Source organism: Streptomyces sp. NPDC053750 (genome assembly GCF_044544295.1).
Classification (GTDB): domain Bacteria; phylum Actinomycetota; class Actinomycetes; order Streptomycetales; family Streptomycetaceae; genus Streptomyces.
The window spans coordinates 568,527-1,015,484 of record NZ_JBITXB010000001.1 but is presented as its reverse complement, the minus strand read 5'-3'; the positions used below and the strand labels follow the sequence as shown (position 1 = coordinate 1,015,484).

Sequence of the window (446,958 nt, the reverse complement as noted above, 5' to 3'; positions counted from 1 at the left end):
GGCCGTGCAGGTCTTCGTCGCCAACCCGCGCGGCTGGGCCACACCGGCCGGCAACCCGCAGCAGGACGAGGCGTTCCGGGAGGCCTGCGCGGCCGGGTCGATCCCCGCGTACGTGCACGCCCCGTACCTGATCAACTTCGGTTCGCACACCGAGGCGACGGTGGAGCGGTCGGTGGAGTCGCTGCGCCACTCGCTGCGGCGCGGGCGGGCGATCGGGGCGCTCGGCGTGGTGGTGCACACCGGCAGTGCGACCGGCGGACGCGAGCGGTCGGTGGCGCTGAAGCAGGTACGGGAGTACATGCTGCCGCTGCTGGACGAGCTCACCCACGACGACGACCCGTACCTGCTGCTGGAGTCGACCGCCGGCCAGGGCGCCTCCCTGTGCTCGCGGACCTGGGACTTCGGCCCGTACTTCGAGGCGCTGGACGCCCACCCGAAGCTGGGCGTCTGCCTGGACACCTGCCACATCTTCGCGGCGGGGCACGACCTGACCGGGCCGTCCGGCATGCACCAGACGCTCGACCTGCTGGTGGACACGGTCGGCGAGGGCCGGCTGAAGCTGATCCACGCCAACGACTCCAAGGACGTGGCCGGCGCGCACAAGGACCGGCACGAGAACATCGGCGCCGGTCACATCGGCGAGGACCCGTTCCGGGCGCTGATGACCCACCCCGCGACCGAGGGCGTGCCGCTGGTCATCGAGACGCCGGGCGGCAAGGAGGGGCACGCTGCGGACGTGGAGCGGCTGAAGAAGCTGCGCGACGGCTGATCCGCCCGGAACGGGCAGGTCAGAGCTCGGGGCCGTCCCCGGGCTCCTCCTGGTAGGAATAGCGCTGCTCCCGCCAGGGGTCGCCGATGTTGTGGTAGCCGCGCTCCTCCCAGAAGCCGCGGCGGTCGGCGGTCATGTACTCGATCCCGCGGACCCACTTCGGGCCCTTCCAGGCGTACAGGTGCGGGACGACCAGCCGGAGCGGGAAGCCGTGCTCGGCGGTGAGCAGCTCGCCGTCCTTGTGGGTGGCGAAGAGGGTGCGCTCGGCGGCGAAGTCGGACAGCCGGAGGTTGGAGCTGAATCCGTACTCCGCCCACACCATCACATGGGTGACGGCGGGCGCGGGCGGGGCGAGGTCCAGGATCGTGGCGGCCGGCACGCCGCCCCACTCGGCGCCGAGCATGCTGAACTTCGTGACGCAGTGCAGATCGGCGACGACCGTGGTGTACGGCAGGGCGGTGAACTCGTCGTGGGTCCAGCCGTGCTTCTCGCCGTCGGCCGTGGCGCCGAAGACACGGAACTCCCAGCGCTCCGGACGGAACTTGGGGACCGGTCCGTAGTGCGTGACCGGCCAGCCGCGCTGCAGTCGCTGCCCCGGCGGGAGCTCGAAGGAGGACGCTCCTGCCGAACCGCCTTCTCCCGATTCGTGTCCCACCGGCTGACCCATGCCTCCATCCTGACAGACCCGGACCGATGCCCTTCACTCACCCCACTCATATTCGGGCAAACGGAAGAAATGCGAACAACACCGACTAAGCCTGTACTTACTTACTAAGTCAACACTTACTGGACGATCTTCGGTGCCGGTGCAATCATGCGGCGCAACACGCCAGTTCCCGTTCGAAGGAGCTTCACGCGATGCAGGGCGACCCCGAGGTCATCGAATTCCTCAACGAGCAGCTCACCGCCGAGCTCACGGCGATCAACCAGTACTTCCTTCACGCGAAGCTGCAGGACCACAAGGGCTGGACCAAGCTCGCGAAGTACACGCGGGCGGAGTCCTTCGACGAGATGCGCCACGCCGAGGTGCTCACCGACCGCATCCTGCTCCTGGACGGTCTGCCCAACTACCAGCGGCTCTTCCACGTGCGGGTCGGCCAGAGCGTGACCGAGATGTTCCAGGCCGACCGGGAGATCGAGGTCGAGGCGATCGACCGGCTGCGCCGCGGCATCGAGGTGATGCGCAACAAGAACGACATCACGTCGGCCAACGTCTTCGAGGCGATCCTCGCCGACGAGGAGCACCACATCGACTACCTGGACACCCAGCTGGAGCTGATCGAGAAGCTGGGCGAGTCGCTCTACCTCTCGACGGTCATCGAGCAGTCCCAGCCGGACGCGTCCGGCCCCGGCTCGCTCTAGGACCCGTCCTAGGCGGCTTCGGGGAGCTCCGAGAGGACCGGTTCGCCCTGGTCGGCCAGCTGCCGGCGGGGGCACGCCCCGCGGCCGAGCAGGGCCTGGATGCGCCGTACGCAGCCGCCGCAGTCGGTGCCTGCCTTGCAGGCGGAAGCGATCTGCCGGGGCGTGCAGGCGCCGGCCTCCGCGTGGCTCTTCACCTGTTCCTCGGTGACACCGAAGCAACTGCAGACGAACACGCGGTTCACCTCCCGGGCGGGGTACAAGGTCGTGCCGTACCGAAGACCGGAGGGCCCGACTGATCGGTGAGGCAAACCTAACCTTACCCATCGCACAGGGTTGGCAAAAGTGAAGGGGGCGCGGATCTCGTGTGACCCGCGCCCCATTTCACCGGCCCCGAAGGGCCGACCGTCACTGATCCCGGTACATCTCCGCCACCAGGAACGCCAGGTCGAGCGACTGGCTGCGGTTGAGCCGCGGGTCGCAGGCCGTCTCGTAGCGCTGGTGCAGGTCGTCGACGAAGATCTCGTCGCCGCCGCCCACGCACTCGGTGACGTCGTCACCGGTCAGCTCCACGTGGATGCCGCCCGGGTGGGTGCCGAGCGACTTGTGGACCTCGAAGAAGCCCTTGACCTCGTCGAGCACGTCGTCGAAGCGGCGGGTCTTGTGCCCGGAGGCCGCCTCGTAGGTGTTGCCGTGCATCGGGTCGGTGATCCAGGCGACCGTGGCACCGGAGGCGGTGACCTTCTCGACCAGCTCCGGGAGCTTGTCGCGGATCTTGTCCGCGCCCATGCGGACGATGAAGGTCAGCCGGCCGGGCTCGCGCTCCGGGTCCAGGCGCTCGATGTACTGCAGCGCCTCCTCGGCCGTCGTCGTCGGGCCGAGCTTGATGCCGATCGGGTTGCGGATGCGCGAGGCGAACTCGATGTGCGCGTGGTCCAGCTGCCGGGTGCGCTCACCGATCCACACCATGTGGCCGGAGACGTCGTACAGCTGACCGGTGCGCGAGTCGACGCGGGTGAGCGCCGACTCGTAGTCGAGCAGCAGCGCCTCGTGCGAGGAGAAGAACTCGACGGTCTTGAACTCCTCCGGGTCGGTGCCGCAGGCCCGCATGAAGTTCAGCGCGTTGTCGATCTCCCGGGCGAGCTGCTCGTAGCGCTGGCCGGACGGGGACGACTTCACGAAGTCCTGGTTCCAGGCGTGCACCTGGCGCAGGTCGGCGTAACCGCCGGTGGTGAAGGCGCGCACCAGGTTCAGCGTGGAGGCCGAGGCGTGGTACATGCGCTTGAGCCGCTCGGGGTCCGGGATACGGGCCTCTTCGGTGAAGTCGAAGCCGTTGACGGAGTCGCCGCGGTAGGTCGGCAGGGTCACGCCGTCGCGGGTCTCGGTCGGCTTGGAGCGCGGCTTGGAGTACTGGCCGGCGATCCGGCCCACCTTCACCACGGGCACGGACGCCGCGTACGTGAGCACGGCGCCCATCTGGAGCAGCGTCTTGAGCTTGTTGCGGATGTGGTCCGCGGACACCGCGTCGAAGGCCTCGGCGCAGTCGCCGCCCTGGAGGAGGAACGCCTCTCCCTTGGCGACGGCCGCCATCCGGGCGCGCAGCTGGTCGCACTCGCCCGCGAAGACGAGCGGCGGATACGACTCGAGGTCCGCGATCACTGCGCGCAGAGCCTCGGTGTCGGGGTACTCGGGCTGCTGCGCCGCGGGCAGGTCTCGCCAGGTGTTGCCAGCGCTCGGGCTGGTCTTAGCGTTCACGGTCACGTCGTCAACACTACGGGGTCGGAACGCCGCTCCCGCCCCATGCCCAGGGTTTGAGACACACGGAACGCCCTGCGGACACCCGGCAGTGGGGTACGCTGCGGCGTATGTTCGCGCATTGGATCCAGAACTGGTGGTGGACCGCTCATCCGGCGGCCCACTGACTGCGCGTACGCAAGACTTCGCGAAGGCCGCCCGAGGGGCGGCCTTCGGTGTTTTCGCGACCGGGGACCGTTCCTCCCACCGAGAGTCTCAGCGAGAGACCGAGAGGACACGGACCCATGGCACTGCCCGATCTGCGCGACCTGACCGCCGACCCCCGCCCGTTCGCCCTGCTGCGCCGCCGCACCCCCGGCCACGATCACGACACCGTGGAGCTGCTGCTCGGCCCGGTGACGGAGCACGACCGGCTCGCCGACCTCCCCGACGAGGGGCTGGCGCTCGTCCCCTTCCGGCAGATCCGCGAGCGCGGGTTCGACGTGCGCGACGACGGCACGCCGCTGCTGGTGCTGACCCCCGAGGAGCGGTACGAGATCCCGCTCGCCGAGGCCCTCGACCGGCTCCCCTCGCACGACGTCCGCGTCGAGGGCGGCGGCTTCGACGTCGGTGACGAGGAGTACGCCGGCATCGTCGGGCGGGTGCTGGAGGAGGAGATCGGGCGGGGCGAGGGCGCCAACTTCGTGATCCGGCGGACGTACCGGGGCGAGATCCCCGGGTTCGGGCGGGCCGACGCGCTGGCGCTGTTCCGGCGGCTGCTGGAGGGCGAGCGGGGCGCGTACTGGACGTTCGTGGTGCACACCGGAAATGAGAAAGGGCCCGAAGGGCCTTCCTTGGAAGGGCGGGGGCGGGCGACGGGAGGGCGGACGCTGGTGGGCGCGAGCCCCGAGGTGCACGTGCGGATGTCCGGCGGCACGGTCGTGATGAACCCGATCAGCGGGACGTACCGCTATCCGGCCGAGGGCCCGACCCCCGAGCACCTGCTGCGCTTCCTCGCCGACGGCAAGGAGATCGAGGAGCTGTCGATGGTGGTCGACGAGGAGCTCAAGATGATGTGCACCGTCGGTGACATGGGCGGCGTGGTCGTGGGGCCCCGGCTGAAGGAGATGGCACACCTCGCGCACACCGAGTACGAGCTGCGCGGCCGTTCCTCGCTGGACGCGCGGGAGGTGCTGAAGGAGACCATGTTCGCGGCGACGGTCACCGGGTCGCCGGTGCAGAACGCCTGCCGGGTCATCGAACGGCACGAGGCCGGAGGACGCGGCTACTACGCGGGGGCGCTGGCGTTGCTCGGCCGGGACGCCGGCGGGGCGCAGACCCTCGACTCCCCCATCCTCATCCGCACCGCCGACATCGACGCGGACGGCGGGCTGCGGGTGCCGGTCGGCGCCACGCTGGTGCGGGGCTCGGACCCGGCGGGCGAGGTCGCCGAGACCCACGCCAAGGCGGCCGGGGTCCTGGCCGCCTTGGGCGTACGTCCGTCCCGGCCGCGCACGGAGGCCCAGCGGCCGAGGCTCGCCGACGACCTCCGGGTGCGGGCGGCGCTGGACGGGCGCCGGGCCTCGCTGGCGCCGTTCTGGCTGCGGATGCAGGAGCCGTCCAACGTGCTGGAGGGGCACGCCCTGGTCGTCGACGGGGAGGACACCTTCACCGCGATGCTCGCGCACGTGCTGCGCTCGTCGGGGCTCGCCGTGAGCGTACGGCGGTACGACGAGCCGGGGCTGCGGGAGGCGGTGCTCGGGCACGAGGGGCCGGTGGTGCTGGGCCCCGGCCCCGGTGACCCGTCCGACGTGGCCGACCCCAAGATGCGCTTCCTGCGCGCCCTGACCGCCGAGGTGATCCGGGACCACCGGCACGGCGTCCTCGGCGTCTGCCTCGGGCACGAGCTGATCGCGGCGGAGCTGGGGCTGGACGTCGTCCGCAAGGAGGTGCCGTACCAGGGGGCGCAGACGGAGATCGACCTGTTCGGGCGGCGCGAGACCGTCGGCTTCTACAACAGCTTCACCGCGCGCTGCGACGACGAGACGGCCGGTGAGCTGGCCGCGCACGGCATCGAGGTGAGCCGCGCCGCGAACGGCGAGGTGCACGCGCTGCGCGGGGACGGCTTCGCGGGGGTCCAGTTCCACCCGGAGTCGGTGCTGACGCTGAACGGCGCGGCGGTCGTGCGGGAGCTGGTGGGTCAGTTGCGCGGCACGAGCACGTTCTCCGAGCGGCGGCCCTCTAGGTAGTCGAGGACGTTGCGCACCGTGGTGTCGACGATCTGGCCGACGGCGTCCTCGGTGTAGTACGCCTGGTGCGAGGTGACCAGCACGTTCGGGAAGGTGACGAGGCGGGCCAGGGTGTCGTCCTCGACGGCCTCGAGAGACCTGTCGAGGAAGAACAGGCCCGCCTCCGCCTCGTACACGTCGAGGCCCACGCCCGTGAAGCGGCCCGCGCGCAGCTCCCCGACCAGGGCGGCGGTGTCGATCAGGCCGCCGCGGCTGGAGTTGACCAGGATCGCGTCGTCCCGCATCGACTTCAGCGCGGTCGCGTCGATCAGGTGCCGGGTCTCGGGCATCAGCGGGACGTGCAGGGTGATCAGGTCGGACTGGGCGAGCAGCTCGTCCTTGGGTACGTAGCGCATGCCGAGTTCCATGCAGGCGGGGTTCTCGGCGATGTCCCAGCCGAGCAGCCGCATGCCGAAGCCGTGGGCGATCCGGGCGAAGGCCTCGCCGATCTTGCCGGTGCCGAGGACACCGGCGGTGCGGCCGTGCATGTCCCGGCCCATCAGGCCCTGCAGGCGGAAGTCGAAGTCGCGGGTGCGGTTGGAGGCCCGCACGATCCGCCGGTTGACCGCCATGGCCAGGGCCCAGGCGAACTCGGCGACGGAGTACGGGGAGTAGTACGACACCCGGGCGACGGTCATGCCGAGTCGCGCCGCCGTGTCGAGGTCGATGTTGTTGAAGCCGGTGGAGCGCTGGGCCACCATCCGGGTGCCGCCGGCCGCGAGGAGCTCCAGGACGGGGGAGCCGAGGTCGGCGTTGACGGAGGTGGAGACGATCTCGTGGCCGGCCGCGATGGGGGCGGTGTCCTCGTTGAGGAAGACGTCGAGACAGCGGATCTCGTGGTGGCCGTGGAAGGCCTGCTCGATCAGGGGCTGCTCGTCGGCCTGGACGCCGAAGGCCAGGATCTCCATGAACGCTCCCGTCTGCTGGGCTCCGGGCCGAATATACGGCGCCTGGCCCGGGCCCGCCGGTCGGCCGGAGACTCGTCGTCGAGTCGGCTACTCGTCGTCGAGTCCGCGCTCTATCGCGTACCGCACGAGTTCCACGCGGTTGTGCAGCTGGAGCTTGCCGAGGGTGTTCTGGACGTGGTTCTGGACGGTGCGGTGGGAGATGACGAGGCGTTCGGCGATCTGCTTGTAGCTCAGGCCCTTGGCGACCAGGCGCAGCACCTCGGTCTCGCGGTCGGTGAGCCGGGGCGCCCCGGGCTCGCCGGTCTCGGCTGCGGGGGCCGGTTCGGAGGCCAGGCGGCGGTACTCGCCGAGGACCAGCCCGGCCAGACCGGGGGTGAAGACCGGGTCCCCGGCGGCCGTGCGGCGCACCGCGTCCTGCAACTCCTCGGTGGAGGCCGACTTCAGCAGGTATCCGGTCGCGCCGGACTTCACCGCCTCCAGGACATCGGCGTGCTCCCCGCTCGCGGAGAGCACGAGGACGCGCAGCTTCGGGTCGGCGCCGACGACCTCCTTGCAGACCTGGACGCCGGGCTTGCCGGGCAGGTTGAGGTCGAGCACGAGGACGTCGGGCGCGACGGCCCGGGCACGGCGCACCGCCTGGTCGCCGTCGCCGGCGGTGGCGACCACGTCGAAGCCCGACTCGGCCAGGTCCCGGGCGACGGCGTCGCGCCACATCGGGTGGTCGTCGACGACCATGACCTTGATCGGGTGCTGTCGTTCACTCATGGTCCGCTGCCTTCCCCCGTGCGGCGGCGCCGCCGGATTCCTTCGGTGCCCTCAGTTCGACCTCGGTTCCCTGTCCCGGCACCGAGATCAGCTCGGCGGTGCCGCCGAGGTCGCGCAGCCGGCCCCGGATCGACAGGGCCACGCCGAGGCGCCCCTCCCCCTCGGCCTCGGCGAGCCGCCCCTCCGGGATGCCGGGCCCCTCGTCGCGGACGGTGACGATCACCTCGTCCGGCTCGTCCTCGACCAGGATCCACGCGCGCGCGTCCTCGCCGACGTGCCGCCGTACGTTGTCCAGGGCGGCGCCCACGGCGGCCGCGAGCTCCCGGGCCGCGGGCGGGGCCAGCAGGACCGGCGCGCCCGGCTCGGCGAGGTTCACGAGGGAGCCGGCGTACGGGGCGAGCAGGGCGCGCAGGTCGACGGGGCCGTCCGGGTCGTCCCGTTCGGGTTCCTCCACCGCCCGTACGACCGCGCCCTCGGCGGCGTCCTCCGACACGCGGGAGACGGGCACCAGACCTCCGGAGACCAGGGTGCGCAGGGCCACCTCCTGTTCGCCGGCCATGCGGCCCAGTTCGGCCGCCTCGCCGCCGATGACGGCGCCGCGCCGCTGCACCATCGCGAGCACCTGGAGCACGCTGTCGTGGATGTCCCGGGCGAGGCGCTCCCGTTCCCTGGTCGCCGCCTCGATCTCCAGGGCGCGGGCGAGGGTGCGCTCGGAGGCGCGGGCGACCTCGACGACGTAGCCGATGGCGATGGACGCGACCCAGACGAGGATCACGTTGTGGACGGTGTCGCGGGCGGGGGTGCCGCGTTCGACCAGGTTGGCGACGGCGACGAGGGTGGAGGCGACGGCCGCCCAGCGCCAGCCGCCCTTGATGGCGAAGGCCAGGACGGAGCCGGCGGTCCATATCGACGGCAGGGTCGGGCCGCCGTCCATGACCCGCTCGTGCGCGTCGGCGAAGGGGGTGAGCAGGATGCCGGTGAGCGCGACGGTGAGGTCGGCGGCGAGGAACCGCTTGGTGCAGCTCGCCGCGTTCGCGACCCTGGGGAGGGTGGCGAGGGTCCAGACGAAGAGGACGGCGTAGTAGGCGACGGCGAGCCAGGGGCGGGCGAAGCCGGAGTAGGCGGTGACGAAGAAGCCGATCGCGTACAGCATGGTGAGGACGCGGTAGCCGGCGAGCGCGCGCCACAGCGGCTGCTCGACCGACATCCTCATGACTCTCTCGCGCCTGGCCATGTCCCCCCGTCCCCCCGGCCCGCCCGTACGTTCCCGCTCCCGCGCGGCGGCCGGCTACCGGTCGCCGGCGGACCGGCCCTGCTCGGCCGCCGCCTTCTCCTTGGCCGCCTGTTCCTTCTCCGCCTGCGCGAGCGCGGCCTTCGCCGCCTTGCCCGCTTCCTTCTCGGCCTTGGCCGCCTCCGCGATCTGCCGCTTCATGGCGGTCGCGTACATGTCGACGTACTCCTGGCCGGAGAGCTTCATGATCTCGTACATGACCTCGTCGGTCACCGCGCGGAGCACGAAACGGTCGTGCTCCATGCCCTGGTAGCGGGTGAAGTCCAGGGGCCTGCCGATGCGGATGCCGGGCCGCATCAGCTTCGGCACCACCTTGCCGGGCGGCTGGATCTTCTCGGTGTCGATCATGGCGACCGGGATGACGGGCGCGCCGGTGGCGAGCGCCACGCGCGCGAGGCCGCCCGGCTTGCCGCGGTAGAGGCGGCCGTCCGGGGAGCGGGTGCCCTCGGGGTAGATCCCGAACAGCTCGCCGCGCTCCAGGACCTCTATGCCGCTCTTGATGGCGGCCTCGCCGGCGCCGCGCGCGCCGGAGCGGTCCACGGGGAGCTGGCCGACGCCCTTGAAGAACGCGGCGGTCAGCCGGCCCTTGACCCCGGGGGTGTTGAAGTACTCGGCCTTGGCGATGAACGTGACCTTGCGGTCGAGGACCGCGGGCAGGAAGAACGAGTCGGAGAACGACAGGTGGTTGCTCGCCAGAATGGCGGGGCCGTCGGCCGGGATGTGCTCCAGGCCTTCCACCCAGGGCCGGAAGGCGAGCTTCAGCGAACCCCCGACGGTGACCTTCATCGCGCCGTACAACAACCGAGTGCCTCCTGTGTCTGTGGGTCAGACCCTATCCCGGGGCGGCGTCAATGGCCCCGACGGCCCTGGTCGGTGTCAGTGCGGTCGCGTACGGTGAAGTACCCGCAAGTACCCGCACCCCTGATGACAGGAGACCGAGACGTGCCGGTCCTGCCCGGAGCCGAGCCGTACCGCCACGAGGGCGGGGAGGCCGGTGTCCTCCTCTGCCACGGCTTCACCGGTTCCCCGCAGTCGCTGCGCCCGTGGGCCCAGCACCTCGCCGCGCGCGGCCTGACCGTCGCGCTGCCGCTGCTGCCCGGGCACGGCACACGCTGGCAGGACATGCAGGTCACCGGCTGGCAGGACTGGTACGCGGAGGTGGACCGCGAGCTGCGCGCCCTGCGGGAGCGCTGCGCGCGCGTCTTCGTGGCCGGGCTGTCGATGGGCGGCGCGCTGGCGCTGCGGCTCGCCGCCAGGCACGGGGACGCCGTCTCCGGCGTCGTGGTCGTCAACCCGGCGAACCGGATGCACGGCGTGGCCCAGCACGCCCTTCCGGTCCTGCGCCATCTGCTGCCCGCGACGAAGGGCATCGCCAGCGACATCGCCAAGCCGCTCAGCACGGAGCTGGGGTACGACAGGGTGCCGCTGCACGCGGCCCATTCGCTGCGCGCCTTCTTCCGTCTCGCGGACGGCGACCTGCCGCAGGTCACGCAGCCGCTGTTGCTCCTGCGCAGCCCCCAGGACCATGTGGTGCCGCCGGCCGACTCGGCCCGCATTCTCGGCCGGGTCTCGTCCACGGACGTGACGGAGGTCCTGCTGGAACAGAGCTACCACGTGGCGACGTTGGACCATGACGCGGACCGGATCTTCGCGGAGAGCGTCGCGTTCATCGGCCGGCTCGCGCCCGGTTCCGTCAGGGAGCCGGAGCCCGGTCTCGGCAAGGAAGGGACGGCCGCAGGTGGCTGAGCACCACTCCGACCGCGAGGACCGCGAGGAGCGGGACGTGGAGCGGGAGCACCGCGAGGGCCGGGAGCGCGCTCAGGAGCGCGTGCCCGGCGAGCAGGGCGTGCCCGTCGACGAGGACGCCGCCTGGGCCGCGATCGTCGCCGGGTACGGGGACGAGCCGCCGGACCCGCCGGGCGCGAAGCCGTTCAAGTCGGTGGAGGACCTGGCGCTCCTGGAGGCGGAGACGAACGACGACGAGCCGGATGCCGACGAGCAGCACGCCGACAAGCCCGCGGCGGACCGGCCCGCCTCGGCCCGGCCGCTGGGCAGCTCCGTGGCGTTCGCTCCCGGTGTCGGCCCGCGCGACCACAGCCTGGCCGAACCCTCGGACGACGATCTCGACCAGGACGACGAGGGCCACTTCGTACCGCCCGAGCCGCCCCCGCTCCCCGAGGGGGACACCACCGCGAAGTTCGCCTGGCTGGGCGTGCTGGGCGGCCCGGTGCTGCTCCTGCTGGCCGTGGTGCTCGGCTGGGACATGACCTGGTGGCTGACGACCCTGAGCATCGGCGGCTTCCTCGGCGGCTTCGCCACGCTGTTCATGCGGATGCACCCGGGCGACGAGGACGACGACGATCCGGGGCGGGGCGCGGTGGTCTAGGCCCTGTCGTCACATGCCCGTCGTCCGCCCGCCGGGCAGGCGGGAATGTGACGACAGGGCCTGGGAGGCCGCGGGTACACGGAGGGCGGTCAGGACCGGCAGGTGGTCCGTGGCCGCCCTCAGGTCGTCCTCGGCGACCCCGGCGAGTCCCAGCGGTACCCCGCAGCCCAGTACGTCGACGCCCTCCGTGACGAAGACCGCGTCGATGCGCCGGTCGGGGGCGGTGGCGGAGAAGGTGTACTCGCCGCCCCAGGGCGCGGCGGTCCAGCAGTCCCGCAGCCCGTCGCCGAGCCGCCGGAAGGTGCGGCCGCCGGGACGCTCGTTCAGGTCGCCGCCCACCACCGCGTGCTGCACGCCGAGGCCCGCGACCCGGTCGAGGAGCAGACCCGCCTGCGCGTACCGCTCGTCGCTCTCCAGCGAGAGGTGACAGCTCACGACGCCCAGGCGGGCGCCGCCGAAGCGGACCACGGCGGTGGCGAGGCCCCGGCGGTGCCGGCCGGGGGTGAGTGGGAGCAGCACGTCCTCGGTGCGCTCCACGGTGGCCCGCAGGGAGCACAGCAGCGCGGGCCCGGCGGCCGGGGCGCCGCCGGAGAGCAGCACCATCCCGGACGCCGCGGCGAGCCGGGTGAGCTTCTTGCGCCAGCGGAAGAAGCGGGGGGCCTCCTGGAGGAGGACGAGGTCGGGGGCGCAGCCGGCGATGACCCGGGCGAGGGCGTCGGTGTCGTCGCGCATCGAGCGGATGTTGTAGCCGAGGACCCGGACGACGGCGGAACCGTCGGGCTCGGTAAGGGAGTTGGGGAGAGGAGGGAGGGACGACGTTGCCATGCGGATCAAGATACGACGAGGCCCGCCGTCCCCGGACGGGGCTCGACGGGCACTGTCGTACGCGAGGGTCCTACGGCCGTCACATCACCGGGTCGGGCTCCCGGGCCAGGTCGGCCGCGCCCACCAGGCCGGCCTTGTTGCCGAGCTGGGCGGCGATCACGTCGGCGACCGGACGCCAGTTGCCGCCGACCAGCCACCGCTTGTAGGACTTGCGGATCGGGTCGAGGACCAGGTCGCCCTCGTCGGAGAGGCCCCCGCCGACGATGAAGGCGGACGGGTCGAAGAGCGAGGCCAGGTCGGCGAGGCCGGCGCCGGCCCAGCGGGCCAGCTCCCGGTAGGAGTCGACGGCGACCGGGCAGCCCTGGCGGGCGGCGACGGAGATGTGCTTGCCCTCGATGCCGTCGGGGGTGCCGTCACCGAGCGCGAGCAGCACCTCGGCGCGCTCGGGGGTGGCGTTGGCGCGCTGCTTGGCGTACCTCACCAGCGCCCGGCCCGACGCGTACTGCTCCCAGCAGCCCTGCGAGCCGCAGCCGCACAGCAGGCCGTCCGGCACCATGCGGATGTGGCCGAACTCGGCGGCCACGCCGAAGTGGCCGCGCCGCAGCTTGTTGCCGATGATGATGCCGCCGCCGAGGCCGGTGCCGAGGGTGATGCAGATGACGTTGCGGTGGCCCTTGCCGGCGCCGAACTTGTACTCGCCCCAGGCCGCGGCGTTGGCGTCGTTCTCCACGACGACCGGGAGGCCGACGCGGGCCTCGACCTTGTCCTTGAGCGGCTCCTGGCGCCAGTCGATGTTGGGCGCGAAGTAGACCGTCGAGCGCTGGCGGTTGACGTATCCGGCGGCGCCGATGCCCACGCCGACGATGTCGTGCCCCGCGCGCGCCCCCTCCACCGCGGAGGCGATGGCGTCCACGATCGCCTCGGGCGTGGTGGGGGTCGGCACCTTGTGGGTCGAGAGGATGTTGCCTTCCTCGTCGACCACGCCGGCCGCGATCTTCGTGCCGCCGATGTCGACGCCGATGGTGAGTCCCATGAATCCCTCAGTTCGGTCGAGCCCCGCTAAGGGCAACCGTACCCGAGGCAGGGCTCAGTCCAGGTCGATGCGCTGCCCCGGACCGGTGCCCTCGCCGCCTTCGTCACGGCCGGCGTCGCCGCGTTCGTCCAGGTCGCGGGGGTCGCGGGGATCCTTCGGGGCGGTGTCCCCGGTGGTCCAGCGGCGCTCCTGGTTCTGGACGGCCGAGCGGTAGGCGGCGAGGAGCTCGCCGCCGGCGGCCGCGAGGTGGTCGAAAACGTCAGGATTGCGCTCGATGACCGGTTCGACCGCGGCCTTGGCCTGCTGGACGACCTGCCGGACCACCTGCTGGGCGGCCGGTCCGGCGACCTGACCGAGCAGCGGGGACTGGAGGCCGGACAGCTTTTCGGCGACGGTGTCGACGAGCCTGCGCAGTTCCTCGGCGGCCGACCCGGGGGGCGCCCCGTGCTCGGCACGGCGGCGGGCCTTCTCGGCCTCCAGGTCCTCGGCGCAGGCCGTCGCCCAGGCGTCGGCGTCGGTGGCCCGCACCTCGTCGACCGGGCCGGGCGACTCCACCGCGTCGGCCTCGCCGTGGCGTGCGGCCTCGGACGGGGGGAGCTCTTCGCTCATGACGGACTCCTGACTACGGTTCGTCCTTACGACGTTACCCGAACGTCCCCGGCGCGTTCAGCGGCTCCGGGGCCACAGCGCCGGGTCCGGCGCGAAACGCACGGCGAGCGTGCCGTCCCGCAGTGCGGCTCCGTCGACGGTGCAGCGGCGCAGCGCGGACGGCAGCGGGACGATCCGGCGGAACGGTCCGACGGTGACGACCAGTTCGTCGCCGCGGCGAACGAGGTCGAGCTCGTCGCGTATGGCGCCGGGCAGCGGGATGTGCCAGACCAGCACGCCGTCGTCGGCCAGCCGGTCGGTGACGGGCCACTCGACGGGGGAGGCGTCCGGGACGATGCCCGGGGCGTCGAGCGCGGCGAGGTCGTACGGGCCGCGCGGGTCACGGCCGAGGTGGGCGACGGTACGGACGTCGTACGCGCCCCGCCACTCCGCCAGCGTCTTGCGCTGCTGGGCGAGGGGGCCGGCGAGCCAGCTGTCCGCGGGGGTGTCCTCGGGCAGGACGCGGTTGGCGACCAGCAGGTCGGTGCGCAGTCCGCGCAGGGCGAGGCCGAGGGTGGCGGCGTGGACGGCGTCGGCACCGGCCGGGCCGGGCTCGGCGACCAGCCGTACGACGGTGTTCCGGTCGGCGAGGACGGCCTCGGTGGCGGCGAGTTCGAGGTCCCAGCGGGCGGCGGCCTCGTACAGCGCCTCGGCGGGCATGGGGACGCCCGCGAGCCGGCCGAGGACCGGGCGCAGGGCGCGGGCGGCCTGCCGTTCGGGCGGGAGCAGGCGGCGCAGGTAGCGGCGGAGCTCCTCGGGCAGGGCGAGCAGGGCGAGGGCGCGCGGCGCGGGCGGGAGGTCGACGACGAGGAGATCGTGGCGGTCACCGCCCCCGGCGAGGGCGGCGTCGCGGAGGGCGCGCAGCAGGGCGAGTTCGTCCGCGCCGGGCAGCGGGGTGAGCTCCTCGGCGTCGAGGCGGGCGGCGCCGAGGAGGTCGAGTGCGGAGGCCGCGCGCTCCTGGAGGGCGGCGAGGCCGTCGCGGAAACCCTGGGCGGCGTCGGGTCGCCAGGCGGTGAGGTGCGGTTCGACGCGCACCGGCGCCGGGCCCGTGGGCACCCCGAGCGCGGCGCCGAGGGTGTCGTCGCGGTCGGCGCCCAGGAGGAGGGTGCGGGTGCCCTGCCGGGCGGCGGCGAGCGCGGTGGCGGCGGCGACGGTCGTACGGCCGGTGCCGCCGGGGCCTGTGATCAGGATGGTGCGCATGATGTTGAACGGTACCTGTGTGGTGCCGTCGGCTGGGGGGGTGACCGGCGTGGGTGCGGGGCGGGGGTGGGTTGCGCAGCCCGGCGCTACGGGGTGCCTCCCCCACTCTCGGCTTCGCTCGAGCGGGGGACCCCCACCGCCCACCCGTGCCGCCCCCGGGGGTACCTCCCAGGCCGTTCAGGCACTGGAGGAGGCACGACTGCCCGCAGCTAGGCCGACTCGACTCGCTTCTTCAAGCCTGCCAGGGCTCGGTCGATGATGACCTTTTCGGCTTTGCGCTTGATCATGCCGAGCATCGGGATCTTGACGTCGACGGTGAGCCGGTACGTGACCTCCGTGCCCGTGCCCGCCGGCCTGAGCAGGTAGGAGCCGTCCAGGGAGCGCAGCATCTGGGACTTCACCAGGGTCCAGGACACCTCGTGCTCCCCGGTCCAGGTGTAGCCCAGCGTCTGGTCGTCCTTGATCGCCCCGGCGTCCATGACGAGTCGGACCTGCTCGGCACGCCCCTGTGCGTCGGTCGCGAGGACCTCCGCCTCCTTCACCTCGCCGGTCCAGTCCGGGTAGCGGGCGAAGTCGGCGATCACCGCCATGACGTCGGCCGGTGCCGCCTCGATCGTGATGCTCGAGCTGGTGTGTTCCGCCATCGCCGTGGCTCCTCCGGATGCGGGCCGGTACTGAGGGTCGTCGCGCGTCGCCGTGCATCGTCATGCACGGTCGTGCGTGTGTGTGCCGCGTGAAGGCTATCGCGCACGGGCCGGGCCGATGTCACCACCTACCTGCGCAAGTCCGGCCACCGGGATGCCGGCCCGGCTCACCACTCCAGCGCCCAGGGCTTCCCCGTCGACGCGAAGTGGCCGACGTTCACGCACTCGGTGGCTCCGATGCGCATCCGCCGGACCAGCGGCTGGTGCACGTGCCCGAAGAGGGCGTAGCGCGGACGGGTGCGGCGGATCGCGTCCAGCAGCGCGCGGCTGCCCCGCTCGAAGCGCCGCGCCACCGTGTCGTAGACCAGCTCCGGCACCTCCGGCGGGATGTGTGTGCACAGCACGTCCACCTCGCCGACGGCCTCGACCTTCGCGGCGTACTCCTCGTCGTCGATCTCGTACGGCGTGCGCATCGGGGTCCGCAGGCCGCCGCCGACGAAGCCGAAGACCCGGCCGCCGATCTCGACCCGCTCCCCGTCGAGCACGGTGGTGCCGGGCCCGGCGTACTCCGGCCACAGGGGCGGCATGTCGACATTGCCGTAGGTGGCGTACGTCGGTGTGGGGAACGCGGCGAACATCTCGGCGTACTGCCCCCGCACCGCCCGTTCGATCAGCGCCGCCCGCTCCTCGCCGACGCCCGCCCACAACCGGGCCCCGAACTCCCGCGCCTCGCCGAAGCGGCGGGCGGTGCGCAGCTCGACGATGCGGTCGGCGTTCTCGACACCGAAGAGGTCGGGGAAGATGCCGCGCGAGTGGTCGGCGTAGTCGAGGAAGAGGACCAGGTCCCCCAGGCAGATCAGGGCGTCGGCGCCGTCGCCGGCGCGGGCCAGGTCGCGGGCGTTGCCATGGACGTCGCTGACCACATGGACGCGCGTCCTCGTGTTACCGGGCGGTGTGGGTGCCATGGCGATCAAGCGTAAGCAGCGCGTGCCTCTTGTGAACAGTGGCGGCCGGACCTGCGGTTACTGGCTGGTCGGTTGATCCGTCGACTACTGTGCGCAAAGGAAACCCCAACCGTGTGACGCAGCGAACATCTCGCGGGGACCCCCTGTCGGAGAAGCCATACCGGCGGGTAACGTCCGGGCAGTCCAGTCGTGCTCAGGATTTCAACATGTGAATCGGCGTGTGGTTCACCAGGTGAGCTCCGGAGCACTTGCCCGAGCCTTGGACCGCACCGTCGCATCACACAGTGTCGTGGCGCCGGCGCCCTATGAGGAGCAGCAGTCTTGCGCGAGTTCAGCCTTCCGGCTTTGTACGAGGTCCCCACGGACGGAAACCTGACGGACATCGTCCGCAGAAACGCCGCGCAGCACCCGGACGTCGCCGTCATCTCCCGCAAGGTGGGCGGTGTCTGGCAGGACGTGACCGCCCGCGACTTCCTGGCCGAGGTGCACGCCGCCGCCAAGGGCCTCATCGCCTCCGGTGTCCAGCCGGGCGACCGGGTCGGCCTGATGTCCCGTACGCGCTACGAGTGGACCCTGCTGGACTTCGCGATCTGGAGCGCGGGCGCCATCACCGTGCCGGTGTACGAGACCAGCTCGGCCGAGCAGGTGCAGTGGATCCTCGGCGACTCGGGCGCGACCGCCTGCGTCGTGGAGTCGGCCGGGCACGCCGCCGCCGTCGAGTCGGTGCGCGAGCAGCTGCCCGCCCTCAAGAACGTCTGGCAGATCGACGCCGGTGCCGTGGAGGAGCTGGGGCGCATCGGCCAGGACGTCACGGACCGGGCCGTCGAGGAGCGCAGCTCGATCGCGAAGGCCGACGACCCCGCGACCATCGTCTACACCTCCGGCACCACGGGCCGCCCCAAGGGCTGCGTCCTCACCCACCGCAGCTTCTTCGCCGAGTGCGGCAACGTCGTCGAGCGGCTGCGCCCGCTGTTCCGCACCGGCGAGTGCTCCGTCCTTCTCTTCCTGCCGCTCGCCCATGTCTTCGGGCGCCTGGTGCAGGTCGCCCCGATGATCGCGCCGATCAAGCTGGGCTGTGTCCCCGACATCAAGAACCTCACCGACGAACTGGCCGCGTTCCGGCCGACGCTGATCCTCGGTGTGCCGCGCGTCTTCGAGAAGGTCTACAACTCCGCGCGTGCCAAGGCGCAGGCCGACGGCAAGGGCAAGATCTTCGACAAGGCCGCCGACACGGCGATCGCGTACAGCAAGGCGCTGGACACCCCGTCGGGTCCCTCCGTCGGCCTGAGGATCAAGCACAAGGTCTTCGACAAGCTCGTCTACAGCAAGCTCCGCACGGTCCTCGGCGGGCGCGGCGAGTACGCCATCTCCGGCGGCGCCCCGCTCGGCGAGCGGCTCGGCCACTTCTTCCGCGGCATCGGCTTCACGGTCCTGGAGGGCTACGGCCTGACCGAGTCCTGCGCGGCCACCGCGTTCAACCCCTGGGACCGGCAGAAGATCGGCACGGTCGGCCAGCCGCTGCCCGGTTCCGTGGTGCGCATAGCGGACGACGGGGAGGTGCTGCTGCACGGCGAGCACCTGTTCAAGGAGTACTGGAACAATCCCGGCGCGACCGCCGAGGCACTGGCCGACGGCTGGTTCCACACCGGGGACATCGGCACCCTCGACGAGGACGGCTATCTCCGGATCACCGGCCGCAAGAAGGAGATCATCGTCACCGCCGGCGGCAAGAACGTCGCCCCGGCCGTCATGGAGGACCGCATCCGCGCGCACGCGCTGGTCGCGGAGTGCATGGTGGTCGGCGACGGACGGCCGTTCGTCGGCGCGCTGGTCACCCTCGACGAGGAGTTCCTCGGCCGCTGGTGTGCGGAGCACGGGAAGCCGGCCGGTTCCACGGCGGTGTCGTTGCGGGAGGACCCGGATCTGCTCGCGGCGATCCAGTCGGCGATCGACGACGGCAACTCCGCGGTGTCGAAGGCGGAGTCGGTGCGGAAGTTCCGGGTGCTGGAGGCTCAGTTCACGGAGGACTCCGGGCACCTCACGCCTTCGCTGAAGCTGAAGCGGAATGTCGTGGCGAAGGATTATGCGGACGAGATCGAGGCGATCTACGCGAAGTAGTCGAGCGGGGGGCGCCTTCTGGGGTGCCCCCTTGTCGCCGTTGGCGGGTGCGGGTGCGTTACAGCAGGGCCTTCAGGTGCTCCGCCAGTAGGTCCCAGCGCCACTTCTCCTCGACCCAGGCCCTGCCCCGCTCTCCCATGCGGCGGCGCAGTCCGGCGTCGCCGAGGAGCGTGACGATGCGGTCGGCGGACTCCTCCTCGGAGTTGCCCCGCACCACCCAGCCGGTCTCGCCGTCGAGGACCGCGTCGGGGGCGCCGCCGGAGTCGCCGGCGACGACGGGGAGGCCGGTCGCGGAGGCCTCCAGGTAGACGATGCCGAGGCCCTCGACGTCCAGGCCGCCGCGGCGGGTACGGCACGGCATCGCGAACACGTCCCCGGCGCCGTAGTGCGCGGGCAGCTCGGACCAGGGGACGGCGCCCGTGAAGTGGACGGAGGCGGCGACGCCGGTGTCGTGGGCGAGGCGGCGCAGTTCCTTCTCGTAGGGGCCGCCGCCGACGACCAGCAGGACGGCGTCCGGCTCGGCGGCGAGGATGCGGGGCATCGCCCGGATCAGCGTGTCCTGGCCCTTGCGCGGGACCAGCCGCGAGACGCACACCACCACCGGCCGCTCGGTCAGCCCGAGCCGGGCCCGCACCTCGTCGCCGCCGCTGCCGGGGTGGAAGGTCTTCTCGTCGACGCCGGGCGGCAACTGCCGCATCCTGGCGGCGGCCCGAGGAGTGAGCGCGCCCGCTATGCGGGAGCGCGTGTACTCCCCGAGGTAGGTGATCGTGTCCGTGGACTCCCCGATCCGGCGCAGCAGTTGCCGGGCGGCGGGCAGCTGGGCCCACCCGGCCTCGTGGCCGTGGGTGGTGGCGACGATCCGCTCGGCGCCCGCCTTCCTGAGCGCCGGCGCCATCAGTCCGAGGGGCGCCGCCGCCCCGAACCACACCGACGTGCACCCGTGTTCGCGCAGCAGTCCGACGGCCCGCCGGGTCACGCGCGGCGTCGGCAGCAGCATCGTCGTACGGTCCCGTACGACGGTGAAGGGCTGTTCGGCGTCGAAGGCGGCGGTGGCCTCGAGGCCCTCCCGGCCGTGCTTCCAGGTGGAGGCGTAGACGACCAGCCGCTCGGAGTCCAGACGCAGCGCCATGTTGTGCAGGAAGGCCTGGATGCCGCCGGGGCGGGGCGGGAAGTCGTTCGTCACGATCAAGGTCTTGCGCATCGTCGCCGACCCTACCGAACCGCCCGCCCGGGGCGGGGCCCGGCCGTGTCTGTGGCACGCGCACAGGAGCCCGGGTCATCATGGCGGCACCGGCACGGCAGGCGCGGACGGGCAGGGAGCACGTGGAGACGACGGACGCGAGGCGGTCAGCGGTGCGGCTGCTGACGGCCTGGGGCGCCACGCGGCTGGTGCTGCTGCTGTTCGTGCTGAAGGTGCTGGTCTTCCCGGGTCCGGACGTCACCGGTGACGTGTCCGTCATCTACCGGGGCTGGTACGAGATCCTGCGCACCGGAACGTTTCCGCAGGCCGACGTCACCTGGCAGTACCCGCCCGCGGCGGCCTTCGCGGTCCTCTCCCCCGCGCTGCTGCCCTTCCTGGAGTACGCGACCGCGTTCTTCGTCCTGGCCTGCGCGGCGGACCTGGCCGTCCTCGCCCTGCTGTGGCACGCGGGCCGGGGCTCCGGGCGCTCGCCGCGCGGGGCGTGGGTGTGGGTGGCCGGCGTACCGCTGCTCGGTCCGACGGTGTACGCCCGCTACGACGTGATGGTCACCGCCGTCGCGGTGGCCGCGCTGCTGGCCGCCGGCCGGCATCCGCGCGTGGCGGGGGCCCTGGCGGCCCTCGGGGCGCTGCTGAAGGTGTGGCCCGCGCTGGTGCTCGTGGGGATGCGAGGGCCGCGGGGGCGCGCGTCGTGGGCCGCCGCCGCGCTGAGCGGGGCCGGGCTGGCCGCGCTGTTCGCGGTGACCATGCCCGGGGCGTTCGCGTTCCTGACGGCCCAGCGCGACCGGGGCACGGAGGTGGAGTCGCTGGGCGCGCTGGTCTTCCACGTCGCCCGGCACTTCGGCTGGGACGGCGAGGTCCTGCTCCACTACGGCTCCGTCGAGTTCCTCGGCCCGTACGTGGACGCGGTGAGCACGGCGGCCCTCGCCCTCAGCGCCCTGGCGTTCGGCTGGCTGCTGCTGTGGCGGCGGGCGGCCTCGCGGTTCGCGGCGCACACGACGGCGGACGCGGCCTTCGTGGCGGTGCTGGTGTTCACGGTGACGAGCCGGGTGATCAGCCCGCAGTACCTGGTGTGGCTGATCGGCCTCGCGGCGGTCTGCCGGTGCTTCCGGGCGAGCCGCATGCGGGTGCCGGTCGCCCTGGTGCTGGCGGCGAGCCCGGTGACGGTCCTGGAGTTCCCGGTCTGGTTCGGCCACGTCGTCGCGAGCGACCCGCTCGGCATCGTGCTGCTGTTCCTGCGCAACGGTCTGCTGGCGGCCGCCGCCGTCCTCGCGGCCCGCGCCCTGTGGCGCGACACGGTGCCGCGCGGGGGAGCCGACGCGCGCGGGCGGCTCAGTCGAACTCCGCCCGCAGATACTCCCGCCACCGCGCCGTGAACGCCTCCGGCGTGGTGCCGAGCACCTCGTCCATCGCGTCCTCGACCGCGCCGGCGCGCTCGTCGTGGGCGCCCACGGCCCGGTAGAAGGCGTGCAGCCGGTCCTCGCCCCACTGGGCGGCGATCATCCGGCAGGCCAGCCAGCCGCTCTCGTAGGCCTGGGCCAGGTCGTCCGCGTCGCCGGTGAAGCCGAAGTCCTCGTCGGTCGGCAGCCGGCCGGGCACCCGGCCCTCGGACACCGCGCGGGCCAGCTCGGGGGCGGCCTGCGACGGAGCACGGTCGGTGGCGCGGTAGCCGACCCAGTCGGCGTACCCCTCGGACAGCCACAACGGGGTGGCGGTGGTGGTGTGGGCGCGGGTGGCGACGTGGGTGGTCTCGTGGGTGAGCACGACCTGCTTGCCGAGGGTGCCGAGCAGCCCGTACGCGTCGGGGTTGACGACGACCCGGTCCGCGGGGGCGCGCTCCCGGCCGCCTGTCTCACCGGTGGTGACCGCCGCGATGCCCCGGTACGAGGAGGCGGGCGAGCCGAGCAGGCCCGCCATCCCCTCCAGCGTCCGGGGGACGACCACGACGACCCGCCGGGACCAGTCGCCGTCCCAGGCGTCCGGGATGTCCGGCACCGCCCGGTCGGCCAGGTCGGCGAAACCGCGCAGGGCCTCGGCGCTCTGCCCGACGCCGAGGACGAGGCTGTGCGTTCCCCGGACGACCCGGACCGCGCCCTGGTCCCAGGGCTGCTGGCCGGCCTTCTCCGCGGGCCGGTCGGAGGCGACGGACCAGCGTCCGCCCGCGCCGTCCCGGCTCAGTCGCACGGTGCGGCCGGCGGTGACGGGACCCCGGTCGTAGCCCTCGACGCGGTAGCGCAGCTCGACGTCGGCGGTGGCCGTGTCGCCGGTGCGGTCCACGTCCGTCACCCGGTAGGACCACGCGGCCAGCGGTACCGCGCTCAGGTTGTCGAAGCCGGCCCCGGTGCCCGTACGCGCATAGGCGGCCCGGTCGTGGTCGAGGACGGCCGCCGCCCGCCGGTCCAGCACCCGCTGCACCTCGGTGCGGACGGGGTCGGCGGTGGTCCGGCCGCCGCAGGCCACCAGGGAGACGAGCAGCAGGCACAGCGCCACCACCGAGGAACCCGACACCCGCCTTCGACCAGCCACCTTCCCGATCGTACGGGCGCCGGAGCGCGGGGGCGGCGGACGGGACAACCGGAGGGGCCGGGACGGTCATACCCGGGTGACCGAGGAGACCGGCATCATGCCGACCGGGTCGTAGCGCACGGGGGCGCCGGGATAGGGCGCGTGGATCACCTGGCCGTTGCCGGCGTACATGCCGATGTGGCTGGCGTCGTCCCGGTAGGCGACCAGGTCGCCGGGGCGCGCCTCGGCCAGGGAGACCCGCCGCCCGGCGCCGGACTGCGCCTGCGAGGTGCGCGGCAGACCGACGCCCGCCTGGGCGTAGGCCCACTGGGTCAGGCCCGAGCAGTCGAAGCCGGAGGGGCCGTTGGCGCCCCAGACGTAGGGCTTGCCGAGGGCGGACCGGGCGGCGGCGACGGCGGCCGCGGCGCGGTCGGAGGCGGGGGTGGCGGTGCCGAGGGCCATCAGGTCGGTGCGGCCGGAGCGGGAGCCGCGCTCGTAGGCGGCTCGTTGACCGTCCGGGAGGGCGTCGAGCAGCTTCCGGGCCGTGGCGAGCTTGCGCTCCACCGTCCTCTTGTGGGCGGCGACGGCCTTGCGGCCCTTCTCCAGCTCGGTGAGTTTCCCGGCGGCCTCGGCACGGTCCTGGGCGAGGTCGCGCAGGGCCTTCTGGAGTTCCCTGAGCTCACCGGCGTGGTGGGTGGTGATCCGGTCGAGCACCAGGGCCTTGTCCAGGTAGTCGTCCGGGTCGGCGGACAGGAGCAGCGTCAGCGCGGGGTCGATGCCGCCGGAGCGGTACTGCGCGCCGGCCAGCGAGCCGAGGGCGTCGCGCATGGTGTTGATCCGCGCCTGCTTCCGGGCGATCTCGTCCTGCGCGGTGCTGACCTCCTCGCGCAGGGCGTCGGTGCGTGCGTCGGCCTTGTTGTAGGCCTCGGTCGCCTGCTCCGCCTCCGTGTACAGGCGGTCCACCTCCGCTCGCCGGTCGTCGTGCGGGGCGGCCGTGGCCGGTACGGCGCCCAGGACTGCGGCGGCGACGGAGAGCAGGCCGACGGCGGCGGTGGCGCCGTGGTCGAACCCGGATGGTGCAAGGCGGCGATGGGACCCCACGGGAAGCCGCACTCCTTCCGCTGGCGGACGGGGAAACGCGGCAGACAGTAACCCCGCGGCCGGGCGGCGGCCAAAGACGTGCGGAGGGCGCACAACGCGACGCCCCGCCGCTGACGCAGGTCACCGGCGGGGCGGGGGCTCCGGCGCCCTGCCGTGATTCGCCCGAACGGGCGGTACGGCGAGGGCGGCCGAAGGGTTGACGAGGGGCGTCGGGGTCAGACCCGGACGCCGAACATGAACGGGCCGCCGATGGTGCCCATCGACTCGTAGCGGACGACCGTGCCGGTGCGCGGCGCGTGCAGGACCTGGCCGTTGCCGGCGTAGAGGCCGACGTGGTGCAGGTCGTTGAAGAAGAAGACCAGGTCGCCGACCTGGAGCTGGCTCTGCGAGTAGATGCGCGTGCCCGCGCCGGTCTGCGCCTCGGAGGTGCGCGGGATGGCGACGTCGGCCTGGGCGTAGGCCCAGGAGGTCAGGCCCGAGCAGTCGAAGGAGGACGGGCCGGTGGCGCCGTAGACGTAGGGCGTGCCGAGCTTGCTCTGGGCGGCGGCGAAGGCGGCGGCGGCCCGGCCGGAGGCGGGGGTGCCGGTGCCGGAGAGGACCTCGCGCTCGCTGCTGCGGGTGGCGCGCTGCTCCTCGGCGGCGAGGGCGGCCTTCTCCTGCGCGGTGAGCGTGTTGAGCAGCTTCTGCGCGGAGGAGAGCTTGCCCTGGACTTCCTTCTTCTTGTTGCCCAGTTCGGTGCGGGTGGAGGCGAGGTCCTTGAGCTTCTTGGTGGCCTCGGAGCGCTGCTGGGAGAGGTCGCGCTGCTTCTCCTGGATCTTCTTCAGCGCCTCGACCTGCTGACCGCTCAGCTGGTCGAGCGTGGAGGCCTTGTCCAGGTAGTCGTCCGGGTCGGCGGAGAGGAAGAGCTGCAGGGACGGGTCGATGCCGCCGGAGCGGTACTGGGCGCTGGCCATCGAACCGAGGCCGTCGCGCAGCTCGTTGAGCTCCTCCTGGCCGCGGGCGACGTTGTCCTGGATGGTGGAGATCTCCTTCTGGAGCTTCTCCTGCTTCTCCTTGGCCCCGTTGTACTTCTCGGTGGCCTTCTCGGCCTCTTCGTAGAGCTTGTCGACCTTGGCCTTGACCTCGTCCTTGCTCGGCTTCTCGCTCGGCGCGGCGTTGGCGGCCTGCGAACTGAGAGCGACAGCGGCGGCGGCAGCGGTGGTGAGCACGGTCACGCGCGTGCGGCTCGGCTGCTTGGGACGACGGTGGGACGCCACGGAGACGAGCTCCTTCTTGAGAGGGATCACCCGTTCGAGGGTTCGATGGCAGACCCTAGTGACCCACTCGTGATCATTCAAATCCTCCGCCGAAAAATCACAGTTACGCAGAGCATTCTTTGCCAGAACTCACCTGGCGTGAGCTCCACTTGACGCTACGTTGCGTGACGGATCCGTCAATTCCGGCATACAAGGCCTACGTTGTGGTTGCCACGAAAGTGAAGCAAGGGGAAGCAGGGAGCTAGGAGAGCCGCTTGAGGAGCACCACGGACGCCACCGGTCGCGCGCCCGCCCGGGCCACGCCGTCGGCGACCTCGCGGTCGGTGGAGACCACGATGACCGGGCGGCCCGGCGGCTCGGCCCGCACCAGCTGGCGGATCAGCTCGTCGGCGGTGACACCCGGCTTGGAGAACAGCACCCGTACCCCGCGCGGCGGCGCGAGCAGCACCGGCGCCGCCAGTTCGGCGCCGTCGAAGACACAGGTCATCTCGGCGCCGGTCTGCGCGGCGAGCTGGGAGAGCTGGCCCAGCAGCCGCAGCCGCTGCTTCTCCAGCGGCATCTGCGGATAGCCGGTCTTGGTGACGTTGTAGCCGTCGACGACCAGGTGCGCCTGGGGCAGCGCGAGCAACTGGTCGAGGATGGCGGGGTCGTTCTCGGAGAGCGCGCGGGCGGCGATGTCCTTCGGCGACATCCGGCCCGGCTCGACCGCGTCCACCGTCTGCGCGGGCCGCACGGACACCGGGGGCAGGGCGAGCTCCCGGCGCAGGCCCTGGGTGGCGTCCAGCAGGGTGTCCAGCAGCAGCCGCACCCGCATGTCCTCGATGCTGCGTCCCTCGCGGGCGGCCTTGCGGGTGGCCTCCAGGACGGCCTCCGCCTCGCCGAGCCGGGTCTTGAGCCGCCGGGTCTCGCTCTCGGCGGCGGACACCTGGGCGTGCCCCTCGGCGCGGACCGCGTCGATCTCGGCCCGGATCTTGCGCAGTGCCGCCTCGCCGCGCTTGACGTCGCTGAGGGCGGAGCGCAGCTTGCGGTGCAGCGCGTCGGTCTCCTTCTTCGCCGCCTCCAGCTCGGCGCGCAGCCGCTCGGTCTCGGTCCGGGTGTGCTCGCGGGCCCGGGCCAGCTCCTCGCGCAGCCGCTCCAGCTCCGCCCGGCTCTCCTCGTCGGCCCGCTCGGCGTCGGCGCGCTGCGCCTCCTCGCCTGCGGCGGTCACCAGCTTCACCCAGCCGTGCGGCCGCAGTACGTAGGCCGCGGCCGCCACGTCGAGCGGGTCCGCGGCCGGGGGCGGGGTGCCGGCGTCCAGGGCGCCGGCCAGTTCCGGCTGGGCCTGCCTGAGCTTCTCGCCGATGCGCTGACGGAACAGCGTGTCGGTCTCGACCGCGGCGGCCATGGCGTTGCCGGCGAACTTGGCCCGGCGATTGGGGGCGAACCGGGCGTACTGTCTCAGCTGGGCGGGCAGTTCGCCGAGGGTGAGCCCGCCGAAGCCGTCGGAAACTATCTGGACGACCTTGCGGCGCACCCCGTCGGGCAGCGGGCGGTCGAGCACCTCAGCGGCGCCGTCGCCCGGCTCCCCGCCTTGTGTCTCCACCATCCGTCACCCCAATGTCTCCGCTGTCTCCGCCGTCTCCGCCGGTCCGCGCCACCCGCGCCGTCTCCGCGCGGTCGTCCCGACGCGGTCCCGGTCCGGGATCACCTCACGCGGGGGCCGCTCCCGTGCTCAGGATTCGGCACCCGGCCTGTCCACGAGTTCCACCTGGTCCACGGCGTTGCACCAGCGGCACCGCACCGATTCGATGGTCTCACTGAGCACCTCCCGCTCCTCGACCTTCGGCTCACCGGCCAGGTCGAGGTGGACGTACTCGACGACCTTCGAGGCCCGGGTCACGTCGAAGCGGGTGAGGTTGCCGCAGAGGGTGCAGCGCCACCGCGTCGTGTCGGTCGGCAGGGGAACCGTCATCGTGCTTGTCCACTCTCTTCCAGTGTCGGTGACGCGCCGGGCTCCCCCGGTGCGTGTGGCTCGTAACCCTACGGCCTGGCGGGTACCCGTCGCCCGCGTGTCCACGGCGGCGAGGCGATCTGGGAGGTTGCGTCCCGTTACGCCATGCTCTGTAGACATGATCAGCAACTGGAGCACGGCGGCCCTCAGGACGGTCAGGACGCTCGGCAGGGGCCGCACGGCCGGGGGCCGGGCGGCGCCGGTGACGTACGGGCTGATCACCCTGTGCTGTGTGCTGTTCCTGGTCAGCCCGGCGGCGGGCCTGAATCCGGCGTACGGCACCGGTGAGGAGCTGCTGGCCGCACAGCGCGCCTACTTCCGGCGCTGGGGCGTGATCCCCGCAGAACTGTTCGAGGACTCCCCCGGGTCCGCGCTCACCCCCGCCACGGCGCTGTTCGTCCACGGCAGCTGGGTGCACCTGCTGGGCAACATGCTCTTCCTGTACGTCTTCGGCGCGATGACCGAGGAACGCATGGGCCGGCTCCAGTTCGCCCTGTTCTACGTCGGCTGCGGCTACCTGGCGCTGCTCGGCTACGCCGGGGCCAACGCCCACTCCCAGCAGTCCCTGGTCGGCGCCTCGGGGGCGATCTCCGCGGTGCTCGGCGCGTTCCTCTTCCTGTTCCCGCGCGCCCGGGTGACCAGCCTCCTGCCCTTCCTCTTCTTCCTGCCGCTGCGCCTGGCCGCCTGGCTCGTGCTGCCGTTCTGGGCGGCCCTGCAGTGGCTGGCGGCGGGGCGGGCCGGCGACGGACCGGGGGTGGCGTACCTCGCGCACCTGGTCGGCTTCGGGCTGGGCCTCGTCTTCGCCTGGGTGCGCTTCGGGGGTGGGTCTACAGTTGGGGGCGTTCCAGCGACGGCCCCCGAGGGAGAGAAACAGCCGTGATCAGCGCGATCGTCCTCATCAAGACCAGCGTGGACCGGATCCCCGAGATCGCGGAGCAGATCGCCGCGCTGGAGAACGTCAGCGAGGTCTTCTCCGTCACCGGCACCTACGACCTGATCGCCATGGTGCGGGTGAAGCAGCACGAGGACCTGGCGGAGGTCATCCCCGGCCGGATCAGCAAGATCCCGGGCGTCGAGGGCACGGACACGCACGTGGCGTTCCGTACGTACTCGCAGCACGACCTGGAGGCGGCGTTCGCCATCGGGCTGGACAACTAGCCTCCGAGCGGGCCTGTCCGGCCGGACGCGGGTGACGGGACGCGGATGAAAAGTTCTTCATCCGCGCCTCATGCGGGCCGCCGGGTTGCGGGCGCAGGATCGGTCCATGGTCTTCTCTCGCCGGATGGCGGCCCTGGCGGCCGTCGTCCTGATCCCGCTCGGCATCGCCGCGACCAGTTTCGCCCTCACCGACAGTCCGCAGGAGCCCAAGGTCCCGGCCAAGGTGGAGCTGGAGAGCGGCTCCCCCACCCCGACGCCCACCTCCTCCTCGCCCGAGCCGACGCCCAGCGACCAGGTGGTGACCCGGCCGCCGGTGACCGACAGCCCCCCGGATGACGACGATGACGACGACCGAGGCCAGGACGCCGGGGACGACTCGAGTGCCGACGACGCAGCCGGCGACGACGGCTGACCGTGAGCGGCGCCGGATATCGGCACGGGTCCGCATCCTGCTCTGGCTGCTGCTCGTGATGGCGGTCGCGCTCGCCTCGGTGGCCGCGACGACCCGCTCGATCCTGCTGCGGGACACCGACCAGCGGATCAACGGCCTGCTCGCGCAGGAGGCCGGCGAGTTCGCCCACTTCGAGGGACAGGGCTTCGATCCGGAGACCGGCCGCCCCTTCACCGACCCGGGGCGGCTGCTGAAGGTCTTCCTGGAGCGGCAGTACGCCGATCTGGACGAGGAGCTGATCGGCCTGGTGGGCGAGGTGGGCAGCAGGCCCACGCAGATCATCCAGCAGCGCGAGATCCCGGTCACCCTGCCCCTGCACAAGGACGCCGACGCCCGGCGCCACATCTACGCCTCACCCGACTCCACCGGCACCCTGCACCGGCCGGAGGGCGACATCCGCTGGGCCAAGGTCACCGTGGCCCGGTACGGCGGTGAGCCGGCGGCCGCCTTCGTGGTCGCCTTCCACCCGGGGCGCGAACAGGCGCGCGCCGACGAGGTGTTCCGGGTGCTGCTCGCCATCTCCGGGGTCGCCCTGCTGATGACGACCGGCATCGCCTGGGTGGTCGCGGGCCGGATCCTCAAGCCGGTGCGGCTGGTGCGCACCACGGCCGCGCAGCTCACCGAGCAGGACCTGACCCGGCGCATCCCGGTGCACGGCCACGACGACGTGGCGGCCCTGGCGGAGACGTTCAACGCCATGCTGGACCGGCTGGAACGCGCCTTCGCCACCCAGCGCCGCTTCGTCGACGACGCCGGCCACGAACTGCGCACCCCCATCACCATCGTGCGCGGCCACCTGGAACTGATGGGCGACGATCCGGCCGAGCGGGAGGAGACCGTCCGCCTGGTCACCGACGAACTCGACCGGATGAGCCGCATCGTGGAGGACCTGCTGCTGCTCGCCAAGGCCGAACGCCCCGACTTCGTCACCCCCGAGCCGGTCCAGCTCGCCGAACTCACCGCCGACGTCTACGTCAAGGCCCGCACCCTCGGCGAGCGGGACTGGGTGCTGGCCGAGGTCGCCGACCGCGAGGCCGCACTGGACCCGCAGCGGATCACGCAGGCCATGGTGCAGCTCGCGCAGAACGCCGTGCAGCACACCACCCCCGGCCAGACCATCCGCATCGGCTCCCGCGCCGACGGCACCCGCATCGAGCTGTACGTCGCCGACTCCGGCCCCGGCGTCCAGCCGCAGGACGCCGGGGTGATCTTCGAGCGGTTCCGGCGCGGCACGGCCCGGCGCGGGGTGCGCGGGTCCGGCGCCGGGCTCGGGCTGTCGATCGTCAAGGCCATCGCCGAGGGCCACGGCGGCCGGGTCGCCCTGCGCGCCACCGAGGGCGGCGGCGCCACCTTCGTACTGACACTGGACTGATTCCGGAAGAGGCACGTCCATGAACCGCATCCTCATCGTCGAGGACGAGGAGCGCATCGCCTCCTTCGTCGAGAAGGGCCTGCGCGCCAACGGCTTCACCACCACCGCCGTCACCGACGGCGACGCCGCCTACGAGTACGCCCTCACCGGCGGCTTCGACCTGGTCGTCCTGGACATCGGACTGCCCGGCCGGGACGGCTTCACCGTCCTGCGCGAGCTGCGCGAGGCCCGGGTGACGACCCCCGTGATCGTGCTGACCGCCCGGGACTCCGTACGGGACACGGTGGCCGGCCTGGAGGGCGGCGCCGACGACTGGATGACCAAACCGTTCCGCTTCGAGGAACTGCTCGCCCGGGTACGGCTCAGGCTGCGTACGGCGGCCAGGGCACCCGAGGTGACGGTGCTGAAGTCGGGGGCGCTGAGCCTGGACCTGCGCACCCGCCGGGCCCGCGCCGGGGACCGCACCGTCGACCTGACGGCCCGTGAATTCGTGTTGCTGGAGCTGTTCCTGCGCCATCCGGGCCAGGTACTCTCCCGCGAGCAGATCCTGTCGCACGTATGGGGCTACGACTTCGACCCCGGCTCGAACATCGTGGACGTGTATGTGCGGGCGCTGCGCAAGAAGCTGGGCGCGCAGCAGGTCGAGACGGTACGCGGGATGGGATACCGGCTGCCGGCCTGGTGAAGTTTCCTTCATGTGACGCTCATCGATGGCTCACCGCCTCTGTGAATCCTCGATGACGTGACGTTGAACCTCCGCCTCGCGGCGGCCCTCTGCGTGGCCCTGTCCCTGTGCGCGCTGCTGGCGGTCCCCGCCAACTTCCCCGCCCTCGGCGGTGACGCGCGCCTCACCCTCGCCGTGTTCGCGCTGGCGACCTGCGCCTGGATCGGTACGCCGATCGACGACACGTACATCGCGCTGGGCGCCGGACTCGCGCTCACCGCGACCGGAGTGATCAGCAGCGACACCCTCTTCGGCACCCTCGGCGACGACACGGTGTGGCTGCTGATCTGCGCCTTCGTGCTCGCGGCGGCGGTGGCGCGGACCGGGCTCGCCGGGCGGGCGGCGGCGTTCCTGGTCGGCGGGGCGCGCAGCGTACGGCAGTTGGTGCACCTGACGACGGCCGCGCTGGTCGTGACCGCGTTCGCGGTGCCGGCCACGTCGGGCCGGGCGGCGCTCGCGCTGCCGGTCTTCCTGGCGCTCGCCAAGGCCCTCGCCGACCGGAAGCGACTGGTCGTGATGCTGGCGCTGCTGTTTCCGACCGTGATCCTGCTGTCGGCGGTCGCGACCCTGATCGGTGCGGGTGCGCATCTGATCACCGTGTCGGTGCTGTGGGAGACGACCGGGGAGCGGATCGGCTTCACCCAGTGGCTGCTGCTGGGCCTGCCGTTGGCGGTGACGTCCTCCCATCTGGCCGCCGAGACCGTCCTCCTGACGACCACGCGGCGCACGGACCGCGCGGGCCCGGTGCACATCACCGCCGAGGAGATACAACGGCACAGCGACAGCCCCGTCACCGGCCCCTGGACGCAGGCGGAGAAGCGCTGCGCGCTGCTGCTCGCCACGGTGGTGGCCCTGTGGTGCAGCGAGCCCCTGCATCACGTCCCGCCCGCGGTGGTGGCGCTGATCGGCGCGGTCGTCGCCTCCTCCCCCGCGCTCGGCACCGTACGGCTCAAGGACGCGCTCAAGACCGTGCCCTGGTCACTGCTGCTGTTCATGGCGGCGACCATGGCGATGGGCGTCGCGCTCGCCGACTCCGGTGCGGCGAAGTGGCTGGTGTCGGGGCTGCCCGCGCACGTCACACCGGCCGTCTTCCTCGGGGTCGTGGTGGCGGTCAGCACGGCGGCCCACCTGGTCCTCCAGTCCCGCTCGGCCCGCTCCTCCGTCCTGGTCCCGCTGGTGATCGCCGCGGCCGTGGGCGCCGGGGTCAACCCGGTCGCCGCGGCGCTCGCGTCCACCGCAGCGGCCGGCTTCTGCCACACGCTTCCGGCGTCCGCCAAGCCGGTCACGCTCTTCTCCGACATCCCCGGCACCCCCACCTACACCCCGCGCGACCTGCTGCGGCTCTCGGCCGTCCTGGCACCGCTGACCGCCGCGCTCGTGCTGTTCTTCGCCGCCGCGGTCTGGCCGCTGCTCGGCGTTCCCGTGACCCGCTGAAGGAGTCCCGATGTCCTCCGTGTCCTCCGTGTCCTCCCTGTCTTCCGTGACCTCCGTGTCCTCCGCGACCTCCGCGACCGCCCCGTCCTCCACGGCTTCCACGGCTTCCCTGCTGAACCGTGTCGTCGTGGCCCCCAGCGGCTTCAAGGAGTCCCTGTCCGCGCAGGCCGCCGCCGACGCCATCGCGGCGGGCGTCCGCCGGGTCCTGCCCGCCGCCGAGATCGACCTGATCCCGCTCGTGGACGGCGGTGAAGGCACGGCCGTCGCGCTGGCGTCCGCCACCGGCGGGCGGTTGGTCGCCCTGGCCGCCACCGGCCCGGTCGGCGAACCCCTCGGCACCCACTTCGCGCTGCTCGGCGCCGGGGACACGGCCGTGGTGGAGATGGCGGCGGTGGCGGGCCTGTCACTGGTCCCCCGCGCCCTGCGCGACCCCGGCGCCACGACCACCTACGGCGTCGGCGAGCTGATCCGCGCCGCGCTCGACACCGGAGTACGGCGCGTCCTGGTCGGCTGCGGCGACTCGGGTACGTCCGACGGGGGCGCGGGGGCGCTCCAGGCGCTCGGCGCCCGGCTGCTGGACGCGGACGGCTTCGAACTCCCGCCCGGCGGACGGGAGCTGACCCGCCTCGCCCGCATCGACCCGGCCGGTCTGGACGCCCGTCTGAAGGACACCGAGCTCCTCGTCGCCTGCAACCCCTTCAACGTCCTGTGCGGAGAGCGGGGTGTGGCCCGGGTGTTCGGCCCGCAGAAGGGGGCGACCCCCGCGCAGGTCGAGGAGTTGTCGGCCGGGCTGGAGAACTGGGCGCGTGTCCTCACCCGCGACCTCGGTGTGACCGGCACCGACCTGCGGGCGGGCCCCGGCACCGGCGCCTCCGGCGGGCTGGGCGCGGGGCTCGCCGCCGTCGGGGCCCGGCTGCTGCCCCGCTTCGACGTCCTGCTGGACCACCTGGACCTGGACGCCCGCCTCGCGCGCGCCGACCTGGTGCTCACGGCCGAGGGCGCCCTGGACCACCAGACACCGCGCGGCAAGGTCCCCGCCGAGGTCGCCCGCCGCGCCAAGCTGTCCGGCCGCCCCGTCCTCGCCCTGGCCGGCACGCTCGGCGAGGGCGCGCACGAGGTGCCGGGGGTGGACGCCTTCCACGGCATCATGCCGGCCCCCATGGCCCTGGCGGACGCGCTGCTGCGCGCCTCCGAGCTCCTCACGGACGCCACGGAACGGGCGTTGCGGATGGTGCTGCTGGGGTCGCGGCTGCCGGGCCGGGCCGTTCAGGCGGCGGGAGTGCCGGACCCGGCGGAGCTGGTGTCGGGCACGCAACGCCCGTCCTCGGTGCGGTAGTTCCACCGGGCGCCGTCGCTCACCAGCTCCCGGACCGCGTTCACGAACCGCTCGACGTGCTCGTCCGGGGTGCCCGCGCCGAAGCTCACGCGGATGGCGTTGAGGGACTTCTCCCCCGGCGTCGCCTCGGGGGCGCCGCACTCGCCCTGCGTCTGCGGGTCGCTGCCGAGCAGGGTGCGCACCAGCGGGTGGGCGCAGAAAAGACCGTCGCGCACGCCGATGCCGTACTCCGCGGAGAGCGCGGCGGCGAAGTGGGAGCTGTTCCAGCCGTCCACGACGAAGGAGATCACGCCGACGCGGGGCGCGTCGTCACCGAAGAGGGACAGCACCCGCACCTGGGGCACCTCGGCGAGCCCCTCCCGCACCTTGGCGATCAGGTACTCCTCGCGCGCGACCAGCGTGTCGAACCCGGCCTCCGTGAGCGCCTTGCAGGCGGAGGCGATGGCGTAGGCGCCGATGACGTTGGGCGACCCGGCCTCGTGCCGGGCGGCGCTGTCGTGCCACTCCACGTCCACGCCCCCGTCGGTGCGCCGGCTGACCCGGCGGCTGGCGCCGCCACCCGCGAGGTACGGCTCCGCCTCACGCAGCCAGTCGGCCCGCCCGGCCAGCACGCCGGAGCCGAAGGGGGCGTACAGCTTGTGCCCGGAGAAGGCGACCCAGTCGACGTCCAGGTCGCGCACGCTCACCGGGTGGTGCGGGGCGAGCTGGGCGGCGTCCAGCACGATCCGGGCGCCGTGCGCGTGCGCCGCGGCGGCCAGTTCACGCACCGGCCACAGCTCGCCGGTGACGTTGGAGGCGCCCGTGACGCAGACCAGGGCGGGCCCGTACGGCTCACGGGCGGCGAGGGCGCGCTCCAGGGTCTCGACGGCCTGCGCCGGGCTGCTCGGGGCGTCGAGGTAGGTGACCTGGGCGTCCCGCCAGGGCAGCAGCGAGGCGTGGTGCTCGGTCTCGAAGACGAAGACCCGGCAGCCGGCGGGCAGCGCGGCGGCGAGCAGGTTGAGGGAGTCGGTGGTGGACCGGGTGAACACCACCTGGTCCCCGTCCCGGCAGTCGAGGAAGTCGGCGACGGTCTTCCGGGCGTTCTCGAACAGGTCGGTCGACAGCTGCGACAGGTACCCGGCGCCACGGTGCACGCTGCCGTAGTACGGGGCGTAGGCCGCCACGTCGTCCCAGACCCGCTGCAGCGCGGGCGCGCTGGCGGCGTAGTCGAGCGCGGCGTAGGTGACCTCCCCGCCGGTGACGAGCGGGACGGTGACATCACGGCCCAGAACGGCCAGAGGGGCACAAACCGACTGGTCGGCGGCGAGCGTGGAGACGGACATGGGTGCACTCCCGTGAAGGCAGAGGACATCACCACGCGAACCGCGACGGCTCAAGCGTGGGAAAGGTGAAGAGGAAAGCGAAGAAGGCGAAAGAAGGGGGATGCGGAGGCGGGGCTCTGCGGCCCTATCGCATTCGCTGATTCACGGGAGACTCCCTCGAACGACCCAGGACCCCTGGTTTCGCGAGGGGTCCGCGCTTGCCGTGAACCTTGCTGTCCACGACCTGGTCTTCACCCGGGGCACCCCGCCACGGACGGAGGGTTGCCGGACAGTCGGCCGGGGCCGAATGACTGTCGCTCATGACCTGGAAAGGAACGTACGGGAAATGATCGGCGCCCCGCAACCCGAGTCCGGATCGCGGGACGCACGTCACACGGGAAGGCCCCTACGCGTTGCTCACGGCCACCCAGCGGTCCAGCACCCGCTTGGCGGCACCCGAGTCGATCGCCTCGGCGGCCCGGTCCATGCCGGCCCTGATCTGCTCGGTCAGTGACGCCTCGCCGGGCTCCAGGGCCACCAGGGCGGCGGCGGAGTTCAGCAGCACCGCGTCCCGTACCGGGCCCGTCTCGCCGGCCAGGAGACGGCGGGCGACATCGGCGTTGTAGGAGGCGTCGGCGCCCCGCAGCGCCTCCACCGGCACCAGTTCGAGGCCCACGTCCCGCGGGTCGAAGGTCTCCTCGGTGACCTTGCCGTCGCGCACGACCCAGACCCGGGAGGTGGCGGTGGTGGTCAGCTCGTCAAGGCCGTCGTCGCCCCGGAAGACCAGGGACGAGTGGCCGCGCTCGGCGAAGACACCGGCGATGATCGGTGCCATCCGGGCGTGCGCGACCCCGATCGCCTGGGACTTCACCTTGGCGGGGTTGGTCAGCGGGCCCAGGAAGTTGAACACCGTGCGGATGCCCAGCTGGCCGCGTGCCGCCGCCACATGGCGCAGCGCCGGGTGGAACTTCACGGCGAAGCAGAAGGTGATGCCAGCCTCCTCGGCGACCGCGGCCACCCGCTTCGGCGTCAGCTCCAGATTGACCCCGAGCTTCTCCAGGACGTCCGAGGCGCCCGATGCCGAGGAGGCGGCCCGGTTGCCGTGCTTGACGACCTTGGCGCCCGTACCGGCCACGACGATCGCCGACATGGTGGAGATGTTGACCGTCTTCGCGCCGTCGCCACCGGTGCCGACGATGTCGACGGTCCTCCCCGGCACCTCGATCACGTTGGCGTGCTCGTACATGGTGCGGACGAGACCGGAGATCTCCTCGACGGTCTCCCCCTTGAACCTGAGGCCGACCGCGAACCCGGCGATCTGCGCGTCGGTCGCCTCGCCGCGCATGATCACGTCCAGCGCCCAGGCGGTCTCGTCGGCGGTCAGGTCCCGGCCGTCCGCCAGTCCGTTCAGCAGGGCGGGCCAGGAGCGGCCCGCCGCGGTGTCGCCTCCAGCGGGGGTCAAAGCGCTCATGAGCCGCTCCTGAATCGTGTGTATGACGGAAAGAGGGTGTGCTCCCACCCTATCCAGCCCCGGGCACGGCGAAGGGCCCCGTCCGCGGAACGGACGGGGCCCTTCGACCGTGGTGTGGCGACGCTGGAGGGTCAGTGGTGGCCGTGGCCGCTCGTGATCTCCTTGTACTCCTCGACAGTCGGCTTCGGAATCTGCGAGTCCTCGCCGTAGTACGACTTGCTGAGCTTGGCGCGCAGCTTCTCCGAGGCCTTCGGCTTGCGCTCGACACCGTTCTCGTCGACCGTCGGACCGATCTCGGCCGGCTTGTACTGCTCGTGCGCCGTGAGCGTGTGCAGCTGCTCCTGGCTGAGCGGCTCGTGCACCTCGATGAACTCACCGTGCGGCAGACGCTTGATGATGCCCGCCTCGCGGCCGTGCAGCACCTTGTCCTTGTCCCGGCGCTGGAGGCCGAGGCAGATCCGCTTGGTGACGATGAACGCGACGACCGGGCCGACGAAGAACGCGATGCGGACGAACCAGGTGATCGCGTTGATCGACAGGTGGAAGTGCGTGGCCCACAGGTCGTTGCCGCCACCGATCAGCAGCACGAAGTAGACGGTGAGCCAGGCGACACCGAAGGCGGTACGGGTCGGGGCGTTGCGCGGGCGGTCCAGGATGTGGTGCTCGCGCTTGTCGCCGGTGATCCAGGACTCGATGAACGGGTAGACGCCGATCGCCGCGAGGACCAACGGGAAGATCACCAGCGGGATGAACACGCCCAGGACGAGTGTGTGACCCCAGAAGTTGATCTCCCAGCCGGGCATCACACGGATCAGACCCTCGGAGAAGCCCATGTACCAGTCGGGCTGGGCTCCGGTGGAGACCATGTCCGGCCGGTAGGGACCGATGGTCCAGACCGGGTTGATCGTGGCGATGGCCGAGATCGCGGCGATCACACCGAAGACCAGGAAGAAGAAGCCTCCGGCCTTCGCCATGTACACCGGCAGCAGCGGCATGCCGACCACGTTCTTGTTGGTCTTGCCGGGGCCCGCGAACTGCGTGTGCTTGTGGTAGAAGACCAGGATCAGGTGGCCGACCACCAGGCCGAGCATGATGCCCGGCAGCAGCAGGATGTGGATCGAGTAGAACCGGGCCACGAAGTCGTGGCCGGGGAACTCCCCGCCGAAGAGGAAGAACGAGATGTACGTGCCGACGATCGGCACGGACAGGATCGCGCCCTCCATGAAGCGGATACCGGTGCCCGAGAGCAGGTCGTCCGGGAGCGAGTAACCGGTGAAGCCGGTGAACATGCCGAGGACGAGCAGCAGGAAGCCGAACAGCCAGTTGATCTCACGCGGCTTGCGGAACGCGCCGGTGAAGAAGACGCGCATCATGTGCACGAACATGCCGGCCAGGAAGATCAGCGCCGCCCAGTGGTGGATCTGCCGGATGAGCAGACCACCGCGGACGTCGAAGCTGATGTCCAGCGTGGAGGCGTACGCCTCACTCATCAGCTGGCCCTGCATCGGCACGTACGAGCCGTGGTACGTGACCTCGTTCATCGACGGGTGGAAGAACAGCGTCAGGTACACACCCGTGAGGATGATGATGATGAAGCTGTAGAGGCAGACCTCACCCAGCATGAACGACCAGTGGTCGGGGAAGATCTTGCGCATGTTGGCCTTGGCCAGGGAGTAGATCCCCAGCCGGCCGTCGGCCCAGTCGGCGACGCGCTCGCCGGCCGGTGCCTTCCCGCGAGAGCGGGGGGCTTCGTTGGCTGTAGTGCTCATCCGCGCTCCCAGAAAGCAGGACCGACGGGCTCATCGAAGTCGCCGAGCGCTTCGAGGTAACCCTCGTCGTTCACACCGATGCGCAGCTGCGGCAGGGCGTGACCGGCGGGACCGAAGATCACCCGGGCGCCGTCGGCAAGGTCGAAGGTGGACTGGTGGCAGGGGCAGAGCGCGTGGTGCGTCTGCTGCTCGTACAGGGAGATCGGGCAACCGACGTGGGTGCAGATCTTCGAGTACGCCACGATGCCCTCGTGCGACCACTCGAGCTCGCGCTTGTCCTTGATGGACTTCGGCTCCAGCCGGATGATCATCAGAGCGGCCTTGGCGATCTCGCTCTGGAAGTTCTCGTCGTGCTCGTCCAGGCCCTCGGGCATGGCGAAGGTGAGCGAACCCACCGCGACGTCCGAGGGACGCAGCGGCTCGTTGGTGTTCATGTTGACGAGCAGCTTGCCCTTGGACCACAGGGTGTGGCGGAGCTTGGTCCCCGGCAGCGGGCCGAGGTCGCGCAGCAGGACGACGCCGGAGAGCGGCACCAGGGTGAGCGCGCCGAGCATCGTGTTGCGGATCAGCTTGCGGCGCCCGATCACGGACTCCTTGGCACCCTGCTTGAAGTCCGCGTGGACCTTGGCACGGACCTCGGGGGACGCCTCGATCGGGTGGCGCTCGTCGGCGACCTCCTCGTCGGACATCAGGGTGCGGGCCCAGTGGACCGCGCCCGCGCCGATCGCGAACAGCGCGACGCCGAGCGTCATGCCGAGCGCGAAGTTCAGCGCGCTGATGTGACCGAGCGGGAAGATGAAGACCGACTTGTCGACCGGGATCGTCACGAACGAGGCGATGAAGCCGATGGTGGCCAGCATCGACACCGTGAACAGCAGGGCGACCGTGCGCTCGGACCGCTTGGCGGCCCGCTCGTCGATGTCCTGGATCCGGTGCTCGTGCGGAGGCAGGCCCGGGTCGGCGAACGGGTTCTTCTCGTCCGCCACCTTCACCCCGCCGTGCGGGGTGCCCTGCTCAGCGGGCAGGTTCTCTTCTGGAATGTCTTGGCTACTCATGACTTCTTGGCCTTTGCGGTCCGAGCGGCGACCCAGACGGCGACGGCGATCAGCGCGCCCAGTCCGAACACCCAGGCGAACAGACCCTCGGTGACCGGGCCCAGGGCGCCGAGGCTGAGGCCACCGGGGTTCTCGGTTTTGTCGCCGTTGACCGCGTCCAGGTAGGCGATGATGTCCTTCTTGTTCTGCTCCGTCAGCGTGCTGTCGGGGAAGGAGGGCATGTTCTGCGGGCCGGTCAGCATGGCCTCGTAGATGTGCTTCGGGTCGACGTCCTCGAGGGTCGGGGCGTACTTGCCGTGGGTCAGCGCGCCGCCCTTGCCGGAGAAGTTGTGGCACTGCGCGCAGTTGTTGCGGAACAGCTCACCGCCCTTGGCGATGTCCGCGCCCTCCGGGCCGTACTTCTCCTCCGACGGGATGGCCGGACCGGCACCCAGCGAGGCGATGTAGGCCGCCAGCTGGTCGATCTCCGCCTGGGAGTAGATCACCTTCTTGCGCGGGACCTGCGCGCCGGGCTGCTGGGCCGGCATACGGCCGGTGCCCACCTGGAAGTCGACGGCCGCGGCGCCCACGCCGACCAGGCTCGGACCGTCGGTGGTGCCCTGACCTCCGGTGCCGTGGCAGCTGGCACAGCCGACGGCGTAGAGCTTCTTGCCCTCTTCGATGGCGAGGGACTGGGCGGTTTCATCGGCCTGCGCCTTGCTCGCGGGTGCGAACGCGGCGTACAGCCCCCCTGTGCATGCCAGCGCGAGGAGTAGGACGACGAGCGCCGCCAGCGGATGGCGTCGTCGTGCGGAGAGCTTTTTCACGGATTACCCCGGTGTCAGGATCTTCTGCGTCGATGCTTCTGGTATTGCGCGGGTGCGTGCCGCGACTACTTGATCATGTAGATCGTGGCGAAGAGGCCGATCCAGACGACATCGACGAAGTGCCAGTAGTAGGACACGACGATGGCGGCGGTCGCCTGCTCGTGGGTGAACCTCCGGGCCGCGTAGGTGCGGCCGAGGACCAGCAGGAAGGCGATGAGGCCGCCCGTCACGTGCAGTCCGTGGAAGCCGGTGGTCAGGTAGAACACCGAGCCGTACGGGTCCGACGAGAGCGAGAGGCCCTCGTGCTTGACCAGCTCGGTGTACTCGAACACCTGACCGCCGATGAAGATCGCACCCATCACGAAGGTGACGATGAACCACATCCGGAGCTTCTTCACGTCACCGCGCTCGGCCGCGAACACGCCGAGCTGGCAGGTGAGGGAGGAGAGCACCAGGATCGTGGTGTTCGTCGCGGAGAACGGGAAGTTCAGCGCGTCGGCCTTCTCGGACCAGAAGTCCGGGCCGGTCACCGATCGCAGGGTGAAGTACATCGCGAAGAGGGCCGCGAAGAACATCAGCTCGGAACTCAACCAGATGATGGTTCCGACGCTGGTGAGGTTCGGCCGGTTGACCGACGGGTGCGCGTGCCCGGTTTCTACTGTCGTTGCTGTCGCCACGACCGACATTATGTCGGTCGCTTATCCCGCCCTCACCCCGGGGGGTGCCGTTCGGTGTGTTCGCCCCGTCTGTAGTGCCCGGATGGCCCATCGAACGGCCCGTCGAAGGCGTGTCCGAACCAGTGTTGACGGGCAGTTCGAGGGAGTAGCATCCGGCCCAACGGGCCACGACGGCCGCGTCGGGCTTCATGGGGCTTCATCGGGCTTCATCGGTCTTCACCGCGTATCGGAGGAAGCATGCAGACGACCGCCACGGTGCTGGTCTACAGCGACGACTCCAACACCCGCGAGCAGGTGCGGCTGGCGACCGGTCGCCGGCCGGCTCCGGACGTGCCCGTGGTCGAGTTCGTGGAGTGCGCCACTCCGGCCGCCGTCCTCACGGAGCTGGACAAGGGCGGGATCGACGTCTGCGTGCTGGACGGCGAGGCCGTGCCCATGGGCGGCATGGGGATGTGCCGCCAGATCAAGGACGAGGTCTTCCACTGCCCACCGGTGCTGCTGCTCATCGCACGGCCGCAGGACGCGTGGCTGGCCACGTGGAGCCGTGCGGAGGCGGCTGTGGCGTTGCCGGTGGAGCCGGTGGAGTTCGCCTCCGCGCTGGCCTCGCTGCTGCGGCAGAAGCGGCTGCAGAGCGCCTGAGAGCCGGGTCTACACCGCCGCCGGACGCAGCCGCGCCGCCTCCTGGGTGGTCGGGGCGTCCGCGGTGCCACCCGTCAGGGCGCTTCCGGTACGCCATTTGGCCCAGTCCAGGTTCCAGTCGCCGAAGCCGTTGCCGAAGTACTCCATCGTCTTGCCGCCGGAGTTGACCACCTCGACGAGGTCGCCCACCTGGACCTCGCCGAAGAACCACTTGGCGTTGGCGTCGCTCATGCCGACGCAGCCGTGGCTGACGTTGGCGGCGCCCTGGGAGCCGACGGACCAGGGGGCGGCGTGCACGTACTCGCCGCTCCAGGTGACCCGGGTCGCGAAGTACACCGGCAGGTCGTACGACTCCGAGGAGCCCTCGGCGATGCCGACGGTGCTGCTGCGCATGCGTACGAAGGGTTCCTTGCCCAGGACGACCTTGACACCGTTGCGGGTCTCGAAGCCGGGCTTGCCGGTGGTCACGGGGATGCGCCTGACCTCCTGGCCGTCCCGGTAGACCGTCAGTGTGTGCGCGGTGGCGTCGGTGACGGCCACGACGCGGTCGTCCGTGGTGATCTTCAGGGGCTCGGCGGTGCCGCCCCACATCCGGTCGCCGACCTTGATGCCGTCGAGGGCGCTGCTGACCTGGATGGTGGCGTGGGCGGGCCAGTACTCCCTGGGCCGGTAGTGGAGCTTCTTGTCGTCCACCCAGTACCAGGCGCCTTCGACCGCGGGCGTGGAGTTCACCTTCAGGGCGCGTTCCACCACGGCCCGCTGGGCCCTGTCCCGGACCGGCTGGCTCAGTTCCGCGGTGATGGGCTGGCCGACACCGTACGAGCCCGCCGCGGGACCGAAGGCGACGTTCAGGGTCTTCTTGGCGCTCGGCCTGCCGGTCTCGAAGGTGAGGACCTTGCGGCCGGGCGCGCCGTCGCCGTTCTCGGTGCTGACCCGCACCGTGTAGCGGGCGTTGGCGGCCAGCGGGGAGGTGCTGTACCAGCGGGCGCCGTCGGCGGCGAGTTCACCCGCCACGTAGCGGCCCGTCGCGTCCACGGCGGTGACGTCCGTGATGCGCCCGTCGACGCCCTCGGCGACGACCTCCAGGGGTTTGTCCGGGTCGGCCTTCTTCCCGGCTTCCGTGGGGCCGTTGAAGGAGATCTGGCCGGCCGCGTCGTACGGCGTGGCCGACAGCGGGTTGTCGGCGTCACCGCTGCAGGCGGTCACGCTCGCGCCGAGGGCGATCACCAGCAGGGTGCAGCCGACGACCGTACGCCCCCGCGCCTGGAAGTGAACCGTGTTGCTCATGACCTCACGCTAGGGAGCGCCGTCAATGGCGGCACGGTGGGTAAGCCGTACGAGTGAGAGCCGGGGGCGCACGCACGAAGGGGCCCGGACGCTCCTGACGGAGTGTCCGGGCCCCTTCGTGCTCAGCGCGTGCTACTGGGTGCGGTTCTCACCGCGGTAGTACTCGAAGACCCAGCCGAACAGGCCGATGAGGATGATCGGTGCCGAGAAGTACATGATCCACCAGCCGACCGCCACGCCCAGGAAGGCGAGCGCGCCGCCGATGCCGAGCGACAGGGGCTGCCAGCTGTGCGGGCTGAAGAACCCGACCTCTCCGGCGTCGTCCGCGACGTCCGCTTCCTTGTTGTCCTGGGCACCGGCGTCGACCCGCCTGGCAGTGAAGGCCAGGTAGAAGCCGATCATGATGGCCAGGCCGAAGGCCAGGAAGAGGGCCGTGGTGCCGGCCGGCTCCTTCGACCAGTAGCCGTAGACGATCGCGACGGCCAGGATGAAGACGCTCAGCCAGATGAAGAGCTTGCCCTGGATCTTCACTTACCGGCCTCCTTGCCACCCGCGACGGCCTTCGCACCGTGACCGACGTTCTCGAGCTGGTCCAGCTCGGAGATCTCCGGGTGGTGCAGGTCGAAGGCGGGGGATTCACTGCGGATACGCGGCAGCGTGAGGAAGTTGTGCCGCGGCGGCGGGCAGGAGGTCGCCCACTCCAGCGAGCGGCCGTAGCCCCACGGGTCGTCCACGCCGACCGGCTTGCCGTACTTGGCCGTCTTCCAGATGTTGTAGAAGAACGGCAGGATCGACATGCCGAGCAGGAACGAGGCGATCGTCGAGATCGTGTTCAGGGCGGTGAAGCCGTCGGCGTCCAGGTAGTCGGCGTACCGACGCGGCATGCCCTCGGCGCCCAGCCAGTGCTGGACCAGGAACGTGCCGTGGAAGCCGATGAACAGCGTCCAGAAGGTGATCTTGCCGAGGCGCTCGTCGAGCAGCTTGCCGGTGAACTTCGGCCACCAGAAGTGGAAGCCGGCGAACATCGCGAAGACCACGGTGCCGAACACCACGTAGTGGAAGTGCGCCACCACGAAGTACGAGTCCGAGACGTGGAAGTCCAGCGGCGGCGAGGCCAGGATGACACCGGTCAGACCACCGAAGAGGAAGGTGATCAGGAAGCCGGTGGACCAGAGCATCGGTGTCTCGAAGGACAACGACCCCTTCCACATGGTGCCGATCCAGTTGAAGAACTTCACACCGGTCGGGACCGCGATCAGGAAGGTCATGAAGGAGAAGAACGGCAACAGCACGCCGCCCGTGACGTACATGTGGTGCGCCCACACGGTCACCGACAGACCAGCGATCGCGATCGTCGCGGCGATCAGACCCATGTAGCCGAAGATCGGCTTACGGGAGAAGACCGGGATGATCTCACTGACGATGCCGAAGAACGGCAACGCGATGATGTACACCTCTGGATGCCCGAAGAACCAGAACAGGTGTTGCCAGAGCAACGCCCCGCCGTTGGCCGAGTCGAAGATGTGCGCACCGAACTTGCGGTCCGCCTCCAGCGCGAACAGGGCCGCGGCCAGCACCGGGAAGGCCAGCAGGACCAGCACACCGGTCAGCAGCACGTTCCAGGTGAAGATCGGCATGCGGAACATGGTCATGCCGGGCGCGCGCATGCAGATGATCGTGGTGATGAAGTTGACCGAGCCGAGGATGGTGCCGAAGCCGGAGAAGGCCAGACCCATGATCCACAGGTCACCGCCGATGCCCGGCGAGTGCACCGCGTCGGACAGCGGCGAGTAGGCGAACCAGCCGAAGTCGGCCGCGCCCTGCGGCGTCAGGAAACCGCCCACCGCGATGAGCGAGCCGAACAGGTACAGCCAGTAGGCGAACATGTTCAGCCGGGGGAAGGCCACGTCCGGCGCGCCGATCTGCAGCGGCATGATCCAGTTCGCGAAGCCGGAGAACAGCGGCGTCGCGAACATCAGCAGCATGATCGTGCCGTGCATCGTGAACGCCTGGTTGAACTGCTCGTTCGACATGATCTGCAGGCCCGGACGGGCCAGCTCGGCGCGCATGAAGAGCGCCATCACGCCGCCGATGCAGAAGAACGCGAACGACGTGACCAGATACAGCGTGCCGATCGTCTTGTGGTCGGTGGTGGTCAGCCACTTGATCACGACGTTGCCGGGCTGCTTGCGCCGTACCGGCAGCTCGTTCTCGTACGAGTCCTCTGCTGCCGCGGCACCCTGGGGTTCGTTGAGGATGCTCACAGGTTGTTCGTCTCCCGGTTCTTCTCGTGGCTCGTCTGCGCGATGCCTGCGGGAACGTAACCGGTCTGCCCCTTCTTCACGAGGTCCTGGAGGTGCTGCTCATAGCGCTCCGGGGAGACGACCTTCACGTTGAACAGCATCCGGGAGTGGTCCACGCCGCACAGCTCGGCGCACTTGCCCAGGAACGTGCCCTCCTTGTTGGGGGTCACCTCGAAGGCGTTGGTGTGGCCCGGAATGACGTCCTGCTTCATGAGGAACGGCACCACCCAGAAGGAGTGGATGACGTCGCGCGAGGTCAGGACGAAGCGGACCTTCTTGCCCTTGGGGAGCCAGAGGGTCGGGCCGGGGTTGCCGGTCTGCGGGTTCTCCGTACCGGGGATACCGCAGTCGTAGGTGCCGCCGGCGTTCGCCGGGAACTCCTCCTTGAACCGGTCCGGGATCGCGGCCAGTTCCTTGGAGGTCTTGGCGTCACCGGTGGAACCGGCGACGTCCTCGACATAGTTGAAGCACCAGCTCCACTGGAAGCCGACGACGTTGACCGTGACGTCGGGATTCTTCTTGAGGCTCATGAGCTCGGACTCGTCACGAGCGGTGAAGTAGAACAGCACCGAGACGATGACGAGTGGAACCATGGTGTACAGCGCCTCGATGGGCAGGTTGTACCTGGTCTGCGGAGGGACCTCGACCTTGGTGCGGCTGCGCCGGTGGAAGAAGCAACTCCACAGGATCAGGCCCCACACCAGCACGCCGGTGGCCAGCGCGGCAGCCCACGACCCCTGCCACAGGGAGAGGATCCGCGGAGCCTCTTCCGTGGTTGGGGTGGGCATGCCGAGGCGGGGGAAGTCCTCGTATGTGCAACCGGTGGCGGTCGCCAGGACCAGGCCCGCGGTCAGTGCCTGCAGCAGCTTCCGCCGCATCGGGCGCCGCGGCGAGCGGTCGGAGCCGTTGGGACTCACGTAGCGCCTTCCCGAGAGTCTCGCCCGCGCGGTTGGCTGCGGCCTGCCTTCTCGCTGGTCGGTCGCCGCCCTGCGTCGGGCAGGGGTTTGATGTTTATGCGGACCAAACCCTAGCCGACGCCCTCCGGGGGGTCGCGGGGAGGGTGGCATACGCGCCGGGGGTCACCCTTAAAGGGTGGGACGGGGTGCCTACGGGGGGTGGGACCTGGGGTTGTCCGGCGGCTGACGGTGCGTCGTGGCTTGTCGCGCCCACGCGGCGGAGCCGCACATCGGCACAGCCCCGCGCCCCTCATGGGGCGCTCACATCCCCGGCGTTCTAGCGTTGACGTGTGGCCTACTTCGACGCTGCTTCCGCTGCTCCCCTTCATCCCGTTGCTCGGCAGGCGCTCCTGGCGTCTCTGGATGAGGGGTGGGCCGATCCTGCTCGGCTCTACAGGGAGGGGCGGCGGGCGCGGTTGTTGCTCGATGCCGCTCGGGAGGCGGCTGCCGAGGCCGTGGGGTGTCGGGCGGACGAGTTGGTGTTCACCCCTTCGGGGACCCGGGCGGTGCATTCGGGGGTCGCGGGGGCGCTGGCCGGGCGGCGGCGCGTCGGGCATCACCTGATCGTGTCAGCCGTCGAACACTCCTCTGTACTGCATGCGGCCGAAGCGCACGAACGTGACGGGGGGACGCTCACCCAGGTGCCCGTGGACCGGACGGGGGCGGTGGACCCGGCGGCGTACGCGGCGGCGCTGCGCGACGACACCGCGCTCGCCTGTCTGCAGTCGGCCAACCACGAGGTGGGCACCGAGCAGCCGGTGGCCGCCGTGGCCGAGGCCTGCCGGGCGGCGGGCGTGCCGCTGCTGGTGGACGCGGCCCAGTCGCTGGGCTGGGGCAGGGTGGCGGGCGACTGGTCGCTGCTCACGGCGAGCGCCCACAAGTGGGGCGGACCGTCGGGGGTCGGACTGCTCGCGGTCCGCAAGGGCGTACGGTTCGCGCCGCAAGGGCCCGGGGACGAGCGGGAGTCGGGCCGGATGCCCGGCTTCGAGAACCTCCCCGCGATCGTGGCCGCGGCGGCGTCGCTGCGGGCGGTGCAGGCCGAGGCGGCCGAGGAGGAGGCCCGGCTGCGCGGGCTGACGGAGCGGATCCGGGCAGGGGTGCGCACGCTGGTGCCGGACGTGGAGGTGGTCGGCGACCCGGTGCGCCGGCTGCCCGGCGTCGTGACCTTCTCGTGTCTCTATGTCGACGGGGAGACCTTGCTGCACGAGCTGGACCGCGCCGGATTCTCGGTCTCCTCCGGTTCGTCCTGCACGAGCAGCACCCTGACGCCGAGCCACGTCCTGAGGGCGATGGGCGTGCTCAGCGAGGGCAACGTCCGGGTGTCTCTGCCGCCGGGGACGCCGGCCGAGGACGTCGAGCGGTTCCTGGAGGTGCTGCCGGGCACGGTGGCCGCGGTGCGGGAGAGGCTGGGGGCGCCGGTGGCCGCGGGGACCGCCCGGGAGGGCGGCGGTGAGCTCGTCGTGGACGCACTGGGCCGCCGCTGCCCCATCCCGGTGATCGAACTGGCCAAGGTCATCGGCGACGTACCCGTCGGCGGCACGGTCCGCGTCCTGTCCGACGACGAGGCCGCCCGCCTGGACATCCCGGCGTGGTGCGAGATGCGGGGCCAGGAGTACAGGGGGGAGGAGCCCGCAGACCAGGGCACGGCCTACTTGGTACGCCGGGTGAGCTGACGCCCCTGAGGGGCGCGGGGAACTGCGCGACCAGCCCCCACGCACCCGCACGACAAAGCACCTCGCAAGGCAGACGAACAGTCGCCGCGCCCGGATTCAGCCCAGGTGCGCCTGGACCTCCCCGGCAGCCTCGTCCCCGTACGCCTTCGTGAACCGCTCCATGAAGTGCGCCCGCCGCAGCTGGTACTCCTGCGTGCCCACCGTCTCGATGACCAGGGTCGCCAGCATGCAGCCGACCTGCGCGGCCCGCTCCAGCGAGACCCCCCAGGCCAGTCCCGACAGGAACCCCGCGCGGAAGGCGTCGCCGACGCCCGTGGGGTCGGCCTTGCGCTCCTCGTCGGGGACGCCGACCTCGACGGTCTCCTCGCCGGCCCGCTCGATGCGCACCCCGCGCGCGCCGAGGGTGGTGACGCGGTGGCCGACGCGGTCGAGGATCTCGGCGTCGCTCCAGCCGGTCTTGGTCTCGATGAGCCCCTTCTCGTACTCGTTGGAGAAGAGGTAGGTCGCCCCGTCCAGCAGTATCCGGATCTCGTCGCCGTTCATCCGGGCGATCTGCTGGGAGAAGTCGGCGGCGAAGGGGATGGACCGCGTGCGGCACTCCTCGGTGTGCCGGAGCATCGCCTCCGGGTCGTCCGCGCCGATGGAGACCAGGTCGAGGCCGCCCACGCGGTCGGCGACGGTCTTGAGCTCGATGAGGCGGGCCTCGCTCATCGCGCCCGTGTAGAAGGAGCCGATCTGGTTGTGGTCGGCGTCGGTGGTGCAGACGAAGCGGGCGGTGTGCAGGGTCTCGGAGATGCGCACCGAGCCGGTGTCGACGCCGTGCCGGTCCAGCCAGGCCCGGTACTCGTCGAAGTCGGAGCCGGCCGCGCCGACCAGGATCGGCCGGGTGCCGAGCTGGCCCATGCCGAAGGCGATGTTCGCGGCGACGCCGCCCCGGCGTACGTCGAGCTGGTCGACCAGGAAGGAGAGCGAGACCGTGTGCAACTGGTCCGCGACGAGCTGGTCGGAGAAGCGGCCGGGGAAGGTCATGAGGTGGTCGGTGGCGATGGAGCCGGTGACTGCGATGCGCACGGCGTGGACTCTCTCCTGAGGGGGAGGCGGGTTGACAGTTCACGCTACCCGGGAGTGCCCCCGGTCCGAAGCAGGCAAAACTACCCGGTAGTACAACTTTCTTCGCGCTCCGGGACGTGCCTACGGTTCTGTTATGACGAACCCGAGGACCGTCGACCCCGCCCCGGCCGATCTGGACGGCGACCTGGCGTCCCTGCGCGGTGACTGCGCCCGGATGGTCCCGCGCTGGGTGGCTCCGGCGCGTGTGCTGACCCGTCCCGTCCCGCTGACGCTCATCCATGGCGTACGGGTGCCGAAGACGTCGGCCCGGTTGCTGGACGCGATGTCGGACTACGGCGACTGAGGGCCGTCCGGGCGACCTGTGCGGTCGCCGGGAACCGGATCCTTTCCCACCGCGTCCCATCGCTGTCCCCAGTAACAGCCGAAGGAGCGATGCGGTGAACACCGAGCGACCGGACCACGACGACGCCCCCGCCGACGAGGCCGGCACCGGGCGTCCCGCACGGCGGCGTCCTCCCGCGGTCGTCGTCGCCTCCGTCGCCGCCGCCGTGCTGCTGGTCGGGACCGGCGGGGCGTATCTCGCCGCGTCCGCCTCCGACGGCGGCTCGGACGGTGGCACGGCGTCCGGGGCGTCGGGCGACGACACTCCCCCGCCGCTCCCCCTCGACGGCTACGGGGCGCCTTCTCAGGGCGGCACCAACGGCATCGCGCCCGGCGAACCCAACCCGTACGGCGTAACGTACCGGGCCGAAGGCTCGCTCCCCGAAGGCCCGGGATCGGCGCCGGTGTACCGGGCCGGGGGCGAGGTCACCGAGGACGAGGTGGCCCGGCTCGCGAAGGCCCTCGGTGTGGAGGGGGCGCCGGTGGCGCAGGGGGACAGCTGGAAGGCCGGCAACGCCAAGGACGGATCCGGCCCGCTGCTCACCGTGAACCGGCAGGCGCCGGGCACCTGGACGTTCCACCGCTCCACGCCCGGCACCGACAACTGCAAGAAGGGCGCGGTGTGCCGGGCGCCGTCCGCGGACGGGACCCCGGTGAGCGAGGCCGCCGCGAAGAAGGCGGCGGCGCCGGTGCTGAAGGCGGTGGGGCAGGACGACGCCAAGCTCGACGCGAGCCAGGTCATGGGCGCCCGGCGGGCCGTCAACGCCGAGCCCGAGGTCGGCGGGCTGCCCACGTACGGCTGGACGACCGGGGTGGTCGTCGGCGCGCAGGGCGAGGTGGTCGGCGGCAGCGGTCAGGTGAAGGCGCCGGTCAAGGGGGACACGTACCCCGTCCTGGACGCGAAGGAGACGCTGGCGCTGCTGAACGCGCCGGGCGGCGGCGCCGGCGCCGGGATCGGGGGCTGTGCGAGCCCGGTGCCGCACCGGAACGGCGCGGACACGCCCTGCGAGCTGCCGACGGGCACGCCCGAGAAGCAGACGGTCACGGTGGAGGACGCGGTGTTCGGGCTGGCCGCCCACCCCGTGCAGGGGCGGCAGACGCTGGTGCCGTCCTGGCTGTTCGAGGTGCGGGAGCCGGGCGCGGAGGACGCCGTCACGATCACGTATCCGGCGGTCGAGCCGAAGTACCTGACCCCCGCGCCCTCCGCCTCCCCGTCCCCGTCCGACGAGCCGACCTCGGCGCCGGACCAGCGGGACGTCCGGGTGAGCGGCTACACGGCCGAGGGCAACGAGCTGACCGTGCACTTCACGGGCGGGGTGTGCTCCGAGTACGACGCGACGGCGACGGAGAGCGGGGAGAAGGTGACCGTCGCGGTGACCGAGACCTCGGAGCCCGGCAAGGTCTGCATCCTGATCGCCAAGGAGTACGAGCGGACGGTGCGGCTGGACGCGCCGCTCGGCGACCGGGCGGTCGTGGGCTCGGACGGCAAGGAGATCCCGGTGCACAAGCCGGGTGCGCGGCTGCCGGTGCCGTCCGGGGGTCGGTGACGCCCGAGGCGCGGGAAAGGGCGGCGGCCCGGGAATGTCCCGGGCCGCCGCCCTTTTCGTACGCCGGTGCCGCGCGGCTCAGCTGAAGGAGTCGCCGCAGGCGCAGGAGCCCGTCGCGTTCGGGTTGTCGATCGTGAAGCCCTGCTTCTCGATCGTGTCCACGAAGTCGATGGTGGCGCCGCCCAGGTAGGGGGCGCTCATGCGGTCGGTGGTGACCTTGACGCCGTCGAAGTCCTTCACGACGTCGCCGTCGAGCGAGCGCTCGTCGAAGAAGAGCTGGTAGCGCAGGCCGGAGCAGCCGCCGGGCTGGACGGCGACGCGCAGCGACAGGTCGTCACGGCCTTCCTGGTCGAGCAGGGCCTTGACCTTGGCCGCGGCGGCGTCGGTCAGGATGATGCCGTCGGTGACGGTGGTGGTCTCGTCCGATACGGACATCTACATCTCTCCCGGGTTGTACGGAGACTGCTTGCCGACGGTTCCAACCGACGGGGCCGCGGATTCATTCCGGGACGGACCCGTGTCCTGTCCCTCGGCCTTCCCTTCATGCTCGCACACGCCCCGGGGAGCGAACAGCGACTGTGGACAGCGGCGGTGGGACGGCGGCTCCGGCATCGGGATTCACGTCACACCGACACTATGGGCATCGTCAAACTGACGTGAACCAGTTATGATATATAGCGTCAGTTCGACGAAAAGTAGAAAGGGTGCGTGTCGTGACCACCGCCCAAACCCAGGAGCTCGACGTACAGCCGACGCCCCTCGCCCTGCTGCTGCTCGGCCGTGAGGCCGACCCGCGGAGCGAGCGCGGCGTGGAGTGCCCCGGCGACCTCCCCTCGCCCTCCGACCCGGACCTGGTCGCACGCGCCCGCGCGGCCAAGGAGAAGCTCGGGGACAAGGTCTTCGTGCTCGGTCACCACTACCAGCGCGACGAGGTCATCCAGTTCGCCGACGTCACGGGCGACTCCTTCAAGCTGGCCCGGGACGCGGCCGCGCGCCCGGAGGCCGAGTACATCGTCTTCTGCGGTGTGCACTTCATGGCGGAGTCGGCCGACATCCTGACCTCCGACGAGCAGAAGGTGGTCCTGCCCGACCTGGCGGCCGGGTGCTCCATGGCGGACATGGCGACGGCCGAGCAGGTCGCCGAGTGCTGGGACGTGCTGACCGAGGCCGGCATCGCCGAGCAGGTCGTGCCCGTCTCGTACATGAACTCCTCCGCGGACATCAAGGCGTTCACCGGCAAGCACGGCGGCACCATCTGCACCTCGTCCAACGCCAAGCGCGCCCTGGACTGGGCCTTCGAGCAGGGCGAGAAGGTGCTGTTCCTGCCCGACCAGCACCTGGGCCGCAACACCGCGGTGCGGGACATGGGGATGACGCTGGAGGACTGCGTCCTCTACAACCCGCACAAGCCGAACGGCGGGCTGACCGCCGAGGAGCTGCGCGCCGCGAAGATGATCCTGTGGCGGGGTCACTGCTCGGTGCACGGCCGCTTCAGCCTCGACTCGGTCAACGACGTGCGTGAGCGCATACCGGGCGTGAACGTCCTGGTGCACCCCGAGTGCAAGCACGAGGTCGTCGCGGCGGCGGACTACGTCGGCTCGACCGAGTACATCATCAAGGCCCTGGAGGCGGCCCCGGCCGGTTCCAAGTGGGCCATCGGGACCGAGCTGAACCTGGTCCGGCGGCTGGCGAACCGTTTCGCTGCCGAGGACAAGGAGATCGTCTTCCTCGACAAGACGGTCTGCTTCTGCTCGACCATGAACCGGATCGACCTGCCGCACCTGGTCTGGACCCTGGAGTCCCTCGCCGAGGGCACCCTGGTCAACCGGATCGAGGTCGACAAGGAGACGGAGGCGTTCGCGAAGCTGGCGCTGGAGCGGATGCTCGCCCTGCCGTAACGGGTACTTCCCCACCCACCCGTGCGGGACGTTCAAAAGGCGCAGGTCCCGCCCGACCACCTTCGGTGTCGGGCGGGACCTGCGCCTTTCCCGCGGTCTCAGACCTTCGCCGGCTCCGGCTCGTCCGACGCCGCCGCCTGCGGCGGTACGTCGCCGCCCTTCTTCGCCGCCCGCTTCTTCGCGCGCCGCTCCTTGCGCAGCTCCAGCATCGCGTAGAGCGTCGGGACCAGCAGCAGGGTCAGCAGGGTCGAGGTGATCAGACCGCCGATCACCACCACCGCCAGCGGCTGGGCGATGAAGCCGCCCTCGCCGGTGACGCCCAGCGCCATCGGGAGCAGGGCGAAGATCGTCGCCAGGGCCGTCATCAGGATGGGGCGCAGTCGGTGGCGCCCGCCCTCGATCACGGCCTCCACGACGCCGTAGCCCTGCTTGCGGTACTGGTTGATCAGGTCGATCAGCACGATCGCGTTGGTGACCACGATGCCGATCAGCATCAGCATGCCGATCATCGCCGGGACACCCATCGGGGTGCCCGTGGCGATCAGCAGGCCGATCGCGCCGGTCGCCGCGAACGGGATGGACACCAGCAGGATCAGCGGCTGGGCCAGCGACCGGAAGGTGCCGACCAGCAGCATGAACACGATCGCGACCGCCGCGAGCATGGCCAGGCCCAGGTTGACGAACGCCTCGTCCTGGTCGGCGGTGACGCCGCCGATCTCGGCCGTGGCGCCGGCCGGCAGGTCCAGTCCGTTGATCTTCGACTGGAGGTCGGCGCCGACCGCTCCGGTGTTGTCGCCGGTCGGCTTGGCGGTGATGGTCGCCGCGCGCTGACCGTCGATGCGGGTCATCGAGACCGGGCCGTCCACCAGCTGCACCGTGGCGATGTCACCGAGCTTGGCCGGGCCCAGGTTCAGGGCCTTGAGCTCGGCCATCGTCCGCGCCGGCTGGGCCGACCTGATGACGACGTCGCGCTCGGTGTCGTCCAGGATCGCCTTGGCGGCCGGGGTGCCGCGCACCGCCTGGGCGACGGCCGCGCCGAGCGTCTGGTCGGTGAAGCCGGCCTCGGCGGCCTTCGCGTTGGCCTTGACCGAGATGCGCGGCACGCTCTGCGCCAGGTCGCTGGTGACGTCGGTGACGTCGTCGAGCCCGGCGACGGTCTTGCGGACCTGCTCGGAGGCGTCGCGGAGCACCTGCGCGTCGGCCGCCTTGACGACGACGCTCAGGTCCTGGCTGCCGAAGCCGTCACCGGCGGCGACCGTGGTGGTGCCGATGCCGTCGAGCTTCGCGAGCCCGTCCTCGATGTGGTCCTGGACGTCCTCGGCGTTCGCCGAGTCCTCCAGCATGATCTGGTACGAGGCCTGGTTGGTGTCCGTGCCGCCGCCGAAGGCGGCCATGAAGCCGGACGAGCCGATGGTGACCTGGTAGTCCTTGATGCCCTCGGTGTCGCCGAGCAGCTTCTCGACCTTCTTGGCCTGGGCGTCGGTCGCACCGAGGCTGGTGCCGGGCTTCAGCTCCTGCTTGACGCTGAGGACCTTCTGGTCGCCCTGGTCGAAGAAGTTGGTCTTCAGCAGCGGCGCCATGCCGAAGGTGCCGATCAGCACGACGACCGCGATGGCCACGCTGGTGAGGCGGCGGCGGGTGGCGAAGCGCAGGACGGGGACGTAGAAGCGCTGGAGGCGGCTCCTGGCCTCCTTCTCCTCGGCGAGGCGCCTGGCCTCGTCCGCGTCCTCGGGGGTGCCCTTCGGCGGGCGCAGGAACCAGTACGACAGCACCGGGACGACCGTCAGCGACACCAGCAGGGACGCCAGCAGCGCCGCGGTCACGGTCAGGCTGAAGGAGCCGAACAGCTCGCCGACCATACCGCCGACCAGGCCGATCGGCAGGAACACGGCGACCGTGGTGAGCGTGGAGGAGGTGACCGCTCCGGCGACCTCGCGGACGGCCTTGAGGATGGCCTCCTGGCGCTCCTCGCCGTAGCCGAGGTGCCGCTTGATGTTCTCCAGGACCACGATCGAGTCGTCGACGACGCGGCCGATGGCGATGGTCAGCGCGCCCAGCGTCAGCATGTTCAGCGACAGGTCGCGCGTCCACAGCACGATCAGCGCCAGCACCACCGACAGCGGGATGGAGACCGCGGTGACCAGGGTGGAGCGGATGGACGCCAGGAAGACCAGGATGATCACGACGGCGAAGAGCAGACCGAGCGCGCCCTCGGTGGTCAGGCCCTCGATGGCCTTGGAGACCGCGGGGCCCTGATCGCTGACGACGGTGAGCGTCGCGCCGGAGCCGAGCTGCTCGCGCAGGTCGGGGAGCTTGTCCTCGACGGCGTTCGAGATGGCGACCGCGCTGCCGTCGTGGTCCATCGTCACGGCGACGGCGAGGGACGGCTTGCCGTCGGTACGGGTGAGGGAGTCGGCCTTGGCCTCCTCCTCCTTGACGACGGCGACGTCGCCGAGGCGGACGGGCTTGTCGACGCCCTCGCCGGTGACCATGAGGTCCTGGATCTGCTGCAGCGAGGTGAAGCCGCCGCCGACCTGGACGGTGCGGTTGGCGCCCGCCTCGTCGAAGGAACCGGCCGGGACGGTCGCGCCGCCCGCCTGCAGGGACTGGGCGAGGACCTGCGGGCTCACACCGGCCGCGGCGAGCTTCGCCGGGTCGGGCGTGACGGTGACCTGGACGTCGCGGACGCCGTCGATCACGACCTGGGCGACGCCGTCGATGTCCTTCAGCTCGGAGACGACCGTCTTGTCGAGCTGGTCGGCCAGCGCCTGCTGGTCCTTGTCGGAGGTGACGGCGAGGACGACGGTGGGGATGTCGTCCGTCGACCCGGAGATGACCTGCGGGTCCACGTCGTCCGGGAGCTGGGCACGGGCCCGGTTGACGGCCTGCTGGACGTCGGCGACGAGTTGCTGGGTGCCGTTGCCGTAGTCGAAGGACGCCATGATGACGGCGTTGCCCTCGGAGGCCGTCGAGGTGATGCCCGAGATCCCGTCGACGGCCTCGAGGCTGTCCTCGATCGGTTCGACGACCTGCTTCTCGACCACGTCCGGCGAGGCGCCCTGGTACGGCGCCAGCACGGACACCATGGGCAGTTCGATGGTGGGCAGCAGCTGCTGCTTGAGCTGGGGGATGGCGATCGCGCCGAAGACGAGCGCGACGATCGACATCAGGCCTATCAGGGCCCGTTGCGCGAGGCTGAATCTCGACAGCCAGGACATGGATCAGGGTCTCTCTTCCGTGGCCGAGCAGGGGACGGGGCATGCACAGGGCATGGACGGGCATGCGCGGGGCATGCACGGGCACACGCGGACGCCACACGTGAGCGCCCACCCCAACACCCTGAGCCATGGGCGACCCCGGTTCCCTAGGCCCCAGGTCCATTTCCTTATGCGGCGCATACTCCCGCCGCAGTACGCCCGGGCCGGGGTCACTCCACCCTTGGACGTACCAGCCCGGATTCGTACGCGATGACGACCAGCTGGGCCCGGTCGCGGGCGCCCAGCTTGGCCATGGCCCGGTTGACGTGCGTCTTCACGGTGAGCGGGCTGACCTCCAGCCGCTCGGCGATCTCGTCGTTGGAGTGGCCCCCGGCGACCTGGACCAGGACCTCGCGCTCCCGCACGGTCAGCGACTCCAGCCGCTCGGCGCGGGCGGGATCGCGTTCGGCCTCGTCCGCCGTGCCCTGCTGGGCGAGGAAGCGGGCGATCAGCCCCTTGGTGGCGGCCGGGGACAGCAGCGCCTCACCGCCGGCCGCGACACGGATCGCGCTGAGCAGTTCCTCGGGTTCGGAGCCCTTGCCGAGGAAGCCGGAGGCACCCGCCCGCAGCGACTGCACCACGTAGTCGTCGACCTCGAAGGTGGTCAGTATGACCACGCGGACATGGGCGAGGGACGGGTCGGCGCTGATCATGCGGGTCGCGGCGAGGCCGTCCGTGCCCGGCATCCGGATGTCCATCAGCACCACGTCGGCCCGCTGTTCGGCGGCCAGCCGGGCCGCCTCCGCGCCGTCGGACGCCTCCCCCACCACCTCCATGTCGGGCTCGGAGTCGACCAGCACCCGGAAGGCGCTGCGCAGCAGAGCCTGATCGTCGGCGAGCAGGACACGGATCGTCATACGGGGTCCTCCGCGGCATTGGTGCGGTTCCTAGCCGGAAGGATCGCATGGACCCGGAAGCCGCCCCCGTAGCGGGGACCGGTGGTGAGGGCGCCGCCCACGGCGGTGACGCGCTCGCGCATGCCGAGCAGCCCGTGCCCGCCGCCGTCGGCCGGGGCCTCGGCGGGGACGTCGCCCTCGCCGCCGCCGTCGTCGAGCACGGTCACCTCGATGTCGGGCCCCACGCGCACCACGCTGACCTCCGCCTTCGCCCTCAGCCCCGCGTGCTTCTGCACATTGGTCAGGGCCTCCTGGATGATGCGGTACGCGGCCAGGTCGACGGCGGCGGGCAGTTCGGTGCCCTGGTCGGCGCGGGCCACCTCGACGTGGAGCCCGGCGTGGTGGAAGGTGCCGACGAGTTCGTCGAGGCGGTCCAGCCCGGGGGCCGGTTCGGTCGGCGCCTCGGGCTCGCCGGACTGGCGGAGCAGGCCGACCGTGGCACGTAGTTCGTTGAGTGCCGAGCGGCTGGCCGCCCGTACGTGGGAGAGGGCCTCCTTGGCCTGGTCGGGCCGTTTGTCCATGACGTGGGCGGCGACGCCGGCCTGGACGTTGACCAGGGCGATGTGGTGGGCGACGACGTCGTGCAGGTCGCGGGCGATGCGCAGCCGCTCCTCGGCGACCCGCCGGCGGGCCTCCTCCTCCCTGGTGCGCTCGGCCTTCTCGGCCCGGTCGCGGATGGCCTGGACGAAGGCGCGCCGGCTGCGGACCGCGTCCCCGGCGCTCGCGCCGATGCCGGTCCAGGCGAAGACGGCGAGGTTCTCCTGCGCGTACCAGGGCAGGGGTCCGGCCAGCATGGCGGCGCCGGTGAGCACGGTCATGGTGAGCAGGCCGACCCGCAAGGTGGTGGGACGGTCGGTGGAGGCGGCCACGGTGTAGAGGGCGACGACGGCGGACATGACCACGGGGGCGCGGGGGTCGCCGGTGACGCTCTCCACGACGGAGACGCCGCCGGTGACCGCGAGGACCGTCAGCGGGGCGCGGCGGCGGAACACGAGCGCGGCGGCGCCGACCGTCATCAGGAGCAGGCTGAGGGCGTCGGGCGTGCGCAGACCCCAGCTGACGCCCTCGGGGCCGTGCGGGTCCACGAACGAACCGGCGATCATGCACACCAGGACCGCCGCGGCGAGGGCCGCGTCCAGTGCGGAGGGGTGGGCGCCCAGTCTGCAGCGGGCGCGGGCGAGTGTGCTCACGGAGTTTTACGGTAGCTGGAGTGGGCGTCCGTCCGTATCGCACCCGGCGTGCAGTGGCCGTTGACCTGGGGGCTGCGCCCCCAGACCCCCGCTGTCGGCCTGAACGGCCTCGTCCTCCGCCGGACGGGCTGGAGTGCCTGACCGGCGTCCGTCAGGCACCCCCTGGAATCAGACCGTCGTCGCTCAGCAGTTCCTGGACGTCCTGCAAGGTGGCGTCCGGGGACGGGAGGATGAGGTCGGACGGCTCCAGGGAGTCGTCGGGGAGGGGCTCGCCCAGTTCGCGGACCTTGGCCAGGAGGGCCTGGAGGGTCGCGCGGAAGCCGGGGCCGTCGCCGTTCTCCATCTCGGCCTGGAGCTCGTCGTCCAGCTTGTTCAGCTCGGCCAGCCGGTCGTCGGCCAGCGTCAGCTGTCCCTCCCCCATGATCCGTACGATCATGTCGCCCTCCTAGGCGTGGGCTACTGCTTGTCGAAGCGCGGGGTGTCCTGCGGCTGCTGCTGGGACTGCGGCCGGCCCTCGCCGCCCTCGATGGCCTGGCGGTCGGAGGTGCTGCCGCCGGCCAGCTCGGCCTTCATGCGCTGCAGTTCCAGCTCTACATCCGTACCACCTGAGAGCCGGTCCAGCTCGGCCTGGATGTCGTCCTTGTGCATGCCGGACTGGTCGTCGAGGGCGCCGGAGGCGAGCAGTTCGTCGATGGCGCCCGCGCGGGCCTGGAGCTGGGCGGTCTTGTCCTCGGCCCGCTGGATCGCGAGGCCGACGTCGCCCATCTCCTCGGAGATGCCGGAGAACGCCTCACCGATGCGGGTCTGGGCCTGGGCCGCCGTGTAGGTGGCCTTGATGGTCTCCTTCTTCGTGCGGAAGGCGTCCACCTTGGCCTGGAGGCGCTGGGCCGCGAGGGTGAGCTTCTCCTCCTCGCCCTGGAGCGTGGCGTGCTGCGTCTCCAGGTCGGTGACCTGCTGCTGGAGGGCGGCGCGGCGGGAGAGCGCCTCGCGGGCCAGGTCCTCACGGCCCAGCGCGAGGGCCTTGCGCCCCTGGTCCTCCAGCTTGGACGACTGGGACTGGAGCTGGTTGAGCTGGAGCTCCAGGCGCTTGCGGCTGGTCGCCACGTCGGCGACGCCGCGGCGCACCTTCTGCAGCAGCTCCAGCTGTTTCTGGTACGAGTAATCGAGGGTCTCGCGCGGGTCCTCGGCCCGGTCAAGGGCCTTGTTGGCCTTTGCGCGGAAGATCATCCCCATACGCTTCATGACACCGCTCATGGGCTTCGCGCGCCCCCTTCTGACCGACTCCAGCTCCAGCACCTGCGACAGAACCCACAGTACGGGCCCTGCATCCATTACCGCACTGTTCGGGGACGGATGCGCTCATCCCCAAGGACGACTGCGTACGCTCCCGGTCCGGCGTAGGGAGTAGGTGCTCCCCGGGGTTGTCCGGAATGACCCGGTCCCCCAGGGTGTACGCAACGTCCCCTCTGTCCCCCTACAGACGACCGGCGTTGCCGGATCGTTCCCCACCGGGCTGGGGTCCACACCCCCGCACCCCGTACCCTTGGGTTTTGTGTTCCGTAGCCGTGCCAAGGAAGAGAAGGCCCAGAGCGCCGTCAGCGCGCCGGTGACCGACTCCAAGCAGCCCCGCGACCCGCAGGCCCCGAAGGGCAGGCCCACGCCCAAGCGCAGTGCGGCCCAGTCCCAGCGCCGCAGCGTCGCCAACACGCCGATGACGCGCAAGGAGGCCGCCAAGCGGCAGCGCGACGAGCGCCGGACCGCGATGCAGCGGCAGCGCGAGGCGCTGGCGAACGGCGACGAGCGGTACCTGCCGGCCCGTGACAAGGGCCCGGTCCGCAAGTTCGCGCGCGACTTCATCGACTCGCGGTTCAACATCGCGGAGTACTTCCTGCCGATGGCCGTGGTCATCCTCGTGCTGAGCATGATCCGGGTGGCCTCGCTGCAGAACGTCGCGCTGCTGCTGTGGCTGGTCGTGATCGTGCTGATCGTGCTCGACTCGATCGTCACCGGCTTCCGGCTGAAGAAGCGCCTCGCCGAGCGCTTCCCCGACGACCGCCGGCGCGGCGCGGTCGCCTACGCGCTGATGCGCTCCCTCCAGATGCGCCGGCTCCGGCTGCCCAAGCCGCAGGTCAAGCGCGGGGAGCGGCCCTGAGCACGACGCCGTTCACCGGCGGCGCGGCCGATGCCTGGCTGGGCGGGCTCGGCGGTCTGCGTGACGTCGTACGGCAGGAACTGGTGGCCCGGCAGCTCGACGAGCAGATAGCCGGGCGCTTCCCGGTCGGCAAGCGCCTGCGGGTGCTCGATGTCGGGATGGGCCAGGGCACCCAGGCGCTGCGGCTGGCACGGGCCGGGCACCAGGTGACCGGCCTGGAGCAGGACGCCACGATGATCGCGTGCGCGCGCAAGGCCCTGGCCGGCCAGCCGGAGGGCATCCGGGAGCGGATGCGGATCATCGAGGGGGACGGCCGGGACACCGGCGTGCACTTCCTGCCGGGCAGCTTCGACGTGGTGCTGTGCCACGGCGTGCTCATGTACATCGAGGAGCCCGACCCGCTGCTCGCGGGGCTGGCCCGGATGCTCGCCCCGGGCGGGCTGCTGTCGCTCCTGGTGCGCAATGGCGACGCGCTCGCCATGCGACCCGGCCTGTACGGCGAGTGGGCGGGCGCGCTGGCCGCCTTCGACTCGACCGTCTACCGCAATCGTCTGGGCCTCGACGTCCGCGCGGACCGGCTGGCGACGCTGACGGCGAAGCTGGCGGGCATCGGCGCCCCGCTGCACACCTGGTACGGCGTACGGGTCTTCACGGACACCGCGGCCGACGGCGCCGCGGTCCCGGACGACGTGGAGACCCTGCTGGCCGCCGAGGAGCGGGCGGGCCGGACGGATCCGTACCGGGGGGTCGCGGCGCTGCTGCATCTGTGCGGGGTGCGGGGCTGAGTCCGTCGCCCCCCTCGGGGCGCCCATTCGGATGAGTACCGGGCGCCGGGTTCGCCGGGCGCGGTGAGACTCGGGGCATGGACGTTTCCCGTATCCGTGCGTTCCGGCTCGGTGTTCCCGTCGCCGCGCTGCTGGTGGGCTCCCTGCTGTTCGTCGCCGGCTGCTTCGGATCGGATTCCGGGGCGGGATCCCGGGGCGAGGAGGAGGGCACGGCACAGGCCGCGGCGCCGAGCGCGGCCAACGACCTCCAGGACGACTACCTGCGGGTGATCAAGGACGTACTGCCGTCCGTCGTACAGATCCAGGCCGGGAACGACCTGGGCTCCGGGGTGGTCTACGACGACCGGGGGCACGTCGTCACCAACGCGCATGTCGTCGGGGACCGGGAGGACTTCCGGGTGACGACCGCCCACAGCGAGGAATCCCTGGCCGCGAAGCTCGTCTCGTCCTATCCCGAGCAGGACCTGGCCGTCATCAAGCTGGACCAGGTGCCGGAGGGGGTGCGGCCGGCCGGCTTCGGGGACTCCTCGAAGGTCGAGGTGGGGCAGATCGTGCTGGCGATGGGCTCGCCGCTCGGGCTGTCGTCCAGCGTGACGCAGGGCATCGTGTCGGCGACCGGGCGGACGGTCACCGAGGGCAGCAGCGGGGGCGGCACGGGCGCGACCATCGGCAACATGGTGCAGACGTCCGCGGCCATCAACCCCGGCAACAGCGGTGGCGCCCTGGTCAACCTCGACGGCCGGGTCGTCGGCATCCCGACGCTGGCCGCGATCGACCCGGGCCTGGGTGACAGCGCGGCTCCCGGCATCGGGTTCGCGATCCCGGCGTCGATGGTGAAGACGGTCGCCGACCAGATCATCGAGCACGGCCGGGTCACCGACTCGGGCCGGGCGGCGCTCGGCATCACGGGCCGTACGGTGGTCGACGACTCCTTCCGGCCCGCGGGCGTGGCGGTGGTCGAGGTCAGCAACGGCGGGGCCGCCGACCGGGCCGGGGTGCGGCCCGGGGACGTGATCGTCCGGCTGGGCGACACGGACGTCACCACGATCACCTCGCTCGCCGAGGCGCTGGCGTCGATGAAGCCGGGCGACCGGACGAAGCTGACGTACACCCGGGACGGCGACGAACACACCGCCGAGGTGACGCTGGGCGAGCAGTGACGGGAACACAGTGCCCGGGGCCGGGGGCGGGTCCGGGCAGGTCATGCCTGCCGGGTCCGCCCCCGCCCACCGGTCAGGCCTCCGCCTCCTCGGCGTGCAGGCTCATCGGGCCGTAGATCTCGGTGGAGTCCTCGAACAGCCGCACCTGGTCGGTGCCGCCCTCCTTGAGGTCCTTCCAGTGCTCCCCGATCCAGGACTCGGCGTCCCCTTGCGTGGTGAACTCCTCGGGCTGCACCGCGGGCTGGACCTCCGTCCCGCCGGCCGTCTCGAACCGCCACGTCCATGCCGCCATGTACGCCTCCAAGCTGTGAGCACGAGCAGAGCGGAGGCCGGATCCCGGTCCGGCTCCCGGTCGCAGCCTATGCGCTGAGCGGAGTACGCCGTAGAAGGCCGCGGGAGGCGGGCGGGACAAGTGCGGGGCGAGACCGTGCCGTCCCGTACGTCATGACCCGCCCCTCAGGGGGCCTCGGGCGCGCAGGTCGGCGGGGGACCGGGGAAAATCGGGGCGTGGACGTGACTCTGCTCGGCACCGGTGCCCCCGCGGGACTCCCCCGCCCCGACTGTCCCTGCGCGGCCTGTGCCGCGGCGCAGGGCGAGCACGCGCGCGCGGCGACCGCGCTGCTGGTGGACGGGGCGCTGCTGCTCGACCTGACGCCCGGTGCCGCGTTCGCCGCCGCCCGGGCCGGGCGCTCGCTGGCCGGCGTACGGCAGGTGCTGCTGTCCCACCCGCACGACGGTCCCGCCGTGGAGGTGCCGGCCGGGCTGCCGCAGCCGGGGCGGGTGCCGGACGGGCGGGAGCTGGCGCTGCTGACCGGGCACCGGGTGCGGGCGGTGGCGATGGACGCGCCGGGCACCGGGTACGCCGTGACGGGGCCGGACGGGCAGCGGCTGCTGTATCTGCCGCCGGGTGGGGCGCCGGCCGGGCTGGAGGAGCCCGCGGAGCCGTACGACCTGGTGCTCGCCGACGTCGTGGGGCGGCCGGACGCGCTGGCGAAGCTGCGGGCGGTGGGCGCGGCGGGCCCGACGACGGACGTCGTCGCCGTCCATCTGGGTCACGACGTGCCGCCGGGGCGGGAGTTGGGGCGCCGGCTCGCGGCGGCCGGGGCGCGGGCGGTGCCGGACGGGGCGACGCTGGTGGTGGGCTCGTACGAGGACGTGCCCGACGTGCCGCGGCGGACGCTGGTGCTGGGCGGGGCCCGGTCGGGCAAGTCGGTGGAGGCCGAGCGGCGGCTGGAGGCGTTCCCCGACGTGCTCTACGTGGCCACCGGCGGGTCCCGCAACGGGGACACCGAGTGGGCGGCCCGGGTCTGTGCGCACCGCGAGCGGCGGCCGGGTTCCTGGCGCACCGTGGAGACGTGCGACCTGGTGCCGCTGCTGAAGGACGACGGACCGCCGCTGCTCGTGGACTGCCTGTCGCTGTGGCTGACGGACGCGATGGACGCCGTCGGGGCGTGGGACGACGCGGAGTGGGCCGACGGCGGGGAACGGGCCCTCAGGGACCGGGTGCGCGAGCTGACGGAGGCGGTGCGCGCCACCCGGCGCACGGTCGTCGCCGTGTCGAACGAGGTGGGGTCGGGCATCGTCCCGGCCACGGCGTCGGGCCGCCGCTACCGGGACGAACTCGGTCGGCTGAACGCGGCGTTCGCCCAGGAGTGCGAGCAGGTGCTGCTGGTGGTGGCGGGGCAGGCGCTGGTGCTACGGGGCTGACGCGTCCTTGCGCGCGATGATCCGGTGGGCCCGCGTGCCGGTGAGGACCGTGCAGCCCTGGGCCGCGAGTTCGGCACGGAGCCCCACCGGGTGCGAGGCGCCGGGCGGGAGGACGCACAGGCGGCGCGGGTCGGCCACGTCGACGAGCAGATGGCCGCCGGGGCGCAGCACCTGGAGGGCGGCGCGCAGTTCGGCGCGGGGGTTGGGGACGCGTTCCAGTTGCTGGAAGAGGCTCACCACGTCGTAGCGGGCCCGCAGCCGGGCGGCGATGTGCGGGTCCGTCAGCCGTCCCACGAACGCCTCCTCGACCCGCTCGACCGCGCGGGCCCGCAGGACGCGGTGGGTGGGGTCCAGGCCGTCGAACGAGGTGTACGGGAAGTAGGCGCGGGCGGCGAGGGGGAAGTCGGCGTCGCCGGTGCCCACGTCCAGCCAGCTCTCGGGCTCGGGACAGCGGCCGAGCATCGCGCGGGCGGCCAGGCGGTGGCGCAGGCGGGCACCGGTGCGGGCCGGGGCGTCCTCCGTCGCCGGGGTGAGCGAGGGGTTGCGGAAGGTGTGCCGGCACTCCCGGCACCGGGCGAGGACGGACCGGCCGGGTACGGCTCGGCGCGGGGGGCGGGCCCGCAGCCGGCGGGAGCCGCACCAGGGGCAGTCCTCGCGGTGGGGTCCGTACCGCGGCATGGGCGGCACCGAAGGGGCGGAGGGCGCGGACATGGGCGGCTCCCGACGCGAGAGGGACGTACGAGGACGACGGGCGGGGCGGGTGACAATCCGCGCAAAACGTTACGTAGAGGAACGCGTTCCGTGGCGCAACGACGCCGCCGTGGCGCGGTGCGGACGGGCCCGCCGTGGTGTTCGACCGAGGCCGGTACTGTTCGGCGAATGAGCTCGCTGAATCTCGACGACTTCACCGATCTGATCGAGCGCCCCGACGGCGGGGTGCGCCGCGACGCCGAGGCACGCCGGGAGCGTCAGGTCGTCCCGCCCGGATCGCTGGGCCGCCTGGACGAACTGGGCGAGTGGCTGGCCGCGGCGCAGTCCGCCGTACCGGTGCGGCCGGTGGAACGGCCCCGGGTGGTGCTCTTCGCCGGCGACCACAAGGTGTCCGAGCTGGGCGTCTCGGCACGGCCCGCGGGCGGTGCCGGTGAGCTGGTGCGCGAGGTGCTGGAGGGCGGCCGGCCGGTGTCGGTGCTGGCCCGGCGCCTCGGCGTACCGGTACGGGTCGTCGACATGGCGCTGGACTGCGACCCCGAGTCGCTGCCGGCCGAGGTCGCGGGGCACCGGGTGCGGCGCGGCGGCGGGCGCATCGACGTCGAGGACGCGCTGACCCTCGAGGAGGCGGAGGCCGCCTTCCGGGCCGGGATGGCGGTGGCCGACGAGGAGGCCGACTCCGGTACGGATCTGGTGGTGCTCGGCGATGTGAGCGTGGGCGGGACGACGGCGGCGGGCGTGCTGGTCGCGGCGCTGTGCGGGACGGACGCGTCGGTCGTCACGGGGCGGGGCGGGCTGGCGATCGACGACCTGGCCTGGATGCGCAAGTGCGCGGCGATCCGTGACGCGCTGCGGCGGGCCCGGCCGGTGCTCGGGGACCAGTTGCAGCTGCTCGCGACGGTGGGCGGCGCCGACCTCGCCGCGATGACGGGCTTTCTGCTGCAGAGCGCGGTGCGGAAGATGCCGGTGATCCTGGACGGGGTCGTGACGGCGGCGTGTGCGCTGGTCGGGCAGCGGGTCGCGTTCCGGGCGCCGGACTGGTGGCTGGCGGCGCACGACAGCGGGGAGCCGGGGCAGGCGAAGGCGCTGGACCGGATGGCCCTGGAGCCGCTGCTGTCCCACGGTGTGACGGTGGGTGAGGGGGCGGGGGGTCTGCTGGCGTTGCCGCTGGTGCAGGCTGCGGCGGCGTTGGCGGCGGAGTTGCCGGAGGTCTCCGACGGGGGCGAGGGCGAGGGAGCCGAGGGTTGATCTGGCACCCGGCGTGAGTGCGGGCCGGGGGTGGGTGCGCTGCCCGGCGCTACGGGGTGCCGCCTGCGCCCACCCGTGCCGCCCCAGCGGCACGACTGCCCGCAGGCTGGGCGGTGCGACTGCCCGCAGGCTGGGCGGTGCGACTGCCCGCAGGCTGGGCGCGGCTAGGGGTTCGGGCGGCCGCCGATCCAGTCCTGGACTGTGCGGCGGGGGCCGGACCAGCGGCGGTCGTGGTGGTAGGCGCGCAGGCGGGACTTCGCGCGGGCGCGCGGGCGGCGGGTGTAGAAGCGGCGGGCCCAGGGAGAGCCGGGCCGGGCCAGGCGGATCGCGCCGACCAGGGCGAGGAGGGGCACGATCACCCCGAAGACCGCGAGGCGGGTCTTCCCCTTGGCCAGGGCGAGGAGGGCGAAGCAGAAGTTGCCCGCGACGGTCGCGATGACGTTGGCGCGGCCCTGCAACTCGTCCTCGGAGACGCCGTCGACGCCGAACGGCGTGAACCCGGCGAGGAGCAGGCCGACCAGGGCCGCCGTCACCACCACGACCTCCACGCTCTTGCGGCCCTCCGCGGTCCAGTAGACGTCGTCGAGGTGGAGGATCAGCGCGAACTCGTCCAGGACGAGGCCCGCCCCGATGCCGAAGACCACCGCGGCGAGGGCGGAGCCGAAACCGTGCCGGCCCCCCGCGACCGCGCCGAAGCCGCCGACGACGGTGAGGACGACCCCGGGCACGACGTGGTGGATGTGCACCCCGCCCGCCTCGACGTTGCCGAACGGGCCCCGGCCCGCGCGGATGAGCCGGGTGACGACCCGGGTGATCACGAACGTGAGCACGAAGGCCGCGAGGGCGAGAAGCAGCGGCAGCTTGCCCGGTTCCATGATGTTGCGCTGCCACCAATCGCCCATATCCGCACATTACGGCGGCCCGCCCGGTGCAGCATCCGTGCGCGACGCGGCGCCCCGGTGACCGCCGGGTAGTCTGCGCCGGTGCTCAGGACCCTCTCCCCCGACGGCCTCCGTTTCGCGTTCGGCACCCTCACCGTGCTCCCCGTCAGGGTGACCCGCTGGGACAGGGAGGCCGCGCGCGCCGGCATGCTGTGCGCGCCGCTGGTCGGCCCGGCGCTCGGTGTCGTCGCCGCCGCCGTCGGGCTTCTGCTGCTGTTCCTGGGCGCCGGGAGCCTGCTCGCCGCGGTCGCCACCGCCGCCGTACCCGCCGTACTCACCCGGGGGCTGCATCTGGACGGGCTGGCCGACACCGCGGACGGGCTCGGCAGCGGGAAGCCCGCCGAGGACGCGCTGCGGATCATGAAGCAGTCGGACATCGGACCGTTCGGCGTGCTCAGCCTCGTGTTCGTACTGCTGGCCCAAGTGGCCGCGCTGGCACAGGCCTACGACGGCTCCTGGGCGCGGGGCGCGCTCGCCGCCGTGGTCTCGGCGACCGCCGCCCGGCTGGCGCTGACGCTGGCCGCCCGGGCGGGGGTGCCGGCCGCGCGCCCGGAGGGGCTGGGCGCGGCGGTCGCCGGGGTGGTGCCGGCGGGCGGAGCGGCAGGAGCGGCCGCCGCCGTCACGGTGGCCGGCGCGGCGGCGGGCGCGTTCTTCGGACCGTACGAAGCGGTCCGTGCGGCGCTCGCCGTGCTGGGCGCGCTCGCCGTCGCCGAACTGCTGCTGCGGCGCTGCGTGCGTCGCTTCGGCGGGGTCACCGGTGACGTCTTCGGCGGGGTGGCGGAGACGGCGGCCACGACCGCGCTGGTCGTACTGGTCCTGGGCTGAGCCGGGCCGAGGACCGGCTCGGCCGCGGGGCGGCTCAGCAGGCCTCCCGCCAGACCCCCAGTTCGTACTTCTTCAGCATCGAACTCAGCCGCAGCTCACGGGACTCGGCGCAGAAGCGCTCGGTCGGCAGCTCGTACTCGACGTGGAAGACGGCCTTGTCGGCGTCGGTGAACGGCTTGTTGTCGGCGCACTCGCCGAACTGGGCGCACTGCTCGTTGACGGCGAAGTCGAAGTCGTCCACCAACTCCGGTATCTGGTCCAGGTCGTTCTTGAGGCCGACGGCCATGCCCCGGTCGTGGGCGAGCTCCGCTATCAGCCGGTTGTAGCGGAGCTGGTCGTCGGCGGTGAGCGGGAAGCCGGTCTCGTTCTTGTAGCCGTCCATGTTGTCGGGCTCGACGGCGTCGAAGCCCTTGTCGCGGCACATGTCGATGCGCGCGGCCATCAGCGGCTCCAGGACGTCCGTCGCGCGGATGTCCAGCCAGCGTTCGCCCTCCCAGCCGTTGCCCTTGCCCAGCACCGACTTCGGGAACTTCTCCGCGTCGGGGCGGAAGTCCTCCCAGGCGCCGGTGGACAGGTAGCAGATGACCTTGCGGCCGTCCTCGTGCAGGCCGGCCACCGTGGCCTCGGTGTGGTCGAAGCCGTCGATGTCGTAGACCGGCACGTCCACGGAGGTGTCCAGCTTGCCGCTGAGCTGCCACTGCCAGGCCGTGCCGGGCCGGGGCTGCCAGTGACCGGAGGACTCCGGCCGGTCCGCGGAAGGCGACGTGCAGCCCGCGAGCACCAGCAGGAGAAGGGCTGTCGACAGGACCGGGCGTCTCACGAGCGGGCTCCGATACGTGGGGGTGGCGTGGGGGCGTACCCAGGGATGATCTCCCATCCGGGATGCCGCGCGGGAAACCGCGGCCGGGCGGGAGAGAGCGAACGCGGGGGCGAGCGTAGGCTCGTGCCGGGTGCTCGCCTGCCCAGGTGGGCACCGCACCGCAGGAGGGATCTAGGGTCGGTTGTCGGGCCCGGTCGACCCACCCGCATTCGACCACACCAGACTTCATACGGAAGCGAGATTTCACCACCGTGACTGCTCTCACTCTCTCCACCGCCGCGGCGGCCGGCCTGCGGGCCGACGCGATCGTGATCGGTGTCGCCAAGGGCGACCGCGGCCCGGTCGTCGCACCGGGCGCCGAGGCCGTGGACAAGGCGTACGACGGCCGGCTCGCCGGCGTCCTGGAGACCCTCGGTGCCTCCGGCGCCGAGGGCGAGGTGACGAAGCTGCCCGCGCCGTCCGGCTTCAAGGCACCCGTCGTGGTGGCGGTGGGCCTGGGCTCCGAGCCCGAGAAGGACTCCGGTTTCGACGCCGAGGCGCTGCGCAGGGCCGCCGGTGTCGCCGCCCGCGCCCTGAGCGGCTCGAAGAAGGCCGCCTTCGCCCTGCCGCTCGAGGACGCCGCCGACGCCGGTGTCGTCGGCGAGGGCGTGCTGCTCGGCGCGTACTCCTTCGACGCCTACAAGGAGAACGGCAAGGACCGCAAGGCCAAGAACGGCAAGGCCCCGCTCGCCGAGGCCGCGCTGCTCGGCGGCAAGCCCCGCGACAAGGCGTACAAGGCGGCGATCGAGCGTGCCGCGGCCGTCGCCGAGGAGCTCAACCGCGCCCGCGACCTGGTCAACACCCCGCCGAACGACCTCAACCCCGAGGCGTTCGCGGCCGTGGCACAGGCCGCCGCCAAGGAGCACGGCATCAAGGTGCAGGTGCTCGACGAGAAGGCGCTCACCAAGGGCGGCTACGGCGGCATCCTGGGCGTCGGCGCCGGGTCCGCGTCGGGCCCGCGCCTGGTGAAGCTGTCGTACACCTCGCCCAAGGCGACGAAGTCGCTCGCCTTCGTCGGCAAGGGCATCACCTACGACTCGGGCGGCATCTCCCTGAAGCCGGCCGGGCACAACGAGACGATGAAGTGCGACATGGCCGGCGCCGCCGCCGTGTTCGCCGCGGTCGTCGCCGCCGCGCGGCTCGGCCTCGAGGTCAACGTGACCGGCTGGCTGGCGCTGGCCGAGAACATGCCGTCGGGTTCCGCCACCCGCCCGGGTGACGTGCTGCGCATGTACAGCGGCAAGACGGTGGAGGTCCTCAACACCGACGCCGAGGGCCGGCTGGTGCTCGCCGACGCGCTGTGGGCGGCCTCGCAGGAGAAGCCGGACGCGATCATCGACGTGGCGACCCTGACCGGCGCGATGATGCTGGCGCTGGGCAGCCGGACGTACGGCGTCATGGCGAACGACGACGCGTTCCGCTCCGCGGTGTACGAGGCGGCCGAGGAGGTCGGCGAGCCGGCGTGGCCGATGCCACTGCCGGAGCACCTGCGCAAGGGCATGGACTCGGCGACCGCGGACATCGCGAACATGGGTGAGCGGATGGGCGGCGGGCTGGTGGCCGGTCTGTTCCTGCGCGAGTTCGTCGGCGAGGGCATCGCCTGGGCCCACCTGGACATCGCGGGTCCGGCCTACAACGAGGGCGGGCCGTTCGGGTACACGCCGAAGGGTGGGACCGGGACGGCTGTGCGGACGCTGGTGCGGGTTGCCGAGCGGGTTGCCCTCGGCGATCTCGGGTGACGTTCGCCTGAGAACTCGGGGGTGCGGGTGATTTCGGCGGGTGCGGGTCCGTTGTGGCTTGTCGCGCCCACGCGGCGGAGCCGCAGATCGAAACAGCCCCGCACCCCTGGCGGCGTTGTCCCACCGTCCCTCGTCGAGTGAACGTGGGGCGTCTCACACACCGGCCCCACGTCTCGTCGACCCCCTATAAGTGCGAAGATGGGGCTCGGCAGGACAGGGCCCCCACCTAAGGGCCGAGAACAAAGAGCGGCCGGACACCAGCCGCCGACCGGTCACTGGAGACCGGCGTGGCGCACATGCATGGAGGACGTGACGTGGCGAACGACGCCAGCACCGTTTTCGACCTAGTGATCCTCGGCGGTGGCAGCGGTGGTTACGCCGCGGCGCTGCGCGGGGCGCAGCTGGGCCTGGACGTCGCCCTGATCGAGAAGGGCAAGGTCGGCGGTACCTGCCTGCACAACGGATGCATCCCCACCAAGGCCCTGCTGCACGCGGGTGAGATCGCCGACCAGGCCCGCGAGAGCGAGCAGTTCGGCGTGAAGGCCACCTTCGAGGGCATCGACATGGCGGCCGTCCACAAGTACAAGGACGACGTGATCGCGGGCCTGTACAAGGGCCTGCAGGGTCTGATCGCCTCGCGCAAGGTGACGTACATCGAGGGTGAGGGCCGGCTGTCCTCCCCGACCTCGGTGGACGTCAACGGCCAGCGGATCCAGGGCCGCCACGTCCTGCTGGCGACCGGCTCCGTGCCGAAGTCGCTGCCGGGCCTGACCATCGACGGCGACCGGATCATCTCCTCCGACCACGCCCTCAAGCTCGACCGCGTGCCGAAGTCCGCGATCGTCCTGGGCGGCGGCGTCATCGGCGTCGAGTTCGCCTCCGCGTGGAAGTCCTTCGGCACCGACGTCACGATCATCGAGGGCCTCAAGCACCTCGTGCCGGTCGAGGACGAGAACAGCTCCAAGCTGCTGGAGCGCGCCTTCCGCAAGCGGGGCATCAAGTTCAACCTGGGCACCTTCTTCCAGAAGGCCGAGTACACCCAGGACGGCGTCAAGGTCACCCTCGCCGACGGCAAGGAGTTCGAGGCCGAGGTCCTGCTCGTCGCCATCGGCCGCGGCCCGGTCTCGCAGGGCCTGGGCTACGAGGAGGCCGGGGTCGCCATGGACCGCGGCTACGTGCTCGTCGACGAGTACATGCGGACCAACGTCCCGACCGTCTCCGCCGTCGGTGACCTCGTCCCGACCCTCCAGCTCGCGCACGTCGGCTTCGCCGAGGGCATGCTCGTGGCGGAGCGGCTCGCCGGTCTGAAGACCGTCCCGGTCGACTACGACGGCGTGCCGCGGGTGACGTACTGCCACCCGGAGGTCGCCTCCGTCGGCATCACCGAGGCCAAGGCCAAGGAGATCTACGGCGCGGACAAGGTCGTCGCCCTGAAGTACAACCTGGCGGGCAACGGCAAGAGCAAGATCCTGAAGACCACCGGCGAGATCAAGCTCGTCCAGGTCAAGGACGGTGCCGTGGTCGGCGTCCACATGGTCGGCGACCGCATGGGCGAGCAGGTCGGCGAGGCCCAGCTGATCTACAACTGGGAAGCGCTGCCGGCCGAGGTGGCCCAGCTCGTCCACGCCCACCCGACGCAGAACGAGGCGATGGGCGAGGCGCACCTGGCGCTGGCCGGCAAGCCCCTGCACTCCCACGACTGACCACCCTCGGTCACTGGGCGCGACGACACAGACTTCCGCAATTTCGTAAGGAGCAACCGAAACCATGGCGGTTTCCGTAACCCTTCCGGCGCTCGGCGAGAGCGTCACCGAGGGCACCGTCACCCGTTGGCTCAAGGCCGAGGGTGAGCGCGTCGAGGCCGACGAGCCGTTGCTCGAGGTCTCGACCGACAAGGTCGACACCGAGATCCCGGCCCCCGCCTCCGGCGTGCTGTCCTCCATCAAGGTCGCCGAGGACGAGACCGTCGAGGTCGGCGCCGAGCTGGCGCTGATCGACGACGGCACCGGGGCCCCGGCGGCCGAGGCCGCTCCGGCCGCCCAGCAGGTCGCCGAGCCGGCTCCCGAGCCGGCGCCGGCCGCCCCGTCCACCGAGCAGGCCGCCCCGGCGCCCGCTCCCACCGCCGAGGCCGCGGCCGGCGGTGCCGAGGGCACGGACGTGGTCCTGCCCGCGCTCGGCGAGTCCGTCACCGAGGGCACCGTCACCCGCTGGCTGAAGTCGGTCGGCGACAGCGTCGAGGCCGACGAGCCGCTGCTCGAGGTCTCGACCGACAAGGTCGACACCGAGATCCCGGCGCCCGCCTCCGGCACCCTGCTGGAGATCGTGGTCGGCGAGGACGAGACGGCCGAGGTCGGCGCCAAGCTGGCCGTCATCGGCGCGGCCGGTGCCGCTCCGGCGGCCGCCCCGGCCGCTCCCGCCGCCCCGGCCCAGCCCGAGCCCACTCCGGCTCCGGCTCCGGCTCCGGCTCCCGCGCAGGCCGCCCCGGCTCCGGCTCCGGCCGCCCCCGCGGCTCCGGCCCCGCAGGCGCCCGCCGCTCCCGCCCCGGCGCCCGCTCCCGCGCCGGCCCCGGCCGCCGCTCCGGCTGCCCCGGCCGCCGCCCAGCCGGTGGACGACGGTGCCTACGTCACCCCGCTGGTGCGCAAGCTCGCCGCCGAGAACGGCGTCGACCTGTCCACCGTCAAGGGCACCGGCGTCGGCGGTCGCATCCGCAAGCAGGACGTCATCGCCGCCGCCGAGGCCGCGAAGGCCGCCGCTCCGGCTCCGGCCGCCGCTGCCGCCGCCCCCGCCGCGAAGAAGGCCCCCACCCTGGAGGCCTCCCCGCTGCGCGGCCAGACCGTCAAGATGCCGCGCATCCGCAAGGTCATCGGCGACAACATGGTCAAGGCGCTGCACGAGCAGGCGCAGCTGTCCTCGGTCGTCGAGGTCGACGTCACCCGTCTGATGAAGCTGCGCGCCCGCGCCAAGGACGCGTTCGCGGCGCGCGAGGGCGTCAAGCTCTCGCCGATGCCGTTCTTCGTCAAGGCCGCGGCCCAGGCGCTGAAGGCGCACGCGCCGATCAACGCCAAGATCAACGAGGCCGAGGGGACCATCACCTACTTCGACACCGAGAACATCGGTATCGCGGTGGACTCCGAGAAGGGCCTGATGACCCCGGTCATCAAGAACGCCGGTGACCTCAACCTGGCCGGCATCGCCAAGGCGACCGCCGACCTGGCGGGCAAGGTCCGGGCCAGCAAGATCACCCCGGACGAGCTGTCCGGCGCGACCTTCACCATCAGCAACACCGGTTCGCGCGGCGCGCTGTTCGACACGATCATCGTGCCGCCGGGCCAGGTCGCGATCCTCGGCATCGGTGCCACGGTCAAGCGTCCGGCCGTCATCGAGACGGAGGAGGGCACGGTCATCGGCGTCCGCGACATGACGTACCTGACCCTGTCCTACGACCACCGCCTGGTGGACGGCGCCGACGCCGCCCGTTACCTGACGGCGGTCAAGGCGATCCTGGAGGCGGGCGAGTTCGAGGTCGAGCTCGGCCTGTAATTCCCTGTCCGTGGGCCTGTACGGTGCCCCCGCCCGGAGCTTCCCGGGCGGGGGCACCGTCGCGTTCCGGGCCGGGTCGCCACCCCGTTCCGTCCGGGGCACGCTGTGTAAGTCTCGTCTCACCTGCGTAAAAGCGCCCCCGTGCGCCCTTCCCGCCCGCCGTGACGGCCGTATTGTCTAAGCGTCAAACGCCCCAGGGGTCCGAAGGGGACCCTCCCGAAGGAGCTCTCATGACCGCGCCCGTCGTCCACTCGCTGCGCGAACAGATCCGCGAGCACATCCTGGAAGGGATCATCAGCGGACGTTGGCAGCCGGGCGAGCGGATCGTGGAGCGGCGGATCGCGACCGAGCTGGAGGTCAGCCAGACGCCGGTGCGGGAGGCGCTGCGGGAGCTGGAGTCCCTGCGGCTGATCGAGTCGGCGCCGAACAAGGGCGTGCGGGTGCGCAATCTGACCGCCGCCGACCTGGAGGAGAGCTACCCGGTCCGGGCCGGTCTGGAGGCCATCGCGGCGGAGCTGGCGGCGGAGCGGCTCGCCGAGGACTGCTCGGCCCTGGAGCCCCATGTGGCCGCGCTGTACGAGGCCGACCGGGTGTCCGACGGGACGGCCCAGGTCCGGCACACGGTGGGCTTCCACCGGGAGCTGGTGCGGGCGGCCGGCAACTCGGTGCTGCTGCACACGTGGGAGGGGCTGGGCATCGAGGTGTTCACGGCGCTGTCGATACGGTGGCTGGGGACGGTGCAGCAGTCGTATGCGGAGGAGCACGAGGAGCTGGTCGCCGCCTTCCGGCGCCGCGACCCCCGCATTCCCGAGATGGTCAAGGCCCACGTCCTCGGCTGCGCGCCCCGGGCGTAGTTCTTCGCCCCCGCCGCCCCTACCCTTCCCGTCCCGGGGGGCTCCGCCCCCAGACCCCCGTTCGCGCAGTTCCCCGCGCCCCTGTGGGGCGCGGGGAACTGCGCGATCAGCCACGACGCACCCGCAGCCGCCGGACAGACCGTAACCACCCGAGCTCCACCGCGCTCACCTGCACAAACCGCCAACTTCAAGGTCACCCCGTGCCACCGCCGGAGGCACCCCGTGCCGACTTTCTCGGGATCGAGAGGTTTTGGCCCTCAACCCTTTGATCGATCATCGATCAGGGAGTTACAGTCACCGACGGGCTTCCACCGAAGCCTCAAGCCCTGTCCTGCCAAAGACCTAGGGCACCCCCGAACCCTTGACGATGAGGGAACCCCCTTCGACTGAGGAAGGCGGCGACATGACCGACCCCAAAGCCATCCAGCCGAGCGAGCTCGACCAGCTCCCGGACCGCGACCCGGAGGAGACCGCCGAATGGCAGGCCTCCCTGGACGCCGTCACCAAGGCGGCCGGGCCGCACCGTGCCGCGTACCTGATGCGCCGCACGCTGGAGCGCGCCGAGGGCGCCGGCCTCGCGCTGCCGAAGCTCCTCGAGACGGACTACGTCAACACCATCCCCACCTCCGCCGAGCCCACCGTGGACGGCGACGAGGCGATGGAGCAGCGGATCACCGCCTGGAACCGCTGGAACGCGGCGGCGATGGTGACCCGCGGCAGCAAGTACGGCGTCGGCGGCCACATCGCCACCTTCGCCTCCGCGGCCTGGCTCTACGAGACCGGCTTCAACCACTTCTTCAAGGGCAAGGAGGGTGACGGCTCCGGCGACCAGCTGTACGTCCAGGGCCACGCCTCCCCCGGCATCTACGCCCGCGCCTTCCTCGACGGCCGCCTGAACGAGGAGCAGCTGGACAACTTCCGCCGCGAGGCCGGCGGCAACGGTCTGCCGTCCTACCCGCACCCGCGCCGGCTGCCCTGGCTGTGGGAGTTCCCCACCGTCTCGATGGGTCTCGGCCCGATCTCCGCGATCTACCAGGCGCGGTTCAACCGCTACCTGACCAGCCGCGGCATCAAGGACCTCACCAACTCCCACGTGTGGGCGTTCCTCGGCGACGGCGAGATGGACGAGCCGGAGTCCACCACCGCGCTCACCCTCGCCTCCCGTGAGGGCCTGGACAACCTGACCTTCGTCATCAACTGCAACCTGCAGCGTCTCGACGGTCCGGTCCGCGCCAACTTCAAGATCGTGCAGGAGCTGGAGGCCCAGTTCCGCGGCGCCGGCTGGAATGTCGTCAAGTCGCTGTGGGGCACGGCCTGGGACGAGCTGTTCCAGCTCGACACCACCGGCGCCCTCGTACGCCGCCTGCGCGAGGTACCCGACGCACAGGTGCAGACGTACCAGACGCGCGACGCCGCCTACATCCGCGAGGACTTCTTCGGCAAGGACCCGCAGCTCGCCGAGATGGCGAAGCTGCTGTCCGACGACAAGATCCTCGAGTGCTTCCACTACTCGCGCGGCGGCCACGAGTCCCGCAAGGTCTACGCCGCCTACAAGGCCGCGCTCGCCCACAAGGGCGCGCCGACCGTGATCCTGGCCCAGACGGTCAAGGGCCACACCCTCGGCACCGGCTTCGCGTCCAAGAACGCCAACCACCAGATGAAGAAGCTCTCGGTGGACGAGTTCAAGGACATGCGCGACCTGCTCGGCCTGCCGATCAAGGACAGCGACTTCGTCGACGGCGTGGTCCCCTACGGCCACCCGGGCGCCGACTCCCCCGAGGTCCGCTACCTCCAGGAGCGCCGCGCCGCCCTCGGCGGTCCGGCCCCGGCCCGCCGCGTGCACCCGGTCGCTCCGCTGCCCGCGCCCGCCGAGAAGGCGTTCGCCTCCTTCGACAAGGGCTCCGGCACGCAGAGCGTGGCCACCACCATGGCCTTCGTCCGCCTGGTCAAGGACCTGGTCCGCGACAAGGAGACCGGCAAGCGCTGGGTGCCGATCGTCCCCGACGAGGCGCGCACCTTCGGCATGGAGTCGCTGTTCCCGTCGCTGGGCATCTACTCGCCCAAGGGCCAGACGTACGAGCCGGTCGACCGCGACCAGCTGATGTACTACAAGGAGGCCAAGAACGGCCAGATCCTCAACGAGGGGATCACCGAGGCCGGTTCGATGGCCGACTTCATCGCCGCGTCCACCGCGTACGCGACGCACGGCGAGGCGATGATCCCGTTCTACATCTTCTACTCGATGTTCGGCTGGCAGCGCACGGCCGACCAGATGTGGCAGCTCGGCGACCAGCTCGGCCGCGGCTTCCTGGTCGGCGCCACCGCCGGCCGCACGACGCTGACCGGTGAGGGCCTCCAGCACGCGGACGGCCACTCGCCCGCCATCGCGGCGACCAACCCGGCGGCGCTGACGTACGACCCGGCGTTCGCGTACGAGGTCGCGGCGATCGTCAAGGACGGTCTGCGCCGGATGTACGGCGAGGCGGCCCCGGGCGAGGACCCGAACGTCTTCTACTACCTGACCGTCTACAACGAGCCGATGCCGCAGCCGGCCAAGCCGTCCGCCCCCGGCGTCGACGAGGGCATCGTCAAGGGCCTGTACCGCTTCAACACGGCGGAGTCGGCGGGTCTGACCCCGGCCGCGAACGCCCCGCGCATCCAGCTGCTGGGCTCCGGCACGGCGATCCACTGGGCGCTGAAGGCGCAGAAGCTGCTCTCGGAGGAGTGGGGCGTGGCCGCCGACGTGTGGTCCGCGACCTCCTGGACGGAGCTGCGCCGGGACGCGATGGACGCCGACGCGGCCCTGCTGCGCGGCGAGGAGCGGGTGCCGTACGTGCGCCGGGCGCTCCAGGGCGCCGAGGGCCCGGTCCTCGCGGTCTCCGACTACATGCGCCAGGTCCCGGACCAGATCGCGCAGTGGGTCGAGCAGGACTACTCGTCGCTCGGCGCCGACGGCTTCGGTCTGTCGGACACCCGTGACGCCGCCCGCCGTCACTTCGGTGTCGACGCCGAGTCCATCGTGGTCGCGGCCCTGGCCCAGCTCGCCCGGCGCGGCGAGGTCAAGGCGACGTCCGTGAAGGAGGCGCGCGAGCGCTACGGCCTGTAAGGGTCCCCGGGCAGGCCCCCGCCGGAGGTATCGGCGGGGGCCTGCTCCGTTCTCTGGATGATGTGCGCACGATGATGTGCCCACGCGTGTCTCCTGCATGATGTGGACATGCGTGCTGCCCGCCTCATCAAGATGGTGCTGCTCCTCCAGTCCCGCCCGGCCATGACCGCCGCCGAGCTGGCCCAGGAGCTCGAGGTGTCGGAGCGGACCGTGACGCGGGACGCGCAGGCGCTGTCGGAGGCGGGCGTGCCGGTGTACGCGGAGCGGGGCCGGGCCGGGGGCTACCGGCTGATCGGCGGGTACCGCACCCGCCTGACCGGGCTGGCGCGGGGCGAGGCCGAGGCGCTGTTCCTGTCCGGGGTGCCGGGGGCGCTGCGCGAGATGGGACTGGAGGACGCGGCGTCGGCGGCCCGGCTGAAGGTCTCGGCTGCCCTCCTCCCCTCCCTCCGGGACGCCTCCCGCACGGCGGCGCAGCGGTTCCATCTGGACGCGCCGAGCTGGTTCCGGGAGCCGCGGACGCCCGAGCTGCTGCCGGTGGTCGCGGACGCGGTCTGGGACGACCGGTGCCTCGCCGCGCGCTACCGGCGCGGGGAGGAGGAGGTCGTCCGGGAGCTGGAGCCGTACGGGCTCGTGCTGAAGGCGGGCGTCTGGTACCTGTGCGCGCGGGTCGCCCGGGCGGACGGTGACGGGGCCTTCCGCGTGTACCGCATCGACCGGTTCACGGCGGCGGAGCCGGGCGGGGAGCGGTTCGCGCGGGACGAGGACTTCGACCTGCCCGCGTTCTGGGCGGAGCGGTCCGCGCAGTTCGCGCGGTCGATCCTGCGGGCGGAGGTCGTGGTGCGGCTGTCGCCCCGGGGCGTGCGCGGGCTGCCGCACGCCGTGGACGCGCCGGCCGCCCGGGAGGCGCTGGAGGCCGCGGGCGCGCCGGACGGGGACGGGTGGGTGACGGTGACGCTGCCCGTGGAGTCCGAGGAGGTCGCGCACACCCAGCTGACGGGGCTCGGGCCGGAGGTGGAGGTGCTGGCGCCCCGGGCTCTGCGGGAGCGGTTCGCGCGGGACGCGCGGCGGCTGGCGGGGCTGTACGGCGGCCCGGACGCGGCCGGCCCGACATAACGATCCACCGCACTCCACGTGCGTCGCACCCCTCCAGGGCCGATGCTGGACGCGTGATGGACGAGACGGAGTTCTGGGAGCTGATCGACGCCACCCGTCAGGGTGCCGACGGGGATCCCGAGGACCAGGCCGACCTGCTCGTGGAGCGGCTCGTCGGCATGGACCCGGATCTGGTGCTGGACTTCGCCCGCCATTTCGAGGCCCGCTACAACCGCGCCTGCACCTGGGACCTGTGGGTCGCCGCCTGGATCCTGCTCGGCGGGGCGAGCGACGACGCCTTCGACTTCTTCCGGTGCTGGCTGATCGGCCAGGGCCGCGAGGTCTACGAGGGCGCGGTGCATGAGCCCGACTCGCTCGCCGAGCTGCTGGACGACTTCGACGAGGAGCTGGACGGCGACGGCGAGGAGCTCGGCTACGCGGCCGACGAGGCCTATGAGCAGCTCACCGGCACCGTCGCCCCCGACCTGGGCATCGCGCCCGCGCCCGCGGAACCGCTGGGCACGCCGATCGACCTGGAGAACGACCGGGCCGTGGCCGAGCGGCTCCCGCGGCTGTGGGAGCGGTTCGGCCCGGAGTGAGTCACCGACGTCACCGGCGTCACCGAGGTCTCAGGAGCCTGCGGCGGGGCTGTGATCCGCCTGTGCGGCCGGGGTGCGGGCTGCCGGTGAGGCCGTGGTCCTGCCCTGGAGCCGGGCCGCGGTCTCGCGGATCAGCGGGAGGCGGGCGGTGAGGGCCTCTCCCGGGCAGCTGGTCTGGAAGCCCTCCGTGTGGCCCGCGACGGCGTGCAGGGTGGCGGTGGTGCCGGCGGCGTACCGGCTCAGGCCGTTGCTGGAGACGAGGGTGACCTTGGCGCGGGGGTCGGTGTCGGTCTCGCCGAGCTTCCAGGCGGTCAGCGCGGCGATCGCGTCGGTCAGCGCTTTGGGCACGGGTACGCCGGCGGTGAAGGTGCCGAGGGCGGCGATGCCGGTCGAGCGGTGGTTGAAGCCCTGGGTGTGGGCGCCGGTGACGGGGCGGTCGACGCCTCCCGCCCGGCCCTCGTAGATGGTGCCGCAGCGGTCGACGACGAAGTTGTAGCCGAGGTCGTCCCAGTAGCGGGCGCCGGTCTGGCCCGCGTACAGGTCGCGAATGATGCGGGGCGCGTCGGCGCAGTCGTAGCCGTTGGGGGTGTCGGTGTGGTGGATGAAGACGGCGACGACCTCGTCGTCGTAGCGCGGGGGCGGCTGTTTGCGGCCGGTGTTGCCCAGCCAGGCCGCCCGGCGCACGATGACCGGCCGCGGGGCGAAGTGGTGGGCGGCTGGTTTGGCGGCCGGTCTGGGATGGGCCGGTACCGCCCGCTCCACGCCGGTCGCGCACAGCGCCAGGGCGGAGACGGCGGCGAGGCCGGGCAGACAGGCGAGCAGGATCAGGGCGGCGCCGGGTATACGCACCGCACGCGGCAGGAGCCGTCTCGCGCGCGGCACTCCCCGGCGCGACTTGTCGAAGACACGCATGACCCCACTGTCCGGTGGTGCCCGTCCGTCCGCGAGGCGTGCTGTGCCACCTGGCCGAACCGTCGCCCCGGCCCCGCACCGTCGCTCCGCCCGGCCGCCTACTCGTCCGCGCGGCCGGACGTCACGTCGTGGTGCCCGGCGTGATGAACGACTGCCCCATCAGCACGTCGTCGACGTACCGGCCGTCGAGGAGGAACTCCTCCGGCTGCACGCCCTCCACGGCGAAGCCCCCCGACTCGTAGAGCTTGCGGGCCGCGGTGTTGTGGCCGAGGACCCGCAGGGTGATGCGCCGGGCGCCCAGACGCCGGGCCTCGTCGACGGCGGCACGGACGAGGGCACGCCCGACGCCGTTGCCGCGGGCCGCCTCGGCGACGGCGAGGCCGCGGATCTGGCGTACGTGGGCGTTGGACGCCAGTTCTGTGGGGAAGCCGAGACGGACGTATCCGACGACGACGCCGTCGAGTTCGGCGACCAGGTGGTCGGCCGGGCCCGAACGCTCGCGGAAGAAGGGGTCGTCCGGTCCGGGCGGGGGCGAGACGGCGTGCTGATAGGACCAGGTGTCCCGGTCGAGCCGGCGCAGCGCTTCCTCGTCGTCGGACCTGGCATGGCGTATGTGCAGGGCTGGCATGGCGCTCACTGTACGGCGCGGCTCCGAGGGCCGGTCCGGGGTTTTTCCGCGGCCGACCGGCAGGATGGGCGCATGGACGAGGGACGGGTGGCCAGGGGACGTTCGCGCATCGCGGTGGCCGGCGCGTCCGGTGTCATCGGCAGCGCACTGGTGCGGTCCCTGACCGCGGACGGGCACGAGGTGGTGCGCCTGGTGCGCCGGACGCCGCGGGGTGCGGACGAGGTCCGCTGGGACCCCGAGGGCGGGCGGGTGGACGCGGCCGGGCTCGACGGGTGCGACGCCGTGGTCAACCTGGCCGGCGCCGGGGTGGGCGACCGCCGCTGGACCGACGCGTACAAGACGCGCATCCGCAGCAGCCGAGTGCACGGCACGACGGCGCTCGCGGAGGCCGTCGCCTCGCTGGAGCGACCGCCGCGGGTCTTCGTGAACGGCAGCGCGATCGGCTTCTACGGGGAGACCGGTGACCGGGCCGTCGACGAGACCGCGCCCGCGGGAGAGGGCTTCCTGCCGTCCCTGTGCCTGGAGTGGGAGGCCGCGGCGGCACCCGCCCGGGAGGCGGGCGTACGGACGGTGTTCGCGCGGACCGGGCTGGTCGTCGCCCGTGGGGGCGGGGCCTGGGGCCGGCTCTTCCCGCTCTTCCGGGCGGGGCTCGGCGGCCGGCTGGGCGACGGGTCCCAGTACTGGTCCTTCGTGGCCCTGCACGACGAGGTCGCGGCGATCCGGCACCTCCTGGACCGCGAGGACCTGTCCGGCCCGTTCAACGTGACCGCCCCGAACCCGCTGACGAACCGTGAGATCACCGCGGCCATGGGGCGCGTACTGCACCGGCCGGCGCTCTTCGCGGTGCCCGCGCCGGTGCTGCGCGTCGTGCTCGGCGACATGGCCGGGGACGTCCTGGGCAGCGCCCGGGTCCTCCCGACCCGCCTGCTGGAGTCGGGCTTCCGTTTCGCGTTCCCGGAGATCGACGGGGCGCTCCGGGCGGCGCTGTGACGGGGACACCGGACAGGAACGGGGACTCCGGGGGCGACCGCTTCCCGCCACCTTCGGCTCGTTCCTGACCGCATACCGGCCGCACCACGCCCGAACTCCATCCGTATGCGACCGCCGTGCGACCGTGCCCTGCCTCCATGCGACCCCCGTTGACCGTTCCGGGCCCTACCCTCGAACCGAACCTCGCATCGAACTCGGGTATCCCTCAAGCCGGTTGGGGGCATGACGTCTCCAGCGGCCGCGCAACCTCGAGGAGGGGCACGTGCTTGAGCCCGCGTACCAGGCGGACGTCGTCGTCGTGGGGGCCGGGATCGCCGGTCTCGCCGCGGCGCATCGGCTGACCCGCGCAGGAGTGACGACCACGGTCCTGGAGGCCGCCCATGGTGTGGGCGGCCGGATGGCGACCGAGAAGGTCGACGGATTCCGGCTCGACAGGATCGGACAGCTGCTCTCCACGGCGTACCCCGAACTGCGCCTCACCCCCGGCCTGGACGGCCTCGCGCTGCTGCCCTTCGCGCCTGGGGTCCTGCTGCACAGCGAGGGCCGGCACCACCGGGCGGGCGCTCCGGCGGGCGCCCGGGGCGCAAGGGGCGCACTCCATGCGGTGCGCGCCCTGGCGAGCGCCCCCCGGACGGGTCCCGCGCCCCGGAGGCCGGTCTCCGTGCCCCGGGTGCCCGGCAGGGCGGGGCCCGCGCCCCGGCCCCGGGTGGGCGCGCCGCTCGGCACCGCCGTCGACCAGGCGCGACTCGGCGCCGCGCTGACCCGCCTGGCGAGCACGCCGGTCGAACGGCTGCTGGCCCGCCCGGAGCTGCCCGCCGCCCAGGCCCTGGCGGCCCGCGGACTGCCCGCCCGCACGATCGACGGCTTCCTGCGTCCGCTGCTCGCCGCGCTGTTGTGCGACCCGGACCTCACCACCTCCAGCCGGTGCGCCGACCTCGCACTGTGGGCCTTCGCGAGCGGACGGCCGGCGCTGCCGGAGGGGGGCGCGGAGGCGCTGCCCGAGCTGCTGGCGCGGACACTGCCGCCGGGCACCGTGCACACCGGCGTCCGCGTCGTCTCCGTCGCCACCAACGCGGTGACCACCGCGGAGCACGGCGTCATCCGCTGCCGGGCCGTCCTGGTGGCGACCGACGCCCGTGCGGCGGCGGGGCTGCTGCCGGGCCTGCGGGTGCCGGACTTCCACCCGGTGACGGTGGTGCACCACACGACCGACGAACCCCCGACGACCGGCTCCGCCCTGCTGCTGGACGCGGACCGTGGCGGCCCGGTCGCCCACACGGCGGTGATCAGCCACGTGGACCCGTCCCGCGCGCCGGCCGGGCGCACCCTCGTCTCCTCGACGGTCCTCGGCACTCCCCCGCCCGACGTGGACACCGCCGTACGCATCCATCTGGCCCGCCTCTACGGCACCCCGACCGCCCGCTGGGAGACCCTCGCCGTGCACCACACGGCCGAGGCGGTGCCGGCGATGCGCCCACCGCACGACCTGAGCCGCCCCGTACGGCTGCTGGCGGGCCTGTACGTGTGCGGCGACCACCGCGACACCAGCACCGTCCAGGGCGCGCTGCACTCGGGACACCGGGCCTCGGCGGCGATCCTGACGGACCTGGGGGCGGACCGGCCGATGCACACGGCCGACCCCCTGCCGACGGCGCGCGCCGCCTAGCGAAGCGCGCGACGCTGCCCGGGCCCCGTCACCCCAGCGCCGCCACCTTGTCCCGGTACCCCCGCACCGGGGCCGCGTCCTTGTACGGCTCCAGTCGCCGTTCGAAGTCGCGTACGTACTCCGCCGCCCGTACCGACCGCATCTCGGACGCCTGCCCGGCCGCCTCGGCGGCCAGCTGGCAGGCCTGGTCGAGTTCGCCGAGGCCGAGGCGGGCGGTGGCGAGGACGACCCGGCAGAACAGCCGGCTGCGGGCGTACACGGGGGCGCGCAGCAGCAGCGAGCGCTCCGCATACTGGGCGGCGGCGCGGAACTGCTGCAGGTCGCGGTGGCAGTGCCCGAACTCGTCGGCGAGCTGCGCCTCGTCGAAGAAGCGCGCCCAGTGCGGCACCTCGTCGCCGGGCCGGGCGGCCTCCAGGGCGCGCTCGGCGCGCACCAGCGCCGCCGTGCACGCCCGCACCTCGCCGAGGATGCCGTGCGCCCGTGCCTCGGCGGCGTGCAGCAGCGTCTGCACGACCGGCGGCGCGGAGGTCCCCACGCCCTGCTGGGCCACGCGCGCGAGCTGCACGGCCTCGCGCCCGTGCCCCAGGTAGACGGCCTGGCGGCTCATGGTGACCAGCACGTACGACCCGTACGCCCGGTCCGCCGCCGCCTGTGCGAGCCGCAGGGCCTGCACGAAGTAGCGCTGGGCGAGGCCGTGCGCGGCGATGTCGTACGACGTCCAGCCGGCCAGCCGGGTCAGGTCGGCGGCGGCGGCGAACAGCCGGCGGCCGGTCTGCTCGCCGTAGGTGCCGCGCAGCATCGGTTCCAGTTCGTGCTCCAGGTAGCGCACGAGGGCCTGGCGGGCGTGTCCGCCGCCGTACCGGTCGTCCAGACTGCGGAACAGCTCGCCGACCGAGCGCAGCGCGGCGAGGTCGCCGCCGGTGACCTTCTGGCCGGGGCCGCGGTCGGCGGCCGGTGCGCGCCGGCGGGCCGCGTCGAGCGGCACGGGCCCTCTGGGGGTCGCGGGCCGGCCCTGCGCGGGGATGCGGACGGGCACCTCGGCGCGGGCCACCTTCTCGTCGGCCCGGCCGATCAGCCAGTCCCGGCTGGGCACGACGAGACCGGCCGGCGTGAAGGCGATCTTGCGCAGCTCGGCGTGGCTGCCGGAGTCCTTGCGCCACAGCCCGCCGACGATGTCGACGGCCTCCTCCGGGGAGGCGGCGAACTCCAGCCCCGCGTAGACCGGAGCGCAGGCGTCCAGGCCGAGGTCCTGGGCGGTCAGGCGGCGGCCGAGGCGCCGGGTGAAGACCTCGGCGATCAGGGCGGGGGTGGTGCCGCGGGGCTGCTGGCCGCGCAGCCACCGGGTGACGGACGTCTTGTCGTATCTCAGGTCCAGGCCGTGTTCGAGTCCGAGCTGGTCGACGCGACGCGCGAGACCCGCGTTCGAGAACCCCGCTTCGGCGATGAGCGCGGCGAGCTGGCGGTTGGGGGTGCGCTGCGCGGGTCGTTCCGTCATGGTGCGGTGCGGTCTCCTGCCTTCCGGGCCGTTCGATGTGCCCGGAGCGCCTGTGAGCAGCCCTTATGGCCTCGTGAACGGCGTGAATGTAGCGGAGAGTAAGCACACGATCGCACACTTCGACCGGCATTCATCCGATCGTGTGAGGATTGCCCGCCCTGCTGACGGCGAACGGGCGGTCGTACAGTGGCGTGGGCACGGTTCGTGCCTTACGACCTTCCAGGGAGGCACTTGCCGTGAGTGAGCTGCGGTTCGTCCGAATGGGGTTCGGTGCCGAACGCGTCGAGTACCAGGAGGCGTGGGACGAGCAGCGCCGGGTGCACGCGGCGCGGTTCGTCGACGAGGTCCCCGACACGGTGCTGCTCCTCGAACACCCGCCGGTCTACACCGCCGGACGGCGCACCGAGGACAGCGAGCGTCCGCTCGACGGCACGCCGGTCATCGACGTGGACCGCGGCGGCAAGATCACCTGGCACGGTCCGGGCCAGCTGGTCGGCTACCCGATCCAGAAGCTCCCGCGCCCGGTGGACGTGGTGGCGCACGTACGGCGGCTGGAGGAGGCCCTGATCCGCACCTGCGCGGAGTTCGGCCTGGAGACCAGCCGGGTCGAGGGCCGCAGCGGCGTCTGGGTCCTCGGCGACCCGGTCGCGCGGCGCCCGGCGCTCGGCGGCCTCTCCCTGGACTTCGACCCGCGCCTGACGGACGAGGAGTTCGACCCCCGCCTGAACGGCCCCGACTACGCCCCGTCCAACGCGGGCCAGCGCCGCGAGGACCGCAAGATCGCCGCGATCGGCATCCGGGTCGCCAAGGGCGTCACCATGCACGGCTTCGCCCTGAACGTGAACCCGGACAACAAGTGGTTCGACCGGATCATCCCGTGCGGCATCCGCGACGCGGGCGTCGCCTCGCTGGCGAACGAGCTGGGCCGGGACGTGACCATCGAGGAGGTCCTGCCGGTGGCGGAGCGCCATCTGCGGGACGTCCTGGAGAACGCGGAACTCAAGCCGAGGGTGATCGAGAAGGCCCCGGCGGCATGAATCCAGCGCCGGGGGCATAAACCCAGCCCGTCCGGCGTTTGAGGACGAGGCCCGTTCAGGGCCGAAGCGGGGGCCTGGGGGCGGCAGCCCCCAGCAAGGCCAGCACCCTCGCCGGGCATCAAAACCACGGGCGTACCCTGAAGGTCGCCGAAGAATCAATCGCTAGGGAGCCGGTCGTGTCCGCAGTCGCACCCGACGGACGCAAGATGCTGCGCCTGGAGGTCCGCAACAGCCAGACCCCCATCGAGCGCAAGCCCGAGTGGATCAAGACCCGGGCGAAAATGGGCCCCGAGTACACGAAGATGCAGAACCTCGTGAAGAGCGAGGGCCTGCACACGGTCTGCCAGGAAGCCGGCTGTCCCAACATCTACGAGTGCTGGGAGGACCGCGAGGCCACCTTCCTCATCGGCGGCGACCAGTGCACCCGGCGTTGTGACTTCTGCCAGATCGACACCGGCAAGCCCGAGGCGCTCGACCGCGACGAGCCCCGCCGCGTCGGCGAGTCCGTGGTCACCATGGACCTGAACTACGCCACCATCACCGGCGTCGCCCGCGACGACCTCCCCGACGGCGGCGCCTGGCTGTACGCGGAGACGGTGCGCCAGATCCACCAGCAGACGGCGGACCGCGAGGCCGGCCGCACCAAGGTCGAGCTGCTCGCCCCCGACTTCAACGCGGTGCCGGAGCTCCTCCAGGAGGTCTTCGCCTCCCGCCCCGAGGTTTTCGCGCACAACGTCGAGACGGTCCCCCGGATCTTCAAGCGCATCCGCCCCGGCTTCCGCTACGAGCGCTCCCTGAAGGTCATCACGGAGGCCCGCGACTACGGTCTGGTCACGAAGTCGAACCTGATCCTCGGCATGGGCGAGACCCGCGAGGAGATCAGCGAGGCGCTGAGGCAGCTGCACGAGGCCGGCTGCGAGCTGATCACGATCACGCAGTACCTGCGCCCGTCCGTGCGCCACCACCCCGTGGAGCGCTGGGTCAAGCCGCAGGAGTTCGTGGAGCTGAAGGAGGAGGCCGAGCAGATCGGTTTCTCCGGTGTGATGTCGGGTCCGCTGGTGCGGTCCTCGTACCGCGCCGGACGGCTCTACCAGATGGCCATGGAGCAGCGCCGCACTCCGGCCGAGCCCACCGCTGTGTGAATTCACGCACAAGTAGCTACTGGCCAGTAATGGCCGATACGTCGCGGTCCCGACCGTCCTCGCAGATGAGGACACCGGTCGGGGCCGCGCCGTCGTTCCAGGGGGCGGCATCGCGGCTTCATGTCCGTTTGACCGGCGGGTCACGCCCTGGTAACACCAATCAGTGACCCTGGAATCACGCCACGTACACCCGTCTCCGTACCCGGAGCCGTACCGAGGGGGACCTCCACGATGCAGGCCGCGCCCGTTCGCGCCACCGTCGTCCGTGCCACCGCCATCCCGTCGTTCAGCACCGCCCTGCGGGCCGTCGAGTCGCTGCTGATGAGCAGCGGCCAGCGCACCGCCCGGCGCAACGCCTGGACCTCCGTGCTGGAGGACCGCCGCCGCGCCAAGGACCGGATCGAGACCGAGCGCGTGCTGCGCCAGTCCGTCGCCGGCCGCCCCTGACCCCGTCCCTCCCGTCCGCGCCGGGCACTGCCGTCGTCCACGCTTTCGGGGGCACGTAGACTTCGTGGCATGGCGAGGAAGGAACCTGCAGCGGACGCTGCGAATCCCGGGCGACTGAAGCAGATCGCTCTGACCTACAAGATGACCCGCAAGGCCGACAAGAAGATCGGTCTTGTACTCGCGGGTGTCGGCATCGTCGTCTTCGGTGTCTTCCTCGCGATCGGTTTCCTGATCGGTCACCCCATCTATCTCGGCATCCTGGGCGTGCTGCTCGCCTTCCTCGCGACGGCGATCGTCTTCGGTCGCCGGGCCGAGCGGGCGGCCTTCGGTCAGATGGAGGGACAGCCGGGCGCCGCGGCGGCCGTGCTGGACAACGTCGGCCGGGGCTGGACGACGACCCCCGCGGTCGCGATGAACCGCAACCAGGACGTGGTGCACCGCGCGGTCGGCAAGGCCGGCATCGTGCTGGTCGCGGAGGGCAACCCGAACCGGGTGAAGTCGCTGCTCGCGGCCGAGAAGAAGAAGATGAACCGCATCGTCGCCGACGTGCCCGTGCACGATCTGATCGTGGGCACCGGCGAGGGCCAGGTCGAGCTGAAGAAGCTGCGCACCACCATGCTCAAGCTCCCCCGCGTCCTGTCCGGCCCGCAGGTCACCGTGACCAACGACCGGCTGCGCGCCCTGGGCGACCTGATGAGCAACATGCCGCTGCCCAAGGGCCCGATGCCGAAGGGCATGCGCATGCCCAAGGGCGGCAACCCGAGGCAGCGCTGACCCCGTAGGACTCCGAGACGCCGGTACGGCGATGGGGGCGGCCCGATTGATCGGGCCGCCCCCATCGCCGTACCCCGCGTTTCGCGTCAGATCCGCACTTCCACCGTGCGCGCCAGCCGGTCGTGCAGACCCCGGCCGTCGCGGTCCCAGATCAGCGCCGGGAGGGCGACGCACAGCAGGGCCGAGCGCAGCAGGCCGCGCAGCGGGCTGGGGCGGCCCGTGGCCAGGTCCACCACGCGCAGGCCCAGGAGGCGCTTGCCGGGGGTGAAGCCGACCGTGCCGACGGTCAGCACGCTCAGTACGAAGAAGATCAGCAGGGCCCAGTTGCTCGCCGTCTGGCCATAGCTGCCCGTGATCAGGCCGTATGCGATCAGGGAGCACAGCGCCCAGTCGACGGCCAGCGCACCGAGCCGCCTGCCCGGGCGGGCGATCGAGCCCGGCCCCTCCTCCGGCAGACCGAGCTGCTCACCCCGGTATCCGAGATCGGCGCCGGCCTCTTCCATGGCCGCGCGCGGCCCGGAAAGCCACGATCCGATTGCTTGCCTGTTGTCCACCCGTCCACGGTACTGCGCCCGTATATGACCGCCGTACGGCGGGGTGTGACAGGTCCGGAGGAGGCCTAGGCTGGAAGGGAGCCGGTTAACTTCTGCGAAACAAATGGGTCACGCCCGAGAAATCACCCGTCCCTAGGGTCGGGGACAGCGTGTGCCACCCGCACTGGCCGCACGAACGATCTACCACCCCGGCGGGACGGTCGGGAGTAGGAGGAGCTGGATGTTCCAGAACGCCGACGAGGCCAAGAAGTTCATCGCGGACGAGGACGTCAAGTTCGTCGACGTCCGGTTCTGCGACCTGCCGGGCGTCATGCAGCACTTCACGTTGCCCGCCGAGGCGTTCGACCCCGACGACGAGCAGGCCTTCGACGGATCCTCGATCCGCGGTTTCCAGGCCATTCACGAGTCGGACATGTCCCTGCGCCCCGACCTGTCCACCGCGCGCATCGACCCCTTCCGCCGGGACAAGACGCTCAACATCAACTTCTTCATCCACGACCCGATCACGGGCGAGCAGTACTCCCGTGACCCGCGCAACGTGGCGAAGAAGGCCGAGGCCTACCTCGCCTCCACCGGTATCGCGGACACCGCGTTCTTCGGTCCCGAGGCCGAGTTCTACGTCTTCGACAGCGTGCGCTTCAGGACCGCCGAGAACGAGTCCTTCTACCACATCGACTCCGAGGCCGGCGCCTGGAACACCGGTGCCATCGAGGACAACCGCGGTTACAAGGTCCGCTACAAGGGCGGCTACTTCCCGGTCCCGCCGGTCGACCACTTCGCCGACCTGCGCGCCGAGATCTCCCTGGAGCTGGAGCGGTCCGGCCTGAAGGTCGAGCGCCAGCACCACGAGGTGGGCACCGCCGGCCAGGCCGAGATCAACTACAAGTTCAACACGCTGCTCGCCGCCGCCGACGATCTCCAGCTCTTCAAGTACATCGTGAAGAACGTGGCCTGGAAGAACGGCAAGACGGCGACCTTCATGCCGAAGCCGATCTTCGGTGACAACGGCTCGGGCATGCACGTCCACCAGTCGCTGTGGAGCAACGGCGAGCCGCTGTTCTACGACGAGCAGGGCTACGCCGGCCTGTCCGACACCGCCCGCTACTACATCGGCGGCATCCTCAAGCACGCCCCGTCGCTGCTGGCCTTCACCAACCCGACGGTGAACTCCTACCACCGCCTGGTGCCGGGCTTCGAGGCGCCGATCAACCTGGTGTACTCGCAGCGCAACCGCTCCGCCGCGATGCGTATCCCGATCACCGGCTCGAACCCGAAGGCCAAGCGCGTCGAGTTCCGCGCCCCGGACTCCTCCGGCAACCCGTACCTGGCCTTCTCGGCCCTGCTGCTCGCGGGCCTGGACGGCATCAAGAACAAGATCGAGCCGGCCGAGCCGATCGACAAGGACCTCTACGAGCTGGCTCCCGAGGAGCACGCCAACGTGGCGCAGGTCCCGACCTCCCTCGGCGCCGTCCTCGACCGCCTGGAGGCCGACCACGAGTTCCTCCTCCAGGGCGACGTGTTCACGCCGGACCTGATCGAGACGTGGATCGACTACAAGCGCGCGAACGAGATCGCGCCGCTGCAGCTGCGTCCGCACCCGCACGAGTTCGAGCTGTACTTCGACGTGTGATCGACGCCCCTGTCGGGCCGTCCGGCGCCCCCGTTCCCTGTTCTCAGGGGGCGGGGGCGTCGTCGTCCGTGGCCGAAAATGCTTCACAGGGAGAGCCCGGCCCGGGATCATGTGGACTGACACGGTTGTTCGAGTCGGGGGGGGACGGGGAGAGTGCCGGAGATGTCCGAGCGGGACGACGAGGAGCGCGAGTTCGACCTCACGTGGGCGGACGGGGCCGACCACAAGGAGCCCTCCGCGCGGGCGAGGATGCTTGCCGCGCGCTGGAAGGAGAACCCGCCCGGACCGGTCCCCTTCCGCGCCGACCCCGAGCACACCGGCTCCGGCCGCCGGTCGTCGTGGGTGTCCACCGCCGTGGTGCTCGGCTGTGTCGCCGCGGTCATCGTGCTGCTGGGCTACATCAACTTCCGGGCGCCCTACTAGGGCCTGCCCCGCGACCTGAGAGAAACGAGAGGACCGACATGCGGCTGCGTTGCGCCGTGCTCGACGACTTCCAGAACGCGGCGCAGGCCTCCGCCGACTGGAGTGCGGTCGAGGACCGGGTGGAGGTCGTCGCCTTCCCCGACCACGTGACCGACGAGGCCCTCCTCGCGGATCGGCTCGCCGACTTCGACATCGTCGTCACCCTGCGGGAGCGGGTCGCGTTCCCCGCCTCGCTGCTGGACCGCCTGCCCCGGCTGAAGCTGCTCGTCGCCTCCGGGATGCGCAACTCCGTGATCGACTTCGCGGCCGCCGAGCGCAACGCCGTGACCGTGTGCGGCACCGCCAGCTCCTCGACACCGCCGGTCGAGCTGACCTGGGCGCTGCTGCTCGGCCTGGCCCGCCGGCTCGTGCCCGAGAACAACGCGCTGCGGGACGGCGGCCCCTGGCAGTCCACGGTCGGGGCCGACCTGCACGGCCGGCGCCTGGGCCTGCTCGGCCTCGGCAAGATCGGCAGCCGGGTCGCCCGGGTGGGGCTCGCCTTCGGGATGCAGGTCAGCGCGTGGAGCCAGAACCTCAGCAAGGAGCGGGCCGACGAGGTCGGCGTGGAACTCGCCGCGAGCAAGGAGGAGTTGCTCCGCAGCAGCGACTTCGTCTCCGTCCATCTGGCGCTCAGCGACCGCACCCGCGGCCTGCTCGGCGCCGACGAGCTCGCCCTGCTCAAGCCCTCCGCCTACCTGGTCAACACCTCGCGCGCGGCCATCGTCGACCAGGACGCGCTCTGCGACGCCCTGCACGCCGGACGGATCGCCGGTGCCGGCGTGGACGTCTTCGACGTGGAGCCCCTGCCCCTGGACCATCCGCTGCGCACCGCACCGCGTCTGCTCGCCACACCGCACCTCGGTTACGTCTCGCAGGCCAACTACGCGACGTACTACGGCCACGCCGTGGAGGACATCCAGGCCTTCCTGGCCGGTGAGCCGGTGCGCGTGCTCGGCTGACGGGCCCGATTGTCAGTGGGGTCGGGGAGGATGGCCCGAGGTGGCACTCGACGGGTGGAGGCCGGGATGGGTGACGGGCGTCGGTACATCGGGGCGGCGGAGCGCCGGGCACGGCTGGCGCTGCGCCAACGGCTGGCGCGGGCGGCGCGGGCGGGGAGCCCGGAGGAGGTGGCCGGCTCGCTGGTCGCCCTGCACGGCACGGATCCGGCGTCGGTGCACCTGGCCGTGGGCGCGCGCCTCGCGGACGCGGCCAAGACGGTGGGCGAGACGGAGCGGGCGCTGTACGAGGACGGGACGCTGGTGCGGATGCACGGCATGCGGCACACCGTGTTCGTGTTCCCCACGGAGCTGACCGCGGTCGTGCACGCCTCGACCGGTCTCGCCGTCGCCGCCCGCGAGCGCGCCGCGCTGCTGAAGCACATGGCGGCGGCCGGGGCGCCGGACGGGGCGTGGCTGAAGGAGGTCGAGGAGTCGACGCTGGCCGCGCTGGCCCGCCGCGGCCAGGCCACGGCGGCCGAACTGGCCGTGGACGAGCCACGCCTGAAGGAGCGGTTCGTCTACGCGGCAGGGAAGAGCTACGAGGGCGTGCACACCGTCTCCACCCGGCTGCTGAAGGTGCTGGGTGTGGAGGGCAAGGTCGTGCGCGGCCGGCCGCTGGGCGCGTGGACGTCCAGCCAGTTCCGCTGGGCGCCGGCGCCCGCCCACCCCGAGCTGGACAGCGCCGGCGCGCAGGCCGAGCTGCTGCGTCGCTGGCTGACGGCGTGCGGTCCGGCGACCGAGGCCGACCTGAAGTGGTGGACGGGGTGGCGGGTGACGGAGGTGCGCCGGGCCCTGACCGCGATCGGCGCGCAGGAGGTGTCACTGGACGAGGGCACGGGGTACGTCGTGGCGGGTGACGCCGGCCCGGTGGCGGAACCGGCGGAGCCGTGGGCGGCGCTGCTGCCCGCCCTGGACCCGACGGCGATGGGCTGGCAGCACCGGGACTGGTACCTCGCACCCGAGCTGCGGCCCCTGCTCTTCGACCGCAGCGGCAACGTCGGGCCGACGGTGTGGTGGAACGGCCGCGTGATCGGCGGCTGGGCCCAGCGGGCCGACGGCGAGATCGTCTGGCGGGTACTGGACGGCGAGGGGATCGGCCGCGAGGCGGAGACCGCTCTCGCGACGGAGGCGGAGCGGCTGGCGTCCTGGATGGGGACGACGCGGGTGACCCCGCGGTTCCGGACCCCTCTGGAGCGGGAGCTGTCGGCGTAGGGCACGCTTTCGGCCCTCCGCGTCGAAGAGACGGCGACTGCGGTGCCGGGCACCTGGAACCACCCCAGGCGCCCGGCACCGAGCTCACCGCGAGTACCGCATCAACGCCCGCACCATGTGGCACGTGGTGTCCGACGGCGGGTGAACGCCGATCGTCAGCGCAGCGCTCCGTATCTTCTCGTTGCGCGCCTGGTTCGGCAGGTAGACGCCGGAGTCGAGCAGGGCGATGGCGAGCCGCATCGCCTTGAGCCGGCGGTTGTGCGTGATGTACCACTCACGGGGGCGGCCCGCCGGCAGCGGGCGCTTCTCCACGGGTTCGTACGGCAGGTCGAGCAGGACGGGCCGCTTGGCGGTGGACTGGGTGGGCAACGGCTTCGGCTTCAGTGCGGCAGCGGGCACGGGCATCCTCCTGTCGCGGTCGGGGCACCGTCCGGACCCCCCGGCGACACCCTCGAACACTGCTTCTATTTTACCGCCCCCCACTGACAAAAGCCCCTGGCCACAAGGGCTTTCGGGGTCGCTGTGACCCATGAGGAGAACGGGTTTTCGCGCCCCTCGGGCTACCGTGTGCGGCATGGAGATCTGGATCAACCCCGCCTGTTCGAAGTGCCGCAGCGCGATCAGCCTGCTCGACGCCGAGGGCGCCGACTACACCGTGCGCCGTTACCTGGAGGACGTGCCGAGCGAGGAGGAGATCCGCGAAGTCCTCACCCGTCTCGGCCTCGAACCGTGGGACATCACCCGCACCCAGGAGGCCGCCGCCAAGGAGCTGGGACTGAAGGACTGGCCCCGCGACGCGGCGGCACGCGACCGCTGGGTCACCGCCCTCGCCGAGCACCCGAAGCTCATCCAGCGTCCGATCATCACGGCGGACGACGGAACGGCCGTCGTGGGCCGCACGGACGAGGCAGTCCGGGACGCCCTGTCGCGGTAGGCCCGGACACCCGGCCCGTCCGACATGACGGGCCGCCACCTCTCCTGTGACGCAGGTTACTTTGCCGAATCTCCGTGACCGCTGAGTAACCTCGTTCGGTATCTCGTACATAGCGGCGTACGCTCCCCTACCTCTTCAGGAGGCGCGCATGTCGCGCAGGAGAACTCTCGGCACGAAGAAGAAGATCGCGCTGCTGGTCGGCGCCGCGACGATGGCCGGTGGCGGGGCCTTCGTGATGGCGAACGCCTCGAACGCGGCGCAGACCACGCAGAACGCGCAGACGAAGGCCGCCCAGGACTCGACCGCCTGCCAGGGCCTGGCCACCGCGCTCGGCAACAACCAGCGCTTCATCGACGCCCAGCGGGCCAATCCCGACGCGCAGTCCCAGGCCCGGATCGCCAACCGGGAGGCGGTCGTCGCGGAGATCCGGCGCAAGCAGGAGGCGTCCGGTTGCACGGTCGGGGAGTCGGCTCAGGACTCCCAGGCCACGCAGCCGCCCCAGGCCGGAGGCGACGCAGGCGCCGGAGAGGCCGCAGGCGCCGGAGACACCGGAGGCGCCGGAGATACCGGAGGCGCCGGACAGGCCGGGCAGCAGGTGTGCAACGGCTCCACCGTCACCCTCTCCGGCGAGGGCGGCGCGCCCGCCGCCTCCAGCAACCAGTTCCCGGTGGGCACCAAGCTCAAGGTGACCAACCTCGACAACGCCAAGTCCACGACGGTGGAGGTCACCTCGGTCTCGGGAAGCTGCGCGCTGCTCAACAACGCGGCGTTCGAACAGGTCCGGGAGCCGGGCAAGTTCCTCATCCGGCGGGCGCTGATCGAGAAGGTCGGGTGAGGCTCAGTCACCCGACCCGGCGAGAAAGCCACTGAGGCGGCGGCCCAGCTCGGGCGGCGCCGCATGCGGCAGCGCATGGTGGGACACGTCCGGCAGGACGGCCGTCTCCACGCGCGGCAGCAGCGCCCGCGCCCGGGCCGCCACTTCGGCGGAGTCATGGGTCCTGCTGTTCCCGGCCAGGAGCAGCAGGACCGGCACGTCCAGCCCGCGCAGCGCGTCCGGCGCCGGACGCGGGCCGGTCACCGGCCTGCGCGCCGGGAAACCCACGGCCGCCTGCTGGAGGGCGAGCCAGTCGGGGTCGAGGGGGAGCCCTCCGGTCTCCCACTCCAGGAAGGCGCGGACCCGGCGGGGTGTGGGCCGCAGCAGCATCGGCGCCGCGCGCAGCAGGTAGGCCGCCTTGAACCCGGCGAAGCACTGGGTCGGGTCCAGGAGGAACAGGCGGCGGACCCGGCCGGGTGCGTGCAGGGCGTGGTGCAGGGCGATCCAGGCGCCGTAGGAGTGTCCGCCGACGGCGGCCTCACCGACGCCCAGGCCGTCGAGGACCGCGTCCAGCCAGCCGTTCAGGTCGGCGACCGTACGGGGGTGACGGTCGCCGGCCGGCGCGCTGCGGCCGGGGGCGCCGATCAGGTCCACGGCGTACACGCGGTGGGTACGGGCCAGGTCGGCGGCCTGGGCGTACCAGGAGGCGGAGGTCGCCTCCCCGCCGCCCGGCAGGAGGACGAGCGCGGGGGCGTCGGCCGGGCCGGCGGTGTTGACATGGGTCTCCCCGAAGGGCGTGGACACGGTCACGGCCTCGTGCCGCGCCGGCCACTTGGCCATGACCTTGTCGTAGGCGTCGTGGAAGCGGGCGGCGTCGTACGTATCACGAGCACTCATGAGCGGTGTCCCCCTGACGGCCCGAATGACGGCCCGAATGACGGCCGAGTATTCTCTCGCTGAGCGAGATACTTGTTGGGCGAGATGATAGCCGGAGGCGACGCCCCATGCACCACCAGGGACCGGAGATGGAGCTCGTCCACCTGCTGCGCGCGGTGACCGTCGAACTCGGCGCGCACAGCGCGCGGTTCGCCCGGCGCAACGGCCTGCACCCGACCGACGTCCGGGCGCTGATCGTGCTCATGGACGCGGCGCGGGCGGGCGAGGAGATGACCGCCGGTCGGCTGGGCACCGCGCTCGGGCTGAACTCGGCGGGGACGACGTCGCTGGTCGACCGGCTGGAGCGGGCCGGTCATGTGCGGCGGGTACGCGGCGAGCGGGACCGGCGCAGGGTCACCGTCGAGGTGGACGAGCGGGCGATCGCCCTCGGCCGGTCCCACTTCGGGCCGCTGATCGGACGGACGGTGGAGCTGCTGCGCGGGTACGACGAGCGGGAGTTGGCGGCGATCAGAGGCTTCCTGACCGGCGTCCGCGAGGCAGCCGAGGCGGACCGCACCGACCCCGGGGACGACGGGACCGCCCCCGAGGAGCCCCGCCCGGCCCCGTAACACGCGCCGAACCAGTGAGACGCGCCACACCGCACCCAGGTAACACGGGGTTCACATATGGGCAACGGCCGGGAAATCGCCTGTTGACACGCTGCACGGCAGTAAACGCGGCGCCCCGGTTGCCCCAGTGCCGCAGCACCCGCAAGTGCGCCCAGACCCACCCCGAAGGATGTGTCCCCGTGACCTTCAAGGCCGAGTACATCTGGATCGACGGCACCGAGCCGACGGCCAAGCTCCGTTCCAAGACGAAGATCATCACGGATGCCCCCGCGGGCCTGGACGCCCTGCCGATCTGGGGTTTCGACGGCTCCTCCACCAACCAGGCCGAGGGCAGCTCCTCGGACTGCGTGCTCAAGCCGGTCTTCTCCTGCCCCGACCCGATCCGCGGCGGCGACGACATCCTGGTGCTGTGCGAGGTCCTGGACACGGACATGACGCCGCACCCGAGCAACACCCGCGCCGCGCTGGCCGAGCTCTCCGAGCGCTTCGCCGCGCAGGAGCCGATCTTCGGCATCGAGCAGGAGTACACCTTCTTCAAGGGCGCCCGCCCGCTCGGCTTCCCCGAGGGCGGCTTCCCGGCCGCGCAGGGCGGCTACTACTGCGGTGTCGGCTCGGACGAGATCTTCGGCCGTGACGTCGTCGAGGCGCACCTGGAGAACTGCCTGAAGGCCGGTCTCGGCATCTCCGGCATCAACGCCGAGGTCATGCCCGGCCAGTGGGAGTTCCAGGTCGGCCCGCTGGCGCCGCTGGAGGTCTCCGACCAGCTGTGGGTGGCCCGCTGGCTGCTCTACCGCACCGCCGAGGACTTCGGCGTCTCCGCCACCCTCGACCCCAAGCCGGTCAAGGGCGACTGGAACGGCGCGGGCGCGCACACCAACTTCTCCACCAAGGCGATGCGCGAGTCCTACGACGCGATCATCACCGCCGCCGAGTCGCTCGGTGAGGGCTCCAAGCCGATGGATCACGTCAAGAACTACGGCGCCGGCATCGACGACCGCCTGACCGGCCTGCACGAGACCGCCCCGTGGAACGAGTACTCCTACGGCGTCTCCGACCGCGGTGCCTCGGTCCGCATCCCGTGGCAGGTCGAGAAGGACGGCAAGGGCTACATCGAGGACCGCCGTCCGAACGCCAACGTCGACCCGTACGTGGTGACCCGCCTGCTCGTCGACACCTGCTGCTCGGCGCTGGAGAAGGCCGGCCAGGTCTGATCCGACCCGGTCCCACCCCGTCTCGCGCGAAGGGGCGTCCACCGCACGGTGGGCGCCCCTTCGCGTTGCCAACGCCCGCCGGGGAGTACGGCGTCGGCTTCCCGCCACGTCGGCGTCCACGCAGTGAGAGGAGGCTGCTGTCGCGGGCCGGTGTCTGCTTCAATGGGGTCATGGCCAGCTTCCGGAAGTACGCAGCGACGGGTCGCCATGACCTCGAGCCCTTCTGGCCCTCCCGTCAGCACGACGACTTCGACCGGGTGTGTTGCCGCGCGACGACCGCGCCGGCCCGCTAGAAAGCCCTACACCACCCAGGCCTTCGGCCGGCGCGTCCGACGTACGTCCCGCGACGCGCCCGACCACGAACTCGCGCCCGTCGCCCCTCCCGACGAACCTCTCGCGCGAAAGAGCTGACGTCTCATGGCGACCACCCGTTCCCTGTCCACCGTCACCCTCGACTCCCCCGCCCCCGCCGCCCTCCCCGCCCTGCCCGGCCTGCCCGCCTCCGGCAGTCCCCGACACCGGTTGCGTGCCGTCGACCGGGACGAGGAGGTGCGTGTGGCGGACCTCCTGCCGCCGGGCGCCACCTGGCTGCCCGCTCCCCCGCACGCCCTGCCCTCGCTGCCGGGCCGGCCGCCGATGGTCGGCTACCTGGTGCTCGTCCCGGCCGACCAGCACGCGCAGTTCCCGCCGGTGGCCGTGCCCGGACCCCCGGAGCGGGACGCCGGGGACACCGCGGACGGCGCCCACGGCCCGGGCGCACCACTCGTCCGGATCGACACCGCGCGCCGCATCGCCGCGGTGGAGGGGCGCGAACTCGACCTGACCTACCTGGAGTTCGAGCTGCTCGCCCATCTCGTCCGGCATCCCCACCGGGTGCACACCCGCGACCAGCTGGTCACCACGGTCTGGGGCTACGGCCACGTGGGCGACGGCCGTACCGTCGACGTGCACGTGGCCCGGCTGCGCCGCAAGCTGGGCGCCGAGCACCGGCAGACGATCCAGACCGTGCGACGCGTCGGCTACAAGTACACGCCGCCCGAGGGGCGTTGATCCTCTGCTGTCGGCAGACAGCCGTTCCCCCGGACCGCCCCGTCCGGCACAGTGGCCGGCATGAGGCTACTGGTGCTGGGCGGTACGGAGTTCGTGGGGCGGGCCGTGGTGGAGGCGGCGCTCGGGCGCGGCTGGGAGGTGACCGTCTTCCACCGCGGCCGGCACGCGCCGCCGCCCGGGGTCCGGACGCTGCACGGCGACCGCACCGCGCCCGACGGGCTCACCGCCCTGGCCGAGGGCACGTGGGACGCCGTCGTCGACACCTGGTCGGCGGCGCCCCGCGCGGTACGGGACACGGCGCGGCTGCTGCGGGACCGCGTCGGCCGGTACGTGTACGTGTCGAGCTGCTCAGTGTACGCCTGGGCCCCGCCCGCCGGGTACACGGAGGACGCCCCGCTCGTCGAGGGCGCCGCGGCGGACGCCGGGCAGAGCGACTACGCCCGGGACAAGCGGGGCTCCGAGCTGGCCGTCCTGGACGCCTTCGACGCGGACCGCTCGGTGCTGGTCCGGGCCGGGCTGATCCTCGGCCCGTACGAGAACATCGGGCGGCTGCCGTGGTGGCTGAACCGGATCGCACGCGGCGGCCCCGTGCTCGCGCCGGGCCCGCGCGACCTGCCCCTGCAGTACGTCGACGTCCGCGACCTCGCCGCGTGGACCCTCGGGGCGGTGGAGCGGGAACTGAGCGGGCCGTACAACCTGGCCGCGCCGGCGGGGCACACCACCATGGGCGCCCTGCTCGAGGCCTGCTCGCAGGCGACCGGTGGCACGGCGGAGCTGCGCTGGACCGCTCCCGACACCGTGCTCGACGCCGGTATCGAGCCCTGGACGCACCTGCCGGTGTGGGTGCCGCCGGGCAGTGAGCTGCACGACGCCCTGCACCGCGCGGACGTCTCCCGGGCCCTGGCGACGAGCCTGACATGCCGCCCGGCCTGCGAGACCGTCGCCGACACCTGGGCCTGGCTGACCGGCATCGGCGGCACCGCACCGCAGCGCCCGGACCGGCCGCCGGTGGGGCTGGACCCCGAGACGGAGGCGAAAGTACTCGCGGCCGACGGGAGCCGGCCCGGCGGGGGTGTACCTGGCACCACCCCTTGACCCGGGGGTTCGGGCCAGTGACCTGTTCCGCCGTCTCGGCGAGACTGGCGGCATGAACTTCGAGACGAAGAGCGCCGACGGACGGTCACGGGTGCGGAGCGCGGCGCTGGCGGGCGTGCGGGGGCTCGCGCTGGCGCTGATCTCCCTGCCCGGCGCGGTGCTCTGCTTCTGCCTGACCCTCGTGTCCATCGCCCTCGTCCCGATCGGCATCGGCATCGTCACCACGCCGTATGTGCTGACCGGCGTGCGGGCGTTCGCGGACTGGCGGCGGCTGCTGGCCGCCGAGTGGTGCGGGGTGCGGATCCCGCGGGCGTACCGGCCGCTGCCGAAGGACGCCAACCCGTGGGCGCGCACCTTCGGCATGCTGGGCGACCCGGCGACCTGGCGGGACTTCCGCTGGCTGCCGGTCGACATGACGGCGGGCTTCGTCACCGCACTGCTGGCCTTCGTGCTGCCGGTCTACGCGCTGGAGGGCTTCGTCATCGCGGCCGGGCTGTGGCGGGTGCTGCCCGACGGGTACTGGTACGGCTTCGTCCCGGTCACCGGCCAGGGCACCGCGCTGCTGGCCGCCGCGCTCGGTGCCGTACTCCTCGCCCCCTCCCTGTGGCTCACCCCGCAACTGCTGCGGGCCCACTTCCGGCTGACCGGCGCCGTCCTCGGCTCCGGTGACGGCGAACTGGCCGAGCGGGTGCGGGTGCTGACCGAGACCCGCCGTGACGCGGTCGACACCTCCGCCGCCGAGCTGCGCCGCATCGAGCGGGACCTGCACGACGGGGCCCAGGCCCGGCTGGTCGCCATGGGCATGGACCTGGGGACCATCGAGGCCCTGCTGGAGAAGAACCCGGCGAAGGCCCGGGAACTGCTCGCGCAGGCCCGCCAGTCGTCCGCCGACGCCCTGACCGAGCTGCGCGAACTCGTGCGGGGCATCCACCCGCCGGTACTCGCCGAGCGCGGCCTGGGCGACGCCGTACGGGCCCTGGCGCTGCGGCTGCCCGTCACCGTCGAGGTCGACGTGGACATGGCCGGCCGCGCGGAGGCGCCCGTGGAGGCGGCCGCGTACTTCGCCGTCAGCGAGGTCCTCACCAACGCGGTGAAGCACTCCGGCGCCGACCGGGTCTGGGTCGACGTGCACCACACCGAGGGCCAACTGCGCGTCGCCGTCACCGACAACGGCAAGGGCGGGGCCGAGATCGCGGCGGGGTCGGGCCTGGCCGGGGTGGAGCGCCGACTGGGTACATTCGACGGCGTCCTGGCCGTCAGCTCGCCCGCGGGCGGCCCCACCATGGTCACCATGGAGATCCCTTGCGCGTTGTCCTAGCCGAAGACCTGTTCCTGCTGCGCGACGGACTGGTCCGGCTCCTGGAGGCCCACGACTTCGAGATCGTGGCGGCCGTCGAGACCGGCCCCGAACTGTCCCGGGCGCTGACCGAACTGGAGCCGGACGTCGCCGTGGTCGACGTACGCCTGCCGCCCACGCTCACCGACGAGGGCCTCCAGTGCGCGCTGGAGGCCCGCCGCGAACGGCCCGGGCTGCCGGTGCTGGTCCTCTCCCAGCACGTGGAGCAGCTGTACGCGCGCGAGCTGCTGGCCGACGGCAGCGGCGGGGTGGGGTACCTGCTCAAGGACCGGGTGTTCGACGCGGAGCAGTTCGTGGACGCCGTACGGCGGGTGGCCGACGGTGGTACGGCGATGGACCCGCAGGTCATCCAGCAGCTGCTCAGCCGGCGGGCGGCGGAGGACCGGCCGCTGGAGCGGCTCACCCCCCGGGAGCTGGAGGTGCTGGAGCTGATGGCGCAGGGGCGGACCAACGCGGCGATCGCCGGCAAGCTCGTCGTCACGGAGCGGGCGATCGCGAAGCACACCGCGAACATCTTCGCCAAGCTGAGCCTCGAGGTCTCGGACGACGACAACCGCCGTGTGCTGGCCGTTCTGGCCTATCTGGACCGCGGTCGCTGACCTCCTCGCCGGTCCCACCCGTCCCACGGGACCCGGCAATTTCCCCGTCGAGTGAACACCCCCGAGGCGGCCTCCGTATGGATGGGGGCCGCTTCACTCCTGTCGGGCGCCCTCGATTGCCCGCAAGGAAGTCAGAGGAGTTCCAATGGGACGCAACACAAGAAAACGCCGTACGCCGCTGGCCGCCAAGGTCGTAGCCGGGGCGGCGGCCCTGGCGGTGGGCGGGGGCGGGCTGGTCTGGGCCAACTTCAACGCCTCGGCGCACGAGGAGAACCGGGCGCACAACCGGACGAGGTCCGCCGCCGCGCAGATCGCGACGATCGACTGCCCCGACGTCGGCCAGCAGCTCTCCGACGTGCCGGACCGGGCGCGCGGGGAGGTCGACGGCGAACTGGCCACGATGGACAGCCAGATCACCAACGCCTACCAGCGGCTCGCCACCACGCGGCGGGCGCAGGCGGGCGACGCGCGGTTCGTCGAGAACACCATTCTGGGCCCCCTGGGGGACCGGCGGAAGGCGATCATCGACCGGATCCAGCTGGAGATCAACCGGGCCGGCGGCAAGGCCGACGACAACCTGGACGACCTGGCCGAGTGCCAGGGCCGACCCGCCGAGCAGCCACAGGACGGGGACGGCCAGGACGGTGGCGGCCAGGACGGTGGGGGCCAGAACGACGGCCAGGACGGCGACGGTCAGGGCCAGGACGACAACGGCAACGGTGCCGCCGGTCCGGTGGCCGACGACTTCATCGACATCAACGACGTCCAGCCCAATTCCCGCAACAGCCAGAACGGCCTGGCCGCCAACGGCGACGGCGGTTCCACCGGCACCTTCACCACGGACTGCGGTGTCAACGAGAACAACCTGTTCAACAGCGACAACCTGATCGCGGCCCCGGGCGTCGACAACGGCGCGCACCATGTGCACGACTACGTCGGCAACCAGGACAACGACGCCTTCTCCAGCGACCAGGACCTGGCGAACGCCGACACCTCGTGCCAGAACCAGGGCGACAAGTCCACCTACTACTGGCCGGTGCTGCGCCTCCAGGACGGCACCGAGGAGTTCGACGCGAACGACCTGGGCGGTGGCGCCGAGGGCAACATCGGCAGGATCCTCAAGCCCGCCCAGGCCGAGCTCAAGTTCGTCGGCAACCAGCAGAGCGACGTGGTCGCGATGCCGAAGTTCCTGCGCATCATCACCGGTGACGCCAAGTCCTTCACCAACGGCGACGCGAACGCCAACAGCTCGTGGAGCTGCACCGGGTTCGAGGACCGGCAGGTCACGGACAAGTACCCGCTGTGTCCCGACGGCAGCCAGGTGGTGCGCACGGCCAACTTCCAGAGCTGCTGGGACGGCCAGAACACCGACAGCGCCAACCACCGGGACCACATGGCCTTCGTCCAGCAGGACGGCAGCTGCCCGAACGGCTTCCAGGCCATTCCCCAGCTGCAGGTCCGCCTGGTGTACGACATCCCCACCCCGACCGTCGAGAACGGCCAGGTGCAGAACCCGTACGCCGTGGACAGCTTCCCGGAGCAGCTGCACAAGCCGATCACCGATCACAACGACTTCATCAACGTCATGGACGAGGACCTGATGAACGAGGTGGTCGACTGCATCAACAGCGGCGAGGACTGCCAGTAGGAAGGCTGCCGGTGGTCCGACCGGGAGGGGCCGGTGGCGGAGTCTCCGCCACCGGCCCCGTTCTTCGTCTTTTCGGCTTCTTCGCCTTTTCGGCTTCTTCGTCTCTTCGGCGTGCGGTCAGCCGCCGTGCCCGCCGTGCCCGGTCGCGTGCGTCCCGCCCCCGTGCTGCGTGCCCTGCTCCAGGGTCCCGCCGAGCCGGCCGCGCAGGTCCGTCACGACGTCCTCGTGGCCGACGGCGACCCACTTGCGGCCGACGAGGTAGTAACCGCCGTAGTCCTTGGCCGTGTTGATCCACTCGCGCTGCCCGCGGTCGGTGGCGAAGGTGGCGAGGACGAACTTCTCGCCGCCCTTCCCGCAGAGCGCCTGGCGGATGGTGTCGGCGTCCGTCTGCATGTCCGGGTCGCACTGCACCTCGGCGGCCAGGTGCTCCAGGCTGCCCGTCGCCGTCTCGGGCACGGCCGCCTCGCCGTCGCCGTGGGATCCGCACCCCGTCAGCGCCAGTACCGCCGCCGCGGCCGGCGCGAGCATCGGTCGGGTCAGCCTCATGTGTTCCTCCGGTCCGTTCCTGCGACATGCCGCACGGAGCCCCGGTGGGGGCTCTCGCCTTCGATACGGCCACGGAGCCCGAAGTACTCACCCCGCACTCGGTCCGTACGCATCCGCTCATCTCCGTGCGCAGCTGTGCGAGAGTGGCGCCGTGAGCCAGGACGGGGACGACCGCGTGAGCGCCGCATGGGCGACGTTCGTGGGGAGGCTCGCGGCGCCGGCAGCGGTCGATGGCCCACCACACTCGACCAGCGCTGGACCAGGAGGCGGAACGTCCCCCTCCGGAACTTCGGTCCCCGGGTAACCATCCCCCCATCCGCTCGTTCTGCCGAACGTGCAGCCACAGGATGTCGCCCCGCGCCCCGCACCGTCCGCCGCCTCTCCGGCCGACCCGGTCGTCGACGTCGAGCAGGCCGAGGCCGCCCTCGTCGAGCACTACCCGCGTCTGGTCCGGCTCGCCTACCTGGTGCTGCCGCCGGGCCTCGGCCGCAGCCGGCGGGTGCTGACCGCGCACGCCCTCACCCAGCGCGCGCTGCCCCGCAGCCGGACGCCGGCCCCCGTGATCCCGGCCCAGCCGGCCGGCGGCGACGGCGACCCCGGCTACGCCCTGGTCCGCCTCCGGGTCGTCCGTACGGCGCTGGAGGCGGGTCTGCCGCTCGGGCTCCGGGCGTGGCCCAAGCTGTCCCAGCTGCCGCCGCTGCTGCCCCGGGTGCGCGGTCTCAAGCTCGTCCCCCGCTCCGGCGGCGCCGACGAACTCGCCCTGGACCAGCGACTGTCCACCGTCTCCGGGGCGGGCCGGGCGGCGTACGTGCTGCGGGGCCTGGAGAAGCTTCCCGACGACGAGGTACGGCGGCTGCTGGGCGCCGCCGGGGTCGCCGACGCGGACGCCGCCCTGCGGGAGGCCGACGAGGTGCCCGGCCAGTACGCGCTGCTCGGCTCCCCCGAGTTCGACCCCTGCTCGCTGCAGGCCCGACCGACCGACCTGATGCGCCGCCGGCAGCACACGCGGGCCGCACTGGTCGCCGGGGCGGCGCTGGTGGTGTGCGGGGCGCTGCTGGGCCTGCCCGGCGACGGCACCGGGCCGGACGGCGCCGCCGCCCCGCCCTACGCGCAGAACCGGGCGGCCCAGGCCGCGCTCGACCCCGGCAGGCTGACGAGGATCGCCCCCGCCGCCTGGAAGACCTCCGCGCGCACCGACTTCTCGGTGTGGCCGGCGCGTGGTGACCTCACCGGCGACAAGGCCCTGCTGCGCCGTGCCCTCGCCGTCTGGGCCCGGCCCGGCGGGGGCGTGAGTGTCTCGGTGACACCGGGCACCCCGACCGGCGGTCCGGCCGGCCCGCCCCAGCTGCTGTACGCCGGGACCGTCGACAGCGCGCGCGTGGTGATCCTCCACGACGGTCTGCGCATCGTCCGGTACGCCGAGCCGAAGGACGGCACGGCCGGTGCCGCCCTCGACTTCGCCCGCACCGACGGCGCCGGCCGGGCCGAGGCGAACGCGGTGGTCCTGGGCCGGGCCGACGGCAACATCCGCTATCTGACGGCGCCCTGGGTGACGAAGGCGGCCGCACGGGACCTGACCGACCCGGGGGCCGACACGAGGGGCCTGACGCTGACCGACGGTGTGACCTCGCCGCTGGCCGGCCCCGCACAGGAGCAGTCCGGAGCGTGCACGTCCTGGAACGTGCTGCAGGTGACCGACGGCTCGCGCACCCGCCTGATGACCGACCTCGGCGAGCTGGTCCCCGCCCGGCTGACCACGGGGCGCCCCGGCTCGGCGAAGGACGTCTCCGGTGCCGGGGCGCGGCGCACCTGGGCGCCGTACGCCTGCTCGCTGGGCGCGGTGCGCGGCCAGGGCGTGCGCTCGGTGAACGCCTGGCAGTTCGCGAAGCAGCCGCTGCCCGGTGGGGCGGGGGACGGCGCCTGGGTGTGCACCCGGGCCGAGACCTGGCGGGGCGAGGGGGCCCGGGTGCTGGCCCAGTTCCGGACACCGGGCGGGGTCCGGGGCGCGGTGGCGGCGAAGGCCCAGGACGTTCCGGCGTGCGGTGAGCGTGATCCGCAGGTGCTGGCCGGGGTGCTGTGGAAGTCGGAGGGCGGACGCTGGTACCTGCTCGCCGCCGGTGGCCCGGACACCGAGTCGATCGGCGCGACGGGCGGTATCAACGACTCGGCCGACGGAAACCTGCTGACGACGAAGGCGGAGCAGGGCGCGCAGGCGGAACTGAAGGCGACCCTCGACGACGGTCGGACCATCGGCGGCCTGCGCTAGCGACCGCCGTGCGCACGCCCCCGCCGCACACCGGCGTGCGCACACCGGACGTGTGAACACCGCCTGCCGGTCCGGCCCGTTCGGAGGCCGGATTCGATCGGTAGGGTGTTCGTATGAGTACCGGGGTACGCCGCAGGATGGGTGTCGAGGAGCGGCGGCAGCAGTTGATCGGCGTCGCCCTCGAGCTGTTCGGCAGCCGCTCGCCCGACGAGGTCTCCATCGACGAGATAGCGTCCGCCGCGGGCATCTCGCGCCCGCTGGTCTACCACTACTTCCCCGGCAAACTCAGCCTGTACGAGGCCGCGTTGCAGCGGGCGTCGGACGATCTCGCCGCCCGGTTCGTGGAGCCGCAGGAGGGTCCGCTGGGCGCGCGGCTGCTGCGGGTGATGGGCCGCTACTTCGACTTCGTCGACGAGCACGGCCCCGGTTTCTCGGCCCTGATGCGCGGTGGCCCGGCGGTCGGCTCGTCGACGACGAACGCGCTCGTCGACTCCGTACGGCAGGCCGCGTATGTCCAGATCCTTGCGCACCTGGGCGTCACCGATCCGCCCGCGCGCCTGGAGCTGGTCGTCCGCTCCTGGATCTCGCTCGCCGAGTCCACGGCGCTGATCTGGCTGGACGGGCGCCGCATCCCGCGCGCCGAGCTGGAGACCCAGCTCGTGCACGACTTCGCCGCGCTGCTGGCGGTGAGCGCCGCCCACGACGGGGAGATGGGCGCCCTGCTGCGCCGCGTCCTCGGGGACCAGCCGGCCGACGGCCCCTTCGGGGACCTGGTCGGCCGGCTGAGCAGGTTCATGGACTAGCTCTCGAACTTCCGGTACGACGGGTCCAGGTCACGGACCTCGGCGGAGGCGTGCAGGGCGAGCCCGTCGCCCGGCTTGATGTACTGCCGCAGCAGCTCCAGGACGGCCTCGGTGAGGCGGGCCTTGGTCTCGTCGGTGCGGCCCGCGAGCAGCCCCAGCGTGACGTGCACGATGGCGTGCCCGTCGGTGTCGGGGCCGACCGTGGTGTCCTCGGTGCGGCGGAACTGCGTCTTGCACGCCGGCGGCTTGGCGGCCGCGATGTCGACGACGGCGGTGTGCAGGGCCCGCGCGAAGGCGGGCCGGTCGAAGTCGTCCGCGAGCCGTGCGGAGTAGTCGACGGTGATCTGCGGCATGAGCCCTCCCGTTGCGTGAACAGCAGGGCTCACCCTAACCGCAGTCCTACGGCCGTCAGCCGGCCCGCTGGAAGACGGCGACCGTCCGGGCGGGCACGGTGAACGTGCCGGTCTTCGCCCCGTACGTCGACTCCTTCACGACCGTGTCGGCGCCGCCCGCCTGCACCGGGTGCAGCCGGTAGCCGGTCCCGGCCGAGGCCTCGATCCGCTGCTCCTGCCGCTCGGGCGTGGCGTTGAAGACGACCACGAGGTCACCGAGGCGCATGGTGATCACGCCGGGGGTCTCCTCCTTCCCGGAGAGCGGGAAGGAGAGCCGGGACTGCACCTGCCCGGCCGTGGTGAGGGAGAAGTCCTTCTCGCCCGTACGGATCTTCAGCAGGTCCCGGTACGCCGCCGAGGCGCCGGTGATCTGCGGGCAGCCGACCTTCACCGTGCCGAGCAGGGGCTTGGCGTAGGACCACTTGTCCTTGTTGTCGGCGGCCGGGGGCAGCCCGCGGCCGAAGCCGTTGCCGTCGGCGCAGTTCCAGAAGACGGCGTTGAACCAGTCGCCGCTGTCGTAGGAGTTGCGGTCCAGCGACTTGGAGCGCAGCAGGTCGGTGCCGGCCTGGGAGAGCGCCGGGCCCTGGGAGAGGGCGGCGGTCGCCATGGCGAGGACCTGCATGCGGGCCCGGTCGTCGGCGCTCGCCGAGGCGGGCAGCTTGAAGGCGAGCGCGTCGAACAGGGTCTCGTTGTCGTGGGCGTCGGCGTAGGCGAGGGCGTCGCCGGGTGCCGCCGCGTAGCCGGCGGGGGCGCCGTTGTAGTCGACCTCGGAACCCTTGACCTCCTTGCCGTCGGTGTCCGTGAAGGTGTAGCCGGCGAGGTTGCCGGTCAGGCCGACCTTGATCAGGTCCTGGTAGTGCAGCAGGCGGGCCCGCTGCTCGGCCTCGGTGCCGTTGGCCTTGGAGCCGTTGGGGTCGGTGTAGAGGCCGGAGGCGAAGCCCTGGACGCCGGGGTCCTCGTCGAAGGGGCCGCCACCGCGCACGGCGTCGCGGGCGCGGTCGGAGAAGGTGGCGATGCCGGTGCCGGCCATGTTCTTCTGGGTGGCCTGGACGAAGCGGGCGTCGTCGGCGATCTCGCCGAAGTTCCAGCCCTCGCCGTACAGGATGATCTTCTTGCCGTCGACGCCGTCCTTGGCGAGGGTCAGCTCGTCCAGCGCCTTCCTGACCGCGAGGATGTTCTCCTTCGGGTGGTGGCCCATGAGGTCGAAGCGGAAGCCGTCGACCTTGTACTCCTTGGCCCAGGTGACGATCGAGTCGACGACCAGCTTGCCCATCATGGCGTTCTCGGTGGCGGTGTTGGCGCAGCAGGTGCTGTTCGCCACCGAGCCGTCGGCGAGGAGGCGCTGGTAGTAGCCGGGGACAACCCGGTCGAGGACGGACGTGTCCGCCTGGCCGCTCGCGGCCGTGTGGTTGTAGACGACGTCCATGACGACCCGCAGGCCGTCGTCGTTGAGGGCCTTGACCATCTTGCGGAACTCGACCGTGCGGGCGGTGCCGTCCGGGTCGGTGGCGTAGGAGCCCTCGGGGACCGTGTAGTGGTACGGGTCGTACCCCCAGTTGTAGGCGTCCTTGGCCGCCGCCTGAACCACGCACTCCTGCTGCTTCTCGGAGTCGGCCGGGAGCGCGGCGAGGTCGCAGTCGACGGTCGCCTGGTCGGACTTGCGTTCCGGGATCGTCGCGATGTCGAACGCGGGCAGCAGGTGCACGTACGACGTGCCGGCCTCGGCCAGCTCACGCAGGTGCTGGGAGCCGTCGCTGTCCTTGTCGGTGAAGGCGAGGTAGGTGCCCCGGTGGTCCGGGTCGGCCGTGCGGTCCGCGACGGAGAAGTCGCGGATGTGCAGCTCCTGGATCTGGGCGTCCCTGAGCGGCACGGCCTTCGGCTTGGCGTAGCTGTCCCAGCCGCGCGGGGCGAGGGAGCGGTCGTCGAGGTCGACGACGAGGCTGCGCTCGGAGTCGGTGGTGAGGGCGACGGAGTACGGGTCGGTGACCTTGTTGGTGACGACCTTGCCGGCGCCGGGCGCCCACACCCGCACCACGTACCGGTACGCCTTGCCCTTCCAGGACTTCGGGCCGGTGGCGGACCAGACGCCGGTGGCGTCGTCGCGCCGCATCCGCACGGTGTCGCCGTCGATCTCCAGCTGCACGTTCTGCGCGGTCGGCGCCCACACGGACAGCGTGGGCCGGCCGTGGTGGAAGACCGGGCCGAGGTCGGCCTTGGTCGCGTCGGCCGCGTACAGGTCGTCCAGGGCGCCGGCGATCTGCACGCCGGTCGCCGCGAGCACGGCGCCGCCTGCGGCCCGCTGGGCGGCGACGACCTGGCCGCGCAGGGCCTCGCGCACCCGGTCGCGGTCGCGCGGGTCGACGGACCAGGCGGTGTACTCCTTGAGGTGCGGGAACTTCGCCTTCTGGGCGTCGGTGAGGGTGGTCCTGGTGAGGCGCAGCCAGGTGGTCTCGTCGGCGCCGGTCAGCGTGCCGTTCTCGGCCTTGATCGCGCCGGAGCGGGAGGCGAGCAGCTGGGTGGAGGCGGCGCCCTCGGAGCCGTTCCAGGCGACGGTGTTCCGGTCGATCCAGACCGCCTTGGCGGTGGTGAGGTCGACGGCCGCCGCGGAGCCGGCGGGCTGCGGCAGCAGGTACTCCTCCTGGCCGCTCACCAGCCACACCTCGTGGCCGTCGGCCTTGAGGTCCAGGGCCTGGTCGGTGGGCAGGTCCTTCTCGTCGCCCTTGTGGACGATGTAGCTGAGACTGCCGGCACCCTCGATGAGCGGTACCTCGAAGACCGCGCCATAGGAGTCGGTCTTCACCGGCTCCAGGGGCTTCGACCAGTCGGTGGGGGTCGCGGCGTCGCCCCACACGTGCAGGCCCCAGCCGTCGTAGTTCCCGTCGGCGCGGTGGTAGTGGAGGACGGCCTTGGTGGTGTCCTGGGCCGGGTACTCCGGCCGTTCGGTGACGACCTGCTCCTTGCCCTGCTCGACCCAGACCTCGCCCGTCCGGGTGACGTCGATGGTGCGGTCGGTGGCGACGTCCTTGTTGCCGTCCTTGTCGATCACCAGGAAGGAGACGTTGGACGCGCCCGGCTTCAGCTTCACGTAGGCGAAGGCGCCGTGGGCGTCGCGGCCGGTGAAGGGGTGGCTCTTCGGCCACTCGGTGGCCTCTCCGTCGGCGAGGTCGCCCCAGGCGTACAGGCCCCAGTCGTCGTAGTTCCCGTCCTGGCGCTTGTAGTGGACGATCGCGTAGTCGCGGGAGGCGGCGGTGGGCGGCTGCTCCACGGGCGGGGTGCCGGTGGACGAGGCGGCGGTGGCGCTCGCGATGCGGCCCGCCGAGTCCACGACGACCGCCTTGTAGCGCAGGGCGGTGCCGGCGGGGGTGTCCTCGCCGATGGTGTGGCTGACCTTGTAGGGGGCGTGGTCGGCGGAGCCGAGGGTGCGCCACGTGCCGTCGCCGGTCTGGGCGGCGAAGACGACCCGGCCCAGCTGCCCGCCGGCGACGTCGGCCGTCAGCTCGACGGTGCCGGTGGCGCCCGGGTCCGGGGCGGTGAGGGTGATCGTCGGCTTGGTGGCGGGTTCGGCGAGCGGGCCCGCGGCCTTGAGGACGATCGCCGAGCCGGCGGGCACGGTGACGGTGATCTTCTTGTCGGTGCCGGACTTCACGGTGGCGTCGGTGCCGTAGAGGCCGCGGAAGCTCATCCCTGCCGAGCCGGTGGCGAAGGTCGCCGTCTTCGCCTCGTCGGCGTTGTTGAAGGCGACGACGTACTCGGTGCCGCGCTCGGCGTCCGTGCGGGAGACGGCGTAGACACCGGCGCCTTCGGCCGCGTACCGCTCGGTCTGGACGCCGTCGGCGAGGGCGGGGTTGGCCCTGCGGAGCTCGGCGAGGGCGCTGATCTGCCGGTAGAGCGGTGCCTGGGTGTCGTAGGCGTCGTCGGCGTGGGTGCGGTCGGTGCCGAGCTGGTCGTCGTCCAGGTAGTCGGCGGTGCGGGAGGCGAACAGGGGCTGGCGGGCGTCCTTGTCGCCGCCCGCGCCGGTGAAGCCCTGCTCGTCGCCGTAGTAGATCACCGGGTTGCCGCGGCTGAGGAACATCAGCTCGTTGGCGAGCCGGTCCTTCTTCAGCAGCTCGGCGTCGGTGGCCTTCGGGTTGTCCTGCTTGAGGAAGGTGCCGAAGCGGCCCATGTCGTGGTTGCCGAGGAAGGTGACCTGCTCGTACGCGTTGGCCTTGTCGGTCGTGTACTTCCAGTCGTCACCGAAGACGGCGGCGAGCTTCTGCGCGCTGCCGCCCTGGGAGGCGTACGCGCGCGCCGCGTCCTGGAAGGGGAAGTCCAGGGTGGAGTCCAGGCGGCCCTGGGTGACGTAGGGCGCGGTGACGGAGGTGTCGGCGGAGTAGACCTCGCCGAACATGAAGAAGTCGTCGCGGCCCTTCTTGGCGGCGTACGCGTCCAGCGCGGTCGCCCACTGGGTCCAGAACTCCATGTTGACGTGCTTCACGGTGTCGATCCGGAAGCCGTCGATGTCGAAGTCCTTCACCCACCGCTGGTAGATCTTCTCCATGCCGCTGACGACCTCGGGACGCTCGGTCCACAGGCCGTCGAGGCCGTTGAAGTCGCCGTAGGTGGCCGATTCGCCGGCCCAGGTGGAGTCGCCCCGGTTGTGGTACATCGCCGGGTCGTTGAGCCAGGACGGGACCTTGAGGTCCTTCTTCGCGGCCGGGACGACCGGCGTGCGCGGGAAGGAGCCGGAATCCACGCGGGGGAACCTGCGCTCGCCGTCCGCGTAGTCGGCGTCGTCGAAGGGCTCGCCGTCCCGGGTCAGGTACGGGAAGGCGCCCTTGGAGAGGTACTCGTAGGACTTCTCCTCGTAGTCGACGACGTCGGCGGTGTGGTTGGTGATGACGTCGAAGAAGACCTTCATGCCCTTGGCGTGCGCCTTGGAGATGAGGTTCTTGAGGTCCTGGTTGGTGCCGAAGTGCGGGTCGACCTGGGTGAAGTCGGTGATCCAGTAGCCGTGGTAGCCGGCCGAGGCGTCCTTGCCGGTCCCCTGCACGGGCTGGTTCTTGAAGATGGGCGCCATCCAGATGGACGTGGTGCCCAGGCCCTTGATGTAGTCGAGCTTCTGGGTGAGGCCCTTGAGGTCGCCGCCCTGGTAGAAGCCCTTGTCGGTGGGGTCGTAGCCGGTGGTGAGGCGGGTGCCGGTCAGGCCGCCGCGGTCGTTCTTCGGGTCGCCGTTGGCGAAACGGTCCGGGAGGACGAAGTAGAACTGCTCGCGCGTGAGGTCGTGACGGGCGGCGGCCTTGGCCAGCTTCGCGTCGGACGGGGGTGCGGGCGGGGCGTCGGCCCGCGCGGCGAGGGGTGGGAGAAGAGCTGCGGCGAGTGCGGCCACGGTGACGGCCGCGACCCGTCTCGCTCGTGCGGTGCGGCGCGCGTCAGGCACCGGCCATCTCGATATCACAGGCGTGAGCTCCTTGCGCTTACGGCTCGATCGGGTCCGACCCCGGCGAGACCGTAGCGCTGCCGCAAGTCTTACAGCAAGGGTCGTGAAAGTAACGGAAAGGATTTTCACGACCCTTGCCCATGACGCCTGCTCAGCAGCCGGTCCTGCCCGCGTACACGGCGAGCGCGGTGTGCGCGCCCAGCGTCGCCGTGAGCCCGCCGGAGCCGTTCACGGTCACCGGCCTGCCGCTCTGGACGTCGCAGTACGTCCCGGCGGGCAGCGACGTCTGGTAGGTGCGGTTCAGCGAGCCGGACTCGTGGTTGATGACGACGAAGCCCTTGCTGCCGCGCCCGAAGGCGATGGCGTCACCGCCGTTGTCCCACCAGTTGGTGACCGCCTCGCCCCGCGTGGCGTTGCGGAAGGCGACCATCGACTTGATCTCGGGCCAGGCGTGCTGGCACTTCCAGCCGTTCTGCCAGCAGGCGTTCACCTGGCCGCCGTTCGGCGGTCCGGCGTCGTGGTCGGACCACTCGTAGCCGGAGTTGACGTCGGGGGCGCCGTAGGGCCAGGCCAGCATGAAGACGTTGGCCAGGGTGTAGGTGGCGTTGTCCTTGTAGCTGAGCGTGGAGCCGTTGCGCTCGGTGTCGTGGTTGTCGACGAAGACACCGGAGACCCCGCTGCTCAGGTAGCCCCAGCCCTCGCCGTAGTTCTTCAGGTAGGCGAGGTTCTCGTTGTTGAAGACGCGCTTGAGGTCGTAGGCGTACCGGAACTCCTGGACGTCCCCGTTCCCGGTGTACTCGCCCGGCTGGACGGCCTCCCCGGCGCCGTAAATGACCTCCTGCTTCCAGTAGACGCCCGGGTTGCTCAACCGGGACTTGATGTTGGCGAGGTCGGCGGCCGGGACGTGCTTGGCGGCGTCGATGCGGAAGCCGTCGACGCCGAGGGAGAGCAGGTCGTCGAGGTACCCGGCGATCTTGCCGCGGACGTAGTCCTCGCCGGTGTCGAGGTCGGCGAGGCCGACGAGTTCGCAGTGCTGGACGTTGTACCGGTCCTGGTAGTTGCTGATCTGGGAGCGGCAGTCGTCGACGTCGTACGAGGAGTAGAGGCCCGGGTAGTCGTACTTGCCGTACGAGGAGCCGCCGGTGCCGGTGCCGCTGCCCGCGGACATGTGGTTGACCACGGCGTCGGCGACGACCTTCACACCCGCGGCGTGACAGGTGTCCACCATGTTCTTGAAGGCGGTGCGGTCCCCGAGCCGCCCGGCGATCTTGTAGCTGACGGGCTGGTACGAGGTCCACCACTGCCCGCCCTGTATGTGTTCGGCGGGCGGCGAGACCTGGACGTAGCCGTAGCCGGCGGGGCCGAGGGTGTTCGTGCACTCCTTGGCCACGGAGGCGAAGTTCCACTCGAAGAGGACGGCGGTGACGTCCTTGGCGCCGGGCGGGGAGGCCTGCGCGCTGGTCGGGCTCATGACAACAGCGGCCGCCGCGAGCGCGACGATCGCCGTCAGGGTTCTGCGTGCCATGTGGGGGTTCCTTCTTCACTGAAGGCTCTTGCTGAAAACTTCAGCAAGATTTGGGTGACGCAGATGTTAAGGGCTCACCGACCGAAAGGGCAGTGGTCGGTGCGAAGTTGAGGCCAAAAGCTTCACCGGGACCACGACGCCGGGGCGTTGTCGGTGCCCGGTCGCATACTGCACCCATGCAGATCACCGAGGACGCACTCAAGCAGGCCTGGCACCGGCTGGCCGCAGGATCCGACCTGCTCGACGACGCCATGTTCCCGCCCACCGGCACGTCGTACGAGCAGTACGAGGAGTACGCGGAGGACGGGTACGCCGGCCTCTACCTCGTCCTCGAGGAGGACGGCTCGGTGTACGGCTGCAGCGGCCCCTACGACGACGTCTTCGTCGCCCGGGATCTCGACGAGGCGCTGTACTGCCTCGCCGAGGAGGCCGTCCGCGGGCTCGACGGGACGGTCGCCGGCCGGGCCGGCCTGATGGACCGGATAGACCCCGCCTGGGGACGCACCTTCCGCGGCGGCGGCCCGGACGGTACGGAACCCGCGCCGCCCTGCGGACGCGACCCGCTGGAGGGGTTCGCGTGGATCGCCGGCTCGTGGCGCGAGCAGGCCCCCTACACCCACATCGAGTTCTTCCGCGGCGAGAACGCCGACGCCGAGCGGATCGCCCTGCTGTACGGAGCCGACCCGCGGCTCGTCGCCGCCGGGACCCGCCTGTCGGACCTGAGCGAGGGGAACGGCGGCGCCCACGGCAACTGGCCCACGGACTGGGAGAGCTGCTGCTTCGGACGCAGCGGCGACTGGACGTTCCTGATGTACCACGAGACAGCACCCGGCACCCGGGTCGACGCGGCCGCGCTCGCCGAGCTGGGTGTGACGGAGACCGTGCGGCTGAGCGCCTGCCTCGGCAAGGCCATCTACACGTTCGACTACATGCGCGACGGCCACCTCGTCGACGACGACGGAATCATCGAGCTGATCTACTACGACCGGGGCCGCACCCCGTACGTCCGGGGCGGCCGACTCGACTTCCTCAACCGGTCCCTGCGCCGCGCCGAACTGGACCACCCCGAGCTGACCGACGAGTTCGCCCTGTACTTCCACGCCCTGGAGACCTCACTGGGCCTGGGACTCCCCCGCAAGGACTTCCAGGAGGGAACCGTCCGGGCCGCCCGGTGGGCCCGCCGCACGCCATGACGGGGCGGTTCGTCCCGGCCAAGACCGCGTTCAGGCGGCATTTCGCCGGGACGAACGCCTCGTCACATCGTCAGGCCGTCGTCCACCACGCCGTCGTGTCCGCCGGTACCTTGGCCTCGCCGTCCGTCTCGGTCACCTCGCCGTTGGTCAGCAGGAGGCGGCCGTGGGCGGGCAGTGTCACCGAGTCACCGGTGGTGTTGGCGACGCACACGAACTCGCCGCGGCGGAAGGCGAGCACGCCCTCGGGGGCGCGCAGCCACTCCACGGAGTCGCCGGCGCCCAGGTCGGGGTGGTCGCGGCGGACGGCGAGCGCGGCGCGGTAGAGCTCCAGGGTCGAGCCGGACTCGCCGGTCTGCGCCTCGATGCTCAGCTCGCCCCAGCCCGCCGGCTGCGGGAGCCAGCTGCCGCCGTCGCCGAAGCCGTACGAGGAGCCCTCACGGGTCCAGGGGATCGGCACGCGGCAGCCGTCGCGGAAGCCGTCCTGGCCCGCGCCCCGGAAGTACGCCGGGTCCTGGCGCACCTCGTCGGGGAGGTCGACGACGTCCGGGAGGCCGAGTTCCTCGCCCTGGTAGACGTAGGCCGAGCCGGGGAGGGCCAGCATGAGGAGGGTGGCCGCACGGGCGCGGCGCAGGCCCAGTTCGCGGTCGCCGGCCAGGCGGATCTGGGTGCCGAGGCCGGGCGGGTTGGCGAAGCGGGTGGCGTGGCGGGTGACGTCGTGGTTGGAGAGGACCCAGGTGGCGGGGGCGCCGACGGGGCGCATGGCGTCCAGGGTGCGGTCGATGACCGTGCGCAGCTCCTCGGCGTCCCAGTGGGTGCCCAGGTACTGGAAGTTGAACGCCTGGTGCAGCTCGTCCGGGCGGACGTAGTTCGCCGTGCGCTCGACGGTCGGGGTCCACGCCTCGGCGACGAAGATGCGCTCACCGCTGTACTCGTCGAGGATGAGGCGCCACTGGCGGTAGATGTCGTGGACGCCGTCCTGGTCGAAGAACGGCATGACATCGTTGCCCAGCAGCTTCAGCTGCTCGTGGGAACCAAGGTCGGGCAGCCCCTTGGCCTTCACCATGCCGTGGGCGACGTCGATGCGGAAGCCGTCCACGCCCATGTCCAGCCAGAAGCGCAGGATGGAGCGGAACTCGTCGCCGACGGCCGGGTGCTCCCAGTTGAAGTCGGGCTGCTCGGGGGCGAAGAGGTGGAGGTACCACTCGCCGGGGGTGCCGTCGGGTTCCGTCACCCGGGTCCAGGCGGGGCCGCCGAAGATGGACTCCCAGTCGTTGGGGGGCAGTTCGCCGTTCTCGCCCTTGCCGGGGCGGAAGTGGTAGCGGTCCCGGGAGGGGGAGCCGGGGCCCTCGGCGAGGGCGCGCTTGAACCACTCGTGCTGGTCGGAGGAGTGGTTCGGGACCAGGTCGACGATGATGCGCAGGCCCAGCGCGTGGGCGTCGCGGATCAGGGCGTCGGCGTCCAGCAGGGTGCCGAACATGGGGTCGACGGCCCGGTAGTCGGCGACGTCGTAACCGGCGTCGGCCTGCGGGGAGGCGTAGAAGGGGCTGAGCCACACGGCGTCCACGCCCAGGTCGCGCAGGTACGGCAGGCGGGTGCGGACTCCTTCCAGGTCACCCATGCCGTCGCCGTTGCTGTCGGCGAAGCTGCGCGGGTACACCTGGTAGATCACCGCGTCGCGCCACCAGTCGCGGCGCCGCGCGACCGTGGCGGTGGCGGAGGTGGGGGTGGGGGCCGGTGCGGCGGAAGGCTGCTGGCTCATGGCGTCCTTGGAATGTGGCGGGTTGTCAGGAAGGCGTGGGTGGGGGGCGAGGCGGCCGGCCGCGGTGCAGCGGGGTCGGATGGGCACCGCGGCCGGACGTTTCCGGTGGGGCCTCAGCCCTTGGTGCCGCCGGCGGTGAGGCCGGTCACCAGGTTCTTCTGCACGAGGTAGAAGAAGGCGGACACAGGTATCGCGACGAGCACGGCGGTGGCCGCCATCAGGTGACGCTGCGCGTCGTGCTCGCTGATGAAGCTCTGCAGGCCGACCGCGAAGGTGTACTTCGTGTCGCTCAGCATGAACGTCGAGGCGAAGGCGACCTCGCCGAAGGCCGTGATGAAGCTGTAGAAGCCGGCCACCGCCAGGCCCGGCCGGGCCAGCGGCAGGATCAGCCGGAAGAAGGTGCCGAAGGGGGTCAGTCCGTCGACGCGTCCGGCCTCGTCGATCTCGAACGGGATGGTGTCGAAGTAGCCCTTGAGCAGCCAGGCGCAGTACGGCACCGCGGTCGAGCAGTAGACGAGGATCAGGCCGAGGTAGCTGTCGACGAGCTGGAGCCCGGACAGGATCTGGTACATCGGCACGATCAGTACGGCGATGGGGAACATCTGGGTGACCAGAAGGACCCACATCAGCTTGCGGTAGCCCGGGAAGCGCATCCGCGAGACCGCGTAGCCGGTCGTCGCGGCGACCATGACACCGATGACGGTGGTGCCCAGCGAGACGATCAGCGAGCTCTTCAGCCAGTCGAAGAAGTTGGTGTGCTGGAGCACGAACGCGTAGTTGTCGAAGGTCATCTTCGACCAGATGCGCTCGGGGTGCAGGTAGTCGTCCTTGTCCGGACCGAGGGACAGGTAGACCAGCCAGGCGACCGGGAAGAGCGCGATGAGGCTCGCGACGGTCAGGATGCCGTGGGAGGCGAGGGAGCCGGCGCGGCTGCGTTCGCCTCGGGCGCGCACCTTGCGCGGCGGGGCGGCGGGCGCGGCGCCGGCCTGCTCGGCCGGAGCGGACGCCGGAACGGTCGTGGTGCTCATGGTGGCTCCTGCCTCAGATCGCGAGCTGCTGCTCATTGCGGTTCAGCCAGCGGCGGTAGAAGGAGGTGAAGACGATCAGGATGGCCAGCAGCAGGATGCCGTAGGCCGCGGACTGCGCGAAGTCGCGCGGCTGCTGTCCGAAGCCGAGCTGGTACGCCCAGGTGACCAGGATCTGCGCCTCCGGGGCGGTGTTGCCGAACAGCAGGAAGATCACGGCGAACTGGTTGAAGGTCCAGATGATGCCGAGCAGGACGACCGTGGAGCTGACCGACCTGAGGCCGGGCAGGGTGACGTAGCGGAACTGCTGCCAGGCGTTCGCGCCGTCCATCTCGGAGGCCTCGTAGAGGCTGTTGTCGATGGACTGCAGGCCGCCGAGGAGCGAGACCATCATGAACGGCACGCCGCACCAGGTGTTCACCATGATCGCGGAGAACCGCTGCCAGAAGGTGTCCTCCAGCCAGGCGGGCGTCGGCAGGTGCAGCCACTCCAGGGCGGAGTTGATGACGCCCTCGTCGGCGAGCATGAAGCGCCAGCCGAAGACGGTGACGAAGGTGGGCACGGCCCACGGCAGGACCAGGACCAGCCGGTAGAAGGTGCGGCCGCGCAGCTTCTGGTTGAGCAGCAGGGCGAGGCCGAGGCCGATGAAGAAGTGCAGGCCGACGCAGACCGCCGTCCACACGATGGTCCAGATGAAGTGCGACCAGAAGCGGTCGTAGGCGGTCGGGCCCCACAGGATGTCGGCGTAGTTGTCCAGGCCGACGAACTTGTAGGTGGCCTCGATCTCGTTGACGCCGATGGTGCGGGCGCTGTTGAGGCTGTTGGCGTCGGTGAGGGTGAGGTAGAGGCCGTAGCCCAGGGGGTACAGCACGAGGACGCCGATCACGACGGCCACCGGCGCGATCATGGCGTAGGCGTACCAGTGCTTCTGGTAGCCGTCTTTGAGACGCCGGCCGAGGCCGGGCCGCGGGGTGCGGTCACCGCGGCGCTTGCCGGTCGCGCGGTCGATGGCGACTGTCATGGTTCGACACCTTCGGGAGCATCGGGGGAGATCAGAAGGTCAGGAGTGCGGCGCACGGCCGGTGGCCGCCGGGTCCCTCCCCCGAGGGTGGGGACCCGGCGGCCACAGGGGCTCACTTGCCGAAGTCCGGCACCAGCTTGGCGATCGCGGTCTCGGCGTCGCCCAGACCCTCGTCCAGGGACTTCTTGCCGCCGGCGATCTGCGGCAGCTCGTCGTCCAGCGGGGTCCACAGGGAGCTGTACTCCGGCAGCGCCGGGCGCGGCTGGGCGGCGGGCAGGACCGTCTGGTAGCCGGCGATGCCCGGGTCGGCCTTGACCTTGTCGGTGTAGGCGTCGTCGCGGGTCGGCAGCGTGGAGTTCTTCAGGGCGACGGTCTCCTGGGACTTCGCCGAGGTCATGAAGTTGACGAACTTCAGCGCCGCTTCCTGGTGGGCCTGGTCCGAGCCGGCGTAGACCGAGAGGTTGTGGCCGCCGGTCGGGGCGCCCGCCTTGCCGGTGGCGCCGGCCGGGACGGTGGCGATGCCGAGGTTGTTCTTGTCCTTGAACGCCGAGCCCTTGTAGAAGTTGGTGATCTCCCACGGGCCCTGGATGATCGAGGCGACCTTGCCGGTGACGAACGCCTCCTGGATGTGGGCGTAGGCGTCGGCGGTGGTGTCGGCCTTGTGCAGGCCCTTGCCGTCGAACAGGCTCAGCCAGGTGCCGTACGCCTTCTTCGCCTCGGGCGAGTTGACGGTGACCTTCTTGGCCTCGGCGTCGACCGTGTCGGTGCCCTCGCCGTACAGGAACGGCTGCGCGTAGTAGCCGGCGGTGGAGGCCCAGTAGCCGTCGACGCCGGTCTTGTCCTTGATGGTGGCGGCGGCCTTCTTCAGGTCGTCCCAGGTCTTGGGGGCCTCGACGCCGGCCTTCTTGAACAGTTCCTTGTTGTAGACGAAGGCGAGGGTGTCGGTGACCAGCGGGACGCCGTAGGTCTTGCCCTCGTACTTGGCCTGCTCGATCAGGTTGGGCTGGAACTTGTCCTGGTCGGCGAGGGCCTCGGTGCCGTCCAGCGGCAGGAAGAAGCCCTTCTTGGCGAAGGCCGGGGTCCAGCCGACCTCGGAGCGCAGGACGTCGGGGGCACCCTTGGAGCCGGCGGCGGTGTCGAACTTGTTCTGCGCCTGGTCGAAGGGGACGTTGACGAAGTTGACCTTGATGCCCTTGTTGGCGGCCTCGAACTCCTTGACCAGGGCCTTGTAGGTCGGCGCCTCGTTGGTCGCGTTGGAGGTGTCCCAGTAAGTGATGGTGACCGGTCCGCCGGACTCGCTGTCGCTGTCGCCGTCCCCGCCGCACGCCGTCGCCGCGAGAGCGAGGGACGCCACCAGAGCGGTGGCCGCTATGCCACGCCGCATGAGTTCTCCTTGAGGGTGAAAGCCCGTGTGGTGCAGGGTGCGGGCCCGTCCGCCGCTCCTGCCGACACCGACCGCGTCATTGCCGCCGTCGGGCGACGTGAACGTAACAGCGTTGAAAGCGGCGCGAAAGGTCTTGCAGCAAAAAAGTGCAAGAGATCTCCGAAGTTATCCGGACGTGACCTCCTGGCGACCATCGTGAGACGCTTGTTTACGGGGGCGGAGCGGTTTGTTTACGGGGACCGAGCGACATCCGGGCCGGTTGTGCAAGACTCTGCAAGCTCTTGCCACCATTTTCTCGAGGGAGCGCGATGACGCAGCAGCCCGCGCCGGGCCGTCCGACGGGCCGTCCAACAGGCCGTCCGCGGCGCCCGATCGGTGTGCAAGGCCGCGGCCGACAGGTACAGTCCACCCCTGTGACCACACGGCTTGCCGACATCGCCGCCCAGGCGGGGGTGAGCGAAGCGACGGTCAGCCGGGTCCTCAACGGGAAGCCGGGCGTCGCCGCCACCACCCGCCAGTCCGTCCTGGCCGCCCTCGACGTGCTCGGCTACGAGCGCCCGGTCCGGCTGCGGCAACGCAGCGAGGGCCTGGTCGGCCTGATCACCCCGGAGCTGGAGAACCCGATATTCCCGGCGCTGGCCCAGGTCATCGGCCAGGCGCTGACCCGCCAGGGCTACACCCCGGTGCTCGCCACCCAGACGCCGGGCGGCTCCACCGAGGACGAGCTGACGGAGATGCTGGTCGACCGCGGCGTCGCCGGCATCATCTATGTCTCCGGACTGCACGCCGACACCACCGCCGACATGCAGCGCTACGAGCGGCTGCGCGCGCAGGGCGTGCCCTTCGTCCTCGTCGACGGTTTCTCGTCGAAGGTGCAGGCGCCGTTCATCTCCCCCGACGACCGTGCCGCGATGAGCCTCGCCGTCACCCACCTCGTCTCGCTCGGCCACACCCGCATCGGGCTGGCCCTCGGTCCGAAGCGGTTCGTGCCGGTGCAGCGCAAGATCGAGGGATTCGTCCGCACCGTCCAGGAGCAACTGGACCTGAGCCCCGAGACGGTGGAGAAGGAACTCGTCCAGCACTCCCTCTACACCCTGGAGGGCGGCCAGGCGGCGGCCACCGCGCTCATGGATCGCGCCTGCACGGCGGTGGTCTGCGCCAGCGACATGATGGCGCTGGGCGCGATACGGGCGGCCCGGCAGCGCGGGATGGACGTGCCCAAGGACTTCTCGGTCGTCGGCTTCGACGACTCGCCGCTGATCGCCTTCACCGACCCGCCCCTGACGACCGTCCGCAAGCCGGTACCGGCGATGGGGCAGGCGGCGGTGCGCACGCTGCTGGAGGAGATCGGCGGAACCCCCGCGCCGCACAGCGAGTTCGTCTTCATGCCGGAGTTGGTGGTCCGCGGCTCGACGGCGTCGGCGCCGGGCGAGCGCAACCGGCCCTAGGGCCTGCCCTGGCCGGGGAAGCGGGTGCGGACCGCCCGAGGCAGGGGGATGATCGGTGGGGGAAGGCTTTTCTGGCAGACTTCATGCCTATGGGTGACGTGACCGTGAGGACTCCGGAACGCCTCGAAGAGGGCGTTCCGCACCCCGTCACGGAGGAGACGGGGCAGCCGGAGCAGGGGTTCGTGCGCCGGCTCCGTGCGCCTCGTCGGCCCCGCCTGTGGTTCGAGATCCTGCTGATCGCGGTGAGTTACTGGACGTACTCGCTCATCCGCAACGCCGTACCGGAGCAGCGGGCGCAGGCGCTGCGCAACGCCGACTGGATCTGGCGGCTCGAGCACCAACTCGGCATCGCGGTCGAGGAGACCATCAACCATGCCGTCAACTCGGTGACTTGGCTGGTCGTCGGCATGAACTACTACTACGCCACGCTGCACTTCGTGGTGACGCTGGGCGTACTGGTGTGGCTGTACCGCAGCCATCCCGGCCGCTACGCGGCGACCCGGCTCGTCCTCTTCGCGACGACGGGTGTCGCCCTGGTCGGCTACTACCTGTATCCGCTCGCTCCGCCCCGGCTGATGAACGGCGGGCACTTCATCGACACCGTGATGGTCCACGAGACATGGGGGTCGATGGCGTCCGGGGACCTGAAGAACATGTCCAACCAGTACGCGGCGATGCCCTCGATGCACATCGGGTGGTCGGTGTGGTGCGGTCTGACGATCTTCGCGCTGACTTCGGTGCCGTGGGTGCGGGTGCTGGGGCTGCTGTATCCGGTGCTCACGCTGGTGGTGATCGTGGCGACTGCCAACCACTTCTGGCTGGATGCGGTGGGGGGTGTGCTGTGTCTGGGGTTCGGGTACGCGGTGGCGGGGCTCTGGTACGGGAGCACGCCTTATGCGTTGCCGCGGGTGGTGTCCGTGCGGCGGGGGGTCTGGTTGCCCTCGCGGGCCTAGGGCCTGTCCGGCGGATCATGCCGCAGACGCGGGGTCTGGCACGCCCATCTGCCGCGTTGTCGTCACTCGCCAACGCTCCGCGTTGACTCCCTCCTCCGCCTTGCAGCTGGACGCACCAGACCCCGCTCACCGGCGACGATGAGATACCGCCGCTTTCCTGCGACCTGATCCGCCGGACAGGCCCTAGCGGCACGACTGCCCGCAGCTGCGCGCGGCTGGGTTACTCGTAGAACAACTCCTCCACCACCGTCCGCGCCCGGCGGGCCGTGCGGCGGTACTCGTCGAGCATGTCGCCCACGTGGCCGGGCCCGTGGCCCAGGTAGCGGCCCACCGCCGCCAGCTCGCGCGGGTCGGTCGGGAACGTGTCCCCGGCCCGGCCGCGCACCAGCATCACCGCGTTGCGCACCCGCGTGGCCAGCACCCACGCCTCGTCGAGTGTCGCGGCGTTCTCCGCCGAGATGAGCCCGGCGTCCGCGGCGGCGGCCAGTGCCCCGCGCGTCCGGGTGGTCCGCAGCCCCGCCTCCCGGTGGCCGTACCGCAGCTGGAGCAGCTGCACGGTCCACTCCACGTCGGACAGCCCGCCCGGCCCCAGCTTGGCGTGCAGCTTGGGGTCCGCGCCGCGCGGCAGCCGCTCCGACTCCATGCGGGCCTTCAGCCGCCGGATCTCCCGTACGGCGTCCTCCGTGAGCCCCTTCGCCGGGTACCGCAGCGGATCGACCAGCTCGATGAACCGCCGCCCCAGATCCTCGTCGCCGGCCACGAACTCGGCCCGCAGCAGGGCGTGCGACTCCCACACCAGCGACCAGCGCCGGTAGTAGGCCTCGTACGACTTGAGCGTCCGCACCAGCGGCCCGGACTTGCCCTCCGGGCGCAGGTCGGCGTCGATGATCAGGGGCGGGTCGGCGCTCGGCACCTGGAGCAGGCGGCGCATCTCGGAGACGACCCTGTTCGCCGCGTCGGCCGCCTCCCGCTCGTCGACCCCGTCCCGCGGCTCGTGCACGAACAGCACGTCCGCGTCGGAGCCGTAGCCCAGTTCGTGGCCGCCGAAGCGGCCCATGCCGATGACCGCGAACCGGGTCGGCAGGGTGTCGCCCCAGCCGTCCCGCACGACCGCCCGGAGCGTCCCCCCCAGGGTCGCCGCCGTCAGGTCGGACACCGCCGAGCCGACGCGGTCCACCAGGGCGCCCTGGTCGGCCTCGACGGGCTGCGCCTCGGTGCCGTAGGAGCCGACGATGTCGGCGGCGGCCGTACGGAACAGCTCCCGGCGGCGCACCCCGCGCGCGACCGTGACCGCCTGCTCGGCGCCGTCGGCGCGGCGGACCGCGGCGAGCACCTCCTGCTCCAGCTGGGCCCGCCCGCGCGGCGCCAGTCCCCCGGCGTCGCCGTCCCCGAGCAGCGCGACCGCCTCCGGTGCCCGCAGCAGCAGGTCGGGGGCGAGCCGCCCGGCGGAGAGCACGCGCGCGAGGTTCTCGGCCGCCGCGCCCTCGTCCCGCAGCAGCCTGAGGTACCAGGGCGTCTTGCCGAGCGCGTCGGAGACCTTGCGGAAGCCCAGCAGCCCGGCGTCCGGGTCGGCGGAGTCGGCGAACCAGCCCAGGAGCACGGGCAGCAGGGTCCGCTGGATGGCCGCCTTGCGGGTGACGCCGGACGCCAGCGCCTCCAGGTGCCTGAGCGCGGCGGCCGGGTCGGCGTACCCGAGGGCGACCAGCCGCTCCCGGGCCGCCTCGGCACTGAGCCGGGCCTCCCCCGGCGCCAGCTGGGCCACCGCGTCGAGCAGGGGCCGGTAGAACAGCTTCTCGTGCAGCCGGCGTACGACGGAGGCGTGCCGCTTCCACGCCCGCAGCAGACCGGCCACCGGGTCGGTGCGCAGGCCGAGGGAGCGGCCGAGACGGCGCAGGTCGGCCTCGTCCTCGGGCACCAGGTGGGTGCGCCGCAGCCGGTGCAGCTGGATGCGGTGCTCCATGGAGCGCAGGAAGCGGTACGCCTCGTCGAGCTGGGCGGCGTCGGTCCGGCCGACGTACCCGCCCGCGGCCAGCGCGGACAGCGCGGACAGGGTCGTACCGCTGTGCAGGGACGTGTCGGAGCGCCCGTGCACCAGCTGGAGCAGCTGCACGGCGAACTCGACGTCCCTGAGGCCGCCCGGGCCCAGCTTGAGCTGACGGTCGACCTCGGCGACGGGGATGGTCTCCACCACCCGGCGGCGCATCTTCTGCACGTCCGGGACGAAGTTCTCCCGCTCGGCGGCCTGCCACACCAGGGGCTGGAGGGCGGCGACGTACGCGGCGCCGAGGCCCGGGTCGCCGGCCACCGGGCGGGCCTTGAGCAGCGCCTGGAACTCCCAGGTCTTGGCCCAGCGCTGGTAGTAGGCCAGGTGGCTGCTGAGGGTGCGCACCAGCGGCCCGTTGCGGCCCTCGGGGCGGAGGTTGGCGTCGACGGGCCAGATGGAGCCCTCGACGGTGGTCTCGGAGCAGATGCGCATCATGTGCGAGGCGAGCGAGGTCGCGGCCCGCAGCGCCTTGGCCTCCTCGTCGGCCCCCGCGGTGTCGTCGGCGGCCTCGCCGACGAAGATCACGTCCACGTCGGAGACGTAGTTCAGCTCGTGGCCGCCGCACTTGCCCATCGCGATCACCGCGAGCCGGCACCGCGCGGCGTCCTCGGGCGCGGCGGCCTCGGCGAGGGCGAGGGCGGCGCGCAGGGTGGCGGTGGCGAGGTCGGCCAGCTCGGCGGCGGTCTCGGCGACGTCGATCGTGCCGCACACGTCGCGGGCGGCGATGGACAGCAGGCAGCGACGGTAGGCGACGCGCAGGGAGACGGGGTCGGTCGCCTCGGCGAGGCCGCGCTCGAACTCCGCCACTCCGCGGTGCAGATCGCGCGGCTCGTAGGTGACGAGGGCCTGCCAGTCCCCGGCGTGCCGGGCGAGGTGGTCGGCGAGCGCCTCCGAGGCGCCGAGCACGCCGAGGAGACGGTCGCGCAGGGGCTTGGCCGCTATCAGGGTGTCCAGCAGCTCCCGGCGGGCGGTGGGGTCGGGCTGTGCCTCCAGCAGCCGGACCAGGCCGTGCAGGGCGAGGTCGGGATCGGCGGTGGCGCCCAGCGCCTCCAGCAGGACCGGGTCGGCGCGGACCGGCGCCAGCTCCGCGCCGTCCAGCAGCCGCTCGGCGGCCGAGGGGTCGGTGAAGCCGTGCCGCAGCAGCCGCGTGAAGGTGCTGCTCCTGCGCCCCGGCGTCGTCATCTCGGCCTCCTGTCGGGCCCCTGGGATCAAGGTCTACCGCCGAGCGTAACCGGGGAGTCGCGCGCGGGCGCCGGGGCGTACCGGTCCCGCTCTCCGGTGGACCGCTCCGGACTCGTACGATATCTTGTACAAGCCGCGAAGGGAGGCACTGGTATGTCCATCACCGCCAGCGAAGCCCGTCAGAACCTGTTCCCGCTGATAGAGCAGGTCAACGAGGACCATGCCCCGGTGCACATCACCTCCCGCAAGGGAAACGCCGTGCTCATGTCCGAGGAGGACTTCACGGCCTGGACGGAGACGGTGCATCTCCTGCGGTCGCCCAAGAACGCGCGCCGTCTGCTCGACTCGATCGCGGAGGCCGAGTCCGGCGCTGCGCGACCGCGCGAACTGATCGACCCGGACGCGGAGCGGGCGTGAGGATCACTTTCACGTCCCACGGCTGGGAGGACTACGTCCACTGGGCCGAGAGCGACCGGAAGATGACCAAACGGATCAACAAACTGATCGCCGACATCACCCGTGACCCGTTCAAGGGCATCGGCAAGCCCGAGCCGCTGAAGGGCGACCTGTCGGGCTACTGGTCACGGCGCATCGACGACACGCACCGTCTGGTGTACAAGCCGGGCGACGACGTGCTGGTCGTCGTGCAGGCGCGGTACCACTACTGATTGCTCGTGTGACTGCTCGTGCAACTGCTCGTGCTCGACAAGGACGTCGAAGGAGTATGGCCGTGGACTTCACCCTCGAAGTGATCCCGCTCCCCGTGACCGACATCGACCGCGCCCGGGACTTCTACCGTGACAAGGTCGGTTTCCACGTCGACATCGACCAGGAGGTCATGCCGGGGATGCGGATCGTCCAGCTGACGCCCCCGGGCTCCGGCTGCTCGATCGCCCTCGGCGACGCCATCTGGGACATGGCCCAGGGACAGACCCGCCCCGAGCCCGGCTCGTACCAGGGGCTGCAGCTGTGCGTCGCCGACATCAAGGCGGCCCACGCGGAACTGGTGGGCCGCGGCCTCGACGTCTCCGAGCCGGTGCAGTACGCGCCGGACGACGGCGCCACCTTCATGTACTTCAAGGACCCGGACGGCAACGGCTGGGCGGTCCAGGAGTACCGGCGCAGGGCGACGGAGCCGTTGCACCAGGTGCTGACGGAGCTGAAGGGGCAGGGCTAAGAGCTGTCCGCCCCGGGCCACGGCAGGTGGTACAGGTCGAGGGGTGCCGGGGGCGGGAGCGGGGGCCCGGCGCCCTCCGGGGCGGCGAGGTCGGCCCGGAAGGAGTGCAGCAGGAGGGCCACCAGGCGGCGGGACGCCGCGAGGGCGGCCTCCGTGGACCGGGCGTGGATGCCGTTGTTGGCCATGAACACGAGCGTGAGGTCGCTGCGGTCGAAGTCGGCGCGCAGCCGCCCCGCGTCCTTCGCCCGCCGCGCGAGCACCGCGAACCCCTCCTCCGCGCGCACGCGGGTCTCCTCGAACTCCGTCGCGTCCGGGAACGCCGTGAGGAACGCGGCGGCGAAACCCCGGTCGAGGATGTTCAGCGCGCAGACCTTCTCGACGACCCCGCAGAAGCCCGCCCAGGGGTCGGGGTCGGCGAGGGCCTCGTCGATGGTGCCCGCGCACATCCTGAGCTGGTCCGCGAAGACCGTCGTGACGAGCGACTCCCGGGTGGGGAAGCGCCGGTAGAGCGTGGCGACCCCGACGCCGGCGCGACGGGCCACGGCCGCCATCGGAACGTCCAGGCCCCGGGCGGCGAACAGACCGCGGGCCGCCTCCAGGATGCGGTCGCGGTTGTGGCGCGCGTCCGCGCGCAGTGCGGGCGGCATCCGAGAAGAAGCGGCGGCCATGTTTCTCACATTAGCTCAAGTGGACGACCCCGTCCGGTTACGGGCTTAGCGTGCAGGGCATGAGTGAGATGCGCGCCGCGCTGTACGACAGGTACGGCCCTCCCGAGGTCCTGTACGAGGGCACCGTGCCCAAGCCGGTCGCCGCACCCGGCGAGATCCTGGTCCGCGTCCTCGCCGCCAGTGTCAACGGCGGCGAACTGGCCGGGCGGGCCGGGAAGGTCAGGCTGGTGACCGGCCTGACCGGGCGGGGCTTCCCCAAACGCACCGGCATCGACTTCGTCGGCGAGGTCGTCACGCCGGGGCCGCCCGGGTCCGGCGTCGCGGCCGGCGACCGGGTGTGGGGGCTGCTCCCCCGCCGCCGGATGTTCGGCAGCGCCGCGGAGTTCGTGGCCGTACCGCCCGAGCGGGTGGCCCTCGCGCCCTCCGCCCTCGACGCGACGGACGCGGTGTCCCTGCTCGCGGGAGGCACGACGTCCGTCGTCGCCCTGCGGGACAAGGCCCGCCTGCGCGTGGGGGAACGGCTGCTGGTCCGCGGGGCGGCGGGCGGGGTCGGCAGCGTCGCCGTCCAGCTCGGCCGGGCCTACTGCGCCCACGTCACGGCACTCGCCGGGGCCCGGAATCTCGACTTCGTCCGTGACCTGGGCGCCGACGAGGCCTTCGACTACGCCACCACCGGGGCGGCCGGCCTCGGCCGGTTCGACGTCGTCCTCGACACGGTCGGCACGGAACTGCGCGCCTACCGCGGGCTGCTGGCTCCGGGCGGCCGCATGGTGGCGATCGCCTTCGACACCGCGAACCCGGCCGCCTCGCTCGCCTACCTGCTCGCGTCGACGGTGTTCGGCTCCCGCCGCGTGCGGTTCTTCAGCGGCAACCCCGGCCGCCCCCTGCTCACCGAGCTGACGGCGCTGGCCGAGAGCGGCGCCCTGCGTCCCGTGGTGGACACGGTGCACCCCCTCGCCGGTATCGCCGCCGCCCACCGGGCGCTGGAGCGCGGGGGCGTGCGCGGGAAGCACGTCATCCGCGTCGGCTGAGCCGCCCCGCGGGGCCGCACGGCTCCGTCAGCCCGACTCCCGCCAGCGGTTGGTGATCGGCAGCCGGCGGTCCTTGCCGAAGCCCTTCGGCGAGATCTTGGTGCCCGGCGGGTACTGGCGGCGCTTGTACTCGGCGGTGTCGACCATCCGCAGCGTCTTCGCCACCAGCGCCCGGTCGTACCCGGCCGCCACGATCTCGTCAGCGCCCCGGTCCCGGTCGACGTACAGCTCCAGGATGGCGTCCAGCACCGGGTAGTCCGGCAGCGAGTCGGTGTCGACCTGGCCGGGGCGCAGCTCGGCGCTCGGGGGCTTGGTGATCGAGTTCTCGGGGATCGGCGGGGTCTGCCCGCGGGCCTCGGCGGCCCGGTTGCGCCACTCGGCCAGGCGGAAGACGGACGTCTTGTAGACGTCCTTGATGGGTCCGTAGGCGCCCACGGAGTCGCCGTACAGCGTCGAGTACCCGACCGCCAGCTCCGACTTGTTGCCCGGCGCCAGGACGAGGTGGCCCTCCTGGTTGGAGATCGCCATCAGCAGCGTCCCCCGCAGCCGGGACTGGAGGTTCTCCTCCGCGAGCCCGGTCAGGCCGAGCGCACCCATGTACGCGTCGAACATCGGCTCGATCGCCACGGTGCGGTAGTGGAGCCCGGTGCGGCGCGCCAGCTCCGCCGCGTCGTCCTTGGAGTGGCCGGAGGAGTACTTGGACGGCATCGACACCCCGTACACGTGCTCCGCGCCCACCGCGTCGCAGGCGATCGCCGCGACCAGGGCGGAGTCGATGCCGCCGGACAGCCCGATCAGCACCGAGCGGAAGCCGTTCTTGGCGACGTACGCGCGCAGCCCGACGACCAGCGCCGAGTAGACCTCCTCGGCGTCGTCCAGCCGCTCGGCGTGACCGCCGGACAGCTCGGGCGCGTAGGCGGGCACCGGTTCCTCGGACAGCACCACCCGGTCGATGCGCAGCCCGTCGTCGACCACGCCGGCCGGGGCGTCGGCGTCGGCGGCCGGCAGGTCGAGGTCCAGGACCATGCACTGCTCGGAGAACTGCGGGGCCCGCGCCACGACCTCGCCGTCCCGGTCGACCACGATCGAGTCGCCGTCGAAGACGAGCTCGTCCTGCCCGCCGACCATTGCGAGGTACGCCGTGGTGCACCCGGCCTCCTGGGCCCGCTTGCGCACCAGCTCCAGCCGGGTGTCGTCCTTGTCGCGCTCGTAGGGCGAGGCGTTGACGGAGAGCAGCAGCCCGGCGTGGGCAGAGCGCGCGGCCGGCACCCGGCCGCCGTCCTGCCACAGGTCCTCGCAGATGGCGAGGGCCACGTCGACGCCGCGCACCCGCACCACCGGCATGGTGTCGCCGGGCACGAAGTAGCGGAACTCGTCGAAGACGCCGTAGTTCGGCAGGTGGTGCTTGGCGAAGCTCAGCGCCACCTCGCCGCCGTACAGCACGGCCGCCGCGTTCTGCGGGGCGCCGGCGGGCTGGCCGTACTTCGGCTGGGCGGTCGCCGAGCGGTCGAGGTAGCCCACGACCACCGGCAGCTCGCCGAGGCCCTCGTCCGCGAGCCGTGCCGCGAGGGAGCGCAGGGCGGCGCGGGAGGCCTCCACGAAGGACGACCTCAGGGCCAGGTCCTCGACGGGGTACCCGGTCAGCATCATTTCCGGGAACGCCACCAGGTGGGCTCCCTGCTCGGCCGAGTGCCGGGTCCGGCGGACGACCGACTCCGCGTTCGCGGCGATGTCGCCGACGGTGGAGTCGATCTGGTTCAGGGCGAGTCGTAGTCGGGGCACGCGCCCAGTGTAATCGTCAGAACGACACAATGGGGTGTCGTCCCGATGTCCGCCTCATTTCAGCGGCTTCGCGCCCCGCTCCGCCAACAGGTCCGCCATCAGCCGGATCTCCGACTCCTGCGACTCCACCATCCCGCGGGCCAGCCGCTTCTCCACCCCGACCGTGCACTTCTCGACGCACCCCTCGGCCATGTGGACGCCGCCCCGGTGGTGCTCGGTCATCAGCTGGAGGTAGTAGACCTCGGCCTGCTTCCCGTCGAGGGTCCCGAGCTTCTCCATCTGGGCGTCGGTGGCCATCCCCGGCATCAGCGAGCCCTCGCCGGCGGACGGCATGTCCCCCATGCCCATCCAGGTCATCGGCGGGTCGGACGACACCTTCGGCAACCCCCACAGGTCGAGCCAGCCGATCATCATGCCGCGCTGGTTGGCCTGCGTCTGCGCGATGTCGTACGCGAGTCGCCGCACCTCCTCGTCCTCGGTGCGGTCGCGCACGATGTACGACATCTCCACGGCCTGCTGGTGGTGCACCGACATGTCCCGCGCGAAGCCGGCGTCCGCGGAGTCGGCGGACGGGACGCGGTCCGCGCCGTCGTCCCCGGCGACCGCGTAGGTGATGCCGCCGGCCGCGACGAGCGCCGCCGCGGCGGCGCCCGCGATCCAGCCGGCCCGTTGCGGTGTCACTCGGACAGCCCGTTGGTGCAGGCGGCACCCGGCTCGGGGGTCTGCTCGCCCTGGACGAACTTCTCGAAGAACGTGTTCACGTTCGGGTCGTCGGCACCCGTCACCGTGCGCTGGTGCCCCCAGGCGGAGAGCATGATCGGGTCCTTCTGCCCCTCGACCGGGCTCATCAGCGAGTACGGCGTCTTCTTGACCTTGGCGGCCAGCTTCTCGACCTCGGCCTTCGGGGCCTTGCTGGTGTACGTCACCCACACCGCGCCGTGCTCCAGCGAGTGCACGGCGTTCTCGTTGTTCAGCGGCTTGGTGTACACGTCGCCGTCGCAGTTCATCCAGACCTGGTTGTGGTCGCCGCCGACCGGGGGCTCGACGGGGTACGTCACCTTCTTGGCGACGTGGTTGCGGGACAGGTTCCCCTCCCAGGTCTGCACCCCGTCCTCCCCGGCGACGAACTTGCCGGTGCTCTTGTCGTCGGACGCCGCGGCGTCGTCGGAGTCGCCGGACTGCGACCGGACGAGGACGACACCGCCGACGACGAGACCGGCGACGACCACGGCGCTCACCGCGATCGTGAGGATCCGGTTCCGGCGCTCGCGGGCCTCCTCGGCGCGCCGCATCTCGGCTATGCGTGCCTGTCGCGCCGTGTTGCTGCTCTTCTTGGCGGAACCCATGGGGTGTGCCCTTCTGGGGAAACTTCTTCGGAAAGGGGGCTGTGAGGTTCGCTGATCGTAATGGTGGAGGAGAGCTCAGTCGTAGGGAGATCACAGGATCTGTCCTCGTGGGACCCCAGGAATGGCCCGATCGAACACGTGGCCTCTACGCTGCGGGGAGGGCCGGTGGGCCGATCGAGGCCCGCAACGCGTACGAAACCGTGCTGTGGTGTGATGCTCAGGTGCCCGACCGCCTCCCGCCGTACCGGAGACAGGCGGCCTGACCAGCAAGGATGGGGAAGCGGAAGATGGACAAGCAGCAGGAGTTCGTGATCCGGACGCTGGAGGAGCGCGACATCCGGTTCGTACGCCTGTGGTTCACGGACGTGCTGGGCTTCCTGAAGTCCGTCGCCGTGGCCCCGGCCGAGCTGGAGCAGGCCTTCGACGAGGGCATCGGCTTCGACGGCTCCGCGATCGAGGGCTTCGCCCGGGTCTACGAGTCCGACATGATCGCCAAGCCGGACCCGTCGACCTTCCAGGTCCTGCCCTGGCGCGCGGAGGCCCCCGGCACGGCGCGGATGTTCTGCGACATCCTCATGCCCGACGGCTCGCCGTCCTTCGCGGACCCGCGCTACGTCCTCAAGCGCGCCCTGGCCCGCACCTCCGACCTGGGCTTCACCTTCTACACCCACCCGGAGATCGAGTTCTTCCTCCTGAAGGACAAGCCGGTCGACGGCTCGGTCCCGACGCCCGCGGACAACTCCGGGTACTTCGACCACACCCCGCAGAACATCGGCATGGACTTCCGCCGCCAGGCGATCACCATGCTGGAGTCGATGGGCATCTCGGTGGAGTTCTCCCACCACGAGGGCGCGCCGGGCCAGCAGGAGATCGACCTGCGCTACGCGGACGCGCTCTCCACGGCGGACAACATCATGACGTTCCGCCTGGTCATGAAGCAGGTGGCCCTCGAACAGGGCCTCCAGGCCACCTTCATGCCGAAGCCGTTCTCGGAGTACCCGGGCTCGGGCATGCACTCCCACCTGTCGCTCTTCGAGGGCGACCGCAACGCGTTCTACGAGTCGGGCGCCGAGTACCAGCTCTCCAAGGTCGGCCGCTCCTTCATCGCGGGCCTGCTGCGGCACGCGGCGGAGATCTCGGCGGTCACGAACCAGTGGGTGAACTCGTACAAGCGCATCTGGGGCGGCAGCGAGCGCACGGCCGGCGCGGGCGGCGAGGCCCCGTCCTACATCTGCTGGGGCCACAACAACCGCTCGGCCCTCGTCCGCGTCCCCATGTACAAGCCCGGCAAGACCGGCTCCGCCCGCGTCGAGGTCCGCTCCATCGACTCCGGCGCCAACCCGTACCTCACCTACGCCGTCCTCCTGGCCGCCGGCCTCAAGGGCATCGAGGAGGGCTACGAACTCCCGCCGGGCGCCGAGGACGACGTCTGGGCCCTCTCGGACTCGGAGCGCCGCGCCCTGGGCATCGAGCCCCTCCCCCAGAACCTGGGCGAGGCCCTCGCCCTGATGGAACGCAGCGACCTGGTCGCCGAGACCCTCGGCGAGCACGTCTTCGACTTCTTCCTGCGCAACAAGCGGCAGGAATGGGAGGAGTACCGGTCGCAGGTGACGGCGTTCGAGCTGCGGAAGTCGCTGCCGGTGCTGTAGGACGGCCGGGGCCGACGCCAAACCTCCCTCGGACCTGCACACCGTTCATCGCACGGTCGCAGGGGCGGGGCATGCCGGATGCGCGGAGGGCGATCTGCGCGCATCCCGGCCCCGGGGAGCCCCGAAACCAGCGGGAAGCGTGAAGACGCAGGCCTTTTCCGCGACCGCATGCACACACTGATGAACTCGTGGACGCTCGGGTCCGGGCCGTCAACAGGACGCGGATGGTGGCCCATTAGCCCCCGTGCTTTGATCGGTGCGCGGCACGCCGGTGACTGTTTCCGGGATCCCCCAACCCCGGAACGGGGGCGTGCGTGTTTCACCGCTCCCCTTTTTCGTCAGTACGAGAGGAAAGACCTGTCATGAACCTCGTCCCCCAGGTCGAAACGGCTGAGATCTCCGACGCGGACCTGGACCAGGTGTCCGGCGGCAACATCGCCATCGGCACGGCGCTCATCACGGCCGACGGCGCCGTCGGTGCCGGTCTCCACGCGGAGGGCGGCCCGTTCTCCGTCACCGCCGGCCTGGGCGCCGCGGCCCCCTTCGGCGGCGCCTCGGCACAGGGCCACGCGCACACGACCATGGTCTGAGCCGCGCGCGACTGAGCCCCGGACCACTGTGTCCGGGGCTCACTGCTTGCCGGTGGCGGCCACGAACGCGGCCCACGCGGCCGGGGGCACGGCGAGGTAGGGGCCGTCGGGGTGCTTGGAGTCGCGGATGTGGATGGTTGCGGGGGTTGTCGCGACCTCGACGCAGTCGTTGCCGTCTCCGCTGCTGCTGTAGCTGCTCTTGAACCAGACCAGCGTGGGCGCGTCCAGGGTTGCGGGGATGCGGATCATGACTCTCCAAGCATCTGTTCGATGACGGCCCGCGACTCTCGGGGTGTGAGAGCCTGGGCCCGGATCATGCCATAGCGCAGTTCCAGGATCCTGAGCTGCTTCGGATCGGTCACTGGCCGCCCGGCAAAGGCCCCCTCTGAACGCGCCACCGCGGTCCCGTCGGGGAATTTGAGCACTTCGATCAGACCACCCGTCCCGATGTGCTCCTCGCAGTCGGTCGGCATCACCTGAATCGACACGTTCCGCAACTCCCCCAGTTCCAGTAGCCGTTCGAGCTGCCGACGCCACACCATCCTGCCTCCGACCGGGCGGCGCAGCGTCGCTTCCTCCTGCACGAAGATGAGGGTGGGCGCCGGAGACCTGTCGTAGACCGAGCGGCGAGCCAACCGCGCGGCCACCATGCGTTCCGTCTCCTCCTCCGAATAGGCAGGAAGCCAGGCGTCGAACAACGCGCGCATGTGCGCCTCGGTCTGCAGCAGACCGTGCACGTTGTGCGTGCTGTACAGCCCGATCTCGACCGCCTGGGCCTCCAGCTTCGCCAGTTCCCTGACCCGCTTCGGGTACCGGACCTTCGCCACGTCCTCCCACATCGCCATCAGCAGCCCGCCTGCCTCCAGCACCTCATCGGCCCGCTGCAGATACTCCCGCCGAGGAATCCGCTTCCCACCCTCGACCTTGTAGACCAGGTCCTCCCCATACCCCACCGCCGTCCCGAACTCGGACGCCCGCATCCCCACCGCCTCGCGCCGCAGCTTCAGCTGGCGTCCCACGGTGGCGAGGACCGCCACACCCCACTCGTCGTCCGGGTCGACCTCCCAACCCGGCTCGTCCGCCTCGCCGTTCCCGGACATCCGCACCCCTCCTCGTACGCGTCGTATCGCGACGGGCGACACGCTAGGGCGCCGTACTACGCCTGCGGGCGGGAACGGGACCCCGCGCACGCCAACGGGTGACCGGCCAGCAGCGAGGTCAGGATCGGCTCCGCGTGGGTCCACAGCACCGCACCCCCGGCGTCCGGTACGACGCGGCGGCGGGAACCCCGTATTCGGGTCGCGAGGAGGGTGCCGTTGTCCGGGGAGTGGCCGGTGTCGTGTTCGCCGTACCAGATGTCGACCGGGACGGTGACGGCGTCGAGCGTGAAGGGCCAGCGTCCCATGGCGAGGACCGTGTCGCGGGCGTAGCCGGCCGCCGCGCCCTGGGCGAAGCCCTCCGCCAGGGCGCGGCGGTAGGCGGACGAGAAGCCTTCCTCCCGGTACACGGCGAGGTCGCAGTCCGGGCTGCCGCCCATGACCATGTTCCACATCGTGTCCGCGTCGAACCCGGCGAAGAAGTCTTCGGCGCCGGAGGGGTCCCGCACGGCGCGTTCGGTCAGTGCGCGCAACTCCGCGGGCAGTGCGGCGGCGAACTCGGGGGCCGCCACCTCGTCCGCGGCCGAGACGAGGGCCAGTGCGGAGGCGACGCCCGCCTCCGCGCAGGCGAGGGCGAACGGGGCGCCCTGTGAGTTGCCGACCACGGCCGGGCGGTCCAGGGCCCGCAGGGCGCACAGGGCGCGCATGTCGGCGGCGAAGTCGGCGAAGGTGCGGCCGGGGGCGGGTGTGGAGGCGCCCAGGCCGGGGCGGTCCACGGAGACCAGGCGGACGCCGAGCGCCTCCACGACGCCGGCGCCGAAGCCGAGCCGGCGGCTCGTGGCGGCGCCGGGGCAGAGCAGGACCGGCACGCCGTCCGGTGGGCCCCACTCGGCCCAGCCGAGCTGGCGCCCGTCCGGCAGGCGGGTCTCACCGAGGCGGGCGGGGGCGGTGACGAGGGCGGTCATGCCCCGCATCCTCGTGCGGGGAGGGCGGCTTCGCACGCGGATTTCGGCGTCCCCGCCGGTCGCCGGCTCCCCCGCGGTCAGTGCGGGTCGCCCCGCACGTCACCGTCGTACCGGCTCCGCCTCCTCCGGCACGTGCCCCGCGACCACGCGCTCCCGCCCGGGCACCGGAGCAGCGACGGCCCGGCGTCGGTCGACCGCCCACGCCGCGGCCGCGACCGCCAGGCCGAGCACCGCCAGGCCCGCGCCCGCCGTCGCCGGGGACGTCACGCCGAAGCCCGCTGCCAGGGCGAGGCCGCCGATCCAGGCGCCGCCGGCGTTGGCGAGGTTGAAGGCGGCCTGGTTGGCCGAGGAGGCGAGGGAGGGGGCCGCCGACGCCTTTTCCATGACCATCAGCTGGAGGGGCGAGCCGGTGATGAAGGCGGCCATGCCGAGGAGGGCGACGGCGGCGGCCGCCGTGACCTCCGTGCGCATCAGGAGCGGGAAGAGGGCGAGGACGACGACCAGCGAGGCGAGGCCGCCGAAGAGGGTGCCGCGCAGGGAGTGGTCGGCCAGGCGGCCGCCCAGCAGGTTGCCCGCGGTGGCGCCGACGCCGAACAGGGCGAGCAGCAGCGTCACGCTGGCCTCGGCGAAGCCGGCGGCGTCCGTGAGCATCGGCGTGATGTAGCTGTACGCGGCGAACAGCGCGCCGAAGCCGGCGACCGTCGTGCCGAGGGCCAGCCAGACGGGGACGGAGCGCAGGGCGGCCAGTTCGCCGCGCAGGCCCGTGGTGGGGGCGGGGGCGTTCTCGCGCGGGATCAGGGCGACCAGGGCCGCTATCGCCGCGACGCCGATCGCGCTCACGCCGAGGAAGGTCGCCCGCCAGCCGAGCTGCTGGCCCATGGCGGTGGCCGCGGGCACGCCGACGATGTTGGCGACGGTGAGGCCCAGGAACATCAGGGAGACGGAGCGGGCCTTGCGTTCCGGTGCCACCATGCCGGTGGCCACCACCGCGCCGACGCCGAAGAAGGCGCCGTGCGGCAGGCCGCTGACGAAGCGGGCGGCGAGCAGGGAGACCTCGCCGGGGGCGAACGCGGACAACGCGTTGCCGGCCACGAAGAGGGCCATCAGCGCGATCAGCACCGTACGGCGGGACATCCGCGCGGTCGCCGCGGCGAGCAGCGGGGCGCCGATGACGACGCCCAGCGCGTAGGCCGAGACCAGGTGGCCGGCGCTGGGGATGGAGATGTTCAGGTCGTCCGCGACGTCGGGCAGCAGGCCCATCATCACGAACTCGGTCGTACCGATGCCGAAGGCGCCCACGGCAAGGGCGAGCAGGGCCAGGGGCATGAAGGAAAACTCGCTTTCGAGAGCGGGGGTCCGTACGGGATGAGCGTCTGTACGTGCATCTGTACGTCTGGAACGCCTATGTTCCCGTACGGAACAAAGCCTCTCAGGGCGAGTATTCCGCCGACGAATCTCAGGAAGCCGTTGTGTCGACCTTCACACGCGCGGCGATCGGGAGGTGGTCGCTGCCGGTGGCCGGGAGCGTCCAGCTGCTCAGCGGTTCGACGCCGTCGACCAGGATCTGGTCGATGCGGGCCATCGGGAACGACGCCGGCCAGCTGAAGCCGAAGCCGCCCCCCACGGCGCCCTGCGGCGAACGCATCTGGGAGGTGATCGCGGTGAGCGCGCGGTCGTTCATGGTGCCGTTGAGGTCGCCGAGCAGGATCTTGCGGGGCAGCGTCTCGTCGGCGATCGCCTCGCCGAGGGCGTCGGCGCTCTTGTCCCGCTGCCGGGCGGTGAAGCCGGCCTCCAGCTTCACCCGGACGGAGGGCAGGTGGGCGACGTACACCGCGAGCGGCCCGGACGGGGTGGCGACGGTGGCGCGCATCGCGCGCTTCCAGCCGAGCTCGATGTCGACGGCCCGCACGTCGCTGAGGGGGTACTTGCTCCACAGCCCGACGGTGCCCACGACCGCGTGGTGGCGGTACTTCGACTCCAGTGCCTTCTCGTACGTCGGCACCGCCGCCGCCTTCAGCTCCTCCAGGGCCAGCACGTCCGCGCCGGACGCGGCCACTGCGCGGGCGGTGCCGGCGGGGTCGGCGTTGGCGGCGTTGACGTTGTGCGTGGCCACCGTGAGGTCGCCGCCGGCGCCGGTCTTGTCGAAGAGCAGGCCACCGAAGAGGTTGAGCCACACGCTCACCGGGAGCACCAGCGCGATCAGCGCGGTCGCCGACTTGCGGGCGAGGGCGATCACCAGCAGGACCGGGATCAGCAGGCCGAACCACGGCAGGAACGTCTCCGTGAGGCTGCCGAGGTTGCCGATGGCGTTCGGGATGTGCGAGTGGGCCGCCATGACCCCGGCCAGGACGACGGCGACGGCGGCGGTGATGAGGCCCCGGCGCCAGATCCGCCGGTCGCCGCGCCAGCCGGTGACCACCCGGTCGAACAGGCGCCGAAGCCGGTTTTGCCGGCGCTCGGGATCCGAGCCGCCGCTGTCCGTCTCCGTCATGTACGCCTGCTGCGCCATACCGTCGCCTCACTGCCCGCCGTGCATACCGTCGCCCCCCGTGACTCAGCACCATAGGGGATGATCGGTTCCGATCCTGCCGTCCCTCGACGGCCGTACGGGCACGAGGACGCGCGAGTCGGCGTGCGGAGTTCCGAAGACCACCGACATGGGCCGCTCTGTGACCCAACGGGCACATTCGCACCACGGGCGACGGCGGCCCGGAGCGGCGGGCCGGCGCTCGTCACCAGTGCGGTGGGGGCGGGGCGGTCAGGTGGTCGGCCAGGCGGGACAGGCGGTCCCGGAAGCGGTGGCGGCCGCGCGGGGGCGGCACCGCGTTCTCCCCGGCCGCCGCGCTGACCAGGTGCTGCACGGTGTCCAGGTCCAACTCCGCCCCGTCCGGCACGGTCAGCGCCTCGTGCGCCATGGCCGTCAGCTCCCGCTCGCCCGTGCCCAGCGCCAGCACCGTCGTACCGGCCCGGCGGGCGTCGTGCACCCGTTCCAGGAGCGGGGCGTCCGGGGTGTCGGGCGTCACCACGAGCAGGGTCTCCCCGCGGCGTGCCGCCGCCAGCCGCCCCAGCCCCACCGCCAGATGTGCCGGATCCGACGGGCGCGCGTCGTGCCGTACGAGCGTGGGGGCCAGCTCCGGCGTCCCCGACCAGGCGGCCTCGTCCACGAGGTGCGCCGCCAGGTGCCACGGCTCGTGCCCGGCGGTGCCCACCAGCAGCAGGCCGCCCCCGTGCGGCACGACCGACTCCCGCAGCGCCCCCGCGAACCTCCGGGTGGCTCCCAGCCACTCCGTCCCGGCGAGCACTTCCCGCAGCAGCGCGACCCGTACGGCGTCCATGCGCCCGCATCCTGCCTCAACCGGCGGCGCGTGACCCGGCGTTCGCCGCCGATTCGCCCGACCGGGGACGGTGTCCGGACCGCGGCACCCGCGCCGGTGCGGCGGGCCGGTCGGACGTAGGGTCGGCCCATGACCTCTACCGACAGTGCTGCACAGAAGGCCCCCGCCAAGGACCCCTGGGACCTGCCCGACGTCTCCGGGCTGGTCGTCGGCGTGCTCGGCGGCACCGGCCCCCAGGGCAAGGGCCTCGCCTACCGCCTCGCCAAGGCCGGCCAGAAGGTGATCGTCGGCTCGCGCGCCGCCGAGCGTGCCGAGGCCGCCGCCGAGGAGATCGGGCACGGCGTCGAGGGCGCCGACAACGCCGAGACCGCACGGCGCAGCGACGTGGTGATCGTCGCCGTGCCGTGGGAGGGCCACGGCAAGACCCTTCAGTCGCTGCGCGAGGAACTGGCCGGCAAGCTCGTCGTCGACTGCGTCAACCCGCTCGGCTTCGACAAGAAGGGCGCCTACGCGCTCAAGCCCGAGGAGGGCAGCGCCGCCGAGCAGGCCGCCGCGCTGCTGCCGGACAGCCGGGTCACCGCCGCCTTCCACCACCTGTCGGCGGTCCTCCTCCAGGACCCGGAGATCGACGAGATCGACACCGATGTGATGGTGCTCGGCGAGGTGCGCGCCGACGTGGAGATCGTGCAGGCCCTGGCCGGCCGCATCCCCGGCATGCGCGGGGTCTTCGCCGGGCGGCTGCGCAACGCCCACCAGGTGGAGTCGCTGGTCGCCAACCTGATCTCCGTCAACCGCCGCTACAAGGCACACGCCGGGCTCCGCGTCACGGACGTGTGAGGCGATGGGGGACACTGGTGGGTGCCGGCCGCGCCGGCGCAGTACCCGCACGTGTCCCCCGACAGGAGCCCGCCCCATGCCCCGCCTCGCCCTCTACGCCCTGGTCGTCTGCGTCCTCGCCGTGGCCGCCGCCGTCGTCTCCTTCGTGCAGGGCAGCGTGCTGATCGGCGTCGTGTGGGTGCTGCTGTCGGGGCTGTCGTCCAACATGTGCTGGTACTACGTCAAGCGCGGCAAGGACGCGCGGCGCTCCACGTCCGTCACGGGCTGACCTCGCACAGCGGGTCCGTCTGCCAGAAGCGGTAGAGCTCGAAGCCGCAGTACGTGTCGATCTCGCCGATCCCCAGCGCGCGCAGGATCGCGTCGATCGCGTCGAAGAACACCGCGTTGACGGACGGGATCCACAGCAGCGCGAACACGATCAGCAGGCCGAACGGCGCGAGCGGCTCCACCTGCCGCCGCACGTTGTACGAGAGCCAGGGCTCGATCACGCCGTAGCCGTCCAGCCCCGGCACCGGCAGGAAGTTCAGGATCGCGGCCGTGACCTGGAGCAGCGCGAGGAAGGCCAGCGCGAGCCGGAAGTCGCGCGGCACGCCGTCCAGCGCGTCCAGCCAGAACGGGGCCGTGCACACCACGGCGAACAGCACGTTCGTCAGCGGGCCCGCCGCCGAGATCAGACTGTGCCGCCAGCGGCCCCGGATCCGCCCGCGCTCGATGAACACGGCACCGCCCGGCAGACCGATGCCGCCCATGATCACGAACAGCACGGGGAGCACGATGCTGAGCAGGGCGTGCGTGTACTTGACCGGGTTCAGGGTGAGGTAGCCCTTCGCGCCGACCGAGATGTCGCCGCTGTGCAGCGCGGTGCGGGCGTGCGCGTACTCGTGCAGGCACAGCGACACGATCCACGCGGCGGTCACGAACAGGAACACGGCCACGCCCGGCTGCTCGGCGAACCCGGTCCAGGTGGCCCAGCCCGTGACCGCGGTGACGGCGACGATCCCGAGGAAGACGGGACTGATCCTCCGGTCGCTGGGGCGGGCGGCGGCGGTGGTCATGGGACTCCCTGACTCGCGGACACACGGCGGGCCACCGGGGCAGCCCGACCGACGGGACTGCCCGACCGTACCGGCCTGCCCCCAAAACGTCCCACGCCCGCCCACCGGTTCCCGGGCCCCGGCACCGCACCGCGGAAGCCTTGACGTCGCACGCCGCACGTCGCACGCCGCGGGAACCTTGGCACCGGAGCGCGCGGAGCCCGTGGCGCCGCACCCCCGCACAACCCCGTGCCGGCCCCGGCGGGCCGGTTCCCCGCCCCGGTACCGCACCGCGCGGAGACCTTGACGCCGCACGCTGCGGGGGCCAGGGCGCCGCACTCGCGCGGTGGCCTTGAGGTCCCACGGCGCAATCCCCGTACGGTTCCCGGGCCCCGGTGCCGCAGGGGCGGGGGCCTTGGCGCCGCGCCGGGTAATCCCCGTGACCGGTCCTGGCGGTACCAGGGACAATGGGGCCGTGCGCTATCGCATTCTCGGCACCACGCAGGTACTCCGCTCCGACGGCACCGCCGTCCTGGTCGGCGGGGCGCGGTTGCGCGCGCTGCTGACCGTGCTCGCCCTGAGGTCCGGCCGTGCCGTGCCCGTGGGGCTGCTGGTGGAGGAGGTGTGGGACGGCGACCCGCCCGCCGACGCGCCAGGCGCGTTGCAGGCGCTGGTCGGGCGGCTGCGCCGGGCGCTCGGCGCGGACGCGGTCGCTTCGGCCGACGGTGGTTACCGCCTCACCGCCGCCCCCGACGACATCGACCTGCACCGCTTCGACCGGCTGGCCGGCGACGGCATCCGCGCCCTCGCCGACGGCGACCCCGCCAAGGCGGCCGGCGTGCTCGACGACGCCCTCGCCCTGTGGCGCGGCCCCGCCCTCGCCGACCTGCCCGACCGTGCCGCCGAGGCCGCCCGCTGGGAGACCCGGCACCTGGACGTCCTGCGCGCCCGCCACACCGCCGCCCTGGAGCTCGGGCAGGCCGAGCACTCCCTGCCCGAGCTGACCGCCCTGTGCGACGGCCACCCCCTGGACGAGCCCCTCCAGACGCTGCGGCTGCGCGCCCTGCGCGACACCGGCCGCACCGCCGAGGCGCTGGCCGCCTACGACGCCGTACGCCGGCTGCTCGCCGACCGACTGGGTGCCGATCCGGGGCCGGAACTGCGGGAACTGCACGGGCAGTTGCTCAACCCCGCGACGATGCCCCCGACGGCGCCCGCGACGCCGCCCGTGACGCCCACGCCGGCCGACGCACCCGCCGCTCCGGCCTCCCGCCCCCGGGGCAACCTGCGGGCCCGGCTCACCTCCTTCGTCGGCCGCGACGACGACCTGGAGACCCTCCGCGCCGACCTGGCGACCACCCGGCTCGTCACCCTGCTCGGGCCGGGCGGCGCCGGCAAGACCCGGCTGTCGCAGGAGGCCGCCGAGAGCGCCGGGGACACGGCACGGGACGGGGTGTGGCTGGCCGAGCTCGCCCCCGTCGACGACCCCGACGCCGTACCGGAGGCCGTGCTGACCGCCGTCGGCGCCCGCGAGACCGTGCTGTTCGGCGCCGGCGCCGAGGAGATGCGGGCCGTCACCGCGACCGACCGGCAGGCCACCGCCGTCGAGCGCCTCGTCGAGCACTGCGGCCGGCGCCGCATGCTGATCGTCCTCGACAACTGCGAGCACGTCGTCGACGCCGCCGCTCGCCTGGCCGAGGAGCTGCTGGCCCGCTGCCCCCACGTGACCGTCCTCGCCACCAGCCGCGAACCACTCGGGGTCCCGGGGGAGCTGCTGCGCCCCGTGGAGCCGCTGCCGGAACCGGCGGCGCTGCGGCTGCTCGCCGACCGGGGTGCCGCCGCCCGCCCCGGCTTCCGCACCGACGCCGACGAGGCGACCGCGGCGGCCTGCGCCGAGATCTGCCGCCGCCTGGACGGCCTGCCGCTCGCCATCGAACTGGCCGCCGCCCGGCTCCGTATGCTCACCCCGCGGCAGATCGCCGACCGCCTCGACGACCGGTTCCGCCTCCTCACCTCCGGCAGCCGCACCGTCCTGCCCCGCCAGCAGACGCTGCGCGCGGTCGTCGACTGGTCCTGGGACCTGCTCGACGCGGAGGAACGGGACGTGCTGTGCCGCCTGTCCGTCTTCGCGGGCGGCTGCGACCTCTCCGCCGCCGAGGCCGTGTGCGGGCCCGCAGCCCTGGACGCGCTCGGCTCGCTGGTCGACAAGTCCCTGGTCGTGGCCGCACCGTCCGGAGCCGACGGCATGCGCTACCGACTCCTGGAGACCGTCGCCGAATACGCCGGCGAACGCCTCGACGAGGCCGGTGGCCGGGCCGGCGCCGAACGCGCGCACCTGACGTACTACCGCGAACTCGCCCGCACCACCGACCCGCTGCTGCGCGGCCCGCAGCAACTCGCCGCCATCGAGCGGCTGGAGCGCGAGTACGAGAACCTGCGCACCGCCCTGCGCCACGCCATCGCCGAGCGCGACGAGCAGGAGGCCCTGAGCCTGTCCCTCTCGCTGGTCTGGTACTGGCAGATGCGCGACCTGCGGGTCGAGGCCCGGAACTGGTTCAGCGAGGTCATGGCGCTCGGCCCGGACCCGTTCACCGAGCCGGTGCGCCGCGCCGAGCCGGTGTGGGAGCGGTGCACGGCCGCCCCGCCCCCGATGACCGGCGAGGTGCTCGCCGAGGCCCGGCGCGGGATCCACCTCGCCCACCTCGCCTGCATGGACACCGAGCTGGACGCCTGGCAGAAACCGGAGGCCAGGCGGAAACTGCGGGTCATCGCCGAGACGTACGAGCCCGGCCTGCCCCAGACCTGCACCCCTCCCGGCCTGCTCTGGTTCTTCGCCGTGATGCTCTCCGGCGACATGAAGCGGCTGCGCGAGATCATGAACGCCTCGGTGCGCACCTGCCGCGAGACACCGGGGTTCGAATGGGCGCTGGCCGGCAGCCTCCAGATGCGCGCCAACTTCCTCGCCAACCGCACCGAGTGGGCGGGCGACGCCACCGGCGACGCCGACGAGGCGCTGGAGATCTACCGCCGCCTCGGCGACGCCTGGGGCACCGCCGAGGCCCTCTCCGCCCGCGCCGAGGCCCGTGAGCGCAAGGGCGAGTTCCGGCTCGCCGCCGCCGACTACCGGGCCGCCGCGGAATACGCCGGGCGGCTGGGCGCGCACGCCCAGGTGGCCATCCTGGACGCCCGTCTCGGCAGCGTGCTGATGGAGGCGGGCGACGCCGAGGAGGGCGAGCGCATCCTGCGCGCCGTAATCGACCGGACCGAGGGGACGGGGCACAACGCCGCCATGCCGGCCGCCCGGCTCTTCCTCGCCGGCCGGCTCGGCATGACCGGCCGGACCGCCGCGGCCCGCGAGCAGTTGCAGCTGCTGCGCGAGGACTTCTCCATCTCCCACTTCGTCGTCTTCGACGCGTTCATCCTCGCCGCGGAGGCATGGATCGCCACGCTGGAGGACCGGCACGAGCAGTGTCTGGAGAAGGTGCGCAAGTCGCTGGAGCGGGCCGACGACCCGCTGTCCGCGGCCATCGCCCCGCACATGCGCTCCTCGTACCTGGCCATCGCCGCGATGGCGCTGGCCCGTGTGGACGGCGGGCGGCGGGCCGTGGACGCCGCGCGGTGTCTCGGTGCCGCCGACGCGATGCTGCCGCCGGACCACGTCGAGACGGGCCTGGAGCGGGACGCCCGCGCACAGGCGACCCGGCGGGTCCGCGAGGCACTCGGCGCCGAGGCGTACGAGACCGCGTACGCCGAGGGCGCCGGCCTCTCCGCCCAGGAGGCCGTCGCCCTGGTCTGACCCTCGTCAGGCCTTCGTACGGAACTTGTGGATCGCCACCGGCGCCATCACCGCCGTCAGGGCCACCGACCAGCCGACGGTCAGCCACAGGTCGTGTGCGACGGGGCCGCCCACCATCAGGCCGCGCGCGGCGTCGGCGAGGTTCGACAGCGGGTTGTAGTCGGTGAAGGCCTGCAGCCACCCCGGCATGGACCCGGGCGGCGCGAAGATCGACGAGCCGAACTGCAGGGGCATCAGCACCAGGAAGCCCATCGCCTGCACGGACTGGGCGTTCTTCATCATCACGCCGAGGGTGAGGAAGATCCACATCAGGGCCGAGCCGAACAGCACCGACAGCCCCACGGAGGCCAGCAGACCACCCCAGTTGGTGATGTCGAAGCCCACCAGCACGCCGACGATCAGCAGGACAGCGGTGGCGAACAGCATCCGCAGCAGCTCCACGGCGATCTTCGCGAACAGCACCGAGCCGCGCCCGATCGGCAGGGACCGGAAGCGGTCCATGACCCCGGAGTTGAAGTCCTGGTTGAAGCCGGTGCCGACCCCCTGGGCCATGTTCATGCCCATCATGGCCATCAGGCCGGGCACGACGTACTGCACGTACGCCTGCTGACCGCCGCCCAGCGACTGCCCGATGGAGCCGCCGAAGACGTAGACGAACAGCAGGGTGAAGACGACCGGGAAGAGGATGGCGTCGAACATCGACTCCGGGTCCTGTCTGATCCACAGCAGGTTGCGGCGGACCAGCGCGCTGGTGTGGCGTACGTGCCCGCGCAGCGAGATCCGGGCGTCGGGAGCGGGAGTCGGAGTGATGGTGGCGGCGCTCATACGGCGACCTCCTCGCGGGCGTCGGGGGCGGGCGCGGGGTCCTGCGGGGCACTGGCGCGGTGGCCGGTGAGGGACAGGAAGACCTCGTCCAGGCTGGGCAGTTCGGTGGTGATGGCGGCGATCGTGATGCCGCGCGCGGTGACCGCGCCGACCACGGCGGTCAGCTGCTCGTCACTGAGGATCGGCACCAGGACGGCACCGCGCTCCGTGTCCACGGTGGAGCTGGCGAGCCCGGTGATGCCCAGCTCGTCCAGGTAGGAGGCGAGCGGGCGCAGGTGCAGCGGGTCGGCCGGGCGGATGCGCAGGGTGCGGCCACCCACCTTCGCCTTCAGCTCCTCGATGCCGCCGTTCGCGATGACCTTGCCCCGGTCGACGACGGTCAGTTCGGAGGCGAGCTGCTCGGCCTCCTCCATGTACTGGGTGGTGAGCAGCACGGTGACGCCGTCGCCGACCATACGCTTGACCTCGTCCCACACCTCGTTGCGGGTGCGCGGGTCCAGGCCGGTGGTGGGCTCGTCCAGGTAGAGGACGGCGGGGCGTCCGATCATGGAGGCGGCCAGGTCGAGGCGGCGCCGCATGCCGCCGGAGTAGGTGCCCGCGGGCCGCTTGGCGGCCTCGGTGAGCGAGAACCGCTCCAGCAGCTCGTCGGCCCGCGCGCGGGCCTCCTTGCGGGACAGGTCGAGCAGCCGGCCGATCAGGTAGAGGTTCTCCCAGCCGGGGAGCTTCTCGTCCACGGACGCGTACTGCCCGGTGAGTCCTACGACCCGCCGCAGCTGCCGGGGCTGCCGTACGACGTCGTAGCCGGCGACGTGGGCCTGCCCGGCGTCGGGTGTGATGAGGGTGGACAGGATGCGGACGAGGGTGGTCTTGCCGGCGCCGTTCGGCCCGAGCACACCCATCACGGTGCCCTCGCGCACATCGAGGTCGACGCCGTCCAGCGCCTTGGTCTCGCCGTAGTGCTTGACCAGCCCCCGTACGGTGACCGCGCTGCCCGCGGCCGGGGGGTTGCTGTCGATTCGCTTCATGCCGACGACGTTGTCAGCCGCCACCGACAAACCACCGACAGGCCGCCTACAGGCACCCGCAGCCCGCCGACACGCGCCCCCGGAGGCCGCCGGCACACCAGGGCCCCGCCGACGGGGGAAGATCGGCGGGGCCCGGTGTCGTACCGCGGTGGCTTCTAGTGGACGGAGTGCTCCTCCTGCGGGAACGTCCCGCCGACGACGTCCTCGGCGAACGCCTTCGCCGCGTCGCCCATGACCCGACGCAGGTCGGCGTACTGCTTGACGAACTTCGGCACCCGGCCGCCGGTCAGCCCGAGCATGTCGGTCCACACCAGCACCTGCGCGTCCGTCTCCGGACCCGCCCCGATGCCGACCGTCGGGATGTGCAGCGTCCGCGTCACCTCGGCGGCCAACTCGGCCGGCACCAGTTCCAGGACGACCGCGAAGGCACCCGCGTCCTGCACGGCCTTGGCGTCGCGCAGCAGCTGCTGGGCCGCCTCCTCGCCCCGGCCCTGGACGCGGTAGCCCATGGCGTTGACGGACTGCGGGGTGAGGCCGATGTGCGCCATCACCGGGATGCCGGACTCGACCAGCAGCTCGATCTGCCGGTGCGAGCGCTCGCCGCCCTCCAGCTTGACCGCCCCGACCCCGGCCTCCTTGACCAGCCGGGTCGCCGAGCGCAGCGCCTGCACCGGGCCCTCCTGGTAGGAACCGAAGGGCAGGTCGCCCACGATCAGGGCGCGGTTGGTGCCCCGTACGACCGCGGCCGAGAGCATGGTCATCTCGTCCAGGGTGACGGGCACGGTGGTCTCGTAGCCGAGGTGGCAGTTGCCCGCGGAGTCGCCGACGAGCATGACCGGGATGCCGGACTCGTCGAAGACGGACGCGGTCATCGCGTCGTAGGCGGTGAGCATGGGCCACTTCTCGCCGCGCTCCTTGGCGGCGGTGATGTCCCGGACGGTGATACGACGGTTGCTCTTGCCCCCGTACAGCGCCTTGCCGGCATCGGCGGGCGGGCGCTGCGGCGTCTGGGCAGCCGAAAGCTGCGTCATGGCAACGGCTCCTTCATGTCATCTCGAGGCACCCTGACGGCGTCCCCGGATCCCTCCCATGGTGGCACCTCGCACGTACGGACGGCTAGGGGACCCTCCGTACCGGCCTCCGCACCGGCCTTCGCACCGGTGACGGGCCCCGGGAAATCCGGTTGCCGCCGCCCCTGGCCCCGGCTCACCATGACCCCTCGTGACCGACGACTCCCCCACCCCCTCCCCGGCCGCCTCCGCCGGGCCCACCGGCCTGCGCGCCCTGCTGCCCGACCTCTCCCCCTGGCGGGCCTCGCGGGACTTCCGGCGGCTCTGGGTGTCGGGGCTGATCACGAACTTCGGGAGTTTCCTGACGCTCGTCGCGCTGCCGGTGCAGATCAAGGAGCTGACGGGGTCGGCGGCGGCGGTGGGCGCGATCGGCGCCGTGGAGCTGGTGCCGCTGGTGGTCTTCGGGCTGTACGGCGGTGCGCTGGCCGACGCGTGGGACAAGCGGAAGCTGATCGTGTGGACGGAGGCCGGCCAGGGGGTGCTGAGCGCGGTGCTGCTGGTCAACGCGCTGATGCCGAGCCCGGCGGTGTGGCCGCTGTACGTCGTCGCCGCGTTCACGTCGGCGCTCGCCGCGGTGCAGCGCCCCGCCCTCGACTCGCTGATCCCGCGCATCGTGGCCCACGAGCACCTGCCGGCCGCCGCCTCGCTGAACGCGCTGCGCTGGCAGGTCGGCGGGATCGCCGGTCCGGCGCTGGCCGGCGTGGTGGTGGCGTACGCGGGGCTCGGGTGGGCGTACACGGTGGACCTGGTCACCTTCGCCGTGTCCGTGGCCCTGGTGATCGGTCTGGCCTCCGCACCCGCCTCGCACGAGGCGAGCAGGCCCTCCTGGGCGGCGATCGCGGAGGGCGCCCGGTACGCGTGGCACCGCAAGGAGCTGCTGGGCACGTACGCCGTCGACCTGTGCGCGATGTTCCTGGCGATGCCGCTCGCGGTGCTGCCGTTCCTGGCGGACGAGCTGGACGCCGAGTGGTCGCTGGGACTGATGTACGCGGCGATTCCGGCGGGCTCGCTGCTGGTGAGCGTGAGCAGCGGCTGGACGTCGCGTGTGCACCGGCACGGGCGGATGGTGGTGCTGGCGGCGGCCGGGTGGGGCCTGGCGGTCGCCGCCGCGGGCGTCGCCGGGAACGTGTGGCTGGTGCTGCTGTGCTTCGTCCTCGCCGGTGCCTGCGACATGGTCAGCGGCGTCTTCCGCGGGGCGATGTGGAACCAGACCATCCCGGACGAGCTGCGCGGGCGGCTCGCCGGCATCGAGCTGCTGTCGTACTCGGTGGGCCCGCAGCTCGGTCAGGTCCGGGCGGGCGGCATGGCCGCGCTCACCGGGGTGCGGGCGTCGGTGTGGTCGGGCGGGCTGCTGTGCGCGGGGGCGGTGGGGCTGCTGGCGCTGTGTCTGCCGACGATGATGACGTACGACGTGCGGACCAACGAGCACGCGGTGCGGCTGCGCGAGAAGCGCGCAGCCGCGACGCCGACGGCCGTGGAGGGCTGACCGCTCAGTCAGGGCTGACCGCTCAGTCGTCGTCCGCACGCGTGGCCGGGGCGTCGTGCCACTTCGGGTCGTTCTCCCACTCGAGGTTGCGCTCGCGGGCGGTCTGCATCGCCTGCTCGGCCTCCGCGCGGGAGGCGTACGGCCCGAAGCGGTTCTTGGCCGGGCACTCCGGGCCCTCCTCGACCTTCTTGTGTTCCAGGCAGTAGTACCACTCGCCCGGTTTTCCGACCGTGCGCTTCTTGAACAGGGCCATGACCGGCTCCTTTCGCCAGGGACAGGATGTCGTATGCCCGCTGGTTAGACTCGCTGTCATGTCTTCTGGCCAGTCGCTGCTCGTACCTGGGGAGCTGTCTCCCACCCGTTCCGTGCCCGGAAACATCCGTCGGCCCGAGTATGTCGGCAAGCCCGCGCCGACGCCGTACACCGGACCGGAGGTGCAGACGCCCGAGACGATCGAGGCGATGCGCGTGGCCGGGCGGATCGCGGCGCAGGCGATGGAGGAGGCCGCCAAGCTCATCGCGCCCGGCGTGACGACGGACGAGCTGGACCGGGTGGCGCACGCGTACATGTGCGACCACGGCGCCTACCCCTCGACGCTCGGTTACCGGGGTTTCCCCAAGTCGCTGTGCAGCTCGGTCAACGAGGTCATCTGTCACGGCATCCCCGACTCCACCGTGCTGCGCGACGGTGACATCGTCAACCTCGACGTCACGGCGTACATCGGCGGGGTGCACGGTGACAACAACGCGACCTACCTGGTCGGCGACGTGGACGAGGAGAGCCGGCTGCTGGTCGAGCGGACCCGGGAGGCCCTGGCCCGCGCGATCAAGGCGGTCAGGCCCGGCCGGCAGATCAACATCATCGGCCGGGTCATCGAGTCGTACGCGAAGCGGTTCGGGTACGGGGTGGTGCGGGACTTCACCGGCCACGGGATCAACTCGTCGTTCCACTCGGGGCTCATCGTCCCGCACTACGACAGCCCGCACGCGACGACCGTGATCCAGCCCGGGATGACCTTCACGATCGAGCCGATGCTGACGCTCGGAACGCACGAGTACGACATGTGGGACGACGGCTGGACGGTGGTCACGAAGGACCGCAAGCGGACCGCCCAGTTCGAGCACACGCTGGTGGTGACCGACACGGGGGCGGAGATCCTGACTCTTCCGTGACCGTCCCGCGCCGCCCCGCGCGCCTGTGCGAAGGCCCGCTCTCCTCGGAGGGCGGGCCTTCGCGTGTCCGGGTACGCTTTTACCGACAGGACGTCGGAAACCTGTTGACTTAGGTAAGCCTAACCATAGAAGATCGGCCCATGGACTCCTTCTCGACGCTCATCCGCACCGCGTCCCACGAGCAGCACGTGGAGGCCGAGACCTCGACGTTCATGAGCGACCTGCTGGGCGGACGGCTCGGCGTCGACGCGTATGCGCGCTACACCGAGCAGCTGTGGTTCGTCTACGAGGCGCTGGAGGCGGCGGCCGACGGGCTGGCGGCGGACCCGGTGGCCGGGCCGTTCGTCCGGCCCGAGCTGATGCGGCTGGCCTCCCTGGAGCGCGACCTGGCGCATCTGCGCGGCCCCGGCTGGCGTGCAGGGCTGACCGCCCTGCCCGCGACCCGGGCGTACGCGGACCGGGTGCGGGAGTGCGCCGAGACCTGGCCGGGCGGGTACGTCGCCCACCACTACACCCGCTACCTCGGCGACCTGTCCGGCGGCCAGATCATCCGCGACCGGGCGGAGCGGACGTGGGGATTCGCCAAGAAGGGCGACGGGGTCCGCTTCTACGTCTTCGAGGGGATCACCAACCCGGCCGCGTTCAAGCGCGAGTACCGCGAGCTGCTCGACGGCATCCGCGCCGACGACCTGGAGAAGCAGCGCGTCGTCGCCGAGTGCAAGCGGGCGTTCGCGCTGAACACCGCCGTGTTCCGGGCCCTGGGCGAGGAGTTCCCGCTGTCGGCCTGAGCGCCGGCCCGGGCGGCGGCACGTGGGGAGCGGTGGCGGTCTCCGTCACCGCTCCAGGCGTACCCGCCCGCCGATCTCGACCCAGCCCTCGGGCTGCGGGGCCGTGAGGATCTGCGAGCCGACCCCCTGCGTGATGTTGAGGGCGCGGCCCAGCCGCTCGGTCAGCAGCAGCGCCGCCGCGCCGGTCGCCTCGTCCTCGTCGATGCCGTCGTCGCGCCCGGGGAAGGCCCGCGCCCGCACGCGCCCCGCCGCCTCGTCCTCCCAGGCCCAGGCGTAGACCCACTCCCCCGGCGGCGGCACCGGCAGGTCATCGACCTCGGCGACGGTGGCGTACTGCCGCAGGGTGCGCGGCGGCGCCCACTCCGGGCGGGCCTCGATCCAGCTGAACTCCCCGTCCAGCCGGGCGCCCACCACCCCGGCCGGGGTGACGAGTTCGGGCACGTCGAGCAGCCAGGCCGTGCCTACGCAGGGGTGGCCGGCGAAGGGCAGGCGCAGGGTGGGCGTGTAGATGTCGACGACGCCGCGCTCGGGGTCGTCGACGAACACGGTCTCGCTGAAGCCGAGTTTCGCGGCGAGCTCCTGCCGCTCCGCGGTCTGAGGCAGTACGGAGCCGTCCCGGACGACGCCGAGTTCGTTGCCGTATCCGCCGTTCGGCGCGCAGAAGACGCGCAGTACGTCGTAGTCAGTCACCGGGGCATTCAAGCATCGCCGACGGGCGGCCAGGTCGGCGTGGGGTCCTCGTCGTACGGAAGGGTGGCGAGCGCGTCCGCGTACGCCCGTTCCAGGGTGGCGCGTCGGAGTGCGGCCTCCGGGCCGGCGGGACGGGCCGCCGACCGGGCCGTGCGCTCCTCGTGGGCCTCGGTGATCCGGTCGGCGGTCCGCCGCCACTGGGCGTCGTCCGGCAGGCGGGCCAGCACCACGCACGGCGGCTCGCGCCCCTCCGCGAGCGCCGCCACCGCCCGGTCGTGCCCGTCCAGGATCACCCAGCCGTCGAAGAACGACACCCACCACAGCAGCACGGGGGCGAGGGTGCCGTCCCGGGCGTGCTTGCGGTACGCCTTCACGCGCGACGCGTCGGGGCGGGAGAGGGGGCGCAGGGGCAGCACGCCGTGCCAGCCGCCGCCGCAGAGCAGTTCGAGGACGGTGTCGGGCCAGTCCCGGACGAGGTCGTCGGTCCAGATGCCGGGCGCGAAGGAGAGGCGCTCGCCGACGGCCCAACGCCCGTCGTGCAGGGGGCCGTACGGGGTGTTCTCCAGCCAACGCGTGTACCGGTGGCGCCAGTCGGGCCGCGCGCGCATCAGCTCCGCGCGCAGGGGCGGCAGCGGGGAGCGGAGGCCGGGCAGCCGGCGCAGGTGCAGCTCGCGGCAGCAACCGTCACCGACCGGCTGGGCCAGCAGCAGCGGGCGGTCCCCCTGATGCAGGGAGGGCATGCCGCCGTCCCTGTGGACGAAGCGCAGCGGGGGCGGGCCGGGGCGGCCGCGGACCTCCAGGACCAGTGGTCCCGGATTGCCTTCCCGCACCGCCCGTTTCATACGGCCAGTATCGGGGGTGGGCCGCCCCGGCCCGCAAGGAATTACGCCCGCGTCCGCTACGCCCGCGTCCGCTATGCCTGCGGCCGCCGCTTGCGCGCCGCGAACACCGCGCCCGCGCCGATCGCGACCGCGACGCCGGCCGCGGCGCCCAGGGCCGGGCCCGGCAGGTCCGTGCCGGTGGAGGCGAGGCTGCCGCCGCCGATCGTGCCGCCCGTGGTCGTGCCCGTGCCGCCGATGGTCGAAGCGGTGCCGGTGCCCCCGGTGCCCGAGCCGCCCGTGCCGCCAGTGCCGCCCGACGTGCCCGTGCCCCCCGACGTGCCCGCGCCGCCTCCGTCCGGCAGCTGCGCGTCGTCACTCAGCGCGACCGCCAGGTCGACGGTGTCGAGCGCCGTACCGGCGGTGTAGTAACCGCCGAAGGCCTTCGCGCCGGCGTCGGTGAGGGTGGCGGCGATGTCGTCGACGGTGATGACGTTCCTGTCGGCGGTCAGGTCGGCGGACGTGGCCTTGAGGTCGGCGAGGACCACGCCCGGGGACTTCTCGCCGAGGCTGGTGACGTCGGCGGTCAGCTTGCCGGTGCCGCCGTCGAGGGTGGCCCTGAGGTTGGTCAGGGTCAGGTCGAGGCCGTACGCGCCGTTCGTCTCGTGGCCCTTGAAGTTCACGGCGCCCTGGAAGGTGGCGGTGAGCCTGTCGGCGTCCGTGTCGTAGGTGCCGGTGGCGTCCTTGAAGGTGAAGGCGCCGTTGCCGGCCGCCTGGGTGGCGCCGCCGGAGACGGTGACCCTGCCCTTGGCCATGGTGCCGACGACGTAGGCGCGGAAGGACTCCTTCACGCCCCAGCCGAGGGTGCCGTCGGCGATCTGGCCCTGGGCGGCGGCCTCGGTGGCGGAGGCAGACGGCGACGGCCCGGTACCGGTGCTCTTGCTCGGCGACGGGGCCGGGTCCGTGTCCGGGTCCGTGTCCTGGCCCGTGTCCGGGTCCTCGGTCTTGGACGGCACGCCGGGGGTGGTCTCCGTGGCGGACGGGGCCGGGTCCGGGGACTCGGGCTCCGTGGGCGACGGGGCGGTGGGCTCCGTGGTCGGCGGCGTCTTCTTCGCGGACACGGCGGCGGTCAACCAGATCACCTTCTGGCAGCTGGGCTCGCTCGCCCAGGCCACCTGGCCGAAGGTGCTCGCGGTGCTGCCGTGCGCGGCGCTCGGACTCGGCCTCGCCCCGCTGTACGCCCGCCGCCTGGACCTGCTGGCCCTCGGCGAACGCCCGGCCCGGCACCTGGGCGTGGACGTGGAGCGGCTGCGGGTCGTGCTGGTCCTGGTGATCGCACTGCTGACGGCGGCGGCGGTGAGCGTGGCCGGGGTCATCGGCTTCGTCGGACTCGTCGTCCCGCACCTGCTGCGGATGGTGGCGGGCCCCGGGCACCGCTTCCTGATCCCGGGCAGCGCCCTGCTCGGCGCACTCGTCCTGCTCGCCGCCGACCTCGCCGCCCGCACGGTCGCCGAGCCCGCGGAGCTGCCGCTCGGGGTGCTGACGGCGCTGCTGGGCAGCCCGTTCTTCTTCTGGCTGCTGCGCCGCACCCGGCGCAGGCAAGGGGGTTGGGCATGAGAGGGACGAAGACCGTGACCGCCAGGGGACTGCTGCGCCTCGTACCCTCCCGTCCGGCACCTCCACCCCCCGTCTGCCCCGGCGACGTCCTCGCCGAGGCCGACGGCCTGCGCGTCCACCTGGACGGGCGTCCGGTCCTCGACGGTGTCGGCGTGACCGTGTGCGCGGGCGAGGTGCTCGCCCTGGTCGGCCCCAACGGCGCGGGCAAGTCGACCCTGTTGGGCGCCCTGGCCGCCGATCTCCCGGCCGACGAGGGGGTCGTACGCGTCCACGGGCGGCCGGTGACGGAATGGTCCGCGCCCGAACTGGCCCTGCGCCGGGCCGTGCTGCCCCAGTCGGCGTCGCTGTCCTTCCCGTTCCCGGTGGAGGAGGTCGTCCGGATGGGCCGGGCGCCGTGGGCGGGGACCGGTCTGGAGGACGAGGACGACACGGCCGTGGCCGAGGCGATGGCCCGCACCGAGGTGACCGGCTTCGCCGGGCGGCCGTTCTCCGCGCTCAGCGGCGGCGAGCGGGCCCGCGTCGCGCTCGCCCGCGTGCTGGCGCAGCGCACCTCCCTGCTGCTGCTCGACGAACCGACCGCGGCACTGGACCTGCGGCACCAGGAACTCGTACTCCGCCTGTGCCGGGAGCGGGCGCGGGCCGGGGACGCGGTGATCGTGGTGCTGCACGACCTCGGTCTGGCGGCGGCGTACGCGGACCGGGTCGCGATCCTGCGCACCGGCCGGGTGGCGGCCGACGGCCCGCCGGCGGAGGTCTTCTCCGAGCAACTGCTGTCCGAGGTCTACGACCAGCCGGTGGAGGTGCTCGCACACCCCCGCACGGGAGCCGTGCTCGTCACCCCCCGCCGCGAACCCTGACCGGTGTCCGACCCCCGCACTCGCACGCCGTATCCGGTCCCCGCACTCGCCCGCCGTCTCGTCCCGGTAGGGTTCGCCTCCGGGAAGGGGAAGGTGAAGGAACCTGATGAGCAGGGATCGCGGCCCTCGTAGGCCCCGCAGGCTTGGCAAGTGCGCGCTCATATCCGCCTCGGCGACCGTTTTGTCGTTGACGGCGAGCGGATGCGTGGTGGTGCACGGCGAGCGCGAGGTGCTCCCGTCGGCCACCCGGGCCGAGGCCGCGAAGGCGCTGCAGGAGTTCACCGACGCCTACAACGCGGCGGACAAGGCGTACGACGTCTCCCTGGACGCCGAGCACACCACCGGCGCCCTCGCCGCCATCGACTCGGCGCGGCTGAAGGCGGGCCGGACCAACAACCCGGACGGCAATCCGGCGCACTCGCCGCTGGAGCTGACGGACGCGAAGTTCACGATTCCGAAGAAGGCGGGCTGGCCACGCTGGTTCGTCGCGGACACCAAGGCCAACAAGGGCGGCGAGACACGCTGGTTGCTGGTGTTCACCCGGCACGGCCTGGAGGAGACCTGGCAGGCGGCGTACCTGACACTGGTCGCCCCCGCCAAGGTGCCCGAGTTCAAGACCGACGCGGACGGCTGGGCCGAGGCCGTCCCGGCGAACTCCGCCGACCTGGCGGTGCCGCCCGCCGACCTGAGCAAGGACTACACGACGTATCTGAAGGGCGGCGGGAAGTCCTTCGCGGACGGCGCCCACACCAGCGCCTGGCGGCAGCTGCGCGAGCAGCGCGGAACCCGCCCCGGCCTGGTCACCCAGTACATCGACGAGCCGCTGACGAACGGCGACTACGCTCCGCTGGCGCTGCGCACGAAGGACGGCGGGGCGCTGGTGTTCTTCACCTCGCGGCACTACGAGAAGCAGACGGCGGCGCAGGGCGCGTCCGTGCCGACGCCGAACAAGGCCGTGCTGGCGCTGACGGACGGCGAGATCAAGCAGTCGCTGACGATGGAGTTCGTCTCCAACGAGGTCGCGCTCGACCCGGCGGACGGCCCGGTGTCGGTGCTGGGCCGCGTCCAGGGCATGACGTCGGCGAAGGGCGAGTAACCACGCCCCGCCCGGGCCCCGGCGCTCAGCGGCGCAGGGGCCAGGCCGTCCCGGCGTGGTCGGCGTCCTCGCCGGCGTGCCGGGCGCAGGCGTCGGTGAGGGTCTCCAGCAGGGTCAGCGGGTCCGGCAGCGGGTGCTCCGGGCCCCGCACCCAGTGCACCGTGCGGTCCTCGCCGGGCAGCCGCGCGGGCGGCACGAGCACGTAGGAGCCACGGCAGTGCCAGCGCAGCCCGGGGTGCTCGTCCATCGTCTCCGGGTGGCAGTCCAGCTCGCAGGGCCACCACTCGTCCTCGTCGGCGGGGGTGCCGCGGGTGAGGGTGAACAGCAGCATGCGGCCGTCGTCGCTCTCGGCGACCGGACCGACCTCGACACCCGCGTCGAGCAGCCGCGCGAGCGCCTCGCGGCCGGCCTCGAGGGGCACGTCGAGGACGTCGTGCACCATGCCGGTCGCGGTGATGAAGTTGGCCTCGGGCTGATGGCGGGCCCAGCGCTCGATCTGCGCGCGGTCCGTCGTGGACTGCGTCTGCCAGGCGAACGACACCGGGTGCCGGGCGGGGGTGGGGCAGCCGACGCGCTCGCAGGAGCAGCGGTATCCGGCCGGGTGCGCGGCGGGCGCGAGGGGCAGTCCCGCACCGGCGGCGGCGAGCAGCAGGTCCTCCCGGCCACCGTCACCGGCGGCCTCCTTGGGGCGGCGTCCGCGCAGCCACTGGGAGAGTTTGCCCTGCAGACCGCTCCGACCGCCGAACTCCGCGCTCATCTATCCCCTTGCCTCGCCATCGTGCGCACCAGCATGCCCCATGGTCGCACCATTCCGCGCTTCGGGGTCGCGAAGGGACAAACTTCCCTGGTCACCGCCGGGTCGTCACCCGGTCACCGCGGGGCGAGCCCGTGCAGCGCGTAGTCGACGAGCGTGTCGGTGTAGGCGTAGGAGATCGGGGCGGTGCGCTGGAGCCAGCGCTGGGCGAGCGGGGAGACGAAGAGCTCCAGTCCGATGCGCGGGTCGATCTCCGGTCGCACCTGGCCGGCGTCCTGGGCGGCGCGCAGCCGGTCGACGTAGAGCTGGAGTGACGGCTCGAGGAGCTTGGTGACGAACACCCGGCCGAGCTGTTCGTTGACGACGCCCTCCGCGGCCAGGGCGCGGGAGGGGGCCTCGAACTTCGGGTCCTGGAGCTCGTCGACGGTGGCCCGCAGCACGGCCTTGAGGTCGGCGGCGAGGTCGCCGGTCTCCGGGATGGCGTACGTCTCCTGGCCGGCGGCCTCCGCGGCCTGCTCGCCCAGGTCGAGGAAGGCCTCCAGCAGGACGTCGGCCTTGGAGGACCACCAGCGGTAGATCGTCTGCTTGCCGACGCCGGCGCGGGCGGCGATGCCCTCGATGGTGGTCTTGGGATAGCCGACCTCCGCGACGAGCGCGAGGGCGGCGTCGTAGATCGCCTTGCGGGACCGCTGACTGCGACGGCTGGCGTCGGGGTGCGGCCTGTCGGGGGCTGACGGGTCGGGAGTCGGGGCGGGGGCTGATTTCTGGACGGCCATGGGTCGAATTTAACAGGTTGACAAGACGATACGTCTCGCCGGACAGTGGAGCCACGAAACAGACGAGACGAACCGTCTCGCACCAAGAGCCCGTACCGAGAATGAGTCCGTACCAAGAATGGGGAGAACATCATGTCCCGAGGCGGAGCCGGAAACATGCTGGGCGTCGGCGGTACGCGCCAGAAGCTGGGCCGCAAGGCCCTGCGCGGCGGCGGCCGAAACGGCCGGATCGGCGGCGGACTCGATCCGCAGGCCCAGAAGCGGGAGCTGCTGCGCAAAATGCAGGAGCAGCAGCGGGAGCAACGAGAGACGGACGCCGGCGACGCGGCGTCATGAGGAGGGGCCCTCCCCGGGGGGCCACGCGTCGCCCCAGGCCGCGTCGCGGGCCGCCTTGTACAGGTCGCCGTGGCGCTTGGTGACCGTCCGGCGGCGGAGCTGCTCGTCGGGTTCGCACAGGTCGAGCAGGACCTGGCCCTTGCGGATCTGCGGTCGCCGGACCACCCGGGAGGGGGCCGGGGAGACCGGGAGCCGGGTGGCGGCGACGTAGCTGAACTTCTCGTCCTCGTAGGCCAGGGAACCGCTCTTCACCTGGCGGTGCAGGGAGGAACGGCTGACCCGCTCGGCGAAGTGGCACCAGTCCGTGCCGGGCACGATGGGGCAGGCGGCGCTGTGGGGGCAGGGGGCGGCGACGTGGAACCCGGCGGCGATCAGCTGCTGCCGGGCCTCGATGACCCGGGCGTAGCCGTCGGGGGTGCCGGCCTCGACGATCACGACGGCCTGGGCGGCGGAGGCGGCGGCGTCGACGAGGGCGGCGCGGTCGGGGCCGGTGAGCTCGTTGAGGACGTAGGAGACGGTGACGAGGTCGGTCTTCCCCACGGTGAGCGCGGCGCCGATCCGGGCACGCTGCCAGTGGACGTCGCGCAGGGCCGGGTGGGCGGCGGCGATCTCCCGGCCGAGGGCGAGCGCGGGCTCGGCCCAGTCGAGCACGGTCACGGGACGGGCGCCGGCCCAGGTGGCGCTGACGGCCCAGGTCGCCGCGCCGGTCCCGCCGCCGACGTCGACATGGCTCCCCGGAGCCCATCCGGGCACGGCCTCCGCGAAGGCGTCCAGCGCCGACCGCACCGCGGCGAAGGTCGCGGGCATGCGGTACGCGGCGTAGGCGACGACGTCCGCGCGGTCGCGCAGGATCGGGGCGTGGGTCGGGGTGTCCCCGCGGTAGTTGGCGATCAGCCGCTCCACGGCCTGGGCGGCCTGCCGGGGCGGCAGCCCGTCGAGAAGGCCGGCGAGGGCGGCACGCAGGGTGTCGGCGGGGTCGGCGGGGGCGTTCACCCGGCGATTCTACGGGCGGGGCGGGGCGGCGCCCGGCGCGGAGGGGTGCGGGCCGGGGGTGGGTGACGCGGCCCGGCGCGACGGGGTGGGCGCGCGCTGCCGGGGGAGGTGACGCGGCCCGGCGCTGGCCGGGTGCCTCCCCCACTCTCGGCTTCGCTCGAGCGGGGGGACCCCCACCGCCCACCCGTGCCGCCCTGGGGGTACCGCCCAGGCCGTTCAGGCACTGGGGGAGGCACGACTGCCCGCAGCTACGCGCACGACTGCCCGCAGCTGCGCGGGCGACGGCGGAGAGCCGCGTACGGCGAGAAGGGGACGTGTCGGGGGGTGTCCGCCCGCAGCGGTTGGCGCGTCAACGGAGAGCACTTCCGTGGCCGACCGATTCCGCGCCGTTCCGAGGACGGACACCCCCCGGCGCGGCCCCGACCCACAGAACCACGCACCGCGCAACGCGCACCCCCACCGAAGCGACACAGGCCGCCGCAGGCACCGCACCCCGGCTCAGAGCCCCCGTACCGCGCGGGCCACCCGCGTCCCCAGCGCCACCCGGGGCCCGTTGTCCGGCGTTCGGCGGCGCGGATGGACCGTGTTGGCGAGGAGGACGACGAACGTGTCCGTGGCCCGGTCGAGGACCAGCATCGTCCCGGTGAACCCGGTGTGCCCGGCCGCCCCGCGACCCGCCAGCTCCCCCATGAACCACGGCTGGTCGAGAGCGAAGCCGAGCCCCGGCTCCGCCAGGAGCAGCTCCACGAAGTCGGGCCCGAGAACACGCGCCGGCCCGTACGAGCCCCCCGCGAGCAGCGCGCGGCAGAAGACCGCGAGGTCCCGCCCCGTCGAGAACAGCCCCGCGTGCCCCGCCACCCCGCCCAGCGCCCACGCGTTCTCGTCGTGGACGACACCCCGCAGCATCCCCCGGTCCGCCTTGGCCCACGGCCGCCGCTGGTCCTCCGTCGCCGCAGCGCCCGGGCACGGCCCGAAGTGCGTCGCCGTCATGCCCAGCGGCCGGGTGATCCCGTCACGGACGAGGACGTCGAGGCCACGGCCGGTGATGCGCTCCAGGACCTGCTGGAGGAGCAGCATGTTCAGGTCCGAGTAGCAGTACGTGCCAGGCTCCCCCACCGGCGGCTCCGCCCGCAGCAGCCGCAGCCGTTCCTCGTCGTCGGCGCAGTCGTACAGCGGGAGTTCGGGCCGCAGCCCGGAGGTGTGGGTGAGCAGCTGCCGTACGGTGACGTGGTGCGCGGCGGCGCCGCGGAAGTCCGGCAGGTAGGCGCCGACCTCCGCGTCGATGCCGAGCGTGCCCCGTTCCATCTGCTGCACGGCGGCGACCGCCGTGAACAGCTTGGTCAGGGAGGCCAGGTCGAAGGGCGTACCCACGGTCATCGGCACCCGGGAAGCCGCCGGCAGTTCCACCCCGGCGTCGGTGTCCGGGTCGTAGGACGCGTAGCGCACGGCCCAGCCCGCCGCCTCCTCGACGGCGAGCACGGGCCCGCGTCCGACGGCCACGACGGCACCCGCCGCCCAGGGCCGCTCGCCGGTGGTGAGGCCGTGCACGTCCTCGACGACACGGCGGAGCTGCTCGGGGTCGAGCCCGGCCCGCTCCGGGGTGTCACGGCGCAGTCTCGGAGTACTCAGCTCTCTTCCCCCTCCGAAACCCCAGAAGCCCTCGTAGCCCCCGTAGCCCCCGCAGCCCCCGAAACCTCCGAATCCTCCGAAGGACGGCGGCACATCCCCAGGAAGAAGCCGAGCGCCACCAGCGCCGCGACCAGCTGCACCACGGCCATCGGCACAGCGGTGTCCTCCCCCGCGATCCCGACCAGCGGCGAGGCCACGGCCCCGATGAGGAAGGAGGACGTACCGAGCAGCGCGGAGGCGGAGCCGGCGGACTTCCTGACCCGCATCAGGGCGAGCGCCTGCGTGTTGGGCAGGCTGATGCCCATCGCGGACATCAGCACGAACAGCGCGACGGCGACGGGCACGAGCCCGACGTCCCCGAAGACGCCGAGGGACATCAGCAGCAGCGCGGTCGCGGCGGCGATGACGATCAGCAGGCCGACGCAGAGCACGCGGTCCAGCCGGACCCGCCCGACGAGGATCTTGCCGTTGATCTGCCCGACGACGACCAGGCCGATCGAGTTGACGCCGAACAGCAGGCTGAACGTCTGCGGGGAGGCGCCGTAGATCTCCTGGATGACGAACGGGGAGGCGGAGATGTACGCGAACAGCGAGGCGAAGGCGAAGCCACCGGCGAGCATGTACCCGGTGAAGGCGCGGTCGGCGAGCAGCCCGCGCATCGCACGCAGCGTGTCGCCGACACCCCCCGCGTGCCGCTCCCCCTCCGGCAGGGTCTCGGGCAGCTTGGCCCACACGACGAGCCCCAGCGCCACGCCGACCACCGTGAGCAGCACGAACACGCCCCGCCAGTCCGTCACCCGCAGGATCTGCCCGCCGATCAGCGGCGCGACGACCGGGGCGACCCCGGAGATCAGCATCAGGGTGGAGAAGAAGCGGGCCATGGCCACACCGTCGTACAGGTCACGGACCACGGCCCGGGCGATGACGATCGCGGCGGCGCCCGCAAGCCCCTGCGCCAGCCGGAAGGCGACGAGCAGCTCGACCGTGGGCGCGATCGCGCACAGGGCGGTGGCGACGACGTAGAGGGCGAGGCCGGTCAGCAGCGGTCGCCGACGGCCCCACTTGTCGCTCATCGGCCCGACGACGAGCTGCCCGAGCGCCATGCCGGCCAGGCAGGCGGTGAGCGTGAGTTGCACGGTGGCGGCGGGCGCGCTCAGCGAGCGGGTGACCTCCGGGAGCGCGGGGAGGTACATGTCCATCGCCAGCGGCGGCGTGGCGGTCAGGCCGGCGAGGACGAGTGTGACGAGCAGGCCGGTGCGGCGGGTGGCGCTCAGCGGGTGCGGGCGGACGGCGGGTGCCGTTCCCGGCCCGGCCGGGGGCCGGGCGCCCCGCGCGGGCTCCGAAGTCGTCGGTTGCGAAGTCGTCGGTGTGGTGTCCGGTATGGACGGCCCGCGCTCGGGCATGTGCCCCTCCCTCTTCAACAGATCCGGCACCTATGCTCTCAGCTCGTACGGACATGAACGAACAGACTTGAACGAACCTGAGCGAGGGTGGGGCAGGGTGTCGGCGATGACCGGGCAGAAGGTGCGCTGGGGGATTCTGGCGACCGGCGGGATGGCGGCGAGGTTCACGGCGGATCTGGTCGATCTGCCGGACGCGGAGGTCGTGGCGGTGGCCTCGCGGACCGAGGCGTCGGCGAAGGCGTTCGCGGAGCGGTTCGGGATACCGCGGGCGTACGGCGACTGGGAGACCCTCGCCCGGGACGAGGACGTCGACGTGGTCTACGTCGCGACCCCGCACTCGGCGCACCGGACGGCCGCCGGCCTGTGCCTGGAGGCGGGCCGGAACGTACTCTGCGAGAAGCCGTTCACGCTGAACGTGCGCGAGGCGGAGGAACTGGTCGCGCTCGCCCGGCAGGGCGGCAGCTTCCTGATGGAAGCGATGTGGATGTACTGCAACCCGCTGGTGCGCCGTCTGAAGGCGCTGGTGGACGACGGTGCGATCGGCGACATCCGCAGCGTCCAGGCGGACTTCGGCCTGGCGGGCCCCTTCCCGCCCGCCCACCGTCTCCGCGATCCCGCACAGGGCGGCGGCGCGCTGCTCGACCTGGGCGTGTACCCGGTGTCGTTCGTGCAGCTGCTGCTCGGTGAGCCGTCGGACGTGGCGGCACGGGCGGTCCTCTCGGAGGAGGGCGTCGACCTCCAGACGGGCGCGCTGCTCTCCTACCGGAGCGGTGCTCTCGCCTCGGTCCACTGCTCCATCACCGGCGGTACGCCCAACTCCGCCTCGATCACCGGCTCCAGGGGCCGCATCGACGTCCCGCACGGCTTCTTCTTCCCGGACCACTTCGTGCTGCACCGGGACGGCCAGGACCCCGAGGAGTACCGGGCCGTCCCGGCCGACGGGCCCCGGGACAGCCTCCGGCACGAGGCGCAGGAGGTGATGCGGGCCCTGCGCGCCGGTGAGACCGAGTCCCCGCTGGTGCCGCTCGACGGCACGCTCGCCGTGATGCGGACGCTGGACACGATCCGGGACCGCGTCGGCGTCCGCTACCCGGGCGAGGACCGCGAGGTCATGCCGGCTTGAGCCCCTGCTCCCCCACCTCCGTCACGAAGGACGCGGCGGTCGTGAGCGGCGCGCCCTCGGTGGTCACGTGGGACACCGTCTTGAAGTCGGCGCGCGCCAGCTCCCGGCCGAGGGAGACGGTGGCGTAGCCGCGCAGCCCGTTGAAGAACTTCAGGTGCGGGTTGGCGGCCATGAGGGTGTCCCAGTTGGACGGCTTCTCGGAGCCGTCGCGCCCGCTGGTGACGGAGGTGGTGACGATCTCGGTGCCCAGGGTCCGGGAGCCGGGGTCGTCGAAGTCCCGCTTGATGTCGAAGCCGTAGTGCACGTGCACGTCGCCGGTGAGGACCATCAGGTTCTCGACGCCGGTGGCCTGCGCGCCGGCCAGCACCCGCTCGCGGGAGGCCGGGTAGCCGTCCCAGGAGTCCATGGAGACCTTGGACGGCAGGGTGGTGGAGTTGTGACGCCGGGAGAAGGTGACCTGCTGGGGCACCACGTTCCACAGGGCGTCGGACCGGTGCCACCCGTTGATCAGCCAGCGCTCCTGGGCGTCGCCCGTCAGGGTGCGGCTCGGGTCCTCGGACTCGGGCCCGAGGTACTGCCAGCCGTCGCCGTAGGCCTGGTTGGAGCGGTACTGGCGGGTGTCGAGCACGTCGAACTGGGCGAGCCGGCCCCAGTGCAGGCGGCGGTACAGCTGCAGGTCCGGACCGTCGGGGAGCTGGGGCCGGCGCAGCGGCATGTTCTCCCAGTAGGCGCGGTAGGCGGCGGCCCGGCGCAGCAGGAACTCCTCGGGCGGGACGCTGTTCTCCGGGGTGTCGCCGGCGTAGTTGTTCTCGGTCTCGTGGTCGTCCCAGGTGACGACGAACGGGTGCGCGGCGTGCGCGGCCCGCAGGTCGGGGTCGGACTTGTAGAGGGCGTACCGCAGGCGGTAGTCCTCCAGGGTCACCGTCTCGTGGTCGAAGAGGTCCGGCAGGGTGCCCGCGGGGTAGGAGCGGGAGCCGCCGACGTCGTTGACGGCGTACTCGTAGAGGTAGTCGCCGAGGTGGAAGACGACGTCCACGTCCTCCTGGGCCAGGTGCCGGTACGCGGTGTAGTACCCCTGGTCGTAGCGCTGGCAGGAGACGAGTCCGAAGGTGAGGTCCCGGACCCGGCTGTGCTGCGCCGGCGCGGTGCGGGTGCGGCCGGCCGGGCTGACCCAGCGGCCGGCGCGGAAGCGGTAGTAGTAGACGTGGCCGGGCGCGAGGTGGCCGACCTCGACGTGGACGGTGTGGTGGAACTCGGGGTGTGCGGTGGCGGTTCCCCGTCTGACGACGCGGCGGAACCGTTCGTCGAGGGCCAGTTCCCAGGCGACGGTGACGCGTTGGGCGGGCAGTCCGCTGTCGGCCTGGTAGGGGACGGGGGCCAGGCGCGTCCACAGCAGGACGGAGTCGGACTGCGGGTCGCCCGAGGCGACGCCGAGCGTGAAGGGGTCGGCGGTGAGCCGTGCCGCGTCGAGTTCGGCCGCGCCCGCGGTGCCGGCGGTCGGCAGGTTGACGGCGAACGCGAGCGCGGCGGCGGCGCCGGTGACGGTCAGGAAGCGACGGCGGCCCAGGTGGCGGGCGGCGGCGCGGAGTTCGGGGGCGTGCGAGGGCTGGGAGTGGTGGTTCGACTGGTGGTTCGACTGGTGGTCCGCGGGTGACATCCGTTCCTCCCCATGCAGTGGTTGCACGGGGCATTCGAAGGGTCGGGAACGGCCCAGGCTTGGCGCGGACATGGCGGTCCCATGTCGGAAGGGTGAGTTCCGCATGATCCACCACGCGTACGCTGCCGACTCATGAACACCGTGAGAACCACCGACGAGAAGCCCGTCGGTACGCAGCAAGTGGCCCTCGTCACGGGCGCCGGCTCCGGCATCGGCCGGGCGGTCGCCGTCGAACTGCTGGCGGCCGGCTGGGCCGTGGCGCTCGCCGGCCGGCGCCCGGAGACACTGGAGGAGACGGCCGCGCTCGCACCCGCCGGCAGCACGGCGCTTCCCGTCCGCGCCGACGTGTCACGGCCGGACGACGTGGCGGCCCTGTTCGCCGCCGTGCGCGACCGCTTCGGCCGGCTGGACCTGCTGTTCAACAACGCCGGGACGTTCGGCCCGGGTGGCGTGCCGGTCGAGGAGCTGCCCTACGAGGCGTGGCGGCACGTGGTGGACACCAACCTCAACGGCGCGTTCCTGTGCGCGCAGGCGGCGTACCGGCAGATGAAGGAGCAGCGCCCGCAGGGCGGCCGGATCATCAACAACGGCTCGATCTCGGCGCACACGCCGCGCCCGCACTCGGTGGCCTACACGGCGACCAAGCACGCGCTGACGGGCCTGACCAAGTCCCTGTCGCTGGACGGCCGGCCCTACGGCATCGCGGTCGGCCAGATCGACATCGGCAACGCGGCGACCGACATGACGGCGGGGATGCAGACCGGCGCGCTCCAGGCCAACGGGGAGACGGCACCCGAGCCGGTGATGGACGTCGCCGACGTGGCGCGCACGGTGCGGCACATGGCGGAGCTGCCGTTGGAGGCGAACGTGCAGTTCGCGACGGTCATGGCGACGACGATGCCGTACATGGGGCGCGGCTGAGTCGATTCACACAATCGGAATTTCAAAGTCCGCAGCACTGCGGCCGGTGAAGGACGTATGCTCAAATCTCCTTCACCGGAACTTCACATTTGAAGCGTTGGGCTTCCACAACGTGGTTTCCGTAACGTGGTCTCCCACAACGCTCCACGGGCCATATCAAGGGGGGAGGCGGCAGTCGTTCCGCCACACCGGCACACCGGTGGACGGAACGGCTGCCGCACCGTTCCCCGGTCAGGCCTGCCCGGTCTCGAACCGCGCGATCCGGCCGTCCTCGTCCACCGTGAAGTTCCACCGCGTGCGCATCTCACCCCAGGTGTCGTTGCGGTAGCGGGCGATGAGGGCGCGCCCGCCCTGCGACTCGTTGTCGACCTCCAGGTGGCCGTTGGAGGAGAAGATCTCCTGGTCGATCCACTGGGCGAGGTCCCGGTCGTCCCCGTCGTCGGCCATGGTGGCGTCCGGCGCGAGCGTCGCGAGGAAGGCCTCGCGGTCGTGGGCGTTGACAGCGGCGACGAAGGCGCGGACGGCCGGGTCGCTGAGTCGCGTGGTCTGAATCGTCATGCCGGCCAGCGTCACACCGCCTCCGGGCCCCCGCCACCCGGCCCGTCGACCGGACCGCCCCTGCCCCGCCCCGGCGCCGGCCGACCACCCGAACGGCGCCCGCGGCGAGCCCGCGCAGCGCCGACGGTGCGACGGTGGAGAGGCGACCGCTGTCGCGAACCACTGTTGCCGGCCGCCGTTGCCGCGAGGGAGTCGACGTGAACTGTTATGACCGGCGTGACCTGGGCCTGCTGCTGCTCCGACTGGGTACCGGCGGCGTCCTGGCCGCGCACGGCGCACAGAAGCTGCTCGGCTGGTTCGGCGGCGGCGGGATCGAGGGCACGGGCCAGGCCATGGAGGCCATGGGCTACACACCCGGCCGGGCCAGCGCCACCGCGGCGGGCCTCGCCGAGGCGGGCGGCGGTGTGCTGCTGGCGCTGGGCCTGGCCACCCCGGCCGCGGGCGCGGCCGCAGCCGGCGCGATGGCCGGCGCCGCCGCGGTGCACGCCCCGAACGGCTTCTTCGCCCAGGCCGGCGGCTACGAGTACGCCGTGTCCCTCGGCCTGACGGCCACCGGCCTCGCGGTCACGGGCCCGGGCCGCCTCTCCCTGGACCACGCGCTGGGCCACGCGGTCAACCGGAACTGGATGGTCCCGGCCGCCTTCGCGGCGACGGCCGCGGCCACGACGATCGTCGTGGGCGCACGGAACAGGCGGGTGCGGCGGGCGGCGGAGGGCACGCAGGAACCCCTGTTCGACTGACGTACCGGCACGGTGAGCCCGGACGATGGGCCATCCGTGGCAAGGTGCCCGCATGAACGCCCACGACGCCCCCGGCAGCAGCGCACCCGCCGCCCCCGACCTCTGGACCACCGTCGACGCCCTGTGGAAGTGGCTGGAGGCGGACCAGCCCGTAGGCGGCAGGGAGGGCCTGCTGCTGCGCATGCTGAAGCTGTCCGAGGAGGTCGGCGAGGTAGCCGAGGCGGTGATCGGCGCGACCGGCCAGAACCCGCGCAAGGGCGTCACGCACACCTGGGACGACGTCGAGGCGGAGCTGTGCGACGTCGTGATCACGGCGATGGTGGCCCTGCGCACACTGACCCCCGAGGCCCGGGAGGTGTTCGGGCGGCATCTGGCGCGGGTGGCGGGGCGGTCACTGGGCGGCTGACGTGGCGCGTGGCGGAGCCCGGGAGTCGTATCCAGCTCCCGGGCCCCTGGGGATGCCACCCAATTGCGCACGCCGGCGGCGTTTAAGAGGACGGATCAGTCATCAGGCCATCGTGTTCTTCCTTTGAACTACCGCACCAGGTGAGAGGTGCAGACGAGATTCGAACTCGCATCCGACGGCGTTCGTCCGTCCCCGGTCGATCCGGCGATCGGCGGCAATGCTGAGACTGGAGCGAGAGTCTGAGATTGACGGCCCAGGGGTTCTGCCCTGCGCCTCATCAGGCTGAACTTCAGTGTCAGCTTGCGCTCATCGCGCGGACCGGTCCTCAATCCGGCCCGCGCCTGTTGCGCACCCCCGCGCTCGCACGCGGGGGCGTGTGTGGAGACTACCCGTGACACCCCACGGCGGGCCCGCGAGGGGCCTCAGCCGAACAGGTAGCCGAACACCGCGTCGCCGACCCGCTGGTCGGTGACCTCGGCGCCGTTGGCCTCCTCGCGGGCGAACTTCACGGCCTGCTGGAGCTTCTCGACCCGCTCCAGCAGCTCGTTCACCCGCCGCGCCGGAAGCGCGCCGGAGAACTTGACCGTCGTCCAGTACCCGATCGGAACGTCCTCGTAGTACACCTCGACCTGCGCCGGGTGCTTGTCCGTCGCCTCCGCCTTGACGTGGTTGCGCGGGACCTTCTTCGTCCGGATCGTGCGGACCGGGTCCGTCTTCCACCAGTCCGTGGACGGATCCTGGGACCAGGCCTCGGCGGCGTCGAGGGTGGGCAGCTTCTTGACGAAGGTGTGCAGATCGGCAAGCTGCTTCTCCAGGAAGAGCAGGTAGCTGACCGGAACGTCCGCGACGACCGTCCGCCCGTCGACCGTGACGTCCGCGCGCGCCGCGCAGTTCGCCCAGTCCTTGGTCGCCGTGACGTCGAACAGCCGCGTCAGCGACGTGGCCATCTCGCGCAGCACGTCCTCCGCCTGCACCTGCACCCGCGTGGACTCGGGCGGCAGCTGCTCGCCCTCCTCGTCCTTCGGCTGGTACGTACGCGAGATTCCGGCCAGCAGCGCGGGCTTCTGCACCTTCTGGTGCGCCGCGGTGATGTCCTGGAGCGACTTGCTCTTGACGCCCTTCTCGACAGCGATGATCTGGTTCAACTTCGCCATGTCCGGCCCCCCTTCGATCAGCCATGAACCTATCCCAGGCCCACGAAGGCACGCATTTCCTTTTGGGGCCGCCCGAAGGACCTGGGGCACGGCGGTCGCGACCACCGTGCCGCAGGCATGGTCCGGGTCAGCCCGTGCTGCAGGAGACCGTCGGCCAGGTCCAGTTGCCGTTGGCCTGGATGGTGGCGCCCCAGTTGTTGCCACCGCCGTTGGACTTGGCGGTCAGCACCTGAGCACTGGGATAACTGGCGTTGACGTTCCAGGTGGACAGGACCTTCGCCGGGGACGGCACGTTCATCGTCACGGTCCAGGCACTCGACCCGCTGACCGAGACGTTCAGGTTGTACCGGTCGCCCCACCGCTGTCCCGCCGACAGGGTGGCACTGCAGCCGCCACCACCACCGCCTCCTCCCCCACCGCTGCCACCGTCGGGAGCGACCGCGCGGCCGGTCTGCGGCGAGATCATGCCGGAGCACAGGCCCTTGTCCGCCAGGGTCTGCGCGATGCGCGGGACGGCCGCGAGGGTGTTGGCGGGCCAGTCGTGCATGAGGATGACCTGGCCGTTGCCCAGCCGGGAGACGGCCTGCACGATCGCGTCGGCACTGGCGTTGTTCCAGTCCTGCGAGTCGACGTCCCAGATCACCTCGGTCAGCCCGTACTTGGCCTCGACCGACCGGAGCGTGGCGTTGGTCTCGCCGTACGGCGGGCGGAACAGCTTGGGTGTGCCGCCGCCCGCGCTCGCGATGGCCTGCTGGGTCCGGGAGACCTCCGAGTCCATCTGCGACTGGCTCAGCTGGGTCATGTGCGGGTGGGTGTAACTGTGGTTGGCGACCCACATGCCGGCGTCGACCTGGGCGCGGACCAGGGACGGGTTCTGGGCCGCGTACTGGCCCTGGTTGAACATGGTGGCCCGCAGTCCGTTCTGCCGGAGCGCGTTGAGCAGGGCCTGGGTGGTGCCGGAGGGACCGTCGTCGAAGGTGAGCCCGACATAACCGTTGCAGGCGGCGGCCTGCGACGGGGCGGCTTCGGCGACGACGGTGCCCTCGGCGGCCAGGGCGGCGACGGCCACGGCGGTGACCAGGGAACGCCGGGCCGGACCGGATCTTGTGCGCATCGGAGTGAGACCTTCCCTCTCTTCCCCGCCGGTGTCAGCCGGCACTGCAGGAGACCGTCGGCCAGGTCCAGTTGCCGTTGGCCTGGATCGTGGCGCCCCAGTTGTTGCCGCTGCCGTTGGACTTGGCGGTCAGCACCTGGGCGCTGGGGTAACTGGCGCTGACGTTCCAGGTGGACAGGACCTTCGCCGGCGACGGCACGTTCATCGTCACGGTCCAGTCACTGGCGCCGCTCACGGAGACGTTGAGGTTGTACCGGTCCGACCACTTCTCCCCCGCCGACACGGTGGCGGTGCACCCACCACCGCCACCACCGCCACCACCGCCGGAGCCGGTGCTCCCGACCGTGATGTTGGAGCTGCCACTGCTCTGGTAGCCCTCGGTGGCCATGATCATGTAGTAGCTGAAGTTGCCCAGCGGCATCCCGGCCCGCGACCACGCGTCGAAGTGGTTGCCGGTGGTGATGGTGCCGCCGGTCCGCTTGGACTGCCGCACGCTCCAGTACTGGTCGAAGGTGCGGGTGCCTTCGACGGAGGGCGCGTTGTAGCGGGTCGTCTTGTAGATGTCGTAGGTGCCGCCATCGGTGGTCACGGTGCCCTTGTACTCGCCCGTGGGCCGGTAGGTGCCCCAGTTGTCGACGATGTAGTACTCGACGAGCGGGTTCGACGTCCACCCGTAGAGAGCCAGGTACGCGTTGCCGGACGGGTTGAAGGTGCCCGAGTACTGCACGGTCCTGCGTCCGCCGTTGCTCCAGCCCTTGCCGGCGACGAAGTTGCCGGTGTTGCGCCAGGAGGTGCTGTACTGACCGCCGGACCCCATGTCCATGGAGACGGTGCCCTGGCTGTCGGTCCAGAACGAGTAGTAGTAGCCGTTGTTGGTGCCCTCCTGGTTGGTCGTGACGACCGTCCCGGCATGGGCGGTGCCGGGCAGCATCATCGCGGCCAGTGCGGCCAGCGCGACGGCCCACGCGCTTCTGACGAACCACGTCAGGTTCATGGGGGGTGCTTCCTCTCCTGCGAGCTCCTGCGGGGTGCGAACAACGGCGCCAGTGTTGACCTGCACCCGACAAGCGTCAACAGTTTCGGTAGACATTTCGAAAGCTTCGCTACGGAAGCGACGGCCGCAAGGAGACCAAATCCACAGCTCAGGAAGGCTTCCACGGGCACTAGTTCAGCACCCAGAAATCACAACCGGACCGAAGACATGAAACAGAGGATCAAGGCATCGAAACTTTCGCCCGTCCCCCCTCTGGACAACCACGGACACGGACTCGGATCCTCGGGACGGTCAGAGCACGACACTGCCCGCACGCACGCCCTTCACCGAACGGAAGGTGCCGCCCGTGAAGTTCAGCTACGCGATGCTCCCCGACTACCCCCTGGCCGAGTCCCTGACCTCCATCCAGCTCGCCGACGAACTCGGCTTCCACGCCTGCTACGCCGCCGACGAGACCTGGCACAAGGACCTCTGGCTCCTCTTCGCCGCGGCCGCCGGCCGCACCAGCCGCATCCGCCTGGGCCCGAGCGTCTCCCCCGTGACCCTCCGCGAGCCGACCCTGATCGCCCAGGCCCTCGCCACTCTCGACGAACTCTCCGACGGCCGCGCCGAAGGCGTCCTGTCCAGCGGCAACTTCGGCCTACTGGCCCAGTACCGCATCGACTGGGCCCGCACCAGGCCCCTCTCCCGCGTCAAGGAAGCCCTGCACGTGATGCGCACGTTCCTCGACGAGGGCGCCATCACGCACGTCGGCGAGTTCTTCTCCTACGACGGCCTGTTCACGTTCGCCCGCCCCGTGCAGGACCGGCTGCCGCTGAAGCTCGGCGCGATGCGCGGGCCGAAGTCCTTCGAGGCGGCGGGCGAGTTGTCGGACGGCTGCCACCACGCCCTGAGCTACACCCGCGAGGCCTACGACTACGCGGTACGGCACATCAGGGCGGGCGCCGAGCGCGCCGGAAAGGACTGGCGGTCGCTGGACATCGGGGCGTGGGTGGTCTTCGCGACCGGCCCCGACTCGGCGGTCGCCAAGGAGGCGGCGCGCAGCATGGTCGGCATCTACGCGTCCTCGATGCCGGAGGAGCAGTTGCTCCGCAACGGCGTCGACCCGGCCGAGCTGAAGCCGGTCATCGACGCGATCGCCGCCGGCGACCTGGCCCGCGGCATCGAACTCACCACCCCGGAGATCGCCGACCGCCTCTCGGTCGCGGGCACACCCGAGGAGTGCCGGGAGAAGATCGAACGGGACATCGCCCCCAGCGGCGTCAACCACATGATCTGCGCCATCACCGACCGCACGTTGGTGAACGCGTTCACGGGCCGCGACCTCACGGAGGCGGCGGACGTGAACACGCAGCTGCGGCTCATCCAGGAGCGGATCATGCCGGCGTTCACCTGAGGTGACGGCGGCCGGGGAATCAGGGCCCGAGATCGATGACGCGTACGGGCTGCCCCTGCCAGATCTCGGGCTCGGCCGTCGCAATCACCGCCCCGCTCGGCCTCTCTGCCGTCGGCTCGGCGGCGTAGCGCGTGTGAGCCGGGGCCCAGGAGGTCTCGCGGGCCACGGCGAGCACCGCGGACAGGTCCAGTTCGAGAACCGTGAGGCCCGGAAGCGCGGCGAGATGCTCCGCAGTACCGGGCCGCACGCGGTCCGCCGCGACCAGGGCACAGGCCGGCGCGTAGAGGAACCAGCCCGGCTCGGCATGGGCGCGATGAATCAGCCGGGAAGCGAGCACGTTGCCCTTTCCGGCCGCGACCATCGCCGAGTCGTCCAGGACGAGGTGCAAGGGGCCGATCGTCACCTGGCGCCCGCCTCACTCAACCGCCGGTCGAGCTCTGCATCGAGGGCCGCCTGCTCACTCGTGCTCGGGTCGTAGCCGTTCCAGTCACGCAGGGCGGCTCGAGCCTGCTCGGCCCTCTCTGCCCGCTCCTCGGGGGTGAGCAGCGTCTCGGCGAGATGGGAGAGGTATCCCCGCAACGACATGCCTTCGGAGGAAGCTATCCGTGCGAGCCGATCGCGGGCCTCGGCGGGAATGCGTACGTTGGCGTCGGACATGGCTGCCTCCTTGCTGCGAGCCGACAGGATACGGGTACGGGTACGTACCCGTCCACTCTCTGACCGTTCCGCCCTGACGCGAACGGAACCCGCACGGGCAGCGATGCCGACGGCGCCGGCTGGGGGCGCTCGCCATCTCTCCCGACCAGTTTCGACAGTGCAACCGGCGTTAACCTGCCGAGGCACCTGACCTCCGGCGCGAGAAGCAGGAGACCCCTGCATTTAGATGATCAGCAGGATGTGAAATATCGTGGAGAAAATGATTGAATGCGACACGTGGTGCGCTCTGACGGTGTTCGTCACTGACGCGGGAGACGCGTAACTTCGCTCTCGATGATGCAGTGGCGCACAGAGCGGTCGGCGGCGTCAAGGCCTTTCAACGCCCGGCCGTAGTGAACGTGCGGCAGCTGGCGCATGTCGGCAGCAATCACCCGGTACGGGTTGCCCCGTCAGATCCTGGAGCGTGTCGGGCGACGACGGCGATCGGGTGCAGGTCGGGACTGACCTCCTGGAAGGCACGGTCGAGGCCGAGGGAGAAGGTCATGGACATGGCGGTGCACTGTTTCAGGCCAACGCTGATCTTGCCAGGCGACCCCGGCGGACCCTCTCGCCCCGCCTCTTCCCTTTCTTTTCGAGATACCGAACGACAAAGTCGCCGTCCCCTCATTTTTTCGGTCACCTTGCCCGATGGCCTGAACTCGTAGCCCGCAGCGGCAAAGCACTTGGTGCCGACAGAGGGCCGGAATTAACGTGGCAGGGGCACCGGCATGAGGGGGCACAGGCATGACTGGCAAAGGGGAGGGAAATTTCGAGAAACTTTCGAATTCGCCACCCTTCGACATTTCCTCACTGAGCGACGTACTTTATCTCATTAACTCCCGAAACCTGTCGGAATCGGAAGCCGAACCTCTCGCGGAACTCGACGCGGCCCGGATCAGTTTCATCCGCGGTCACAGCCGCCTCGCACTGCGCTCGATCGACGCCATGCTGCGCGGCATGGATCCGTCGGTCCGCGAGTACCTCGACGTCGTCGCCCTCCGGCTCCTGGTCGTGGCGATGACGGGGGAGGACGCCGAATCCCTGATCACGGAGGCCGGTAAGTCGTACCAGACCGGTTCCACGGCTCTGGATGTCATGACGCTCTGTCTGAAAGCGAACGAGTGCTGGTACGCAGGAGACCTCATCCAGGGGCTCTGGTTGAATCAGGTCGCGGTCGAGCAGGCCCGCAACGCCGCGCCGATCTGGAAGTTCTACGCGAATTTCCTGCTCGCGAAGCGGCTCATCGACATCCACGTCCCGTATCAGGCAGACCGGATCATCCAGGACACGCGGGAACTCGCCGGCAGCGCGGGCCTCTTCGTGTTCGGGCCGATGCCCGAGGCCCTCGAAGCGGTGCGGCACTGGCAGGAGGGACGGCTGGACGAGGCCGAGCGGTCCGCCCAGCTCACCATTCGGCTCAGTCAGCAGTACACCTCGACCTTCGGGGTCAAGATGGCGCTGTCGGTCCTGGCGATGGTGAGCCTGGGCCGTGCGGACTGGGCGAAGACCGCGGAATACCTGGAGGTTTCTCGTACCAGGTCCGAGCTGTACGGCATGCCGGACTCCGTCGCGCGTGCAGAGTGCGGGGAGATAGCCCTGGCCTACGCCCAGGCCGGGCCGCGCGCCGCGGCCGAGCAGATCCGGGCGCGATGGGCCCTGCTGGGCACCGGTTCGGGGTTCTTCGTCGAGGACCCCGCCCGCCCGGCGTGGCTGGTCGCCGTCGCCGGGCAGGCGGGTGACATCGCGCTGCGCGAACGGCTGCTGGGAGAGATCGAGCATCTGGTCGGGATCAATCAGGGCGTGGCCGTGTTGGAGACTGCGGCGGACAGTGCGCGTGCGGCAATGGCGGGCGACCGGCTGGAGCTGTCGACGGTGTTGCCGCTCACCCACCCCGCGACAGCACCGGCTTCCTTCCCGGGCGGCCAGAGCGTGCCGGGCGTGCCGAACCTGCGGCCAACCGCCCGGGAACAGACGGGTACCGACGCCGTGGCGAGCACGCCGGACGCATCGGCTCTCGTCGCCCGGCTCACCCGCCGCGAGCTCGAGATCGCCCGGCTCGTGGGGCGGGGCATGACCAATCAGGGGGCCGCGCAGCAGCTCGGGCTCTCTCCGCACACGGTGAACTTCCACCTTCGCAACGTCTTCAGGAAACTCTCGATATCGACAAGGGTCAGGCTGAGCACGATCATGTTGCAGGCCGAGGGCCATCAGCCGGGCAGCGCGGACACGGACCCTACACGACACCACGACACCCGGCGTTGAGCTGGATCATTCTCCAGCTCTGTGCCAGGGACCGCAGCGCCTCCGTGGACCGGTCGAGCGGGCCACGGTGAATGCTGTGCGGTTCGGCCCCGGCCAGGAGTTCACAGGAGGCGGCAAGATCGCCGAAGGCTTGCACCAGCGGGCCCGCCAGCGCCTGGAACGTGGCCTGGTCGACGACGATCCCCAGGTCGTCCTCATGGCGCAGCACTCCCAGGAGGTCACGCACCTCCTGGGCCAGGGTTTCGGCGTTCTTGGCGACGTTTTCGTCGAGATTCACGAGGCGACACATTTCAGTAGAGGCCTGAGGTCTTGCAGGCGATCGAACAGGTGCCAGACATACGCGGCCGATCCCCTGACCCGGTGCGGATGCAGATCCGCCAGGGCGGGGTCGTCCAGATAGCCTCTGAAGGCCGTCTCCGACTCCCACTCGACGAGGATCAGCACCTGTCGTGGCGCGATGTCCCCCCGCACCACCTCGCGCAGCCGCCCCAGCGCCACGACCCGGCCGCCGTGCCGGGCGACCTCCGCGGTCGAACGCCTGGCGTACGCCAGATACTCCTCCCGGTCGGCCAGATCGAAGAGGTTCAGGGCATAGACGGGGCCGGTCCCGTCGTGTTCGGTCATGACAACCTCCGTGGTAGACGCAACCCGAGGAGCAACGTTCCGACGGCCATCACGATCTGCACGGTCAGCGCCGTCAGCAGCGCGTCACGCATCCCCGCCCCGGGCGCGAGCCCGAGGAACAACGAGCCGAGCGTTGCCGCGCCCAGGGCGAGCATCGACTGCTGGGCGGTGATCATCACGCCGCTCCCCACCCCCGCCATGGCGTTCGGCACGCCGGACAGCACGACGCGGAAGACCACAGGCATCACCAGGCCCTGGCCGAATCCGGCGATCGCCATCCCCGGCGCCAGCTCCAGCACGCCGAGGTCGGGCCAGCCGACCCGGATCACCACGGCGATCAGCGCGAGTCCGACGATCTGGATCGCGGCACCGCCCGCGGCGACCCGGCCCCCGAACCGGGCGACCAGGGAGGGGCCGGCGAGTGAGGCCGCGAAGAAGGCGAGCGCCATCGGCGCCAGCGCGGCCCCAGCGGTCACCGGGCCGAAGCGCAGCCCCGTCTGGAACGCGACCGCGACGCAGAACATGAACCCGCCGAACCCGATGGAGAACGTGGGCACCATCGCCAGTCCGCGTCGCATGCTGCGCACCCTCACCAGTGACGGCGGCAGCAGGGGGACGCGGCCGACCCGGTCCGTGCGATGCTCGACGGCGACGAACGCCGACGCGGCCGGCACGGTGAGCACGAGCAGGGCCCAGGCCCACCAGGGCCAGCCCGCCGCCCGCCCCTCCGTCAACGGCAGCAGCAGGCACGCCAGAGCGAGTGCGAGCAGCAGCGTCCCCGGCATGTCCACGGGGTGCGGCCGGTCCGAGCGGGTCTCGGGCACGACCCGCAGGGCCAACGCCAGGCCGAGGAGCACCACGGGCACATTGACCAGAAAGACCGCTCGCCATCCCGTGCCGCCGATGTCCGCGGCGACCAGCCCGCCGCCGAGGATCTGCCCGGCCACCATGGCGAGCCCGGTGGTGGCGCCGTACAGACCGATGGCCCGGCCGCGCCGCGCCCCCTCGGTGGTCGCCTGGATGGTGGCCAGCACCTGCGGCAGCAGGAGCGACGCCGCCGCGCCCTGAGCCACCCGGGCGATCACCAGGGTCCACGCGTCGGTGGCCAGACCACAGACCAGTGAGGTCAGGCCGAAGGCCGCCATCCCCCACAGGAACAGCCGTCGACGGCCGAAGCGGTCACCGAGGCGACCGCACAGCACCAGCAGCACCGCGTGTGCCACCCCGTACCCGGCCACGACCAGTTCCAGCATGGTCTCGGTCGTGTGCAGGTCTCGCTCCATCGACGGCAGCGCCACGTTGACGATGTAGTAGTCGAGCAGGGGCAGCGACGCCCCGAGGAGCAGGGTGAACAGACCGGCCGCGGTGAGCCCGGGGCCCGCCCCGACGGCCGGCGCGCGACCGGAGCCCACGGCGACGGCCATCGGCTCGCCACGGCGCGCGCGCTCACTCATCGCCCGCCGCCGTCACCAGCCACGCCGTCCTGGTGTCGGCGGCGAGCGCGGCGACACCGCCCTCGGTGAGCACCGACGTCTCCAGTACGGTCCCGCAGGCGCAGTCGTCCGCCTCGGACAGCCGTTTGACCAGTTCGGTCACGGCGGCCTGGGCCGTGGCGGAATTACGCCGCACGACCTCGCCCACCGCCTCCGCGGTGACCGACTCGTCGGTGTTCTCGCGCCAGCAGTCGTAGTCCGTCACCAGGGCCAGGCCCGCGTAGCAGAGCTGCGCCTCACGGGCCAGGGACGCCTCCGGCAGGGCGGTCATACCGATGATGTCCATGCCCCAGGACCGGAAGAGGTGCGACTCCGCGCGGGAGGAGAACCGTGGTCCCTCCACACAGCAGTAGGTCCCCTTCTCATGCACCACCGCGGTCGATGAGCCGTGCACGGCAGCGGCCACGAGGCGACGCAGCGAGGCGCAGTAGGGATCGGCGAACGGCACGTGCCCGACCAGGCCGTCGCCCAGAAAGGTGGCGGGCCGCACCCCCCGGGTCCGGTCGACGATCTGGTCGGGGACCACGATGTCACCCGGAGCGCGGTCCTCGCGGAGGCTGCCGACCGCGCTGACGCTGAGGATCCGCCGCACGCCCAGGGACTTCAGCGCGTAGATGTTGGCCCGGTAGGGCACCTCGCCGGGCAGCAGCCGGTGCCCCCGGCCGTGCCGGGCCACGAAGGCGACGGCCCGGCCACCCAGGGTGCCGGTGACCACCACGCTGCTCGGCTCGCCGTAGGGGGTGGCGACCCGTGTCTCACGCACGTCCTCCAGGCCGTCCAGGTCGTACAGTCCACTTCCCCCGATGACTCCGAGTTCCGCGCGGACGGAACCGCCCTCCTGCTGACTTTCCCGAGAGGACATCGACAACCCTTCGTTGCGTGAGCCATGGCCGCGAGCTGCGTTCGCGTCAGTGCCTCTAGGAGTACGGCGAGTCGACGAAGACGAGCATCCGACGGGGGGCCCACGCCCTGCGACGAAAGTGGTAGCCGTCGGCACCGGTCCGCCTGACGCGGGTGTCCGGTCCGTAGCCTCGTTGCCCCCCTGTCTCCACATGTGGCGCGTGGCGCCCAAACCGTACCGTCCCCGGCATGGACAAAACCCAGAGCACAGGAGTGACGCAGGGGCCGGTCGCCGTGGTCACCGGAGCGCGGCGTGGCATAGGCCGGCGCATCGCGGAGACGCTCGCGGCCGAGGGACACGACCTGGCCCTGATCGACGTGGCCGCGGCCGACGAGACGGAGAAGGCCGTCAAGGCGGCCGGCCGGCAGGTAGTCTCCCTGGTCGGTGACGTCTCCCGGGAACAGGACGTCGTGGGCCTGGCGGAGCAGGTGTACGGCTCCTTCGGGCGGGTGGACGTCCTGGTGAACAACGCCGGGGTCAATCTGATAACGCCGACGGAGGAACTGACGGGCGAGGACTGGAACCGGGTCCTCGGAGTCAACCTCACCGGACCGTTCCTGTGCAGCCGCGAGTTCGGCCGCCGCATGCTGACGCGGCGCCGCGGTGGCATCGTCAACATCTCCTCCCTGCTGGGGCTGCAGGGCGCCCCCGACCGCGCGTCGTACGCCGCCAGCAAGCACGGCGTCATCGGCCTGACCCGCAGCCTGGCGGTGGAGTGGGGCGCCCGGGGCGTACGGGTCAACGCCGTGTGCCCCGGCTATGTCAACACCGACATGAACGCGACCAACCAGGCCCGGGGCTTCTACACGGCCGAGGACATCACCGAGCGCTCGCCCATGGGGCGGTTCGCCGAACCCGACGACGTCGCCCAGGCGGTCGCGTTCCTCGCCGACGAGCGCAGGAGCGGCTACGTCAACGGGGTCGCGCTGAGTGTCGACGGCGGCTGGACCGCGGACGCCAGCTGGCACAGCCTCCGGCTGAGCAAGCGCTGAGGGGGAGAGCGTCTTGGCACTGACACTCGCGGAGAAGATCTGGCGCCGCCACGTCGTGGACACCACGGACGGCGGCCCCGATCTCCTCTTCATCGATCTGCACCTGATGCACGAGATGACCAGCCCGCAGGCCTTCGACGGGCTGCGGGCGGCGGGACGGCGCCCGCGTCGCCCCGACCTGACCCTCGCGACCGAGGACCACAACGTACCGACCGACGCCACCGGGACCGGGCTGCTCTCCATCACCGAACCGGTCTCCCGCGCCCAGATCGAGCAACTGCGCAGCAACTGCGCAGAGTTCGGTGTGCCGCTGTTCAAGGTCGGCGACGCCGAGCAGGGCATCGTCCATGTCATCGGGCCCGAACTCGGGCTGAGTCAGCCGGGGATGACCATCGTCTGTGGGGACAGCCACACCAGCACACACGGCGCGTTCGGGGCACTCGCCTTCGGTATCGGCACCACCGAGGTCGAGCACGTCCTGGCGACGCAGACCCTGCCGGTCGTCCGACCGCGCACCATGGCGGTCACCGTGAACGGCACACTGCCGCCGGACGTCACCGCGAAGGACCTGATCCTCGCCGTCATCGCGCGGATCGGCACGGGCGGTGGCCAGGGCCATGTCATCGAGTACCGGGGCGAGGCGGTGCGGGCCCTGTCCATGGAGGCCCGGATGACGCTGTGCAACATGTCGATCGAGGCCGGCGCACGAGCAGGCCTCGTCGCACCCGACCCCACCACGTTCGCCTACCTGCGGGGTCGGCGCTTCGCTCCCGACGGCACCGACTGGGACGCGGCGGTGGCCGAGTGGTCCGGGCTGCGCAGTGACGACGACGCCGAGTTCGACGCCGAGGTCGTCATCGACGGATCCTCGCTCAGTCCGTACGTCACCTGGGGCACCAACCCGGGCCAGGCGGCCCCCCTGGCCTCGTCCGTGCCCGCCCCGGAGTCCTTCACGGACCCGGCGTTGCGCACCGCCGCCGAGTCCGCGCTCACCTACATGGGACTCGACGCGGGCATGCCGATGCGGGACGTCGCCGTCGACACCGTCTTCGTGGGCTCCTGCACCAACGGCCGGATCGAGGACCTGCGGGCCGCCGCGTCGGTGCTGCACGGCCGCCGGGTCAAGCCGGGGCTGCGCATGCTCGTGGTGCCGGGCTCGACCGCGGTACGGGAGCAGGCGCAGCGGGAGGGGCTCGACGCCGTCTTCATCGCGGCCGGGGCCGAGTGGCGCTCGGCGGGCTGCTCCATGTGCATCGGCGTCAACCCGGACCGGCTGGCCCCGGGTGGCCGCAGCGCCTCGACGTCCAACCGCAACTTCGAGGGCCGCCAGGGCGACGGCGCGCGCACCCACCTGGTGTCGCCCGCCATCGCCGCGGCCACCGCGGTGCTGGGCTCCCTGGCCGCCCCGGCGGACCTCCCTCCGGTGATCGGCACCGGGACATGACGTACCGGATCGCAGTGCTGCCGGGTGACGGAATCGGCCCGGAGATCATGCCGGCAGCCAGACGGGTCCTCGCCGAGGTCGGCGACTTCGAGTTCCACGAGTACGCGATCGGCGCCGTTGCGCTGGACACGTACGGTCTGCCGCTGCCGGAGGACACCCTCAACGGGTGCCGCCAGTCCGACGCCGTCCTGCTGGGAGCGGTCGGCACCGGCGTACAGCCCACCGATCCCGCGACGCCGCGCGCCGAGCAGGGGCTGCTCGAACTGCGGTCCAGGCTCGGCCTGTTCGCGAACCTCCGCCCCGTCCGCCCGTTGCCGGCGCTGCGCGCGGCGAGCCCGCTGAAGAGCGAGCATGTCGAGGGCGTGGACCTGCTGGTCGTCCGTGAACTGACCGGCGGGCTCTACTTCGGCGACCGGGGGAGGGAAGGCGCCGGAGGCGGCCAACGCGCCCATGACACCTGCCAGTACACCGTGGCGGAGATCGAGCGCGTGACCCGTGTCGCGTTCGAGATGGCGCTGCGCCGGGCCCGGGCCCGCGGACGTCCGCCCCGGCTGGCCTCGGTGGACAAGGCCAACGCCCTGGAGACATCCCGCCTCTGGCGCGAGGTGGTGACCCGGGTCGCCGCACAGGACTATCCCGACGTGGACGTGGAGCATGTCCTGGTGGACACGGCCGCGATGCGCCTGGTGACCGCACCCGCCCGGTTCGACGTGCTGCTGACGGAGAACATGTTCGGCGACATCCTCAGCGACGAGGCGGCGGCACTCGCCGGCTCGCTCGGCCTGCTGAGCAGCGCCTCGATGCCCGCTCTGCCACAGCCGGGCCGATCCGCCCGGGGTTCCCTGTTCGAGCCGGTGCACGGTTCCGCCCCGGACATCGCGGGCAAGGGGATCGCCAGCCCGCTCGGCATGATCCTCTCCGCCGCACTGCTGCTGCGTCACGGGCTCGGCCTGGAGCAGGAGGCCGACGCCGTCGAGGATGCCGTCGAACATGCGATCGACGCCGGGCTACGCACGCGCGACCTCGGCGGAACCGATGACACCGAGACGGCGACGCGTGCCGTTCTGTCCGCATTGTCCAGCTCCCCCGGCAGGAGAACACCATGACCCGTCGCCTCTTCACCTCGGAGTCCGTGACCGAGGGCCACCCCGACAAGATCGCCGACCAGATCAGCGACACCGTTCTCGACGCCCTGCTGCGCGAGGACCCCACGTCCCGAGTCGCCGTCGAGACGCTGATCACCACCGGCCTGGTGCACATTGCCGGCGAGGTGACGACCAAGGCGTACGCGCCGATCGCCCAGCTCGTGCGCGACAGGATCCTGCGGATCGGCTACGACTCGTCGAACAAGGGCTTCGACGGAGCCTCCTGCGGCATCTCGGTGTCGATCGGCGCGCAGTCGCCCGACATCGCCCAGGGTGTCGACACCGGCGGTGCCGGCGACCAGGGCCTGATGTTCGGGTACGCGTGCGAGGAGACCCCCGAGCTGATGCCGCTGCCCATCCAGCTCGCGCACCGTCTGTCGCAACGCCTGTCCCAGGTCCGCAAGAACGGGACGATCCCCTACCTGCGCCCGGACGGCAAGACCCAGGTCACGATCGAGTACGACGGCGACAGGGCCGTACGTCTGGACACCGTCGTGGTCTCCTCGCAGCACGCGGCCGACATCGAGCTCGACACCCTCCTCGCACCCGACATCCGCACACACGTGGTCGAGCATGTCCTCGCCCAACTCCTCACCGAAGGCACCAAGCTGGAAACCGAGGACTACCGTCTGCTGGTCAACCCGACCGGGCGTTTCGAGATCGGCGGCCCCATGGGGGACGCGGGCCTGACCGGCCGGAAGATCATCATCGACACGTACGGAGGCTACGCCCGGCACGGCGGAGGTGCCTTCTCCGGCAAGGACCCGTCGAAAGTGGACCGTTCGGCGGCGTACGCGACGCGCTGGGTCGCCAAGAACGTGGTGGCGGCGGGGCTGGCCTCCCGCTGCGAGGTCCAGGTCGCGTACGCGATCGGCAAGGCCCGGCCGGTCGGTCTGTTCGTCGAGACCTTCGGCACGCACACGGTCGACGACGAGCGGATCTCCCGGGCCGTCACTGAGGTCTTCGACCTCCGGCCGGCCGCGATCATCCGCGACCTCGACCTGCTCCGCCCGATCTACGCGCAGACCGCCGCCTACGGCCACTTCGGCCGCGAATTCCCGGAATTCACCTGGGAGCGCACGGACCGCGCCGACGCGCTGCGCGAGGCCGCCGGCCGATACTGAGTCTTCCCGGGGGCAACTCCCTCTTTCGTGAACGGCCTCGGACCGCTGCGGTCCGGGGCCGTTCACTTCTCCTTGATCCGAAGCCTTTACCCGTGCCCTGCACGGTATTTGCTGTCAAGTACCGAACGGCGCATTCTTCGCGCGCATGGCATATCCGGTGGATCTGTTCAGCCGACGAGATGCCCCGGCAATTCATGAAGACTCGTCACCAGTAGACGGAATGAGCCCACATCGTGGGCCCACCCCCACGAATCTGGAGGACGTGTCATGCCCAGGCCGCTCATCGCATTCCTCTCCGACATCGGCTCGCACGACGAGGCTCACTCGCTCTGCAAGGGCCTGATCCACTCCATCGCCCCCGAGGCGACGATCACCGACCTCACCCACCAGGTCACGCCGTTCGACGTCCGCGAGGGCGCCCTCTATCTCGCCGACGTGCCGGAGTCGTACCCGGCGTGGACGGTCATCACGGCCTACGTCTATCCCGAGACCGGCACGAGCACGCGCACCATCGTGGTGCGCAACCAGAAGGGGCAGCTGCTGGTCGCGCCCAACAACGGGCTGCTCACGTACGCCCTGGCCAACGTTCCCGCCGTCGAGGCCTGGGAGGTGACGTCCCCGTACGTCATGAACCAGCCGGTGACCCCCACCTGGTTCGGCAAGGACGTGGTCGCCGCGGCGGCGGCCCACCTGGCCTCGGGTACCGCGCCGGAGTCGGTGGGCCCGGAGCTGCCGCTGGACAACATCGTGCTCCTGCCCTACGAGAAGGCGGTCTCGCTGCCCGGCGGCGGTGCCGAGGGCGAGGTCACCCGCATCGACAAGGCCTTCGGCAATGTCTGGACCAATGTCAACGTGAACCAGATCGCACCCATGGACGAGCTCGTCGGCCGCACCCTGCGCGTCAAGCTCGACGACGCGGAGGTCGACCTGCCTTTCCACCTGACCTTCGGGGAGGTCGCCGTCGGCGAGCCGCTGGCCTACGTCAACAGCCGGGGCACGCTGGCCTTCGGCCGGAACCAGGACAGCTTCCTTGCCAAGTGGCAGGTTTCCCCCGGCAGTCGGTTCTCCGCGCGGGTCGTGGAAGCCTGAGGCTCGCCGCCCCGACCCCGTCGCATCGACGCACCGCCTCTGACACCACCGTGTTCGGTGTCAGAGGCGGTGCCCATTCCCGCTCTTCCCCCCCTTCCTTCGGGAGCCTGTGATGACCACGACGAGTCCTCCTGACCGGGACGCCGCGCTCGCCCTGCTGCGGGAACGGATCCGGGACGTGCCCGACCATCCGCGCCCCGGGGTGGTGTTCAAGGACATCACCCCGCTGTTGGCCGACCCTCTCGCCTTCCGTGTCCTTGCCGACCTGCTCGCCGACGAATGCGTCCGGCTCGGGGCGACCACGATCGTCGGCATCGAGGCGAGGGGGTTCATCCTCGGCGCGGCCGCCGCCGCGCGGGCCCGCGCCGGCTTCGTCCCCGCGCGCAAGGCCGGCAAGCTGCCGGGACCCACCCTGTCGCGGGCCTACGATCTGGAGTACGGGAGGGCCGTCGTCGAACTCCAGACCGATGCCCTCCAGATCCACGACCGGGTCCTGGTCGTGGACGATGTCCTGGCCACCGGCGGCACCTCCGAGGCCGTCCTGCGGCTGGTCCGGTCCACCGGGGCGACTGTGGCCGGCCTGGCCGTGCTGCTCGAACTGTCCTTCCTCGGCGGACGCGAGCGCCTCGGCCGGGCCCTCGCCGGTGCCGACCTGCACTCCGTCGTCGTCGTATGACACGACGGCTCCGCCTGTCACCCCGGCGGGGCGGTGACAGGCGGAGCCGTACGCGATCCGGCCGGGCCTACTGGGCCAGATAGCCGCCGTCCACCGGCAGCACGGCCCCGGTGATGAACGACGCCTCGTCACCGGCCAGGAAGCGGATCGCGGCGGCCACCTCGGCCGGTTCGCCGATCCGGCCCATGGGGTGCATCGTCTCGATCGCCGCAAGGTACTCGGGACCTCCGGGCTCCTCGGGAAGCCTGCGCACCCGCTCGGTCCGCACGGTGCCCGGTGCCACCGCGTTGACCCGGATCCCGCGCGCGGCCCACTCGACGGCCAGGTGCATGGTCAGGCCGGTCGCCACGAACTTGGCCGGGCCGTACGTGCTCTGGCCCCGCTGTCCGGCCAGGCCGGAGATGGAGGACAGACACACGATGGCACCGCCGCCGTTCGACGCCATGGTCTCGATCGCGTACTTGCAGGTCAGGAACATACCCTTGCCGTCGACGGCCATCACCTCGTCCCAGTCCTCCGCACTGGCCTCGGTGATGGCGAGCAGCGGGATGATCCCCGCGTTGGCCACCAGGACGTCGAGCCGTCCGTACCGGTCGACCGCCGCCGCGATCATGGCGCCGGCGTCCTCGGGGACCGACACGTCACCCGTGACGGCGGCCACCTCGAAGCCCTCGCCGGCCAGCCGGGCGACCACCTTGTCGAGCGTCGCGGCGTCCCGGTCGGTGAGCACGAGCCGGGCACCGTCACGGGCGAACAGCTCCGCCGTCGCCTCTCCGATGCCGTGCGCCGCGCCGGTGATCACGCAGGCCTTCCCGGCCAGTGTCCCGTGGGCCGCGCTGCCGTCAGTACGCATCCGTGCTCTCCTTGTCGTCCTCGCGGGCCTTGCTGTCCTCGTGGTCCACGACTTGGACCGCCGTCACTGCGCCATGAGCCGCCGATCCCACCAGTGACCGGTACTTCGCCATCACGCCGTGCCGGTAACGGGGCTCCGGTGCCCGCCAGACGGCCGCCCGCGCGACCAATTCCTCTTCCGGGACGTCGAGTCGGACGTCGCGTCCGGGCAGATCAAGGGTGATGACATCCCCGTCCCGGACATGGGCGATCGGCCCCCCGACGGCGGCCTCCGGCGCGAGGTGCCCCACCATCAGCCCCCGGGTGGCCCCGGAGAACCGCCCGTCCGTGACCAGCGCCACCGACTCCCCGAGCCCGCGCCCCACGATCGCCGCGGTCACCCCGAGCATCTCCCGCATGCCGGGGCCGCCGCGCGGTCCCTCGTACCGGATCACCACCACATCGCCCGGGACTATGCCGCCCGACTGCACGGCGGCCATGGCCTCCTCCTCACAATCGAACACCCGAGCCGGTCCGGTGTGCACCGGACGGACGTGCGACGTCGCCTTGACCACCCCGCCTTCCGGGGCCAGGGAGCCGCGCAGCACCAGCAGGGCCCCGTTCGGACTCAGCGGTCGCTCCACCTCCGCGACGACGTTCTGACCGGGATCCTCCTCAGCCTCTCCGGCCTCCTCGCCCAGGGTGCGCCCGGTGACCGTCGGTGTGGTCCCGTCGACGAGGCCCGCCTCGACGAGTCGCCGGGCGACGAGCGCCGTGCCCCCCGCCCGGTCCAGGTCGACGGCCGTGCGGCGGCCGAACGGCTTCAGGTCGGTGATCACCGGCGTACGCGCGCTGTAGGTGTCGAAGTCGGTGAGGTCCAGCGGGACATGCGCCTCACGCGCGATCGCCAGCAGATGCAGCACGAGGTTCGTGGAGCCCGCGGTCGCGGCCCCCGCCACGATGGCGTTACGGAACGCGGCATGGCTGAGCAGGGTACTGGGAGTCCGCCCGGACGCCCACGCCTCGACGGCGAGCCGGCCGGCCCGTACCGCCCACTCCCGCCGCCGGGTGTCGGCCGCGGGCGGCCCGGCCGAGCCCAGCGGGGACAGCCCGAGGAACTCCATCGCCATGGCCATGGTGTTGGCGGTGTACTGGCCCCCGCAGGCACCGGCGCCGGGACACGCCCGCCGCTCCAGACGGGTCAGGTCCGCGTCGCTCATCCGGCCCGCCGCATGCGCGCCCACCGCCTCGAAAACCTCGGCCAGGGTCACGTCCTCGCCGTCGAACCGCCCGGGAGCCATCGCCCCCGAGTAGAGGATCAGACCCGGGATGTCGAGCCGGGCGTGGGCCATGGCCGCCGCCGGGATGGTCTTGTCACAGCCGACGATGGTGACCATGGCGTCGAACATGTGGCCACGGGCGACGAGTTCCAGGGAGTCGGCGATCAGGTCCCGGCTCACCAGCGAGGTCCGCATGCCCTCCGTGCCCATGGTGACCACGTCGGAGACGGCGACGGTGTTGATCTCCATCGGGGTGCCGCCCGCGGCCCGCACCCCCTTCTTCACCTCCTCCGCGAGCATCCGGTGCGTGTGGTTGCAGGGCATGGTCTCGGTCCAGGAGTGGGCCACCGCGATGATCGGACGGTCCAGGTCCTCCTCGGTGAACCCGACGGCACGCATCTGCGCGCGCGCCGCGGCGCGGTCGGGGCCGGCATACAGCAGGCGGCTCTTGCGCGTGGGCGGGACTGCGTTCATGAGATCTCCGCGGGTGAGGGATCCGGCGCGACCTGGTGGGTGCTCCGAGGCATCGGGTCATGCAGTGCCGGCGCCCGGCGAGCCAGCCAGAATCCGGCCGCCTGGCTGGTGACGACCGAGACAAGGACGAGAACGGCGAAGAACTCACCGTTGATGAGGCCGGCCTGGTGGGTGACTCCGGCGAGGATCACACCGACCGTGCCGCGGGCGTTGAGGGCCAGCGCTAGGGAACCGGCGAAGGCGCTCGTCTCGCCCGCCAGCCGGGCCGCGCCCCAGATGCTGAGCGTCTTGACGCCGCACGCCAGCAGCAGGAACCAGACGAAGAACCCCACGTCGAACTCCCGGACGAGATCGAGCCGTACGCCGACCAGGGCGAAGAAGACCGGCACGAAGAACGACTGGGAGAACTGCCGGATCGCCTCCCAAGCCCGCAACGCGCCTCCTCCCGCGTGGAGGTTCCCGGCGTGCTCGTCCCCCCGCGCGGCGCAGATGCCGGCGACCAACGCTCCGAACACCGCGTTGACGCCGAGGCCCAGGCAGATCAGGACCACGGCCAGCAGGAAGGCCAGCCGGAAGGCGACCGGGCTGCGTCGCGCCACGATGTTGCCCCGGTGTTCGGCGAGCCACTTGAACCAGCGCGGCCCGCGGACCAGCGCACCCCAGACGAAGACGAGGCTGACCAGCGTGAAGTAGACGGCGCTCCAGAGCGGCGACGTACTGCCGAACGCGTGCCACAGGCCGACGGACTGCTCGGATTCGGCCTGCGCGAGCCCCAGGACCACGGCGAGTACGACGTAGAGGACGATGTCCTCGATCACCGCCACCATCAGCACGATGCGGCCGAAGGCGGTGTCCATGATTCCGAGGTCCATCATGATGCGAGAGATCACGGGGATGGCCGCCACCGCCATCGCCAGGCCCACGACGAGAGCCGTCGTCGTCGCCGTCCCCGCCGGTCCGGCGAACCGCCCCGGCCCCGACAGCAGGACGATCCCGGCCCCGGCGGCGAACGGAAGCAGCAGCCCGGCCGCCGCCGCGGCAGTACCGGTACGCCACTCGCGACGGGCCGCCCTGACCCTCAGCTCCGCGCCGGCCAGGAAGAGCAGCAGCAACTGGCCCAACTGGTAGAGCGCGTCCAGGCCGTGCGCCACCGGCCCGGACGACGGGAACAGCTCGGCACCGACGGCGGACGCGAACAGGCCGAGGAACGAGGGCCCCAGAAGAATGCCGCCCACGATCTCCCCGATGACCGGCGGCTGTCGCAGGGCCGAGAAAAGAAATCCACAGCCATGCGCCACGACACAGATCGTGGCGAGCGCCGCGAGTAGGTGAACCGTTTCCCTGGCCTCCAATACCGCCTCCTCCGTACGAGTCGCACTCATCCGGGATTCGTCGAGAGCAACGGTAGGAGCGTCGGCCGCCCAGCGAATGCACCCACGGGTGTGCCGCTCTGCGAGGAGATGCCGAACACCTTGGCGGAAAGTCGCAGACCCTTTGCGATGCCCAGCGGAAGCCGGAAAGCCGGGCGAAGGAAACCATCGGGGAGCACGGCCACGCGGGACGTCAAGGGAAGGAACACCTGCCGTGAACATTCTCTTCATCGGTGACATCGTCGGAGACCGCGCCGTCACGGAACTCTGCGCGTGGTTGCCGGGATTCCGCGCCGAGCGGCGGGTCGACCTGGTTGTCGCCAACGCCGAGAACTGCGCCCCGACCGGCCTCGGCATGGCCGAGGCCCAGGTGGACCAACTGCTTGCGGCCGGGGTCGACATCATCACCGGCGGCAACCACTCCTGGGACAGCGAGGAGTCGGTACGGCTCCTCGAACTGCCCCAGGTACTACGGCCATTGAACATCGGCGCGCACATCCCGGGCCGCGGCCTGCTGCACGTGGACACCCCGGCCGGCGAGGTCACCGTGATCAACCTCGCCGATCACGCCGCCATGAGATCGGTCAAGGCGATCGAGGACACCTTCCGGCCGGCCTTCGAGGCCTGGCGCGATGCCGAGCGGCGGGGTACGGTCCTCGTCGACTACCACGGCGACCACGTCCTGGAGAAGCAGATCTTCGCCCGCGCCGTGGACGGCGTGGCGACAGCCGTTCTCGGCACGCACAGCCACGAGGCCACCATCCCGCTCCACGTGCTGCCCGGCGGCACCGGCTTCGTCACCGAGGTGGGCATGACCGGTCCGTCGGACGGTATGCAGGGATTCGCCTACGACATCCTGGTCAAGGGGCTCCACGAGACCGGCAACGCCTTCGCCTACGGGATACCCCCCGTCTCCGCCGGTCCCCTCGTGCTCGGTGCCGCACTGCTGCAGACCGAGCAGCGACGCACCGTCGGCATCGAGCGCGTCACCTGGGGGACGGGACGATGACCGCGCCGCTTCCCGCCGCCCTCACCTACACCACGGTGGTGGACCTCTCCCTGCTGGTCGCCGAGGACCTGCCCTGCTTCTGGTCGACCCACCAGCCCTTCCAGCACAAGACGTGGAACTGGTTCACGGACGTACGCTCGCCCGCGGGATCGGTGTCGGGCCGGGGCGGCCCCTACGCGACCCGCTGGATGGCGATCGACGAGCACACCGGTACCCACTGCGACGCGCCCACCCATTTCATCCCGCCCGAGGAATCGGGGCTGCCGCACGCAGGGCCCGCCGGCGCCCTGTCCGTGGACACGCTTCCGCTGGACCAGTTGATGGGCCCCGCCGCCGTGATCGACGTCTCCGCGCTCGCCGAGCAGGGCGCACCGGATGGGACGAGCCCGCTCGTCCTTCCCGAGCTGATCACCGAGTGGGAAGCGTCGCACGGGGAGCTGACCGTCGGCGACGTGGTCCTCCTCCGCACCGGCTGGGACACGCGCTACCGGCGCGGCGAGGCCGGCCATGGCTACCTGCACGACGTCATCGTCACCCGGACCGCGCCGGGCTGGCCCGCCCCGTCCGTCGAGGCGCTGGAACTGCTGCTGGCCCGCGGTGTGCGCTGCGTGGGCATCGACGCCCCGTCGATCGGCGCCGCGCACGACCCCGTACCCGTGCACGTCGCCGGTCTGCGCACCGGCGCCGTCTACATCGAAGGGCTGACCCGCCTCGACGAACTGCCGTCCCGCGACGCCTGGTTCTGCTTCCTGCCCCTGAAGATCGAGCACGGCACGGGTGCGCCGGGACGCGCCGTGGCTCTCCTGCCCACCGCCCCGGCGTGAGCCGCCCCACCCCAGCGAGCCGTTGTGTCCGCTTCGGCTACGACGAAAGTCACATGCACGGCATCCCTTTCGGCGATGCCACGAGGGCGTCCCGGCAGAAGACTTGGTCACGCTGACACGCCGGTCCCCGGTTCCCCTCGCCCACGTCCCCTGTCAGTCCAGCCGAGAAGGCGAGCCACCACATGGAGACCTCGACCAGCCGTCAGCGCACCAGCGGCATGCCCGTACACAAGTACCGGCGCTACGAGAAGTTCCCCCTGCCCGACCGTCAGTGGCCCGACCGGATGCCCGAGCGGGCGCCGCTGTGGGCCAGCGTCGATCTCAGGGACGGCAACCAGGCGCTCATCGACCCCATGGACATGGACCGCAGATGGGCCATGTACCGCCTGCTCCTGCGGATGGGCTTCAAGGAGATCGAGGTCGGTTTCCCCCTGTCCTCGCAGGCCGACCGGGACTTCACCCGCGCCGTGATCGAAGAGGACGCCATTCCGGACGACGTGACCATCCAGGTGATGTCACCCATCCGGGACGGCATGATCGAGGAGACGGTCCGCTCCGTCCGAGGTGCCCCCCGAGTGATCCTCCAGATCTACAACCCCACCTCGACCGCCCAGCGCAGGGTCGTCTTCGGCATGTCCCGCGAGCAGGTCAAGCAGCTCGCTCTCGTCGGAGCCGAACGAGCCCTCAAGCTCCGCGACTCCCTGCCGGGCACCGAGATCCATCTCCAGTACGGCACCGAGTCGTTCACCCAGACCGAGCCCGAGTTCGCGCTCGAGGTGTGCAATGCCGTGCTCGACCTGTGGCGGCCCGAGCCCTCCGAGCAGTGCCGCATCGTGCTGCCGAGCACGGTGGAGTGCTACCCGCCGCACGAGTTCGCCGACCGCATCGAGTGGATGCACCGCAACCTCGCCCACCGTGAGGCGATCATCCTCTCCCTCCACCAGCACAACGACCGGGGCAGTGGCATCGCCTCGGCCGAACTGGCGCTGCTGGCAGGCGCCGACCGAGTGGAGGGAACCCTCTTCGGCAATGGCGAACGGGCCGGCAACGTCGACCTGATCACCCTGGCCATGAACCTGTACTCGCAGGGCATCGACCCCCAGCTCGACCTGAGCTTCCTCGACGAGGCCCGGCAGATCGTCGAGTACTGCAACCGCCTCCCCGTCCCGCCCCGTCAGCCCTGGGCCGGGGACTTCGTCTACACGTCCTTCGCCGGATCCCACCAGGACGCCATCAGCAAGGGCCTGACGGAGCGCGGCACCGGCGAGGGCCTCTGCTGGGACGTGCCCTATCTGCCGGTGGACCCCCGGGACGTGGGCCGCGACTACCAGGCCCTGATCCGCATCAACCAGCAGTCCGGTAAGGGCGGCATCGCCTACCTCATGAAGCAGGAGCACGGATACGTGCTGCCCCGCCGGCTCCAGATCGAGCTGGCCGCCGTCGTCCAGACGCGGTCCGAGGCTGCGGGCGAGGTCACACCGGAGCGGCTGCTCCACTGGTTCGCCGACGAGTACCTCGCGGACGGCGCCCACGGAACCGACGGCCCGAACACCGTTGAGCCGGTGCCCGCACAGCAGGCGGAGTCCGCGCTGGCCGCTCTCCTCGCCGACCGGCGACTGCGGGGCACGCTGCGTGAACTCGTCGTGCAGCCGCCGGACATCGCGACGGCGGACGGCGCGGAGACCGGCTGGAAGGTCTACGTCGAAGTGGCCGACGGGGCCACGGTCCGCTGGGGCGTCGGGGCAGGTGTGACGAAGGACGAGGGTCTGGGTCGCGCCCTGCGCTCTGCGGTACGCCGACTGGCAGCCGCCACATACACGGGATCGGAGGAGTCCTGATGGAAGCACTGGTACGGCACACCGGAACCGTCGCACCCCTGGAACGCAGCGGTGTGGACACCGACCAGATCATCCCCGCGCGGTTCTGCCGACGGCTCGGCCGGACCGGCTACGAGGACACCCTCTTCTACCGCTGGCGGCAGGACGCGGACTTCACGGTCACCTCGGAGCGCCACGCGGGCGCCAGCATCCTGGTCAGTGGCCCCGACTTCGGCATCGGCTCCTCCCGGGAACACGCCGTGTGGGCACTGCGCGACTTCGGGTTCCGAGTGGTGGCGGCTCCCTCCTTCGGGGACATCTTCCGGGCGAACGCGACCAAGAACGGTGTGCTGACCGCCGAGGTGCCCGAGGAGAGCGCGGCGCGACTGCGTCAGGCGGCCGTCGCCCGGCCGGACCTGCCCGTCCTCGTGGACCTGGAGCAGCGCACGATCACTGCGGACGGTCTGGTCGTCGGGTTCGACATCGACGGTTACAGCCGCTGGCAGCTGATGAAGGGGTTCGACGACCTCCAGGCGACCCTGAGCAAGGTGCAGAAGATCAGCGCCTACGAAGCGACCCGCCCTGGCTGGCTGCCGACGACGCTCGGGTCATGACAGAGCCCGATCGTGGAAGACGAGGAAGAAGAGAGCTGGAAAGACGATGACACATCTGTACGGCATCGATGCCCGGTCCGGCGAGCGTCTGGAGCCCCCGGTCCCGGAGACCACGCCCCAGGAGGTGGCGGAGTGGTGTGCGGCGGCTGACCGAGCGGCGCCGGTCCTGGCCGCGCTGCCGCTCGGTGCCCGAGCCCGGATGCTCGAGGCCGTCGCCGCAGGCCTCGACGCCGTGGCGGGCGAGCTGATCACCCTGACCGACACGGAGACCGCGCTGGGGCGTCCCACACTGGAGGCCGAACTGGTGCGGACCACCAACCAGTTGCGCCTGCTCGCCGAGGAGGTGCGGCGCCCCGACTTCCTGGACGGGCGCACCGAGCGGGGCCCGGACGGCACACCGTCGTTCCACCGGACCCTGCTGCCCGTCGGCCCGGTCGCCGTGTACGCGGCGAGCAACTTCCCCCTCGCGCTGGCCGTCGCCGGCTCGGACACCGCCGCGGCGCTGGCCGCAGGGTGCCCCGTCGTCGTCAAGGCGCACCCCGGCCACCCCCTCACCTCGCGGCGCATCGGCGAGGTCGTCACCGCGGCACTGCGGGACGCCGGAGCGCCGGACGGCACGTTCTCCGTGGTGCACGGGATGGCGGCCGGGCAGGCGCTGATCACGGATCCGCACATCAGGGCTGCCTCGTTCACCGGTTCCCAGGCAGGCGGCCGCGCGCTGTTCGACGCCGCCGCCTCCCGCCCCGACCCGATCCCGTTCTACGGTGAACTGGGCAGCGTCAATCCCGTGTTCATCACCCAGGCGGCCGCCTCGGCCCATCGGGCGGAGATCGTGTCCGGCTTCGTCACGGCAGCCACCCGCTATGTCGGTCAGCTGTGCACCAACCCGGGGCTGCTGTTCCTGCCCGCGGGCCACGGCCTTGAGGAGGCTCTGGCGGCCGAGCTGTCCACCATCCCTGCGGCCCCCCTGCTCAACCGGCGGATCCTGGAGGGCTTCCGCCAGGGCACCCAGCGCCTGTCCAAGGCCGCGGACCCGCTGGTGGCCACCGCCGACGGCCCCCATCTGTTCCGTACGACGGTCCAGGACTTCCTGGAGCGCCCGGAACTCGTGGAGGAGTGCTTCGGCCCGGCGTCCGTCCTCGTCGCCTACGACGACGAGGTGGAACTGCCCACGGTGGCCGGTCGGTTGCCGGGGTCCCTGACTGCCACCCTGCACGCCGAACCGTCCGATGCCGCGCTCGTGGGGCAGCTCCTTCCCGTGCTGACCCGCAAGGTGGGGCGCGTGGTGTGGAACGGCTGGCCTACCGGTGTGGCGGTGAACAGGACGATGCACCACGGCGGACCGTGGCCGGCGACCACCGCCGCCGCGTACACCTCCATCGGCACCGAGTCCGTCCGGCGCTTCCAGGTTCCGGTGACCTTCCAGGACTTTCCCGAGGAACTGCTGCCGACCGCGCTGAAGGCGTAGCCGCCGAGGGCGTGGGGCGGAATGCGGTGGCCGAACGACCGCATTCCGCCCCACCCCGCCGTGCTCGCGCCTCAGGAGGCGTTGGGCTGCCGCCGCAGGGTCAGCAGACACATGCTCTCCGCCTTGTTCACCGCGCTGATGCGGGTATCGACGTCCAACTTCAGGTAGATGTTGGTCAGATGACGCTTCACCGTGCCTTCGGAGATGAACAGTGACCGGGCGATGTCCGAGTTGCGCAGCCCCTGCGCGACCAGTTCGATCACCTCGATCTCCCGCTCGGTGAGGATCCCTCCGTCGGGATCGCTCAGCCGCTCCATCATCCTGCGCGGCACGGACAGCAGGACACGGTCATGGCTGCGCGCCGCACCACGGATCGTGGCGGCCAGGTCGGCGCCGGTCGACTCCTTGGAGATGAAGGCGTGCACACCGAGACCCATCGCCTTGCTCACCGTGCGGACGTCGTCTTCCGCGTGCAGGACGGCGATGCTCACCGAGGGTTCGAGATCGAGGAGTTGACGCAGCAGCGTCATGAGCGGCGGCCCCGGCAGCTCCGCGTCGAGCAGCACGACGTCGGGACACTGTCGCGTCGCCGTCGCGAGTACCGCTGATCCGGTGTCGCTCTGTCCGACGACGTGAACATCCGACGTGGTCTCGAGGATCTTGGCGACCCCCTCTCTGAAGAGATCACGCCGGCCGCCCACCACCACACGAATCCGCTCCTCAGCCCTCAGCACGCAGCCTCCAAGACTCTGCAGAGCGATCCCCGCTCAGATCCATGCGAACGATCGTAGGCACTCCCACCTGGCCGGCGCAGCCCGCACGTTCATGTAGATGAACCCACACGATTTAACGGCCACTCGTGCTGAGGACGCACTCGACCGGAGCCGGCGGAACGCGTCTGGACGGGTCAAGGCCCGTGCCCAGTGAGGCCCTGGCCCGTTCCAGAGTCTTGCCGCGCTCGTGATGCGGCGACTGGACCGACACGGTCGCCGACTGCCCCCAGAGTGAAGGAACTCTGGAGAAACAGCGGGCAGCACGATGACAGCGGAGACGGATGAGGCGCGGGATGAAAGATCAGAAAGGGCCTCCACGCGGGTCAGAGGCCCTTCATCAGGTAAAGCCGCAGGTGGCGGCAGACGAGTCGGGCTGTACGCCGGGTTCTGTTCCGGAAGGTCCTCGCGGGCCTTCCGGCGACGGCCATCCATCTAGGACCGGCGTTGCCACCGGCCTCCAGCGGTCTACCCGCGGACTCGGGCGGGCAGCCCTCGATCGTCCGCGCAGAGCGCTTTTCACGGCGCTCCTCTTGACCTTGCTCCGGGTGGGGTTTACCTAGCTGCCCAGGTCGCCCTGGGCACTGGTGGTCTCTTACACCACCGTTTCACCCTTACCGGGGGCCGAAGCCTCCGGCGGTCTGCTTTCTGTGGCACTGTCCCGCGGGTCACCCCGGGTGGCCGTTAGCCATCACCCTGCCCTGTGGAGCCCGGACGTTCCTCGGGAAGCCCCGCAAGGGACTCCACGCGGCCGTCCGCCCGGCTCGTCTGCCGTGTCGACCATGGTACCCGGCGGACCTCCCCCCTTGGACCGGCGGCGGCCGTCGCGAGGACCGAGCCGGCCAGGATCAGGGTGAAGGCGACGCCGATGCCCAGGGTCAGGTCCTCGTCCAGGAAGAGGGCGCCCGCGGCGACGGCGACCGCCGGGTTGACGTAGGTGATGACGCCCGCCCGGGTCGGGCCGACCTCCTTGATCAGCTCCAGGAAGGCCACGAAGGCGATCGCGGTACAGACGACGCCGAGGCCGGCCAGGGCGGCCAGGACCTCGCCCGGCGGGAGGGCCGCGGGCCGGGTCAGGAAGGCGGCGGGGGCGTAGACGACCGCGGCCAGGGCGAGGCAGGGGGTGATGAGCTGGAGGGTGGGGACGTTCTTGAGGTGGCGGGCGGCTATCAGGGGGGCGGTGGCGTAGCCGACGACCGTCACCAGCACCTCGGCCAGCGACCGGGCGTCGCCGCCGGTCAGGTGCGGCACGGTGAGGACGGCCACGCCCCCGAGGCCGAGGGCGAGTCCGGCGGTCCGGCGGGCGCCGACGCTTTCCTCGGCGCCGAAGAAGCGGGCCAGGAGGACGGCGACGATGGGGACGCCCGCGATGAGCAGTCCGGCGGTGGAGCTGGAGAGGTGGCGTTCGGCGTCGGTGAGCGTCCACCAGGGGCCGATGATCTCGATGACCGCGAAGGCCAGCATCGGCTTCCAGTGTGTCCGGACGGTCCGGGCGAGGCCGCCCTGCCGGAGGGCGAACGGGAGCAGGAGGGCGGCGCCGAGCGCGCACCGGGTGAACACGATCACGGACGGGGAGAGGTCCTCCACCGCCACCTTGATCATCAGATAGGGGATGCCCCAGACCACTCCCATCAGGGAGAACAGGGCCCAGCCGCGTGCAGTCATGCCCGCAGTCTGCGGGCGGCCCTCACCCGCCGTCTTGAACGCTGTTGCGGTAGGCCGCGGGCGTCACGCCGAGGACGCGGCGGAACCAGCGCGTCAGGTGCGCCTGGTCCGCGAAGCCCACCAGGGGCGCCACGTCCGCCGGGCGCAGACCCGCGTCCAGGAGCCCGCGCGCCCGGGCCACCCGGTGCTGGGCGAGCCAGGCGTACGGCGGTATCCCCATCGTCGTACGGAAGGCGCGCAGGAGTTGGTAGCGGGACAGGCCGAGGTCGGTGGCGAGGGCGGCCAGGGACGGCGGGGCGAGGAGTTCGTCGGCGAGACGGTCGCGTACGACGCGGGCGACGCGGTCGGCGCCGGGGACCGTGTCATCGGCCGCGCGGGCCGTGGAATGGCGGCGGACCAGGGCCGTGAGCAGCCAGGGGAGGCGGGACTCCGCCTCCAGGGGGTCGGGGCAGTGGGTCAGGTCGGTGTGCGCGGCGCGCAGGGCCGCGGCGAGTTCCGGATCGTCGAGGACGGGTTCACGGAAGTGCGGGAGGGCCGCGCGGGCGCGTGTTCCGTCGGTGAGGAGGGACGGGGCCGCGTAAAGGGCCCGGTACGAGTAGCCGTCGGGGGCGGCCGGGCCGCCGGTGTGCATCTCGCCGGGTTCGAGGACGACGATGGAACCCGGCCCCGAGTGGATGTGCCCGCCCCGGTAGGCGATGACCTCCAGGCCTCCGACGGTGACGCCGACCGTGTACTCGTCGTGGGCGTGCGGGGCGTAGACGTGGCGGTCGAAGCGGGCGGTCAGGAGGTCGAGGGGCGGGCCTGCCCTGCCCAGCCGGGCCCTGGTCCACCGTGCCTGTTCGCCGCGTGCGTCCACCGCTTCCCACCCCCTGCCCCCACGGGATCAGAGGAAGTCGGCGGTGTCCAGTTCGAAGGCGAAGGGGGCGGGGAGAGCGAGCGGTTTGCCGAGGGGGCGGGTGCAGTGCTCCCGGTAGTCGTCCTTCTCCGGGTCGCTGAACAGTGTGATCGACGAGGCTTCGCGGTCGACGAGCAGGTAGAGGGGGATGCCTCCGCGGGCGTAGCAGCGGCGTTTGGCCTCGCGGTCGGCCTGAGGCCTGGTGGAGGTCACCTCGAGGACCAGGGCGACGCCTTCGCAGGGCATCCAGGCGTCGGCGCCGCGGTAGAGCCGCAGTGCGGTCGGGGCGAAGGTGCCGTCCGGGATCGCGTGGTCCTTCGGGCAGGCGCCTCCGCTTTTCAGCTTCAGGCCCTTGTTCCCGGAGAACTGCATGTCGGTCCGGGACTTCCGGATCACCTGGCTCACGATCAGCCCGATGTAGTCCTCGTGGTCCCCGTCCGGCGGCGGCGTCACAACGATCTCCCCCTCGATCAGCTCGGCCCGGAAGCCTTCCGGCGTGTCCAGAGCGAGGAACCCCTCCAGCAGGACGTCCGCCTGCGTCAGCGGCTCATGGGCCATGGCAGTCATGTCACGCCCCTCCTTCGGTCGCTCGCCAGAGTGGGACATCGGCTGATCACCTGTCCAAGAGATCGGGAACCGTTCCCTCGATCGTGGCACAGGATCACCGCCCTCGGGGAGCGCGGCTCAGCGGACGTACGTCTCGAAGCCGGCGTCGGCGCAGTAGGACGCCACGCGGCCCTCGGCGTCGGCATCGGCGTTGTCGACCGCCAGTGCGGTGTCCCGGAGGACGTGGCTGCCGGACCGGTCGAGTCCCTCCTTGTCGAGCCGTCTCGCGGCGGCGAGGGCCGCGTACCCGGCGACATCGGCGTTCTCGGACCGGTCCTTCTTCTTCTGCCAAGTCCCCAGCCTGGAGCAGTAGTGCTCGCGCGTCTCGTCATCCCGTTCGGTGTCGTGGGACGAGCAGCCGCTCACCAGGCCTACGAGGACGAGGACGGCTGCTGCCCACCGCATGACGGACCGTGTGCTTCCGTGGCCGCGTACGACCTCGCCTCTGCGTCGCATGAGATGCCCTCCCCGTGATCACCTCCGGTGAGTATGGGCCACCGGCTCGGTCGCGAGGCACCCCGTTACCCTGACCAGGAGCCCCGCTGAAGCCGGAGTCGCTGTCGCTGCCGGGGCTGGCCGCCGCCCGGGAGACCGTTTCTCGCCGACCGTTGGGGCGTCGAGCCGTATCCGCCCGGCGGCAAGACGGTCCGGGCCGATTGCGACTGCAGAGGTCCCGGCCCATCGACTTCCTGATGCGGCGCGGCCTGCTGTGGCTGGGTCCGGCCCACACCGTTGATCACGTACTGCCCGCCCCGGAAGATGATCACGAAAGCCTTTCGTCCATAGCGAGGGCCGAGGGAACGTGATGCCGGTTCTCCGAGGCCGGTAGATTCGTGGGTGGTGCCGGATGAGACACCGGATGCAGGTGGCTCTTCAGGCACCAGCAAGGACGATACGCCGTGGGCGCTGCAGGTCATCCAACAGTTCTCGGTGCCGGCGATCGGGCTGTTGGTGGTGGCCATGGTGGTCGGGCAGCTCGTGGTGTACCGGCTGGAGAATCCCGCGCCGCCGTCGGCCGACTGGCCCCGTGACCGGGTCCCGTATCCCGGCCTGGACGCGTACGACGAGGACGAGGCGGCCGTCTACTTCGACCGGGACGCACAGGCCGCCGAGCTGACGCGCAGGCTGCACGCCACCGCGACGGGGCTCTCCGACCGGTTCCTTCTGCGGGCCGGGGCGTCCGGCAGCGGGGAGTCCTCACTCGTGCGGGGCGGGGTGCTGCCCCGGCTGCGGGAGCGCCGCTGGACCGTCGTCCCGCCCTTCTCGCCGGCTACCGGGAGGCGTTCTTCGGAACGCTCAGCAGGGTCAGTGGATGTCCCCGGGGTCGGTAGTGAAGATCCCGCGCTGCCGTGCCGGGCCACCGTCAAGGCACCCCAGGCGTCCATCGCGTCCGGCCCCTTCTTCGCCGGCAGGGAAGCTCGTCCCAGTACGGTGCCGATGCGCCGCCCGAGCCGTCTCTGGAGACGTACTTGGCCCGACGGTGCCCCGGCACGTGAGTGCCTCTCACCCATGGGCCCATGAGCAGGTTGGCAGGACACGGCGGGTCCGGAAGGTCGTGCTCAGGACTCCAGGTAGCGCAGCACGGCCAGGATCCGGCGGTTGTAGCCGGTGGTGTGCGGGAGTTCGAGCTTGTCGAAGATCGTGTTGAGGTTCTTCTCCACCGTGCTCATGGAGACGCACAGCTTCTCCGAGATGCCCGCGTTGGTGTGACCCTGGGCCAGCGTCTCCAGGACGCTGCGCTCGCGGGGTGTCAGCCGGGCCAGCGGGTCGCTGTGCGTCGTCCGGATCACCAGCTGCCGGACGACCTCCGGGTCGATGGCGGCGCCGCCCGCCTGGATCCGCTCCAGCGCGTCGAGGAACTCCTCGACCTGGGCGACCCGGTCCTTCAACAGGTAGCCGACCCGCTCGGCGTTCGGCATCAGCAACTGCGCCGCGTAGTTGCGCTCCATGTGCTGGGACAGAACGAGGACCCCGACGCCGGGCCACCGCGTGCGGATCTCCAGCGCGGCCCGCAGCCCCTCGTCCGTGTGGGTGGGCGGCATCCGGATGTCCACGACGACCAGATCCGGCGGCTGGGCCTCGACCTCCCGCAGCAGGGCGACGGCATCACCCACCGCGGCGGGGACCTCGTGGCCCTCCTCGGTGAGCAGCCGGACCAGTCCCTCTCGCAGCAGGGTCGAGTCCTCGGCCAGCATTACGCGCACGGCAGCTCCGCGGTGATCGTGGTGGGCCCCCCGCAGGGGCTGTGGACGTGCAGCCGGCCGTCGAGGGCGCCGACGCGGCTCTGCAGCCCGGTCAGTCCGCTGCCCTCCGGCTTCGCGCCGCCGGCACCGTTGTCCTCGACCCGCACGACGAGGACAGGGCCGTACGTGCGGACGCTCACCTGGATCTCCGTGGCGGCCGAGTGCTTGGCCGCGTTGGTCACCGACTCCGAGACGACGAAGTACGCGGCGGTCTCGACGGAGGCGGGCAGCGGCTCGGTGAGCGCGATGTCGGTCCGAACGGGGATGTCGCACCGTTCCGACACCCCGGCCAGCGCCTCCTGGAGGCCCAGGTTGTCGAGCGCCGTCGGGTACACCCGCCAGGCCACTTCCCGCAGCTCGGTGAGGACGTCCTGTGACTCCTTGTGTGCCTGTTCCAGCAGACTGCGGGTCTGCTCGGGCGTGCGGCCGCCGCGACGGGCCCGCCCGAGGAGCATGGCCAGCGCCACCAGACGCTGCTGCACCCCGTCGTGCAGGTCCCGCTCGATGCGCCGGCGCTCGTTGTCGACCGCCCGGAGCACCGCCGCCCGGCTGGTGGTCAGTTCGTCGATGCGCTGCCGCATCAGCTCGTGCTCCGAGGGGCCGAAGCACTCGCGGGCCAGCCGCGCGTCGAGCGCCTCCAGGGAGAACAGGCCTTGCACGTCCAGGAAGAGCAGCACTCCGCCGAGCACGACCTGGGTGACCAGTTCCGCCCAGTCGAGGCCGCCCCTGACCAGACCCTCGACGAGCAGCGCCGCGAGAACCGCGCCGAGGGCGAGCAGGCCGAGCACGACGCCGGTGATCAGACCGGAGTACGTGCGGGCGGCGAGGTAACGCAGGACGCGCCGGCCGGGCACGGGGCGGTCGGGGAAGCGGTCCCCGAAGAAGACCGAGCGACGCCGCTGTTCGAGCGCCGCCATCCGCCGGGCCCCGGCGGTGAGGGCGGCGAACGACCATCGCCGGGTGCGCGGCCACAGCAGGAGCGGACCGAGCGGAACTCCGGCTCCGACGAAGTACAGCAGTCCCAGCAGCGCGGTCGGACAGCCGAGGAGGACGCCCGCGGCCCGCAGGGGCAGCGCCGGGGACGGCGTGCCCGAGGCCTCGCCTCCCGGCAGCGCGGTTCCGGGCGCCGTCGGAAGAGGCTGGCTGGTCATGTCCGCCGGTTCCCCCCGCACGGCCGCCGAGCGTAGCCGGGCGGCACAGCCGGGGCAAGATCGTTCGACGGAGGTGAGAACGGGGCCGGTCACGACGTACGGCGGTGCTGGGCGGCGGGGCGGGAGCGCAGCCGGACCCCCATCCAGCAGGCCAGTGCGGCAACCACCAGCACCAGGACAGCCTTGCTGATCACACCGACGTAATCACCGACGGTTTCCCACCGGTCGCCCAGCCAGTAGCCGGACATGACGAGGACGACGTTCCACATCAGGCTGCCGAGGGCCGTCAGCGTCACGAACGTGGGCAGCGGCATGCGCTCGAGGCCGGCCGGCACGGAGATCAGGCTGCGGAAGATCGGCACCATGCGGCCGAGGAGGACCGCCTTGGTGCCGTGCTTGGCGAACCACTCCTCCGTCCGCTCCAGGTCAGCGGTCTTGACCAGCGGCAGTCGGGCCCAGATCGCGTACATCCGCTCACGGCCGAACAGGGCGCCGATCCAGTAGAGGGCGGTGGCTCCCACCACGGAGCCGAGAGTGGTCCAGAAGAGGGCCGCGAAGAGGCTGATGACGCCCTGTCCGGCGGCGAAGCCGGTCAGCGGCAGGATGATCTCGCTCGGCAGCGGCGGGAAGAGGTTCTCCAGGGCGACGGCCAGGCCGGCGCCGGGTGCGCCCATGGCGTCCACCAGGTCGGCCGCCCATCCCGCGATGCCGGTCGCGGGCTCCTGCGGCAGCGCACGGGTGATGTGGTCCATTTCGAGGTCTCCGGGTACGACAGGCGACAGGTACGGAACACCGCGGCCGGTGCCGCGATCCGGGGACCACGCTAGAAATTCCCTGCTCGATGCCGGTATGCGGAAAGCCGTCGAACCCGCGCGGTTTCCCGCACCCCGACCCTGCGGTTCTCCGCAGGGAGGCGCCGCGGGCGCGCGGTCCGGTCCGGTCCGAGGCGAACGTCCTTGCTCCGGGTGGGGTTCACCTAGCTGCCCAGGTCGCCCTGGGCACTGGTGGTCTCTTACGCCACCGTTTCACCCTTGCCGGAGGCCGAAGCCTCCGGCGGTCTGCTTTCTGTGGCACTGTCCCGCGGGTCACCCCGGGTGGCCGTTGGCCATCGCCCTGCCCTGTGGAGCCCGGACGTTCCCTGCGGACGGGCTCAGACGAGGTCGGTGGTGTCCGGTTCCAAGGAGAAGGGGGTGGGGAGGGCGAGCGGTTTGCCGAGGGGGCGGGTGCAGTGCTCCCGGTAGTCGTCCTTCTCCGGGTCGCTGAACAGCGTGATCGACGAGGCTTCGCGGTCGACGAGCAGGTAGAGGGGGATGCCTCCGCGGGCGTAGCAGCGGCGTTCGGTCTCACGGTCGGCCTGAGGCTTGGTGGAGGTCACCTCCAGCACCAAGTGTCAGGCCCATGTGCGCGGAGAACTGCGTGTCGGTCCGGGACCTCCGGTACATCTGGCTCACGATCCTGCTGATGCAGTGCTCGTGGTCGCCGTCCGGCGGCGGGGTCAGGGTGATCTCCCCCTCGATGAGTTACGCCCGGAAGCTCACAGGAGTCTCCAGATCGACGAACCAGTCCACGAGCAGCTTCTGTGTGATCGGGTCGTGTGCGATCGCGGATGCCGTCCTCTCCCTCTTTCGTCCCGCCATGCTGAGGCAGCCGCCCATCGCCGTCCGCGAGTATGCAGCCGTTCCCTCGATCGTGGCCGCTTGACCCTGCCGCAACGGCAACGTTTCTACTGAGGCCATGCGGATCGGAGAACTCGCCGACGCCGTCGGCGTCACCACGCGGACCGTGCGGCACTACCACCACCAGGGCCTGTTGCCCGAGCCGGAGCGGCTGGCCAACGGGTATCGGACGTACACCCTGCGGCACGTCGTCGTGCTGGCCCGGATCCGGCGGCTGACCGAGCTGGGGCTCGGGCTCGCCGAGGTGCGGGACGTGCTCGCGGACGAGGCCGGGAAGGATCTCGCCGAGGTGCTGGAGGAGCTGGACGCGGATCTGGCGCGGCAGGAGGCGGCGATCCGGGAGCGGCGGGCTCGGCTGCGGGTGCTGTTGAAGGCGGAGGGCGGACTGCCGGCCGAGGGGCCGGTCTCGCCGGAGCTGGCCGCGTTGTTCGCCGACATCCCCCAGTCGCCCGAGGACTCGCCGATGGCGGCCCGGGACCGGGAGATGCTGGCGCTCCTGGAGACCACGGTGGCTCCGGAGGACCGGGCGCGACTACTGGAGACGCTGCGCGGTGCGCTGGGGTCGCCGGAGGCCGTCTCGCGCGCCCATCACGCCTACGCCCTGCTCGACGACCTCGTCGACGCTCGCCCGGACGACCCGCGCGTCGGTGAGGCGGCCCGTGCGCTGGCCGACTGTCTGCCCGAGGAGATGCTGCCCGAGGAGGAGGACTTCCTCGACTCCGGGCACAGCTTCCTGCGGGCCTTCTACGCCGACTTCGCGCCGGCTCAGGCGGAGGCGATCCGCCGGGCCATGGAGATCGCCTCTCGTGGGCGGCGGTCATGAGGGTGCCCTGGCTCCTCGTCCGGCACGAGCTGCGCCTGCTGGCGAGTCTGTGGCTGTGGGCGGCCCGGCGGACCCATGGCACGGTGGGTGGCGGGTCGGTCTTCGGGTACACGCGGGGGCAGGGCGCGATGATGTTCGGCCTGGGCTTTGTGTGCGTGATCGAGTCCGTGATGATGTCCGTGCTGCTGCGGGACTGGCCGACCGTGCACCACGTGGTGCTGGTCCTGGACGTGTACACCGTCGTGATCGTGATCGGACTGCACGCCGCGGCCGTGGTCCGGCCGCATGTCCTCGACCCGGCCGCCGGGACGCTGCGGATTCGCCGGGCCGTCCACGTCGACGTGCGGATACCGCTGGAGCGGATCGCGTCCGTACGCCGGGAGCTGCGGACGACGCACGCGTCGGCGGACGGTGAGCTCGATCTCGCCGTGGGCTCCCAGACCTCCGTCACCCTCACACTCAAGGGGCCCGTCACCCATCTCTCCTTCTTCGGGCGGCGGCGCGAGGTCGGGGTCGTCCGCTGTCACGCCGACGACCCGGGGGCGTTCGTGCGGGCCGTGGACCAGGCACGGGAGGGGTACGCCGGTACGCCGTACCCTGACCGGGGGCCTTGGAGCTCGATGTGAAGGAGTACGTGTGCTTGTCCTGCTGCCGCCGTCCGAGGGGAAGGCCGCGTCCGGCCGGGGTGCCCCGCTGAAGCCGGAGTCGCTGTCGCTGCCGGGGCTGGCCGCCGCCCGGGAGACCGTTCTCGGTGAGCTGGTCGAGCTGTGCGCCGGTGACGAGGAGAAGGCGCGCGAGGTGCTCGGGCTGAGCGAGGGGCTGCGCGGCGAGGTCGCCAAGAACGTGGCGCTGCGGACGGCGGGGGCGCGTCCGGCCGGTGAGATCTACACCGGGGTGCTGTACGACGCCCTGGATCTGGGCTCGTTGGACGCGGCCGCCAAGAGGCGGGCCGCCCGGTCGCTGCTGGTGTTCTCGGGGCTGTGGGGTGCGGTGCGGGTGACCGACCGGATTCCGTCCTACCGGTGCTCGATGGGCGTGAAGCTGCCGGGACTCGGCGCGCTGGGGGCGTACTGGCGGGCTCCGATGGCCGAGGTGCTGCCGGAGGCGGCCGGCAGCGGGCTGGTGCTGGACCTGCGTTCGGCGGCGTACGCGGCGGCCTGGAAGCCGAAGGGTGAGGTGGCCGGGCGGACGGCGACCGTGCGGGTGCTGCACGCGCCGACCCGGAAGGTGGTCAGCCACTTCAACAAGGCGACCAAGGGGCGGATCGTACGGAGTCTGCTGACGTCCGGGAGTGCGCCCGAGGGGCCTGCGGAGCTGGTGGAGGCACTGCGGGAGCTCGGGTACGAGGTGGAGGCGGAGGCGCCCGGGAGGGCGGGGCGACCTTGGGCGCTGGATGTGCTCGTGGCGGACGTCCACTGAGGGGCCTCGTCGCGATCCGTTGCAGTATGCGCAATGAGCTTTGCGCATACTGCATCGTGCGGGCACGATGAGGGCATGAGCTCACCCTTGCCCTCCGTACTCGATCTCGCCCCCGTCGTGCCCGTCGTGGTCGTCGACGACCTTGCCGACGCCGTGCCGCTCGCCCGCGCGCTCGTCGCCGGGGGGCTGCCCGCGATCGAGGTGACGCTGCGTACGCCGGTCGCGGTCGACGCGATCCGTGCCATCGCCGGTGAGGTGCCGGGCGCGGTGGTCGGAGCGGGGACGGTCGTCACGCCGGGCCAGGTGGACGACGTCGTGGCGGCCGGGGCGCGGTTCCTGGTCAGCCCGGGGTGGACGGATCTGCTGCTGGAGACGATGCGGGGGTCCGGGGTGCCGTTCCTGCCGGGGGTGTCGACCACGTCGGAGGTGGTGGCGCTGCTGGAGCGCGGGGTGCGGGAGATGAAGTTCTTCCCGGCCGAGGCCGCGGGCGGCACCGCGTACCTCAAGGCGCTCGCCGCCCCGCTGCCGCAGGCCCGCTTCTGCCCGACCGGCGGCATCGGGCCGGCCTCCGCGCCGGAGTATCTGGCGCTGCCCAACGTCGGTTGTGTGGGGGGTAGTTGGATGCTCCCGAAGGACGCGGTGGCCGGCCGGGACTGGGGGCGGGTCGAGCAGCTCGCCCGCGAGGCCGCCGCGCTCAGCGCAGGTGCGACGTGTCGTTGAACAGGCGGACGCTGGCGCCGCCGTCCGCGTAGTACGCCACCGCCGACAGCGACGCCGCCGACAGTTCCATGCGGAACAGGGACGCGGGCGGTGCGCCGAGCGCGAGCCGTACGAACGTCTTGATCGGCGTCACGTGGGAGACCAGCAGGACCGTGCGGCCCGCGTAGGCCCTGGCCAACTTGTCGCGCGTGGCGGCGACCCGGGCGCCGGTCGCCGCGAAGCTCTCGCCGCCGCCGGTCGGCTCGGCGTCCGGGGAGGACAGCCAGGCGTCCAGGTCGTCGGGGTGGCGCTCGCGCACCTCGGCGAAGGTGAGGCCCTCCCAGGCGCCGAAGTCGGTCTCCCGCAGGCCCTCCTCCACCACCACCTCCAGGCCGAGGCGGGCGGCGACGACGGCGGCGGTCTCGCGGGTGCGGGCCAGCGGTGAGGCCACGATCGCCTGGATGGTGCCGCGCCGGGCGAGGCTCGCGGCGACCTTCTCGGCCTGCTCCCGGCCGACGGACGACAGGGAGGGGTCGCTGCCGCCGCTCCCGGAGAACCGCTTCTGCGGGGTGAGGGGCGTCTCGCCGTGCCGGAGCAGGACGAAAGTGGCGGGGGCGCCCATGTCGGGGGGTCCCCAGCCGGGCGAGGCCACGGTCCTCGCGGCCCGCACGTCGGCCTCGGCGGCGACGGCGTCGCCGGTGGCGGAGGGGCGAGCGCCGGGAACGGTGTCGTCCTCGGTCCGCGCCGCCTGGGCGACACGTTCGTCGACGGCGGCACCGCCCGGGGCAGCAGCCTGCTCCCCCTCGGCCCGACCTGCGCCGGCAACCCGGCCGCCGGCGGCGCCACCGGCGTCCAGTTCCGCCGTCGACGCCGACGGCGACCACTGCTCACCGCGCGCCCCCGCGTCCATCGCCTCGTTGGCCAGGCGGTCGGCGTGCTTGTTGTTGGCGCGGGGGATCCACTCGTACGTCACCCGGCCCGGCGGGAAGACGCGGGCCGCCTCGGCGGCCAGCGGCTTCATGTCGGGGTGCTTGATCTTCCAGCGGCCCGACATCTGCTCGACGACGAGCTTGGAGTCCATCCGGACGTGGACGGTCGCGTCCGGATCCAGCGCCTTGGCCGCGCGCAGGCCGGCCAACAGGCCCCGGTACTCGGCCACGTTGTTCGTGGCGACGCCGAGGTACTCGGCGGCCTCGGCCAGGGTCTCCCCCGTCGCCGCGTCCAGCACCACCGCTCCGTAGCCCGCGGGCCCCGGGTTGCCCCGCGACCCGCCGTCGGCCTCGACGACGAACTCCCGATCCGCCACGGGACGCGCCCCTACAGCCCGGAGTCGGCCGTACGCACCAGGATGCGGCGGCAGTTCTCGCAGCGTACGACCGTGTCGGGCGCCGCCGAGCGGATCTCGCTCAGCTCGGTGATCGCGAGCTCCTGGCGGCAGCCCTGGCAGCCGCGCTGGTACAGCTTGGCCGCGCCGACGCCGCCCTGCTGCTCGCGCAGCTTGTCGTAGAGCTTCAGCAGGTCCGCGGGGACCGACCCCGCGACGACCTCGCGCTCCTTGGTCACCGAGGCCGCCTCGCCGTCCAGCTCCTCGACGGCCGCGTCGCGGCGCGCGGTGGCGTCGTCGATCTTCCCCTGCACGGCGCCGACCCGTTCGGTCAGCTCGGTGACCCGCTCCTGTGCGGACTCGCGGCGCTCCATCACCTCGAGGACGACGTCCTCGAGGTCGCCCTGCCGCTTGGCGAGGGAGGCGATCTCGCGCTGGAGGTTCTCCAGGTCCTTCGGGGAGGTGACGGCGCCCGAGTCCAGGCGCTGCTGGTCGCGGGTGGCGCGCTGGCGCACCTGGTCCACGTCCTGCTCGGCCTTGGTCTGCTCGCGGGCGCAGTCGCTCTCCTCGGTCTGCGCGGCCACGAGCAGGTCGCGCAGCTGGGTGTGGTCCTTGGTCAGCGACTCGATCTCGGCGTGCTCCGGCAGGGACCGGCGCTTGTGCGCGAGCTGCTGGAGCCGGACGTCGAGGCCCTGGACGTCGAGGAGTCGGATCTGGTCGGCGGGCGCGGCTTTCAGTTGGGGGCTCCCATGGGGCTAGAGGTCGGGGTGGACGCCGCGTGGGCGGTCCAGGGGTCGGTGACCGTCTTCGAGACGTGGACCCTCAGGTCCCATCCGTTCCGGTCGGAGATCTCGTCGAGCTGGGCTGCGGCCAGCTCGCACCAGGGCCATTCGGTGGCCCAGTGCGCCGCGTCGAGCAGCGCGAGCGGACTGTGGGCGCGGGCCTCCGACACGGGGTGGTGGCGCAGGTCCGCGGTGAGGAAGGCGTCGACGCCGGCCGCCCGTACGGCGTCGAAGAGGCTGTCGCCGGAGCCGCCGCTGACGGCGACGGTGCGGACGGTCGCCTCCGGGTCGCCGGCCACGCGGATGCCCTGCGCGGTGGCGGGCAGCCGCTCGGCGGCGCGGGCGGCGAGCTCGCGGACGGTCAGCGGATGCTCCAGCTCGCACACCCTGCCCAGGCCCCGGCGGCCCTCGGGGTCCGTCGGGTCCGGCACCAGGGGCGCCACGACGCGCAGGTCGAGCGCGCCGGCCAGCGCGTCGGAGACGCCCGGGTCGGCGGTGTCGGCGTTGGTGTGGGCGACGTGCAGGGCGATGTCGTTCTTGATGAGCGTGTGCACCACGCGGCCCTTGAAGGTGGAGGCCGCCACCGTCGTCGTACCCCGCAGATACAGCGGGTGGTGGGTGACGAGCAGGTCGGCGCCCAGTTTCACCGCCTCGTCGACGATCTCCTGGACGGGGTCGACGGCGAACAGAACCCGGGAAACCTCCTGGTCGGGTTCGCCCACGACGGTGCCGACCGCGTCCCAGGACTCGGCCCGCTCGGGGGGCCACAGGTTCTCCAGCGCGGCGATGACTTCTGACAGACGGGGCACGCATGCAAGGCTACCTGGCTGTTCTGTCCCGCTGTACCCGCAGCGGGCCCTCGCGACCGCCCGCCTCCGGCACAGCACACACCACCCCTTCCCCTCAGGCGAATCGTTCCTGTGCCACACGTACGTGTGATGAGGAGCGGTCACCGGCCCCCGGCCGTGCGTACGAAAACTAACTTCTTCGCCGGAGGTGACCGAATGATGACGGTCTGTGCGATCGAGCCTTCGGCGGACCACGGGAACGGAGGGACGCCGCGGCCGGGCTGCACCATCACCGCGGAGGGCGGCTACGCCGCGCGCCTCGCCCTCAGCGGCGACTCCTGGTACCCGGAGCGCTGGACCCTGGACGGTCCCGAGCCGTACGCGGTGCCGCTGCCCGGACATCAGCCGGAGGAGCCCGGCACCGAGGTGCAGCCGATGGGCGACGGGCGGGTCCTGGTCCACCGCGTCGCGGCCGGACGGCACGTCTTCTCGCTGCTGTACCCGACCGGCCCCGGCACCGGCGAACTGCCGCTCGGCGCGATCGAGTGCCCCGACGACACCACCGGGCTGCGGCTGCTGCCGCCGGCCCCGGGCGGCGAGCGGGCGTACGCCCTGGCCGTCGGGGAGCGTACGACGGTGCTGTGGCGGGTGGCGGGCGGCGCCTTCGGGCCCGAGCGTCTGGCCGAGGTCCCCGGCCGCTGTTCGGGCGGGGTCTGGCTGGACCGCACGGGCCGGATACTCGCCCTGGACCGGGAGGCCGGCGGGCGCACCAAGGCGGTCGTGGTGGACCTGGAGCGGGGCGGCGAGATCTCGCCGCTGCTGCAGATCGCCGCGGACAGCGACGACCGGATACTGCTGGCCGACCCGGACAGCGGCCTGGTGCTGATCCGCTCGGACGCGCCCTCGCCGGGGCAGGAGCGGCTGGGGTGGGGGGTGTTGGGCAGCACGCTGCCGGTGCGCTTCCCGGAGTGCCTGCGGCTGCCGGACTGCGTCGTGACGCCGTTCGCGGTCCAGCCCGGCCAGGTGCTGACGCCGGAGCGGTGCGCGGTGGCGCTGCGCATCGACGGCGCGTTCGGCAGCTGGGTCGGGCTGTGGCGGCCGGTGGAGCGGGAGGTGCGTCACCTCCCGTCGCCCGAGGGGTGGTTGGCGGGGGCCGGGGTGTGGACGGCGGGCGGGGAGCTCCGTCTGCCGTGCGCCACACCCCAGTTGCCGTGCGGCGTGGCGCGGCTGGCGGCGCCCTGGCCCGACGACGAGCGGGCGGAGAACGGGGCGACGACGGAGAGCGGGGCGACGGCGGAGAGCGGGGCGACGGCGGAGGACGGGGCGCTGGCGGAGGGCACGGCTCCGGAAGGGCCCGACGCAACGGACGCCCCGGACCCCGCCCCGCCGCGTCCGGTACCGCTGCAACAGGCCCCGCTGGCACGGCTTGTAACGAAGTAGTGCCGGTTGGCGTGGTCGCCTGGATTCGGGCCGAGGTGTGCCGGTTACACTCGCCCGGCTGTAGGAAAGATCATGTTGACGGGGTGAATTCCTTCCGATGAACGACGCCAGCACAACCCAGCCGATGCGGGCCGACGGTGCCGACGTTTCCGAGACCGACACCGGCCACGGCAAGCACCGCGGACCGGTCTCCAGCCAGGACGGCGAGGCGACTCCGCGGGGCCGCCACCGCAAGCCTGCGGAGGAGTCGGAAACGGCCGCCGCCTGACGGCACGGAACACGCTCACGCGGCAAGCACTCCGGCCCCGTTCGTCGCATCCGACGGACGGGGCCGTTGTCGTCGGCTGTTGCCGTCAGCCGTCGTCGGCCGTCGTCGTCGGCCGTCGTCGTCACGCGTACCGGACGACGGTGTCCGCGAGGACGGGTGCGTCGTCGCGCCGGGCGGCGCTCACGGCGACCCGCACCGTCCCCGCCCCGCCCCCGTCCGGCGCCGCCTTCCGCCACATGCGCACCCGCAACGTCTCCCCCGGGTACACGACCCCGGCGAACCGCGTGCCGTACTCGCGCACCCGGGCCACCTCACCGTCCAGCACCGTGTCGACGACCGACTTGAGCGTGCTGCCGTAGGTGCACAGCCCGTGCAGGACGGGCCGGTCGAAGCCGGCGCGCGCCGCGAACTCCGGGTCGGCGTGCAGGGGGTTCCAGTCGCCGCAGAGCCGGTAGAGCAGCGCCTGGTCCTCGCGTACGGGCCGCTCGACCACATGGTCGGGAGCCTCTTCGGGCGGCGGGGCCGGACGTCCGGACGGTCCCCGCTCGCCGCCCCAGCCGCCCTCTCCCCGTACGAAGATCTCGGCCTCGTCGGTCCACAGCGGCCCCTCCGCGTCGGTGACGTCGGTCCGCAGGACCAGGACGGCCGCCGTGCCCTTGTCGTACGCGGCGACGATGCGCGAGGCCGCGCTCGCCCGGCCCCGCACCGGGACGGGCCGGTGCAGGCGCAGGCGCTGCCCGCCGTGCAGGACGTGGGCCAGGTCGACGTCGACGCCGGGCATGGACAGCCCGCCGATCACGCCGGGCGGTCCGCCGCCGGCGACGGTGGCGAAGCTGGGCAGGACGTGCAGCCGGGACTCCAGGGTGTAGCGCAGCTCGCGGGGGTCGGTGGCGGGGACGCCGGCGCCGATGCCGAGGTGGTAGAGCTGGACGTCCTTGTGGTCCCAGGCGATCTCGCGCACCCGGGGGCCGGCGGCGAGCGCCTCGGCCGCGTCGATGGGCATGGCTCTCCTGTCACCCCGGTCACGACGGCGATCACGGACAACGTCGACCGTGATCACGGACACCTCGACCGTACGGGACGGCGGCCACCCGTGAGGGAAGAGCCGGCCGGCGCGATCCGCCGGGTGCTGGGCGACGAGACGGTCGTCGACCCCGCGCTCGCCGCCGCCGCGCTCGGTGCGGGCCCCCACCCGCTCACCGCCCGGGGGTGCGACGTCCTCAGGGCGTCCGCGGACGGCGCGACCGTCGCCGACGGCGCGGCCGCCCCGCACCTGTCGGGGTCCACGGTCCGCAACCACCTCTCCGCGGCCATCGGCAAGGCCGCCACCCGCACCCGCACGGAGGCCCTGCGCGAGGCTCGCCGCCAGGGCCGGCTCCGAGGGCCCCCGGGGTGGCTCCCCCTACCGCTTCCCCCGCTCCCCCGCCGGCAGCCACGCCCACATCAGCGCCGCCCCGGCGAGCAGCACCACCGCCCCCGTGCGGAACACCAGCGCGTACCCCTCCGTCAGCGCCACCGGCCCGGCGTCCTCGCCGCCGGAGCGGGTCGCCGCGATCGTCGACATCACGGCGAGGCCGAGCGAACCACCCATCGTGCGGGAGGTGTTGACCAGCCCGGAGACGAGCCCCGCGTCCCCGGCCGCCGCACCGGACAGCGCCAGCGAGGCCAGCGGCGTCCCGGCCAGTCCCGCGCCCAGCATCATCAGCACCCCGGGGATCATGATCGCGGTCACATACCCGCCGTCCGCGGTCATCGTCGACTGCCAGCCGAACCCGGCCGCCGCCACGACCGTGCCCAGCGCGGCCACGTTCCGCGCCCCGATCCGCGGCATGAACCGCGGCGCCACCTTGGACCCGAGGACCACCGCCAGCGAGCTCGGCACGAGGGCGAGCCCGGCCTCGAGCGGGGAGTAGCCCAGCACGTTCTGCGCGTACAGCGTCATGAAGAACCACATCGAGAACATCGCCGAACCGCACACCAGCATCGCCACGTTCGCCGACGCCACCGACCGCACCCGCAGCAGCCCCGGCGGCATCAGCGGCGCCGCCGTCCGCGCCTCGACGAGGAGGAACAGCGCGAGCAGCGCCGGCCCGGCGCACAGCGGGACCAGCGCCGCCGTCGCCGTCCAGCCCTCGGACTCGGTCTGCGAGATGCCGTAGGCGAGCGTGGCCAGGCCCGCGGTCACCAGCAGCGCGCCCGGCAGGTCCAGGCGCCGCCGCTCGCCGGCCCGGCTCTCGGTCAGCCACAGCACGGAGCCGATGAGGACGACCGCGCCCACCGGCACGTTGATCAGCAGTACCCAGCGCCACGACAGTCCGTCCACCAGGATGCCGCCCACCAGGCCACCCGCGGCGCCGCCGCCGGCACCCACGGCGGTCCAGGTCGCGATCGCCCGCGCCCGCGCGGGCCCCTCCGGCACCGCCGCGGTCAGGATCGTCAGCGTCGAGGGCGCCAGTACGGCCGCCCCCAGGCCCTGCGCGGCCCGTGCGGCCAGCAGCTGCCAGCCCTCCTGGGCCAGCCCGCCGCCCAGCGAGGCCAGCGTGAACAGCCCGAGCCCGACCAGGAACATCCGCTTGCGCCCGTAGAGGTCCCCGGCCCGTCCGCCGAGCAGCATGAAGCCGGCGAAGGCGATGGCGTAGGCGTTGACCACCCACTGCAGCCCCTGCGCGCTCAGCCCCAGGTCGGTGCGCATCGACGGCAGGGCGACGTTGACGACGGACACGTCGAGGACGACCAGGAACTGTCCGGCGCACGCGAGCGTCACGACCAGCCAGGTGGGGGGCGTGCGGCGCGGGGATATTCGGGCGGAGTCGGTACCGGTGGCTTCGAGCATGGGCGTCATGGTCTCAACCCGGGTGTGCCCCTTGCACCAGGATTTGGCCCATCGTTTCCCCCGTTGCTTCACCCGGCGTTCCAAGAGAAGGTCAAGAATTCGTTAGGGACCCGAAGCAACGGAATAGTTGCCCGGGCGCACGAGGTTCAGCCTGCACACATCACGGATCACCCCGCACGGACCACCCTCACGCATCGCGTTCGCCGACACCCGGCCTGGAGGCCCCACCCCATGTCCCACACGACGACCGACGAACCCGCAAGGAAAGCGAGCGGGGCCACCGTCCCGGTGCTCGCCTTCGCGGGCATCGTCGTCGCGGTGATGCAGACCCTGCTCGTCCCGGTCATCAAGGACCTGCCCCGGCTTCTGGACACGACCCCCAGCAACGCCACCTGGGTCCTGACCTCCACCCTCCTGTCCGGAGCGGTGGCCACCCCGATCATGGGCCGCCTCGGCGACCTCTACGGCAAGCGGCGCATGCTGATCGCCAGCCTGTCGGTGATGGTGGTGGGCGCGCTGGTCAGCGCGTTCACCGACGCCCTGCTCCCGATGATCGTCGGCCGTACGCTCCAGGGCTTCGCGATGGGCGCCATACCCCTCGGCATCGGCCTGATGCGCGACATGCTGCCCCGCGAACGCCTCGGCTCGGCCATGGCGCTGATGAGCTCCTCGATCGGCGTCGGCGGCGGCCTGGCACTGCCCGCCGCGGCCCTGGTCGCGCAGCACACCGACTGGCACGCCCTGTTCTACGGCGCCGCCGGCCTCGGCGTCGTCTCCATCGCCCTGACCCTGCTCGTCGTCCCCGAGTCCCCGCTGCGCGCCAAGGGCTCCTTCGACCTGCCCGGCGCGCTCGGCCTCTCCGCCGGCCTCGTCCTCTTCCTCCTGCCCATCACCAAGGGCAGCGACTGGGGCTGGTCGTCCCCCACCACGCTCGGCCTGTTCGCCGCCGCGGCCGTGGTCCTGCTCCTGTGGGGCCTGATGGAGCTGCGCGTCGCCGCCCCGCTGGTCGACCTGCGCACCACGGCCCGCCGCGAGGTGCTGCTCACCAACCTCGCCTCGATCATGGTCGGCGTCAGCTTCTACGTCGTCTCGCTCGTGCTGCCGCAGCTGCTCCAGCTGCCCTCCGAGACCGGCTACGGCCTCGGTCAGTCGATGGTCGTCGCCGGTCTGTGCGTGGCCCCGCTGGGCCTGACGATGATGTTCACCGCCCCGGTGTACGCCCGCCTGTCCGCCCGCTACGGCCCCCGGACGACCCTGATCATCGGCCTGCTGGTCATCGCGATCGGCTACGGCGGCGGCCTCGGCCTGATGAGCGCCGCCTGGCAGACCGTCGTCACCTCGGTGCTGCTCGGCGCCGGCATCGGCCTCGCCTACTCCTCACTGCCCGCGCTGATCATCGGCGCGGTCCCGGCCTCGGAGACGGGCGCGGCCAACGGCCTCAACACCCTGATGCGGTCCATCGGTACGTCGGTGTCGAGCGCCGTCATCGGCATGGTGCTCGCCAACACGGCACACGACGTCGGGGGCGTCGCCGTGCCCACCATGCACGGCTTCCGCGTCTCCTTCCTGATCGCGACCGCCGCGGTCGCCGTCGGTCTGGCGCTGGCCTTCTTCCTCCCCCGCCGCCCCCCGGCGACCACCTCCCAGCTGCGCGCGAGCAGCGAGGAGGACGCCCACCTGGCCCGCGCCGAGCAGGCCCTGGCCGACGGCGGGCCAAGGTCCGGCTTCCGCGGCCGGGTGCTGGCCGCCGACGGCGCCCCCGTCGCCCGCGCCAAGGTCACGCTGATCGACCGGCACGGCCGGCAGGCGGGCGCGACCCTCTCCGCCGACGACGGCGGCTACACCCTCGCCGTCCCCGCCGAGGGCCCGTACGTCCTGGCCGCCCGCGCCACGGGCCACGGCCCGCTCGCCCACGCGGCGACCCACACCGGCGGCGACCGGCCGGTCGACCTGGACCTGTTCCTGCCGGGCGAGACCGTCTCCGCCTGACCCGCGGCCCGACCGGCCGGACCCGCCCCCGCCCCGCCGCCGTACCCCCTGCCGCACGCCCGGCAGGGGGTACGGCAGCATGGGCCGCCGGTACGTACGCACCACCGAGAGGAACCCGATGCCCGCGGCAGCCCCCACCCCGCAGATCCTGGCCGCCTTCGAGGCCGCGAAGGGGTTCATGCCCGCGCACGAGGGCCTCGCGCTGTACGCGGCGGCCGTGGAGGCGGGCGGGCTCGGGCTGCCGCTGCTGGAGGTCGGCACGTACTGCGGGCGCTCCACCCTCCTGCTCGCCGACGCGGCCCGCCGGGCCGGGGTGAGCGCGCTCACCGTCGACCACCACCGGGGCAGCGAGGAACAGCAGCCCGGCTGGGACTACCACGACCCGGAGACGGTCGACCCCGAACTCGGCGTGATGGACACGCTCCCCACCTTCCGCCGCACCCTCCACCGGGCCGGCCTGGAGGAACACGTGGTCGCCCTCGTCGGCCGCTCGCCCCGGGTGGCGTCGGTCTGGAACTCCCCGCTCGGCCTGGTCTTCGTCGACGGCGGCCACACCGACGAGCACGCGAACGCCGACTACGAGGGCTGGGCGCCGCACGTGGCCGACGGCGGCCTGCTGGTCATCCACGACGTCTTCCCGGACCCGGCCGACGAGTTCACCGGCCAGGCCCCGTACCGCGTCTACCTCAGGGCTCTCGCGTCCGGCGCGTTCACGGAGGTCTCGGTGACCGACTCGCTGCGCGTCCTGCGGCGAACGGGCACGGGGATCTGAGGGCGCGGTTAGAGTCGCTGACGTGTCGTACACAGGCCCTGGCTTCGATCCTCCCCGGCCCCGCCGCTCCCGGCTGCGCCGTCCGCTGACCGTGGCGCTCGCCGCGCTGGTGCCGGGGGCGCTGCTCGGGTGGGGGGTGTACGCGGCGGTCGGCGGCCCGGACGACGGGGGCGACGGCGCGGACCGGGCGGGCAGCGTACGGACGTCGCCGGCGCCGTCCTCCAGTGGTCCCGCGACCACCGACGCCAAGAAGCCCACGGGTTCCTCGCCTTCCCCGACCGCGAAGTCGCCGGACACGACCGGCACGACGAAGCCGTCGGCGTCGGCGTCGACGTCCGTGCCCGCCGCCTCCGGCCCCCTCAAGGGGAAGGTCGTCGTCATCGACCCCGGCCACAACCCGGCCAACTTCCAGCACACCACCGAGATCAACCGCAAGGTGAACGTCGGCACGCACTGGAAGGAGTGCGACACGACGGGCACCGCCACCAACGCGGGCTGGCCGGAAGCCAAGTTCACCCTCGACGTGGCCCACCGGCTGCGCACGCTGCTGGAGAAGCAGGGCGCCACGGTGAAGCTGACGCAGGACGGCGACCGTGCGTACGGGCCCTGTGTGGACGAGCGGGCCCGGATCGGCAACGAGGCGAAGGCGGACGCCGCGATCTCGATCCACGCCGACGGGTCGGGGTCCGGCAACCGCGGCTTCCACGTCATCCTGCCCGGCTCGGTGCACGAGGGCGACGCCGACACCCGCGCCATCGTCGCCCCCTCCGCCGAGCTCGGTCAGCGCATCGCGGGCAACTTCGTCCGCGTCACGGGCAGCGCGCCCTCCAACTACGTGGGCGACGGTACCGGTCTCGTCACGCGGACCGACCTGGGCGGTCTCAATCTGTCAACGGTTCCGAAGGTGTTCATCGAGTGCGGCAACATGCGTGACAGCACGGACGCGGCGCTGCTGACCAGCGGCGACTGGCGGCAGAAGGCGGCGCAAGGGATGTCTGAGGGAATCGTGAGTTTCCTGCGCGGGTAGCGGTCCGCGCACTGATCCCTGCGGACAGCCCCGAGGTGCGGACGATAGTGTCGTCCCTACGATGAGGGGCCACCCCCGCGCTTCGCACCGGGCCTGACGGCGACATGGTGACAGCGACGCCTCTACCGACGACGAGACGACCTACGAAGGACCTGAAGTGAATATCCGCTCCCTCACTCGAGGCGACGGCGTGGTGATCGGAGCAGCGGTGTTGCTGTTCATCGCGTCGTTCCTCGACATCTACTCGATCGAAGGCGCGCCCGACAGCGCCGACATCCCCAGCCTGTGGGGCAGTGGGCCGGTCGTGCTCGGTGTCGTCCTGGCGGGCATCATCGGCGCCGCGCTCGTCATCGTGGCCCGTGCTCTGCCGCAGCCCAAGAAGGTGGCAGGCCTCGAACTCGGCCAGTTCGGCGTCGCGTTCACGGTCTTCGCCGCCTGGTGCGCGCTCGGCAACATCTTCGACCCGGCGGGCGCCTTCGACGGCGACGGGGGCATCACCGACGAATTCGGTGCCGGCACGGGCCTGATCCTCGCGCTCATCGCCACGCTGGTCATGGCCGCCGCGGCCGTGGCCACCCCGCTGGTCCCGGCCCTCAAGGGCGCCCTGATCCCGGCCGCCCGTCCGGCCGCCCCGCAGCCCTACGGCGGTCAGCCGCAGGGTGGTTACGGCTACCCGGGCGCGCAGCAGCAGCCGTACGGCGCTCAGCCGGGCCAGCCCGGTCAGCCGGGGCAGCCGGGTCCGTCCTTCGGCGGTCAGCCGCAGCCGGGTCAGCCGCAGCCGCAGGCCCCGCAGCCGCAGCAGGCCCAGGCGCAGCCGGCCGGGGACTTCTCGCCGTTCTGGTTCGCCGTGCCGGTGCCGCGTCCGCTGTTCGCGGAGGACGGCTCCCCCACGCCGATCGCCGAACTGGCGCCGGGCACCTGGTACCTGGCCGTCGAGCAGCGCGGCGCCAACCTGGTCGCCCAGACGCAGGACGGCCGTCGCGGCGTCCTCCAGGACACCTCGGGCATCCAGCGCGGCTGACCGCGCCCGCCCGTCCGTTTCACGTCAACGGCCCCTCGCCCACCGAAAGTTCCGGGCGAGGGGCCGCCGTCGTTGGTTTGAAACGGACATCCGGGGCCAGACGGAAGGCATGTCCCCACGAAGTCGCAGTCGCAGTGGCTCCAACTCCGCCGGGACGGCCGTCGCGGTGATCGCGGACATCATGGCCGTCATCCTCGGACTGTGGATCCTGATGTACCTGTTGGACGCCAACCGGGCCAACGACCTGGTGCAGTTCGTCCATGACGCGGCCAACTGGCTGGCCGGCTGGTCACGAGACCTCTTCACCTTCGACGAGGCCTGGGCCCGGGTCGTCGCCGGCTACGGACTGGCCGCGGTCGTCTACCTCTTCGTCGGCCACGCCATCGCCAACCGCCTGCACCGGCACTGACTCATTGACTCACTGACGCCGGCCGGCGTTCACACGCAGCAGTCCGGGTCCAGTCCCCGTGGCAGGCGGTCGCCGGAGAAGACCTGGCAGGTGGCCTCGTGGCCGCCGAGGGCGGCCACGGCGAGGAGCAGGGAGCCGGCCGTCCAGGTGGTCAGCTCGCGCGGCCAGATCGCCGCGTCCTCGAAGACGTAGCCCGTCCAGTACAGGCCGCTGTCGGGGTCGCGCAGGTGCTGGATCGACTGGAGGATCTCCAGGGCGCGGTCGGACTCGCCCACCGCCCAGAGCGCGAGGGCGAGTTCGGCCGACTCGCCGCCGGTCACCCACGGGTTGGGGACGACGCAGCGCACGCCGAGGCCCGGGACGACGAAGCGGTCCCAGCTCTCCGCGATGCGGGACCTGGCCTCCGTGCCGGTCAGCGCGCCGCCGAGGACCGGGTAGTACCAGTCCATCGAGTAGCGGCCCTTGTCCAGGAACCGCTCGGGGTGGCGGCGGATGGCGTGCCGCAGGGCGCCCGCCGCCAACTCCCAGTCGGGTTGCGGCTCTTCGCGCTGCTCCGCGATGGCGAGGGCGCAGCGCAGCGCGTGGTGAATGGAGGAGCTGCCGGTCAGCAGCGCGTCCGTGGTGTCCGTGCCGTCGTCGCCCTGGCGCCAGCCGATCTGCCCGCCGGGCTGCTGGAGGCGCAGCACGAACTCGACGGCCGCGTGGACGACGGGCCACATCCGATCGAGGAAGGTGTCGTCGCCGGTGGCGAGGTAGTGGTGCCAGACGCCGACGGCGACGTAGGCGACGAAGTTGGTCTCGCGGGCGCGGTCGGTGACGTCGGCGAAGTCGCCGTCGGCGTAGGCCGCGTACCAGGAGCCGTCCTGGTTCTGGTGCCGGGCCAGCCAGGCGTAGGCCCGCTCGGCGGCCTCGTGCTCGTCGGCCGCGTCCAGGCCCATCGCGGCCTCGACGTGGTCCCAGGGGTCGAGGTGGTGCCCGCGGAACCACGGGATCGCGCCGTCCTCCCGCTGTACGGCGAGGATGCCGCGGACGGTCGCGGCGGCCTCGGCGTCGGTGAGGACGCCGGGCAGGACGAGGTGTTCCGTGCGGGGGGCGCCGGGCGCGGTCACGCGGCGTCCACCGGCGGCAGGTGCGGCTTGGTGGCGTAGGCCACGAAGCTCTTGCCGATCAGCGGGTTCAGGGCCTGCTCGGCGACCCGCGTCGCCAGTGGCTTCTTCATGATGTCCCAGACCAGCAGCTTGTGGTACGCCCGCACCGGCAGCGCCTTGTCGTTGTCGACGCCGAAGGCGCACTTCAGCCACCAGTACGGCGAGTGCAGGGCGTGCGCGTGGTGGGTGCCGTAGGGCTTGAGGCCGGCCTCGCGGATGCGGGCGAGGAGCTGGTCGGCCTTGTAGATGCGGATGTGGCCGCCCTCGACCTCGTGGTAGGCGTCGGACAGGGTCCAGCAGACCTTCTCGGGGCCGTAGCGGGGCACGGTGATGGCGATGCGTCCGCCGGGCTTGAGGACGCGGACCATCTCGGCGAGGACGCCCTTGTCGTCGTGGATGTGCTCCATCACCTCGGAGATGATGACGACGTCGAAGGACGCGTCCGGGAAGGGCAGGGCCAGCGCGTCGCCCTCCATCGCGGTGGCGGTGGCGCCGGCCGGGGCCTCGCCGGCCTCCTTCATCGCCGCGAACCACTTGGCGACCTCGCGGATTTCCTCGGCGTTCCGGTCCAGCGCGACGACCTGGGCGCCGCGCCGGTAGCACTCGAACGCGTGCCGGCCGGCGCCGCAGCCGAGGTCCAGGACGCGGTCGCCCGGGGCGAGCGGGAACCGGGAGAAGTCGACGGTCAGCACGTGGCCCTGCTTTCGGGATAGACGCCGGTGTCACTGGTCGCGCGGGGCGGGCTCGCGGGAACGGCCCTGGGGGTGGTCGCGGAGGGCCCGATGGCCTCGCGGTAGCGGGCGGCGGTTCCCTCGGCGGCGCGGGCCCAGGTGAAGTGCCGCAGGACGCGTTCGCGTCCGGCCGCGCCGAGCCGGGCGCGGAGTTCACGGTCGCCGAGCAGCCGGTTCAGTCCGGCGGCCAGCGCGCCCGCGTCGCCCGGCGGCACCGCGAGGCAGGTCTCCCCGTCGGGTCCGGCGACCTCCGGGACGGCTCCGCCGGTCGTGGCGAGCAGCGCCGTACCGGTCGCCATGGCCTCGGCGGCCGGCAGCGAGAACCCCTCGTACAGCGAGGGCACGCACGCGACCTCGGCCGACCGCACGAGGTCGACCAGTTCGGCGTCCGAGATGCCCTTGACGAACTCGACGGCGCCTTCGAGGCCGTACCGCTCGACCGCCTGGGCGACGGGGCCCTCGGCGGGACGCTTGCCGACGACGACGAGGTGGGCCTCGGGATGCTCGGTGCGGGCCTTCGCCAGCGCCTCGACGAGGAAGACCAGGCCCTTGAGGGGCACGTCCGCGCTGGACGTCGTCACGATCCGGCCCGGCACCTTCGGCACCGACGGGTCGGGCGAGAACAGGTCGGTGTCGGCGCCGATGTGGACGACGTGGATGCGGTCGTCCCGGACTCCGAGGTGGTCGACGATCTCCTGGCGGGAGGTGCCGGAGACGGTGAGCACGGAGGGCAGGCGGCGCGCGACGCGCTTCTGCATGCGGGTGAACGCGTACCAGCGGCGCACCGAGTACCGGCGCCTGCGGCTGTCGGCGGCGTCGAGCTCCAACTGCCGGTCGACGGTGATGGGGTGGTGGATGGTGGTGACGAGGGGGGCGCCGACGTCGCCGAGGAGCCCGTACCCGAGCGTCTGGTTGTCGTGCACGACGTCGAAGTCGCCGCGCCGGGCCCGCAGATGGCGGCGGGCGCGCAGCGAGAACGTCAGCGGTTCGGGGAAGCCGCCGGTCCACATCGTGCCGACCTCGAGTGCGTCGATCCAGTCGCGGTACTCGCCGCGCCCCGGGGTGCGGAACGGGTCGGGCTGGCGGTAGAGATCGAGGCTGGGCAGCTCGGTGAGGGAGAGCCGGCCCTTCAGGCCGTGGTCGGGGCCGTCGTCCAGCACCGGGTAGGGCTGGGCGCCGATGACCTCGACGTGGTGGCCGAGGCGGGCCAGTTCGCGCGAGAGGTGGCGGACGTAGACGCCCTGGCCGCCGCAGAACGGGTTTCCCTTGTAGGTGAGGAGCGCGATCCGCAGCGGTCTCGAGCCGTCGGCGGCGGGCTCCGGACGGGGGCCCGTCTGACTGGCCTCAGCGGTCACTCCGGACCCCCTTCTCACTGCACTGTCCCGCGACACTTTTCAGACTTGATCGTCAGAGGATCCGAATCTACCGGCAGGTAGGGACGCTGTGACGAGTGGATCAGGTGATTCACGCCACGGCACCGCCCGGCCGGGTCCGCTTACCTCCGGGTAAAGTGGCGGCGTCGTCATCACACCCGTACGGGGGGAAGCCGGTGCAATTCCGGCGCTGACCCGCAACCGTGAGCCGTCCGCCGAGCCCCTTGAGGACTTCCGCGACGGTGAGCCGGACTGCCCCGCGCGGACGTGACCGGCTCACGTGCCCGGCACCCGCCGGAGCACGGGCACCGTCGAGGCATACGGGGCCGAGCCGCCCGGGGGTGTCCCGTGCTGCCCGGCCCCGCACAGGGAAAGGCACCCGCCGCTCATGAACGTCCGCCGTCGCAGCAGCGCCGCGGCTCTGGCCGCCACAGCCGTGCTCGGCGCCGCCGCCGCGCCCGCGGTCGCCGCCGATCCGTCGCCCTCCACGCCCGCGTCCAAGTCCCAGTCCACCGGGCTGTACGGCACCACGGACCCCCAGTTCGACGGCGTCTGGCGCCAGTCCCTCGCCCTGCTCGCCCAGGACACGGTGGGCGTCATCCCGTCGGCGGGGGCCGTTCAGTGGCTCACCGGGCAGCAGTGCGACAACGGCGCCTTCGCCCCGTACCGCGCCGACACCACCAAGCCGTGCGACGCCAAGACCATGGTCGACACCAACAACACGGCCGCCGCCGTCCAGGCGCTGTGGGCCGTCGGCGGACACGGCGACGCCGTCGAGGACGCCCTCACCTGGCTGAAGTCGGTCCAGAACAAGGACGGCGGCTGGGGCTACACCCCCGGCAGCCCCAGCGACGCCAACTCCACCTCCGTCGTCATCGGCGCGCTGACCGCCACGGAGACCAACCCCGAGCAGGTCGTCAAGGACGGCAAGTCCCCGTACGACGCCCTGCTGACGTTCGCCCTGCCCTGTGCCGAGGACAAGGGCGCGGGCGCCTTCGCCTTCCAGCCCGACAAGGACGGCAAGCTGCTCCCCAACGCGGACGCCACCGCCGCCGGCGTCCTCGGCGTGCTCGGCAAGGACCTGGTCACCGAGGCGGGCAAGAAGACCGCCGACGCCGCCACTTGCACCGACGCGAAGTCCCGCGAGCAGGCCGCCGCGAACGGCGCCGCCTTCCTCGCCGACGCCGTCGCCGAGGACGGTCACCTCAAGTCCGCCCTCGGCGGCTCCCCCGACCAGCCCGACTACGGCAACACCGCCGACGCGGTCGTCGCCCTCGCCGCGCAGGGCGGTGCGGACAAGGCCGCCGAACCGCTGGCCTGGCTGCAGAAGAACGCCGCGAAGTGGGCCGAGGAGAGCGGCCCGGCCGCCTACGCCCAGCTGATCTTCGCCGCCCACGCCACGGGCACCGACCCCCGCGCCTTCGGCGGCACGGACCTGGTGGCGCAGCTGAACGCGACGGGGCCGGCTCCCGGCGGCGTCAAGGACACGGCGACCGCGAGCACCGAGGACGGGGACGAGAAGGAGAAGGAGAAGGACAAGGACGACTCTCCCTTCGGCGTCTGGTGGTTCGTCGGGGTCTGCCTGGTCTTCGGCATCGGCGTCGGCTTCCTGCTCAGCGGCCGCAACAAGAAGCAGCAGCCGTGACCCGCCGCGTCGTCCTCTTCTTCCTGGCCGCGTTCCTGCTCATCGGGAGCGCGGGCCAGGCGCAGGCCACCGGTTACCGCTACTGGTCCTTCTGGGAGCGCGACGGCGACCACTGGACCTACGCCACCCAGGGCCCGTCCCTCGCCCGTCCCTCCGACGGCGACGTCCAGGGCTTCCGTTTCGCGATCAGCGAGAACTCCGGCGACGCGGCCCAGCCGCGTGGCACGGCGGACTTCGCGACGATCTGCGCGAAGACGCCGGCGAAGGACGGCAGCAAGCGCGTCGCCCTGGTCCTGGACTTCGGTACGGCGTCCGACGCCCCGTCCGGCGAGACCCCGCCGGCCGGCCGTACGGCGTGCGCCAGCGTCCCGCCCGACGCGACGACCGCCGACGCCCTGGCCGCCGTCGCGGGCCCCCTCCGCTACAACACCAACGCCCTGCTGTGCGCGATCGCGGGGTACCCGAAGTCGGGCTGCGGCGAGCAGGTGTCGCAGGGGGAGGACTCGACGTCCACCGCGGCCCCGGACCAGAAGACCACGGAGGACGAGAACGGCCCGTCGGTCGGCGTCTACGCAGGCATCGCCCTCGTGGGAGCCCTGGCCGGAGCAGCAACCTGGCAGGCGAGGCGGCGTAGGAATGCCGCCGACTGAGCCGGCCCAGCCTGCGGGCAGTCGTGCCGCTGGGGCGATGGGGGTCCCCCCGCTCGAGCGAAGCCGAGAGTGGGGGAGGGTGGGCGCAGGCGGCACCCCGTCAGCGCGGGCAAGCGTCCCCACCCCTCACCGCCGCGACACCCTGCACCCCGGCGCCTGGTGGCTCTGGGCCCTGTCCCTCGGCACCGCCGCCACCCGCACCACCAACCCCCTCCTCCTCGCCCTCCTCATAGCGGTCTCCGCCTATGTCGTCGTCACCCGCCGCCCCCACACCCCCTGGTCCCGCTCCTACGGCGCCTTCGTCAAACTCGCCCTCGCCGTCCTCCTCATCCGCCTCCTCTTCACCACCCTCCTCGGCTCCCCCATCCCCGGCACCCACACCCTCGTCACCCTCCCCGAGGTCCCCCTCCCCGACTGGGCACAGGGCATCCGCCTCGGCGGCCGGGTCACCGCCGAGGGCCTCACCTTCGCGCTGTACGACGCGATGAAGCTGGCCACCCTCCTCATCTGCGTCGGCGCCGCGAACGCCCTCGCCAACCCCACCCGCCTCCTCAAGTCCCTCCCCGGCGCCCTGTACGAGATGGGCGTGGCCGTCGTCGTCGCCCTCACCTTCGCGCCGAACCTCATCGCCGACGTCCAGCGCCTGCGCGCCGCCCGCCGCCTCAGGGGCCGCCCCGACCGCGGCGTACGGGGCCTGCTCCAGGTCGGACTGCCGGTCCTGGAGGGCGCCCTGGAGCGCTCCGTCGCCCTCGCCGCCGCGATGGACGCGCGCGGCTACGGCCGTACCGCCCAGGTCCCGGCCCCCGTACGCCGTACCACCGCCGCCCTCACCCTGGGCGGCCTGCTCGGCGTCTGCGCGGGGACGTACGGGCTGCTGACCGCCGCGGGCGGCACATACGGCATCCCCGTCCTCGCGGCCGGTGTCGCCGCCGCGCTCGCGGGCCTGTGGCTGGGCGGCCGCCGCACGGTCCGCACCCGCTACCGCCCGGACCGCTGGGACGCCCGTGCCTGGCTGGTCACCGCCTCCGGCGCGGCGGTCGCGGCGGCGCTCTTCCTCGCCGCCGCCCGCGACCCGGCGGCCCTGCACCCGGGCGTGGTCCCGCTGGTCGCCCCGACCCTGCCGCTCTGGCCGGCGGCGGCCGTACTGCTGGGCCTGCTCCCGGCGTTCGTCACCCCCGCCCCCGAGCCCGCTGTGACCGCTGTGCCCGCTGTGCCCGCCGTGAAGGAGCCGTCGTGATCCGCTTCGAGGACGTATCGGTCACGTACGACGGTGCGGCCGAACCCACCGTCCGGGGCGTGGACTTCGAGGTCCCGGAAGGCGAACTCGTGCTGCTCGCCGGCCCGTCGGGGGTCGGCAAGTCCACCGTGCTCGGCGCGGTCAGCGGCCTCGTGCCGCACTTCACCGGCGGCACGCTGAGCGGCCGGGTCACCGTGGCCGGCCGCGACACCCGCACCCACAAGCCGCGCGAACTCGCCGACGTGGTCGGCACGGTGGGTCAGGACCCGCTCTCCCACTTCGTGACGGACACCGTCGAGGACGAGTTGGCCTACGGCATGGAGTCCCTGGGCCTGGCCCCGGCCGTGATGCGCCGCCGCGTCGAGGAGACCCTCGACCTGCTGGGCCTGTCCGACCTGCGCGCCCGCCCCATCGCCACCCTCTCCGGCGGCCAGCAGCAGCGCGTCGCCATCGGCTCGGTCCTCACCCCGCACCCCGAGGTGCTGGTCCTGGACGAGCCGACCTCCGCGCTGGACCCGGCCGCGGCGGAGGAGGTCCTGGCCGTCCTCCAGCGTCTCGTCCACGATCTCGGTACGACGGTCCTGATGGCCGAGCACCGCCTCGAACGCGTCATCCAGTACGCCGACCAGGTCGTCCTGCTCCCATCCCCCGGCGCGCCGCCACTCCTCGGCGCCCCGGCGGACGTGATGGCCGTGTCCCCGGTGTACCCGCCGGTGGTGGACCTGGGCAGGCTGGCGGGCTGGTCCCCGCTGCCGCTGACGATCCGGGACGCCCGCCGCCGCGCGGCCCCGCTGCGCGACCGGCTGGCCGACCGGGAGATACCGGACCACACGCCACCGAGTGCCACACTCCCGGCGCCTCCTGCCCTCCGGCCCTCGTCCTCCCGTTGGTGGCGGCGCGCGAAGCCCCCGAAGCCGGCCGACCCCACCACCCCGTACGCCGCCGAGGTCTGTTCCCTGGCCGTCCGCCGCGACCGCGTCCAGGCCCTGCGCCACGTCGACCTGACCGTCTCCCCCGGCGAGACGGTCGCCCTGATGGGCCGCAACGGCGCCGGAAAGTCGACCCTCCTCTCGGCGCTCGTCGGCCTGGTCGAACCGTCCGCCGGTTCGGTCCGCACCGGCGACGCGGTACCGCACCGCACGGCCCCCCGTGACCTCGTACGCCGCGTCGGTCTGGTCCCGCAGGAGCCGCGCGACCTGCTGTACGCCGACACGGTCGCCGCCGAGTGCGCGGCGGCCGACCGGGACGCGCAGGCGGCGCCCGGCACCTGCCGCGCCCTGCTGTCCGAGCTGCTCCCCGGCGTCACCGACGACACCCACCCCCGCGACCTCTCCGAGGGCCAGCGCCTCACCCTCGCCCTCTCCGTCGTCCTGACCGCCCGCCCGCCCCTCCTCCTCCTGGACGAGCCGACGCGCGGCCTGGACTACGCGGCGAAGGCCCGCCTGGCCGGCATCCTGCGCGACCTGGCCGCCGAGGGCCACGCGATCGTGCTGGCCACGCACGACGTGGAGCTGGCCGCCGAACTCGCCCACCGGGTCGTCCTGCTCGCCGAGGGCGAGGTGATCGCCGACGGCCCGGCGGCGGACGTGGTGGTGGCGTCCCCGTCCTTCGCGCCGCAGGTCGCCAAGGTGCTGGCGCCGCGGAAGTGGCTGACGGTCGCACAGGTGCGGGAGGCGCTGTCATGACAGGAAGCCGTGTCGCTCCGCGCGACCGCCAGACCCGCGCCATCCGCCTGGGCCCCCGCTCCGTCGCCGCGCTCGTCCTGGTCAGCGCGGTGGGGGTGGCGGGCTTCGGCTGGCCCTTCCTGTCTCCCCCGGACGCCGCGGTGAACGCGCACGCGCAGGATGCGCCGTGGCTGTTCGCGGGGGTGCTGGTGCTGCTGGTCGCCGTGGTGGCGGCGACGATCTCGGAGTCGGGCCTCGGCCCCAAGGCGGTGGCGATGCTCGGCGTCCTGGCGGCGACGGGCGCGGCGCTGCGCCCGCTCGGCGCGGGGACGGCCGGCCTGGAGCCGATGTTCTTCCTCATGGTCCTCAGCGGCCGGGTCCTGGGCCCCGGCTTCGGCTTCGTCCTCGGCTCGGTCACGATGTTCGCGTCGGCGCTGCTCACGGGCGGGGTGGGCCCGTGGATGCCGTTCCAGATGCTGGCGATGGGCTGGTTCACGATGGGCGCGGGTCTGCTGCCCTTCCCCGACCGCCTGCGGGGCCGCGCGGAACTCCTCCTGCTGGCCGCCTACGGCTTCCTGGCCGCGTTCGCCTACGGCACGGTGATGAATCTGGCGGGCTGGACCTTCATGAGCACGCTCGCCTCGAACATCGCCTTCGACCCGGACGCGTCGATCCCCGACAACCTGGCCCGCTTCCTCGCCTACTGCCTGGCCACCTCCCTGGGCTGGGACGGGGGCCGCGCCGCCGTGACGGTCGTCCTGACCCTGGTGCTCGGCACCCCGGTCCTGAAGGCGCTGCGCCGGGCCACCCGACGGGCGGCCTTCGAGACGCCGGTCACGTTCGAGAAGGCCGCCGAGGTGAGCCGCCCCACGTGACCCGGTTCACCTACGAAGCGGGACCGTAGACGGCAGGCCGAGCACGCGGCGCCCCACGCGACCACCCACTCCTTCTCTACGACCAGGGTTAGCAAAAGGGGTGATTGCGGACGGGGGACCGGCCTGTTTCTCTGAAGCAGTCGCCAGGCGCCAACGCCCCTCACGGGCCGCGGCGCCGACGCACGCCCCCGCCGGACACCGCGCACACCGCGTTGCCCCGGCAGGCGTGCGCCGACGCCCCTGTCCCCGAAGAAAGGCCCCCCGTTGACCGCCGCCACCCTCCTCCGCACCGTCGCCCGCCCGAAGAAGGCCCTCGCCGGTGCCGCCCTCGCCGCGGCCACCTGCGGCACGCTGATCGCCGCCGCGCCCGCCCAGGCCGTGACGCCGGCCTCCTCGGCCCAGGCGACCGCGAAGAAGATGATCGGCAACGCGGCCGAGTTCCAGTGCTTCTCCAAGATCGTCGACCACGAGAGCGACTGGAACGTCAGCGCCACCAACGCCTCCAGCGGCGCCTACGGCCTGGTCCAGGCCCTGCCGGGCTCCAAGATGGCCTCGGCCGGCTCCGACTGGAAGACCAATGCCGCCACCCAGATCCAGTGGGGCATCAACTACATGAACGACCGCTACGGCAGCGCCTGCGACGCCTGGAGCTTCTGGCAGGCCAACGGCTGGTACTGACCCGGCCCACCCCTACCGAAGGCGGCGACCCCCTGATCCCCGGGGCCGCCGCCTTCGCGTGTCCGGAACGTCAGCGGTTCAAGTCCAGGACGGGCAGACCGCGCCCCTCGTACGCCTTCGGAGCCACCGTGGCGATCAGCGCGTCCGCACCCCACTCGGGCAGGTGGCGAGCCGCGTGGATGGCTGCGCCGATCCCCGGCGGCACGCCGTCGCGGCCCAGCCGTGCGATCGCGAGCACCGCGGGGTAGTCGAGGTCGACGGTGTGCATCACGTCCAGTTGGCCGACATGTTCGGCGATGCCGAGAAGCTCACGCTCCGCCTCCAGGACGGACAGGGTCGGCACCCACAAGCGGGTCTCCGTCTCGAAGTAGGCCCGGTGGATCAGCGCGGACACCTGCCGATTGCCCGACAGCGCCATCAGCGTGGGCGTGTCGAGGACCAGGTGGTGCAGGATCACGCGGCCTCACCCTGCTGCCGGGCGAACGCCTCCCGCAGCCTGCGTCCCATCACCGCGCTCTCCTCGTCACCCACCTCGACTCCGAAGTTCTCGGCCAGATAGGCACGCGCCCGCTCGGCCCGCTCCCGACGCTCTTCCTCCGTCAGCGTCGACTCCGCGAACTCCTGCACCAAGGACCGGATCGACGTCCCCCGCGCCTCCGCGATCACTGCCAATCGGTCCCGCACTTCGGCCGGCACCCGGATCATCGCATCGCTCATACCCGGAGTATACGTCCGCGTATACGCCCAGCCCCTCGGGTCGCCGACATGCTCACGGCCCAGCCGACCACCTCGGTTCCGGGTGAGCACACCGAGGAATCCCCCGCCTACGTGACTGCCGGGTACGCGTTCGCACTGGGGCAGGCGGTGTATGGCCGTCGCAAGGTACTCGCCCTGCCACAGAACGAGTTGGCACGGCGGCGTCCATGACCCAGCCGCAGATCTCCAACCGAGGGGGCGACTCCGTACCGACCCTGCCCCTTCTGACCCGACTCGCCAAGGCCCTGGACGCATCGCTCACGATCGACCTCGACGGCGACAGCTCGACGTTCGTCTTCAGCGCCCACGACGACACGCCTGCGGAAGCCCCACCGAGGTCCGCGAGATGATCGCGCCATGACCGAGATCGTTCTGATGTCCGACCCGAAGGTCGCCGCCGTGCCGGTCCAGGAGTGCGGCGAACGGCTGGTGGATGTGCGGCGGGACAGCCCGCTGCTGGTCGACCGGCGCAAGTGGCAGGACTCCGCGGGCGCCTTCGCCCACCTGCGGGAAGGAGTGCTCACCCGGCTCCTCGCTGCTCAGGCGCAGCTACCCCCGGGACTGCGGCTGCTCTTCGTCGAGGGATACCGTCCGCCCGCCCTCCAACGACGCTACTTCGACAAGTACGCGGCCCAACTGCGCACCGAGCACCCGCAGTGGTCCCCCGATCAGATCCGCTCGGCGGCCAGCCGCTACGTCTCCCCGCCCGAAATAGCCCCCCACAGTGCGGGCGCGGCCGTCGACCTGACGCTCGCGGACCAGGACGGCCGCGAACTCGACCTGGGCACCCGCATGAACGCGACCCCTGAGGAGAGCGCGGGCGCCTGCTACACGCACGCCGACAACATCAGCGACGAGGCCCGCTCCCACCGCGCCGTCCTGGGCGCCGCACTCGCCGGCGCGGGCCTGGTCAACTACCCGACGGAGTGGTGGCACTGGTCGTACGGAGACCGCTACTGGGCCTTGTCGACAGGCGCCGCAGCCGCGCACTACGGCCCCACCTCGAACACGTGAACACTGCGGAGGCGAGTGTCCTCCGAGTGCTCGGATGAGCGCCCGGAGGACAGTGAGGGGTGGAGTGCTCACGGGTCGGTCCGGTCGCTCCGGCACTCGAACCACACCGTCTTCCCGTCCCCGGGCCCCGGCCCCACGCCCCACTTGCCGACCACCGCGTCCAGCAGCACCAGCCCCCGGCCGCACTCCGAGTCGTCGCTCACCGGCCCCGCCTGTACAAGCTGCCGAGGGCTCCCGTCCGCCACTTCCACCCGGACCCCGCCCGTCTGCCGCAGCAACTGCAGCGTGCAGCGGCGGTCCGGGACATGGCGTACGACGTTGGCCAGCAGCTCGGTCACGGCGAGTTCCACCGCGTCGGTCAGCTCGGCGAGGTCCCACTCACGCAGGTACGAGCGGACGATCCGCCGGACATGCCGGGCCGAGTGCGCCCCGGCCGTGAAACTCATCCGGTACTGGTCCGAGCAGTGGCCCACGACGACCGAGGGAAAGTATTCGTTCACGGCACGAGCCTGACGTCGGACGACTACCGTGGGCTACCGATCGGATACAACCGGTTCCGCAGTGGACCGAGTTGGTGCGAGAGGAGCTCTCCTCATGACCCACATCAACGTCCTCGACCCGGGCGCGTCACCGCTCGACTACTACGGCTTCGAGCTGCGCCGCCATCGAGAAGCGGCGGGACTCACACAGCGGCAGCTCGGGGACATCGTCAACTACACCGGCTCACTGGTCGGCCAGATCGAAACGGCCCGGAAACTGCCGACGCGGGAGTTCAGCGAACGCGTCGACGCGGCGCTGGGAACGGGCGGGTTACTGTCCCGCCTGGTCGACCTCGTGATGCGCACCCAGCTTCCGGCCTGGTTTCAACAGATGGCCGAGTTGGAGACGCGAGCGGCCGAGATCTGCGCCTTCCAGACGCACATGGTCCATGGCCTGCTTCAGACCGACGCCTACGTCCGGGCCGTGCTCGGCGCCTTCGACCCGACCAACCTCGACGACCGCACCGCTGTACGGCTCGCACGCCAGCGCATCTTCGAGAAGCAGGAGCCGCCGATCTTCTGGTCAGTAGTCAGCGAGGCCGCACTGCTCCAGGAGATCGGCGGCCGGGAAACGATGCGAGGCCAACTGGCCCACCTGTTGTCCTTCGAGGACAACCCCCGGATCAACGTGCAAGTGCTGCCGTTCTCGGCGGGGGCACACCCGGGACTCACGGGCTCATTCAACCTCTACCGCTTCGCGGGCGACCCGACCATCCTCTACACGGAGAGGTACGGCAGCGGCCATCCGACCGCCAACCCGGAAAGCGTCAAGGACTGTTCACTCCGTTACGATCATCTCCGGGCCGCCGCGCTCTCCCTCAAGGACTCGGCGGTCCTGATCCGCCGGGTGATGGAGGAACGCTATGGAGAGCAAGGCAATGCCGACCAGGATCCAGTGGCGTAAGTCCAGCTACAGCAGCGACCAGGGGGGCGACTGCGTCGAGGTAGCCGAGCTGACGCCCCACGCCACCGTCGCCGTACGCGACTCCAAGACCCCGGCGGGCCCCGTCCTCACCCTCGCCCCCGCCACCTTCACCACCTTCCTCGGCTGGGCCTCCACCACGGCCGAGTGATCTGGCCGACCACGGTCAACTATTCTGTTCGATTTCTCGTCTTACACGTGTCCGCACGCCGTACACGTCCGATGAAGCCGAACGGAATCCCCGACCGTGGTCCCCACCGAAATAACCGTCTCCCGGCCCGAGGGGCGTACGGACAGACGGCCGAGCGACGCCCTGCGTGCCTTCGGGCACCGGTATCGCATCCCCCTGCTCGCCACCCTGCCCACCATCCCGCTGTACGCGGTGTGGTGGGTGTTTCTCGCCACCGGCGGGGGTGACCTCGCCGCGCAGGAGGCGTGGACGGACTTCGTCTCGCGGCACGGCGGCTCGCCGTACGGCCTGTTCTGGTACGGCGGTGTGCACACCGCCAACTACAGCGTGATCTCGCCGTATCTGATGGCCGTGTTCGGCGTGCGCACGGTCACCGCCGTGTCCGGGCTGGCCGCCTCCTGGCTGGCGACCGTGCTGATCATGCGGGCCGGGGTGCGCAAGCCGCTGTGGGTCGCCCTGCTCACCTCCGTCGCCCTGTGGTGCAACGTCGCCTCCGGGCGCACGACCTTCGCGCTCGGCCTCGCCCTCGGGCTGGCGGCCTGTGTGCACCTGGTCCGGGAGCGGCGGCTCGCCCTCGCCGCCGGGTACGCGACGCTGGCCACCATGGCGTCGCCGGTGGCCGGGCTGTTCCTGGCCGTCGTCGGGGCCGGTTACCTGCTCGTACGGGACTGGGGGCGCGCTCTCGTCCTCCTCGTACCGCCCGCCGCCGTCGTCGGGCTGACCACGCTGCTGTTCCCCTTCAGCGGGGAGCAGCCGATGCCGGCGGGCCGCATATGGCCACCCGTCGTGCTCGGCCTCGCCGTCACCGCGCTGGCCCCGCGTGGCTGGCGGGTCGCCCGGTGGAGCGGAGCCGTGTACGCGGTCGGGACCGTGCTGACGTATCTCATCGCCTCCGCCGTCGGCACGAACGTCGAGCGGTTCGCGGAGTACTTCGCACCCCCCGTGCTGCTCGCGGCCCTGCTCGGGACGGACCGGGGGCGGCGGGTCGCGCGCGGTCTGCTGGTCGTCGCCCTCGTCTTCTCCGTCGGGTGGATGGGGAAGAAGACCGCCGACGATCTGAAGGAGTACACGGTGGTGCCCGCCTGGGCCGTGGAGACGGACGGTGTCGTGCGGGCCCTGGAGGGGCTCGGGGCCGACCGCACGCGGGTGGAGGTGGTGCCCGCCCGCGACCACCGTGAGGCCGCCGGGCTCGCCCCGCACGTCAACCTGGCCCGCGGCTGGAACCGGCAGCTCGACGTGGAACGCGGGCGCCTCTTCTACGACGGCACCCTCTCCGCGGCCACCTACCGGGAGTGGCTGGACCGCTGGGCGGTCGGCTTCGTCGTGCTGCCGCTGGCCAAGCCGGACGGGCCCGCCAAGGCCGAGGCCGCGCTCGTACGGGACCCGGAGCTGCGGCCCGAGTGGCTGGAGCCCGCCTGGCAGGACGAGCACTGGCAGGTGTACCGGGTGCGGGACGCCGTACCGCTCGTCTCCGCCCCCGGCACCGTCGTCACGACCACGGGCGCCGATCTGGTGCTGCGCGTGGACCGGCCCGGATCGGTGACCGTACGGGTCGCCTGGTCGCCGTGGCTGCGGACCGACGGCGGGTGCCTCGCCCAGGAGGGCGAGTTCACCCGCCTGACGGTCGAGGCACCGGGCGAGTACCGGCTCAGCTCCCGGTACGGTCCTTCGCCGGGGACGGAACAGGGTCGCTGCTGACGTCGTCGGCAGGGGCGGCGGCCGGCGGGACCTTGGCCGTGGTTCCGGCCGCCGCCGTCGCCGTTGCCGCCGCCGTGACCACCTTGGCCCGCGGCCCCTGGAACAGGTACGCCAGGCCGAAGCCGGCGCCGACCACGGCCGCGCCGCCCACCGCGTCCAGCACCCAGTGGTTGCCGGTCGCCACGATCGCCGAGACGGTGAACAGGGGGTGGAGCAGGCCCAGCGCCTTCATCCACGCCTTCGGGGCGATCACCGCGATCGCCACCCCGCACCACAGCGACCAGCCGAAGTGCAGGGACGGCATCGCCGCGTACTGGTTGGTGAGGTGCGTGAGCGTGCCGTAGTCCGGCTTCGAGAAGTCCTGCACGCCGTGCACCGTGTCGATGATCCCCAGCCCCGGCATCAGCCGCGGCGGCGCCAGCGGGTACAGCCAGAAGCCGACCAGGGCCAGCAGCGTGGCGAAGCCGAGGGAAGCGCGGGCCCAGCGGTAGTCGACCGGGCGGCGCCAGTACAGGACGCCGAGGACGGCCAGCGGGACGACGAAGTGGAACGACGTGTAGTAGAAGTCGAAGAAGTCCCGCAGCCAGCCGATCCTCACCACGGCGTGGTTGATCCCGTGCTCGATGTCGAGGTGCAGGAAGCGCTCGAGGTCGAGGATCTGCCACCCGTGCTCCTCCGCGCGGGCCCGGCCCGCCGAGTTGCTGCCGCCGGTCGCCGCGAGGCGGACCTGGGAGTAGGCGGCGTAGGTGACCCGGATGAGGAGCAGCTCCAGGAGCAGGTTCGGCCGGGTGAGGACCCGGCGCAGGAACGGGAACAGGGGGACGTGTCGGAACCGGGCCGGGACCGGGGGCGCGTAGCTCGTGGGGACCGGTGCGTCGAAGTACGGCGACGTGCGGGACAGGAAGGGCACGGCGACGGCGGCGGCCAGCGCCGCGAGCAGCACGACGTTGTCGCGCAGCGGGTACAGGGCGGCCATGTTCGGCAGCATCATCTTCGCGGGCAGCGTCATCACCAGGACGACGGCGACCGGCCACACGTACCGGTCGGAGGCCCGTTTGCCGACCCGGCCGACGACGGCGGGCAGCACCCACAGCAGCTGGTGCTGCCAGGTGGCCGGCGACACCACGACGGCCGCGCAGCCGGTGATGGCGACCGCGAGCAGCAGCTGGCCGTCGCGGGCGTAGCGCACGGCGCGGCGCAGGGCGAGCACCGCGACGGCGGCGCCGAGCGCGAGGAAGAGGGCGATCTCCAGGGGGCCGGAGAGCCCGAGCCGCAGCAGGGCGCCGTGCAGCGACTGGTTGGCGAGGTCGTCCGCCTCGCCGCCCAGGCCCACGCCGGCCAGGTGGTGGACCCAGTAGGTGTAGGAGTCCTGCGCCATCGCCGCCCAGGCGACGGCGGTGCAGGCGAGGAACGTGACCCCCGTGGAGACGGCGGCCCGTCTGCGGTCGGTGAACCACAGCAGGGGGACGAAGAGGAGGACGGTCGGCTGGAACGCGGCGGCGACGCCGATCAGCGCGCCGCCGATCCGGTCGCCGTGCGTCCCGCGTACGGCGAAGCAGCCCAGCAGGACGAGGAGCACCGGGATGATGCTGGTCTGGCCGAGCCACAGCGCGTTGCGCACCGGCAGCGACAGCATCAGCAGGCTGACGGCCACGGGCGCCGCCAGCAGTGCCGTACGGCGTCCCACCGGGCGGGGCAGGGCGCGGGCGGCCACCAGGCCGAGGGCGACGACCAGCAGCAGGGAGCCGAAGGTCCAGCCCCAGCCGAGGGCCTGCTCGGCGGCGCGGGTGAAGGGTTTGAGGACGAGGCCGACGAAGGGGGTGCCGGTGAACTGCGTCGAGTCGTACAGGGAGCCCTCCACGTGGAGGACCCCGTGCTCCCCGACCCAGGTCTCCAGGTCCGTCAGCCGTTCCCCGCGCGGGGTGCCGAGGACGGTGGCCAGCTGTCGTACGGCGAGGATGGCGGCGACCAGCCACAGCCCGAGCCGCGCGACGCGCATCCGTGCCCTGGTCGCCTCGACGGCCGGGGCTCCGAAAGCCTCCGCCGTTCGCCCACTGTGCTCCGCATTCGCCACGCCTCGTCGGCCTCCCGCCCCGTTCGTCCCGCGCCGGTGCACGCGGAGTGTTGTCCTTGCGAACCCTATGAGGCTCGCACCACCCCCGGGGGGAGACGCAGGCAACCCTCCCTCAACCTGACCGGCGCCCGCTCTTTGCCCGACTTTTCCCGTGCCGCAGGGGGCACGGCCAGTCGCCTGTTCGGACGAGGACACGGCGGGAGCCGTTCGGTTGCACCCGTCAGGAGCGATAAGGATCACAGCTCGCGGGGGAAGGACGCGGTCGGTGACGGGCGGATCGCCCCTGCGTACGCGTCCTTTTGGTGCACTGCGCGACGAAAGGGGCACCGGGCGTAAGCAGCGCATCAGCGCCTATGGTCGATTTTCGGCCCGTGGCGTGTTTGCGCGGGCCGCTTTTCGGCCCGGCGACAGTGCCGCCGTGCGGGTCGTGGTGTCCCTGTCCCCGTCGAAAGTAGGCGAGCGAAGTTTTGTCGGCTGCCCCCGTCACCGCTCACCCGTCCCGTACGAACCGTCACCCGTCCCCGGCACCGGCCCCTGCGGCCGGGTCCGGCGCGGCTGTCGCTGCCGCCCCCACCGCCACCGATCCCGCGCTCGTCAAGCGCGCCGTGAAGGCGGCGGCGCTCGGCAACGCGATGGAGTGGTTCGACTTCGGCGTCTACAGCTACATCGCCGTGACGCTGGGCAAGGTCTTCTTCCCGTCGGGCAACCCGACCGCCCAGCTGCTCTCCACGTTCGGCGCCTTCGCCGCGGCGTTCCTGGTCCGGCCGCTCGGCGGCATGGTCTTCGGCCCGCTGGGCGACCGGGTCGGCCGGCAGAAGGTCCTCGCCCTCACGATGATCATGATGGCGGCGGGTACCTTCGCCATCGGGCTGATCCCCTCCTACGCGACGATCGGCGTCTGGGCGCCGATTCTGCTGCTGGTCGCGCGACTGGTGCAGGGGTTCTCCACGGGCGGTGAGTACGCGGGCGCGTCCACCTTCATCGCCGAGTACGCCCCGGACAAGCGGCGCGGCTTCCTCGGGAGCTGGCTGGAGTTCGGCACGCTCGCCGGGTACATCGGCGGTGCGGGACTGGTCACCCTCATGACGGCGCTGCTGTCCGACGGCGACCTGACGTCGTGGGGGTGGCGGATCCCGTTCCTGATCGCGGGACCGATGGGCATCATCGGGCTGTATCTGCGGATGCGGCTGGAGGAGACCCCGGCGTTCGCCGCAGAGGTCGAGAAGGCGGAGTCGGAGCGGCCGAAGGTGCCGCTGCGCGACATGATCACCGGCCAGTGGAAGGCGCTGCTGCTCTGCGTCGGCCTGGTGCTGGTCTTCAACGTCACCGACTACATGCTGCTGTCGTACATGCCGAGCTACCTGACGAGCGAGCTGAAGTACGACGAGACGCACGGCCTGCTGGTCGTGCTGGCCGTGATGGCGCTGATGATGATCGTGCAGCCGTTCGCGGGCGCGCTGACCGACCGGGTCGGGCGCCGGCCGGTGATCGCGGCGGGCTGTGCCGGGTTCCTGCTCCTGTCCGTCCCGGCGCTGCTGCTGATCCGCGAGGGCAGTCTGCTCGCCGTGGCGCTGGGCATGGGCGCGCTGGGGCTGCTGCTGGTCTGCTTCACGGCCTCGATGCCGTCCGCGCTGCCGGCGCTGTTCCCGACGCGGGTGCGCTACGGCTCGCTGTCGATCGGCTTCAACGTCTCGGTGTCCCTGTTCGGCGGGACGACACCGCTGGTGGTGACGGCGCTGATCGGCGCGACGGGCAACATGATGATGCCCGCGTACTACATGATGGCCGCGGCCGTGGTCGGTGGCGTGGCGGTGTGGTTCATGACCGAGTCCGCGGGCCGGCCGCTGCCGGGGTCGGCACCGGCGGTGGAGGGCTGAGGCCCGGCGGGGCCCAGCTCCGTCGGCGTGTCGGTGGGACATGCGCGCCCACCGGCCGCCACGGAGCTATCTTCGTTAGCGCATCTACTTAGAAGTGCTAACGACGCATACGGGAGGCCCCGGCATGAGCGAGTCGAAGCTCTGGGACGACGTCGACGCCTACTTCATCAGCCACCTCAGCCCGGACGACGACGTGCTGGAGGCCGCCCTGAGGGACAGTGACGCCGCCGGGCTGCCGCGGGTGAACGTCACCGCCAACCAGGGCAAACTCCTCCATCTCCTCGCCCGGATCCAGGGCGCCCGCACCATCCTGGAGATCGGCACCCTCGGCGGCTACAGCACCATCTGGCTGGCCCGCGCCCTGCCCGCCGAAGGCCGCCTGGTCACGATGGAGTACAGCGCCCGGCACGCCGAGGTCGCCACCCGCAACATCGCCCGCGCCGGGCTCGACGCCGTCGTCGACGTACGCGTGGGCCCGGCGCTGGAGTCGCTGCCGAAGCTCGCCGACGAGAACCCGGCCCCCTTCGACCTGGTCTTCGTCGACGCCGACAAGGCCAACAACCCGCACTACCTCGAGTGGGCGCTGAGGCTCACCAGCACGGGCAGCCTGATCGTCCTCGACAACGTGGTCCGCGGCGGCCGGGTCGCCGACCCCGACAACCCCGACGCCGACGTGCGCGGCACCCGCGCCGCCATCGAGCTGATCGGCAGCCATCCGCGGCTCAGCGGTACGGCCGTCCAGACGGTCGGCAGCAAGGGCTACGACGGGTTCGCGCTGGCGCGGGTGCTCGCCTGAGCACCCGCCTCAGGCCTCACACCCCGTGTTGCCTCACACCTCGTGATAGAAGCCGACGTTGACGCTGCGCGGTTCCGTGCGGTCCTGGATCACGACCTCGCCGCTCCCGCCCCTCGGCAGCGGCACGGTGCCGCCGTAGGCCAGGGACTGCGCGTACGTGCCGACCGTGAGCCGCACGTCGGAGGACGGGTCCGGCTGCGAGCCCCGCAGCCACGTCACCTGCCACGTACCCTCGGGACCGCAGCGGAACTCCAGGTGGACCCGGGAGACGAACAGCCAGTCGTCCGGCGTCGACAGCCGGCACACGGACTTGTCCCGGCCCACCCGCAGCACCGCGCCCGGCTCGCTGGGCGCGTCGGCCATCTGCATGCCGGCCGTGGCGCCCGCGTCCGCCGCGGTGACGGCGGCCATGGTGAGTTCGAGCACGCGTGCTCCTTCCGAAACCCGAGACGTCCCTCGTGGGCGTATCGCCGCCGCATGATAGATCGGCCGGTGCTGTGGTGTCCGGCACAATGGGTTCATGACCGAGCGAAAGCCACCCGGCGTCGACTTCGAGTCCTGGGTCGACAAGCAGATCCGAGACGCGGACGCGCGCGGCGAGTTCGACCGGCTGCCCGGCGCGGGCAAACCCCTCCCGAGCGAGGTGGACAGCACCTACGACGAGCTGTGGTGGGTCAAGCGCAAGATGGCCCGCGAGGGCTTCTCCGTACTGCCGCCGACCCTCGCGCTGCGCAAGGAGGCGGAGGACGCCCTGGAGGCGGCGGCGAACGCCCCGTCGGAACGGGTGGTGCGCCGCATCGTCGAGGACATCAACGTCAAGATCCGCGACGTCATGTTCAAGCCGCCGCCCGGCCCCCCGCTGGGTCTGAAGCCCTACGACGTCGAGGAGGTCGTACGGCGGTGGCGGGAGCGCCGGGCGGAGCGGTGACGCCTGCGGGTCACAGGCGCATCAGACGGTCCACCAGCTCGCGGTAGTCCCGCAGGGCGAGGCGGAGTTGTTCGGTGTCGGTGCTGGTCGCGCGGTGGTCGTCGCCGGCGTCGTGCCAGGACGTGCGCAGGGTGCGGCGGCGGTGCGTCACGGCGTCCGTGAAGCGGGCGGTGACCTCCTCCAGGACGCGGTCGGCCTCCTCGACGGAGGCGCGGGGCGCGTCGACGAACCCCGCAACGGCGTGGTGCAGCCGCTGCCCGAGCTTGTCGCACTCCTCGTGCGGGAGCAGTGTCCCGCCGTCCGCCGTCGGCCCGGTGCGCGCGCCGGCCGCGCCCGGTCCCGCGTCACCGCCGGGGCCGGCACCGGGCACCGGTCCCGCGCCGGACGCCGAGTGAGCGTCGCCCACCAGGCCCGCCCCGGACCCCGTGCGCGCATCGCCCGCACGGCCCGTGCCGGGCGCCGGGCCGCCCGCCGGGACCGCGCCGGACGCCGAGTGCGCGTCGTCCGCCGGGCCGGCGCCGGATCCCGTCCGCGCCTCACCCACCGGGCCCGCGCCAGGCCCCGTGTGCGCGTCGCCCGCCGGGGCGGTGGTCGGCGTCATGCCGGTGCCGTGGAGCTCGGGGGTGGTCTGTGGGTCCTGTCCGGCGGGGATGCTGCCGCCGTGCCGGGTCGTGTCGGACATGTGGCTCAACTCTCCTTCGGCCGACTCTTGCTGAACGACCAGGTGTGGTGCGCGCGGGCCGGCGCCGGTCGGGTGCCGTCCGTCCCGGCCCGGTGCCGTCCGCCGTCGGGACGGCCCGGGCGTACCAGGTCCTCGAACAGCGCCCGGGCCTCCACCATGGCCGCGCGCATCTCCTCCGTGCCGGCCCCGCCGTCCGGAGCCCCGTCCACCCGCGCGTGCGTCACGCGGTGCACGCGCCGGTAGCCCTCGACGTGGTGGGCGTGGTGCACGGACAGCGCCGCGAGCTGCTCCTCGTACTGCCCGCCGTCCGGGAAGCCCCGGGCCCCGGCCAGCTCCGCGAGCAGCCGGTCCGCCTCGCCGACGGCCTCCCGCGGGGAGTCGACGAAGCGCTCCTGGGCCGCCGTCCAGCGGGCCTCGAAGCGCTCGCGCTCCGCCGGCTCCAACGGCCGCGCGTGCAGCGACCCGTGCCGCTCCACCCGCCCGGCCAGCTCGCGTTCGGCGGCCTTGGTGTCCCCGTCGTGCCGGGCCACGGCCCGGTCGTACTCGGGCCCGAAGCGCCGCTTCAGATGTCCGCCGCGCCCGGCGCCCCGTGCGCGCAGGGCCAGGACGGCCGCGACGACCAGCACGGCCGCCACGATCACGATCAATGCGATGATCACGCCTGTGGTCATGAGTGCCTTCCGGGTTCTCGGCCCTGCCGGCTCTCCGAGCGGGCCGGTTCGAGCGGGCCGGTTCGCTCTCCGGGTTGCCGCACAGTCCGCGCGCAAACGGCGCACCGCGCGCGCGGACGGCACAGGGGTGGGAAAATACGCTCGCACACCGGGCCGGTCCGTACCGACAATGCCGGTCATGACCTGGACCGTCGCCCCGGAACCGTACGACTCCCCCGTGGCCGCCGCCCTGTGGCGCGCGTACTACACGGAGGTCAGCGACCGCTGGTACCTGCTGCACGAGGGACGGCCCACCGACCCGGGCGAGCTGGAGCGCGAGATCGCCGCCCACTCCGGCACCGACCTCGTACCGCCCCGAGGGCAGCTGCTGGTCGCGCGGTACGCCGGCGAACCGGCCGGCACCGCGGGCGTACGGCTGCTGGACGCCACCACCGCCGAACTCACCCGGGTGTTCCTGTACGAGGGGATGCGCGGCCGGGGCGGTGCCGCGCTGCTCGTGCGGGCCGCCGAGGACGCGGCGCGGGCGCTCGGCGCCTCGCGGATGGTCCTCGACACGCGCGGCGACCTCGTCGAGGCCCGCGCCCTGTACGCGCGCCTCGGCTACACGGAGACCGAGGCGTACAAGGAGGACCCGTACGCCGAGCACTGGTTCGCCAAGCGGCTGGCACGCGCCGCCTGACGGGGTGCCGGGGGGTCAGCCGGCCCGCGCCGGTGTGCGCCCCTCCAGCGGACGCTCCCGCTCCGAGCCGCACAGCTCGCCGGTGAGCTCCTTCACGAGGCGCACCAGGTCGGTCGGGCGGTCCGGGCCCCACCAGTCGCCGAGCAGCTCGGCCAGGGAGTCCTCGCGGGCCCGTGCCAGCCGCTCGGCGACCTCGCGGCCCTGGTCGGTGAGCACCAGGTCGGGGCCCTCCCGGACGGCGAGGTGCCGCTCCTCCACCTGGCGGGCGGCGGCCAGCAGGGTGGCCAGCGGGACGGGGCTGCGCTCGGCGAGGACGGCCGGCTCGACCCGGCCGTACTTCCTGACCCGCAGCAGCATCCAGCTCGACGCCGGCAGCAGGTCGTAGCCCGCCCGTGCGGTGATCCTCCGGTAGATCTCCCGCCGGCCCTCGCGGGTGCCGAGCACGGACAGCGCGCGGCACACCTCGTCGTGCGAGGACCGTTCCACCGGGTTGCTGGCGAGGGTCTGCGTGCCGTCCGGCGCGGTGACCGAGCCGCGCAGCCGGTCCTCCTTCAGGAACCAGGCCAGCACGAAGCCGAGGAAGGCGACGGGGGCCCCGTACAGGAAGACGTCGGTGATGGAGGAGGCGTACGCGTGCAGCGCCTCGGGACGCAGTGCGGGCGGCAGGGCGGCGATACCGCGCGGGTCGGCCTTCAGCGTGTCCGTGGAGACGCCGGGCGGGAGTGCGGCGCCCCGGAACGCTTCGGTGAGCCGGTCGCCGAGGCGCCCCGCGAAGATCGTGCCGAAGACGGCGACGCCGAAGGCCGCGCCGATGGAGCGGAAGAAGGTCGCGCCGGAGGTGGCGACGCCCAGGTCCTCGTAGGACACGGCGTTCTGCACGATGAGGACGAGGACCTGCATCACCAGGCCGAGGCCCAGGCCGAAGACGAAGAAGTACGCGCTCATCTCGGTGGTCGAGCTGTTCTCGTCGAGCCGGTGCAGCAGGAGCAGGCCGAGGGTGGTGACGGCGGTCCCCAGGACGGGGAACACCTTCCAGCGGCCGGTACGGCTGACGATCTGCCCGGAGCCGGTCGACGCCAGCAGAACGCCGGCCACCATCGGCAGCATGTGCACGCCGGACATGGTCGGGCTGACGCCCTGTACGACCTGGAGGAACGTCGGCAGGTAGGTCATCGCGCCGAACATCGCGAAGCCGACGATGAAGCTGATGACGGCGGAGAGCGTGAAGGTGCGGACGCGGAAGAGTTTGAGGGGCAGGACGGGCTCGGCGGCCCGGCGCTCGACGGCCACGAACACGGCGGCGAGGACGACGCCCAGCACCGCCAGGCCGACGATCTGCGGGGAACCCCAGGCCCAGGTCGTGCCGCCGAGCGAGGCCACCAGCACCAGGCAGGTGGCGACGGAGGCGATGAGGAGGGTGCCGAGGTAGTCGATGACGTGCCGGGTGGCCCGGCGCGGGATGTGCAGGACCGCCGCGATCACGGCGAGGGCGACGATGCCGATGGGCAGGTTGATGTAGAAGACCCAGCGCCAGCTCAGATGCTCGGTGAAGACTCCGCCGAGCAGCGGCCCGAGCACGCTGGTCGCACCGAAGACGGCGCCGAACAGCCCCTGGTAGCGCCCGCGTTCCCGGGGCGAGACCAGGTCGCCGACGATCGCCATCGACAGCACCATCAGACCGCCGCCGCCCAGGCCCTGCAGCGCGCGGAAGGCGATCAGCTCGGGCATGCTCTGCGCCACGCCGCACAGCGCCGAGCCGACCAGGAAGATCCCGATCGCCGTCTGGAACAGCCGCTTGCGTCCGTACTGGTCGCCGAGCTTGCCCCACAGCGGGGTCGCGGCGGTCGCGGCCAGCAGGTACGCGGTGACCACCCAGGACAGGTGCTCCAGGCCGCCCAGGTCGCTGACGATGGTGGGCAGGGCCGTCGACACGATGGTCTGGTCGAGGGCGGCGAGCAGCATGCCGAGGAGCAGGGCTCCCATCGAGACGAGCACCCCACCGGGGACGCGCTCCTCCCCCTCGCCCCCCAGTGGGTCCGCCGGGTCCGCCGACTCCGCCGTCTCGCGCACATCAGGGGCCATCGATACCTCCCGCGGTGTCTCGCACAGGTGCCGTCGCGCACCTCTACATCCTGGCCGGTGTGACCGGTTATGGCCTGTTCAGTCCCTGTTCAGTCCTGCGGGAAGACCGCATTCCGGGGGCGTACGCGCCGGAGTATGGAGAAGATCTGCATAATCTCTGGAGGTCGCGAGGGGAGTCGCGAGGGGAGGGACGAACGCGTGGAGCAGCAGAAGGAGCCGTCGCAGGAGCCGCAGGGGGCGGCCCCGGGGCACCCGTGCCCGGAGTGCGGCACACCCAGGGCGGCGGACAACACGCCCGCCTGCGCCTGCGGGGCACGGGCGTCCGAGGCCCTGCGCGACGCGCGTACGGCACAGGCGGCAGCGGCGGAGGACTTCGATCCGCTGCGGATACGGCCGTACGTGGAACTGGACGGCAGCGCCGACCCCACGCCGCCCGCGCCGGAGACACGGGCAGCCACCCCGCCGGGCACACCGGCGTCCGCGCCGACGCCGCCCGACCCGGACGCCACCATGACGCTGCGCGCCGTGGACGCCGGGCCGCCCGACGCGTCGGCCACGGAGGCGACCTCCGTGCTGCCCACGCCCCTGGCGCCCTCGGCCGGCCCGCCCAGCGCGCAGGACCTGCGCCTGTTCGAGACCTCGGCCGCCGAGGCCTCCGACTCCGCGGCACCCGGGGCGCCCCACCCGGACGGCACCGACGGGCGCCCACCGCGTAAGCGGCGCCGGGGCGTCCTGCTCAGCGCCGCTGGGGCGCTCGTGGTCATCGTGGGCGCGGCCGGGTTCGCGAGCGGGCTGTTCTCCTACGAGTCGCCGTCGCGGGACGGGGCGCTGCCGGACGAGGTCAGGGCGAGCGTGCCGGATCCGTCGACCGACGAGCCCTCGACGACACCCGCGCCGAGCACGGCGTCGGCCCGACCGACGTCCGCGTCGCCGTCCGCCTCCGCTTCGCCGTCCCCCAGTGCGAGTGCGTCGTCCTCACCGTCCCCGTCGGCGTCGAGCACCCCGCCCACGCCGACCCCGTCGGCCGAGCCGACACAGACCACGACACCGACGCCGACCGCCGACGCCCCGCAGGAATCCGAGGAGGACGACCACGACAACCACGGCAACGGCTCCGCCCTGCAGCGTGGCGACCGCGGCGCCGCGGTCACCGAACTCCAACAACGCCTGACGCAGCTGTACCTCTACACCGGCGAGATCGACGGCACCTACAACTTCCAGGTCGAGGACGCGGTCCGCAATTTCCAGTGGTCCCGCGGCATCCGCACGGACGAGCTCGGCACATACGGCCGCGACACCCGCCGCCAACTGGAGTCGGAGACCCGAGAGCCGTAGGCCCGCGGCCGGGACCCGGGGCGTTGACGCGGGAACCGCAGACCTGCGGCCAGGGCCCGGGGCCGTGGCCGCGGGAGGCACGGACACCGGGGCGCCGCAGACACGGAAGCCGTGGCCTGCGGCTGGGGGCACGACACCCTTGACGCGGGGAGGCACGGACACGGCACCATCAACACGAAAGCCGACGCCTGCGGCCAGCGCCCGGGGCCGTGGCCGCGCGAGGCACAGACACCAAGACACCGCAGACACCGAAGGCGCAGGCGCCACAACCGTCAACACCACAGCCATACGCCGGCGACCAGGGCCCGGTGCCGTGGCCGTGGCCGCAGAAGGCACGGACACCAGGGCGCCGCAGTCACGGACGGCGCGGACACCGGGGCCGCCGCCACGGGAGCCGCACACCTGCGGCCGGGGTGCAGGGCCCGGCGGCACGAGCCCCGCGGGCGCGGTAGCCGGCGGCGGGACCCGGACCCGGATTGCGAGGCTCGGCCAGTATTGCGGGACCCGGCCCCGGATTGCGGGGCTCGGATTGCGCGGCTCGGATTGCGGGGCCCCGCCCCAGCACGCGAGGCCCGCCCGGCACCACCCGCCCGTCAACCGCCGACGTGCAGCCGCACCGTCCCGTCCGGGTCGGACTCCACGCGGATCCGCGTCAGGTCCTCGACGACCACGTCCGGCCCGTGGGCCCCGGCACGCGGGCCGACGCCCACGACCCGCATCCCGGCGGCGCGCGCGGCCGTGATGCCGGCGCCGGAGTCCTCGAAGGCGATGCAGTCGGCCGGGGCGATGCCCAGTTCGGCGGCGCCCTTGAGGAAGCCCTCGGGGTCGGGCTTGCTGGCGCCGACGGACTCCGCGGTGATCCGGACGTCGGGCAGGGCGAGCCCGGCCGCGGCCATCCGCGCGGTGGACAGCGCCACGTCGGCCGAGGTCACCAGGGCGTGCGGCAGGCCGCGCAGCGAGGCCAGGAAGCCGGGCGCGCCGGGGATCGCGACGACGCCCTCGGTGTCGGCGGTCTCCTCGGCGAGCATGCGCGCGTTGTCGGCGTGGTTCTGCTCCATGGGCCGGTCCGGCAGCAGCAGCGCCATCGACGCGTAGCCCTGCCGTCCGTGGACGACCTTCATGACCTCGTCGCCGTCCAGCCCGTTCCGGCCGGCCCAGCGCCGCCAGACGCGCTCGACGGCGGCGTCCGAGTTGACGAGGGTGCCGTCCATGTCGAGCAGCAGGGCACGGGCGGTGAGAACGGTGGTGGCCGTCATCGGCAGACTCCAAGGCGCGGGGAGGGAACAAGGCGGCCCCGCCCGCCGGTCAGGGAGAACGGGCGGGAGCCACTTTGTTTCTCCACGGTACAAAACAGGCCGGGCTCGCGCCACCGCCCCGGGTGAGACGTTCATCCCCGTTCGCCGGTCAGCCGGCGACCGCCTCCCACAGACTCCACACACCGAGGCCCAGCATCAGCAGCGCCGCGATCTTGGTGATCAGCGCCAGCGGCACCCGCTTCATCAGGGCCTTTCCACCGACGATGCCGAGCCCGGCCACCGCCCACAGCGCGAGCACCGCACCCAGGCCGACGGAGAGCGGGTCGTCGTAGCGGGCCGCGAGGTTGGCCGTCATGATCTGCGTCAGGTCACCGAACTCGGCGACCAGGATGAGCATGAAGCCCGCCCCGGAGACCTTCCAGAAGGACTGGTCCTCCGGCTTGCGGATCTCCTCGTCCCCGTCGTCCTTCTTCATCATCAGCACGGCGGCCCCGCCGAGGAACAGCACGCCGGTGATCGCGTGCACGATCTGCTGCGGCAGCAGGGTCAGCACGCTGCCGGCCGCGACGGCGAGGACGACGTGCAGCAGGAAGGCGGCGGCGACGCCGGCGAAGACGTACGAGGCGCGGTAACGGGTGCCGAGGACGAGGCCGGCGAGCGCGGTCTTGTCCGGGAGTTCGGCGAGGAAGACGACGCCGAAGACGAGCGCCGTCACGGTCAAGCTGATCAAGGGGTCCTCTATCGGTCGGGGCCGCCCCACCGAGAGTGCTGATCCTTCGCGCAGGACACCTCGGCACGGCAGCACACGGTCGCCCCCGCCGTACGGCACGGGCGTGCACTGCTTGCCGAAGGTCTCGCTGGCCGACCCCGTCCACGAGGTCTGCCTCCGGGCGCCGGCTCAGACGAGCTGAGCAGTATGTCGACGGTCCGGCGAAGAGCTACTCCCCTTCTGCGCCGCCCAGTGTACGCGACCCCCGCCGCGCCCCCGGGGGACGAAGGTCACACCGGACGACCTCCCCCGCGCCCGTCACGAGTCCCGTCACACCCATAGACGTGCCATGCACACGTCACTAACTTCTTACCGACCGCACACCTGTACGCCATGCGGCGTCGCGAGCATTCCCCTGCCCGCGTCCCAACACCCCCACACTCCAAGGGAGTTCGCATGCCGAAGTTCTACGCGCGTCGACGCCTCGGCTTCCTCGCCGCGTTCACCGGGCTCATAGCCTCCGCCGGGCTCCTCAACGGCCCGGCCGCCTCCGCCGCCCTCCCCACCCCGGTCAGCGCCGCCACCGCCCGCTCCTACCTGGCCACCCTCACCGTGGCCACCGAGAACCGCACCGGCTACAACCGCGACCTCTTCCCGCACTGGATCACGCAGTCCGGCTCCTGCAACACCCGCGAGACCGTCCTCAAGCGCGACGGCTCCGGCGTCGTCACCGACTCCTCCTGCGCCGCCACCAGCGGCAGCTGGTACTCCCCCTACGACGGCGCCACCTGGTCCGCCGCCTCCGACGTCGACATCGACCACCTCGTCCCGCTCGCCGAGGCCTGGGACTCCGGCGCCGGATCCTGGACCACCTCCCGGCGCCAGTCCTTCGCCAACGACCTGACCCGCCCCCAGCTCCTCGCGGTCACCGACAACGTCAACCAGTCCAAGGGCGACCAGGACCCGGCCACCTGGATGCCCTCGCGCACCGCCTACCGCTGCACGTACGTCCGCGCCTGGGTCCAGGTGAAGTACTACTACGACCTCTCGGTCGACTCCGCCGAGAAGTCCGCGCTCCAGAACCACCTCGCGAGCTGCTGACGCCCTCCACCACGCCTTCGGCGCGGAGTCTGTCCGTCGGCCTCCGTCGTTCCGTACCGTACGGGGCGACGGAGGAGAGGATCACCGATGGCCGGACTGCGCCTGGGACCGATACTGCGATACACCGACGGCTCGTGCGCGACCGTGTGGGTCGAGACGAGCCGCCCCTGCACCGCCGAAGTGCGCTGCGCCGACGGTGCCGGCGGCACGGCCCGCACCTTCCAGGTCGCGGGCCACCACTACGCCCTGGTCCCGGTGAACGGCCTGACACCCGGCACGGCGACGGAGTACGAGGTGCGCCTGGACGGCACGCGCGCGTGGCCGCCGCCCGACTCCCGCTTCCCGCCCTCGGTGATCGCCACGTCCCCGGCGGACGACGGCCTGCGCGTCGCCTTCGGCTCCTGCCGCTGGGCCGCGCCGCCCGCCGGCGGGAAGGACCGGGTGGGCCCGGACGCGCTGGACACCCTCTCCGCCCGCATCGCGGCCGACCCGGAGCACGCACGGCCCGACCTACTGCTCCTGCTCGGCGACCAGGTGTACGCCGACGAGGTCTCCGACGCCACGCGCCGCTGGCTCGCCGGCCGCCGGGACCTGGCCGACGCCCCGGGCGACCAGGTCGCGGACTACGAGGAGTACACCCGGCTCTACGACGAGTCCTGGACCGACCCGGACGTGCGCTGGCTGCTGTCCACCGTGCCCAGCTGCATGATCTTCGACGACCACGACGTCATCGACGACTGGAACACCTCCGCCGCCTGGCTCGCCGACATGCGGGCCACGGACTGGTGGCGGGAGCGGCTGCTGAGCGGACTGATGTCCTACTGGGTGTACCAGCAGCTCGGCAACCTCTCCCCGGCCGAACTGGCCGCCGACCCCCTCTACGCGGCCGTCCGCGAGGCCCCCGACGGCACCGACGTGCTGCGCGCGTTCGCCGCGCGGGCCGACGCCGATCCGGCCTCCGTGCGGTGGAGCTACCGGCGCGACTTCGGCCGCATACGGCTGCTGATGGTGGACTCCCGCGCGGCCCGCGTCCTCGACGAGGACCGCCGCGCGATGCTCGACCCGGGCGAGGCCGCCTGGCTGCGCGAGCAGGTCCTCCAGGAGCGGGACTCCTACGACCACCTGCTCATCGGCACCTCCCTGCCCTGGCTGCTGCCCCACCTGGTGCACGACGTGGAGACCTGGAACGCCTCGCTGTGCCGCGGCGAACGGGGTGCCCGCTGGGCCCGGCTCGGGGAGAAGATACGGCGCGGGGCCGACCTGGAGCACTGGTCCGCCTTCCCGTCCTCTTTTGACGCCCTCGCCGACCTGATCGCCGAGGCCGGTACGGGGCCGGGGGCGCCCGCGACGGTGAGTGTGCTGTCGGGCGACGTCCACCACGCCTACGTGGCCGAACCGTCCTGGCCGGGCCGGACGCCCGACGCCCGGGTGGCGCAGCTGACCTGCTCCCCCGTCCACAATTCCGTGCCGCTCTCGATCCGCCTCGGCTTCCGCTTCGGCTGGAGCGCCCTCGCGCGGGCCCTGGGGCGGCGCATCGCCCGGCACGGCCGCTGTGCGCCGCCGGTGGTCCGGTGGCGCAAGACCGGAGGCCCCTGGTTCGGCAACCAGATCATGACGCTGACCCTGCGGGGGCGCTCGGCCCGGCTGCGGCTGGAGCAGGCGCGGGCGAACCGGGACGGGACGACCGTGCTGCGGAGGGTCACGGACCGGGAGCTGGCGTAGGCGGCCGCCGGGGACCGCGTACGAATTCAGTCACGACGACAGGCCTCGGCCAGGCGATGGGAGCGCTCCCACCTGCGGGAGGGGACATGACAGGCGGGTGACCCGGCGCCAAGCCATGGCCAAATGTTGAACTTGCAAGCACTCATTAGGGTCACCTAACGTGGGCACCCCACTCGGTTCCGTCCCCCACCGGCCCCTTCGGGCCGGCCCGACCGAAGGAGCACCCCCCACATGTCCGGACGCCTCAACAGCGCCCAGCCCTACGCCCTCGGCCTGTTCCGCATAGTCGTCGGCCTGCTCTTCGCCTGCCACGGCGCCGCCTCCCTCTTCGGCGTCCTCGGCGGCGCGGCCGGCACCGGCGGCACCATCGACGCGGGCACCTGGCCCGGTTGGTACGCGGCCGTGATCCAGCTCGTCGGGGGCGGCCTCGTCATGCTCGGCCTCGGCACCCGCGCCGCCGCGCTCGTCTCCTCCGGCTCCATGGCCTACGCGTACTTCAAGGTGCACCAGCCCGGCGCCCTGTGGCCGATGGAGAACGGCGGCGAGGCCTCCGCCATGTTCTGCTGGGCCTTCCTGCTGCTGGTCTTCACCGGCTCCGGCGCCTTCGGCCTGGACCGGCTCCTCGCCCGGCGCGGGTCCGAGCAGGAGAAGGCGACCGCGGAGCGCCAGACGCCGGTCGCGGCCTGAGCGGCCGACCGTCCGGGTGAACACCGCGTGCCGAACACCCGAGCCCCCTGTGAACCATCTGTCACACCCCCGGCGTACGCTGTATGGCTGTCATCGGTCGCTCCTGCCGTCCCCGCGCGTCGCGGCATGGCCCGGCCCACGGGGGAGTAACGGGGAGTTGTGGTGGTCGACAGTCTCGGGAGTATCGGTTCGCTGGTCAGCAGCCCATGGATCTATGTGCTGGTGGCCGTCTCGGTACTCCTCGACATCTTCCTGCCGGTGCTGCCGAGCGGCGTCCTGGTGATCACGGCGGCCACGGCGGCGGCCGCGGGCTCGGGTGCGGCGGCTGCCGGGCGGGTCCCGCAGGACGTCCCCGACATCCTGCTCCTGACGCTGTGCGCGGCGACCGCCTCGGTCCTCGGCGACCTGGCGGTCTACCGCCTCGCGTGGCGCGGCGGACCGCGCCTGGACCGCGCGATCGCCCGTTCCCGCCGGCTCACCACGGCGCAGGAACGTCTCGGCGGCGCCCTCGCGCGCGGCGGCGGCGCCCTCGTCGTCCTGGCCCGCTTCGCCCCGGCCGGCCGCTCGGTCGTCTCCCTCGTCGCCGGCGCGGCCCACCGCCGGGTCCGCGAGTTCCTTCCCTGGTCCGCCCTGGCCGGACTGGCCTGGGCCGCGTACAGCGTCGCCCTCGGCTACTTCGGCGGCCAGTGGCTGGGCGCGACGTGGCTCGCGACGGCGGTGTCGCTGGTGGCCCTGTTCGGCGCGGGGACGGTCGCGGCCTACCTGATGCGCCGCCAGCCCCGGGCGACCGAGGCGTCGTAGCTCAGTGGCAGCGCAGTCGTAGCGCAGGGGACCGTGCAGCGCAGCCGGGGCGTCGGCGGGGTGTCAGCCCGCCCGGCGCGCGGCGGCTGCTCCCCGCACCTCCAGGCCGGCCAGTAGTTCGGCCGTGGCATGCGCGACGGCCTCCACCGCCTGTTCGAATACCTCCTGGTTGTGCGCGGCCGGCGCACGGAACCCGGACACCTTGCGCACGTACTGCAGGGCTGCGGCCCTGATCTCGTCCTCCGTGGCCTCCTCGGCCAGCACCGGCGGACGGAGCGTCTTGATGCTGCGGCACATGTCGTCAGTCTCCCACCCTTTCGCGTGAACCACCGAAGGGAACGCGCGCCTCAAAATCGAACAGGCGTATCATTGAAGGGTGGCTACGACCTATGATTTTCCCAGTGATCTCCTCGCCGGTCAGGAGGAACTGCATCAGGTCCGGGCCGAGCTGTCGGCCCTGCTGAAGAGGCTTCCCTGGTCCGTCGAACCCCTCGACGGGTTCAGCGACGACACCGGCTGGCGCAAGGTCGAGCGCCCGGCCTCCCCCGGCTGGTCGGAGGACGAGCAGGCCGAGGTGGAGAAGCTCCGGCAGCGCGAGCGCGAGCTCGCCGTGTTCGTCAGTACGCATCGCTACTGGTCGGAGATCACCGGCCCCGACCAGGTGAGCGCCCGCTCTCAGCTGAAGCGCGCCCACGAGGCCCCGGCCGCCCGCCAGACCCCGCCCGAGGACACCTGAGGCGCATGCGAAAGGCCCCCGGAGGATCTCCAAGGATCTCCGAGGGCCTTCGCACCGACGACAGCGGCGCCGGTCCCGGTGGGCGCGGACGGTTTCGAACCGCCGACATCCTGCTTGTAAGGCAGGCGCTCTACCCCTGAGCTACGCACCCAGGACGAGTCGACAGCCTACATGGCCCGGGGCGCCGGGGGATAACCCCACCTTCGATCCGGTAGTGGCCCGGATCCCCCCGCGGACCGCTCCTCCGTACGGTCGAAGAGCCTCGTCGTCCGCACCAGTCCTCCAGGGGGAGATCTCCATGGCCGCCCGTTCCGTCCCTGCTCGCGCGTTCGCCGCCGTCGGTGTCGTCGCCGTCCTCGTCGCGGGACTCGGCGCCTGCGCCTCCGCCTCGGACGACAAGGAACCCGAGCACCGGTCCTTCTCCCTTCGGGGTGACGCCCTCACCATCGACGCCGACGACTCCGCACTGGAGATCGTGGCCGCCGACGGCAACAAGTCCGGCAAGGTCGAGGTGACCCGGTGGTTCCAGGGCTCGGTCGCGCTCGGCTCGGACCCCGAGGTGAGCTGGAGCATGGACGGCGACCGTCTGAAGCTGCGGACGCACTGCTCCGGGGTGGTCGCCGACTGCGCCACCAAGCACCGCGTGGAGGTGCCGCGCGGCGTCGCCGTCAAGGTGCGGACGGACGACGGCAGCGTGCGGGCGCGAGGCCTGCGGGAGGCGCTGGACATCCGTACGGCGGACGGGTCCGTGCGCGTCAGCGACACCACCGGGCCGCTGGAACTGCACAGCGACGACGGGTCGCTGCGCGCGGACGTCTCCTCGCGCCGGGTGAACGCCTCCACCCGGGACGGCTCGGTCCACCTCGAACTCGGGGCCGTCCCGGACCTGGTGGAGACCCGCAGCGACGACGGCTCGGTGACCCTCGAACTGCCCCGGGCCACCTACAAGGTGTCCGCCGACAGCGACGACGGGTCGGTCGACGTGGCCGTGGACCGGGACGACTCCAGCTCCCACCGGGTGACCGCGCAGACCCGGGACGGCAAAGTCACGGTCCGAACCGCGAACTGACCGGCCCGTGTGTTCGTCCCCAACGGGTGGGAGAATGAACCCGGGCAGGACGGACGACACGGGAGAGGGATGTGACGGCGACACCATCGCAGCCGTACTCGCCGATGGTGCCGCGCGCGCAGCGCCTGGCACACCACTCCCGCCGACGCCTCCCGCACCATGCCCGCCGACACTCCCGCCACCGCCCGCCCGCTGCGGTCCGTGACGCGCTGACCCTCGTGGGTCTGCCGCTGCTCGCCGTACTCGCACTGCCCGTCGCCTTCGCCGGGGGCGGCACCCGGCGCTGGTTCGGCGGGCGGGCCGAGAGTCAGCGGGCTCAGGCACAGGCCGCGAAGGACGACGCGGCGGCCGCCTTCTACGAGCTGGACACCGCCCAGCGGGACCTGCGGATCTCGATCGAGACGATCGCGGCCGTCGACGCCTCCCCCGCCGCCCGGCGCGCGGTCACCGACTTCGAGGCGCTCGGCCGGCGCATCGACGAGGTCAGCCACCAGTACATCGGCGCCGTCGACGCCCACGACCTGGACCGGGACGACCTGGAGGCGTCGGCCGCCGCCCGCGCCCGCACCGAGCTGACGGCCGCGAAGGACGAGCTGGGCCGCGTCAAGCAGGAGCTGGACCGCTTCGCCGAGGGTCTCGGCCCCCTGCTCGGCAAGGCCGAGACCCAGCTGGCCCGGCTGGCACCCGCCGTCGAACGCGCCCGGCAGGCCCTGCTCGCCGCCTCCCACGCGTTGGACGCCGCTCGGGGGGCCGGGCTGAAGGCGGACGGCCTCGCCGCCCGGCTCGCCACCCTCGGCCCCGAGCTGACCCGGCTGAACCAGGGCGCGGGGCAGCACGGCGTGCCCCAGACCCTGGAGCGGGCCGAGCGGGTCACCCGGGAGGCCGAGTCGGTCCGCGCCGAGGCCGAGCGGCTGCCGGAGCGCGCCGCCGAGATCGGCCACCGCCTGGTCTCCCTGCGCACCCGCGCCCAGGCCCTGACCACCCGCAGTGAGCAGGTGGAGCCGGTGCTGAGCGAGCTGCGGCGGCGGTTCACGGCCGCCTGCTGGCAGGATCTCCAGCAGGTGCCGGACCAGGCCGCCGAGTCGGTCCGGCAGGCCGAGCGGAAGCTGGCCGAGGCGCAGACCGCCCGCGACGAGCAGCGCTGGCCTGACGCCACCGCCCTGCTGTCGACGGTACGGGCGCTGCTGAACACGACCGACGAGGCCGTCTCGGCCGCCGGCGACCGGCTGCAGCGGCTCAACGCCGTGCAGAAGGACCCCCGGCAGGAGATCGAACGCACCCGCTTCGCGATCCGCGACGCCCAGCGCCTGGCCATGGCGGGCCGCAACACCCCCGACCCCCGGCACGCGCGCCCCCTGGACGACGCCGTGGCCCGGCTGGAACAGGCGATCACCACGCTGGACGGCCGCCATCCCGACTACTGGCACTTCCTGTCGGAGACGGAGGCGATCCGCCGGACCGTGACCCACGTGGTCGGCCGCATCCGTGAGGAACGCGGGGCCGGGTGAACCCGGGGCTTGGTGAACTCGGGGCCGGGTGACGCGGGGCAGGTCGAGCACGGTGCCGGTTAACCTGTGCGCATGCCTCGCTACGAGTACCGCTGCCGCAGCTGCGGCGACACGTTCGAACTGAGCCGTCCCATGGCCGAGTCCTCCGCCCCCGCCGCCTGCCCGGCGGGCCACGACGACACGGTGAAGCTGCTGTCCACGGTCGCGGTCGGCGGCTCGTCCTCCGCTTCCGCCCCGGCGCCGCAGTCGGGCGGCGGAGGCGGCTGCTGCGGCGGAGGCTGCTGCGGCTGACACCCGCCCCGTACGCCCCGTACACCGCGGACTTCCTCAGGCTCCCTTCAGCTGCGGTTTTCTAGCGTGGTCGGCATGACAGCCATCGCAGCGCAGACGGCCGCGGACAGCGGTGCCGCACCGCAGTGGATCAACGACCTCATGGACGCGCTCGGCGCACCGGGCGCCGGCCTGGCCATCGCTCTGGAGAACCTGTTTCCTCCCCTGCCGAGCGAGGTGATCCTGCCGCTCGCCGGGTTCGCGGCGAGTTCGGGCCGGATGAACCTGCTCGCCGTCCTGCTGTGGACGACGGCGGGTTCGGTGATCGGCGCGCTCGCGCTGTACGGGGTCGGCGCGCTGCTCGGCCGGGACCGCACCGTGGCGATAGCGGGGAAGCTGCCGCTGGTGAAGGTGGCCGACATCGAGAAGACGGAGGCCTGGTTCCTGAAGCACGGAACCAAGGCCGTCTTCTTCGGCCGGATGATCCCGATCTTCCGGAGTCTGATCTCCGTGCCGGCCGGCGTCGAGCGGATGCGGCTGCCCGTCTTCCTCGCCCTCACCACGCTGGGCAGCGCCATCTGGAACACCGTGTTCGTGCTCGCCGGCTACGCGCTGGGCGACAACTGGTCCGAGGTGTCGGGCATCGCCTCCACGTACTCGAAGGTGATCCTCGCGATCGCCGCCCTGGCGCTGCTGGTCTTCATCGGCATGCGCCTGCTGCGGCCGGGGGCCGGCCACCGCAGACGGGGCCGTGACGTCAGTGAGCCGGATGCGCCGCGTGCAGGAACTCCCGGAGAATCCGCTCACCGGCCAGCACGCCGCGCTCGGGCAAGGCGCTGATCGCCGGAGCCGACCAGCCGGCGTCGGCGAGCTCGCCGTGGCCGGGGCGCCAGCCCCGGTCGGCGGCGAGCAGCAGGTCGGCGTCGAGGAGGGAGTCGCCGGCGGCGAGGGTGAGCTCGGCGCCGGTGCGGCGGGCAACCTCGCGCACGGCGGCGCTCTTGGTGAGCGGCTTGGGGACGGCGTAGATCTTGCGGCCCTGGAGGGAGACGGTCCAGCCGCGGTTCTCGGCCCACACGGCGAGTTCCTTCACCCAGTCCTCGGGCAGCAGTTCGCGCTCGACGACGAGGTAGGCGAAGAGGTCCTCGGCGACCCGGTGCTTGCGCACCCACCGCGGGTCGGCGGTGTTCATCAGGTGGTCGCGGATCTCGGCGAGCGAGGCGCACTCGTCGGCGAGGCGGGCGGTGACCCGCGCGTGCCAGTCGGGGTCGGAGACGCCGTCCACCAGCAGGTGACCGCCGTTGGCGCAGATCGCGTACTTCGCGGGCGGGCCGGGGAGGTTGATGCGCTGGTACTGCGCGCGGGTGCGGGTGGTCGTCGGGACGAAGACCGCCGAGTCGCCGAGGTCGGTCAGCAGTCCGGCGGCCGTCTCGGTCATGTAGGAGAGGGGCCTGCTCTCGTAGACCTCCACGCACAGCAGCCGGGGTGCCCGCAGGTCGGGCATGGTGAGCCCCAGCGCGGCGGCGGAGTAGATGAGCGTGCGGTCGAGGTCGCTCGCGACGAGCACCGGCATCAGAGCGCCACCGCCTTGCCGTCGGCGCCGGTCGCGCCGCGCGTGTACTGGGGGTGGATCAGCCCGACGCAGGTGTAGGGGAGGTCGGCGACCTCCTCGACGGGGACGCCCCGTTGTTCGGCCAGCAGGCGTACGTGGTCCAGGTCGGCGCCGGCGCCCGCTCGGGCCAGCACCTTCCAGGGGACACGGCGCAGCATCACGCGGGTGGTTTCGCCGACACCGGGCTTGACGAGGTTCACGTCGTGGATGCCGTACTCCTCGCTGATGCGCTCGACTGCGGCCCAGCCCTCCCAGGTGGGGGTGCGGTCGGCGGCCAGGAGCTCCTTGGCCTGGGCGTCTACCGTGTCGGCGACGTCCGGGAAGCGTGCGGAGACGGCGTCCAGGAAGGCCGGGGACAGGTCGGCGCCGGCGAGTTCGCGGTAGAACTTCGCGCCGTGGAAGTCGTGCGGACCGACCAGGTCGGCACGGAGCACGGTGCGCGATATCAGGCCGGAGACCGTGGAGTTCAGGCAGGCGGAGGGGATCAGGAAGTCGTCGCGGGTGCCGTAGGTGCGGACGCAGGAACCGGGGTCGGCCAGTACGGCGATCTCCGGGTCGAAGCCGGTGACACCGTCGGAGGCCTCGAACTCGCGCAGGGCGGCGGCGAGTTCGCGGGTGATGGCACCCTTGCCGGTCCAGCCGTCGACGAAGACGACGTCGGCGGGGTCGTGGTGCTCGGCCAGCCAGCGCAGCGCGTTGGCGTCGATGCCGCGGCCCCGGACGATCGACACCGCGTAGTGCGGGAGGTCGAGGCCGTGGCGGAACTGCGCCCAGCGGCGCATCAGGATGCCGACGGGTGTGCCCGCGCGGGCGAGGGAGACCAGGACGGGGCGGGGGGACCGCTCCGTGAGCACGATCTCGGTGACGGCACCGACGGCCCGGGCCAGCCGGGCGGCGGACGTCTCCAGCGCCGCGTGGAACAGCTCCTGGTACTGCGCGCTGGGCTGGTACTCCACCGGCAGCGACTCCGCGTAGTGCGCGCCGCCGCTCTGGATCGCCTCCTCGCGCTCCTCGGTCGGCGCCTCCAGCGTCACGTCCGAGAGGTCCTGGAGCAGCCAGCCGACCTCGTCGGGCGCGTACGAGGAGAAGTCGGGGCCGCGCAGGGGCTCGGGCAGCATGGGGGGCCTTTCGGAGGCGTGCGGTGCTTGCGGGACGTACGACGGGACGACCGCGAGCAGGACGTGCGGGGTGTGGGCGGCGAGCCGGGCCAGCAGTCCGTCGGGGGCGTGCAGTGCGGGGGTGTCGGCGGCCGAGTCGACGACGGCCACGACGGCGTCGAAGCCGGCGCCCGCGACGTTGTAGGCGTAGCGCTCGCCGGGGCCGTCGGCCGGGTCGTCGTGGGCGGGGAAGACCAGGCGGGTGCGTATGGCGTAGCCCGGGTCGTCGACGGCCAGGACGGGAGAGCGGGTGGTCGTGGAGTAGCGGACGTCGGCGTCGGCGGTCTGCTCCAGCGCGTGGGCCAGGCGCAGCGGGGCGTACATCAGCTCCTCGAAGCCGAGGACGAGCACGCGGCGGGCGCCGGCGGGCAGCGCCGCGGCGATCCGCTCGGCCATGCCGGGCAGGGCGCTCTCCAGCCGCTCCCGCTGGGCGGCCGTGAACCCGTGCCGGCCGCCGTCGGGGACCCGGGCGGGCCAGCGCAGGTCGACGCGCGCGACGGACCCGGACCCGGTGAGCGAGCCCTCGCGGGCCGGGGCGGCGGCACGCGCCTCGTGGTGGGCGACCAGTTCCTGCCCCTTCTCCAGGACGCCCGGCGGCAGCCGGACCGTGCCCGAGGCGGCCGTCACCAGGTCCACACGGGCGCCGATCTCCCGGGCGAAGTCCTCCAGCCGGCCGGCGTCGGCGGGCGAGCGCATGTCGACCAGGGCCACGACGACGTACCGCTTGCGGGGGTAGCGCTCGTGCAGGGCGCGCACGGTGTTGAGCACCGTGTTGCCGGTGGAGAACTCGTCGTCGACGAGGACCAGCGGCCCGTCACCGGCCAGCAGCGCCGGGTCCTCGGGCAGCAGGAGGTGGGAGGTCGCGTGCGAGTGGGACTCCTCGAAACCGCCCGCCCGGGCGACCCCGGTGACCGGGCGGCGCGTGGAGTGCAGGTAGGGCGCGGGGCCCAGGCCGTCGGCGACCGAGTGGCCGAGGCCGGTGGCGGTCTCCGCGTAACCGAGGACGACCGCGTCCTCGGCCGCCCGGGCGCCCAGCAGGTCGCGGACGCGCCGGCCGAGGGCGACACCGTGGCCGTACACGACGGAGGGCGACTGGGGTACGTGCTTACCGAGCACGTTGGAGACGAGCAGGTGCGCCCGCTTGGGGTTGCGGCGCAGGGCGAGCCCCAGCAGGCCGGGCAGTGTGTCGTCGCCGGCGAGTTCGACGCCGAGCCGCTCGGCGACCCAGCTGCCGGACCAGACTCCGGCACGCTCTTCGGCGTGCGCCCGCTCGGTCATCTGCTCGTGCCTCCCGTTGTCCACCGCGTCGTGTGCGTGCTCTGCCTCGGTCATGGATTCCTTGCGTTCATTGCCTGCATGTACTTCTTGCGTTCAGTCGGACAGGCCGGCGGCGAGCAGTTCCACGAAGCCGATGTCCTCGTTGGCGACCCCGAAGACCTCGGCGCGCAGCAGGGTCCGCTCGGCCCAGGCACGGTGGGGCTTCACCTCGTTCATCTTGTTCGTGTACGCCGACCGCAGGACGCCCCCGCCACCGCGTTCGGGCCGCAGGATGTCCTGGGCGTCGCTGAACTCCTCGTGGCTGACCACGGACAGCGCGTGCACGGGGAGGACGTGGGAGGGGTGGATGCAGGTCTTGCCCAGCAGGCCGTTGGCGCGGTCCAGGGAGATCTCCCGCAGCAGGCCGTCCATCGAGTGCTCGATCAGTTTCTGGCGCAGTTCGACGGCCTGACCTTCCAGGAAGGGGCTCTGCCGCAGTTGCGGTTTGAACATCCTCTCCTGGACACGGAAGTACTCCCACACCGGCCCGGTCACCGTGAAGCCGGTGCCGTCGGCGCGGGCGAGCATGTTCACCACGTCGGCGATCACGGAGGCGACGATCTGGACGTCGTACGCCGTCATGTCGGGGCCCCTGCGCAGCCCGTAGGAGGAGCAGAAGTCGGTGACGCCGAGGCGCAGGGCGAGCACGCGGTCGCGGTACTTGTCGACCGCGCGGAAGATGCCCTCCAGCGTCTGCACGCGGGACTCCCGGTACAGCAGGTCCGGTGACTCCAGCACGGGCATGGCGAAGAGCCTGCGGCCACTGGCGGCCTCGGCGGCGGTGAGCGCCTCCAGGAAGGGGATGCCGCGTTCCTCGGTGAACTTGGGCAGCACGAATCCGGAGAGCAGCCGTACGGCGGGGCCGAGGCGGCGCACGAGGTCGGGGATCTGCTCGGGGGTGCGGACGCGGATGAACAGCAGGGGGACGTCCGCGTCGGCACGCTGCGTCAGGTCCGCGAGCTGACGGACGAGGTTCTCCTCGCCGACCGGCACGTCGGCGTCGTCGATCGAGTCCTCCAGGCACAGCACCATCGACACCACGCCGCGCGCGCCCTGCTTCAGGATGTCGTCGGCGAGCCTCGGCCGGGTGGCCGGGCTGTAGAGCGTGGCGCCCAGGGCCACGGACAGCTGCCGGGCCGGGGAGTCCGCCGTGAAGGAGCAGGGCTCCTGATGGAAAAGACGCTTCCGCACATCAGGGGCAATCTGTCCGAAATGACGCATCTAAACTCCCCCGTGGTGTCTGGGCAACCTGTACATCGCCGAAAGGTGGCCGGTAATAGTACGTACGTGTCCATGTCGGTGGTTCCCACCGGGCATGAATTCCAGGTAACCCGGCCGTGTCGACGGTGGCGAGCCGGGGTGAGCGGAGACGACCCGGGAACCCGCCCCCGCGTTGTCGTGACCAGGACCGAGAGGGCAGGATGACGGCATGACGCACGCGATGCTGAAGGGGTCGAACGTCCCGTTGCAAGCCACCACGGTACGCGCCGTGCTGCGCTGGACACCCGGGCAGGGGGTGCCCGACGTCGATGTCTCCGCGCTGCTGCTGGGCCCCGACGACCGCGTGCGTTCCGACGAGGACTTCGTCTTCTACAACCAGCCCCGGCACCCCTCCGGGCAGGTCTGGCGGCTCGGCAAGAAGCGGGTCGCCGAAGGTCTGACCGACACGATCCAGACAGACCTCTCCGGGGTCGAGGCCTCGGTGGGCCGCGTCCTGCTCGTCGCGTCGGCGGACGGCGCCACCTTCGACCAGGTCCGGTCCCTGCGCATCCTGCTGCACGACGCCACGGCCGCCGACGCGGAGCCGCTGGCGTACTTCGACGTCAAGCCGGAGACGGGCCAGGAGACGGCGCTGATCTGCGGCGAGCTGTACCGGCGCGGGGAAAGCTGGAAGTTCCGGGCGCTGGGCGAGGGCTACTCGAACGGGCTGAAGGGCCTGGCGACCGACTTCGGCATCTCGGTGGACGAGTCGGAGGGCGCCGATGGCCCCGTGGCGGCTCCCCGCCCCGACCAGTCCGCGCCCACTCCCGCGCAGTCGGTGCCCTCCCCGCCGACGGTCGATCCCGAGCAGCCGACGACCGTCCAGCCCCTCACGGACGTCTCGCGACCGCTGCCGCCCGAGCAGCCGACGGGCGGCGTACCGGCGCAGCCCGCGGGCGTCCCGGCACAGCCCGCGTACGGCTACCCGCAGCAGCCGCCGACGGCGCAGCCCGCCTACGGCTATCCGCAACCGGCCGGCCGGCCCGCGTACGGCTACCCGCAGGCGCCGGCCGCCGCGCCGGCCGCCGGTGCCCCGTCCGGCTACGGCTATCCGCCGCCGGTCACCGGCGCACCCGACCCGGACTTCCGGCTGCCGCCGCAGGGGCCGCAGTTCGTCGGACGGTAGGCGGCGAGCGTCGGCGGCAGGCGCCGCACTCAGCCGTGCGGGCGGAGCCTCACCGCTCTGCCTTGCTCTTGTGCCCCCTGCCCCACTGCAGCCCCCACCCGTACAGCCGGTCCAGCTCGCCCTGGAAGCCGTACACGAACTTCACCTCGCGGCGGACGAATATCTCGCCCTTGATGTTCTCGATCATTACGACGGCGCAGGACCGGGCCTGCGGATGGCGCTCGTCCAGGCCTATCTCGATGCGGGGACCGTTGCTCGGGTAGAGCGTGACGATGGCGTGCGTCCGGTCGAAGGCGGGCGTCTGGTCGTAGATGTACGCGAAGAGCAGCAGGCGCTTGATGGCGTCCTTGTGGTCGAGGTTGACGTAGATCGTCTCGCCGGAGGCCGAGCCGAACCGGTCGTCGCCGCTGAGCTTGACGTACGGCGGCGCGTTGACGTCGCCCAGGAAGCCGCCGAGGGGCTGGACGACGCCGCGGGTGCCGTCCTGGAGCTCGTAGAGGCAGCCGAGGTCGAGGTCGACGTTGACCATGCTCTGGCTGTGGCCGACGACCTCGGGGGGCTTGAGCGCCTTGAAGGGGTGGCGCAGCAGGCTTTCGCGCTGCGTGCCCATGATGTCGGAGGAGCGCATCCGCCAGGCGAGGTTGATGCGCAGATTGCCGGTGGCCGCGCCCTGCTTGGTCAGTGAGACCTGACTGTGCCGTTTGGTCAGCTGGATGGAGTTGGTCGCCGCGCTGCCCGAGTCGAACTCCGACTCGCGGCCACGCCACAGCCCGTCCAAGAAGCCCATTCCCGCCCCCACGTTCCCTCGCCCACCGACCCTGGACCGCCGACGGGGCGGCCCCGAGGAGTCGTCCTCGTCGGCCGCCCCGCACAGAGCGTTCCCTCACCCGGGCCGTGTTCACACCCCGGAGGAGACCTCCGCCTTCTCCGCGTCGCCGTCTCCCCCGGCCGCCGCTAGCCGCTTGTTGCGGCGGACCGAGGACCAGAAGGAGGCGCCGATGAGGACGACGCCGATCATGCCGGTGATGAACTCGTTGATCTCGTACTGGATGGTCACCAGGAGGACGACGGCCAGGGCGCCGATGGCGTAGTGGGCGCCGTGCTCCAGGTAGACGTAGTCGTCGAGGGTGCCCTCGCGGACCAGGTAGACGGTCAGGGACCGGACGTACATGGCGCCGATGCCGAGGCCGAGGGCCATCAGGACGATGTCGTTGGTGATGGCGAAGGCGCCGATGACGCCGTCGAAGGAGAAGGACGCGTCCAGGACCTCGAGGTAGAGGAACATGAAGAACGCGGCCTTGCCGGCCAGCTTGACGGCCGACTTGGGCTTGCCGGCCCGCTCGGCCGCCTCTTCCGCCTCGTGCTCGCGCTCCTCCTCTTCCTCGAGCTTGTCCTCGAAGAAGCCGGAGAGGCCGCCGACGACCAGGTAGGTGATCAGACCGGCGATGCCGGAGAGCAGGACCGTCTCCGCCTTGTCGGCGTGGGTGCCGCCGTGCTGGTGGGCGTGGGCGCCGAAGGTGATCGAGGAGACCAGCAGCACGATCAGGGCGATGCAGACCGACAGCATGTCGACCCTGCCGAGCTTGGCCAGCGGCCGCTCCAGCCAGCCGAGCCACTTGATGTCCCGGTCCTCGAAGATGAAGTCGAGGAAGATCATCAGGAGGAACATGCCACCGAACGCGGCGATCGACGGGTGGGCGTCCGTCACCAGTTCCTGGTAGCGGTCCTTGTCGGTGAGGGCGAGGTCGACCGCCTCGATCGGGCCCAGGGACGCGCTGACCGCGACGATGACGACCGGGAAGACCAGGCGCATGCCGAAGACGGCGATCAGGATGCCGATGGTGAGGAAGATCTTCTGCCAGAAGGCATTCATCTTCTTCAGGATCCCGGCGTTGACCACCGCGTTGTCGAAGGACAGCGAGATCTCCAGGACGGACAGGATCGCCACGACACCGAAGGCGGCCCACCCCCCGTAGAAGACCGCGGCCACCAGGCCGAGCGCGGTGACCGCGAACGACCACCCGAAGGTTTTCAGAACCACTGGCTACCCAATCGTGTTTGTACGGGGCTCCCCCGCGCCGTACGCGGCTTTACGAAACGTTGACTCCGAAGTCTAGAGCGATGCCCCGAAGCCCCGACGCGTACCCCTGTCCCACGGCCCGGAACTTCCACTCGCCCTGGTACCGGTAGAGCTCGCCGAAGATCATCGCGGTCTCCGTGGAGGCGTCCTCGCTCAGGTCGTAGCGGGCCAGTTCCTGACCGTCGGCCTGGTTGACGACCCGGATGAAGGCGTTGCTGACCTGTCCGAAGGTCTGGCCCCGCTCGTCGGCCATGTGGATCGAGACCGGGAAGACGATCTTGTCGCACCGGTCGGGCACCGCCGAGAGGTCGACGATCACCGACTCGTCGTCACCGTCACCCTCGCCGGTGAGGTTGTCGCCGGTGTGCTCGACCGAGCCGTCCGGGCTCTTGAGCTGGTTGTAGAAGACGAACCACTCGTCGCCGAGCACCCGGCCGCTGCTGCACACCAGCGCGCTGGCGTCGAGGTCGAAGGGTGCTCCGGTGGTGGAACGCGCGTCCCAGCCGAGCCCGACCAGTACCTGTGTGAGGTTCGGTGCGGCCTTGGACAGGGAGACGTTGCCCCCCTTGGCAAGCGTGACGCCCATGGTGATGTCCTCCCCGGGTGATGGTTCCTGGGTTTCCTGCGCGTCCGGCGCCGCACGTAAACCGTGCGGCGCCGGACGATCGAGGCCGTGGCCCCGTGCGTTCAGGTGACTCAGACGTTGACGCCGAAGTCCTGGGCGATGCCCCGCAGGCCGGAGGCGTAGCCCTGGCCGATGGCGCGGAACTTCCACTCCGCACCGTGCCGGTACAGCTCGCCGAAGACCATGGCGGTCTCCGTGGAGGCGTCCTCGCTCAGGTCGTAACGGGCGATCTCGGCCTCGCCGGCCTGGTTGACGACGCGGATGAAGGCGTTGCGCACCTGGCCGAAGGACTGCTGGCGGTTCTCGGCGTCGTAGATCGAGACCGGGAAGACGATCTTCTCGACGTCGGCGGGGACACCGGCGAGGTTGATCTTGATCTGCTCGTCGTCGCCCTCGCCCTCACCGGTGAGGTTGTCACCGGTGTGCTCGACGGAGCCGTCCGGGCTCTTCAGGTTGTTGAAGAAGATGAAGTGCGCGTCACTGGCGACCTTGCCGGCGCTGTTCAGCAGCAGCGCGCTGGCGTCGAGGTCGAAGTCGGTGCCGGTCGTGGTGCGGATGTCCCACCCCAGACCGACGATGACCGCGGTCAGGCCGGGGGCCTCCTTGGTCAGCGAAACGTTGCCGCCCTTGCTGAGGCTGACTCCCACGAGTCCTCCATTGGTGTCCAGGGGCCGCGATGCCCCGTAGCGCGTTGGATGTCTTACTGCGGATACCGGATCAACGAGTCGATCCTAGTGACGGGTTCCCGCCCCCCGCAGGCCCTGGGACCGACAAATCGCACGGCGTCGATCACAGGGTGTCGAGCGCCTTCACGTACTCGGTCAGGTCACGGGCGTCCGGCAGGCCGTTGACGACGGTCCAGCGCACGACGCCCTCCCGGTCGATGATGAAGGTGCCGCGGACGGCGCAGCCCTTGTCCTCGTCGAAGACGCCGTAGGCGCGCGAGACGTTGCCGTGCGGCCAGAAGTCGGAGAGCAGCGGGTACTCCAGGCCCTCCTGCTCGGCGAAGACGCGCAGGGTGTGGATGGAGTCGTTGGAGACGGCGAGCACCTGGGTGTCGCGGTCGGAGAACTGCGGCAGGTTGTCGCGCACCTCGCACAGCTCGCCGGTGCACACGCCGGTGAAGGCGAACGGGTAGAAGAGCAGCACGACGTTCTTCTGCCCGCGGAAGTCGGACAGCCGGACGGTCGCGCCGTGGTTGTCCTTGAGTTCGAAGTCGGGTGCCTTGTCGCCGACCTGGATCGCCATGTCCTGTTCGTCCCTTCGAGGGGTGGTTCGCGTTTCGCTGGAAACACCCTACGCAGGGAGGATCACGAACCCGCGGACGGGCCGACGGCGGTCGGCCCGTCCGGAGTCCGGGCGATACGGATCCGGCCTGGGCCGGCTACCGCTTGGACTTGGCGGCCTTCGGCGTCGCCAGTCGGCTGCCGCTCCAGTCCTTTCCGACGCTGACGCTCTTGGACGCCGTCAGCCCCGCCGTCGTCGCGGCTTCCGAAATGTCGCTGGCCTCGACGTACCCCGAACGGCCGGTCTTCGGCGTGAGGAGCAGGATCGCCCCGCCCTCTTCGATGTACGTGGTGGCATCCACCAGCGCATCCGTCAGGTCGCCGTCGTCGTCACGGAACCACAGCACGACGGCGTCGGCCACGTCCTCGTAGTCCTCGTCCACCAGCTCGCCCTCGACGGCGCCCTCAATGGCCTCGCGGAGCTCCTGGTCGACGTCGTCGTCGTAGCCGATCTCCTGGACCACCTGCCCGGGCTGGAACCCCAGCCTGACGGCAGGGTTCGTCCGCTCCTCCGCGTGGTCCGCGGTCGCGCTCACGGGTTGCCTCCTGATCATGTCTTGGTGAATGTCTCAGCCACGCGCGTGCGCGAAGCATTGGCCGTAGTCCACACGGGCGGGACGGATCGCGCAAGTACCCGGCGACTGGGACCGTCGAAACGGTGACGATCCCGGCCGTGTCGCCGCAACTCCAGCCATGCCGTCCAGACCGAAGGTGACGTACACCACACCTTTCTGCCCCGTTTGCGTATTTGGGAACCATGCGTGGGTACGAGACTCGAATGAACGTGCCCCCGATCCCCATGGAGGAATCGGTTACCCCACGGTACAGATGACGTTTGCCCCCGCGAGGTACACGATGGGGAATCGGCGCAGACACCCGGAAAAAACGGCCCTCCGAGAGCGAAGGAACAGCGTGGCTTCCGCATCCGATCGCAGTGATCGCAGTCCGATCATCATTGGCGGCCTCCCGAGTCAGGTTCCTGACTTCGATCCCGAGGAAACCCAGGAGTGGCTCGACTCCCTCGACGCCGCCGTGGACGAGCGCGGCCGGGAGCGGGCGCGCTATCTGATGCTGCGGCTGATCGAACGGGCCCGCGAGAAGCGCGTGGCCGTGCCCGAGATGCGCAGCACGGACTACGTGAACACCATCCCGACCAAGAGCGAGCCGTTCTTCCCGGGCAACGAGGAGATCGAACGCAGGATCCTCAACGCCACCCGCTGGAACGCCGCCGTGATGGTCTCGCGCGCGCAGCGGCCCGGCATCGGCGTCGGCGGCCACATCGCGACCTTCGCCTCGTCCGCCTCCCTGTACGACGTGGGCTTCAACCACTTCTTCCGCGGCAAGGACGACGGCGACGGAGGCGACCAGGTCTTCTTCCAGGGCCATGCCTCGCCGGGCATCTACGCGCGCGCGTACCTGCTGGACCGGCTCAGCGAGCAGCACCTGGACGGCTTCCGGCAGGAGAAGTCGAAGGCGCCGCACATGCTGTCGTCGTACCCGCATCCGCGGTCGATGCCGGACTTCTGGGAGTTCCCGACGGTGTCGATGGGCCTCGGCCCGATCGGCGCGATCTACCAGGCGCGGATGAACCGCTACATGCACGCGCGCGGGATCGCGGACACCTCCCGGTCGCACGTGTGGGCGTTCCTCGGCGACGGCGAGATGGACGAGCCGGAGTCGCTGGGCCAGCTCTCCATCGCCGCCCGGGAGGGCCTGGACAACCTGACCTTCGTGGTCAACTGCAACCTGCAGCGCCTGGACGGGCCGGTGCGCGGCAACGGCAAGATCATCCAGGAGCTGGAGTCGATCTTCCGCGGCGCCGGGTGGAACGTGATCAAGCTGGTGTGGGACCGCACCTGGGACCCGCTGCTCGCCCAGGACCGGGACGGCGTGCTGGTCAACCGCATGAACACCACGCCGGACGGCCAGTTCCAGACCTACGCCACCGAGTCCGGCGCGTACATCCGCAGGCACTTCTTCGGCGACGACCACCGGTTGCGCGCGATGGTCGAGAACATGACCGACGACCAGATCCTGCACCTGGGCCGCGGCGGTCACGACCACCGGAAGATCTACGCGGCCTACAAGGCCGCCCTGGAGCACAAGGGCCAGCCCACCGTCGTCCTCGCCAAGACGATCAAGGGCTGGACGCTGGGCCCGAACTTCGAGGGCCGCAACGCCACGCACCAGATGAAGAAGCTGACGGTCGACGACCTCAAGCGCTTCCGCGACCGGCTGCACCTGCCGATCTCCGACAAGGAGCTGGAGTCCGGCCCGCCGCCGTACTACCACCCCGGCCGGGACACCGAGGAGATGCAGTACATGCACGACCGCCGGCTGGGTCTCGGCGGGTACGTGCCGACGCGCGTCGTGCGGTCCGAGCCGCTCGCGCTGCCGGACGACAAGACGTACGCGACCGTGAAGAAGGGGTCGGGTCAGCAGTCCATCGCGACGACGATGGCGTTTGTGCGGCTGCTCAAGGACCTCATGCGGGACAAGGAGCTCGGCAAGCGGTTCGTACTGATCGCACCGGACGAGTACCGCACGTTCGGCATGGACTCGTTCTTCCCGAGTGCGAAGATCTACAACCCGCTGGGCCAGCAGTACGAGTCCGTGGACCGGGACCTGCTGCTCGCCTACAAGGAGGCGCCGAACGGGCAGATGCTGCACGACGGCATCTCCGAGGCCGGCTGCACGGCCTCGCTGATCGCGGCCGGATCGGCGTACGCCACGCACGGCGAGCCACTCATCCCGGTCTACGTCTTCTACTCGATGTTCGGTTTCCAGCGCACCGGCGACCAGTTCTGGCAGATGGGTGACCAGCTGGCGCGCGGATTCGTGCTGGGCGCGACCGCGGGCCGTACGACGCTGACCGGTGAGGGCCTCCAGCACGCGGACGGCCACTCGCAGCTGCTCGCTTCGACGAACCCGGCGTGCGTGGCGTACGACCCCGCCTTCGGCTTCGAGATCGCGCACATCGTCAAGGACGGCCTGCGCCGGATGTACGGCGGGGACGAGCAGCACCCGCACGGTGAGGACGTCTTCTACTACCTCACCGTCTACAACGAGCCGATCCAGCACCCGGCCGAGCCCGAGAACGTGGACGTCGAGGGCATCCTCAAGGGCGTCTACCGCTTCAGCGAGGGGACCTCCGGTTCCGTCCCGGCGCAGATCATGGCGTCCGGGGTCGCGGTGCCGTGGGCCGTCGAGGCGCAGCGGATCCTCGCCGAGGAGTGGAACGTGCGCGCCGACGTCTGGTCGGCGACCTCCTGGAACGAGCTGCGGCGCGAGGCGGTGGCGTGCGAGGAGCACAACCTGCTGCATCCCGAGGAGGAGCAGCAGGTGCCGTACGTGACGCGGAAACTGGCCGGCGCGCAGGGGCCGTTCGTGGCCGTCTCCGACTGGATGCGGTCGGTTCCGGACCAGATCGCGCGGTGGGTGCCGGGGACGTACCAGTCGCTGGGCGCGGACGGGTGGGGCTTCGCGGACACGCGCGGCGCGGCTCGGCGGTTCTTCCACATCGACGCGCAGTCGATCGTGGTGGGGGTGCTCACGGAGCTGGCGCGGGAGGGGAAGGTCGACCGGTCGGTGCTGAAGCAGGCGATCGACCGGTACCGGCTGCTGGACGTGACGGCGGCCGACCCCGGGGTCGCGGGCGGCGACGCGTAGCGCGCAGGGTCTCCGGCCCAGTGCCGTAAGGGGGCGGCGGGGCTCCGGCTCCGTCGCCCCTTCGCTGTCGGGCGGGGGCGGGGGCGCGGGCGGGTCCGGGGCCCGGGCACAAGAGCGCCGCCCCTCGTGTACCGAGGGGCGGTGGGGCGGGCCGGCCGGGTTCATCAGAACATGCCGTTGCCCGGGGTTGCCGCTCCGATGAGCCAGAGGAGCGCCTGGAGCGTGTCGATGATGCCCAGAACGAAGGCGACCACGGCCGGTACGGGGCGGGAACCCGCCCAGCTGCGGCCCATGGCCAGCCAGCCACACACGATCGCGACGGGGCCGAGGACGATCCCCAGCACGAAGAACCCGGCGACCGCGCAGATGACTCCGACCACCGCGAGCGTCGCGCGATCCGGCCCGGTCCGTGACCCCGTACGGCCACGTGAGCGGGGGTGCCTGCGCGATCCCGTACCGAAGCTCGCCATATCAACTCCCCTGAACTCCTTGTGGAGTTCGGGTACCCCCGTACAGCGGCTCATGCCCGTCTCGGGCGTGCTGCCTGCGCGCTGCCCCCCTCCGGCAGCGCGCCGCAGCCTCCCCCTCCGTGCCCTGCGGAGGACTTGACCCACTGTGACCTGCGAGGCCGACCGGAGGGGAGGGTTCGCCGGCCCTGTCACCCGGATAGGCGAACAGGGCCGGTCCCCCACCGGACTTCCTCAGATGTGACCCACGCCCGCTCCGGCCTCCGCGTTCTCACCGCGCTTGGTGAGAAACGCGACCAGCACGGCCACGGCCGCGACACCGGCGGCGACCAGCGACGCCAGGCTCATGCCGGAGATGAAGGTGTCGTGCGCGACATCGGTGATCTTCGTCGCGAGCTGTTCCGGCGTCCCCTCGGCCACCGGCGCCACGCCGACCTGGACCGCCTCCGAGGCCTGGCCCAGCTGGTCCGGCGTCATCTGCGGGAGACCCGCGTCGGCCCAGTTGCCCTCAAGGTCGTTGTCGACCTTGGAGGCCATCACGGCGCCCAGCACGGCCGTGCCGAGGCTGCCGCCGATCTGCATCGCCGCCTGCTGGAGGCCGCCGGCGACACCCGACAGCTCCATCGGCGCGTTGCCGACGATGACCTCGGTGGCGCCGACCATGACGGGCGCGAGGCCGAGGCCCAGCAGGGCGAACCAGAGCGACATGACGCCGCTGCCGGTGTCCGTCTCCAGCGTGGACATGCCGTACATGGCGAGCGCGGTGCACGCCATGCCGCCCGCGAGCGGGATGCGCGGGCCGACCTTGGTGATCATCGCGCCGGCGAGCGGGGAGCCGACGATCATCATGCCGGTGAGCGGCAGCAGGTGCAGGCCGGCGTCGATCGGGCTCATGCCGTGCACGTTCTGCAGGTAGAACGTCACGAAGAACAGGCCGCCCATGAAGGCGATCGCCATCAGGACCATGAGGACGACACCCGCGGACAGCGGGACGGAACGGAACAGCGCCAGCGGGATCAGCGGCTCCGCCACCTTCGTCTCCCAGAAGGCGAACAGGGCGAAGCCCGCGACGGAGGCAACGACGAACAGCCAGGTCTTGCCGTCGCCCCAGCCCCACTCGGGGGCCTTGATGAGCGCCCAGACCAGGCAGAACATCGCGGCGGAGAGCAGCGCGATGCCCAGGATGTCGAAGGAGCGCGGGGCGTTCTCGGCGCGGTGGTCCAGCAGGATGACGACGCCGAGGACCACGGCGAGGATGCCCACCGGCACGTTGATGAAGAAGACGGACTGCCAGCTCACGTGCTCGACCAGCACACCGCCGAGGATCGGGCCGCCCGCGGTGGAGGCGCCGATGACCATGCCCCAGATACCGATGGCCATGTTGAGCTTCTCGGCCGGGAAGGTGGCCCGCAGCAGGCCGAGCGCGGCCGGCATCAGCAGCGCGCCGAACAGACCCTGGAGCACACGGAAGGCGACGACCAGCGGGATGGTGTCGGACAGGCCGATGGCACCGGAGGCGGCGGCGAAGCCGACCACGCCGATGAGGAAGGTCTGCCGGTGCCCGAAGCGGTCACCCAGCTTGCCCGCGGTGATCAGGGAGACCGCGAGGGCGAGGAAGTAGGCGTTGGTGATCCACTGGACGTCCGCGAAGCTGGCCTTCAGGTCGTCCTGGATGGCCGGGTTGGCGATGGCGACGATGGTGCCGTCGAGGGCCACCATCATGACCCCTACAGCGACGGTGACCAGGGTGAGCCACGGATGGCCGCGCAGCCCGGCGGCCGGCCCGGGGCCGGACGGTGCGCCCCCGCCCCCGGATCCCGTCTTGTCGATGGTGGTCTGACTAGTCATGTTTTCGAGGCTAGTGACAGTCACTGACAGTTGACAAACCAATTCGTCGGACCGTCACTGTCACGCCCTCTCCCTATAGCCTGAACTGCGGAAACGACGACGGGCGACAAGCGAGGAGCGACCTTTTGAACACGGCGGACACGGCTCCCCCGACCGGGCTGCGGGAACGCAAGAAGCAGCGCACCCGGGACGCGCTGCTGCGCTCCGCCCTGGAGCTGTTCGCCGAGCGGGGTTATGAGGAGACGACCGTCGACGACATCGCCGAGGCGGCCGATGTCTCGCAGCGCACCTTCTTCCGCTACTTCGCCAGCAAGGAGGAGGCGGCGTTCTTCGTGTCGCGGCTCGCCGAGGCGCACTTCGTGGCGGCGGTGCGCCGCCGCCCGCCCGACGAGGCACCGCTGGACGCGCTGCGCCAGGCCCTGGTGGAGAGCTGGGACACCATAGGGGAGGCCATCGAGCAGCTGATCCCGCTCGAGCTGCACATGCGCTTCTACCGGGTGATCGAGTCGACGCCCGCGCTGCTCGCCGCCCATCTGCGGCGCGCGACGGAGCTGGAGGAGGAGGTCGCCCGCGTCGTCGCCGACCGTGAGGGCCTCGACGTGGACACGGACCCGCGGCCCCGCGTGGTCGTGGCCGCCTTCGGCGCGGTGATGCGGGTGACGGAACGGATCTGGTCGGCGCGGGAGGACGCAGGACTCGCCGCGCTGCGCGACCTGGCCACCACCTACCTCGACCAGATGGAAACCGCACTCACCGGGCACTGGCGGAGTGGCGCGCCTGGGCCGGACGGGCGGATCGAACGCCGTAGCACATGACCGAAACGTGATCCGTGTCACTGGATTCACGCGAGACCGTCCCGTTCTCCTAGTGTGTCCTCCCAGTGACTTCCTTCGACACCTCCCCGCAGCTGAACGTCTGGCGCGCACTGCTCGCCCTGGCCGTGGTGTTCGTGATGCTGGCGACCACCGGCTGGACCGCCCTGCGCAACCAGCGGGGGCCCACGGCCCTCGAGGCGTCGGTCGCGGCATGGGAGCACGGACGGATCGACGGACGCCGGCTGCCGGACCCGCACGCGGGCCCCGCCCGGCTGGCCCGCTTCTTCGCCTCGCTCACCGCATGGCAGCGCACCAGCCTCGCCCGCCGCTACCCCCTCGCCGTCGGCAACATGAACGGCGCCCCCGTCGAACTGCGCTACGTCGCCAACCGCGCCGCGCTCCGCAAGGCACGCGCGATCGAGCGCCTGCGCATGCACGACAAACGTCTGTCCCCGTCCGGGCAGCGCGAGGCGGGCCGCCTCGCACACCGCTACGAGTCGCTGCTGGACCCCGACCGTCACATCCTCGCCTTCGACCCCGCGGGCTCGGGCAAGGTCGCCGAGGTGTTCGGGAACCTGAACCGCGCCGAGCGCGTGTCCGTCGTCGTGCCCGGCGTGGACACCGAGCTGCTCACCTTCCAGCGCACCGACCGCAGATACTCGGCGCCGGTCGGCATGGCCGAGTCGCTGTACGCGGCCGAACGCACGGTGAGCCCGGGTACCCGCACGGCCGTGATCGCCTGGGCCGACTACACCTCCCCCAGCGGACTCGGCATGGAGGCGGCCACGGCGGTCCGCGCCGAACACGGCGCCGTCCGGCTGAACGCGCTGCTGCGGGCGCTGCCCGGACAGGCCCCCGTCTCCCTCTTCTGCCACAGCTACGGCTCGGTGGTGTGCGGCCTCGCCGCCGACACGCTGCCCGGCCGGGTGACGGACATAGCGGTGGCCGGCAGCCCCGGCATGCGCGCGGAGAACGCCGCCCACCTGCACACGTCCGCCCGCGTGTGGGCGATGCGGGACGCCGACGACTGGATCCAGGACGTGCCGTACCTGGAGGTCGGCGGGCTCGGGCACGGCGCCGACCCGGTGTCCGCGGCCTTCGGGGCGCGGGTGCTGTCGGCGCGGGGCGCCGAGGGGCACGCCGGCTACTTCGTACCCGGGACGGAGAGCCTCAGGAACTTCGCGGAGATCGGCGTTGGCGCATACCGCACGGTCGCCTGCGCCGACGAGAACGACACATGCCGGGTGGGTTTGTCCACCGCGGCGACGGCCGGACGCGCGTAGAGACCGCAGAAACTCCGGTTTGCACGGGGAGGGGACGGAGGGGCTCGTGCCGCATACGATGAGCCGCATGGGTGACGTACTGGCCGGATTTCATGCCGCCTGGGAGTTCGAGTCCGACTCCGTGCTCATCCGCTACGAACGGGGGATTCGAACACCGAAGCTGTTCCAGACCCTGGGGGAACGCCGGATCCCGCTGGAGGCGATCGCCGGGGTGACGCTCACGCCCGGCAAGCGGGGCACCGTCGTGCTGCGCGTCGAGCCGCGTCCGGGCGCCGATCCGCTGATGGAGGCGGCGGCCGGGCAGCTGAAGGAGGGCTGTGACCCGTACCGGCTGGTGCTGCCGGCCGAGCGGGAGACGCTCGCGGAGTACTACGCCGACGAGCTGCGGGGGCTGCTGGGCGAGTCCGGCAAGACCGAGCGGTACCTGGTGGCGGCGCCCGAGGCGCCGCTGCAGTTCAAGGCGTACGACGGGAAGGCGTCCTTCGACGGCACGTCGGTGACCTTCCGGTGGTCCTGGACGGGTGCGTCGTCGGCGAAGTGGAAGGCCGGCGACCGGAGTTACCCGGTCGCCGACCTGGGCGGGGTGGAGTGGCGCTCCCCCGAGGCGTTCGAGGGGTATCTGCGGCTGTTGCCCCGGGTCGGGGCGCCGGTCGCTCCGCAGGCCGACCAGGATCCGGCGGCGGTCGTGTTCGGGCTCGGGTACGGGCCCGTGCACGAGTCACTGCCGTTCGCGGCGGCGGTGTTGGCGGCGGTACGGGATCGCGGCGCGGGCTCTGCGGTGCCGGTGGCGGTACCGGGGCTGCGGCGGGACCCCGCCGACATCGCCGAGCGGATCCGCCATCTGGGGGAACTGCATCAGCAGGGGCTGGTGACGGACGAGGAGTTCTCCTCCAAGAAGGCGGAGTTGCTGGCGGAGCTCTAGCTTCTACTCCCGTCCGGCAGACGTGAACGTCATGTCCGCGTAGCGGTCGCCTGCCACCTTGGCCGCGATCGGCTCCAGCAGGGCGAGCTCGTCCTCCGTCAGGACGATGCGCGTCGCCGCCGTGTTCTCCGCCACCCGTGCCGGCTTCCGCGTGCCCGGGATGGGGACGACGGGCAGGCCGTGCACCTGCGCCCGCTGGTGGGTCCAGGCCAGGGCGATCTGGCCGAGGGTCGCCTCGTGGGCCTCGGCGACCGTGCGGACCGGGTCCAGGAGGGCCGCGTTGGCCGCCGCGTTGTCGCCGGTGAAGCGGGGCTGCTGACGGCGGAAGTCACCGGCCGTGAGGTCCTGGTCGGCGTTGGTGAAGGCGCCGGTGAGGAAGCCCCGGCCGAGCGGCGAGTACGGCACGAGGGTCACGCCCAGCTCACGCGCCGCCGGCACCACGCCCGCCTCGATGTCCCGGCTGAACAGCGACCACTCCGACTGCACGGCGGCGATGGGATGCACCGCCTGTGCGGCCCGCAGCTCCTCCCCCGTCACCTCGCTCAGCCCGAGCTGCTTGACCTTGCCCTCGCGGACGAGGTCGGCCATGACGGCGACGGTCTCCTCGACCGGCACGTTCACGTCGCGCCGGTGCATGTAGTAGAGGTCGATCACGTCGACGTCCAGTCGGCGCAGGCTCGCCTCGACGGCCTGGCGGATGTACGGCGGGTCGTTGCGGATGATGCGCTTCGTCGGGTCGTCCGGCGGGATGGACAGGGCGAACTTGGTCGCGACGACGACCTCGTCGCGGTGGGCCTTGAAGAACGGCGCGAGGAACCGCTCGTTCTCCCCGGCGCCGTACGCGTCGGCCGTGTCGTAGAGCGTGACGCCCAGCTCGAGGGCCCGCTCCAGGGTGGCCCGCGACGCGTCGGCGTCCGACGGGCCGTATCCGAAGCTCATGCCCATGCAGCCGAGGCCCTGGACGCCCACCTGCGGGCCGCCCTCGCCGAGCCGTGCCGTCGGGATCCTGCGGTCGGCGGTCCTGTCCGTCATCGGGTCCTCTCCTCTTCACGGGCGCGTCCGGCGTCCCCGTAGAAACTGATCTTCCGGTCGAGCACGGCGAGGGTGTCCTGGAGCTCGGCGATCCGCGTCAGCACGTCGCGGCGCGTCGACTCGAGGAGTTCCCGCCGGTCGAGGTAGGTGCTCTCGCCCACGCGCACCAGCTCCGCGTACCGGACCATGTCGGCGACGGGCATGCCGGTCATGCGCAGCTTGCCGACGAAGTCGAGCCAGTCCAGGTCGCGGTTGCTGTAGCGGCGCTGCCCGGTGTGCGAGCGGTCGATGTGGGACATCAGACCGATGCGCTCGTACCAGCGCAGCGTGTGGGCCGTCAGTCCGGTGAGGGCGACGACCTCGCTGATGGTGTAGCGGTCCTGCCCGTCGGGGCGCGGGTGGCCCGGCGGCGGGGCGGAGCAGATGTCTGTTCTGGTGGCGTTCGGCCGGAGGGTCCCGGCCGTGGTCTGCATCACCGTCATGTCCCCCACGCTATGACCTTGGAGTGCACTCCAGGCAAGCGTGCGCGGCGGGAAAACGGCGGGAGGGCAGGCGCCCCGGCCGATTAGCATGCCCGGCATGACCCACGTACGCCGTGCGCTGCCCAAGGACGCGGAGGAAGTGCTGCGTCTGCGTCAGGTGATGATCGATTCGCTGGCCCGCTCCGACTCGTCCACCGAGTGGCACGCCGAGTCCCTGCCCGTGCTGCGCGGCCGGCTGGCCGAGCCGGACGGCACCTTCGCCGCGTTCGTCGTGGACCATCCGGAGCGTTCGGGGGCGCTTGCGGCGCTGGTGGTCGGCACGCTGGACTACCGCATCGGCGGTGCGCACAATCCGCTCGGCGTCGACGGGTACGTGTTCAGCGTCGCCACCGACCCGGACGCGCGCCGCCGCGGGTACGCGCGCGCCTGCATGGATGCTCTGCTGGAGTGGTTCCGCGAGCACGGCGCCCGGCGGGTCCGCCTCACCGCGTCCTCACAGGCCGAGCCGCTGTACGCCTCGCTGGGCTTCCGGCCCAAGCCGGACCCGTTGCTGGAGCTGAGGCTCTGAGCGCTTAGGCTCGGTGGCATGTCCTTGCAGAGCCTCGCGTTGATCGAGAACTGGCCGGTTCCCACCGCCGCGGCGGGCGTCGTACGCGCCGACGGCACGATCCTGGGCACCCACGGCCCGGTCGGACACCGCTTCCCCCTCGCCTCGGTCACCAAGCCGCTCGCGGCGTACGCGGCGCTCGTCGCGTACGAGGAGGGCGCGATCGAGCTGGACGAGCCCGCCGGCCCGACCGGGTCGACGGCCCGTCACCTCCTCGCGCACACCTCGGGCCTGGCCTTCGACGAGCACCGGGTGACGTCCGCACCCGGCGAGCGCCGGCTGTACTCCAACGCCGGTTTCGAGCAGCTCGGCGACCACATCGCGAAGGCGGCGGACATCCCGTTCGCCGAGTACGCGCGGCAGGCGGTGCTGGAGCCGCTGGGCATGACGTCCACGACCCTCGACGGCTCCCCGGCGAAGGACGGCGTCTCCACCGTCGAGGACCTGCTCCGCTTCGCCGCCGAGGTACAGGCACCGCGCCTGCTGGACCCGCGCACGGTCGCCGAGGCGATGACGGTCCAGTACCCGGGCACGAAGGGCGTCCTGCCGGGCTACGGCCACCAGAACCCCAACGACTGGGGCCTCGGCTTCGAGATCCGGGACGGAAAGTCCCCGCACTGGACGGGCGCCGCGTCCTCGCCCCGCACCTTCGGCCACTTCGGCCAGTCGGGCACGTTCCTGTGGATCGACCCCGACGCCGGCCTCGCCTGCGCAGCCCTCACCGACCGCGCCTTCGGCCCGTGGGCGACCGAGGCATGGCCGGCCTTCACGGACGCGGTCCTGACGGAGCTGCGGGGCTGAGAGCCTGTGTCTGAACCCCCGTCGTCCGCGCGAAGCGCGGGCGCAACGGCGTTCGGTGCGTGCCCTCGGCGTGCGACGTCGCAGGTCATGTGGCGGAGCCACCTGTCCTGCGACGGCGTGCGGCGAGGGTGCGTGCCGGGCGTCGGGGCGCAGGCGGGGGTTCAGACACAGGCTCTGAGGGGACTCACCTCGCCGCCATCTCCCACACCAGCAGCTCCGTGTCCGACGACGCCGCCACCGCGTCGAGGCCCTGCGCGTCCGTGATCCGGGCCGCGTCGCCCGGGCCCAGGTGCTCGCCGGCCAGTCCCACCTCGCCGCGGACGACGTGGACGTACACGTACGCCCCGTCCGGCACCGCCGTCCGCTCCCCCGCGCTCAGGCGGCGTACGTGGAGCATCGCGCCGGCCTCGGGGACGGCGTACGGGGTGGAGTCGGCGATGCCTCGGACGATCTCGTAGGAGGGGTCGCCGCCGGGGTCGTGCGGGGCCAGCCACATCTGGACGAAGGTGAGGGGGACCGACGCGTCGTTGCGTTCGACGTGGCGGACGCCGCCCGCCGAGCTGAGCCGCTGGACGTCCCCCGCCCTCACGACCGTCTCGTGGCCCGCGGTGTCGCGGTGGGTCAGTTCGCCCTCCACCACCCATGTGACGATCTCGGTGTGGCTGTGCGGGTGCTCGTCGAAGCCGGCGCCGGGGGCCAGGTGCTCCTCGTTGCAGGCGAGCAGGGCGCCGAAGCGGAGGTTGTCGGGGTCGTAGTGGGGGCCGAAGGAGAAGGCGTGACGCGAGACGATGCCCGCCGCCTCGTCGCCTCCCGGATAGCGCTCGTCGGCGCGTCGTACGTCCGTCACGCCGTCCACCGTAGACCCGGCGGCACGTGCTCCCGTCCCGATAAGGCAGTCTTGTCCCCGTGCCCGAACCCGAAACCAGCAAGCCCCAGCCCGCGGCGCGCGCCGTCCACCCGCATTCCGCGACCCTGAAGCGGCTGGAGCAGTCCTCCGGATCACTCGCCGCGCAGGCCATCGCGCGGATGGACGAGACGCTGCCGTGGTACCGGGCCATGCCACCGGAGAACCGTTCCTGGATCGGGCTGGTCGCGCAGGCGGGCATCGCCGCCTTCACCGAGTGGTTCCGGCGCCCGGAGACCCCGCAGGCCATCTCCACCGACGTCTTCGGCACCGCGCCCCGCGAGCTGACCCGGGCGATCACGCTGCGGCAGACCGTCGAGATGGTGCGGACCACCATCGAGGTGATGGAGTCCGCGATCGACGAGGTCGCCGCGCCCGGTGACGAGTCGGTGCTGCGCGAGGCGCTGCTCGTCTACGCCCGGGAGATCGCCTTCGCGACCGCCCAGGTGTACGCGCAGGCCGCCGAGGCACGCGGTGCCTGGGACGCGCGGCTGGAGTCCCTGGTCGTGAACGCCGTGCTCAGCGGGGAGGCCGACGAGGGGGCCGTGTCGCGGGCCGCCGCGCTGGGGTGGAACTCGCCCGAGCACGTGTGCGTGGTGCTGGGCACCGCCCCGGACGGGGACTCCGAGCTGACGGTGGAAGCGATCCGGCGGGCGGCCCGGCACGCCAAGCTCCAGGTGCTGACCGGGGTGCTCGGGGACCGGCTGGTGGTGATCGCGGGCGGCAGCGACAATCCGCTGGCCGTCGCGAAGTCGCTGATCGGGCCGTTCGCCCAAGGGCCGGTGGTGGCCGGGCCGGTGGTGCCGGACCTGCTGGCCGCGACGCGGTCCGCGCAGGCCGCCGCCGCCGGTCTCAAGGCGTGCACCGCCTGGCAGGACGCCCCGCGTCCGGTGCTGGCCGACGATCTGCTGCCGGAGCGCGCGATCGCCTCCGACCCCTCGGCCCGCGAGCAGTTGGTGGAGGAGATCTACAGACCGTTGGAGGAGGCCGGGGCCGCCCTGCTGGAGACGCTCAGCGTCTATCTCGAACAGGCGAGCAGCCTGGAAGGCGCCGCCCGGATGCTCTTCGTTCACCCGAACACCGTGCGCTACCGGCTCCGACGTGTGACTGACGTCACCGGATGGTCACCCTCTGATGTACGGTCTGCGTTCACACTGCGGATCGCGCTCATCCTGGGGCGTCTGGCCGACGGAGATCCGCATCTCTAAGCTTTTGTCGGGGGTCCACAAAACCCCCTCGTGTTCTTCGTCCCTGTCCCCACGGGCGGTCGTGGCCGTCCTCAAGAGAGAGTGTGAGAGTGCTCGTACTCGTCGCTCCCGGCCAGGGCGCCCAGACGCCCGGCTTCCTGACTGACTGGCTCGCCCTTCCCGGTGCCGCTGACCGCGTCGCCGCGTGGTCGGACGCCATTGGACTCGATCTCGCCCACTACGGCACCAAGGCCGACGCGGACGAGATCCGTGACACGTCCGTCGCCCAGCCGCTGCTGGTCGCCGCCGGAATCCTCTCGGCCGCGGCACTCGGTACGTATTCATTTGCCGCTGACGCGGCGGGCGCCGACATCGCGCCGGGCGCGGTCGCCGGTCACAGCGTCGGTGAGATCACCGCCGCCGCGTTCGCGGGAGTCCTCGACGACACCGCCGCGCTGACCCTCGTACGCCGTCGGGGCCTGGCGATGGCCGAGGCCGCCGCGGTCACCGAGACCGGCATGTCGGCGCTGCTCGGCGGCGACCCCGAGGTGAGCGTGGCCCACCTGGAGAAGCTCGGCCTGACCCCGGCCAACGTGAACGGCGCGGGACAGATCGTGGCGGCCGGCACCATGGAGCAGCTGGCGGCGCTGAACGAGGACAAGCCCGAGGGTGTGCGCAAGGTCGTCCCGCTGAAGGTGGCCGGCGCGTTCCACACGCACCACATGGCCCCCGCGGTGGACGAGCTCGCCGAGGCGGCGAAGGCGCTCACGCCGGCCGACCCGAAGGTGACGTACGTCTCCAACAAGGACGGGCGGGCCGTCGCCTCCGGCGCCGAGGTGCTGGAGCGGCTGGTCGGCCAGGTCGCCAACCCGGTCCGCTGGGACCGGTGCATGGAGACCTTCCAGGAGCTGGGCGTCACCGCGCTGATCGAGGTGTGCCCGGGCGGCACGCTGACCGGGCTGGCCAAGCGCGCGCTGCCGGGCGTCAAGACGCTCGCCCTGAAGTCCCCCGCCGACCTCGACGCGGCCCGCGAGCTCGTCGCCGAGCACGCCCAGCAGGCCTGACAAGGAGCGCGAGAGCATGTCGAAGATCAAGCCCAGCAAGGGCGCCCCGTACGCGCGCATCCTCGGCGTCGGCGGTTACCGCCCGACCCGGGTCGTGCCGAACGAGGTGATCCTCGAGACGATCGACTCGTCCGACGAGTGGATCCGCTCGCGCTCCGGCATCGAGACGCGGCACTGGGCGTCGCCCGAGGAGACCGTCGCGGCGATGTCCATCGAGGCCTCCGGCAAGGCCATCGCGGACGCCGGGATCGACGCCGAGCAGATCGGCGCGGTGGTCGTGTCGACCGTGTCGCACTTCAGCCAGACCCCGGCGGTCGCCACGGAGATCGCGGACAAGCTGGGCACGAACAAGGCCGCCGCCTTCGACATCTCGGCGGGCTGCGCGGGCTTCGGCTACGGCCTGACCCTGGCCAAGGGCATGGTCGTCGAGGGCTCGGCGGAGTACGTCCTCGTCATCGGCGTGGAGCGGCTGAGCGACCTGACCGACCTGGAGGACCGGGCCACGGCCTTCCTGTTCGGCGACGGTGCCGGCGCGGTCGTGGTCGGCCCGTCGCAGGAGCCGGCGATCGGCCCGACCGTGTGGGGTTCGGAGGGCGACAAGTCCGAGACGATCAAGCAGACGGTCCCCTGGGACCGTTTCCGGATCGGCGACGTCTCCGAGCTGCCCCTCGACCGCGAGGGCAACGTCAAGTTTCCTGCGATCACGCAGGAGGGCCAGGCGGTGTTCCGCTGGGCCGTGTTCGAGATGGCGAAGGTCGCCCAGCAGGCGCTGGACGCGGCCGGGATCAGCCCGGACGACCTGGACGTCTTCATCCCGCACCAGGCCAACGTGCGGATCATCGACTCGATGGTGAAGACCTTGAAGCTGCCGGAGCACGTCATGGTCGCCCGTGACATCCGCACCACCGGCAACACCTCGGCCGCCTCGATTCCGCTCGCGATGGAGCGGCTCCTGGCGACCGGCGAGGCGAAGAGCGGCGACACCGCGCTCGTCATCGGCTTCGGGGCGGGTCTCGTCTACGCCGCGACGGTCGTTACCCTCCCCTAGGCACTCCGTGCCGGATCATGCGGTCCGGAACGGAGAGCAGCACCGCCTGCCGCCGACGCGGCGGGCCGCCACACCCTCTGGATAACAACGAAGGAGCGCCACCATGGCCGCCACTCAGGAAGAGATCGTCGCCGGTCTCGCCGAGATCGTGAACGAGATCGCCGGCATCCCGGTTGAGGACGTCCAGCTGGACAAGTCCTTCACCGACGACCTGGACGTCGACTCGCTGTCCATGGTCGAGGTCGTCGTCGCCGCCGAAGAGCGTTTCGACGTCAAGATCCCGGACGAGGACGTCAAGAACCTCAAGACCGTCGGTGACGCCACCGACTACATCCTCAAGCACCAGGGCTGATCGACCGATCACTGCCTCTGGGCTGACTGCCCCGCCACCCGGCGGTGGCGCCGTACGAATCCGTATCCCGTTGGAGAAAGAATTCCCGTGAGCTCGACCAATCGCACCGTGGTCGTCACCGGTATCGGCGCAACCACACCGCTGGGTGGCGACGCAGCCTCTACCTGGGAGGGTCTGGTGGCCGGCCGGTCCGGCGTCCAGCCCCTGGAGCAGGAGTGGGCCGCCGACCAGGCGGTCCGCATCGCAGCGCCGGTCGCCGTGGACCCCTCCGAGGTCATCCCGCGGCCCCAGGCCCGCCGGCTGGACCGTTCGGCGCAGTTCGCGCTGATCGCGGCCCAGGAGGCGTGGAAGGACGCCGGTTTCACCGGCAAGGCCGGTGAGGACGGTTCCGTCGACCCCGACCGGCTCGGCGCGGTCATCGCCTCCGGCATCGGCGGCGTGACCACCCTGCTGGACCAGTACGACGTGCTCAAGGAGAAGGGCGTCCGCCGCGTCTCCCCGCACACCGTCCCCATGCTGATGCCGAACGGCCCCTCCGCGAACGTGGGTCTGGCCGTGGGCGCCCGGGCGGGCGTGCACACGCCGGTCTCCGCCTGCGCGTCGGGCGCCGAGGCCATCGGCTACGCCATCGAGATGATCCGCACCGGCCGCGCCGACGTCGTCGTCGCGGGTGGCACGGAGGCGGCGATCCACCCGCTGCCCATCGCCGCGTTCGGCAACATGATGGCGATGTCCAAGAACAACGACGACCCGCAGGGTGCCTCGCGCCCCTTCGACACGGGTCGCGACGGCTTCGTCCTCGGGGAGGGCGCCGGCGTCGTCGTCCTGGAGTCCGCCGAGCACGCCGCGGCACGCGGTGCCCGTGTCTACGTGGAGGCGGTCGGTCAGGGCATCTCCGCGGACAGCCACGACATCGTGCAGCCGGAGCCGGAGGGCCGTGGCATCTCGGCCGCGCTGCAGCACCTGCTGGAGCGCACCGACCTCGCCCCCGCCGAGATCGTGCACGTCAACGCGCACGCCACCTCGACGCCGGCCGGTGACATCGCCGAGCTGAAGGCGCTGCGCAAGGTCTTCGGCGACGACACCGACCACATGGCGGTCTCCGGCACGAAGTCGATGACCGGTCACCTCCTCGGTGGCGCGGGCGGCGTGGAGTCCGTCGCGACGGTGCTCGCCCTGTACCACCGGGTGGCGCCGCCGACCATCAACGTCGAGAACCTCGACCCCGAGGCCGAGGCCCACGCGGACATCGTCCGGGGCGAGGCCCGCAAGCTGCCGGCCGAGGGCCGTATCGCCGCGCTGAACGACTCGTTCGGCTTCGGCGGGCACAACGTGGTGCTGGCGTTCCGGACGGTCTGAGCGACGTCCGTACGTACGTGAAGGGCCCCCACCGGTCGGTGGGGGCCCTTCACGTGTGCCGGGCGGGTCTCACACCACCTGGTGCAGCCAGCGGACCGGGGCGCCCTCGCCCGCGTAGCGGAAGGGCTCCAGTTCGTCGTCCCAGGGCTTGCCGAGGAGCTTGGCGATGTCCGACTCCAGGTCGCTCTCGCCGCGCCGGGAGCGGACCAGGGCGGCGCGCAGCCGGTCCTCCGGGATGAGGATGTCGCCGTGGATGCCGGTGACGGCGTGGAAGATGCCGAGGTCGGGGGTGCAGCTGTAGCGTTCGCCCTCCGCGTTCGCCGACGGTTCGGCGGTGACCTCGAAACGCAGCAACTGCCAGCCGCGCAGGGCGGAGGCGAGCTTGGAGGCGGTGCCGGCCTGGCCCTGCCAGGAGAACTCCGAGCGCAGGGTGCCGGGCGCGGCGGGCTGCCGGATCCAGTCCAGGCTGACACGCGTGCCGAGCACCCCGGCGATGGCCCACTCGACGTGCGGGCACAGCGCGCGCGGCGCGGAGTGCACGTACAGGACTCCACGGGTCGTCACCGGAACCTCCGGGCTGAGCGGGACATCTCGGAACGGGGTGGCACGGGCGCGGCCCGGCGGGCCGCGTTGATGGCGAGGCTACCGTGCGACGGGGCAAGGAGTGTGACGTACCGTCGGTCCCGGCGTCGACAAACCTCCGGCATTCACCCGGCAGGACGCTTGTGCGGGTGTGAGCCGTTGCACCGCCGCGCGTGGGAACCTCCGCGCGGTGTCATGGGTTGAGGACGTTGGAGGCACGAGGCGAGGGGTGGCACCGGTATGGGTCGGCGGACGGACCAGGGGACGCGGGGCGGCCGTCGCCGTGCGCGTGTCGTACTCGCCGTCCTGACCGCCGCCGTTCTGGGTGCGGCCGGCTGTGACGCCGTGGGCGGCGACTCACCCGCCCCGTCCGCTGCGGCGTCGAAGCGGCCGAAGCCCGCCCCGGCCTGGGACACGAGCCCCGCGTCCGTCGCGGCCGTGGGCGACTCCATCACGCGCGGCTTCGACGCCTGCGCGGTCCTGTCGGACTGCCCGGAGGTGTCGTGGGCGACCGGTGACAGCGCCGAGGTCGACAGTCTCGCCGTACGGCTGCTGGGGAGGGCGGACGCGGCCGGGCGGAGCTGGAACTACGCGGTGACCGGGGCCCGGATGGCGGACCTGCCCGGGCAGATGACCCGGGCGGCGGCCCGGAAGCCGGAGCTGGTCGCGGTGATGATCGGGGCGAACGACGCCTGCCGGGCCACGACCTCGGCGATGACGTCGGTCGCCGACTTCCGGGACCGGTTCGAGGAGGCCATGGCCACGCTGCGCCGGGAACTGCCGAAGGCTCAGGTGTACGTGGCGAGCATCCCGGACCTGAAGCGGCTGTGGTCCCAGGGACGCACCGACCCGCTGGGCAAGCAGGTGTGGAAGCTGGGCATCTGCCCGTCGATGCTGGGCGACGCGGACGCCCTGGACGCGGCGGCGACCCTGCGGCGGAACACGGTGCGGGACCGGGTGGAGGACTACAACCGGGTCCTGCGGGAGGTCTGCGCGAAGGACCGCAAGTGCCGCACGGACGACGGGGCCGTGCACGAATTCCGGTTCGGTACCGGCGAGTTGAGCCGCTGGGACTGGTTCCATCCGAGTGTGAGCGGTCAGGCCCGGCTGGCGGAGATCGCCCATCGCGCCGTCACCGCCGGGCAGCCCTGACCTGGGCGTGTCCCGGTGACCGGTGATCTAGAGTTCCGCACATGAACGAACTCTTCGGCACACTTTCCGACGGCACGCCGGTCCACCGCTGGACCCTGGAGCGGTCCGGCGTGCGGGTACGGGTCCTGTCGTACGGCGGGATCGTGCAGTCGGCCGAGGTGCCGGACCGGGACGGGAACACCGCCGACGTGGTGCTGGGGTTCGCGGACCTGGACGGGTACACGGCCCATCCGGAGCCCTACTTCGGTGCGTTGGTCGGGCGGTACGCCAACCGGATCGCGGGCGGCCGTTTCCCGCTGGACGGGCGGACGTACGCACTGGCGCGCAACAGCGGGCCGAACGCGCTGCACGGCGGTGAGCGGGGCTTCGACAAGCACGTGTGGGACGCGGAGCCCGTCGGGGACGGTGCGCGGCACGGCGTCCGGCTCAGCCGGGTCAGCCCGCACGGCGAGGAGGGCTTCCCGGGCCGCGTGGAGATCACGGCGACGTACACGCTCGAGGAGTCGGGCGCGCTGCGGATCGTGTACGAGGCGGTCACCGACGCGCCGACGGTGCTGAACCCGACCAACCACAGCTACTTCAACCTGGGCGGGCGGGCGTCCGGTCACGCGGGCGGGCACGAGCTGCGGCTCGCCGCCTCCCGGATCACGCCGGTCGACGCGGACCTGATCCCGACGGGTGCTCTCGAGGACGTGGCGGGCTCCCGCTTCGACTTCCGGCAGGCCCGCAAGGTCGGTTCGGGCTACGACCACAACTTCGTCCTCGACAAGGGCGCGACGGACACCGCCGTGGAGGTCGCCGAGCTCTACGACCCGGCGTCGGGACGCGTGCTGACGGTGGCGACGACCGAGCCCGGCCTCCAGCTGTACACCGCCGACCACCTGGACGCGCCCTTCGCGCCCGGTGACGGCATCGCGTTGGAGACGCAGCACTTTCCCGACTCACCGAACCGGCCCGAGTTCCCGAGCACGGTGCTGCGGCCGGGCGAGGTGTTCCGCTCGGAGACGGTGTACGGCTTCTCGGTGCGGTAGCCGCCGCTGTGCCGATTCCCCGATGCGCCGAGCCCCGGCCCGGTTGTCAGGTCCCGGGCCGGGGCTGTTGGAGAGGGGCACGCCTGGACGGTCCCGGTCCCGACGGTAATCGTCGCGGTGAGCCGACGGCCCGCAACGGGGCGTCGGAGGGCCGGTTCGTACGAACCCTTCACAAATACCCATGAGCCGGTCCCCCCCGGGGCCGGTCCGGCGGCCGGAGCGGTCGGTCAGTGCCGCGGCGCCGGGCCGGAACCGACCGCCGGGTCGGCGGAGCCGCCGTCGGTCCCGCCGGAACCCTCGGCGGGGTCGTCGTCGCCGTCGCGGGTCTCCTCGCCCAGCAGCTCGCGGGCGAGGAGCGTGGCGCCCGCGACCGCGCCCGGCATCAGGAACACCGCGACGAAGGGCACCAGGAAGGCGACCCCCAGGGGCGTGCCGAAGCCCCAGACCAGCGTCTTGCGGGAGCGCAGCAGGGCGAGGCGGTCGCGCAGTTCGACCCCGCGGCGCTGGAGGGCGACGGAGGCCAGCTCCTCGGTGAGGAAGAAGCCGGTGACGAAGAACCCGATCACCGGGACGACCGTCTGGCCGACGACCGGGATGAAGCCGAGGGCGAAGAGCAGCACGCCCCAGACGGCGGCGCGGACGAGGATCCGGAGGCTGTCGCGACCGGAGATCCACAGCTCGCGCAGGAGCGGCAGGTTCGACTCGGGAGCGGTGCCGTCCGGGGAGACGTCGCGGTCGACGCGCTCGGAGAGGCTCTCGTAGAACGGCTGCCCGACCAGCAGGGTGACCGCGGTGAAGGTGAGGACGGCCAGGAGCAGGGCGAGGGCGAACAGGACGGCGGTGAGGAAGCCGCGGAAGAGTCCGAGCCAGGGGCTCGACCAGTCGTCGGCGAAGGGCGTCACCCAGGCGACGAAGTCCGTGCCCCACAGGGCCAGCGCGACCAGCGCGGCCGCGTACAGGACCAGGGTGATCAGGCCCGGGACGAGCCCGAAGCCGTAGCTCTTGCCGTGCCGGGCCACCCAGCGCTGGCCCTTCAGGAGATGACCGAATCCCGCCCCAAGATCGCGCATGGGCGGAACTCTACCGGCCCGGCGGAGCCCGGCGAGTCGCGCCGGAACGCACCGGGACGCACCGGAGGCCGCCCCCCGCTTCCCGGGGTGCGGCCTCCTGTGTGTGCTGCGCGACGGGCCCGGTCAGACGAGCGTCACGGTGATGTTGCCGCGGGTCGCCTTCGAGTACGGGCAGACCTGGTGAGCCTTCTCCACCAGCGACCGCGCGGTGGCGGCGTCCACCGCCGGGATCTCGGCGGAGATCTCGACGATGATGCCGAAACCGTCGTCGTTCTTGCCGATCCCGACCTTCGCGGTGACGGTCGAACCGGAGATGTCGGCGCCCTCCTGGCGGGCGACGACGCCGAGCGCGCCCTGGAAGCAGGCGCTGTACCCGGCGGCGAACAGCTGCTCCGGGTTGGTGCCGGCGCCGTTGCCGCCCATCTCCTTGGGCGGGTTCACGACCAGGTCGAGCTTGCCGTCATCGGTGGCCACCCGTCCGTCGCGACCGTTCTCGGCGGTGGCTACGGCGGTGTAGAGGACCTCGGACTGCTGAATCGGCATTGCGGTGTCTTCCTCCTCGGTGCGCCGTGACTCGCGCCCACGATCACGACGGATTTCGGAAAGACGCTACCGCATGCCGGAAAGTCCGGGAAGTCGCCGTCAGAGCTTGACGATCATCTTGCCGGTGTTGTCGCCGCGCAGGACACCGAGGAACGCCTCCAGGTTGTTCTCGATGCCCTCGACGACCGTCTCGCGGTACTTCAGTTCGCCGGAGCGGACCCAGGGGCCGACCTCCTGGACGAACTGCGGCTGGAGGTCGTAGTGGTCGCCGACGAGGAAGCCCTCGATGCGGCCGCGGGTCTGGATCAGGCGGGAGAGGTTCTTCGGGCCCGGGGCGGGCTCGGTGTTGTTGTAGACGGAGATCATGCCGCAGACGGCGATGCGGCCGTCCCGGTTGAGGGAGCCGATGGCGGCCTCCAGGTGGTCACCGCCGACGTTGTCGAAGTAGACGTCGATGCCGTCCGGGGCGGCGGCGCGCAGCTGCTCGGCGACCGGGCCGTCCTTGTAGTTGAAGGCGGCGTCGAAGCCGTACTCGTCGACGAGCAGCTTGACCTTCTCGTCCGAGCCGGCGGAGCCGATGACCCGGGAGGCGCCCTTGAGCTTCGCGAGCTGGCCGACCTGGCTGCCGACGGCACCGGCCGCGCCGGAGACGAAGACGGAGTCGCCCTCCTTGAAGGACGCGGTGCGCAGCAGCCCGGCGTAGGCGGTCAGGCCCGTCATGCCGAGGACACCGAGGTACGTCGACAGCGGCGCCGCGTCCGGGTCCACCTTGACGGCGTTCTTCGCGTCCACGACGGCGTACTCGCGCCAGCCGAAGAAGTGCAGGACGTGGTCCCCGACGGCGATGCCCTCGGCGTTGGAGACGACGACCTCGCCGACCGCGCCGCCCTGCATGGGCTCGCCCAGCTCGTAGGGGGCGACGTAGGACTTGGCGGCGCTCATGCGGCCGCGCATGTACGGGTCGACGGACACGTACTCGTTGCGCACCAGCACCTGACCCTCGCCCGGGGTGGGGAGCTCGGCCTCGACGAGGGCGAAGTCCTCGGGCTTGGGCCAGCCGACCGGGCGGCTGACCAGGTGCCATTCGCGGTTGACGGCGGGGAGGGCGGGGGAGTCGGTCATGGTGGCGCCTTTCCGGGGGGGCTTGCCTGGGGCTTTGCGTGGGGTCTTGCGCGGGCCTCAGGGGATGTTTCAGGTACTGAAACAACCATGCGACTGAACATTTCAGGTTGTCAAACAAATGGGTACCCTTGTTTCCATGGCCACACCACACGACACTCCCCGCCGACCCGACGCACTCACCCTCGAGGTCGTCGAGCTGATCGGCGAGGTGGTGGCCCGCTTCCACGCCGACTACGAGGAGGCGGCCGCGGAGCGCGCCCTGACCGGGGCGCAGGCCAAGCTGCTCAGCCTGCTGTCACTGGAGCCGCTGCCGATGCGGAAGCTGGCGCAGAAGCTGAGGTGCGAGCCGTCGAACGTGACCGGGATCGTGGACCGGCTGGAGGCGCGGGGGCTGGTCGAGCGGCGTCCGGATCCCGCCGACCGGCGGGTGAAGGTGGCGGCGGCGACGGAGGAGGGGCGGCGGGTGGCGCGGGGGTTGCGGGAGTCACTGCGGTTCGCGCGGGCGCCGCTGGCCGGGTTGTCGGAGGGGGAGCGGGTCGCTCTGCGGGATGCGTTGCGGAGGATGTTGGGGGACTGAACCGGCGTTTGCCGGTGAACCGGCGCTGACGTCAGGGGGTGGGTCGCGCGGCCCGGCGCTTACGGGGTGCCGCCTGCGCCCACCCGTGCCGCCCTAGGCGGCACGAATGCCCGCAGGCTGGGGGGTTAGGTGCACCACCACAGGAAGCGGTCGCAGGTTTCTGTGGGGGTGGGGGTCGGGGACGTGGTCGGGGGCGTGGGGGTTGTCGTCGGGGATGGGTTGTCCGACTGAGGTGGGGGATTCTGGGGCTGGGTTGTCGCGGACGCCGACGGTGGGGGTTTCGACGGGTTTTCGGGATCGTTCGGTGTTCCCGACTCCGAGGCGTCCGGGGACTTCGAGGGTGAGGCCGACGCCGAGGTCGAGGCGGAGGTGTCGGGGGACGGGCTGCCCGACGTCGTGGTCGTGGTCGTGCCGGCCGTGTCGTCGACCGGGATCGCCGAGGCCTCCCCCACCTCGCGGGTCGCCTCGCCGTCCGTCGTCTCGCCGCCCGCCGCGGCCGGCGCCTGCGAGGAGTCCGGGGCGTCGATGCCGAGTTCGGCGAGGCTCAGCCCGCCCGCCGCGAGGACGAAGCCCGCGGTGACGAGGAGCGCCCCTCGGCGCCGGCGACGGTGCGCGGCGGCCTTGCGGTCCCGGCGGCTCGCCCTGCCGCCTCCGGCCGGGCTCGCGGCGCCGGGGGCGCCGTCGGGCCTGTCGGCGGGCCCCGGCGAACGTCCCTCACCGGACGTCAAGTAAGCGTCGGGCGCCGGGGGTTGCGCGACGGGCGTGCCGCACCCCGGGCAGGCGAGGGCGCCGTTGAGGTGCCGTCGGCACGGGTGGCAGTAGTCCATGACGCGGGAAGGTTAAGTTCCGCAACGGCCGTGTTCCTAGAGGCGGCTGTGAAGGTTGTGTAGGAAAGCGCCCGGGAGCGTTCCCGCCGTACTTTCGAAACTGCCGAAACCGTTATGTGTCCGACCCATTGACACCCCCGCCGCCCCCTCCTTACTGTCACGCCAGCATTTCGAACGAGTGACGAAATATCGAACACAGCGAAGGGTAGCCGCCGTGCGCATCACCGGAATCAGCACACACGTGGTCGGGACGCCGTGGCGCAACCTGACCTACGTTCAGGTGCACACCGACGAGGGCATCACCGGAGTCGGCGAGACCCGGATGCTGGGCCACACCGACGCCCTCCTCGGTTACCTGAAGGAAGCCGAGGTCAACCACATTCTCGGCTCGGACCCGTTCGCTGTCGAGGACCTGACCCGCCGCATGAAGTACGGCGACTACGGCCGCGCCGGCGAGATCGTGATGTCCGGCATCGCCGTCGTCGAGATGGCCTGCTGGGACATCAAGGGCAAGGCGCTCGGCGTGCCCGTCTGGCAGCTGCTGGGCGGCAAGGTCACCGACAAGGTCAAGGCGTACGCCAACGGGTGGTACACGACGGAGCGGACTCCGGAGGCGTACCACAAGGCCGCGCAGGGGGTCATGGAGCGCGGGTACCGGGCGCTGAAGATCGACCCCTTCGGCACCGGGCACTTCGAGCTGGACCAGCAGCAGACGAACTACGCCGTCTCGCTGATCGAGGCCGTACGGGACGCCATCGGGCCCGACGCCGAGCTGATGCTGGAGATGCACGGCCGGTTCTCGCCCTCCACCGCCGTCCGGCTCGCGCGGGAACTCGCGCCCTTCAAGCCGGCCTGGCTGGAGGAGCCGGTCCCGCCGGAGAACCTCAAGGCGCTCAGGAAGGTCGCCGAGAAGGTGGACATGCCGATCGCCACCGGTGAGCGCATCCACGACCGGATCGAGTTCCGCGAGCTGTTCGAGGACCAGTCGGTGGACGTCATCCAGCCCGACGTCGGTCACATCGGCGGCATCTGGGAGACCCGTAAGCTCGCCGCGACCGCCGAGACCCACTACACGCTGGTGGCGCCGCACAACGTGGGCGGGCCGGTGCTGACCGCCGCCAGCCTCCAGGTCGGCTTCACCTCCCCGAACTTCAAGATCCTGGAGCACTTCAACGACTTCGCGGACGCGGAGATCAAGAAGGTGGTGAAGGGCGCGCCGCAGGTGAACCCGGAGGACGGCTGCTTCCACCTGTCCGACGCCCCCGGTCTCGGGGTCGAGCTGGACGTCGACGCGGCGGCCGAGTTCCCGCAGCAGCAGGCGCGGTTCGACCTGTGGGCCGAGGGCTGGGAGCAGCGCAAGCCCAAGGGGACGCAGGCATGAGCGACGCGGTCGTCATCGAGGCGCCGGGCGTCCACCGGCTCGTGACGCACGAGCCGCGCGAGCCCGGGCCCGGCGAGGCGCTGGTCCGGGTGCACGCCGCCGGGATCTGCGGCAGCGACCGCGAGGTCTACCAGGGCAACCGGCCCGAGGGGTACGTGCGTTACCCGCTCACCCCCGGCCACGAGTGGTCCGGGACCGTGGAGCGGGTCGGCGCCGGGGTGCCCGCGTCCCTCGTCGGGCGCGGGGTCGTCGGTGAGGGGTTCCGCAACTGCCAGGTCTGCGACCGCTGCCACGCGGGCGAGACGACGCTGTGCACGGCGGGGTACGAGGAGACGGGGTTCACCCAGCCGGGGGCCATGGCTCCCACGCTGACGCTGCCCGCCCGCCTCCTGCACGCCCTGCCGGACGACGCCGACCTCACCGCCGCCGCCCTGCTGGAGCCGGCCGCGTGCATCGCCGCCGCCGCGCTCAAGGCGAACGCCCGCCCCGGTGAGCGGGTCGCGGTGGTCGGCACCGGGACGCTCGGCATGTTCGCCGTGCAGTTCCTGCGCGCCGCGTCCCCGGCCGAGCTGCTGGTCGTCGGTACCCGCGGCGACCGGGAGGCGTTGTCGCGGCAGTTCGGTGCCACCGACTTCCGGACGAAGGACCAGCTGCTGCCCGACGACTTCGACGTCGTGATCGAGACCGCCGGGTCCGCGGACGCCGCCCGCACCGCCGCCGCGCTGCTGCGCAGGGGCGGCCGGCTGGTGCTGACCGGCATCCCGGCGCCGGGCGCCGCCGGGCTGGACCCGACCGACCTGGTCGTACGGCAGCTGGAGGTGCACACCGTCTTCGGGGCGCCGCCGGACGCGTGGGCGCACACGGTGCGGGTCTTCGCGGCCGGTCTGCTCGACCCGCGGCCCCTGGTGACGCACGAGCTGCCGCTCGCCGAGTTCGCCGGGGCCATCGAGCTGGTGGGGTCCGGCGACCCCAAGGTGGGCAAGGTGCTGCTGCATCCCTGACCGCCCCTGAGCCGTACGCCGGTACGGGGGCGACCTGACGGCCTCCGTACCGGCGTACATCCACTTCGAGCTTTTCGTACCTCACGCCGCGAACTCTGTCCGACATGTCGAACACGGCATGCCGGGTGCGGGCTCCGGCGTATCGAACCCTAAGGAACGCTTGTGACCGACGCTTCCGCCACGGCCGCCGCACGCAGGCCCGGTGAGCCGGCGCTCACCGCCCTCGGTCTGGCCGCGCCCGCCCCCGACGCCGCCGACGCCTCGCCGCACTCCTTCCCGGGCGGTGGCCGCTGGCGCACCGAGATCCCCTCCTGCGAGGGTCCGGAGGCGCTGGGGGTGGTGCTGAAGGAGTCCTCGCGGCTGGACGTGCCGATCCACCGGATCAGCCAGGGCAGCGGGGTGTGGATGCTGACCGACGCCGAGATCACCGAGATGGTCGAGGCCACCGCCGAACGCGACATCGAGCTCTGCCTGTTCACCGGTCCGCGCGGCACCTGGGACATCGGCGGCTCCACCCGGACCGACTCGGGCGGCGCGGGTCTGCGCGCCCGCGGCCACGACGCCGTCGCCGGGTGCGTCGAAGACGCCGTCCGGGCCACGGAGTTGGGCGTCAAGTGCCTGCTCGTCGCCGACGAGGGCGTGCTGTGGACGCTGCACCGGGCGCGGTCGGCCGGCGTCATCCCCGCCGACACCACGCTCAAGCTGTCGGCGCTCGTGGGACCGGTCAACCCCGCCTCGTACGCGGTGTACGAGCGGCTCGGCGCCGACTCCATCAACGTGCCCAGCGACCTGACGCCGGACCACCTGACCGAAATACGGCGGGTTTCGGCCGCGCCGATGGACATGTACATCGAGGCTCCCGACGACCTCGGCGGCTATGTGCGGATGTACGAGATCGCCGAGCTGATCCGGCGCGGCGCGCCGCTGTATCTGAAGTTCGGCCTCGCCAAGGCGCCCGGGATCTACCCGTACGGCCACCACCTGCGGGAACTGACCCTGGCCACCGCCAAGGAGCGGGTGCGGCGCGGCCGGCTCGCCCTCGACCTGCTGGCCCGGCACGGGGCGGACGGGGACATGGCGCCGCTCGGCACCCGGCTGCCGGGGTCGCTCAACCGGTTCGAGATCTCGTCATAACGTTCCGGAAACTCCCTTCACAAAAGAAGACACGACCGCGCACAATCCCACACACCTGCCTCTCGGTCGATCCACCCTCAGCGTTCCAGCGTCCTGGCACCACCAGACCGAGCCCTGCACCCACATCAAGGATGATGACCATGCGCAACCGCAGAGCCGCACTCGCCGCCATAGCCTCCGCCGCCTCCCTCGCCCTCACGCTGACCGCCTGCGGCCAGAGCAGCGAGGGCGGCAGCGAGGAGGACAAGGGGGGCTCCGACGGCGCCACCATCGGCATCGCGATGCCGACCAAGTCCTCCGAGCGCTGGATCGCCGACGGCGCCAACGTCGAGAAGGAACTGAAGGCCAAGGGGTACGAGACCAAGCTCGTCTACGGCGAGGACGACCCGGACCAGCAGGTCTCCCAGATCGAGAACATGATCACCCAGGGCGTGGACGCCCTGGTCGTCGCCGCGATCGACAACAAGTCCCTCAACAACGTGCTCCAGCAGGCCAAGGACTCCGACATCCCGGTCATCTCCTACGACCGGCTGATCCTCGGCACCGAGAACGTCGACTACTACGCCTCGTTCGACAACGAGAAGGTCGGCGAGCTGCAGGGCGGCTACATCGCCGAGAAGCTCGGTCTGACGAAGGGCGAGAAGGGCCCCTTCAACATCGAGCTGTTCGCCGGCTCCAACGACGACAACAACACCCGGTACTTCTTCCAGGGTGCGATGAACGTCCTCAAGCCCTACATGGACAAGGGCCAGCTGGTCGTCCGTTCCAAGCAGACCGCCCTGAACCAGGTCACCACCCTGCGCTGGGACGGCGGCACCGCGCAGAAGCGCATGGACGACCTGCTCACCTCCAGCTACCGCGGCGCCCGGGTCGACGCGGTGCTCTCGCCCTACGACGGCATCTCCATCGGCATCCTCTCCGCGCTGAAGTCGGACGGGTACGGCTCCGCCAACAAGCCCATGCCGGTCGTCACCGGCCAGGACGCCGAGGTCGCCTCGGTGAAGTCGATCATCGCGGGCGAGCAGACCCAGACCGTCTTCAAGGACCTCCGCGAGCTCGCCAAGGTCGCCTCGAACATGGTCGAAGCCTCCCTCAACGACAAGAAGCCCGAGGTCAACGACACCAAGTCGTACGACAACGGTTCCAAGGTCGTCCCCGCCTACCTGCTGCAGCCGGTCAGCGTGGACAAGACCAACTACGAGAAGGTCCTCGTCGACGGCGGCACCTACTCCGCGGACGACCTCAAGTAACCGGGCCCCCACAAGGATTGGAAGGCACGACCATGGCGGGACCCGTCCTGGAAATGCGCTCGATCGTCAAGACCTTTCCCGGTGTCAAAGCGCTGTCGGACGTCACGCTGACCGTCCGCCAGGGCGAGGTCCACGCCATCTGCGGGGAGAACGGCGCCGGCAAGTCGACCCTGATGAAGGTGCTCTCCGGCGTCCATCCGCACGGCAGCTACGAGGGGGACATCCTCTTCGAGGGCGAGACCTGCCGGTTCAAGGACATCCGGGCGAGCGAACAGCACGGCATCGTGATCATCCACCAGGAGCTGGCGCTGGTGCCGTATCTGTCCATCGCGGAGAACATCTTCCTCGGCAACGAGCACGCCAAGCGCGGACTGATCAACTGGAACGACACCCTTCGCCACGCCACCGAACTGCTGCGCCGGGTCGGGCTCGACGAGCACCCGGAGACCCGCGTCGCCGACATCGGCGTGGGCAAGCAGCAGCTGGTGGAGATCGCCAAGGCGCTCTCGAAGAAGGTGAAGCTGCTCATCCTGGACGAGCCGACGGCGGCGCTCAACGACGAGGACAGCGGCAAACTCCTCGATCTGATCCTTCAGTTGAAGGAACAGGGCATGACATCGATCATCATCTCGCACAAGCTGAACGAGATCCGCCGGGTCGCCGACTCGGTCACGATCATCCGCGACGGGCGCTCCATCGAGACGCTCGACGTGAAGGCGGAGGAGACGACCGAGGACCGGATCATCAGCGGGATGGTCGGCCGCGACCTGGAGAACCGCTTCCCGGAGCGGACCCCGCACCAGCCGGAGGAAGGGGCCTCGCCCGCCCTGGAGATCCGCAACTGGACCGTGCACCACCCCATCGACCAGCAGCGCAAGGTCGTCGACGACGTGTCGGTCCAGGTCCGGCGCGGCGAGATCGTCGGCATCGCGGGCCTCATGGGTGCCGGCCGCACCGAGCTGGCGATGAGCGTCTTCGGCCGCACCTACGGCCGGTACGCGGGCGGCACGGTCCTCAGGGACGGCACCGAGATCCGTACCAGGACCGTCCCGGAGGCGGTCGGCCACGGCATCGCGTACGTCACCGAGGACCGCAAGCACTACGGCCTCAACCTCATCGACACCATCAACCGGAACATCTCGCTGACCGCGCTGGGCAAGGTCGCCAAACGAGGTGTCGTCGACGAGCACGGGGAGCGCCAGGTCGCCGAGGACTTCCGCAAGTCCATGAACATCAAGGCGCCGACCGTCTTCGAGCCGGTGGGCAAGCTGTCCGGCGGCAACCAGCAGAAGGTCGTCCTCAGCAAGTGGATCTTCGCGGGTCCCGAGGTGCTGATCCTGGACGAGCCCACCCGCGGCATCGACGTGGGTGCCAAGTACGAGATCTACACGGTCATCGACCAGCTGGCCGCCCAGGGCAAGGCGGTCGTCTTCATCTCCTCCGAACTGCCGGAGCTGCTCGGCATGTGCGACCGCATCTACACCATGGCCGCGGGGCGGCTGACGGGTGAGTTCTCACGGGCCGAGGCGTCGCAGGAAGCGCTGATGCGTCAGATGACGAAGGACAAAGAGGTAACCCGATGAGCACGGACGTGACCGCCAAGACCCCGGCCCCCGCGCCTCCCGGCAGAGGCGGATCGGCCTCCGGCGACGGCCTGCTGCAGCTGATGCTCGACGGCATGCGCCGCAACATGCGCCAGTACGGCATGCTGATCGCCCTCGGCCTGATCGTGGCGCTGTTCGCGGTCTGGTCCGACGGCGACCTGCTGCTGCCGCGCAACGTCTCCAACCTGGTGCTGCAGAACAGCTACATCCTGATCCTCGCGATCGGCATGATGCTCGTCATCATCGCGGGCCACATCGACCTCTCGGTCGGCTCACTGACCGCGTTCATCGGCGCGATGGCCGCCGTACTGATGGTGGAACAGGATCTCGCCTGGCCGCTCGCGGTGGTGCTGTGCCTGGCCATCGGCGCGGTCGCGGGCGCGGTGCAAGGGTTCTTCATCGCCTATCTCGGCATACCCTCGTTCATCGTGACCCTCGCGGGCATGCTGCTCTTCCGCGGTCTCACCGAGATCTTCCTGGAGGGCCAGACCCTCGGCCCGTTCCCGAAGGACCTGCAGAAGATCGCCAACGGCTTCCTGCCCGAGGTCGGCCCGGAGACCAACTACCACAACCTCACCCTGCTGCTGGGCTTCGCGCTGATCGCCTTCGTGGTCTACCAGGAGGTCCGGGACCGCAAGCGGCAGCAGGAGTTCGCGCTCGAGGTGCTGCCGGCCAAGCTGTTCCTGCTCAAGCTGGTCGCCCTGGTCTCCGCGGTCCTCGTCGTCACGCTGCTGCTCGCCAGCTACAAGGGCGCCCCGATCGTGCTGCTCATCCTGGGCGTGCTGGTCGTCGGCTTCGGCTACCTGATGCGCAACGCGATCATCGGCCGCCACATCTACGCCATCGGCGGCAACCTGCCCGCGGCCAAGCTGTCGGGTGTGAAGGACAAGAAGGTCACCTTCCTGGTCTTCCTGAACATGGGCATGCTCGCGGCCCTGGCGGGTCTGGTCTTCGCCGCCCGCTTCAACGCGGCCTCGCCCAAGGCCGGCCTCAACTTCGAGCTGGAGGCCATCGCCGCCTCGTTCATCGGCGGCGCGTCGATGAGCGGCGGTGTCGGCACGGTCCTCGGCGCGATCATCGGCGGTCTCGTCCTGGGCGTGCTGAACAACGGCATGAACCTCGTCGGCATCGGCACCGACTGGCAGCAGGTCATCAAGGGCGCCGTGCTGCTGGCGGCGGTCGGGTTCGACGTGTGGAACAAGCGCAGGGTCGGTTCGTAGGTCACTTCGGGCCCCGTCTGCCGCGGCAGGCGGGGCCCGCTTCTTTCACGGAAGTAACAGGAGCCGCAATGGAACTGAGCAGACGCACGGTCATCGCATCCGCCACCGCCGCGGGCATCGCCGCGGCCACGGTCGGCGGCACGGCACACGCCACGGGAGGCAGGAAGCCGGTGAAGGAGCTCTTCGGCAAGCTCGCCGACGGCACGAAGGTGTACCGCTGGTCGCTGGAGAACGGCGGCACGCGGATGAAGGTCCTGTCCTACGGCGGAGTCGTCCAGTCCCTGGAGATCCCCGACCGCCGGGGCCGCTACGAGAACGTCTCGCTGGGCTTCGACAACCTCGACGACTACGTGGCCCGCAGCCCGCACTTCGGCGCCCTGATCGGGCGGTACGGCAACCGCATCGCCAAGGGCCGCTTCACCCTGGACGGAAAGCAGTACCAGCTCTCCGTCAACGACGGCGAGAACTCCCTGCACGGCGGCGCCCTGGGCTTCGACTACCGGGTGTGGGACGTCGAGCCGTTCACCGAGGGCTCCGACGTCGGCCTGGTCCTGCACTACACCAGCGTCGACGGCGAGATGGGCTACCCCGGCACCCTCAAGGCGAAGGTGACGTACACCCTCACCCGGAGCGGCGACTGGCGCATCGACTACGAGGCCACCACCGACAGGGCCACCGTCGTCAACCTCACCAGCCACGTCTACTGGAACCTGGCCGGCGAGGGCAGCGGCACCATCGAGGACCACGAGCTGTCGATCGCCGCGTCCCGCTTCACCCCCACCGACGCGGGCCTGATCCCGACCGGCGAGCTGGCGAAGGTGTCCGGCACGCCCTTCGACTTCCGCCGGGCCAAGCCCATCGGCCGGGACATCCGCGACGCCCACCCGCAGCTGGTGACCGCCAAGGGCTTCGACCACAACTGGGTCCTGGACAAGGGCATCACCGAACGCCCCGAGCACATCGCCACCCTGCGCGACCGCGCCTCCGGCCGCACCCTGCGCATCGCCACCGACCAGCCCGGCCTGCAGTTCTACTCGGGCAACTTCCTCGACGGCACCCTGACCGGCACCGGCGGCTCCCTCTACCGGCAGGGCGACGCCCTGTGCCTGGAGACGCAGCACTTCCCGGACTCGCCGAACCAGCCGTCGTTCCCCTCGACGGTACTGCGGCCCGGCGAGACGTACCGGACGTCGACGGTGCACTCCTTCGACGCCTGACGGCACGCGGGCACACTTTCTTCACACCTGTTGAACGGTGCCCCTCCCGCCTCCGTATGTAAGGGCGGCCCGCGCTCCCCCGCGCGGGCCCCCCACCGACGGAGGTTCACTTGTCCGGCAACGTCACCTCGCTGTTCCGCAGCACCGCGGCGCACAGCCCGTCGATGGCGGCGCTGACGCGGGAGAGCGGCGGCGAGGCGGGCGCCGGTCCGGTGGACTTCTGCATCCCCTGCAACCCGTACTTCCCCACCCCGGCGATGTTCGACGAGATGGCCGGGCGGCTGCGCGACATCATCACGTACTACCCGAGCGGCGCCGACACCATCACGGCCGAGCTGTGCAGCCTGCTCCAACTTCCCCCGCAGTGCGTGGCGATGGGCAACGGCTCCACGGAGCTGATCACCTGGATCGACCACCTGCTGGTCCGTGAGTCCCTCGCCGTCCCCGTCCCCACCTTCGGCCGCTGGACCGACCAGCCCATGGAGACCGGCAAGCGGGTCGACATGTTCCCGCTCCAGGAGGCCGGCGGCTTCGCCCTCGACCTCGCGCAGTACGCCGAGTTCGTCCGGGCCAGAGGAACGCGGGCGGTGGTGATCTGCAACCCCAACAACCCCGACGGCGGCTATCTGCACAAGCAGGCCCTCGTGCAGTTCATGGACGCGATGGCCGACCGGGACCTGGTCGTGATCGACGAGTCGTTCCTGGAGTTCGCCGACGCGGAGGTCGAACCGAGCGTGGTCCAGGAGGCGATGCTGCGCCCCAACGTCGTCGTCCTGCGCAGCCTCGGCAAGAACTTCGGCCTGCACGGCATCCGCTTCGGCTACCTGGTGGCCAACCCGGCGCTCGCGGGCCGGGTGCGCGCCATGCTGCCCAAGTGGAACCTCAACTCCTTCGCGGAGCACGTGGTGTTCATGCTGCGGGACCACGGCCCCGAGTACGCGCAGAGCCTGCACCAGGTCCGCCGCGACCGCCTGGAGATGGCCGGCCGGTTGTCCGCGCTGCCCGGTCTGACCGTGTACCCCTCCCAGGGCAACTTCCTCTTCGTACGCCTCCCCGTGGGCGCCGAGGGCACCGTCGTCCGGGACCGGATGCTCACCGAGCACCGGGTCCTGGTCCGTGAATGCGGCAACAAGATCGGTTCGTCCAGTCGCTTCCTGCGTCTCGTGGTGCGCCCCCAGGTGGACGTGCGTCGCCTGGTGTCCGGCCTGGAACAGGTGCTCTACGGGTCCAGGAGGGGAGCCGCCGTGCCCGGGCCCGCCACAGGGACCGGCTACAGCTCGGGCACGGCGGCCGTGGACCGCCTGGTGAGCGAGACCAACGGGGCCGGTCTGCGCGCGCTCGCCGATCGGCCCGCCGGTGCCGGGGCCCCGGGCCTCGGCACCGCTCCCGCCGCCGGCACCGGCATGCCGCTCCCCGCCGCGGTACCCGTCGCCCCGGCGGCGGCCACCGTCGGCCCGATGCCGGTGCCGGCTCCCCCGCCGGTGCCGTTTCCCCAGCCGGTGCCGGCCCCCCACCCGGCACCGGCTCCTCAGCAGCCGATGCCCGTCCCCGCCCCCGTCCCCGTCCCCGTTCCGGCACCCGCTCCCGCGGCGGCCCAGGTCCCGCTGCCCGCCGGGCCCACCCCGCCCGGTGTCCCGGCCCGTGGTGGTCTCACGGCCGCGCAGGTCAGGGGCACCAACGGCCTGGAGTCGGTCCCGGCGACGGGCTGGCCGGGGCCGCAGAACTGGCCGGACCCGGCGGGCATGGGCCGGACGGGCTGAGCCGACCGTCGGCCTCCCTCATTCGGACGAGGCGGTCGACGGAGTCGGGCAGGGTGAGGTGCCCGGGGAGGCCGTGGGGTCGGCGGTCGGGGTTCCCGGTGCCGAGGTGCAGTCGTCCGGGGTGGTCGGCGAAGGGCTCGGGTCGGTCGGGTCCGGCGACGGTGCCGGAGTCCCGGTGGGGGTCTCGCCGGGCGGCTGCGTCGGCTCCTGGCTCGTCGGAGGGGCCGTCGGGGAGGAGGGGTCCGGAGACGGCGAGGTCGGGTCCGGGGACCCTGACGGCACCGGCCGGGAAGGCGACGGCGCGGGACGGCCCGGCGTAGTGGTCGGGTCCGGGCCGATGACGATGCCGCCGCCCTCGTCCCCGCTCCCCTTGCCCCCGCCTCCCTTGTCACCGCGCTCGCCGTCGACGGGTTCGGTCGCCGGGGTGTCGCCGCCCGCGCCGGGGCTCTTGGGGACGACGCCCTCGCCGTCGGGGACGGTGTGGACCCCGCGGCGGTAGAACTCCAGCCAGTGCCTGACCAGTTCCAGGTAGGAGTGGGAGTGGTTGTAGCTGAGGATCGCCCGGTCCAGGTCCGCCGCCCGGCCCAGGTCCCGGTCGCCGGCGCACAGGTAGTGCCCGGCCGCCAGCGCCGCGTCGAAGATGTTGTTCGGGTCGGCGCGGCCGTCGCCGTTGCCGTCCGCGCCCCAGCGGGCCCAGGTGGACGGCAGGAACTGCATCGGGCCCACCGCCCGGTCGTAGACCCTGTCGCCGTCGTGGGCGCCGCCGTCCGTGTCCCGGATCAGGGCGAAGCCCCGGCCGTTGAGGGGCGGCCCGGTGATGCGGCTCAGCGTCGTGCCGTTGCGGTCGACCGCGCCGCCGCGCGCCTGGCCGGACTCGACCTTGCCGATCGCCGCGAGCAGTTCCCAGGGCAGTCGGCAGCCGGGGTCCGTCCTGCCGACGGAGGCCTCGGCGGCTCGGTAGGCGCGCAGCACGGTGGCCGGGATGCCCGACTGGGCGCGTACGTCCCGCCCGAGCGCCGGGGAGGCCGGTGCGACGTCCGGGGTCCTCAGGGGCGGGAGTTCGGTGTGGTAGGAGCCGTCACCCGGGGGAGCGAGCTCGGCGTACGGGCCCCCTGCGGTCGCCGGGCTCGCGTCGTCGGCGGCCGGTGCGGCGCGGTCGTCCTCGGCGTCCCGGGTGAGGCCGGGCGCCTGGGACGCGGTGAGGGCCGCCATGGCCGCCACGGCGAGGGCGGTCGTGCGCAGTCCCCTGCGGGTCCGGCCGGCGTACAGGCGTCGGGCACGGCGTACGAGCATGGTGTCACTCCTGTCGGAGTCGGAGGCGGACGGGCGGGAGTGTGCGGGGCGGGAGGCGGGGTCTCAGCGGCCGAAGGTGTCGATGCCGGAGACGAGCCAGCGTCCGTCGCGGTGCACGACGTCGACGGCGAGCATGGCGGCCGCGTACACGCCCTCGTCCGCCTCGTCTCCCTTGTTCGTCTGGTCCGTCGCGGTCTTGCTCCCGGTGGTGGCGACGCTGCTCTGGTCGGCGTAGACGAGGACCCGGGCCCGGTCGCCGTCGATTCGTTCGACCGCGCTCTCGGTGACCGTCGTGGTGATCACCGCCTTCTGTTCGTCGGCCCGCTCGCGAACGTCGGCGAGCAGGGCTCGGTGCTGGTCGACGGCCTTTCCCGTCAGGAGGTTCTTCGCGGCCTTCTCGGCGGCGCCGGGGTCGGCGTGGTCGTAGGAGAAGAGGCTGTCGACGGCCTTGGCCACCTGTCCCTTGATCTCGCTGGTGCGGGCGAGGTCGGTGAGTGCGGTGTTGCTCCGCGCGGGCTCGGTCCGGAGCGCGTCGGCCTTCGCGTGGGCCCAGCCCGCGAAACCGCCGAGGAGCAGCGTGAGCGCGCAGAGCACGACCAGGCCCACGGGGCGGCGCGGCCGGGCCGCCCGGGGGGTCTTCGCTTCCTCGGCCGGGGTCGGCTCGGCGGCCTCGGCGGCCTCCGCGGCCTCGGCGGGCGCCAGGACGGCCGTACCGGTGCGGCCCCCTGTGGTCTCCGGGCTCCCGGCGGAGGCAGCGGCGGCGGGCCGGGTCTCGCGGGCCTGCCGGCGCCGCTGGCGGTTGATGTGGTGACGGGTCGTCGACATGGTGCGGTGTCCTCCTCGCTGCGGTCGGCTTCTGCGGTGCGGGACCGGTCAGCCGTCCGATGTGCCGCCCACGGGTGCCTGGCCCAGGGCGCTCAGCTTCCACCGGCCCTCGGTGCGGGTGAGTTCGCCGAGCATGCGGCTGTCCTTGTCGCTCTTGGCTCCGTCGGCCGCCTCGACGGTGACGCGCAGGGCGACCATCACGCGGGCGCGGCCGGCGCGGTCGTCGAGTTCGGTGACGGCGCCCGACAGCACCCGGGCCGTGCTGACCGTCTTCGCCTCCTTCACCTGTTCGGTGAACTCGGCGCGTCCGGCGGTCAGTTGCTCGTGCAGTTCGCCGGTCGTCGACGACTCCCAGAGGTCGAGGCCCTGCTTCAGGTCGCGGTGGTCGAGGGTGTTCAGGTTCTGCACGGCCTGCTCCCCGGCGGCGAGTGCGGCGTCCCGCTGTGCGGCGTACGCGGCCTGCTCGTCGTGGGCCGCGCGGTACCAGTCCTGACCGGCCCAGGCCGCGAAGCCGCCCGCGACGAGGGTGAGGGCGAGGGCCAGGGCCGGCAGCGGCCGGGTGCGGCCTGCGGTGAGGAGGCGGACCGGGCGTTTCATGGGCTGCTCCAGTCTCCCGCGCATGGTCAGCGGGCCTTGATGTCGACGATCCGCCAGCGGTCGTCCTCGAGCCGTGCGGTGACCGTGAGTTGGGCCGCCGCGGTGCCGGCCTCGGCCTTGCTCCTCCCCGCGGCCCTGTGGGAGGTCTGGTCCAGGAAGACCAGCAGGCGGGCCCGGTCGCCGTCGAGTTCGATCACTCCGGTGCGGACGGCCCGGGTGCTCAGGCTGACGCGCTGCTCGGTGAGGTCGTCGCGGACCTGGGCGAAGAGGGTTTCGTACTGGCGGGCGGCGCGGCCGTCGAGGACGGTGCGCGCGGAGCGCTCCGCGGCGGCGGTGCCGTCCGGGGTGTAGGAGAAGACACGGGCGAGGGCGTTGCCGATGTCGCCGGCGACGCGGTGGGTGGCCTCGGTGTCGGTGAGCGCGTGGTTCCGGGCGGGCGCGGCCGACCTCAGCTGGTGGGCCTCGTGGAAGAGGCCGCAGCCGGCGAGGACGAGGACCACGGCGGCGCCGGCCGGGGCGGCCCGCCGCAGACGTCCGTGCGGCGTCCGGCGGGCGGGGGCGTCGCCGGACGCGTCCGCGGAGGGCTCGGACCCGTTCCCGGGGGGCGCGTCGGCCCCCGGGGCGGGCTCCGATGGGCGGTCCCTGCGGAGCAGCCACGTCGGTGTCATCGGGCGTTGCCCTCCTTCTCCCCCTCGACCGGTACGGCGCTCAGCGCCCTCACCTTCCACTCGCCCTCGCCCGTGCGGGCCAGGACCGCCTCCAGGCGCTTGCGGTCGGTGGTCGGTTTCTTCGTCCCGGCGGGGGTGACCTCGACGCGGACGGTGGCGATGAGCTTGGCCGTGCCGGACCGCGTGTCGAGCGCGGTGACGGCGGCCTCGGTGACCGTGCCGCGCGCCGACGCCCCCGCCTCGGCCCTGGTCCCTCCGAGGTCCCCCCGCAGCGGCCCGGTGGAGACGGCCTGCCAGTCCCGGATGCTCTGCTCCGCCTGCTGCCGGGTGGCGGCCTTCATCGTGGTGAGGACGGAGATGCCCCTGCGTCCGTCGGCCAGCGCCTCGTCCCGCTGCCTGCCGTACGCGAGCGAGTCGTCGGTGCGTGCCTGTGCGTACGTCCACACGCCGGTACCGCAGAAGCCGAGGGCCAGTGCGAGCCCCGCCCCGGTGAGGATCCGGGCCCGCCTCATCGGGTGCCGCCCGTGGTGGGGGCGAGGAGGTCGGCCAGGTCCGCCGGTGCCTCGCCGCTCTGTCCGGGCAGGGCGAGTGCGCCGGGGAGTACGGCGGCCCCGCCACCCTTCGCCGGTGTCCCGCCGCTGCCCGGGGGCAGGGAGCCGGGCCGGGCGGGATCGGGCACCGCGCCGCCCTTCGGGGCGTTCGCCGAACCGCGTACGTTGGATCCGCCCGAGGCCGGGGCGGTGCAGGCCGCGCCGGTGTTGAGGGCGGGCGCGGTGCCGAGGTCGAGGCCGTTGCGGTAGCGCGTGGCGCCGTATCCGTCGGTGCAGGGCAGGGGGGCGAAGAAGGTGACGGCCATGCCGAGGTTCAGCTTCCCTCCGTCGACGGCGGTGGCGCCGGCGGAGACGGCCGCCGGGTACTTCACGAGGAGTTCCTCGATGCCGCGTTGCCGGGTGACGGCGACCTCGGAGGTGGTGAGGAGGTTGGCGAGGACGACGCCGAGGCTCGGGTCGAGGTCCCGCAGCAGGCCGCTGACCTGGGTGGCGGCCTCGGGGGTGACCGCGAGGAGGCGGCGCAGGTCGGCGTCGGAGCCCTTGAGGGCGACGGCCAGTTCCTTCGCCCCGGAGGCGAAGTCGCGGATGGCCTGCGCCTCCTGGGCCTGGGTGCGCAGGACGGTCTCGCCGTCGTTGATGAGCAGGGTGGTGGACGGCAGGGCGCGGTCGGCCGCCCGGACGAAGTCGCTGCCGCTGTCGAGCAGCACCTGGAGGTCGTCGCCGTGCCCTTCGAAGGTCTTGCCGAACTCGTCGACGACCGTGCGCAGGTCCTCCAGCGGGACGGAGCTCACGAGGTCGTCGACGCTGGTGAGCACGTCGGTGACGGGTGCGGGCACCTCGGTGTCGGCCTGTTCGATGCGGGCGCCGTCGGCGAGGTAGGGGGAGCCGTCGCTCTCGGGCCGCAGGTCGATGTACTGCTCGCCCACGGCGGAGAGACCGGCGACCACGGCCTTGGTGTCGGCGGGAATGCCGGGGGCGGACTTCTTGATGCGGAGTTCGGCGACGACGCCGTCGGCGGTGAGGTCGATCGGCCCGACGCGGCCCACCGAGACGCCCCGGTAGGTGACGTCGGAGTGGGTGAACAGGCCTCCGGTGCGCGGGAGTCGCACGTCGACGGTGTAGTAGTCGGCGGCGCCGACGTACCGGCCGAGGTCGGCGTAGCGGATGCCGAGGTACGACAGGGCGAGGGCGGCGATGAGGAGGAAGGCGAGGTTCTTCAGCCGGACGGCGAGGGTGATCACCCGCGGTCACCCCCGGACGAGGACGCGGACACGGAGGGCAGCGGCAGGGGCGAGGACGGGCTCTGTTTCCCCGAGGACCGCTTCTTCTTGGCGGACGGGGAAGCCGTGCCCTCGGGCACCAGCGGCGGGATCACCTCGGTCCCGGGCACGGCGACCATGCTCAGGTAGGTGTTGAGGTAGTCGCCCTTCACCCCGCGCAGGACCTCGTCGGTGAACGGGTACGTCAGCAGCACCTCGAGCGAGTCGGGCAGGTCCGTGCCCGCGTCGGCGAGCGCCTTCAGCGTCGGCGCGAGGGCCTTGAGGTCGGCGATCATGTCGTCCTTGCTCGCGTTGATGGTGGAGACGGCGACGCCGGAGAGCGTGTCGAGGGAGCGCAGCATGGTCAGCAGGGAGCCGCGCTGCTTCTCCAGCGTCTTCAGTCCGGGCGAGAGGTCGGTGAGGACGGTGCCGACGTCGTCCTTGCGGGTGGCGAGGGTCGAGGAGAGCCGGTTGACGGCGTCGAGGGCGTCGGTGATGTCCTCCCGGTGGCCGTCGAGGTCGGTCACCAGGGTGTTGACCCGCTTCAGCATGGAGCGGACCTCGGGTTCGCGGCCGCCGAGCGCCGCGTTGAGTTCCCGGGTGATGGTCTTGAGCTGGCCCACGCCGCCGCCGTTGAGGAGCAGGGACAGCGCGCCGAACACCTCCTCGACCTCGGTGTTGCGGCTGGTGCGGGCCAGCGGGATGACACTCCCGTCGGCCAGTGGGCCGGCTCCGCTCTCCCGGGCGGGTGCGACGAGCTGGACGTACTTCTCGCCCAGCAGGCTGGACTGTTCGAGCCGTGCGGTGGCGTCGGCGGGCAGCCGCACGTCGCCGTTGATCTCCATGGTGACGCGGGCCGACCAGTCGTCGCGGCCGAGTTCGATGCCGGTGATCCGGCCGACGTCGACGTCGTTGACCTTCACGGCGGCGTGCGGGACCAGGCTGAGTACGTCGTGGAGTTCGGCGGTGACGGTGTAGGGGTGGTCGCCGAGGTCGGCGCCGCCGGGCAGCGGCAGGTCCTCGATGCCGTCGAAGCCCCGCGGCAGGGCGGTGACCCCGCCGAGGGCGAGGGCGAAGCCGAGGCCGAGGGCGATCAGTCCGCCCACGGTGAGGCCGGCGGCCCGGCCCGCGGCGAGCATGCCGCGCTTCATCGGCCGTCCCCCTTCTGCCCGTCGGTCGCACCGGCCACGGGCAGCGGGAGCAGCGGTCCGCCCATGCTGATCTCGTTGAGGTTGGCGCGGCCGTCGAGGGTGCGGGTGTCGGGGTTGTAGGCGTTCACGACGTTGCCCGCGGCCAGGGGTGCCACATCCAGTGCCTCGGCCAGCGAGGCCCGTTGCTCGACCAGGGTCCGGGTGAGGGGGACGAGCCGGTCGACGTTCTTCTTGAGCTCGCCCCGGTTGTTCTCGATGAAGGTCTTGACCTGGCCGAGGGCCGTGCCGAGTTCCTCCAGCGCGCCCGTGAGGTCGTCCTTGTTGTCGGCGAAGAAGGTGACGACCTCGTCCAGGCGTTCCTGGGCGGTGCGCACGTCGGTGTCCTTCTCCTTGAGCATGGTGGTGAAGGTCTGGAGGCTGCCGAGCGTCTTGAACAGGTCGCCGCTGCTGCCGTCGAGGGTCTTGGCCGCCTTGCCGAACTCCTCGACGCTGTCGCCGATGACCTCGCCGTTGCCGTCGAGGTTGGCGGCGCCGGTCCGCAGCAGTTCGGACAGGGCGCCCTCGGAGTTGGCACCGTCCGGGCCGAGGGCCTCGCCGAGTTCGGTGATCGAGTCGTAGATCTGGTCGATCTCGACGGGGAGGTGGTTGCGCGAGGCGGGCAGGACGGCGCCCTCGGCGAGCGCGGGGCCCTCGCTGTAGGCGGGGGTGAGCTGGACGTAGCGGTCGGCGACGACGCTCGGCGCGACGACGACGGCCCGCGCGTCCTTGGGGACCTTCACCCCCTCGTCCAGGCGCAGGCCGACGCGGACCGTGGTGCCCTGCGGCTCCACCGACTCCACCTCGCCGACCCGCACCCCGAGGATGCGCAGGTCGGATCCGGCGTAGACGCCGATGGCGCGGTCGAACCAGGCGGTGATGCGGGTGCCGTCGGAGGCGAGGGCCCGGGCGGTGACCAGGCCGCCGGCGGCGAGCACCACGAGGGCGAGCACGCCGGTGAGGATCTTTCTGCGTCGGTTCATCACTCACCGCTCCCCTGGGCGGCCGCCTGCTGTTGCGGCGGCATGCATCCGGTCTCGGGCTGGGAGGTCTCGGGCAGGTAGTCGCGGGGCACGACGCCGCACAGATAGCTGTCGAACCAGCGGCCGTTGCCCAGGGTGTTTCCGACCAGGCGGTAGTACGGGCCGACGAGCGCGAGGGTCTTGCCGAGCTGGGTGTTGTTCTTCTCCAGGACGGTGGTGACGCGGCCGAGTGCCTTGAGGGTGGGGCCGAGCTGTTTCTCGTTGTCCTCGACGAGGCCGCCGAGTTCGGTGCCGAGGTCCCGGCTGCCCTCGAGCAGGGCGCCGATGGCGGCGCGGCGGTCCCTCAGTTCGCCGAGCAGGGAGCCGCCGTCCTCGATGAGGGTCTCGAAGCTGGACTTCTTGTTCTCCAGGGTCTTGGTGAAGTCGGCGCTGCCCTTGAGGAGCTTGGAGAGTTCCGTGTCGCGCTTGGACAGGGAGCGGGACAGGTCGGACAGGCCGGTGGCGGCCTTGCGTACGTGGGGCGGGGAGTCCTTGAAGGTGGCCGAGATGGTCTCGAAGCTCTCCGCGAGCTGCCCGGTGTCGATGTCGTCGACGGTGCCGCTGAGGTCCTGGAACGCCTGGGTCACGTCGTACGGTGAGGTGGTGCGGGTCAGCGGGATGCGGTTGCCGGGGTCCTGCGGGCCGGAGCCGAGCGGGTCGAGCGCCACGTACTTGTCGCCGAGGACGGTCTTGATGGCGATGGCGGCGGTGGTCCGGTCGCCGAGCCAGGCGTCCTCGACCTCGAAGGTGACCTTCACCTTGGCACCGTCGAGGGCGACGCCGGTGACCTGGCCGACCTTGACGCCCGCGATGCGCACCTCGTCGCCCTCGTCCAGGCCCGCCGCCTCGGAGAAGTCGGCGCTGTAGGCGGTGCCGCCGCCGAACGGGAGCCGGTCCACGTGGTAGGCGAGGGCGCCGATCAGGGCCAGGACGAGCAGCCCGACCACGCCGACGGTGACGGGGTTGCGTTCCTTGACCGGTTTGATGCGGGGGCGTCTCGTCTTGATGCCAGGGCGTCTCATCCGCGGCACCTCGATTCGGTGATCGCGATGCCGGTGGGCGGCTTGGAGCCGTCGGAGGTGGTCACTCCGCTCACGCGCGCCTCGCAGAGGTAGAGGTTGAACCACGATCCGTAGGAGGACAGGCGGGCCAGGGCGGTCATCTTGGCGGGGGTCCGTGCGAGGAAGTCCTCGATCTGCGGGGTGTGCTCGCCGAGGTTCGTCGAGAGCCGGCCCAGTTCGCGGATGCCCGTCTTGAGGGGTGCGCGCCCGTCCTCGAGGAGGCCGGCGGTGACGGTGGTCAGGTCGCCCATGGCCTCGACGGCCTCGCCGAGGGGTTTGCGGTCGTCGTTGAAGCCGGTGACGAGTTGCTGCAGGGTGACGACGAGGTCGTCGAAGTCGGCCTCGCGGTCGTTGAGGGTGTCCAGGACGGTGGTGAGGTTCTCGACGACCTGGCCGATCACCTCGTCCTTGGCGGCGACGGTCGTACTGAGCGAGCCGATGTGGCGGATCAGGCTGTCGACGGTGGCGCCCTCGCCCTGGAGCACCTGCACGATGGATCCGGCGAGTTCGTTGACGTCGTTCGGGGAGAGTCCCTCGAACAGTGGTTTGAAGCCGTTGAAGAGCAGGGTGAGGTCGAGCGCGGGCGTGGTGCGGTCCAGCGGGACGGTGCCGCCCTCCTCGAGGGTGCCGGTGAGGTCGCCGCTGCCGCGGCCGAGGGAGACATAGCGCTGGCCGACCATGTTGAGGTACTTCACGGCGGCGGTGGTCGACCGGGGCAGCCTGCGGTCCTTGCGGACGGTGAAGGTGACCTGCGCGGTGCGGCGCTGCACGACGCGTACGTCGATCACCTCGCCGACCTTCACCCCGGAGATCCGCACGCTGTCGCCGTCCATGAGGCCGGTGACATCGGTGAACAGGGCCTTGTAGGTGCTGGTGCCGGTGCCGGAGCTGCCGCCGCCGCCGGCGACGCCCAGGCCGAGCACGGTCGTGGCGAGGGCGGTGACCACCACGAAGACGAGGGACTTGAGCAGCGGCCCGGTCAACGGGCGGCGCCGGATGTGCGCGTCGTCGGCCCTGGTCATCCGAGGGTCACCTCCGTACCGCGGTAGACGGGGCCGACGAGCAGGCTGCTCCAGTCGGGCAGGTCTCCGGGGCTCTCGCCGGCGGCCGGGGCGAGGAGTTCGTTGACGAGGTCGTTCTCCGACGGGGAGTTGGCGGGCCCGAGGTCCTGGTCGGCCGCGGGGGTGGCGGCCCGCGCGGTGGGCCGGGGCAGGGTGCCGAGGTAGGGCACGGAGGGGCAGCGGGGGCCGCCGCCGGAGTCGTACGCCGGGGTGTCGCGGCCGGGGCGGTAGGCGCCGCGCGAGGCGACGGTGGTGACGTCGACGTGGATGCCGGGCCGGTCGGTGCCCTTGCCGAGCGCCCTGTCCATGGCCGGCACGAACTCGGCGAGGGTGCGCAGGGTGCAGGGGAAGGACGAGGAGTACTCGGCGAGCAGTTCCAGGGTGGGCCGGCTCGTGGCGCCGAGCCGGATGATGTTGTCCTTGTTCTTCCGCAGGAAGGCCGTCATGTCCTCGGCCGTCCGGGTCGTGGCGCCGAGGGTGCCGGCGAGGGCGGCCTCCTGCTCGGCGAGGGTGCCGCTGGTGGTGGTGAAGTCGGTGAGCGCCGTGATGATGTCGGGCGCGGCGTCCGCGTAGACATGGCTGACCTTCACGAGTTCCTTGAGGTCACGGTTGAGGGTGGGCAGGTGGGGGTTGAACTCCTTCAGGTGCTCGTCCAGCAGGGTCAGCGTGTCGCCGAGCCGGTCTCCGCGTCCCTCCAGGGCCTGCGAGACGGCGGACAGGGTCGCGGAGAGCTTCTGCGGCTGGACGGCGGTCAGCATCGGCAGGACGTTGTCGAGCACCTGCTGGAGCTCGATGGCGTTGGCGGAGCGGTCCTGGGGGATGACGGCTCCGGCGGCCAGCGGCTCGGCCGAGGGGTTCTCGGGCGGTACGAGGGCCACGAACCGCTCGCCGAACAGGGTGGTCGGCAGCATCTGCGCGCGGACGTCGGACGGTACGTCGTCCAGTGCGCCTGGCTTCATGGCGAGGGTGAGCCGGGCGCCGTCGCCGGTGGCGTCGATGGCGCGGACCTCGCCGACGACGACGCCGCGCAGCTTCACCTCGGCGCCCGGGTGCATCTGGTTGCCGGCGCTGCCGGTCTCGACGACCACCGGGTCGGACTCGGTGAACTTCTTGTCGTAGACGGCGACGGCCAGCCAGATCAGCAGGGCGGGCACCAGCACGAACACCACTCCGGCGAGCCGGTGGCGCAGCGTGTGCATGCTCGGTCGGCTCATCTCACCCCGCCACCTTCACGGTCGTGGTCGCGCCCCACAGGGCCAGCGAGAGGAAGAAGTCGGTGACGCTGATCAGCACGATGGCGTTGCGCACGGACCGGCCGACAGCGACGCCGACACCGGCGGGGCCGCCCGAGGCGCGGTAGCCGTAGTAGCAGTGGGCGACGATCACCATCACGCTGAAGATCAGCACCTTCAGTACGGAGAGCAGGACGTCCGTCGGGGAGAGGAAGAGGTTGAAGTAGTGGTCGTACGTCCCCCGGGACTGGCCGTTGAACAGGACGGTCACATAGCGGGAGGCGAGGTAGGAGGAGAGCAGCCCGATCGCGTAGAGCGGGATGATGGCGACGACGCCGGCGATGATGCGGGTGGTGACCAGGTAGGGCATGGAGCGGATGCCCATGCCCTCCAGCGCGTCCACTTCCTCGTTGATGCGCATGGCGCCGAGCTGGGCGGTGAAGCCGGCCCCGACGGTCGCGGAGAGGGCGAGTCCGGCGACGAGGGGGGCGATCTCGCGGGTGTTGAAGTAGGCGGAGACGAACCCGGTGAACGCGGCCGTGCCGATCTGGTCGAGGGCCGCATAGCCCTGGAGGCCGACGACGGTCCCGGTGAAGAGCGTCATCGCGATCATCACGCCGATGGTGCCGCCGATGACACCGAGGCCGCCGGAGCCGAAGGCCACCTCGGCCAGCAGACGCTGCACCTCCTTGAGGTAGCGGCGCAGGGTCCGCGGGATCCACAGCAGGGCCCGGGCGTAAAAAAGCAGTTGGTCGCCGGAGCGGTCGAGCCAGACGAGCGGGGAGGCCATCGGACCTCAGCCTCCCTTCGGCGGGACGATCTGGAGGTAGACGGCCGTCATCACCATGTTGACGAAGAAGAGCAGGAGGAACGTGATGACGACGGACTGGTTGACGGCGTCGCCGACGCCCTTGGGGCCGCCGCGCGGGTTGAGGCCCCGGTAGGCGGCGACGATGCCCGCGATGAACCCGAAGACCAGCGCCTTGAGTTCGCTGACGTACAGGTCGGACAGCTGGGCGAGGGCGGAGAAGCTGGAGAGGTAGGCGCCGGGGGTGCCGCCCTGCATGACGACGTTGAAGAAGTAGCCGCCGAGGATGCCGACGACGGAGACCAGGCCGTTGAGCAGGACGGCCACGGCCATGGTGGCCAGGACCCGGGGCACGATCAGTCGCTGCACGGGCGAGACGCCCATGACCTCCATCGCGTCGAGTTCCTCGCGGATCTTGCGGGAGCCGAGGTCGGCGCAGATGGCCGAGCCGCCGGCGCCGGCGATCAGCAGGGCGACGATGAGCGGGCTCGCCTGCTGGACGACGGCGAGGACGCTGGCGCCTCCGGTGAACGACTGGGCGCCCAGCTGCTGGGTCAGGGAGCCGACCTGGAGGGCGATGACGGCGCCGAAGGGGATCGAGACGAGGGCGGCGGGCAGGATGGTCACGCTCGCGACGAACCAGAACTGCTCCACGAACTCGCGGAACTGGAAGGGTCTTCGGAAGACGGCGCGGCCGACCTCGAGGGCGAGCGCGAAGAGCCGGCCGGTCTGCCGCAGCGCGCCGGTGATCACACGCCGCTCCCGGCCGTGGGCATCGGCAGGGTGGCCGCCCCGGCGTCCTTCGCGTAGGTCTCCCGGATGGCGGAGCGCGCGGCGGACGGCAGGCTGTCGATCATGCCCATGACACGCTCACGCCGTCGGGCGACGGCCTGTCGGGGCGGGAGGCCGGGCGACGGCTCCAGCTGCGGGACGATCACCCGGGGCCGCGTGGGGGAGGCGGCACCCGCCTCGGCGGCGAGGGTGGCGGCGTCCTTCTCCTCGGACATCCCGATGGGACCCTCGCGCCGGCCGCCGAGGAACTGGGACACGACCGGCTCGTCGCTGGTGAGCAGCACCTCGCGCGGGCCGAAGGTGACGAGCTCGCGCCGGAAGAGCATCCCCATGTTGTCGGGCACGGTGGCGGCGATGTCGAGGTTGTGGGTGACGATCAGCATCGTCGCGTCGATCTGCGCGTTCAGGTCGATCAGCAGCTGGGAGAGATAGGCGGTGCGGACCGGGTCGAGTCCGGAGTCCGGTTCGTCGCACAGGATGATCTGCGGGTCGAGGACGAGCGCGCGGGCCAGGCCGGCCCGCTTGCGCATGCCTCCGCTGATCTCTCCCGGCAGCTTGCCCTCCGCGCCCAGCAGTCCGACGACCTCGATCCGCTCCATGACGATGCGGCGGATCTCGGACTCCTTCTTGCGGGTGTGCTCGCGCAGCGGGAAGGCGATGTTGTCGAAAAGGGACATGGAACCGAAGAGGGCTCCGTCCTGGAACATGAGGCCGAACAATTTCCGGGTCTCGTAGATATCCCTTTCGGGGCTGTTCACCATGTCCACTCCGTCGATGAGGACACGGCCCTTCTCGGGTTTGAGCAACCCTATGAGCGACTTCAGGAAAACGGTCTTCCCGGTGCCGGACGGTCCCAGCATCACGCTCACCTCTCCGGCGGGAAGAGTGAGTGTCACGTCCCGCCAGATGCTCTGCTTACCGAAGGACTTGGTCAGACCCTCGACCACTACCTCGATTCCCATATCACCTCCAGCGGACGCCATTCGGATATGCGCTGCGGGCGCACGTTAAGTCGGCGCGGAGCGCACTGACAACGGGTGCGACACCGGATACCCGGCACCCAACCGGAACTTGTCACCGCACTGACAACACGTCGGCCCCGCACTTGTCTCCAGGGAGACAGGGCAGGGTCTCGCGGTCCGGGGGGGGGTTTGGGTCCGCGAGACCCTGCCGACGGACGCCCGAGCCCGATGGGGGGGTGGGCAGGAAAGCATCCGTCATGGCTCCGGCCGACGGGGGCCACCGACCTGGAGCCGAGCACCACACCGGCACGTTACGGCCGAGTAACCTCGGTGGGCAACACTGGGTTCCGAGTTTTCCGGGATGCCGACCCGAGCTATCCGGAACCTGTCAGGGAAGACACAAAAAGCCCGCCTGGTTTTGTCGGCCGGTGAGCATCCCGGCCCCGATACGGACGGCGGGCGGACGCGCGCGATCATCACCGTCCGCGCACCCGGCTTTGGCACCACATGACTAAGACGAGCCGCGGACCACTCACTCCGGAAACAGCTTGTTCCACTTTTAAAAGAATCATGGACCATCGCATTGTTCAGCTAAGTTTACCGCCAGTAACGTCATGGCGATCTGCCGGTCAACCCTCCAAGGAGAGTCCCGAGCCATGAAGAAGAACATCAGAAGGTCGGCTGTCGTGGCGTGTGCGGCCGCGGCCGCGCTGGGCCTCACCGTCGGCACCGCCTCGGCGGCGCCCTCCACGGTGTGGACCGTCAACCCCTCGCCGGCCGAGTTCACGGCGACGAACGTCGGCAACATCGTGCTGACCGCCACCATCCCCATGACCTGTACGGTCTCGAACGCCGCCGGGACGATGGCGAGCACCACCGGCAACCCGGGGGATGTCGCCGACATCACCACCATGAACTTCGGTACGTCCGGCTCGCCGTGCACCAGCGTCCTGGGCAACGTCACCACCACGTCGGTCGTCCCCTGGGACGTCGTCGCCAAGGACTACAACGCCTCGACCGGCGTCACCACCGGCTACGTCGGCAACGTCAAGGCCCACGTGACCGCCGGCGCCTGCTCGTTCACGGTGACGGGCCAGGCCTCGGGCACCTACACCAACTCCACCGGCATCCTGGCGGTCAACAGCGTCGCCGGTGAACTGGCCGTCAGCAACCCCGTCAACTGCGGCGCGGTGGTCACGGTGAACACCAAGCCCACCTTCAAGGGCAACTACGCCGTCAAGCAGAAGGGCACCGGCGTCATCCCGACCATCGTCGGCTCCAACCCGTAAGCCGCGACGTCACGCACGTCCGCCCGGTCGGCACCCCGGCCGGGCGTTCGCGGGCCGTCCGAGCCGTCCGAGCTGTCCGAGCCATTCGAGCGGAGTCAGATGAAAGCCCAACGAGCCGCCGCCCCGCGGCCACCCCGGGTCCGCGCCCGGACCACGTCGATCGCCGCGTTCGTCGTGCTCGCCGCCCTGATCCCGACCACGGCCTCCGCCTCGGGCACCCAGGAGATCGAGGCGGAACTCCCCTACGTCTGCACCCTCCCCTCGGGCCGGCTGCCCGCGACGGTGCGGATCGCGGCCGACTTCCCGGAACGGGCCGACGCCGGCGAGGCGTTCTCGCCCTCCGGTGTCACCACCACCGTGGAACTCCCGGCGGAGGCGGTCGCGGACCTCACCGCGCGCGGCGCGGCCGAGGTGCGGCCCGCGACCCGGCTCACCGTCGACGTCGCCCAGAACGCGGCCACGGCCTCGGCGACCTGGCGGGGAAGCGCCGAGCCCGTCGCACTGCCCGAGTCGGGCCCGCTGACGCTGGTCTCGACCGGCGACGTCCCCTCGGTGGCCGGCCGGAGCGACGGCGACCTGACGTTCTCCGCGGGCGACCTCGCGATCGACCTGGCGCTCGACGCGGCGGACCCGGCCACCACCGACGAGACCGCCGCGACCGGCCCCGGCTCGCTGACCGTCGACTGCGCCCTCGCCGAGGGCGCCCCGGACCAGGGGCGGCTGGCCACCGTACCGGTCGGCGCGGGCGGGCAGGGACCGAGCGGTTCGCCGTCCTCCTCCGGGTCCGCCGGGGCATCGGGCTCGCCGGGGAGCGGGCAGGGCGACGGTCAGGGGACCCCACCGGAGGAGCGGCAGAAAGACCGGTCGCCGAAGGTGCTGGAGAACACGCCCGGCACCGCCGCGGACCGCGACGTACCGCCCTGCCGCTACGACGAACAGCACCCGCCCACGAACGTGTCGCTCAACGCCTACATCACCGGCTACACCAACGTGAACAAGATGAAGGGCGCCTCGTACCTGCCGCCGTCCTGCGTGCTCGTCGAGCAGGGGCTCCCCGAGGCGGGGCCTGAGGACCCGGAGGCGCTCGTCTTCGACACCTTGTCGTTCGCCAACTTCCACTACCAGGGGCGCAAGGAGACACCGCCGTTCCGGAGCACCTTCCTGTCCTTCGACTTCGCCCCGGTGAAGGCCACCATGGTGCTGAAGCAGACGGGCCCGATCAGGATCGACTCGCGCATGAAGATGCGCCTCTCGGACTTCCTGACCACCACGGACACCTATGTCCGGGCCCCGTTGGTGCTGCACGTGACCGCGCTCGAGGTCAACGGGACCCCCCTGGACGTCGGTCCCTCGTGCCGGACGGAGAAGCCCCTCACCTCCGTCGACCCGGATCCCGCGGCCTTTCCCGGTGACCACCTGGTGCTGTACGGACGGGGCGAGCAGGTCCTCGGCCAGAACGCCACCGGTTACCTGCTCCTCAGCGGCGGAGCGTTGTCCGGCGAGGCCACCGTCCCGGCCTTCACCGGCTGCGGCACCGACGGTGAGGACCTCGACCGTCTGCTCACCGCCTCGGTGTCCGGTCCCGGCAACCACATCAAGCAGGTCCAGGGCCAGACGTGCTCGATCGCCAACCCCGTGTACGAGACCCCGACCACCAGGGGCGAGTGCACGCAGGACCTCCAGCCCTACCAGATCCCGGTCGCCGAGCGCTGAGCCGCCCCGCCTCCTCCCCCTCCCCCCCGACACCTCCAAGGAAGGCCACACCATGCCCCCCATCTCCGCCCGCACCCGGCTCGCCACCGTCTCCGCGCTGACCGCGCTGGGCGCCTTCGCCTCCCTGGGCACCGCGACCGCCGCCGAGCCCACCCTGAACGGCGAGTGGGCCCCCTTCACCCGCTGCCCCGTGGACGCGCCGGCGATGCTGGCCGCCGACGGGTTCGACAGGACCCCGCAGTGCGTGGTGTCCACCTCCGCCGGCGGCTCCATCAAGCTGGGCGACACCACCGTGACGACCGGCAGGACCAACCTCCAGATCGGCGTCGTCCAGAACGCGGACGGCACCAGCAGCGTGGTCGCCCCGGCCTCCGGCGCGCTGGTCGCCGAGCCCGCCTCCGTGCCCGGCGGACTGCTCGGCCTGATGTGTCCGAGCGCCATACCGGTGATCACGGGCCTCTGCCAGTCGCTGGAGAACTCCAGCCTCAACAAGATCACCGCGACCATGGAGTCCGTGGGCGCGCCCTACGCCTTCGACCAGACGGCGGGCGTCCTCACGGACATGCCCATCGTCGCCCTGCCGGTCCGCATCCACCTGGAGAACCCGCTCCTCGGCGACCGCTGTTACATCGGAACGGCCGCCAACCCGATCGTGCTGCGCCCGGAGAATCGCACCTACCCCGAGTTCGGCATGACCTTCTTCCAGGGCGACGGCACCGTGGACGCGGCCGGCGAGATGAGCCGGGTCAACCTCACCGGCGCCACCCAGAACGACAGCACCTTCGCGGTCCCCGGCGCCACCGGCTGCGGCCTGAACGTCGGGCTGATCAACGCCGCGGTCAACGCGAAGACCGGACTGCCCTCCGCCTCCGGGAACAACAGCCTGACCCTCGACAACACGCAGACCCACCTCACCGGCCTCAACGCACCCGGGACCGCGGTCCCCCGCGCCGGCGAGATCCTGGCCGAAAACTGGCACTCCGCGGTCGAGTAAGGGCCACAAGCACGCACAACGGGGACACGATTCTTCCCCAACAGATATACAACACAACGGAGTTGACCTACCGTCGGCTTGCCAGGCCGGTGAACGCCCAGTGGACCGGTCCAGGCTCCGCCCGCCCGGGGCGGGGCCCGGCCGGCCCACCCCCACCGGACATGTCGCAGAGCAAGGGAGCACTCATGCCCTCCATCGCGCGTCCGTCGGTGCTCGGTGAACCGCTCGACCCGCTCCCCAAGAAGTTCGCGTCCTTCATGCGACCGCTGATACCAGGGCTGCTCAACGAGATACGAACCGAGGTCACCCGCGCCTACCCGGTCTACGGCCGGCTGCTCAACGGCCCCGACGGGGAGGCGATCCGCCAAGGTGTCGAGCAGGCGCTGACCGCCTTCGTGGACCGCGTGGCCGACCCCGGCCGAAGCGCGGAGCTGCGGGACGAACTGCTGCGCAGATTCGGCCGGGTGGAGGCCTACGAGGGCCGTGACCTGGAGGTCCTGCAGGGCGCCTACCGGCTCGGCGCCCGCATCGCACTGCGCCGGGCCAAGACACTGGGACGCCAGTACAACCTCTCCCCCTCGCTCATCCTCGCCTTCGCCGACGCGCTCTTCGCCTACGTCGAGGAACTGGAGGCGATCACCCGCGAGGGGTACGTGGAGGTGCGGGAGCGGGTCGCCTCCGAAGGGGCCGCGTTACGAAGACAGTTACTGCACTTACTCCTGGCCTCCTCCCCGCTGCCCCATACGACCGTCTCCGAGCTGTGCAAGGCCGCCGCCTGGGAGCTGCCCCGGTCGTGCTTCCTCGTCGCCCTGCGCCCTCCGGCGCCGGACCACATCCAGGCGAACCTCGACGGCGACGTCCTCGCCGACCTGGACATACCGCAGCCGCACCTGCTCGTCCCCGGTGACCTCACCCCGCAACGCCTCGACATGATCGGTACGGCCCTGTCCGGCACCCGCGCCGCGGTGGGCCTGACCGTACCGATCGCGCAGGCCGCCGACTCCGTCCGCTGGGCCCGCCGTGTGCTCCAGCTCGTTGACGACGATGTCATACCCGACACCCCGCTGATCCACTGCGAGGATCATCTGACGACCCTGTGGCTGCTGTCCGACTCCGCTCTCGTCGACCATGTCGCGGCCCGTGAACTGGCCCCGCTCGACGAGTTGCCCGCCCGGCGGCGCGACCGGCTCGTTGAGACCCTGCGGGTCCACGTCTCCACCCGGGCGCCCGCCGAGCAGGTCGGCGAGATGCTGGGCGTGCACGCCCAGACCGTCCGCTACCGCCTGCGGACGCTGGACACCCACCTGGGCGACCGCCTCGCCGACCCCGACCACCGCTTCGCCATCGAGGTGGCCCTGCGCTCGCTGCACCTGCGGGGCCACGACGGCACGGAGCAGCGGGGTCAGTAGGCATCAGTAGGCGACGGGCCAGCCGCTGCTCCAGTCCAGGAGGTTGATGCCGAGCTTGGGCGTGCCGTTGTCGTTGCCGTCGTAGTAGTGGTAGACGATCAGGTCCCCGTCGACGTCGTTCATGATCGACTGCCCGCCCGGGCCGATGACGCTGCCGTGCGACTCCAGGACCGGCGTCCCGCCGTTGTCCATCATCGAGACACCGTTCCGGTCGCGGTAGGGCCCGGTGACACTGGTCGCCCGGCCGACCTTGACCTTGTACGTGGAGCTGGTGCCGGCGCAGCAGGTGTCGTACGAGGCGAAGAGGTAGTAGTACCCGTTGCGCTTGACGATGTAGGGCGCCTCGACGGCCTTGGTCCCGGTCGGGCGGGAGGCGAGGGAGCGGCGGGCGGTGTCGGAGGCGTGCTGCTTTCCGGTGGACGGGTCGATCCGGATCATCTTGATGCCGGTCCACCAGCTGCCGAAGGACAGCCACCACTTGCCGTCGTCGTCGACGAAGAGGTTGGGGTCGATGGCGTTGTAGTCGCTGGACGAACCCGAGGTGTAAACGATGCCGTAGTCGGTCCAGCTGCCCGGCCGGCCGGTGGTGGAGCCCGCGAGCCCGATGGCGGAGGTGTTGGAGCCGAAGGACGAGACGGAGTAGTACATCAGGTACTTGCCGCCGTGGTACGAGATGTCGGGCGCCCAGGCCTCCGGGACGGAGGAGTAGCGCGACCACCAGCCGGGCCGGGAGCCGAAGGCGTCCGCGCCGGCGGAGAAGGCGGTGCGGTCGGCGGACGTCTTGCTGCTGATGCCGCCGCCGGTGGCGTAGAGCTGGTACTGCCCGGACGCGGTGCGGATCATCGTCGGGTCGTGGGTGACGACGGAGCCGGTGACCCGGCCGGGGTCGGGGTACGCCGACGCCGTGGAGGGGACGAGGGCGAGCAGGGCGGCGACGGGGACGGCGAGGAGTGCGGTGCGCTTTCTGCGGCTCATGGGGGGACGCTCCTGTTCTGTATGTCGAACATCGCTCGGGACTTCGGACGGAACGTAGAATCGAACCCCTTGCACGTCAATGGCTCGCGCAGCAACGGCAACCAACGTCCGGAAAACACCGCGTGCCACAGGTGACACACCGGTGAATTACTGACGGATGGTCAGCACCGGTATTCCTGCGTGCGCTCCGGGCCCGTCACCATGGCCTCCCCATCCATATCCAGGTGCGTTCCGTGGCGGGAGTCGGGTCATGAACGGTGTCTCGTGGGAATCGGTGATCGCCGTGCTCGGCCTCGCCGTGCCCGTGACCGCCGCCCTGTGGGAGTTCTTCCTCGCGGGTCGCAGACGGCTCGGCTACCGCGTCCAGATGGACACCAGCGCCCGGGACTCGGGCACGTCCACCGGACCGGAGGCCCGGGTGCTCCGGCGCATGCAATGGGACGGCGTCGACCTGGACGACCCGTCGGTCGTCCTGCTGCGCATCGAGAACGTCGGCTGGTCCCCGATCGTCGAGGAGGACTACGTCGCCCGCGTCGACGACCCGGTGGGCATACGCGCGGCGTTCCCGGGCCGCCGCGTGGTCGGCATGGTCGTGACGGAGTGCAGCCACACCGCGCTGCGCGACTTCTTCGAACCGGGAACCCCGGGCCTCGGGGCCACGGACGGTGTCATCACCCTGCCCAAGGTGAAGCTCAACCGCTGTGCGCACTACAAGGTGCTGGCGGTCCTGGACCGCCTCCCCGGCACCACCGGGGACGACCTCCCCGGCCCGGAGATCACCGCGGGCGTCGTCGGAGGGGTGCGCGGCGGGACCATCAAGAAGACCGAGTACTACCCCTTCGCCTCCCGCCCGGTCCGCTGGCTGCTCGCCCTGCTGGTGCTGGTGAGCACGGCCCAGTCGGTGTCCACCTTCGTCCGGGACGACGACACCCGGGCCGCGCCGCTGGACTGCGCCGAGGGGACACTGCACCTGACCGGTTCCACCGCGTTCCGGCCGGTGCTGGAGCGTGCCGCCGAGCAGTACGTGAAGACCTGCACCGGCGCCCGCATCCCGCTCACCGACAACTCCTTCAAGGGCAGTGTCCCCGGCCTGGACGCCCTCGCCTCGGCCGGCGAGAAGGCCGCGCCGAAGGAGGGGCAGGGCCTGGGAGACCGGCTGGCGTTCAGCGACGGCCCCAAGTCAGACGGCCGTCCGCAGTTGCTGCCCAGACCGGTCGCCCTGTCCCTGTTCACTCTGGTGGTCGACCAGGACGCCGGGGTCCGGGACCTGTCGCTGGAGCAGGTCAGGCGCATCTACGCGGGAGAGATCACCAACTGGAACCAGGTGAAGGGCAACGACCTGCCCATCCAGCTCGTCAGCCGCAATCCGGGCTCCGGCACCCGCACCACGCTCCAGGAACAGGTCCTGGACGGCGAGCCGCTGCTCGCGACCACGGCCAACGACTGCAAGAGCCTGGACACGAAGACGCCGGGCCGGTGCGAGGTCGGTGACACCCCCACCCTGCTGGACACCGTGGCCTCGGTCCCCGGCGCCCTCGGCCACAGCGAGGTCGGCGCCGCCACCGCCCGCGCCGACGTCCGGGCGGTCCGCATCGACGGCTACCCGGCGACCCTGGAGGGCGCCGACGAGGGCGCCTACCCGTACTGGCAGACGGAGATCGCCTACACCTACGGCGAACCGCCGGCCGACTCGATCGCCGCGGGCTTCCTGCGCTACCTCGCCCACGAGGTCGGCAAGGACATCATCCGCGCCGAGGGCCACCGCCCCTGCACAGAACTGGACAAGCCCCTGCTGTGCCGCCCGAGCGGCTCCTGACCGCTCCCCCCGGGCCGGGTCGGTGAGAGGTTCCTGCCGGCGGCCCACGAGGCCGGCCTCGGCCCGTCCTTGTCATGACCGAGCACCCGAACCGCTCGGCGGCGCCCACGCCTTCGAACGCCCGGGGTGACGGACGCCCACCTTGCCGTCCCGGACCGGGCGCCGGTCGCCCGGCGCCCGGCGACCGGCGGTCAGGACTTCGGGCACTCCTTCCACGCCAGGTGGTACACCGTGCTGATGTCCCCGTCCGTCGAGTCCATCGTCATGAAGCTCACCTCGGCGGGGTCGGACGTCCCCGTGCTCACCCGCAGCTCCGTGTTGATGTTGAAGTTGCGCTGGACTCCGCAGGGCGCCCAGACCAGTTGGGCCCAGTCGGTGCTGTCCGTGGCCTGCCAGTTGTCGTCGTAGGGGCCGCTGAAGGGATGGGAGCGGTACTCCGTGTTCGGGGAGCCCTGGAAGTAGTACGAGGCCCGCTGGGTGCCCTTGGCGCCGGGCTGGAGGGCGGCGAAGCCGCGGTAGTCCGCACTGGCGACGGCGTACGTGAAGCCCTGGGGGACGTGGACGAGCAGGTTGAGCTGGCAGTTCTTGCGGAAGTCCGTGGGGGCGGAGTCGCCGCCCGCCTGGGCGAGGTAGTCGCTGTAGGTGACGGTGAAGGCGGTGTTGTCCTCGGAGACGGCGACCGCCGCCGTGCCCTGCGGACAGCCGGAGCCGTTCACCGTGGCGACGTCGATCACGATCTTGTCCGGCGGCGGGTCCTCGAACCCGCCGGAGGGCTGGTGCTGCGCGGGCAGCGCGGAGGTGAGGAGCGCGGCGATCGTGCCGCTCAGGAGCAGGCCGGTGGCCATGGGTCTCCCATCCCGGTCGGTGGGGGGTGGATGTTGTTGAATGTGCGCGCCATGGAGAATGTTGTGCACATGTCATCCACAGGGCGGTCGCATCGTATGCACCCCGGCGGGGCCCGAACAGAGGGCACTCCGGCCATTCACACGGGCCCGGTCCCGGCCCCTTCTACGGGTTCTCCCAAGCCGCCGGTTCCGCCGCCAGCGCCCGTACGGGGTCCGGCAGCGCGTCCGCCGCGAGGTCCGCGATCGTCACGCCCTCCAGGATCCGCCGCACATTGGCCCGCAGCGCCACCCACAGCGGCAGCAGGGGGCCCGCCGTGCCCGTGTACACCAGCCCCGTCGGCCGCTCCCCGCGCACCGAGACGATCGGGCCGTCCACCGCCCGGATCACGTCCGCCACCGTGATCGCCGACGCCTCGCGCGCGAGCCGGTAGCCGCCGCCTCCGCCGCGCCGGCTCGCGACGACGCCGCCACGCCGGAGGTCCCCGAGGATCCCCTCCAGAAATTTGTGCGGAATGTCCTGGGCGGCGGCCACGTCCTCCGCCTTGACCGGGGCATCGCCCTGCCGGACGGCCAGTTCCAGTACCGCCCGTACCGCGTAGTCCGCACGCGCCGAGATCCTCATACCGACCATTGTGCGGTCCGCTGGGACAATGACCCGGCACAGGCGGTCCCGCGCAGGCGCCGGAGGCCGCCCGGACCGGAAGTACAGGCACCAGAAGTACAGGCAACAGGAGAGGCTCCCTTGGAGCTCAGCAGGCTCGGCAGACGAGCGTTCAGCGCCCTCGCGGGCACCACCGTCCTCGGTCTCGCGCTGGGCGGCAGCGTGAGCAGTCAGGCGCTGCCCGGCTCCGGCGGTCCCGGCCCCGTACCCACCGGGCCGCCCCCCGGGCCCCCCGACGCCGACGGGCTGCGCCACCGGGTCGCCCTGGACCGGTACTCCCTGCTGGTCGACGGCAGACGTCTGGCGCTGTGGTCCGGTGAGATGCACCCCTTCCGGCTGCCGAGCCCGTCCCTGTGGCGGGACGTGCTGCAGAAGATGCGCGCGTACGGCCACAACGCGGTCACCGTCCGTCTCGCCTGGAACCAGCACTCCCCCGCCCCCGGCGCGTACGACTTCACCGGCGTCCGCGACCTGGACCTCTTCCTGCGCACGGCCGCCGAGAGCCGGCTGTACGTCGTCCTCCACCCCGGCCCGTACATCGGCGCCGACGTCGACGCGGGCGGGCTCCCCGGCTGGCTGACGGCGGCCGAGGGCCGGGCCAGGACCACCGACCCGGCGTATCTGCGCCACGCCGACGAGTGGCTGACCCGCGTCAATGCCATCGCCGCCCGGCACCAGTTCACACGCGGCACCGGCACGGTGCTGCTCTACCGGGTCGACGCCCCGCGCCGCGCCGACCTGGCCCACCTGCACGAGAAGATCCGCGCCGACGGCATCGACGTACCACTGCTGCACGCCGACACCCCCCTCGCCTGGGGGGAGGGGGAGCGCACCCGGGACGCCGCCGAAGCCCGGCGGGTCCATTTCGCGCACCTCGCGGACGGCGTCACGCTGCACAACGTCCGTACGGCGTTCGGCGGCACCTCCTGGGGCTGGCTGCCCGCCCCGTCCCACCCCACGCCCACCTACGACCCCACCGCGCCGATCGACGAGGCCCGCAGGCCGACGGCCAAGCTCGCCCCGCTCCACCAGCTCGGGCACCTCCTGCGGCACGTCCCCGACTTCGCCCGGCTGGAGGAGGCGCCGGAGGTCAGGGCCGCGGACGCCCGGGTCCAGGTGCGGCACCTGACCAACCCGGACACCGGCACCCATGCCTACGTCCTGCGCAACGACTCCGCCACGGACGTCTCCTCGACGCTGCCGATGGGCGGCACCGACGTGGAGGTCACCGTCCCCGCCCGGGACGCCAAACTGCTCGCCACCGGGCTCCACCTGGGATCGGGGCGCAGGCTGGCGTACGCCACCGTGCAGCCCATGATGTCCCTGAGCGTGGGGCGGCTGGACATCGCCGCCTTCGTGGGCCGGGCCGGCGAGATGGCGCACGTGGTGCTGGACTGCCCCGACGAGCCGTGGCCGACCCGGCTGGACGAGGAGGCAGCCTGGGCGTACGACCACGGCAGACTGCACGTGACGGTGCCGCTCGCCGAGGACCGGCTCACCCGCGTCCGGATCCGCAGCGGCGAGTCCGAGCGCACCCTGCTGCTGCTCATCGCCGACGACGCCGCCTCCCTGCGGCTGTGGCCGTACGAGACCCCGTCGGGCCGGGTCCTCGTGCGCGGCCCGGAGCTGCTGCGCGACGTCGCCCTGGACGGCGCCACGATCCGGCTGACCGGTGACACCGTCGAGGAGCGCGAGCTGGAGGTGTGGGCGCCGCGCGGCATCACCCACGTCACCTGGAACGGCAAGGCGGTGCAGGCGTCCTTCGGCCGCGCCCAGAGCGTGATGACCGTCTGGCCGCTGCCCGGCGTGCCCGAAGTGGAACTCCCCGCGCCGGCCGGCTGGCGGCGCCGCACCGAGAACCCGGAGTCCCGGCCCGACTACGGCGACTCGGGGTGGACGGTCGCCGACCGGCGGACGACCACCGGCGCGACCCCCGTGCCCGACGGGCAGCCCGTCCTCTTCGCCGACGACTACGGCTACCACTACGGCGACGTCTGGTACCGGGGCCGGCTCACCGGCGCGGCGGGCCTGGAGTCCGTGTCCCTGACCTACGGCACGGGCGCGCGGGGGCTGCTGATGGCCTGGCTGGACGGGGAGCCGCTGGGCACGCAACAGATGGGCCGCGAGGACGAGGACGAGGACGACAGCAGGGGGACCTGGACGGCCACGCCCGTCTTCCGGCTGCCTCAGGCGCTGCGCGACGCGCTGCGGGAGCGGACCGAACCCGGGAACCCCTCCGTCCTGTCCGTCCTGGTCCGGCGCACGCAGCACAGCCAGGACGCGTACAAGGCGGCCCGCGGGCTGACCTCGGTCGCCTTCGAGGGCGCCTCGCCGGACGTGCGCTGGCGGATCCGGGGAGCGGCCGCGCCGGACCCGGTGCGGGGCCCGCTCAACAACGGCGGGCTGTACGGGGAGCGGCACGGCTGGCATCTGCCCGGTTACGAGGACAGCGGCTGGGAGACTGTTTCCCAGGCGGACTTCCCCCGCGAGGACCGGCGCCAGGGCGTGACCTGGTACCGGACCACCTTCCGGCTGGACGTCCCGCCGGACGTCGACGCCTCGGTCGGCCTCCTCCTCGGCGACGACACGGACCGCGACTGTCGCGTCCAGGTCTTCCTGAACGGCTGGAACATGGGCGAGTACGTGAGCGGCGGCGCCGGCGCGCCCCACACCTTCGTCCTGCCGAACGGCATCCTGCGCACCCGCGCCGCCGCCAACACCCTGGCCCTCGCGGTCCTGTCCGGCGGCGACACGGCGTCGGGGCCCGGGACGGTACGGCTGAAGCTGCTGGGCAGCGCGGCCGGAGGAGTGCCGGTCGACCCGGTCCCCTCCCCCGGCCGGCGCCGCACCTGACCCGGCCGGCGCCGCCGCGCACCCGAGCCCGCCTCAGCGCAGCCGGATCACGTTCCAGGACAGCGGCTCCAGGACGGCGCTCAGCCCGCCGTCCCTCAGGGCCGTGCCCTCGACCGGGTGCGGGACGACCCGCTCGGGCTCGGCGAGCGTGTTGCGGGCGTCCGGGTCGGCGTCCGCGAGGGCGCTGTGCTCGACGACCTCGGTCAGGTCCAGGCCGTTCAGGGCGACGTCGAGCGGCAGCGACTCGGTGCGGGAGCGGTTGACGGCGAAGACGGTGACCGAGCCGTCCTCGGCGCGCACGGCGGTGGCGTGCAGCAGGTCGGCCTCGCCGTACTTCTTCGTCTCGTACGTCGGGGAGTCCACCCGGACGTCGAGGACCTCGCCGCGGCCGTACTTCGAGGCCTGGGCGAAGGGGAAGAACGTCGTCTGGCGCCAGGCCGGGCCGCCCGGCTCGGTCATGATCGGCGCGATGACGTTGACGAGCTGGGCGAGGCAGGCGACGGTGACGCGGTCGGCGTGCCGCAGCAGGGCGATCAGGAGCGAGCCGAAGACGACCGCGTCGGTGACGCTGTAGTTGTCCTCCAGCAGGCGCGGGGCCTCGGGCCAGTCCAGGGCGCTGACCTCGGCGTCGGTCCGGGACAGGTACCAGACGTTCCACTCGTCGAAGGAGAGGTTGATCCTCTTCTTGGACTTGAGGCGGGCGCCGATGTGGTCGCAGGTGGCGACGACGTTCTCGATGAACGACTCCATGTCCACGGCGGAGGCGAGGAAGGAGTCGACGTCGCCGTCGAGCGGCTCGTAGTAGGCGTGCAGGGAGATGTAGTCGACCAGGTCGTACGTCTCCTTGAGGACCGTCGCCTCCCATTCGGCGAAGGTCTCCATGGACTGGCCGGACGATCCGCAGGCGACGAGTTCGAGGCCCGGGTCGATCTGGCGCATGGCGCGGGCGGTCTCGGCGGCGACGCGGCCGTACTCCTCGGCGGTCTTGTGGCCGGTCTGCCAGGGGCCGTCCATCTCGTTGCCGAGGCACCAGAGCCTGATGCCGAAGGGGTCCTTGTCGCCGTGCTCGGCGCGCAGGTCCGAAAGCGCCGTGCCGGAGGGGTGGTTGGCGTACTCCTGGAGTTCGAGGGCCTCGGCGACGCCGCGGGTGCCGAGGTTGACCGCCATCATCGGTTCGGCCTGGGGGCCGATCTTCTTGAGGAAGGCGATGTACTCGGAGAGGCCGAAGCGGTTGGTCTCCGTGGAGCGCCAGGCCAGGTCGAGGCGGCGCGGGCGGTCCTCGACGGGGCCGACCGAGTCCTCCCACTTGTAGCCGGAGACGAAGTTGCCGCCGGGGTAGCGGATGGCGGTGACGCCGAGTTCGCGGACGAGCTCGAGGACGTCCTGGCGCAGGCCCGCCTCGTCGGCGGTGGGGTGGTCCGGCTCGAAGACGCCGGTGTACACGCAGCGGCCGAGGTGTTCCACGAAGGAGCCGAAGAGACGGGGGTTGACGTCGCCGACGGTGAAGGCGGGGTCGAGGGTGAAGCGGGCGGTGCGCATCTTTTCCTTTCGAGGGGGCTCGGTGTGTCACTGACCGGCGAGGCCCGTGTGGGCCACACCCGCCACGATCTGGCGCTGGAAGAAGACGAAGACGATGATCAGCGGCAGTCCGGCCATGAGGCCGCCGGCCATGAGCTGGGCCCACTGGATGCCGTAGGAGTTCATGACGGTCGCGATGCCGTTCGGCATGGTCATCAGGTCGGGGTTGTTGGTGACCATGTAGGGCCACAGGAAGTTGTTCCACGAGCTGATGAAGGTGAAGATGCCGACCGCCGCGAGCGAGGGGCGCGACAGCGGCACGATGATCGTGAAGAAGACGCGCCAGCGGCCCGCGCCGTCGATGAAGGCGGCCTCCTCCAGTTCGCGCGGGATGCCCTGGAAGAACTTGTAGAGGATGTAGACCATCGCGGCGGGCGCGCACTGCGGCAGGATCATGCCCCAGTACGTGTCGACCATCCCCATCTGCTGGACGGTCGTGAAGAGCGGGACGCCGAGCACGGCCGGGGAGATCATGAGGCCGGCCATCACCACGCCCATGAGGACGCCCTTGCCCCGGAACTCGGTGCGGGCGAAGCCGTATCCGGCCAGTGCGCTCACCAGCAGCACGATCGTGGTCACGCACACCGACACGACCAGGGAGTTGACGAACCAGTTGGTGACGTTGCCGTTCTCGAACATGGCCGACCAGGCCTGGCCGGTCCAGTCCTTCGGCAGCCAGTGCGGCGGCACCTCGACGGCCTCGGTCTCCGACTTCAGGGAGGTGAACAGCGCCCAGGCCAGCGGCGCGAGGAACACCACGGAGACGGCCGTGCCGAGGAGGGTGAGCACGATCTGGCCGGGCGTCCAGGGCCTGCGGGGCTTGGTCCGTATCTGCGCTGCGGCGGTGGTCATCGGCCGCCCTCCTCACGGTTGCGCAGCAGCCACATCCGCGCGAGGGCGACGGCCGCGATGATCACGAAGAAGATGATGGAGATCGCGGAGGCGTAGCCCACGCGGTAGGTGGTGAAGCCCTGTTCGAGGGTGTACTGCACGAAGGTCCGGGTGGATTCCTCCGGTCCCGGCCCGAAGTCCTGCATCACGACGGCCTGGTCGAAGACCTGGAGCGAGGCGAGGATCTGCAGGGCGATGACGAGGCCGGTGATGTTGCGCAGCATCGGCAGGGTGATGTGGAGCATGCGGTGCCAGGCGTTGGCCCCGTCGAGCTTGGCGGCCTCGTAGAGGTGGGCGGGGATGCCCTGGAGTGCGGCGAGGTAGAGCAGGAAGCTGAAGCCGACCGTCCACCACAGGGTGGTGATGACGACCGCGAGCATCGCGTACGACTTGTCGCTCAGCCAGGGCGTCTCGATGCCGAAGACGTGGTTGATCATGCCCGTGCCGGGGTTGAACAGCCACTGCCACAGGTTGGCGGCGACGGTGGACGGCAGCAGGAACGGCAGGAAGAAGCAGAGCCGCCACAGCCACTTGCCGCGCTCGATGTGGTGGGCGAGCATCGCCAGGAAGAAGGCGAGGACGGTGATGCAGGGCACGACGAGCAGCGTGAAGTACGCGCTGTGGCCGAGCGAGTCCCACATCAGGGGGTCCTGGAGGGCCTCGCGGTAGTTGTCGAGGCCGACGAAGCTCGCGCCCTCGCCGGAGATGTTGGCGTCGGTGAAGCTGAGGTAGAGGCCGCGCAGCAGCGGCCAGACGATGAAGACCGCGAACAGGGCGAGGAAGGGGGCGACGAACCAGCCGCCGTGCTGGAAGCCCTGCCTGCGCCGGACGGTGGCGCTGTCCGCGGCGGTCTTCGCGCGCGCCGGGCGGATGATCGTTTCAGCGCTGGTCGTCGTCATGCGACCGCACCTCCCTGTGCGGCGGTGCGGCCGTCCATCGGGTTCTTCATGGCGAGCAGTTCGGTGAGCACGCCCTTCATCCGGCGGGCGACGGCCGCCGGCCCCGCGGATCCGGCGGTCGAACTCATCACGACGGGCCCGAGACGCTGGGCGAGCAGTCCGGTCGAGCCCGCGAACCACACCTTCGGCTCGGTGGCCTGGTGGTCCATGGCGGAGACGTACTCGCTCTGCGGCTGGAGCTTTTGGTACGCGGCCGAGGACAGGGTCGGCGTGTACGCGGGGATGTGTCCGCCGCCGGCCCACTGCTGGGCGTGCCGCACGACGTAGGCGGCGAGCCGGTGGGCGGCGTCGTTGGTGGCGCCGCCGCGGCCGGACTGGTGCGGCAGGACGAAGGCGTGGGACTCGGCGTGGGTGGCCTGTGTGCCGAAGACGGGCGGCAGCGGGGTGGCGCCGTAGTCCAGCTCGGCGGTGTCGAAGACCGGCACCGACCAGTTGCCCTCCCAGGTGAAGGGGGCGCCGTTGACGAACTGTTCGGCGTCGGCGGCCCCGGAGATGGAGTAGCCGTCGGTGATGTGCCGGCGCAGGAACTCCAGGACCTCGGTGGCCTTGCCGGTGTCGAAGGTGACCTCGGTGTTGGCCGCGTCGAACCAGGTGCCGCCGAGCTGGGTGTAGAAGGCGACGAACATCCACCACTGGACGTTGAGGTCGTTGACGTGCAGGCCGAGGGTCTGCAGTCCCTTCTTGGTGGCCTTCTTGGCCTCCTTCAGGACGTCGAACCACTCCTCGGTGGAGGTCACCGGGACCATCCGGCCGTCGCTCCCGAGCAGCCCCGCCTTCTTCAGCACGTCCTTGCGGTAGAAGCAGAGCTGGACGTGGATGTCGAGCGGGAGGGCGTAGAGCTTGCCGTCGATGACGGCGCGCTTCCACAGCTCGGGGTTGAAGTCCTTCTCCTGGACGCCGTACTTGGCGAGGAGGCCGACGTCCCACGGGTCCAGGAGGCGGCCGGGCGAGAAGCCGGTGACGCGGCCCAGGTGCATGACGCCGAGGTCCGGCGCGCGGTTGCCGGCCGCCGCCATGGCGAGCTTGGTGTAGAAGGGGCTGCCCCACTGGAGGGTGGAGTCCTTCACGTCGATGCCGGGGTTGTCCCTACGGAAGGAGTCCAGCATCGCGATCATGTTGTAGCCGTCGCCGCCACTGAAGAGGTTCCAGTAGCGCACGCGGGTGTCCGCTCCGGAGGCGAGTGCGTCGGCGCCGGTTCCGAGCGCCGCGAAGCCGAAGCTTCCGGCGACCGTCAACCCGCCCAGTCCGGCGAGTAGTTGCCTGCGGTTCAGGCCAGGTCGTCCCATGCCCTGCCCTTACTGTTCGATATTTCGGCTGCTGCCCGTAACTTCGAACGGGACGGTAGGTTCGAAGCGCTTCGACGTCAATGGTTTGCGCAGGACTTTCGAGCGGCTGTGAGCGTCGCCGTGCTCGTTTCCCGGGGAACCCACGTCACGACCGCACGCGGAACTGGCCCGGACGGCACCCGTCTTGGCATATTGCACGGGTGACCGAACGACACCCCGGGAAGCAGGGAGACAGCGGTGCGTACCAGGAAGGAGATGCGTCGTCTCGCTGACGCCCTCATCGACCCCATCCGGGTGCCGGTCCCGGCCGATCCCGAGGTCCTGTTCGAGGCGCTCGTCGCCTCCGTCAGCGCGTGGCGGGGCCGCGACGTCGTCGTCCACCGGGCCGCGTTCCCGCCGCACACCGCGAGCGGACTGTGGCTGGAGCGCGAGAGCCACGACGACGTGGTGGTGGACGAACGGGCCGCCGTGTGGCACCAGATCGTGATCCTCTGCCACGAGGTGTGGCACATGAACCGCCGCCGGGCGGAGGCCGACACCGCGGTCGACACCGCGGTCGACACCGCGGCCGCCGGCGGTCGGCCCCGGCCCGTCGCCGCGCGCACCGACTTCTCCCTGGCCGAGGAGCAGGAGGCGGACCGCTTCGGCATGCTGATGGGCCGCAGGCTGCGCACCTGGCTGGAGGCGTCCACCGACTCGGTGTTCGCCGCGCGGGGCGGCGATCCGGACGACCCGCAGGACCTCGCCGGACGCATCGGGGCCGCGCTCAACTACCGCGGGACGAAGCGGTGAACGGCCTGATCAACTACGTCAGCTGCGGGGTGCTGTGGCTCGGCCTGGTGGTGAAGGCCCCCGACCTGCTGCGGCACCGCCGCGATCCGTATCTGCGGGCCATCTGCGCGGTGCTGGGACTGGCCGGGCTCTGCTTCCTGCTCGGGGCGCCGCCGACGGTCGGCGCCGTCAACCGGCTGAGCGGGGTGCCGAACCTCGCCGCCCCGCTCACCTACGCGGCGATCACCGGGTACTGCGCCGCCTCCCAGCTCCTCGTCGTCCACTGGCGCGGAGGACCCCGGGTGCGCCGCACGGCCCGCCGCTGGACGCTCGCCTACGCCGTCGTGCTCGTCGGCATCGCGGTGACCTTCGCCCTGGGCGACGCGCCCGTGGAGCGCCGCACCGACCTGGACACCTACTACGCGACGACCCCGTTCCTCGCCCAGATGATCGTGCTCTACCTGGTCGCGCACCTCACCGCGGCGACCGTCACCACCGTCTCGGCGCTGCGCTGGGCGCGCCGGGTGCGGGGCGGGCTGCGGGCGGCGCTGACGCTGATCGGGGCCGGTTCGCTGTGCGGCGCCGGTTACAGCGTGGCCAAGCTGGTCGCGGTGGGCGCCCGCTGGTCCGGGCGCGACTGGTCGGCGCTCGGCACCACCCTCTCCCCGGCCGCCGCCGGCCTCGGCGCCCTGCTGACGGTCGTCGGAGTGCTGGTCCCGCTGGTGGCGCCCCGGGCGACCGAGTGGCGGCGGGCCCGGCGGACGTACGCCCGGCTCGCACCCCTGGAGCGGGCACTGGACGACCTGCTCACCCGCCGGGCGCTGCGGCTGCCCCGGCCCCGGTTCGCCTCCCCCACCACCCGGCTGATGTGGCGCCAGACCAGCATCCACAACGCGCTGAGCCACCTGGACGCCTACTTCGACCGGGAGGTGTACGACCGGACCCGTGCCGATGTGCTGGCCGCCACGGGCGAGCCGGAGCCGGCCGAGGCCGCCGCCTGGGCTGCGGTGATCACCGCCGCGGTACGGCACGAGGCGGCCGGACGGGGGCAGTACGCGCCGCCCGACGGCACCGGCCGCCTCCGCGACCGGGTGCCGGGCCCGGCCGTCCTCGGCCGGATCGCGGACGTGCTGGCCGGAGCCGCACCGGTGCCGGCCGGACCGTCGGCCGCCGCCGTGCCGAGCGGAACGACGAAGGCGGGGGCGGCGTGAACCGGGCCCCGGGCGGAAGGAGCCGGCCGGTATGAGTCTCGTCGTGTACCTGGCGGCCTGCGTGTTCGGGCTGACCTCCGTCCTGCTGCTGCGCCGCCCGCGCACGGCCCTGCGCAACCCGTTGACCCTGTCCACCTGCGCGGCGGTCGCCCTCGGCGCGCTGGTCTTCGTCTGCGCCGCCCCGGCCTCCCTCGCCACCGTCAACGAGCTCACCGGCGTCCCCAACTTCGGGGCACCGCTGACCTACGGCATGCTCTCCGCGTACAGCTGCGCCGTGCTCGTACTGCTGATCAACTGGCGGGGCGGGCCTCGCGAGCGGGTGCGGCGCATGGTGCTGCGCAGCATCGCCGCCTACGGTCTGCTGGTCGCCGCCATCGTCGTGCTCTTCACCCTCGCCGACGCGGACACCGAGCGGCTGACCGACCTCGACACGTACTACGCCGCCACACCGTTCATGCGGGAGATGATCCTGCTGTACCTGCTCGGGCACAGCGCGGCGATGCTGGCGATGTGCGTCGTCTGCCTCAAGTGGGGCCGCGAGGTGCGCGGGCTGCTGCGGACCGGGCTGCGGCTGATCCTGCTGGGGGCGCTGCTGGACGTGCTGGGGTTCCAGCTGACCAAGTACACGGCGGTCGTGGCGCGTTGGACCGGTCACGACCTCGACTTCCTGTCCACCACCGTCGCCCCGCCGATGGCCTCGCTGGCCGCGCTGCTGTGCTCGGCCGGGTTCGTGCTGCCGAGACTGCTGCCGCCCGTGCTCGCCCACTGGCGGGGGCTGGGCGACTACCGGCGACTGGAGCCGCTGTGGTCGCTGGTGCGGTCGGTGTCCACCGCCCCCGAGCCGCCGACCGCCTGGTGGCAGCTCCCCCAGGCCCGGCTCCAGTGGCGTGAGGTGTCCATCCACGACGGGCTGCTCACGCTGGCGCCGTACTTCGACCACCGGGTCCGTGAGCGGGTGCGGGACTCCGCCCTGCGCGCGGGCCGCTCCCCCCACCAGGCCCGGCTGGCGGCGGAGGCCGCCATGCTCACCGACGCCGCGCGCCGGGCCGCCGCCCGCGAGGAACCACCCGGGACCACCGGTACGTACCGTCTGCACGCCACCGAGGTCTCCGGCCCGGGCGGGCTGGTCGAGCTGGCGCAGGCGCTGAACCGTCCGCCCGCCCAGGCCGCCGCGCCCGACGGCACGGCACCGTCCTCCCTGTCCGGACCCCTGGCCGAGCCCGAGGAGCCCCATGTCGCGTAGAGCTGTCGTCGTCGGAGCCGGCCTGGCCGGCATGCTGGCCGCGGCCGTACTGTCCACCGCCGGAGTGGACGAGGTGGTCGTCCTGGACCGGGACGAGCTGCCCGACGGGCCGGAGCACCGCCGGGGACTGCCGCAGGGGCGGCACGCGCATCTGCTCATGGCCGGCGGGCTGGCCGCGATGGAGGAGCTGGTGCCGGGTGTGAGCCTGCGGGGGCGGCTGCTCGCCGCCGGGGCCCACGAGGTGTCCCTCAGCTCGGGCATGCTGGCCCGCACGTCGGAGGGCTGGCTGCGGCGGTGGCGGCGCGCGGGGCCCGCCATGCTCACGTGCAGCCGGGCCCTGCTGGACTGGACGGTACGGGCCGCGGTCCTCGAGCAGTGCCCGGTGGTGGTCCGCAGGGCCGCGGTGGTGGGGCTGACGGGGTCCGCCGATCGCGTACGTGGGGTGCGCGTCGCGGACGCCGACGGGGACACGGAGCTCGACGCGGACTTCGTCGTCGACGCGAGCGGGCGCGGTACCCGGGTCGTCACCTGGCTCGACGGGCTCGGGCTGGCCGGGGTCCGGGAGCACACCGTGGACTGCGGGCTGGTCAACGCGACGCGCATCTACCGGGTGCCGGAGGGTGCGGAGCGGTTCCCGCTGACGATCGTGCAGGCCGATCCGTACGTGTCCCGGCCGGGGCGGAGCGCGATGGTCCTGCCGATCGAGGGCGACCGGTGGATGGTGAGCTGCGGCGGCACGCGGGGCGGTGAGCCGCCGGCGGATCCGGAGGGTTTCCTGCGGTACACGCTCGAACTGCCCGACCCCGTCGTGGGCCGCCTGATCTCCGGCGCCGAGCCGCTGACCGACGTGCACCTGAGCCGGTCCACCAGCAATGTCCGCCGGTACCTGGAGAGGTCCGCCCGGTGGCCCGACGGTCTCGTCGTCCTGGGGGACGCGCTGGGCACCTTCAACCCGGCCTACGGGCAGGGCATGTCGGTGGCCGCGTTCGGCGCGCGGGTCCTCGGCCGGGAGCTCGCGCGGGCCGGCGCCCTCGACGCGCCCGGTCTCGCCCGGCGGGTGCTGCGGGGCGCGGCCCGCTCGGTGGACGCGGCGTGGGCCACGGCCGTCGGCCAGGACGTCCTCTACCCCGGGGTGCGCGGCGGAGGACGGCCGGGCGTCACCGACCGCGTCCTGACGGCGTACACGCGCCGCATGACGAAGGCGGCCACGGGCTCCTACGCGGCGGCCTCGGCCATCTGGGACGTCACCAGCATGCGCACACCCCCGACCCGCATGTTCCACCCCACCGCACTCCTGGCCGCCCTCGCCGGCCCCCCGCTGCCGCAGCTCGGCGGCCCGCCGCTGACGCCGGGTGAGCGGAACGTGCTCCAGCGGCTGGACCGCACCGGAAGGTGAGCGGGCGGACGCACCCCCACGTCCGCCCCGGACCCGGTGGCCCCGCGCTCAGCCCGCGAACGCCGGTTGGGGCAGCCCCCGGCCCGCGTCCGGGACCACCAGGAGCGAGCCCGCCAGGGGGTGGGGGGCCGTCAGGCCCACCCGGGCCGTGGTGACGTACAGGTCGGTCAGGTCGGGGCCCCCGAAGGCGCAGGCCGTCACGCGGGGGACCGGCAGGTCGACCACCCGGTCCAGCCGGCCGTCCGGGGTGTAGCGGCGTACCGCTCCGCCGTCCCACAGGGCGACCCACACACAGCCGTCGGCGTCCACGGTGAGCCCGTCGGGGAAGCCGGCGCCGTCCTCGACGGTGGCGAGCGGGCGCCGGTTGTCGACGGAGCCGTCACCGGTGTCGAAGACGTCGATCCGGCGGGTCGGGGAGTCGATGTAGTACATCAGCCGGCCGTCGGGGCTCCAGCCGGTGCCGTTGCTCACCGCCACGTCGTCGAGGACGGTCTCGACCGTGCCGTCCCCGGTGACCCGGGACAGCGTGCCGCCGCCGGGTGCCTCGTCGTAGCGCATGGTGCCGGCCCACAGGCTGCCGTCGGGGGCGACGGCGGCGTCGTTGGCGCGGCGGCCCGGCACGGGTTCCCGGTGCAGCCAGCGGAAGGAGTCGTCGGGGTCCAGGAGGCCGATGCCGTCGCGCAGGTTGAGGACCAGGCCGCCGCCGGCGCGGGGCTTGACCGCGCCCACGTGCTGCTCGGTCGTGCGCACCGTCCGGCGTCCGGAGCCGGGATCGTAGGTGTGCACCCGGCTGCCGAGGATGTCGAGCCAGAGCAGCCGGCCCGCCCGCGCGTCCCAGGTCGGCCCCTCGCCGAGGCTCGCCTCGGCCCGTACCGCCACCTCGTACGTCATGCCGCGCTCCGGTGGCCGAGCCGCTCGGAGAGGTCGGCGGCGCCCTTCGCGGCGAGCTGCTCCAGCTCGTCACGGCGCTCCTCGCTCCAGCGGATCATGGGCACGGAGATCGACAGCGCGGCGACGACCCGCCCGGTGCGGTCGCGGACCGGGGCGGCCACGCAGGACACGTCCGGGTTGGACTCGCGGTTCTCCACCGCGATGCCGCGCTCGCGGATCCGCGCCAGGGTCTCGCGCAGCGCGGCCGGGTCGGTGATGCTGTTCGGGGTCATCGCGGCCAGCTCGACGCCGTCGGGGAAGCGGGCGGCGACCTCCGGCTCGGGAAGGGAGGCGAGCAGCATCTTGCCGACGGACGTGCAGTGGGCGGGCAGCCTGCGGCCGGCCGCCGACACCATGCGCACCGCGTGCGTGGAGTCGACCTTGGCGATGTAGATGACGTCCGTGTCCTCGAGGATCGCCACGTGCACGGTCTCGTCGCAGGTCTCGGCGACGGTCCGGGCGACCTGCTGGCCCTCGGCGGCGAGGTCGAGGTGCTCGGCGTAGCGGGCGCCGAGCTGGTACGGACGCACGCCGAGCCGGTACCGTCCGGGCTGCCCGGCCACGGGGACGATGTACTTCCGGGCGGAGAGCGTGGTCACCAGCTCGTGCACGGTGGTGCGCGGCAGCTGGAGCCGGCGCACGATGTCGGGGGCGGAGAGCGTGCCGTCCCCGTCGAGGAAGAGCTCGAGTATGTCGAGAGCCCGGGTCACGGCTGGTACGAGACGTCCCATGTCCGGCCCCCTCCCTAGGTGTCTCAGGCGCCTGCGACGAGAATCCCGCGTTGTTCGAGATTTCAACAGGCGATCGGAATGGCGAACACAGGCTACTCATATCGCGTTTGCCGGGGCAATGGGCAGGCGCCCCCGGCTCCGTCGTCCCCTCTCGGACCCCGCCGTCCCCTCTGGGCCCTCGGCCCGCCCTTGGGCCACGATGTCCGTATGTCCACCGGAAAGCAGCCCGCCGGCCCCTTCACCCCGCTCGACTTCCAGCTGGTGCTGCTGCGCCGCATGGCCGACCACAACCGTTCCTATTCAGTGAGCAGGAGTGAGTCTTGGACCCATTCCCATTCACTGCGGGCACCCCGAACGGTGTTGGGTGTCCTGGTCGCCCGCGTTCGCTCCGCGTCCGGCGACACGGATCGTGTCCGTGGTCCGGGAACGCGGGGGCGGGGTCCCTCACGCCCCGGAATCTCCGGTGGGGCCTGGACGGTCCGATGCCCGCATCCATCGCTCTGGTGGGTGCGGGGCGGTGCCGTCCGACGCCGGACCGGGATTCCCTGGGCGCGTCGCCCGATCGCGATGCTCGCCGCATCGTGACGGGTGGTCTTACGGGTGGTGCTGGTGAGCGGCTTCTGCCAGTGCTGGGCGCCCCACTTGCTGGTGTAGGCCGGATCCACGGCGATGACCGTGATCCCCGTCTGGTCGGCCATCGAAACGAGGCGGGCGCGGAGGCGGCCGGTGGGCATGCCGGAGACCAACTGCCGAAAGCGTTTCCTGCCGCCGTGCTTCTCGCGGGTCTTCTCGGCCGTGAAGTCCAGGTCTTCGACAGCGATGGCCTTCACCCCGCAGGTCCGTGCCCAGTTGAGGAGCCGGGTCAGGGCGTGGCGGATCTGGGCGTCGCGGTGTTCGGCGGTGCCGGTCAGGTCGTAGGAGAAGCGGCGTGGGTGTCCGGTGGGGTTGCCGTGGGTGTCGAGGCGCCAGGCGGCGAGGTGGTCGGCGTTCATATCGACCCCGATCACCCCCTCGGTCAGCGCCGCGGCCAGCGGGATCGTGCGGGTGATGGGCTTCTGCCAGGAGGCGGTCACATACCAGCGGTCACGGCTCACGTCGTGGTGGATGCGGTAGGCGACGGCCCGGTTCGCGGCGACGCGGTCGGCCCAATCCTGCCCGCGGTACGCGAACCGGATTCGGCCAGTGAGGACGTACCGGCCGTGTGAGGCGTTGGCCAGCTCCCTGAGCGGAGCGGGGAGTCTGATGCTGACCTCGCCGTCGGGGCTGACGCGGATGGTCTCGTTCCCGAACCGTTTCCCGCTCTCCCCGTCCGCCTGCAGAAACCACCGTGCCGCTTCCCAGCGCGCACGCCACTGGGATTCGGTAAGCCGGGCGTCGGCCAGGTGGTGCCGCACCCGGGCCAGGCGCTTGCCGCCCCGTACCAGGTGAACTGCACCACTTGCCCAGTCGGCGCGTGCGCGCTCCAGTCGGGCCTCCAAGAGATGCAGTCGGCGGGTCTTGGCATGCCACTCCCGCCGACTGCGACAACCACCCGGGACCTTCCTCGAACCCTTCGACCCGACCGGCAGCGACAGTCGCTGCCGCAGCGTCCGCACACCTGCCTCCAGAGACTGGATGTACGCCCGGGCACAGCGGCGGGCCAGCGCCCACTGATCATGCGACGCTTTCGTGATCGCACCCGCCCACCGGGCCGACGACACCGGGGTCAGCTCCCGCTTGCGTAGCGCCCATGCCCCGGCATCATGCTCCAGGCCGTCACGACAACGCGCCTTCAAGTCACGCGAGGCCAGCGTGCCCAGATGCGCGCCCACCCGCCGCAGCACCTCCACATCGGTGGGGGTGAGCTGCTTGAGGCGGGTACGAACCGCGACCCCCGAAGGGCCCAGTGCGACGAACGGCGCCGCAACCTGCCGCAGTCCACCCACCCCCGCACCCCCCGACCAGCCGTGAACACCACTCACCACAACCAACGACCACACCCGACAGAGGTCACGTCTTCGACCAACGAACTTCCGTTCCTTCCCCGGTATCACAGATACAGACCCCCTCGCCCCCTGCACTCACTCCCGCACGTCGGAACGCACTCGCACTCAGCCAGATCCCAGCAGTTCCCAACCCCGGCCCGGTCGAGGACGCCCGCCGCGAGCTGGGCGCCTCGCTCGCGCGGATGCGGGAGGCCAACAAGCGTTGGCAGGCGATGCTCCGCTCTCCGCGGCCCCACTCGGCCGCAGCGCGCTACCGCTCCGTCCTGGGCGAGCCCGAGTCGGTACGCCCCCGCCGGATCGGCGACCTGGAGTGCGAGGCCCAGCAGTGGGCACTCCCCCTCTGGCCCGACCTGCGCTTCGAGGTGCTCGTCGCCGACTAGGGCGTCGTCTGGAACGAGTGGCCGGTCCGCGCCCCCGGCGCCAAGGGGCCGCGGCTGCGCACCCTGGACGACCTCACGCCCTGGTCCTGCACGGTCGACGAGGCGGCCCGCGCCTTCCTTCCCGCCCGGCCACTCCAGGGCTCGACCCCCACCCGCTGGGGGCTCGCCTCACCGCCCCGGACCGGGACGGCGTACGGCACGAAATGGCCGCGGAGTTCACCTGGGGGCTGCTGCAGCGCACGGTCACCGGCGACTGAGCTGCCATTCGGGCCTCACTCGGGGTCGGAACAGCGCATCCCCATTGCCTTCGAGGCTGCGAGCCCTGACCACCACCCCACTGAAGGCGTCGACCGGCCGGTGGGCAGCGAGGGCCCGGCTGATCGAGGGCTACCGAGTGGGACCGGGGCGATGGGCGGGGTGGCGGCGACCCTACGCCCCTGTGCAGCCCACCGACTCGGCTGTGTCTGCCATGTGGACACGCGCTGTAACGAACAGTACGTTCGACGGCCCACGCCCCGTGATCGGCCAGCCCGACCCGATGCGGCCGTCCACGGCCCCACCATCCTCCTCTATTTGGCATGCACGTTCCCGTAGGGTTCCGCTGCACATCCCGCATTCACACATGCGTTCCATTCCAGACCCCTGGAACACCAATGCCGACGTGACGTTCAGCGATAGTTGGCGCCCGCGCGGGGCACGGGGGCGAGTCCTGCTCGGGCCTCGGACAGCCATTTATCCTTCGGCTGCCTCTGGCAACGTAGCTGTATCGCCTGTCCGGCCAGGATGGTCTGACGCGACGGTGAGCGGCAGTTCGCGCACCTTGCCTGCGGGGCTCAACGCCAGGACCAGCCAGGAGGCCGCCAGCGTCAGACTGCCGGCCCGCGACGAGTAGGCTGGCCGTTTGTCATCGGACCGGGGAGGTCGGCGTGGACTATGGCGACAAGCTCTTCTGGCTCTCGGTTGTGATTCAACGCAAGTACGCGGAGGTCTGCGCCGAGTTCGACCTGACCCCCTCGCAGGCCACGCTGCTCTGCGCAGTCAGGAACGAGCCGCGGCAGATGGCTGACCTCGCCGCCTCGTTGGGTATGACCAAGAACGCATTGAGCCAGCTGGTCGATCGCACCGCGCGGCGCGAGTTGGTCGGCCGGGCAAGCTCGACGCAGGACCGACGCGTCGTCATGCTCAGTGCGACGCCCGCGGGGAAGGCGCTCGGCGAGGCCGTTTACGCCGAGGTCGCCAAGCGCCTGCCCGAGATCGCGAGGAACCTCGACGCCGACGACCAGCGCGACTTCGAGCGCGTGGCCACCGCCATCGTGGACACCTCGGACCTCTCTTCGCCCACCTCGAACCAACCCATCACACCGTGAGGTCCCGCTGCACCCGCACCTTGACCTAGTTCACGCCATGAACTAATTTCGTTCATGGCGTGAACTAGTGAAGGGTGGCAGCGATGAGCACGCAGACGACCGGCACGATCGCAGTCTTCGGCGCGACGGGGCAACAGGGCGGGGCGGTGGTCGACGCGCTGCTGGACCACAAGGCGCGGGTGCGGGCTTTGGTCCGCACCCCGCAGTCCGACCTGGCTCAGGCGCTGGCCGCCCGCGGCGTCGAGCTGGCGGCCATCCGGGCCGACGACCCGGCGTCGCTGGCCGCCGCGCTGGCGACGGTGGAGGGGTTCTACTTCATGACCCCGGAGGCGAACAGCCTCGAAGAGGTCGAGGCGGAGATCCGCATCGGTACCGCGCTCGTCGACGCGGCGGTCGAGGCGGGCGTCCCGCACGTCGTGTTCAACTCGGTCTTCGGAGCGGACCGGGAGTCGGGTGTGCCGCACCACGACTCGAAGCACTCGATCGAGGAGCACCTGAGGAAGTCCGGCCTCAGGGCCTCGATGGTCCGCGCGACCGCCTTCATGGAGAACTTCGCGAGCGTGATGGCACCGAGCCTGGAGCATGGGGAGATCGTGCTGAGGATGCCGCTGCCGGAGGACGTTCCCCTGAAGATGATCTCGGTCAGGGACGTCGGCCGGGTCGCCGCCGCGCTCCTGCTCGACACCGCGGAGGCGCCCGACGGAGCCGTCGAGCTCGTCGGCGACGAGCTGACGGGCCCCCAGATCGCCGCGGCGTTCGGCGCGCGCGCCGGGCTCCCGGCACGGTACGAGACCCTCCCGTTGAGCGTGCTTCCCAACGACCTCGACAAGGTGATGTTCCGCGAGTTCGCGGAGGCGGCGGAATACCCTTCGGACCTCACGGTGGTGCGCTCGATCGAGCCGGCCACCCTGGACCTGGTCGAGTGGATCCGAGCTACCGGCTGGACCGCGCCCACAAACGTGGCTGGTTCCTGAGCCTCCGGCCGCGATGAACGCCCCGCGGTCGTGCCCACGGTCTCGGTGCTCTGGGCACGGCAACGCATCCGCCAACGGTTGAAGTAGTCACGAAGCTCCCGGGGCGTGCCCGAGGCCGACACCGGCGCACTGGTTGTCGGGAGGCCGCCGGTCGACGGCGAGGTAAAGATCCACGTCCAGGAGGCCCCGGGCCGCCAACCAAAAGACCTCACCGACTACGCCAGCGAGGCCGCCGCGCCGGCGTCTGGACCCGTGCGCAGGCTGACGACCTCGGACGGCCTGGTCCCGGCTAACGCTCCTGATCCTCCCCCGGGTCCCAGTCCAGCAGGCGGACCTTGGCGACCGTGCGGACGTGGCGGCGCATCGCGGTGGCGGCCTGCCGGGGCTCGTGTGCGGCGATCGCGTCGAGGATGGCCCGGTGCTGGGCCAGGGAGCGGCCGGGCCGGCCGGGCTGGCGCAGGGACTCGGTGCGGCTCTCGGCGATCTGGTGGGCGATGGAGCGCATGAACTCCGCGAGCAGGCTGCTGTGCGCCGCCGCCGTCACCGCCGCGTGGAACAGGCGGTCGCCCTCGACTCCGTGACCGCCGCTCTCGATCTCCTCGGCCATCACGGTCAGCGCGGACCGCATCGCGGCCAGGTCGTCCTCCGTGCGGCGCTCGGCGGCCAGTTCGGCGAGCTTCGTCTCCAGCGCCTCGCGGGCCTCCAGGACGTCCGGCAGGCGCTGCCGGCGTTCGACCATCTTCTCGACGGGTTCGACGTCGAGGCTGTCCCGGACCAGATAGGTCCCGCCGCCGTGCCGCGCCTCGACCAGGCCCTGGACCTCCAGGACCACGATCGCCTGCTTCACCGAGGCCCGGCTGACGCCGAGGCGCTGGGCGAGGTCACGCTCGGGCGGAAGCCGGTCACCGGCGCGCAGGCCGCCGTCGGTGACGTACTGGCGCAGCCGCTCCAGCACCTGTTCGTACAGGCGCTGCTTGGTCATGGGGCGCAAGGCGTCGGTCACGAGATCCCCCTCTCGCCCGGAGCGTAACACCGGGCGGCATGTGGCCGATTGGCTGAGCCAATTCCTGCGCGACCCCTTGACGCCGACCCCGGCCGGGCCCACGCTGACCGACCAGCCGCACCGTCCAAGTGGCTCAGCCACTCAGCCAATCAGGTAAGCCCTCGGGAGCCCTCGTATGTCCCCCGAACTCCTCTCGATCCTCGTCCTCGTCGTGGTGTTCGTCATCGCCACCACCCGTTCCGTCAACATGGGCGCGCTCGCCTTCGCCGCCGCCTTCGGGGTGGGCACGCTCGTCGCCGACCTCGACGCGGACGGCATCTTCGCCGGCTTCCCCGGCGACCTTTTCGTCGTCCTCGTCGGCGTCACCTACCTGTTCGCGATCGCCCGGGCCAACGGCACCACCGACTGGCTGGTGCACGCGGCCGTCCGGCTGGTGCGGGGCCGGGTCGCGCTGATTCCGTGGGTGATGTTCGCGCTCACCGGCGCGCTCACGGCCATCGGCGCGGTCAGCCCGGCCGCGGTGGCCATCGTGGCGCCGATCGCGCTGAGCTTCGCCACCCGGTACGCGATCAGCCCGCTGCTCATGGGCACGATGGTGGTGCACGGAGCGCAGGCCGGCGGCTTCTCGCCGATCAGCATCTACGGCTCGATCGTCAACGGCATCGTCGAGCGCGAGCACCTGCCCGGCAGCGAGGTCACCCTCTTCCTTGCCTCGCTGATCGCCAACCTCGTCATCGCGGGAGTGCTGTTCGCGGTGCTCGGCGGGCGGAAGCTGTGGGCGCGGGGGGCGGTGACGGCGGAGGGCGACGGCGGGCCCGGCAAGGGCACGGAGGCCGACGGCACCGGAACAGCCGCCGGCACGGGCACGGGCCGCAACACCGGCACCGGCACCGAGCCCGGGGCCGGCACCGGGGGAACCACCCCCACTGCTCCCGCAGCACCCGCAGCACCCACCGCCGTAGCCGCCCGCCCCGCCCCGGACACCCACGCCACCGGCGCCACCCGCCTCACCCCCGCCCGGATCGCCACCCTCACCGCCCTGGTCGCCCTGGTCGTTGCCGTCCTCGGCTTCGACCTGGACGCGGGTCTGACCGCGGTCACCCTGGCCGTCGTGCTGAGCACCGCCTGGCCGGACGACAGCCGCCGCGCGGTCGGCGAGATCGCCTGGTCCACGGTGCTGCTGATCTGCGGTGTCCTCACCTACGTCGGCGTACTGGAGGAGCTGGGCACCATCACTTGGGCCGGCGAGGGCGTCGGCGGCATCGGCGTCCCGCTGCTGGCCGCGGTCCTGCTCTGCTACATCGGCGCCGTCGTGTCCGCCTTCGCCTCCTCCGTGGGGATCATGGGCGCGCTGATCCCGCTGGCGGTGCCGTTCCTCGCGCAGGGCGAGATCGGGGCGGTCGGCATGGTGGCGGCGCTCGCGGTCTCGGCGACGGTGGTGGACGTCAGTCCGTTCTCGACGAACGGCGCGCTGGTCCTGGCCGCGGCGCCGGACGTGGACCGCGAGCGGTTCTTTAGGCAGTTGATGGTGTACGGGGGGATCGTGGTGACGGCCGTGCCGGCGCTGGTGTGGCTGGTGCTGGTCGTGCCCGGCTTCGGGTAGGTCCCCACCCGGCCTCACCGGGCCCCACGGGCAACCGGCAGGCCCCACCAGGAACCGGCAGTCGCGAGCGACAACCAAGGAGTACGCAGCGTGTCCCCTCTCTTCCCGGCCCTCTCCCCGACCCCGACCGGCGCCCCGGCCGACCGGCCCGCCCTGCGGTTCGGCGAGCGCTCACTGACCTACGCCGAACTCGCCGCCGCGGCCGGTGCGACGGCCGGGAGGATCCGCGCCGCCGGACGGGTCGCCGTCTGGGCGACCCCGGAGATGGAGACCGCCGTCGCCGTCGTGGCCGCCCTGCTGGCCGGCGTCCCCGCCGTGCCGCTCAACCCGAAGTCCGGCGACAAGGAGCTCGCGCACATCCTGTCCGACAGCGAGCCGTCGCTCGTCCTGACGCCCCCGGGCAGCGAACTCCCGCCCGCCCTGGCCGCGCTGGAGCGCGTCGACGTCGACGTCCACGCCACCGGGCCCGTCCCCGAGGACCACGCCGACGACGGCGCCCCCGCCCTCGTCGTCTACACCTCCGGCACCACCGGCCCGCCCAAGGGCGCCGTCATCCCGCGCCGCGCGCTCGCCACGACCCTGGACGCGCTCGCCGACGCCTGGCAGTGGACCGGCGAGGACGTGCTGGTGCAGGGGCTGCCGCTGTTCCATGTGCACGGGCTGGTGCTGGGCATCCTCGGTCCGCTGCGGCGCGGCGGCTCCGTGCGGCACCTGGGCAGGTTCTCCACCGAGGGCGCGGCGCGGGAGCTGAACGAGGGCGCGACCATGCTGTTCGGGGTGCCGACGATGTACCACCGGATCGCCGAGGCCCTCCCCCGCGACCCGGAGCTGGCGAAGGCGCTGGCCGGGGCCCGGCTGCTGGTCTCCGGGTCGGCCGCGCTGCCCGTGCACGACCACGAGCGCATCGCCGCCGCGACCGGACGGCGGGTGATCGAGCGGTACGGCATGACGGAGACGCTGATGAACACCAGCGTGCGGGCGGACGGCGAGCCGCGTGCCGGGACCGTGGGCGTGCCGCTGCCGGGCGTGGAGCTGCGGCTGGTGGAGGAGGACGGCACGCCGATCGCGGCGCTGGACGGGGAGAGCGTCGGCGAGATCCAGGTGCGCGGCCCGAACCTGTTCACCGAGTACCTCAACCGCCCCGACGCCACCGCCGCCGCCTTCACCCCCGACGGCTTCTTCCGCACCGGCGACATGGCGGTGCGCGACCCCGACGGCTATGTCCGCATCGTCGGCCGCAAGGCCACCGACCTGATCAAGAGCGGTGGGTACAAGATCGGCGCCGGTGAGATCGAGAACGCGCTCCTCGAGCACCCGGGGGTGCGGGAGGCGGCCGTCACCGGAGAGCCCGACCCGGACCTGGGCGAGCGGATCGTGGCGTGGATCGTGCCGGCCGACCCGGCCTCGCCGCCCGCACCGGACACGCTGGCCGACCACGTCGCCGGGCGGCTCGCCCCGCACAAGCGGCCCCGTGTCGTCCGGTACCTCGACCTCCTCCCCCGCAACGACATGGGGAAGATCATGAAGCGGGCGCTGAGCCATGACTGAGCCCATGGCCGGGCAGCCGGCCGAGCGCCTGTCCGCGCGGGCGTTCCTCGCCCTGCTCACCGACGACTTCACCGAGCTGCCCCACCCCGCGACCCTGCCGGATCCCGACGGCCCGCTCGGCTGGCAGGGCTACGACGCCTCGCGCGCCCGCGCCGCCGCCCGCACCGGCGAGGAGGAGTCCGTCGTCTGCGGCACCGGGCACGTCGAGGGCGTCCGGGCGGTGCTGCTCGCCTTCGAGTTCGGCTTCCTCGGCGGCTCCCTGGGCCGGGGGACCGGCGACCGGCTGGAGGCCGCGTACACGTACGCCCGGGAACACCGGCTGCCGGTCGTGCCGTTGGTCGCCACCGGCGGCAGCCGGATGCAGGAGGGGATGCTCGCGCTGACCCAGCTCCAGCGGGTGGCCCGGCAGTCGGCGCTCACCCGCGAGGCCGGGCTGCCGCAGATAGCCGTGCTGCGCGACCCGGCCACCGGCGGCGGCTGGGCGACCCTGGGCGCGGGCGCCGACGTGGTCCTCGCGCTGCCCGGCGCCCAGGTCGGCTTCGCCGGCTCCCGGGTCCGGCCGCCGGACGCCGACCCGGCGGCGTACACGGCCGAGGCGCAGGTGGCGGCGGGCAGCGCGGACGCCGTCGTACCGGCCGGGGAGCTGCGCGGCACGCTGGGGCGGTGGCTGCGGCTGCTGACGGCGCCGTCGGACGACCCGGCGCCGGTGCCCGCGCCGCTGGGCGCCGGCGACCTGCCGGAGACCGGGTGGGACGCGGTCCGGCGGGCCCGCGCTCCCGAACGCCCGCGCGCGGGGGCGTACCTGGACGCCTACTTCACCCACCGCGTCGCCCTCTCCGGCGACCGTTGCGGGGGCACCGACCCGGAGGGGATGCTCTGCGGCTTCGGTGCGCACGCGGGGCGTACGGTCGCGTACGCCGCCCAGACGGGGACGGCCACCCGGCCCGCCGGGTACCGCACCGCGACCCGGCTGATCCGGCTCGCGGACCGGCTCGGCATACCGGTGGTGACCCTGGTGGACACACCGGGCGCGGCCAACGACGCGCAGGCGGAACGGCAGGGGGTGGGCGCGGCGATCGCCGACCTGTTCGGCGCGGTGGCCTCGGTCCGCACTCCGGTCACCACGCTGGTGATCGGCGAGGGCGGTTCGGGCGGCGCGCTGGCGCTGGCCGCGCCCGGCGCCACCTGGGCGACCCCGGACAGCTACTTCTCGGTGATCGCGCCGGAGCTCGCGGCGGCGATCCTGAAGCGCCCGCCGGAGGAGGTGGAGGCGACGGCCGGTCAACTGCGTCTGCGGCCGCAGGACTTGACCGAACTGGGGGTGACCCGAACAGGCGATCAGTTGTTCCCTGGAACAGGTGATCGTCGATCGGAAGAGCGGATGTGACTGCCGGGACCAACGAGACTTACGGCGTGCGAGCAACGGGCTGCAGACCGTAGTCGACGCACAGTCCCACAACAGGTCCCACACATGCACAGCGCAAGGAGCTGCACGATCATGAACGTTCTCACCGACATCCTCGCCGGCCTCGCCCACTTCGTCGGCTGGCTGGTCTGACGGTCCGAGAGACACGACGGCGCCGCCTCCCCGTCCCAGGGAGGCGGCGCCGTCCGCGTGTCACCGCACGGACACGGCCCGAACGATCTCCTGCTCGACCGAGCCGCCCCGGTCGTCGCGCGCCGAGGCCCGCAGCGAGACGTGGTCGGCGTCGCGCGGCACGGTCAGCGTCCCGTACCAGGAGGCCTCCCCGTCACCGCCGCCGCGCAGCCGCACCTGCTGCCAGGACTTCCCGTCGTCGTACGACACCTCCAGCGTGCCGCCGCCGATCGTCCCGGTGCCCGGGGCGCCCGCCACGTACTCCGCTCCGAGCCCGACCCGCAGTTTCTTCCCGCCGCGCACCTCGCCCGCGAGGTCGGTGTCGACGTCGAAGGAGAGGTTGATCAGGGGCAGGAAGGTCTGGCGGTCCTCCGGCGTGGCGGCCGAGCGGAAGGTCCACTCGGCGTGCCCCTTCGTCGCGAGCGGCCACCGCGCCGCGTCGAGCGCGGTGTCGGTGACGAGCCGGTACGTGCGCTCGTCGGCCGGCGCGTCCCAGACGTAGGCGGCGGAACTCGGTCCCTCGTCGACCAGTTCGCCGTCCAGGTACACCGACGTGGTCTGCGTCATCCCGCTGTCCTCGCTCCACACGTCGCCGAAGCCGGTGTGGTCGGGGCCGGAGTCGCCCCAGCCGGGGGCGTTGAACTTCAGCTGGTTGCCCGCGCGCTGCTGTCCCCAGCCGAGCCCGGTACCGAGATAGGGGTGCCAGACGGGCTTGAACCAGTCGAGTACCGGACGCGAGCCGCCCTCGTACCGGACCAGTCCGCCACGCTGCTCCAGTGCGGCGCCGGCGGAGTCCACGGACTCGTGCCACAGCTGGCCGGGGCCGGTCGACACGTACTCGGTCCGCTCGACGGGGTAGTCGATCCGCTCCTTGAAGCCGAGGCCGATGGGGAAGGTGTCGGTGATCGAGTACCGGAACTCGCCGCCGCTCGCCGGCTCGGCACCGTGGTACTTGGTGTGCACGGCGGCGAGGTCGCGCCGACCGGGCTCGTAGGTCAGGTCCCGGTCGGGGACCGCGCCGGGGTGCCCCTCCGACAGGTCGTACACGTACGGCGTGTTGCGGGTGCCGGTCATGTCGACCCGGCCGGCGGCACGCAGCCGGGCCGCATCGGCGGCGGAGACCGTGGCGATCTGGAGCGGCCGGTCGGCGTTGTCGTCCGTGCCCCACCACTGCATCAGCCGGCCGGGCGCGTCGTCGGTCACGAACAGGGCCCTGGCCCCCGCGTCCTGGGCGGCCCGGGCGAGGGCGGCCGGTTCGGTGCCCTCGGTGAGCCGGGCGAGGACCGCCTTGCCCTCGACCCCGTCCGGGAAGGGACCGTCGCCGACGTCGACCAGCGGCATCCGGCTGCGGCCCTCGATCAGGGTGCCGCCGGACTGGACCACGGCCTCGCCGATCCCCTTGACCTCCAGCAGCGGCTTGCCGAGCCGCCACACGGTCCGGTACTCGAAGTCGCCCTCGGTGACCTTCCGGGTGGGCGCGGCGAAGATGCTGTCGTACGTCAGCGGCACCTGGACCGCGCCGAACAGGTCGGCGCCGTTCGCGCTGCGGTCGTACTCCATGATCAGCTGCCGGGTCTCGGTGCGCCGGTCGACGTCGGCACTGATCTCGCGCAGCTCCCGGCCGTCGAGGGTGATCTCGCGGTTCCGGTCGACGACGACCTCGGGGGCCGCGAGGAAGCCGAGCCCGAGCGAGTCGGCGCCGTGGCTGCCGCGCACGTCGAGGAAGGAGCTCAGGCTGTACGAGCCGGGCGGCAGGCGCAGTTCCAGGGTGCCGGAGTCACCGACGTGCGCCGGGAAGGGGTCCACGCCCTCGGCGAGCTGCTGGACCACCAGGTCGGCGGCGGTGGCCGCACCCGCCCGGTCCTTGACGTGCACGGTGAGCGTGTACCGCTCCTCCTCCTTGACCAGCCCGAACGCCGTGTGCGCGACGGGCGTGCCGCCTACCGAGGCCACGATCTGCCCGCCACTGTTGCCGACCGGCGCCTTGGCCCCGTCGCCGGTGACGGTCGTCGAGGCCGTGCCGTGCGCGGGCACGGTGAGGGCGGTGTCGGCGAGGGTGGCGACGCCCTCGGGGGCCCCCTGCACGGACAGGCTCAACTCGACCGGCTCGTCGGAGGAGTTGGTGTAGGTGACGGTCCTGGTGACCGGCTTGTTGCCGTCGTAGGGCCAGGCGTGGAAGCCGAGGTCGGCGCTGCCCGTGGCGGTGACCTGCGCGCCGATGGCCTCGGGCACGCTCACCCGGCCCGCACCCAGCTGGTGGGCGGAGGCGTCGAGCCGCTTCGACGTGGACATCAGCGCGTCCTTGAGCTGCGCGCCGGTCCAGTCGGGGTGCTTCTGGGCGAGCAGGGCGGCCACTCCGGCGACGTGCGGCGTCGCCATCGACGTACCGTCCATGGAGGTGTAGTCGCCGCTGCCCTCGCTGAGCCGGGAGCGGGCGGCGAGGATGCCGACGCCGGGGGCGGACAGGTCGGGCTTGAGCGCGTTGTCCCCGTAGCGGGGCCCGGCGCTGGTGAACCAGGCGGCCTCGTCGGCGGAGTCGACGGCACCCACGGTGAGGGCGGCGTCGGCGGCACCGGGCGAGCCGATGGAGGACGGGGCGCCGGTGTTGCCGGCGGCGATGACGAACAGGGCGCCGGTCTCGCGGGACAGGGTGTTGACGGCCTGCGCCATCGGGTCGGTGCCGTCGCTGGGCTCGGTCGAGCCGAGGCTCATGGAGACGATGTCGGCGTCCACGTCCCGGGCGGCCCACTCCATGCCGGCGATGATCTCGGACTCGCTGCCCGTGCCCTGGTCGCTCAGGACCTTGCCGACGGCGAGCGTGGCGCCGGGCGCGACGCCCTTCTCCTTGCCGTCGGAGGCGGCGCCGCTGCCGCCGACGGTGGAGGTGACGTGGGTTCCGTGGCCGTGCCGGTCGGCGACCTCCTCGCCCGCGATGAAGCTGCGGCTCTGCGCGATCCGGCCGTCGAGGTCCGGATGGCCGGCGTCCACGCCCGAGTCGAGCACGGCGACGGTGACGCCCTCGCCGGTCAGCCCGGCCTGCCAGGCCTCGGGCGTGCCGATCTGCGCGTTGGACTCGGCCATCGCGGCGTTGACCCGTCCGTCGAGCCACACGGCGTCGATGCCCGCGCCTCGCCGGGTGAACTCGCGCCAGAACGCCCGCCCCTTGTCGGCCTCGACGGCGGCCCCGCGCACACTGGGCAGCGCCCGGGTGCGCTCGGTCCCCTTCGGGGTGGCGGCCCGCGCGCCCTTGTCGTAGGTCACGATCAGCGGCAGCTCGCCGGTCTCGGCGTCCGCGAGTCCCTGCTTCAGCAACGCGTCGACGTCGAAGAGCCGTTCGTCGAGGGTGCCGGCGCGCAGGTACGGCAGTGCCTCGTCCGGTACGACGGTGGTCCGGCCACCGGCGCTCTGGGTGCGCACGGCGCCGGTCGCCCCCTCGGGCCGCTCGACCGTGACGGTTCTCTTCCCGCCGCCCAGTTCGGTGACGGTCACCCGGTCGCCGGTGACGAGGGTGACGGTACGGGCGGCGGCCGCCGGGGTGCGGGCTGCGTCCGGGGGTGGCGGTTCCTGTGCCGCCGCCGCACCGGCCGGCAGCAACGCGATCACCAGCCCCGCCGACAGGAGGGTCGCCCCGCGTCTGACAAGTGAGCTGCTCATGCACGCCTCTCTTCAGTTCGTCGTAGAGTGCTGAGACGAGTGCTGCGAGAAGTCTCACGGGACTTGTGTGACAAGTGAGTTGACCAGACGTGGCGGATTGACGCCCTGGCGGCTTCCCGCCAGGGGCATACCGGACCGGCGGTGAAACCCGGGACACGAGTGAGTACCGTCCGTCACAATGTCTTTCCGCGGAGGTACGGCACACGGGGAGCGTGCGGGGTCATGGACGGGTTGGTCGAGTTCAGAACGGAAGACGGCGCGCAGGTCGTCGTGGAGGGCGTGGAGGACGACGACGGCGCCCGGCTCGTCTCGCGGGGAGACGGCCCGGCCCGGGCGGCCCGCACCTTCGAGGGCGCCCTGGAGGGCGTGCGGACCGCGGCCGAGTCGGCGTTACGGGTCTTCCGGGACGGCGCGCTCAAACCCGACTCCGTGGAGCTGGAGTTCGGCGTCAAGCTCAGCGCGGAGGCGGGTGCCGTCATCGCCAAGGGCTCGGCGGAGGGCCATCTGGTGGTCAAGCTGAGCTGGTCGCCCCAGTCGTCGACGACGCGTCCGCAGGGCCCGGAAGCCGCCGACGGGTCATGAGGGGCGCGTGGCATGCCCGCATCGAGTGCGGCAACGAGGTCGGCGCCGGATTCCTCGTCTCCGCTCGGCGGTTGCTGACCTGCGCCCATGTGGTCAGGTTCTGCGACAGCGCGACGATCACGGCGAGCTTCCCGGGCCGCCGGGACCTGGGCGAGTTGACGGCCACGGTCGCCGTCCACGGCGGCTGGCGGGCCGGCGCCGACGACCGCGGCGACCTGGCCGTACTGGAACTGGAGAGTGAGGTGCCCCTCACCCCGGCCGTCTTCGCCCCGCCCGGCGCCGCACAGAGCGCGCCCGAGCTGGTCATTTACGGCTTCCCGAAGAAGTACGACGAGGGCACACTCGCCTCCTACCGGGCTCTGCCCGGCCCGCTCATCGCGGACGAGTGGGCGCAGTTGGAGGCGCTCACGGCGCACGGGCAGCCGCTGGCGGCCGGGTTCAGCGGCGCGGCGGTGACGCTGGCGGACGGCACGGTGGCCGGCATGGTCTCGGCGGTGGCGGGCGCCCGGGAGGTACGCGTCGGCCGGATGCTGCCGGTCGAGGTCATGGCCCGCTACTGGCCGGAGCTCGGCGCGCTGGTGCCGACGCAGGGCCACCGGGCGGACGCCCGCAGGCGCCTGTACGCGCTGGTGCGCCGGGCGGAGCAGACCGGCCTGACGTGCGATCCGAAACGGTTGTACGTCTCAGCCATGGACGACTTCGACCCCGACCCGCCAGATGAGGGGTTCGCCTCTCTGTGGGAGGCCGCCGCGTTCGTGCAGTGGGAGGTGCCTGACTCGGGCGCCGTGGCCCGGTTCGCCGACCGGCTGGAGCGGATGCTGCACGCCCCGCCGCCGCGCCCCGCGACATGGTCGCCGATCGTCGTCGAGGTCGATCACAGCGGCGCCGGCGCCGACCAGGTAACCGTGGAGATGTCCGCCTACCGCGACGGGCAGCGCCGCCCGGTGGCCGTGCGCCGGCTGCCGTGGGGCTCGGTGCCCTCCTTCGTGCAGGAGCGCATCGACGACGCGTTCGCGCAGCTCGATCCGGACGCGGACGAGCTGCTCGCCTTCGTGCTCCCGCGGCAGCGGCTGAACGAACCGGTGGCGCACTGGAGGTGCGGCGAGGACGATCCCACCCCGCTCGGCTGCGCCCACCCGCTGGTCGTGACCGACCGTCGGCGGCTGCGCGACGGAAGGCTCCGCCATCAGCTGCGCAAGAAGTGGCGCAAGCTCGGGGTCAGTCCGGGCGCGACGCTGCACCGCGTCGACTGCGGCACCCGGGAGCGGCCGGCCGGCCTGCGCAAGCGGCTGCGGGACGACGTGGAGCTCGCCGGTTACGCCGCCCCGCCCACAGCCGTGGGCGAGCACTTCGAGGTGGGGCTCAACGTCCCCGTGCCCGTGCTGCTGTGGCCGCGTCGGGGGTGCCCGGGCGAGCAGCACGACGGCCCCTGCTCCGGCACGGCGTTCCTCGACGAGCTAGCCCTGTCCGTGGCCGGCGTCCCGCCGTCCGACCTCCCCCGTCTGGTCATGGAGCTGCGCGAGACGGCGGACGCGGCCGACGTCCCCGAGGAGCACTGGGCGAGGGACGTCCAGCTGCTGTGGGACGACCCCCGCTGCTTCGCCGAATCCGCCGCCCCTCTGCACTCGCCCGTCGGCTGAACCGCCGCCGCACCACTCCCTCGGAGAGAGGAACCCATGCCCCTGTGGCCCGTCTACACCGGCGCGTCGAATCCGCACGACAAGATCACCGAGATGCCCCCTCCCCCGCCCTGGCGGGCCTTCGACGGCGGCCCCGTGCTCGACCCGCCGGACGAGGACGCCGACATCGGTGCCACCTCGCCCGACCGCACCCACCGCGCCGCGACCTACCAGGCCACCCAGCACACGGTGCAGTTGGTGAACGCGGCCCTGTATCTGCGGCGCCCGCTGTTGGTAACCGGCCCACCCGGCACCGGGAAGTCGTCCCTCGTCTACGCGGTCGCCCGTGAACTGAGGCTCGGCCCGGTCCTGAGGTGGAACATCACCAGCCGCAGCACGCTCCACGACGGCCTCTACACGTACGACCCGCTCTCCCGGCTGTACGCGGCCCGCCACACCGCCGAGGAGCACGAGGGCCCGGCGGCGGGCACGGGCGTCGAGAACCACCTGCGGCTCGGCCCGCTCGGCACCGCGCTGCTCCCCTACGCCCGCCCCCGCGCCCTGCTCATCGACGAGATCGACAAGAGCGACCTGGACCTGCCGAACGACCTTCTGAACGTCCTGGAGGAGGGCCAGTACGAGATCCCCGAGCTCGTCCGCGCCTCCCGGCAGGCCCCGGACTGGCGGGCCGAGGTGATGGTCGACGGCACCGATCAGCGAGTGCCGGTCGAGCGCGGCCGGGTCCGCTGCAAGGCCTTCCCGTTCGTCGTCCTCACCAGCAACGGCGAGCGCGAGTTCCCGCCCGCCTTCCTGCGCCGCTGCGTCGCGCTGCGGCTGCGTCAGCCGGACGACGACCACCTCGCCGAGATCGTCCGCGCCCACCTGGGCGAACCCGACGCGTACGCGCGGCAGCTCATCGACCGGTTCCTGTCCCGGGTGGGCAGCGGTGACCTGGCCACCGACCAGCTCCTGAACGCCATCTACCTCGCCCACAACTCCGATCTCGGCGCCGGCTCCCTCGACGAGTTGGCGGAGCAGTTGATGCCGTACCTGGGCCAGGCCCCGCAGCCGGATGCCTTCTGACCGCCCCGGCTCGCCCCCACCGCTGCCCCGCCTCTCCGACATCCTGGCCCGGGCGACTTCGGGCGTGCGCCCGACCCCGCTGGAGCTGGCCGAACTCCTCTGGCTGGCCGGACAGATGGAGCCCCCTGGGGACGCCGGGACGCCGGACGGCTCCGGCCGGGCGGTGCAGGCGCCCGACGAGCCGCCGCCGACCGCGCTCTGGCGGCCGAAGGAACAACAGCAGGACCGGCGCGACACGGAAGAGCGGCGGGACCCCCGGCAGCAGCGGAGCGACCGGAACGAGTGGGACCGGCGCAAGAACCCGGCCCCCGCCCCGGAAGCGGCCCGCACCCCGCTGCGCCTGCCCTCCCCGGCCCCCTCCCGGGGGACGGCGGCGACCGAACCCCACCGGTCCCTGCTGGCCCCCGCCCCGCCGATGCTGCCCCACCCGCTGGCACTGCAACGCTCCCTGCGCCCCCTGAAGCGCCGCACCGACGCCCCCCTGAGCAGGGTGGTGGACGAGCGGGCGACCGCCGACCGCATCGCCCGCCTGGGTGCCGACCCGCGCTGGTGGCTCCCGGTGATGCGCCCGGCGCGCGAGCGCTGGCTGCGCCTGAACCTGGTGTACGACGCCGGGCCCACGATGCCCGTCTGGCGGCCCTTCGTCCGCGAACTGCACACGGTGCTCGCCCAGTCGGGCGTCTTCCGCACGGTCGCCCTGCACCGTGCGGAACCCGACGGCACGGTACGGGGCGGTGGCGCCCACACCCCCGCCGACGGCCGTACGGTCACCCTCCTGATCAGCGACTGCATGGGCCCGCAGTGGCGCGAGGGCCCGGCCGGCACCCTGTGGTACCGCACCCTGCGCCGCTGGGCGCGCCAGATGCCGCTGGCCGTCGTCCAGCCCCTGCCCGAGCACCTGTGGCGGGACACCGCCCTGCCGCCGGTCCCCGGGCGGCTGGCCGCGCCGCACCGCGCCGCCGCCAACGCGACGCTCACCTTCCTCCCGTACGACACCGCCGTCCCGTTCGGGCCCGAAGGCGCCGTGCCCGTCCCGGTGCTGGAGCCGGGCCCGCGGTGGCTGGCCAACTGGGCGTCGCTGGTGGCGAGTCCGGGCGGTACCGAGCACCCCGGCGCAGCGGCCCCGCTGCACCGCCCGCTGCCCGCGGACGCCGACGACCGTACCGACCTCGCCGCACTGTCCCCCGAGGAACTGGTGCTGCGCTTTCGCGCGACGGCGTCCCGGGAGGCATTCCGGCTGGCCGGCCACCTCGCGCTCGGTCGCCCGGACCTGCCGGTCATGCGCCTGGTGCAGGCCGCCGTGGAGCCGCGTCCGCGCCCCCAGCACCTGGCCGAGGTGATCCTCAGCGGCATGCTCACGTCCGTCACCGGGCCGGCCGGTTCCTACGCCTTCCGACCCGGCGTACGCGACCTGTTGCTGCGCGGTCTGCCCCGCACCGCCCGCAGCCGCACCCGCGAGCTCCTGCTGCGGACCGGCTGCCTGATCGACGAGCGCGCGGGGCGCTCGCCCGGCGAGTTCCGCGCGCTGGTCCCGGCCCCGGACGGCACCGAGCGGGCCGCGCGGACCGAGGGGGTCGCGACGATCAGCCAGGAGAGCGCACAGCGGCTGGCCCACGTAGAGCGGGCGCCGGTCGCCTCGCCCTTCCCGCCGGGGCTTGCCGGTCGCTACCGGCTGCTGCGAAGGCTCGCCCCGGCCGGCGGGGTGTGGTCGGCCGAGGACCGGGCCGAGAAGCGGACGGTGGCGATCCGGCTGCACGACGCGCTCACCGACCGCGCGGGCCGCGAGGACTTCCTGCGCGCCGCGCGAATCCTGAAGAACATCAACCACCGCAACGTAGTGGCCGTCCACGACGCCGGCATCGAAAACGACATCCCGTACGTCGTCATGGAGCACCTCGACGGCATCACCCTGCACACCCTCGCGCGGTCCTACGGTCACCGGCTGCCTGCGCCGCTGACCGTGTCGGTCGGGACCCAGCTGGCCCGCGCGCTCGCCGCCGTGCACGAGGCGGGCATCACGCACGGTGCGCTGGAGGCGTCCCGGGTGGTGCTCCTGCCGGACGGGACGGTGCGGCTGAGCCTCTTCGAACCGGGCCGGACGCGCCAACCGGCCGGGCGGTCCGCGGATCTGCGGGCGCTGTGCGAGGTACTGCTGCGGCTGACGTCGGGCACGTCGCACGTACCGGTCCCGGTCGACTCCCGCCGCCTCGGTCATCTGCCGGTCGGTCTGCGAATGCAGTACGCGCACGCCTTCGACCAGCTGATGTCCCCCTCCGCCACGACACAGGCCCGGGGCCGGGAGACGCTCACGCGCCCGGTGCTGTCGACGCGGGCTCGGGAGGTGTACCGGCGGCGCCGGTACCGCGTCCTCGGCCCGCTGCGGGTCGAACTCCCCGACGGCACCCCCGACCTCGAGCCGGACGTGCGCGCGCTGCTCGCCGTGCTCCTCCTCAAGCACGGCCGCACGGTGACGCACGACGAGCTGCGGTGGGGGCTGTGGGACCCGGGCGACGAGCCGAGGAACTGGCGCGCCGAGCTGACCCGCCTCGCGAACCGGCTGGCGGCCGTGCTGGGCCCCGGCGCGCTGGCGAAGGCGGCCCACGGCTACGCGGTGCACACCAGCGCGGACTACGTGGACGTCGTGCACTGCGACTACCTGGTGCGGCGTGCCGACACGACCCGGCTGGAGGGCTCGCTCCCCGACGCACGCGACCGGGTCACCGAGGCGCTGGCGCTCTGGCGCGGGGCCGACCCGCTGGCGGACGTGCCCGGCCCCGCCGCCCGCACCGCCCGCACCCGCCTGCACCGCCTCCGCCTCGCCCTGTACACCAAGCGCGCCGAGATCGACCTGGCCCTCGGCTGGTACGACCGTGCGTCCGCCGACCTGGCCGGCCTGCTGCGCGCCCACCCGCACCGGGAGGACTTCCGCCGCCTGTACCTGCTCGCGCTGCGCCGTCAGGGACGGGCCGAGGAGGCCCTGGAGGTGTACGAGGAGTACGAGCTGTCCGGGGGGCGGAGCCCGGCTCTGACGGCGCTGGGCCGGGAACTGCGCGAGGAGCACGAGAGGCCGTCGGACCGTCGCCCGTGGCCGGAGTGGGACGAGGCGTGGCCGCAGGACGACGAGGCTCCGGGCGCGGACGGGCCGAGCCGCGTCGTGGCCGCGCCGGACGAGCTTCCCGAGGGCCCCTTCCCCACGGAGGACGCCCTCTGGACGCCCCTGCTGGAGGAGCCGGCCGCGGAGGAGCACCGCGGAGGCGGAGGCGGCGGACCCGGGGGCACGGTGCCGAGCTGACCCGTGAACCCTCACCGCGGTCCGGGAGGGCCGGGCCTTCGACCTCGAGCGGGTGCAGGTGCCCGGCCACGACGTCCGGTGTGTCCGTCGTCCCCCGGCCCGACCGCACCTGACCCCCGCCGACGCCCGGCTCCGGGCCCGTCGCACGGCGGCCTCACCCACGGACCCGCTCGCCGGGGCCGCGGAGCGGGAGGTGTGCGGCTGGACATCGTCCGGCGACGCCCTGACGGTCGTCCCGCTGCCCCGCGTCACATCGCAGGAGTACGTACGCCGACACGCTCCACCGCCGGGAACCGCCGACCGCACCCCCCGTTCGGCGGTCCCCCGCCCGGCCCCCTCCAGCAGGCGCGCGCTCCCGCCCGGGCTCACGATGCCTGAGAGGCCGGCCGCCGGGCGGCCGGCACGGTCCGCGCTCTCGGGAGGATCTGCATGACCGCCAGTACCGCCAGTCTGGAGCAGCTGCGCCGCTGCCACTTCGCCGTCGACCTGGGCGCGGCGCGGACCCGCGTGTACGTCAAGGGGGACGGGCTCGTCGTGGACCAGCCGTCCGCCGCCGCGGTCAACACCCGCACCGGCGCGCTCATCGCGGTCGGTGAGTTCGCGGAGAAGATGACCGGCCGTACGCCCGACTACATCCGCGTCGTACGGCCCGTCTCCGGCGGCACGGTCGTGGACATCGAGATGGCCCAGCGCATGCTGCGGCACCTGCTCGGCGACAAGGTCCGCCGCGCCCTGCGCCGCAAGCCCCGGCTGCGCGCCGCCGCCTGCACCCCGCACGACGCCGACCCGCTGGCCCGGCGGGCGGCGATCGAGACGCTGGTCGGGCTCGGCGCGCGCCGCGTGGAACTCGTCGACACGCTGATCGCAGCGGCGGTCGGCTGCGGACTGCCGGTGGAGCAGCCCGAGGCGAGCATGATCATGGTGTGCGGGGCGCACGCCACGCAGATCGCGGTGCTCTCCCTCGGTTCGATCGTGTGTGCCGAACGGATGCCGGTCGGCGGTGAGGCCGTGGACCACGCGATCGTCCAGCACCTGCGCCACCAGCACGAGCTGGTGCTGCCCAGCCAGTCCGTACGTCCGCTGCAAATCGCCCTGTCGGGCAACGGGCTGACCCCGCAGGGACCGGCGTCCACCGAGATCCACGGCCGGGACGTGGCGACGGGGCTGGCCCGCAGCGTGCGGGTCGACACCGCCGCCGTGCGCAACGCCATCCAGACGCCGCTGACGGCCGTGCTCGACGGCATCGGCAAGGTGCTGCGGGAGTGCCCGCCGGACCTGGTCGCGGACCTCGCCGACCGCGGCATCACGATGGTCGGCGGGAGCGCGCTGCTGCCCGGCTTCGACCAGATGCTGCGTCAGGCCACCGGCATGCCGGTGGCCATCGCGGAGCGGCCGGACGTGTGCGCGGTCCAGGGCCTCGGCACCATGCTGGAGGGCCGGATCGAGCCGCTGGTCCTGCACCCGACGTCGTCCGACTGACCCCGGCCACCGCGCGTCCAGGGGGCGGGGGGCACCCGCCCGCGGGCCGGTCTTTCGGCGCGCCCGTGTGTAGTCCGCCGCCCCGCGGGAAGGCGCACCGTCAGCGCCGCCGGACCCGCGGACCGCCGGAACGCCGAGGGCGGGCCACGGTCCCGGTCGAACCGACGGCCGACGGGGGCTGTGGGACGTTGCGAACGTCCGTCAGGAACCGATGAACGACGGGCAAGGCGGTGACATGAGCTCAGCGGCACCACCACGTCTGGCGGGGAGGCCGGCCATCCTGGTCATCGACGGCCGCGTGGACGCGGGCCGGGCGCTGCTCGTCCCGCGCGGCGAACTCGTCCACGGGTGCGCGGACATCCTGGCCGAGGCCCTGGCCGCGCTGCCGGACGACGGCGTGGACCGGGTCGACGTGGACATGCGCGACGTGGTGTTCATGGACACGGCCGGGCTGCAGTTCCTGGACCTGCTGGGCGGCTACAGCCACCGGCAGGCGGTGCCGGCGACGACGACGAACTGGCACGGCCAGCCGCTGCGGATCCTGGAGCTGTCCGGCCTGGACACCACCGACCCCCTGCGCGCCACGGCCCACCGCCCGCAGCCGGCCCCCGAGCCCTCCGCGGCCCCCGCGGCCCCCGCCGACCGGCTGCACGTCCTGGAGGAGGAGGTGGAGCAACTGCGCCACGCGCTCGCCTCCCGCCCCGTCATAGACCAGGCACGGGGCGTGCTCATGGCCCTGCACGCCTGCACACCGGACGAGGCGTGGCACATCCTGCGGGAGGCCTCCCAGCTCTCCAACACCAAGCTGCGCGCGGTCGCCGCGGCGATCGCCGCGAGCGCCGAGGGCGACGGCCCTCCCCCGCCGGCCGAGATCCGCACAGCCCTGCGCACGGCCCTGTCCCGCCTCGCCCGCGGCGACCGCCCCCTCACCGAGCCGCCTCGCTAGCGAGCCCGGCCCAGCCCTCCTGCCCCAGGGAGGCTCGACGCCGGCAGGTGGCGGCGCCCCGCTCCGCGCAGGTCGGCCGCTGGACGCCCAGGACGACCGCGGTGCGGTCGGGACACGGCGCGTGCCGTGGTCTCCGGCCTGCGGCACGACAAGAGCCCTGCGACAGCAAATATGGAGCCCATCGGCCGGGGTACTCGACGCGCAACCCGCCCCGATCGAAGGAGGCCCCACGATGAGCGAGGACACGCCGTCCCAGGCAGAGGGCGAACGCGACGACGAGGACACCCCGGAGCGCCCGAACCCGCCCCACACCACCCCCTCCCAGGCCGAGGGCGAGCGCGACGACGAGGACACCGTGGCGGACGCGAGCGGCCCGTAGCCCACGAGATGACGCCGGCGGCGGTCTCGCGGTCGAGGGCGCCGGCCGGCTCACCGGTGAAGAGGAGGCTACCGAGGTCAGATCGTTTCTCTGACGCTGCGCGTGGTGGGGCGGGTGGGACTCGAACCCACGGCCGACGGATTATGAGTCCTTTTCGGATCTTCCGCTTGCAGTCGGCTCCTGCCCTGATCTTCTCGTTCCAGCAGGTCAGCGGCGTGCAACCCTTCGGACCTGCTGGTGGCCTTCCTGGTCCTTCAGGATCCTTCCGTCCACTGCGTGTCCACTATGGGTGCACGACGAGCCGTCCACGTAGCCCCAGAGGCACCAGCGCGAGGCAGGTCGTCGTCCTCGCCGTGCGCGAGCGCCTGATTTCGGGCCTCGTCTGGCCTCGCCTTCCGGCCAAGAAGCCCGCCCGATCAAGACCTGGCTGAAGCCAGCCCCGCGATATACAACGAAACAGGTACACTGATATACATCGCCGTATACACAGGGAGTCGCCGTGAGCCGAACCGTCATCGACCTCGACGACGAGGCACTGGAAGCAGCCGCCAGGGAACTCGGCACCACCACCAAGCGCGACACGATCAACACCGCCCTGCGCGAGGTCACCGCTCGCTACCGGCGCCTGCGCGCACTCGAAGACTCCCGGCAACTGGTGGCCGACGGAGCCCTGGACATCAACATCCTCCTGGACAAGAGCCAGTACCGGCCGTGACCGTCGCCGACTACCTCATCGACACCTCCGCCCTCGCCCGCGTCCTTCTCGCCCAGAACACGGCCGAGTGGGACGACAGGATCGCCGCCGGCCTAGTCGCGATCTGCGACATCACGGAACTTGAGGTCCTCTACTCCGCCCGCTCTTCCGCGGACCGCGCACGGCTGAAGGCGGCACTCGACGCCCACTACGTCTGGTGTCCGATGCCGGACGGCATCTATCGCCGCTCCCGCGTGGTCCAGGAGCAGCTCACCGCGAAGGGCGAACACCGCAGCGCGGGCCCGGTCGACCTCCTCGTCGCAGCCGCCGCCGAAGAAGCGGGCCTCACCCTGCTCCACTACGACCGCGATTTCGAAACCATAGCCCGGACCACTGGACAGCCGGTACGCACGATCGACCTCAGACAGTGAGCCTTTTCCAACCTGACATTGGAACGTGGTGAGGGACGAGGACGGCCTCGACGATCGCGGTGGCGCGGTTGGCACTGCGGCAGACTCTCCACAGCAGGCGCCGGCCCTTGAGGGCGGCGCCTGCTCGCTGGCAAAGTACGGTTCCCTCTCGCCGTTCACAACCGCCCCACCGTCCGCGAATCTGTGACGACGGCACCAACGGCGCCCGCCGGATGCGCCATGCTTGGAGGCCGTACGGCACAGCGCGTCTCGCCCGACTGCCGGGCCGACGCGTGGCGTTTCCCTCAACGAGGTGCACTGATCAGTGAAGTCCGGTAAGTCGACCCTCGCAGCATGGCTCCACCGCCTCAACGCCGAAGGCTTGGAGCAGGTACTCGCTGCACGGCCCGACGCAGTGTCCGCGCCGGAGCCCCGCTCGGTGAGCGAACTGGCCGAACGCCTGCAACGCCCGGGCTCGGTCGCGCTCGCGCTGCCCCGGCTCTCGCTGCCCGCCCTGCAGGCAGCCGAAGCACTGGCGGCACTGAGTGCGCCGGCCTCTCGGGATGACCTGGCGGAATTGCTGGACGCGACGGAGGACGAGGCCGTACGCGGTCTGACGACGGCGCTCCAGACCCTGTTCACGCATGCGCTGGTCTGGCCGGACAGCGAGGGAACACTGCGCATGGCCGCGCCCCTGCGGCAGGCGTGGGACACGCCGCTCGGACTGGACCAGCCGCTGGCGACGCTGTTGAAGGACACGGCCTCCGAGGAGTTGCGCCGCATGCTCACGGCTCTGGGCGTGCGGCCTCCCGGCACCAAACCGCAGCGCCTCGCGACGCTCGTGGAACGCCACAGCGACCCGGCACGTGTCGCCGCGGTGGTCGCACAGGCACCGGCCGACGCCCGGAAGCTACTGGACCGCAGGGCGGACCCCGCGTACCGGCCACAGGCATTCGTCCTCATCGGGGGCCAGTCCGCCCCCGAACCGGGTACGCGCTGGGCGCTGGAGCGGGGACTGCTGGTGCAGGGTCGACACGGCTACGGCCCTGTACGGATGCCCGCCGAGGTGGCGCTCGCGTTGCGCGGGCCAGGCTGGCACGCCCCGTTCGACCCGGCGCCGCCCGTCACACCGCTCGTACCCGTCACCCCGGCGGAGGTCGACGGTGAGGCGTCCGCCGCGGCCACGGCGTTCGCCGCCCGCGCCGTCTCGGTCCTGTCGGTGTGCGCGACGACTCCGCCCGCCCGGCTGAAGTCCGGCGGCGTCGGAACCCGCGAACTGGCCAGGGTCGGCAGGGCGGCACGCTGCGAGGAGACCCTCGTACGCCTCACCCTCGAGACGGCGTACAAGGCCGGTCTCCTGGCCCGTGACGGTGACCGGGTCGCGACGACGGACGCCTACGGCACCTGGGCCGAGTCGGAGCCCGCAGAGCGGCTTCCGGTATTGCTGCACGCTTGGTGGGCACTTGGGCTCACCCCCTCGCAGGCCCGGGACGACGACAACAAGGCGCTGCCCGCCCTGGCCGGGACACCGTCCTGCACCGGCTGCCTCCAGGCCCGGCAGGGGCTGCTCGCCGCCGCTTCCCGTCTCCCGGCCGGGCAGGGCGCGAAGAACTCGGCCGAACTGGGTCCTCTCACCCACTGGTCACGGCCGCTCGCCGAGGTGCTGCCACAGGACGCGACGCCGTTCGCCACCGTGATTCGGGAGGCGGAACTGCTCGGGGTCCTCGCCCGCGGCGTCCTGTCCCCGATTGGCGCCGCACTGCTGGCCGACAGCACCGAGGGACTGGCCGCCGCCTGCCACCGTCTCCTTCCCGCCGCCACCACTACAGTCCGCTTCGGCAGCGACCTGACCGCCGTCGTCACCGGCACACCCGCCACGCGGCTGGTCACGCTGCTGGACTCGGTCGCCGATCGGGAGACCAGCGGCACCGCCTCGGTGTGGCGGTTCAGCCCGGCGAGCGTCCGCCGCGCCCTGGACACCGGCCGTAGCCAGGACTCCATCGAGGCCGACTTGGCCGCCGTCGCCACCAACCCTCTGCCCCAGCCTCTGTCCTACCTGATCACGGACACGGCGCGCGGCCATGGGCGGATCCGCATCGCCTCGGCCGCCTGCGTCGTCCACAGTGAGGAACCCGCCCTCCTCACCGAGATCGCCGCCCACCGCAAACTCTCCAAACTGGGTCTGCGGCACCTCGCCCCGACCGTCCTCGTCAGCCGCACCCCGCTGGAGAAAGCCCTCGCCGCACTGCGGACCGAGGGGTACGCGCCGGTCGCGGAGACGGCCGACGGAACCGTGCGCGTCGAACGACCCCGCAGACACCGGGCGCCCGCGCCGGTACCGCCCCCGCGCAGTGCGGTCAGGTCCAGCACTCCATCCCGTACGACCACCACCCCGAAGCAGGCCGAGCTGACCACGCTGGCCGCCCGACTGGCGGGCGCCCCACTCGCCCATCCCGCCCCCGACCCGTACAACGGCGTTCCCTTCGCCACCGATACGGAAGAAATCATCGCCGGACACGCGATCCAGATCCCCCACGCCGACGTTCGTCAACTCGCCCACGCCGTGGACAGCGGGACGGCGGTCACCATCGAGTACGTCGCCACAACAGGCAGCCGCACGATCCGCACCATCAGCGGCCTCGACCTCGACCCCCCGTATCTGTACGCCTGGTGTCACCTACGCGATGCGGATCGGGTGTTCACACTGTCGCGGATCCACGGTGTGATGCCCCCGGCGTAACGCCGGGGGGTGGGCCAGGGCATGCGAGGCGACCGAACCCATCCCGGAGCATCGTCACCAGGAACATGAGTCCCGCGGAGCGGTTAAACCCCCACTGCGGGAGCTTCTTGGACCTGGACCAGTCCGCCACGGCTGCCGTGGACCGCACGGCTGCTGTCGACCACCTCGACGCCGCGCTGCTGGACACGCTCACCACACGCCACGGCATCGCCGCGCCCATGGCGCTCCCGGCCCCATCGCCATCAGGCGACCGCGGCACGGCGGCGGCTCAGGTACGGGTACCAGCACCAGTCGCGTGCTCCGTTCCTGCTCGAACCAGCCATCCCGCTCTGTATTCAGCTCCAAGCCCTCGCGTCCACTGTGCGTCCACCGAATCTCGGAGCACGGAGCCGCGAGGTGGTTTCCAGCACGCCCGATCCCTCGCATCACTGCAGGTAGGAGCCATGCCTGGATCAGTCAGGTCACGCTCTGCGGCTTCCAACAGCGCCCCTGAGCAGCGGATTCTCTCCGTTGAGCCAGAGTTCCTGATCTCCCTGCCCGGAAGAGACGTTTCCGCAGGTCACAGCCCTGCATGAGTGGGGCGGGTGGGACTCGAACCCACGGCCGACGGATTATGAGTCCGCTGCTCTAACCGGCTGAGCTACCGCCCCATAGCGGCGTGTCGCGTACAAGTGTGCGCGCCGTCTGCCGCAGCATAGCCGCTCATACGATCTCCTGCCTCGGCTGGTCGGCTTCCACGGCTGCCTTCACGACCTTGAGGACTCCGCAGCGTGCCGCGCGGTTCCCGGAGAGGGGATCGGACAGGGGCCGGACATGAAAAAGGACCCCGGTGGGGTCCTCGTTCATCCTGCTCCCCCGACTGGACTCGAACCAGTAACCTGCCGGTTAACAGCCGGCTGCTCTGCCAATTGAGCTACGGAGGACCGAGCTCCCCCGACTGGACTCGAACCAGTAACCTGCCGGTTAACAGCCGGCTGCTCTGCCAATTGAGCTACGGAGGAATGACTCGTTGCATCGAACGTAACTCCCTGGGTATTCGCCAGGGGGCGCGCGCTCGCTGCGACACATACATTAGCGCAAGCTGGGGGGTGCTTTGCCAATCGGTACTCCCCGGCACCGGAGAGCCAGGACAAGGGAAGGGTGGCCGCCATGCGTTACCGGCTCACGTTCGTCGTCGGACTCGCGGTGGGTTACGTGCTGGGCACGAGGGCCGGGCGCGAGCGTTACGAGCAGTTGCGGAAGTCCGCGCGGCAGGTCGCGCAGAACCCGGCCGTCCGCAACACGGCGGAGTCGGCGGCCCAGCAGGGCAGGCACTTCGCCGACAAGGCGTACCACGCGGTGAGCGACAAGGTCGGTGACCGGATGCCCGACTCGGTGGCCCAGCGGGTGCGCTCGCTGCGTGAACGGAGTGCGAACGGAAGCGGTCCGGACGACTGGGGCACCAGCAACACCTGAGGCCCGTGTCTCCGCCGTGCCCCCACCGGGTACGGACACCTCTTCCGGTGCGGCAGAATTTTGGGCATGGGGATAGTCGCCGGGTTGGACAGTTCGCCCGATTTCACTCGTATCGTCGTCTGTGATGCGGACACGGGTGCCGTGCTCCGGCAGGGCTACGCACCGCATCCGGTGGAGAGCCCCGAAGGCGGGGGCCGCCCCTCGGACGTCGACCCGCAGGCCTGGCTGCTGTCCCTCGGGGAGGCCGCAGGCGGCGGGCTTCTGGAAGGCGTGCAGGCCATCGGCGTGTCGGCGCAGTCCAACGCGGTCGTGCCGCTGGACGCGCAGGGCAACACCGTGCGCCCGGCCATGGTGGGCGGAGACAAACGCTCCCAGGTCGCGGCGGCCGACCTGATCGACGCGCTCGGCGGGCGTGAGGCGTGGGCGCAGGCCGTGGGCTCCGTGCCGCAGGCCGCGCAGCCGGTGACCAAGCTGCGCTGGCTGGCGAGGACCGAACCGGAGGCCGCCGCACGGGCCGCCGTACTCCTCCAGGCCCACGACTGGCTGGTGTGGCAGCTGCTCGGACGGCCGGCCCGGCGGACCACCGACCGGGGCGGGGCGTCCGGAACCGGCTACTGGTCGGCGGCGACCGGCGGTTACCGGCCCGACCTGGTGGAGCTGGCCCTCGGACACCAGGCGATGCTGCCGGAGGTGATCGGCCCGGCCGACGCGGCCGGTACGACTCCGGAGGGGCTGCTGATCTCCGCCGGCACCGGCGAGACGATGGCCGCCGCCTTCGGACTCGGGATCGGGCTGGGCGACGCGGTGGTGTCGCTGGGCGCGTCCGGGTCCGTCATGGCCGTGCACACCGAGCCGCTCGTCGACCAGTCCGGCATGATCACCGCCCTCGCGGACGCCACCGGCATGCACCTCCCGGTCGTCACCACCCTGAACGCCGTACGCACCCTGCGCGGCGCCGCGGAACTGCTCGGCGTGCCGGACCTGGAGAGCCTGTCCGAGCTGGCGATGAAGTCGACGCCGGGCGCGCACGGACTGGTGCTGCTGCCCTACCTGGAGGGCGAGCGCACCCCGAACCTCCCCCACACCGCCGGGACGCTCGCCGGCCTCAGGCGCGAGTCGATGAAGCCGGAGCACCTGGCGCGGGCCGCGTTCGAGGGCATGCTGTGCGGTCTCGCCGACGCCCTCGACGTGCTGCGCGGCCGGGGTGTCGACGTACGGCGGGTGTTCCTGCTGGGTGCGGCGGCCGAGTTGCCGGCCGTGCAGGCGGCGGCGCCCGCGCTGTTCGGGACGCAGGTCGTCGTACCGCAGCCCGCGGACTACGCGGCGATCGGCTCCGCCCGGCAGGCGGCCTGGGCGCTGGGTGCCTCGCAGGGCACGCTCGACCCGCGCACTCCGCCCGTCTGGCAGGGCGCGGTCGCGCAGGTGCTGGAGCCGGGTGAGGAGCTGGCCGTCGGGCAGGCGGTACGGCAGCAGTTCGTGTCCGTGCGGGAGCAGACGCATCCGGGGGCGCTGCGCGCGTGACGCCGGGGCCGTGACCTTCCCGACGGCGCCCTGCTTCCGCCCGGACGGCCGGAAACAGGGCGCCGTCGGGTTAATTCGGTTGAGGTAACGCGGGTGGAGTGTTCGACGATAGGGGCCAAGGGCAACCAATCGCCCCTGCCGCCGACTCCGAGAGACCCAGCGTGCTCATACGACTCCTGCGGGCCCATCTGAGGCCCTACCAGAAACCCATCGCCCTGCTGGTGGCACTGCAGTTCGTGCAGACCTGCGCCACCCTCTACCTGCCGACGCTGAACGCGGACATCATCGACAACGGTGTCGTCCAGGGCGACTCCGGCTACATCGTGGGCTACGGCGCCCTGATGGTCGGCATCTCGCTGGTCCAGGTGGTGTGCAACATCGGTGCCGTCCACTACGGCGCACGGACGGCCGCCGCGCTCGGCCGGGACGTGCGGGGTGCCGTCTTCGACCGGGTGCAGTCCTTCTCCGCGCGCGAGGTCGCGGGCTTCGGCGCGCCCTCGCTGATCACCCGGACGACGAACGACGTGCAGCAGGTCCAGATGCTGGCCCTGATGACGTTCACGCTGATGGTGTCGGCGCCCATCATGTGCGTCGGCGGCATCGTGATGGCGCTGGGCCTGGACGTGCCGCTGTCCGGGGTGCTGGTCGGGGTGGTGCCCGTGCTGGCGGTCTGCGTGACGCTGATCGTGCGGAAGCTGCGCCCGCTGTTCCGGGCGATGCAGGAGCGGCTGGACACGGTGAACCGGGTGCTGCGCGAGCAGATCACCGGCAACCGGGTCATCCGGGCCTTCGTCCGGGACGAGTACGAGCAGCAGCGGTTCCGGAAGGCCAACGCGGATCTCACGGACGTGGCGCTGGGCGCCGGCAACCTGCTCGCGCTGATGTTCCCGGTGGTCATGACGGTGGTGAACCTGTCGTCGATCGCGGTGGTGTGGTTCGGCGCCCACCGGATCGAGAGCGGCGGGATGCAGATCGGCGACCTGACCGCGTTCCTCGCCTATCTGATGCAGATCGTCATGTCCGTGATGATGGCCACCTTCATGTTCATGATGGTGCCGCGCGCGGAGGTGTGCGCCGAGCGCATCCAGGAGGTCCTGGACACCGAGAGCAGTGTGGTGCCGCCGGTGGCGCCGGTCACCGAGCTGCGCCGGCACGGGCACCTGGAGATCCGGGGCGCCGGGTTCCGCTACCCCGGGGCCGAGGAACCGGTGCTGAGGGACGTCGAGCTGGTGGCCCGGCCGGGCGAGACGACCGCCGTCATCGGCTCGACCGGCAGCGGCAAGTCCACGCTCCTCGGGCTGGTCCCGCGGCTGTTCGACGCCACCGAGGGCGAGGTGCTGGTCGACGGGGTGGACGTACGGACCGTCGACCCGAAGCTGCTGGCCCGGACCGTCGGGCTGGTGCCGCAGAAGCCGTACCTCTTCGCGGGCACCGTCGCGACCAACCTGCGCTACGGCAACCCGGACGCCACGGACGAGGAGCTGTGGCACGCGCTGGAGGTCGCCCAGGCGAAGGAGTTCGTCTCCGCGCTGGAGGGCGGGCTGGACGCTCCGATCGCGCAGGGCGGCACCAATGTGTCCGGCGGTCAGCGCCAGCGGCTCGCCATCGCCCGGACGCTGGTCCAGCGCCCGGAGATCTATCTCTTCGACGACTCCTTCTCCGCGCTCGACTACGCCACCGACGCCGCGCTCCGCGCCGAGCTGGGGCGGGAGACGTCCGAGGCGACCGTGGTGATCGTGGCCCAGCGGGTGGCGACCATCAGGGACGCGGACCGGATCGTCGTGCTCGACGAGGGGCAGGTGGTAGGCGTGGGCCGGCACCACGAGCTGATGGCGGACAACGAGACCTACCGGGAGATCGTGCTCTCCCAGCTGACGGAAGCGGAGGCTGCCTGATGGCCGGGCCTGCGGGTCGCATGATGGCCGGGGGCGGCCCCGACCAGCGTTCGATGGACTTCAAGGGTTCGGGCAAACGGCTCGTCGCCCAGTTCCGGCCGGAGCGGGTGACCCTCTGCGCGCTGCTGGCGTGCCTGGTGGTCAGCGTCGGCCTCAACGTGATCGGGCCGAAGATCCTCGGCAAGGCCACCGACCTGGTCTTCGCGGGGATCGTCGGGCGGGACATGCCGTCCGGGGCCACGAAGGAGCAGGTCCTCGACTCCATGCGCGAGCGCGGCGACGGCCAGGTCGCCGACATGCTCCGCAGCACGGACTTCACGCCCGGACAGGGCATCGACTTCGGTGCCGTGGGAGAGGTACTGCTGCTGGCGCTGGCGGTGTTCGGCGTGGCCGGGCTGCTGATGGCGGTGGCCACACGGCTGGTGAACCGCGCCGTGAACCGGACGATGTTCCGGATGCGGGAGGACGTGCAGACGAAACTGTCGCGGCTGCCGCTGTCGTACTTCGACAAGCGCCGGCGCGGCGAGGTGCTCTCCCGGGCGACCAACGACATCGACAACATCGGGCAGACACTCCAGCAGTCGATGGGCCAGCTGATCAACTCGCTGCTCACCATCATCGGCGTACTGGCGATGATGTTCTACGTGTCGTGGATCCTGGCGCTGGTCGCGCTGGTGACCGTGCCGCTGTCGTACGTGGTGGCCACGCGCGTGGGCAAGCGGTCGCAGCCGCAGTTCGTGCAGCAGTGGCGCTCGACCGGGCAGCTGAACGCGCACATCGAGGAGATGTACACCGGGCACACGCTGGTGAAGGTCTTCGGGCGCCAGGAGGAGTCCGCGAAGCAGTTCGCCGAGCAGAACGAGGCGCTGTACGAGGCGGGGTTCAAGGCGCAGTTCAACAGCGGGATCATGCAGCCGCTGATGATGTTCGTGTCCAACCTGAACTACGTGCTGGTCGCGGTGGTGGGCGGTCTGCGGGTGGCCTCGGGTTCCCTCTCCATCGGTGACGTGCAGGCCTTCATCCAGTACTCCCGGCAGTTCTCGATGCCCCTGACGCAGGTCGCGTCGATGGCGAACCTGGTGCAGTCGGGCGTGGCGTCGGCGGAGCGGATCTTCGAGCTGCTGGACGCGGAGGAGCAGTCGGCGGACCCGATTCCGGGTGCCCGGCCCGAGGACCTGCGCGGCCGGGTGGAGCTGGAGCGCGTGTCGTTCCGCTACGACCCGCAGAAGCCGCTGATCGAGGATCTGTCGCTGAAGGTCGAGCCGGGCCACACGGTCGCCATCGTCGGACCGACGGGCGCCGGGAAGACGACGCTCGTCAATCTGCTGATGCGGTTCTACGAGGTCTCCGGCGGGCGGATCACCCTGGACGGCGTCGACATGGCGAAGATGTCCCGCGACGAGCTGCGGGCCTGCATCGGCATGGTGCTCCAGGACACCTGGCTGTTCGGCGGCACCATCGCGGAGAACATCGCGTACGGGGCGTCCCGCGAGGTCAGCCGCGGGGAGATCGAGGAGGCGGCGCGGACCGCGCACGTCGACCGGTTCGTGCGGACGCTGCCCGACGGCTACGACACGGTGATCGACGACGAGGGCACGGGGGTGAGCGCCGGTGAGAAGCAGCTCATCACCATCGCGCGGGCGTTCCTGTCCGACCCGGTGATCCTGGTCCTCGACGAGGCGACGTCGTCCGTGGACACGCGGACGGAGGTGCTGATCCAGAGGGCGATGGCCAAGCTGGCGCACGGGCGGACGTCGTTCGTGATCGCGCACCGGCTGTCGACGATCCGCGACGCCGACGTGATCCTGGTCATGGAGAATGGGTCGATCGTCGAGCAGGGCACGCACAGCGAACTGCTGGCGGCCGAGGGCGGGTACGCACGCCTGTACGCGGCCCAGTTCGCCCAGGCGGTCGCCGAGGTCGACTGACCTCACGGCCACGGCCATGGACACGGACACGGGGGGAACGGGACGCGATGGCGGACGACGACAAGGACCCGGAGCGGGGCCCGAAGCAGCCCGGCACGGCGCTGGGACTGTGGATGCCGATCGGGGTCGCCCTCGGCATCAGCCTCGGGCAGCTGAGCGACAACCTGGGCCTGGGCCTCGCACTCGGGCTCGCGTTCGGCGTGGCGGTCGGCGCCGGCATCGACGCCCGGAAGCGACGGGAGGCCTCGGGCCCGGACACCCGACCGGGCTCGGGCGCCTAGTCCAGGTAGCCCCTCAGCTGGTCCGCGAAGGCGTGGTCGCGGAGTTTGTTGAGGGTCTTGGACTCGATCTGGCGGATGCGTTCCCTGGTGACGCCGAAGATGCGGCCTATCTCCTCCAGGGTGCGCGGGCGGCCGTCCACCAGGCCGTAGCGGAGCTGGACGACCTTGCGCTCGCGTTCGCCGAGGGTGGACAGGACCGCCTCCAGGTGCTCGCGCAGCAGCAGGAACGCGGCCGACTCGACGGGGCTGGCGGCGTCGCCGTCCTCTATCAGGTCGCCGAGGGCGACGTCGTCCTCCTCGCCGACCGGGGCGTGCAGGGAGACGGGCTCCTGGGCCAGGCGCAGGACCTCGCCGACGCGCTCGGGGGCCAGGTCCAGGTGGGCGGCGACCTCCTGCGGGGTCGGCTCGTAGCCGCGCTCCTGCAGCATGCGGCGCTGGACGCGGACGACCCGGTTGATCAGTTCCACGACGTGGACCGGGACACGGATGGTCCGTGCCTGGTCGGCCAGGGCCCGGGACATGGCCTGGCGGATCCACCAGGTGGCGTAGGTGGAGAACTTGTAGCCGCGGGCGTAGTCGAACTTCTCCACGGCCCGGATCAGGCCCAGGTTCCCCTCCTGGACCAGGTCGAGCATGGTCAGCCCGCGCCCGACGTAGCGCTTGGCCACCGACACCACGAGCCGCAGGTTCGCCTCGATCAGGCGGCGCTTGGCGACGCGGCCCATGACGACGAGCCGGTCGAGGTCCAGGGCGAGCCGGTCGTCCAGGTCGGCGCCGAGCCGCAGCCTCTCCTCGGCGAACAGCCCGGCCTCCACGCGGCGGGCGAGCTCCACCTCCTCGGCCGCCGTGAGCAGCGGGATCCGGCCGATCTCGCGCAGGTACTGGCGGAAGAGGTCGGAGGAGGGCCCACCGCTCTCCGTGCGGGTGGGCGGCGGCGCTTCGGCGGGCTCGGGGGCGTCACCGGGGTCGCCGGGGTGGTCGGCCGCTTCGAGGTCCGCGGTGGGCGGCTCGTCCGGCCGGCTGTCGGGGTGGTGCACGGCACGGTGCTGCGGGGGCATCGCGACGAGGACCGCGCTGTCGGCGTCCGGCTCCGCGCCGTCGGTACGTGCGTCGGTCTGGGTGAGGGTCTGGGTCTGCACGGGGGCGACCTCCAGGATGGACGCTGCCGGCGGGGGCGGCAGCGGTACTTCGGGGGCGGAGTCGGCTCGCTCGCCGCTGTCCGTCCCGTACGTTTTGAACGGAACCGCGGGGATCAGGGACCCGTCCGGTACGGGTCGGCCGCGCTCCGAGGACTCAGGCACCGCACCCCAGTGTGGGGTACGACACATCGCCGCCACGAGGGGCGTGCGGTGACTTTTTGCGTCCGGTCCGTGACCCGGCGGTTATCCCGGAGGGGGTGTCAGAGGGCGGCGGCGCCGTGGACGCGCAGGGTCTGGTCGTACTGCTGGAGGACCCACAGCTCGTTCTGCACGGCGGCCAGCTCGGCAGGGTCGCCGTGCCCGGCCAGGCGCGCCAGCCGGCCGTTGACGTCGCGGACGCGGCGCTCCACGGCCCGGCGCCGCACCCGGACCAGGACCTCCCCCGCGTACATCTCGTCGACGGCGCGGCGCATGATCGCCTCGACCGCGAGCTCCGTGACCATGGCGCGGACGGTGTCGTCCGGGGCGGCCTCGCGGACGCGGACCAGGTAGTCCTGCGGGTCCTGGACGCCCAGCTCGGCGCCGCCCGCCTCCAGGACCGCCTGGCGCACGGCGGCGTAGGGCGGGGCGGTGAACTCGTCGACGCCGTACGCGTCGAAGGCCGGGGAGACCAGCTCGGGGCGCTGCAGGGCGAGCTTGAGCAGCTCGCGTTCGGTGGCGAAGACGGGGTTGCGCAGGTTCAGCGCCGGGCCTCGGGGGGCCGCCCGGTCGGGGACGGCGTACTGCTGCGGGCCGCCACTGCCGCCGCCGCGCTGCTGCCGGTCGGGGGCGGGGCCCTTGCCGCCGCGGTCGCGGGCCCAGCGGGCCAGCTGGGCGATGCGCTTGACCACGAACTGCGTGTCGAGGATGCCGAGCATGCCGGCGAGCTGCACGGCGACCTCGTGCTGGGCGCCGCTGTTCTTGATGCGGGCGACGACCGGGGCGGCCTCGTCGAGCGCCGCGGCACGGCCGGCGGGGGTGTCCAGGTCGTAGCGGGCGACGATCTGGCGGAGCGCGAACTCGAAGAGCGGGGTGCGCGGCTCGGCCAGGTCGGCGACCGCGTCGTCGCCCTTGGCCAGCCGCAGGTCGCAGGGGTCCATGCCGTCGGGGGCGATGGCGATATAGGTCTCGGCGGCGAACTTCTGGTCGTCCTCGAAGGCGCGCAGGGCCGCCTTCTGGCCGGCCGCGTCGCCGTCGAAGGTGAAGATCACGCGGGCCGAGCCGTTGTCCATCAGCAGCCGGCGCAGGATCTTGATGTGGTCGCCGCCGAAGGCGGTGCCGCAGGTCGCGATGGCGGTGGTGACGCCGGCGAGGTGGCAGGCCATGACGTCCGTGTAGCCCTCGACGACGACCGCGCGACTGGTCTTGGCGATGTCCTTCTTGGCCAGGTCGATGCCGTACAGGACCTGGGACTTCCGGTATATCGCGGTCTCGGGGGTGTTCAGGTACTTCGGGCCGTTGTCCGCCTCGTAGAGCTTGCGGGCGCCGAAGCCGACGACGTCGCCGCCGATGTCGCGGATGGGCCACATCAGCCGGCCGCGGAAGCGGTCGATGGGGCCGCGGCGGCCCTCCTGGGAGAGGCCGGAGAGGAGCAGCTCCTTGTCGCTGAAGCCCTTGCCGCGCAGGTAGCGGGTGAGGTGGTCCCAGCCCTGGGGGCTGTAGCCGACGCCGAAGTGCTCGGCCGCGGTCTGGTCGAAGCCGCGCTCGGCGAGGAAGGTGCGGCCGGTGTCGGCCTCGGGGCCGGTCGCCAGCTGCTCCGCGTAGAACTGGGCGGCGATCTTGTGGGCCTCGACCAGGCGGATGCGTTCGCCGCGCTGGTGGGCCGGGTTGTACCCGCCCTCCTCGTAGCGCAGGGTGATGCCGGCCTGGCCGGCCAGACGCTCGACCGCCTCGGAGAAGGTGAGGTGGTCGATCTTCATCACGAACGTGATGGTGTCGCCGCCCTCCTGGCAGCCGAAGCAGTGGAAGAGACCCTTGCTCGGACTGACCTGGAAGGACGGGGACTTCTCGTCGTGGAACGGGCACAGACCCTTCAGGTTGCCGCCGCCCGCGTTGCGCAGCTGGAGGTACTCCGAGACGACGGCGTCGATCGGGACCGCGTCCCGTACCGCCTTCACGTCCTCGTCGTTGATCCGTCCTGCCACGCCTGAATTCTACGGGGCGGCGCCGACACTCCTCCGCTGAGGTGACCGGCCCCCGGCCGGGGGTCCGGGGGTTGTCCCCCGGGAGTCGCAGCACGGCGGCGGTACGACAGCTATGCGACGAGGCTTTCGAGCGGGATGTGCGGGTCGGCCAGCGCCTCCGTGTTCACCTGGGCCTTCGAGCGGATCAGCTGCTGGATCGGCTCCGTGACGTCCCACACGTTGACGTTCATCCCTGCCAGCACCCGGCCCTCCTTCAGCCAGAAGGCGATGAACTCGCGCTTGGCGGCGTCCCCGCGGATCACCACCTGGTCGTACGACCCGTGCGGCGCCCAGCCGGAGTACTCCATGCCCAGGTCGTACTGGTCGGTGAAGAAGTAGGGCACGCGGTCGTGGGCGAGGTCCTGGCCGAGCATCGCGCGGGCCGCGGCCGGGCCGCCGTTCAGGGCGTTGGCCCAGTGCTCCACGCGCAGCCGGGTGTCGAAGAGGGCGTGGGGGAAGGAGGCCACGTCGCCGGCCGCGTAGATGTCGGGGTCGGAGGTGCGCAGGTTCGCGTCGACGACGATGCCGCCGCCGGCCGCGCGGTCGGCGATCTCCAGGCCGGCCGCCTGGGCCAGCGCGGTGCGCGGGGCGGCGCCGATCGCGGCGAGCACGTCGTGCGCGGGGTGCTCCTCGCCGTCGTCGGTGCGGGCGGCCAGCACCACGCCGTCCTGGCCGACGATCTCGGTCAGCTTCACGCCGAAGCGGAAGCGGACGCCGTGCGCCTCGTGCAGCTCGGCGAAGACCGACCCCAGCTCGGGGCCGAGGACACCGTGCAGCGGGGTCGGGCCCGGCTCGACGACGGTGACCTCCGCGCCGTACTCGCGGGCCGCCGCCGCCACCTCCAGGCCGATCCAGCCGGCGCCGGCGATCACCAGGTGGCCGTTGTCCCGGCCGAGGGAGGCGAGGACGCCCTTGAGGCGCTCGGCGTGGGCGAGGCGGCGCAGGTGGTGGACGCCCGCGAGGCCGGTGCCGGGGACGTCGAGGCGGCGGGGCTCGGCGCCGGTCGCGAGGAGCAGCTTGTCGTACCTGACGTGGGTGCCGTCGTCGCCGTAGTGGACGGTCCTGGCGGCGCGGTCGATCGCGACGACGGTCTGGCCGAGGTGCAGCTCGATGTCGTGCTGTGCGTACCAGGCGGGCTCGTGCACGAAGACGCTGTCGCGGTCCTCCTTGCCGAGGAGGTAGCCCTTGGACAGCGGTGGGCGCTCGTAGGGGTGGTCGCGCTCGTCGCAGATGAGGATCACCCGGCCGGTGAACCCCTCCGAGCGGAGCGTCTCGGCCGCCTTCGCGCCGGCCAGGCCGCCTCCGACGATGACGAATGTCTGATCCGCGTCGACCACTTGTTTGCCTCCTCGTCAGGGTGCCGCCACATGCGAGCGTCCCGCACGCGGTGTGGTGCGGGAAAGAGGGAGTGACCCGATCAGGCCACGGAGGGCCCTGTTTCGGGCGCCCGGGACCGGATCGGGCCACCTCTGTCCCGCCAGTCTCGTGGATGCCCCGTCAGGCGGGCGTGAAGCGAGCGGGCCGAGGCGTCGGTGAGGGAGGCGATCTGGTCGACGATCACCCGTTTGCGGGCACGGTCGTCGGCGGCCGTGTCGAACAGGGCGCGGAACTGGGGGTCGAGGCCGTCGGGGGCGCGGGCGGTGAGCGCCTCGGCCAGTTCGGCGACGACGACGCGCTGGTCGGCGCGGAGCCGCTCCTGCTCGGCGCGCTGCATGACGTACCGGTTGGCGACCGCCTTGAGGACGGCGCATTCCATGCGGGCCTCGCGGGGGACGACCAGTTCGGCGGTGTACCGGGTGAGCCGGCCGCCTCCGTACGCGGCCCGGGTGGCGGCCTCGGCGGCGAGGCAGAAGCGGCCGATGAGCTGGCTGGTGGCGTCCTTCAGGCGGGCCTGGGCGACGGCCGAGCCGTCGTAGCCGTGCGGCCACCAGTCCTGGGCGAGGAGGCGGTCGAGGGCGGCGGCGAGTTCGGCGTGGTCGGTGCCGGCGGGGACGTAGCGGCCGACGGCGACGTCGAAGACGGCCTGCCGTTCGGGGTCGGCGAGCAGGCAGTTCGGGTCGATGTGCCCGGCGTGCAGGCCGTCCTCGACGTCGTGCACGGAGTACGCCACGTCGTCGGCCCAGTCCATGACCTGGGCCTCGAAGCAGGTGCGGGCGCCGGGGGCGTCCTTGCGGAGCCATTCGAAGACGGGCCGGTCGTCGTCGTACACGCCGAACTTGGGCGAGGCCGGGTCGGTGGGGTGGGCGCCGCGGGGCCACGGGTACTTGGTGGCGGCGTCGAGGGCGGCACGGGTGAGGTTGAGGCCGACGGAGCCCTCCGGGGTGAACCGCTTGGGCTCGATGCGGGTGAGGAGCCTGAGGGACTGGGCGTTGCCCTCGAAGCCGCCGCAGTCCTCGGCGAACTCGTTCAGCGCCTGTTCGCCGTTGTGACCGAAGGGCGGGTGGCCCAGGTCGTGGGAGAGGCAGGCGGCCTCGACGAGGTCGGGGTCGCAGCCGAGGGCGGCGCCGAGTTCCCGGCCGACCTGGGCGCATTCCAGGGAGTGGGTGAGCCGGGTGCGGGGGCTGGCGTCCCAGACGGGGCTGCCCTCCCCCGGCGCGACAACCTGGGTCTTGCCGGCGAGGCGACGCAGGGCGGCGGAGTGCAGGATGCGGGCGCGGTCGCGTTGGAAGGCGGTGCGGCCGGGGCGTTTGTCCGGTTCGGTGGCGTAGCGGGCGACCGACGTCGGGTCGTACGGGGGCGGGGGTGCGGTGCCTTCCATGTCATGACAGTACGGGGCGGGTGTGACATGTGGGGGGCCTACGCGTGTGCCGGATGCTGCTGTCGGGCGAGTGCGGGTTCGGTGGCGGCGGGTCGCGCCCCCTCCGGGGCGCTGTCGTCACCCCGTGCCGCCGACACCTGGTCGTAGCGGTGCAGGAGCAGGCGGGCCATCGCCGGGTGGGTGCCCAGGGGGGCGGACGCGATCCAGGGCGCGGCCGCCGCGCACTCCGTCGCGAAGCGGCCCGGGGCCGTGAAGTACGAGGCGACGGCCACCCGGCGGTATCCCCGGGCGGCCAGCGCGCGCACGGCCTCCGGCACCGTCGGTGCCGCCGCCGAGGCGTACGCCGGGAGCACCGGGACGCCGAGACGTTCGGCCAGGAGGGCGGCGGTGCGGCCCGTGTCGGTGCGGGACTCCGGGTCGCGGGAGCCCGCGGAGGCGAGGACGACGGCGCCGTCGCGGGGCGCGCGGGCGGGCCAGCCGGCCTCCGTGAGGCGGTCGTGCAGGGCGTCCACGAGCAGGGAGTGCGGGCCGAGAGGAGCCGCCACGCCGGTGCGGGCCGGGGAGGCCGCGGCCATCTCGGGGATGTCCTGCTTGACGTGGTAGCCGCGGCTGAGCAGCAGCGGGACCAGGACGGCCGCCCTCTCCCCCAGGGCGGCGAGCGTGTCGGGCAGCAGGGGCGCGTTCAGCTCGATGTGCCCGAGGTGCACCGGCAGGGCGGGGCGCAGGGCGCGTACCCGGTCGAGGAGGGCGCGTACGGTGCTCAGCGCGCGCGGGTCGCGGCTGCCGTGGGCGACGACCACCAGGGCGGGTGCGCCCCCGCCGGGGTTCGCCGTGCTCGTTCCGCTCACGCTGCTCGTCCCGCTCGCGCCGCTCACCCTGCTCGTCCTGTCCAGCACTGTCGTCGCCGTCATGCAGCGATGGTGGCGGCGGGACGTTGCCGCCCCGTTGCGTGGGTGTCACAGGGATTTTCCGTCGGTTCACACGGCGCCGGGCCGCGCGTGTGAGCGGACGGTGAACCGGACGGCGCGTCCGGACGTCCCTGGGGGCAGGAACCGACCCGGGGAGGGAACCCGACCGATGCACCGCCCGAGACTTCGCAGACCGCGCCTGCCCCGCACCCGCAGGGGGCAGCGGAGGCTGATCCAGGCGGTCGTGGCCGGGTGCGTACTGGCACTGCTGCCCGCGACGTGGATGCACCTGGTCACCGGCGACCGGCTGCGCACCACGGCCGACGTGCCCCGTACCGAGGTCGCGGTCGTCTTCGGCGCCGGACTGTGGGACGGCGAGCCGTCGCCGTACCTGGCGCACCGGCTGGACGCGGCGGCCGAGCTGTACCGCGCGGGGCGGATCGAGGTGGTGCTCGTGACCGGCGACAACAGCCGTGAGGAGTACGACGAGCCGGACGCCATGCGGGCCTACCTCGTCCGGCACGGCGTGCCCGACGGGCGGATCGTCAGCGACTACGCGGGCTTCGACACCTGGGACTCCTGCGTGCGCGCGAAGAAGATCTTCGGGGTGGACCGGGCGGTGCTGATCAGCCAGGGCTTCCACATCCGGCGGGCGGTGGCGCTGTGCCAGGAGGCGGGGGTGGTCTCGTACGGCGTCGGCGTCGATGCCGTACACGACGCGACCTGGTACTACGGGGGCGCCCGGGAGATCCTCGCGGCGGGCAAGGCGGCGCTGGACGCGGTCTTCGAGCCGGATCCCAGGTTCCTCGGCCCGAAGGAGCCGGGGGTGGCGCGCGCCCTGGCCGGTGAACGGTGACGCGGCCCTCACCGTGGCCGGGGAGCGGCGGGGAGGTCACCGTCCCGTCGGCGTAACAAACCGCCGCACGGTCGTGTAACACGGGCGTCGCACGCTGGGCGTCATGCAGAACACCGCGACGCCCACGCACTGCCCCTACTGCGCCCTGCAGTGCGGGATGAATCTGACGCCCGCCGCCGACGGGGGTGTCGAGGTGAGCGAGCGCGCGGACTTCCCGGTGAACCGGGGGGCGCTGTGCGGCAAGGGGCGTACGGCGCCGGCGGTGCTCGCGTCGAACGTGCGCCTGACGTCGCCGCTGGTGCGTTCCGCCGACGGCGCGCTGGTGCCGGCCGGCTGGGGCGAGGCGCTGGACCGGATCGCCCGGAACCTCGTCCGCACGCGGGACGAGCACGGCGCGGACGCCCTCGGGGTGTTCGGCGGGGGCGGGCTGACCAACGAGAAGGCGTACACGCTGGGCAAGTTCGCCCGGGTGGCGCTGGGGACCTCACAGATCGACTACAACGGGCGGTTCTGCATGTCGTCGGCCGCGGCGGCCGGCACGAAGGCGTTCGGGCTGGACCGGGGGCTGCCGTTCCCGCTGGAGGACATCCCGAAGACAGGATGCGTGATCCTCGTCGGGTCGAACCCGGCGGAGACGATGCCGCCGTCCCTGCGGTACTTCACCGAGCTGCGCGAGAACGGCGGCACGCTGATCGTCGTCGACCCGCGCCGCACCAAGACCGCCGAGCAGGCCGACCTGCACCTGGCGCCCCGGCCGGGCACCGACCTGGCGCTGGCGCTGGGGATGCTGCACCTGGTCGTCGCCGAGGGCCGGGTCGACGAGGAGTACGTCGAGGAGCGCACGGCCGGCTGGGAGGACGCGCGGGCTGCGGCGATGGCGCACTGGCCGGAGTACGTGGAGCGGATCACGGGGGTGTCCGTCCCCGATCTGCGGGAGGCCGTACGGCTGTTCTGTGAGCCCGAGGCCGCGATGGTGCTCACCGCGCGCGGGCCCGAGCAGCAGGCCAAGGGCACGGACACGGTGGGCGCGTGGATCAACCTGTGCCTGGCGACCGGGCGGGCCGGACGGCCCCGGTCGGGATACGGCTGCCTGACCGGGCAGGGCAACGGACAGGGCGGGCGCGAACACGGGCAGAAGGCCGACCAGTTGCCCGGCTACCGCAAGCTGACGGACCCGGAGGCGCGGCGGCACGTCGCCGAGGTGTGGGGCGTGGACCCGGACTCCCTGCCGGGGCCGGGGCGCAGCGCCTACGAGCTGCTGGACGCGCTGGGCACGGACATCCGGTCGCTGCTGCTGATGGGTTCCAACCCGGTGGTGTCGGCGCCCCGCGCCGCCCACATCGAGGAGCGGCTGCGGTCGCTGGACTTCCTCGCCGTGTGCGACGTGGTGCTGTCGGAGACGGCGGCGCTGGCGGACGTGGTCCTGCCGGTGACGCAGTGGGCGGAGGAGACGGGGACCACGACCAACCTGGAGGGCCGGGTGCTGCTGCGGCGGCGCGCGATCACCCCGCCGGACGGGGTCCGCACCGACCTGGAGGTACTGCACGAGCTGGCCGGCCGGCTCGGCGTGGAGAAGGGCTTCCCGACCGAGCCCGAGGAGGTCTTCGACGAGCTGCGCCGGGCGAGCGCGGGTGGTCCTGCGGACTACTCCGGGATCGACTACCGGCGACTGGCGGAGGAGAACGGGGTGTTCTGGCCGTGCCCGGCGCCGACGGATGAGGCCACTGAAGCGGCCAACCGGCATCCGGGCACTCCCCGACTCTTCCTCGACCGCTTCGCCACCGACGACGGCCGGGCCCGGTTCGTCCCCGTCACGCACCGCCCCAGCGCCGAGGAACCGGACGACGAGTACCCGGTGCTGCTGACCACCGGACGCGTCGTGGCGCAGTACCAGTCCGGCGCGCAGACCCGGCGGGTCGACGAGCTGAACGCCGCCGCGCCCGGCCCCTTCGTCGAACTGCACCCGCGGCTGGCGGCGCGGCTCGGGGCGGCCGAGGGCGACCCGGTGGCCGTCGTCTCCCGGCGCGGCCGGGCGGTGGCGCCGGCCCGCATCACCACCGGCATCCGCCCCGACACCGTCTTCATGCCCTTCCACTGGCCGGGCGAGGGCCGCGCCAACACCCTGACCAACCCGGCCCTGGACCCGACGTCGCGGATGCCGGAGTTCAAGGTGTGCGCGGTGCGGGTGGAGGCGGTGGCGGTGGCGCCCGAGGTGGCGGTCACGTCGTAGCGGTCATCGCACCGGCCAGTCCCCGCCCTCGATGCGTGTGCCGCGGGCCCGCAGTCGGGCCGCGACCGCCGGGGCGGCGACGTACACCCAGGCGCGCACGGTCGAGCCGTCGCGGTCGCGCACGACGTTCCTCGCCACCCGCTCGTACAGGTTGCGCGGGTCGCCCGGCACGTACTCCTCCAGCCGGTCCAGGGCGGCGAGCAGGTCGGCGTACGCCTGAGGCACCGCGGTGACGAGGTCGCCGCGCACCACGCCGCCCGGTTCCTCGACGGCGTACGGGTAGCCGGGGCCCTCGTACAGCACGGCGCCGGTGAGGCGGGCCGGTTCCTCGGCGCGGGTGCGGCCGCCGAGGAAGGGGCCGTGGTAGCGGCCGCCGGGGCGCAGCGTGCCGTAGACGAAGGACGGGAGTCGCGCGGTGTCCACGAGGGGTCATCCTCTCCCCTCACGTCTCCCCTCATGCCCCTCATGATCTTCACGGCAGGGTTATGGACATGACATGTCATGCGCGCTTAAACCTGTGGGGACATCAGCGCCTCAACATCAGCGCCTCCCCCCTCCCCCACGCGCCCCGAAGCGCTCCTCCCCCCAAGGAGTCCGATGAGCCGAATACGGCACGCACGAGGGTCCCGTCTCCCCACCGCCGGCATCGCCGCCGGTACCGCGACCCTCCTGGTCGCCGCGCTCGCCCCCGGCGCCGGCGCCGCCGACCGGCCGGCCCCCGCCGCCGCCCTCGACCACGCGGCGACGGCCCTCGCGGACCACGCCACGAGCCTCGGCCTGACCCCGGCGCAGGACACGAAGGTCCGCGACGTCATCGTCGACGAGGACGGCACCCAGCACGTCCGCTACGACCGCACCTACCGCGAACTCCCCGTCCTGGGCGGAGACTTCGTCGTCCACCTCTCCCCCGACGGCGACTACCGCGGCGCGAACCGCGCGACGAGCGCCCCGGTCTCCCTCCCCACCGTCACGCCGAAGCTGTCGGCGCCCAAGGCCGCCGACCTGGCCGCGAACGCCCTGCGCGCCGCCAACCCGGGCGAGCTCCTGAAGAAGCTCACCGCCAAGCCGCAGCTGGTCGTCGACGCCCTGCACGGCACCCCGAAGCTGGCCTGGCGCACCAACGCGGCGGCGCTTGACTCCCTCGGCAACCCGGTCGCCCGCACCGTGCTGACCGACGCGCGCACGGGCGCCCGGATCGATGCCTGGGACACCATCGAGTCGGCGTCCGGCGACGGCAGGTCGCTCTACGGCGGCACGGTGCCGCTGGAGACGACGCAGTCGGGAGCGTCGTACCAGCTCAAGGACCCGACGCGCGGCGACACCTACACCGGCGACGCCGAGAACCAGACCGACCTGTGCTTCCTCGGCATCTGCCTGGTCCGCGCGCCCGCGACGCCGTTCACCGACGCCGACAACCACTGGGGCACCGGCACGCCGGCCGACCGTGCCTCGGCCGCGGTGGACGCGCAGTACGGCACGGACATGACCTGGGACTACTACGAGGACGTCCACGGGCGCAGCGGCATCGCCGGCGACGGCAAGGGCTCGTACAACCGCGTGCACTACGGCAACCGCTACAACAACGCCTTCTGGGACGACAGTTGCTTCTGCATGACGTACGGCGACGGCGACGGGAACACCTTCGGGCCGCTGGTGTCGCTGGACGTCGCCGGACACGAGATGTCGCACGGGGTGACGTCGGCGACGGCGGCGCTGACGTACTCGGGCGAGTCCGGCGGCCTGAACGAGGCGACCTCCGACATCTTCGGCACGCTGGTGGAGTGGCACGCGGGCAACTCCACCGACGCCGGGGACTATCTGATCGGCGAGAAGGTCGTCCGTTCCGGCTTCGGCCGCGACGCCCTGCGCTACATGGACAAGCCCAGCAGGGACGGCAGTTCGGCCGACTGCTGGAGCACGTCGGTGGGCGACCTCGACGTGCACTACTCCTCCGGGGTCGCCAACCACTTCGCCTACCTGCTTGCCGAGGGCAGCGGAGCGAAGACCGTGGGCGGCGTGGCCCACGACTCGCCCACCTGCGACGGCTCGACGGTGTCCGGGATCGGCCGGGACAAGCTCGGTGACATCTGGTACCGGGCGCTCACGGTGTACATGACCTCGTCGACGGACTACGCGGGCGCCCGCACGGCCACCCTGAGCGCGGCCCAGGACCTGTACGGCGCCGACAGCACGGAGTACGCCGCGGTGGGCGCGGCGTGGAGCGCGGTGAACGTGGGCTGAGCCGGCCTCGCGCACCCGCTCACGGCCGCCCCGGGAACGTCCCCGGGGCGGCCGTGCCGCGTGGAGGCCGGCCGGCTATGCGGCGTCGTAGGGCCGCACCTCCTTCGCATCCCGCAACGCCCGCCCCCACCAGACCAGTTGGTCCAGCATGGTCTTGGCCGCCGCGTCCGGCCCCGACGGGTCCAGGAGCCTGCCCGCGTCGTCGAAGGACGCGCCCGCGTTGTGGAAGGAGACGGTGTCGCGGACCGTGACGGCGTGCAGCTCGGCGAAGACCTGCCGCAGGTGCTCCGCGGCGCGCAGGCCGCCGGCCAGACCGCCGTAGGAGACCAGGCCGACGGGCTTGGCCCGCCACTCGGTGTAGTGCCAGTCGATGACGTTCTTCAGGCCCGCCGGGAACGAGTGGTTGTACTCGGGGGTGAGCACGACGAACGCGTCGGCGCGGGCCAGTTTGGGGGAGATCTCCTGCAGCGCGGTCTGCGCCTCGGGGGTCCGGGCGAGGGTCGTCGGCAGGTCGGTCCCGGCGACGTCCACGACCTCGGGGACCAGGTCGTCGTGGGCCCGGAGGTGGTCCAGGAGCCAGTCGGCGACGACCGGGCCGAAACGGCCGTGGCGGTTGCTGCCGACGAGCAGGGTCACATGGAGCGGTGCGGTGTCTGTGTTCATGCCGGAGAGCCTCCTACCTCAACAAAGCTTGAGGTCAAGTCGCAGCCCCGGGCATCTCCTCGACGGGGGCCGGTCACCCGTTCACACCCGCGCCGTACGCCCTTCGGGATCTTTTCCGGCACCCGCCCGTCACCCGCCGGTGACCTGCCGAAACGGCGTGCCGCGCGGCGTCACCGGGTGGACGGCTGACACCCATTCAACCCATTGCCGACGAGCTCTCGGGGAGCGGACGGCGCCCGGTGCCACTTTCCTCGGTAGGGCAGGGGCCACCGAAGAGCTCAAGGAGCACCGATGCGACGTACCGCCCGCCTGCTGACCGGCACCGCGCTCGCCGTCGCGGCCGCCGGCCTCGCCACCGCGGCGCCCGCACACGCCGAGGAGACCGCGGCGACCGGAGCTCTCGAGGTGTCCCCGTCCTCGGTCGTGCCGGGCGAGCGGGCCACCGTGCACACGGCGGCGTGCGGCGCGAGCGGTGCGGCGGCCGGTGACGCCAGTGCGGTGGGCGCCGGTACGTTCACGCTGGCGCCGGGCGGGGCCGGGGGCGAGTCGGCCGGGGAGTTCGAGGTGCCCCCGAGCGCGCAGCCGGGGACGTACGAGATCGTCGCGACCTGTGGTGACAGCGGGCGGCGGGTGACGGGTGACCTGGTGGTCACGCTGACCTCGGCGCATGCGCAGGTGTACCCGAAAGGAAGCGTGAAGACGGGGGTCGGTGGCGCTCTTGGCTCCGACCCCGTGCAGACCGCGGCCGGTGTGGCGGCTCTCGCCGTCGCCGCCGCGGGCGGTACCTGGCTCCTGCATCGCCGGGCGAGAGGCGACGGGATCTGACGGGCACCCTCCGCTGCCCGTCCGTCGGTACCGCACTTCCCCACCCCCTCCGGGTCCGATGCCCCTCGCGGCCCGGAGGGGGCAGGGGTCCCTCGAAGAGAGGGGTCGTCGAAGAGGGGTCGTCGAAGGAGAGGGGTCGTCATGCCCAGGGTCGGCAACACCGCGATAGCGACGGTCACCGCGCTCGCCTTCTGCTCCGGGACCTGGCTGCTCATATCCGGCGCCGGGCCCGGGACCCCGCCGCAGCCGTCGGCCGCACAGGCCGGCATCGGCACCGGCACCGGCGCCGGACAGGCAGGGCAGGCGCCCGCCGCCCCGGCGCTGCCGCCCTCGCCGCCCGACCGGATCCGCGTCCCGGCGATCGGCGTGGACGCGCCCCTGACCGGCCTCGGCCTGACACCGTCGGGCAGCCTCGACGTCCCGCCCGCCGAGAAGAAGAACCTCGCCGGCTGGTACGAGTCCGGCACCACCCCCGGCGAGCGGGGCACCGCCATCGTCGCCGGACACGTCGACAACGCCGAGGGCCCTGCCGTCTTCTACCGGCTCGGCGCACTGAAGAAGGGCGCCACGATCGAGGTCGACCGCCGCGACGGAGGGGTCGCGGTGTTCACCGTGGACGCGGTGGAGGTCTACGCCGCGAAGGACTTCCCGGACAAGAAGGTCTACGGCGCGGCGCCGCGCCCAGAGCTGCGGGTCATCACCTGCGGCGGCGACTACTCACGCAGTACGGGGTACCAGGGCAACGTGGTGGTCTTCGCCCACCTCACCGGCAGCCGGTGAGCCGTTCAGCACGTTCGCCTTCCCCCAGGCGCCGAGCGGCGCCAGCGCCTCGTTGAGGGCGATGCCCCGGGCGGTCAGCGAGTACTCGACGCGCGGCGGCACCTCGTCGTACTCCTCGCGGTGCACGATGCCGTCGGCCTCCAGCTCCCGCAGCTGCGCGGTGAGCACCTTCTCGGTCACGCCGGGCAGCTCCCGGCGCAGCGCGCCGAAGCGACACGTCCCCTCGCCGAGCGCCCACAGGATCAGCACCTTCCACTTCCCGCCGATCACGTCCATCGCCGCGTCGACCCCGCACACGTATGCTCCCGGCCGCCGTGCCGTGCCCATACCCGTCACCACCCCGTCCCCGTCCCACTGCCTGCGCTGCCCGACCACCTGTGCTGCCTGCACGCTTCCCTCGGGGTAACCACCCACTTCCAAGTGCGTACTTGAGCAGCCGTACCCCGTGGCGCAGCCTGATCATCATGACTGACAAGGCATCCGCTTCCCGTATTCCGCTCACCGTCCTCGGCGCCGGCGCCATGGGCACCGCTCTCGTCCGCGCCTGGCTCGCCGCCGGGCACCCCGTGACCGTCTGGAACCGCACCCCCGCCCGCGCCGAGGCCCTCGGGGCCGACGGCGCGACGGTCGCCGCGAGCGCCGCCGAGGCGGTGGCCGCGAGCCGTCTGGTGATCGTCTGTCTGCTCGACGACGCCTCGGTCGGAGCGGCCCTGGAGGGCGCCGACCTGACCGGCCGGGACCTGGTGAACCTGACCACCGGCACCCCCGCCGAGGGCCGCACCCGCGCCGCCTGGGCCGAGGCGCGCGGGGCCCGTTTCCTGGACGGCGGGATCATGGCCGTACCGCCGATGATCGGGGACGCCGGCTCCGGCGCGTACGTCTTCTACAGCGGCTCCCCCGCCCTCTTCGAGGAGCACCGCGACACCCTCGCCGTCCCGGCCGGCGCCCGCTTCGTCGGCGCGGACGCGGGCTTCGCCGCGCTGCACGACGTGGCGCTGCTGAGCGCGATGACCGGCATGTTCGCGGGCATCATGCACGCCTTCGCGCTGATCCGCCCCGAGGACATCGCCCCGAAGGACTTCGCGCCGCTGCTGGTGTCGTGGCTCGGCGCGATGGCCGGCTCGGCCCACCTGGCCGCCGACCAGATGGAGAGCGGCGACTACGCCAAGGGCGTCGTCTCCAACCTCGCGATGCAGGTGGCGGGCAACGCGACGCTCCTGCGCACCGCCGAGGAGCAGGGCGTGAGCCCGGAGCTGCTGACGCCGTACATTGCCCTGATGGAACGGCGGCTCGCCGAGGGCCACGGGGAGGAGGACGGCACGGGGGTGGTGGAGCTGCTGGACCTGCGGCGGTGAGATGCCGCGGCTTTCCAGTGGTCTGATCCGCCGGACAGGCCTAACGCAGTGCGGCGGCGACCAGGCCGTACAAGGCGTCGCGCTGCACCTCACCGCCGTTGACGAGCCGGTCGAAGACCAGTCCGTCGATGCAGGTCAGCAGGGTGTGCGTGCGGTTCTCGACGTCCGTGACGCCGTGCGTGGCGAGGAACAGCCGGACGGTCTCGCGGCCTGCGTTCTCCCGGGGCACGAGGATCTCGCGCAGTTCCGGGTCGCGGACGCTCTCGACGGCGCAGGCGTAGCGGGCGAGTGAGCGGCGGCGGCCCTCGCCGGTGAGTCGCTGTCGGGTGAGCAGTGCCATGCCGTTCACCAGTTCCTCGACGGTGCCCGGAGGCGCGAGCTGTTCGGCCGTCGTCTGCAGTTCCGCCTGGTCGAGTTGGACCAGGCGCGTGACGAGTGCGGTGAGCAACGCGGCGCGCGTGCGGAAGTAGGCCGAGGTAGTGCCGGTCGGCATGGCGGCCCTGCGGTCGACGGCGCGGTGGGTCAGGCCGCGGATCCCTTCGTCGGCGAGTACGTCGATGGCCGAGTCGGCAAGGAGGGTGCGCCGGTCCGAAGTCATGCCCTCTTTCTACACCTGTAGAGCGAGCCCTGGATCCTGGATAGGATCACCTTCTACACCTGTAGAAGGATCGGAGTGTCGGCATGGGCAGCACGGCAGTGGTGGTCGGCGGCGGCATCGGCGGGCTCGCCGCCGCGATCGGCCTGTGCCGCATCGGATGGGACGTGACGGTCGTCGAGCGCGCGTCCACGCTCGAGGACGCGGGGGCAGGTATCTCCCTGGCCGCCAACGGCCTGCGCGCGCTGGACGAACTCGGAGTCGGCGAGGCGGTACGGGACGCCTCGCGAGGCCAGTACCGCGGCGGCACCCGCACGCCGCGAGGCCGTCGGCTGGCCCGCATGGACGGTGCGGCGCTGGAGAACGCGGTGGGATCGCCAATCATGGGAATTCCCCGCTCCACCTTGCACCGGCTGCTCCGCGACTCCCTGCCCGCCGCATCGCTGCGCATCGGCTCCGAGGCCACCTCGGTCGAGCAGATCGGCCCCGGGACGGTCCGAGTCGGCTGCGGCGACACGGTGCTGGACGCCGATCTGGTGGTGGCGGCCGACGGCATCGGCAGCAAGGTCCGCAATCGTCTCTTCCCGGCCCACCCCGGCCCGGTCCACAGCGGCTCGACCGTGCTGCGCGCCATCACCGAGCACGCTGTCGATCTGCCCACCGACTTCGAGCTGACCTGGGGCCGAGGCGTGGAGTTCGGGCACATCGCCTTCCTGGACGGGCGTGCCGAATGGCATGCCGTTCTCAGCCTCCCCGCCGGAACCCGGTTCGCCGACCCACTGACCGAACTGCGCCGACGGTTCCACCACTGGCACGACCCGATCCCCGCACTGCTCGGAGCGACCCGGCCCGCCGCCGTGCTGCACCACGATGTCAACGAACTCCGCACGCCACTCCCCTCGTACGCGATCGGCCGGATCGCTCTGCTCGGCGACGCGGCCCACGCGATGACCCCCCATCTGGGGCAGGGTGCCTGCCAGGCGCTGGAGGACGCGGTCGTGCTGGCGGCCGCGCTCGGCACCGAGCCCACTGTCGAGACCGCGCTCGCCCGCTACGACGCCGAACGCCGACCGCGCAGCCAGGCCGTCGCGCGGGCCGCGGGACAGGCCGGGCGGATGGGCCAGCAACTCTCCCACCCCGTGGCCGTCGCCCTGCGGAACTCGGCGATGCGACTGACCCCGTCCCGGATCACCATGCGCATGCTCCTCCGACACCACGCCTGGGTTCCGCCGCACCTGACCTGACCCCGAGCCTCCCCGCCTCAGCGGAACTCGTGGACCACCTGGATCTCACCGACGATGTGAGCGTTGAACTCGTCCAGCTCCGCGGCCGGAACCCAGAGCTCGAGGATCGTCCGTCCGCCCGCCTGCTGGACGGGATACCGGCTCAGAAACTCCGACTCGACCTCGAAACGGGTGACGAAGCCGGCGCCGTCGTGCTTCACGTTCCAGTCCCGCGCGATCCTGATCGCGTAGTCCTCATTGAGGACCGGATAGAAGATCGGCTGCTCGGGCAGCCGAGGCGGCCACGCACGCCGGTTCAGCTCACGAACCAGGTCCAGCTCCTTGGGGCCGGTGGGGCGCCACAGGGTCGTCGTTGCCTGCCGGCTGGTCATGTGCATCGCTCTCTCAACGTCGGCCGCCGGTACGGCGAGTCGGGAGACCGGACCATACCGGCACCGCGAGTTCGGCAGCCACCGAGTTCCGCTCCCCGGCCGGCCGTGGCGCGACGGGCCCCACGGGCGCCCTCTGCCCTCCTTACGCCACCCACTGCTCATACGCCAGGTTCGCCACCAGGGCGAAGACCACCGTCAGCAGGACCACGCGGACGAAGCCGCTGCCCCGCTTGAGGGCCGTGTGGGCGCCGAACATGCCGCCGGCCAGGTTGAAGGCGGCCATCAGGACGGCCAGTTGCCACAGGACGGCGCCCTGCCAGGCGAAGGTGGCGAGGGCGCCCGCGTTGGTGCAGCAGTTGACGATCTTCGCGGTCGCGGAGGCGGCGACCAGGTCCAGGTGGAGGACCGCGGTGAGCGCCAGGACGAGGAACGTGCCGGTGCCGGGGCCGATGAGGCCGTCGTAGAAGCCGATGCCGAGGCCCGCGAGGCCGATCGCGGCGAGGATCTGGCGGCGGGTGGCCGGGCCGGTGGCGGGGGCGGTGCCGAAGGTGGGGCGCAGGATCACGAAGGCCGCCACCGCGAGCAGCACCACCATGATCACCGGCTTGAGCACCTCGGTGCTCATCCCGGCCGCGAAGAAGGCCCCGCCCGACGATCCGGCCAGCGCCGCCAGGCCGATGCGTACGGCCGTACGGACGTCCACCGGGGCCTTGCGGACGTAGGTCACCGCCGCGCCCGTGGTGCCGACGATGGCGACCGCCTTGTTGGTGCCCAGCGCGTGGGCGGCCGGAGTCCCGGCGGGCAGGCCCAGCAGCAGCGCGGGCAGGAGCAGCAGCCCGCCACCGCCGACCACCGCGTCGATCCAGCCCGCGGCGAGGGCCGCGAGACAGAGCAGAACGATGGTGGTCAGCGATATGTCGGGCATGATCGCGACCCTATGGACGGGGTGGATGTGCCGTCCATCGAGATGAGCTACTTCTGAGGTTCCCGACATCCCGACGCCCCCGCCCTCACACCCGCCCCCCACCCCCGCTGAGGGCAGCGTTCCCCGCGGGAAACAGAGGTGATGCCACCGGGTAACACCCGCACCGCACGCTCGATGCCATGACCTCGAATTCGCGTGTGGTGGTGATCGGCGCCGGACTCGCGGGCGTGACGCTCGCCCGGCGGCTCGGTGAGCTCGGCACGCCCGCGCTGCTGGTCGGCGACGAGGAGCACCGCCCGTACAACCGGGTGCTGCTCGCCGAGGTGCTGGCCGGACGGTACAGCCCCGAGGTGATCGCCCTGCCGGCGCCCGCGGAGCTGACCCGCGCCCGGGTCACCGGCATCGACCGGGCCGGGCGGACCGTCCGGTGCGCCGACGGCTCCCTGATCGCATACGACACGCTGGTGCTGGCCACCGGCTCCAACGCCGTGCTGCCGCCGCTGCGCGGCCTGTTCACCCCGGACCGCGAACTGCCGGAGGGCGTGCACGCGTTCCGCACCATGGACGACTGCCTGGGCCTGTCCAAGGCGGTACGGCCGGGAGTGCGGGCGGTCGTCATAGGCGGCGGGCTCCTCGGGGTCTCCGCGGCCCGCGCGCTGGCCGTGCGCGGCGCCCAGGTCGTCCTCGCCCAGCAGTCCGAGCGGCTCATGGAGCGCCAGCTCGACCCGGCCGCCTCCGCGCTCGTCCGGCGCCATCTGGAGGACCTCGGCGTCGAGGTGCACACCGAGTGCCGCGTACGGGACGTACGCAGCGTCGGCGGGGCGGTGCGGTCGGTGGAGATGGGCGACGGGTACGCCCTCGGCGCCGACCTGGTCGTCCTCGCCTGCGGGGTCCGGCCGCGCGTCGGCCTCGCCCAGGAGGCGGGCCTGGACGTCGGCAAGGGCATCCTCGTCGACGACGAGCTGCGCACCTCCGACCCGCACATCCGCGCGATCGGCGACTGCGCCCAGCACGCCGACCGGGTGTACGGGCTGGCCACGCCCGCCCTGGAACAGGCCGGCGCGCTGGCCGAGCTGCTCGCCGGGAGCGACACCGCCCGCTACACCGGCACCCGCTCCCTCACCCGGCTCACCCTCACCGGGCCGGACAGTCCTTTCGACCTCGCCGCGTTCGGCGAGACCGACCCCCGCCCCGGCGACGACGTCGTGCAGCTCGCCGACGCCACCCGGGGCACCTACCGCAAGGTCGTCGTCCGTGACGACCGGCTGGTGGGCGGGGTCCTGGTCGGCGAACTCGGCACCGTCGGCGCGCTGGCGCGCGCCTGGGAGGGAGCAGAGCCGCTCCCCTCCGACGGCGGCCCCCTGCTCCACCTGCTCACCAATGACGGAGGCTCCTGATGACCGCCACCCCGGGGCCCACCCCCACCCTCGTGCTCGTCGGCCACGGCATGGTCGGCCAGCGCTTCCTCGAGGCGCTCGCCGAGCGCGGCCTGACCGCCACGCACCGCGTGGTCGTGCTGTGCGAGGAGCCGCGCCCGGCCTACGACCGCGTCCAGCTCACCTCGTACTTCTCGGGCAAGACCCCCGAGGACCTGTCGATGACCGACCTGGCCTTCATCGAGCGGCACGGCATCGAGTTGCACGTCGGTGACCCGGCCGAGACCGTCGACCGCGCGGCGCGCCGGGTGACCGCCCGCTCCGGTCTGGTCGTCGACTACGACGTACTGGTGCTGGCCACCGGCTCCTACCCGTTCGTGCCGCCGGTGCCCGGGAAGGACGCCGAGGGCTGCTTCGTCTACCGGACGATCGAGGACCTCCTCGCCATCGAGGCGTACGCCAAGACCGCGACGACCGGCGCGGTGGTCGGCGGCGGGCTGCTCGGCCTGGAGGCGGCGGGCGCTCTCAAGGGCCTCGGACTCACCTCGCACATCGTGGAGTTCGCGCCCCGTCTGATGCCGGTCCAGGTCGACGAGGGCGGCGGCGCGGCGCTGCTGCGCACCATCGAGGACATGGGCCTGTCCGTCCACACGGGCGTCGGCACCCAGGAGATCGTGGTCGACGACGCATCAGGCGCCGTCACCGGCATGAAGCTGTCCGACGGCTCCGAACTCGCCACCGACCTGGTCGTGTTCAGCGCCGGTGTCCGCCCCCGCGACCAGCTGGCCCGCGACTGCGGTCTGGCGGTCGGCGAGCGCGGCGGCATCACGGTCGACGAGCAGTGCCGCACGGTCACCGACGAGCGCGTGTTCGCGATCGGCGAGTGCGCGCTGGCCGCCGACGGGCGGGTGTACGGGCTGGTGGCGCCCGGGTACGAGCAGGCCGAGACGGCCGCCGCCACCATCGCGGCCCAGGAGGCGTCCTTCACCGGCGCCGACCTGTCCACCAAGCTGAAGCTGCTCGGCGTGGACGTGGCGTCCTTCGGCGACGCGCACGGCACCGCCGAGGACTGCCTCGACGTCGTCTACTCCGACTCCCGCGCGGGGCTGTACAAGAAGCTGGTCGTCGGCCGCGACGGCACCCTGCTCGGCGGCATCCTGGTCGGTGACGCCGAGGCGTACGGCACCCTGCGCGCCTTCACCGGTTCGGTCCCGCCGGTCTCCCCCGAGTCGCTCGTCCTGCCCGCCGGTGCCGGGGCTCCGGCCCAGCTGGGCCCGTCCGCGCTCCCCGACGACGCGGTGATCTGCTCCTGCCACAACGTCACCAAGGGCACGATCCGCGGCGCGGTCACCGACCACCAGTGCACGACCGTGCCCGAGGTGAAGAAGTGCACCAAGGCCGGCACCGGCTGCGGCTCCTGCGTCAAGGTGCTCGGCCAGCTGGTCACCGCCGAGCTGGAGGCGAGCGGCGTCGAGGTCGACAAGGGCCTGTGCGGCTGCTTCGCGCAGACCCGCGAGGAGCTGTACGAGATCGTCCTCGCCCTGCGGATCACCTCCTACCGCGAGCTGCTCGACCGGCACGGCCGCGAGGGCGCCCGGGGCGGCGACGGCTGCGAGGTCTGCAAGCCGGCGGTCGGCTCGATCATCGCCTCCCTCGCCCCGACGATCGGCGCGAGCGGCTACGTCCTGGAGGGCGAGCAGGCGGCGCTCCAGGACACCAACGACCACTTCCTGGCCAACCTCCAGAAGAACGGTTCGTATTCGGTCGTCCCCCGCATCCCCGGCGGTGAGATCGCCCCGGAGAAGCTGATCGTCATCGGCGAGATCGCCCGTGACTTCGGGCTCTACACGAAGATCACCGGCGGTCAGCGCATCGACATGTTCGGCGCCCGTGTCGAGCAGCTGCCGGTGATCTGGGCGCGGCTGGTGGACGCCGGCTTCGAGTCCGGGCACGCGTACGGCAAGTCGCTGCGGACGGTGAAGTCCTGTGTGGGCCAGACCTGGTGCCGCTACGGCGTCCAGGACTCGGTGCGCATGGCGATCGACCTGGAGCTGCGCTACCGGGGGCTCAGGTCCCCGCACAAGCTCAAGTCGGCGGTCTCCGGGTGCGCCCGCGAGTGCGCCGAGGCACAGTCGAAGGACTTCGGCGTCATCGCCACCTCCAACGGCTGGAACCTGTACGTCGGTGGCAACGGCGGCGCCACCCCGCGCCACGCGGACCTGCTCGCGCAGGACCTGTCCGACGCCGAACTGGTCCGCCTGATCGACCGGTTCCTGATGTTCTACATCCGCACCGCCGACAAGCTGGAGCGCACCTCCACCTGGCTGGAGCGCATCCCCGGCGGCCTGGACCACGTACGCGACGTGGTCGTGCACGACTCGCTCGGCATCTGCGACGAACTGGAGTCCCTGATGCGGGCCCACGTCGCGCACTACCGCGACGAGTGGGCCGAGACCATCAACGACCCGGAGAAGCTGGCCCGGTTCGTGTCCTTCGTGAACGCGCCCGACACCCCCGACCCGGTCGTGGGCTTCGTGCCCGAGCGCGACCAGATGAAGCCCGACCTGCCGCTGCTGAACATCGGCCTGCGGCGCCCCTCGGAAGACGACCTCCTGGAAGGAAGCACCCGGCGATGACCCTGGCACCCGAGTCCCTGGCGCCCGAGACGACCGACCTCAAGGTCCGGCTCCGGCTGACGGACGACTGGTTCACGGCCTGCGACCTCGGCGCCCTGCTCCCCGGCCGGGGCGTCGCGGCCCTGCTGCCGGACGGCGGCCAGGTGGCCCTGTTCCGCGACCGGGGCGGTGAGCTGTACGCCATCGACAACCGCGACCCGTTCACCGGCGCGGCGGTCCTCTCCCGCGGCCTGACCGGCACCCACCAGGGCCGCCCGTTCGTCGCCTCCCCGCTGCTCAAGCAGCGCTTCGACCTCGCCACCGGGGAGTGCCTGGACGACGAGGCGGTGCGGGTGGAGACGTACGAGGTGAAGGCGGCCTGAGCCAACCTTTCTTGACCGACCGTTTCATAAAGGTCTAGGCTGCGACACGTGGCCAGGACCAAGGAGTTCGATCCGGACGCCGCGCTGCGGGCAGCCCTGGAGCTGTTCTGGCAGCGCGGCTACGAGGCGACGTCGATGTCCGACCTCGTGGAGCACCTCGGCGTCGGGCGCGCCAGTATCTACGCGACCTTCGGCAACAAGCGCGAGCTGTACCTGAAGGCGCTGGCGCGCTACGAGCAGGGACTGCTTCCGGACCTGCTGGAGGACCTGTCCCGGCCGGGCGCCGCCCTGCCGGGCGTGCGGGCCCTGGTGCGCCGCTACGCCGCCGAGGCGACCGCGGAAGGCTCGCGGGAACGCGGCTGCTTCGTGACCAACACCGCCGCCGAGCTGGCCGCCCACGACCCGGCCGCGGCGCGACGGGTGGAGCGCAACTGGGACCAGCTGGAGACCGCGCTGCACACGGCGCTGGCCCGAGCCCGCGCCCAGGGCGAACTGCCCGCCGGACGCGATCCGCTGACCCTCGCCCGCATGCTGCTGGTACTGCTCCAGGGGCTGCGGGTGGTCGGGAAGGCGTCACCGGACCCGGCACGGGTGCGGGACGCGGCGGAACAGGCACTGGCACTGCTCGACTGAGGCACCGGAACCCCCTCCGCAGAGGGGTCTGCACACACCCTGATAATGAACCGATCGGTCAAGAAAATGGGTCAGGAAAAGGGGAGATTCATGACCACCCAGCGCTTCACCGACAGGACCGCCCTCGTCACCGGCGCGGGCTCCGGCATCGGACGTGCCGTCGCCCTCGCCCTCGCCGCCGAGGGCGCGCACGTCGTCGTCGCCGGTCGCCGGCGGGAGCCGCTCGACGAGACGGTGGCCCGCATCGAGGAGGCAGGCGGCAAGGCGCTGGCCGTCACCGCCGACGTGTCCCGTGCCACCGACGTACGGGCCGTCGTGGACGCCGCCGTCGCCCACTTCGGCTCCCTCGACGTGGCCGTCAACAACGCGGGCGTCTTCCGCGGTGGAACCCCCGTGGCCGACCTGCCCGAGGAGGACTGGCAGGCGCAGCTCGACATCAACGTCACCGGTGTGTTCCTCGCCCTCCAGGCGGAGGTCCGCCAGATGCGCACCCAGCCGGGCGGCGGCGCGATCGTGAACATCGCCTCCACGTTCGGCGTGCACAAGCGCAGTCCCGGCGCCACCGCCTACGCCGCCACCAAGGCCGCCGTCTCGGTGCTCACCCGGGGCGCCGCCCTGGACCACATCGCGGACGGCGTGCGCATCAACGCCGTCAGCCCGGGCGCCACGGCCACCTCGATGTCCCTGCGGCCCGGCGAGACGGAGGCGGGCCGGACCGAGCGCATGCGGGGCGAGACGCCGCTCGGCCGGGTCTCCGCGGTGGAGGAGGTCGCGGCTGCCGTGCTGTACCTGGCGTCCGACGACGCGGCGTCGGTGGTGGGCACCGAGCTGGTGGTGGACGGCGGCCAGACGGCCTGAGCCGCTCCCGGGGGCGGTCCGCTGCCGGGGTCGGTCCGCTGTCGATTTCCTGTCGGACACGGCCGTTTCGCCGTGTCCACCGGAGTCCGTCGGGTTTGATCGAGTCCCACGCCCTTCCCTCATCGGAGGTCGCACCATGACGCGGAACCATCCCCGGCCGTCCCGACGCACGGTGCTCGGCGGTGCCGCCGTCGCCGCTTTCACTGCGGTCGCGGGCGCCGCCCCGGCGGCGGCCACCGCCCGCGGAGCCGCCTGGCCGGCGCTGTTCCCGCTCCCCGACGGCTGGCTGCCCGAGGGCATCACCATCGGGCGCGGCCCGTACGCCTACATGGGCTCGCGCGCCAACGGTGCCGTCTACCGCACCGACCTGCGCACCGGCGAGGGCCGGGTCGTCCACGCGGGCGGCACCGGCCTCGTGGCCATCGGCCTGAAGCTGGACGACGACGGCCTGCTGTACGTCGCCGGGGGCGGCGGCGGCACGGCGCGGATCGTCGATTCCCGCACCGGCAGGCTGCTGCGCACCCACCGACTCACCGAAGCCACCGGCCACTTCGTCAACGACGTGATCCTCCACGAGGACCGGGCCTGGTTCACCGACTCCTACGGGCCCGTCCTGTACGGCGTCCCGCGCGGCCGGCGCGGCGACGTGCGCGCCCTCCCGCTGACCGGCGACTGGGAGCAGACGCCGGAGGTCATCAACGCCAACGGAGTCGTCTCCACCCCCGACGGGCGGGGCCTGATCGTCGTCAGGAGCACCCCGGGCGAGCTGTACCGCGTCAGCCTCCGGACCGGCCGCGCCACCCGGATCCGGCTGTCCGGCGCGGACGACGTCCTCAACGGCGACGGCCTGGTCCGCGTCGGCCGCACGCTGTACGTCGTACAGAACCGGCTCAACCTGGTCAGTGTGTGGGACCTGGACGCGAGCGCGGGCAGGGCGGCCCTGCGGCGCACGATCACCGACCCCCGCTTCGACGTCCCCGCCACCGCCGCACCCTTCGGAGACCGCCTCTACCTCGTCAACGCGCGCTTCACCAGCCCGCAGACGCCCGGGACGACGTTCACGGCGGTGGCGGTGAACCGCTGAGGCGTCCACCGGGGGAGCACGCCGCCCAGCCGTCACGGATTGTCCATGAACCGTCAACCGAGCGCCTCTAGGGTCCGTAGCCGCACGCTCCCGCCGCCGTCCGGCGGCGGGGCCGGTCATCACCCCCGGAGGCAGCAGTGGAACGTCGTACCCTCCTGCGCACGGCCATCGTCGGCGGCTCGGCCGTCCTCGGTGGAACCCTGTGGCGCGGTGCCGCGTACGCCGCCCCCGCACAGCCCGGCAGCGGCCCCTACGGGGCGCTCGGCTCACCCGACGCCAACGGCATCAGACTGCCGGCCGGCTTCACCAGCAGGGTGATCGCCCGCTCCGGCCAGAAGGTCGCGGGCACCTCGTACACCTGGCACAACGCGCCGGACGGCGGCGCCTGCTACGCGGACGGCTCCGGCTGGATCTACGTCTCCAACTCGGAGATCAACCCGTCCGGCGGGGCGAGCGCGGTGAAGTTCTCGTCCACCGGGGCGATCACCTCGGCGTACCGCGTGCTGTCCGGCACCCGGCAGAACTGCGCGGGCGGCAGGACGCCGTGGAACACCTGGCTGTCCTGCGAGGAGGTGGACCGCGGCTACGTCTACGAGACCGACCCGTGGGGCGTGAAGGCCGCGGTGCGGCGGGACGCCATGGGCCGCTTCAAGCACGAGGCGGCGGCGGCCGACCCGGTCCGCAAGGTCGTCTACCTGACGGAGGACGTCAGTGACGGCTGCTTCTACCGCTTCCGCCCCACGACCTGGGGCGACCTGTCCTCCGGCACGCTGGAGGTGCTGGTGGCGGGCTCGGCCACCAGCGGGCCGGTGACGTGGGCGAGGGTCCCCGACCCGACCGGCGCGACGGCCACCCGCAGCCAGGTCTCCGGCGCCAAACGGTTCAACGGCGGCGAAGGCTGCTACTACGCCGACGACACCTGCTGGTTCACCACCAAGGGCGACAACCGCGTCTGGCAGTACAACGCGGCCGCCCAGACCGTCGAGCTGGCCTACGACGACTCCCTGGTGACGTCCGGCACGGCCCCGCTGACCGGCGTGGACAACGTCACCGGCAGCACCTCCGGCGACCTGTTCGTGGCGGAGGACGGCGGCAACATGGAGATCTGCGTGATCACGCCGAGCGACGTGATCGCCCCCTTCCTGCGCATCGACGGCCAGTCCGGCTCGGAGATCACCGGCCCGGCGTTCTCGCCCGACGGCACCCGGCTGTACTTCTCCAGCCAGCGGGGCACGAGCGGGAGCTCGTCCGGCGGGATCACCTACGAGGTGCGCGGACCGTTCCGGGCGTAGCGGTGTGACGCTCAGGCCGCCTTCAGCGCCTGGTACGTGACCCCCGTCAGCCGTTCGGAGGCGGCCCACAGCCGCTCCCCCATCGCGTCGTCGAGGGTCCAGGGCGCCCGCCAGGACGGTGCGGGCGCCCCGCGCCACATCGCGAAGGACGGGCCGGTGAAGGAGTCGGCGGGCACGCCGGGCGCGGTCGCCGCGTACAGGACGGGCAGGGCGCCCGCCTCGGCGCTCTGGGCGACGGCCCGGTTGGCCAGCAGCATCAGCCGCTCGGCGAGCCGGCGCCCCTCGGCGCGCGGCCCCGCGGTCTGCAGGTTGGTCTCGGCGTACCCGGGATGGGCGGCGACGGCGCTCAGGTCCGTCCCGCCGTCCAGGGCCGCGAGCCGGCGCGCCAGCTCGTGGGTGAAGAGCAGGTTGGCGGACTTGGAGCGGGCGTAGGCGCTCCAGCGCCCGTAGCGCCGTACGCCGTTGAGGTCGCGCGGATCGATGTTGGCCAGCGCGTGCACGAAGCTGGAGACGGTCACGACGCGGGCGCCCGGCGTGGCGAGCAGGGTGGGCAGCAGCAGACCGGTGAGGGCGAAGTGGCCCAGGTGGTTGACGCCGAACTGGGTCTCGAAGCCGTCCGCCGTCGTGCCGTAGGGCAGCGCCATCACCCCGGCGTTGTTGACGAGGAGATCGACCCGCTTGTACGGCAGCCCGTACGCGAACTCGCGGACCGAGGCCAGGTCGCCGAGGTCCAGCCGCGCCAGTTCCACCGCGGCGTCCGGCACCTCGCCGACGAGGCGCTCCACGGCCGTGCTCCCCCGCGCCTCGCTGCGGCAGGCGAGCACCACACGCGCCCCCTTGCGTGCCAGTTCCCGGGACACCACGTAGCCGAGGCCGCTGTTGGCGCCCGTGACGACGGCGACGCGCCCGTCCAGGTCGGGGATGTCGCCCACGTTCCAGCCGGTCATCCACGGCTCCTTCCCGGATCAGGCCCCCTCTCACCGTACGCGTCCGGCGCACGGGAGCCGAGAGTTACCCTTCGGTCACATCACGTTCGCATCACAGCTCCTTCATATCTCCTCCACATCGTCGGCGTCTGAATAGCTTCGTCACCTCATATCCGCTCATCCACACCACTCACCCGTCCCCCTTCACCGTTCACGATTCAAGGACTCTCGATGAAGCTGCTCAGCAAGCCCGCCGCCGTGGCCGTCGCCGCCGTGGCCCTGGCCGCCCTGCCGACCGCCGCCCAGGCGCACGAAGGCACCCACCCGTTCAAGAACTGCACCGAGGCGTACGACGCGGGATACAGCAACATCAAGAAGGGCGACGAGCACTACGGCGAGCACCTGGACCGCGACAAGGACGGCGTCGGCTGCGACAAGCCGCCCGCCGGCTTCGTGCCCGCCGACGACAAGGACAGCGACGAGGGCGCGGGCAGCGGGGACAAGGGGAACGCCGGGAGCGGCGAGGCCGGCGCGGAGGAGGCCGCCGGGCAGCAGGGCGCCGACCTGGCCGAGACCGGCGGCGACGACAGCACGCCGTACCTCGCGGCGGGCGGCGCCGTCGTCGTCCTCGCCGGCGGCGGCCTGCTGCTGGCGGTGAACAGGCGCCGGAGCAACGGCACCCGCTGACGCGAGACACGACAAGAACGGCAAAGGCGGCACCCCCGCACAAGGGTGCCGCCTTTTCCCGTGGACCGGAGCCGCCGCCGATCGGTGAGGGTGGTCGGGTGACAGACGGCGGCTCCGGGGCATGAGGCCCCGCTCAGGGGCTTACCGGTGGTCGCTGCCCTTCGACTGCGACGCCGCGCGGCCGGCCTCCAGGCGGGCCACCGGGATCCGGAACGGGGAGCAGGAGACGTAGTCCAGACCCACCTCGTGGAAGAAGTGGACGGACTCCGGGTCGCCACCGTGCTCACCGCAGACGCCGAGCTTCAGGTCGGGGCGGGTGGCGCGGCCGGCCTTCGCGGCGGCGGCGACCAGGGAGCCGACGCCGTCCTTGTCGATGGTCTCGAACGGGGAGACGCCGAAGATGCCCTTCTCCAGGTACGCCGTGAAGAACGAGGCCTCCACGTCGTCCCGGCTGAAGCCCCAGACCGTCTGGGTCAGGTCGTTGGTGCCGAACGAGAAGAACTCCGCGGCCTCCGCGATCTGGCCGGCGGTCAGCGCGGCGCGCGGCAGCTCGATCATCGTGCCGATGGACAGCTTGAGCCTCGCGCCGGTGGCGGCCTCGACCTCGGCGATGACCTGGTCGGCCTCCTCGCGGACGATCTCCAGCTCCTGGACGGTGCCGACCAGCGGGATCATGATCTCGGCCCGCGGGTCGCCCTTGGCCGCCTTGCGCTCGGCCGCGGCCTCGGCGATGGCCCGCACCTGCATGGTGAACAGGCCGGGGATGACCAGGCCGAGGCGTACGCCGCGCAGACCCAGCATCGGGTTCTGCTCGTGCAGGCGGTGGACCGCCTGGAGCAGGCGCAGCTCGTTCTCGTGCGGCTCCTGGCGGGACTCGGCGAGCGCCACGCGGACCGACAGCTCGGTGATGTCGGGCAGGAACTCGTGCAGCGGCGGGTCGAGGAGGCGGATGGTGACCGGGAGGCCGTCCATCGCCTCGAACAGCTCGACGAAGTCCTGCTTCTGGAGCGGGAGCAGCTCCTTCAGGGACTCCTCGCGCTCGGCCTCGGTGTCGGCCAGGATCAGCCGCTCCACCAGCTCGCGCCGGTCGCCGAGGAACATGTGCTCGGTGCGGCACAGGCCGATGCCCTGGGCGCCGAACCGGCGGGCGCGCAGCGCGTCCTCGGCGTTGTCGGCGTTGGCGCGCACCCGCAGCCGGCGCTTGCGGTCGGCGAAGGCCATGATGCGGTGCACGGCCTCGACCAGCTCGTCGGCGTCCTCGGCGCCCGCGTGCATGCGGCCCTCGAAGTACTCGACGACCGGCGACGGCACGACCGGGACCTCGCCGAGGTAGACCTTGCCGGACGAACCGTCGATGGAGATCACGTCGCCCTCCTCGACGACGTGCCCGCCGGGCACGGTCATCCGGCGGCGCTTGGTGTCGACCTCCAGCTCCTCCGCGCCGCAGACACAGGTCTTGCCCATGCCGCGCGCGACCACGGCCGCGTGGGAGGTCTTGCCGCCGCGCGAGGTCAGGATGCCCTCGGCGGCGATCATGCCGTCCAGGTCGTCGGGGTTGGTCTCCCGGCGCACCAGGATGACCTTCTCGCCCGAGCGGGACCACTTGACGGCGGTGTACGAGTCGAAGACCGCCTTGCCGACCGCCGCGCCCGGCGAGGCCGCGATGCCCCGGCCGACCTTCTCGACCTTGGCGTCCTCGTCGAAGCGGGGGAACATCAGCTGGGCGAGCTGGGCGCCGTTGACGCGCTGGAGGGCCTCGGCCTCGTCGATCAGGCCCTGGTCGACGAGCTGGGTGGCGATGCGGAAGGCCGCGCCCGCCGTGCGCTTGCCGACGCGGGTCTGGAGCATCCACAGCTGGCCGCGCTCGATGGTGAACTCGATGTCGCAGAGGTCCAGGTAGTGGTTCTCCAGCGTCTCCATGATCTGCATCAGCTGGTCGTACGACTTCTTGTCGATCTGCTCCAGCTCCGCCAGCGGGACGGTGTTGCGGATGCCCGCGACGACGTCCTCGCCCTGGGCGTTCTGCAGGTAGTCGCCGTAGACGCCCTGGTGGCCGGAGGCGGGGTCGCGGGTGAAGGCGACGCCGGTGCCGGAGTCGGGGCCGAGGTTGCCGAAGACCATGGAGCAGACGTTGACGGCGGTGCCCAGGTCGTGCGGGATGCGCTCCTGGCGGCGGTAGAGCTTGGCGCGCTCGCCGTTCCAGGAGTCGAAGACCGCCTTGATGGCGAGGTCCATCTGCTCGCGCGGGTCCTGCGGGAAGTCCCGGCCGGCCTCGGTCTTGACGATCTTCTTGAACTTGGTGACGAGCTTCTTGAGGTCGGCGGCCTCCAGCTCGGTGTCGACCGTGACCTTCTTGGCCGCCTTCGCCGCCTCCAGCGCCTCCTCGAAGAGGTCGCCGTCGACGCCGAGGACGGTCTTGCCGAACATCTGGATCAGGCGGCGGTAGGAGTCCCACGCGAAGCGGTCGTCGCCGGCCTGCTGGGCCAGGCCCTGCACCGACTTGTCGGAGAGGCCGATGTTGAGGACCGTGTCCATCATGCCGGGCATGGAGAACTTGGCTCCGGAGCGGACCGACACGAGGAGGGGGTCGTCGGCCTGGCCGAGCTTCTTGCCCATCTTCTGCTCGAGGGCGTCGAGGTGCGCACTCACCTCGTCACGCAGTGCCGCCGGCTCCTCGCCACTGTCGAGGTAGGTCTTGCAGGCCTCGGTGGTGATGGTGAAGCCGGGAGGGACCGGAAGACCCAGGTTGGTCATCTCGGCGAGGTTGGCGCCCTTGCCGCCGAGGAGGTCCTTGAGGTCCTTGTTGCCCTCGGTGAAGTCGTAAACGAACTTGGTTGCGTTCGTCACCTGAGGTTCTTTGTTTTCCGACACGGGTCTCGACTCCTCGAGGACGCGGTGGCTGCCCTGACGGCGAGGAATGTACCCAGATCGAAGGCACCTGGGTACGTCCACTTGCGCGTCATGTGCCTGTAACCACTCGTCCGCCAGCGGATTGAAAGTCAAGGCTTGGCAAGCGACCGACTGCTTGTGTTTTCACTTCTTGAACGCATCAACCCCCGTAGACCCTTCTCAGCCGCTCACCTGAGCGGCATTCTCTACGTTTGAGTTCGATCGATGAACGATCATGGCGTGGCACTGAGTGCCACGCTTTGAGAAGTGGACTCGCCCAAGATCCGCTCATCTGAGCACTCCCCCTATCAGAGGTGGCGAGAATCACGCTGCCACAGCCCGCCGGATTTCACCATGCGGGACGTCTGAACAGACTGCTCACGGCGGACGTACGACACTGCGGCGGGCCCGGCCCCCTCGCCGGGGCCCGCCTCCATCGGGTTTCGTACGGAAGGACCCCCGGGTGCCTGTCATCACGCCTTTCCGCCGACTACCGCGGACCACCGAGGACCCCGACACACCCGAACCCGTCGCCCACCCGTCCCTCCAGGCCCGCCTCGCCCACTGGCGCTCTTGGCGCACCCGGCACCCGCGCACCGCCCTCGCCCTGCGCCGCACCACCACCGCCCTCGCCGCCGTCCTCGTCCTCGGGGCGCTGCTGCTGCCGAACACGTTCGTCGCCCTGGAGCCGAACCGCTTCGTCCGGATCCCGGCGGAGGCGGTCGTCGGGGCGGTGCTGCTCCTCTGCCTGCCACGCGTGCCGCGGCTGGTGCTGGCCGTGCTGCTCGGGCTCGGCCTCGGCGCGCTGACCGTGCTGAACCTGCTCGACATGGGCTTCACCGAGTACCTGGGCCGGGGCTTCAACGTCGTCCTGGACTGGGGGCTGCTCGACGACGCCCAGTCGTACGTCGCGGACTCGATGGGCGGGGCGGCGGCGACCTGGGCCGCCGTCGGCGCGGTCACCGGCGTCCTGCTCCTGCTGGTGCTCATGGCCCTGGCGACGGTCAGGCTCGGCGAGCTGCTCGCCACGCACCGGGAGCGGGCGGCCCGGGGCGCGCTGATCACGGCCACCGTGTGGCTGACCTGCTCGGCACTGGGCGTGCAGACCTTCGGCGTGCCGGTCGCCACCCAGGGCGCCTCCGCGGCGGCCCGGGCGCAGGCGCACCGGGTGGTGGACACGCTGCGGGACGAGGCGGCGTTCGCGCGGGAGGCGAAGGCGGACCGCTTCGGCGCCACGCCCGGCGCACAGCTGGTGCCGGACCTGCGCGGCAAGGACGTGATCTTCGCGTTCGTCGAGAGCTACGGCCGCAGCGCCCTCGAGGACCCGGTGATGGCGCCCGGCGTGGGCCGGGCGCTCGACACGGGCGCCGACGCGCTGGCGCGGGCGGGGTTCCGGGCCCGGAGCGGCTGGCTGACGTCGGCGACGTACGGCGGCGGCAGCTGGCTCGGCCACTCCACGTTCCTGTCGGGCCTGTGGGTCGACAACCAGCAGCGCTACCGCACCGTCACCGCGGGCGACCACCTCACCCTCACCGAGGCCTTCCGGAAGACCGGCGCCTGGGACACGGTCGGCGTCATGCCGGGGGTGCAGAAGGCGTGGCCGGAGGCGGAGTGGTACGGGCTCGACAAGGTCTACGACGCGTTCGACGTCGGCTACGAGGGCCCGAAGTTCAGCTGGTCGACCATGCCGGACCAGTACGCGCTGGAGGCCTTCCAGCGCCTGGAGCACGGCAGGAAGCGCGACAAGCGGCTGATGGCGGAGATCATCCTGACCTCCAGCCACCAGCCCTGGGCGCCGATCCCGCGGATGGTCGACTGGGACGAGATCGGCGACGGCTCGGTGTTCGACGGCATCGAGAAGTCGGGCGTGAAGGCGTCCGACATCATCGCCGACACCACCCGGTCGAAGGAGGAGTACGGCAGGTCGGTCCAGTACTCGGTCACCAGCCTCACCCAGTGGCTGGAGCGCTACGGCACCGACGACACGGTCCTCGTCTTCCTCGGCGACCACCAGCCACTCGCCCGGGTCAGCGGCGACAGGGCGAGCCGGGACGTCCCCGTCTCGATCGTCGCCAGGGACCCGAAGGTGCTCGACGCGATCGACGACTGGAACTGGACGGAGGGCCTCGAGCCGGCCCGGGACGCCCCGGTGTGGAAGATGAGCTCCTTCCGCGACCGCTTCCTGACGGCGTACGGCTCCACACCGCACCCCACCAAGGGCTGATCAGCCGCCGGAGGTGTCCAGCTCCGCGTCCTCGCCGACGCCCGCGCAGTCGTACGGGTCCTTCAGCCAGCCGTCCGGCAGGACGACGCGGTTGTTGCCGGAGGTACGGCCGCGGGGGCCGTCGGCGCCGGTCGGCCAGGGCTGGTCGAGGTCCAGCTCGTCCAGCCCGGCCCGCAGCGCCTCCAGGGAGGAGGTGATGGCGAGCCGCTTGCGCATATCGGAGCCGACCGCGAAGCCCTTGAGGTACCAGGCGACGTGCTTGCGGAAGTCGATGACGCCGCGCGCCTCGTCGCCGATCCACTCGCCGAGCAGGGTGGCGTGCCGGACCATCACGTCGGCGACCTCGCGCAGCGTGGGCCGGACGTAGTCCTCCGTACGCCCCTCGAAGGCGGCCACCAGGTCGGCGAAGAGCCACGGCCGCCCCAGGCAGCCGCGGCCGACCACGACGCCGTCGCAGCCGGTCTCCCGCACCATCCGCAGCGCGTCCTCGGCGGACCAGATGTCGCCGTTGCCCAGCACGGGGATCTCCGGGACGTGCTCCTTCAGGCGGGCGATGGCGTCCCAGTCGGCGGTGCCGCCGTAGTGCTGGGCGGTGGTGCGGCCGTGCAGGGCGATGGAGGTCACGCCCTCCTCGACGGCGATCCGGCCGGCGTCGAGGTAGGTGAGGTGGTCGTCGTCGATGCCCTTGCGCATCTTCATCGTGACGGGCAGGTCACCGGCGCCGGTGACGGCCTCGCGGACGATGGCCCGCAGCAGGTTCCGCTTGTACGGGAGGGCCGAGCCGCCGCCCTTGCGGGTCACCTTGGGCACGGGGCAGCCGAAGTTCAGGTCGATGTGGTCGGCGAGGTCCTCCTCCGCGATCATGCGGACGGCCTTGCCGACGGTCACCGGGTCGACGCCGTACAGCTGGATCGAGCGCGGTGTCTCGGTCGCGTCGAAGTGGATCAGCTGCATGGTCTTCTCGTTGCGCTCGACCAGCGCCCTGGTCGTGATCATCTCGCTCACGAACAGGCCCTTGCCACCGGTGAACTCCCTGCACAGCGTGCGGAAAGGGGCGTTGGTGATCCCGGCCATGGGGGCGAGGACGACGGGCGGCTGGACGGTGTGCGGACCGATCTGCAGGGGCGTGGACATGCCTCCATTGTGCCGTGCAATGACTTGGTAAAATTCATTAGTTAGGCACACTATTGAAATCGGCTACGATGGACGGCATGCCCGAGCCGAGTCACCGCCGCCGCATACTGGTGCTCGCGATCTGCTGCATGAGCCTGCTGATCGTGAGCATCGACAACACGATCCTCAACGTCGCCCTGCCGTCCATGCAGCGCGACCTGCACGCGAGCACGTCGGGGCTCCAGTGGGCGATCGACGCCTACACGCTGGTGCTGGCCGCACTGCTGATGCTGGCCGGCTCCACGGCCGACCGGATCGGCCGCAAGCGGGTCTTCATGACCGGCCTGGTGCTCTTCACCCTCGGCTCGCTGCTCTGCTCGCTGGCCCCGGACCTGTCGTCGCTGGTCGTCTTCCGGATGATCCAGGCGGTGGGCGGTTCGATGCTCAACCCGGTCGCCATGTCGATCATCACCAACACCTTCACCGACCCGCGCGAGCGCGCCCGCGCGATCGGGGTGTGGGGCGCGGTCGTCGGCATCTCCATGGCCGCGGGCCCGCTGGCGGGCGGCCTGCTGGTGGAGTCGGTCGGCTGGCGCTCGATCTTCTGGGTCAACCTGCCGGTGGGCCTGGCGGCCCTCCTCCTCACCCTGCGCTTCGTCCCCGAGTCCCGCGCGCCGAAGGCCCGCCGCGCGGACCCGCTGGGCCAGCTGATGGTGATCGTGCTGTTCGGCTCCCTGACGTACGCGATCATCGAGGCGCCGAACGCCGGGCTCACGGCGGTCCTGCCCTTCGCGGTCCTGTCGCTCGCCGCACTGCTCGGCCTGCTGTACTACGAACCCCGCCGCGCCGAGCCCCTCATCGACCTGCGGTTCTTCCGGTCGGCGCCGTTCAGCGGAGCCACCGTCACGGCGATCAGCGCATTCGCCGCGCTGGGCGGCTTCCTCTTCCTGTCCACCCTGTACCTGCAGAACGTGCGCGGACTGAGCGCCCTGCACGCGGGCCTGTGGATGCTGCCGATGGCCGTGCCGACCTTCCTGTGCGCCCCGCTGTCCGGACGGCTGGTCGGCACCCGGGGGCCGCGGCTGCCCCTGCTGATCGCGGGCGGCGCGCTGACCGTGAGCGGGGTGCTGTTCGCCGCCTTCGAGGCCGAGACGTCGAACGTCACCCTCTTCATCGGTTACGCCCTCTTCGGCGTCGGCTTCGGCTTCGTCAACGCGCCCATCACCAACACCGCCGTCTCCGGCATGCCCCGCGCCCAGGCCGGGGTCGCCGCCGCCGTCGCCTCCACCAGCCGCCAGCTGGGCCAGACCCTGGGCGTGGCGGTGGTCGGCGCGGTGCTGGCGGCCGGGGTGGGGGCGTCGTCGTACCGGGACACCTTCGTCGCCGCCTCCCGCCCCGGCTGGTGGATCCTGGCCGCCTGCGGCCTCGCGGTCCTCGTCCTGGGCGCCGTCACGAACGGCCGCTGGGCCCACCGCACGGCCGAGCGGACGGCCGAGCGCCTCCAGTCGACGGAGGTACGGGAGGCGGCGCGGGCGGGGGTGTGACGGCTCTTCACACGTAGTCGAAGTACCGGTCGGCCCAGACCGGCGGCGTGTCGTCGTCCTCGTCCTCGGCGCCCTCCGCGTCGTCCAGTCCCAGTGCCGCGAGTGCCTCCGCGAGCATCCGGTCGTCGTCCACCAGGGTCGGGGTCGGGCCGTTGTACGGCTCCATCAGCACGTCGAGCGGGACGAAGACACACCCCGCCGCCGTACAGACCTCGTCCAGCCAGGTCACGAACTCCTCGCTCAGGCCCTCCGCCGAGTGCGCGGCCCAGTCGGCGCCCGTCCCGGCGGTGACGAAGCCGCCGAAGTTGCTCAGCTCGACCCACAGTCTCCCGGTGGGGCCGCCGCCGTCCGCGAGGACCGAGTACCTTCCGTACGCACTGGCGTCCTGGTACAGACCGCCACGGCCGGACGGCCCGAAACGCCGCTCGAGCGCGCTCGTGAGCAGGGCGAAGCGGCGCGCCGAGGTCTGCGCGTCGAAGTCCCGGGGCCGTTCCCGGTGGTGCGGGTCGTCGTGTTCGCTCAGCAGGGTCCGGATCTCGTCCAGGGGAAGCACGAACACGCCTTTCGGTCAGCGACGACGGACCCGCGCATCATGCCCTCGCGCCGAGTGGCACCGCACCGGATTTCTCCCCGGCCGGCCCGGCCCGGTCAGCGTGCGAACTCCGGCAGCCGCTCCGTCACCTTCGGCCAGTGCTTCACGACCGCCTCCTCCACCGCCGGCAGCGCCCGCTGACCCGCCAGGGCCAGGGCGATCGCCGCGGCCACGCCGGCCCAGGCGACCGGTCCCAGCGGGGTGCAGCCGAAGAGCTGGCTGGCGCCCGGGGTCTCGACCAGGGCGACCAGCGCGGCGGCGGAGCCGAGGGACGTGACCTGCACCAGCCGGCTGTCGCGCCGGTCGGCCAGGGTCTGGGCGAGCTGGGTGCCGACCACCGCGCACAGGGCCATCGTCGTCGACCGGCGCCTCGAGCCCGGCGTGAACCGGCCGAACAGCCAGGCCGCGGTCGCCCCGAGCGCCGTGGTCATGGCCCGGTGCCGGATCTGGCGGATCAGGGGGGCGCCCAGCACCGCCGTACCGAGCGGCGCGCCCGCGTCGGCGTCCTCCTGCTCGGGGTCCGCCGTCTCCGTCACCGCCACCGCCATCGCGGGGAACAGGTCCGTGAACAGGTTGACCAGCAGCATCTGACGGGTGGACAGCGGGGCGGAGCCGCCCAGCACCGTGCCGAGGATGCCGAAGCCGACCTCGCCCGCGTTGCCGCCGATCAGGATGGCGATGGCGTCGGCGACGCTGTGCCACAGCGCCCGGCCCTCCCGCACCGCCTCCACCAGGACCAGCAGGTCGTCACCCGTGACGACCAGGTCCGCGGCGTTGCGGGCGGCGGCCGAGCCGCGGGCGCTGATGCCGACGCCGATGTCGGCGGCGCGGATGGCGGCGGCGTCGTTGGCACCGTCGCCGACCATGCCGACGACCCGCCCGGCGTCCCGCAGCGACTCGACGACCTGGAGCTTCTGCTCGGGCGCCACCCGGGCCACGACGTCCGCGTCGCGCAGCATGCGGGACCGTGCCGTACGGTCGGCGGCGGCCAGCTCGTCGCCGGTGACCACGAGCGCGTCCTCGGGCCAGCCCAGGTCGACGGCGATGGCGCGGGCGGTCTGCGGATGGTCGCCGGTCAGCACCACGGGCCGTACGCCCGCCTCGCGCAGCCCGCGCACCAGCGCCGGGGACGTCTCGCGGGCCACGTCGGCCAGGGCGAGCAGCCCGGTGAACTCCAGCTCCGACGGCTGCTGTTCGAGGACGTCGGCCGCCTTCTCACCCGCGCGCAGGGGACGGGAGGCCACCGCGATGATGCGCAGTCCGTCCCGGGCCAGGATCTGCGCCACCTCGGAGGCGTGCGACGGCAGGCCGGCACAGGCGGGCAGCACGGTCTCCGGGGCGCCCTTGACCACCAGCACCGGCGCCCCGTCCGCGTCCCGTCCGACGGCGGCGGCGTAGCCGCGGGAGGTCTCGAAGGGCAGCTCCTCCTCCTGCGTCCAGCCCGGGTCGTCCCCGGCGGCGTCGAGGACGGCCTCGTCGGTGGCGTGGGTGGGCCGGGCGCCGTCGCCGTTCGGGCGGGGGCAGGCGCGCGCGGCGATCCGCAGGGGGTCGGCGGCCTCCGGGTCGCCCGCCCTGCGGACCGTGCCGTCGGCGCTCGCGATCCGCGTCAGCCGCAGCCTGTTCTCGGTGAGCGTGCCGGTCTTGTCGAAGCACATGGTGTCCATGCGGCCCAGCGCCTCCAGGGTGCGCGGGGTGCGCACGAGGACGCCGCGGCGGCCGAGCCGGCGGGCCGCCGCCAGCTGCGCCACCGTCGCCACCAGCGGCAGCCCCTCGGGCACGGCGGCCACCGCCACGGACACGCCACCGGAGACGGCCTGCCGGATCGGCGTCCCGCGCAGCAGCGACAGACCGGTCACCGCGGCGCCGCCGGCGAGGGTGAGCGGGAGCGCCTTGCGGGTCAGTTCCTGGAGCCTGGCCTGGACTCCGGCCGCGGAGGGCGTACGGGCGGCCAGTGCGACGGCCCGCGCCGCCTCGGTGTGGTCGCCGGTGTCGACGACGACGGCCCGGGCCCGTCCGGCCACCACGGTCGTGCCCTCGAAGACCATGCAGTACCGCTCGGCCACGGGGGCGCGCGGCGCCGGGTCCACGCACTTGTCCACCGGCAGCGACTCCCCGGTCAGCGCGGACTCGTCGACCTCCAGCCCCTCCTCCCACAGCAGCCGGGCGTCGGCGGGCACGACGTCGTCGGCCTTCAGCTCGATCACGTGGCCCGGGTGCAGCTTGGCCGCGTCCACGATGCGCGGCTCGGCCGGTGCGGAGGTCTCCCCGGGGCTCTCCCCGTCCGGCACCTCGGTCCCGGCGGGCCCTGCGGTCCCGGCGGTCGCGACAGCCCCCGGCTCCCACCCCGCGGCCGGGACCGAGAGGCCCTCGCCGGGCCGCCCGTTCGCCCAGTCGGGGCCCTCCGCGAGGCGGGCCTTCTGCTTCTGCTCCGCCAGCAGCCCCGACAGCGCCCGCTCGGCGCGCAGCCGCTGGAACCCGCCGACCAGCGCGTTCAGGTCGAGCGCCCCGACGACCAGCAGCGCGTCCACGACCGAGCCGAGGATCGCGGAGGCGGCGGAGCCGACGGCCAGCACCGGGGTGAGCGGATCGTCCAGCTCCCCCCGTACGGCCCGCGCCAGCTGCCACGACCAGCGCGCCGGGGCCAGCGCCCGCACCCGGCCGGCCCGTCCGGCGACCGCGCGCAGCCGGCCCGTGGCCTGCTCGACGACGGTCGGCTCGGGCTCCCTCTCGTGCTCCAGCTCCAGCCGGTCGCGTACGTCGCCCGGGTCCAGCGCGTGCCACGCCACCCGCGCCCGGGGATGCGGCGCGCGGGCCATCGCCACGCCGAGCGCGGCGCGCGCCCCGGACAGCAGGGCCGCCGCCGCGCTCGCGTCGACCGGGGCGTGCCGCAGCCCGGGCAGCGCCGAACCACCACCCCCGTTCCCGCCCTTGCCCTTGTCGCGGGCCTCGCCCACCGCCACCAGCAGCCCGGACAGCGCGGCGCCGGACCGGGCCAGCGTCTGCGACCGGTGCCCGACCCCGCGGGCCGCCGGCACCGCGCGCAGCAGCCGCCACACGTCGGCCAGGCCACCGGGCGCGAGGACGTCCGCGCCCCACGCCACCGGGCAGTCCGCGTCGGCCAGCGCGACGGCCACGTCCCCGCCGAGCAGTCCGGCCGACACCGCCTCGTCGTCGCCGGGCCGGGGCCGTACGACGGTGATGACGCCGCTCTCGGTCCGCAGTTCGTCCACGACCTCGCGCAACGGCCGCGCCGCGGTGACCACTTGGTCCGCCAGACCGGTGAAGTCGGCCAGCGCCGGGTCCTCCACCATCACCACGCGCAGACCGGCGCGCCGGGCCGCGTCCAGTACGTCCTCCGTCCACGGGTCCGCACCCGCGTCCGGCAGCCGCAGCGCACTGGGATGCAGGACGACCGTGCCGGCCATCTCCAGCTGCCGCAGCCGCTCGGGGTCGCGCACGAGCACGCCGGTACGGGACAGCGCGGCGCTCAGTACGGCGTGGAAGGCGGCGGGCCCGTAGCGCGCGGCCTTGGGCGAGCCGGCCAGCACCGCCTCGGCGGCCTCGGCGACGTCGTGCTTGACCAGCAGGGTCGCCACCGCGCCCGCCACACTGCCGGTCGAGGCGTGGGCGGCGTAGTCCTGGGCCGGTGAGGTCCGCAGCGGCGGGCGCAGGGCGGGGACGGCGGGCAGGCTGCCCCGTTCCGGGACGCACAGCTGGTCGTGCACGACCTCGAAGGCCGCCGTCCGGGCCACCGCCTCCGTCAGCTGGCAGATGCGCAGCACCCCGTCGAGCACCAGGGAGGTGGGGCTCTGGCCCGCGCCGTGGACGACCGCGTTGGCGGCGGCCAGTGCCACGTCCATCCGGTGCTCGCCGAGCCGCGCGCGCAACCAACGGCGGAAGGCCGGGTTCTCGCGCAGCAGCGTCGCCACGGCCGTCACCAGGCGGGGCGAGGGCGGCAGCCGCAGACGCGCGGCGGTCACGCCGGCGGCGATGCCGAGCATGTCGGCGCCGAGGGCCGTCGCCGCGACCCGTACCGAGGCCGGGTCGCCGGGATGGACCGCCTCCTCCACCAGGTCTTCATCGTCGCCCCGCTCGCCCGCCCGGGTCAGTCCGTGCTGTTCGGCGAGTTCGGTGGCACGCTCCACCACCCGGTCGGTGAGCGCGTCCTCGGTCGCGGTCACCACCAGCCGGGCGAGACCGGTGTCCCAGTAGGCGAGTACGACGTCCGGGTGCTCGGCCAGGGCCGCCGCCACCCGCCGTGCCACGCGCGCGGTGCCGCCCGCCCGGCGCACCTTGTCCGTCGCGGCCGGCCGGAGCGCGAGATGCGCCCGGGGCCCGGCCCGCCAGTGCCGGGTGCCGCCCGGCAGCGCGGCGCGGGCGACCCGTGCCGCCCGCGCCGCGAAGTCGGCGCCGCGCACACCCGCTCGTGCGGTGCCCGCCACCGCGCCGGCCGCGGCACCCACGGCGGGCGCGGTGCCGCGCGCGAGCAGCCGTGGACCGGCCAGCACCACGCCGGTGACGGCGCCCTGGGATCGCGTCAGAAGTCCAGCGGCCATCGTCATCGTCGTCTCTCAGCCGGCGTTTCGCGTGCGCGACGCGGCGGCCGTCGTGCGGCTGCGGCTCCCGGCCGAGCTCGCGGGCCGGCCGGCGGACGCCTTGGTACCGGTCGACTGGCTCTTGGCCCGACCGGGGGACGCGACCTTCTTCGCGGCGCCCCGCCCGGCGGCCGCCTTCTTCGCGGTGGCCTTCCTTGCGGTGGTCCCCCCGGCGGCGGCCTGCTTCGCCGTGGCCTTCTTCGCGGCGGCCTGCTTGGTGGCGGCCTGCTTCGCGGCGGACTGCTTGGTGGCGGCGGACTGCTTCGCGGCGGCCTGCTTGGCACCGGACCTGCTCGCGGCCGTCTTGCTCGCGGTGGTCTTGGCCGCGGCCGTCTTGACTGCGGCGGTCTTGGCCGCGGCCGTCTTGGCCGCGGCGGTCCTGCTCGCGGCCGCGGTGCCTGCGGCGGCCCTGCGCGCGGCCGTCGTGCCCGCAGCGGCCTGCTTCACCGTGGCCTTCTTCGCGGCCCGACCGCCCGGGGTGGTCTCCGAGACCGCAGGGGTCTCCTCGGCCGCCGCGCTCTTCGCCGCCCGCGTCCGCGCGGGGGACTTCGCGGCGGCGCTCTGCGACCCGGCGCTCTTCGTCGCGGTGCTCTTCGCGGCGTTCCGCGCCGCCCCCGCCTTCTCCCCCTCCGAGGCGCCGGCGTCCCGGTCCTTCGGCGACCGCGGGCGCGTCAGCCACGCCACCGCCGCACCGGTGACCGCCACCGGCCACTCCACCAGTCCGGCGACGCCCAGCACTCCGGCCCCGGTGTAGACGATCACGCGCCGTCCCCGCGGCGACACGGCTCCGATCATGTCCAACGTGCCCTCGGCGGCCCTGCCGACCGTCTCGGCACCGGGCACCTTCCGCAGTACCGAGGCCGCCGCGTGCAACGGTCGGGGGAGCGTCTGCGCCGACTTCTGCTCAGCCATGGCTGTTCGTCCTCGCCCTTCGTCCTCGCCTGTGCGAAGTGTGGGAAACCCTGGGAACATCACCTTCCGCATTTCTCCGGGTTCCCGCACTTCGAGCACTCACCCCGACAAAGTGGTCGCGCTCGGTTTCGAGGACGAAAAACGCCCACCCCTCACCCGATCGAGCCGGGTGAGGGGTGGGCGAAGACGGCGAACGTCAGCAGCCGACGAGCCTCGACGCGAGGTACCCCTCGATCTGGTCCAGCGACACGCGCTCCTGCTTCATCGTGTCCCGCTCCCGCACGGTCACCGCGTTGTCGTCGAGCGTGTCGAAGTCGACCGTCACACAGAACGGCGTCCCGATCTCGTCCTGGCGCCGGTACCGGCGCCCGATCGCACCGGCGTCGTCGAACTCGATGTTCCAGTTCTGCCGCAGCGCCTGCGCGAGCCCCTTCGCCTTCGGCGACAGCTCCGCGTTGCGGGACAGCGGCAGCACCGCGACCTTCACCGGCGCGAGGCGCGGGTCGAGCCGCAGCACGGTCCGCTTCTCCAGCTTGCCCTTGGCGTTCGGGGCCTCGTCCTCGACGTACGCGTCGAGCAGGAAGGCGAGCATCGCGCGCCCGACACCGGCCGCCGGCTCGATGACGTACGGCGTCCAGCGCTCGCCGGCCTCCTGGTCGAAGTAGGAGAGGTCCTGGCCGGAGGCCTTGGCGTGGGCGCCGAGGTCGTAGTCCGTCCGGTTGGCGACACCCTCCAGCTCGCCCCACTCGCTCCCGCCGAAGGAGAACCGGTACTCGATGTCGGCGGTGCGCTTGGAGTAGTGGGAGAGCTTCTCCTTCGGGTGCTCGTACCAGCGCATGTTCTCCTCACGCAGGCCCAGGCCGGTGTACCAGTTCCAGCGCTGCTCCATCCAGTACTCCTGCCACTTCTCGTCCTCGCCCGGCTTGACGAAGAACTCCATCTCCATCTGCTCGAACTCGCGGGTGCGGAAGATGAAGTTGCCGGGCGTGATCTCGTTGCGGAAGGACTTGCCCATCTGGGCGATGCCGAACGGCGGCTTGCGGCGCGAAGTGGTCTGCACCTGGGCGAAGTTGGTGAAGATGCCCTGGGCGGTCTCGGGCCGCAGGTAGGCGACGGAGCCGCTGTCCTGGGTCGGGCCGAGGTGGGTGGAGAGCAGACCGGAGAACTGCTTGGGCTCGGTGAAGGTGCCCTTGTTGCCACAGTTGGGGCAGTTGAGGTCGGCGAGGCCGTTCTCCGGGGCCTTGCCCTTCTTCTCCTCGTAGGCCTCCTCCAGGTGGTCCGCGCGGAACCGCTTGTGGCAGGAGGTGCACTCGGTCAGCGGGTCCGTGAAGGTGGCGACGTGGCCGGAGGCCACCCAGACCTCGGGGGCCAGGATCACGGACGAGTCGAGACCGACGACGTCCTCGCGCGAGGTGACCATGTAGCGCCACCACTGGCGCTTGAGGTTCTCCTTGAGCTCGACACCCAGCGGCCCGTAGTCCCAGGCGGCACGCTGTCCGCCGTAGATCTCACTACAAGGGAAAACGAAGCCACGGCGCTTGCTCAGGCTGACGATGGTGTCGATCTTGTCGGCGGCCACGGTGCTCTCTTCATTACGACGACGGGCGACGAAGCGAGATGCTTCCAGAGAATGCTTCAGGTTACCGGCGTGGGCCGCCCCTCGACCAAATCGGGGGCACCCCCCGACGTACCGGCCGTTAGTTGACAACGGTTTCCATATTTGTTGAAAATGAATGCCATGAACGTACGACGACGCCACATATCCGGCATAGCAGCCACCGCGGCCGCCGCCCTCGGCCTCGGGACCCTCTCCGCCTGCGCCGGCGACAGCGCGGCGGCGGGCAACACGGACAAGTTCGACGTCGTCGCGTCGTTCTACCCGATGCAGTACCTCGCCGAGCAGATCGGCGGCGACCACGTGAACGTCACCACCCTCACCGAGCCCGGCCAGGAGCCGCACGACCTGGAGCTGAGCACCAAGCAGACCGCCCAGATGGGCGAGGCGGACGCGGTGCTCTACCTGAAGTCCCTCCAGCCCGCCGTGGACGAGGCCGTCGCCCAGTCCGGCGCGAAGACCAAGATCGACGCGGCCACGCTGACCGAGCTCGAGGACCACGGGAGCGTCGAGCACGACCACGGCCACGAGGGCGAGGAGCACGCGGCCGAGGAGCACTCCGAAGAGGAGGAGCACGCCCTCGACCCGCACGTCTGGCTGGACCCGGTGAAGTACGCCGAGATCGCCGAGGGCGTCGCGGGCGCCTTCGAGAAGGCCGACCCGGACAACGCCGCCGACTACCGCAAGAACGCCGACGCGCTGACGAAGAAGCTGGCCGACCTGAACACGGCGTACAAGGACGGCCTGGCGAACACCGACACCAAGGTCTTCTTCACCAACCACGCCGCCTTCGGCTACCTCGCCGAGCGCTACGGCCTGACCCAGGAGGCCATCAACGGCCTCGACCCGGAGAGCGAGCCCAGCCCCGCCCGGATCAAGGAGCTCCAGGACGAGGCCAAGGCCGACGGCGTCACCACCGTCTTCTACGAGACACTGGTGTCCGACAAGACCGCGAAGACCCTCGCCAAGGACGCGGGCCTGAAGACCGACGTCCTCGACCCGCTGGAAGGCATCACCGACAAGTCGAAGGGCGACGACTACATCGCGGTCATGGAGTCCAACCTCAAGGCGCTCGAGGCCGCCCTCGGCGCCAAGTGAGCGTTTCGATCGTTACGGAGGGCATCGTGAGCGACGAGCCTGTCATCTCCCTGCGCGGCGTCCGCGCCGAGCTGGGCTCACGCCCCGTCCTGCGCGGCATCGACCTCACCGTGGGCCGCGGCGAGGTCGTGGCGCTGCTCGGCGCCAACGGCTCGGGCAAGTCCACGGCCGTGCGCACGGTCATCGGCCAGGTGCCGGTCACGGCCGGCGAGGTCGAGCTGTTCGGCACCCCGCGGCGCCGGTTCCGCGACTGGGCGCGCGTGGGCTACGTCCCGCAGCGCACCACGGCCGCGGGCGGCGTGCCCGCCACGGTGACCGAGGTGGTCTCCTCCGGCCGCCTCTCCCGCGCCCGCTTCGGCATCCTGCGCAAGGCCGACCACGAGGCCGTACGCCGCGCCCTGGACCTGGTCGGCATGGCGGACCGGGCCAAGGACTCCGTGAACGCCCTCTCCGGCGGCCAGCACCAGCGGGTGCTGATCGCCCGCGCGCTCGCCGCCGAACCCGAGCTGCTGATCATGGACGAGCCGATGGCGGGCGTCGACCTGGCCAGCCAGGAGGTGCTGGCCGACACGCTCAGGAAGCAGGTCGCCGCCGGCACCACCGTCCTCCTCGTCCTGCACGAGCTGGGCCCCCTGGAGCCCCTGATCGACCGGGCGGTCGTCCTCCGCGACGGCTGCGTCCTGCACGACGGCCCGCCCCCGAAGGCGGTCGGCCAGCACGCCCTGCCCGGCCACGACCACGTCCACCCGCACGCACCGGCGGGCGCCGAACCGATCCGCACGGGACTGTTGAGCTGATGGAAATCCTGAACTACGCCTTCATGCAGCGGGCGCTGCTGGCCGCCGTCCTGGTCGGCATCACCGCCCCCGCCGTCGGCATCTACCTGGTGCAGCGCCGCCAGGCCCTCATGGGCGACGGCATCGGCCACGTGGCGATGACCGGCGTCGGCCTCGGCTTCCTGCTCTCCTGGTCCCCGATCTGGATGGCCACCCTGGTCTCCGTCCTCGGCGCCGTCCTCATGGAGCTGATCCGCTGGTACGGCAAGACCCGCGGCGACATCGCCCTCGCCATGCTCTTCTACGGCGGCATGGCCGGCGGCGTGATGTTCATCAACCTCGCGCCCACCGGCTCCAACGCCAACCTCACCTCGTACCTCTTCGGCTCGCTGTCGACGGTGAGCGAGTCCGACGTCACGGCGATCTGCGTGCTGGCCGCCTTCGTGGTCCTCGTCACCCTCGGCCTGCGCCGCCAGCTGTTCGCGGTCAGCCAGGACGAGGAGTTCGCCCGGGTCACCGGCCTGCCGGTGCGCGCGCTGAACCTGCTGACGGCCGTCACGGCGGCGGTCACGGTGACGGTCGCGATGCGCGTCGTCGGGCTGTTGCTGGTGTCGGCGCTGATGGTGGTCCCGGTGGCCGCCGCGCAGCAGCTCACCCGCAGCTTCGCCGCCACCTTCGCCGTCGCCGTCGCCATCGGCGTCACCGTGACGATCAGCGGCACGGTCACGTCGTACTACCAGGACGTGCCGCCCGGTGCGACCATCGTGCTGCTCACCATCGGCGCGTTCGTCCTGCTGACCGCGCTGGCGGCGCCGCTGGCCCGGCGACGCGCGCGGGCGGCCACCGCGGCGCAGGCCGCCGCGGATCCGGCGGAGTGCAAGATTCCGGCCACCCGGGGGGCCGCCGACGAGGTCGGCGTCTGACCGCCGGCAGACCGGGCTGGCACAATGGCCCGGCAAGCCGCAGACGTGAGGAGGAATCCGGTGACGACCGCTGGACCGCCCGTGAAGGGCCGCAGCACCCGGCAGCGGGCCGCCGTGTCGGCTGCCCTCCAGGAGGTCGAGGAGTTCCGCAGCGCACAGGAGCTCCACGACATGCTCAAGCACAAGGGCGACTCGGTCGGGCTCACCACGGTCTACCGCACCCTGCAGTCCCTCGCCGACGCGGGGGAGGTCGACGTCCTGCGCACCGCCGACGGCGAGTCCGTCTACCGCCGATGCTCCACCGGCGACCACCACCATCACCTCGTCTGCCGCGCCTGCGGCAAGGCGGTCGAGGTCGAGGGCCCCGCGGTGGAGAAGTGGGCCGAGGCCATCGCCGCCGAGCACGGCTACGTCAACGTGGCGCACACGGTGGAGATCTTCGGCACGTGCGCGGACTGTGCGAGTGCCTGCGGCAGCTGAGCCGCCAAGGGCCCGGGGCTTCGCCCCGGGCCCTTTTTCGGCCTGACGGCCTCGTCCTCGAACGCCGGACGGGCTGAATCTGTCCGAGCCGGACTATTCTGTGCGGCCCTCCATGGCGAGGAGCTCCTCGTTCGGGATGGCCCCGCCGAACCGGCGGTCCCGCGACGCGAACTCCAGACAGGCCCGCCACAGGTCACGCCGGTCGAAATCCGGCCACAGCACGTCCTGGAACACCATCTCGGCGTAGGCGCTCTGCCACAGCAGGTAGTTGGACGTCCGCTGCTCCCCGCTCGGCCGCAGGAACAGGTCCACGTCCGGCATGTCGGGGTAGTACAGGTACTTCGCGAGCGTCTTCTCGTTCACCTTCGAGGGATCGAGCCGCCCGGCCCGCACGTCCTCGGCGAGGGCCTGCGCGGCGTCGGCGATCTCGGCGCGCCCGCCGTAGTTCATGCAGAAGTACAGGGTCAGCCGGTCGTTGTCCTTGGTCTGCTCCTGGGCGACCTGGAGCTCCTTGGCCACCGACTTCCACAGCTTGGGCATCCGCCCCACCCAGCGCACGCGGATCCCGAGCTCGTCGAGCTGGTCGCGGGTCTTGCGGATGAAGTCGCGGTTGAAGTTCATCAGGAAGCGCACCTCGTCCGGCGACCGCTTCCAGTTCTCCGTGGAGAAGGCGTACAGGGAGATGTTCTTCACGCCCATCTCGATCCCGCCCTGGAGCACGTCCAGCACCCGCTCGGCGCCGACCTTGTGCCCCTCGGTGCGCGGCAGCCCGCGCTCCTTGGCCCAGCGCCCGTTGCCGTCCATGACGATCGCCACGTGCTCCGGTACCAGCTCACCGAGCCTAGGGGGCCGCGCGCCGGACGGGTGCGGCTCCGGCGTCCTGTAGTCCCGGCGCTGACGCCCCAGGATCCCGCGTACGGCCATCTCAGTTCTCTCCTACTTCTCGACGTACCGCAGGGAGCGCAGTCCCCGCTCCAGGTGCCAGTGCAGGTACGCGGACACCAGCCCGCTCCCCTCCCGGACGTACCGCGACTCGCACGCGTCCGCGGTCCCCCAGTCTCCCGTGAGCAGCGCGCCGAGCAGTTCCAGGGCCTGCGGCGAGGGTACGACGCTGCCGGGCACCCGGCAGTCGGCGCAGACGGAGCCGCCCGAGCCGACCGAGAAGAACCGGTTCGGTCCCGGCATGCCGCACCTCGCGCAGTCCCCGAAGGTCGGGGCATACCCGTTCACCGCGAGTGAGCGCAGCAGGAACGCGTCCAGGACCAGGTTCGGCGCGTGCTCGCCGCGGGCGAGGGTGCGCAGCGCGCCGACCAGCAGCAGGTACTGCTGCACCGCCGGCTCGCCCTCGTGGTCGGTGAACCGCTCGGCCGTCTCCAGCATGGCCGTCCCGGCGGTGTAGCGCGCGTAGTCCGTCACGATCCCGCCGCCGTACGGCGCGATGGTCTCGCTCTGCGTGCACAGCGGCAGCCCGCGCCCGACCAGCTCGCTGCCCTTCGAGAAGAACTGCACGTCCACGTGCGAGAACGGCTCCAGCCGCGCCCCGAACTTCGACTTCGTTCGCCGCACCCCGCGCGCCACGGCGCGTACGCGTCCGTGACCGCGTGTGAGCAAGGTGATGATCCGGTCCGCCTCACCCAGCTTCTGGGTGCGCAGCACGATGCCGTCGTCGCGGAACAGACTCATGCCGACCATTCTCGCGCATGCTTCAAGGCACCTCGCCACGGCTTCGGGCGTTGGTGTACGCCATCGCCGCGCTGAGCCGCTCGGCCGGGGTGGCGTGGCGTACGTCACCCGGCTCTGCGTCCCACTCCCGCCCTCCGCCGTACGGTCGCATCTGGACGTACGGCCCCTCGTGCCCCATGACGACGCCGACGCGGCCGGTGCGGGTGTCGACGGCGTAGGAGCCGACGGGCGGCGTCGTCCTCATCGCAGCGCCGCCGCGAGGCGCTGCGCGGTCTCGAGGGAACATCGTCCCAATTCGACGAGTGGACAGGGGGCCTCCCGCGCAAGACTCACCGGGTCGAGCCCGAGTGACGGCAGAGTAATTCCTGCCTTCACGAGTGCCGCGCGCAATTCTTCCACCACTACCTCCGCTTCTTCGACGCAGAGCGCCGAGTGCCGTGCCTCCACGGTGTTCCCCTTCCCTTTACGGTTTCACTCTTCGTGTCCCAAGAATGCCCCTCGACGCCTACACTCGGCAGGAGCCTGTGCACTACAAGTGCGTGTCAGAGCAGGGGGGTTGGTTATGGCCAATGGTTCACGTCAGGCGGCGTGGGAGTTCTTCGGCGCGGAGCTGAAACGACGGCGCGAGGACGCCGGCATTACCCAAGTCGAGCTGGGCGCACGGGTATTCGTGTCCGGGGGATACATCGGCCAGTTCGAACAGGCTATTCGCAAGCCACAGTTGGACGTGGCCCAGCGGATTGACGAGACGCTACAAACCGACGGTATTTTCGAGCGGCTGTGCAGGAAGCTGATTGATGATCCGCGGTATGCGGATTACTTCGCCCATGTGGTGGAGCTGGAGCGGCTGGCCACACGGATCTGCGAGTTCGCGCCCACGGTGATTCCGGGCCTGCTGCAGACCAAGGACTACGCGCAGGCGGTCACGATCGCGGCGAACCCGTTCAAGCCGGACTCCTACGTCGACGAGATCGTCACCGCCCGACTGGAGCGGTCGCTGATCCTCGACGCTACAAGGCCCGAGTATTGGGTGACGTTGCACGAGAACGTGCTGCGGATTCCGGTGGGCGGCCCGCCGGCGATGGCGGCGCAACTGGAACACATCGCACGGCTGATGCGGGAGCGCGCCGCGATGGTGACGGTGCTGCCGTACAGGGCGGGGGCGCACGCGGCGATGGGCGGGATGCTGAAGCTCATGGACTTTGAGGACGCCCCGCCGGTGGCTTATACAGAGACGGAGTATTCGGGGACACTCATCGACGATCCAGCCGTGGTGATGCACGCCCAGCGCACATACGATCTGCTCAGGGTCGCCGCGCTGTCGCCGGAGGCGTCCCTGGCCCTGATCGACTCGGCGGCGGAGGACTTCAGACGATGCGCGAGTTCGACCTGAGCAACGCCCGCTGGACGAAAAGCACCTACAGCAACGGCCAAGGCGGCGACTGCGTCGAGGTCGCCGACGGAGTCCCCGGCGTCGTCCCCGTCCGGGACAGCAAGGTGACCGGTGGCCCGGTGATCGTCTTCGGGTCGGCGGCCTGGACGAAGTTCGTACGTACCTCTTCCGGACGATGACCAAGACGCCCTCCGTGCGCGAGAGTGGCCCCGCAGACTCACGAACAAAGGGGGCACCATGTCGTACCCGGAGCCGCGCTACCTGGGCGAGAAGGGCGAGATCAACGCCGTGTTCAGGGCGGCCGACACCCCGCCGGACATCGTCTCCCCCGGCGGCACGACCACCCACTACCTCGCGAGCCACGCCTCCACCGGCGGGGAGTTCGGGCTCTACAAGGTCGACATGGGGCCCAAGGCTCCCGGTGCCAGGACGCACTTCCACCGGAGCATCTCCGAGTCGTTCTACGTCCTGTCGGGCGAGTTGGAGCTCTACAACGGTGAACGCTGGGTCACCGGGCGCCAGGGCGACTTCCTGTACGTCCCGGTCGGTGGACTGCACGCCTTCAAGAACGACAGCGACGATCCCGTGTCCATGCTGATGCTGTTCTCGCCGGGCGCCCCGCGCGAGGAGTACTTCGAGCGTGTCGCCGAGTTCGCGCAGCGCGGCGGCGAGGAGCTGCGGGAGTTCCAGGTGAAGCACGACAGCTTCTTCGTGTGACGGTGTGACGTCTCGGGGAGAACCCCGATGGCCGTACTGGGGTAATCCCCCGTGCGTTTCAGGTTGTTGCCCGGATGGGGAGGACCCCGGGCATCCGCGAGGCTCGTCACATGACGCAGCGCACGCGCACCATCCGCAACGCCGCCATCGTCGGCGTGTCCACGGCCCTCCTCGGCATCACCGCACCCGTGACCGCCTCCGCCACCGCAGGCCCGTCCGAGCCCCTCGCCTGGACGGCCTGCGAGGGCACCGGCCTCCATCCCCGTCAGCAGTGCGCCACCCTCCGGGTCCCCATGGACCACGCCGACCCGGACGGCCCCCGCATCGACATCGCCGTCTCGCGCATCCGCAGTGAGAATCCGGATGCCCGGCGCGGAGCACTCCTGCTCATCGCCGGCGGGCCAGGCGGCTCCAGTCTCAACGATCCCTCGGGAAAGGGGCAGAAGCTGCCCCAGGACGTCCGCGACGCCTACGACCTCATCGGCTTCGCGCCGCGTGGCCTCGCGCCGTCCACGCCCGTCAGCTGCGGGCTGGAGCACGGCGACCTCGCCACCTCCCGGCTCCGGCCCTGGCCCGCCCCCGACGGCTCGGTGGACGGGAACATGGCCACCGCGCGCCGCATGGCCGACGCCTGTGCCCGCAACGGCGGCGAGCTGATCAAGCACCTCAGCACCGCCAACGAGGCCCGCGACATCGACCGCCTCCGGGCCGCGCTCGGTGAGCGGAAACTCTCCGCGTGGGGGACGTCGTACGGGACGTACGTGGGGGCGGTGTACGCGCAGATGTTCCCGCACCGCACCGACCGCGTCGTGCTGGACAGCGTCGACAACCCCGACCCCACCCGCGTCAACCGCGCCTGGCTGGCCGCGCACGAGGAGGGCGTGGAGGACACCTTCCCGCACTTCGCGGCCTGGGCGTCCGAGCCCGGGAACCCCGACCGCCTGGCGCGCGACGCCGCCGACGTACGGCCGATGTTCCTGCGGCTCGCCGCCCGCCTCGACCGCGAGCCCATCCCCTGGCCCGGCGCCAACCCGGAGGAGCTGAACGGCAATGTGCTGCGCCAGACGATGCTGGACAGCCTCTACTCCCCCGGCCGCTATCCGACGCTCGCCAGGCTGCTGCGGGCCGCGCAGCAGGGCACCGTGCCGCCCGCGCCCGAGGCGCCGCCCGAGGCCGTGCTGCAGAACGTCGCCGGTGTGGGTGCCGGAGTCCTCTGCAACGACGTCGCCTGGCCCAAGTCCCAGGCCGTGTACGAGAAGGGCGTCGCCGAGAGCCGCGCCAAGTACCCGCTCACCGCCGGGATGCCCCGCAACGCCATGCTGTGCGCCGCCTGGCCGTACCCGCCGCGTGAGGCACCGGTGCGGATCACCGACGAGGGCCCGTCCAACGTCCTGCTGCTCCAGAACGAACGGGACGTGGCCACCCCGCTCGGCGGCGCCCTGGAGATGCGGGAGGCGCTCGGCCGGCGCGCGGTCATGGTCACCGTGGACTCCACCGGCCACAACCCCTACCTCTCCAACGGCAACGCCTGCGGCGACCGCACGGCCTCCCACTTCCTGGCGACGGGAGAGCGGCCGGACGCGGACACCTACTGCTGACAGTCCCGGCCGTAGCGGCGGGCCAGGGCGCAGTACGCCTCCTTCGGCACCCAGTGCCAGTCCGAGGACGAAGGGAGGCGGTTGCCGCGCCGAACGTCAGCCGCTCCCCGGCGTCACCAGCCCCGACTCGTACGCCACGATGACCAGTTGCGCCCGGTCCCGCGCCCGCAGCTTCCCCATGATCCGGCTGACGTGGGTCTTCGCGGTCAGGGGGCTCAGCCCCAGGGAGTCGGCGATCTCCGTGTTGGTGAGGCCGCGCGCGACGAGGGTGAGCACCTGGCGCTCCCGGTCCGAGAGGCAGTCGGGACCACCGCCGTCCGTCACCGGGACCGAAGGGCTGCGCAGAAACCGCTCGATCAGCCGGGCCGTCGGGCCGGGTGACAGCAGCGCGTCACCCGCCGTCACGGTGCGGATGGCGTCGAGGAGTTCGGCGGGCCTCGTGTCCTTCACCAGGAACCCGGAGGCGCCCGCGCGCAGGGCCTCCACGATGTTCTCGTCGGTGTCGTAGGTGGTGAGCACCAGCACCTTCACGCCCGCGAGGTCCTCGTCGGCGGCGATCAGCCGGGTCGCCTCGATGCCGTCGAGGTCGGGCATGCGGACGTCCATGACGACGAGGTCGGCGCGTCGCGCGCGGGCCAGCTCCACGGCCTGGCGGCCGGTGCCGGCCTCGCCGACGACCTCCATGTCGGGGGCCGACGCGACGAGCAGGGCGAACGCGGCACGGACCAGGTTCTGGTCGTCCGCGAGCAGCACACGTATGGTCATCCGTCCCTCTCCGGGGTCAGGGTCGTCCGGGGCGTGGCCGGGGTCGGCAGTACGGCCGTCACCTCGAAGCCGTCGGCGCCCTCCCGTGGTCCGGCGTCGAGTGTGCCACCCACGCTGCGGGCCCGCTCCCGCATGCCGACGAGGCCGAAGCCGGGGGTTCCCGCCGGGTCGGGCCCGGTGCCGTCGTCGGTGACGGACAGGCGCAGGGCACCGGGCTCGGCGTGCACCTCGACGCGGACGGTCGGTTCCGGTCCCGCGTGGCGTACGGCGTTGGTCAGCGCCTCCTGCGTGATGCGGTAGAGGGCGGCGCCGACCGCGGGCGGGGCGTCGTCGGCGCGCACCGACAGCTCCACGCGTGCTCCGGCGAGCCGGGCGCTCTCCGCCAGGTCGGACAGGCCGTGCAGTCCGGGCAGCGGGCCGCGGGCGTCGGGCGCGTCCTGTTCCCGCAGGACCTCCAGCGTGGTCCGCAGCTCGCCGCGCGCGCTCCGGCAGGTCTCGGCGATGTCGTCGAGGGCCTTGGCGACGGCGGCCCGGTCCAGGCGCTCGGGGTCGGCGGCCAGCACGTGGGCGGCGACCGAGGTCTGCACTCCGATGAGGGTGATGCTGTGCGCGAGCAGGTCGTGCAGGTCCCGGGCGACGCGCAGCCGCTCCTCGGCGACGCGGCGCCGGGCCTCCTCCTCGCGGGTGCGTTCGGCGCGCTCGGCGCGTTCGACGATGGCGGCGACGTACTGGCGGTAGTAGCGGACGTCGATGCCGCAGAAGAGGATGGCGATGACCCAGCCGGAGATCCGGATCAGTTCGAGGGCCTGGTGGGTGTTGACGGTGAGCATGATGCTCACGGACACGGTGAGGACCGCGATGCCGGTCAGGATCGTGCGCAGGGGGCGGCCGGTGACGGCCAGCGTGTAGAGGGCCACGTAGGAGGCGGGGCCCACCGCGGCGTGGTTGTTGTCCATCGCGTGGTAGGGCCCGACCACGGCCACCACCACCGCCAGCACCAGCAGCGGACGGCGCCGCCGCCACACGATCGGCACGTGCGCGGCGACCAGCAGCGTCCAGCCCACCGCGTCCGGGCGGCGGCCCTCGTCGGTCAGCAGCGCCAGGCAGACGGCGCCGACGAGGAGGACCCCCGCGAGCACGGCGTCGTTGCGGGTGCCGTGCGGGACGGTGCGCGGATCGCGGTTGATCACGGCCATGATCCGCTCACCGAGCCGGAGCCGGGGCGGGGTCGGCGGAGGCCTCTTCGTCGCTGTCGGGGTCGTGGTCGGCTGCACGCGCCCATCCTCCGCGACGGGTGCGCCCCTCCGGGAGGGGAGGGGCGCGATCCGGTCGTCGGACACCTCAGACACCGACGGGCTCCCGCTCCCCGGCCGGCACCGGATCCCCGGGCGCCCGGGACAGCCGCCCCGGCCACCACACCCGGCGCCGCAGCGCCACGCTCGCGCTGGTCACCAGGTAGGTGCGGACGAGGAAGGTGTCGAGGAGGACGCCGACCGCGATGACGAAACCCAGCTCGACGAGTTGCACCATCGGCATGTTGGTGAGCACCGCGAAGGTGGCCGCGAGGACCAGCCCGGCGGAGGCGATGACGCCGCCGGTGGTGCGCAGCGCGGTGAGCGCGGCCTCGGTGGGTTCGGCGCCGCCCAGGGACTCCTCGCGCATCCGGTGCATCAGGAAGATGCCGTAGTCGACACCGAGGGCCACCAGGAACACGAAGGACAGCAGGCCGAGGCCCGGATCGGTGCCCTCGAAGCCGAAGAGCGGTTCGAAGACGAGTCCGCCGATGCCGAGGGCCGCGCCCCACACGGCGACGACGGCGGCGACCAGGATCAGCGGCGCGACCAGCGACCTCAGCAGCACCACCAGGATCAGCAGCACGGACAGCAGCACGATCGGCACGACGATGACGGTGTCCCGGGCGTTGGTGTCCTCCAGGTCGATCTGCTGGGCGCTGGGACCGCCGACGTAGGAGCCGTCGAGCCCCTCGCGCAGGGCCTCGATGGTGGCGGTCTCGGCGGCCGACTGGGGCGGGGCGGAGGCGAGGACGGTGAGCTCGGTCCAGCCTCCGCCGCTGCGGCCCTTCTCTGCGCTCTCGACGCCGCGGGTGTCACGGGCCTCGGCGAGCGCCGCGTCGGCGCGGTCGGCGGGGGCGATGACGGTGATGGGCTGGGTGCCGCGCTCCGGGTAGGCGGCGGCGAGGGTCTCCATCGCGGCGATCGCCTCGGGCCTGCTGGTGAAGGAGTCCTCCTGCTTGAGCGAGCCGGGCAGGTTGAACGACCCGAGCGCCAGCGCGCCGAGCAGCACGGCGCCGCCCACCAGGACGGCACGGGGCCGGCGTTCCGCGGAGCTGCCCATCGCGGTGAACAGCGACCTGCGGGCCTTGGGCGTGCTGCCGTGGCGGGGTACGAGCGGCCAGAAGACGCGGCGGCCCAGCAGCACCAGGATCGCGGGCAGCAGGGTCAGCATGGCGGCCAGTGCGCACAGCACGCCGACGGTGCCGAGCGGGCCCATGCCCCGGCTGGAATTGAGGTCCGCGGCGAGCAGGCACAGCAGTCCGGCGGCGACCGTGCCCGAGGACGCCAGCACGGCGGGGCCGCAGCCGCGCAGGGCGACGAGCATGGCGTCGTGGGGGCGCTCGATGCGGCGCAGCTCCTCGCGGTAGCGGGAGATCAGCAGCAGCGCGTAGTCCGTGCCGACGCCGAAGACGAGGATGGTCATGATGCCGGAGCTCTGGCCGGAGACCGAGGTGCCGAACCACTGGTTGAGGCCGTAGGCGACGCCCATGGAGAGGTAGTCGGCGATCCCGGCGACGGCGAGCGGGACGAGCCACAGGAACGGGCTGCGGTAGATGAGGATCAGGAGCAGGGCGACGACCGCGGCGGTCGTGTAGAGCAGCGGGCCGTCGAGCGAGTTGTAGACCTCGGAGGCATCGGTGGCGAGCGCGCCCGCGCCACCGACCTCGACGCTCAGCCCGTCACCGCCCTCGGCGACGTCCCGTACGGCGTTGACCAGTGCGTCGCGCGCCTCCTCGTCCTGGCCGGGCTCGGTGGAGGCGACCGGGTACATGAGGGTGGTGCCGTCCTGGGACGGGATTCCCGCCGGACGGTCGGTCAGCCGGTGCGCGCCCGCGATCTCGGCGATCTGCTCGGCGGCGGTGGCCCTGTCGTCGGCGGTCAGTCCGCTGTCGCGGTGGTAGACGACGACCATCTCGGTGGCCTCGCCACCCGGCAGCCGGTCCTGGATCTTCGCGACCTGCGTCGAGTCGGCGCTCGCCGGCAGGTAGTCGACGGCCCGGTCGCGCTGCACGTCCGACAGTTTCGACGCGAACGGCGAGGCGATCGCCAGGACGGCGATCCACAGCCCCAGCACCAGCCAGGGCACGGCCCGGCGCCGCCCTCCGCCGGTCGCCCCGCGTGTCCTTACTGCCCCCATGAGTCGGACCCTCCTCCGGTCGGGTGTCTGTTTCGCATTCCAGACTCCCGACCACGGGACCCCGACACGTCGGGCATGAGGGCGAGTTGGCGGCTACTTCCCGGGGTGACGCGGGGCCGGTGTTACTCCCCGGGGAGTACGGGGAGGGTACGGAGAGGGTTCACGGCCGGTCGACCATCCAGTTGCCGTCCTCCTCGTCGTCGACCCGCACCTCCAGCTCGCGCAGGCCCATCCCCGCGTCCCAGAGCTCCCTGAAGCGCTTCAACCGGTCCCGTACGTAGTCCTGGCGCGCGGTGAGCCGGGTCCTGACGTTGACGTCGCGCAGGTCCTGCTCGATCTCGAACGACACCTCCTCGTCGTAGAGGATGAAGTCGTTGGTGGTGCCGCGCTGGAGGTGCGGGGGCAGTTCGGGCAGGACCGCCGCGCGTACGTCGATGCGCCGCAGTTCCTGCTCCTCGCACAGCCGCAGCAGCCGGTCGTCGAGCTCGCGGGCGCTCTCCAGCAGGAACAGCCGGCGCACCGTGACGCCCTGTTCGTCGATCGCCGCCTGCTGGGCGTCCAGGTAGCGGCCGGCGGGCTCGCTGTTCCAGAACTCCCGGTCGACGGAGGTGCTGGTGGCGCAGATGGAATGCTCGGCGGCGCGGGTGAGGGTGAGCATCCAGTCGTGGTTCTCGCCGGGGCACTCGGCGCTCAGGTTGGTCAGGTCGGCCATGTGGCCGACGACCCGGGTCATCTCCAGGTGGACGAAGGTGTGGAGGATCGAGGGACCCGGCACCAGGACGTCGGCGAATCCCTTGGCGAGGTCGGGCACGCTGTCGATGCGGGCCCGGTCCAGCGGCGGATAGGGCTCGGCGGGCCGGTGGTCGGCCTGGGTGACATGGTGTTCGACCAGCTGCTTGACGTCCTCGGTGTGCCGGGTCAGGCCGGTCCGCAGCTCGTCGTCGTACCGGTTCAGGCCGTCCCGTACGTCCTGTACGGCGGCGGTGTTCTCGGCCAGCGCGCGCTCCACCCGCAGGGTGTGCTCCTCCGTGCGCGCCTCGCGGGTGGGCGGGGCCAGGCCGTGGACGTACTGGACGAGGACCGCGGCGCCGGCGCAGAGCAGGGCGGCGGCGGCCTGCCGCAGTGCCCCGTCCTCCGGGCTCAGCAGCGCGGTGACGCTCCAGGTGAGGGCGCCGGCGACCAGGCCGACCAGCAGCCTGCGCCCCCATGGGGACTCCCCTCTCGGGTCGCCCGGGATCGCCGTGCGGGCCGTGTCGTCGGGGCGGGGTGACTGTGCCGTGCTCATCTCGCTTCTCCCCCCGTTGGGATACGCGTCGGATCGGGGTGCGGGGATGTGCGTGCCGGGCGCCGGTGTCCGGTCAGGGAGCCGGTTCCACCTCCCGGCGGGCCGAGGGAATGGCGTGCAGGGTGAGCTGGTCGCGGATGCGCTGCACCAGCGCCCGCCACTGCCGGGTGAAGCCGGGCCGCTCCTCCAGCGGGTCCCACAGCGGGGCCAGGTCCTTGGCCACCCGGGCCCGGGGCATCCACAGGTGGAGCAGGTGGTCGACGGCCGGGCGCAGCGCCCTGACGGCGGCGCCCGGGTCCTGGGTGGCCGCTCCGCCCAGGCGAATGCCGTCGAGCATGCGGACCACGGTGGTGAGCAGCCAGTCGTGCAGCGCGAGGTCGTCGCAGAGTGCGGCGAGGTCGGCGGCGGGGGTGCCTTCGGGCACACGGAGCCGTACGGTGCGCAGTTCGTCCTCGGCGAGGGTGAACCGCTCGATCGACGGGCCCTCGTCCGGGGCCGCGGGCAGGGCCGCCCAGCGCAGCCGGGTGGGGCGGGACCGGAAGGGCGGACGCTGGTCGAGCAGGGGGTGGCGCAGCAGCCGGGTGAGCAGCCCGTCGGCGATCAGCCCGACGTCGAGGTCGCCGTGCCGGCCGCCGCCGAGGACGCCGTGGGCGACCGCCTCGTGGGGCAGCTTGCCGAGCGGCTCGACCACTCCGGGGCGTACCAGGTACTCGCCCCACGGCCGCCGCTGGTCGGGGCCGGTGGCGGGCAGCCGGAAGTAGGCCGAGGACTGGAGGATGCGCCCCTCGGTGAGCGCGGCCCGCGCGGCGACCGTGCCGACCGCGCGGATCCGGGCGCCGTTGGCGCTGGGCAGGGGGCAGTCGATGCCGGTGAGGGTGTCGGGCGAACGCGCGTAGAGGTTGGGGCGTTCGGAGAGCAGGACGCGTTCGTCGGCGCGCAGGCCGAGGAGCTGGGCGGCGGCGCGGATGTCGAGGGCCTGCCGAGTGGGCAGCAGGCTGGTGCGGATCTCGCCGCAGGCGAGTACGGCGCGCGGGGTGCTCTGCCGCGGCGCCATGTCAGGGCCCCGAGTAGTACACGTAGGAGATGCGGTCGGCGACCGAGTCCGGGACGGGGGTGCGTTCCCGGCCGGAGCGTTCGGCGACCTGCGCCAGTGCCCCGGGGTCGACCTCGATCTGGTCGAGGATCACGCGGACGGCGTGCTCGACGGGGAGGAACCGGCCGGGCAGCACCGAGCAGGTCCGGTAGGCGGCGAAGGGGTCGGCCTCGGCGTTGAGCCGGACCAGGGAGGGCAGTTCGTCCCAGTCGTCCGGGAAGCCGGTGGTGGTGTGCGGCTGGGGGACGAGGACGGCCTCGCCCTCGTTGCGCAGCAGTCCGAGGCGGGCGAGCTGCCACACGGCGGCGAGGAAGGGGCAGGACCAGGTGCGGTGCCCGTCGGCGTCGTCGCTCCACAGTTCGACGTCGAGGAAGACGGAGTGGCGGCGGGCCGCGGTCTCCCGGGGCGGCTGCCAGTCGGCGGCCGGTTTCATCGCCTGCGGGGCGCGGGCGACGGGGCTGCGCTCGCCGTTGGCCAGCCAGCCGGTCTGGGCGGCGGGCGGACGCAGGCCGTAGCTGCCGGGCGGCGGCGACTCGACGATCCGGCCGGCCACCGCCTCGGCGACGGGCACCTTGCCGGTGACGGCGCAGCCGGACTCGCGGGCCAGGTAGTCGACGCCCAGCCCGGCCCGCTCGGCCTCCTTCAGCAGCATGGGGACGACTTCGGCGGGGGTGGAGAAGCGGGTGAAGTAGTCGTCGACGAGGAAGCAGGTGCTGATCCGGGCGCGCCTGCCGCCGGCGCGTGCGGTGGCGGCGGTGCGGGCGGCCTCCACCCAGGGGCGTACTTCGGCGAAGTGCTGCCGCAGGCGCTCGGGACCGGCCTCGAAGTCCTCCATGTAGAGGTGGCCCAGCTCCAGGGAGAGGTGGGCCAGCGCCACCGACTGGGTGCGCGGCTCGGCGGCGGTCTCACGGAACACCGCGTCCGTCATGGCCGCCCCCAGTACGAGTCGTCCGTCAGCCGCCGGGCGATCTCCTCCAGCGCCTCCAGGGTCTCCTTGTTGGCGATCTGGGTGGAGAGCACGTCCTCTTCGGTGATCAGCTGCTCGCGCCACTGGAGTATGGGCTCCAGGGGGACGATGCCGAGGACGACGCTGTCGCCGATGCGGTGCTCGGCGGCGAGCCGGCGCAGCGCCTCGTCGCAGGCCTGCATCCAGGCCGCCTGGGCGGGTGAGCCCTGGGACCACAGCGGCGACTCGGGGTCGGGCACGGCGGCCCGGACGAAGCGGATCGCGGCCCGCAGGGTCTCCTCGTCGTGTCCGCGCTCGACGCCGCCGCCGATGATGCCGTGTTCCCTGTGGACCAGCCCGGAGGCGGCGATCACGTGCTGCCGCGTCCAGCGGTGGAAGACGAGCCAGCGGAAGGTGACGTAGCGCATCCGGGGGTGGGCGGTCGCCGCGAGGACCATGTCGACGGCGTAGCTGCGGCCCGCGCTCAGGTCGACGACGGTCAGGTCGAACTCGCCGTTGAGCCGCAGCAGCAGGTCGACGCACCGCTCCAGGGCTTCCTCACCGATGGCGAACTCGCCGCCGCCGGCGTCGCCGGGGAACAGGACCAGGCGCCCGGACTGGTTGGGGCGGACGCGCAGCAGGGGGTGCTCGGTCTGCCGCCAGACGTCGATCCTGGCCGGCTCGGCCGCCTCGCCCTCCAGGTAGGAGTGGAGGCCGCGTTCCTCGGTGCCGCGCATCGCGCCGGGCACGTCGAAGACGGCGGCGGCGGTGGGCGAACCGAAGTCGAAGTCCACGTAGGCCACGTCGTCGCCGGTGAGGGCACGCTGGTAGGCCAGGTTGGCGCTGGTCACCGAGCGTCCCGTGCCTCCCTTGTCGGAGGCGGAGAAGACGAGCACACTCACACCTCCTGTGCGGCGGCGCCCCTGGCCTGGGCCAGGGTGTCGAGTTCCTGGAGTACCGGCAGGGCCAGGGCGAAGGCGGTGGCGGGCCGGTCGTCGACCAGGCCTCGGGCGTGGTCGAGACGGCTCTCGATGCTCCGCATGGCCCGGGCTCTGCTGCCGTCGGCGGCGGCGGACGCCTCCAGCTGCTCCTTGCCGAACAGATGGGTGGCCTCGCTGAGCAGCTCGCGGGCCAGCTCGGCCAGTTCGGGGCTGCGGATGGGCTGCTGTTCGTACAGGTTGCGGGCGGCGACGAGGCATTCGGTGACGCGCTCGGTGATGCTCCAGGACATGCGGAGGCCGACGTCGCGGGCGTCCGGGTAGACGGCCTGCACGTTGTCCCAGAGGCCGGCGCCCTCCTCGTCCTCGATGCGCCGTGACCACAGGTGCTCGAAGGTCTGCTCGGACAGGCGCAGCAGACGGTCCTGCGCGCCGATGTTCCGGGAGAGTTCGGCGAGTTGGATGCTCCGCTTGAGGAGCTGTGCCGAGAAGTCGGCCATCCGCCACAGGAGGAGTCCACCGGAGCGCTCGGATCCGGCGAGCGGCATGGTGACACCGGGGTGGTGCAGCCGGATGGTGGAGTCCTCCCTGGTCATCCGGCTGGTGACCCGGCCGCGGTCGGCGAGGCGCTCCATGACGGCGACGGTGCGGGTGAGGTCGTCGTCGGTGGCCTTCCGGCGCACCAGGTCGTGGACGACGATGGCCGCGACGGTCAGGGAGAAGTACTCGGACTCCAGCCGCAGGCCCGTGGTCTGCCAGGGGAGGTCCTCCAGGGGCCAGCGGTCGGCGCCGAAGCGGGCGATGGCCGACCAGTACTGCTGGCTGAGTTCCCAGCGCAGGCGCAGCATCTCGGCGAGTTTCTGCTGGTCCTCGTCGAGCAGGCCGAGGGTGAGGGTGCGGTCGGAGAACAGGTCCTGGATGCCGTCGAGGGCGACGACGGTGAAGTACACGTAGGGCAGCCGGTCGGCGATGCCGTCGGGCTGGCCGAGGACGTGGGCGCTCAGGTCGGTGATCTGCGGGGCGTCCTGCACGATGCCCCACGCCCAGCCGCACTCGAAGAGCTGGCTCTCGTCGCGGATGCCCTCGTCGACCTGGATGCCGCGGGTGAGACTCTCGATGATGGTGGCGCGCAGGGGCCGTAACCGGCGGGAGAACTGCTGGAGGACGGCCCGGTCGGACTGTCTGCCCTGTCCGATGACCTGGATCAGGCGTCGGCCCTGTTCGGACTCGGCGTCGAAGACGTTGACGGTGAAGGAGCGCAGCAGGCTGATCATGGCGGCGGTCAGCCGGGCGTTGGTGGCGTCCCGCAGTTCGGCGATCGCCTTGAGCACCTCGGGGCGGGTCGTGGTGCCTTCGTAGACCTTGAGGAATCCGAGGGTGGCGAGGCAGAGCGTGACGGACATGGAGTAGGAGTCGACCACGCCCAGCTGGCCCTGTTCGTGGGTGACCTCACCGCCGGGTTCCCCGGGCCGGAAGTAGTGTCCGCCGGCGAAGGTGGGGCTTTCGTCCGTCCCGGTGTGGGTGCGCATGAACTGGCTGAGCGCGGTGATCAGGTTGGCCGGGATCTCCAGACGGCTGCCGACCCGGTCGAGTGCGCGCAGCACGTCCCGTTCGGTGGTGTCCGGTTGGTCGAGGCGGAAGGCGGGAACCTCGGTGGCCGGGTAGAGCAGGCAGAGCAGTCGCTCGGCGTCCGCGACGCTGCTCAGCCCGTCGGTGTCGCCCCAGGCGAGTTTCCCGTCGTCGAACGAATGACGGGCCATGGCCTGCCAGATGTCCAGCAGGTGCTGACGTGGCTTGATCTGCATCCCCGCACCCCTCGTACAGATCTCGTTGCCCTGTGTTTCAGCATGGTCCCCGTTCCTACGGGGTGGCAATCTCCGTGTTGCGCCGCCCCAGGGCGAGGAGCATTCCCTCGTGTCCCGGCCGCACCATGTGGTGCAGATCGTGGATTTCCAGCTCTCCTGTGTACTTCTCCAGGCTCTCCCTGACCCGGTCCTCGTTCACCCGGTAGGCCGGATACTGGTGTTCGCCGACGCGGTAGCCGACCGACTCCTTCATGAAGGCGGCGGCGAAGGGCGCCTTTTCATTGAGCGCGTTCATGAAGCACCGCACGCCCCGGTGGAACTCGTCGGGGCACTCGGACATCGAGTCGGCGACGAAGAACATCGTCCCCAGCTCCCAGCGCCGGTCTCCGCCCTCCAGGTCGAACAGGTTGCCGCGCTGCACCCGGACGATCTCGCTGACGCGGCTTCTCGGTTCGACGGCGCGGTAGGCGGGAGACTCGCTCAGCACCTCCCAGAACGCGTCCCAGGCGGTGTCGTACCCGCCCGGGGAGACCTGCTTCTCGAGGTACTCGACGTTCGGGTCCGCGTACTCCAGCAGCAGCACCTTCTGGCACCAGGGGAGCATGGAGAGCGCGGGGTAGAGATTCGCACCGGCGCCGACGTCGATGCCCCGCACGGAATCCGGAACGGCTCCACCGAAGCAGCGGTCGAAGTAGTCGCGCATCAACCGGACGATCAGCACGTCGACTTCGAGCGGCGTCCGGTAGTTGTTGTCGACGTACGCCTCTGGATCGAACTTCGACCAAGGTGCGTCGGCGTTGCGATCCATAGTCACCCTGCCGCATTCCATTTGATTCCGGACAAGCCCCAGTGCCGTGCACGATAGGCCACCAGGTCACGACGAGACAGCCGGGAACACGCCAGTCCTCATCCGCCGGGCGCACGTCGGGCGCATCGGCGCACACCCGAACTCGCCCTTGCGGGAGGGAAGTTGGAAGCTCACTGTAGCCAGAAGGAGTACCCGGCCGCCACATGCGGCCGTGCACTCCTGGGGATGAACGACGCATCCGTCGGGTTGACTTCGCACGTTCTGACTGGGGGTGGCATGACCGCCGAACCGCTGGAACGCTCCTTGGACCGCCACGAGCAGCTCACGGGCCCCGACCCGTACCCGGAGACCCCGCCGCCGACCCTGCGGACGGCACGGGAGTCCGATCTGCCCGAGTTGCGGCGGCTCGACGAGGAGGTCTTCCAGGAGGTCGCCTATCCCGGCTTCCTCCTGCGCCAGCTCTTCGACATGTACGAGGAACACTTCCTGGTCCTCGACGACGGCGCGGGCCGGCTGCGCGGCTATGTACTGGCCGCCACCAGGGCACTCGCCCGGGACAGCTGGATACTGGGCCTGTGCGTGACCCAGGACCGCCGGCGCCACGGACTGGGCCGGGAGCTGATGACGGAGGTCCTGACCCGGCTGCGCCGGGACGGCACGGAGGTGGTCCGCCTCACCGTGGAACCCGCCAACCTCGCCGCCATCCTGCTCTACCGCTCGCTGGGCTTTCGCCCCGAGGAACCCGACGGCGGTCTGCGCCCGGACTACTTCGGCCCGGGCATGCACCGCCAGATCATGCGGCTGGACCTTCCCGGGAGTACCTGATCCGGGATCCGGCCGGGGACGGCGGCGGCGGTCAGGAAGGCGTGCCCGCCGACTCCAGCAGTCGGGTCACGTCGGCCGAGCAGATGGTCAGGGCCGCGCCGACCGTGGCCAGGGTGTCGCGTTCGGCGGGGGTGTAGGGCCCGTCGGCCAGGGCGATGCGGGCGCCCTGGAGGAGGATCGATTCGCGGCCGACGGTGGCGAGGTGCGGGGCCAGCGGGTCCAGCGCCTCGTGCAGCTCTATGGCCAGGCCCGGCACACAGGGCTCGCCGCGGACCCGGCCGGTGTCCGCCTCCAGCGCCTCGACCAGTGCGCCCAGCTGGTCCTCGGTGCAGTCCTCGAAGCCGGCCGCGCGCACCGCGACGGCCGCGGTCTCCAGAGATGTACGGGAGCAGGTGCCGCCCGCGGCGAGGACCGCGAGGGCGACGGTGTGGACGGCGTCGCGGAGCATCGCGGAGAAGCGGGTGGTGGTCGGGTGGTCGAGGACGTCGGTGCCGTAGTAACGGCGGCAGGCCGCGCACTCGACGGTCGGTGCGGACTCGCCGCGCGGCAGTACGGGGATGCCGAGGAGGGTGAAGCGGCGGCGGCCGGTCAGGCGCTGGTAGTTGCGGTCGCCTCCGCAGCCGGGGCAGAAGAACTCGCCGTCGCCGACGGGTGTCCACGCGGTGCGCGTGCCAAGGATGTGCGGCAGCCGGGCAGCTCGGCTGTTTCGTCCCCGTCCAGGCAGCACGTCGCACCTCCGTAACGGCGCGACAGCATCGTCGCGCTGGCGTGATGTTAGCCACATCACCGACGTGGAGTCAGTACCCGGGACGAGACCTTTCCGTGACCTCCACAGATATATGGCCGGTATATGACGGGGCCCCGCCCGCCGTTTTGCGGCGAGCGGGGCCTCAAACCACCGATTCGGCTGGTCAGCGAGCCGCGCGGTTGACGGCGGAGACGACCGCCTTCAGCGAGGCGCGCGTGGTGTTCGCGTCGATTCCGATGCCCCACAGGACCTTGTCGCCGATGGCGCACTCGATGTACGAGGCGGCCTGCGCGGAGGCTCCCTCGCTCATCGTGTGCTCCTGGTAGTCCAGCAGGCGTACGTCGATGCCGACGCCCTGCAGCGCGTGGAAGAACGCCGAGATCGGGCCGTTGCCGGTGCCGACCAGGGTGGTCTCCGCGCCGTCGACCGTGGCGTCCACGGTGAGGGTGTCGATGCCGTCGCGGTCGGTCGTGGTCTGGCCGTTGGCGACCTGGATGCGGCCCCAGGCGTTGTCGGGGTTGGGCAGGTACTCGTCCTGGAAGACGTCCCAGATCGCCTTCGGCGTGATCTCGCCGCCCTCGGCGTCCGTCTTGGCCTGGATGATCTTCGAGAACTCGATCTGCATCCGGCGCGGCAGGTCCAGCTTGTGGTCGTTCTTCAGGACGTACGCGATACCGCCCTTGCCGGACTGCGAGTTGACCCGGATGACCGCCTCGTAGGAGCGGCCGACGTCCTTCGGGTCGATCGGCAGGTACGGGACCGCCCACTCGATGTCGTCGACGGTGACGCCCTTCGCGGCCGCGTCGGCCTCCATGGCGTCGAAGCCCTTCTTGATGGCGTCCTGGTGGGAGCCGGAGAAGGACGTGTAGACCAGGTCGCCCACGTACGGGTGGCGCGGGTGGACCTCCATCTGGTTGGAGTACTCCCACGTACGACGGATCTCGTCGATGTCGGAGAAGTCGATCTGCGGGTCGACGCCCTGGGAGAACAGGTTCATGCCCAGGGTGACCAGGTCGACGTTGCCGGTGCGCTCGCCCTGGCCGAACAGGCAGCCCTCGACGCGGTCGGCGCCGGCCATCACGGCCAGCTCGGCCGCCGCCACCGCCGTACCGCGGTCGTTGTGCGGGTGGACGGACAGGCAGACGTACTCGCGGCGGGAGAGGTTGCGGCCCATCCACTCGAAGCGGTCCGCGTGGGTGGAGGGGGTGGAACGCTCCACCGTGGCGGGCAGGTTGAGGATGATCTCGCGACCGGGACCGGGCTGGTAGGTGTCCATCACCGCCTCGCAGACCTCCAGGGCGAAGTCCAGCTCGGTGTCGGTGAAGATCTCCGGCGAGTACTGGTAGCCGAACTCCGTCTCCGGGCCCAGCAGCTTCTCGGCGTACTCCATCACCAGCCGGGTGCCGTCGACCGCGATCTGCTTGATGTCGTCCTTGGAGCCGCGGAAGACGACGCGGCGGAAGACCGGGGCGGTGGCGTTGTACAGGTGGACGGTGGCCCGCCTGGCGCCCTTCAGGGACTCCACCGTGCGCTCGATCAGGTCCTCGCGGGCCTGCGTCAGCACGGAGATCGTGACGTCGTCCGGGATGGCGCCGGGCTCTTCGATGATCGAGCGTACGAAGTCGAAGTCGGTCTGACCGGAGGCCGGGAAGCCGACCTCGATCTCCTTGTAGCCCATCTTGACCAGCAGGTCGAACATCGCGCGCTTACGGGCGGGCGACATGGGGTCGATCAGCGCCTGGTTGCCGTCGCGCAGGTCGGTGGAGAGCCAGCGGGGGGCGGTGGTGATGCGCCGGTCCGGCCAGGTGCGGTCGGGGATGTCGACCTGCTCGTACCCGCGGTACTTGGCGATCGGCATGGGACTGGGCTGCTGGCGGTTGGCCATGATGGCGTGGGCTCCTCGTGATGTCCGCGGTGTGCGCAGTGTCCGCGACGTCCGCGTGTCCGGAAGGACGGCCGACGGCACCACCAAGCTCCGCGGGGAGGGAGTCGGCCTCTACAGGCCCTCGCCGCGGCAGCTAAGGAGAAGCAGCCCGAAACGCATGATGCTCAGCACCATAGCCGAGCCACGCCGGTCACGCGGGTCCGTATCAGTATGCGGGACCACGGAGGGAACCGGGACAAAAAGTGCCGTATACCACTCCCGGCTGCTCGCCGGGCCTTCTTGGCACCCCGGTTCATCAATCATGGTTGCGGGTGGTGACAGGACCGTCACGCAGTGCGAGTGTGCGGAGCATGACGACCAACGGGGGCTTCGTGCCCGTCTTCTGCACCATCGTGCCGCCCCACGTCCTCGACCGGCTCGCCCAGAACCAGGACCCCGTGCTCGCCGGCCCCGCCCGCCGGACCCTCCAGCGCGACGCCTTCGAGCGCACCCGCCGCGGTCTGACCACGGTCATCGGCGCCCCCACCGTGGCCCCGCGCGCCGGCGCCGAGCCCGGAAAGCCGCAGCGCACCATCTACGACGCCCGGCACGGCACCGACCTGCCGGGCCGCGAGGTGCGCGGCGAGGGCGACGAGCCCGGCCAGGACGCCACCGTGAACCGCGCCTACGCGGGTCTCGGCGCCACCTTCGAGCACTTCCTCAAGGTGTACGGGCGTGACTCCATCGACGCCGCCGGCATGCCGCTGGACGCGACCGTGCACTACGACCGCGAGTACAACAACGCCTTCTGGAACGGCGAGCAGATGGTCTTCGGCGACGGGGACGGGGAGATCTTCCTCGACTTCACCATCCCCCTCGACGTCATCGGCCACGAGCTGTCCCACGGCGTCACCCAGCACACCGCCAACCTGACCTACTACGGCCAGCCCGGCGCCCTCAACGAGTCGGTGTCCGACGTCTTCGGCGCCCTCATCAAGCAGTACTCGCTCGGCCAGAGCGCCGCCGAGGCCGACTGGCTGATCGGCGCCGGCCTGCTCGCCCCGCGCGTGACGGGCGTGGCCCTGCGCTCGATGAAGGCGCCGGGCACGGCGTACGACGACGACGTCCTCGGCAAGGACCCGCAGCCCGCGACGATGGACGACTACGTCCGCACCGGCCGCGACAACGGCGGCGTCCACATCAACTCGGGCATCCCCAACCACGCCTTCTACCTCGCCGCGACCGCCCTCGGCGGGCACGCCTGGGAGCAGGCCGGGCAGGTCTGGTACGACGTGCTGACCGGCGGCGAGCTGGCGCAGGACGCGTCGTTCACGGACTTCGCCACGCTGACCGTGAAGGCCGCACGGGAGCGCTACGGGGACGGGGACGAGCTGGACGCGGTGCGCAAGGCCTGGGAGCAGGTCGGGGTGCGCGCGCTGTAGTTCCGTACTAGACACGGACCCATGCGGATTCAGGTGAGGCGCACAGGAGGCTTCGCGGGCATCGAGCGCCACGCGGAGGTGGACACCGCGGGGCGCCCCGACGCGGCCGAGTGGCACGCCCTGGCGGAGCGGGCGACCGCCGACGGGCGGGGCACGCCGCCGGTCGGGGTGCCGGACGGGTTCAGCTACCAGATCACGGTGGACGGGAAGACCGTGTACGCCGCCGATCCCCGGCTGACGGACGAGCAGCGGAAACTGATCTCGCGGGTACTGAAGGAGGGGGCGTAACGCCGTGCGTGTGCGGGGGCGTTGACTTCGCTCACCGGGTGTACGGATGATCCGCGCATGGCGACGAACCCGGTACCCCGGTTCCCGGACGGCTTCCTGTGGGGCGTGTCGACCTCGGCGCACCAGATCGAGGGCGCGGCCGACCTGCGCGCCCGGTCCGTGTGGGACGACTTCACGGACCGGCCGGGCCGGGTCAAGGACGGCTCGACGGCGGCGGTGGCCTGCGACCACTACCACCGCTACCGCGAGGACGTGGCGCTGCTGGCGGACCTGGGCGTGGACGCCTACCGCTTCTCGGTCTCCTGGCCCCGGGTGGACTCCCCCGGCGGCCTCGACTTCTACGACCGCCTGGTGGACGAGCTGTGCGCGGCCGGCGTGCGGCCGGTGCCGACGCTCTTCCACTGGGACCTGCCGGCCGGTCTGGACTGGCTGGCGCGGGACACGGCGTCCCGGTTCGCGCAGTACGTGTCGGTGGTCGCGGACCGGCTGGGCGACCGGGTCGGCAAGTGGATCACCCTCAACGAGCCCGCCGAGCACACCCTGCTGGGCCACGCCCTCGGCACCCACGCCCCCGGCCGGGAGCTGCTGTTCGACGCCCTGCCGGTGGCCCACCACCAGCTCCTCGCGCACGGTCTGGCGGTACGGGCCCTGCGCGCGTCCGGCGCCACGGACATCGGCATCGCCAACTCGCACGCGCCGACCTGGCCGGCGTCGGAGGAACCGGCCGACCGGGAGGCGGCGGAGTTCTACGACGTCCTGCTGAACCGGCTGTTCTCCGAGCCGCTGCTGACCGGCCGGTACCCGGAGGGCATCGGTGAGCTGATGCCGGGCTCCGCCGGACGGATCGAAGCGGACCTGGAGATCGTCGCCGAGCCGCTGGACTGGTACGGGGTGAACTACTACGCACCGGCGCGGGTGGGCGCCCCGGAGGGCGCGGAAACCGAGTTCGGCGGGGTGCCGCTCCCGGCCGCGCTGCCCTTCTCGGTGCGCGCGATCGAGGGCCGGCCGGTGACGGACTTCGGCTGGCCCGTGGTTCCCGAGGGGCTGACGGAGCTGCTCACCGGCCTGCGCGACCGCTACGGCGACCGGCTCCCGCCCGTGGTCATCACCGAGAACGGCTGCTCCTACGAGGGCCTCGACGACCAGGACCGCATCGCCTACCTCGACGGCCACGTCCGCGCCCTGCACCGGGCGCTGGAGGCGGGCGTGGACGTGCGCGGTTACTTCGTGTGGTCGCTGCTGGACAACTTCGAGTGGGCCGAGGGGTACGCGCGCCGGTTCGGGCTGGTCCACGTGGACTTCGCGACGCTCGAACGCACACCCAAGGCGTCGTACGGCTGGTTCCGTGATCTGGTCCGCGGCGCGCGGCGGGCGCCGGTCGGATAAAAGCCCTCGGCGCTGTCGGCGGGGAGTCGTACGCTGGATGCAGCAGACCACATCCGTCACGCGGCGCACGCCGCAGAGGAGGACGAGCAGGCCTAGAGCGCCGGCCCATGACTCAGACACCCTCAGCTCACACTCCCGCGCAGGGGCAGGCGAGAGCACAGATCTCCGTCCCCGCCCAGCACCCCATGGTGACCGTTCTTGGTTCCGGGGACTCCCTGCTGCGCGTGATCGAGACGGCCTTCCCGGCGGCCGACATACACGTCCGGGGCAACGAGATCAGCGCGGTCGGCGACACCCATGACGTCGCTCTGATCCAGCGCGTGTTCGACGAGATGATGCTGGTGCTCCGCACGGGGCAGCCGATGACGGAGGACGCAGTGGAACGCTCGATCGCCATGCTCAAGGCGAGCGAGAACGGGGAGAGCGACGGCCAGGAGACCCCGGCCCAGGTGCTCACGCAGAACATCCTGTCCTCGCGCGGCCGCACCATCCGCCCCAAGACGCTGAACCAGAAGCGGTACGTCGACGCGATCGACAAGCACACCATCGTCTTCGGCATCGGCCCCGCGGGCACCGGCAAGACCTACCTGGCGATGGCCAAGGCGGTGCAGGCCCTGCAGTCCAAGCAGGTCAACCGCATCATCCTGACCCGCCCGGCGGTCGAGGCCGGCGAGCGGCTCGGCTTCCTGCCGGGCACGCTGTACGAGAAGATCGACCCGTATCTGCGCCCGCTGTACGACGCGCTGCACGACATGCTCGACCCGGACTCGATCCCGCGGCTGATGGCGGCCGGGACGATCGAGGTCGCGCCGCTGGCGTACATGCGCGGCCGGACGCTGAACGACGCCTTCATCATCCTCGACGAGGCGCAGAACACCAGCCCCGAGCAGATGAAGATGTTCCTCACCCGTCTCGGCTTCGACTCGAAGATCGTGATCACGGGTGACGTGACGCAGGTCGACCTGCCCGGCGGGACCAAGTCCGGTCTGCGGCAGGTGCAGGAGATCCTGGAGGGCGTCGAGGACGTCCACTTCTCCCGGCTGACGTCCCACGACGTCGTACGGCACAAGCTGGTGGGCCGTATCGTCGACGCGTACGAGTTGTACGACAGCAGGAACGGCACCGAGAACGGCACCCACAAGGGCGGCCGTGCCCCGAGGAACGGTGCCAAGGCCAAGGGGAAGTAGACCAGCACGACCATGTCGATCGACGTCAACAACGAGTCCGGAACCGAGGTCGACGAGCAGGCGATCCTCGACATCGCCCGCTACGCGCTCGCGCGGATGCGCATCCACCCGCTCTCCGAGCTCTCGGTGATCGTCGTGGACGCCGACGCCATGGAGCAGCTCCACATCCAGTGGATGGACCTGCCCGGCCCCACGGATGTCATGTCCTTCCCGATGGACGAGCTGCGTCCGCCGTCCAAGGACGACGACGAGCCGCCGCAGGGGCTGCTCGGCGACATCGTGCTCTGCCCGGAGGTCGCCGCCAAGCAGGGCACCGAGGCACCGACGCAGCACTCCATGGACGAGGAGCTCCAGCTCCTCACCGTCCACGGGGTGCTGCACCTGCTGGGCTACGACCACGAGGAGCCGGACGAGAAGGCCGAGATGTTCGGCCTCCAGGCCGCCATCGTGGACGGCTGGCGTGCGGAGAAGGGCCTGACCGGCCCGTCCCCCGCCCCGACCGTCTCATGAGCCTCCCCCTCATCGCCGGCGCGGTCGCCCTGGTGGTGATCGCCTGGCTCGCCGCGTGCGCGGAGGCGGGACTCGCGAGGGTCTCCAGCTTCCGCGCCGAGGAGGCGGTACGGTCCGGGCGCCGCGGCAGCGAGAAGCTCGCCAAGGTCGCCGCCGACCCGACGCGCTACCTCAACGTGGCGCTGCTGGTCCGCGTCGCCTGCGAGATGGCCGCCGCCGCGCTGGTCACGTACGCCTGTCTCCAGCAGTTCGACGGCACCGGCGAGGCGCTGGTGATCGCCATCGCGGTGATGGTGCTCGTCTCGTACGTCGCCGTCGGGGTCTCCCCGCGCACCATCGGGCGCCAGCACCCGCTGAACACGGCGACGGTCGCGTCGTACGTGCTGGTGCCGCTGGCCCGGATCATGGGGCCGATCCCGCCGCTGCTGATCCTCATCGGCAACGCGCTCACGCCCGGCAAGGGCTTCCGCCGCGGTCCCTTCGCCTCCGAGGCGGAGCTGCGTGCGCTGGTCGACCTCGCCGAGAAGGAGTCCCTGATCGAGGCCGAGGAGCGCCGCATGGTGCACTCGGTGTTCGAGCTCGGGGACACGCTGGTGCGGGAGGTCATGGTCCCGCGGACCGACCTCGTGGTCATCGAGCGCTACAAGACCATCCGCCAGGCGCTGACCCTCGCCCTGCGCTCCGGTTTCTCGCGGATACCGGTCACCGGGGACAGCGAGGACGACATCGTCGGGATCGTGTACCTGAAGGACCTGGTCCGCCGGACGCACATCAGCCGGGAGGCGGAGGGCGACCTCGTCTCCACGGCGATGCGGCCGGCGTTCTTCGTGCCCGACACCAAGAACGCCGGTGACCTGCTGCGCGAGATGCAGAAGGAGCGCAACCACGTCGCCGTCGTCGTCGACGAGTACGGCGGCACGGCCGGCATCGTCACCATCGAGGACATCCTGGAGGAGATCGTCGGCGAGATCACCGACGAGTACGACCGGGAGCTCCCGCCCGTCGAGGAGCTGGGCGAGGACCGCTTCCGGGTCACCGCGCGGCTCGACATCGGCGACCTGGGCGAGCTGTACGGCCTGGAGGAGTTCGACGACGAGGACGTGGAGACGGTCGGCGGTCTGCTGGCGAAGGCTCTGGGCCGGGTGCCGATCGCCGGTGCCTCGTCGATGGTGGAGCTGCCCGACGGCCGCGAGCTGCGGCTGACGGCGGAGGCCGCGGCCGGCCGCCGGAACAAGATCGTGACCGTGCTGGTGGAGCCGGTGGGCGCGGTGAAGCGCTCCGAGGAGGCGGCGGCGGAGTGAGTCCCGAGGAGCTGCGCGGGTTCTGTCTTTCCTTCAATGCCGCGGTGGAGGACTTCCCCTTCAATCCGGAGACGTCGGTCTTCAAGGTGCTGGGGAAGATGTTCGCGCTCACCTCGCTGGGCGGGCGCCCGCTCACCGTCAACCTCAAGTGCGACCCCGACGACGCGATCCGGCTGCGCGCCGATCACCCGGGCCTGATCGTCCCCGGCTGGCACATGAACAAACGGCACTGGAACACGGTGACCGTGGACGGCGGACCGGCCGGCGAGCTCCCGGACCGTCTCGTCCGGGAGCTCGTGGAGGACTCGTACGACCTGGTCGTCGCCGGTCTACCGCGTGCCGAGCGGCTCCGCCTCGACCGTCCCTGAGCCCGCCGTCCGGCGGGCGCGCAGCCCCGCACCGACCAGGACGGCCGCCGCCAGCACGATCGCCGTGTCCAGGACCAGCACCGTGCGGACTCCGGACATCAGGTCCGGGGAGGTGGTGGCCAGGACGCCCAGCAGCGGGATGCCGACGGTGAGGCCGACCTGCTGGGTGGAGGTGACCAGGCCGGT

At 72.0% G+C, this 446,958-nt stretch carries 409 protein-coding genes, 4 tRNA genes, 2 other RNA genes, 5 pseudogenes and 2 riboswitches (2 of these 422 running past the window's edge); of the genes and pseudogenes, 215 read left to right on the top strand and 205 right to left on the bottom strand.

Annotation, left to right across the window (positions count from 1 at the left end; all coding sequences use genetic code 11):
* A protein-coding gene (locus ACIGO6_RS04515) for a deoxyribonuclease IV (RefSeq protein ID WP_399871114.1) crosses the window boundary here: on the top strand, positions 1-769 show its 3' portion. Its footprint begins 122 nt before the window's first position; 769 of the gene's 891 nt are visible here — the last part of the coding sequence; its start codon lies beyond the left edge, outside the window; it ends in the stop codon at positions 767-769.
* Between the two features lie 19 nt (positions 770-788).
* Here the strand turns inward: ACIGO6_RS04515 and ACIGO6_RS04510 are convergent, their stop codons facing one another.
* Positions 789-1,436, bottom strand: coding sequence for a sulfite oxidase-like oxidoreductase (locus tag ACIGO6_RS04510; RefSeq protein ID WP_399871112.1), 648 nt, complete (start codon positions 1,434-1,436; stop codon positions 789-791).
* Positions 1,437-1,627: 191 nt separating this feature from the next.
* On the opposite strand from ACIGO6_RS04510, the gene bfr reads away from it, so the two are divergent.
* Positions 1,628-2,131, top strand: coding sequence for a bacterioferritin (gene bfr, locus ACIGO6_RS04505; RefSeq protein WP_399871109.1), 504 nt, complete (start codon positions 1,628-1,630; stop codon positions 2,129-2,131).
* A gap of 8 nt (positions 2,132-2,139) precedes the next feature.
* Here bfr and ACIGO6_RS04500 read toward each other — a convergent pair whose 3' ends face one another.
* Together ACIGO6_RS04500 and ACIGO6_RS04495 are read right to left on the bottom strand one after the other, a co-directional pair.
* Entirely contained in the window at positions 2,140-2,373 is a 234-nt protein-coding gene (locus ACIGO6_RS04500; protein ID WP_356200172.1) for a (2Fe-2S)-binding protein, read from the bottom strand.
* 163 nt (positions 2,374-2,536) lie between these two features.
* Positions 2,537-3,889: a class II 3-deoxy-7-phosphoheptulonate synthase gene (locus ACIGO6_RS04495; protein WP_399871106.1), complete on the bottom strand. Its 1,353-nt coding sequence runs from the start codon at positions 3,887-3,889 to the stop codon at positions 2,537-2,539.
* 104 nt (positions 3,890-3,993) lie between these two features.
* Between ACIGO6_RS04495 and ACIGO6_RS04490 the strand changes: the two genes are divergently transcribed.
* Entirely contained in the window at positions 3,994-4,050 is a 57-nt protein-coding gene (locus ACIGO6_RS04490) for a trp operon leader peptide (protein WP_399871616.1), read from the top strand.
* Between the two features lie 117 nt (positions 4,051-4,167).
* Positions 4,168-6,111, top strand: coding sequence for an anthranilate synthase family protein (locus tag ACIGO6_RS04485; protein WP_399871103.1), 1,944 nt, complete (start codon positions 4,168-4,170; stop codon positions 6,109-6,111).
* On the opposite strand, the gene ACIGO6_RS04480 is transcribed toward ACIGO6_RS04485, so the two are convergent.
* The 4 genes from ACIGO6_RS04480 to ACIGO6_RS04465 all read right to left on the bottom strand — a co-directional run bounded on the left by ACIGO6_RS04480 (position 6,063) and on the right by ACIGO6_RS04465 (position 9,900).
* Entirely contained in the window at positions 6,063-7,058 is a 996-nt protein-coding gene (locus ACIGO6_RS04480) for a 2-hydroxyacid dehydrogenase (protein WP_399871101.1), read from the bottom strand. The genes ACIGO6_RS04485 and ACIGO6_RS04480 overlap by 49 nt on opposite strands.
* Before the next feature lie 87 nt (positions 7,059-7,145).
* A complete protein-coding gene (locus ACIGO6_RS04475) occupies positions 7,146-7,823 on the bottom strand; it encodes a response regulator (protein WP_399871099.1) in 678 nt (225 codons plus the stop codon).
* Complete coding sequence (gene macS / locus ACIGO6_RS04470) at positions 7,816-9,057, bottom strand: MacS family sensor histidine kinase (protein ID WP_399871097.1); 1,242 nt, start codon at positions 9,055-9,057, stop codon at positions 7,816-7,818. Before macS ends, ACIGO6_RS04475 begins: the two co-directional genes overlap by 8 nt.
* Before the next feature lie 54 nt (positions 9,058-9,111).
* Complete coding sequence (locus tag ACIGO6_RS04465) at positions 9,112-9,900, bottom strand: lysophospholipid acyltransferase family protein (RefSeq protein ID WP_399871613.1); 789 nt, start codon at positions 9,898-9,900, stop codon at positions 9,112-9,114.
* Positions 9,901-10,056: 156 nt separating this feature from the next.
* On the opposite strand from ACIGO6_RS04465, the gene ACIGO6_RS04460 reads away from it, so the two are divergent.
* Positions 10,057-10,860 (top strand): alpha/beta hydrolase, encoded by an 804-nt coding sequence (locus ACIGO6_RS04460; protein ID WP_399871610.1) that lies wholly within the window; start codon positions 10,057-10,059, stop codon positions 10,858-10,860.
* Positions 10,853-11,500: a hypothetical protein gene (locus ACIGO6_RS04455; RefSeq protein ID WP_399871095.1), complete on the top strand. Its 648-nt coding sequence runs from the start codon at positions 10,853-10,855 to the stop codon at positions 11,498-11,500. Before ACIGO6_RS04460 ends, ACIGO6_RS04455 begins: the two co-directional genes overlap by 8 nt.
* A 9-nt stretch (positions 11,501-11,509) precedes the next feature.
* On the opposite strand, the gene ACIGO6_RS04450 is transcribed toward ACIGO6_RS04455, so the two are convergent.
* From ACIGO6_RS04450 to ACIGO6_RS04425, 6 genes are all read right to left on the bottom strand, one after another.
* The gene (locus ACIGO6_RS04450; protein ID WP_399871093.1) at positions 11,510-12,325 is read right to left on the bottom strand and encodes an endonuclease/exonuclease/phosphatase family protein; all 816 of its coding nucleotides are present in this window, start codon (positions 12,323-12,325) and stop codon (positions 11,510-11,512) included.
* A gap of 79 nt (positions 12,326-12,404) precedes the next feature.
* Positions 12,405-13,358: an ROK family glucokinase gene (locus ACIGO6_RS04445; protein WP_399871092.1), complete on the bottom strand. Its 954-nt coding sequence runs from the start codon at positions 13,356-13,358 to the stop codon at positions 12,405-12,407.
* 54 nt (positions 13,359-13,412) lie between these two features.
* On the bottom strand, positions 13,413-13,967 hold the full coding sequence (locus ACIGO6_RS04440) for a DUF5304 domain-containing protein (protein WP_399871090.1): 555 nt from the start codon (positions 13,965-13,967) through the stop codon (positions 13,413-13,415).
* A gap of 57 nt (positions 13,968-14,024) precedes the next feature.
* The gene (locus ACIGO6_RS04435) at positions 14,025-15,206 is read right to left on the bottom strand and encodes an ArsA family ATPase (protein ID WP_399871089.1); all 1,182 of its coding nucleotides are present in this window, start codon (positions 15,204-15,206) and stop codon (positions 14,025-14,027) included.
* A 209-nt stretch (positions 15,207-15,415) separates the two neighbouring features.
* Entirely contained in the window at positions 15,416-15,850 is a 435-nt protein-coding gene (locus ACIGO6_RS04430) for an SRPBCC family protein (RefSeq protein WP_102930789.1), read from the bottom strand.
* Positions 15,851-16,017: 167 nt separating this feature from the next.
* A complete protein-coding gene (locus tag ACIGO6_RS04425) occupies positions 16,018-16,815 on the bottom strand; it encodes a metallophosphoesterase (RefSeq protein WP_399871085.1) in 798 nt (265 codons plus the stop codon).
* 321 nt (positions 16,816-17,136) lie between these two features.
* Between ACIGO6_RS04425 and ACIGO6_RS04420 the strand changes: the two genes are divergently transcribed.
* On the top strand, positions 17,137-18,933 hold the full coding sequence (locus ACIGO6_RS04420) for an AMP-dependent synthetase/ligase (protein ID WP_399871083.1): 1,797 nt from the start codon (positions 17,137-17,139) through the stop codon (positions 18,931-18,933).
* Between the two features lie 58 nt (positions 18,934-18,991).
* Here ACIGO6_RS04420 and ACIGO6_RS04415 read toward each other — a convergent pair whose 3' ends face one another.
* Entirely contained in the window at positions 18,992-20,134 is a 1,143-nt protein-coding gene (locus ACIGO6_RS04415; protein ID WP_399871080.1) for a glycosyltransferase family 4 protein, read from the bottom strand.
* Between the two features lie 122 nt (positions 20,135-20,256).
* Between ACIGO6_RS04415 and ACIGO6_RS04410 the strand changes: the two genes are divergently transcribed.
* Positions 20,257-21,507 carry a glycosyltransferase 87 family protein gene (locus ACIGO6_RS04410; protein ID WP_399871608.1) on the top strand — a complete coding sequence of 417 codons (1,251 nt, stop codon included), beginning with the start codon at positions 20,257-20,259 and terminating at the stop codon, positions 21,505-21,507.
* Here the strand turns inward: ACIGO6_RS04410 and ACIGO6_RS04405 are convergent.
* The 5 genes from ACIGO6_RS04405 to ACIGO6_RS04385 all read right to left on the bottom strand — a co-directional run bounded on the left by ACIGO6_RS04405 (position 21,464) and on the right by ACIGO6_RS04385 (position 26,944).
* Positions 21,464-22,657: a hypothetical protein gene (locus ACIGO6_RS04405; protein ID WP_399871077.1), complete on the bottom strand. Its 1,194-nt coding sequence runs from the start codon at positions 22,655-22,657 to the stop codon at positions 21,464-21,466. The genes ACIGO6_RS04410 and ACIGO6_RS04405 overlap by 44 nt on opposite strands.
* A gap of 66 nt (positions 22,658-22,723) precedes the next feature.
* A complete protein-coding gene (locus ACIGO6_RS04400) occupies positions 22,724-23,737 on the bottom strand; it encodes an NlpC/P60 family protein (RefSeq protein WP_399871075.1) in 1,014 nt (337 codons plus the stop codon).
* Between the two features lie 215 nt (positions 23,738-23,952).
* Positions 23,953-24,993, bottom strand: a complete 1,041-nt coding sequence (locus ACIGO6_RS04395; protein ID WP_399871605.1) for an NlpC/P60 family protein — start codon at positions 24,991-24,993, stop codon at positions 23,953-23,955.
* A gap of 241 nt (positions 24,994-25,234) precedes the next feature.
* Positions 25,235-26,578: an NYN domain-containing protein gene (locus tag ACIGO6_RS04390; RefSeq protein WP_399871073.1), complete on the bottom strand. Its 1,344-nt coding sequence runs from the start codon at positions 26,576-26,578 to the stop codon at positions 25,235-25,237.
* Between the two features lie 126 nt (positions 26,579-26,704).
* Positions 26,705-26,944 (bottom strand): hypothetical protein, encoded by a 240-nt coding sequence (locus ACIGO6_RS04385; protein WP_399871070.1) that lies wholly within the window; start codon positions 26,942-26,944, stop codon positions 26,705-26,707.
* 157 nt (positions 26,945-27,101) lie between these two features.
* On the opposite strand from ACIGO6_RS04385, the gene ACIGO6_RS04380 reads away from it, so the two are divergent.
* The 7 genes from ACIGO6_RS04380 to ACIGO6_RS04350 all read left to right on the top strand — a co-directional run bounded on the left by ACIGO6_RS04380 (position 27,102) and on the right by ACIGO6_RS04350 (position 33,458).
* Entirely contained in the window at positions 27,102-27,863 is a 762-nt protein-coding gene (locus ACIGO6_RS04380) for a rhomboid family intramembrane serine protease (RefSeq protein WP_399871067.1), read from the top strand.
* Positions 27,860-28,141, top strand: coding sequence for an Lrp/AsnC family transcriptional regulator (locus ACIGO6_RS04375; RefSeq protein WP_189877174.1), 282 nt, complete (start codon positions 27,860-27,862; stop codon positions 28,139-28,141). Before ACIGO6_RS04380 ends, ACIGO6_RS04375 begins: the two co-directional genes overlap by 4 nt.
* A gap of 106 nt (positions 28,142-28,247) precedes the next feature.
* Positions 28,248-28,553, top strand: coding sequence for a small secreted hydrophilic protein (locus ACIGO6_RS04370; RefSeq protein WP_399871064.1), 306 nt, complete (start codon positions 28,248-28,250; stop codon positions 28,551-28,553).
* Entirely contained in the window at positions 28,483-29,964 is a 1,482-nt protein-coding gene (locus tag ACIGO6_RS04365) for an ATP-binding protein (RefSeq protein ID WP_399871061.1), read from the top strand. Before ACIGO6_RS04370 ends, ACIGO6_RS04365 begins: the two co-directional genes overlap by 71 nt.
* 19 nt (positions 29,965-29,983) lie before the next feature.
* Positions 29,984-30,649: a response regulator transcription factor gene (locus ACIGO6_RS04360; RefSeq protein WP_399871058.1), complete on the top strand. Its 666-nt coding sequence runs from the start codon at positions 29,984-29,986 to the stop codon at positions 30,647-30,649.
* Positions 30,650-30,706: 57 nt separating this feature from the next.
* A complete protein-coding gene (locus ACIGO6_RS04355) occupies positions 30,707-32,122 on the top strand; it encodes an SLC13 family permease (protein WP_399871057.1) in 1,416 nt (471 codons plus the stop codon).
* 109 nt (positions 32,123-32,231) lie between these two features.
* Entirely contained in the window at positions 32,232-33,458 is a 1,227-nt protein-coding gene (locus ACIGO6_RS04350) for a glycerate kinase (protein WP_399871602.1), read from the top strand.
* On the opposite strand, the gene ACIGO6_RS04345 is transcribed toward ACIGO6_RS04350, so the two are convergent.
* The 6 genes from ACIGO6_RS04345 to ACIGO6_RS04320 form a co-directional block, all read right to left on the bottom strand.
* Entirely contained in the window at positions 33,389-34,780 is a 1,392-nt protein-coding gene (locus tag ACIGO6_RS04345) for an aminotransferase class V-fold PLP-dependent enzyme (RefSeq protein ID WP_399871054.1), read from the bottom strand. The genes ACIGO6_RS04350 and ACIGO6_RS04345 overlap by 70 nt on opposite strands.
* 188 nt (positions 34,781-34,968) lie before the next feature.
* A riboswitch (SAM riboswitch) is annotated at positions 34,969-35,085 on the bottom strand.
* Between the two features lie 80 nt (positions 35,086-35,165).
* The gene (gene trpD, locus ACIGO6_RS04340) at positions 35,166-36,230 is read right to left on the bottom strand and encodes an anthranilate phosphoribosyltransferase (RefSeq protein ID WP_399871052.1); all 1,065 of its coding nucleotides are present in this window, start codon (positions 36,228-36,230) and stop codon (positions 35,166-35,168) included.
* A gap of 131 nt (positions 36,231-36,361) precedes the next feature.
* The gene (locus ACIGO6_RS04335) at positions 36,362-37,999 is read right to left on the bottom strand and encodes a cytochrome bc complex cytochrome b subunit (RefSeq protein ID WP_399871049.1); all 1,638 of its coding nucleotides are present in this window, start codon (positions 37,997-37,999) and stop codon (positions 36,362-36,364) included.
* The gene (locus ACIGO6_RS04330) at positions 37,996-39,054 is read right to left on the bottom strand and encodes a Rieske 2Fe-2S domain-containing protein (protein WP_399871047.1); all 1,059 of its coding nucleotides are present in this window, start codon (positions 39,052-39,054) and stop codon (positions 37,996-37,998) included. The genes ACIGO6_RS04335 and ACIGO6_RS04330 overlap by 4 nt, the downstream gene beginning before the upstream one ends.
* The gene (locus tag ACIGO6_RS04325; RefSeq protein WP_399871045.1) at positions 39,051-39,860 is read right to left on the bottom strand and encodes a c-type cytochrome; all 810 of its coding nucleotides are present in this window, start codon (positions 39,858-39,860) and stop codon (positions 39,051-39,053) included. The genes ACIGO6_RS04330 and ACIGO6_RS04325 overlap by 4 nt, the downstream gene beginning before the upstream one ends.
* Positions 39,861-39,925: 65 nt before the next feature.
* On the bottom strand, positions 39,926-40,546 hold the full coding sequence (locus ACIGO6_RS04320; protein ID WP_029393865.1) for a heme-copper oxidase subunit III: 621 nt from the start codon (positions 40,544-40,546) through the stop codon (positions 39,926-39,928).
* A gap of 228 nt (positions 40,547-40,774) precedes the next feature.
* Between ACIGO6_RS04320 and ACIGO6_RS04315 the strand changes: the two genes are divergently transcribed.
* Entirely contained in the window at positions 40,775-41,176 is a 402-nt protein-coding gene (locus ACIGO6_RS04315; RefSeq protein WP_399871043.1) for a hypothetical protein, read from the top strand.
* Positions 41,177-41,185: 9 nt separating this feature from the next.
* On the opposite strand, the gene ACIGO6_RS04310 is transcribed toward ACIGO6_RS04315, so the two are convergent.
* From ACIGO6_RS04310 to coxB, 4 genes are all read right to left on the bottom strand, one after another.
* Entirely contained in the window at positions 41,186-42,463 is a 1,278-nt protein-coding gene (locus tag ACIGO6_RS04310) for an Ig-like domain-containing protein (RefSeq protein WP_399871040.1), read from the bottom strand.
* Between the two features lie 132 nt (positions 42,464-42,595).
* Entirely contained in the window at positions 42,596-42,994 is a 399-nt protein-coding gene (locus ACIGO6_RS04305; protein ID WP_399871037.1) for a cytochrome c oxidase subunit 4, read from the bottom strand.
* Positions 42,991-44,727, bottom strand: coding sequence for a cytochrome c oxidase subunit I (gene ctaD, locus ACIGO6_RS04300; RefSeq protein ID WP_399871034.1), 1,737 nt, complete (start codon positions 44,725-44,727; stop codon positions 42,991-42,993). Before ctaD ends, ACIGO6_RS04305 begins: the two co-directional genes overlap by 4 nt.
* The gene (gene coxB / locus ACIGO6_RS04295) at positions 44,724-45,683 is read right to left on the bottom strand and encodes a cytochrome c oxidase subunit II (protein WP_399871031.1); all 960 of its coding nucleotides are present in this window, start codon (positions 45,681-45,683) and stop codon (positions 44,724-44,726) included. Before coxB ends, ctaD begins: the two co-directional genes overlap by 4 nt.
* A 329-nt stretch (positions 45,684-46,012) precedes the next feature.
* Between coxB and ACIGO6_RS04290 the strand changes: the two genes are divergently transcribed.
* On the top strand, positions 46,013-47,395 hold the full coding sequence (locus ACIGO6_RS04290) for a cysteine desulfurase/sulfurtransferase TusA family protein (protein ID WP_399871029.1): 1,383 nt from the start codon (positions 46,013-46,015) through the stop codon (positions 47,393-47,395).
* 96 nt (positions 47,396-47,491) lie between these two features.
* Here ACIGO6_RS04290 and ACIGO6_RS04285 read toward each other — a convergent pair whose 3' ends face one another.
* On the bottom strand, positions 47,492-48,466 hold the full coding sequence (locus ACIGO6_RS04285; protein WP_399871027.1) for a carbohydrate kinase family protein: 975 nt from the start codon (positions 48,464-48,466) through the stop codon (positions 47,492-47,494).
* Between the two features lie 133 nt (positions 48,467-48,599).
* Here ACIGO6_RS04285 and ACIGO6_RS04280 point away from each other — a divergent pair, with 133 nt between their 5' ends.
* On the top strand, positions 48,600-48,809 hold the full coding sequence (locus ACIGO6_RS04280; protein WP_399871024.1) for a hypothetical protein: 210 nt from the start codon (positions 48,600-48,602) through the stop codon (positions 48,807-48,809).
* Between the two features lie 94 nt (positions 48,810-48,903).
* A complete protein-coding gene (locus ACIGO6_RS04275; RefSeq protein WP_399871021.1) occupies positions 48,904-50,394 on the top strand; it encodes a hypothetical protein in 1,491 nt (496 codons plus the stop codon).
* Between the two features lie 78 nt (positions 50,395-50,472).
* Here ACIGO6_RS04275 and ACIGO6_RS04270 read toward each other — a convergent pair whose 3' ends face one another.
* The gene (locus ACIGO6_RS04270; protein ID WP_055512670.1) at positions 50,473-50,829 is read right to left on the bottom strand and encodes an iron-sulfur cluster assembly accessory protein; all 357 of its coding nucleotides are present in this window, start codon (positions 50,827-50,829) and stop codon (positions 50,473-50,475) included.
* 278 nt (positions 50,830-51,107) lie between these two features.
* On the opposite strand from ACIGO6_RS04270, the gene nadA reads away from it, so the two are divergent.
* Positions 51,108-52,292, top strand: coding sequence for a quinolinate synthase NadA (nadA, locus tag ACIGO6_RS04265; protein WP_399871018.1), 1,185 nt, complete (start codon positions 51,108-51,110; stop codon positions 52,290-52,292).
* A 98-nt stretch (positions 52,293-52,390) separates the two neighbouring features.
* On the opposite strand, the gene ACIGO6_RS04260 is transcribed toward nadA, so the two are convergent.
* The 5 genes from ACIGO6_RS04260 to ACIGO6_RS04240 form a co-directional block, all read right to left on the bottom strand.
* On the bottom strand, positions 52,391-55,510 hold the full coding sequence (locus ACIGO6_RS04260) for an efflux RND transporter permease subunit (RefSeq protein ID WP_399871015.1): 3,120 nt from the start codon (positions 55,508-55,510) through the stop codon (positions 52,391-52,393).
* Between the two features lie 209 nt (positions 55,511-55,719).
* Positions 55,720-56,406 carry a response regulator gene (locus ACIGO6_RS04255; RefSeq protein WP_399871013.1) on the bottom strand — a complete coding sequence of 229 codons (687 nt, stop codon included), beginning with the start codon at positions 56,404-56,406 and terminating at the stop codon, positions 55,720-55,722.
* Positions 56,403-57,635 carry a sensor histidine kinase gene (locus ACIGO6_RS04250; protein ID WP_399871011.1) on the bottom strand — a complete coding sequence of 411 codons (1,233 nt, stop codon included), beginning with the start codon at positions 57,633-57,635 and terminating at the stop codon, positions 56,403-56,405. Before ACIGO6_RS04250 ends, ACIGO6_RS04255 begins: the two co-directional genes overlap by 4 nt.
* A 151-nt stretch (positions 57,636-57,786) precedes the next feature.
* Positions 57,787-58,071 (bottom strand): hypothetical protein, encoded by a 285-nt coding sequence (locus tag ACIGO6_RS04245; protein WP_399871010.1) that lies wholly within the window; start codon positions 58,069-58,071, stop codon positions 57,787-57,789.
* A 20-nt stretch (positions 58,072-58,091) separates the two neighbouring features.
* Positions 58,092-58,877 carry a PspA/IM30 family protein gene (locus tag ACIGO6_RS04240; protein ID WP_399871008.1) on the bottom strand — a complete coding sequence of 262 codons (786 nt, stop codon included), beginning with the start codon at positions 58,875-58,877 and terminating at the stop codon, positions 58,092-58,094.
* Positions 58,878-59,148: 271 nt separating this feature from the next.
* Here ACIGO6_RS04240 and ACIGO6_RS04235 point away from each other — a divergent pair, with 271 nt between their 5' ends.
* The 3 genes from ACIGO6_RS04235 to ACIGO6_RS04225 all read left to right on the top strand — a co-directional run bounded on the left by ACIGO6_RS04235 (position 59,149) and on the right by ACIGO6_RS04225 (position 61,732).
* Positions 59,149-59,787, top strand: coding sequence for a DUF3043 domain-containing protein (locus tag ACIGO6_RS04235; protein WP_399871599.1), 639 nt, complete (start codon positions 59,149-59,151; stop codon positions 59,785-59,787).
* Positions 59,788-59,870: 83 nt separating this feature from the next.
* Entirely contained in the window at positions 59,871-60,572 is a 702-nt protein-coding gene (locus ACIGO6_RS04230) for a class I SAM-dependent methyltransferase (RefSeq protein ID WP_399871005.1), read from the top strand.
* Between the two features lie 77 nt (positions 60,573-60,649).
* Positions 60,650-61,732, top strand: a complete 1,083-nt coding sequence (locus ACIGO6_RS04225; protein ID WP_399871003.1) for a S1C family serine protease — start codon at positions 60,650-60,652, stop codon at positions 61,730-61,732.
* A gap of 73 nt (positions 61,733-61,805) precedes the next feature.
* On the opposite strand, the gene ACIGO6_RS04220 is transcribed toward ACIGO6_RS04225, so the two are convergent.
* Positions 61,806-62,024 carry a hypothetical protein gene (locus ACIGO6_RS04220; RefSeq protein WP_399871000.1) on the bottom strand — a complete coding sequence of 73 codons (219 nt, stop codon included), beginning with the start codon at positions 62,022-62,024 and terminating at the stop codon, positions 61,806-61,808.
* A gap of 215 nt (positions 62,025-62,239) precedes the next feature.
* On the opposite strand from ACIGO6_RS04220, the gene ACIGO6_RS04215 reads away from it, so the two are divergent.
* The gene (locus ACIGO6_RS04215) at positions 62,240-63,439 is read left to right on the top strand and encodes a bifunctional adenosylcobinamide kinase/adenosylcobinamide-phosphate guanylyltransferase (RefSeq protein WP_399870997.1); all 1,200 of its coding nucleotides are present in this window, start codon (positions 62,240-62,242) and stop codon (positions 63,437-63,439) included.
* Here the strand turns inward: ACIGO6_RS04215 and ACIGO6_RS04210 are convergent.
* On the bottom strand, positions 63,428-64,150 hold the full coding sequence (locus ACIGO6_RS04210; protein ID WP_399870994.1) for a class I SAM-dependent methyltransferase: 723 nt from the start codon (positions 64,148-64,150) through the stop codon (positions 63,428-63,430). The genes ACIGO6_RS04215 and ACIGO6_RS04210 overlap by 12 nt on opposite strands.
* A gap of 168 nt (positions 64,151-64,318) precedes the next feature.
* Between ACIGO6_RS04210 and cobT the strand changes: the two genes are divergently transcribed.
* On the top strand, positions 64,319-65,395 hold the full coding sequence (cobT, locus tag ACIGO6_RS04205) for a nicotinate-nucleotide--dimethylbenzimidazole phosphoribosyltransferase (RefSeq protein WP_399870991.1): 1,077 nt from the start codon (positions 64,319-64,321) through the stop codon (positions 65,393-65,395).
* Between the two features lie 164 nt (positions 65,396-65,559).
* Here cobT and ACIGO6_RS04200 read toward each other — a convergent pair whose 3' ends face one another.
* The gene (locus ACIGO6_RS04200; RefSeq protein ID WP_399870989.1) at positions 65,560-66,297 is read right to left on the bottom strand and encodes a hypothetical protein; all 738 of its coding nucleotides are present in this window, start codon (positions 66,295-66,297) and stop codon (positions 65,560-65,562) included.
* 81 nt (positions 66,298-66,378) lie between these two features.
* Between ACIGO6_RS04200 and ACIGO6_RS04195 the strand changes: the two genes are divergently transcribed.
* Positions 66,379-67,161, top strand: a complete 783-nt coding sequence (locus ACIGO6_RS04195) for an adenosylcobinamide-GDP ribazoletransferase (protein WP_399870986.1) — start codon at positions 66,379-66,381, stop codon at positions 67,159-67,161.
* A gap of 34 nt (positions 67,162-67,195) precedes the next feature.
* Here the strand turns inward: ACIGO6_RS04195 and ACIGO6_RS04190 are convergent, their stop codons facing one another.
* Positions 67,196-67,981, bottom strand: a complete 786-nt coding sequence (locus ACIGO6_RS04190; protein WP_399870984.1) for an endo alpha-1,4 polygalactosaminidase — start codon at positions 67,979-67,981, stop codon at positions 67,196-67,198.
* 251 nt (positions 67,982-68,232) lie between these two features.
* Here ACIGO6_RS04190 and ACIGO6_RS04185 point away from each other — a divergent pair, with 251 nt between their 5' ends.
* From ACIGO6_RS04185 to ACIGO6_RS04155, 7 genes are all read left to right on the top strand, one after another.
* Positions 68,233-69,759 (top strand): leucyl aminopeptidase, encoded by a 1,527-nt coding sequence (locus tag ACIGO6_RS04185; RefSeq protein WP_399870981.1) that lies wholly within the window; start codon positions 68,233-68,235, stop codon positions 69,757-69,759.
* A gap of 314 nt (positions 69,760-70,073) precedes the next feature.
* Complete coding sequence (gene lpdA / locus ACIGO6_RS04180; RefSeq protein WP_399870978.1) at positions 70,074-71,462, top strand: dihydrolipoyl dehydrogenase; 1,389 nt, start codon at positions 70,074-70,076, stop codon at positions 71,460-71,462.
* A 64-nt stretch (positions 71,463-71,526) separates the two neighbouring features.
* Positions 71,527-73,299, top strand: a complete 1,773-nt coding sequence (gene sucB, locus ACIGO6_RS04175) for a 2-oxoglutarate dehydrogenase, E2 component, dihydrolipoamide succinyltransferase (RefSeq protein ID WP_399870976.1) — start codon at positions 71,527-71,529, stop codon at positions 73,297-73,299.
* 230 nt (positions 73,300-73,529) lie between these two features.
* On the top strand, positions 73,530-74,153 hold the full coding sequence (locus ACIGO6_RS04170) for a GntR family transcriptional regulator (protein WP_399870973.1): 624 nt from the start codon (positions 73,530-73,532) through the stop codon (positions 74,151-74,153).
* Positions 74,154-74,556: 403 nt separating this feature from the next.
* Positions 74,557-77,259 (top strand): pyruvate dehydrogenase (acetyl-transferring), homodimeric type, encoded by a 2,703-nt coding sequence (gene aceE / locus ACIGO6_RS04165; protein WP_399870970.1) that lies wholly within the window; start codon positions 74,557-74,559, stop codon positions 77,257-77,259.
* 108 nt (positions 77,260-77,367) lie between these two features.
* The gene (locus ACIGO6_RS04160) at positions 77,368-78,372 is read left to right on the top strand and encodes a helix-turn-helix transcriptional regulator (RefSeq protein WP_399870967.1); all 1,005 of its coding nucleotides are present in this window, start codon (positions 77,368-77,370) and stop codon (positions 78,370-78,372) included.
* A 56-nt stretch (positions 78,373-78,428) separates the two neighbouring features.
* Complete coding sequence (locus tag ACIGO6_RS04155; RefSeq protein ID WP_399871596.1) at positions 78,429-78,950, top strand: DUF4240 domain-containing protein; 522 nt, start codon at positions 78,429-78,431, stop codon at positions 78,948-78,950.
* A gap of 30 nt (positions 78,951-78,980) precedes the next feature.
* Here ACIGO6_RS04155 and ACIGO6_RS04150 read toward each other — a convergent pair whose 3' ends face one another.
* Both ACIGO6_RS04150 and ACIGO6_RS04145 read right to left on the bottom strand, forming a co-directional pair.
* Positions 78,981-79,862 (bottom strand): peptidoglycan recognition protein, encoded by an 882-nt coding sequence (locus ACIGO6_RS04150; protein ID WP_399870964.1) that lies wholly within the window; start codon positions 79,860-79,862, stop codon positions 78,981-78,983.
* A gap of 121 nt (positions 79,863-79,983) precedes the next feature.
* The gene (locus ACIGO6_RS04145; RefSeq protein WP_399870962.1) at positions 79,984-80,490 is read right to left on the bottom strand and encodes a GNAT family N-acetyltransferase; all 507 of its coding nucleotides are present in this window, start codon (positions 80,488-80,490) and stop codon (positions 79,984-79,986) included.
* 72 nt (positions 80,491-80,562) lie between these two features.
* Here ACIGO6_RS04145 and ACIGO6_RS04140 point away from each other — a divergent pair, with 72 nt between their 5' ends.
* Together ACIGO6_RS04140 and ACIGO6_RS04135 are read left to right on the top strand one after the other, a co-directional pair.
* Positions 80,563-81,480, top strand: coding sequence for a TIGR01777 family oxidoreductase (locus tag ACIGO6_RS04140; protein ID WP_399870959.1), 918 nt, complete (start codon positions 80,563-80,565; stop codon positions 81,478-81,480).
* Between the two features lie 262 nt (positions 81,481-81,742).
* Positions 81,743-83,146 carry an NAD(P)/FAD-dependent oxidoreductase gene (locus ACIGO6_RS04135; RefSeq protein ID WP_399870956.1) on the top strand — a complete coding sequence of 468 codons (1,404 nt, stop codon included), beginning with the start codon at positions 81,743-81,745 and terminating at the stop codon, positions 83,144-83,146.
* Positions 83,147-83,174: 28 nt separating this feature from the next.
* Here ACIGO6_RS04135 and ACIGO6_RS04130 read toward each other — a convergent pair whose 3' ends face one another.
* Positions 83,175-84,641, bottom strand: coding sequence for a regulator (locus tag ACIGO6_RS04130; protein ID WP_399870955.1), 1,467 nt, complete (start codon positions 84,639-84,641; stop codon positions 83,175-83,177).
* A gap of 236 nt (positions 84,642-84,877) precedes the next feature.
* Between ACIGO6_RS04130 and lipB the strand changes: the two genes are divergently transcribed.
* From lipB to ACIGO6_RS04110, 4 genes are all read left to right on the top strand, one after another.
* Positions 84,878-85,678 carry a lipoyl(octanoyl) transferase LipB gene (gene lipB / locus ACIGO6_RS04125; protein ID WP_399870953.1) on the top strand — a complete coding sequence of 267 codons (801 nt, stop codon included), beginning with the start codon at positions 84,878-84,880 and terminating at the stop codon, positions 85,676-85,678.
* 176 nt (positions 85,679-85,854) lie between these two features.
* Complete coding sequence (lipA, locus tag ACIGO6_RS04120) at positions 85,855-86,820, top strand: lipoyl synthase (protein WP_399870952.1); 966 nt, start codon at positions 85,855-85,857, stop codon at positions 86,818-86,820.
* A 231-nt stretch (positions 86,821-87,051) separates the two neighbouring features.
* On the top strand, positions 87,052-87,267 hold the full coding sequence (locus ACIGO6_RS04115; protein ID WP_399870950.1) for a hypothetical protein: 216 nt from the start codon (positions 87,052-87,054) through the stop codon (positions 87,265-87,267).
* A 69-nt stretch (positions 87,268-87,336) separates the two neighbouring features.
* Complete coding sequence (locus ACIGO6_RS04110) at positions 87,337-88,041, top strand: DUF4191 domain-containing protein (RefSeq protein ID WP_399870948.1); 705 nt, start codon at positions 87,337-87,339, stop codon at positions 88,039-88,041.
* An 86-nt stretch (positions 88,042-88,127) separates the two neighbouring features.
* Here ACIGO6_RS04110 and ACIGO6_RS04105 read toward each other — a convergent pair whose 3' ends face one another.
* Positions 88,128-88,595 (bottom strand): RDD family protein, encoded by a 468-nt coding sequence (locus ACIGO6_RS04105; RefSeq protein WP_399870945.1) that lies wholly within the window; start codon positions 88,593-88,595, stop codon positions 88,128-88,130.
* A 220-nt stretch (positions 88,596-88,815) separates the two neighbouring features.
* On the opposite strand from ACIGO6_RS04105, the gene glnA (ACIGO6_RS04100) reads away from it, so the two are divergent.
* The 4 genes from glnA (ACIGO6_RS04100) to ACIGO6_RS04085 all read left to right on the top strand — a co-directional run bounded on the left by glnA (ACIGO6_RS04100) (position 88,816) and on the right by ACIGO6_RS04085 (position 92,897).
* Complete coding sequence (glnA, locus tag ACIGO6_RS04100) at positions 88,816-90,225, top strand: type I glutamate--ammonia ligase (protein WP_399870942.1); 1,410 nt, start codon at positions 88,816-88,818, stop codon at positions 90,223-90,225.
* Positions 90,226-90,387: 162 nt separating this feature from the next.
* A complete protein-coding gene (locus ACIGO6_RS04095) occupies positions 90,388-90,648 on the top strand; it encodes a hypothetical protein (protein ID WP_399870940.1) in 261 nt (86 codons plus the stop codon).
* Positions 90,649-90,686: 38 nt separating this feature from the next.
* Positions 90,687-91,646: a D-2-hydroxyacid dehydrogenase family protein gene (locus ACIGO6_RS04090; RefSeq protein ID WP_399870938.1), complete on the top strand. Its 960-nt coding sequence runs from the start codon at positions 90,687-90,689 to the stop codon at positions 91,644-91,646.
* Between the two features lie 66 nt (positions 91,647-91,712).
* Complete coding sequence (locus ACIGO6_RS04085) at positions 91,713-92,897, top strand: winged helix DNA-binding domain-containing protein (protein WP_399870935.1); 1,185 nt, start codon at positions 91,713-91,715, stop codon at positions 92,895-92,897.
* Between the two features lie 84 nt (positions 92,898-92,981).
* On the opposite strand, the gene ACIGO6_RS04080 is transcribed toward ACIGO6_RS04085, so the two are convergent.
* Positions 92,982-93,296 (bottom strand): hypothetical protein, encoded by a 315-nt coding sequence (locus tag ACIGO6_RS04080; RefSeq protein WP_134652302.1) that lies wholly within the window; start codon positions 93,294-93,296, stop codon positions 92,982-92,984.
* Between the two features lie 175 nt (positions 93,297-93,471).
* Between ACIGO6_RS04080 and ACIGO6_RS04075 the strand changes: the two genes are divergently transcribed.
* On the top strand, positions 93,472-93,831 hold the full coding sequence (locus ACIGO6_RS04075) for an arsenate reductase family protein (protein WP_399870931.1): 360 nt from the start codon (positions 93,472-93,474) through the stop codon (positions 93,829-93,831).
* Between the two features lie 148 nt (positions 93,832-93,979).
* Positions 93,980-94,666 (top strand): hypothetical protein, encoded by a 687-nt coding sequence (locus tag ACIGO6_RS04070; RefSeq protein ID WP_399870929.1) that lies wholly within the window; start codon positions 93,980-93,982, stop codon positions 94,664-94,666.
* Positions 94,667-94,669: 3 nt separating this feature from the next.
* Here the strand turns inward: ACIGO6_RS04070 and ACIGO6_RS04065 are convergent, their stop codons facing one another.
* Positions 94,670-95,542, bottom strand: coding sequence for an alpha/beta fold hydrolase (locus ACIGO6_RS04065; RefSeq protein ID WP_399870926.1), 873 nt, complete (start codon positions 95,540-95,542; stop codon positions 94,670-94,672).
* 107 nt (positions 95,543-95,649) lie between these two features.
* Between ACIGO6_RS04065 and ACIGO6_RS04060 the strand changes: the two genes are divergently transcribed.
* The 7 genes from ACIGO6_RS04060 (at position 95,650) to ACIGO6_RS04030 (ending at position 103,110) form a co-directional block, all read left to right on the top strand.
* On the top strand, positions 95,650-96,150 hold the full coding sequence (locus ACIGO6_RS04060) for a MarR family winged helix-turn-helix transcriptional regulator (RefSeq protein ID WP_399870923.1): 501 nt from the start codon (positions 95,650-95,652) through the stop codon (positions 96,148-96,150).
* 179 nt (positions 96,151-96,329) lie between these two features.
* Entirely contained in the window at positions 96,330-97,361 is a 1,032-nt protein-coding gene (glnII, locus tag ACIGO6_RS04055; protein WP_399870920.1) for a glutamine synthetase, read from the top strand.
* Between the two features lie 417 nt (positions 97,362-97,778).
* Positions 97,779-98,411: a winged helix-turn-helix domain-containing protein gene (locus ACIGO6_RS04050; protein ID WP_399870917.1), complete on the top strand. Its 633-nt coding sequence runs from the start codon at positions 97,779-97,781 to the stop codon at positions 98,409-98,411.
* 60 nt (positions 98,412-98,471) lie between these two features.
* Complete coding sequence (locus tag ACIGO6_RS04045) at positions 98,472-99,506, top strand: SDR family oxidoreductase (RefSeq protein WP_399870915.1); 1,035 nt, start codon at positions 98,472-98,474, stop codon at positions 99,504-99,506.
* A gap of 52 nt (positions 99,507-99,558) precedes the next feature.
* Positions 99,559-100,824 carry a sensor histidine kinase gene (locus ACIGO6_RS04040; protein WP_399870912.1) on the top strand — a complete coding sequence of 422 codons (1,266 nt, stop codon included), beginning with the start codon at positions 99,559-99,561 and terminating at the stop codon, positions 100,822-100,824.
* Positions 100,809-101,462 (top strand): response regulator, encoded by a 654-nt coding sequence (locus ACIGO6_RS04035; protein WP_399870910.1) that lies wholly within the window; start codon positions 100,809-100,811, stop codon positions 101,460-101,462. Before ACIGO6_RS04040 ends, ACIGO6_RS04035 begins: the two co-directional genes overlap by 16 nt.
* A gap of 145 nt (positions 101,463-101,607) precedes the next feature.
* Positions 101,608-103,110, top strand: a complete 1,503-nt coding sequence (locus ACIGO6_RS04030; protein WP_399870908.1) for a DUF1996 domain-containing protein — start codon at positions 101,608-101,610, stop codon at positions 103,108-103,110.
* Between the two features lie 117 nt (positions 103,111-103,227).
* On the opposite strand, the gene ACIGO6_RS04025 is transcribed toward ACIGO6_RS04030, so the two are convergent.
* Positions 103,228-103,656 (bottom strand): hypothetical protein, encoded by a 429-nt coding sequence (locus ACIGO6_RS04025; RefSeq protein ID WP_399870905.1) that lies wholly within the window; start codon positions 103,654-103,656, stop codon positions 103,228-103,230.
* Positions 103,657-103,990: 334 nt separating this feature from the next.
* On the opposite strand from ACIGO6_RS04025, the gene ACIGO6_RS04020 reads away from it, so the two are divergent.
* Together ACIGO6_RS04020 and ACIGO6_RS04015 are read left to right on the top strand one after the other, a co-directional pair.
* Entirely contained in the window at positions 103,991-105,922 is a 1,932-nt protein-coding gene (locus ACIGO6_RS04020; RefSeq protein ID WP_399870904.1) for a hypothetical protein, read from the top strand.
* Between the two features lie 113 nt (positions 105,923-106,035).
* Complete coding sequence (locus ACIGO6_RS04015; protein ID WP_399870902.1) at positions 106,036-106,725, top strand: TetR/AcrR family transcriptional regulator; 690 nt, start codon at positions 106,036-106,038, stop codon at positions 106,723-106,725.
* Here the strand turns inward: ACIGO6_RS04015 and ACIGO6_RS04010 are convergent.
* The 3 genes from ACIGO6_RS04010 to ACIGO6_RS04000 form a co-directional block, all read right to left on the bottom strand.
* Positions 106,722-107,078 carry a 5-carboxymethyl-2-hydroxymuconate Delta-isomerase gene (locus ACIGO6_RS04010; RefSeq protein ID WP_399870900.1) on the bottom strand — a complete coding sequence of 119 codons (357 nt, stop codon included), beginning with the start codon at positions 107,076-107,078 and terminating at the stop codon, positions 106,722-106,724. The genes ACIGO6_RS04015 and ACIGO6_RS04010 overlap by 4 nt on opposite strands.
* 55 nt (positions 107,079-107,133) lie before the next feature.
* The gene (gene pulA / locus ACIGO6_RS04005) at positions 107,134-112,551 is read right to left on the bottom strand and encodes a pullulanase-type alpha-1,6-glucosidase (RefSeq protein WP_399870898.1); all 5,418 of its coding nucleotides are present in this window, start codon (positions 112,549-112,551) and stop codon (positions 107,134-107,136) included.
* 133 nt (positions 112,552-112,684) lie between these two features.
* Entirely contained in the window at positions 112,685-114,058 is a 1,374-nt protein-coding gene (locus ACIGO6_RS04000; RefSeq protein WP_399870897.1) for an alpha-amylase family protein, read from the bottom strand.
* A 176-nt stretch (positions 114,059-114,234) separates the two neighbouring features.
* Between ACIGO6_RS04000 and ACIGO6_RS03995 the strand changes: the two genes are divergently transcribed.
* Positions 114,235-115,251 (top strand): hypothetical protein, encoded by a 1,017-nt coding sequence (locus tag ACIGO6_RS03995; RefSeq protein WP_399870895.1) that lies wholly within the window; start codon positions 114,235-114,237, stop codon positions 115,249-115,251.
* Positions 115,252-115,321: 70 nt separating this feature from the next.
* Here ACIGO6_RS03995 and ACIGO6_RS03990 read toward each other — a convergent pair whose 3' ends face one another.
* From ACIGO6_RS03990 to ACIGO6_RS03975, 4 genes are all read right to left on the bottom strand, one after another.
* A complete protein-coding gene (locus ACIGO6_RS03990) occupies positions 115,322-117,010 on the bottom strand; it encodes a glycoside hydrolase family 13 protein (RefSeq protein WP_399870893.1) in 1,689 nt (562 codons plus the stop codon).
* A 113-nt stretch (positions 117,011-117,123) separates the two neighbouring features.
* Positions 117,124-118,038 (bottom strand): sugar ABC transporter permease, encoded by a 915-nt coding sequence (locus ACIGO6_RS03985; protein ID WP_399870890.1) that lies wholly within the window; start codon positions 118,036-118,038, stop codon positions 117,124-117,126.
* 13 nt (positions 118,039-118,051) lie between these two features.
* The gene (locus tag ACIGO6_RS03980) at positions 118,052-119,056 is read right to left on the bottom strand and encodes a carbohydrate ABC transporter permease (RefSeq protein ID WP_399870888.1); all 1,005 of its coding nucleotides are present in this window, start codon (positions 119,054-119,056) and stop codon (positions 118,052-118,054) included.
* 112 nt (positions 119,057-119,168) lie between these two features.
* Entirely contained in the window at positions 119,169-120,440 is a 1,272-nt protein-coding gene (locus ACIGO6_RS03975) for an extracellular solute-binding protein (RefSeq protein ID WP_399870886.1), read from the bottom strand.
* Between the two features lie 413 nt (positions 120,441-120,853).
* Between ACIGO6_RS03975 and ACIGO6_RS03970 the strand changes: the two genes are divergently transcribed.
* Both ACIGO6_RS03970 and ACIGO6_RS03965 read left to right on the top strand, forming a co-directional pair.
* Positions 120,854-121,888, top strand: a complete 1,035-nt coding sequence (locus ACIGO6_RS03970; RefSeq protein ID WP_399870885.1) for a LacI family DNA-binding transcriptional regulator — start codon at positions 120,854-120,856, stop codon at positions 121,886-121,888.
* An 89-nt stretch (positions 121,889-121,977) separates the two neighbouring features.
* Entirely contained in the window at positions 121,978-122,841 is an 864-nt protein-coding gene (locus tag ACIGO6_RS03965) for a phosphatase PAP2 family protein (RefSeq protein WP_399870882.1), read from the top strand.
* A gap of 220 nt (positions 122,842-123,061) precedes the next feature.
* Here the strand turns inward: ACIGO6_RS03965 and ACIGO6_RS03960 are convergent, their stop codons facing one another.
* A complete protein-coding gene (locus ACIGO6_RS03960; protein WP_399870880.1) occupies positions 123,062-126,067 on the bottom strand; it encodes a bifunctional [glutamine synthetase] adenylyltransferase/[glutamine synthetase]-adenylyl-L-tyrosine phosphorylase in 3,006 nt (1,001 codons plus the stop codon).
* A 153-nt stretch (positions 126,068-126,220) separates the two neighbouring features.
* Here ACIGO6_RS03960 and ACIGO6_RS03955 point away from each other — a divergent pair, with 153 nt between their 5' ends.
* The 3 genes from ACIGO6_RS03955 (at position 126,221) to ACIGO6_RS03945 (ending at position 127,244) form a co-directional block, all read left to right on the top strand.
* Positions 126,221-126,484: a type II toxin-antitoxin system Phd/YefM family antitoxin gene (locus ACIGO6_RS03955; RefSeq protein ID WP_399870878.1), complete on the top strand. Its 264-nt coding sequence runs from the start codon at positions 126,221-126,223 to the stop codon at positions 126,482-126,484.
* Positions 126,481-126,735, top strand: coding sequence for a Txe/YoeB family addiction module toxin (locus ACIGO6_RS03950; protein ID WP_399870875.1), 255 nt, complete (start codon positions 126,481-126,483; stop codon positions 126,733-126,735). The genes ACIGO6_RS03955 and ACIGO6_RS03950 overlap by 4 nt, the downstream gene beginning before the upstream one ends.
* 62 nt (positions 126,736-126,797) lie before the next feature.
* Positions 126,798-127,244 carry a VOC family protein gene (locus tag ACIGO6_RS03945; RefSeq protein WP_399870872.1) on the top strand — a complete coding sequence of 149 codons (447 nt, stop codon included), beginning with the start codon at positions 126,798-126,800 and terminating at the stop codon, positions 127,242-127,244.
* Here the strand turns inward: ACIGO6_RS03945 and ACIGO6_RS03940 are convergent.
* On the bottom strand, positions 127,241-127,912 hold the full coding sequence (locus ACIGO6_RS03940; RefSeq protein WP_399870870.1) for a TetR/AcrR family transcriptional regulator: 672 nt from the start codon (positions 127,910-127,912) through the stop codon (positions 127,241-127,243). The two genes, ACIGO6_RS03945 and ACIGO6_RS03940, sit on opposite strands and share 4 nt — an antisense overlap.
* Before the next feature lie 59 nt (positions 127,913-127,971).
* Between ACIGO6_RS03940 and ACIGO6_RS03935 the strand changes: the two genes are divergently transcribed.
* Entirely contained in the window at positions 127,972-128,943 is a 972-nt protein-coding gene (locus tag ACIGO6_RS03935) for an NAD(P)-dependent alcohol dehydrogenase (RefSeq protein WP_399870867.1), read from the top strand.
* 27 nt (positions 128,944-128,970) lie between these two features.
* Here ACIGO6_RS03935 and ACIGO6_RS03930 read toward each other — a convergent pair whose 3' ends face one another.
* From ACIGO6_RS03930 to ACIGO6_RS03920, 3 genes are read right to left on the bottom strand one after another with little or no spacing between them, the layout of a single operon-like run.
* Positions 128,971-130,725 carry an NAD+ synthase gene (locus ACIGO6_RS03930; RefSeq protein WP_399870865.1) on the bottom strand — a complete coding sequence of 585 codons (1,755 nt, stop codon included), beginning with the start codon at positions 130,723-130,725 and terminating at the stop codon, positions 128,971-128,973.
* Between the two features lie 54 nt (positions 130,726-130,779).
* Positions 130,780-131,406, bottom strand: a complete 627-nt coding sequence (locus tag ACIGO6_RS03925; protein ID WP_399870863.1) for a DUF305 domain-containing protein — start codon at positions 131,404-131,406, stop codon at positions 130,780-130,782.
* On the bottom strand, positions 131,403-132,071 hold the full coding sequence (locus tag ACIGO6_RS03920; protein WP_399870860.1) for a DUF3105 domain-containing protein: 669 nt from the start codon (positions 132,069-132,071) through the stop codon (positions 131,403-131,405). Before ACIGO6_RS03920 ends, ACIGO6_RS03925 begins: the two co-directional genes overlap by 4 nt.
* 287 nt (positions 132,072-132,358) lie before the next feature.
* On the opposite strand from ACIGO6_RS03920, the gene glnA (ACIGO6_RS03915) reads away from it, so the two are divergent.
* Both glnA (ACIGO6_RS03915) and ACIGO6_RS03910 read left to right on the top strand, forming a co-directional pair.
* Positions 132,359-133,720, top strand: a complete 1,362-nt coding sequence (glnA, locus tag ACIGO6_RS03915) for a type I glutamate--ammonia ligase (RefSeq protein ID WP_399870857.1) — start codon at positions 132,359-132,361, stop codon at positions 133,718-133,720.
* Between the two features lie 362 nt (positions 133,721-134,082).
* A complete protein-coding gene (locus ACIGO6_RS03910; protein WP_399870854.1) occupies positions 134,083-134,310 on the top strand; it encodes a hypothetical protein in 228 nt (75 codons plus the stop codon).
* Positions 134,311-134,349: 39 nt separating this feature from the next.
* Here the strand turns inward: ACIGO6_RS03910 and ACIGO6_RS03905 are convergent, their stop codons facing one another.
* From ACIGO6_RS03905 to ACIGO6_RS03880, 6 genes are all read right to left on the bottom strand, one after another.
* The gene (locus tag ACIGO6_RS03905) at positions 134,350-134,559 is read right to left on the bottom strand and encodes a DUF397 domain-containing protein (protein WP_399870852.1); all 210 of its coding nucleotides are present in this window, start codon (positions 134,557-134,559) and stop codon (positions 134,350-134,352) included.
* A complete protein-coding gene (locus ACIGO6_RS03900) occupies positions 134,556-135,410 on the bottom strand; it encodes a helix-turn-helix domain-containing protein (protein WP_399870849.1) in 855 nt (284 codons plus the stop codon). The genes ACIGO6_RS03905 and ACIGO6_RS03900 overlap by 4 nt, the downstream gene beginning before the upstream one ends.
* 56 nt (positions 135,411-135,466) lie before the next feature.
* Positions 135,467-136,372, bottom strand: a complete 906-nt coding sequence (locus tag ACIGO6_RS03895; protein WP_399870848.1) for an alpha/beta fold hydrolase — start codon at positions 136,370-136,372, stop codon at positions 135,467-135,469.
* A gap of 99 nt (positions 136,373-136,471) precedes the next feature.
* Complete coding sequence (locus tag ACIGO6_RS03890) at positions 136,472-137,698, bottom strand: MFS transporter (protein ID WP_399870846.1); 1,227 nt, start codon at positions 137,696-137,698, stop codon at positions 136,472-136,474.
* Positions 137,699-137,828: 130 nt separating this feature from the next.
* Positions 137,829-138,881 (bottom strand): endonuclease/exonuclease/phosphatase family protein, encoded by a 1,053-nt coding sequence (locus ACIGO6_RS03885; protein ID WP_399870844.1) that lies wholly within the window; start codon positions 138,879-138,881, stop codon positions 137,829-137,831.
* Between the two features lie 223 nt (positions 138,882-139,104).
* Positions 139,105-139,707, bottom strand: coding sequence for a hypothetical protein (locus ACIGO6_RS03880; protein WP_399870842.1), 603 nt, complete (start codon positions 139,705-139,707; stop codon positions 139,105-139,107).
* 129 nt (positions 139,708-139,836) lie between these two features.
* Here ACIGO6_RS03880 and npdG point away from each other — a divergent pair, with 129 nt between their 5' ends.
* Together npdG and ACIGO6_RS03870 are read left to right on the top strand one after the other, a co-directional pair.
* Positions 139,837-140,544 (top strand): NADPH-dependent F420 reductase, encoded by a 708-nt coding sequence (gene npdG / locus ACIGO6_RS03875; protein ID WP_399870839.1) that lies wholly within the window; start codon positions 139,837-139,839, stop codon positions 140,542-140,544.
* Between the two features lie 4 nt (positions 140,545-140,548).
* On the top strand, positions 140,549-140,812 hold the full coding sequence (locus ACIGO6_RS03870) for a hypothetical protein (protein ID WP_399870836.1): 264 nt from the start codon (positions 140,549-140,551) through the stop codon (positions 140,810-140,812).
* Here the strand turns inward: ACIGO6_RS03870 and ACIGO6_RS03865 are convergent.
* On the bottom strand, positions 140,802-141,599 hold the full coding sequence (locus ACIGO6_RS03865) for a site-2 protease family protein (protein ID WP_399870834.1): 798 nt from the start codon (positions 141,597-141,599) through the stop codon (positions 140,802-140,804). The two genes, ACIGO6_RS03870 and ACIGO6_RS03865, sit on opposite strands and share 11 nt — an antisense overlap.
* A 454-nt stretch (positions 141,600-142,053) precedes the next feature.
* On the opposite strand from ACIGO6_RS03865, the gene ACIGO6_RS03860 reads away from it, so the two are divergent.
* Complete coding sequence (locus tag ACIGO6_RS03860; RefSeq protein ID WP_399870832.1) at positions 142,054-145,374, top strand: BTAD domain-containing putative transcriptional regulator; 3,321 nt, start codon at positions 142,054-142,056, stop codon at positions 145,372-145,374.
* A 6-nt stretch (positions 145,375-145,380) separates the two neighbouring features.
* On the opposite strand, the gene ACIGO6_RS03855 is transcribed toward ACIGO6_RS03860, so the two are convergent.
* The 3 genes from ACIGO6_RS03855 to panB form a co-directional block, all read right to left on the bottom strand.
* Positions 145,381-146,199, bottom strand: coding sequence for an ABC transporter permease (locus ACIGO6_RS03855; protein WP_399870830.1), 819 nt, complete (start codon positions 146,197-146,199; stop codon positions 145,381-145,383).
* Positions 146,196-147,224, bottom strand: a complete 1,029-nt coding sequence (locus ACIGO6_RS03850; protein WP_399870827.1) for an ATP-binding cassette domain-containing protein — start codon at positions 147,222-147,224, stop codon at positions 146,196-146,198. Before ACIGO6_RS03850 ends, ACIGO6_RS03855 begins: the two co-directional genes overlap by 4 nt.
* Positions 147,225-147,379: 155 nt before the next feature.
* A complete protein-coding gene (gene panB, locus ACIGO6_RS03845) occupies positions 147,380-148,255 on the bottom strand; it encodes a 3-methyl-2-oxobutanoate hydroxymethyltransferase (protein ID WP_399870825.1) in 876 nt (291 codons plus the stop codon).
* 190 nt (positions 148,256-148,445) lie between these two features.
* Between panB and ACIGO6_RS03840 the strand changes: the two genes are divergently transcribed.
* Positions 148,446-149,780, top strand: a complete 1,335-nt coding sequence (locus ACIGO6_RS03840) for an MFS transporter (protein ID WP_399870819.1) — start codon at positions 148,446-148,448, stop codon at positions 149,778-149,780.
* Positions 149,781-149,802: 22 nt separating this feature from the next.
* Here the strand turns inward: ACIGO6_RS03840 and ACIGO6_RS03835 are convergent, their stop codons facing one another.
* Positions 149,803-150,033, bottom strand: coding sequence for a hypothetical protein (locus ACIGO6_RS03835; protein WP_399870817.1), 231 nt, complete (start codon positions 150,031-150,033; stop codon positions 149,803-149,805).
* A gap of 58 nt (positions 150,034-150,091) precedes the next feature.
* On the opposite strand from ACIGO6_RS03835, the gene map reads away from it, so the two are divergent.
* The gene (gene map / locus ACIGO6_RS03830) at positions 150,092-150,952 is read left to right on the top strand and encodes a type I methionyl aminopeptidase (protein WP_399870815.1); all 861 of its coding nucleotides are present in this window, start codon (positions 150,092-150,094) and stop codon (positions 150,950-150,952) included.
* A 140-nt stretch (positions 150,953-151,092) separates the two neighbouring features.
* Positions 151,093-151,740, top strand: a complete 648-nt coding sequence (locus tag ACIGO6_RS03825) for a heme oxygenase (biliverdin-producing) (protein ID WP_399870812.1) — start codon at positions 151,093-151,095, stop codon at positions 151,738-151,740.
* Positions 151,741-151,785: 45 nt separating this feature from the next.
* On the opposite strand, the gene ACIGO6_RS03820 is transcribed toward ACIGO6_RS03825, so the two are convergent.
* The 3 genes from ACIGO6_RS03820 to ACIGO6_RS03810 form a co-directional block, all read right to left on the bottom strand.
* Positions 151,786-152,430: a PhzF family phenazine biosynthesis protein gene (locus tag ACIGO6_RS03820; RefSeq protein WP_399870810.1), complete on the bottom strand. Its 645-nt coding sequence runs from the start codon at positions 152,428-152,430 to the stop codon at positions 151,786-151,788.
* Positions 152,431-152,438: 8 nt separating this feature from the next.
* Positions 152,439-153,272, bottom strand: coding sequence for a hypothetical protein (locus tag ACIGO6_RS03815; RefSeq protein WP_399870807.1), 834 nt, complete (start codon positions 153,270-153,272; stop codon positions 152,439-152,441).
* 71 nt (positions 153,273-153,343) lie between these two features.
* Positions 153,344-154,264 carry an HtaA domain-containing protein gene (locus tag ACIGO6_RS03810; protein WP_399870804.1) on the bottom strand — a complete coding sequence of 307 codons (921 nt, stop codon included), beginning with the start codon at positions 154,262-154,264 and terminating at the stop codon, positions 153,344-153,346.
* 85 nt (positions 154,265-154,349) lie between these two features.
* On the opposite strand from ACIGO6_RS03810, the pseudogene ACIGO6_RS03805 reads away from it, so the two are divergent.
* The 4 genes and pseudogenes from ACIGO6_RS03805 to ACIGO6_RS03790 form a co-directional block, all read left to right on the top strand.
* Positions 154,350-154,865: pseudogene (locus tag ACIGO6_RS03805) on the top strand (FecCD family ABC transporter permease); the annotation flags it as partial.
* Complete coding sequence (locus ACIGO6_RS03800) at positions 154,862-155,722, top strand: heme ABC transporter ATP-binding protein (RefSeq protein ID WP_399870802.1); 861 nt, start codon at positions 154,862-154,864, stop codon at positions 155,720-155,722. The pseudogene ACIGO6_RS03805 and the gene ACIGO6_RS03800, both read left to right, overlap by 4 nt.
* Positions 155,723-155,752: 30 nt before the next feature.
* Positions 155,753-155,854 (top strand): annotated as a pseudogene (locus ACIGO6_RS03795) (iron transporter); the annotation flags it as partial.
* A complete protein-coding gene (locus ACIGO6_RS03790; RefSeq protein ID WP_399870800.1) occupies positions 155,829-156,818 on the top strand; it encodes a hypothetical protein in 990 nt (329 codons plus the stop codon). The pseudogene ACIGO6_RS03795 and the gene ACIGO6_RS03790, both read left to right, overlap by 26 nt.
* 25 nt (positions 156,819-156,843) lie before the next feature.
* On the opposite strand, the gene ACIGO6_RS03785 is transcribed toward ACIGO6_RS03790, so the two are convergent.
* Positions 156,844-157,575, bottom strand: a complete 732-nt coding sequence (locus tag ACIGO6_RS03785; RefSeq protein WP_399870797.1) for a bifunctional DNA primase/polymerase — start codon at positions 157,573-157,575, stop codon at positions 156,844-156,846.
* 113 nt (positions 157,576-157,688) lie between these two features.
* Entirely contained in the window at positions 157,689-158,348 is a 660-nt protein-coding gene (locus tag ACIGO6_RS03780) for a TetR/AcrR family transcriptional regulator (RefSeq protein WP_399870796.1), read from the bottom strand.
* A 132-nt stretch (positions 158,349-158,480) separates the two neighbouring features.
* Here ACIGO6_RS03780 and ACIGO6_RS03775 point away from each other — a divergent pair, with 132 nt between their 5' ends.
* Complete coding sequence (locus ACIGO6_RS03775; RefSeq protein ID WP_399870793.1) at positions 158,481-158,684, top strand: DUF6243 family protein; 204 nt, start codon at positions 158,481-158,483, stop codon at positions 158,682-158,684.
* Here ACIGO6_RS03775 and ACIGO6_RS03770 read toward each other — a convergent pair.
* The 3 genes from ACIGO6_RS03770 to ACIGO6_RS03760 all read right to left on the bottom strand — a co-directional run bounded on the left by ACIGO6_RS03770 (position 158,679) and on the right by ACIGO6_RS03760 (position 162,709).
* Positions 158,679-159,677 carry a small ribosomal subunit Rsm22 family protein gene (locus tag ACIGO6_RS03770; RefSeq protein ID WP_399870792.1) on the bottom strand — a complete coding sequence of 333 codons (999 nt, stop codon included), beginning with the start codon at positions 159,675-159,677 and terminating at the stop codon, positions 158,679-158,681. The two genes, ACIGO6_RS03775 and ACIGO6_RS03770, sit on opposite strands and share 6 nt — an antisense overlap.
* A 498-nt stretch (positions 159,678-160,175) precedes the next feature.
* On the bottom strand, positions 160,176-161,225 hold the full coding sequence (locus ACIGO6_RS03765; RefSeq protein ID WP_399870789.1) for a serine hydrolase domain-containing protein: 1,050 nt from the start codon (positions 161,223-161,225) through the stop codon (positions 160,176-160,178).
* Between the two features lie 77 nt (positions 161,226-161,302).
* Entirely contained in the window at positions 161,303-162,709 is a 1,407-nt protein-coding gene (locus tag ACIGO6_RS03760) for a multidrug effflux MFS transporter (protein ID WP_399870787.1), read from the bottom strand.
* Between the two features lie 106 nt (positions 162,710-162,815).
* Between ACIGO6_RS03760 and ACIGO6_RS03755 the strand changes: the two genes are divergently transcribed.
* On the top strand, positions 162,816-163,832 hold the full coding sequence (locus ACIGO6_RS03755) for a Gfo/Idh/MocA family protein (RefSeq protein WP_399870785.1): 1,017 nt from the start codon (positions 162,816-162,818) through the stop codon (positions 163,830-163,832).
* Here ACIGO6_RS03755 and ACIGO6_RS03750 read toward each other — a convergent pair.
* Positions 163,819-165,489, bottom strand: a complete 1,671-nt coding sequence (locus ACIGO6_RS03750; RefSeq protein WP_399870784.1) for an alkaline phosphatase D family protein — start codon at positions 165,487-165,489, stop codon at positions 163,819-163,821. The genes ACIGO6_RS03755 and ACIGO6_RS03750 overlap by 14 nt on opposite strands.
* Positions 165,490-165,621: 132 nt before the next feature.
* Here ACIGO6_RS03750 and ACIGO6_RS03745 point away from each other — a divergent pair, with 132 nt between their 5' ends.
* Positions 165,622-166,410 (top strand): SDR family oxidoreductase, encoded by a 789-nt coding sequence (locus tag ACIGO6_RS03745; protein WP_399870782.1) that lies wholly within the window; start codon positions 165,622-165,624, stop codon positions 166,408-166,410.
* A 231-nt stretch (positions 166,411-166,641) separates the two neighbouring features.
* Here the strand turns inward: ACIGO6_RS03745 and ACIGO6_RS03740 are convergent, their stop codons facing one another.
* Positions 166,642-166,968: a nuclear transport factor 2 family protein gene (locus tag ACIGO6_RS03740; protein ID WP_399870780.1), complete on the bottom strand. Its 327-nt coding sequence runs from the start codon at positions 166,966-166,968 to the stop codon at positions 166,642-166,644.
* Between the two features lie 197 nt (positions 166,969-167,165).
* Here ACIGO6_RS03740 and ACIGO6_RS03735 point away from each other — a divergent pair, with 197 nt between their 5' ends.
* Complete coding sequence (locus tag ACIGO6_RS03735) at positions 167,166-167,708, top strand: DoxX family protein (RefSeq protein WP_399870777.1); 543 nt, start codon at positions 167,166-167,168, stop codon at positions 167,706-167,708.
* A 52-nt stretch (positions 167,709-167,760) separates the two neighbouring features.
* Complete coding sequence (locus ACIGO6_RS03730) at positions 167,761-168,114, top strand: MazG-like family protein (protein ID WP_399870775.1); 354 nt, start codon at positions 167,761-167,763, stop codon at positions 168,112-168,114.
* A 422-nt stretch (positions 168,115-168,536) separates the two neighbouring features.
* Here ACIGO6_RS03730 and ACIGO6_RS03725 read toward each other — a convergent pair whose 3' ends face one another.
* From ACIGO6_RS03725 to ACIGO6_RS03715, 3 genes are all read right to left on the bottom strand, one after another.
* Complete coding sequence (locus ACIGO6_RS03725; RefSeq protein ID WP_399870772.1) at positions 168,537-169,268, bottom strand: hypothetical protein; 732 nt, start codon at positions 169,266-169,268, stop codon at positions 168,537-168,539.
* A gap of 127 nt (positions 169,269-169,395) precedes the next feature.
* Complete coding sequence (locus tag ACIGO6_RS03720; protein ID WP_399870769.1) at positions 169,396-170,382, bottom strand: polysaccharide deacetylase family protein; 987 nt, start codon at positions 170,380-170,382, stop codon at positions 169,396-169,398.
* Between the two features lie 34 nt (positions 170,383-170,416).
* Positions 170,417-171,376: a glycoside hydrolase family 11 protein gene (locus ACIGO6_RS03715; protein ID WP_399870766.1), complete on the bottom strand. Its 960-nt coding sequence runs from the start codon at positions 171,374-171,376 to the stop codon at positions 170,417-170,419.
* Between the two features lie 346 nt (positions 171,377-171,722).
* On the opposite strand from ACIGO6_RS03715, the gene ACIGO6_RS03710 reads away from it, so the two are divergent.
* Positions 171,723-172,772 (top strand): LLM class flavin-dependent oxidoreductase, encoded by a 1,050-nt coding sequence (locus tag ACIGO6_RS03710; protein WP_399870764.1) that lies wholly within the window; start codon positions 171,723-171,725, stop codon positions 172,770-172,772.
* Positions 172,773-172,791: 19 nt separating this feature from the next.
* Here ACIGO6_RS03710 and ACIGO6_RS03705 read toward each other — a convergent pair whose 3' ends face one another.
* Together ACIGO6_RS03705 and ACIGO6_RS03700 are read right to left on the bottom strand one after the other, a co-directional pair.
* Positions 172,792-173,133, bottom strand: a complete 342-nt coding sequence (locus ACIGO6_RS03705) for a hypothetical protein (RefSeq protein ID WP_399871593.1) — start codon at positions 173,131-173,133, stop codon at positions 172,792-172,794.
* Between the two features lie 38 nt (positions 173,134-173,171).
* The gene (locus tag ACIGO6_RS03700; RefSeq protein ID WP_399870761.1) at positions 173,172-173,429 is read right to left on the bottom strand and encodes a hypothetical protein; all 258 of its coding nucleotides are present in this window, start codon (positions 173,427-173,429) and stop codon (positions 173,172-173,174) included.
* Between the two features lie 783 nt (positions 173,430-174,212).
* Here ACIGO6_RS03700 and ACIGO6_RS03695 point away from each other — a divergent pair.
* Positions 174,213-175,730, top strand: coding sequence for a helix-turn-helix transcriptional regulator (locus ACIGO6_RS03695; protein WP_399870758.1), 1,518 nt, complete (start codon positions 174,213-174,215; stop codon positions 175,728-175,730).
* Here ACIGO6_RS03695 and ACIGO6_RS03690 read toward each other — a convergent pair.
* Genes ACIGO6_RS03690 through mtnP form a run of 4 tightly spaced genes read right to left on the bottom strand, consistent with a single transcriptional unit; the run spans position 175,702 to position 178,709 of the window.
* The gene (locus ACIGO6_RS03690) at positions 175,702-176,007 is read right to left on the bottom strand and encodes a hypothetical protein (RefSeq protein WP_399870755.1); all 306 of its coding nucleotides are present in this window, start codon (positions 176,005-176,007) and stop codon (positions 175,702-175,704) included. The genes ACIGO6_RS03695 and ACIGO6_RS03690 overlap by 29 nt on opposite strands.
* Positions 176,004-176,354, bottom strand: a complete 351-nt coding sequence (locus tag ACIGO6_RS03685) for a DUF1330 domain-containing protein (protein ID WP_399870754.1) — start codon at positions 176,352-176,354, stop codon at positions 176,004-176,006. The genes ACIGO6_RS03690 and ACIGO6_RS03685 overlap by 4 nt, the downstream gene beginning before the upstream one ends.
* Positions 176,351-177,808 (bottom strand): MFS transporter, encoded by a 1,458-nt coding sequence (locus tag ACIGO6_RS03680; RefSeq protein WP_399870752.1) that lies wholly within the window; start codon positions 177,806-177,808, stop codon positions 176,351-176,353. The genes ACIGO6_RS03685 and ACIGO6_RS03680 overlap by 4 nt, the downstream gene beginning before the upstream one ends.
* Positions 177,801-178,709 (bottom strand): S-methyl-5'-thioadenosine phosphorylase, encoded by a 909-nt coding sequence (gene mtnP, locus ACIGO6_RS03675; protein WP_399870748.1) that lies wholly within the window; start codon positions 178,707-178,709, stop codon positions 177,801-177,803. The genes ACIGO6_RS03680 and mtnP overlap by 8 nt, the downstream gene beginning before the upstream one ends.
* Before the next feature lie 227 nt (positions 178,710-178,936).
* Here mtnP and ACIGO6_RS03670 point away from each other — a divergent pair, with 227 nt between their 5' ends.
* The 6 genes from ACIGO6_RS03670 (at position 178,937) to ACIGO6_RS03645 (ending at position 185,218) form a co-directional block, all read left to right on the top strand.
* A complete protein-coding gene (locus ACIGO6_RS03670; protein ID WP_399870745.1) occupies positions 178,937-179,740 on the top strand; it encodes an SDR family NAD(P)-dependent oxidoreductase in 804 nt (267 codons plus the stop codon).
* 13 nt (positions 179,741-179,753) lie between these two features.
* Positions 179,754-181,184: a 3-isopropylmalate dehydratase large subunit gene (leuC, locus tag ACIGO6_RS03665; RefSeq protein ID WP_399870742.1), complete on the top strand. Its 1,431-nt coding sequence runs from the start codon at positions 179,754-179,756 to the stop codon at positions 181,182-181,184.
* The gene (leuB, locus tag ACIGO6_RS03660) at positions 181,181-182,290 is read left to right on the top strand and encodes a 3-isopropylmalate dehydrogenase (RefSeq protein WP_399870739.1); all 1,110 of its coding nucleotides are present in this window, start codon (positions 181,181-181,183) and stop codon (positions 182,288-182,290) included. The genes leuC and leuB overlap by 4 nt, the downstream gene beginning before the upstream one ends.
* On the top strand, positions 182,287-183,453 hold the full coding sequence (metK, locus tag ACIGO6_RS03655; protein WP_399870736.1) for a methionine adenosyltransferase: 1,167 nt from the start codon (positions 182,287-182,289) through the stop codon (positions 183,451-183,453). The genes leuB and metK overlap by 4 nt, the downstream gene beginning before the upstream one ends.
* Positions 183,454-183,720: 267 nt before the next feature.
* Positions 183,721-184,542 carry an S-adenosyl-l-methionine hydroxide adenosyltransferase family protein gene (locus ACIGO6_RS03650; protein ID WP_399870734.1) on the top strand — a complete coding sequence of 274 codons (822 nt, stop codon included), beginning with the start codon at positions 183,721-183,723 and terminating at the stop codon, positions 184,540-184,542.
* 112 nt (positions 184,543-184,654) lie between these two features.
* Positions 184,655-185,218, top strand: a complete 564-nt coding sequence (locus ACIGO6_RS03645; protein WP_399870731.1) for an adenine phosphoribosyltransferase — start codon at positions 184,655-184,657, stop codon at positions 185,216-185,218.
* Positions 185,219-185,285: 67 nt separating this feature from the next.
* Here ACIGO6_RS03645 and ACIGO6_RS03640 read toward each other — a convergent pair whose 3' ends face one another.
* Genes ACIGO6_RS03640 through ACIGO6_RS03630 form a run of 3 tightly spaced genes read right to left on the bottom strand, consistent with a single transcriptional unit; the run spans position 185,286 to position 189,185 of the window.
* A complete protein-coding gene (locus tag ACIGO6_RS03640) occupies positions 185,286-186,071 on the bottom strand; it encodes an SDR family NAD(P)-dependent oxidoreductase (RefSeq protein WP_399870728.1) in 786 nt (261 codons plus the stop codon).
* On the bottom strand, positions 186,061-187,803 hold the full coding sequence (ilvD, locus tag ACIGO6_RS03635; protein WP_399870726.1) for a dihydroxy-acid dehydratase: 1,743 nt from the start codon (positions 187,801-187,803) through the stop codon (positions 186,061-186,063). Before ilvD ends, ACIGO6_RS03640 begins: the two co-directional genes overlap by 11 nt.
* Positions 187,800-189,185, bottom strand: coding sequence for a cation:proton antiporter (locus ACIGO6_RS03630; protein ID WP_399870723.1), 1,386 nt, complete (start codon positions 189,183-189,185; stop codon positions 187,800-187,802). Before ACIGO6_RS03630 ends, ilvD begins: the two co-directional genes overlap by 4 nt.
* A 202-nt stretch (positions 189,186-189,387) precedes the next feature.
* Here ACIGO6_RS03630 and ACIGO6_RS03625 point away from each other — a divergent pair, with 202 nt between their 5' ends.
* The 5 genes from ACIGO6_RS03625 (at position 189,388) to ACIGO6_RS03605 (ending at position 194,905) form a co-directional block, all read left to right on the top strand.
* A complete protein-coding gene (locus ACIGO6_RS03625; RefSeq protein ID WP_399870720.1) occupies positions 189,388-190,182 on the top strand; it encodes a YmdB family metallophosphoesterase in 795 nt (264 codons plus the stop codon).
* On the top strand, positions 190,179-191,006 hold the full coding sequence (locus ACIGO6_RS03620; protein ID WP_399870717.1) for a cyclase family protein: 828 nt from the start codon (positions 190,179-190,181) through the stop codon (positions 191,004-191,006). Before ACIGO6_RS03625 ends, ACIGO6_RS03620 begins: the two co-directional genes overlap by 4 nt.
* Positions 191,007-191,188: 182 nt before the next feature.
* Positions 191,189-192,844 (top strand): 2-isopropylmalate synthase, encoded by a 1,656-nt coding sequence (locus ACIGO6_RS03615; protein ID WP_399870715.1) that lies wholly within the window; start codon positions 191,189-191,191, stop codon positions 192,842-192,844.
* Positions 192,844-193,437 carry a 3-isopropylmalate dehydratase small subunit gene (gene leuD / locus ACIGO6_RS03610; RefSeq protein ID WP_399870712.1) on the top strand — a complete coding sequence of 198 codons (594 nt, stop codon included), beginning with the start codon at positions 192,844-192,846 and terminating at the stop codon, positions 193,435-193,437. Before ACIGO6_RS03615 ends, leuD begins: the two co-directional genes overlap by 1 nt.
* Before the next feature lie 46 nt (positions 193,438-193,483).
* Positions 193,484-194,905 carry an aldehyde dehydrogenase (NADP(+)) gene (locus tag ACIGO6_RS03605; protein WP_399870709.1) on the top strand — a complete coding sequence of 474 codons (1,422 nt, stop codon included), beginning with the start codon at positions 193,484-193,486 and terminating at the stop codon, positions 194,903-194,905.
* Positions 194,906-194,976: 71 nt separating this feature from the next.
* On the opposite strand, the gene ACIGO6_RS03600 is transcribed toward ACIGO6_RS03605, so the two are convergent.
* From ACIGO6_RS03600 to ACIGO6_RS03575, 6 genes and pseudogenes are all read right to left on the bottom strand, one after another.
* Positions 194,977-195,639, bottom strand: a complete 663-nt coding sequence (locus ACIGO6_RS03600) for a LuxR C-terminal-related transcriptional regulator (RefSeq protein ID WP_399870707.1) — start codon at positions 195,637-195,639, stop codon at positions 194,977-194,979.
* A 399-nt stretch (positions 195,640-196,038) separates the two neighbouring features.
* Positions 196,039-196,442, bottom strand: an RNA gene (gene rnpB, locus ACIGO6_RS03595) — RNase P RNA component class A.
* A gap of 70 nt (positions 196,443-196,512) precedes the next feature.
* Positions 196,513-197,340, bottom strand: a pseudogene (locus ACIGO6_RS03590) (DMT family transporter); the annotation flags it as partial.
* 22 nt (positions 197,341-197,362) lie between these two features.
* Positions 197,363-198,196 (bottom strand): AraC family transcriptional regulator, encoded by an 834-nt coding sequence (locus ACIGO6_RS03585; protein WP_399870705.1) that lies wholly within the window; start codon positions 198,194-198,196, stop codon positions 197,363-197,365.
* Between the two features lie 27 nt (positions 198,197-198,223).
* Positions 198,224-198,793 (bottom strand): Uma2 family endonuclease, encoded by a 570-nt coding sequence (locus ACIGO6_RS03580; RefSeq protein WP_399871590.1) that lies wholly within the window; start codon positions 198,791-198,793, stop codon positions 198,224-198,226.
* Between the two features lie 126 nt (positions 198,794-198,919).
* Positions 198,920-199,297 carry a hypothetical protein gene (locus tag ACIGO6_RS03575; RefSeq protein ID WP_399870703.1) on the bottom strand — a complete coding sequence of 126 codons (378 nt, stop codon included), beginning with the start codon at positions 199,295-199,297 and terminating at the stop codon, positions 198,920-198,922.
* A 474-nt stretch (positions 199,298-199,771) separates the two neighbouring features.
* Between ACIGO6_RS03575 and ACIGO6_RS03570 the strand changes: the two genes are divergently transcribed.
* Positions 199,772-200,362: a hypothetical protein gene (locus ACIGO6_RS03570; protein ID WP_399870700.1), complete on the top strand. Its 591-nt coding sequence runs from the start codon at positions 199,772-199,774 to the stop codon at positions 200,360-200,362.
* A gap of 38 nt (positions 200,363-200,400) precedes the next feature.
* Here the strand turns inward: ACIGO6_RS03570 and ACIGO6_RS03565 are convergent, their stop codons facing one another.
* The 5 genes and pseudogenes from ACIGO6_RS03565 to ACIGO6_RS03545 form a co-directional block, all read right to left on the bottom strand.
* A complete protein-coding gene (locus tag ACIGO6_RS03565; protein WP_399871588.1) occupies positions 200,401-201,036 on the bottom strand; it encodes a response regulator in 636 nt (211 codons plus the stop codon).
* Positions 201,036-202,235, bottom strand: a complete 1,200-nt coding sequence (locus ACIGO6_RS03560) for a sensor histidine kinase (RefSeq protein ID WP_399870698.1) — start codon at positions 202,233-202,235, stop codon at positions 201,036-201,038. Before ACIGO6_RS03560 ends, ACIGO6_RS03565 begins: the two co-directional genes overlap by 1 nt.
* Before the next feature lie 89 nt (positions 202,236-202,324).
* On the bottom strand, positions 202,325-202,987 hold the full coding sequence (locus ACIGO6_RS03555) for a DedA family protein (RefSeq protein ID WP_399870695.1): 663 nt from the start codon (positions 202,985-202,987) through the stop codon (positions 202,325-202,327).
* Positions 202,988-203,194: 207 nt separating this feature from the next.
* Positions 203,195-203,373, bottom strand: an RNA gene (gene rnpB / locus ACIGO6_RS03550) — RNase P RNA component class A.
* A 12-nt stretch (positions 203,374-203,385) separates the two neighbouring features.
* Positions 203,386-203,872, bottom strand: a pseudogene (locus ACIGO6_RS03545) (Uma2 family endonuclease).
* A gap of 97 nt (positions 203,873-203,969) precedes the next feature.
* On the opposite strand from ACIGO6_RS03545, the gene ACIGO6_RS03540 reads away from it, so the two are divergent.
* From ACIGO6_RS03540 to eda, 4 genes are all read left to right on the top strand, one after another.
* Complete coding sequence (locus ACIGO6_RS03540; protein WP_399870692.1) at positions 203,970-204,734, top strand: MerR family transcriptional regulator; 765 nt, start codon at positions 203,970-203,972, stop codon at positions 204,732-204,734.
* A complete protein-coding gene (locus ACIGO6_RS03535; protein WP_399870690.1) occupies positions 204,731-205,360 on the top strand; it encodes a hypothetical protein in 630 nt (209 codons plus the stop codon). Before ACIGO6_RS03540 ends, ACIGO6_RS03535 begins: the two co-directional genes overlap by 4 nt.
* Before the next feature lie 10 nt (positions 205,361-205,370).
* Positions 205,371-206,153 (top strand): peroxide stress protein YaaA, encoded by a 783-nt coding sequence (yaaA, locus tag ACIGO6_RS03530; RefSeq protein ID WP_399870687.1) that lies wholly within the window; start codon positions 205,371-205,373, stop codon positions 206,151-206,153.
* Between the two features lie 75 nt (positions 206,154-206,228).
* Positions 206,229-206,873, top strand: a complete 645-nt coding sequence (eda, locus tag ACIGO6_RS03525) for a bifunctional 4-hydroxy-2-oxoglutarate aldolase/2-dehydro-3-deoxy-phosphogluconate aldolase (protein WP_399870684.1) — start codon at positions 206,229-206,231, stop codon at positions 206,871-206,873.
* Here eda and ACIGO6_RS03520 read toward each other — a convergent pair.
* Genes ACIGO6_RS03520 through ACIGO6_RS03510 form a run of 3 tightly spaced genes read right to left on the bottom strand, consistent with a single transcriptional unit; the run spans position 206,848 to position 209,767 of the window.
* Complete coding sequence (locus ACIGO6_RS03520) at positions 206,848-208,158, bottom strand: bifunctional RNase H/acid phosphatase (protein ID WP_399870681.1); 1,311 nt, start codon at positions 208,156-208,158, stop codon at positions 206,848-206,850. The two genes, eda and ACIGO6_RS03520, sit on opposite strands and share 26 nt — an antisense overlap.
* Positions 208,159-208,169: 11 nt before the next feature.
* A complete protein-coding gene (locus tag ACIGO6_RS03515; RefSeq protein WP_399871585.1) occupies positions 208,170-208,913 on the bottom strand; it encodes a zinc ribbon domain-containing protein in 744 nt (247 codons plus the stop codon).
* Entirely contained in the window at positions 208,910-209,767 is an 858-nt protein-coding gene (locus ACIGO6_RS03510) for a Nif3-like dinuclear metal center hexameric protein (protein WP_399870677.1), read from the bottom strand. The genes ACIGO6_RS03515 and ACIGO6_RS03510 overlap by 4 nt, the downstream gene beginning before the upstream one ends.
* A gap of 198 nt (positions 209,768-209,965) precedes the next feature.
* On the opposite strand from ACIGO6_RS03510, the gene ACIGO6_RS03505 reads away from it, so the two are divergent.
* Both ACIGO6_RS03505 and ACIGO6_RS03500 read left to right on the top strand, forming a co-directional pair.
* Entirely contained in the window at positions 209,966-211,186 is a 1,221-nt protein-coding gene (locus ACIGO6_RS03505) for a hypothetical protein (RefSeq protein ID WP_399871583.1), read from the top strand.
* A gap of 97 nt (positions 211,187-211,283) precedes the next feature.
* Positions 211,284-211,454, top strand: a complete 171-nt coding sequence (locus tag ACIGO6_RS03500) for a hypothetical protein (RefSeq protein WP_399870674.1) — start codon at positions 211,284-211,286, stop codon at positions 211,452-211,454.
* Positions 211,455-211,575: 121 nt separating this feature from the next.
* Here the strand turns inward: ACIGO6_RS03500 and ACIGO6_RS03495 are convergent, their stop codons facing one another.
* Together ACIGO6_RS03495 and ACIGO6_RS03490 are read right to left on the bottom strand one after the other, a co-directional pair.
* Positions 211,576-212,457: a MaoC/PaaZ C-terminal domain-containing protein gene (locus tag ACIGO6_RS03495; RefSeq protein WP_399870671.1), complete on the bottom strand. Its 882-nt coding sequence runs from the start codon at positions 212,455-212,457 to the stop codon at positions 211,576-211,578.
* Positions 212,458-212,856: 399 nt separating this feature from the next.
* Positions 212,857-214,287: an MFS transporter gene (locus tag ACIGO6_RS03490; RefSeq protein ID WP_399870668.1), complete on the bottom strand. Its 1,431-nt coding sequence runs from the start codon at positions 214,285-214,287 to the stop codon at positions 212,857-212,859.
* A gap of 231 nt (positions 214,288-214,518) precedes the next feature.
* On the opposite strand from ACIGO6_RS03490, the gene ACIGO6_RS03485 reads away from it, so the two are divergent.
* The 5 genes from ACIGO6_RS03485 to ACIGO6_RS03465 all read left to right on the top strand — a co-directional run bounded on the left by ACIGO6_RS03485 (position 214,519) and on the right by ACIGO6_RS03465 (position 219,505).
* Positions 214,519-216,276: an MFS transporter gene (locus ACIGO6_RS03485; protein ID WP_399870665.1), complete on the top strand. Its 1,758-nt coding sequence runs from the start codon at positions 214,519-214,521 to the stop codon at positions 216,274-216,276.
* Between the two features lie 118 nt (positions 216,277-216,394).
* Entirely contained in the window at positions 216,395-217,048 is a 654-nt protein-coding gene (locus tag ACIGO6_RS03480; protein ID WP_399870662.1) for a class I SAM-dependent methyltransferase, read from the top strand.
* A gap of 22 nt (positions 217,049-217,070) precedes the next feature.
* The gene (locus tag ACIGO6_RS03475) at positions 217,071-218,075 is read left to right on the top strand and encodes an N-acetylmuramoyl-L-alanine amidase (RefSeq protein WP_399870659.1); all 1,005 of its coding nucleotides are present in this window, start codon (positions 217,071-217,073) and stop codon (positions 218,073-218,075) included.
* 157 nt (positions 218,076-218,232) lie between these two features.
* Positions 218,233-219,096 carry a hypothetical protein gene (locus tag ACIGO6_RS03470; protein WP_399870656.1) on the top strand — a complete coding sequence of 288 codons (864 nt, stop codon included), beginning with the start codon at positions 218,233-218,235 and terminating at the stop codon, positions 219,094-219,096.
* A gap of 109 nt (positions 219,097-219,205) precedes the next feature.
* On the top strand, positions 219,206-219,505 hold the full coding sequence (locus ACIGO6_RS03465; protein WP_398131869.1) for a hypothetical protein: 300 nt from the start codon (positions 219,206-219,208) through the stop codon (positions 219,503-219,505).
* 29 nt (positions 219,506-219,534) lie between these two features.
* Here the strand turns inward: ACIGO6_RS03465 and ACIGO6_RS03460 are convergent, their stop codons facing one another.
* The 3 genes from ACIGO6_RS03460 to ACIGO6_RS03450 are packed head-to-tail and all read right to left on the bottom strand — an operon-like array spanning position 219,535 to position 222,739.
* Positions 219,535-220,614, bottom strand: coding sequence for a prenyltransferase (locus ACIGO6_RS03460; protein WP_399870653.1), 1,080 nt, complete (start codon positions 220,612-220,614; stop codon positions 219,535-219,537).
* Positions 220,611-221,345, bottom strand: coding sequence for a class I SAM-dependent methyltransferase (locus ACIGO6_RS03455; protein ID WP_399870650.1), 735 nt, complete (start codon positions 221,343-221,345; stop codon positions 220,611-220,613). Before ACIGO6_RS03455 ends, ACIGO6_RS03460 begins: the two co-directional genes overlap by 4 nt.
* Positions 221,339-222,739, bottom strand: coding sequence for a glycosyltransferase family 4 protein (locus tag ACIGO6_RS03450; protein WP_399870647.1), 1,401 nt, complete (start codon positions 222,737-222,739; stop codon positions 221,339-221,341). Before ACIGO6_RS03450 ends, ACIGO6_RS03455 begins: the two co-directional genes overlap by 7 nt.
* A gap of 184 nt (positions 222,740-222,923) precedes the next feature.
* A riboswitch (cobalamin riboswitch) is annotated at positions 222,924-223,015 on the top strand.
* A gap of 130 nt (positions 223,016-223,145) precedes the next feature.
* On the opposite strand from ACIGO6_RS03450, the gene ACIGO6_RS03445 reads away from it, so the two are divergent.
* From ACIGO6_RS03445 to ACIGO6_RS03420, 6 genes are all read left to right on the top strand, one after another.
* Complete coding sequence (locus ACIGO6_RS03445; RefSeq protein WP_399870644.1) at positions 223,146-224,402, top strand: prenyltransferase/squalene oxidase repeat-containing protein; 1,257 nt, start codon at positions 223,146-223,148, stop codon at positions 224,400-224,402.
* The gene (locus tag ACIGO6_RS03440; protein WP_399870642.1) at positions 224,399-225,052 is read left to right on the top strand and encodes an SCO2322 family protein; all 654 of its coding nucleotides are present in this window, start codon (positions 224,399-224,401) and stop codon (positions 225,050-225,052) included. The genes ACIGO6_RS03445 and ACIGO6_RS03440 overlap by 4 nt, the downstream gene beginning before the upstream one ends.
* A 79-nt stretch (positions 225,053-225,131) precedes the next feature.
* Entirely contained in the window at positions 225,132-226,289 is a 1,158-nt protein-coding gene (locus ACIGO6_RS03435; protein WP_399870640.1) for an energy-coupling factor transporter transmembrane component T, read from the top strand.
* Positions 226,286-227,974, top strand: coding sequence for an ABC transporter ATP-binding protein (locus ACIGO6_RS03430; RefSeq protein ID WP_399870638.1), 1,689 nt, complete (start codon positions 226,286-226,288; stop codon positions 227,972-227,974). Before ACIGO6_RS03435 ends, ACIGO6_RS03430 begins: the two co-directional genes overlap by 4 nt.
* On the top strand, positions 227,971-228,828 hold the full coding sequence (locus tag ACIGO6_RS03425) for an ECF transporter S component (RefSeq protein ID WP_399870635.1): 858 nt from the start codon (positions 227,971-227,973) through the stop codon (positions 228,826-228,828). The genes ACIGO6_RS03430 and ACIGO6_RS03425 overlap by 4 nt, the downstream gene beginning before the upstream one ends.
* A 264-nt stretch (positions 228,829-229,092) precedes the next feature.
* Positions 229,093-229,506: a transglycosylase SLT domain-containing protein gene (locus ACIGO6_RS03420; protein ID WP_399870633.1), complete on the top strand. Its 414-nt coding sequence runs from the start codon at positions 229,093-229,095 to the stop codon at positions 229,504-229,506.
* Positions 229,507-229,576: 70 nt separating this feature from the next.
* Here ACIGO6_RS03420 and ACIGO6_RS03415 read toward each other — a convergent pair whose 3' ends face one another.
* Together ACIGO6_RS03415 and ACIGO6_RS03410 are read right to left on the bottom strand one after the other, a co-directional pair.
* Positions 229,577-229,963 carry a hypothetical protein gene (locus ACIGO6_RS03415; protein ID WP_399870630.1) on the bottom strand — a complete coding sequence of 129 codons (387 nt, stop codon included), beginning with the start codon at positions 229,961-229,963 and terminating at the stop codon, positions 229,577-229,579.
* The gene (locus ACIGO6_RS03410; protein ID WP_399870627.1) at positions 229,960-230,223 is read right to left on the bottom strand and encodes a hypothetical protein; all 264 of its coding nucleotides are present in this window, start codon (positions 230,221-230,223) and stop codon (positions 229,960-229,962) included. The genes ACIGO6_RS03415 and ACIGO6_RS03410 overlap by 4 nt, the downstream gene beginning before the upstream one ends.
* Positions 230,224-230,429: 206 nt before the next feature.
* Between ACIGO6_RS03410 and ACIGO6_RS03405 the strand changes: the two genes are divergently transcribed.
* Together ACIGO6_RS03405 and ACIGO6_RS03400 are read left to right on the top strand one after the other, a co-directional pair.
* Entirely contained in the window at positions 230,430-230,612 is a 183-nt protein-coding gene (locus tag ACIGO6_RS03405; protein ID WP_399870625.1) for a hypothetical protein, read from the top strand.
* A 7-nt stretch (positions 230,613-230,619) separates the two neighbouring features.
* Entirely contained in the window at positions 230,620-231,276 is a 657-nt protein-coding gene (locus ACIGO6_RS03400) for a M15 family metallopeptidase (protein ID WP_399870622.1), read from the top strand.
* 68 nt (positions 231,277-231,344) lie between these two features.
* Here the strand turns inward: ACIGO6_RS03400 and ACIGO6_RS03395 are convergent, their stop codons facing one another.
* A complete protein-coding gene (locus tag ACIGO6_RS03395; RefSeq protein WP_399870620.1) occupies positions 231,345-231,776 on the bottom strand; it encodes an ATP-binding protein in 432 nt (143 codons plus the stop codon).
* A 94-nt stretch (positions 231,777-231,870) separates the two neighbouring features.
* Between ACIGO6_RS03395 and ACIGO6_RS03390 the strand changes: the two genes are divergently transcribed.
* The 3 genes from ACIGO6_RS03390 to ACIGO6_RS03380 all read left to right on the top strand — a co-directional run bounded on the left by ACIGO6_RS03390 (position 231,871) and on the right by ACIGO6_RS03380 (position 234,625).
* Positions 231,871-232,719: a helix-turn-helix domain-containing protein gene (locus ACIGO6_RS03390; RefSeq protein WP_399870618.1), complete on the top strand. Its 849-nt coding sequence runs from the start codon at positions 231,871-231,873 to the stop codon at positions 232,717-232,719.
* Positions 232,679-232,888 (top strand): DUF397 domain-containing protein, encoded by a 210-nt coding sequence (locus ACIGO6_RS03385; RefSeq protein WP_399870615.1) that lies wholly within the window; start codon positions 232,679-232,681, stop codon positions 232,886-232,888. Before ACIGO6_RS03390 ends, ACIGO6_RS03385 begins: the two co-directional genes overlap by 41 nt.
* Before the next feature lie 96 nt (positions 232,889-232,984).
* On the top strand, positions 232,985-234,625 hold the full coding sequence (locus ACIGO6_RS03380; protein ID WP_399870613.1) for a hypothetical protein: 1,641 nt from the start codon (positions 232,985-232,987) through the stop codon (positions 234,623-234,625).
* On the opposite strand, the gene ACIGO6_RS03375 is transcribed toward ACIGO6_RS03380, so the two are convergent.
* Positions 234,576-236,699, bottom strand: coding sequence for a bifunctional glycosyltransferase 87/phosphatase PAP2 family protein (locus ACIGO6_RS03375; RefSeq protein WP_399870610.1), 2,124 nt, complete (start codon positions 236,697-236,699; stop codon positions 234,576-234,578). The genes ACIGO6_RS03380 and ACIGO6_RS03375 overlap by 50 nt on opposite strands.
* A gap of 467 nt (positions 236,700-237,166) precedes the next feature.
* On the opposite strand from ACIGO6_RS03375, the gene proP reads away from it, so the two are divergent.
* Entirely contained in the window at positions 237,167-238,576 is a 1,410-nt protein-coding gene (proP, locus tag ACIGO6_RS03370) for a glycine betaine/L-proline transporter ProP (protein ID WP_399870608.1), read from the top strand.
* Between the two features lie 124 nt (positions 238,577-238,700).
* Positions 238,701-239,372, top strand: a complete 672-nt coding sequence (locus tag ACIGO6_RS03365) for an O-methyltransferase (RefSeq protein WP_399870606.1) — start codon at positions 238,701-238,703, stop codon at positions 239,370-239,372.
* Between the two features lie 33 nt (positions 239,373-239,405).
* On the opposite strand, the gene ACIGO6_RS03360 is transcribed toward ACIGO6_RS03365, so the two are convergent.
* Entirely contained in the window at positions 239,406-239,798 is a 393-nt protein-coding gene (locus ACIGO6_RS03360) for a hypothetical protein (protein ID WP_399870604.1), read from the bottom strand.
* A gap of 94 nt (positions 239,799-239,892) precedes the next feature.
* On the opposite strand from ACIGO6_RS03360, the gene ACIGO6_RS03355 reads away from it, so the two are divergent.
* Positions 239,893-240,300 carry a DUF1992 domain-containing protein gene (locus ACIGO6_RS03355; protein ID WP_399870601.1) on the top strand — a complete coding sequence of 136 codons (408 nt, stop codon included), beginning with the start codon at positions 239,893-239,895 and terminating at the stop codon, positions 240,298-240,300.
* Positions 240,301-240,310: 10 nt separating this feature from the next.
* Here the strand turns inward: ACIGO6_RS03355 and ACIGO6_RS03350 are convergent, their stop codons facing one another.
* A complete protein-coding gene (locus ACIGO6_RS03350; RefSeq protein WP_399870599.1) occupies positions 240,311-240,982 on the bottom strand; it encodes a hypothetical protein in 672 nt (223 codons plus the stop codon).
* A 5-nt stretch (positions 240,983-240,987) separates the two neighbouring features.
* Positions 240,988-241,653 (bottom strand): hypothetical protein, encoded by a 666-nt coding sequence (locus tag ACIGO6_RS03345; protein WP_399870596.1) that lies wholly within the window; start codon positions 241,651-241,653, stop codon positions 240,988-240,990.
* Positions 241,654-241,831: 178 nt separating this feature from the next.
* Between ACIGO6_RS03345 and ACIGO6_RS03340 the strand changes: the two genes are divergently transcribed.
* Positions 241,832-242,332, top strand: a complete 501-nt coding sequence (locus ACIGO6_RS03340; protein ID WP_399870593.1) for a GNAT family N-acetyltransferase — start codon at positions 241,832-241,834, stop codon at positions 242,330-242,332.
* A 15-nt stretch (positions 242,333-242,347) separates the two neighbouring features.
* Here the strand turns inward: ACIGO6_RS03340 and ACIGO6_RS03335 are convergent, their stop codons facing one another.
* On the bottom strand, positions 242,348-244,414 hold the full coding sequence (locus ACIGO6_RS03335) for a DHA2 family efflux MFS transporter permease subunit (protein WP_399870591.1): 2,067 nt from the start codon (positions 244,412-244,414) through the stop codon (positions 242,348-242,350).
* A 198-nt stretch (positions 244,415-244,612) separates the two neighbouring features.
* On the opposite strand from ACIGO6_RS03335, the gene ACIGO6_RS03330 reads away from it, so the two are divergent.
* Positions 244,613-245,749 carry a peptidoglycan-binding protein gene (locus tag ACIGO6_RS03330; RefSeq protein ID WP_399870588.1) on the top strand — a complete coding sequence of 379 codons (1,137 nt, stop codon included), beginning with the start codon at positions 244,613-244,615 and terminating at the stop codon, positions 245,747-245,749.
* Positions 245,750-246,342: 593 nt separating this feature from the next.
* Here the strand turns inward: ACIGO6_RS03330 and ACIGO6_RS03325 are convergent.
* Positions 246,343-247,005: an HAD family hydrolase gene (locus ACIGO6_RS03325; RefSeq protein ID WP_399870586.1), complete on the bottom strand. Its 663-nt coding sequence runs from the start codon at positions 247,003-247,005 to the stop codon at positions 246,343-246,345.
* 148 nt (positions 247,006-247,153) lie between these two features.
* A complete protein-coding gene (locus ACIGO6_RS03320; protein ID WP_399870584.1) occupies positions 247,154-247,735 on the bottom strand; it encodes a TMEM165/GDT1 family protein in 582 nt (193 codons plus the stop codon).
* 435 nt (positions 247,736-248,170) lie between these two features.
* On the opposite strand from ACIGO6_RS03320, the gene ACIGO6_RS03315 reads away from it, so the two are divergent.
* The 4 genes from ACIGO6_RS03315 to ACIGO6_RS03300 all read left to right on the top strand — a co-directional run bounded on the left by ACIGO6_RS03315 (position 248,171) and on the right by ACIGO6_RS03300 (position 252,025).
* Positions 248,171-248,815 carry an HNH endonuclease family protein gene (locus ACIGO6_RS03315; protein WP_399870582.1) on the top strand — a complete coding sequence of 215 codons (645 nt, stop codon included), beginning with the start codon at positions 248,171-248,173 and terminating at the stop codon, positions 248,813-248,815.
* 87 nt (positions 248,816-248,902) lie between these two features.
* Positions 248,903-250,537, top strand: coding sequence for an alkaline phosphatase D family protein (locus ACIGO6_RS03310; protein ID WP_399870580.1), 1,635 nt, complete (start codon positions 248,903-248,905; stop codon positions 250,535-250,537).
* 231 nt (positions 250,538-250,768) lie between these two features.
* Positions 250,769-251,224 carry a DoxX family protein gene (locus ACIGO6_RS03305; protein ID WP_399870578.1) on the top strand — a complete coding sequence of 152 codons (456 nt, stop codon included), beginning with the start codon at positions 250,769-250,771 and terminating at the stop codon, positions 251,222-251,224.
* 162 nt (positions 251,225-251,386) lie between these two features.
* Positions 251,387-252,025: a DedA family protein gene (locus ACIGO6_RS03300; protein ID WP_399870576.1), complete on the top strand. Its 639-nt coding sequence runs from the start codon at positions 251,387-251,389 to the stop codon at positions 252,023-252,025.
* A 63-nt stretch (positions 252,026-252,088) separates the two neighbouring features.
* On the opposite strand, the gene ACIGO6_RS03295 is transcribed toward ACIGO6_RS03300, so the two are convergent.
* The gene (locus ACIGO6_RS03295) at positions 252,089-252,322 is read right to left on the bottom strand and encodes a DUF2277 domain-containing protein (RefSeq protein ID WP_399870573.1); all 234 of its coding nucleotides are present in this window, start codon (positions 252,320-252,322) and stop codon (positions 252,089-252,091) included.
* Between the two features lie 79 nt (positions 252,323-252,401).
* On the opposite strand from ACIGO6_RS03295, the gene ACIGO6_RS03290 reads away from it, so the two are divergent.
* Positions 252,402-252,761, top strand: coding sequence for a hypothetical protein (locus tag ACIGO6_RS03290; protein ID WP_399870570.1), 360 nt, complete (start codon positions 252,402-252,404; stop codon positions 252,759-252,761).
* A 79-nt stretch (positions 252,762-252,840) separates the two neighbouring features.
* Here ACIGO6_RS03290 and ACIGO6_RS03285 read toward each other — a convergent pair.
* Positions 252,841-252,912: transfer RNA gene (locus tag ACIGO6_RS03285), tRNA-Val, on the bottom strand.
* 147 nt (positions 252,913-253,059) lie between these two features.
* Between ACIGO6_RS03285 and ACIGO6_RS03280 the strand changes: the two genes are divergently transcribed.
* From ACIGO6_RS03280 to ACIGO6_RS03265, 4 genes are all read left to right on the top strand, one after another.
* Positions 253,060-253,830 (top strand): DUF4097 family beta strand repeat-containing protein, encoded by a 771-nt coding sequence (locus ACIGO6_RS03280; protein ID WP_399870567.1) that lies wholly within the window; start codon positions 253,060-253,062, stop codon positions 253,828-253,830.
* A 71-nt stretch (positions 253,831-253,901) separates the two neighbouring features.
* Positions 253,902-255,338: a hypothetical protein gene (locus tag ACIGO6_RS03275; protein ID WP_399870564.1), complete on the top strand. Its 1,437-nt coding sequence runs from the start codon at positions 253,902-253,904 to the stop codon at positions 255,336-255,338.
* A gap of 72 nt (positions 255,339-255,410) precedes the next feature.
* Complete coding sequence (locus tag ACIGO6_RS03270) at positions 255,411-255,629, top strand: zinc ribbon domain-containing protein (RefSeq protein WP_399870561.1); 219 nt, start codon at positions 255,411-255,413, stop codon at positions 255,627-255,629.
* Positions 255,630-255,704: 75 nt separating this feature from the next.
* The gene (locus tag ACIGO6_RS03265) at positions 255,705-256,448 is read left to right on the top strand and encodes a DedA family protein (RefSeq protein ID WP_399870558.1); all 744 of its coding nucleotides are present in this window, start codon (positions 255,705-255,707) and stop codon (positions 256,446-256,448) included.
* Here ACIGO6_RS03265 and ACIGO6_RS03260 read toward each other — a convergent pair.
* The 3 genes from ACIGO6_RS03260 to ACIGO6_RS03250 are packed head-to-tail and all read right to left on the bottom strand — an operon-like array spanning position 256,366 to position 260,912.
* The gene (locus ACIGO6_RS03260) at positions 256,366-257,178 is read right to left on the bottom strand and encodes an HAD family hydrolase (RefSeq protein ID WP_399870555.1); all 813 of its coding nucleotides are present in this window, start codon (positions 257,176-257,178) and stop codon (positions 256,366-256,368) included. The two genes, ACIGO6_RS03265 and ACIGO6_RS03260, sit on opposite strands and share 83 nt — an antisense overlap.
* Entirely contained in the window at positions 257,178-259,706 is a 2,529-nt protein-coding gene (locus ACIGO6_RS03255; protein ID WP_399870552.1) for a phosphoribosyltransferase, read from the bottom strand. Before ACIGO6_RS03255 ends, ACIGO6_RS03260 begins: the two co-directional genes overlap by 1 nt.
* A 39-nt stretch (positions 259,707-259,745) precedes the next feature.
* Entirely contained in the window at positions 259,746-260,912 is a 1,167-nt protein-coding gene (locus ACIGO6_RS03250; RefSeq protein ID WP_399870550.1) for an HpcH/HpaI aldolase/citrate lyase family protein, read from the bottom strand.
* 208 nt (positions 260,913-261,120) lie between these two features.
* Between ACIGO6_RS03250 and ACIGO6_RS03245 the strand changes: the two genes are divergently transcribed.
* The gene (locus ACIGO6_RS03245; RefSeq protein WP_399870548.1) at positions 261,121-262,077 is read left to right on the top strand and encodes a TerD family protein; all 957 of its coding nucleotides are present in this window, start codon (positions 261,121-261,123) and stop codon (positions 262,075-262,077) included.
* 49 nt (positions 262,078-262,126) lie between these two features.
* On the opposite strand, the gene ACIGO6_RS03240 is transcribed toward ACIGO6_RS03245, so the two are convergent.
* The 6 genes from ACIGO6_RS03240 to ACIGO6_RS03215 form a co-directional block, all read right to left on the bottom strand.
* On the bottom strand, positions 262,127-262,864 hold the full coding sequence (locus ACIGO6_RS03240; protein ID WP_399870546.1) for a Tellurium resistance: 738 nt from the start codon (positions 262,862-262,864) through the stop codon (positions 262,127-262,129).
* A 111-nt stretch (positions 262,865-262,975) separates the two neighbouring features.
* A complete protein-coding gene (locus ACIGO6_RS03235) occupies positions 262,976-264,118 on the bottom strand; it encodes a DUF475 domain-containing protein (RefSeq protein WP_399870543.1) in 1,143 nt (380 codons plus the stop codon).
* A 49-nt stretch (positions 264,119-264,167) separates the two neighbouring features.
* A complete protein-coding gene (locus ACIGO6_RS03230) occupies positions 264,168-264,743 on the bottom strand; it encodes a TerD family protein (protein ID WP_399870540.1) in 576 nt (191 codons plus the stop codon).
* A gap of 110 nt (positions 264,744-264,853) precedes the next feature.
* Positions 264,854-265,429 carry a calcium homeostasis/redox stress adaptation protein gene (locus ACIGO6_RS03225; protein WP_159327463.1) on the bottom strand — a complete coding sequence of 192 codons (576 nt, stop codon included), beginning with the start codon at positions 265,427-265,429 and terminating at the stop codon, positions 264,854-264,856.
* A gap of 142 nt (positions 265,430-265,571) precedes the next feature.
* On the bottom strand, positions 265,572-266,030 hold the full coding sequence (locus tag ACIGO6_RS03220; protein WP_399870538.1) for a peroxiredoxin: 459 nt from the start codon (positions 266,028-266,030) through the stop codon (positions 265,572-265,574).
* A gap of 136 nt (positions 266,031-266,166) precedes the next feature.
* Positions 266,167-266,604, bottom strand: a complete 438-nt coding sequence (locus ACIGO6_RS03215; protein WP_055416717.1) for a DUF3052 domain-containing protein — start codon at positions 266,602-266,604, stop codon at positions 266,167-266,169.
* Positions 266,605-266,980: 376 nt separating this feature from the next.
* Between ACIGO6_RS03215 and aceE (ACIGO6_RS03210) the strand changes: the two genes are divergently transcribed.
* Positions 266,981-269,737 carry a pyruvate dehydrogenase (acetyl-transferring), homodimeric type gene (gene aceE, locus ACIGO6_RS03210; RefSeq protein WP_399870534.1) on the top strand — a complete coding sequence of 919 codons (2,757 nt, stop codon included), beginning with the start codon at positions 266,981-266,983 and terminating at the stop codon, positions 269,735-269,737.
* Between the two features lie 164 nt (positions 269,738-269,901).
* On the opposite strand, the gene ACIGO6_RS03205 is transcribed toward aceE (ACIGO6_RS03210), so the two are convergent.
* Both ACIGO6_RS03205 and ACIGO6_RS03200 read right to left on the bottom strand, forming a co-directional pair.
* A complete protein-coding gene (locus tag ACIGO6_RS03205; RefSeq protein WP_399870532.1) occupies positions 269,902-270,207 on the bottom strand; it encodes a small hydrophobic protein in 306 nt (101 codons plus the stop codon).
* 231 nt (positions 270,208-270,438) lie between these two features.
* A complete protein-coding gene (locus tag ACIGO6_RS03200) occupies positions 270,439-272,052 on the bottom strand; it encodes an MFS transporter (protein WP_399870529.1) in 1,614 nt (537 codons plus the stop codon).
* Positions 272,053-272,177: 125 nt separating this feature from the next.
* On the opposite strand from ACIGO6_RS03200, the gene ACIGO6_RS03195 reads away from it, so the two are divergent.
* The 3 genes from ACIGO6_RS03195 (at position 272,178) to ACIGO6_RS03185 (ending at position 275,072) form a co-directional block, all read left to right on the top strand.
* Positions 272,178-272,867, top strand: coding sequence for a TetR family transcriptional regulator (locus ACIGO6_RS03195; RefSeq protein WP_399870527.1), 690 nt, complete (start codon positions 272,178-272,180; stop codon positions 272,865-272,867).
* A 65-nt stretch (positions 272,868-272,932) separates the two neighbouring features.
* Entirely contained in the window at positions 272,933-274,150 is a 1,218-nt protein-coding gene (locus ACIGO6_RS03190; RefSeq protein ID WP_399870524.1) for an alpha/beta hydrolase, read from the top strand.
* Positions 274,151-274,217: 67 nt separating this feature from the next.
* Positions 274,218-275,072 (top strand): DUF4429 domain-containing protein, encoded by an 855-nt coding sequence (locus ACIGO6_RS03185; protein WP_399870521.1) that lies wholly within the window; start codon positions 274,218-274,220, stop codon positions 275,070-275,072.
* 3 nt (positions 275,073-275,075) lie between these two features.
* On the opposite strand, the gene ACIGO6_RS03180 is transcribed toward ACIGO6_RS03185, so the two are convergent.
* Complete coding sequence (locus tag ACIGO6_RS03180) at positions 275,076-276,104, bottom strand: aldo/keto reductase (RefSeq protein WP_399870519.1); 1,029 nt, start codon at positions 276,102-276,104, stop codon at positions 275,076-275,078.
* Entirely contained in the window at positions 276,101-276,586 is a 486-nt protein-coding gene (locus ACIGO6_RS03175) for a MerR family transcriptional regulator (RefSeq protein ID WP_399870517.1), read from the bottom strand. Before ACIGO6_RS03175 ends, ACIGO6_RS03180 begins: the two co-directional genes overlap by 4 nt.
* Positions 276,587-276,683: 97 nt before the next feature.
* Here ACIGO6_RS03175 and ACIGO6_RS03170 point away from each other — a divergent pair, with 97 nt between their 5' ends.
* Both ACIGO6_RS03170 and ACIGO6_RS03165 read left to right on the top strand, forming a co-directional pair.
* Positions 276,684-277,154 carry a GNAT family N-acetyltransferase gene (locus ACIGO6_RS03170; protein ID WP_399870514.1) on the top strand — a complete coding sequence of 157 codons (471 nt, stop codon included), beginning with the start codon at positions 276,684-276,686 and terminating at the stop codon, positions 277,152-277,154.
* 18 nt (positions 277,155-277,172) lie between these two features.
* Positions 277,173-277,994 (top strand): serine hydrolase domain-containing protein, encoded by an 822-nt coding sequence (locus ACIGO6_RS03165; protein WP_399870511.1) that lies wholly within the window; start codon positions 277,173-277,175, stop codon positions 277,992-277,994.
* 184 nt (positions 277,995-278,178) lie between these two features.
* Here ACIGO6_RS03165 and ACIGO6_RS03160 read toward each other — a convergent pair whose 3' ends face one another.
* Entirely contained in the window at positions 278,179-278,841 is a 663-nt protein-coding gene (locus tag ACIGO6_RS03160) for a pirin family protein (RefSeq protein ID WP_399870509.1), read from the bottom strand.
* A 59-nt stretch (positions 278,842-278,900) separates the two neighbouring features.
* Here ACIGO6_RS03160 and fasR point away from each other — a divergent pair, with 59 nt between their 5' ends.
* The 5 genes from fasR to ACIGO6_RS03135 all read left to right on the top strand — a co-directional run bounded on the left by fasR (position 278,901) and on the right by ACIGO6_RS03135 (position 283,908).
* A complete protein-coding gene (gene fasR, locus ACIGO6_RS03155; RefSeq protein WP_399870506.1) occupies positions 278,901-280,106 on the top strand; it encodes a fatty acid biosynthesis transcriptional regulator FasR in 1,206 nt (401 codons plus the stop codon).
* A gap of 89 nt (positions 280,107-280,195) precedes the next feature.
* Positions 280,196-281,149: an ACP S-malonyltransferase gene (locus ACIGO6_RS03150; RefSeq protein ID WP_399870504.1), complete on the top strand. Its 954-nt coding sequence runs from the start codon at positions 280,196-280,198 to the stop codon at positions 281,147-281,149.
* 16 nt (positions 281,150-281,165) lie between these two features.
* Positions 281,166-282,197, top strand: coding sequence for a ketoacyl-ACP synthase III (locus ACIGO6_RS03145; RefSeq protein ID WP_399870500.1), 1,032 nt, complete (start codon positions 281,166-281,168; stop codon positions 282,195-282,197).
* A 103-nt stretch (positions 282,198-282,300) separates the two neighbouring features.
* On the top strand, positions 282,301-282,549 hold the full coding sequence (locus ACIGO6_RS03140) for an acyl carrier protein (RefSeq protein WP_003989952.1): 249 nt from the start codon (positions 282,301-282,303) through the stop codon (positions 282,547-282,549).
* Between the two features lie 87 nt (positions 282,550-282,636).
* Complete coding sequence (locus tag ACIGO6_RS03135; protein WP_399870496.1) at positions 282,637-283,908, top strand: beta-ketoacyl-[acyl-carrier-protein] synthase family protein; 1,272 nt, start codon at positions 282,637-282,639, stop codon at positions 283,906-283,908.
* 69 nt (positions 283,909-283,977) lie between these two features.
* Here the strand turns inward: ACIGO6_RS03135 and ACIGO6_RS03130 are convergent, their stop codons facing one another.
* Positions 283,978-284,472 (bottom strand): DUF3145 domain-containing protein, encoded by a 495-nt coding sequence (locus ACIGO6_RS03130; RefSeq protein ID WP_399870493.1) that lies wholly within the window; start codon positions 284,470-284,472, stop codon positions 283,978-283,980.
* Between the two features lie 258 nt (positions 284,473-284,730).
* Here ACIGO6_RS03130 and ACIGO6_RS03125 point away from each other — a divergent pair, with 258 nt between their 5' ends.
* Together ACIGO6_RS03125 and ACIGO6_RS03120 are read left to right on the top strand one after the other, a co-directional pair.
* Positions 284,731-285,642, top strand: coding sequence for an SGNH/GDSL hydrolase family protein (locus ACIGO6_RS03125; RefSeq protein ID WP_399870490.1), 912 nt, complete (start codon positions 284,731-284,733; stop codon positions 285,640-285,642).
* A 41-nt stretch (positions 285,643-285,683) separates the two neighbouring features.
* Positions 285,684-286,673 (top strand): aldose epimerase family protein, encoded by a 990-nt coding sequence (locus ACIGO6_RS03120; RefSeq protein ID WP_399870487.1) that lies wholly within the window; start codon positions 285,684-285,686, stop codon positions 286,671-286,673.
* Positions 286,674-286,900: 227 nt separating this feature from the next.
* Here ACIGO6_RS03120 and ACIGO6_RS03115 read toward each other — a convergent pair whose 3' ends face one another.
* From ACIGO6_RS03115 to ACIGO6_RS03105, 3 genes are all read right to left on the bottom strand, one after another.
* Positions 286,901-287,743, bottom strand: coding sequence for an EI24 domain-containing protein (locus ACIGO6_RS03115; RefSeq protein WP_399870484.1), 843 nt, complete (start codon positions 287,741-287,743; stop codon positions 286,901-286,903).
* 123 nt (positions 287,744-287,866) lie between these two features.
* Positions 287,867-288,286, bottom strand: coding sequence for an organic hydroperoxide resistance protein (locus ACIGO6_RS03110; RefSeq protein WP_122620306.1), 420 nt, complete (start codon positions 288,284-288,286; stop codon positions 287,867-287,869).
* Positions 288,287-288,385: 99 nt separating this feature from the next.
* Positions 288,386-289,408: an NADP-dependent oxidoreductase gene (locus ACIGO6_RS03105; RefSeq protein WP_399870479.1), complete on the bottom strand. Its 1,023-nt coding sequence runs from the start codon at positions 289,406-289,408 to the stop codon at positions 288,386-288,388.
* A gap of 136 nt (positions 289,409-289,544) precedes the next feature.
* Between ACIGO6_RS03105 and ACIGO6_RS03100 the strand changes: the two genes are divergently transcribed.
* Positions 289,545-289,985 (top strand): MarR family winged helix-turn-helix transcriptional regulator, encoded by a 441-nt coding sequence (locus tag ACIGO6_RS03100; protein WP_399870476.1) that lies wholly within the window; start codon positions 289,545-289,547, stop codon positions 289,983-289,985.
* 125 nt (positions 289,986-290,110) lie between these two features.
* Here ACIGO6_RS03100 and ACIGO6_RS03095 read toward each other — a convergent pair whose 3' ends face one another.
* A complete protein-coding gene (locus ACIGO6_RS03095; RefSeq protein ID WP_399870474.1) occupies positions 290,111-290,713 on the bottom strand; it encodes a hypothetical protein in 603 nt (200 codons plus the stop codon).
* Between the two features lie 313 nt (positions 290,714-291,026).
* Here ACIGO6_RS03095 and ACIGO6_RS03090 point away from each other — a divergent pair, with 313 nt between their 5' ends.
* The 8 genes from ACIGO6_RS03090 to ACIGO6_RS03055 all read left to right on the top strand — a co-directional run bounded on the left by ACIGO6_RS03090 (position 291,027) and on the right by ACIGO6_RS03055 (position 301,379).
* Positions 291,027-292,193, top strand: a complete 1,167-nt coding sequence (locus tag ACIGO6_RS03090) for a mandelate racemase/muconate lactonizing enzyme family protein (protein ID WP_399870471.1) — start codon at positions 291,027-291,029, stop codon at positions 292,191-292,193.
* Positions 292,190-293,194 (top strand): zinc-binding dehydrogenase, encoded by a 1,005-nt coding sequence (locus ACIGO6_RS03085; RefSeq protein ID WP_399870468.1) that lies wholly within the window; start codon positions 292,190-292,192, stop codon positions 293,192-293,194. The genes ACIGO6_RS03090 and ACIGO6_RS03085 overlap by 4 nt, the downstream gene beginning before the upstream one ends.
* Before the next feature lie 162 nt (positions 293,195-293,356).
* Complete coding sequence (locus ACIGO6_RS03080) at positions 293,357-294,328, top strand: hypothetical protein (protein ID WP_399870465.1); 972 nt, start codon at positions 293,357-293,359, stop codon at positions 294,326-294,328.
* A gap of 140 nt (positions 294,329-294,468) precedes the next feature.
* The gene (gene chvE, locus ACIGO6_RS03075) at positions 294,469-295,578 is read left to right on the top strand and encodes a multiple monosaccharide ABC transporter substrate-binding protein (protein ID WP_399870462.1); all 1,110 of its coding nucleotides are present in this window, start codon (positions 294,469-294,471) and stop codon (positions 295,576-295,578) included.
* Between the two features lie 32 nt (positions 295,579-295,610).
* A complete protein-coding gene (mmsA, locus tag ACIGO6_RS03070; protein WP_399870459.1) occupies positions 295,611-297,161 on the top strand; it encodes a multiple monosaccharide ABC transporter ATP-binding protein in 1,551 nt (516 codons plus the stop codon).
* Entirely contained in the window at positions 297,158-298,402 is a 1,245-nt protein-coding gene (gene mmsB, locus ACIGO6_RS03065) for a multiple monosaccharide ABC transporter permease (RefSeq protein ID WP_399870456.1), read from the top strand. The genes mmsA and mmsB overlap by 4 nt, the downstream gene beginning before the upstream one ends.
* A 68-nt stretch (positions 298,403-298,470) precedes the next feature.
* A complete protein-coding gene (locus ACIGO6_RS03060; protein ID WP_399870453.1) occupies positions 298,471-299,619 on the top strand; it encodes an aldose epimerase family protein in 1,149 nt (382 codons plus the stop codon).
* Between the two features lie 110 nt (positions 299,620-299,729).
* Complete coding sequence (locus ACIGO6_RS03055) at positions 299,730-301,379, top strand: pyridoxal phosphate-dependent aminotransferase (protein ID WP_399870451.1); 1,650 nt, start codon at positions 299,730-299,732, stop codon at positions 301,377-301,379.
* 18 nt (positions 301,380-301,397) lie between these two features.
* On the opposite strand, the gene ACIGO6_RS03050 is transcribed toward ACIGO6_RS03055, so the two are convergent.
* From ACIGO6_RS03050 to ACIGO6_RS02985, 14 genes are all read right to left on the bottom strand, one after another.
* Positions 301,398-302,672, bottom strand: a complete 1,275-nt coding sequence (locus ACIGO6_RS03050; protein WP_399870448.1) for a lytic transglycosylase domain-containing protein — start codon at positions 302,670-302,672, stop codon at positions 301,398-301,400.
* Between the two features lie 63 nt (positions 302,673-302,735).
* Positions 302,736-303,497, bottom strand: a complete 762-nt coding sequence (locus ACIGO6_RS03045; protein ID WP_399870445.1) for a hypothetical protein — start codon at positions 303,495-303,497, stop codon at positions 302,736-302,738.
* 48 nt (positions 303,498-303,545) lie between these two features.
* Complete coding sequence (locus ACIGO6_RS03040; RefSeq protein ID WP_399870442.1) at positions 303,546-304,094, bottom strand: hypothetical protein; 549 nt, start codon at positions 304,092-304,094, stop codon at positions 303,546-303,548.
* Positions 304,095-304,120: 26 nt separating this feature from the next.
* A complete protein-coding gene (locus tag ACIGO6_RS03035; protein WP_399870440.1) occupies positions 304,121-304,762 on the bottom strand; it encodes a hypothetical protein in 642 nt (213 codons plus the stop codon).
* Positions 304,759-305,274, bottom strand: coding sequence for a hypothetical protein (locus tag ACIGO6_RS03030; RefSeq protein ID WP_399870437.1), 516 nt, complete (start codon positions 305,272-305,274; stop codon positions 304,759-304,761). The genes ACIGO6_RS03035 and ACIGO6_RS03030 overlap by 4 nt, the downstream gene beginning before the upstream one ends.
* On the bottom strand, positions 305,271-306,554 hold the full coding sequence (locus tag ACIGO6_RS03025) for an MCE family protein (RefSeq protein ID WP_399870434.1): 1,284 nt from the start codon (positions 306,552-306,554) through the stop codon (positions 305,271-305,273). Before ACIGO6_RS03025 ends, ACIGO6_RS03030 begins: the two co-directional genes overlap by 4 nt.
* Positions 306,551-307,723, bottom strand: coding sequence for an MCE family protein (locus ACIGO6_RS03020; RefSeq protein WP_399870432.1), 1,173 nt, complete (start codon positions 307,721-307,723; stop codon positions 306,551-306,553). The genes ACIGO6_RS03025 and ACIGO6_RS03020 overlap by 4 nt, the downstream gene beginning before the upstream one ends.
* Entirely contained in the window at positions 307,720-308,742 is a 1,023-nt protein-coding gene (locus ACIGO6_RS03015) for an MCE family protein (RefSeq protein ID WP_399870429.1), read from the bottom strand. The genes ACIGO6_RS03020 and ACIGO6_RS03015 overlap by 4 nt, the downstream gene beginning before the upstream one ends.
* On the bottom strand, positions 308,742-309,803 hold the full coding sequence (locus ACIGO6_RS03010; RefSeq protein WP_399870426.1) for an MCE family protein: 1,062 nt from the start codon (positions 309,801-309,803) through the stop codon (positions 308,742-308,744). Before ACIGO6_RS03010 ends, ACIGO6_RS03015 begins: the two co-directional genes overlap by 1 nt.
* Positions 309,800-310,864, bottom strand: a complete 1,065-nt coding sequence (locus ACIGO6_RS03005) for an MCE family protein (protein WP_399870423.1) — start codon at positions 310,862-310,864, stop codon at positions 309,800-309,802. Before ACIGO6_RS03005 ends, ACIGO6_RS03010 begins: the two co-directional genes overlap by 4 nt.
* Positions 310,861-312,117, bottom strand: coding sequence for an MCE family protein (locus ACIGO6_RS03000; protein WP_399870420.1), 1,257 nt, complete (start codon positions 312,115-312,117; stop codon positions 310,861-310,863). The genes ACIGO6_RS03005 and ACIGO6_RS03000 overlap by 4 nt, the downstream gene beginning before the upstream one ends.
* A gap of 1 nt (position 312,118) precedes the next feature.
* On the bottom strand, positions 312,119-312,925 hold the full coding sequence (locus ACIGO6_RS02995; protein ID WP_399870417.1) for an MlaE family ABC transporter permease: 807 nt from the start codon (positions 312,923-312,925) through the stop codon (positions 312,119-312,121).
* Between the two features lie 6 nt (positions 312,926-312,931).
* Positions 312,932-313,696, bottom strand: a complete 765-nt coding sequence (locus tag ACIGO6_RS02990) for an MlaE family ABC transporter permease (protein ID WP_399870414.1) — start codon at positions 313,694-313,696, stop codon at positions 312,932-312,934.
* On the bottom strand, positions 313,693-314,697 hold the full coding sequence (locus ACIGO6_RS02985; protein ID WP_399870411.1) for an ABC transporter ATP-binding protein: 1,005 nt from the start codon (positions 314,695-314,697) through the stop codon (positions 313,693-313,695). Before ACIGO6_RS02985 ends, ACIGO6_RS02990 begins: the two co-directional genes overlap by 4 nt.
* Before the next feature lie 656 nt (positions 314,698-315,353).
* Here ACIGO6_RS02985 and ACIGO6_RS02980 point away from each other — a divergent pair.
* The 4 genes from ACIGO6_RS02980 (at position 315,354) to ACIGO6_RS02965 (ending at position 320,102) form a co-directional block, all read left to right on the top strand.
* Positions 315,354-315,986: a hypothetical protein gene (locus tag ACIGO6_RS02980; RefSeq protein WP_399870408.1), complete on the top strand. Its 633-nt coding sequence runs from the start codon at positions 315,354-315,356 to the stop codon at positions 315,984-315,986.
* A 99-nt stretch (positions 315,987-316,085) separates the two neighbouring features.
* The gene (locus ACIGO6_RS02975) at positions 316,086-317,699 is read left to right on the top strand and encodes a DUF6801 domain-containing protein (protein ID WP_399870405.1); all 1,614 of its coding nucleotides are present in this window, start codon (positions 316,086-316,088) and stop codon (positions 317,697-317,699) included.
* Between the two features lie 52 nt (positions 317,700-317,751).
* The gene (locus ACIGO6_RS02970; protein WP_399870403.1) at positions 317,752-318,693 is read left to right on the top strand and encodes a hypothetical protein; all 942 of its coding nucleotides are present in this window, start codon (positions 317,752-317,754) and stop codon (positions 318,691-318,693) included.
* 185 nt (positions 318,694-318,878) lie between these two features.
* Complete coding sequence (locus tag ACIGO6_RS02965; RefSeq protein WP_399870400.1) at positions 318,879-320,102, top strand: helix-turn-helix domain-containing protein; 1,224 nt, start codon at positions 318,879-318,881, stop codon at positions 320,100-320,102.
* 3 nt (positions 320,103-320,105) lie between these two features.
* Here the strand turns inward: ACIGO6_RS02965 and ACIGO6_RS02960 are convergent, their stop codons facing one another.
* Positions 320,106-321,077 (bottom strand): arabinan endo-1,5-alpha-L-arabinosidase, encoded by a 972-nt coding sequence (locus tag ACIGO6_RS02960; protein WP_399870397.1) that lies wholly within the window; start codon positions 321,075-321,077, stop codon positions 320,106-320,108.
* Between the two features lie 250 nt (positions 321,078-321,327).
* On the opposite strand from ACIGO6_RS02960, the gene ACIGO6_RS02955 reads away from it, so the two are divergent.
* On the top strand, positions 321,328-322,893 hold the full coding sequence (locus tag ACIGO6_RS02955) for a substrate-binding domain-containing protein (protein WP_399870394.1): 1,566 nt from the start codon (positions 321,328-321,330) through the stop codon (positions 322,891-322,893).
* 191 nt (positions 322,894-323,084) lie between these two features.
* Here the strand turns inward: ACIGO6_RS02955 and ACIGO6_RS02950 are convergent, their stop codons facing one another.
* Both ACIGO6_RS02950 and ACIGO6_RS02945 read right to left on the bottom strand, forming a co-directional pair.
* Positions 323,085-323,738, bottom strand: coding sequence for a DUF4360 domain-containing protein (locus ACIGO6_RS02950; RefSeq protein WP_399870391.1), 654 nt, complete (start codon positions 323,736-323,738; stop codon positions 323,085-323,087).
* A gap of 163 nt (positions 323,739-323,901) precedes the next feature.
* Positions 323,902-324,360 carry an RrF2 family transcriptional regulator gene (locus ACIGO6_RS02945; protein ID WP_399870388.1) on the bottom strand — a complete coding sequence of 153 codons (459 nt, stop codon included), beginning with the start codon at positions 324,358-324,360 and terminating at the stop codon, positions 323,902-323,904.
* A 120-nt stretch (positions 324,361-324,480) separates the two neighbouring features.
* Between ACIGO6_RS02945 and ACIGO6_RS02940 the strand changes: the two genes are divergently transcribed.
* Positions 324,481-327,252, top strand: a complete 2,772-nt coding sequence (locus ACIGO6_RS02940) for a beta-galactosidase (RefSeq protein WP_399870386.1) — start codon at positions 324,481-324,483, stop codon at positions 327,250-327,252.
* A gap of 33 nt (positions 327,253-327,285) precedes the next feature.
* Here the strand turns inward: ACIGO6_RS02940 and ACIGO6_RS02935 are convergent, their stop codons facing one another.
* Genes ACIGO6_RS02935 through ACIGO6_RS02920 form a run of 4 tightly spaced genes read right to left on the bottom strand, consistent with a single transcriptional unit; the run spans position 327,286 to position 331,966 of the window.
* Entirely contained in the window at positions 327,286-328,791 is a 1,506-nt protein-coding gene (locus tag ACIGO6_RS02935) for an alpha-N-arabinofuranosidase (protein ID WP_399870383.1), read from the bottom strand.
* 27 nt (positions 328,792-328,818) lie between these two features.
* A complete protein-coding gene (locus tag ACIGO6_RS02930; RefSeq protein ID WP_399870380.1) occupies positions 328,819-329,682 on the bottom strand; it encodes a carbohydrate ABC transporter permease in 864 nt (287 codons plus the stop codon).
* Positions 329,679-330,620: a carbohydrate ABC transporter permease gene (locus ACIGO6_RS02925; RefSeq protein ID WP_399870377.1), complete on the bottom strand. Its 942-nt coding sequence runs from the start codon at positions 330,618-330,620 to the stop codon at positions 329,679-329,681. The genes ACIGO6_RS02930 and ACIGO6_RS02925 overlap by 4 nt, the downstream gene beginning before the upstream one ends.
* A complete protein-coding gene (locus ACIGO6_RS02920) occupies positions 330,617-331,966 on the bottom strand; it encodes an extracellular solute-binding protein (RefSeq protein ID WP_399870374.1) in 1,350 nt (449 codons plus the stop codon). Before ACIGO6_RS02920 ends, ACIGO6_RS02925 begins: the two co-directional genes overlap by 4 nt.
* Positions 331,967-332,203: 237 nt before the next feature.
* Between ACIGO6_RS02920 and ACIGO6_RS02915 the strand changes: the two genes are divergently transcribed.
* The 4 genes from ACIGO6_RS02915 to ACIGO6_RS02900 are packed head-to-tail and all read left to right on the top strand — an operon-like array spanning position 332,204 to position 336,587.
* Positions 332,204-332,758: a toxin gene (locus tag ACIGO6_RS02915; RefSeq protein ID WP_399870371.1), complete on the top strand. Its 555-nt coding sequence runs from the start codon at positions 332,204-332,206 to the stop codon at positions 332,756-332,758.
* Complete coding sequence (locus ACIGO6_RS02910) at positions 332,755-333,948, top strand: MAB_1171c family putative transporter (RefSeq protein WP_399870369.1); 1,194 nt, start codon at positions 332,755-332,757, stop codon at positions 333,946-333,948. The genes ACIGO6_RS02915 and ACIGO6_RS02910 overlap by 4 nt, the downstream gene beginning before the upstream one ends.
* A gap of 31 nt (positions 333,949-333,979) precedes the next feature.
* A complete protein-coding gene (locus tag ACIGO6_RS02905; protein ID WP_399870367.1) occupies positions 333,980-335,191 on the top strand; it encodes an MAB_1171c family putative transporter in 1,212 nt (403 codons plus the stop codon).
* On the top strand, positions 335,181-336,587 hold the full coding sequence (locus tag ACIGO6_RS02900; protein WP_399870364.1) for an FAD-dependent monooxygenase: 1,407 nt from the start codon (positions 335,181-335,183) through the stop codon (positions 336,585-336,587). The genes ACIGO6_RS02905 and ACIGO6_RS02900 overlap by 11 nt, the downstream gene beginning before the upstream one ends.
* A 48-nt stretch (positions 336,588-336,635) precedes the next feature.
* Here ACIGO6_RS02900 and ACIGO6_RS02895 read toward each other — a convergent pair whose 3' ends face one another.
* The 3 genes from ACIGO6_RS02895 to ACIGO6_RS02885 form a co-directional block, all read right to left on the bottom strand.
* Positions 336,636-337,478, bottom strand: a complete 843-nt coding sequence (locus ACIGO6_RS02895) for an SMP-30/gluconolactonase/LRE family protein (protein WP_399870361.1) — start codon at positions 337,476-337,478, stop codon at positions 336,636-336,638.
* Entirely contained in the window at positions 337,475-338,248 is a 774-nt protein-coding gene (locus ACIGO6_RS02890; protein ID WP_399870358.1) for an IclR family transcriptional regulator, read from the bottom strand. The genes ACIGO6_RS02895 and ACIGO6_RS02890 overlap by 4 nt, the downstream gene beginning before the upstream one ends.
* Positions 338,249-338,544: 296 nt before the next feature.
* On the bottom strand, positions 338,545-340,173 hold the full coding sequence (locus tag ACIGO6_RS02885; RefSeq protein ID WP_399870355.1) for an IS200/IS605 family accessory protein TnpB-related protein: 1,629 nt from the start codon (positions 340,171-340,173) through the stop codon (positions 338,545-338,547).
* Between the two features lie 173 nt (positions 340,174-340,346).
* Here ACIGO6_RS02885 and ACIGO6_RS02880 point away from each other — a divergent pair.
* The 3 genes and pseudogenes from ACIGO6_RS02880 (at position 340,347) to ACIGO6_RS02870 (ending at position 342,954) form a co-directional block, all read left to right on the top strand.
* A pseudogene (locus ACIGO6_RS02880) lies at positions 340,347-340,870 on the top strand (hypothetical protein).
* 669 nt (positions 340,871-341,539) lie between these two features.
* Positions 341,540-341,980 (top strand): MarR family winged helix-turn-helix transcriptional regulator, encoded by a 441-nt coding sequence (locus tag ACIGO6_RS02875; protein WP_399870352.1) that lies wholly within the window; start codon positions 341,540-341,542, stop codon positions 341,978-341,980.
* Positions 341,981-342,063: 83 nt separating this feature from the next.
* Positions 342,064-342,954 carry an NmrA family NAD(P)-binding protein gene (locus tag ACIGO6_RS02870; protein ID WP_399870349.1) on the top strand — a complete coding sequence of 297 codons (891 nt, stop codon included), beginning with the start codon at positions 342,064-342,066 and terminating at the stop codon, positions 342,952-342,954.
* 289 nt (positions 342,955-343,243) lie between these two features.
* On the opposite strand, the gene ACIGO6_RS02865 is transcribed toward ACIGO6_RS02870, so the two are convergent.
* The gene (locus tag ACIGO6_RS02865; protein WP_399870346.1) at positions 343,244-343,957 is read right to left on the bottom strand and encodes a FadR/GntR family transcriptional regulator; all 714 of its coding nucleotides are present in this window, start codon (positions 343,955-343,957) and stop codon (positions 343,244-343,246) included.
* A gap of 175 nt (positions 343,958-344,132) precedes the next feature.
* Here ACIGO6_RS02865 and ACIGO6_RS02860 point away from each other — a divergent pair, with 175 nt between their 5' ends.
* From ACIGO6_RS02860 to ACIGO6_RS02850, 3 genes are all read left to right on the top strand, one after another.
* Positions 344,133-345,560 (top strand): SLC13 family permease, encoded by a 1,428-nt coding sequence (locus tag ACIGO6_RS02860; RefSeq protein WP_399870343.1) that lies wholly within the window; start codon positions 344,133-344,135, stop codon positions 345,558-345,560.
* A 90-nt stretch (positions 345,561-345,650) separates the two neighbouring features.
* Positions 345,651-347,108, top strand: coding sequence for an acyl-CoA synthetase (locus ACIGO6_RS02855; RefSeq protein ID WP_399870340.1), 1,458 nt, complete (start codon positions 345,651-345,653; stop codon positions 347,106-347,108).
* Positions 347,101-348,495, top strand: coding sequence for a carboxyl transferase domain-containing protein (locus ACIGO6_RS02850; protein WP_399870337.1), 1,395 nt, complete (start codon positions 347,101-347,103; stop codon positions 348,493-348,495). The genes ACIGO6_RS02855 and ACIGO6_RS02850 overlap by 8 nt, the downstream gene beginning before the upstream one ends.
* Before the next feature lie 231 nt (positions 348,496-348,726).
* On the opposite strand, the gene ACIGO6_RS02845 is transcribed toward ACIGO6_RS02850, so the two are convergent.
* A complete protein-coding gene (locus tag ACIGO6_RS02845; RefSeq protein WP_399870334.1) occupies positions 348,727-352,359 on the bottom strand; it encodes a S8 family serine peptidase in 3,633 nt (1,210 codons plus the stop codon).
* A 222-nt stretch (positions 352,360-352,581) separates the two neighbouring features.
* Here ACIGO6_RS02845 and ACIGO6_RS02840 point away from each other — a divergent pair, with 222 nt between their 5' ends.
* The 10 genes from ACIGO6_RS02840 to ACIGO6_RS02795 all read left to right on the top strand — a co-directional run bounded on the left by ACIGO6_RS02840 (position 352,582) and on the right by ACIGO6_RS02795 (position 365,583).
* The gene (locus ACIGO6_RS02840; protein ID WP_399870331.1) at positions 352,582-352,941 is read left to right on the top strand and encodes a CU044_2847 family protein; all 360 of its coding nucleotides are present in this window, start codon (positions 352,582-352,584) and stop codon (positions 352,939-352,941) included.
* Positions 352,938-354,581: a trypsin-like peptidase domain-containing protein gene (locus ACIGO6_RS02835; protein ID WP_399870328.1), complete on the top strand. Its 1,644-nt coding sequence runs from the start codon at positions 352,938-352,940 to the stop codon at positions 354,579-354,581. The genes ACIGO6_RS02840 and ACIGO6_RS02835 overlap by 4 nt, the downstream gene beginning before the upstream one ends.
* A 36-nt stretch (positions 354,582-354,617) precedes the next feature.
* Positions 354,618-355,643 carry an AAA family ATPase gene (locus ACIGO6_RS02830; protein WP_399870325.1) on the top strand — a complete coding sequence of 342 codons (1,026 nt, stop codon included), beginning with the start codon at positions 354,618-354,620 and terminating at the stop codon, positions 355,641-355,643.
* A complete protein-coding gene (locus ACIGO6_RS02825; RefSeq protein WP_399870322.1) occupies positions 355,633-358,935 on the top strand; it encodes an SAV_2336 N-terminal domain-related protein in 3,303 nt (1,100 codons plus the stop codon). The genes ACIGO6_RS02830 and ACIGO6_RS02825 overlap by 11 nt, the downstream gene beginning before the upstream one ends.
* Before the next feature lie 429 nt (positions 358,936-359,364).
* Positions 359,365-360,414: a rod shape-determining protein gene (locus tag ACIGO6_RS02820; RefSeq protein ID WP_399870320.1), complete on the top strand. Its 1,050-nt coding sequence runs from the start codon at positions 359,365-359,367 to the stop codon at positions 360,412-360,414.
* A gap of 235 nt (positions 360,415-360,649) precedes the next feature.
* The gene (locus ACIGO6_RS02815; RefSeq protein WP_399870317.1) at positions 360,650-361,360 is read left to right on the top strand and encodes an ANTAR domain-containing protein; all 711 of its coding nucleotides are present in this window, start codon (positions 360,650-360,652) and stop codon (positions 361,358-361,360) included.
* Positions 361,361-361,592: 232 nt separating this feature from the next.
* Positions 361,593-361,739, top strand: a complete 147-nt coding sequence (locus tag ACIGO6_RS02810; RefSeq protein ID WP_399870314.1) for a hypothetical protein — start codon at positions 361,593-361,595, stop codon at positions 361,737-361,739.
* Between the two features lie 499 nt (positions 361,740-362,238).
* Positions 362,239-362,454 (top strand): type II toxin-antitoxin system VapB family antitoxin, encoded by a 216-nt coding sequence (locus tag ACIGO6_RS02805; RefSeq protein ID WP_018889935.1) that lies wholly within the window; start codon positions 362,239-362,241, stop codon positions 362,452-362,454.
* Positions 362,451-362,864 carry a PIN domain nuclease gene (locus tag ACIGO6_RS02800; RefSeq protein WP_399870311.1) on the top strand — a complete coding sequence of 138 codons (414 nt, stop codon included), beginning with the start codon at positions 362,451-362,453 and terminating at the stop codon, positions 362,862-362,864. Before ACIGO6_RS02805 ends, ACIGO6_RS02800 begins: the two co-directional genes overlap by 4 nt.
* Positions 362,865-363,168: 304 nt before the next feature.
* A complete protein-coding gene (locus ACIGO6_RS02795) occupies positions 363,169-365,583 on the top strand; it encodes a helicase C-terminal domain-containing protein (protein WP_399870307.1) in 2,415 nt (804 codons plus the stop codon).
* Positions 365,584-366,159: 576 nt separating this feature from the next.
* Here ACIGO6_RS02795 and ACIGO6_RS02790 read toward each other — a convergent pair.
* From ACIGO6_RS02790 to ACIGO6_RS02780, 3 genes are all read right to left on the bottom strand, one after another.
* Positions 366,160-366,233: transfer RNA gene (locus ACIGO6_RS02790), tRNA-Ile, on the bottom strand.
* A 200-nt stretch (positions 366,234-366,433) separates the two neighbouring features.
* Positions 366,434-366,506 (bottom strand) — tRNA-Asn (locus ACIGO6_RS02785).
* A 5-nt stretch (positions 366,507-366,511) separates the two neighbouring features.
* Positions 366,512-366,584 (bottom strand) — tRNA-Asn (locus ACIGO6_RS02780).
* Positions 366,585-366,732: 148 nt separating this feature from the next.
* Here ACIGO6_RS02780 and ACIGO6_RS02775 point away from each other — a divergent pair.
* The 5 genes from ACIGO6_RS02775 to ACIGO6_RS02755 all read left to right on the top strand — a co-directional run bounded on the left by ACIGO6_RS02775 (position 366,733) and on the right by ACIGO6_RS02755 (position 372,663).
* A complete protein-coding gene (locus ACIGO6_RS02775) occupies positions 366,733-367,038 on the top strand; it encodes a YtxH domain-containing protein (RefSeq protein ID WP_399870304.1) in 306 nt (101 codons plus the stop codon).
* Between the two features lie 66 nt (positions 367,039-367,104).
* Positions 367,105-368,559: an FGGY-family carbohydrate kinase gene (locus ACIGO6_RS02770; protein ID WP_399870301.1), complete on the top strand. Its 1,455-nt coding sequence runs from the start codon at positions 367,105-367,107 to the stop codon at positions 368,557-368,559.
* A 161-nt stretch (positions 368,560-368,720) separates the two neighbouring features.
* Positions 368,721-370,454: an ABC transporter ATP-binding protein gene (locus ACIGO6_RS02765; RefSeq protein ID WP_399870298.1), complete on the top strand. Its 1,734-nt coding sequence runs from the start codon at positions 368,721-368,723 to the stop codon at positions 370,452-370,454.
* The gene (locus tag ACIGO6_RS02760; protein WP_399870294.1) at positions 370,454-372,382 is read left to right on the top strand and encodes an ABC transporter ATP-binding protein; all 1,929 of its coding nucleotides are present in this window, start codon (positions 370,454-370,456) and stop codon (positions 372,380-372,382) included. The genes ACIGO6_RS02765 and ACIGO6_RS02760 overlap by 1 nt, the downstream gene beginning before the upstream one ends.
* 47 nt (positions 372,383-372,429) lie before the next feature.
* Positions 372,430-372,663: a hypothetical protein gene (locus tag ACIGO6_RS02755; protein WP_399870291.1), complete on the top strand. Its 234-nt coding sequence runs from the start codon at positions 372,430-372,432 to the stop codon at positions 372,661-372,663.
* Here ACIGO6_RS02755 and ACIGO6_RS02750 read toward each other — a convergent pair.
* From ACIGO6_RS02750 to ACIGO6_RS02730, 5 genes are all read right to left on the bottom strand, one after another.
* Positions 372,660-373,964: an RNA polymerase sigma factor gene (locus tag ACIGO6_RS02750; RefSeq protein WP_399870288.1), complete on the bottom strand. Its 1,305-nt coding sequence runs from the start codon at positions 373,962-373,964 to the stop codon at positions 372,660-372,662. The genes ACIGO6_RS02755 and ACIGO6_RS02750 overlap by 4 nt on opposite strands.
* 98 nt (positions 373,965-374,062) lie before the next feature.
* Complete coding sequence (gene dnaG, locus ACIGO6_RS02745) at positions 374,063-375,985, bottom strand: DNA primase (RefSeq protein WP_399870285.1); 1,923 nt, start codon at positions 375,983-375,985, stop codon at positions 374,063-374,065.
* Between the two features lie 110 nt (positions 375,986-376,095).
* On the bottom strand, positions 376,096-377,361 hold the full coding sequence (locus tag ACIGO6_RS02740; RefSeq protein ID WP_399870282.1) for an NAD(P)/FAD-dependent oxidoreductase: 1,266 nt from the start codon (positions 377,359-377,361) through the stop codon (positions 376,096-376,098).
* Between the two features lie 80 nt (positions 377,362-377,441).
* Complete coding sequence (locus ACIGO6_RS02735) at positions 377,442-378,782, bottom strand: deoxyguanosinetriphosphate triphosphohydrolase (RefSeq protein ID WP_399870279.1); 1,341 nt, start codon at positions 378,780-378,782, stop codon at positions 377,442-377,444.
* A 38-nt stretch (positions 378,783-378,820) separates the two neighbouring features.
* The gene (locus ACIGO6_RS02730; RefSeq protein WP_399870276.1) at positions 378,821-379,693 is read right to left on the bottom strand and encodes a sirohydrochlorin chelatase; all 873 of its coding nucleotides are present in this window, start codon (positions 379,691-379,693) and stop codon (positions 378,821-378,823) included.
* 166 nt (positions 379,694-379,859) lie between these two features.
* Between ACIGO6_RS02730 and ACIGO6_RS02725 the strand changes: the two genes are divergently transcribed.
* Together ACIGO6_RS02725 and ACIGO6_RS02720 are read left to right on the top strand one after the other, a co-directional pair.
* Positions 379,860-380,546 carry a vancomycin high temperature exclusion protein gene (locus tag ACIGO6_RS02725; RefSeq protein ID WP_399870274.1) on the top strand — a complete coding sequence of 229 codons (687 nt, stop codon included), beginning with the start codon at positions 379,860-379,862 and terminating at the stop codon, positions 380,544-380,546.
* Positions 380,547-380,649: 103 nt separating this feature from the next.
* On the top strand, positions 380,650-382,776 hold the full coding sequence (locus ACIGO6_RS02720) for a molybdopterin oxidoreductase family protein (protein WP_399870272.1): 2,127 nt from the start codon (positions 380,650-380,652) through the stop codon (positions 382,774-382,776).
* Positions 382,777-382,779: 3 nt separating this feature from the next.
* On the opposite strand, the gene ACIGO6_RS02715 is transcribed toward ACIGO6_RS02720, so the two are convergent.
* Positions 382,780-383,199, bottom strand: a complete 420-nt coding sequence (locus tag ACIGO6_RS02715) for a gamma-glutamylcyclotransferase family protein (protein ID WP_399870269.1) — start codon at positions 383,197-383,199, stop codon at positions 382,780-382,782.
* A 174-nt stretch (positions 383,200-383,373) separates the two neighbouring features.
* Here ACIGO6_RS02715 and ACIGO6_RS02710 point away from each other — a divergent pair, with 174 nt between their 5' ends.
* Positions 383,374-385,017 carry a M4 family metallopeptidase gene (locus ACIGO6_RS02710; protein WP_399870267.1) on the top strand — a complete coding sequence of 548 codons (1,644 nt, stop codon included), beginning with the start codon at positions 383,374-383,376 and terminating at the stop codon, positions 385,015-385,017.
* Positions 385,018-385,092: 75 nt separating this feature from the next.
* Here the strand turns inward: ACIGO6_RS02710 and ACIGO6_RS02705 are convergent, their stop codons facing one another.
* Positions 385,093-385,680, bottom strand: coding sequence for an NADPH-dependent FMN reductase (locus ACIGO6_RS02705; RefSeq protein ID WP_399870265.1), 588 nt, complete (start codon positions 385,678-385,680; stop codon positions 385,093-385,095).
* A gap of 291 nt (positions 385,681-385,971) precedes the next feature.
* On the opposite strand from ACIGO6_RS02705, the gene ACIGO6_RS02700 reads away from it, so the two are divergent.
* Together ACIGO6_RS02700 and ACIGO6_RS02695 are read left to right on the top strand one after the other, a co-directional pair.
* Positions 385,972-386,505 carry a hypothetical protein gene (locus tag ACIGO6_RS02700; protein WP_399870262.1) on the top strand — a complete coding sequence of 178 codons (534 nt, stop codon included), beginning with the start codon at positions 385,972-385,974 and terminating at the stop codon, positions 386,503-386,505.
* Between the two features lie 141 nt (positions 386,506-386,646).
* Positions 386,647-387,285: a class F sortase gene (locus tag ACIGO6_RS02695; RefSeq protein WP_399870259.1), complete on the top strand. Its 639-nt coding sequence runs from the start codon at positions 386,647-386,649 to the stop codon at positions 387,283-387,285.
* Here ACIGO6_RS02695 and ACIGO6_RS02690 read toward each other — a convergent pair.
* On the bottom strand, positions 387,223-387,612 hold the full coding sequence (locus ACIGO6_RS02690) for a winged helix-turn-helix transcriptional regulator (RefSeq protein ID WP_399871581.1): 390 nt from the start codon (positions 387,610-387,612) through the stop codon (positions 387,223-387,225). The two genes, ACIGO6_RS02695 and ACIGO6_RS02690, sit on opposite strands and share 63 nt — an antisense overlap.
* 137 nt (positions 387,613-387,749) lie before the next feature.
* On the opposite strand from ACIGO6_RS02690, the gene ACIGO6_RS02685 reads away from it, so the two are divergent.
* Positions 387,750-388,640 (top strand): NAD(P)-dependent oxidoreductase, encoded by an 891-nt coding sequence (locus tag ACIGO6_RS02685; RefSeq protein ID WP_399870257.1) that lies wholly within the window; start codon positions 387,750-387,752, stop codon positions 388,638-388,640.
* A 40-nt stretch (positions 388,641-388,680) separates the two neighbouring features.
* Here the strand turns inward: ACIGO6_RS02685 and ACIGO6_RS02680 are convergent, their stop codons facing one another.
* On the bottom strand, positions 388,681-389,238 hold the full coding sequence (locus ACIGO6_RS02680; RefSeq protein ID WP_399870254.1) for a TetR/AcrR family transcriptional regulator: 558 nt from the start codon (positions 389,236-389,238) through the stop codon (positions 388,681-388,683).
* Between the two features lie 83 nt (positions 389,239-389,321).
* Between ACIGO6_RS02680 and ACIGO6_RS02675 the strand changes: the two genes are divergently transcribed.
* The gene (locus ACIGO6_RS02675; protein WP_399870250.1) at positions 389,322-390,479 is read left to right on the top strand and encodes an FAD-dependent monooxygenase; all 1,158 of its coding nucleotides are present in this window, start codon (positions 389,322-389,324) and stop codon (positions 390,477-390,479) included.
* Between the two features lie 17 nt (positions 390,480-390,496).
* Here the strand turns inward: ACIGO6_RS02675 and ACIGO6_RS02670 are convergent, their stop codons facing one another.
* Both ACIGO6_RS02670 and ACIGO6_RS02665 read right to left on the bottom strand, forming a co-directional pair.
* On the bottom strand, positions 390,497-390,850 hold the full coding sequence (locus tag ACIGO6_RS02670; protein WP_399870248.1) for a hypothetical protein: 354 nt from the start codon (positions 390,848-390,850) through the stop codon (positions 390,497-390,499).
* Positions 390,851-390,992: 142 nt separating this feature from the next.
* Positions 390,993-391,775, bottom strand: a complete 783-nt coding sequence (locus tag ACIGO6_RS02665; RefSeq protein WP_399870246.1) for a sulfite exporter TauE/SafE family protein — start codon at positions 391,773-391,775, stop codon at positions 390,993-390,995.
* 179 nt (positions 391,776-391,954) lie between these two features.
* On the opposite strand from ACIGO6_RS02665, the gene ACIGO6_RS02660 reads away from it, so the two are divergent.
* From ACIGO6_RS02660 to ACIGO6_RS02630, 7 genes are all read left to right on the top strand, one after another.
* Complete coding sequence (locus ACIGO6_RS02660; RefSeq protein ID WP_399870243.1) at positions 391,955-393,172, top strand: NAD(P)/FAD-dependent oxidoreductase; 1,218 nt, start codon at positions 391,955-391,957, stop codon at positions 393,170-393,172.
* Positions 393,172-395,787: a nitrite reductase large subunit NirB gene (gene nirB, locus ACIGO6_RS02655; RefSeq protein ID WP_399870239.1), complete on the top strand. Its 2,616-nt coding sequence runs from the start codon at positions 393,172-393,174 to the stop codon at positions 395,785-395,787. The genes ACIGO6_RS02660 and nirB overlap by 1 nt, the downstream gene beginning before the upstream one ends.
* Positions 395,784-396,149: a nitrite reductase small subunit NirD gene (gene nirD, locus ACIGO6_RS02650; protein ID WP_399870236.1), complete on the top strand. Its 366-nt coding sequence runs from the start codon at positions 395,784-395,786 to the stop codon at positions 396,147-396,149. Before nirB ends, nirD begins: the two co-directional genes overlap by 4 nt.
* 48 nt (positions 396,150-396,197) lie before the next feature.
* Positions 396,198-396,782, top strand: a complete 585-nt coding sequence (locus tag ACIGO6_RS02645) for a TetR/AcrR family transcriptional regulator (RefSeq protein WP_399870233.1) — start codon at positions 396,198-396,200, stop codon at positions 396,780-396,782.
* 90 nt (positions 396,783-396,872) lie between these two features.
* Positions 396,873-397,640 (top strand): SDR family NAD(P)-dependent oxidoreductase, encoded by a 768-nt coding sequence (locus ACIGO6_RS02640; RefSeq protein WP_399870230.1) that lies wholly within the window; start codon positions 396,873-396,875, stop codon positions 397,638-397,640.
* A gap of 136 nt (positions 397,641-397,776) precedes the next feature.
* Positions 397,777-398,724: an SMP-30/gluconolactonase/LRE family protein gene (locus ACIGO6_RS02635; protein WP_399870227.1), complete on the top strand. Its 948-nt coding sequence runs from the start codon at positions 397,777-397,779 to the stop codon at positions 398,722-398,724.
* A 137-nt stretch (positions 398,725-398,861) separates the two neighbouring features.
* Positions 398,862-400,016: an alkaline phosphatase PhoX gene (locus ACIGO6_RS02630; RefSeq protein WP_399870225.1), complete on the top strand. Its 1,155-nt coding sequence runs from the start codon at positions 398,862-398,864 to the stop codon at positions 400,014-400,016.
* Positions 400,017-400,027: 11 nt separating this feature from the next.
* On the opposite strand, the gene ACIGO6_RS02625 is transcribed toward ACIGO6_RS02630, so the two are convergent.
* The gene (locus tag ACIGO6_RS02625; RefSeq protein WP_399870222.1) at positions 400,028-400,963 is read right to left on the bottom strand and encodes an oxidoreductase; all 936 of its coding nucleotides are present in this window, start codon (positions 400,961-400,963) and stop codon (positions 400,028-400,030) included.
* A 210-nt stretch (positions 400,964-401,173) separates the two neighbouring features.
* On the opposite strand from ACIGO6_RS02625, the gene ACIGO6_RS02620 reads away from it, so the two are divergent.
* Complete coding sequence (locus ACIGO6_RS02620; RefSeq protein ID WP_399870219.1) at positions 401,174-401,629, top strand: LAETG motif-containing sortase-dependent surface protein; 456 nt, start codon at positions 401,174-401,176, stop codon at positions 401,627-401,629.
* 141 nt (positions 401,630-401,770) lie between these two features.
* Here the strand turns inward: ACIGO6_RS02620 and ppdK are convergent, their stop codons facing one another.
* Positions 401,771-404,500, bottom strand: a complete 2,730-nt coding sequence (gene ppdK / locus ACIGO6_RS02615) for a pyruvate, phosphate dikinase (RefSeq protein WP_399870216.1) — start codon at positions 404,498-404,500, stop codon at positions 401,771-401,773.
* 481 nt (positions 404,501-404,981) lie between these two features.
* Between ppdK and ACIGO6_RS02610 the strand changes: the two genes are divergently transcribed.
* Entirely contained in the window at positions 404,982-406,742 is a 1,761-nt protein-coding gene (locus tag ACIGO6_RS02610; RefSeq protein WP_399870213.1) for a CDP-alcohol phosphatidyltransferase, read from the top strand.
* Here ACIGO6_RS02610 and dusB read toward each other — a convergent pair whose 3' ends face one another.
* Positions 406,743-407,876, bottom strand: a complete 1,134-nt coding sequence (gene dusB / locus ACIGO6_RS02605) for a tRNA dihydrouridine synthase DusB (RefSeq protein WP_399870210.1) — start codon at positions 407,874-407,876, stop codon at positions 406,743-406,745.
* Between the two features lie 77 nt (positions 407,877-407,953).
* Between dusB and ACIGO6_RS02600 the strand changes: the two genes are divergently transcribed.
* A complete protein-coding gene (locus ACIGO6_RS02600; RefSeq protein ID WP_399870207.1) occupies positions 407,954-409,399 on the top strand; it encodes an MFS transporter in 1,446 nt (481 codons plus the stop codon).
* Between the two features lie 7 nt (positions 409,400-409,406).
* On the opposite strand, the gene ACIGO6_RS02595 is transcribed toward ACIGO6_RS02600, so the two are convergent.
* The 4 genes from ACIGO6_RS02595 to ACIGO6_RS02580 all read right to left on the bottom strand — a co-directional run bounded on the left by ACIGO6_RS02595 (position 409,407) and on the right by ACIGO6_RS02580 (position 417,077).
* Positions 409,407-409,952, bottom strand: coding sequence for a hypothetical protein (locus ACIGO6_RS02595; RefSeq protein WP_399870203.1), 546 nt, complete (start codon positions 409,950-409,952; stop codon positions 409,407-409,409).
* Between the two features lie 95 nt (positions 409,953-410,047).
* Positions 410,048-414,547 (bottom strand): HAD-IC family P-type ATPase, encoded by a 4,500-nt coding sequence (locus ACIGO6_RS02590; protein ID WP_399870200.1) that lies wholly within the window; start codon positions 414,545-414,547, stop codon positions 410,048-410,050.
* Between the two features lie 15 nt (positions 414,548-414,562).
* A complete protein-coding gene (locus ACIGO6_RS02585; RefSeq protein ID WP_399870197.1) occupies positions 414,563-415,498 on the bottom strand; it encodes a hypothetical protein in 936 nt (311 codons plus the stop codon).
* Positions 415,499-415,694: 196 nt separating this feature from the next.
* Positions 415,695-417,077, bottom strand: a complete 1,383-nt coding sequence (locus ACIGO6_RS02580; RefSeq protein WP_399870195.1) for a glycine--tRNA ligase — start codon at positions 417,075-417,077, stop codon at positions 415,695-415,697.
* 159 nt (positions 417,078-417,236) lie between these two features.
* On the opposite strand from ACIGO6_RS02580, the gene ACIGO6_RS02575 reads away from it, so the two are divergent.
* Genes ACIGO6_RS02575 through ACIGO6_RS02560 form a run of 4 tightly spaced genes read left to right on the top strand, consistent with a single transcriptional unit; the run spans position 417,237 to position 420,390 of the window.
* Positions 417,237-418,211, top strand: a complete 975-nt coding sequence (locus ACIGO6_RS02575) for a zinc ABC transporter substrate-binding protein (RefSeq protein WP_399870192.1) — start codon at positions 417,237-417,239, stop codon at positions 418,209-418,211.
* 26 nt (positions 418,212-418,237) lie between these two features.
* On the top strand, positions 418,238-419,008 hold the full coding sequence (locus ACIGO6_RS02570) for a metal ABC transporter ATP-binding protein (RefSeq protein WP_399870189.1): 771 nt from the start codon (positions 418,238-418,240) through the stop codon (positions 419,006-419,008).
* On the top strand, positions 419,008-419,910 hold the full coding sequence (locus tag ACIGO6_RS02565; RefSeq protein ID WP_399870186.1) for a metal ABC transporter permease: 903 nt from the start codon (positions 419,008-419,010) through the stop codon (positions 419,908-419,910). The genes ACIGO6_RS02570 and ACIGO6_RS02565 overlap by 1 nt, the downstream gene beginning before the upstream one ends.
* A gap of 60 nt (positions 419,911-419,970) precedes the next feature.
* Positions 419,971-420,390, top strand: coding sequence for a Fur family transcriptional regulator (locus ACIGO6_RS02560; protein ID WP_399870183.1), 420 nt, complete (start codon positions 419,971-419,973; stop codon positions 420,388-420,390).
* A 93-nt stretch (positions 420,391-420,483) separates the two neighbouring features.
* On the opposite strand, the gene ACIGO6_RS02555 is transcribed toward ACIGO6_RS02560, so the two are convergent.
* Genes ACIGO6_RS02555 through ACIGO6_RS02540 form a run of 4 tightly spaced genes read right to left on the bottom strand, consistent with a single transcriptional unit; the run spans position 420,484 to position 422,520 of the window.
* Entirely contained in the window at positions 420,484-421,314 is an 831-nt protein-coding gene (locus tag ACIGO6_RS02555) for an isoprenyl transferase (protein WP_399870182.1), read from the bottom strand.
* Between the two features lie 12 nt (positions 421,315-421,326).
* Positions 421,327-422,073, bottom strand: a complete 747-nt coding sequence (gene recO / locus ACIGO6_RS02550) for a DNA repair protein RecO (protein ID WP_399870180.1) — start codon at positions 422,071-422,073, stop codon at positions 421,327-421,329.
* Positions 422,074-422,095: 22 nt separating this feature from the next.
* Positions 422,096-422,317, bottom strand: coding sequence for a hypothetical protein (locus ACIGO6_RS02545; protein ID WP_399870179.1), 222 nt, complete (start codon positions 422,315-422,317; stop codon positions 422,096-422,098).
* Entirely contained in the window at positions 422,314-422,520 is a 207-nt protein-coding gene (locus tag ACIGO6_RS02540; protein WP_399870177.1) for a hypothetical protein, read from the bottom strand. Before ACIGO6_RS02540 ends, ACIGO6_RS02545 begins: the two co-directional genes overlap by 4 nt.
* Before the next feature lie 115 nt (positions 422,521-422,635).
* On the opposite strand from ACIGO6_RS02540, the gene ACIGO6_RS02535 reads away from it, so the two are divergent.
* The 4 genes from ACIGO6_RS02535 (at position 422,636) to ACIGO6_RS02520 (ending at position 425,781) form a co-directional block, all read left to right on the top strand.
* A complete protein-coding gene (locus tag ACIGO6_RS02535) occupies positions 422,636-423,466 on the top strand; it encodes a Scr1 family TA system antitoxin-like transcriptional regulator (protein ID WP_399870175.1) in 831 nt (276 codons plus the stop codon).
* Positions 423,448-423,645 carry a DUF397 domain-containing protein gene (locus ACIGO6_RS02530; RefSeq protein ID WP_399870173.1) on the top strand — a complete coding sequence of 66 codons (198 nt, stop codon included), beginning with the start codon at positions 423,448-423,450 and terminating at the stop codon, positions 423,643-423,645. Before ACIGO6_RS02535 ends, ACIGO6_RS02530 begins: the two co-directional genes overlap by 19 nt.
* Before the next feature lie 58 nt (positions 423,646-423,703).
* Positions 423,704-424,183 carry a cupin domain-containing protein gene (locus ACIGO6_RS02525; RefSeq protein WP_399870171.1) on the top strand — a complete coding sequence of 160 codons (480 nt, stop codon included), beginning with the start codon at positions 423,704-423,706 and terminating at the stop codon, positions 424,181-424,183.
* A 110-nt stretch (positions 424,184-424,293) separates the two neighbouring features.
* A complete protein-coding gene (locus ACIGO6_RS02520) occupies positions 424,294-425,781 on the top strand; it encodes an alpha/beta hydrolase (RefSeq protein ID WP_399870169.1) in 1,488 nt (495 codons plus the stop codon).
* Positions 425,782-425,877: 96 nt separating this feature from the next.
* On the opposite strand, the gene ACIGO6_RS02515 is transcribed toward ACIGO6_RS02520, so the two are convergent.
* The 9 genes from ACIGO6_RS02515 to ACIGO6_RS02475 form a co-directional block, all read right to left on the bottom strand.
* The gene (locus ACIGO6_RS02515; protein ID WP_399870168.1) at positions 425,878-426,546 is read right to left on the bottom strand and encodes a response regulator; all 669 of its coding nucleotides are present in this window, start codon (positions 426,544-426,546) and stop codon (positions 425,878-425,880) included.
* A complete protein-coding gene (locus ACIGO6_RS02510; protein WP_399870166.1) occupies positions 426,543-427,820 on the bottom strand; it encodes a sensor histidine kinase in 1,278 nt (425 codons plus the stop codon). Before ACIGO6_RS02510 ends, ACIGO6_RS02515 begins: the two co-directional genes overlap by 4 nt.
* 67 nt (positions 427,821-427,887) lie before the next feature.
* Positions 427,888-429,978: an MMPL family transporter gene (locus ACIGO6_RS02505; protein ID WP_399870164.1), complete on the bottom strand. Its 2,091-nt coding sequence runs from the start codon at positions 429,976-429,978 to the stop codon at positions 427,888-427,890.
* Positions 429,979-430,138: 160 nt separating this feature from the next.
* Positions 430,139-431,263: a hypothetical protein gene (locus ACIGO6_RS02500; RefSeq protein WP_399870162.1), complete on the bottom strand. Its 1,125-nt coding sequence runs from the start codon at positions 431,261-431,263 to the stop codon at positions 430,139-430,141.
* A gap of 73 nt (positions 431,264-431,336) precedes the next feature.
* Complete coding sequence (locus tag ACIGO6_RS02495; protein ID WP_399870160.1) at positions 431,337-432,317, bottom strand: SCO2521 family protein; 981 nt, start codon at positions 432,315-432,317, stop codon at positions 431,337-431,339.
* A gap of 1 nt (position 432,318) precedes the next feature.
* Complete coding sequence (locus ACIGO6_RS02490; RefSeq protein ID WP_399870158.1) at positions 432,319-433,284, bottom strand: SCO2522 family protein; 966 nt, start codon at positions 433,282-433,284, stop codon at positions 432,319-432,321.
* Entirely contained in the window at positions 433,281-434,198 is a 918-nt protein-coding gene (locus ACIGO6_RS02485) for an SCO2523 family variant P-loop protein (RefSeq protein ID WP_399871578.1), read from the bottom strand. Before ACIGO6_RS02485 ends, ACIGO6_RS02490 begins: the two co-directional genes overlap by 4 nt.
* A gap of 2 nt (positions 434,199-434,200) precedes the next feature.
* Positions 434,201-436,045 carry an SCO2524 family protein gene (locus ACIGO6_RS02480; protein ID WP_399870157.1) on the bottom strand — a complete coding sequence of 615 codons (1,845 nt, stop codon included), beginning with the start codon at positions 436,043-436,045 and terminating at the stop codon, positions 434,201-434,203.
* 55 nt (positions 436,046-436,100) lie between these two features.
* Positions 436,101-436,874 (bottom strand): SCO2525 family SAM-dependent methyltransferase, encoded by a 774-nt coding sequence (locus ACIGO6_RS02475; protein WP_399870156.1) that lies wholly within the window; start codon positions 436,872-436,874, stop codon positions 436,101-436,103.
* A 255-nt stretch (positions 436,875-437,129) separates the two neighbouring features.
* On the opposite strand from ACIGO6_RS02475, the gene ACIGO6_RS02470 reads away from it, so the two are divergent.
* Positions 437,130-437,678, top strand: coding sequence for a GNAT family N-acetyltransferase (locus ACIGO6_RS02470; RefSeq protein WP_399870154.1), 549 nt, complete (start codon positions 437,130-437,132; stop codon positions 437,676-437,678).
* A 31-nt stretch (positions 437,679-437,709) separates the two neighbouring features.
* On the opposite strand, the gene ACIGO6_RS02465 is transcribed toward ACIGO6_RS02470, so the two are convergent.
* Positions 437,710-438,405, bottom strand: a complete 696-nt coding sequence (locus ACIGO6_RS02465; protein WP_399870152.1) for a TerB family tellurite resistance protein — start codon at positions 438,403-438,405, stop codon at positions 437,710-437,712.
* 184 nt (positions 438,406-438,589) lie between these two features.
* Positions 438,590-440,311, bottom strand: a complete 1,722-nt coding sequence (gene leuA / locus ACIGO6_RS02460) for a 2-isopropylmalate synthase (RefSeq protein WP_399870150.1) — start codon at positions 440,309-440,311, stop codon at positions 438,590-438,592.
* A gap of 350 nt (positions 440,312-440,661) precedes the next feature.
* On the opposite strand from leuA, the gene ACIGO6_RS02455 reads away from it, so the two are divergent.
* The 7 genes from ACIGO6_RS02455 to ACIGO6_RS02425 all read left to right on the top strand — a co-directional run bounded on the left by ACIGO6_RS02455 (position 440,662) and on the right by ACIGO6_RS02425 (position 446,772).
* Positions 440,662-441,732, top strand: coding sequence for a M4 family metallopeptidase (locus ACIGO6_RS02455; protein ID WP_399870148.1), 1,071 nt, complete (start codon positions 440,662-440,664; stop codon positions 441,730-441,732).
* Between the two features lie 21 nt (positions 441,733-441,753).
* Positions 441,754-442,020: a protealysin inhibitor emfourin gene (locus ACIGO6_RS02450; protein WP_399870146.1), complete on the top strand. Its 267-nt coding sequence runs from the start codon at positions 441,754-441,756 to the stop codon at positions 442,018-442,020.
* A gap of 57 nt (positions 442,021-442,077) precedes the next feature.
* Positions 442,078-443,406, top strand: a complete 1,329-nt coding sequence (locus ACIGO6_RS02445; RefSeq protein ID WP_399870144.1) for a GH1 family beta-glucosidase — start codon at positions 442,078-442,080, stop codon at positions 443,404-443,406.
* A 107-nt stretch (positions 443,407-443,513) separates the two neighbouring features.
* The gene (locus tag ACIGO6_RS02440) at positions 443,514-444,593 is read left to right on the top strand and encodes a PhoH family protein (protein WP_399870142.1); all 1,080 of its coding nucleotides are present in this window, start codon (positions 443,514-443,516) and stop codon (positions 444,591-444,593) included.
* 12 nt (positions 444,594-444,605) lie between these two features.
* Entirely contained in the window at positions 444,606-445,103 is a 498-nt protein-coding gene (gene ybeY / locus ACIGO6_RS02435; protein WP_067244387.1) for an rRNA maturation RNase YbeY, read from the top strand.
* Entirely contained in the window at positions 445,100-446,404 is a 1,305-nt protein-coding gene (locus ACIGO6_RS02430) for a hemolysin family protein (RefSeq protein WP_399870140.1), read from the top strand. The genes ybeY and ACIGO6_RS02430 overlap by 4 nt, the downstream gene beginning before the upstream one ends.
* Positions 446,401-446,772 carry an MmcQ/YjbR family DNA-binding protein gene (locus tag ACIGO6_RS02425; protein WP_399870139.1) on the top strand — a complete coding sequence of 124 codons (372 nt, stop codon included), beginning with the start codon at positions 446,401-446,403 and terminating at the stop codon, positions 446,770-446,772. The genes ACIGO6_RS02430 and ACIGO6_RS02425 overlap by 4 nt, the downstream gene beginning before the upstream one ends.
* Here the strand turns inward: ACIGO6_RS02425 and ACIGO6_RS02420 are convergent.
* Positions 446,734-446,958 carry the 3' portion of an MFS transporter gene (locus ACIGO6_RS02420; protein WP_399870137.1) on the bottom strand. Its footprint extends 1,221 nt past the window's final position, so the window shows 225 of its 1,446 coding nt (coding positions 1,222-1,446); its start codon lies off the right edge, out of view; it ends in the stop codon at positions 446,734-446,736. The genes ACIGO6_RS02425 and ACIGO6_RS02420 overlap by 39 nt on opposite strands.

Excerpts from the sequence above, each read along its gene's own strand:
- ACIGO6_RS04510 (WP_399871112.1), bottom strand. The coding sequence starts at position 1,436 with ATGGGTCAGCCGGTGGGACACGAATCGGGAGAAGGCGGTTCGGCAGGA.
- bfr (WP_399871109.1), top strand. The coding sequence starts at position 1,628 with ATGCAGGGCGACCCCGAGGTCATCGAATTCCTCAACGAGCAGCTCACC.
- ACIGO6_RS04485 (WP_399871103.1), top strand. The coding sequence starts at position 4,168 with ATGGCACTGCCCGATCTGCGCGACCTGACCGCCGACCCCCGCCCGTTC.
- ACIGO6_RS04480 (WP_399871101.1), bottom strand. The coding sequence starts at position 7,058 with ATGGAGATCCTGGCCTTCGGCGTCCAGGCCGACGAGCAGCCCCTGATC.
- ACIGO6_RS04475 (WP_399871099.1), bottom strand. The coding sequence starts at position 7,823 with ATGAGTGAACGACAGCACCCGATCAAGGTCATGGTCGTCGACGACCAC.
- macS (WP_399871097.1), bottom strand. The coding sequence starts at position 9,057 with ATGGCCAGGCGCGAGAGAGTCATGAGGATGTCGGTCGAGCAGCCGCTG.
- ACIGO6_RS04465 (WP_399871613.1), bottom strand. The coding sequence starts at position 9,900 with ATGAAGGTCACCGTCGGGGGTTCGCTGAAGCTCGCCTTCCGGCCCTGG.
- ACIGO6_RS04450 (WP_399871093.1), bottom strand. The coding sequence starts at position 12,325 with ATGGCAACGTCGTCCCTCCCTCCTCTCCCCAACTCCCTTACCGAGCCC.
- ACIGO6_RS04445 (WP_399871092.1), bottom strand. The coding sequence starts at position 13,358 with ATGGGACTCACCATCGGCGTCGACATCGGCGGCACGAAGATCGCGGCC.
- ACIGO6_RS04440 (WP_399871090.1), bottom strand. The coding sequence starts at position 13,967 with ATGAGCGAAGAGCTCCCCCCGTCCGAGGCCGCACGCCACGGCGAGGCC.
- ACIGO6_RS04435 (WP_399871089.1), bottom strand. The coding sequence starts at position 15,206 with ATGCGCACCATCCTGATCACAGGCCCCGGCGGCACCGGCCGTACGACC.
- ACIGO6_RS04430 (WP_102930789.1), bottom strand. The coding sequence starts at position 15,850 with ATGGCGGAACACACCAGCTCGAGCATCACGATCGAGGCGGCACCGGCC.
- ACIGO6_RS04425 (WP_399871085.1), bottom strand. The coding sequence starts at position 16,815 with ATGGCACCCACACCGCCCGGTAACACGAGGACGCGCGTCCATGTGGTC.
- ACIGO6_RS04415 (WP_399871080.1), bottom strand. The coding sequence starts at position 20,134 with ATGCGCAAGACCTTGATCGTGACGAACGACTTCCCGCCCCGCCCCGGC.
- ACIGO6_RS04390 (WP_399871073.1), bottom strand. The coding sequence starts at position 26,578 with ATGGTGGAGACACAAGGCGGGGAGCCGGGCGACGGCGCCGCTGAGGTG.
- ACIGO6_RS04385 (WP_399871070.1), bottom strand. The coding sequence starts at position 26,944 with ATGACGGTTCCCCTGCCGACCGACACGACGCGGTGGCGCTGCACCCTC.
- ACIGO6_RS04380 (WP_399871067.1), top strand. The coding sequence starts at position 27,102 with ATGATCAGCAACTGGAGCACGGCGGCCCTCAGGACGGTCAGGACGCTC.
- ACIGO6_RS04370 (WP_399871064.1), top strand. The coding sequence starts at position 28,248 with ATGGTCTTCTCTCGCCGGATGGCGGCCCTGGCGGCCGTCGTCCTGATC.
- ACIGO6_RS04365 (WP_399871061.1), top strand. The coding sequence starts at position 28,483 with ATGACGACGACCGAGGCCAGGACGCCGGGGACGACTCGAGTGCCGACG.
- ACIGO6_RS04360 (WP_399871058.1), top strand. The coding sequence starts at position 29,984 with ATGAACCGCATCCTCATCGTCGAGGACGAGGAGCGCATCGCCTCCTTC.
- ACIGO6_RS04345 (WP_399871054.1), bottom strand. The coding sequence starts at position 34,780 with ATGTCCGTCTCCACGCTCGCCGCCGACCAGTCGGTTTGTGCCCCTCTG.
- trpD (WP_399871052.1), bottom strand. The coding sequence starts at position 36,230 with ATGAGCGCTTTGACCCCCGCTGGAGGCGACACCGCGGCGGGCCGCTCC.
- ACIGO6_RS04335 (WP_399871049.1), bottom strand. The coding sequence starts at position 37,999 with ATGAGCACTACAGCCAACGAAGCCCCCCGCTCTCGCGGGAAGGCACCG.
- ACIGO6_RS04330 (WP_399871047.1), bottom strand. The coding sequence starts at position 39,054 with ATGAGTAGCCAAGACATTCCAGAAGAGAACCTGCCCGCTGAGCAGGGC.
- ACIGO6_RS04320 (WP_029393865.1), bottom strand. The coding sequence starts at position 40,546 with ATGTCGGTCGTGGCGACAGCAACGACAGTAGAAACCGGGCACGCGCAC.
- ACIGO6_RS04315 (WP_399871043.1), top strand. The coding sequence starts at position 40,775 with ATGCAGACGACCGCCACGGTGCTGGTCTACAGCGACGACTCCAACACC.
- ACIGO6_RS04310 (WP_399871040.1), bottom strand. The coding sequence starts at position 42,463 with ATGAGCAACACGGTTCACTTCCAGGCGCGGGGGCGTACGGTCGTCGGC.
- ACIGO6_RS04280 (WP_399871024.1), top strand. The coding sequence starts at position 48,600 with ATGACGAACCCGAGGACCGTCGACCCCGCCCCGGCCGATCTGGACGGC.
- ACIGO6_RS04270 (WP_055512670.1), bottom strand. The coding sequence starts at position 50,829 with ATGTCCGTATCGGACGAGACCACCACCGTCACCGACGGCATCATCCTG.
- ACIGO6_RS04260 (WP_399871015.1), bottom strand. The coding sequence starts at position 55,510 with ATGTCCTGGCTGTCGAGATTCAGCCTCGCGCAACGGGCCCTGATAGGC.
- ACIGO6_RS04255 (WP_399871013.1), bottom strand. The coding sequence starts at position 56,406 with ATGACGATCCGTGTCCTGCTCGCCGACGATCAGGCTCTGCTGCGCAGC.
- ACIGO6_RS04245 (WP_399871010.1), bottom strand. The coding sequence starts at position 58,071 with ATGATCGTACGGATCATGGGGGAGGGACAGCTGACGCTGGCCGACGAC.
- ACIGO6_RS04240 (WP_399871008.1), bottom strand. The coding sequence starts at position 58,877 with ATGAAGCGTATGGGGATGATCTTCCGCGCAAAGGCCAACAAGGCCCTT.
- ACIGO6_RS04225 (WP_399871003.1), top strand. The coding sequence starts at position 60,650 with ATGGACGTTTCCCGTATCCGTGCGTTCCGGCTCGGTGTTCCCGTCGCC.
- ACIGO6_RS04220 (WP_399871000.1), bottom strand. The coding sequence starts at position 62,024 with ATGGCGGCATGGACGTGGCGGTTCGAGACGGCCGGCGGGACGGAGGTC.
- ACIGO6_RS04210 (WP_399870994.1), bottom strand. The coding sequence starts at position 64,150 with ATGTCCGCGCCCTCCGCCCCTTCGGTGCCGCCCATGCCGCGGTACGGA.
- cobT (WP_399870991.1), top strand. The coding sequence starts at position 64,319 with ATGAGCTCGCTGAATCTCGACGACTTCACCGATCTGATCGAGCGCCCC.
- ACIGO6_RS04200 (WP_399870989.1), bottom strand. The coding sequence starts at position 66,297 with ATGGGCGATTGGTGGCAGCGCAACATCATGGAACCGGGCAAGCTGCCG.
- sucB (WP_399870976.1), top strand. The coding sequence starts at position 71,527 with ATGGCGGTTTCCGTAACCCTTCCGGCGCTCGGCGAGAGCGTCACCGAG.
- ACIGO6_RS04170 (WP_399870973.1), top strand. The coding sequence starts at position 73,530 with ATGACCGCGCCCGTCGTCCACTCGCTGCGCGAACAGATCCGCGAGCAC.
- aceE (WP_399870970.1), top strand. The coding sequence starts at position 74,557 with ATGACCGACCCCAAAGCCATCCAGCCGAGCGAGCTCGACCAGCTCCCG.
- ACIGO6_RS04160 (WP_399870967.1), top strand. The coding sequence starts at position 77,368 with ATGCGTGCTGCCCGCCTCATCAAGATGGTGCTGCTCCTCCAGTCCCGC.
- ACIGO6_RS04155 (WP_399871596.1), top strand. The coding sequence starts at position 78,429 with ATGGACGAGACGGAGTTCTGGGAGCTGATCGACGCCACCCGTCAGGGT.
- ACIGO6_RS04150 (WP_399870964.1), bottom strand. The coding sequence starts at position 79,862 with ATGCGTGTCTTCGACAAGTCGCGCCGGGGAGTGCCGCGCGCGAGACGG.
- ACIGO6_RS04145 (WP_399870962.1), bottom strand. The coding sequence starts at position 80,490 with ATGCCAGCCCTGCACATACGCCATGCCAGGTCCGACGACGAGGAAGCG.
- ACIGO6_RS04140 (WP_399870959.1), top strand. The coding sequence starts at position 80,563 with ATGGACGAGGGACGGGTGGCCAGGGGACGTTCGCGCATCGCGGTGGCC.
- ACIGO6_RS04130 (WP_399870955.1), bottom strand. The coding sequence starts at position 84,641 with ATGACGGAACGACCCGCGCAGCGCACCCCCAACCGCCAGCTCGCCGCG.
- ACIGO6_RS04115 (WP_399870950.1), top strand. The coding sequence starts at position 87,052 with ATGCAGGCCGCGCCCGTTCGCGCCACCGTCGTCCGTGCCACCGCCATC.
- ACIGO6_RS04110 (WP_399870948.1), top strand. The coding sequence starts at position 87,337 with ATGGCGAGGAAGGAACCTGCAGCGGACGCTGCGAATCCCGGGCGACTG.
- glnA (WP_399870942.1), top strand. The coding sequence starts at position 88,816 with ATGTTCCAGAACGCCGACGAGGCCAAGAAGTTCATCGCGGACGAGGAC.
- ACIGO6_RS04095 (WP_399870940.1), top strand. The coding sequence starts at position 90,388 with ATGTCCGAGCGGGACGACGAGGAGCGCGAGTTCGACCTCACGTGGGCG.
- ACIGO6_RS04090 (WP_399870938.1), top strand. The coding sequence starts at position 90,687 with ATGCGGCTGCGTTGCGCCGTGCTCGACGACTTCCAGAACGCGGCGCAG.
- ACIGO6_RS04085 (WP_399870935.1), top strand. The coding sequence starts at position 91,713 with ATGGGTGACGGGCGTCGGTACATCGGGGCGGCGGAGCGCCGGGCACGG.
- ACIGO6_RS04075 (WP_399870931.1), top strand. The coding sequence starts at position 93,472 with ATGGAGATCTGGATCAACCCCGCCTGTTCGAAGTGCCGCAGCGCGATC.
- ACIGO6_RS04070 (WP_399870929.1), top strand. The coding sequence starts at position 93,980 with ATGTCGCGCAGGAGAACTCTCGGCACGAAGAAGAAGATCGCGCTGCTG.
- ACIGO6_RS04065 (WP_399870926.1), bottom strand. The coding sequence starts at position 95,542 with ATGAGTGCTCGTGATACGTACGACGCCGCCCGCTTCCACGACGCCTAC.
- ACIGO6_RS04060 (WP_399870923.1), top strand. The coding sequence starts at position 95,650 with ATGCACCACCAGGGACCGGAGATGGAGCTCGTCCACCTGCTGCGCGCG.
- ACIGO6_RS04050 (WP_399870917.1), top strand. The coding sequence starts at position 97,779 with ATGGCGACCACCCGTTCCCTGTCCACCGTCACCCTCGACTCCCCCGCC.
- ACIGO6_RS04045 (WP_399870915.1), top strand. The coding sequence starts at position 98,472 with ATGAGGCTACTGGTGCTGGGCGGTACGGAGTTCGTGGGGCGGGCCGTG.
- ACIGO6_RS04040 (WP_399870912.1), top strand. The coding sequence starts at position 99,559 with ATGAACTTCGAGACGAAGAGCGCCGACGGACGGTCACGGGTGCGGAGC.
- ACIGO6_RS04030 (WP_399870908.1), top strand. The coding sequence starts at position 101,608 with ATGGGACGCAACACAAGAAAACGCCGTACGCCGCTGGCCGCCAAGGTC.
- ACIGO6_RS04025 (WP_399870905.1), bottom strand. The coding sequence starts at position 103,656 with ATGAGGCTGACCCGACCGATGCTCGCGCCGGCCGCGGCGGCGGTACTG.
- ACIGO6_RS04015 (WP_399870902.1), top strand. The coding sequence starts at position 106,036 with ATGAGTACCGGGGTACGCCGCAGGATGGGTGTCGAGGAGCGGCGGCAG.
- ACIGO6_RS04010 (WP_399870900.1), bottom strand. The coding sequence starts at position 107,078 with ATGCCGCAGATCACCGTCGACTACTCCGCACGGCTCGCGGACGACTTC.
- ACIGO6_RS04000 (WP_399870897.1), bottom strand. The coding sequence starts at position 114,058 with ATGGCACGCAGAACCCTGACGGCGATCGTCGCGCTCGCGGCGGCCGCT.
- ACIGO6_RS03995 (WP_399870895.1), top strand. The coding sequence starts at position 114,235 with ATGCAGATCACCGAGGACGCACTCAAGCAGGCCTGGCACCGGCTGGCC.
- ACIGO6_RS03990 (WP_399870893.1), bottom strand. The coding sequence starts at position 117,010 with ATGAGCCAGCAGCCTTCCGCCGCACCGGCCCCCACCCCCACCTCCGCC.
- ACIGO6_RS03985 (WP_399870890.1), bottom strand. The coding sequence starts at position 118,038 with ATGAGCACCACGACCGTTCCGGCGTCCGCTCCGGCCGAGCAGGCCGGC.
- ACIGO6_RS03980 (WP_399870888.1), bottom strand. The coding sequence starts at position 119,056 with ATGACAGTCGCCATCGACCGCGCGACCGGCAAGCGCCGCGGTGACCGC.
- ACIGO6_RS03975 (WP_399870886.1), bottom strand. The coding sequence starts at position 120,440 with ATGCGGCGTGGCATAGCGGCCACCGCTCTGGTGGCGTCCCTCGCTCTC.
- ACIGO6_RS03965 (WP_399870882.1), top strand. The coding sequence starts at position 121,978 with ATGGGTGACGTGACCGTGAGGACTCCGGAACGCCTCGAAGAGGGCGTT.
- ACIGO6_RS03960 (WP_399870880.1), bottom strand. The coding sequence starts at position 126,067 with ATGACGACGCCGGGGCGCAGGAGCAGCACCTTCACGCGGCTGCTGCGG.
- ACIGO6_RS03955 (WP_399870878.1), top strand. The coding sequence starts at position 126,221 with ATGTCCATCACCGCCAGCGAAGCCCGTCAGAACCTGTTCCCGCTGATA.
- ACIGO6_RS03940 (WP_399870870.1), bottom strand. The coding sequence starts at position 127,912 with ATGGCCGCCGCTTCTTCTCGGATGCCGCCCGCACTGCGCGCGGACGCG.
- ACIGO6_RS03935 (WP_399870867.1), top strand. The coding sequence starts at position 127,972 with ATGAGTGAGATGCGCGCCGCGCTGTACGACAGGTACGGCCCTCCCGAG.
- ACIGO6_RS03920 (WP_399870860.1), bottom strand. The coding sequence starts at position 132,071 with ATGGGTTCCGCCAAGAAGAGCAGCAACACGGCGCGACAGGCACGCATA.
- glnA (WP_399870857.1), top strand. The coding sequence starts at position 132,359 with ATGGACAAGCAGCAGGAGTTCGTGATCCGGACGCTGGAGGAGCGCGAC.
- ACIGO6_RS03910 (WP_399870854.1), top strand. The coding sequence starts at position 134,083 with ATGAACCTCGTCCCCCAGGTCGAAACGGCTGAGATCTCCGACGCGGAC.
- ACIGO6_RS03905 (WP_399870852.1), bottom strand. The coding sequence starts at position 134,559 with ATGATCCGCATCCCCGCAACCCTGGACGCGCCCACGCTGGTCTGGTTC.
- ACIGO6_RS03900 (WP_399870849.1), bottom strand. The coding sequence starts at position 135,410 with ATGTCCGGGAACGGCGAGGCGGACGAGCCGGGTTGGGAGGTCGACCCG.
- ACIGO6_RS03895 (WP_399870848.1), bottom strand. The coding sequence starts at position 136,372 with ATGACCGCCCTCGTCACCGCCCCCGCCCGCCTCGGTGAGACCCGCCTG.
- ACIGO6_RS03890 (WP_399870846.1), bottom strand. The coding sequence starts at position 137,698 with ATGCCCCTGGCCCTGCTCGCCCTTGCCGTGGGCGCCTTCGGCATCGGT.
- ACIGO6_RS03885 (WP_399870844.1), bottom strand. The coding sequence starts at position 138,881 with ATGGCGCAGCAGGCGTACATGACGGAGACGGACAGCGGCGGCTCGGAT.
- ACIGO6_RS03880 (WP_399870842.1), bottom strand. The coding sequence starts at position 139,707 with ATGGACGCCGTACGGGTCGCGCTGCTGCGGGAAGTGCTCGCCGGGACG.
- npdG (WP_399870839.1), top strand. The coding sequence starts at position 139,837 with ATGACCTCTACCGACAGTGCTGCACAGAAGGCCCCCGCCAAGGACCCC.
- ACIGO6_RS03870 (WP_399870836.1), top strand. The coding sequence starts at position 140,549 with ATGGGGGACACTGGTGGGTGCCGGCCGCGCCGGCGCAGTACCCGCACG.
- ACIGO6_RS03865 (WP_399870834.1), bottom strand. The coding sequence starts at position 141,599 with ATGACCACCGCCGCCGCCCGCCCCAGCGACCGGAGGATCAGTCCCGTC.
- ACIGO6_RS03855 (WP_399870830.1), bottom strand. The coding sequence starts at position 146,199 with ATGAGCGCCGCCACCATCACTCCGACTCCCGCTCCCGACGCCCGGATC.
- ACIGO6_RS03850 (WP_399870827.1), bottom strand. The coding sequence starts at position 147,224 with ATGAAGCGAATCGACAGCAACCCCCCGGCCGCGGGCAGCGCGGTCACC.
- panB (WP_399870825.1), bottom strand. The coding sequence starts at position 148,255 with ATGACGCAGCTTTCGGCTGCCCAGACGCCGCAGCGCCCGCCCGCCGAT.
- ACIGO6_RS03835 (WP_399870817.1), bottom strand. The coding sequence starts at position 150,033 with ATGGCCCTGTTCAAGAAGCGCACGGTCGGAAAACCGGGCGAGTGGTAC.
- map (WP_399870815.1), top strand. The coding sequence starts at position 150,092 with ATGTCTTCTGGCCAGTCGCTGCTCGTACCTGGGGAGCTGTCTCCCACC.
- ACIGO6_RS03825 (WP_399870812.1), top strand. The coding sequence starts at position 151,093 with ATGGACTCCTTCTCGACGCTCATCCGCACCGCGTCCCACGAGCAGCAC.
- ACIGO6_RS03815 (WP_399870807.1), bottom strand. The coding sequence starts at position 153,272 with ATGAAACGGGCGGTGCGGGAAGGCAATCCGGGACCACTGGTCCTGGAG.
- ACIGO6_RS03800 (WP_399870802.1), top strand. The coding sequence starts at position 154,862 with ATGAGAGGGACGAAGACCGTGACCGCCAGGGGACTGCTGCGCCTCGTA.
- ACIGO6_RS03790 (WP_399870800.1), top strand. The coding sequence starts at position 155,829 with ATGAGCAGGGATCGCGGCCCTCGTAGGCCCCGCAGGCTTGGCAAGTGC.
- ACIGO6_RS03785 (WP_399870797.1), bottom strand. The coding sequence starts at position 157,575 with ATGAGCGCGGAGTTCGGCGGTCGGAGCGGTCTGCAGGGCAAACTCTCC.
- ACIGO6_RS03780 (WP_399870796.1), bottom strand. The coding sequence starts at position 158,348 with ATGGCCGTCCAGAAATCAGCCCCCGCCCCGACTCCCGACCCGTCAGCC.
- ACIGO6_RS03775 (WP_399870793.1), top strand. The coding sequence starts at position 158,481 with ATGTCCCGAGGCGGAGCCGGAAACATGCTGGGCGTCGGCGGTACGCGC.
- ACIGO6_RS03760 (WP_399870787.1), bottom strand. The coding sequence starts at position 162,709 with ATGCCCGAGCGCGGGCCGTCCATACCGGACACCACACCGACGACTTCG.
- ACIGO6_RS03755 (WP_399870785.1), top strand. The coding sequence starts at position 162,816 with ATGACCGGGCAGAAGGTGCGCTGGGGGATTCTGGCGACCGGCGGGATG.
- ACIGO6_RS03750 (WP_399870784.1), bottom strand. The coding sequence starts at position 165,489 with ATGTCACCCGCGGACCACCAGTCGAACCACCAGTCGAACCACCACTCC.
- ACIGO6_RS03745 (WP_399870782.1), top strand. The coding sequence starts at position 165,622 with ATGAACACCGTGAGAACCACCGACGAGAAGCCCGTCGGTACGCAGCAA.
- ACIGO6_RS03740 (WP_399870780.1), bottom strand. The coding sequence starts at position 166,968 with ATGACGATTCAGACCACGCGACTCAGCGACCCGGCCGTCCGCGCCTTC.
- ACIGO6_RS03730 (WP_399870775.1), top strand. The coding sequence starts at position 167,761 with ATGAACGCCCACGACGCCCCCGGCAGCAGCGCACCCGCCGCCCCCGAC.
- ACIGO6_RS03725 (WP_399870772.1), bottom strand. The coding sequence starts at position 169,268 with ATGGCGAAGTTGAACCAGATCATCGCTGTCGAGAAGGGCGTCAAGAGC.
- ACIGO6_RS03720 (WP_399870769.1), bottom strand. The coding sequence starts at position 170,382 with ATGCGCACAAGATCCGGTCCGGCCCGGCGTTCCCTGGTCACCGCCGTG.
- ACIGO6_RS03715 (WP_399870766.1), bottom strand. The coding sequence starts at position 171,376 with ATGAACCTGACGTGGTTCGTCAGAAGCGCGTGGGCCGTCGCGCTGGCC.
- ACIGO6_RS03705 (WP_399871593.1), bottom strand. The coding sequence starts at position 173,133 with ATGGTCGCGGCCGGAAAGGGCAACGTGCTCGCTTCCCGGCTGATTCAT.
- ACIGO6_RS03700 (WP_399870761.1), bottom strand. The coding sequence starts at position 173,429 with ATGTCCGACGCCAACGTACGCATTCCCGCCGAGGCCCGCGATCGGCTC.
- ACIGO6_RS03695 (WP_399870758.1), top strand. The coding sequence starts at position 174,213 with ATGACTGGCAAAGGGGAGGGAAATTTCGAGAAACTTTCGAATTCGCCA.
- ACIGO6_RS03685 (WP_399870754.1), bottom strand. The coding sequence starts at position 176,354 with ATGACCGAACACGACGGGACCGGCCCCGTCTATGCCCTGAACCTCTTC.
- ACIGO6_RS03680 (WP_399870752.1), bottom strand. The coding sequence starts at position 177,808 with ATGAGTGAGCGCGCGCGCCGTGGCGAGCCGATGGCCGTCGCCGTGGGC.
- mtnP (WP_399870748.1), bottom strand. The coding sequence starts at position 178,709 with ATGTCCTCTCGGGAAAGTCAGCAGGAGGGCGGTTCCGTCCGCGCGGAA.
- ACIGO6_RS03670 (WP_399870745.1), top strand. The coding sequence starts at position 178,937 with ATGGACAAAACCCAGAGCACAGGAGTGACGCAGGGGCCGGTCGCCGTG.
- leuB (WP_399870739.1), top strand. The coding sequence starts at position 181,181 with ATGACGTACCGGATCGCAGTGCTGCCGGGTGACGGAATCGGCCCGGAG.
- metK (WP_399870736.1), top strand. The coding sequence starts at position 182,287 with ATGACCCGTCGCCTCTTCACCTCGGAGTCCGTGACCGAGGGCCACCCC.
- ACIGO6_RS03650 (WP_399870734.1), top strand. The coding sequence starts at position 183,721 with ATGCCCAGGCCGCTCATCGCATTCCTCTCCGACATCGGCTCGCACGAC.
- ACIGO6_RS03645 (WP_399870731.1), top strand. The coding sequence starts at position 184,655 with ATGACCACGACGAGTCCTCCTGACCGGGACGCCGCGCTCGCCCTGCTG.
- ACIGO6_RS03640 (WP_399870728.1), bottom strand. The coding sequence starts at position 186,071 with ATGCGTACTGACGGCAGCGCGGCCCACGGGACACTGGCCGGGAAGGCC.
- ilvD (WP_399870726.1), bottom strand. The coding sequence starts at position 187,803 with ATGAACGCAGTCCCGCCCACGCGCAAGAGCCGCCTGCTGTATGCCGGC.
- ACIGO6_RS03630 (WP_399870723.1), bottom strand. The coding sequence starts at position 189,185 with ATGAGTGCGACTCGTACGGAGGAGGCGGTATTGGAGGCCAGGGAAACG.
- ACIGO6_RS03620 (WP_399870717.1), top strand. The coding sequence starts at position 190,179 with ATGACCGCGCCGCTTCCCGCCGCCCTCACCTACACCACGGTGGTGGAC.
- ACIGO6_RS03615 (WP_399870715.1), top strand. The coding sequence starts at position 191,189 with ATGGAGACCTCGACCAGCCGTCAGCGCACCAGCGGCATGCCCGTACAC.
- leuD (WP_399870712.1), top strand. The coding sequence starts at position 192,844 with ATGGAAGCACTGGTACGGCACACCGGAACCGTCGCACCCCTGGAACGC.
- ACIGO6_RS03605 (WP_399870709.1), top strand. The coding sequence starts at position 193,484 with ATGACACATCTGTACGGCATCGATGCCCGGTCCGGCGAGCGTCTGGAG.
- ACIGO6_RS03580 (WP_399871590.1), bottom strand. The coding sequence starts at position 198,793 with ATGGCCCATGAGCCGCTGACGCAGGCGGACGTCCTGCTGGAGGGGTTC.
- ACIGO6_RS03575 (WP_399870703.1), bottom strand. The coding sequence starts at position 199,297 with ATGCGACGCAGAGGCGAGGTCGTACGCGGCCACGGAAGCACACGGTCC.
- ACIGO6_RS03565 (WP_399871588.1), bottom strand. The coding sequence starts at position 201,036 with ATGCTGGCCGAGGACTCGACCCTGCTGCGAGAGGGACTGGTCCGGCTG.
- ACIGO6_RS03560 (WP_399870698.1), bottom strand. The coding sequence starts at position 202,235 with ATGACCAGCCAGCCTCTTCCGACGGCGCCCGGAACCGCGCTGCCGGGA.
- ACIGO6_RS03555 (WP_399870695.1), bottom strand. The coding sequence starts at position 202,987 with ATGGACCACATCACCCGTGCGCTGCCGCAGGAGCCCGCGACCGGCATC.
- ACIGO6_RS03540 (WP_399870692.1), top strand. The coding sequence starts at position 203,970 with ATGCGGATCGGAGAACTCGCCGACGCCGTCGGCGTCACCACGCGGACC.
- ACIGO6_RS03535 (WP_399870690.1), top strand. The coding sequence starts at position 204,731 with ATGAGGGTGCCCTGGCTCCTCGTCCGGCACGAGCTGCGCCTGCTGGCG.
- eda (WP_399870684.1), top strand. The coding sequence starts at position 206,229 with ATGAGCTCACCCTTGCCCTCCGTACTCGATCTCGCCCCCGTCGTGCCC.
- ACIGO6_RS03505 (WP_399871583.1), top strand. The coding sequence starts at position 209,966 with ATGACGGTCTGTGCGATCGAGCCTTCGGCGGACCACGGGAACGGAGGG.
- ACIGO6_RS03500 (WP_399870674.1), top strand. The coding sequence starts at position 211,284 with ATGAACGACGCCAGCACAACCCAGCCGATGCGGGCCGACGGTGCCGAC.
- ACIGO6_RS03495 (WP_399870671.1), bottom strand. The coding sequence starts at position 212,457 with ATGCCCATCGACGCGGCCGAGGCGCTCGCCGCCGGCCCCCGGGTGCGC.
- ACIGO6_RS03490 (WP_399870668.1), bottom strand. The coding sequence starts at position 214,287 with ATGCTCGAAGCCACCGGTACCGACTCCGCCCGAATATCCCCGCGCCGC.
- ACIGO6_RS03485 (WP_399870665.1), top strand. The coding sequence starts at position 214,519 with ATGTCCCACACGACGACCGACGAACCCGCAAGGAAAGCGAGCGGGGCC.
- ACIGO6_RS03480 (WP_399870662.1), top strand. The coding sequence starts at position 216,395 with ATGCCCGCGGCAGCCCCCACCCCGCAGATCCTGGCCGCCTTCGAGGCC.
- ACIGO6_RS03465 (WP_398131869.1), top strand. The coding sequence starts at position 219,206 with ATGTCCCCACGAAGTCGCAGTCGCAGTGGCTCCAACTCCGCCGGGACG.
- ACIGO6_RS03445 (WP_399870644.1), top strand. The coding sequence starts at position 223,146 with ATGAACGTCCGCCGTCGCAGCAGCGCCGCGGCTCTGGCCGCCACAGCC.
- ACIGO6_RS03425 (WP_399870635.1), top strand. The coding sequence starts at position 227,971 with ATGACAGGAAGCCGTGTCGCTCCGCGCGACCGCCAGACCCGCGCCATC.
- ACIGO6_RS03410 (WP_399870627.1), bottom strand. The coding sequence starts at position 230,223 with ATGAGCGATGCGATGATCCGGGTGCCGGCCGAAGTGCGGGACCGATTG.
- ACIGO6_RS03405 (WP_399870625.1), top strand. The coding sequence starts at position 230,430 with ATGACCCAGCCGCAGATCTCCAACCGAGGGGGCGACTCCGTACCGACC.
- ACIGO6_RS03400 (WP_399870622.1), top strand. The coding sequence starts at position 230,620 with ATGACCGAGATCGTTCTGATGTCCGACCCGAAGGTCGCCGCCGTGCCG.
- ACIGO6_RS03390 (WP_399870618.1), top strand. The coding sequence starts at position 231,871 with ATGACCCACATCAACGTCCTCGACCCGGGCGCGTCACCGCTCGACTAC.
- ACIGO6_RS03385 (WP_399870615.1), top strand. The coding sequence starts at position 232,679 with ATGGAGAGCAAGGCAATGCCGACCAGGATCCAGTGGCGTAAGTCCAGC.
- ACIGO6_RS03365 (WP_399870606.1), top strand. The coding sequence starts at position 238,701 with ATGAGCGAGTCGAAGCTCTGGGACGACGTCGACGCCTACTTCATCAGC.
- ACIGO6_RS03355 (WP_399870601.1), top strand. The coding sequence starts at position 239,893 with ATGACCGAGCGAAAGCCACCCGGCGTCGACTTCGAGTCCTGGGTCGAC.
- ACIGO6_RS03350 (WP_399870599.1), bottom strand. The coding sequence starts at position 240,982 with ATGTCCGACACGACCCGGCACGGCGGCAGCATCCCCGCCGGACAGGAC.
- ACIGO6_RS03345 (WP_399870596.1), bottom strand. The coding sequence starts at position 241,653 with ATGACCACAGGCGTGATCATCGCATTGATCGTGATCGTGGCGGCCGTG.
- ACIGO6_RS03340 (WP_399870593.1), top strand. The coding sequence starts at position 241,832 with ATGACCTGGACCGTCGCCCCGGAACCGTACGACTCCCCCGTGGCCGCC.
- ACIGO6_RS03335 (WP_399870591.1), bottom strand. The coding sequence starts at position 244,414 with ATGGCCCCTGATGTGCGCGAGACGGCGGAGTCGGCGGACCCGGCGGAC.
- ACIGO6_RS03325 (WP_399870586.1), bottom strand. The coding sequence starts at position 247,005 with ATGACGGCCACCACCGTTCTCACCGCCCGTGCCCTGCTGCTCGACATG.
- ACIGO6_RS03315 (WP_399870582.1), top strand. The coding sequence starts at position 248,171 with ATGCCGAAGTTCTACGCGCGTCGACGCCTCGGCTTCCTCGCCGCGTTC.
- ACIGO6_RS03310 (WP_399870580.1), top strand. The coding sequence starts at position 248,903 with ATGGCCGGACTGCGCCTGGGACCGATACTGCGATACACCGACGGCTCG.
- ACIGO6_RS03305 (WP_399870578.1), top strand. The coding sequence starts at position 250,769 with ATGTCCGGACGCCTCAACAGCGCCCAGCCCTACGCCCTCGGCCTGTTC.
- ACIGO6_RS03295 (WP_399870573.1), bottom strand. The coding sequence starts at position 252,322 with ATGTGCCGCAGCATCAAGACGCTCCGTCCGCCGGTGCTGGCCGAGGAG.
- ACIGO6_RS03280 (WP_399870567.1), top strand. The coding sequence starts at position 253,060 with ATGGCCGCCCGTTCCGTCCCTGCTCGCGCGTTCGCCGCCGTCGGTGTC.
- ACIGO6_RS03270 (WP_399870561.1), top strand. The coding sequence starts at position 255,411 with ATGCCTCGCTACGAGTACCGCTGCCGCAGCTGCGGCGACACGTTCGAA.
- ACIGO6_RS03265 (WP_399870558.1), top strand. The coding sequence starts at position 255,705 with ATGACAGCCATCGCAGCGCAGACGGCCGCGGACAGCGGTGCCGCACCG.
- ACIGO6_RS03260 (WP_399870555.1), bottom strand. The coding sequence starts at position 257,178 with ATGCCGGTGCTCGTCGCGAGCGACCTCGACCGCACGCTCATCTACTCC.
- ACIGO6_RS03255 (WP_399870552.1), bottom strand. The coding sequence starts at position 259,706 with ATGACCGAGGCAGAGCACGCACACGACGCGGTGGACAACGGGAGGCAC.
- ACIGO6_RS03250 (WP_399870550.1), bottom strand. The coding sequence starts at position 260,912 with ATGCGTCATTTCGGACAGATTGCCCCTGATGTGCGGAAGCGTCTTTTC.
- ACIGO6_RS03245 (WP_399870548.1), top strand. The coding sequence starts at position 261,121 with ATGACGCACGCGATGCTGAAGGGGTCGAACGTCCCGTTGCAAGCCACC.
- ACIGO6_RS03240 (WP_399870546.1), bottom strand. The coding sequence starts at position 262,864 with ATGGGCTTCTTGGACGGGCTGTGGCGTGGCCGCGAGTCGGAGTTCGAC.
- ACIGO6_RS03230 (WP_399870540.1), bottom strand. The coding sequence starts at position 264,743 with ATGGGCGTCACGCTTGCCAAGGGGGGCAACGTCTCCCTGTCCAAGGCC.
- ACIGO6_RS03220 (WP_399870538.1), bottom strand. The coding sequence starts at position 266,030 with ATGGCGATCCAGGTCGGCGACAAGGCACCCGACTTCGAACTCAAGGAC.
- ACIGO6_RS03205 (WP_399870532.1), bottom strand. The coding sequence starts at position 270,207 with ATGGCGAGCTTCGGTACGGGATCGCGCAGGCACCCCCGCTCACGTGGC.
- ACIGO6_RS03200 (WP_399870529.1), bottom strand. The coding sequence starts at position 272,052 with ATGACTAGTCAGACCACCATCGACAAGACGGGATCCGGGGGCGGGGGC.
- ACIGO6_RS03185 (WP_399870521.1), top strand. The coding sequence starts at position 274,218 with ATGGGTGACGTACTGGCCGGATTTCATGCCGCCTGGGAGTTCGAGTCC.
- ACIGO6_RS03180 (WP_399870519.1), bottom strand. The coding sequence starts at position 276,104 with ATGACGGACAGGACCGCCGACCGCAGGATCCCGACGGCACGGCTCGGC.
- ACIGO6_RS03175 (WP_399870517.1), bottom strand. The coding sequence starts at position 276,586 with ATGACGGTGATGCAGACCACGGCCGGGACCCTCCGGCCGAACGCCACC.
- ACIGO6_RS03170 (WP_399870514.1), top strand. The coding sequence starts at position 276,684 with ATGACCCACGTACGCCGTGCGCTGCCCAAGGACGCGGAGGAAGTGCTG.
- ACIGO6_RS03165 (WP_399870511.1), top strand. The coding sequence starts at position 277,173 with ATGTCCTTGCAGAGCCTCGCGTTGATCGAGAACTGGCCGGTTCCCACC.
- ACIGO6_RS03145 (WP_399870500.1), top strand. The coding sequence starts at position 281,166 with ATGTCGAAGATCAAGCCCAGCAAGGGCGCCCCGTACGCGCGCATCCTC.
- ACIGO6_RS03140 (WP_003989952.1), top strand. The coding sequence starts at position 282,301 with ATGGCCGCCACTCAGGAAGAGATCGTCGCCGGTCTCGCCGAGATCGTG.
- ACIGO6_RS03125 (WP_399870490.1), top strand. The coding sequence starts at position 284,731 with ATGGGTCGGCGGACGGACCAGGGGACGCGGGGCGGCCGTCGCCGTGCG.
- ACIGO6_RS03120 (WP_399870487.1), top strand. The coding sequence starts at position 285,684 with ATGAACGAACTCTTCGGCACACTTTCCGACGGCACGCCGGTCCACCGC.
- ACIGO6_RS03115 (WP_399870484.1), bottom strand. The coding sequence starts at position 287,743 with ATGCGCGATCTTGGGGCGGGATTCGGTCATCTCCTGAAGGGCCAGCGC.
- ACIGO6_RS03110 (WP_122620306.1), bottom strand. The coding sequence starts at position 288,286 with ATGCCGATTCAGCAGTCCGAGGTCCTCTACACCGCCGTAGCCACCGCC.
- ACIGO6_RS03105 (WP_399870479.1), bottom strand. The coding sequence starts at position 289,408 with ATGACCGACTCCCCCGCCCTCCCCGCCGTCAACCGCGAATGGCACCTG.
- ACIGO6_RS03100 (WP_399870476.1), top strand. The coding sequence starts at position 289,545 with ATGGCCACACCACACGACACTCCCCGCCGACCCGACGCACTCACCCTC.
- ACIGO6_RS03085 (WP_399870468.1), top strand. The coding sequence starts at position 292,190 with ATGAGCGACGCGGTCGTCATCGAGGCGCCGGGCGTCCACCGGCTCGTG.
- chvE (WP_399870462.1), top strand. The coding sequence starts at position 294,469 with ATGCGCAACCGCAGAGCCGCACTCGCCGCCATAGCCTCCGCCGCCTCC.
- mmsA (WP_399870459.1), top strand. The coding sequence starts at position 295,611 with ATGGCGGGACCCGTCCTGGAAATGCGCTCGATCGTCAAGACCTTTCCC.
- mmsB (WP_399870456.1), top strand. The coding sequence starts at position 297,158 with ATGAGCACGGACGTGACCGCCAAGACCCCGGCCCCCGCGCCTCCCGGC.
- ACIGO6_RS03060 (WP_399870453.1), top strand. The coding sequence starts at position 298,471 with ATGGAACTGAGCAGACGCACGGTCATCGCATCCGCCACCGCCGCGGGC.
- ACIGO6_RS03050 (WP_399870448.1), bottom strand. The coding sequence starts at position 302,672 with ATGCTCGTACGCCGTGCCCGACGCCTGTACGCCGGCCGGACCCGCAGG.
- ACIGO6_RS03045 (WP_399870445.1), bottom strand. The coding sequence starts at position 303,497 with ATGTCGACGACCCGTCACCACATCAACCGCCAGCGGCGCCGGCAGGCC.
- ACIGO6_RS03040 (WP_399870442.1), bottom strand. The coding sequence starts at position 304,094 with ATGAAACGCCCGGTCCGCCTCCTCACCGCAGGCCGCACCCGGCCGCTG.
- ACIGO6_RS03035 (WP_399870440.1), bottom strand. The coding sequence starts at position 304,762 with ATGACACCGACGTGGCTGCTCCGCAGGGACCGCCCATCGGAGCCCGCC.
- ACIGO6_RS03030 (WP_399870437.1), bottom strand. The coding sequence starts at position 305,274 with ATGAGGCGGGCCCGGATCCTCACCGGGGCGGGGCTCGCACTGGCCCTC.
- ACIGO6_RS03020 (WP_399870432.1), bottom strand. The coding sequence starts at position 307,723 with ATGAAGCGCGGCATGCTCGCCGCGGGCCGGGCCGCCGGCCTCACCGTG.
- ACIGO6_RS03015 (WP_399870429.1), bottom strand. The coding sequence starts at position 308,742 with ATGAACCGACGCAGAAAGATCCTCACCGGCGTGCTCGCCCTCGTGGTG.
- ACIGO6_RS03010 (WP_399870426.1), bottom strand. The coding sequence starts at position 309,803 with ATGAGACGCCCTGGCATCAAGACGAGACGCCCCCGCATCAAACCGGTC.
- ACIGO6_RS03005 (WP_399870423.1), bottom strand. The coding sequence starts at position 310,864 with ATGACCAGGGCCGACGACGCGCACATCCGGCGCCGCCCGTTGACCGGG.
- ACIGO6_RS03000 (WP_399870420.1), bottom strand. The coding sequence starts at position 312,117 with ATGAGCCGACCGAGCATGCACACGCTGCGCCACCGGCTCGCCGGAGTG.
- ACIGO6_RS02995 (WP_399870417.1), bottom strand. The coding sequence starts at position 312,925 with ATGGCCTCCCCGCTCGTCTGGCTCGACCGCTCCGGCGACCAACTGCTT.
- ACIGO6_RS02985 (WP_399870411.1), bottom strand. The coding sequence starts at position 314,697 with ATGGGAATCGAGGTAGTGGTCGAGGGTCTGACCAAGTCCTTCGGTAAG.
- ACIGO6_RS02980 (WP_399870408.1), top strand. The coding sequence starts at position 315,354 with ATGAAGAAGAACATCAGAAGGTCGGCTGTCGTGGCGTGTGCGGCCGCG.
- ACIGO6_RS02975 (WP_399870405.1), top strand. The coding sequence starts at position 316,086 with ATGAAAGCCCAACGAGCCGCCGCCCCGCGGCCACCCCGGGTCCGCGCC.
- ACIGO6_RS02970 (WP_399870403.1), top strand. The coding sequence starts at position 317,752 with ATGCCCCCCATCTCCGCCCGCACCCGGCTCGCCACCGTCTCCGCGCTG.
- ACIGO6_RS02965 (WP_399870400.1), top strand. The coding sequence starts at position 318,879 with ATGCCCTCCATCGCGCGTCCGTCGGTGCTCGGTGAACCGCTCGACCCG.
- ACIGO6_RS02960 (WP_399870397.1), bottom strand. The coding sequence starts at position 321,077 with ATGAGCCGCAGAAAGCGCACCGCACTCCTCGCCGTCCCCGTCGCCGCC.
- ACIGO6_RS02955 (WP_399870394.1), top strand. The coding sequence starts at position 321,328 with ATGAACGGTGTCTCGTGGGAATCGGTGATCGCCGTGCTCGGCCTCGCC.
- ACIGO6_RS02950 (WP_399870391.1), bottom strand. The coding sequence starts at position 323,738 with ATGGCCACCGGCCTGCTCCTGAGCGGCACGATCGCCGCGCTCCTCACC.
- ACIGO6_RS02945 (WP_399870388.1), bottom strand. The coding sequence starts at position 324,360 with ATGAGGATCTCGGCGCGTGCGGACTACGCGGTACGGGCGGTACTGGAA.
- ACIGO6_RS02935 (WP_399870383.1), bottom strand. The coding sequence starts at position 328,791 with ATGCGCACCGCCCGCTTCACCCTCGACCCCGCCTTCACCGTCGGCGAC.
- ACIGO6_RS02930 (WP_399870380.1), bottom strand. The coding sequence starts at position 329,682 with ATGACCACCGCCGCAGCGCAGATACGGACCAAGCCCCGCAGGCCCTGG.
- ACIGO6_RS02925 (WP_399870377.1), bottom strand. The coding sequence starts at position 330,620 with ATGACGACGACCAGCGCTGAAACGATCATCCGCCCGGCGCGCGCGAAG.
- ACIGO6_RS02920 (WP_399870374.1), bottom strand. The coding sequence starts at position 331,966 with ATGGGACGACCTGGCCTGAACCGCAGGCAACTACTCGCCGGACTGGGC.
- ACIGO6_RS02905 (WP_399870367.1), top strand. The coding sequence starts at position 333,980 with ATGAGTCTCGTCGTGTACCTGGCGGCCTGCGTGTTCGGGCTGACCTCC.
- ACIGO6_RS02900 (WP_399870364.1), top strand. The coding sequence starts at position 335,181 with ATGTCGCGTAGAGCTGTCGTCGTCGGAGCCGGCCTGGCCGGCATGCTG.
- ACIGO6_RS02895 (WP_399870361.1), bottom strand. The coding sequence starts at position 337,478 with ATGACGTACGAGGTGGCGGTACGGGCCGAGGCGAGCCTCGGCGAGGGG.
- ACIGO6_RS02890 (WP_399870358.1), bottom strand. The coding sequence starts at position 338,248 with ATGGGACGTCTCGTACCAGCCGTGACCCGGGCTCTCGACATACTCGAG.
- ACIGO6_RS02870 (WP_399870349.1), top strand. The coding sequence starts at position 342,064 with ATGAGCACGCAGACGACCGGCACGATCGCAGTCTTCGGCGCGACGGGG.
- ACIGO6_RS02860 (WP_399870343.1), top strand. The coding sequence starts at position 344,133 with ATGTCCCCCGAACTCCTCTCGATCCTCGTCCTCGTCGTGGTGTTCGTC.
- ACIGO6_RS02850 (WP_399870337.1), top strand. The coding sequence starts at position 347,101 with ATGACTGAGCCCATGGCCGGGCAGCCGGCCGAGCGCCTGTCCGCGCGG.
- ACIGO6_RS02845 (WP_399870334.1), bottom strand. The coding sequence starts at position 352,359 with ATGAGCAGCTCACTTGTCAGACGCGGGGCGACCCTCCTGTCGGCGGGG.
- ACIGO6_RS02840 (WP_399870331.1), top strand. The coding sequence starts at position 352,582 with ATGGACGGGTTGGTCGAGTTCAGAACGGAAGACGGCGCGCAGGTCGTC.
- ACIGO6_RS02835 (WP_399870328.1), top strand. The coding sequence starts at position 352,938 with ATGAGGGGCGCGTGGCATGCCCGCATCGAGTGCGGCAACGAGGTCGGC.
- ACIGO6_RS02830 (WP_399870325.1), top strand. The coding sequence starts at position 354,618 with ATGCCCCTGTGGCCCGTCTACACCGGCGCGTCGAATCCGCACGACAAG.
- ACIGO6_RS02825 (WP_399870322.1), top strand. The coding sequence starts at position 355,633 with ATGCCTTCTGACCGCCCCGGCTCGCCCCCACCGCTGCCCCGCCTCTCC.
- ACIGO6_RS02820 (WP_399870320.1), top strand. The coding sequence starts at position 359,365 with ATGACCGCCAGTACCGCCAGTCTGGAGCAGCTGCGCCGCTGCCACTTC.
- ACIGO6_RS02815 (WP_399870317.1), top strand. The coding sequence starts at position 360,650 with ATGAGCTCAGCGGCACCACCACGTCTGGCGGGGAGGCCGGCCATCCTG.
- ACIGO6_RS02810 (WP_399870314.1), top strand. The coding sequence starts at position 361,593 with ATGAGCGAGGACACGCCGTCCCAGGCAGAGGGCGAACGCGACGACGAG.
- ACIGO6_RS02775 (WP_399870304.1), top strand. The coding sequence starts at position 366,733 with ATGCGTTACCGGCTCACGTTCGTCGTCGGACTCGCGGTGGGTTACGTG.
- ACIGO6_RS02770 (WP_399870301.1), top strand. The coding sequence starts at position 367,105 with ATGGGGATAGTCGCCGGGTTGGACAGTTCGCCCGATTTCACTCGTATC.
- ACIGO6_RS02760 (WP_399870294.1), top strand. The coding sequence starts at position 370,454 with ATGGCCGGGCCTGCGGGTCGCATGATGGCCGGGGGCGGCCCCGACCAG.
- ACIGO6_RS02755 (WP_399870291.1), top strand. The coding sequence starts at position 372,430 with ATGGCGGACGACGACAAGGACCCGGAGCGGGGCCCGAAGCAGCCCGGC.
- ACIGO6_RS02735 (WP_399870279.1), bottom strand. The coding sequence starts at position 378,782 with ATGGAAGGCACCGCACCCCCGCCCCCGTACGACCCGACGTCGGTCGCC.
- ACIGO6_RS02730 (WP_399870276.1), bottom strand. The coding sequence starts at position 379,693 with ATGACGGCGACGACAGTGCTGGACAGGACGAGCAGGGTGAGCGGCGCG.
- ACIGO6_RS02725 (WP_399870274.1), top strand. The coding sequence starts at position 379,860 with ATGCACCGCCCGAGACTTCGCAGACCGCGCCTGCCCCGCACCCGCAGG.
- ACIGO6_RS02720 (WP_399870272.1), top strand. The coding sequence starts at position 380,650 with ATGCAGAACACCGCGACGCCCACGCACTGCCCCTACTGCGCCCTGCAG.
- ACIGO6_RS02710 (WP_399870267.1), top strand. The coding sequence starts at position 383,374 with ATGAGCCGAATACGGCACGCACGAGGGTCCCGTCTCCCCACCGCCGGC.
- ACIGO6_RS02705 (WP_399870265.1), bottom strand. The coding sequence starts at position 385,680 with ATGAACACAGACACCGCACCGCTCCATGTGACCCTGCTCGTCGGCAGC.
- ACIGO6_RS02700 (WP_399870262.1), top strand. The coding sequence starts at position 385,972 with ATGCGACGTACCGCCCGCCTGCTGACCGGCACCGCGCTCGCCGTCGCG.
- ACIGO6_RS02695 (WP_399870259.1), top strand. The coding sequence starts at position 386,647 with ATGCCCAGGGTCGGCAACACCGCGATAGCGACGGTCACCGCGCTCGCC.
- ACIGO6_RS02690 (WP_399871581.1), bottom strand. The coding sequence starts at position 387,612 with ATGGGCACGGCACGGCGGCCGGGAGCATACGTGTGCGGGGTCGACGCG.
- ACIGO6_RS02685 (WP_399870257.1), top strand. The coding sequence starts at position 387,750 with ATGACTGACAAGGCATCCGCTTCCCGTATTCCGCTCACCGTCCTCGGC.
- ACIGO6_RS02680 (WP_399870254.1), bottom strand. The coding sequence starts at position 389,238 with ATGACTTCGGACCGGCGCACCCTCCTTGCCGACTCGGCCATCGACGTA.
- ACIGO6_RS02675 (WP_399870250.1), top strand. The coding sequence starts at position 389,322 with ATGGGCAGCACGGCAGTGGTGGTCGGCGGCGGCATCGGCGGGCTCGCC.
- ACIGO6_RS02670 (WP_399870248.1), bottom strand. The coding sequence starts at position 390,850 with ATGACCAGCCGGCAGGCAACGACGACCCTGTGGCGCCCCACCGGCCCC.
- ACIGO6_RS02665 (WP_399870246.1), bottom strand. The coding sequence starts at position 391,775 with ATGCCCGACATATCGCTGACCACCATCGTTCTGCTCTGTCTCGCGGCC.
- ACIGO6_RS02660 (WP_399870243.1), top strand. The coding sequence starts at position 391,955 with ATGACCTCGAATTCGCGTGTGGTGGTGATCGGCGCCGGACTCGCGGGC.
- nirB (WP_399870239.1), top strand. The coding sequence starts at position 393,172 with ATGACCGCCACCCCGGGGCCCACCCCCACCCTCGTGCTCGTCGGCCAC.
- nirD (WP_399870236.1), top strand. The coding sequence starts at position 395,784 with ATGACCCTGGCACCCGAGTCCCTGGCGCCCGAGACGACCGACCTCAAG.
- ACIGO6_RS02640 (WP_399870230.1), top strand. The coding sequence starts at position 396,873 with ATGACCACCCAGCGCTTCACCGACAGGACCGCCCTCGTCACCGGCGCG.
- ACIGO6_RS02635 (WP_399870227.1), top strand. The coding sequence starts at position 397,777 with ATGACGCGGAACCATCCCCGGCCGTCCCGACGCACGGTGCTCGGCGGT.
- ACIGO6_RS02625 (WP_399870222.1), bottom strand. The coding sequence starts at position 400,963 with ATGACCGGCTGGAACGTGGGCGACATCCCCGACCTGGACGGGCGCGTC.
- ACIGO6_RS02620 (WP_399870219.1), top strand. The coding sequence starts at position 401,174 with ATGAAGCTGCTCAGCAAGCCCGCCGCCGTGGCCGTCGCCGCCGTGGCC.
- dusB (WP_399870210.1), bottom strand. The coding sequence starts at position 407,876 with ATGTCCACGCCCCTGCAGATCGGTCCGCACACCGTCCAGCCGCCCGTC.
- ACIGO6_RS02600 (WP_399870207.1), top strand. The coding sequence starts at position 407,954 with ATGCCCGAGCCGAGTCACCGCCGCCGCATACTGGTGCTCGCGATCTGC.
- ACIGO6_RS02590 (WP_399870200.1), bottom strand. The coding sequence starts at position 414,547 with ATGGCCGCTGGACTTCTGACGCGATCCCAGGGCGCCGTCACCGGCGTG.
- ACIGO6_RS02585 (WP_399870197.1), bottom strand. The coding sequence starts at position 415,498 with ATGGCTGAGCAGAAGTCGGCGCAGACGCTCCCCCGACCGTTGCACGCG.
- ACIGO6_RS02575 (WP_399870192.1), top strand. The coding sequence starts at position 417,237 with ATGAACGTACGACGACGCCACATATCCGGCATAGCAGCCACCGCGGCC.
- ACIGO6_RS02565 (WP_399870186.1), top strand. The coding sequence starts at position 419,008 with ATGGAAATCCTGAACTACGCCTTCATGCAGCGGGCGCTGCTGGCCGCC.
- ACIGO6_RS02555 (WP_399870182.1), bottom strand. The coding sequence starts at position 421,314 with ATGGCCGTACGCGGGATCCTGGGGCGTCAGCGCCGGGACTACAGGACG.
- recO (WP_399870180.1), bottom strand. The coding sequence starts at position 422,073 with ATGAGTCTGTTCCGCGACGACGGCATCGTGCTGCGCACCCAGAAGCTG.
- ACIGO6_RS02545 (WP_399870179.1), bottom strand. The coding sequence starts at position 422,317 with ATGAGGACGACGCCGCCCGTCGGCTCCTACGCCGTCGACACCCGCACC.
- ACIGO6_RS02535 (WP_399870175.1), top strand. The coding sequence starts at position 422,636 with ATGGCCAATGGTTCACGTCAGGCGGCGTGGGAGTTCTTCGGCGCGGAG.
- ACIGO6_RS02530 (WP_399870173.1), top strand. The coding sequence starts at position 423,448 with ATGCGCGAGTTCGACCTGAGCAACGCCCGCTGGACGAAAAGCACCTAC.
- ACIGO6_RS02525 (WP_399870171.1), top strand. The coding sequence starts at position 423,704 with ATGTCGTACCCGGAGCCGCGCTACCTGGGCGAGAAGGGCGAGATCAAC.
- ACIGO6_RS02520 (WP_399870169.1), top strand. The coding sequence starts at position 424,294 with ATGACGCAGCGCACGCGCACCATCCGCAACGCCGCCATCGTCGGCGTG.
- ACIGO6_RS02515 (WP_399870168.1), bottom strand. The coding sequence starts at position 426,546 with ATGACCATACGTGTGCTGCTCGCGGACGACCAGAACCTGGTCCGTGCC.
- ACIGO6_RS02505 (WP_399870164.1), bottom strand. The coding sequence starts at position 429,978 with ATGGGGGCAGTAAGGACACGCGGGGCGACCGGCGGAGGGCGGCGCCGG.
- ACIGO6_RS02500 (WP_399870162.1), bottom strand. The coding sequence starts at position 431,263 with ATGAGCACGGCACAGTCACCCCGCCCCGACGACACGGCCCGCACGGCG.
- ACIGO6_RS02495 (WP_399870160.1), bottom strand. The coding sequence starts at position 432,317 with ATGGCGCCGCGGCAGAGCACCCCGCGCGCCGTACTCGCCTGCGGCGAG.
- ACIGO6_RS02490 (WP_399870158.1), bottom strand. The coding sequence starts at position 433,284 with ATGACGGACGCGGTGTTCCGTGAGACCGCCGCCGAGCCGCGCACCCAG.
- ACIGO6_RS02480 (WP_399870157.1), bottom strand. The coding sequence starts at position 436,045 with ATGCAGATCAAGCCACGTCAGCACCTGCTGGACATCTGGCAGGCCATG.
- ACIGO6_RS02475 (WP_399870156.1), bottom strand. The coding sequence starts at position 436,874 with ATGGAATGCGGCAGGGTGACTATGGATCGCAACGCCGACGCACCTTGG.
- ACIGO6_RS02470 (WP_399870154.1), top strand. The coding sequence starts at position 437,130 with ATGACCGCCGAACCGCTGGAACGCTCCTTGGACCGCCACGAGCAGCTC.
- leuA (WP_399870150.1), bottom strand. The coding sequence starts at position 440,311 with ATGGCCAACCGCCAGCAGCCCAGTCCCATGCCGATCGCCAAGTACCGC.
- ACIGO6_RS02455 (WP_399870148.1), top strand. The coding sequence starts at position 440,662 with ATGACGACCAACGGGGGCTTCGTGCCCGTCTTCTGCACCATCGTGCCG.
- ACIGO6_RS02450 (WP_399870146.1), top strand. The coding sequence starts at position 441,754 with ATGCGGATTCAGGTGAGGCGCACAGGAGGCTTCGCGGGCATCGAGCGC.
- ACIGO6_RS02445 (WP_399870144.1), top strand. The coding sequence starts at position 442,078 with ATGGCGACGAACCCGGTACCCCGGTTCCCGGACGGCTTCCTGTGGGGC.
- ACIGO6_RS02440 (WP_399870142.1), top strand. The coding sequence starts at position 443,514 with ATGACTCAGACACCCTCAGCTCACACTCCCGCGCAGGGGCAGGCGAGA.
- ybeY (WP_067244387.1), top strand. The coding sequence starts at position 444,606 with ATGTCGATCGACGTCAACAACGAGTCCGGAACCGAGGTCGACGAGCAG.
- ACIGO6_RS02430 (WP_399870140.1), top strand. The coding sequence starts at position 445,100 with ATGAGCCTCCCCCTCATCGCCGGCGCGGTCGCCCTGGTGGTGATCGCC.